The sequence below is a fragment of the Vibrio jasicida 090810c genome (genome assembly GCF_002887615.1).
Classification (GTDB): Bacteria; Pseudomonadota; Gammaproteobacteria; order Enterobacterales; family Vibrionaceae; genus Vibrio; species Vibrio jasicida.
In genome coordinates this window covers 2881198-3342570 of the sequence record NZ_CP025792.1, presented here as the reverse complement: position 1 = coordinate 3342570, position 461373 = coordinate 2881198, and the positions used below count along the sequence as shown (strand labels likewise).

Below are 461373 nucleotides of genomic sequence, written 5' to 3'. Positions count from 1 at the left end.
TCTCTAGAGATCGTTAACACTTCTAACGCTGCAACGCCTCTAACAGAAGAAGGTACCACTCCAATTCTAACTGTTGACCTTTGGGAACACGCGTACTATATCGATTACCGCAACGTACGTCCTGATTACATGAACGGCTTCTGGGCTCTTGTAAACTGGGACTTCGTAGCTGAGAACCTAGCGAAGTAATTTACTTCCCCCTAAGTTCAATTTAGTCATATTTAAAAGCTCGCATTATTGCGGGCTTTTTTATTGCTTCTCCGACCTATTTTTTCAATTAATCCCCTCTTTTTCCTAAAGTTCTTCCCTTCGTTGCCGTTAAAAGTGCATTAAGCGAGGAACATCATGCAAATCCATACTTTAGACAAGGCTGTAATCATCAACGAACTTCAGTTCGGCAATGGTATTAACCATGCTGTACATGAAGGTCGCCGCGCTGATTTCTCGCTGATTCTGTCTATGTTCTCTAATGATGTTCGCGATGTAGTCCCGGTTGAAGAAGTACAAGAAGTCATTACAAGTGATGACCTCCTTCGTAAACAGTTTGGTTTATCACAACCACAAGCGCTTCGCTCAGACAGCAGCAGTTACGAGCTAGCTGCAGAGCAAGCAAAGCAGTTTCATGATGCGGGTTTACCGTCTGCTAAGCTAAGCCACTACCTTAAACCTGATGCACTAACCTATTTGCCTCAAGACACGTTCAACCTACCGGAAAACGTCTATCACAACCTTTCCGGTCATGAGCGCCGTAGTTTAGGCGAACGTAACAAAACACTGATTCCTGACGCTGGGCTTTACAATCAATTAGTGACGGCACAGCGTCAGTATCAAATCCAAGCGCAAGCTTAACGCTCCGTATTCACCCCAACTGATTGCATTCTGCACACGTCAGAAATGTGACGCCTTACAAATTCCCAAACAATAGTTGCGGTTCAAAAGCGTTACTTTGAAGCTTTTCACACTGAGCTCATAAAAATTAATCCATGCTGTTAGCACAAACCACTGATGTATTGTTTAACACAAGAAATGACAGTGTAGGTGCTATGGATATTAAAGAATCAATCATTCTCGTCACTTCCGCAGGAACTATCCTCGGCAGAACATGCTCTAGTCACTTTGCCCACTTAGGGGCAACGATTGTTCTTTGCGACCAGAATCCAACAGCCTTGAGAGCCAGTTATGAGCAAATTAGCGCCTTTTCAGATAAGGTGTACGCCATTAATGTGTGCAGTGATAACACCACGTCCATCAATTTATTGTTTGACCAAATAGAATCTCAGCTTGGTGCGACACCAGATGTCATCGTCAATTGTTGGACCAGTTCACCAATGCCAAGTTTGATGGCTCCAGAACCAATGAGTACTTATATCGATCATCTTTCATCTGCGGCTCGCTTTCTTTATACCTATGGTCAAGTGAGCGCAGAGCGCTTCCGCTCCAGAGAAAAGAAAGGCGTAATCGTCAATGTCATTTCTCATGATAATCATGAAGACCTCACGGGTGTGGAAAGCATGGCGGCATTAGTCTCTGGTTTTACCCACAGCTGGGCAAAAGAACTGACCCCTTTCAACATCCGGGTTGGTGGTGTCATCCCTTCAGTAAATCATACGAGTGAAGATGTAGATGAACGACATTGGGCGCAAATTCAAGACGAGCTAGTGAGGAATACGGCTTATATTGTTGCTAACGAGTACTTTAGCGGTCGAGTCGTAACGACCGAAGTCTGAGTAAATCTCCTAACCAAAACACCTCTTCAAGCAGAACTTCTCATAATTTGAAAAGCATAAAAAAAGCCCCAGTCTCTCGACTGGGGCTTTGCTTTTTCCCGATGGTAGATTTCGTGCTAGCGAAAACCTATCCCATAACTAACGTCTTGCTTATGCGTTAGCTTTTTCTTTCTTAGCTTTTGGTGCTGCTTCTTTCGCTACTTGGTCTGCTTTCTTTTTGATAACAGTTGTACCTTCGAAAGTTTCGCCTTCAACGAACGCTTTACCGTAGTAAGAAGCCATTAGTACTTCTTTTAGCTCTGTGATTAGAGGGTAACGTGGGTTCGCACCAGTACATTGGTCATCGAACGCTTCAACCGCTAGCTCGTCTAGTTTCGCAACGAAATCAGACTCTGCAACGCCTGCTGCTTGAATCGACAGCGGGATGTCTAGGTCACCTTTCAGCTCTTCTAGCCATGCTAGTAGACGTTCAATTTTCTGAGCAGTACGGTCACCAGCTTGGCTTAGGCCTAGGTGGTCAGCAACTTCAGCGTAACGACGACGTGCTTGTGGACGGTCGTACTGAGAGAATGCAGTCTGCTTAGTTGGGTTATCGTTCGCGTTGTAACGTACAACGTTCGAGATTAGTAACGCGTTAGCAAGGCCGTGTGGTAGGTGGAACTCAGCACCAATCTTGTGCGCCATTGAGTGACAAACACCTAGGAATGCGTTCGCAAACGCGATACCAGCGATAGTTGCCGCGTTGTGTACTTTCTCACGAGCGATTGGGTCGTTTGCACCGTTTGCATAGCTTGATGGTAGGTATTCTTTAAGCATCTTAAGTGCTTGCAGAGCTTGACCATCAGAGTATTCGTTAGCAAGAACAGATACGTAAGCTTCTAGAGCGTGAGTTACAGCATCGTAACCACCGAATGCTGTTAGAGACTTAGGCATGTTCATTACTAGGTTAGCATCAACGATAGCCATGTTTGGCGTGATTTCGTAGTCAGCTAGTGGGTACTTAGCACCAGTCTTGTCGTCTGTAACAACCGCGAATGGAGTAACTTCAGAACCCGTACCTGAAGTTGTAGTGATACACACAAGCTCAGCTTTTTGACCCATTTTAGGGAACTTGTAGATACGTTTACGGATGTCCATAAAGCGCATTGCTAGTTCTTCGAAGTGAGTTTCTGGGTGCTCGTACATTACCCACATGATCTTAGCTGCATCCATCGGTGAACCGCCACCTAGAGCTAAGATTACGTCAGGTTGGAAGCTCTTCATTGCTTCTGCGCCTTTCTCAACAACAGATAGTGTTGGATCCGCTTCTACGTCGAAGAATGTTTGAACTTCGATGCCTTGCTCTTTAAGCAGTTTAACTACTTCGTCAGCGTAACCGTTGTTGAATAGGAAACGGTCAGTTACTAGGAATGCGCGTTTCTTACCTTCTAGGTCGCTCATTGCGATTGGAAGGCTACCACGACGGAAGTAGATAGACTTAGGTAGTTTGTGCCACAACATGTTTTCAGCTCGCTTAGCTACAGTTTTCTTGTTGATAAGGTGCTTAGGACCAACGTTTTCAGAGATAGAGTTACCACCCCATGAACCACAACCTAGAGTTAGAGAAGGTGCTACGTTGAAGTTGTAAAGGTCACCGATACCACCGTGAGTAGTTGGGATGTTTACAAGGATACGTGCAGTCTTCATCTTGTCACCGAAGTAACGGATGCGGTCTGCGTTAACGTCTTGGTTAGTGTAAAGGCCAGATGTGTGACCGATACCACCGATTTCAACCATTGTTACTGCTTGAGCAACTGCGTCTTCGAAGTCGTCAGCGCGGAATAGACCAAGAGTTGGAGATAGTTTCTCGTGAGCGAATTCATCATCGTAAGAAACTTTACCTAGGCCTTCACCTACAAGTACTTTTGTATCAGCAGGAACTTTAACACCAGCCATTTCAGCGATTGCTGGAGCAGGTTGACCTACGATTTTCGCGTTTAGTGCGCCGTCGATAAGAAGTACTTTACGTACTTTATCAGCGTCAGATTTAGATAGAACGTGAGCTTTGTGAGAAGCGAAACGCTCTTTCACTTCGTCGTATACTTCACCAACTACGATTGCAGCTTGCTCAGAAGCACATACTACGCCGTTATCGAAAGTCTTAGACATAAGGATAGAAGCAACAGCACGTTTGATGTCAGCTGTTTCATCGATAACTACAGGAACGTTACCTGCACCTACACCGATTGCTGGCTTACCAGAAGAGTATGCTGCTTTAACCATGCCTGGACCACCTGTTGCAAGGATAAGAGCGATGCCATCGTGCTTCATAAGAGCGTTAGAAAGCTCTACAGATGGTTGGTCGATCCAACCGATGATGTCTTTTGGAGCACCCGCTGCTACTGCTGCATCTAGAACTAGTTTCGCAGCATCGTTAGTTGAGTTCTTCGCACGTGGGTGTGGCGAGAAGATGATGCCGTTACGAGTTTTTAGAGAGATTAGAGATTTGAAGATTGCTGTAGAAGTTGGGTTCGTTGTTGGAACGATACCACAGATGATACCTACAGGCTCTGCGATAGTCATCGTGCCTAGGTTGTCATCTTCTTCCAAGATGCCACATGTTTTTTCATCTTTGTATTTGTTGTAGATAAACTCTGAAGCGAAGTGGTTTTTGATTACCTTATCTTCAACAATACCCATTCCAGATTCAGCAACTGCTTGTTGTGCTAGTGGGATACGAGCATGGTTAGCTGCAAGAGAAGCTGCGCGGAAGATTGCGTCTACTTTCTCTTGTGAGAACGTTGCGAATTCTTCTTGTGCTGCTTTAACGCGTGCTACTAGAGCATCTAGTTCAGCTAAGTTAGTTACAGGCATGGTGGATCTCCTAAAATAATAAATATTAAAAACTTTTTAGTAAGGCTATTGTCTTTCGTTTTGACTGTTTATCAGCGTTTTAACTAACAACCATCTTAGTAAATTGCTTTCAGGGCTGAGTATAATATTTCAGAGTGTGAAAAAAATTGACTTGGATCAGTTCTCACAACTGAAATACCCCCAAAGTAGTGGTTTACCACAACAAAACCAGCTAAATAATTGATAAACAAACAAATTAAGCTTAATTTTTAATTGCACAAAAAAGAAGCAAACGAACTTAAAAATAAAAGAAACAACAACAATCTGTAAAAAAGTTTCATTTTTAGCCAACAAAATTACATGTGGACCCTAATTTTTGTGCTACTGAGAGTATATCGAATGCGTCATATCTCTCTACAAACCACCCTTATTTTTGTGAAAAATGTGCGAATGTTAACGTTTGTGTAAATCAGTTCAGGTTCTCACCAGTCTTCTACGTAACAATTCGTTTCCAGAATGCATACATTTCTTTCAATAATTAGTTTTTCTCACAAATACTAGCCCAAATACGTTAGTTTTTTTCATTTCTTCCCAACGCACTTTTGCCTTACATTACGCCTAAAATTACCCCCTCTCTTTTTCACTATTGTGAACGTTTACGAGTAAGCAACATGCAGACTTTAGAGTTAGCTATTTTCCTACAGTTTTTCCTCGGTTTGGTCGCCGCAGTTAACCCGGTAGGCATCATGCCTGTTTTTGTGTCTTTGACTGGGCATATGACGCCAGAAGAGAAAAGCAAAACCGCCACGACAGCCAATATTGCTGTCGCGAGTATTCTGATTATTTCTTTGTTTGCTGGTCAGTTGCTGCTGGACATGTTCAGTATTTCGCTCGATTCGTTTCGCGTAGCTGGCGGTTTACTGCTTCTAAGCATCGCATTCTCGATGATGAGTGGTAAGTTGGGTGAAGATAAGCAAAACAAGCAAGAGAAGACGGAATACGTAAGCCGTGAGCAAATTGGTGTCGTACCACTTGCCATGCCGTTAATGGCAGGTCCAGGTGCAATTAGCTCAACCATCGTTTACGGCGCACGCTACCCTAGCGCGCTGGATACAGTTGGTATCAGCTTAACGATCGTTTTGTTTTGTTTCTGCTCTTGGTTACTGTTCCGCTCCGCGCCTTTAATTGTGCGTTTCCTTGGACAAACTGGCATCAACGTGATCACTCGTATTATGGGCCTAATCCTCGGCGCGCTTGGTATTGAGTTTATCGCGAACGGTTTAAGAAACCTGTTTCCTGGTTTAGCCTAAGTTTCTTAACTTCTGGTATGATGTTGCAATCCGTTTCATTTTAACGTCGATAGTGCAACATCATGCCTCGCAAGTCTCTAAAGCATCATTTATATGTGATTATTTTCGGTACTCATACTCGTGCCGGACGCATCTTTGATATCGCGCTGATCGTCGCGATCATCGCATCTCTCGTGGTTCTTATTCTGGAATCTCTGCCGACTGTAATGACAGAATGGTCGCAAGAGTTGCGCTACGTGGAATATACTTTCACCGCTTTATTCACCATTGAGTATCTGCTGCGACTGTATTGTTCGCCCAAACCTAAGTCCTACGCCACCAGCTTTTATGGTGTCGTCGATCTCTTAGCGATACTGCCAACCTACTTAGCTATCATCTTCCCTGGCGCTTCCTTTATGGGGGTCGTTAGACTGCTGCGTGTTATGCGCATCTTCCGTATTTTAAAGTTAGTTCGCTATTTGCAAGACTCGAATATTTTATTGCGCTCCCTTTTAATGGCGCGACGCAAGATTATTATCTTCTTTAGTACGGTGGGAATTCTCGTCACCATCTTTGGTGCGTTGATCTTTGTGATTGAAGGGCCACACAACGGTTTCACGAGTATCCCAAAAAGCATCTACTGGGCGATTGTGACGATTACTACGGTAGGCTATGGCGACATGGTGCCGCAAACGCATCTCGGTAAAGCAATCGCGTCATTAACTATGTTGCTTGGTTATTCGATATTGGCAGTTCCTACCGGGATTATTACCGCAGAACTGAGCAATGAGATGAATGCTCACAAAGAGCTTGTGAAATGCCCCAACTGTAATCGCTCCGGTCATGATTCTGATGCGATGCACTGCAAGCATTGTGGTAGTGAGCTGGCAGATCCTGATAATCGCGTCGTCAGAGCGGATGAGGAAGATTAGAATCGGGAATCGGGAATCGGGAATCGGGAATCGGGAATCGGGAATCGGGAATCGGGAATCGGGAATCGGCGATATTTTGTCTTTCCGGGGATAGATTCTATCAACGCCTTTTAGAGCGTAGTTTCTTTCACTAGCCTTCCAGCGGAGCGCTTCCAAGTATTGGAGCGTTGCACACCGAACCAAGAGATTCCCGACTGCACTCCTTCGTCGCTTTCGGTAGTGACGTTGTTTTAGTTTAGAGAACAATGCCCGTCATCCTCAAGAGCAAGGAACGAGCGAGTTGGGGATCTCGCTCTTCCTAAAACTCGGGATGACTTAGCTATATATTTTTATTGGCCTTCAAGTATCGTTACTTTAACAACCACTGGTTTCAGTAAACACTTTTGTTTCGGCACCCGAACTATCTGCAAATGCGTGAATCTCGTAACGAGCGTAACATTTGGTAGCTTCTATTTCCGCTGTTGTTGGGTACGGATAGTGCTTTTCGGCCGATACTAAATCAGAGAAGGTATAAACCATGTAAACTGGGACAGTGTAGCCCGGACTGTAGTTATCATATACAGCCCAAGTAAACTCAGTACCTTTCGTTAAATTATAATCAGCATCTAAATCAACAAACTTCGGCATACCTTTAGTTTTCACTGCTGGGAATCCATAGTGGTACTGTCTACCATCTTCATCCTCTGTGTCTGTATCCGCCCATTGTTTGTGTTCGAAGCCCTCTAGAATTCCTTTTCCATGACCAATTTCGGAAGCATTTTGCAAAGAAGCTGCTACACCTTCTATTACTGAAGCTCTCGCATCATGTTGAAGATTTAAAAACTTAGGTGCGGCAACGACGGCTAGAATGCCGAGTATGACGATGACAACCACTAACTCTATGAGAGTAAAACCTTTTGTATTTTGTTTCATTACCGCACTCCAATGGATTAATTTCGCGGCAACGGTATGCAACAAAAGTCAGCTTACTGTCATTGTAATATCAAAAAAGCGCCCAATTGGGCGCTTTCAAAATAACCATCTCAACATTGAGACAAATTAAGCTTTCTCAGCAAGGATGATTCGTAGAGTGCGGCGTAGTGGCTCAGCAGCCCCCCACAATAGTTGGTCACCTACTGTAAATGCATTTAGGAAGTCATCACCCATTGCCATCTTGCGTAGACGGCCTACTGGAATAGACAACGTACCTGTCACTTTCGCTGGTGTAAGTTCTTGAGCCGTAATGTCACGATCGTTAGGAACAACTTTCACCCAATCGTTGTGCGTTGCGATGATCTCTTCGATCTCATCCATTGGTACATTTTGCTTCAGCTTGATTGTCAGAGCTTGAGAGTGACAGCGCATCGCACCAATGCGGACACATGTACCATCGATTGGCACTGGCGCATTTTGGAAGCCCAAAATCTTGTTCGCTTCTACGCCCGCTTTCCACTCTTCTTTGCTTTGGCCGTTATCACGCTTAACATCAATCCAAGGGATAAGAGAGCCAGCTAGTGGCACACCAAACTTTTCTGAAGGGAAAGAAGAGCTGCGCATTGTGTCTGCAACTTTCTTGTCGATATCGAGAATAGAGCTTGCTGGATTAGCCAATTCAGAGCTTACAGAATCGTTGATCACACCCATCTGAGAAATCAGCTCACGCATGTTTTGTGCACCTGCGCCAGACGCCGCTTGGTACGTCATTGCGCTTGTCCACTCAACCAAACCCTTCTCGAATAGGCCACCAAGACCCATTAGCATTAGGCTTACTGTGCAGTTACCACCAACAAATGTATTAGTGCCACCATGAATACCTTGCTGAATTTGCGCAAGGTTTACTGGGTCTAGGGTAATAATAGAATCTTGTGCCATACGTAACGTAGAAGCAGCATCAATCCAGTAACCTTTCCAACCCGCTTGGCGTAATGCTGGGTAAACTTTTTCAGTGTAACTTCCACCTTGACACGTAACGACCGCATCAAGCTGTTTTAAACTTTCAATATCGAACGCATCTTGAAGTAGACCAGCATCTTTACCTAGGTTTGGTGCAGGAATACCTATTTGAGACGTGCTGTAGAAAACTGGCTCGATCAAATCGAAGTCTTTCTCTTCGACCATGCGCTGCATAAGGACTGAACCAACCATGCCACGCCAACCAACTAAACCTACTCTCATCGCATTAACTCTCCATGTATATTTCTGAAACTTTCTCCATAGTTCAATTTTCGACACAAAATCTCAAGCCCTAATTTGCAAATAAACGCAACTTTTTTAACGTTTGCGGCGAAATTTTATAATCAAGTCCATTTTCTTCCTTTTTCTTTACGCTCAACTGGATAGATGACGAAAGAAAAGTGTGAAATCAACACCGATGGTCCTACCACCTAATGAGAAAACAACATTTGAAGCACATAATTTTTACATCACAAAACATTTCAAACCGTTAATATTAATAATTAATGGTGATTAATTTCACAAGCAAACGTTTTTACCGACGAACATCAAGATAAAGCACCAAATGTTCGAAATATAATTTTTGTTAATGTATGTTAGGCGCCGATTAAAACAGGGAGCGGCCTTCCTCTATTGCTCCAAGAACGACAGAGGCACATATGAAGCAAGTTACAACACGCTTACCTAGTCTGATACAGGTATTTATCTCACTAGGTTTGTTTCTACTTTTGGCATTTTCATTTACTGCCAAATTAGACCTTCCTATTCAGCTAGCGCTGTACATTGGTTGGTTCATTATCATACTGTTGGGTTTAAGGCTCGGCCATCAATACAAAGACCTAGAAAAAGCCGCATTAAATGGCATTTCTAATGGCCTAGGTGCCGTGCTAATTCTTCTTGCTGTAGGAGCCTTAGTCGGTACTTGGATCTCAGGCGGTATTGTTCCGACCATCATCTATTACGGTTTGAAAGCAATCCACCCTTCTATCTTCTTGCTTGCTACCATGATCATCTGTTCTTTGACTGCGCTAGCAACGGGAACTTCTTGGGGTGCTGCGGGTACAGCCGGTATTGCCATGATGGGTATTGGTCAAGGTCTTGGAGTTCCAGCCCCAATCACCGCAGGCGCGGTGCTATCGGGTTGTTACTTTGGTGACAAGATGTCTCCACTTTCAGACTCTGTGATCCTTGCTTCTTCTATGTCGAATGTAGAAGTCGTTGAGCACATCAAGGGTATGCTACCTATCGCGCTGATCAGCTACATTATCACTGGTATCATGTTTACCGCATTTGGCTTTCACTTCGCTGGTAAAGTGGACATGAGCCAAGTGGATTCTGTTATTCAGGCAATGGAGCAACAATTTTTCATTACGCCTTATTCCTTTGTTCCAGTGGTCATCGTATTGGCTCTACTTGCGATGCGTATGCCTTCTTTCCCTGTGATTAGCTTTGGCTCTCTGCTAGGTATTATCTGGGCAGTGATGATTCAGGATGTGGACTTCCTGACAGCGTTTAACACGGCTTGGGCGCCATTTGCGATTTCTTCAGGAGTCGACTTCATTGATTCGATTCTCAACCGTGGCGGCATGTCTTCTATGTTGGGCTCTGTAGCGGTAATCGTGTTTGGTCTTGGTTTCGGTGGCCTGCTCGACAAAGTAGGTGTGCTTGAGACTATTGCAAAGCTGTTCGAACGACGTGTTCAGAGCGCGGGTTCACTTGCGACGAGCACGATTGGTACGGCCTTCATGGGTAACGTATTTGGCTCTGCGATGTACGTATCACTGATTCTTACGCCTAAGATCTGTGCGAAGAACTACGACCGCCTTGGCTACAAACGCAAAAACTTATCTCGTAACGCAGAGTTCGGTGGCACACTGACATCAGGTATGGTGCCGTGGAGTGACAACGGAATCTACATGGCAAGCATCTTGGGTGTGGCAACATTATCATACGCGCCGTTCATGTGGCTGAGCTTCGTATGCATTATCGTTACCATCTTTACTTCTTACATGGGCTGGTTTGTTGATAAATGCGAACCAACAGCACCAGCAACGGAAGAACAATCAGAAAGTGAACTCGAGCAGCAAACGGCTTAAATCAGCTTTCCATAGATAGAAACTTTCCGTAAATAAAAAAGGACCGATGATTCGGTCCTTTTTTGTGTTTGTCATTTAGTATTTACGTACAGGTAATCAAGCCGATTTAGACCCTGCTCTTACTGCTGAACGCTTACCTAATGCATAACCCAGAACCAACGGAGCAAAGAAGATAACCAAAATAAATAGAATGAAGTAAATAATTGTGCTCTTAACCAATTGAATCAATTTGTCCATCGCTAGATTCACAACTTCTTGTGAAACATGGTCTAGGTCTTGTGCAAACTTCTCACGCTCATTCGTAATAATTTGTGCGATTTCTTGGCGCTCTCTTGCCACCATCAATTCCAGAGCTTGACGCTCTTCACTCAACTGAGACAAACGCTCTTCCGTTTTCTGGTCAATGTCTTCAACCAAAGGCTGTAACTGTACCGCCATTTGCTCGGCTAAGTTACGCATGTACTCAGGGTTATTATCGATAAAGTCCTTTAACGACTCAGAAGTCACCTTCAAGCTATTTAGTGCTGCGTTTACTTGCTCAATACTTGCGGAACTATTTAACGCCAATAGTTGCGCTTTCCACGTCATGATCTTAGGCGTTTGCTCAGACACCAAACTTAAGCGGTCAGAAACATCACCGATGGCTTCTGGCATCGTGCCCAATGTTGTGACAGCTTCTTCTTCACTGATTTGGTTAGCCTCAAGCCAAGCACGGTAAGCGGGTGTACGAATCATGCTTAGATCCGCGAATGGGTATTTCTCTACAAAGTCAGCGACAAACACTTTGGTGTTTTCATAAACGTCTTTTTTCAAAAGAGACTGAGCGAGTTTATCGACTTCTTTGGCTAGATGTGCAGAGACTTGTTTAGCTTCACCCGTCGCAAACAAATCTTTGCCCGCTCCTTCGCTATAAAACTGGTTCATCTGGTAAGTAAACACCCACGTATCTATGAGCGCAGCCATTGGGGAAACTTGATAAGCCGCCGCTTGAAGACCTTCTTCAGCATTGATCTTCCACAGCAGAATATAAGATTGGTTTACTTTGTCGCTCGGCTCATAGTTTTTTTGGAGCACATCAGCAGCTTGTTCGACTTGAGCAAAAAACTGTTGTGCGTATTCACGCGTCATTATACGCATGTTGAGTTCTTGTTTAGTGAGCGGTACAGTTTGGCTGTCGATTTTCACCTCTAGCAGGGAACACCCTGAAAGACTCAAAACCAAGCAAGCTACCATCAAAGAGGACAGTCGACGGATGGACATGAAATTACCTATGGTCAAAATGTGTAGAACAGGAACAGAACGAACCAAGGCATCAGGTTCGTGAACGCACCTTTAATACCTCAGCACCCTATATTTTAAGTCAGAGGAATATCAATCCGTTAGCACTTCTCGAATGTTTTCACTAATGAGAACTCTTTCGGCAAAAAGTGTCGTTTTCTTTAACGTATCTTCTAACTGACTCAATTTATCGTCTGAGATTTGCTCGCCTTGTTTAATTAAAGATTCGATATCTCCAGAGATATAGTGTAGAGGCATTGCACCTATACTGCCCGATACCCCTTTCAAGCTGTGCGCAACTCGCTGAGCATGTTCTTTATCTTCCAGTAACAATCTTCTTAGCTTACTGCCGTCATCAGTATGATCTTGAATAAACACGTCTAACAGCATGCGCACGGACTCTTCATCGTCGGACAAAGAGTCAAGCATTCTTTCTATATCAATGTAAGGTTCGGGACTTTCATTTAACAACTGTTGGTGGGACTCGGAATCGCTTCTCTCAGGTCCGTTCGTCACCTCAGTTGAATTTGCTGGTTCAAGCTCCGTCTGCTCACTCCCCCGCTCAACCCTATCAAGTTGGTGAGAGAGTGGTTGCATTGGCGAATTTATGTTTTCTGAATCGGATTGATTTCCTTCGGTTAGAACTGACTCTTTATAAGACAAAGCCCAACAAACACATACAAGTAAGGAAGCACTTACCATTATCAACAGCAAGAGGTAAACCAACAGTTTTTGTTCTAGCGAAGCACTAATCGCAGCCAGCTGGTTCGGGAATTCAGGGTTGAGCAATTGGCTCGAAAGATGACTGCCTTTTGCGTGAGCAGCAAGCACGCTGGATGTTTGAGCAAGGCGACGTTGGAAAGAGGACTGTTCTTCAAGCGCTAAAGTTTTCGATTCTGTAAACAACAAATCTAATTCTTGATAAGTGTCTGCACTCGTCGCAGAGTCACTAAACATCGCTTCTAGCACTAATGCGCCGAGCCGAAAGTACATCGTCTGTAGTGATTGAGAGTTGCTTGCCGACTCTCGACTGTTGCGTAATTGGTCTGCGAGCGCGACGAGTTCACTATCACTACCAATAAAGCTCTTCGCACCCTCTAAAAAACGGTCTGTCGAATAAAGAAGTTGGGTTAAGTCTGGAACACCCAATCCTTGGCCCTGTTCACTTTCGAGTTGTAAGCGAACCGCATAAACCAATTGGAGCTTAAGAGAAACTTGATCGACATGTTGAGCACGATATGGAAGTTCGAAATGAAAAATATTTCTTACTTCATCTACTTTGCTACCAAGTTCGTCCACGGTAGACATCGTTCTCATGGTCTGTTGCGCCTGAAGCCATATACCTACGGCAAACGCACACCACACAACAAATAAAATCCAGACGACTCGTCTTATTCCCTCTTTTAATTGCTGCAACACTCATTCCTCGACTATTTCTATTAATAACAAGCATATACCATGATTCATGCTCAAACTGTGCACACTTCACATAAAAAAAGAGAGCACATGGCTCTCTCTTTCTTGAATTAGTTGCGACTCAACTGATCTTTCAGATTCGGAGGCGTCCCTTTAATGGTCAGCGTATCCGTCTCCGGATCGTAGAAAATACGCTCGCCAAGCAACAGGCTGTCAAAGCTAATGTTCAAACCGCCACCTGCTCCTACGTATTTCGTCAATTTGCGTACGGTTGAGCGATCACCTGGGAAAGACTCTTCCAACTCGTAACCTTGTTCTTTAGTAAAGTCCATGAAACTGGTGCCATCTTGGCTAGGCGGTAATTCACCAGATAGCTCAGAAATTTGAACTTCATCACCAGTTTTAATTTGCTCGTTACAGTAGTTGTAAACTTGCTTTTTGTACTCATTCGCTTCTTGCTTCTCAAGCTTAGAGTCTGCACAAAAGTCTTCAACTGCCTGCATCAACACTTGGTTTTGCTGTTTGGTATCTAAGCCAACATCGGCTTGTAAGAAATCTAAGAAGAAGTCTGCCACTTTACGGCCAACACGTCCTTTGATGTAAGAAAGGTAACGATTTGATTCACGGTCAGTATCGTAGCTTGATAGGTCAATGCGCGCAGCAATATCCATTTTAGTGATGTCTAGATAATCTGTTGCATCAATATCCAAGCCTTCAGTTACCTTTAGGCTCTGGTTCATAGGCAAAATGCCGATAAACAAGTAATCCGTTGCTAAACTTTGGTATTCCGCAAACACTAAAATGCCTTCGTCTGCAAATGGGTACTTAATCAACTCTTCTTTCAAGCGATTTGCACTAATTTGTGAGAAGTCGTAAAAATCTCGCTCTCCTTTGCGCATTTCTTGAAGCCAAAATTGAAATTCGCTGTCTGACTGGAAAGAGCCAAAACCTTTACCTGCTTTAGAATGGAATACGCGATGCAGTTCCGCGACAAGGTTTTCTGTAGCGGTATCGTTCTCTAACGATGCCGGGCGAAGTTTAACAACCAGTTCGTCCTGATCGTTTTTGCATAATTGATGCAGAATAACGTTTGAAAGATGAAGGCTCATAGTGATTTTATCTTGCTACAAGGTTTAAGTTGTTGGGCATTGTAGGTTATCATAAGCCGCTTTTACTATCATTATTAGAGTCTTTATGCCGATTACATCTAAATATACTGACGAACAAGTAGAGAAAATTCTTGCTGAAGTGGGCGCTGTACTAGAAAAACACGCCGCCTCTCCTGAGTTGACGCTAATGATTGCCGGAAATATCGCAACCAATGTCTTAAATCAACAAGTTGCTGCTTCACAACGCAAAGTTATTGCTGAAAAATTTGCTCAGGCGCTCGTATCTTCTCTTGAAGTGCCAAAATCACACTAATAACGGATAATAGAACAAGTACATGGTAGACAGCGGAAACTCATACGGCGAACGTGTATCTCGACTGGTTGGTTGGGGTCACTGGTTTGCATTCTTCAACATCGTTGCATCGATGTTGATAGGTACGCGCTATATCGTTCAGTCGCCTTGGCCAGAGACCCTTATGGGGCAATTCTATCTGGCGGTATCCTGGGTTGGCCATTTTGGCTTTCTTGTTTTCGCGCTCTACTTGTTGGTTCTATTCCCGCTGACGTTTGTCCTGCCATCTAGGAAGCTTTTCCGTTTGGTGGCAGTGATATTCGCAACCGTCGGTCAAACGGTCTTACTGATCGATACCCAAGCTTACCAATCCATCAACTTGCACTTAAACCCCGTGGTTTGGGAGTTGTTGTTTAGCGAAGATAAAAGTGCCATCAGCTCTGACTTGCAGCACCTTTTTGTGGTTATGCCACTTATCTTCCTGGTTCAGTTAGGCTTATCAGAATGGGTTTGGCGTAAACAACGCAAACTTTCCCATAAACACGTTGGCCGCCCTCTGGCCGCAGTGTTCTTCTTGAGCTTTATCACTAGCCATCTGGTTTATATTTGGGCTGATGCCTATTTCTATAACCCGATTACTAGCCAGCGCTCTAATTTCCCGTTGTCTTACCCAATGACCGCGAAGAGCTTTATGGAAAAACATGGCCTACTAGACCGTGAAGAATATCTAAAACGCTTAGCGGAAAACCAAGGTAATATTGACCTGGTGAGCTACCCGCTCGAAAAACTCGAATTTAATCGTCGTGGTAACAAATTGAACGTACTGATGATCAGTGTGAACAACTTACGTGCAGATGCACTAAACCAAGACGAAATGCCAAACATGTACCAGTTTGCACAAGACAACCAAAACTTTGTAAACCACTACAGTTCTAGCAATGACACGTACGGTGCATTCGGTCTGTTTTATGGCTTACCAAGTAGCTACGCAAGTAGCATCAAAGCACAAGGCTCTGCACCGGTTCTTTTGGATGTATTAAAAGATCAAGGCTATAGCTTTGGTTTGTTCAGCGGAAATGGTTTTGAAGATGACCTTTACTCAGAAGTAATCTTCCGTGGAGTTAATCTTGCTAACACGTTAGACGGTACGCAAGCACACACCGACAAACAATCCATTGCGGCATGGAATACATGGCTAAACGAACAAGCAAGCCAACCTTGGTTTAGCTATATCGAAGTCACCACTGTCGATAACTTTGAATCTGAACCAGAAGCGGCAAATGAAGAAATGCCAGCCAGCGAGCGATTCAAGAAAGCATATGAGAAAGCGGTAAAATCTGCCGATAAGACAGTCGCTGAAATCATTTCTGATCTCGATGAAAAACAACTACTTACCAATACAATAGTGGTCATCACCTCTAATCACGGTAGCGAGTTTAATGAGACCAATACCAACAGTTGGGGAGCGAACAGCAATTACAGCCGCTACCAGCTTCAGGTCCCTATGGTTATTCATTGGCCAGGAATGCTGCCAGGTGAATTTACGCACAGTACAAGCCATCTGGACTTGTCGGTAACGCTGTTACAAGACATGTTAGGCGTCTCATCGAACCCTTATGATTACAGCAGTGGTCGTAACCTATTTGACGAAAGCCGTCGCCGCTGGATTTTAGCGGGCGACACTCGTGAAATCGCGCTGATCACCAGCTCCCAAACGACAGTTATCGATAAATTTGGTAACTACAAGCTGTATGATGACAACTACAAACGCTTAAGAGAAACAACGCCTAAACTGCCTGTCCTGATGCAAGGACTAACAGAACTGCAGCGCTTCTATTCGAAAAGCAATTAATTGAAAAAAGCTCTCCACTCGGAGCAATGTAGTTCACTTAAGCGGAGCTGCTTTGCGATTAACTGGGTAGCGAGTCTTTGACATTTTTACCGCCCTAGGCCGATTAGGCTTAGGGCGTTTGTCTATAAAGAGGATTGATAAGTCTCCCCTGAGACTCTTTAAACGCTTAGGTGTATTGCCTAGCGATAACGCTTTACTCATCACTTTCAGTTGACTCGCTATAAACTGACAAGCGTATTTAAAGCTAATTTCATTCGGCATTCTTCCATGCTCAACTGCTGCCTGGCTCGCTTCACGTCTTACTAAGTTATAACCAAGCAACAGCCCCCAGAGTTCTTGATAAACAAGGTCTACTGTTCTGCTGCGTAATACTAAGGCATTGTGTTGCATTGAGCTTTTGATATCACGATAACCTAATTCGATTTCCCAACGTTCGTGATAAAGTTCAGCTACCGCTTTCGCGTCGTAGTTTGTCCTAGGAAGGGAGGTAAAAACAGTTTTCTGCTTACCTTGTACTTCATAGGTCACCGCTCTGACTTGCCATTTTTCAGGTAAACTAGGATTCTTTTTGCGGGCTTGCGGTGAGACGTTCATTTCGATGACCATGTCATTACTTTCTTCTTCATCTAAAAGAGTGTATTTCAACCCCTTCCTTGCTGGTATCAACCAATGTCTATTAATACCGCTCTTTTGAAGAGAGAGAAGTAAGTCCGCACCGTAAAACCCTTTATCTAGTAGCGTCACAGAGTTATCTGGCAAAGAGTCGATGAAGGGCATAGCAAGTGGGATTTCACCACGCCGATAGGGGCTTATGGCGGCATCAGCGATGACATGAGAGCGGACATTCATTATGGTCACAACTCTTAGCACTGGATGCGGTGTCTGTCTGTTGTTAGAGGTATTACCCGAGCCAAAGTGCTCTCTAAGTTCGGGTGTATCCGCGGTTCGAAAAAGAGCACCGTCTACAGCAAAAACTTGTAATCCTTGCCACGTATCATCACGGTATCGTTCAAGACCCCACGTCCGCCCACATTGTTTAAACAACCACTCTGGTGCAGCTCTACCTAAACGCTGTCTTGCCTGAGTTAAAGCACTTTTTGCTAATAACTCTTCATCAGCTAAGCCATCCGCACAGACATTCATTCTTCGTGCAACCTCGGCAATAGGTTCATTACGAAAGAAGGCCATGCCGACAATTAACCACAAGACCATGTCACTTGGTAATCGACGTCGGCGAATAGTTGCTTTATCAGAAAGACTGGCCGCCTTAACAATCCACTCATCTGGAATATGTTCAGAGAAAGTAGTGAGTTGAGCTACATCAACAGGATTTTCTTCGAGGAAATCGGCAAAACAGTTTTGGATAGACATAAAAATCGGAAGCCTAGAAACAGGCTTCCGATTATCTCTCAACAGAAGGATCGGTCAACCGATCCTTATCTGATCTACATTGCTCCACTCGGAGAGCTTTTTTGATTCTTTTATCCGCAAACAACACAAAATTGAACAGTAAACATCCAAACAGTTCATTTTGGGGTTTACAAGGTTTTCAAAGCCTTATATTATGCGCTTCAACAACGGAGAGATGGCTGAGTGGTTGAAAGCACCGGTCTTGAAAACCGGCATACGTTAATAGCGTATCTAGGGTTCAAATCCCTATCTCTCCGCCACATTCAGAAAGCTCGTTGAGAAATCAACGAGCTTTCGTCGTTTTAGCGCTTGGGAAATTACGGGATTTGTAAATCCCTAGTTGAACGCAACCCCGAACTAGGCGTCCCCGCACTCAGCCACATTTAGAAAAAGCCCGCTAAGCAATTAGTGGGCTTTTTCGTATCTGAAGGCTTAAAGAGGGATTTAGACAAATCCCTCCTTGAATGCAAGCCCAGCACTCACGCCACATTCAGAAAGCCCGTTGAGAAATCAACGGGCTTTCGTCGTTCTAGCGCTTGGGAAATTACGGGATTTGTAAATCCCTAGTTGAACGCACCCCCGAACTAGGCGTCCCCGCACTCAGCTACATCCTGAAAAAGACTGTCTAATCCTCGAAGCACTTTTCAATACGCAAGAAAAAAGCCCACTAATATTTAGTGAGCTTTCATCGTTAAGTATTCGAATGGAAAGGTTAGTTTCCTTTCGCTGCTTCAATCCTTGTCTTTAGGTCTGGATGGGAGCTTAGCCATTCAGGAAGTTCTTCATAACCTTGGTTACGGAACAACTCAAACATTTCAGCCATCGGATTTGTGTCGCCATAAATCTTGAGCATCGCCTCTCTTGCAAATGCATCGGCTTGTATTTCGGCTTCTCTGGAGTAACCGCTGGACAACACAAACACACTTGCACCGGCAAGATTGTCCACGATGCCAGAGCTTTCACCGGTTAAAAGAGCGACACCAACAGAAAGGACACTCGAATACACCAACCTCTTTAGCATGTGGCGATGATGAATATGGCCAAGCTCGTGAAGAATAATACTGTCCAGTTGTTGCTGGTTTTTAGACAGCGCGACTAATTCATCGAGCAGCACAATCTTTCCACCAGGCAAGGCAAACGCATTCGCTCCTAGCTCAGAGGATCGGAAAACAATCTCTACTTGGTAAGGCAACGCCTCGAACTGTGTTAAGTGCTGCTCTACCCTGCTCCGAATGGCTTCTTGTTCGGCTTTACTCAGCTCACTCGGTTCCCAACGGGAATCCAAGCTTTCGAGTACCTTTTCGCCAAGTACAACTGAGACACTGTCAGGAATCGCGTATGCGACTTTGTCGCTCACCCAAGGTAACGCGTAATAATATCCCCCGAGCACAACGGCAATGCATGCCATCGCAGACACGACCCAAGCAAGCCAGTTCGATTCAATTTTATCAACAAAGCTCGACCTTTTATTTGCCTCTAGCCACCGAGACACTTCTTCAGTCCGTTCGGTAACGAAAACCCAACCATTGGGCAGCTTAAATCTGACGGGTAAATTGCCGACTGGAGCAGTAATGTCCGCATGCTGCTGGTCACAGCTGAAAATATTGTCAGCAACAACCAAACTCAACGAGTTGGCCTGAGCGACATCCAATTTGGCTTGATGTCGCTCAGAGCTTTTGGGTGGAAACGCGGTTCCTTCAAACTGCATTAACCGATTCCAACACCGAGATCGAAGGCTTGTGCAACTTCATCAGAAATCGCTGATTTCACTTTTGAATCTTGGCCTGCAGCTTTCAGTTGGCTCATGTCTCCAACGACGACCGTCTTGTCAGCAACATAGCGAGAAGTACGAACCATTACCCATGGTCTCGCAATACTCAAGGTCACAACTTGTAATAGGAAATTTGAGATAATCAGCCACATGTAGCCATCAACTGTATAGGTAGACTTAAAGGTAAAGTTGTTTTCTTCTTGCCCTTCTTTTTCTAGCTTCATTTGGGAGAACAAGTAGTTACGAGTTCTTGTTGCTGTGTATGCCGTCAAGCCGATGGTTAAGCCAATCATACCAAGGTACATGACAACCATTGTAATGACAGGGCTAGATTTATTCAGTGAAGCCAAGTCGCCCGTTGCTGCTTCCATTAGCCCTGAGCTCCCAACCATCACAATGACCGCTACAATCGCAATCGCGACAGCTGTGCTAAGGCCGATTGCTACGGCTTTCAGGTAGGTTTTTACAAAGAAACTGGTTTCAAGTTCGCCACTAAACTGCCAATCACCATAGCGGTAGCCATTAACAAAGTAACGTTGAACACCAACCACAACCCAACCATAAAGTGCAGCCATAACGACAACTGAGCAAAGCCCTAAAATAACCGACGCAGCTTGCGAAACGCTCGCAACCGCCACACAGATACCAATGAAAACCATGACAGCCAGCGCTGCACCAAAGCCTCGGCCAAGTATGGTCATGTATGCATCTTTCAGTGACGAATTAAAAGAGAAGTGAACATTGCGGTAACTCGTCATTGCAGAATCAAATCGTGCGTTGCTCCATAACAACCATGGCAGAGCGACATAAAACAGAAGTAAGAGCACAAGCGCCAGTTGGGGAATGAACGAGTTTGCGATACCCCATACCAATACAATCGCCAGCGCGACTAAACGCCCCTTTAAAATTTGCATTGGCTCAGCATGATACTCAAAGTTATCACCGTCGATGTACGTGTTACCGTAGAAGTAGCGCTTTGTTCTTACTTTGGCCCAAGCAGAGTAAATTCCAAGCGTAACGATAGAAAGTAGAACATTGACAATCCAGATGCCAAAAAACTCTCCCCCTCGCCCTTTAAAAGAGATGGTATTGGAAATGCGTTGATGGTTCATATACAGTCCGAATAGTTTATTTAATTTTATGAATTTAAAGGCGTTATCCTATCTCATTCATAAATTGATAAACTTGACTGCCATAAGCAAACTAAACATCAATTATTTATAAAATGCATATTAATTATGAATTCAAATTCACCGAAAAAATAATTAAATGGTCAATTCCGCTCAAATAAAGCCACTCAAAGTGATAGAAACTACTCTCTCAGTGAATTTAATCGACAATGGTTCATTATCACTAAAAAAGCCCACATTCAGAGATGCGGGCTTGCCAATCAACAGGTTAGTTGCTGATTACATTTTTTATCAGACGAATTGTAAGGTGTTTATAACTATCTAAATGCCGCGAAGCCCCCTAATATTCGCCTCGGCATAAGGCAGGAGCATCTTCTTTCTGCATTAGCTAAATCCATCCATTTGTTGTTTTAGACAACGTCAAAGGCTAGGAAAATAAAATTGGGAAAGGATTCCCAGCCTTAAATGTTCATTCGAGAACTGAGTCCGCTACCTCAATTTCAACATTCTAGATTCAGTCTTTAAAAACGAATTCAGCGGCATTCAACAACTGCATATGAATAGGCACCAAATCCGCGTGTTCACTTCGATAACCACCACCGACGACAGCCGCAACAGGAATCCCTCTATCTTTCATTAACTGCATTAAAAAGCGGTCACGTTCGAATATGCCTTCCATCGACACGTTGAAATACCCCAATTCGTCGTCGACATGAATATCCACCCCAGCATCGTAAATCACCATATCAGGGCGATGCAGATTAATTGCCATTTCGACCACTTCTTTAAACGTCATCAAAAAAGCTTCATCACTGGTTCCACGACTTAATGGAACATCAAGGTCAGAGTCTGGCTTTCTCGCTGGGAAGTTTTTATCGCAGTGGAAAGACAAGGTGACAATGTCGGGTTCACTTTCACAAATCGTTGCCGTGCCATCGCCATGGTGGACATCACTATCGATGATCATCACTTTATCGACGTGTTCATGATCAAGCATGTGCTTAGCAGCAATCGCCAGATCGTTGAATAGACAAAAACCACTGCCAAAGTTTTTGTGCGCATGATGATAGCCACCGCTTAGGTGAATCGCGACACCATGCTCTAATGCCTTTTCTGCGGTCAGCACTGTTCCGGCGGTGGATGTCAGTGTCCGTGTTATCAGGACCTCGCTCCAAGGAAACCCAATTCGACGCATTTTGGCCGCAGGCATAGCTCCCGTCACCAACAAGTCGACATACTCCCCATCATGCACCTGTTTAATATCATCCGTACTTAGAGGGCTTGGTTGGAAGAATTCAATTTGCCCTCCCCAACCCTCACTCGCGAGTTTTTCCATCACAGCTTGATAAAGGTAGCGATATTTCATGATCGGATAACGGTGACCATCTGGTAGATCGAGTTGCGAGTAAATAGGGTGATAAATCAGTGGCAGCATGAGACATTCTTTTCATAAAACGTTGTGAAATAGTACCAACTCCTTGAGTTGATTAAAAAGAAATTTAATTGATAATGATTTTCAATATCAATTAAATTTCTACCTGTTATGAATAAAACCTTATATACGATACTCGGCGCTTTCTTTGGTTCTTTCTGCGCGATTTCTCTGTTCATGTCGATGATGTTAGGTGCATGGTGGTTAGTTGATTTTATCGCCCTTAGCTAACACAATGGCTCTGTTTCCACTTAACCTTATTGAATCAGACAGATAGGTGTACTCATGAGTCAGACAGTCTTTATTACTGGTGCGAATCGCGGTATCGGTTTGAGTTTAACCGAGCTCTATTTGCAACAAGGCGCTCAAGTTCACGCGACAAGCCGTAACCTAACAGACAGTAAAGAACTACACGCATTAGCGTCGCGTTATAATACCTTGGTGCTACATGAATTGGACGTGACGGATTACCAACGAGTCGCCCAACTCGCAAGCGAACTCCCGGCAATCGATCTGCTGATCAACAATGCAGGTTACTACGGGCCTAAAGGCTATGGATTTGGTAACACCGACATCGAAGAGTGGCGACAAGTCTTCGAGATAAATACCATCGCTCCATTGAAGTTAGTGGAAAGCTTTTATCCGCTGCTACAACAAGGCAAAGCGAAGAAAATTGCGTGTATCTCCTCTAAAGTCGGCAGCATGACGGAAAACACCTCTGGTGGTGGTTACATCTATCGCTCTTCCAAAGCGGCACTCAACTCTGTTGTTAAAAGTTTGAGTAATGACCTAACCGATGAGGGATTTACTGTTTTGGCACTTCATCCGGGCTGGGTACGTACTGAAATGGGTGGGCCTAATGCCCTTATCGACACCCAAACGTCTGCTGATGGTTTAGCAAAAGTGATTGAGCAAAGCACGCAAGAAAATTCGGGGCAGTTTATTAACTATGATGGCACCGAACTTCCTTGGTAATAGTCAACTATCAATAAGTTAACGTTAGGCGACGAAAGGTTCCTAGTTTCGTCGCCCATTCTCCACTTCTCTAATCTCATTACTTAACTTGAATTTCACCGTTTCCTATCCAGACTTAGTGAGGATTAACCCCACTAAGGAGAGTAAACATGGCAGCAGATAAAGATCTGGTGAATTTCAGTGAAGATCATGAGCTCAATTACTGCTTAAGAAGTGCAGGTAAACGTCAAACTCAAGCGAATCGCGATACGCTGATCGACTTAGGACGACAAGTAAAACAGGATTTAGGTAAACGAGTATTAACTCAAGATGACGTCAGAGGCGCAATCGACAAGAACGATAACTTGTTCGACTAGCCATGACCTTAATACAAGAAAGCAGCACTGGATGGTGCCGCTTTCTTGTAAATAAACATGCGTTATTTAGAGGATTTACGTTTGGTGGTCGTCGTTTTTGATGCACCAGATTTGTTGTAACTGCGCTTCTTACGCTTGAATGCTGGTCGCTCTACTTTAGGAAGATGACGCAGAGATTCCGGAATCGGACCTGATTTCACTTCGCCCATCAGCCCGTCTATGCGTTGTTCTAACGCTTGCATAAAAGGTTGATATGCTTGGTTTCTTTCTGCCATACCTTGTAATTGGTGTTCCCAATGCGCGGTCATATCTGGGTACGTCGAGTCCATTGGCAAAGCGTGGATCAAGCCACGCCCTGCTGGTGAGCTCAAAATCGATTTACCCTGACGAGTCAGCAATTGACGTTTGAATAAGGTATCTAAGATGCCTGCTCGAGTCGCTTCCGTACCAAGACCATCGGTATCTCGCAAAATCTTTTTCAATTCTTTATCGGCAACATAACGAGCAATACCTGTCATTGCTTGTAATAACGTCGCTTCGGTAAAATGCTTTGGCGGCTCTGTCTTGCGATCTCTAATTTCCCCTTCACGGCATGTCAGTACGGTGCCTTCTGTTAAAGGTGGCACAGCATCAATACCCTCATCTTCTTTGTCTGTTTTCCCCATTAACGCTTTCCAGCCCGGAGAAACAAGCTGGCGACCTTTAGCGATAAACGTACCACCAGCAATATCAAAGACGAGCTTCGCTTCCGCATAAACTGCAGCTGGATAGAATTGCATTAAATATTGACGGGCAATGAGCTGATACACCTTCATCTCATTACCTGATAATGCATTCACATTTGCTTGTTTTGGCGTTGGAATAATTGCATGGTGAGCATCAACTTTTTTGTCGTTCCACGCTTTAGACTTAATCGATAAATCCGCACCTTGCACCGCGCTTTGTAGCTCTTTGGCATTGTTAGCAATAGCGGAAGTGACAGAACCCGCTTGCGAATAATGCTCCGTCGGTAAGTAACGACAATCAGAACGTGGGTACGTGATCAGTTTGTGCTTCTCATACAACGCCTGACAAGTATCCAAAACCTGTTGGGCACTCATGCCATAGCGTTTGGCAGCATCAATCTGCAAGGCTGATAATGAATAAGGAAGTGGCGCAGACTGCTTAGTTTGCTTTTGCTCAGATTCCGTGACTTTCGCAGGCTGGTTAGCAATGCGGTTCGCCACGTTCTCGACGAGCTTTCGGTTAAGAACACGACCTTCCTCATCTTGCCAAGGCTTACATGCCTCACTTGGCTTCCAACGAGCGCGAATATCAAACGAACCATTTTGATCTTGATAAGGGATCAATGCATGCAGAGTGAAATAGTCTTTGGGTACAAAGTTTTCGATTTCTTCGTCGCGACGTACCACCAAACCAAGTACAGGCGTTTGAACTCGCCCGACCGATAATACGCCTTGGTAGCCTGCTTTTTGGCCCAGCAAAGTATAAGCGCGAGACATGTTCATTCCGTAAAGCCAATCAGCGCGAGAGCGCGCCAAAGCTGAAACAGAAAGAGGAATGAAATCGCGATTGCTACGCATCGAGCTCAATGCACGCTTAACCGCGGGTAAGTTCAAGTCTGAAATGAGAAGTCGTTGTGTCGCTTCTTTCTTGGTTTTGGAGAGCTTACAGTAGTCCAACACCTCATCCACCAGCAGTTGCCCCTCTCGATCCGGGTCGCCTGCATGGATAACTTCTGTCGCATCTTTAAGGAGTTTACGTATTACCGTGAGCTGTTTACTGGCACTTTTTCTCGGTCTTAACTGCCATTGCTGAGGAATAATCGGCAAGTCAGCTATATTCCATTTTTTATAGCGTTCATCGTAGGCATCGGGCTCAACTTGCTCTAACAAGTGACCAATACACCAAGTCACGACATCACCATTACCACAACGGATAAAGCCTTGATCTTTCTTTTGAGGGTTTGGTAGTGCAGCCGCAATCGCGCGACCTAGACTTGGTTTTTCAGCAATAAACAGACGAGACATAAGGTTTTGGAAATGATAATAATTAGGGCCACATTATCTAATGTAGCCCTAACAAATCAAGGAAAACTGTACAGATGAACAGTTATAGCGTCACTTTCTAGCTTACTGAAACTCAACAAACTGAGACAGGTCACGCTCTGGCACTTTCATTGGGGTGCAGCCGGGTGTGCCAAGATATAAGAATCCTACAATTTGATCTTCGCCTTCAAGGCCAAAAGCTTGATGCACTTCTGGGTGGAACATCCACTTACCTGAGCGCCAAAAACCTTGGAAACCTTGTGCTACCGCTGCCATCTGCATCGCTTGTGCCGCGCAGCCTGCTGAGAGGTATTGCTCGAATGCAGGGACTTTTTCATGTTCCGTCACCTTTGCAATCACCGTGATGACCATTGGCGCACGAAACGGGGCATTTTTTACTTTTTCAACGACCGCTTCTTCACTGTTTTCCGCTTCAGCGGCTTTAACAAGAATATCTGACAGTTTCTTTAAGCCATCGCCTTGAGCAATCACAAAACGCCAAGGGGTTAAACCCGCATGATCAGGCGCGCGCAAACCTGCACGAATAATATTCTCCAACGCTTTACCTTCTGGCGCAGGCTCAGACAACTTGGCAATAGAACGACGGTTGAGCAAAAGATCGAGAGCTTCCATGAGCAAGTCCTTATTTGATTGAATTATTATTTTTACGCAGCTCACTTTAGCATAATCCAAACTTTCGAATAACAACCTGTTTTCTGGGGGTTTAGATAGCCAATTTTAGATTTCTAGGCGTTAAATAGGCAAAAAAAGCGGCGCACTTGGCGCAGCAAAATAGTTAAGAAAGAATGATACTTACAGTTTGACAGCCAGTTTCACACCCTGGCGGATGGCGCGAACCGCATCCAATTCCCCAGCATGGTCTGCACCACCAATGATATGTAATTTCTCGCCTAGCTCATGCCATTTGTCTTCAAACGGACGAACCGACTCTTGCCCCGCACAAATAACCACTTTGTCAGCTTCTAACAATTGCGCCTTGCCGCTGACTTGAATATGTAGGCCGCCATCATCAATCTTGTCGTATGACACGCCACCGACTAAGTGAACACCGCGCTTTTCAAGCGTACGTTTATGAATCCAACCTGTGGTTTTACCCGGTCCTTTTCCAACGCGACCCTTACGACGTTGAAGTACCCACACTTCTTTATCAGCAACGGCGTCAGGATAAGGGTACAATCCCCCCGGTTGAGACATTTCTTTGTCGATTCCCCATTCATGCAGCCAATCATCAAGTGTTTGTCCCGCGGGCTCAGTAAGCATCGTTGCCACATCAACACCAATCCCGCCTGCGCCAACAATGGCTACCTTTTCACCTACTGGCGTTTTATCACGGATCAGCGTTTGATAATCGATCACTTTTTCTGGGTTTTCTATCCCATCAATTTTCACTTTACGCGGCTCAACGCCAGATGCCATGACCACTTCATCATATTCAGTCAGCAGATCGTAATTCGCCTCAGTTTCTAGATGTAAGTTAACGCCAGTTTCTTCAATGCGGTTCGCAAAGTAACGGATGGTCTCACGAAACTCTTCTTTACCTGGAATCTGCATGGCTAAACGGAACTGACCACCAATGCGATCGTTCTTCTCAAACAAATCTACTTTGTGGCCACGTTCTGCCAGCGTTGTCGCACAAGCGAGGCCAGCAGGTCCCGCGCCGACGACTGCAATATTTTTCTTCTTAAACGCATCCTCGACCACGATTTCAGTTTCGTAGCAAGCTAATGGGTTAACCAAACAACTTGCTCGCTTGCCTTTAAATACATTGTCTAAGCACGCTTGGTTACAACCAATACACGTATTGATGAGCTGTGACTTTTCTTGCTCGGCTTTAGCAACAAAGTAAGGATCAGCTAGGAAAGGACGTGCCATAGAAACCATGTCAGCATGTCCAGAAGAAAGAATTCGTTCGGCCTCATCTGGGGTATTTATTCGGTTACAGGTGATGATTGGAACAGAAACGTGCGGCTTCACCTTTTCAGTCACCCACGTAAATGCTCCGCGGGGTACTTGAGTGGCAATGGTCGGAATACGCGCTTCGTGCCAGCCGATACCCGTATTAATTATTGTCACACCGGCTTCTTCAAGTGCTTTTGCCAATTCAATAACATCTTCAAACGTGCTGCCTTGCTCGACCAAGTCCAACATCGAGAGACGGAAGATAATAATAAACTTTTCGCCCACGGCTTTACGCACTGCTTTAACGATTTCGATAGGGAAACGCATACGTTTTTTGTAGCTGCCGCCCCAGTCGTCGTAGCGCATGTTGGTACGCTTACATAAGAATTGGTTAATCAAATAACCTTCAGAGCCCATTAGCTCGACACCATCATAACCCGCTAGCTGAGCCAGCTCTGCACTATTAGCAAAAGCTTCGATGGTCTTTTTGATTTGTCGCTCGCTCATTTCGCTTGGTGCAAATTTGGCGATAGGCGCTTTCATACCCGATGCACTTTGCGCGAATGGATGCATCGCATAACGCCCTGCATGGAGAATTTGTAGGGCAATTTTACTGCCGTGCTTGTGAACCGCTTCCGTCACAACCTTATGTGCTTTGGCGTGCTTAGGCTTACTAAATTCAGCGCTTAACGGATGCAATCGGCCACGTAAATTTGGAGAAAAACCACCAGTTACGATTAAGCCAACACCGCCTTTGGCACGCTCTTCATAAAACGCAGCCAGCTTTTGAAGACCTTCTTTGTGCTCTTCTAAACCAGTATGCATTGATCCCATCAGGACGCGGTTTCGTAGCTGTGTAAAACCTAAGTCCAATGGCTTTAACAAATTTGGGTACATGGCAGACATCACTAAACATCCATTTTTATTGTTGTGGTCTGACCACAGTACGCCGCAAAAACCAAAAAATCAAACAAGCGTTTACAATTTTGCAACACGCGTCAATCTCACGTTAAACTATGCCAATTGTGAATGAGCGTGATAAGCTAAAAAAATTGTTATCTTTTGAGATCTTAGAGATAAGAACCCATACTTTGTAAGATTAGGGAAAGACTATCTCGTTATGGAGACAAGATGAAAAAACTCTTCAAATTTATTGGTCTGATATTCAAGGGGATATGGAAAGCCATCACCTTTGTCAGACTTGCGCTAGTGAACCTGATCTTTTTAGTGATGATTGCTGTCTTCTACTTTGCCTTTACCTACACTGGGGAAGGTCAACCTGTCATTGATAAAGAATCGGCGTTGGTTATGAACTTGTCGGGACCGATCGTTGAGCAGCGTCGTTACGTTAACCCAATGGATTCCATTGCTGGTTCGGTTTTAGGTAACGAAATTCCGAAAGAAAACGTGTTATTCGACATTGTCGATACCATCCGATACGCAAAAGACGACCCTAAAGTCTCGGGCCTTGTCCTTGCTCTGCGTGATATGCCAGAAACTAACCTAACTAAGCTTCGTTACATTGCAAAAGCACTGAACGAGTTTAAAGCATCAGGCAAACCAGTATATGCGGTGGGTGATTTCTATAATCAAAGCCAATACTACCTTGCAAGTTACGCTGATAAAGTTTTTCTAGCACCCGATGGTGGCGTATTGATTAAGGGTTATAGCTCTTACTCCATGTACTACAAAACCTTGTTAGAGAAACTCGATGTTTCAACGCACGTATTCCGAGTAGGTACTTACAAATCCGCGATTGAACCATTCATCCGCGATGACATGTCAGACGCAGCAAAAGAATCAGCGACTCGTTGGATCACACAACTATGGAGCGCGTTTGTTGATGACGTAGCAACGAACCGTAACATTGATGCAAAAGCATTAAATCCAACCATGGAAGAGTTGCTAGCAGAGATGAAGTCGGTTGATGGCGACATCGCTCAGCTTGCAGTAAAAATGGGATTGGTTGATGAACTGGCTACTCGCCAAGACGTACGTAAGCTGTTCGCTAAAGAGTTTGGCAGTGACGGCAAAGACAGCTACAACGCAATTGGATATTACGACTACCTTGCTACCATGCGTCCTAAACTAAACCTTGCTGAAAACGACATTGCTGTTGTTGTTGCAAGCGGTGCCATTATGGATGGTCAACAACCACGTGGTACGGTCGGTGGTGACACAGTCGCAAGCCTACTTCGTCAAGCTCGCAACGATGATAAAGTGAAAGCTGTTGTACTTCGTGTTGATAGCCCTGGCGGCAGTGCTTTTGCCTCTGAAGTGATTCGTAATGAAGTAGAAGCCTTAAAAGAAGTAGGTAAACCCGTTGTGGTTTCAATGTCTAGCCTTGCGGCTTCAGGTGGTTACTGGATTTCAATGAGCGCAGACAAAATCGTTGCTCAGCCGACGACACTGACAGGCTCAATCGGTATCTTCAGCGTAATTACGACCTTTGAAAAGGGCTTTAACAAACTTGGTATTAGCACTGATGGTGTGGGGACTTCTCCATTCTCTGGTGATGGCATCACGACGGGTCTTTCTGCCGGCGCTTCTGAGGCGTTCCAATTGGGTATTGAGCACGGTTACAAACGTTTTATTTCTTTGGTTGGCTCAAACCGAGATATGTCACTTGAAGAAGTGGACAAAGTAGCGCAAGGTCGCGTGTGGACGGGTCAAGACGCGTTGTCATTCGGTCTAGTCGATCAAATGGGTGATTTCGATGATGCCGTTAAACTGGCGGCGAAACTGGCTGAGGTAGAGAACTACGAAATCTACTGGGTTGAAGAACCACTTTCACCGACAGAGCAATTTGTTCAAGAGTTCATGAACCAAGTCAAAGTATCACTCGGTATTGACGCAACGAGCTTCTTACCTAAGAGCCTTCAACCAGTGGCTCAGCAATTTGAACAAGACGCTAGCATGCTACAAAGTTTTAATGATCCAAAAGGTCAATACGCGTTCTGCTTAAATTGCCAAGTGCAATAGCTAACCTAGCTTAGCCAAAAAGGGGCGTCTCTGTGCGAGATGCCCCTTTTTATTAGGTTTCATTTCGCTATAATCCCCGCCACTGTTCCCCTACATGAAAGTAAAGTAGAACGATGACTAGAAAACACATCTACATCGCTTACACCGGTGGCACCATCGGTATGCAAAAATCCGATCACGGCTACGTCCCTGTCGCTGGCTTTATGGAAAAACAACTCGCCAGCATGCCCGAGTTTCACCGTCCAGAAATGCCGGAATACACTATCCACGAATACGAGCCACTGATCGATTCTTCGGATATGACTCCTGCTGACTGGCAACAAATCGCTGACGATATCCGTGACAACTACGATAAATACGATGGATTTGTGATTTTGCATGGTACCGACACCATGGCGTACACCGCTTCTGCATTGTCTTTCATGTTGGAGAACCTAGGTAAACCTGTCATCGTGACCGGCTCACAAATTCCTCTGGCAGAACTGCGCTCAGACGGCCAAGCAAACCTACTGAATGCTCTGCATATTGCGGCAAACTACCCTATCAACGAAGTAACATTGTTCTTCAACAATCAGTTGATGCGCGGTAACCGCAGCACCAAGTCTCATGCTGATGGCTTTAACGCGTTTACATCGCCAAACTTGCCACCTCTGTTGGAGGCAGGTATCAATATCCAGATCAGCAACAATGTTGCAGTAGGCACAAAGCCAGAGGGTGACTTCAAAGTACACAACATCACGCCTCAACCTATCGGCGTGATCACCATGTACCCTGGCATTTCACACGAAGTAATCCGCAATACACTTCGTCAACCAGTCAATGCGATGATCTTGCTGACATTTGGTGTGGGCAATGCTCCGCAAAATCCTGAGTTACTAGGTCATCTAAAAGAAGCATCTGAGCGTGGCGTCATTGTCGTGAACTTAACGCAATGTTTGGCGGGTAAAGTCAACATGGGCGGCTACGCAACTGGTTGTGCACTTGCAGATTCTGGCGTAATCAGTGGTTTTGATATGACGCCAGAAGCAGCGCTAGCAAAACTGCACTACCTTCTAAGCCAGAACCTGTCTTATGAAGAGATCAAAACGAAGATGCAAGAAGTACTGCGTGGTGAAATGAGCCTGTAGTTCGGTAAACCTACTGTTCGTATCTTAAACAACAAAGCCCAATTCAAAATTGGGCTTTTCAATATTTACTGTTCTGCCTACTGCAAGGAGAGTAAGAATAGGACTATCAGCTGTGATTCGGGTTTACTCGAACAATATCTTGCTCTTCTTCGTTGAACTGTTTCTTCAATTCTTGCTTCGATTTAAAACTGATTTCTCCACCAGCAGCCACGGTCATGTGCTGCGCATCAGTGTTGTGTTTTGATTGATACAACATCACAGCTTGCATACATGAGTCTCGCTGCTCTTTAGAAAGTGTTGTACCCTCAGGCCATCTTCCTGTTTCTACTGCGTAAACCAATCGATCATAGACTTCTGGCGTTATCGCATTTAATAATTGTTCTGCGTCCATAATGTACCTTCTTATTACATTCTATTCACAGAACATAACGGGTTAGTAAACAGAGTCAAGAATCCAAAAATGAATTGGTGTAACGGATCACAAGCAAAACCATGAAACGAACATACTGGCTACTAGCAAGCCTTGCCTCTTTGACTTTAACAGGCTGCTTTGAAGGCAACGTAACAACGGAAGAATTGTGCCAAAACAATCCCAAACTGCGTTGCGAGCAACTCAACATGGACGATGGACAGTGCCGGATTCCTAGAACGAATTTAGTCTGGCATCGATTTGAGTTACTCAAAAGCCCAACAGAAGCGAACCAGATCACCGAATACGCTTTGGTTGCTGAGTACAGGAAATGCCTTGAGCTTGCCTCTCAAATTACCCCTATCGATCAAAGCGCGTTAAAAAGAAAACGTTTCGATGCATTAGTGCATAGCATTGACGAATTAGAACGTATCGTCGCGACACTAAAAGGTTCTGACGATCCTGCGACCCTATACTTTTTATGGTCTCAAACGGGAGACGATCAAGCGAGGCGTCAATTCTTGCAAATGGAAGGCTCCCCTCAACTTAACAATGCTGAGATGCAATATGCCTTAGCGACCTTCTATACCAATAGAGACCAGCAAAAAACGTTAACATTACTTCATAATTCGCTTTCAATGTCTGACGAGAACAACCTCAATCCAGCCATCCTCAAGTCGCTCGCGAGCATCAATCAAGGGTTAGGTAACAAAGAGCAGGCCTATTTATGGGCGATGGTAGCCAAACGCTTTGATGTTCCGCTCGCCAATGAGCAACAATTAAAGCGTATGTTCAATTTTTCAAAGACAGAGAAATATGAACAACTAGACGATTTGGCTAAATCTATTTCGAAGTCGATAGAGAAAGGGAATTATTCGCCAAGGATGATCCCAAGTAATTTATAAAATAAAAAACTCCCATTCATATTGGGAGTTTTTTATTTGTCTCTCGGCTTATCTTGAGTGGACAATTACTATTTTATTAATTGAAAGGATGAAACATTCTTTCAACCATTATCCGGCTTATTGGTCAGATTTGTTGAAAATTAACGACACCGAGTTTACACAATAGCGTTCGCCTGTTGTTTGCGGCCCATCTTCAAAAACATGACCTAAATGACTGTCACAAGCGCCACATCGAATCTCTGTACGAACCATTCCGTGACTCAGATCTTCTAAATAACGGACCGCGGTGTCATTAATTGGCGCATCAAAACTTGGCCAGCCACACCCTGAGTCGTACTTATTATCAGAGACAAATAGAGGGGCATCACAACAAGTACAGGCATAGACGCCTGTCTCTTTGTTGTGAAGCAGTTTACCGGAGAACGGAGCTTCTGTTCCTTGCTCGCGACAGACGCGAAACTCTTCCTCAGAGAGCTGCTCACGCCACTGTTCATCGGACTTCGTTACTTTTCTTCCGCTTTGTTCCACCAATTCCTGTTCCTTATTTCTTATTTTTGGCAATGACTTTTTTAGCAAAAAACTTGCTTCTCGTAACAGTTGTAGCACATACTTTCTCACCAGAACACCATGTGTAATTAATTTGATACGAGTACTTATCTCGGAAGTTATATTACGCCAACTGGGATGTAGAATAACCAGTTAAAAGTTTAAAAAACGAGCATTTGCGAAGAATTGTTAAAAAAAGCGTCGCTTTTTTTTGACTTTAAACAAGTTAAGTCCGATTATCTGTTGCAGATGTTTACTGGATTCTGTAATTTTACTACCAGTTATCTTTAATCAGAAATTAAGTTGTGGAGCAACTATAATGACTATCAAAGTAGGTATTAACGGTTTTGGCCGTATCGGTCGTTTCGTATTCCGTGCAGCGCAAGAGCGCAACGACATCGAAGTTGTAGGTATTAACGACCTTATCGACGTAGATTACATGGCATACATGCTTAAGTACGACTCAACTCACGGCCGTTTCAACGGTACTGTTGAAGTTGAAGGCGGTAACCTAATCGTTAACGGTAAAACTGTACGTGTAACTGCAGAGCGCAACCCTGAAGATCTAAAATGGGATGCTATCGACGTTGACGTAGTAGCTGAAGCAACTGGTCTTTTCCTAACTGACGAGACTGCACGTAAGCACATCACTGCTGGTGCGAAGAAAGTTGTTCTAACTGGTCCTTCTAAAGACGCAACTCCAATGTTCGTTATGGGCGTAAACGATTCAACTTACGCAGGTCAAGACATCGTTTCTAACGCTTCTTGTACTACTAACTGTCTAGCGCCTATCGCTAAAGTTCTTAACGACAAGTTCGGTATCGTATCTGGTCTTATGACTACAGTTCACGCTACTACAGCTACTCAAAAAACTGTAGACGGTCCTTCTGCTAAAGACTGGCGCGGTGGTCGTGGTGCTTCTCAGAACATCATCCCATCTTCAACTGGTGCTGCTAAAGCTGTAGGCGTTGTTCTTCCAGAACTAAACGGCAAACTAACTGGTATGGCTTTCCGCGTACCAACAGCTAACGTTTCTGTAGTTGACCTAACAGTTAACCTAGAGAAAGGCGCATCTTACGAAGCTATCTGTGCAGCAATGAAAGAAGCTTCTGAAGGCGAACTAAAAGGCGTTCTAGGCTACACTGAAGACCAAGTTGTTTCTCAAGACTTCATCGGTGAAGTTCAAACTTCAGTATTCGATGCTAAAGCTGGTATCGCTCTAACTGATAACTTCGTTAAAGTTGTATCTTGGTACGACAACGAAATCGGTTACTCAAACAAAGTTCTAGACCTAATCGCTCACATCTCTAAGTAATTATTACTTAGCTGAAAAGCAATTAGCGAAGCTTGTGTTTGAAACATAAGATTTGAATAAAAGGCGGCTCTAGAGTCGCCTTTTTTGTATCTGGAATTTGAGAGAATGAAGACTCGACGTTGCACTCAATGTGCGAAGTGCGTCTAAAAAGCTCTCCCTCCCAGCGATAGGAAGCAACACATGGATTTAAAAACTCTCCCAGCTCTAACCGTGCTATCTGATAACGTCACTATCGTTGAAGTTGATCAGGTTAAAGTCGTTCGCGTTATTCATGAGAAAGCAACGGCAGGTATCGCACTACACGGTGGTCATGTCGTGTCGTTCACACCAGCAGGCCAAGAAGACCTAATCTGGATGAGCGAAAAAGCAATCTTTGATGGCAAAGCGGCACTTCGCGGTGGTATTCCTGTTTGTTGGCCTTGGTTTGGCCGCATTGCAGCACCAGCTCATGGTTTTGCGCGCACAGCAGAATGGGAATTGGTTGAACACCGTGAGAACGACAACGGCGTGATCGTTGAACTTGCTCTCTTCCCAACCGAAGAAACTCACGACATCTGGCCACATATGTTTGATGCTCGTCTTGTTGTTGAAATCAGCGACGAGCTAAAGGTGACACTGAAAGTCACCAACATTGATGATGCAGAGTGGACATTCTCAGGTGCACTACACACATATCTAAACGTTGGTGATATCAAACAAGCACAAACAACAGGTATGGGACCTGAGTACATCGACAGCTTAAAAGAAGGTGAAATCTGCCAAGGTGGTGATGTCCTTCAACTAACTGATACCATCGACCGTGTTTACACTCAGCCAGAAGCGCAAATCTTGGTGAAAGACCCAGTGTTAGATCGCACGTTGAGCGTTGAAAACCAAGGCCATAACTCAGCAGTATTGTGGAATCCTTGGGCACAAGGCGCACAAGGCATGGGTGACATGGCAGACAACGGCTACGAAACCATGATATGTGTGGAATCGACAGTGCATGCGCCAAGTATCGAGCAAGGCAAGACGTTACAGCCAGGTGAGACACATGAACTTATCACTGTGATTTCAGCGCAGTAATACAGTTTAAAGGCCGGTTCTCCCGGCCTTTTTTTACATTTCCAAAGCACAACACAAGAATCACTCATGCCATACTAAGTCCAACCAAAACGAGTCGAGATAATGGTGCAACGATGAAATACCGCATTTATTCAATATCGCTTCTTACGGGCTTATTGTTTGGCTGTGCCAACACTGAGGTCTCGTTACAAGCCGAAAAGAACGTCGCCGAATACAAGCAATTGTCTCCAACACGATATCAAGTCTATTGCCCCACCGGAATCTGCCGCTTCCAAGTTTCCGCGAACCAGAAAACGGCAATAAGCATTGAGATGTTCTATGCCGAAAATAAACCGTTCAAGAAGATTGAGGGGCTGACCTACGACAATCAAAATCAATATCCGGCGTCGAATGTTTTTACTCTTCCCGTAAAATCAGACAACGAGAGAATATCTGTGCAAGTCATCGACTATTACAGATAACACCACTCCGTTATCGCTTTGAATAACGAATAATCGATTCTCGATAAAGTGAAAGCAGTGTATCGCTTTTCACACCGACCCCAACGTTTTGCGCGGAGAAAGCACTCCACTCATCGTGCATGTATTTGCGTTGATCCGTTTTCTGAATCGTCATCCCTTCGGCAGGCCCATCAGTCACCACTCGGACGGCACCACTGCGCAAAGTAAACAGCTCAGGATCAATGACATACGCAATCGCAGAAGGATCATGGACATGGCAACCATCCATTCCAACCTTCTCGGAGTAAAACTTCAAATAGTAGCGGCTCACATCCCAAATGAACTGCCCTACTTCTCCCGCATCCTCACGCAGCTGGTCTAGGTATTGCCCCGTAAAGAAGCTCTCTTCCGTAACATCCAAACCGATGATGACGACTGGCCACGAAGCCGTGAATACCTTATCTGCGGCATGAGGGTCGTCATGAATGTTTGCTTCCGCAAATGGCGTAACATTGCCTCGATGATCGTTCTCACCAAAAGCACCGCCCATTACAACCACTTCCTTAACCAAGTTAGCGATTTCTGGATCTGCTTCCAAAGCGAGCGCAAGGTTAGTTAAAGGGCCCACGGCCACCAAGGTGATTTCTCCCGGTTCTGCTCTAACGCGGTCGATGATGAACTGATAGGCAGGCGTATCAATGGCACTTACATCCAGTGCGCTCGGCGCTTTTACATCACCAAAACCTGCTTCACCGTGCACGACAACCGTTGCTCCAACCGGCGCTTTTACTAAAGGCTTATCCGCACCTTTCGCAACCAAGGCTTTCATACCAAACTTCTGTTTTAGGTAAAGGGCGTTTTGCGTCGCGTTGTCTATCGTTGCATTGCCATAAACGGTTGTAATGGCCATAAGGTCGATATCAGGATGGGCTTCAGCAAAAAGAATGGCCATCGCATCATCGATGCCAGGATCTGTGTCTAGGATGATTTTCTTTGTCATATCAGCTTCTATTAAACGCTTGGAAAGCCCCAACAATACCTATAAAAAACAAGGATAAACGTGACCAAAGCCGAAGGTATGAGCTTTCTTTTAGTCGCTGCTCCTTACTATTGCTTCAACCAAACAGATGAAATTTTCGCCCACTAGTATCAAATTCATTGGTGGCTCAACTTACTCAACCTTATTTGGTCATTCCATTTCTGCAATAAAATCACCCAGCCAGCGGTCATTTGTTATCTAAGCTATTGGTTGCTCTTATTTTTTGACAATTAACTTAATAAATATCAAAAAAACTCGTCATATAAATCGCTAGCATGCCGATACAACATTTATAACATCTATCAATAATCAGGAAAGACACTACATGCTAGACAAATATCGGAATCAAAGTGTCGGTTTTCAGCTCAAGCTGGTCATCACACTTTGTCTGCTTATTGCATTTTCAAGCATTGCTGCGCTTGTTTATCAAAACGCTTCAAACGTACTTTTAGAAAACACGCTGAAAGAACATCAATCTAAAGTGGAATCGATGGCAAAAACCATTGCAGGCCAGTTCAATGCTTATCTGCACACGGCAGAAGTTTTGGAATCAACCTTCCGTAATGGTTATTTGGCGGGCGTCTATGTCGAGAGTTACAACGTCGACTTTCAAGGTCACCAAGTATCAAACATAACCCAATACAGTGAAAGCTTGATTGGTGACACTAAGTTAGTTGATAGCTTCACTCGTGACACTGGCGCTGTTGCAACCCTGTTTGCTCCAATGGGCAACGACTTCATTCGCGTTGCTACTTCACTAAAAAATCCTGAAGGTAAAAGAGCACTTGGTACCACATTGGGACTTAACCACCCAGGTTACCAAAAGCTTAAAAACGGCCAACCTTACTATGCGCAAATCAAACTTTATGGTGAGCGCTACATCACCTACTACGCACCTTTAAAAGACGCGAATGGTAAGGTCAACGGTATCTCATTCATTGGTTTACCTGTTGAGCGCGCAACCCAAGATCTATTCAGCTCGCTACAAAGCGTAAAATGGGGTGACACTGGTTACACCATTATTCTGGATAACGAAAAAGACAACCAAGGTCACTACCTTCTTCACCCAAAACACGAAGAGAGCGATCCACCGATTCAAGAAGTGTCTGACTACAACGGCAACAAGCCTTTCTACCAACTTTTCGAACAAGAAAGTGGCTTAATTCGCTACCCATTTGAGTACCAAGGCACCGTGGGTGAAAAGTACTTAGTTTACACTCAAGTACCAGGTTGGAACTGGAAACTCTTGGGTGGCACTTTCATCAATGAAGTCACCAAAGGCAGCCAAGCTTTACTTCAACTGATTGCGACGATTTCTCTAATTGTGGCAGCGGCAACTTTTGTGGTGCTTACGCTTGTTCTTAACCGAACGCTAAATCCACTCACCGTTTTGAATGGCTACATGAACCGTTTAGCAAAAGGTGAAGTGAGTATTGATATTCCGGCTTCAGGTAAAGCATCGAAAAACGAAATCGTTAACTTGAACAACGGCGTTGCCAATATGGCGAGACAACTGAACGAGTTGGTTGGTCAAATTCGCTCGACTAGCGACCAAGTTGAAAGTAACTCGACCAGCGTTGTGGATGATGCAAACCGCAACCTCATGCAATCGGATCTTCAACAAGAACAGGTAGAGCAAGTGGTGACTGCAATTGAAGAGATGGCTTCGTCTGCTCAATCTGTCGCTCAGCAAGTTGAGCAAATTGCCGAAAATGTGCGCTCTGCAAACACTGATAGCCAATCAGGTCTCGAAGTCGTTGAAGGCGTTTGTATTGATGTGGCTCAGCTAAACGACCAAATCGACCAATCTGCGGCAGCTATCGAGCAAGTGAACCGTGACAGCGAAAGCATCCAAACCGTGACGAAAATGATTGATGAGATCGCAGAGCAAACCAACCTACTTGCGCTTAACGCAGCAATTGAGGCTGCACGTGCCGGTGAACAAGGCCGTGGCTTTGCCGTAGTGGCAGACGAAGTACGAACGCTTGCTCATCGAACTCAGACCTCAGTGAAAGATGTCGTAGAGATCATCGAGAAACTTAAAGGCTCCACCAGCAATGCCGTAAGCATGATGACGGAAAGCCAGCAAAACGCGAATAAAGTATTGGATAAAGCACAAGAAGCAGGCACTGCGCTGGAAGCTATTGCAGGACAAGTTCAGTCCATTGCTTCTCAAGCCGATGCTATTGCTGCAACCTCAGAAGAACAAGCTCAAGTTTCTCAAGAGATTGCCGCAAACGCGCACTCTATTAGCGAATTGAACCGCGAAAGCCGTGATACCAGCGCTAAAACATCGCAAAGCGCAACCGAGCTACAGCACCAAGCACAAAACTTAAAACAGCAAGTGGATTTCTTCCACTAACCCTCCAATAAAACCGATGAAAGAGCCGATAATTCGGCTCTTTTTTGTTTCGCTTGCAGCATCCCTTTTTGATAGAATTTGCCGCCCTACTTCCTGTCCAGAGATCGTCATGAACTATCAATGTCCTCTATGTCACCAACCTCTTGAGCTAACAGCAAAGACGTTTAAGTGTGAAAACAACCATCAGTTTGATTTAGCAAAAGAAGGCTACGTCAACTTGATGCCAGCGCACCACAAACGCTCAAAAGATCCAGGTGATAACAAAGAGATGATGCAAGCACGTCGTCGCTTTTTAGAAGGCAATCATTACGATCCGATGCGCCAAGAAGTGGCAAGCCTATGTGCCAAATACACCGAAGGCACAAGCCATCAATTGTTGGATATTGGTTGCGGCGAAGGCTACTACACAGACCAAGTTCAGCAGTCTCTGCATTCACAAAATGAAGAAGCGACGGTGTATGGTCTAGATATTTCTAAAGTCGCCATTCGTTTCGCCTCTAAGCGCTACCCAAATTGCGATTTCAGCGTGGCATCAAGCCATCGCTTGCCGTTTGCAGAGCAATCTCTAGACGCGATTTTACGTATCTACGCTCCGTGTAAAGCAGAAGAGCTACAACGTGTGATTAAAGATAACGGTGTTGTTATCACAGTCACGCCAGCAGGCCGTCATTTGTACCAGTTCCGTGAACGTATCTACCAAGAGATACGCTTGCACAACGAAGAGCCCGAGAACATTGAAGGGTTCGAACTTGAGCATCAACAAAAGCTCAACTACACCATGGACTTAAAAGACGGCGTCGCATTCGACCTACTGCAAATGACACCATTCGCATGGAAAGCCAGCGACGAGCTTCGCGAAGAGCTAAAGTCATCTACACTTTTCCAATGTGAGGCTGACTTTATGTTGCGCGTTTACCGTAAGAAATCGAATCAATCTGAGAATGAAGCATAAAATGTAACGCTAATTATTCTCATTACCATTGATTCATTTATCAGCCTCCATTAATATCATTCGGACATTTTTGGAGGCTTTTTAATGCGCTTTTCTACACTAAGTCTGATTTTTGCAGGCTTGCTTACTGGTTGTGCTTCAAATGCACCGACCGTTCCCAACGCCGCAACTGACGACGTAACCAGTTTCTACGACTACCAGCTTCATGCCCCTTCCGGTGAAGCCATCTCAGTCAATCAGCTAACCCCAGCCCTACAACAAGCCGATGTAATTTTGATTGGCGAATGGCACACACACGCAGGTATTCACCGTTTCCAGACTGACATGCTAAAGCAGTTGTCTTCTACTAATCGTCCTCTTGCGCTTTCAATGGAGCAGGTCACACGCGACAAGCAAGCAATCTTAGATTCATACTTAAACGGCGAAATTGGTGAGCAATACTTTATGAAGCAAAGTAATGCTTGGCCAAACTACGAAAGTGATTACCGCCCGCTGGTTGAGTTTGCCAAGCAAGCTGATATTCCCGTGATTGCCGCAAATGCGCCGAAAAATATTGTGCGTTGCATTGGCCGCCAAGGCATCGATTACTTAGAGAAGCTCGACAGTGATGAGCGCAGTTTTGTCGCGGACGAAGTCAACACCGCAAACAGCCCATACAAAGAGAAGTTCATGGCATCCATGCACCACGGCAAACCAGAGCAGACTGAAAAGCAATACGCAGCTCAGGTAACATGGGATGAGACCATGGCAGAATCTATCGTCAAATACCTAGAGCAACACCCAAGTACTCAAGTGGTTCACGTCGCGGGCAAATTCCATACTGAAGACGGTTTAGGGACAGCGGCTTCTATCTTGAATCGTAACCCAGATTTAAACGTTGTCGTCATTACCCCTACTGCAGACATTACTTCAGACGGTTCGGATTACCAATTAGAAGTCCTTGCGCCACCTGTGCGTTATGTACAAAACGCAAACCGCATGGCCGCGTACAAGCATCTAGCTAAGCGCAACAGCGATCTTCAATGTAAGTAATTGGAAAAATCCGACCACGACTTAAGATAAATAGGTCTGCTTTTTGCTAGCTATTCTAGATATACATAGAAAGCGGCAAAAACAGACCTATTTTTGTATTTGATTGATTCAAGAAATAGCCTTTGCCGTCGATATAGGGATAACTGCTTTTTATACCCAAGTAACCTCGAGATGCTAGGTTCAGCGAGAATGACTTGGTTTGTAGACGCGGCGGCGATTTAAAGGTTTGGTGGATCCAAATCAAGAATCGACAACAAAGTATACAAGCCAAGTCAACTAGCCCTTCGGGAGCGTGTCATTGACCCAATTTCTGCGTCAAACAACTTGGAAAGAGCCAGCTATTACGCTGCGTTGTTTTCCTTGACCTCGAATCAATGACAACGCTCTGAATCCTGCATCTTGAAGTCACTTGGGTATACCTGCACTCATAAAGGAGTGTCGTTGTTCGAAGGGGTAACAGATGAATCCAGTAGGAAGCAATTCAGTCAACCGTCAATCGGTTTATAGTAATGCAGCACAGCAAAATAACCGAGACCAAGCGAAAGTGGCTGAACAAAGTGCCAATGCCGCACCATTAAAGGTCGACCAAAATACGGTCACGCTGTCCTCTGAAGGGAAAGCCTTACTCGTCGCATTACAACAGATTGATCACGAGAGCAAAAAGCTGGAAGCCGAAAATAAGACCGTTGGTGACAAAGTCGAATCTTTCGCTCATGGCGCACTCGGGATGGATCACCCAGATACGATTGAAGAAGAGGATGATGGCTCATACTCTGCTGGTCAATATTTGTCTGCGGCATTGACCGTTGGTGGTATTATTCTCGCTCTTGTTTAAAATATCGCCTTAAATTATTGGTTAAAAAAGAGTTTTTTCCGTTACGACAACCATCCTCATTTGAACACTGTTTTTACCCAAGTCCATAATGGATAACTATTCATTAACGGACGATGAACTGTGAAAAATGCATTTTCTCTCATAGACAAACCAACCTTCTTTGGCGCTATCGCGCTGTTACTTTCTATTGTCTTTCCATTAATTATGTTCCCGACTGAGGGTGCAGAATGGATTGCGATCGCAAAAACCTTCATGACGGATAAATTGGGGTTCTTGTACCTTGCACTCGGCCTTGCTGCCTTTATTTTCATGATTTACGTTGTCTTCAGCGACATGGGACAAATCAAACTCGGTGACCCTGACGAGAAACCAGAATTTACTACTGCGTCATGGGCGGCGATGCTGTTCTGTGGCGGCATCGGTGCCAGCATTCTTTACTGGGGCTGCATCGAATGGGCGTATTACTACCAATCACCACCTTTTCAACTAGAACCAGGCAGTGAAGAAGCGGTGCGTTGGGCGGCGACCTATGGCCTCTTCCACTGGGGCCCAATCGCATGGTCTATCTACCTTATCCCTGCTCTGCCAATTGCGTACTTCTTCTACGTACGTAAACAACCCGTTTTGAAAGTATCCAGTGCATTGATGCCAGTGCTTGGCGAAGAACGTAGTAAAGGCGCCGCCGGTAAAATCGTTGATGTACTGTTTATCTTCGGCCTGCTTGGCGGTGCCGCAACGAGCTTAGGTTTAGCCGCTCCGTTGATCGGCGAAGGTCTGCATTATCTTTTCGGTATGCCTAAAAACACATATAGCCAAGTGTTAGTACTGCTGATCTGTACGGCCATTTTTGCTTACTCCTCTTACGCAGGTATGGAGAAAGGCATTAAAGTTTTAAGCAACATTAACTTCTGGGGTGCGATGGGCTTACTGGCGTTCATCTTAGCGGTTGGACCTACCATCTTCATGCTGGAAACGGGTTTAGACTCGATTGGCCGAATGCTGTCTAATTTCTTTGTAATGGCAACATGGGCGGAACCGTTCGGCGGTTACGGTACGTTTGATAACACCCACTTCCCACAAGATTGGACCATTTTCTATTGGGCATGGTGGCTAGTATTTGCACCTAGCATGGGCCTGTTTGTGGCGCGTATCTCTCGCGGTCGCACTATCAAACAAATGGTATCTGGCTCGATTTTCTTTGGTTCTCTAGGCTGTTTCTTATTCTTTATGATTCTAGGTAACTATGGCTTGTCGCTACAGTTATCAGGAGAACTAGACGTTGTTGCTATCCTAAATGCAGAAGGCGCAACCGCGGCGATCTTCTCGATGTTAGATGCACTGCCAATGAGTACGTTAGTCATCGCCGTATTTACTGTGCTTTGCATTATTTTCACTGCCACGACCTTTGACTCGATTTCCTACATTCTTGCGTCTGTTGTACAAAACAACGTCACGGAAGAACCAATGCGTTGGAACCGAATGTTCTGGGCATTCACCTTATCCTTTCTTCCAACGGTTCTGATGTTTATGGGTGGGTTAAGCACACTACAGACCGCGGCTATCGTGGGTGGTTTACCTTTGTTGGGTATCTCAATCATGCTGATGGTTTCTGCGGTACGTGCAACCACGCTGGATATTCGTCATCAAGAAGATTACATCGAACCAACCATCAACATTGAAGAGCTACCAGAATTTGATCCGTGGTCAACAGAAGGCATGGCAATGGCGAAGTTTGAACGTGCGCGTGATGCAGCTCAAGATGCGGCAGAAGAAGAGCGTGAAGCGTTAGCCGAGCTCATGAAACTACGTAAACGAATTCGCGCTTTTGCTCTGGAGCATAGCGACGACAATGATTTTGCTGATCATCACTTACCTCAGGAGATGCAGGATGAGCTGCAGACCCTATTGGATAATGTCATGAAAGCAAAAGAGAGAAAACTCGAGCTATCTGATGCGGCCCAGCAATCAAGAGTCGAGTTTAATCAAATCGTGGCCCAAAGCCCTGCTTACGCGGTGTAGCTTTAGCTCATGACTTTCCACTCCTAAACCTAATTCAAGCCCACTTCTGTGGGCTTTCTTATTTCTGCCCTAGTAAAAAGAAATGAAGTACACATGAACCTTTTGTGACGGTAGCAATTTTGTCATAAATCCTTGTTTTAATTTGCACGCTTTTATAAATAAGGAATATACAATGAAGCACTTAGTGACCCCAATTGTGACCGCAGTAGCGGCGTCCACGCTCTCTTTCAATGCTCTATCAGCAGAAATCAAAAACGTTATCCTAATGATTGGTGATGGCATGGGCCCTCAGCAAGTAGGCTTGTTAGAGACTTACGCGAATCACGCACCAAACTCGATTTACAAAGGCGAAACAACCGCCATTTACAAGCTCGCACAGGAAGGGGTAATTGGTTCATCCTTGACCAACCCTGAGGATGCGATTGTCGTCGATTCTGCTTGCTCGGCCACAATGCTCGCTACTGGCACCCCGACGGCATCAGAAGTGATCGGTATTGATAGCCAAGGTAATCACGTGGAAACCATTCTGGAAAAAGCCAAAGCGAAAGGCAAAGCAACGGGCTTGGTGTCGGATACACGAATGACACACGCTACACCAGCGGCTTTTGCTTCTCATCAACCGCATCGTTCTCTCGAAAATAGTATCGCAGTTGATATGCTAGAGACCGGCGTGGATGTGATGCTTTCTGGCGGCCTTCGTCATTGGATTCCTAAATCAACCAACGAGAAAGGCGACACATACAAACAACTTGAGAAGCTGACCCAGGGTGACGTTTACCTAAAATCGAAACGCAAAGACGAGCGTAACTTACTGACGGAAGCGCAGCAACAAGGTTACAGTTTGGCGTTTAACCGCAATATGCTTGAAACCTCCAACGGCGATAAGCTACTGGGGTTATTTGCCTATTCAGGCATGGATGATGGCATCGCTTACAGCAAAAACAAAAATGATCCGAAACGGACTCAACCGTCACTAGAAGAAATGACCGTAAAAGCGCTCGATATCCTATCTAAGGATAAAGATGGCTTCTTCTTAATGGTCGAAGGAGGTCAAATCGACTGGGCGGGTCACAGCAATGACGCCGGAACCATGTTGCACGAACTGATTAAGTTTGATGAAGCAGTGAACTCTGTATACGAATGGGCAAAAGGCCGTGAAGACACGTTGGTGATAGTCACTGCCGATCATGAAACCGGTTCATTTGGCTTCAGTTATTCTTCCGCTGATTTACCCAAACCACAAAAGCGCAATGGTGAGGCTTTTGCGAACCGCGATTACGCACCCAACTTCAACTTCGGCAAGTTCGATATTCTTGATGGACTTTATAATCAAAAACAAAGCTACTACGGCATGATCAGCGAGTTTCAAAAGCTTGATAAAACAAAACAAACACCAGCTAAATTGGCCGAAATCGTAAACGAAAATAGTGACTTTTCTATCACACCAGAACAGGCAGAGCGCGTCTTAGCAAGTAAACCAAACCCTTATCGCTTAGCAAGCCACAAATATTTAAGTGAAGAAAACGTCCCAGCAATTAACGATTTTGATGCGTTTTTTCCTTACAACGATAGAGGTAACCTACTCGCTCGCGAACAAGGGACGAAACAGAATACAGTCTGGGGAACTGGCACACATACGCACACCCCTGTAAACGTATTTGCTTGGGGGCCAGCTGGCACGATTTTACCTATCTCCAAGATCATGCATCACTCTGAGCTAGGTCAATACCTCATCAAGCAAATTAACTAACTCGTCAACGCTTAACCACACTCACGCCACTTTCGTGGTGATACTCAAACGCTCTCTTCTGGGAGCGTTTTTTTGTGATAGAAACGGTTGACGGCTTACTCCCTCCCTTCAATAATTGCGGCTCTTTTATAAAAACGAATAACCTTATGTGCGAAATATTTGCTAAACAACCACAAGAAAACTATCAGTTTGTTACCCGCTCCATCCGCATTGATGGCCATGCCACCAGCGTAAAGTTGGAATCGAGTTTTTGGTTGATTCTAGAAGAAATTGCCTCTGCCCAAGACATGACCGTACCTAAGTTCATCACGACCGTTTACCAAGAAGCGTTAGAACACAACGGGGAGGTCAATAACTTCGCCTCTCTGCTTCGCTGCGCCTGCCTTACCTACGCTCGACAACCACAAGCGACGCTAGATCAAGCACTAAGTGAGCAAAACTAACCACTCACGTTATTGTCGTACCTGAGTACTACCAAACTCGCGCTAAAACTGACTAGTCTAGGCGCAGTATTAAGGAGTACTCATGACAAAAATGATTCATACCATGATTCGCGTAAGCGATCTGGAGCGTTCTCTTAAGTTTTATCGCGACGCACTTGAGCTAGAAATCAAAGACCAATACGTATTCGACGGCTTTTCTCTTACCTACTTAGCAAACCCTGAAACGGGATTCGAGTTAGAACTCACTCACAATCACGACCAAAGTGAGCCATACACACATGGTACGGCTTACGGGCACCTTGCGGTAAGCGTAGAAGACATTGCGGCGACTTATCGACGCTTGAACTCGCTAGATATCGAAGCGAGCGACATCAAAGTCTTTGACCATCAGGAAAAACACTTAGCGACATTTTTCTTCATTACCGACCCAGACGGCTACAAAATTGAGTTCTTGCAGCGTCAAGGTCGCTATCTCTGATAGTAAGTTCTGTCCTAACAGAAACTGCCACTATCCCCTTTAATAAAAACAAAGAAGCAAACACAACTATGATTCATTTAACTGCTGCATTTCACGCAAAACCTGACTGCGTATATCAACTAAAACAAGCATTAGAAGCGATGCTAGAGCCGACTCGAAATGAGACGGGCTGCGTGCGTTATCACTTGTTCCAAGACAAAAATGACCCAAGCCAATTCTTATTCCAAGAGCAGTTTGCAGACCAAGCCGCGTTTGACGAACACTGCAAAACAACGCATTTCCAGACTCTATTGAGTGAGATTGATGGTTTACTTGCCAGTGAGCCAAAAATCACGTTCTTGGATGAGCTGTAATCTTTACTGCTAAACCGATAAAAAAGGCGCTCTAATTGAGCGCCTTTTTGTTGATTTTGGATTCAAGTAAAAGAAATTTATGCTTCTTTCTTTTCCACCATGTGCAAATGCACATCTTGTTGTGGGAATGGAATCGAAATGCCTTCACGGTCGAAGCGCAGTTTCACTTCTCGAGTTACATCCCAGTAAACATCCCAGTAGTCATCCGTTTTAACCCAAGGACGAACAATGAAGTCAACTGAAGAAGTGTTCAGTGTATGAAGCTTGATCATTGGCTCTGGAGAACGAAGTACTGAAGGGTGAGACGTCACGATATCTGCCAATACTTCTTCTGCTTTTAGTACGTCATCTGAGTAACCGATACCAAAAACCATATCGACACGGCGAATGCGCTCATGTGTCACGTTCTTAATCACGTCACCCCAAATCTTGCTGTTTGGCACGATGATGATTTGGTTATCGAAAGTACGGATTGTTGTGTTCACCAAGCTCATGTGGCTTACCTTACCGTCTACACCACCTGCGTAAACAAAGTCACCAACATCGAACGGACGGTAGATCAGTAGCATCATACCCGCAGCGAAGTTTGATAGCGTATCTTGTAATGCGAAACCGATGATCACACCAGCAATACCGAAACCAGTCAGGATTGGAGCAAGGTTAAGGCCGATTTGAGATAGACCAACCATGATACCGATGATCCACACGGCTTTGCCTGACATCGAGATAAAGAAGTCTTGCATCAAGTGTGACAGCTTCAAGTTCTTCGATGCCACCGTCTTGCTAACCACTTTACGCGTTAGCTTCGCCAGTGCGCGGGCAATCAGCAGGATCAGAGCAAACACAAACAACTGGAAGATGTGCTGTGGTGCGTTCTCAGCAAACCAATCCACCATTGAGTTCGACCAATGGCTCAAGATAGACAGAATTACTTTGGTGTTCAGCAAGTCGTGAGTAATGCTGCCTGTTACTTCAAAAATCTGACGTTTATATTCAGAGGTTTCTAAACCAAGGTTGTCACCAATCGTAATCAGAGTACGCAAACTCTCTGTCGCCACGTTCAATCGCTGCTTGAGAATCAATTGGTTCAACTGAAGTGATGCTTTTTCCGACTCTGGGCTAGAAGAGACTTGCGAACCAATGATCTCACTCTGCTGGTTCAAGTACTCAATCGAAGCAGACAATAAGCGCATGCGCTTATCGACACTATCTTTAAATTCTGAGTCAGCATCCTTGTCTTGAATATCAAGGCTCTTTAACCATTTTAGGTTTTGCCAACTCGACTCGTAGCTTACATCTAAATATTGTTGCAATTCGCGATATTGATTAACGAGCGATAGTTTGTCTTCATCTTTGGCTTTATTGAGTTCTTCATTTAGCGCTATGATTTTATCATCCAGATAAGCGACAGCGCCTTCGGAGTACATCTCTTGAGTTTTTACCAGCTCAATCAACGTCTCGTGAGGGATCGATTTATTGCTGATCGCTGTTGAAAGGCGGCTTCTCAGTTCTTCATTTTTCTGGAACAGTTGCAATTGCAAAGCATCGCGTTCATCACCACGGGCCTGCTTTAAGCTTTCCGACAAATCAATGATATCTTGATTGATATTATCGATGGCCTTTTCAGCGGCAGAAACCTCTGGCACTTCTACGACCTTTTCTGTGCTTTCTGTTGCATTAACAATGAAGGAACTCATCGTCAAAGCAAACGCCATAAACAACACCTTGAATGGTGTAAAACGCACTGTTAGGGGGGATAGTAACGTCATTTTTACCTCGTAAGGGACGAACTTGAACGGGATGGTCAAGCGCCGGGATATAAATCCTTGAAAGTAGATGCTGTAAGTTTACACCACGAAATAGAAAACGAGCACTAATAAAAAGTGCGTACTAAATTCACAATTCTCCTCTTATGACAACTCAATTCATGTGCCACATGGTGTACGTCTCTGATATTTGCCTAATCGAGCACAAAATAAAATAAAACAACGTGAAATAAGCAACAAAATGCTTATTTTTCCTGACATTATAGAAAACCCTGCTATGTTTATTTTTGCTGCCGTCATTGCTATTAACCCTACAAAAAATAGCAATAAGTGGAATTAATTCAATAAGATAAGGGATTCACCATGCCTCTTCATAAAAAATCAACCGTTCGTGGCTCAATCCTAGACGATGTGTATTCGTCTAAAGATCTTTCCATTGTTATGCCTAAGTACCGTATTCCAGAGCACGAGCATGCTCCCGATCATGCTTACCAAGTTGTCCATGATGAGCTCATGCTTGATGGCAATTCGCGTCAGAACCTTGCGACATTCTGTCAAACATGGGTCGAAGACGAAGTCCACAAATTGATGGACGAGTGCATCGACAAAAACATGATCGACAAAGATGAATACCCTCAAACGGCGGAAATCGAATCTCGATGTGTGCATATGCTTGCCGACCTTTGGCATGCACCGGATGCTGAAAACCCTATGGGATGTTCAACAACAGGCTCAAGTGAAGCGGCAATGCTAGGCGGCATGGCGCTAAAATGGGCTTGGCGCGAAAAAATGAAGAAGCAAGGCAAACCAACTGATCGCCCGAATCTTATCTGTGGCCCAGTTCAAGTTTGTTGGCATAAGTTTGCGCGCTACTGGGACATTGAACTTCGCGAAATCCCAATGCAAGGCGACCGTCTTATCATGACCCCAGAGGAAGTAATCAAACGTTGTGACGAAAATACGATTGGTGTTGTCCCAACGTTAGGCGTGACCTTTACTTGCCAATACGAGCCAGTACAAGCGGTGCACGAAGCGTTAGATAAGCTACAAGAAGATACCGGGCTAGATATTCCGATTCACGTTGATGGTGCGAGTGGTGCCTTTCTTGCCCCATTCTGCGATCCAAATTTAGTGTGGGACTTCCGTTTACCAAGAGTAAAGTCCATCAATGCCTCTGGACATAAGTTTGGCCTTTCCCCACTCGGCGTTGGTTGGGTTGTTTGGCGAGATGCCGATGCTCTACATGAAGACTTGATCTTTAACGTCAACTACCTCGGTGGCAACATGCCCACCTTTGCACTCAATTTCTCTCGCCCTGGTGGTCAAATCGTTGCTCAATATTATAACTTCTTGCGTCTTGGCAAAGAGGGCTATCGTAAGATCCACGATGCTTGTTATGACACAGCTCGTTACCTTGCCAAAGAAGTCGAAAAAATGGGTATGTTCCACATCATCTATGATGGACATGGTGGTATCCCTGCACTGAGTTGGTCAATAAAAGATGGCGCAAACCCAGGCTTCAATCTTTACGATCTTTCTGATCGCATTCGATCTCGTGGCTGGCAAATTGCGGCTTACGCTATGCCTGCCGAACGCGAAGATCTAGTGATCATGCGTATTTTGGTTCGACATGGATTTAGCCGAGACATGGCGGATCTTTTGATTTCCGATTTACAACACTGCGTGGACTTCTTCGACAAGCATCCTGTCGTCAACGGTAGCGACGCTGATGAGTCGAGTAACTTTAACCACGGCTAATTGTCCCCTTCCACTTAAAGCAAGGAACTCTCATGGTTCCTTGCTCTTATATCAACAAATTCACAGGTGACACTATGTCCTTTCTATTTAGTTACTTGTCAGAAAATCCGTTCGTTTTTCTCTTTCTATCTCTCGCTATTGGATACCCGCTTGGTCGACTTACATTCAAAGGAGTGAGCCTAGGAACAACAGCTGGCACTTTAGTTGTTGGTGTTGCTTTAGCTCTTACCTCCTTTTCGGTTTATGGGCTAAAAATTGAAGAGCCGGGGCTGGTCTCAGATATCTTCTTAATGATGTTCATGTACGCGATTGGGATGAAAGTGGGGCCACAATTTTTCTCCGGTCTTGCTAGAGGAGGGATCGACTTCGTCGTCATTGGTTTGATTGTCGTGTTCAGCAATTTTGCGATTGTTGTCATCGGCGCCAAGCTAATGGGTCTGGAGCCCGGCTACGCCGCTGGCATCATTTCTGGCAGTTACACAGTGACCGCCGTAATGGGCGTAGCGCAGTCAGCAATTAGTTCAGGCGCATTTACGCCACCTGAAGGGATGAGCATTGATCACGTCAGTGCCAATATTGCGGCGGGCTACGCGATAAGTTATGTCCTTTCGACCGTCCTCATCATCTTGTTCATTAAGTACCTCCCTTCTCTCTTTGGTATTGACCCCGTCAAAGCAGGTAAAGAGGCAGAAGCGGAATTCTCAACTGGCGATGACAACGAGAAACTCCCAAGCACCTTTGGGTTTTCAGACGTGGGCGTCCTACCGATTGATGTTCGTGCTTATAAAGTCACACACCAAGAGTTAGTTGGCCGTTCAGTGCAAGAGTTGTATCAGAAGTTCCCTGATGCGGCCGTGCTTAAAGTGGTTCGAGGTGAGCAAGTCATTGATGCTTCTGATAATCCAATGCTTGAGTTAAATGATGTTATTGGCATTCGCGGAGAATATCGCGTCTTGATTGCGGAAGGTGAAGCCGATATCGGAAATGAAGTCGATGAGCCACGCGCAAGAAATGTCGACATTGAAGTGGCTGATATTCACGTTGGTAAATCTGAGCATGCAGGGAAAACTGTCGCACAATTGCATGCCGAAGTCGGCTTTGGTGTTTATTTCAAAGCGATATTTCGACAAGGCCACCAGCAACCTTTATTGCCACAAACTAAGGTCGAAGTGGGCGATGTTGTGCGTATTGCAGGCTCCCAATGGTGCGTAGAACAAACCGCATCCAAACTCAATAGCGTTCCGATTGTAGAGAGTACGGTCACTGAAACCTTCTACCTCGCCCTCTCCCTTCTTATTGGCTATGTCTTTGGACATTTGAGTGTCACCGTTGCAGGTATCCCTTTTGCCCTTGGCACATCGGCGGGTTGCATGTTAACCGGGATCGTTTTCTCATTCCTACGAACTCGTAACCCTAGCTTTGGCGGCCCCATGAGTGAAGGGGCAAGAAGCTTTCTACAAGACATCGGCCTAAACCTATTTGTCGCGGTATTAGCGGCAACCGTGGGGCCGAAAATCTTAGCGTCATTCCAAGGCATCATTGTCATCAAGATAGCGTTACTGGGTGTGACTGCAGCACTCGTACCACCTCTGCTAGCTTGGTTATACGGATTGTACTTCCGCAAAATGAACCCTGCTATTTTAGCGGGAGCCTGTGCCGGAGGGAGAAACAGTACCCCTGCAATGAAAGGAGCCCAAGATGCAAGCCACAGTGACATGCCAGCGATTGGCTACCCCGTGCCATACGCATTAACTTCAGTTTTAGTCCTGATATTAGGTTACATCGCGATGGTCATCAGTTAGTTAAATCTACGCTTTTGGATGAATGGTCTATGATTGAAACGTAACCATGAATGCGTAACGACACGTACCTAACACAATAATGAGTAAGGAGAAATTATGGGCTTTCTATCTTGGATTATTCTAGGTTTGATTGCAGGTGCACTGGCTAAGTGGTTGATGCCAGGTAACGATGGAGGCGGCTGGATTGCCACGATGGTGCTCGGTATCGTAGGCGCTTTCGTTGGTGGTTTCTTAGGAAGCTTTGTGGGCCTTGGCGGTGCAGACGGAGTAAACATCGGCAGCATCGTCACCGCGACTTTAGGTGCTTTCGTTATATTGTTTGTCTATAACCGTTTCTTAAAAGGTTAGGTACTTTTGCCTCACCCCAAAATAAACAAGCCTTTCAATGAAAGGCTTGTTTTACATTCGGCTATGGACGATTAGGGTGATTTAAAATGTGATCTTCCCAGTCCACCACATCGATTTCATACACCACTTTGTTTCGTACACTTTCCCCTGCTGCGTGCATTGCAGACTTAGAGCCAGTGATTAATGGGTGCCATTCTGGCAGTGGCTGGCTTTCTGCCAACAAGCGGTATGCACAAGTGTGTGGCAGCCACGTAAAATCATCAATATCTTCACGCGTCAGCTTGGTGCACTCTTCGCCTGAAGTAAAACGGTTCGGGTAGTCTTTGCACGAACATGTTTTGCTGTTCAGCCAACTACACGCCACGTTGGTGTAGTAGATTTCGTCCGTATCTTCATCCATTAGCTTGTGCAGACAACATTTGCCACACCCATCACAGAGAGATTCCCATTCTTCTTCTGTCATGTTCTCTAACGATTTACTTTGCCAAAATGGAGTGCTCATACGCTTACTACTTATTTCTCGAATGGGAATGAATTGGGTGCGTTTTATACCCCTCTGACAACAAAAGTTCAAGTTTTGCCGAATTCCGCCCCGTAATACGAACTATTATCAACGCTTGTTCTATTTCACTAGCAAGGGCGATCAACATTGATATTTTTACTAATAGTGATTCCTATCCTATGGTTTTAGCTCATAGTGTGAATAAAGGAATCAATATTATGAAGCTCGCAATGATCACCATTATCTCTCTTGTTTCGTTCGGAGCTGCGGCAAGTACCGATGCAGAACTTTGTCAACAATACGGCAAGGATCTAGCGTCTAATGTTCAAGAAGGTCAAGCAACGTTCCTAACGGAAATGTCCTCTCGCACCAAGGCTGGAACCTGGGGTTTAAGCATGCAAGAGTGCAACCGTTATATCCAACAGGCTAAACGCGATCAGAATTTTGAAGTCGCTGCTTTACTTAATGATGAGTAAAAAGGACTTAATGACGAGTAGAAAGGGCTAACTTTGTTGGCGTGAATTCACGCACGCCTCTTCCAATCTGACGAGAAATGGCCATAATGCCCCCTTCATTTTTACGAGGGCTTTTAGATGGATTGTCGATTAGGTTGTGGGGCGTGTTGTATCTCACCAAGTATCTCTTCTCCGATTCCGGGCATGCCAAAAGGCAAACCTGCTGGAGAGCGCTGCATTCAATTAAATGACGACAACTTATGTAAGCTTTTCGGAATGCCTGAACGCCCAAAAGTTTGCCACGACTTCAAACCTTGCCCAGTTGTGTGCGGCAAAACGAATCAAGAAGCGATAAATAATATCACCGAACTTGAACAACTGACCTAGTCGTTACTACCCAACTCTCTCAAGTAAAGGTAAATAGTATCGCGTGAAATACCGAGATGATTTGCCACCATCAATACCGCATCTTTGTATTTAAAAATCCCCAAACCTTGTAAACGCGTGACCAGTTCACGGTTGCGTTTTGAAGGGGAAATCGCTTCGTTCGACCACACTTCTGCTTGTACGGTCTCAATGGTACTAATGATGGTTTCATCGATGTTACGAGCGAAGGTTTCTGGTGAACGTGCGCCCGCACAGCAGTCATTTTGTTGAGTTGGCATAATCGATCTCAAAAAATCTTGCATCGGTACATCCATGTCGACGTTGATACACAATAACCCAATAGGTTTGTTCTTTGGGTTACGGACAATGGTCGTGATGGAATGCAAGGTTTTACCGCTTACGGTTTTCGTCACATACGAATCTGAAACGTCGTTACCTTCAAGCAGCTTCATTCTTGCTAAGTTGGTAATCGGTGCACCTTCTCCACGCTCAGTAACGTGGCCATTGGCAATTTTGATGATTTCCGGAGCTTCTGCATCAAGACTGTGAAGAACGACCTCGGTATGCTTGCCATACATGCGCGCAATGCCATCGACGACGTTCTTCATCGAATTCAAAATATCTAAATCACTTTTGGTGAGTTTCTTAAGCTGCAATTTACTTCCCTTAGCAAAAACTTTGAGGCTAGGCCGACATGATGTCGATAATAGATTTGTCAGTATACGGCATACCAAGTCTAACCATAGAGCCTACGTTTCTTATAGTTTGTTCGACTTCGTCGCCTACTATACCTTGATTCTTCACACTGTGGTTACCCATCGCCATCAAATATGAGCGAACTGCCGTCGTTGATGAGGTGCAAACTTTCATTGCACAAGATGACTTCGCGCCATCACACACCATGCCTGAACTGTCACTAATGACGTTTTGAATTGCAGAGCAAGATTGCTCAAACGAGCCGCCTGCTAGATACACTAGTGCCATGGATGCGGCAGCACTAGTGACGGTGTTACCACAGAATGCAGATAAAGGTGGGTAGTATGACTTAATGTAGATCGCGCCTAAATGACTCATGATTAGTGCGCGAGCGAGTTGTTCTTCGTTACTTTGAAACGCTTCTGCGGCGATAACAACCGGAATCGTCGCGGCAATACCTTGGTTACCGCTGCCAAAGTTACTCATCGCTGGCAGCGTCGCACCGCCCATTCGGGCATCGGATGCTGCAGAGGTCATCATTTGGATTCTGCTCATCAGATCATTACCAAGCACCCCCTGTTCGATATTGCCTTTTAATGTTCGGCCAATTTCTAAGCCGTAACCTCGGTCGATACCCTCTTGCGCTAAGGAAGAGTTGAGTTCAGCCGCTTGCAGAATGAATTTGATGCCATCAAATGGCGCTTGAAGGGCAAAGTCGTAAATCTGCTTAATAGAGATATCCACCCCTTCACATACTGATCCTGTCGCGACTCGCTGCTGCAAAGGGGCATTGAACGTCACCGCTCCATTGCGAGTGATCTGGATAATATTAGTGTGTCCACCGCTGATAGTCACCGAGACGGTGTCTTCTCCAACGCTCATGGTTACACTGCAAAAGATAAATTCTTGTGTATCAATGCGAGCAACACTGACTCGCTCTTCATCAATAAGTTGCTGGGCTGCAGTCACATCGTCTTGATTAATTTTAGCGAGCACTTCCAGTTCTGCGTTTGGGTCTCCCGCTAATGCCCCAACTGACGCCGCGATCTTAAGGCCAATTTTCCCAGTGCCGGGAACGTAAACCCCCATGGAGTTTTTAAACAAGTTATCTGAGACACGTACTTCAATCATGTCCGGGGTTTGGCATCCAAGCTCACGCTTTGCAACTGCTGCCGCATATGCAGCAGCAATGGGTTCGGTACATCCGAGGGCAGGTTTCACAACTTGCTTAATGATTTGGATATATTGGTTCCATTGCTGATTCATGCTTCTTCTCCGTATTACTTTTTACTAGCAATCGCTTCAACTTCAATCAAAACACCTAGCGGAAGATCTTTCACCGCAAAGCAGCTTCGTGCTGGGCAATCTTTTTGGAAAAACTCTGCATACACTTTGTTGAATTCCGCAAAATCACTGATGTTTGCCAAGTAACACGTCGTTTTTAGAACCGTATCTAAACTGCCGTTACCCGCTTCAAGCACATGTTTTAAGTTCGTTAGAGATTGATGACTTTGAGCAGTAATCCCTCCCTCTACTACTTTACCTGTCGCGCTATCAACTGGGAGTTGGCCAGACGTAAAAATCAAATCCCCGTAAGTGGTTCCGTGTGAATATGGGCCAATTGCGGCAGGAGCGTGCTCTGAAGCGATCAATTCTTTCATGTTAATCCTCACATAGTTTTTAGTTTTAGTCGTAAAACTCAGCTTTTGCTTTCGTTTCAAAGCTATTCTTTCAACTATATGTGAGCAAAACAACCACTACAGATCACACAAATCGATCTAAATTCAGATTTTATTGAGTAATTTTGTCGAGATCTCAAATTTATCTGAATTTTCCACAAAAAAATTGTTGTTAATCTTTTTCTCAAATAGATTTGAGAAAAATTCATACTAACAAAGAGAAAACGACAATGAGCGTTACTGTACCTACACAAACTCTTCCAATAACTAAAGAACCACCTCACGTTAAAGCCGGAATGACAGCCACAGAATGGAAAGCGGCGACTAAATTTGATAGCACTGACTGGGGCTGGGTAATCATGAGCATCGGCATGGCAATCGGTGCTGGTATTGTTTTTCTTCCAGTAAAGGTGGGCGTACTTGGCATATGGGTATTTCTTGCCTCCGCGGTGATTGGTTATCCAGCGATGTACTTGTTCCAACGCCTATTTATTAACACGCTTTCCACCTCTCCGAAATGTCAAGACTATGCGGGCGTTATCTCAGGCTACCTTGGCAATAAATGGGGCGCCTTGTTAGGCGTGCTCTACTTCATCATGTTGGTGATCTGGGTATTCGTATACTCGACGGCAATCAATAATGACTCAGCCTCTTTCCTACACAGCTTTGGTATCACTGAGGGGCTGTTGTCGGAAAACCCGTTGTATGGTCTAGCATTGGTTTGCGCTTTGGTGGCAATCGCTTCGCGTGGTGAGAAGGTCCTATTTAAGGTCAGCACCGGATTAGTATTGGTAAAACTTTGTACCGTAGCACTGCTAGGCTTCATGATGATTGAAAAATGGGATCTGGCGAATGTAGGTAGCGTCCCAACAGCGGGTGCTGGCCTAAAAGATGCGATTGAACTGCTGCCGTTCACTCTCACTTCTATCTTGTTTATTCAAAGCTTGAGTCCGATGGTGATCTCTTACCGTTCAAAAGAGAAGTCTATTGAAGTTGCCCGTTTTAAAGCGATGCGTGCTATGAATATCGCTTTTGGCATTTTGTTTGTGACCGTGTTTTTCTACGCGATTTCTTTCACGTTGGCGATGTCTCATGAACAAGCAGTCCGTGCAGCAAACGAGAACATCTCTGCGCTTGCGATGGTAGCACAAGGCATGGACGGCACGACGCTTAAACTGCTTAGCCTGATGTTGAACATCTTTTCTGTAATGACAGCCTTCTTTGGTGTTTACCTTGGCTTCCGTGATTCTTGCCAAGGCCTTGCGATGTTGGCATTGAAAAAAGTGATGCCTGAAGAGCAAATCAACAAAGATCTCGTGACGAAAGGCATCATTCTATTCGCGATTTTGATGGCATGGGGCGCTATCGTACTCAACCTACCGGTTTTGAGCTTCACTTCGGTTTGTAGCCCTATCTTTGGTTTGATTGGCTGTTTGATTCCTGCTTACTTGGTGTATCAAGTGCCTTCTCTACATAAATACAAAGGTGCTTCACTATACCTAATCATCGCGACGGGCATCTTGTTGTGTATCTCACCATTTATTGCTTTTAGCTAACGCTTCCTCTCGCCTCGGCTATCAAACTCTATAACGATAGCCGAGGTTTTCCTTTCAACTCATCCACCCACCCTCTCCTTACTCATTTCGTTTCATGTATGAGACAGAAACGCTCGTATCTGGCATTTTGGTTAATTTCCGTGCTTCAACTCACACTTTTCTGACAATTCTCTACTATGTTCAGCGGGTAATCTAAATCCGCAATAGGAAACAATATGAATAAATACATGGCAGAGGTTTTTGGTACTTTTTGGTTAGTGCTTGGTGGCTGTGGTAGTGCAGTGTTAGCGGCTGGCTTCCCTGATGTCGGCATTGGCTTGTTGGGCGTTTCTTTGGCGTTCGGTCTTACCGTACTCACAATGGCGTTTGCTATTGGCCATATCTCAGGTTGTCACCTAAACCCAGCAGTAACTATCGGTCTATGGGCCGGTGGTCGTTTTGAGACTAAAGACGTAGTGCCTTACATCATCGCGCAAGTGATTGGTGGTGTTATTGCGGGTGGCGTACTTTACGTAATCGCAACCGGTCAAGCAGGTTTTGACGTGGTTGGTTCTGGCTTTGCCGCGAACGGTTACGGCGCGCATTCTCCTGGCCAATATTCAATGGTTGCAGCTTTAGTGACTGAAGTTGTGATGACAATGATGTTCCTAATCGTGATCATGGGTGCCACAGACAAACGCGCACCACAAGGTTTTGCACCTATCGCGATCGGTTTATGTTTGACTCTTATCCACCTAATCAGTATTCCAGTGACTAACACATCGGTTAACCCAGCACGTAGTACTGGTGTTGCCGTATTCGTTGGCGACTGGGCTGTTTCTCAGCTTTGGCTATTCTGGGTGGCACCAATCGTTGGTGGTATTCTAGGTGCACTTATCTACAAGAACCTTCTTGGTACAGAATCAAACGATTAATCGATTCTCGAACCTCAAGAACAAAAAAGCCGCTGAATTCAGCGGCTTTTTTATTAAATCTTGTGTCGACCTAGAAGAGAGTGAGACAAGGTTGTCCCGTCCACGAGCTCAAGCTCGCCCCCCACTGGTACACCGTGTGCGATACGGCTTGCATCCACTTGGTGTTCTTTACACAGCTCCGCGATGTAATGCGCTGTTGCTTCCCCTTCAACCGTTGGATTGGTTGCAAGAATCACTTCAGAAACATCACCGCGACGCAGACGGTAATCCAGTACATCAAGACCAATATCACTTGGACCAATTCCGTCCAGTGGTGATAAGTGCCCCATTAGTACAAAGTATCGACCCGAGTATTGACCTGTCGCTTCTACTGCCGCAATGTCTGCTGGACTTTCTACTACACAAATTTGGCCATTTTCTTGGCGCTTTGGGTTCGTACAAATATGGCAAACGTCTTCTTCAGTGAAGGTACGGCACTCGGTGCAATGACCAATTTCTGTCATTGACTGACTCAGCGCATCTGCCAGTTGCAGACCGCCTTTTCTATCACGCTGTAACAAATGAAAGGCCATACGCTGCGCCGACTTGGGGCCAACCCCAGGTAGACAACGTAAGGCCTCCATCAATTGTTCCAGCATATGGCTGGTACGCATTAAAAATCCGCTTAGTTAGAATTCAGCAGATTAGAATGGCATTTTCATACCTGGTGGTAATTGCATACCGCCAGTTACTGAAGCCATTTTCTCTTTTTGAGTTTCTTCAACACGACGTGCTGCATCGTTGAATGCCGCAGCGATAAGATCTTCTAGCATCTCTTTGTCGTCTTCCATTAGACTCTCGTCAATATCAACACGACGCACACTGTGACTACCAGTGATTGTAACTTTAACTAGACCAGCACCAGACTCGCCAGTTACTTCCATATTCGCGATTTCTTCTTGAAGCTTTTGCATGCGATCTTGCATTTGCTGGGCTTGCTTCATTAGGTTGCCCATACCGCCTTTACCAAACATGTTTATCTCTCTGGTTTAATTAGGTGTTGCATCTGTTAATGGGGTTTTCACTGAACGTTTTCAACCCCATTCCGTTCAAAATTTAGATAGGTCTTACACTATCTTTATCGAGCTCTGCAGCGAAACGACGTTCGATGAACTGAACATGTGGATCGTTTTCTAAACTGTTCAGAGCTTGTTGCAATTTTTCTTGATACAGCCTGTCTCTAAGCTCAAGGGGTGTCTCACCGTTTTCGCCCACATCAATACTAAGATGGCACTCTTGTTCTAACACGCCATTTAACGCGTTCAACAGCTCGCTTTGCGCTCTGTCAGTATTCAAGTGTGCCTGACTGTCTCTTAATTGTAGCGAAACTGTCGAGCCTTCTTTGCTGTAATGCGAGTTTAGTGCAAGTTGCTCCACCAGCTTGGGTGTATTCATTAAGCTGATCAGCTTTGCCCACTCACTGCTTTCCAATGATTCATCGACAAGCTTTTGCGCCATTTCTGGCGTCTTTTCGTGCTCAAGAGCTTTCTTGAGCTGCGTAGGTGTCAGTTGCGTATTCGTTTTTGTTTCAACCGGTTGCTTGGTTGGACGCCAACGATATGCTTCATCCTCAATGACAGGTTGTTCCGCTTGAGAAGAGGATGGTAGCGACACCTGTGCGGAATTGCCATGCAATTGCGCTAGACGGTCAATGACCGACTCTTTTTGAGCAGATGTCGCGTTAGGCTTTTTTGGGCCACCATTTTGCGTCGTCGCCTGTTGCTGACCCTGGCGTTGCGAGCGCAATTGATGACGAAGACCACTCAAATTACCTCGAGCAGGCGCTGGCGCATTCTCTGGCATAGGTTGAGCTTGTTGAGGAACCTGCTGTGTAGGCACAGGATTCTCACTCATTGGTGGTGCCATGTCATACTGTGGCGGAGCCATATCATAACCACCTTGATATTCAGGTTGGTATGATGGTGCTTCATTCGTCGGCTGCTGTGCTGCCTGAGACAGCGGTTGTGACGCCATATTCGGCGCTAACTGGCTTGGTCTAGGCTGACTTTGCGTTTGCTGTACAGGTGCTTGCTGAACTGGCGCTTGCGGTTTTGCCACCGATGCTGCTTGTGTTTGCACTGCACTTTGCGCAGGCAAGCCTTGTGTCTGCGATGAGGTTGAGATGACGGTGGCGCTGTTACTTGCAGATGGACGGAATGCCATCATGCGCAAAACGATCATTTCCATCCCAACGCGACCATTCGGTGACAACGTTAGGTCTTCACGGCCTTTTAAAGCAATTTGGTAGTAAAGCTGAACATCTTGTGGTGTTAACGCTTTACTCAATAATTCGATTTTTTCAGCATCAGGTTGAGTCTGATCTAAGGTCGACGGCAGAGCTTGGTACATCGCGACGCGGTGAAGCTGGGATGCCAATTGTTGTAGCAATCCATCCCACTCGACACCGTTTGATGCAAGTTGTTGGATTTTGTCCATCGCCTGTTGCGGCTGCTTACTGCTGACCGATTCCAGCAAATGAATCGCTTGGTCAGTATCAATCGTACCAAGCATGTGGCTAACGATATCGGTCTGAATCGTGCCGTTACCTAGGGCGATAGCTTGGTCAGTTAAGCTCAGTGCATCACGCATACTGCCATCTGCAGCATGCGAGATCATGCCAAGTGCTCTTGCTTCTGCAGAGATTTGTTCTTTTTCCAGAATATGGTCAAGTTGCTGATGAATGTCATCAACACTGATTGGCTTAAGGTGGAACTGTAAACAGCGCGACAGAATCGTTACCGGCAGTTTTTGTGGATCCGTCGTAGCCAACAAGAACTTCACATACTCTGGCGGCTCTTCCAACGTTTTTAACAGCGCATTGAAAGAGTGACGCGAAAGCATGTGTACCTCATCAATGAGGTACACTTTAAAACGTCCGCGAGCGGGCTTGTATTGAACGTTATCTAATAGTTCACGAGTGTCTTCAACTTTAGTACGAGAAGCCGCGTCGATCTCTAGTAGGTCAACAAAGCGACCTTCATCAATCTCACGACAAGTATCACACTCACCACAAGGGTTAGCAGTAATACCTGTTTCACAATTCAGGCCCTTAGCAAACAGTCGGCCAATCGATGTTTTACCAACGCCTCGCGTACCGCTGAAGAGATACGCATGGTGTAAGCGATTTTGCGCCAACGCGTTTTCCAGAGCCGTAAGGACATGGCTTTGCCCTACGACTTGGTCAAACTTATTCGGACGCCATTTTCGCGCTAAAGCTAAATAACTCATTGAATGTATTAGTGTCCTTCAAACTCGCAAATGCTGTATACGTTCAGACCTAGACCTTCTAGGCGCTTATCACCACCAATTTCTGGCAGGTTGATAACGAATGCAGCGTGCTCTACTTCACCGCCTAGTTGACGGATAAGCTTTGTTGTTGCTTCGATCGTACCGCCCGTAGCAAGTAGATCATCTACAACCAATACTTTATCGCCTTCTACGATCGCATCAGTATGGATTTCTAGCGTATCAACACCATATTCAAGCTCGTAGGATTGAGCCACAGTAGGACGAGGCAGTTTGCCTGGCTTACGCACAGGGACAAAACCAACACCCAGTTCTAGTGCTAGTGGTGCACCAAACAAGAAACCACGAGCTTCTGTACCCACAACTTTCGTGAAACCCATATCTTTGTAGCGCTCAACCAAAAGATTGATTGTCGCTTGATACGCTTTCGCGTCCTCAAGAAGGCTGGTTACGTCGCGGAAAAGAATGCCTGGTTTCGGGTAATCTTCGATGCTTTTGATGCTAGATTTGATCAGTGAGATTGTTTCTGTAGTCATAATACCGATTTACTTAGATTGGCTCATCACCCTCTGTTCTAATCGCAGTATATATGAGGGCAACAAACAATAGGTTTTCATCACTATGTGCTTACTTTCGTAAAAGTCACAAGCGCTGAAAATACAAACGCCCACTCGAAGAGCGGGCACACTATTCTCTACAATCTTAGTGATTTTCTTCTCGGTCAGCAACCAACTCAGTCACAGGGAGACGCATAAACCAACTCAGTAAAACGATTAGCATCACTAAAAGCGCAATTTTTACCCAAACCATTGGAGCGACAATGATGGAGAAAGTAAAACTGAGTACGATGAAAACCGCGCCACGTTGTTTCACTTTGCGTGTGACTGCTCGGTGTTTATGCCAGTTTTCGAGTAAAGGTCCAAACGTTTTATGTTCATGCAGCCAACGATGAAACGCAGGGCTGCCTCGCATGAAACAGGCACTCGCTAAAAGAATAAAGGGTGTGGTAGGAAGAAGAGGAAGAACGATGCCGGCAATGCCAAGCAGCATGCAGAGTCCACCAGCTATATTGAAAAGGTAACGCTTAATACGAATGGTGGACTCCAATAAACTAACGCTAAATTAAAAGCCCGCGTAACCATTCATTACACGAAGCCAGGTTAACGTTGCAGGTAAAGTTGGGATCAAAAGGACTGCAATGAAACCTAAAAAGTAAAAAATATTATAAGGCTCTTTAAAATCTTTGTCTGCCATGATGTTTCTTCTCACTAGAGTTGAGTTGACTTCGCTTCCCCCACCTTACATCGTTAAATTATCGTTGCATAAATGGGTCATTATTGTTTTAAGCGATGACTATACCTTAAACAATTAACGCTAAACACCAACAAAAAGTAGGGTTATAAAGCGAAGTATCATTAGTTCGAAGCCAAGCAGCTAGAAATAAAAAAGCAGCGTAATGGACGCTGCTTTTATTGATGTATCTATGTTTTTACCTGCTGCTCGTTATATCAATCGATTCAGACGAACCATATTGAGGCTAAAGCTGGATGTCCCAAGACAACCAATTGAAAGCTGCCCGTTAGTGCTGATTGGTAAATCTCGGGTGATGAAGTTTTTCATACTGCCGTCACCTAATTGATTACCAGCGGCTATGTGCTGATTTGAATGGCCGTCTGACCACTGACTATCCAAACCCGCTGGTAGTATAGAGACAGAAGACGAAGCAAGATCTGCGACACCGAAAACGGCATTTACGGCACCGGTACTATCAGAGCACTGAATACCTTTTTCAATAATGTCGACCATGTCTTTCAGGTCTGCACTAAAACTCTTTAAGTTACGTAAGTAGTCATCAAACAAAGCACGCACCAGCAGCGTTGTTGCCACACCATCGTGCGCTGATGACGCTGAATCAACGAGATAAAAGGCAAATTGCCCGTTCATCAGCCAACGGTAATCAAACACTAAAGGCATAACGTCGGTTGATTGCAATAAACGATAAGAGCATTTCCAATCGCCTTGTGATGCGTCTTTTTCTGGTAATAAAGCGTGTAGCAAGTCTCTTGCAGCATTTGGGTGTTGTTGTAGATATTCTAGGTGCCAGTGCAATTCTTGATCGTCTGGCATTTCCCCACCGTCATCAACCCTAAACCATTGGCTCGAAAAATCTCGATGGTCAGAGTAGTGACAGTCTGATTCCTCAAGCGTGTTGTCGATCGCTTGAGATAGATGTTGATAGTTTCCTATTGGTTTAGGTAAGAAATCTTTAATACCAAAACGAAGCGCTTTCGCGACGTCAGACATCTCATCCGTTCCAGACACAACAATCAGTGGCATAGACGGATACTCTAAGCTAACTTCCTCGACAAATTCTATCCCGTCCAACACGGGCATGGATAAATCACATAAGACCAAATCAGGTTGGCATTCCCTTAGTTGTTGAAGCGCCTCTAGGCCGTTTTCTGCTTCGACCACCTTAAAACCCTGACTTTCCAAATAGGCATTAGTCACGCTACGAAATATCGGATCATCGTCCACTAACATGATGAGTTTATGATTGACCACTTCCTGCGCCGAGACCATTGCCGTTTGACTGTGAGTCTTAAACATACCTTTGCACCTCACAAAGCTCAGTCAAAAAAACAAATTTATATGTCGTTATTTTTGTTGTATTCACATCTTACAAAACGTTATGCAGCAAGACATCAGGCCCTTTCACCTTGTTATAAACCGTAGCCTGAAATTGACGTTTATACAAATATTCCATGGTCTATCAGTATTTACTCAGGGAGCCTTGCTGTGTTCAAATGACGCAACATGTTGACTTAAAGCAAACTTTGATCACAAAGTTAATTATAAATTAGCCATAAACGGTAGTTTAATGTGTCTGGAAATATGAAATTAGATGATCTAAACCTGTTTCGATTGGTTGTCGAAAATGGGAGCTATACCGCAACTTCGCGAAAAACCATGATTCCGGTGGCAACCATCACCCGACGCATTCAAGCGCTAGAAGACTCTGTCAATCTTCGATTGCTGAACCGTCATGCGCGTAAGCTTTCTCTGACCGAGGCCGGAGAACGCTTTTACCATGAATGCTCACCTCTGCTACAACGCCTAACATCGACAGCTGAGGAGATTACGGATGACTGTCGTGGCGCATCGGGCAAGATTAAGATTTCTGCACCGTACAACCTGACTAAGCGCATGATGATGCCTATGTTTAATGGGTTCATGAAGCAGTATCCTGACATCAACATCGAGCTGACGACAGAAAACAACGCCGATCAACTTGATCCTACTGAGTGGGACGTGATTTTCCGCGTTGGACCACAGCGTGACTCAAGCTTGATCGCCCGTAAAATTGGTGAAGTGAAGGATATTCTCGTCGCAAGTCCTGACTATCTCGCCGCAAATCCGGCACCAAACCACGCTGAAGAGCTCTCTAACCATTCTTTGCTGAAAGGCTACCCACTGATCAAGTGGACACTAATCAACAGCAAGGGAGAGTCTGTGGTGAATGCAGAACGTGGTCGTTTTCAAGCCAATGCACTGAATGTCGTGCGTAGCTCTTGCTCTGAAGGGTTGGGGATTACATTAATGCCTGACGTGATGATCAAAGAGTATATTGAAAGTGGCGATCTACTGCGTGTATTACCAGATTGGAGCGCTAACCCGCGCGACATCTACATGCTGTACAATCACAAAGACCACCTTCCTGAGAAAGTGCGTCTTTTTATCGACTTCGTGATCGCTTACAACATTCACTAAACTCGATAGCAGATACAAAAAACCAGAGCGCGAGCTCTGGTTTTTTTATGTCTTGGATTTTCGGGCAGATTAAGCGCCTTCGTTATGCAGTTCTAGATTAGCAAGATCTTGCTGAATTTCTGCTTGTGTCTTTGCATCATCGTTACGTAAACCATCAAGGAAGTCGAGGTATTGTTGGTCGATGTCACCCGTCACATATTCACCGTTAAATACTGATGTATCGAACTGAGTGATGTCTTGATTGCCTAAACCAACTGCTTCAACCAAATCATCCAAGCGTTGGTAAATAAGCGCGTCAGCACCAATTTGCTTACAGATGGTTTCGTTATCGCGGCCATGAGCAATCAACTCTGTTGCACTTGGCATATCGATACCGTAAACATTCGGGAAACGTACTTCTGGTGCCGCCGAGACCATAAACACCTTGTTTGCGCCAGAGTCACGAGCCATCTCAATGATCTGCTCTGATGTTGTACCGCGAACAATAGAGTCATCCACAAGCAGGACATTCTTACCTTTAAATTCAGAACGAATCGCGTTTAGTTTGCGGCGCACCGATTTCTTACGCTGTTGTTGACCCGGCATAATGAAAGTACGACCTACGTAACGGTTTTTCACAAAGCCTTGACGGTAAGGTTTATCAATAGCTTGGGCAATTTGTAGAGCAATATCGCAGGACGTTTCAGGAATAGGAATAACCACGTCGATATCCAATTCTGCGTAATCTTCACGAATACGCTCGCCAAGCTTTTTACCCATCTCAACACGAGCACTGTAAACAGAAATCTTGTCGATGAAAGAGTCCGGACGTGCAAAGTAAACGAATTCAAAGATACACGGATTCAGTTTTGGATTGTCGCCACATTGTTTCGTAAATAGTTCACCATCAAACGTTGCGTAAATCGCTTCACCAGGAGCGACATCGCGAACAAAATCAAAACCAACAGCATCTAACGCCACTGACTCTGACGCCACCATGTATTCTGTTCTTCCGTTCACTTCACGCTTACCTAAGCACAAAGGGCGGATACCATGTGGGTCGCGAAACGCAATCATACCGTGGCCAATAATCATCGCAGCAACAGCATAAGCACCACGGATTGTACGGTGAACATTCGTAACCGCACGGAAGACATCGTCAGCTGTCACATTGCCTTTTACTGTATCGATTTCGTGAGCGAGTACATTCAGAAGCACTTCAGAATCTGAAGTCGTATTGATATGACGGCGGTCTTTTTCAAACAGTTTTTGACGAACTTCATGAGCGTTAGTCAAATTACCATTGTGGGCAAGTGTAATACCGAAAGGAGAGTTTACGTAGAAAGGTTGAGCTTCAGAGGCACTTGAACTGCCTGCGGTTGGGTAACGAACATGACCGATACCAACCTCACCTTGTAAGCGTTGCATGTGTCTTGCTTCGAACACATCCTTCACTAAACCGTTCGCCTTACGCAGACGAAAACGATTGCTTTCTATGGTACAAATACCAGCGGCATCTTGGCCACGATGCTGTAACACCGTTAACGCGTCATAAATAGACTGGTTTACAGGCGTTGTGCCCACGATTCCAACAATACCACACATGTCCTAATCCTCGATTTGCGACAGTAGCTGGCACTACTAGATAGTGCCAGACAGAAAACTTGATGTTGCTTTTAAGTGCTCGAAGAATGGGGCGATGATACGGCTGAACTCTGGGACCAACTGTGACTCTTTCCACCAATCCGAGCTTGGGAATGCAGTAAACGCATCCATAAAAAACAGCACCGCAGAAACAATCAGTACTCCGCGTAAACCACCAAACACCACACCGAGAATTCGGTCGGTTCCTGATAGCCCTGTTTTTTGTACCAGTTGACCAATGACGTAATTCACCACTGCACCAACCACTAAGGTAGCGACGAATAACGCCGCTATTGCGGCTCCGTTACGAAACATTTCATCTTCGATGTTGGTGAAATACACCGCCAATTTGGCGTAGTAATTACTGGAGATAAAAAATGCTCCAAACCAAATCACCAAAGACAAAGCTTCTTTAGCAAAACCGCGAACTAAACTGATCAGAGCTGAAAATCCGATCACACCTAAAATGACAAAATCTAACCAATTCATGTTTTCTTCATCTTAAGTTGGCGCGCATTTTAACAGAAAAAATGCTGACGCAAACGTTTTCTTATGGATTTAATGGCTTAAATTTAAGCAATTGACCTTTTGAGCCTGTAATTTTTTGTAATTCCTTGACCTGTCGTTCAAGTTTACTTTTTGACACATCAGGACCAACAATCACTCGAGTAAAGGCTGTCTCTTTTTTTACATGAGCTTGGTAGCCACGCTTCTGAAGATCCTCTACAAGTGCAACCGCATTTTCATGATTTTTTAGTGCCATCAACTGAATGATCCAGGCTGAATCTTCATATTGATTTTTTTCTTCAACCGGACGAACGGCAACTTCAACCTGTTCAGGTTGTTTGACTTCTTCTGGCTGAGAAACTGACTCTGGTTCTGGCTGAGAAACCGCGACTTGAGGCTCTTGAGATTCATTCACTGTTGCAGTTACTGGAGATTCCGGTAATGAAACGTCGTCTTCAACAGGCTCTAGTATTTCGAAGTTCTCCACATCGCTATCAAGTTCAGGTTTGATAGGAATACTGGCAAACTCTTCTTTATAGTGCAGTTTCTTACCATCCAGTACGTCTGGAAGCACGATGACCCCCACCGCCACTAGAATGATGGTGCCGACTAAACGACTTTGAAATTTACTTGCCATCAAATTACCTTTGATTACTCATTATTTGATTGCCAATACTCCAACACTTCACCCACTGTGTGGAATGAACCCACCACCAAAATGACATCATCATGAGCCGCATGAGTTTTCGCGCTCTCAAATGCCTCTACTGGAGTTTGGAACTGAATCTGCCCTTCGGGTAAATATTGACATAACTCGTCGGCAGTTGCCGCGCGAGGGCCAGTCAGTGATGCTGGGTACCATTGGGTTGCAATTGGCGCTAATACTTCAATTGTTGCCTTGATGTCTTTATCGTGCAGCATTGCCACCACGACATGGATGTTTTTATTCACGTATTGGTGCTTCACCTTCTCTACCAAGTATTCTGCAGAGTGAGGATTGTGCGCCACATCAAGCACAATGTCTGGTTCCGTTTGCAAAACCTGCATTCGGCCAGCTAGGCGAGCATTATTCAAGCCATTAACGATATTAATGTCAGTGATTTGCAATTCTGAAGCGCCAAGTGCCATCAGAGCAGTTGCTGCATTCGGTAAGGGCAGAGAAGGCAATGGAAGGTCGTCTAGGCCAAACGCTCCACTGGTCCACTTCCAACCTTTCTCAGTCAATTGGTAATCGAACTGGATGCCAACTTGGAAGAACTCAGCTTGAATGTCATCAGCGTGCGCAGCAACGGTTGCTGGCGGCGTCGGTTGGCCACAAATCGCAGGTTTACCAGTACGGTAGATACCCGCTTTCTCAAAGCCAATTACATTGATGTCATCGCCTAGCCAATCCACATGGTCGATAGCCAAGCTGGTAATAACAGAGACATCATGATCTACGACATTTGTTGCATCTAATCGACCACCAAGGCCAACTTCTAACAACACCACGTCCACTTTTTCAACTTGGAAAATACGAAGTGCAGCCAACGTACCGAATTCAAACAAGCTTAGGCTAATATCACCACGTTGTTGCTCGATATAATCGAATGCTTCGCAGTGTGTACGATCTTCTGCATCTACGCCGTTAATACGAACACGCTCGTTGTAGCGAATAAGGTGAGGTGAACTGTAAACTCCGACTGAGTAGCCGGCATCTAATAGAATCGCTTCCATCAACGCGCACGTCGAACCCTTGCCATTGGTGCCGGCAACAGTAATCACAGTAGGGGCTGGTTTGGTGAGGTTGGCTTTTTTCGCTACCGCTTGAACGCGGTCTAAGCCGAGGTCGATAGCTGATGTGTGGAGATTTGTTAAATAATCAAGCCACATCGTTAGAGTGGATGTGGCTTGAGGAATTGCGTTTTGTGTCATCTAACTTTAACCATTAATTTCTTTGGTTTTTATGTTAGTTGATACTTTACCCTTTTTCGTCCGCTTCTGGTACAGAATATGGCTCTTCATTTGGAGATTCGTTAACGGAAACCACCATCGGAGACTTGTGGTTAGTCATCTTAGCGATCAGACCACCCACACGTTGACGCATTTCACGACGGTCAACGATCATGTCAATCGCACCGTGCTCTAGCAGGAACTCACTACGCTGGAAGCCTTCAGGAAGATCTTCGCGTACTGTTTGCTCGATTACACGACGGCCAGCGAAACCGATCAATGCTTTAGGTTCACCAATGTTGATGTCACCTAGCATCGCTAAACTTGCCGATACACCACCCATTGTTGGGTCAGTCAGTACCGAAATGAATGGTAGGCCTTTTTCTGACAAACGCTCAAGCGCCGCACTGGTTTTCGCCATTTGCATTAGAGACATTAACGCCTCTTGCATACGCGCACCACCACTTGCAGAGAAACACACCAGTGCACAATTGTTTTCAATTGCGGCGTCAACTGCTTTCACGAAACGAGCACCAACAACGGACCCCATTGAACCACCCATGAAAGAGAATTCAAACGCACACGCTACCAATGGCATACCAAGCAGTTCACCCTGCATAACCACCAATGCGTCTTTCTCGCCACTGTTCTTTTGAGCAGCAGAGATACGCTCTTTGTAGCGCTTAGAATCTTTAAATTTCAGTTTGTCCTGTGGCTCAAGCTCTGTGCCTAGCTCTACACGCTCACCTTCATCTAAGAATGTTTCTAGACGACGACGCGCTTTCATGCGCATGTGGTGATTACACTTAGGACAAACTTCTAGGTTACGCTCAAGTTCAGCATGGTAAAGAACCTGCTCACAAGAGGTACATTTCGTCCACACGCCTTCAGGGATAGAAGCTTTGCGTGAACTTACTAGGTTGCTTTTTTCTAAAATCTTTTCAAGCCAACTCATGGAAGACCTTTTCTCTCAATTCTTCCGCTTCATTGCGAAAGATATAAATTCGGAATATTGCGGATGGATTAAAACATATCTTGCCGCGACTGTAGATAAAAAACTGGTTGTACCTATTTTTGATATCATTAATAACGCATAGTTTCTGCGCATTTCCAGTCTAAACTACCGATAATTTGAAACAAATTCGCAAATTTAGTTCAAATTATCCGGTAAAAATAGCGGACCGATCGGCACTTGTGGTAATCCAAACGCTTCTGGGTAGTCCACATCAACCAAATACAAACCTTCAGCCTTGGCCGTTGCACCCGCTAATTTGCGGTCTTTTGCTTCTAAAAGTGACTTGATCCATTCAGGCTTTTCTTCGCCACGACCCACTTTAATCAAACTGCCTGTAATGTTACGCACCATGTGGTGAACAAAAGCGTTCGCTTTAATATCGATAATGACGTAGTCACCATGTCGAGTCACGTTCAAGTGCATCATATTTCGACAAGGGCTCAACGATTGGCAGTGTGCTGCACGAAATGAACTGAAGTCATTCTCACCAAGCAAGTATTGTCCTGCTTCGTGCATTTTCTTTTCATCCAAGTCACCGTGATAATGGCTCACTCCAGAATTTAAGATGCCAGGACGCAATGCGTGATTAAAGATGATGTAGCGGTAACGACGCGCCGTCGCTGAGAATCGTGCATGGAAGTCATCAGGTACTTCTACCGCCCAGCGGACAGCGATATCACTTGGCATGTTCGCATTTGCGCCCATTGTCCAAGCAACCATTTTTCGATTTACGTTGGTGTCGAAGTGAACAACTTGTCCTGTGCCGTGTACACCTGCATCGGTACGACCAGCGCACTGAACTTCTACAGGGTGATTTGCTACTACAGAAAGTGCTTTTTCCAGCGCTTCTTGGACACTTTTTACTTCTCTTTGGCGTTGCCAACCAAAGTAATTTGTACCGTTATACTCGATACCTAATGCGATTCTCATTTTAACCTTCGAACTCTAAAATGGGGCGGGAAGTATATACGTAAGTCCTTCCAGATACAAAAATGGGCAGCATTTGCTACCCATTTTTCTTTATCGACCGTTAATGGCGTCGATAAGCCCTTTCGCTTCACGGCGAATATCATCTTCACCGTAGACGATGGCCTCTTCTAGCAATTTGATCGCCCCTTGAGGATCGTTCATTTCTAGATAGATTTTTGCTAAATCAAGCTTACCTGCGGCTTCTGCGTTGGTGTCTACATCCACATCACCGATGTCACCAATCACATCAGGGAACTCATTCAAACCAACATCGAGCTTTAATTCTTGCTCTTCGAAGTCACCGCCATTTTTATCCACTTGAGCCATCAACTCATCAATCGTCATGAATTGATTTTTCTTCGGGTCGAAGTCGGTAAGATCATCCTGCTCACCCCAGTTTTCCTGAGCGATTTCTGGTTGCGCAAGTGCTTCTGTCGAGCTCCAAACGTCTCTTTGATCTTCTGGGACTTCCGTTGTTGACGCCGCGCTGTCTGATGACAGTTTAAAACCATCCCAGTCATCGCCCACATCCAGCATGGTTTCGAAATCCATACCCGCACTTGCGATGGTGTCATTGTCCAATTTTCCATCAAACACTTCTGAGTCTGCGTTTTCTGACAACAGGTTCGCCATTGCAGATTCTTCAAAATCATTGAGTTCAGACTCTAAGTCTACTTGTGCTTCGGGAACGGGATCAGGCTCGACACTGAAAGCCTCTGGCTGCGCGAATACATCAAACAAAGCATCATGGTCATTGTCTGATTGAATAACAGTTTGAGACGCTTCAGGGTGCTTTACCGGCGTTTCTAGTTCTGCATCGCCCATTGAAGCCAATGCATCTTCTTCATTGAACTCTGGCAAGTCCAGATCATCAAAGTTGAACTCCTCATCGCTCGCCATGCCGGCGGCTGGCTGTGAAGTTTCTGCTTCTGACAATCTTGGCTCGTCAGCCATTGATGCAAGAGCATCTTCTTCGCTGAACTCCGGAAGATCCAGATCATCGAAGTCGAACTCTTCATCTTCAGCCACTGGCTCATTCGCCGCTGTTTCTGGGTCAGTAGTTTCAGATCCAGCTAACTCTGGCTCTTGCGCCATTGACGTTAGTGCATCTTCTTCGCTGAACTCAGGAAGCTCTAGATCATCAAAATTGAACTCTTCCTCTTTAGCCGTTGGTTCAATCGCCGCAGTTTCTGGTTCAGCGGTTTCAGATTCAGCTAACTCTAGCTCTTGCACCATTGACGTTAGTGCATCTTCTTCGTTGAACTCCGGAAGGTCTAGCTCATCGACGTTGAATTCTTCGTCTTCGGCCGTCGGCTCAATCGCCGCAGTTTCTGGTTCAGCAATTTCAGACTCAGCTAACTCTGGCTCTTGCGCCATTGACGCTAGAGCATCTTCTTCGTTGAACTCCGGAAGGTCTAGCTCATCGAAGTTGAATTCTTCGTCTTCGGCCGTCGGCTCAATCGCCGCAGTTTCTGGTTCAGCGGTTTCAGGTTCAGCTAACTCTGGCTCTTGCGCCATTGACGTTAGTGCATCTTCTTCACTGAACTCCGGAAGCTCTAAATCATCAAAGTTGAATTCTTCTTCAGCCGTTGACTCATTCGCCGCAGTTTCTGGATCAGCGGTTTCAGATTCAGCTAACTCTGGCTCTTGTGCCATTGATGTTAGTGCATCTTCTTCGTTGAACTCCGGAAGATCCAGTTCATCGAAGTTGAACTCTTCGTCTTCGGTAGCTGTCTCAGTTGAACTTGCCGCTACGGGTTCTTGTTCCGTCTTCGTCTCGGGCTCTATGTCATCAACAAGCCAGTCTTCTTCTTGCGGAATACCAAATTCATTTTCGACGGTGTTTGGCGTCGGAGTGAACGCGGGCTCTTCTTCTGTTTTGCTGAGTGATGTTTCAACGTCTGAGTCCGCTTTTTCTAAGATCGCATCTTGCGGTTCTGATTCGATAGAAGGTTCTTGAATCAACTCAGGTTCAAAATCTAACTCATCTTCTTCTGTCGCTTGCTCACTAATAAGCGCATCCAGTTCCGCAGCGAAATCGGCGCGCTCTTGCTCTGCTTGTTTTAGATCGTCTTCATTAGATTCAAACAACTCATCCAATTCCGACATCAAAGGATCGTGCTCTGGGATTGAATCTTCTAAATCACCAAAGAAATCCTCTTTGTCAAAATCTTCAACGGTTTGTTCTAGTGCTGATTCAGCCTCTGATTCGCGGCTCAACGCGTCTACTTTCGGCTCAACCTCTGGTTGGTTCTCGTTCAGTAATGCATCGATATCTAAGCCTGAATCCAGACCAAGCGCCTTTTCGTCTTCCAATTCAGAAGCAGATTTAACCTGTTGTTGAGTTTCAGCAGGTTGAGTCGCTTCTGGCTCAAGATCATCAAAACCTAACGAGGCCAATAAGTCATCGTCACTCTGCTGCGCACTCGCGATTTCTGGCTCATCATCTTCACGAATCAAATCATCGAATGGGTCAACGTCCGTAGGCTCTTGTTCGTCTATTGTTTCATCGCCGCTGTCATCAAGTAGCTCATCCAACAAATCGACGCTGTTTTCATCAAGATCTTCTAATGCGTCATCGCCCTCAAAACCAGACAGTTTCTCTAGTTCATCAAGTGGATCAAAATCATCGTCAGATGCATCCTCATCATCAAAACCAATCAACTCGTCAAGCAAATCTGTGCTGTCTTCATCAATCGAAGGTTCTTCACTCAAGCCTGCGATGTCTTCTAGATCGTCAAGAGGATCTCGCTCATTGATTGATTCACCTTCGTCGTCACCCATCAACTCATCGAGGAGTGCTGATGCATCATCCTGCTCTAAGTCTGAATCAGACAGACCAGACAATGATTCTAGTTCATCAAGTAGTGGGTCATCGGCATCCGCACTTACTGGCTGTTCATACTGAGCAAGCAGTTTATCTATGTCATCGTCGGTTGCTTCACCAGCAGAGAAAGCACTCTCTGACACTTGAGATGGCTTCTCGTCCTCAACATCAAGATTGAGGTCGTCACCATCAAGGTCAGCAAATAAGTCATCAAGCATGGCTTGATCAACCGCGTCACTTTGTAACTCTTCAGATGGGTCGTCAGCAGAGAGTAACTCGGCAAATGCATCATCCGACATCACATCAGCGTTATCTTCATCTGAAAGATCGAAACCGACTTCATCCTCATCATCCAAAACTTCAAGCTCTGGAGAGACTTCATCAAGTGCACGCTCCATCTCTTCAAGACCGAGCGCTTTTTCTTCGCCGTTTACTTTTATGCCATTGCTTGAAGAGTCAAATTCATCGAAGCCAACGTCAAGATCGCCATCATCCCCAATCCCCGCGAATGGGTCTTCGCCATCATCCCCTTCGAGGTTGAAATCGAGATCGTCGTCATCCAGATTAGCAAAGACATCCTCTTCTTCTGGCTGCGCTTCTTCTTGGCCGAATAGTTGTTCCGTGTCGTCATCGTCACCAAACAAATCGTCGTCTAGACTTAATTCTTCATCCAACTCATCTGCCGCTGCCAATCCGATTGGCGCAGCAAGTGGATCAACACTTTGCTGTTCTTGCGCAGCAGCTTCTTCCTCTTTCTCTTTAGAGCGACGACCAAGCAACATGACGATTAACATGGCAATCAATGCACCTGGAATAAGTGCTGCAAGGCCTACTAGCCAACCGTTAGACAGAACCTTGTCCATCGTACTTGGCTGCATTCGTTGCTGCTCTGCAAGACGCTGACGTTCTTCCGCTAGCAGTTTTTCAACTTCAGAGCGAATTCGTTCTTCATCGTTGAGCGAAGTTTTAAGCGTTGCGACCTCACTCTGCACTTCAGACAGCATCAAACGTAAACGATGGTTCTTCTCTTCGAGAGAGTCCAACTCACTTTGTGAGCCTTGCAGTTTATCTTTAAGTGCTGTTACTTGTTTCTCACCTTCCGGTGAAGTCACGACTTCAGGTACGGGGGTCGTAGACTCAACCGGCTTGATTGGTTCTGGCTTTGCCAATTCCGGTTTAGACGGCTCAATTTGAGCAACTTCTGGCTTAGGTTGAGGTTTCGTAACTTCAGCCGTAGGCTTTGGTGTTTCCGGTTTTGGCTTAACAGGCGATGTTTTTGCTGGTTTTTGTTGAGCTAATCGAACTTCATGAGCATTCATCACGGCAATCGCCTGAGGCGTGGTAGCACTCTGAACTTGCTCTAATGAAGGCACGCGAAGTCGGCTGCCCGGGATCAATTCATGAATATTCTGGTTATCAAACGCTTGAGGGTTGATTCGGTAAATGGCGAGAAGCGTCTGTTGAACAGAAACATTACGAGAAGGTCGCAATTGAGAAGCAATCGACCACAAAGTCTCGTTTTTATTCGTCGGACCATAAAAGCGCGACGGTTGGTTATTTTCAGGCGGAGCAGGTAACGCTCGCTCAATCTCCTCAGCGTAGCTAGGAGACGTTTGCACTTCACCAGAGGGTCCTACAAGTCGAATTCCTTCGGCTTGAACCACTGACGATGTCTGAGTCGCGCTCATCAACACAAGGGCTGCTAACAAACGCTTATAATTTTGACGCATAGAAGGCTCAGTTTGGTGCTAGAAACAATTTGAAATGGTGATCGGTTAAATATATCGGATAACACACGCAAAACTATAGCTTTGAGGGCAAAAAATGTGTGGCTCTCACCATATTCGTACTAATCTCACACAAATTTACGCCGTTCGAACAAAAAAGCCTCGCAGTGTGCGAGGCTTTGGATTCATTCGTCAGCGTGGCTTAGTAGTAATCGCGAATCAAAACTTCAGCAATTTGTACGGCGTTTGTCGCTGCACCTTTGCGTACGTTATCAGCAACTACCCATAGGTTTACACCACTGTGATGACTAATATCATTGCGAATACGACCAACCATTACGTGGTCTTTGCCGCCTGCATCACGCACTTGTGTTGGGAAATCTTCACCGTGGAACACTTCGATGCCATCCGTTTGCTCAAGCAGGTTAACCACTTCTTGTGCATCGATTGGTGAACGAGTTTCAACATGTAATGCTTCTGCATGACCGTAAAATACCGGAACGCGTACACACGTTGGGTTTACAGTGATTGATGGGTCGTTAAAGATCTTTTGCGTCTCCCACACCATTTTCATTTCTTCTTTGGTGTAGCCGTTTTCCATCATCTGGTCGATTTGTGGAATACAGTTAAACGCGATCTGTTGAGAAAATTCTTTCTTGTCAGCAGGTAGACCATTTAGCAGCTTCGCTGTTTGGCCTGCTAGCTCATCAATACCTGCTTTACCTGCTCCCGATACAGATTGGTAAGTTGAAACGTTAATACGTTCAATGCCCACTGCATCATGAATTGGTTTTAGTGCCACCAGCATTTGGATGGTCGAACAGTTCGGGTTTGCAATGATATTGCGGTTACGAAACTCTGCAATCGCTTCTGGGTTTACTTCTGGCACAACCAAGGGAATATCATATTCGTAACGGAAGTTCGACGTATTATCGATAACGATAACACCTTCATCAGCGGCAATTGGTGCCCATTTCGCTGACAGTTCGCCACCAGCAGAGAACAGTGCGATGTGCGCTTGAGACCAATCGAATTCTTCTACGTTTTGAACACGTACCGTTTTACCATTGAAGCGGTAAGTCTTGCCTTCACTACGCTCACTCGCAAGTAGGAAGATTTCACCTACCGGGAATTTGCGCTCTTGAAGCACTTCCAAAATTGTTTCACCGACCGCACCGGTCGCACCTAATACGGCAACATTGTATTGCTGGCTCATTGACTTACCTCAACCTGAAAACCTAGTTCTGCTAATGGTGCAAGATTGCATGTTTCGTTACCCATTAGCGTGACAGCGCTGTACTCGCGGCGATCCCAGTAGTTTTTACGCATCAGGTCAAAAGAGCCTGGCTTACTGATTTCGCGGCGGAAAAGAGCGTCATCTTTACGCACATCATAGATTAACTGCGTGATGTTGTGCAGCGTTGCTTCATCCCATGCTCTGTCCAATACCATAGTAGGAACAGGCGCGGTTGGCAGTAAATCGCTGGCATGCGCACGTAATTCGTTATTTAAGAACTCACAGTAGCTATTGAAAATCATTGTTGTACCGCGAGCTTTCCCTTCCAGACCATAGCCTGCAACGTGAGGGGTTGCGAATGCTAGCAGAGGCAGAAGCTCCATATCAACCTCTGGTTCAAACTCAAACACATCGAGTGCCGCTGTAAAGCCGTCGTTTTTCAGTAAACGTTGCTTTAGCGCTTGGTTGTCAACGACCGGACCGCGCGCGGCATTGATAAGAATTTGATCGCTACGAAGACCATTTAGCACTGCCTCATCAATCAGGTGATGCGTTGGATGTGGACCATCTTTAGTGATAGGCGTATGCAGCGTAATGATGTCAGAACGTTCGATCAGCTCGGCTAGCGGAGTGAAGCTGCGAGAATCACCCTCTTCTTGTTTAAATGGATCATTGATGAGCACGTTTATGCCCATGCCTTTCAAACATTTTTCAAGGTAGCTACCGACTTGACCCGCGCCAATAATACCAACGGTTTTATCGAAAACTGAGAAGCCTTGTTGTTGTGCTAGCACCATCATGACGCTGAACGCGTACTCGGCAACACCAACTTTGTTACAACCAGGTGCTGCGGTGAAGAAAATACCTTTCTCTTGCAATAGCGCTTGATCAACATGATCCATACCTGCGGTTGCTGTACCAACGAACTTCAGCTTGTTTGCTTTGCTGATCAGTTCTGCGTTTACTTTGGTAACTGAGCGAATCATTAGCGCGTCGACATCGACTAAATCATCGGCGGTTAGTGTACGACCAGGTTTTAGAATCACTTCACCGAGTTGGCTGAATAGCTCTTCAGCGTACGGCATATTTTCATCAACAATAATTTTCATAGCGCCAGCGTTTAACATCCATTTGTATGAGTTCGTTTATTCGCAAGATGCGAAGCTAAAGCGATTGTGCCCTTTTCTTGAAAAATCTCAACAACTATACCCAAGTGACTTTCCTAAACAGGTTTCAGAAAAGAAAAAGCCCGGCTAAATTAGCCGGGCAAAGTTCCAGAACAAAAGGATCCTATCCCGCTCTCCTTGGGATAGAGTCTGCGTCTGTTCGATCAGTTAACCTGATCAAGCTCTGGAAACTGGTTTGTTGGTCGGTTCACTCCACGAAGAGAATCACAGCCCAACAAATTCAGTTAGCTTTGGGTCGCTTATGCTTGGTACTTTTTGATTACCAATGTCGCGTTTGTACCACCAAAACCAAAGCTGTTTGACATAACTGTCGTCAGTTCAGCGTCACGAGCTTCCATCACGATGTCTAGACCTTGTGCTGCTTCATCCAAGTTAGAGATGTTCACACTTGGGGCAATGAAGTTGTTGTCTAGCATTAGCGTTGAGTAAATCGCTTCGTGAACGCCAGCTGCACCTAGTGCGTGACCTGTCATTGCTTTTGTCGCAGAGATTGCTGGGCTGTTATCACCGAATAGTTCTTGGATAGCGCCTAGCTCTTTCACGTCACCTACTGGAGTAGAAGTGCCGTGGGTATTGATGTAGTCGATAGCATCAACATCTTGCATTGCCATCTTCATACAACGAACGGCACCTTCACCTGATGGTGCTACCATGTCGTAGCCATCAGAAGTCGCACCGTAACCTACGATCTCACCGTAGATTTTCGCGCCACGAGCTAGAGCGTGCTCTAGTTCTTCGATAACTAGCATGCCGCCGCCACCAGAGATTACGAAACCGTCACGGTCTGCATCGTAAGTACGAGATGCTTTGTCTGGTGTTTCGTTGTATTTAGTTGATAGTGCGCCCATCGCATCAAACATCATAGTTTGAGACCAATCTAGCTCTTCACCACCACCTGCAAAAACGATGTCTTGTTTACCAAGTTGGATAAGCTCCATCGCGTGACCGATACAGTGTGCAGACGTTGCACAAGCTGAGCTCATTGAGTAGTTCACGCCACGAATCTTAAATGGTGTTGCAAGACACGCTGATACTGTTGAAGACATAGTACGTGGAACCATGTATGGACCTACGCGTTTTACGCCTTTTGCACGCATCGTGTCAGTTGCTACTGTTTGGTTTAATGCAGAAGCACCACCAGAACCAGCAACGATACCTGTACGATCGTTTGAAACTTGTTCTTCAGATAGACCAGCGTCTTCAATTGCCTGCTGCATTGATAGGTATGCATAAGCAGCCGCATCACCCATAAAGCGCATCTGCTTACGGTCAATAAATTCTGCTGGGTTGATTTTCAGATCACCCCATACCTGCGAACGCAGACCGTTTTCTTTAAACTGCTCAGACGCAGTGATGCCAGATTTGCCCGCTTTAAGAGACGCTAGAACTTCTTCGACGTTGTTACCGATACTTGAAACAATACCCATACCGGTGATTACGACTCGTTTCATTATGACATTCCTATAATTCAAAAATCCGCTAGATAATAACTAAGATAGTCAACAAAAGTGGTCAGCTTTCCCAGAAATTCGTACAATCGCCGAATTCTAACCGCGCCAAATCACATATTTGCACCATTATGACTTCGATTAAAAACGCAGAACTTGGTTGGAACGAAGCTGGTACACCGGTTTCTGACCAATTTGATGATGTTTATTTCTCCAACGTAAACGGTCTCGAAGAGACGCGTTACGTGTTCCTCAAACAAAATCATCTACCAGAAAGATGGCAGGAATTTGACCAAAGACGTTTTGTTATTGGTGAAACCGGATTTGGCACAGGGTTGAACTTCTTAGCCGTGTGGCAATGGTTTACCGAATTTCGTCGCGAATATCCAGAGGCAACCCTAAAAGAATTACATTTTGTTAGCTTTGAGAAGTACCCACTAAGCAAAGCTGATTTAGAAAAAGCGCATCAATCATGGCCAGAATTGGCCGAGTTTGCCGAAAAACTGCAACAGCACTATCCAGCCGCAGTGCCTGAGTGTCATCGCATTGTTTTAGAAGACGGCGCTATCACACTCGATCTTTGGTTTGGCGATATCAAAGACTGCATGCCGCTTGTTCCTTATGCAGAGCGAGGCTTGATTGATGCTTGGTTCTTAGATGGTTTTGCACCAAGCAAAAACCCAGAAATGTGGAACCAAAACCTATTCAACGGTATGGCAAAATTGGCGAAACAGGATTGTACGGTCGCAACCTTTACGGCAGCGGGCTTTGTGCGTCGCGGCTTAAACGAAGCGGGCTTTGCAATGAGAAAAGTCAAAGGCTTCGGCACCAAACGTGAAATGATCGCAGGTTCGATGGAGCAGCGTGAAGCACATTCAAACCACCTACCTTGGTTTAACCGCACTGCCTCGACCAATCATGATTCCATCGCGATTATTGGTGGCGGCATCGCTAGCGCGACTTTGGCTAAAACGCTGATTCGTCGCGGTCAAAATGTCACGCTTTACTGCAAAGACGCTCAACCTGCAGAAGGCGCATCAGGCAACCGCCAAGGCGCAGTGTACCCATTATTAAATGGTCCACACAAAGGCGTTTCTCGTGTATTCGCTCCGGGCTTTTTGTTTGCCCGTCAGTTTGTTGACCAAGCAGCGCAAGATATCCGATTTGACCACGATTGGTGCGGCATCACTCAGTTAATGTGGGATGACAAATCCGCAGACAAGCTGGAAAAAATGCTTGCTGGCAATTTCACGCCAGAGTTAATTCATAAACTATCTGCTGAAGAGACCGCAGAGAAGATTGGCTTGCCGATCGATATGGCATCAGTTCATTACCCTCTTGGCGGTTGGTTATGCCCTGCAGAACTGACCCGTGGTTTGATTGCTCAACTGGAGAAAACAGAACTTTTTGAAGTGAAGTTCGAGCATCAAGTCGAGTCACTAACTTGGGATGAAGCGCGCCAACTATGGACATTGAAAGCAAACGGTCAAAGCTTTGAACACTCCACTGTAGTGGTTGCTAACGGCAGTGAATTCCAAACACTAAGCCAAACCGCGGATCTACCAATGGGTCAGGTAAAAGGTCAAGTTAGCCACGCCCCTGCAACTGAAACGCTGTCTAAGCTGAAAACAGTACTGTGTTACGACGGTTACATGACACCTGTTAACCCGAATAATCAGCACTTGTGCATCGGTGCAAGTTACGACCGCAGTCACCTCGATTACGAGTTTGACGAAGAAGCACAGAAAGACAATGCAGAGAAATTGGTGAAGTGTTTGCCAAACCAAGCTTGGACGAAAGAAGTAGATACCTCTGGTAATTTATCACGCCAAGGCATTCGCTGTGTTAGCCGTGATCACCTTCCATTTGTCGGTAACGTAGGCGACTTTGAAACCATCAAAGCGCAATATGCGGATCTGCAAAATCAACAAGAACAAGACGTTGAAGCGATTCACCAGTTCCCTAACCTATTCTGTTTCCTTGGTTTAGGCTCTCGTGGTTTGAGTTCTGCGCCTCTAATGGCCGAAGTGTTGGCATCACAAATCTGTGGCGACCCATTACCATTGCCTGTTGATATACTGACTGAGCTGCACCCTAGCCGTATGTGGGTAAGAAAGCTACGTAAAGGTAAGGCGATTACTGAGTTATAACGCGTTTCGAATGCGTAAATAACCCCTCCTAGCCTCCCCTTAAAAAGGGGAGGAACAAGTTCTTAACCCCCACTTTAGTCCATCCATCTTTCCAAGAAGGAGTCAGGGGCTACTCCGAAAACAAACAGCCACTCCTTGCCTCATTTTAAAAAAGTGGAGGAGCAAGTTATGAACTCCGCATTCGTCCTCCCCCTTTCCAAGGGGGAGTTAGAGGGGGTTACAAGTTTTTTAATTCAATGCCGCCACGGCCGCTTTCACCTGATCTGCAATTTCAGCATTACGGAACTCACCCGCTTCCAAATCAAAGTTATCGTAGAAGCTTGGAATAGATTGCGATGCTTTCACTTCAGCACCAAAGTAAGGCGCAGACCCTGTCGCTGCGGCGAGTACCGTTTGTGCACCACCAGGGCCAGGTGAAGTCGCTAAGTACACCGCCGGTTTATTTTGGAATACGTTGCGATCAATGCGTGTCGCCCAATCGAATAGATTCTTATACGCCGCTGGGTAAGAGCCGTTGTGCTCAGCAAAAGAAATCACCAAAGCGTCCGCGGTTGCGATATCAGCAAGAAACGCTTTTGCGCCTTCCGCCTGGCCGATTTCCTTCTCTTTGTCTTCACTGAACAAAGGAACATCGTAACTATTGAGGTCTAACACTTGAACTTCTGCACCTTCGACAAGGTTAGCAGCGTAAGTCGCAAGGGTTTTATTGATAGAGGTAGAGCTAGTAGAAGCGCCGAATGCGATAATTTTCATGGTTGTAATCCTTTGTTCACGTTTTGTACTAACAAGAGTAAAAGGTGAACGAGTGTGCTACAACCACAAAAATTTTAAGGAGAGATTCGAAAATTTCGAAGGAGTTTATTTCAACTCTTTTTGCTTCAACCAGAAGCTTAGAGCAACCAGTCGAAGCATATATAACTGAATGAGACTTAAGCTTGCGCTTGAAGCTCTTGCCATAGATCACTCACGATCACGCGATCGGCTGGCGTTAGTTCTGAACGTGCTTCTTCAAGACTGCTTTCGATGCGAGATTTAAGCTCCGTCACATCGTTAATGCCTTCTTCTTCACACGCTGCAGCAGACAGAGAAATGTGACCACGTAAATAACCACCAGCAAACAGTTCATCATCCGATGCTGTTTCAATGCGAGCATCAATCAGTTCTAGTAGTTTTTCTTCAAATTCAATAATCATGGCGTTTCTCTGAGGTTATTTAACGATAAAGTCAGATGGTTCCAGCGGCTTGGTTTGGTAAAAGGCACGCAACGCATCCGATAGCATTTTCACGCGAGGCGGAAGGCCGTTTTCTAGAATACCCATTACTTCATTGTGCACTTTGTGCATAAAACCAAGACGATCTGGTTCAAAATCGCCGTGTAGATTGTCACAACTGACGTTAAAAGGGAAGTCAGCACTTTTCGCTAGAATCCACTCGTAAGCTTGAGGGCGAATTTCAACTTTTTCGAACTCAGCTTGAACCTCTGCTGTACGACCATCTGGTTCGTACCAGTAGCCAAAATCTTCCAGCAAACGACGTTCTGGTCCTGCTACGCACCAATGGGCAATCTCGTGCAGTGCTGACGCATAAAAGCCACGAGCAAAAATAATCCGATGATGCGGATGTTCTTCATCTGCTGGCAAGTAAATTGGCTCATCGCCGCCTAGCTCTAACTCAGTGTTAAAAGGCCCAAGAAATGTGTCATTGAAAATAGCGATAAGGTCTTGATATTCGTGGTTCATCATCGATTCTGTACGTCAAATTGATATGCGGTGCGCATTGTCGCTGTTTTTCTTACACAGGTAAAGCCACACAACATGTTTGGTTATTAGCTGAGTTAATCTGAAAGTCGCTTTCTCCATACAATTTCTCATTCGTCACAGATCACATTTCCCACTACACTCACGCCTTATTTTTACGCTTAACGATGGCGACTTCAACGCCACTTGAAGCGAGATTCTTTTTGGATTTAAGCCTCTCCCCAAGGTTTAAATCTTGTTGGTAAGTTTTGCTGCTGTTTTCCTTAATCTCAAGGACCATGACAGAGCCCTTTTATTTGAGTGTCCCCTTATGCTGCTAAGTGTGTTGTACATCATTGGTATCACGGCTGAAGCCATGACTGGTGCATTGAGTGCCGGCCGAAGAAAAATGGATTGGTTTGGTGTTATGTTGGTAGCCAGTGCAACGGCTATTGGCGGCGGTACGGTGCGCGACATTCTTCTTGGCCACTACCCATTAGGTTGGGTGAAGAATCCAGAATTTTTGGCAATCACTTGTGTAGCTGGCGTTCTAACGACTGGCTTAGCGAAATGGGTGATTAAATTCAAAGGGCTATTTATCCGTTTGGATGCACTAGGCTTGATCGTATTTAGCATCATCGGCACCAAAGTCGCGATTGTTATGGGCTTACACCCTGGCATTTGTATGGTGTCTGCGCTAGTAACCGGCGTATTTGGTGGTTTGCTACGTGATTTGATTTGTCGTCAAACACCGCTTGTGTTGCATGAAGAGCTTTACGCCTCTGTCGCACTTATCGCATCAGGTTTGTACCTAGCGCTACTTGAGTTCAACGTACCAGACGTAACCGCAACGATTGTGACTCTGATTACTGGTTACATGCTGCGAATGGCGGCAGTACGATTCAAATGGCGCTTGCCTTCATTCCACTTGGAAACCGAAGGGTCGATTCACTGATTCAAATCGAAAGCTATTGAAAATATATGAAAAAAGGCTGCTCACTGAGCAGCCTTTTGCATTTCTATCAAGTTGAGTTTCAAACTTAAATCTTTGGAGTCTCGGTTTGTACGCCATGGTTTTGACCACGATGACGTAGCAAGTGATCCATAACGACAATAGCCAGCATCGCTTCCGCGATAGGCACGGCGCGGATACCCACACATGGGTCATGACGACCTTTAGTGATCAACTGAGTTGGTTCACCTTCTTTAGTGATAGTCTCACCTGGAACCGTAATGCTTGAGGTTGGCTTAAGCGCGATGTTTGCCACAATCTCTTGGCCGGTAGAGATACCGCCAAGAATGCCACCCGCGTGGTTGCTGCCGAAGCCTTCTGGAGAAAGCGTATCACGGTGCTCGCTGCCTTTTTGGTTTACCACGTCAAAACCGTCACCGATTTCCACGCCTTTCACCGCATTGATACTCATTAGCGCGTGTGCGATGTCTGCATCCAAACGATCAAATACAGGCTCACCAAGACCAACAGGTACGTTCGTTGCCACAACCTGAATTTTTGCGCCAATAGAGTCGCCTTCTTTTTTCAGGTCACGGATAAGTTGGTCAAATGCTTCTACTTTGTCTGCATCTGGGCAGAAGAACGCATTATTTTCGATTTCATTCCAATCCACTTTATCGATTGAAACGTCACCCATTTGCGACAAGTAAGCACGGATTTCTACACCGAACTCGTCTTTCAGGTATTTCTTAGCGATTGCACCAGCCGCCACACGCATTGCCGTTTCACGAGCAGACGAACGGCCGCCACCTCGATAATCGCGCACACCGTATTTTTGGTGGTAAGTGTAATCAGCATGTCCTGGACGGAACTTGTCTTTAATGTCTGAGTAGTCTTTAGAACGCTGGTCAGTGTTCTCAATCATCAAACCAATTGAAGTACCTGTAGTTTGACCTTCAAATACGCCAGAAAGAATTTTTACTTCGTCCGGTTCACGACGCTGTGTGGTGTAACGTGATGTGCCAGGACGGCGACGGTCGAGATCCGTTTGCAGATCTGCCTCAGTGATTTCCAAACCTGGAGGGCATCCGTCTACGATACATCCTAGTGCGATACCGTGACTTTCCCCGAATGTCGTCACTCGGAAATGTTGTCCGATACTGTTTCCTGCCATTACTTCCTCAAATTATTGTCGCCACGCTCGAACTGTGGGAGCGCAACTGCTTATCAATTCTTCGTGAATTCATAGTGGCGGTATTACGTTTTGATGTAAAGCCCGTTTTGGCGGAAAAAACAAATCAGCCTGAATTTTCAAGCTCACTGCGAAGCGGATAAAAAAACACCGAACACTAGGCTCGGTGTTTTCATTGTTTGTTCGACTGGTTTGCTTAGACAGACTTAGTCTTTGTACAGTTTGAACTCTTCTGCACATTCAACTAACTGATCACGTGTTAGCATGAATACGCCGTGACCGCCGTTCTCGAACTCGACCCAAGTAAATGGGATCTGAGGGTACTGTTCCATCATGTGAACCATCGAGTTACCGACTTCACAAATAAGAATACCGTTTTCTGTTAGGTAGTCTGGAGCGTTAGCAAGAATACGACGAACCAGTTTTAGACCGTCAGTACCCGCAGCTAGACCTAGCTCAGGCTCGTGCGTGAACTCGTCTGGTAGGCTGTTCATGTCTTCTTCGTCCACGTAAGGTGGGTTAGACACGATCAGGTTGTACTTCTCTTTTGGCAGATCACGGAACAAATCTGAACGGATTGGGAACACTTGCTGCTCCATACCGTGATCTTGTACGTTTTGTTCAGCCACTTGTAGGGCGTCTGTAGAGATGTCGATCGCATCGACTTCTGCTTCAGGGAAAGCGTGCGCACAAGCAATCGCGATACAGCCAGAACCCGTACATAGGTCCATGATGCGAGTTGGCTCTTCCACCAACCAAGGTTGGAATTCCGCTTGAATCAATTCACCGATTGGAGAACGTGGCACAAGTACACGCTCATCAACAAAGAACTCAAGACCGCAGAACCATGCTTTGTTCGTTAGGTATGCAGTTGGTGTACGCTCGTTGATGCGTTTTACTACGCGCTCAACAATACGTAGACGCTCGCTTGTCGTTAGGCGAGAGTTCAATACATGCGGAGGCACATCAATCGGCAAGTATAATGTCGGCAGGATAAGCTGAACCGCTTCATCCCACGCATTATCAGTACCATGACCGTAAAACAAGTTAGCGGCGTTAAAGCGGCTGACCGTCCAACGAATCATATCTTGAAGGGTATGCAGTTCCGATACCGCCTCTTCTACAAAAATCTTATCCAAAATTGCCTCCGAAAAGCGCTACAATACTGCCATAAATTGTAAAAATGAAATTGTTTACCTAATGAGCAAAAAAGACACCGAACACGATGACGATTTCGCCTTGTTTAAGGATGCAGTACAGGGCGTAAAAAAGTTGCGACAGGATACCATAATCCAGCAACCAAAAAAAAATACTAAGCAAAAAGAAATCACGCGCTCAAACCGTGAAGCGAGTGATTCTGAGTTTTACTTTTCCGATGAGTTTGTCCCGCTCTTAAATGCGGATGGACCAACTCGTTACGCGCGTGATGATGTCTCAACTTATGAAGTGAAACGTCTGCGCCGTGGTGTCTACGTACCTGATGTCTTCCTAGACATGCATGGTATGACCCAACTGGAAGCTAAGCGAGAGCTCGGTGCGATGATCGCTTACTGTGTCAAAAACGAAATCCACTGTGCGTGTGTTCAACACGGCATTGGTAAGCACATCTTGAAGCAGAAAGCACCGCTGTGGCTTGCTCAACACCCAGACGTGATGGCATTCCACCAAGCGCCTTTAGAGTTTGGCGGAGACGGTGCGCTACTGGTATTACTGTCTATTCCAGAGAAATAAACCACCGACTTCGAAAATGTTTCGCTGACGAACAAGAACGACAAAGGCAGGTTAACCCTGCCTTTTTGTTTTTCTCGAGTCGTGATCCCGAGAGCGAGTGTTCTATGGCGTGATATGCCACAACACTTCACCACGTTGTGTTTGCGGATCGTATTCAATGCACACCAAGCCAGATGTTGGGAACATCGGTGGTGTCATGTCTTTCACAAACTCAGAAGTGAGATACCCCACCAGCGGTAAGTGCGACACAAACAGAAGTGATTCTAACTTCTCAACCTCAATCAATGCATTGGCAAAATCAAATACATGGTCCGATTGACCGTATGGCGTGATGTCTTCACAAGTCTCAATACTTTTCGCCGAGAAATGGACGCTGATCTCTTGCCATGTTTGTTGCGCTCGGATGTATGGACTGACTAGCACTTTGTCGAATTGAGCAAAACCTTGCTCTTTACATGCTCGGGCAACTGCTTCCGATTCAGTTCTGCCTCTTTGGGTCAGTTGTCTTTCTGCATCGGTATCCGCGAAATGTTCCGCTTCACCGTGACGCAAGATAAATATTTTCATGTTATTTCCTAGGGATAGCTAACGCTACCAAAAGGTTGACTGCTATCTTTATACGGATAGCGGGCTAACTTTAATAATGTCGAAACAAAAATACTGATATAATTATCGGTTCATTATACCAATTCGCTTGCTAAAGATAGCGACTTTCTTAACAATCTATTAAAAAGAATAGACTCAGTTCATCACATTCTACGATGAAGTTATGAACTCAGTGCATTCCTTCAAATAGCTCGAACCCCATAGCATTGGCTATTGGGCTTATGCAGTACTCTTACGAATAACAAAAATACGGCAAGCAGTATTTGTCGAAGCGCAAACTTTGCGCAGCCCCATTCGGGGGTCATCATTACTGTAATGCGAAATCTGGAGACGCATCGTGCACTTAAGTCCAAACGATTCAAATCAATACCGCTACATTACCTTGAGTAATGCACTGCGCGTGTTGCTGATCCACTCCGACACCGCTCAACAGTCGGCAGCAGCCTTGGCAGTAAATGTTGGACACTTTGATGACCCAAATGATCGTCAAGGTCTGGCACACTACCTAGAACACATGCTTTTTTTGGGAACGGAAAAATACCCTAAAGTTGGCGAGTTTCAAAGTTATATTAGTCAACACGGTGGCACAAATAACGCTTGGACGGGAACAGAGCATACTTGTTTCTTCTTTGACGTCACCCCCACAGCGTTTGAAACCGCGCTTGACCGTTTCAGCCAATTCTTCACCGCACCGTTGTTTAATGAAGAAGCGTTAGACAAAGAGCGCCAAGCTGTCGACTCCGAATACAAGCTCAAACTGAACGACGATTCTCGCCGTCTATATCAAGTAAACAAAGAGGTCATCAACCCTGATCATCCGTTTTCTAAGTTCTCTGTCGGCAACTTGGAAACCCTCGGCGATCGCGATGGCAAATCGATTCGCGACGAGATAGTCGAGTTTCACCACTCGCAATATTCCGCTGATTTGATGACATTGACCTTGTTTGGTCCTCAATCTCTTGATGAACAGCAAGCTTGGGTAGAAACCATGTTTGCTGACATTCCAAATCATCAATTACACGGAAAATCGATTGATGTACCTATAGGTAACGAAGACAGCACCGGCATTTTGGTTCAAGTCGAACCGATTAAAGAATTTCGTAAACTGATCTTAACCTTCCCGATGCCAGGGATGGATGTGCATTACGGCGCGAAACCCCTCTCCTACTTTGCGCATTTGTTGGGTTATGAAGGCGAAGGCAGTTTGATGCTAGAGCTGAAAAACAAAGGTTGGATTACTTCCTTATCTGCCGGTGGAGGTGCAAGCGGCAGCAATTACCGAGACTTCACAGTCAGCTGCACATTGACCCAAGATGGCTTGGGTTATGTCGATAACATCATTCAAGCCGTATTCCAGTACCTGTCTATGATCAAACAAGATGGGATGGATGAATGGCGTTACCTTGAAAAACAAGCAGTGCTGGAGTCTGCCTTCCGCTTTCAAGAGCCATCTCGTCCGATGGATTTGGTCAGCCACCTTGTGATCAACATGCAGCACTATCAGCCGGAAGACACGGTTTACGGTGACTACAAAATGACAGGGTATGATGAAGAGCTACAATGCTCTTTATTGCACTACCTCAACATCGAAAATGTTCGTGTGACTCTGATTGCCAAAGGATTAGAGTACAACCAAACCACAGAATGGTATTTCACGCCCTACTCAGTGCATCCATTCAACGATGAACAACGTCGTTTATATCAACAAATCGATCCTAGTTGGCAATTCGTTCTCCCAGAAAAGAACCCATACATTTGCTACGAGCTCGATCCAAAACCGTTTGAAAATGGTGGCTCATTGCCAGAATTAGTGGAAGATGTCGAAGGCTTCCGTTTATGGCATTTGCAAGATGACGAATTCCGAGTGCCAAAAGGCGTCGTGTATGTCGCTATCGACAGCTCGCACGCCGTCGCTTCACCGAAAAACATCGTGAAAACACGCCTATGTGTTGAGATGTTCCTTGATTCATTAGCGAAAGAGACCTATCAAGCTGAAATCGCAGGTATGGGTTACAACATGTACGCTCACCAAGGTGGTGTTACTCTGACGCTATCAGGTTTTAGCGAGAAATTGCCTCAGCTGTTAGAAATGATTCTGCATCGCTTCGCGGCACGTGAGTTCAGCCCTGCTCGATTCGAAACCATCAAACAACAACTATTACGTAATTGGCGAAATTCATCTCAGGACCGCCCTATTTCGCAGCTATTCAATGCACTGACTGGTCTTCTTCAACCCAACAATCCGCCTTTCGCAACACTCGTTGAAGCGCTGGAAGAAATAGAAGTGGATGAACTGTCGGTGTTTGTTGAATCAATTTTGGCCGAGTTGCATGTAGAAATGTTCGTTTACGGCGACTGGCAGCGTCAGCACGCAAAAGAGATGGCAACAACGTTGAAAGATGCCCTTAGAGTAAAAGAACAACGCTACGAAGAGGCACTCCGCCCGTTGGTCATGCTTGGCGAAAATGGTAGTTTCCAACGTGAAGTCCACTGTAATCAGCAAGATTCCGCGGTGGTGATTTACCACCAATGTGAAGATATCGAGCCACGCAATATCGCCTTGTATACACTGGCTAACCATCTGATGTCGGCGACCTTCTTCCATGAAATCCGCACCAAGCAGCAACTTGGCTATATGGTCGGTACGGGAAATATGCCTCTCAATCGCCATCCAGGTATTGTACTGTACGTTCAGTCTCCAAATGCCGCTCCCGCTGAATTGGTCACATCAATTGATGAGTTTTTGAACGCTTTCTACATGGTATTGCTAGAGCTAAATGAATACCAGTGGCACAGCAGCAAGCGAGGCTTATGGAATCAAATAGCAACGCCCGACACAACATTGCGTGGTAGAGCTCAGCGCTTGTGGGTCGCTATTGGCAACAAAGACACGGATTTCAATCAACGCGAAAAAGTACTAGAAGAGCTTAAAGGGCTTACTCGTACCGATATGATCCGCTTTGTTGTCAACGAGTTAAAACCGCGTACAGCAAACCGTTTGGTCATGCACTCGCAAGGTATAGCACACGCAGATGCTCCGCGAGTTAATCTTGGTTTAGAAATTGGATCGATTGAAGAGTTTCAATTACGACCAAAAGATTGTGGTTTGGGTTAATCAGATTTAACGAGCAAAATTAGAAAAGGCTTGCGCAGTGCAAGCCTTTTTATTACCTAACATAGACAGATTAGTCGTAGAAATTACGACCTTCACCCGCGCGAGTGAGTAAGCCATCACATGGCGCGTAACGATCGCCGTATTTCGATGCAAACTCGTTCATTTTCTCAACCAGTTCTTTCAAACCGAATTGATCCATGTAACGGAATGGACCACCTAGGAATGGTGGGAAACCAATACCAAAGATCGCACCGATATCACCATCGCGTGGAGAACGGATAATACCGTCATCCAAACAACGAACAGCTTCGTTCAACATTGGCAGCACACAGCGCAAAGCAATGTCGTTGTCGCTCAGTTTTGATTCAGGCGTTAAGTTCAGCAGTTTGTACACTGACTTATCAACTTCCTTCTTCTTACCTTTATAGGTATAGAAACCTTTACCACTCTTACGACCTTTACGACCGTCGTTCAGTAGTGTTTCGAATACGTCTGGACCTTTAAATCGCTCGCCCAATTCGTTAACCAAGATTGGCATGATCTTCGCGCCAATATCGACACCAACTTCATCAAGCAAAGTAATTGGGCCAACCGGGAAACCAAAATCGAGTAGTGCATTGTCCAGTTGTTCGATTGGCTCATTTGCCAACAATATATGTGCGGCTTCATTCATGTAAGGTGCAAGAATACGGTTTACGTAAAAGCCTGCTTTATCTTTCACAACGATTGGCGTTTTACCTTGTTTCTTCGCAAGCGCAACCACGGTAGAAATGGTTTCATCCGACGTCGTCTCGTGAGGAATCACTTCCACCAGCGGCATTTTCTCTACCGGGCTGAAATAGTGTAAACCGACGATGTTTTCTGGACGCTCTGCTTTTTCCGCAATTTTGTGAATCGGCAAAGAAGACGTATTGGTCGCAAAAATAGTGTCTAGTTTCGCATTCGCTTCAATATCCGCAACCATCGTCTGTTTAAGGTCAAGATCTTCAAACACGGCTTCAATTACTACATCAATATGGTTGAAGCTTGTAAAGTCAATGCCGCCAGACAGTTGCAGCATCTTCGCTTGCAGACCCGCTTTCGAGATAATGCGGCGCTTACGTTGCTTATCAAACAACTTGTAGTTGTAGTTCAATGCGTTAAGCACACCGTCGTTACTAACATCTTTAATACGCACTGGCACTTTTGCTTTGGCGACGGAAACGTGGCTAATACCCGCCCCCATCAAACCACCACCAAGTACACCAACTCGACCGACCGATGCGGGCTCAGCCTCTGTACCATTCTCTTTCTTCATCTCAGTGGTAGCAAAGAAAATAGAGCGTAATGCTTTTGATTCAGAGCTCATCACCAATTCGCTAAAGCGCTTTGCTTCAAGTTCTTGGCCTTGAGCAAAACCTTTCTCAAGACCGTGTTGAATAACTTCTAGGATAGCCACGGTTGCAGGGTAGTTACCACGCGTTTTTTCATTAGTTTTTTTCGCTGCTTGCTCAAACACAAACTTACGACCTAAGCCGCTGCCTGACATCAATTTCTCTTTGGTCGATTGCTTTTGTTTACCTTTCTTCTTGCCTTTTTCGACATGCATCTTCGCGACATCAAGCAAGACAGTCTCAGGCACACATGCGTCAACCACACCCAATTTTTTCGCTTTCTTCGCACGCAGTTGTTTACCTGTAAGGATTAAATCTAACGAGGGCAACAGACCAATTAAACGTGGAAGACGTTGAGTACCACCAGAACCAGGCAGCAAACCAAGTTGCACTTCAGGCAAACCAAGACGCGTTTTATCGGAATCAGTACACACTCGGTAGTCACACGCGAGAGCAAGCTCTAAACCGCCACCCAGACATGGACCATGAATCGCTGCGACAACCGGATAAGGCAGCTCAGACAGCTGCTGGAACAAGTCTTGGCCTTGCTTGGCTAAGGCTTCAGCTTCACTTGCCGTCGTGCACGCTTCGAGCATGCGTACATCGGCACCCGCAACAAAGTTATCTGGTTTTAAGGAATGGATGATCATCCCTTTTACGCCGTTGGTGTCTTTCAGTTGAGCGAAAATCTCTTTCATCTCGTCTGCAAACGCCGCTTGCAGCGTGTTCATTTTCTCGTTTGGCACATCGATGGCTAGCCAAGCAATGTTCTGCTCATCAATCTTTAGACTAAATGCTTTTTGCTCGCTCATTACTCCACCTCCAAAATCATTGCTGCACCAAGACCACCTGCGGCACACGCAGTATTCAACGCAAGACCACCACCACGACGTTTCAGCTCACGTAACGTTTGTGTCATCATACGAGCGCCAGTCGCAGCAAATGGGTGACCGTAAGCAATTGAACCGCCAAGGACATTGAATTTGTCCATGTCGATCTCGCCAATCGCTTTCGCGCGACCTAGGTTCTCTTGGGCAAATTTATCAGAAGCAAACATCTTCACATTTGCAAGTGCTTGAGCAGCAAACGCTTCATGCATATCAATAAGCGTGAGGTCTGAAAGTTCCAATCCGGTATTTTCTAATACTTTCGATGTCGCGTAAGTTGGCCCCATCAACATATCCATTTCGACGCCAATAGCCGAGAATGCATAACCGCGAATGTAGCCAAGAATTTCCATCCCAAGCTCTTTCGCTTTACCTTCACGCATTAGCATCACAGCGGCACCACCATCGGTTAATGGCGTACTGTTTGCGGCTGTTACACTACCGTATTGGCGGTCAAAAGCCGGACGCAATTTTGCATAACCTTCTAATGTCGAATCATGACGAATGTTGTTATCTTCAGAGATCCATTTTTTGTAAGGTTCTGGGAAAGCAGTCATCACTTCGTCTTGGATTTTGCCGTCTTTCCAAGCTTGCGAAGCTAGAGAGTGAGAACGGTGCGCCAACGCATCTTGCTCTGCACGAGTAATTCCGTGTGACTTCGCCATTTGCTCGGCAGTCTGACCCATTGAGAGACCCGTCGAGTATTCAGCCACTGCCGGCGGCACTGGCATCAAATCTTTGAAGCTGAGTTTTTTAAGAATGTTGAGCTTTTGACCCAGCGTTTTGGTTTTGCTGAGCGCCAGCAAATTAGCAGCCAGCGTTTTTGATACACCAATAGGCAACACAGAAGAAGAGTCCGCACCACCAGCAATCCCCACATCAATGCTGCCAGCCATAATACTTTCGGCAACATTGACAGCAGCTTGGAAGCTGGTCGCACATGCGCGAGTCACACTGTAAGCGTCGGTATGAATGTGCATACCCGTCCCCAATACGATTTCTCGTGCGATGTTTGGTGCTTCTGGCATTTGAACCACTTGTCCAAATACCACTTGTTCAATTAACTTAGGGTCGATATCTGTGCGAGCAAGCATTTCGCTCACTACCATTTTACCTAAATCGACCGCTGGCACCTGGCTGAACTCAGTGCTTTGACGAGCAAAGGGAGTTCGGAGCCCTGCGACAATAGCAACACGTTCACCATGGCGTGTTTTTACTTCCTGCTTGCCCATTGTTTCTCCTTAAATACAAGAGGTCTGACCTCATGCATTGTAATCAACTTGTTAAATTTATCAAACGTGCGTTTAAATAAACGTGAAGCGAGTAGATCTATTACTCTAGTTCATTGATTCTTATGCGATTAAGATTGCTTAACTATAGTGACTTAAAAAGAGAAGAAGTGTGCTGTGGGTAAAATTGAAGCAAAAAAAAACCACACAATATTGTGTGGTCGGAATATCTATAAAACAATTAACATACGCCAATTGTAAAATTAATCAGTTTCCTGATTAGGAGAAAGTAAAGTCAGCCTTCAAAAGGAAGTGTCATCTTGCTCAACATGTTAGTCGCAATGACTAACTAGATGACAAGATGTACTATAGCCCCTTCACTGTATGAGATTTTGAAATAGATCAATTTTTATGGTGATTTTATGGTTTCTTGCAGGAATAGGATTTGAAGACTGACCAAGTAGCCAACCAAATGAGGTAAAACGCCTCACTGACAACAATAAAAAATAAATTATCATCACTTCAAATAAGTGCTTGATCGTTGAAGACGTATATTGTGCTGCTGCTAAACTACAAAAAGTGTAGTCGGATCGATTATAAATATAAGCGGTATATATGACCTCACAGAGCAAGACGGAGGCTCCTGTGGCAATATTTAAAATGTTTGGAAAGAAAAATTCCGACAGTCCGGTCAACTCTGATATGGACAGACAAAGAAAATACGAAGCTCTTGTTCGGGGCTATCACAGAGACTTATATCGCTACGCATACTGGTTATGCAAGGAAAAGGCGGTTGCAGAAGATTTGGTTCAAGAAACCTGTCTGCGTGCGTGGAAGTCTCTCGATAGCCTTCAAGATGAAAAGGCTGCGAAATCTTGGCTTATTACCATTCTGAGACGAGAAAATGCGCGCCGCTTCGAACGCAAACAATTTGATTTGGTTGATATCGATGACTATGGCAATGATGCTAAAGTCAGCGATGACCCACATCATCAGCAGGAATGGCTACAAGCTCAAATAATGAAGCTTGATGTCGAATATCGTGAACCTTTGTTCCTCCAAGTTGTAGGCGGTTTCAGCGGAGAAGAAATCGGTAACATTTTGGAACTGAACAAAAATACGGTAATGACGCGCCTTTTCCGCGCCCGCAATCAACTAAAAGAGATGTTGGATTCTCAAGATACTCAGAGAGGACAAAAAAATGGATGATTTAGAATTTCGTCGTCGTATTTTGTCGGATCCAAAACAGAAGGATGAAGAGATTCTGCAAGCTTTAGCTGAGAACGACGCTAACAGTAAGTTTGTTGAAGACGTTTTGGACCTCGATCTAAAGATTAAGCAAGCCATGAATGTGGATGTGCCAGAAGATCTCGCCGACAAAATTTTGTTTAACCAAACATCAAATGCATTAGAAGATGAAAAGATAGTCAGACCTAATTTCGCACGTAAAGCGATGGCTTTGGCGGCATCCGTTGCATTTACTGCTGGTTTACTTGTAGGTCAGATTAACTGGGGTAACGTTATTGTTTCTCCAGCGCAGGCAAGTCTGGCTGACACCGCAATGAAACACGTAGTGGCAGAAGAACCGTTTGTCCGTAACATCGATGAAGATGTTTCGAATAAACAAGTCAACGCGAAAATGATGCCTTTCCATTACCAGATAAACGGTGATTTTCCATATCACGTTTACTACCTAAACCATTGTGGCTTTGGTGAGTCGAACAATGCGCTTCATGTCGTCTTCCAAGGTAAAGAAGGCAGAGTCACCATGTTTGTGACTGATGTGAAGAGTGACCAGAAAGTCGACTTTGATAAAGATGGTATGAGTGGTGTTGTGAAACCGGTGGGCAAAGCCAGTATGATTCTTGTTGGTAGCAATGGCGAAGATATCGATGCTATCGCAGCTAAGCTTGCTCCGATGATGGAACCTATGTAACAAGTTCCTTAATACCGCATCGATAAAACGTGAAAAGCCGCTAAATCTCGAAATTTAGCGGCTTTTTTCTTATAGATACCAATAAAAACATTCACCCCACCAATCAAGTTTAGAGTCAAAACTCTAAATTATGCACTTTAGATGCAATTTCCCGACATTTAGACATCATTTCTGCAATTTTTATTCAAATTTATCCAATGGTCGGATTTGTATGGTCCACTCTTAATACTACTATCTGCGCCACTGAGCAAATGCTCAACTTATCGTCCAAAGAGACGAAACCCATAAGGAATAAAAAATGACTCAGAATACGCGTCTGTTTAAAAAGACTCTCCTAGCAGTGACGGTTGCAATGGCATCTGGTCAAGCAATGGCAGCTGGTTTCCAGCTAAACGCACAATCAGCGACTGGTATCGGTCGTGCATTCGCAGGTGATGCAGTAATTGCGGACAACGCATCTGTAATGGCTCGTAACCCAGCAGCAATGGCTCTATTTGATAAAATGGAACTGTCGCTTGGTTTTGAAAGCATTACTTCAATGATTGAAGTTAAAGATGCGACGTACCGCGGCGTAACAGCTCCTCTAGGTACATCATCTAACTATGACGATGCAGGTGACACTTCTATCGCACCAAATATCCACCTAATCGTTCCTGTTAATGACAAATTCGCTTGGGGTGTAAACGCATACTCAAACTTCGGTACTAAAACTGAATTTGATGACAGCTTTGCTGCTCGCGAATACGGCGGCCTTACAGATGTGAAAAGCGCAAACTTTGGTCTAGCGGGTTCTTACCGTCTAAACGACCAATGGAGCTTCGGTGCTGGCATCGACCTAATCTACGGTCAAGGTACAATGAAACGTGAAGCAGAAGTTCTACCAATGCCTCTTCTAGATGTAGATGGTGCAGATGGTTGGGCTGTTGGTTTCAACGTAGGTACTGTATTTGAGCTAGATGAAAACAACCGTTTTGGTTTCTCTTACCGTTACAGCCCAGAAATGGAAGCTAAAGACGATAAGGGCCAAAAGATTACTCTTCCGCTACCTGATATGGCAGAGTTCTCTGGCTACCACAAAATTCAAGATACTAAATTTGCGGTTCACTACAGCATCCAATACATCGGTTGGGGTACGTTCGATCAAATCGAATTCCGCAATCTAAAAGACTCCGTTCTAACTGGTAGCTACGACAAGCCGTATGAGTGGCAAGATGGTTGGCACTACGCTATTGGTGGTACTTACTACCTAAATAATGATTGGACACTACGTGCGGGCTACATGTACGACACAAGTGCTCAAGCTGACCTAACTTCAGTTTCTGTACCTGATTCTGATCGTCAATGGTTCTCTGGTGGCTTCACTTATCATCTAGATTCAAGCTCAAACATCGATCTTGGCTTTACATATCTGGTAGGTAAAGATGTAGATGTTGTAGAGACAAGTGCTCCAACAGGCTCCTTTACAGGTACAACTCGCGCAGATGCGATTCTATTCGGCTTACAATACAGCCGCAGCTTCTAAGCATTACGCATGAAGCTAATATAAACACTCTCTATATAAAAGGCTGGAATTCCAGCCTTTTTTCTTATCTATCATTTACCCCTCACCTAATCTGAGCGCACACGTGTAACTAAATGCGGTTATTAGAACTCACAGTTGTTCGCTGAAACTTCTTCACAACGCCTTTACAGTTAGATAAATTAACTACATATTTAACCACCAATAGATAATTAACCTGAAAACACTGTTTTATTGGATTTTCATTTTTAAAGTAATAACTCTAGACGTAAACTTTCGCCCCACGTTATAAATAACTCAGCGAACATTACAATGAAAACCAACAAGACTCTCCTTTCAGCAGCAGTGGCATTCGGCCTATTAAGCACTTCAGGCGTTGCAAACGCAGCAGGTTTCCAACTTGCAGAATACTCTGCGACTGGCCTAGGTCGTGCATACGCTGGTGAAGCAGCGATGGCTGATAACGCAGGTGCACAGTGGCGTAACCCAGCAATGCTAACGTACCTAGAAGGCACACAAGTGTCTGTTGGCGCTATTTATGTAAACCCTAATATTGATGTTGATGGCACATCGACATTTGTAAATGGTTCTAATAAAGCAAGTTCACATGACTTTGCACACGATGCTGTTATCCCTAACTTCTACCTATCTCACCAGTACAACGACAAGTTTGCTATTGGTCTAGCATTTGGCACTAACTACGGTATGGAAACGGACCTAGGTAAAGATTTTGCTGCAGCAAACTTTGGTAACCAAGCTAGCGTAACGTCGATGGAAGCGAACCTGAACGCGGCTTACAAACTAAATGAAGCGGTAAGCATTGGTGGTGGCATCCGTTACATCATCGCAGATGGTAGCATTGGCGCGGTAATGCCACCTCAGATGGGTTTAGTGAAACCGACTTTACCGGGTCAAACACTTAAATACATGGAAGGTGATGACACCGCTTGGGGTTGGCAAGTGGGTACTGCATGGCAGATCAATGATAACAACCGCATCGGTTTCGCATATAAATCAGCGGTAGATCTGACCCTAGAAGGTCACGCGAATGGTCTTGCGTTCAACCCAGTGAACCCTAACGCGAAAAAAGCAGGTTCAATGGACCTTACCTTGCCAGCGACAGCTGAACTAGCGAGCTTCCACCAACTAAATGACCAGTTAGCAGTACACGCAAGCATTAACTGGACAGATTGGAGCAGCTTTAAAGAGCTAGTGGCAGATTTCCCTGATTCATCTGATCTAATCAAATCGGAAAACTGGGAAGATAACTACCGCTTTGCTGTAGGTACGACTTACAAGCTTGACCAAAAATGGACATTGCGCTCAGGCGTTGCTTACGACATGTCTGCAGTTGATGACAAGTACCGTACAACAACAATTCCAGAGACTGACCGTCTATGGCTAAGTGTTGGTGCAGGCTATGAATGGTCTAAAAACCTAACTCTAGACGCTGGCTTTACTTACATCTTTGCGAAAGATGCGCCAATCAGCGAACCTCGTGATGCATCTGATAACGAAGCAGCCGTTTTCGGTGGTGCATTTGAAGGTGAAGTAACGGGCAACGTTTGGCTAATCGGTGTTCAAGCGAACTACAAGTTCTAATCTAAACGCTATTTATCGATAAAAGAAAGTTACCGATAAAAAGAAAGGCTTGGTTTTCACCAAGCCTTTTTGTTTGTCTGTTGAAAACGTTTAGAAGTCTTCTTCTAAGTACTCGTCCAAGTACGCTTCTTCGTCCTCATTCACTTCATCCGTATTGTTGATTTCTGCTTTGAAATCTTGACGCTGAAGATAAATATCACGCGTTAATACGTATGGATCTGGAGAGGCTTCTAACTGCGCTTCTTGTGGAACAATCAGTGCACGCTTTTCCATACCTTCCAATGCCCACTTACCAAGACCAGCCCAGAAGTTAAGGTAAGAAAGCGGCAAATACATACCATCTACCGTATCTGTTACTTCGCGCAACGTATATGGGCCGTAGCCAGGTACCATGAAGTAAGGACCATTTCCTACTCCATAATGACCCACCACACTACTGAACTCTTTGTTATCGTATTTGGTGATACCCGCCGCTGTCGCGATATCGAACAAGCCAAGTACACCAAAAGTCGAGTTAATCCAGAATCGGTTAAAGTGATCGACCGCTTTAGTGCCGTTTCCCATTACCAAATTGTTAACCACGCTTGCTGGCTCATCTAAGTTCGCCAAAAAGTTTGCGATACCTGAGCGAACTGGGACTGGCGTGTAGTCCACATACGCAAGAGAGATAGGACGAACCAAATACGGATCAAGGTAATCGTAGTTGATTTCCCACATCGCGCGGTTGAAGCCTTCTAACGGATCATAAACACCAGAAGTCGTTTGATTCGTTTCGTTTTCTTCTGTTGCCGCCTCTTCAGGCGCAGTCGAACAGCCAACCATTCCAACTGCAAACAACAACAAAAAGGTGGATTTACCCTTGTTATACATTCTGCGTTCCATAACGACGATTAATATACCTAAGCAACCTTAAAGATTGATGTACGCGATACTGCTCTTAAAAAGTCACTTGGGTATATAAATAAAGAAAGGCCAGCAAGCGCTGGCCTTCATCATTCTACTCGATAGTTGGTAGTCATACCACAAAAGCGATAGGACAATCACAAAGTGTCCACTATCAGAGACAGGATAGATTTATTGATACTGCTTATCGATCATCACATCCACTGGTTGACCAAATTCAACCGCTTCACTTTCGCCGTGCCAATCATGGTCACGAGTCGCTACGTTACCGTCAGAGTCGATACGAACACGTACCATCAGTTTCTCTAACGACGACAGCTTCTGCCCTTCCATCATCGCATTACCGTCGTCTAGAACCACGGTACGAGGGAAAGTCCCTAGTGGATAGCGCGCTGCTGCAACTGGCATTGGGGAGCCGTCTGCGCGGTGAATAGATACAATCAATACTGCATTTGGGTCCAATTGAGCTTCTGGAGCAACGTTAATCGTCACTGCCACGCTTTTATCTGGAGACACCGCCTCACCCATTTGCTTACGCGCACTTTCGATACTGCGACCTAGCATTTCGTAACGGCTATCCTCTGGACCAATCATCTGCTGCATGATGCCCCAATATTTAATCGCTGCAGGGAAATCTTGGCGCTCAAACGCATCGAATGCCAACAGCGAGAATACACGTAGGTCGACATAGTCTTGCTGCATTAGCTTGCCAAGCAGAGAACGTGCTGTCGCTTGCTCCATCTCGTCTTGAGACAGCATTAGAGCTTGAGCGTAACCGAGTTGTACGTCAGGATCTTTCGGCTCCAGCTTGTACGCTTTCTCCATTGCATCAATCGAGGTTGTGACATCACGATTAGCCAGAGCGATACGACCAAGAAGCAGCCAACCTGTTGAATCATCTGGTTGGTAATGCAGACGCGTACGAAGTGCTAACGATAAGTCATCCATTTCATCTTCGCTTAAAGGCTCAGACGATGCTGACATCAATTTCTTCGAAAGTTCAGGTAGGTTTGACGTGACTTCCTGCCACTTAACAACGTCCTGAGAAGCACCAAACTTGTAGTAAAGACCGTAACTCAACACTACCGTTAAAATAACCGAAGGAATCAATACCGCCATTGGAGAAACTTTGGTTTCGCCTTGTGTTTTTTCACTTGGGATGTCATCCAATAGCGACTGTTTCAAATCAGAGATCAACTCGTCTTGGCTCTCGACCAAGCCTTCATCGGTTTCTTCTTCAAGTTCAGAAAGTCGGTCTTTATAGAACGCTTTGTTTAGCTCGTCACGTAATACTTCATCGTTGTTTGCTTTTTGCTTTAGCAGTGGCAAAGCGACCAACACGCAAGCAATCAGCGTTAAAACAACGGTAGAAATCCAAAATAGTGTCATTACTTCTTATCTCCGTTGTTCTCTTCATCAAGTAGCGCTTTAAGACGAGCTTCTTTGTTCTCATCCCAATTTTCATCGCTATCTTGAACAGCTTTTACTTTGGCTTTACGGCTGCGAAGCACGATCAAACCAAAGCCACCTAAAACAACAGCAAATGGACCAAGCCAAAGAATCGCGGTTGCCATGGTAAACGGAGGGTTATAAGTCACAAAATTACCGTAACGGGCAATCATGTAGTCAACGATTTCATCTTTAGACTTACCGTCTTTGGTCATTTCATAAACCTTGTGACGTAGGTCTTGAGCAAGCTCTGCGTTTGAGTCAGAAATCGTGTTGTTCTGACATTTAGGGCAACGAAGCGTATGACCGAGCTCTTTGAACTGTTGTTCTTGCTCTAAGTTATCAAACTCATACACTTCGATTGCAGCGTGTGCTGCAAGCGAAAATGTCATTGCAGCGAGCGCTGCTAGAATAAACTTCTTCATTGCTTCGCCTCCTCAACCAATTTGGTATAAAGCGGCTCTAGGGTCTCAGCCCAGTTACGAGGGTTCACATCGCCAACATGACGGTAGCGAATCACACCATTGGCATCGATGATGAACGTTTCAGGAGCGCCGTAAACACCAAGGTCTAGGCCCAACATGCCGCTTCCATCAAACAAGCTGATTAGGTATGGATTACCAAGGTCGTTTAACCAACCAATCGCTTTATTGCGATCATCTTTGTAGTTCATACCGATGATCTTCACGCCTTTGCCTGCAAGTTCGTTTAAGTATTTGTGCTCAGCGTAACAAGTTGGACACCAAGTCGCCCAAACGTTAAGCAACAGCGGCTCACCTTTAAAGATCGACTGGTCGTATTGCTTACCCGGTTCCGCTAAATCTTCTAGGTGGAACTCAGGTACTGGCTTACCTACCAGTACTGATTCCAATTTTGTTGGATCGTCGCCGTCTTGGTTACGAACCAACTGAGTCGCGAAGATACCCGCCAAAACCATAAAAGCGACCAACGGGATAAATAAGACTTTCTTATTCATATTATGCTTCCTTTTCCGCTAGCTTTGACTTTCCGTCTTTCTTAGCCGTCTTGCGGAAGCGGTAACGTCTATCAGAGATAGCAAGCGCACCACCTAAAGACATGATCAATGAACCAGCCCAGATCCAACGAACGAATGGTTTGTAGTAAATACGTACTGCCCACGAACGGTTGTCGTCTAGACGCTCGCCCATCGCGATGTACAAATCACGAGTAATTCCGCGATCAATAGCCGCTTCAGTCATCATCGACTTCGCCGTGCGGTAGAAACGTTTTTCAGCGTGTAGCGTGTTCACGTACTTACCATCATTGGTGATTTCGAAGTCCGCGATGTAACCATCGTAGTTTGGACCATCTTTGTCACGTAGACCTGAGAAGTAGAAATCGTAACCGTAAATCTTGAAGTGCTCACCAGGCGCCAAACGTACGTCACGCTCGATGCTGTAGTTTTGCACCATCGCAATACCAATCACAGTAACGGCTAAACCAATGTGACCAAGCATCATTGCCCAGTGGCTGCGTTGCAATTTACGAACACCTTCACCAAAGCTGTGACGGTGCGTCGCACGCTCGTACAATTCAAAGCAATGCATTGCAATGATCCAGATTGCCATTACCCAACCGATGTAAGCCATCACTGAGAAGAAGTCTGCGAACAGGAACACGCACACTGCCGCTAATGCGAAGGCAAGCACACCGGAAACAATCATCGGCTTAATAAGCTTAGATAGATTATCGCGCTTCCAGCGAATCATAGGACCAATACCTAACAGGAAGGCAAACGGCATCATCAACCATGCGAACAACATGTCGAAGAATGGCGCACCAATAGATACTGAACCAAGACCAATTTGTTTGTGAACTAATGGCAGCAATGTACCAACTAGTACGACGACCAGTGCAGCAATCAGAAGCACGTTGTTCCCAAGTAGCGCGTTCTCACGCGAAACCAAATCAAAGTTACCGCGAACCCGAACCGCCGCCCCTTTCACTGCAAATAACAGGAGTGAACCACCAATGACGAAAACGAGGAAACCTAGGATAAACATACCGCGAGATGGGTCAGACGCGAATGCGTGTACCGACACCAGAATACCGGAACGAACCAAGAAGGTACCAAGCAAACTTAATGAGAATGCAGAAATTGCCAGTAATACTGTCCATGCTTTAAACGTACCGCGTTTTTCCGTCACCGCTAGAGAGTGCATGAGAGCCGTACCCGCTAGCCAAGGCATGAATGATGCGTTTTCTACTGGATCCCAGAACCACCAGCCACCCCAGCCAAGTTCATAGTACGCCCACCAAGAGCCTAGTGCGATACCTAGTGTTAGGAAAACCCATGCAGCTGTAGTCCAAGGGCGAGACCAACGAGCCCAAGCCGTATCAAGACGGCCTGTCATTAGAGAAGCAATCGCAAACGAGAACGCAACCGAGAAGCCTACATAGCCCATGTAAAGCATTGGCGGGTGAACAATCAAACCCGGATCTTGAAGAAGTGGGTTCAGGTCACGACCATCAACAGGGAAGAATGGCAACGTACGTAGGAACGGGTTTGAAGTAAGAATGATGAACAGCAAGAAACCAACTGAAATCATGCCCATCACAGCAAGCACACGTGCAACCGATTCTTGTGGCATACCGCGGCTAAATGTCGCTACAGCCACAGTCCAACCAGCTTGGATAAGCACCCAAAGCAACAATGAACCTTCGTGCGCGCCCCAAACTGCCGTTAGACGGTAGTACCAAGGTAGTAGGCTGTTTGAGTTACTTGCCACGTATTGCAACGTGAAATCATTGGTATAGAAACCCCAACATAAGATCACGAATGAGAAAAATAGCATGATGAACATCGACCAAGATAGCGGTCGTGCTGTATTCATCAGCATCGTGTTATTGTTTGATGCGCCCCATAACGGCAGTACGCTTAGCAGTACTGCCATCGCAAGCGATAAAATGAGGGCAAAGTGACCGATTTCAGCAATCATTGGTCGCTTCCTTGTTTTTGTTCAGTGGTGTACTGCAAAGGCTCATGGGTTTTCTTCATCGCTTCTGCAATTTCAGGAGGCATGTACTCTTCGTCGTGCTTCGCTAGCACTTCAAACGCTTCAACCGTTGTTGCATCTTTAAGTACGCCTTGAGCTACGATACCCTGACCTTCACGGAACAAGTCTGGAAGGATACCTTCATACACGATCGTCACTTTTGGACCCACATCGTGTAGATCAAAACGCACTTTCAGAGAGTCTTGGTCGCGGCGAACTGAACCCACAACAACCATACCGCCGATACGCAAGCGTTGACCGACTTCCGGTTTCGTACCATCAGGCTTACCATTAACTAACTCTGTTGGAGTATAGAAAAGGTCCATATTTTGGTTAAGCGCATACAACATCAAACCAATGGTTGCACTGATGCCGATAAAGATAGCGAGGACAATGCCCAACCTCTTTTTACGTCTCGGGTTCATAACGTGTTCTCCATATTCTTCGCCGCGTCGATACGCGCTTGGCGGTCAATTTTTGCTTGAACTTCTTTCAATAACGCATCCCCACGACGGACGCTTGAAATCAAAAGAATCAGCATAGACAAGAAAGTAATACCAAACGCGCTCCATACGTATGATGCGTAGCCACCCATGGCAAATAATTCGCTCAGAGATTCAAAATGCATGATTAATTACCTCACTGAGTTTTTTCAGATGCGAGTTTGCGAACCCAAGGACGGTGACTTTCTTTACTGATGATTTCATTACGGAAACGCACCATAGTCACTGCACCAAAGAAGAACGCAAAGCCAAAGATGTTCAACAACAGCGGCCAAAGCATGTTGGATGAAATGGATGGCTTTTCAAATTTCGTAATGGTTGCGCCTTGGTGTAGCGTGTTCCACCACTCCACAGAAAAGTGGATGATAGGTAGGTTAACAACGCCAACAATCGCAAGAATACCAGCGGCTTTTGCGGCGGTTTTCTGATCGTCAAACGCGTGGTACAGCGCAATAACACCAAGATATAGGAATAGAAGAATGAGTTCTGAGGTTAGGCGTGCATCCCATACCCACCAAGTGCCCCACATTGGCTTTCCCCACACCGCGCCAGTAAGCAAAGCGATAAAAGTAAACACTGCACCAATTGGTGCCATGGCGAGTGCGGCCATTTCTGAAAGGCGAACCTGCCAAACCAAGCCAATAAATGCGGCAATGGCCATCGACATGTAAACACCCATCGACCAAATGGCTGAAGGCACGTGAATATAAATGATTCGGAAACTGTCGCCTTGCTGGTAGTCCGAAGGCGCGAACGCAAGCCCCCATACGGTACCAACCGACAGGCATACGAGGGCCAAAACAGAAAACCAAGGGAGAAACTTACCACTTAGGTGATAAGCTGCTTCAGGCTTGGCATAAGGATGTAGCCATTTCCACATGTTAAGTTCTCACTCTTACTTCAGGGACACTGTCTAGAGGGTCGAGACCGTAGCAGTGCTTTAATAATAATTCTTTGATCAAACGTCGCTTAATCCGCACTTTACTGAGTTAGTTAACACTAACTCTTAGCGCTGCGCTGATAGCAAACGGGGTGAGGGTGACAGCCCCCATCAACATGGCCCCTAAAATAGCCAGTTGTCCGTTATACGCGATACCTAATGCTGCAGCATCAATCGCGGATGTAGCGAAAATCAGAATTGGGATGTAGAGCGGCAGAATAAGCAAACTCAGAAGAACGCCGCCCTTTTGTAACCCAACTGTCAGCGCCACACCAATGGCACCGATAAAACTTAGCGTCGGAGTTCCGATCGCGAGTGTCAAAACCACAGACAACCAAGTATTGAAATCAAGAGAAAGCAGGATCGCCAATAATGGGCTAATCAGAATTAGCGGCAATCCAGTTAACAACCAATGTGCTATGACCTTAGAAATCACAACAAGTTGCAACGGAATTGGCATCAGCATCATTTGCTCTAGCGCACCGTCTTGAAAATCATCACGGAATAGACGCTCTAATGATAATAAGGCAGACAGCAACGCAGCAACCCAAACGATGCCAGCTGCAATACGTGCTAACAAATTAGGCTCTGGACCGATGCTAAGAGGGAAAAGTGTGATCACGATAATGAAGAACCACAGCGGGTTCAGGATGTCTGCCTGACGACGAAATGCAATCAACAACTCACGGCGGATAATGGTGGTCATGGACGAAATCATACTAATCACCCAATTTTATTTTTCTAAGTTTAGAGCTATCTGCAAACATATCTTGGTGTGTAGTCAGAATAACGATGCCACCATTATCAGCATGATTTGCAAACAATGATTCAAGCACCTTCACACCTTGTTTATCAATTGCCGTCAACGGCTCATCTAAAATCCATAGAATTTGTTTACTCAACCACAATCGAGCAAGCGCAACACGTCGTTGCTGACCGGCAGAAAGTTGTGCTACAGGCACATCTTCTCTACCTGCAAGACCAACTTGAGTCAATGCAGCAAAGATTTCGTCATCAGAAGAACGGTTATTGTGAATAGATTGATAAAAGCGTAGGTTTTCGAATGCCGTCAACTCGCGTTTTACGCCAGTTTGATGCCCAAGGAAGAGCAAGTCTTGATGAAAGACGTCACGAGATTTTTCCGTGATTTCGCCTTTCCATTTGATGATGCCCTCTTCTCTGTCCCCTAACCCGATAATGATTCGCAGCAATGTCGTTTTACCTGTGCCGTTTCGTCCTTCTATTTGGACAAGCTCACCAGGCTTAATTTCAAATTGCAGGTTTTCAAACAGGACCCTTTCGTCACGGATCGCAGTTAGGTTAGAGACTTCTAACATAGGGCTTCAACTAAAAAATGAATGAGCGGCTATATTAACACAGCTTAGTTGTGACAAAACAGGATAAGAAAGCGATGATGTATGTAAGTTCGTGAGTTTTTGTTAACTTATAGTCACATTTTAATAAAATTAACCATAAGTGATTATAAGTTTTTATTTTAAAAATAAAAAAAGAAGCCGAAGCTTCTTTTTTCATCTTTTATCGACGTCTTCCACGAGGTGGATAAGTCGGGTCATCAAAGGGTTGACTGCTTAGTGGTGGAATTTTCTCTTTCCCTGCAAGTTTCTTCTGCAAAGACAGCATTAATTCAGCTTCCGCTTTCGGCAATTCACACTCTTCAATCAACTCGTTGATATCAGCACCAAGTTGAACCATTTTTGAAGCGCGACTATACAGTCTTCCGTCTGTATCTGCGTGTTCTAGTTCGCGAATGCGTTCATTAAGATGTTGAATTACATCTTGTTGTTCAGTGACTTTTTGGCCTAAACCAACCACCACAGAACGCACTTCCAACAGTTGTTTGTTCAGCTTTTGTACTTCTTTCTCAGCATTTCGCGCATGAGCGCGCTGCTGATCCATTTGCTTTTGTAAGCCAGCACGCACGCGTAACTGCATTAAAAGCAGAATCAGAAATACAAAAGCCAAGCCGCCTGCAAATAGCGGCAAAGATAGGAAGGTTTCTTCAGCCATGATTCATCAGCCAATTATAGGTGAGCCATCTCATCCCATTCGTCATCGCTTAGTAGCTTGTTCAAATCAACAAGAATAAGCAGTTTACCATCACGGTTGCTTACGCCTTGAATGAACTTAGCGCTTTCGTCAGTACCTACAGATGGGGTTGTATCGATCTCAGAAGAACGTAGGTAAACCACTTCAGCAACGCTGTCGACTAGGATACCGATAACTTGGCGCTCAGACTCAATCACGATGATACGTGTATTGTCAGTCACTTCGCCTTCCATTAAGCCAAAACGAGAGCGAGTATCAATAACGGTAACCACGTTACCACGCAGGTTGATGATACCTAGTACGTAATCTGGCGCACCCGGAACTGGAGCGATTTCTGTGTAGCGAAGCACTTCACGAACTTGCATCACATTGATGCCATAAGTTTCTTCTTCAAGTTGGAACGTCACCCACTGAAGAACTTCGTCGTTCGATGTATCTTTCTTCACTTCAACTTCAAAAGCTTGAGACATAGTTAATCCTCGTTAATGTCGTTCCCGACCAAAATCTAATTCAGTGATTTTACATCTAAACCGGCGTTTAGCATGTCTATAAGTGCTTGGACATGAATTAAAGCACACATTTTTTCTTTCACCATACCCGCTAACCAAGGGCGTTTGCCGGCTTGTTCACGCCAACGGACTTTGTCGATATTGAGTGTTTCAGTTCCCATTAACTGGTTACTTGCCAACCCCCACATGCTTTCACCAAGCATGACGACATATTGGTAATTCTCTTTGTAGTCTTCATCACGAAGCTTATCTGCCATCACCCACTTTGCAGTGTCTACGACATCAAATTGCTGTTCGCGACTGGTTTGTAAACCCAAATACCAAGCAGGTCGACCGATTAAGTGATTGAGCTCTGTGATGCGATGAATGCCACCAAGCTCATCAAGCGGTACAGCGAACGTCACGTCGTTTACATCAAAGTACAACACTTGAAAGTCTTCACTACGTTGAGTGCTTTCCCAAGCATCAGGAAGCTTTGCTCCCGCTTCGGTCTCCAGCTCTGTTTCTGTCTCGATGCGTTGTTCAATTTCCACATCGGCATCAAACTTTGGTTCAACCACTTCAGCTTCTGGTTGAACCCTGATTGGTTCGGGTTGTTCAATCTCAATCGCAGGCACTGAATCTTCTTCAATGTCCCACTCTTGGATTTCTTCCACGGCTTCAACCGCCGCTTCGACTTCGATTACTGGTTCTTGTACGATTGACTTTGCTTCTGCAGCTATATCAATGGTGTTTTGTTCCAGAATGTCATCGATATCCAACTCTGCTACGACATTTGTAGATTCAAGCTGGCTTAATAATCGTTGTACATCCTCCAGATTGGGCGCTTCCAATGCTGGGGAATACATTTCGCTGTATTGGTAAGACTCGGGTTCAGCGTAATGCAGTTGCAATTTTGGCTCTGGCTCTGGCTCTGGCTCTGGCTCTGGCTCTGGCTCTGGCTCTGGCTCTGGCTCTGGCTCTGGCTCTGGCTCTGGCTCTGGCTCTGGCTCTGGCTCTGGCTCTGGCTCTGGCTCTGGCTCTGGCTCTGGCTCTGGCTCTGGCTCTGGCTCTGCAGATGATAGTTCTTGAGCGAGCAAGTCAAGTGCTTCTTCTTGCTCAATAACTTCGACCTCTTCGCCAAGCAAAGCACTGAAGTAATCATCAAGTGCTTGTTCACTGGAAAGTACGTCGTTATTGCTCATCGAACGCTAGCCTCTCCAAGTAAATTAGCAGTTGCTTGTATGCAAACACGCCACGGCTACCAGAAGCAAAATGCGATGCTGGCAGGTGCTTCAAGCTTGCATCACGGAATTTCGTGTCAATCGGTACCGCTGAGGTCCACACCTGATTCGGATAATCCTTTTTCAGCTGTGTTAACGTCTGCAACGAAGCTTTCGTACGCTTATCGTACATAGTCGGCACGATAGTCACTTTGAACCCGCCCGGACGAGACTTTTGCATGATGGTTAACGTGCGAATCATACGCTCTAAACCTTTCATGGCCAAAAATTCAGTCTGTACCGGAATTAAAATGCGATCACTCGCTGCTAGTGCGTTCACCATCATCACACCAAGAATTGGCGGACAGTCGATCAGCACATAATCATAATCTTGAGCAACGGCTTGTAGAGCTCGCTTTAAGATCAACCCCATTCCGCTGCGGTTGCCCATTACACGGTCGAGCGTGGCTAATGACATGTGCGCAGGGATAATGTCCATGCCGTCAAGATCCGTTTCTACGATCAACGGTTTTACCGTCTCACGAGTAAACGTCTTGAGCTGAAAAAGGTCGAACAAGCTCGACGTCACAGCATCAGGATCATAACCAAGGTACGTGGTCAGTGACGCATGTGGGTCCGTATCCACCATTAAGACACGATGGCCTTTTTGGCTTAATAGGCCTGCTAACGTCACTGTTGATGTCGTTTTGCCTACCCCACCTTTTTGGTTTGCTACACTCCAAACGATCATGATTTTTCCTACGCTAAGCCGACTTCGACCAGCATGCGCTCAGCAATACGGTCGAGAGGTAAATCTTCAGTGGATATACCCGCTTTCGCAACCGCTTGAGGCATGCCGTAGACGACGCAGCTTTCTTCGTCTTGAGCCCAAATAGTTGAGCCAGCCGATTTCAGCATACGCGCGCCTTCACGACCATCAGCACCCATGCCAGTCAGTACCATCGACAAGACTTTGTCGCCGTAGACTTTTGCCGCCGAGCCAAACGTTACGTCAACACAAGGTTTGTAGTTCATACGGTCGCCACCATCAATAATACGAAGACGAGCAGCACCAGCACGACCATCAACCATCATCTGTTTGCCGCCTGGGGCAAGATAAGCAACGCCAGCTTGCAACACATCACCATCTTGCGCTTCTTTCACTTGGATTTTGCATAGCGTGTTTAGACGACTCGCAAACGCCGCGGTAAAAGTCGCTGGCATATGTTGAATAAGCACGATTGGGTGCGGGTAGTTTACAGGTAAGCGAGTTAGAATTTTTTGCAGCGCAACAGGGCCACCGGTTGAAGTGCCAATAGCCGTTAACTGATACTTCTTACCAGACGCGCGGAATTTCGCAGCCATAGAGCGACTTGGTGCAGATGCCATTGGCGTAGCTGAACGAGATGCTAAAGGACGTGTTGTCGAATTAGCCGTTGTCGCCGCTGGTTTCGCAATAGGACGGCGCATAAACGCACGCTTGGAAGCAATTTGGATCACTCGTTGTTGGAGCAGCGATACCGCTTCATCGCGATTACGTGCGATGTCTTCGAATTTCTTCGGTAAGAAATCCAACGCACCAGCGTCTAGTGCATCAAGTGTCGCTCTCGCCCCATCATGCGTCAGGGACGAAAACATCAGGATTGGCGTGGGAGACGCAGCCATGATTTCACGAACGGCAGTAATACCGTCCATGACTGGCATTTCAATATCCATCGTGATGACGTCAGGTTTGAGAGATTTGGCTTTTTCTACCGCTTCTCTGCCGTTAACCGCAACGTCAATCACTTCTAGGCGCGATTCTGAGTTGATGATTTCGCTTACGCGACGACGGAAAAAACTCGAATCATCAACGACTAGTACTTTAATCGCCATTTTATTCCTTTTATAAACCCCAGCTTCGCTTAAATGCGTGAAGCCGCAGCATATTGCTTAAGTAGGTCTGGCACATCAAGAATCAATGCGATGTGGCCATCACTCGTGATAGTCGCACCTGCCATACCTGGCGTGCCTTGCAATAGATTGTCTAATGGCTTGATAACCACTTCTTCTTGGCCGATAAGCGTATCCACCACGAAACCAACACGTTGGCTGCCGATCTGTACGATAACAACATGACCGTGCCCCGTACGCTCTTGTACTCGTGGAGACTTAGAAGCCAACCAGTTCTGCAAGTAAAACAGTGGAATAGATTTATCACGTACGATGATAGTCAGCTGGCCATCTACCACATTCGTGCGGCTAAGATCTAAGTGGAAGATCTCGTTAACAGAAGCCAAAGGTAGTGCAAATGGGTGGCCGCCAACGCCAACCATTAGCGTCGGTAGAATTGCCAATGTAAGCGGTACTTTGATCGTAATCTTCGTACCCTTACCTAATTCAGAGTCAATATCGATAGAGCCATTTAGTGTATTGATCGCGGTTTTTACCACGTCCATACCAACACCACGACCTGAGATATCAGAAATCTTATCTTTGCTCGAGAAACCAGGAGCAAAGATCAAATTGAAACACTCTTTGTCAGACAGGCGCGCAGCCGCATCTTCGTCCATCATGCCGCGTTTCACGGCGATACCACGAAGTTTGTTCGGATCCATACCACCGCCATCATCAACAATAGCCAGTTCGATATGATCGCCTTCTTGTGACGCAGATAGGATAACTTTACCAGTACGAGATTTACCTGCTTTCGCGCGGTCGTCTGGCATTTCAATACCGTGGTCAACCGAGTTACGCACCAAGTGGATCAATGGATCCGCTAGCGCCTCTACTAGGTTTTTATCTAGGTCGGTTTCTTCACCGCGCATTTCAAGCACGATGTCTTTATTTAGGTTACGCGCCAAGTCGCGAACAACGCGTGGGAAACGACCAAATACTTTCTTGATTGGCTGCATGCGCGTTTTCATCACTGCACCTTGAAGGTCTGCAGTCACGACGTCTAGGTTTGCTACCGCTTTCGACATTTCTTCGTCGTTGCTGTTCAAACCCAGGCTTAGTAGACGGTTACGCACCAATACAAGCTCACCAACCATGTTCATGATGGTGTCTAGCGTCGAAGTATCAACACGTACAGTAGCTTCTGTTTGTGGTTTCTTAACCGCTGGCGCTTTCGCTTCTTCTTTTACCGCAACCGGTTTTGCTTCTGGCTTAGGAGCAGAAGCAGGTGCAGGAGAAGGCGCAGCCGCTACTGGAACTGGTTGAGGAGCTGGAGCGGGTTCCGCTTTTGGCGCTTCTGGGACAACGTTTGCTGATGCAGGCTTAGTCGCAAAATCGAGCTCTTCAAGAGAAGGACCTTTGCCTGAACCATGCAATTCGTCGAGGAGTTTTTCAAACTCTTCATCCGTCATCAAATCGCTGTCGTTCGAAAATGCAGAGCCTGCTGGCGCAGCAGGTTCTGCCGCTTTTGGCGGCTCAACTGGAGCAATTTCAGAAGCAGATGGGCTCTTACCAACACCATGTAGCTCGTCGAGCAACCTCTCGAACTCATCGTCAGTAATATCACCGCTATCGGTTGCCGGAGCATTCGATTGAGTAGGCGTTGCAGGAGCAGCCGGTACAGGCGTTAATGCACCTGGTGCTGAGCCTTTGCCGTGCAGTTCATCAAGCAGTTTCTCGAACTCGTCTTGAGTAATTTCATCCACGGACCCAACACTCACCGGAGCTGTGCTTGCTTCTACTGGCGCAGCAGGTTGCTCGATAGCAGGTTCAGGAATCTCTGGCGTTACAACTGGTGCTTCTGCGACCGTAACAACCTCGTCTTCTGACTCTGGTTTGCACAAACGGTGAAGCTCTTCCAACAATGCTGGATCTGCCGCATCTAGTGGCTCACGATCTTGCACCGCTTGGAATTGCGTATTGACTGTATCCAGCGCTTTTAACATGGTGTCCATCAAGCTTGGCGATACAGAACGCTGACCGTTTCTTAACACGTCAAACACGTTCTCAGCACCGTGACAAGTGTCAACCAGCTCTGCTAATGATAGGAAACCAGCACCACCTTTTACGGTGTGGAAGCCGCGGAAAATCGCGTTTAGGAGATCTTTGTCTTCTGGGTTATTTTCCAGTTCAACCAGCTGCTCAGACAGCAGCTCTAGGATTTCTCCAGCCTCAATGAGAAAGTCCTGAAGAATATCTTCGTCTAAATCGTAGCTCATACGTTACCTTTAAAATCCAAGACTGGACAACAAATCGTCGACTTCGTCCTGCGATGAAACCGCATCTTCCCTAAGTTCCGGATTCAGAATAGGGCCTTCAGCTTCGCTTGATTGTTTAATCTTTTTATCTGACGGTTCTGGCAAAACTTGAGTCTGTTCTTCTGGTTTATTTGCAGAAAAGACGGTCAAGATCTCAACCAAGCGATCTTCCACTTCATTAGAAAGCGTGATCACACGGCGAATAATTTGACCCGTTAAGTCTTGGAAGTCCTGTGCCATAAGAATTTCGGTCAGTTGACCGCGCAACTCAGTACTGTCACCTTCGACTTGAACTAATAGTTCATCGATACGGTGACAAAGTGTTTTGAAATCGCTTAATTCAATGCGTCCGTGCATGAGTTCGTTCCACTGAGGTCGAACTTGTTGAAGGCACTCATGCAGGTTATCAGCGATAGGTAAACAGCACTCAACCGCATCCATCGTTTTGTTTGCTGCCAGTTCAGTTTTATCAATCACATATTGCAGACGGTCTCTTGCATCCGGTATCTCGGCTTTTGCAATTTCTGTCATGCGCTGATCGAGGTTGAACTGCTTAAGTGAATCATGAAGGTCACGGGTTAATGTTCCGATTTCTTTAAGCATCGGATTCCCGTCGCCTTCATATATCGAGGCAACAAGCGTGTTAGCTTGGTCCTGTTCCCCGTTTTCTAGCATCTGAACGAGCGACTTCGCCTGCTCTAGTGAGATCATCCTGAATAGACCCTTTTTTACGTTTAGTGCTTTCTTTTGCTTTTTTGAGCGTCAACCGAGCCACCCTTTTGTATTAGGTATTAGGAGTGATGACTCGAGTAACAAAGAAAAAGAGAGAGTTATAAACGTTCGAAAATTTTATCTAATTTTTCTTTTAGTGTTGCAGCGGTAAATGGCTTAACGATATAGCCGTTAACGCCTGCTTGTGCTGCTTCAATGATCTGCTCACGTTTAGCTTCTGCTGTGATCATAAGAACAGGAAGGTGCTTTAATTCTGCATCTGCACGGATGTGTTTAAGCAAGTCGATGCCTTGCATACCTGGCATATTCCAGTCAGTTACAACAAAATCGAAGTCACCTTTTTTCAGCATTGGTAATGCAGTTAAACCGTCGTCCGCTTCTTGAGTGTTATTGAAACCCAAGTCACGAAGCAGGTTTTTAACAATACGGCGCATTGTTGAGAAATCGTCAACAATAAGGATCTTCATGTTTTTATTCAAAATTGCCTCCACTGAATCGTAAAATCAGTGTGTTTAGTCATTTTGTGTCCACGCACTGAGCTTGGTGCGTAAACGTTGCATCGCTTGACTCAGTATTTGGCTTACGCGAGATTCGCTTACGCCCAACACATCGCCAATCTCTTTCAAATTGAGTTCTTCGTCATAATAAAGCGAAAGTACCAAAGCTTCACGCTCCGGAAGCTGTTTTATTGATTCAACCAGTGCTTTTCGAAACGATTCATCAGCTACGCCCTTAAATGGGTTGCAGTCATCGGTTTCGTCCGCTGGTGAAATCACGTCATCAGAAACACCTAAATCTTCGATACCCACTAACCTTGAACAATTTATGTCGGTCAACGCACTGTGGTATTGATCTAGTGTCATACCAAGATGCGCTGCGACTTCAGAGTCAGACGGGTCGCGATTTAAGATGCCTTCCAGCTCCGCTACCGCTTGGTTAATTTCACGATTATTTTTATGAACAGAACGAGGTACCCAGTCGCCTTTGCGAATGTCATCTAACATTGCACCGCGAATACGGATACCTGCATAAGTTTCAAAGCTCGCACCTTTAGAACCATCATAATTCTGCTGAGCTTCGATAAGACCGATCATGCCGGCCTGAATTAAATCCTCTACCTGAACACTCGGCGGTAAACGGCCTAACAGGTGATGAGCAATACGCTTGACCAACACAGAATAACGTTCAATGAACGCCTGCTGGCTATTAAACTTGCCATGTTGGTCGTAGGTAATCGCTTTATTCACCAAAAGGGTCCTCTGTGAATTCAGTACGATTTAGCAACCTTTCAACAAAGAACTCTAGGTGTCCACTTGGTGTTTTCGGCAGTGGCCACGTTAGTGCTTTGCTCGCTAATGAGCTGATTGCTAAAGCCGCTGGAGAACGAGGGAATGCATCCACAACGATCTTTTGTCGTTTAACGGCTTGTCGAACTTTGTCATCCAATGGAATACATGCTACGAGTTCAAGGCTGACATTCAAGAAGCGCTCTGTGACTAGCGTCAACTTTGCGAATAATTCTCTGCCTTCACGGTAGCTTCTGACCATATTTGCAACAACTTTGAAGCGTTGGACCTGGTGTTCTTTACTCAACAACTTGATTAATGCGTAGGCATCTGTAATAGAAGTCGGCTCGTCGCAGACAACAACCACAACATCTTGAGCTGCTCGTGAAAAACTAATCACCATGTCAGAAATGCCCGCTGCTGTATCAATCAGCAGTACGTCCATTTCTTCTTCAAGACTACCAAATGCACGGATGAGTCCAGCATGTTGAGCAGGAGATAGCTCGGTCATGCTTTGTGTGCCAGAAGTTGCAGGGACTATCTTTATACCATAAGGGCCTTCAACAATCGCATCTTTTAGCTCACATTCACCCGCAAGGACATGCCCAAGGTTACGTTTTGAACGGATTCCGAGCATAACGTCAACATTGGCTAGACCTAGGTCAGCATCGAGAACCATCACCTTCTTGCCTTGGCGAGCCATACAGATCGCCAGACCCAGTGTTACGTTTGATTTACCCACACCACCTTTGCCGCCAGTAACAGCAATTACTTTAGTCAATGATGGTTGTGTTAAGCGACGGAGGCCGCTTGCTTGATCGTGTATCATATTCTCAGTCATAGTAGTCCGCCGCCCTAGAGTCCTTCGCTGTCACTGTTCCAAAAGTGAGGTTCGTTCTCTGTCGACTTCTCTAACAGTTCATTTGCTTTCGCAATCATGTATTTTGGTTGTGCTATCACAATGTCTTCTGGCACGCGCTGACCATTGGCGATGTATGCCACTGGCATCGCATTCTGAATCACGACGCTGATAAATTCACCCAAGCTCAATGATTCATCAAGCTTAGTCAAAATACAGCCCGACAGCGGAATGCGTCGGAAATGATCCAGTGTTTCTTGCAAAACCCGACGTTGAGCGGTAGCTGGCAAAACAAGGTAGCTGTGAATCACTTCACCGCTCTCTTGCATCAGGGTATCAAGCTGTTCAGAGAGCCTTACATCTCGCTGCCCCATCCCTGCCGTATCGACCAAAATCAGTCTTCTGTTTCGTAGCTGATATATAACATCGGCTAACTCGTTAGAATCTTTAGCAACTCTTACGGGACAACCCATAATTCTTCCGTAAATTGAGAGCTGCTCATGTGCACCTATGCGATATGTATCTGTTGTCACAAGGGCTACGTTATCGGCACCAAACTCCATCGCCGCACGTGCTGCCAGCTTCGCAACGGTCGTGGTTTTACCCACTCCTGTCGGGCCAAGCAGTGCAACCACGCCACCACGCTTCAAAATATCTTGTTTTGGAATCGTGATTTGATCTGCAACAAGAGAAAGTAGTGCTTTCCACGCTCGCGCTGGTTTAGTGTCTTCTGGGATATAGCATGCCATTTGATCCGCAAGCTCCGGGGACACACCCATTCGCTCTAAACGTTTGATCAGCATGGCTCTTAGAGGCTCACGGCGCTCAACTTCTTGCCACATCAAACCAGAGACTTGGTGCTCAAGCAGACGACGAATTGATGTCATCTCTTCTCGCATGTTCTCCAGCTCATCCGCTGCTTCTTCACGCTCATCCGAGGGACGACGGCGATCGTAGCGGGTTGGGTCCAACTTTGGCGTAGGACGCTCAAAACGGCTGTCTTGAGCAATCAACTTCGCCAAGGGTGAGTCTGGTTGGTAAGGCGCTGGCTTTTCTTGGTTATAGCTTTCACGATGCTTATTTTGGCGTTGCAACAATGCCGATAGCGAATCTTCATTTTCCGCTACGTGGTCATCTGACTCAGCGGCACCGCCACTGTATTGCTTGAGCATGTTCGCGAAACGTTTTGTCATCGAGCCTGATTTTTCATTGTTCGCGTTTAGGCTGATTCTGTCTTCATCTAAACGGCGATCTTGATAACGCTCAGACGCGGATGATGACATTTGACGAGGTTCGCTATAACGATTCGATTGAGCTGCGCTGCGATTAGGAAGCGACTGCGCTTGCGAAGACGGTGCCACATTGGACTCACCATCTATTGCCGCAACGATCTCGACACCGCCCGCCACTTTCTTATTCGACATGATCACCGCTTCGGCACCAAGTTCTTCTTTCACTTGGAGCAGCGCCGTTCGCATGTCTTTGGCAAAAAATCGTTTAATCTTCAAACTATGAATCCATTAATGATGCGCGGGATCAGTTACCCACGGCTTGCACAATTCTGATCTGTTTCTCGTCCGGTATTTCTTGGTAAGACAGTACGCGGAGGTTAGGTATTGTGTTCTTAACAAACTTCGCCAGTGTGGAACGCAATACGCCAGACGTCAGCAGAACCGCAGGCTCACCTTTCAGTTCTTGCTCTTGTGTCGCTTGGCTCAGAGAGGACTGAAGTCGCTCGGCTAACCCCGGTTCTATGCCCGCAGATTCGCCCCCAGATGCCTGCATGGTTTGATGCAATATTTGTTCCAGTTCAGGAATGAGTGTTATCACCGGCAACTCTGGTTCTATACCATTGATTTCTTGAACAATTAGTCGCTTCAGGCTAATGCGCACCGCTGCCGTTAAAATGTCAGGTTCTTGACTCTTACTCGAGTACTCGGCCAAGGTCTGCACTATGGTTCTGATATCGCGAATAGGGATGGCTTCGTTAAGTAGGTTTTGTAGCACTTTGACCACCACACCTAATTGCAGTTGATCAGGAACGAAGTTCTCCACCAACTTAGGTGCGCTACGACCAAGCATTTCCAATAGGTTCTGTACTTCTTCATGACCAATCAGCTGTGATGCGTTGTTGGTGAGTAGTTGACTTAGGTGCGTCGCCAATACAGTTGAAGAATCAACAACGGTATAACCAAGAGCTTGTGCATGTTCACGTTGCTCTTCACGAATCCAAACCGCTTCAAGACCGAACGCTGGGTCCATGGTTGGTTCGCCTTCAATCATGCCGTAAACCTGGCCAGGGTTAATAGCTAGTTCTTGGTCGGGACGAATCTCGGCCTCACCAACAGCAACGCCCATCAAGGTAATACGATAGCTGTTTGGGGTCAGTTCTAGGTTGTCGCGGATATGAACCGCAGGAATAAGGAAACCGAAGTCTTGAGAGAGCTTTTTACGCACGCCTTTCACACGTTCAAGCAGTTCGCCACCTTGGTCTCGGTCCACCAATGGGATCAAACGGTAGCCCACTTCCAGACCGATGATATCGACTGGTTGTACATCATCCCATGACAATTCGCGTTGAGAAATGGGTTCGCTGCCATCTTCCGCTTTGGCGGGTAAGGCCGGTTCTTTGGCTTTTTGTTTTTGCTTCTTATCAAGCCAGTAAGCAGCACCACCAGCAACAGCGGCTAATGACAAGAACGAGAAATGCGGCATACCAGGCACGATACCCATCACACCAAGAATGGCAGCGGTGATCATGAGGGCTTTCGGGTTGTCGAACATCTGGAAAATCAGCTGTTCACCCATGTCTTCATCAGTATTTTGACGCGTTACCATCATCGCTGCAGCGATAGACAGTAGCAACGATGGAATTTGTGCCACCAGGCCGTCACCAATGGTCAGGAGCGTGTAGATTTGCATCGCTTCAGAGAAGCCCAAACCATACTGTGCCATACCAATCGACAAACCGCCGATGATATTGATGAACAGGATTAAGATACCGGCAATCGCATCGCCTTTAACAAACTTAGACGCACCATCCATTGAACCGTAGAAGTCGGCTTCTTTGGTCACTTCAAAACGGCGTATGCGTGCTTGGTCTTGGTCAATCAAACCGGCGTTCAAGTCTGCATCGATCGCCATCTGCTTACCCGGTAAGGCATCCAGTGTGAAGCGAGCACTTACCTCAGAAATACGACCCGCACCTTTGGTGACCACCATAAAGTTAATGATCATCAAGATTAGGAACACGACCAAACCCACGGCGTAGTTACCGCCAATCACAACGTTACCAAATGCTTCGATTACGTTACCAGCGGCGTTGCCCCCTTCATGACCGTAAAGAAGTACCACACGCGTAGACGCCACGTTCAATGCAAGGCGCAATAAGGTTGCAATAAGCAGTACAGTTGGGAATGCAGCAAAGTCGAGTGGACGACGTGTGTAAACGGTCACTAACAACACCACCATGGCTAAGGCGATGTTAAAGGTGAAGAATAAATCCAGCAGGAACGCAGGAATAGGCAAAACCACCATCGCAAGGGTGGCCAGTACCATAACAGGCGCACCAATGGCAGGCATGGAACGCTGTGGGATCTTTGGCAATTTATCTGCAAATGGCAGGCTTAACTTCATACTGCGAGGTGTCTCAATCGGTCTGGAGCATCACGTAACTGAAAGCAGTAATTAAACGCTTATAATGAGTACTACGCGACGGCTTTAGCCTAAAAGTTTAGGTATTGTTGTTGATTAACGCGTTATAAGCAATGTGTGTACCATGATTAACGCCAAAATAATGACTAATCGCTCAAAGAAATCACAATCCTTTGATCTAATGCGAATTTTTGTCTACTTCACCCATGCAATTATTTTCATTAGTGGCGATGTTCCGGTGGGATTGGCAAATCGTAATCTTGGATCTTAGGTCGCTGACCGCCACGTTTGCGATATTGCTTAAGCTGGAACACAAATGCGAGAACTTGTGCAACGGCAGTAAACAGTCCGTCGGGTATTTCTTGTTCTAATTCGGTGGTGTGATAAAGCGCACGCGCCAGTGGTGGAGCGGGTACAATGGTAATGTCATGTTCGCGCGCCACTTCTCGGATTTTCATCGCCATGTGGTCAGTACCTTTGGCGATCACTACAGGCGCACGGTCCGTTTTCTGCTTATAGCGCAGTGCTACCGAAAAGTGCTCAGGGTTGGTAATGATAACGTCCGCTTGCGGGACATCCGCCATCATTCGACGCTGTGCGGCTTCCCTTTGCAACATGCGAATACGCCCTTTTACTTCTGGCTTGCCTTCGGTCTCTTTGTATTCGTCTTTAATCTCTTGCTTGGTCATCTTAAGTTGATCGGCATGCTGCCAGATCTGAAAGGGAATATCGATCGCGACCACAATTAACAACGAACAACTGATAAGCAAAATGAAGTTGAGTAGGATATCCAAAGCATGGAAAATGTTTTGCGGATACACATCCATACTGAGTTGAATCAAGTCCGCTTGTGAGGCTTGAATGAGGTATATTGCCATCCCCGTAACAAGTGCGACTTTCAGGATGGACTTGATAAGCTCCACCCAACTCTGCATACCAACCATACGTTTTAAACCGCTAAGCGGGTTCATTTTGGACAGTTTTGGCATTGCCGCTTCAGCAGAAAAACTGATGCCCCCGACCCCTGCGGCTCCAATCATGGCAGCAACAAACAAGGTGATGAGAATCAAAAACAGTGGAAACAGCAAATCTGTCATCGCGCCAAACGCAATATCAAACAACTTTGCAGTATCAAAGATCTCTTCTCGCTTGAGATCAAATAAACGGCTCATGATAGAAAACAGTGAGCGTGCTAAAGCATCACCAAACCACATTAAGGCGATCGCGCCCACAATCAGCACAGAGGCGGATGCGAGCTCTTTAGATCGAGCAACTTGCCCCTTCTCTCTGGCTTGTTGTAACCGTCGGGGGGTGGCTTCTTCGGTGCGTTCTTGACCGTCTGACTCTGCCAATCCAGCCTCCTAGCAATTCAAGCGAATGAGGTTACAAATCTGCTCCTCACCCACAGCCCAGAACAATTCATAATGGCTATATAAACCCGCCAGAATGTACCAACAAAGCAGCAAGCCCACCATCAAAGCGAATGCAAAACCGAGTGAGAAAATATTCAACTGCGGTGCAGCACGCGTCATTACACCAAATGATAAGTTGATGGTAAGCAATGCGATGATGCCAGATAAAGACATACTCAATGCCGTTTTAAACATGATGCCTAGCCAACTCGCCATCTCATAGAAGTCGACACTTCCTAATGAGCCAGAACCAATTGGTAAGGTTTTAAAACTGAACACCACCAGCTGCAGCATTTTTAAGTGCCCATCGGTGGCAAGGAAGAACATAGTTGCCAAAAACATAAAGAGCTGACCAAGCAGTGGCGTGTTCTGTCCATTCGCAGGGTCAACCATGGAGGCAAAACCCAAGCTCGATTGCATACCGAGGATCTGACCAAGCAGAACAAAGGTTTGGATCATAAATTGAGTCACCATGCCCATGGCAACGCCAATAATGATTTGCTCAGCGATGGTCATGAAACCACGGAAAGAGAGCAATTCAATGTCTTGTGGCACAGCGGGAATAGCAGGCGCAACCGCGAAGGTGATCGCTAAGCCAAGGTATAAGCGAATTCGAGGCGAGACGAAGCGTGCCCCGGTTACCGTCATCACCATCAACATGGCAGAGATACGGGTATAGGGCCAGAAGTAGTTTGCGATCCAGTCTAGGACGATATGAGTTGGATACTCCATACGCGCCTCTAGTAGAGCACCTGTGGTAAGCGTTCTATCAGGCCGTAGAAGTATTCCATCAGCATTTGCGTCATCCAGTGGCCGAACAACATCAGAGCCAACAAAGTGACAATCAAACGCGGCAAGAAACTCAGCGTCTGTTCGTTGATGGAGGTTGCCGCTTGGAAAATCGCCACGACTAGACCAATAAGCAAGCTGGGGATAATGATGGCACACACCATGATCAGCACCATCCAAAGTGCCTCACGAAAAAGCTCGACAAACATTTCTGGAGTCATGTCTTACCCTCTTCTCTCTGTGGCCAATCTAAAGGGCAAAACTGCCGGCAAGTGTCGACAATATCAAGTTCCACCCATCCACCAGCACAAACAGCATCAGCTTAAATGGCAGCGATACGATCATTGGCGATAGCATCATCATACCCATTGCCATCAAAACAGAAGCAACAACCAGGTCGATGATCAAAAATGGTAAGAACAGCATAAAGCCGATCTGGAATGCAGTCTTAAGTTCAGAGGTAATGAAAGCTGGGATCAAGACCGCCATCGAGACATCTTCTGGGTTGGTCACTTCTTCACCTGACATGGTCACGAAGGTTTCCAAATCTTTGATGCGAGTTTGTTTGAGCATAAAAGCTTTCATCGGCGCCTGTGCAGCGTCGAAGGCTTCACGAGCCGTCACTTGCTCATTCAAATAGGGTTGAACCGCTTGATCGTTAATCTCATTCAAAACAGGCGACATGATAAAGAAAGTCAGGAAGAGCGCGATACCGATGATGACTTGGTTAGAAGGCGTTTGTTGTAGACCCATGGCTTGTCGCAGAATCGACATCACCACCACAATACGGGTAAACGACGTCATCAAAATCACCATCGCAGGCAAGAAGCCAAGCATGGTCATTAAGGCAAGAATCTGTAACGTCACTGAATAGTCTTCACTGCCGTCGGCGTTGGTCGTCATGGTAAAGGCAGGAATACCGCCACCATTACCCACCGACATACTGCGGCTTGAGCCTGACTCACCCTCCATTGCCTTAACCGTCACACTGTCGCCCTGCGCTAGATTGGCAGGCAATGATGATTCCTCTGCTTGTGCAAAAGAAAGCGAAGAAAACAGCACGCCAATGAGCAACATAAAGGTGCTCAGCATCAGGCGGATTGAATTATCCTTTGTCATGTTTTTTTATCAGTTGGCTAAATTGACTAGCAAATGCGCTGGTCGCCAACGCTTCCTCTTTCAATGGCGTTTCAAGCTTGGCCAAGGTTTGGATAGATTGGCTTGTAATGCCAACCAAGAACTGTTCTTCACCAACCTGAACAACCGCAATGCGCTCTTTGGTGCCGACTGGTAACTGACTGACAATACGCAGCCCTTTCTGTTGCCCCATAGCTGGAACTTGCATGCGTTTTAGCAACCAAGCCAGTAATAAAATCACACCAATCACAAGCACTAAAGAACCTAACGTGGTTGCTAAATCTAGACTCGTTGGCGCGGCTGCAAATGCATAAGGAGCACTCAGCATTAAGCCGAGTGCTCCTGTAATTTGCTTCAATCGCGTTTTGATTGAACTGCTCATATTAGCGCAGCTTTTTAATGCGTTCAGTTTGGCTGATCACGTCGGTCAGACGAATACCAAACTTGTCATTGACGACAACGACTTCACCATGAGCAATCAAAGTACCGTTAACCAATACATCTAATGACTCACCAGCTAGACGGTCAAGTTCCACAACCGAACCTTGGTTCAATTGCAGCAGGTTACGGATACTGATTTGCGAGCGACCCACTTCCATCGAGATGGTCACTGGGATATCCATGATGGTGTCGAGTTTACGACGCTCATCTTCCGTAATTGGAGCAGAAGTATCTTTTAACTCTTCCAGTGGCGCTGCCAATATCTCATCAACATCGATTGAAGGTGCAGACGGGTCTTCGCCAAGAGCGGCTGCCCATTCGTCTGCTAGCTTTTGATCGTCACTTGGTTCCATTTTTCTGTCCTGTGTTAAGCCTTGCTTACACCTTTTTGAGTCTCGTCACCAATGACATTGAGAGAGACATCTTGGCGGCTTGTTTTAGCAAGGATTTTTAATCGTTTGTATCGTCGTCATTCTCAAGTTCAGACATGATGTCTTTACCCAAGAAGGCTAAATCGGTTTTGACTACGTGTGGACGCTCGATTTCTTCAGAAACTTGCACGGCAAGCTTGTCGTCAGAACGCCCCATTTTCACACGGTAAGTCGGCAAATCTTCGATGAACATAGTCGCGTGTTCTGGCATTTCAATCGGGATAACATCACCCGGCTGCAGTTCCATCAAATCGCGAAGAGAGATGTCTTTCTCTAACAAGTTCACACGGAAGTTAACCGGGCAATCCATAATTTCTTCGCGCAAAGCAGAGCTCCAACGAACGTCAGTTTCCATCTTGTCGGATTGCACACCTGCATCAAGCAGTTCGCGGATTGGTTCAACCATGGAGTAAGGCATCACTACGTGGAAGTCACCGCCACCGCCATCAACTTCGATGTGGAATGAACTCACGACAATCACTTCGGTCGGGCTCACGATGTTTGCCATGCTTGGGTTCACTTCAGAATCGAGGTATTCAAATTCCACCCCCATCACTGGCGACCACGCTTCTTTGTAATCTTCGAAAACAATTTTCAGCAGAAGCTGAATGATGCGACGTTCGGTTGGCGTGAATTCTCGGCCTTCGATTTTGGCGTGGAAACGACCATCACCACCGAAGAAGTTTTCAACCAAGATAAACACCAAACGTGCTTCCATGGTGATCAAGGCTGTGCCTTTGAGTGGACGAAAACGCACCATATTCAAACTGGTCGGAACGTACAGCGTATTTTGGTATTCACCAAATTTCATCATCTGTACGCCGTTAATCGACACCTCAGCGGTTTTACGCAACATGTTAAACAGGCTGATTCGCATGTGTCGTGCAAAGCGCTCATTGATAAGTTCGAGCGTCGGCATCCGACCACGGACAATCCTGTCTTGAGACGAGAAATCGAAACTAACGGCACTTTCGTCGCCGGCATCTATGGGTTCATCGACGTCATCAACATCGTCAACCCCATGCAGGAGCGCATCAATCTCGTCTTGGCTTAATAGATCGGTCACGTTTTACCTATTGAATTACAAAATCTGTAAACAGTACTTTCTCAATCACTGGCTTACCAACTGCCGCGTTCAATGCCGCTTTGATGTCGTCTGAAGCGCGATCTCGCAGTTCCACACGACCCGTAGGTGAACGAAGCTGCTCTACGGTTGCCGATGCGAAAGTCGACAACAAAGAGCTTTCAATTAGTGGGGAGTGGTAACGAGCTAATTGCTCATTTTCACTACCGCGCACCATCAGCTGTGCTTTGATTTGTACCAGTCTGTCGCGACGGTCACCCGTCACGTTAAAAATAAACGGTTGTGCAATGTTAACGTAAGCAATGGGCTCTGCAGCGGTCGTGGCTTGCGCTTGCTGAGTTTGAGCGGCTTGCGCAGGCTCGTCAGAACCCATTAAAAAGAAGGCTGCTGCACCACCACCGATAAGCAACACCACTACCGCAATGATGATGACCAGTAGTTTGCCTTTTCCTTTCGGTGCATCAACACCTTGTAGCTGTTCTTCTGCCATTACTGTCTCTTATTGTTCTGCTTTTTCTAGGCCGCTATTTTATGCGTAAAAACTAATTCCATCACGCTTTGAGGCCACATTCAAATCAAGATTCACGTCGGCATCAAAGTTTTCATCTGACTGGCCAGAAAATCCACGACCTTGTCCGCTTTGACCATTTTGATCCGCATTCGCATAGCCACCTTGCTGCTGACCACTGCTTTGTTGTTGCACTGAAGAATCCGCCAGTTGCATGCCTTGCTGCGCCAACATTTCTCTTAGACGAGGCAGTGTTTGTTCAATCAAGTCGCGTGCTTGTGGGTTTGCTACCGTAAAATGAACGTTGGCAAGATCGTTGTTCGTTGTCATGCGGATTTGCATACGACCAAGTTCTGGTGGGTCAAGACGGATATCGAGGTTCTTTAAGTTCTTCGACATCATCATTTGCACTTTCTCAGCGACTTGATCATTCGCCAGCTCTTTGGTTAGTTGCAACGGCAACTGAGCTTGCTGAGCGGCATCCACTCTTGTTTGTTGCTGGCCTGTCATACCTTGTTGACCTGCTGCCGCTTGAATTTGTCCCGCTAAACTAGGTTGTGGTTCCGGTTTATCTTGCTTATTCGCAGCACCTTTTAATGCGCCAGCAGCAAGGCCAGCATTCATGACCTTCTTACTCAATTCAGCACTCGATGCTGCTTGATTCACAGGATTCATCGTTGAAGCCGCTAGTGCCTCTGGCATCACAGACATTGCAGCTTTATCGACATTTGGCGTTGCTGCAGTTTGAGCGTTCACTTGTGCGGTCGTATGCTTTAGTTCCTGCGCGGCAAGTTGATGCGCTTGCTGAGCGGTCACCGTTGAAGCAACCGTTCTAGAATTGTGTTGAGCTGCTTGATGTTCTGCCATTGCGACTTTTACATCACTCGGAAAGGCAACAAACTGAGCCAACTCTTGCTCTGGAATATCCGCAATAAGTTCGCCCGTTTTTAGCCCTTCAATGATATCGTTCTCTTGCTTAGAAAGCGGCTTTCCTTGCGCTAACTTTGTATCGATGACGTGTAGTTCATCGATAGAGATGCGTTTTACGTCAATCGTTTCAGCGTCGGCGGACAAGGTTTGTTGAAACGCCTCAGATCCAATAACCGGCTGCGCACCTTGTGTGACAACTTGGCCGTTAACCGCAGCTTGCGTCGTCGCGTTTACGGTTGCTTCTGCATGCATGACTTGAGTGTTTGGTGAATTCCAATCAATTTGTGCTTCTGTCTTAGGGTGTGGGCCAATTGGTTTACCGTCGGCATCCAAAGTCACCGTTTCACCTTGTTTCGACACGGTAATCTCACCTTGCGGTAACGTATTTGACGGTGCTAGTTCGATCTTTTGCTCTGGTGATAACGGCTTACCATCCACTGTCATCATTGACTTTGCTGCAAATGCTGCCTCTGGTGGCAATGCTTTGCCGCTATCAACTAAAGACTCATTAGTTTTTAGCGCTTGGTTTGCTTGTTCAATTCGACCAAGCAACTGTTGACCTTCTCCCATCGCACTCTTTACGTTATCACTCTGTACTTGGGTATCGGATATGTTCTTTTGAGTCTCACTCACCACCACGGACGTATGCCCTGCGTGGCCAGAATCAAATTTTGTATTAACAGGGACTTCACTGCCGCTCTGTGAAACCGATGAATTTACCCCAACAGTGTCAACATCAGAGTCTGCAGGCGTCGCTTTACTATCTTGATCGCTTGTTGCCTTTGTCTCGCCTTGAATCAACAACGCATCGGCCGATTCGGCTGACGTGGTCTTCTCACCTTCTGTTGTGACTTTTTCTTGGCTCTCACCTTCGGAGCCTGTCGAGGCCACTTTCAGGCTTTCGCTTTCAATTTCTGTTGATGCTTCTGGCGTGTCAGACTTCGCGACTGCCTTTTCTGCTTTTTGTGAATCCGTAAATACCCCAGCTAAGGTTTCAAAAAAACCTTTGCTTTCAGGGTTTTCTGCATCAACTTTTGAAGACGCATCGGAAATCGATGACTTACTGGTTGCAGAAACATTCGACAAATTCACATTCATATAGACACTCTCGTTATCGTCAGCGTGAGTCATTCCGCTGCCGGATTGCCTTGCATGGCAAAATTAGGTGATTGGAGAACCCGTTTGGCAAATAGAATTGCAAAAATCACGCCAACGCATAACGTGAGTTTTCTGACGCTCATCAGGCCAGATTGAATGATGGAATCAAGATCAACCTTAGAAGAAACGGCTTAGTGCGATGAATTTGACTCAAACGCTTTCAAGGCGTAAACAGTAACCTTGCTCAACCGACGAGGACCGACTGTGAAAGTAACAGAATTACGCCAATACAAAATCAAAACAGGCAAAACAGAACAATGGTTAGCGTGGATGAAAAACGAGTTGCTGCCCTACCAACGCTCCAAAGGCATGCATGTCCTAAGCACCTATGTTCACACGGGTGAAGATGGGCACGATTATTTTGTGTGGTTACGAGAATTTGATAGCGAAGCCGATCGTCAGAGACTTTATGCGGACACTTACAATGATTGGTGGATTAGCAACATTCGTCCAAAAGTGTTTGAGTTGATCGAGCAAGACTCGGTTAAAGTCACTTTGCTTGAATCCGTCGACATGTAGCCAACAAAAACAATACTACATAGCGACAGGAGACGCTTAAAAACGTTGCGGCTTTCGGCTATACAGCAAGGTAGAAAACTCATCCATCTGCTTTTGCTCACGCTTAGCTTCCGCAATTTGCTTTTCTTTCTCGCGCTTATCAATCATCCACTCATAAGACATTCGCTCTTTACGCATGTTTAACCAATAGTCTTGGCAGTTGACGACTTGCTCTTTGAAGTGGTTTTCCGCTTGCTTTTGCTTGGAAAGCGTTTCATCAAGCTGGGTTAAGAATCGGTTTAAGTGACCATATTGACTGGCCGTCAGACCTGCCATACCGCGATCGACTAACTGTTGGCAGTAATCTAAACGGTACTTTTCAATCTGTTCGACTTGGTGGTAGTAGTCTTCAAGCTCTGAGCGTGCTTTGTTCAGTGCCAACACCGCTTGGTCTTCACGCTCTTTCGCTTGATCAAGTAGGAATTCCATCGCGTTATTCATGCGCTATTACCCACCTAAAATGCTTTTCAGCATATTGACACACATATCGTATGGTACGGATTCTTTCATACGTTGTTGTAGGTATTCGTCCAATCTTGGCTTGAGGGTAAACGCACCATCGATCGCTGGATCAGTACCCGGCTTGTACGCACCAATCGACACCAAGTCTTGGTTTTTACGGCAAATGGAGAGCACTTGGCGCACAGCTTTCGACATCAATACGTGTTCTTCGGTGGTGATTTGCGGCATAACGCGGCTCACCGATTTCTCAACGTCAATCGCCGGGTAGTGGCCCGCATCGGCCATTTCCCGGGATAACACGATGTGGCCATCGAGGATCGCACGTGACGCATCGGCAATCGGATCTTGTAGATCATCACCCTCGGTTAAAACAGTAAAGAAAGCGGTAATCGAACCTTGGTCATCACTGCCATTACCCGCACGTTCTACCAACGCCGGTAATTTCGCAAACACCGAAGGCGGATAACCTTTGGTTGCAGGAGGCTCACCGACTGACAGTGCAATTTCGCGCTGTGCTTGAGCAAAACGAGTCAGTGAATCCATCAATAGAAGAACGTCTAACCCTTGGTCACGGAAGTATTCGGCAATCGTCAGGGCAGTTTGACAGCCTTTCAAACGCATCAAAGGCGAGGCATCGGCAGGCGCGGCCACCACCACAGAGCGACGGCGTCCGTCTTCACCCAGAATCTCTTCAATGAATTCTTTTACTTCACGTCCACGCTCACCAATCAGACCAACGACAACAACTTGCGCCGTCGTGCCTCGTGTCATCATACCTAGAGTAACGGACTTACCCACACCAGAACCGGCAAACAGACCAATACGCTGGCCTTTACCTACCGTCAATAAACCGTTGATAGCTTTCAGGCCGACGTCGAGTGGTTCGGATATCGGTTTACGTGCCAATGGGTTAATAGGTTCGGCATTGAACGAAGCCCGTTGTTCGGTGTAAAGCGGACCAAGACCGTCCAGTGGGTTACCCACACCGTCGATCACGCGACCTAGTAGTTCCATACCAACAGGCAGACCGGCCTCGCTGGTCAAAGGTGTCACTTTCGCCCCTGGTAAGATGCCTGTGATTTGCTCACTCGGCATTAAGAAAAGATTGTCTCCAGAAAAGCCCACTACTTCCGCTTCCATATGACCAGACATGGTTTCGACCAAACACAAACTGCCAATTGGCGCACGGCAACCCGTCGCTTCCAAAGTTAAGCCAACAACACGCACAAGCTTGCCGGAAGCAACAGGGCGTGTGGTTAAACCTTCAACTTTGTAGTTTTTTAAGCGGTCGGCCAAGGCTTGCATGGATTACTCGCTCCCTTGATGGCGATTTGCACCACAAAAGCTGTTCAACACGCTTTTTACGCGTTCTTCCATGCGGTAGTTAATGCTCGATTCACCCGCTGCAATTTGTACATCGCCACGGTTTAGCGCCGGTTCAGAGACCAACGTCCAGTTACGGCAATCGAGCTCTTCTTCACCATATGCAGAACGGATGATCGCGACGTCATCGGGGTTCAAATGCAAGGTGATTGGATGACCAGAAATAGGCAACGCTTCGACAGACTGCTTCACCGTATCGAGAATAATTTGAGGATTGGTTTGCACTTCCACGTGTACGACTTCTTTGACTAGGCACAACACCATGTCTATCAGCTGCTTTTCAACCTGAGCGTTCATGAGCTCCAAAGGCTGAGCGAACTGATTTGCCAAGTTCATGAAGGTTTCGACTTGCTGCTGAATGTACTCTTGCCCTGCCGTCACGCCTTCAACTTTGCCGAGCTCCAGACCTTCTGCATGTCCTGCTTGAATGCCTTCTTCTTTGCCTTTGTCGTAGCCTTGTTTAAAGCCTGCTTCTTGACCTTGATACAGACCTTCTTGATAAGCGCCCTGCTTGATCAATTCAATCTGTTCTTCTGTCAGCTCAAGCGCTTGCTCTTCTTCTGGTTCGTCAAAGTTTGGCACCCAACCTGGATCGTAGTTGAACGCAGTTTGCTTGGCTTGCTTTGCTTTCGGCTCACCATAATCAGGCAACCCCCAGCGCTGCGGTTCGATCATCGCATCGTCTTCATCAGGACGGATAAATCCACGTTTTCTATCGCCAGCCATGCTTAACCTACAATCTGTCTATGTTGAAATTGATATTAAAAATAAAGTGCTTTGAAAAATGCGCGACTAAGGAAGTGCATTCCTCCCACTTAAGCAGGAGGAATAAGAAAGGATTATAAGAACTCGTCTGCGCCGCCAGACAGCATGATTTCGCCAGCGTCAGCCATACGACGAGCAATCGCCAAGATTTCTTTCTGCGCTGCTTCTACGTCTGCTACGCGAACCGGAGGCATTGCTTCGATATCGTCGCGCATCATCTCAGCTGCACGCTTAGACATGTTCTTGAAGACTTTCTCACGTAGAGAGTCGTCGGCACCTTTAAGTGCACGTTGCAGAACGTCCTGTGGAACGTCACGCAGCAATTTCTGAATACCTTGGTCGTCCACTTCCACCAAGTTCTCGAATACGAACATAAGGTCTTGGATTTGTGTCGCCATGTCTTCGTCTTGGTCGCGAATTTGTTCCATCAAGATACCTTCGACGTTGTTGTCTAGGTAGTTCATGATTTCTGCCGCTGCCTTCAGTCCGCCAATCTTCGCGGCTTGTGCACCCGCTTGGCCTGCGAACTGTTTCTCCATGATTTCGTTCAGCTCTGCCAGTGCAGACGGTTGAACTTCTTCTAGGTTGGCAATACGCATCATCAGGTCCAAGCGCACACGCTCTGGGAACTGAGATAAGATTTCTGCGGACTGGTCTGCTTCCAAGTAAGACAAAACTATCGTTTGGATCTGCGGGTGTTCGTTGACAATAATGCTTGCCACTTGGCGAGGGTCCATCCATTTTAATGAATCCAGACCTTTCGAGCCGGTACCCAATAGGATTTGATCAACCAAGTTATTCGCTTTGTCTTCACCCAGTGCAGCAACCAGAGCATTACGCATAAAGTCTTCGCTGCCCATACCAATGTTGGTGTATTTCTGGATGTCTTCCAAAAACGCTCGATGAACCGCTGAGACTTTGTCTTGGCTAAGGTCCTTTGCCTTTGCCATTGCACTGCCCACACGCTGAACCTGCTTGGGTTCTAGGTGGCGAATAATGCCAGCGGCGTCACTCTCATTCAGGCTGAGCAATAAGATGGCTGCTTTTTCTTCACCAGTAATGGTGGACGCATCAAATTCTACCGGCAATCCGCCATTTTCATCTTGAGGAACGATATCGTTAGCCATTGTCATTCATCCAATTTTTCACAACTTGAGCGGCAAGTTCAGGCTCGTTTGCAACCAGAGCGCGAACCGCTTTCAATACATCTTCATCTTTGTGAAGGTTAGGCAAATCAATGCTTGAACCAAACTCAAACAGTTCACCGCTTTCGATGTCGCTACCAATCAGGCTGGTTTCGCCATCCGCACCAATTGGCAAGCCATCTGGTCCGTACATTTCGTCTTCGTCGTCGCTCGCTGGGTTGAGCAGTTTCTTCAATGCTGGGCGAACCAACACCAAGACCACAACGATGATCACCAATGCACTTGCGAACCAACGAACCCAATCATTGAAGTTTGGATGTTCCCAAATCGGTGGATCGACCATCTGCTCAAGTTCTGGCTCGGCAAACTTCACACTCAAGACATTGAGTAAGTCACCACGATTTTGGTCAAAACCAACCGTACCGATCAGCACTTGACGAATCGCATTAATTTCAGATTCTGACATTGGGGTGTAAGTGACTTCACCCGTGTCTGGATTCACGCTGCGACGGTCTTTGATAGCTACAGAAACGGTTTGGCGTGCCAATGTACCAGTCTGTTTACGTTCGTGACTGATGGTGGTATCGAGTTCAAAGTTGCGCGTTGATTCTTTACGCACCGAGCCTTGGCCGGTAATTGAGCCATCTTTCATCTGCGCGACGTCTTGTGGGATAGACGCGTCCGCCGGCGGTTGATTGCTCAAAGCGCCAGGAATGCCTGCCACCATGTTACCGTTGTTATAATCTTCGAGTGCGTATTCGCTTCGTGTCGCTGGTGTATTTGGGTCGAAACGTTTGCGAGTCTGCTCTACCGCACTGAAATCCATTTGGATGTCTACTTGCGCGGTGTAGTTACCAAAACCTAGGATTGGTAGCAGGACAGAATCAATTTTTTCTCGTAGCGCTTGTTCTTGGCTGCGTTCAAGTTCTTGCTCTTTACGACGAGCCGCAGAGGCAGGATCTTGTGAGCCTGAGCTCAATAGACGACCGTGTTGATCGGTCACCGTAATACGTGACGTCTTCATGCCAGGAACAGCACTCGCCACCATGTCTACGATGGAGTCAACTTCTTGTTGCTTAAGGCTTGTGCCAGTAGAGAGTGTCAAAAATACCGAAGCAGACGCTTCTTGGTTGTGACGTACGAACACACTGTGTTTTGGCAAAGCAAGAAGCACACGTGCTTTACGCACTTGCTTCATCTCTTCAATCGCTTGCGCAAGTTGGCGCTCGCGGCTGAGCTTCAAACGTTCTTGCTCCAAACGTTGTGATACACCAAAGCCCATGTCTTGCAGCAGAATATCATCACCCGCCTCAGTCGCTTGGTTCACACCTGAACGCACCATGCCGAGTTTGATCGAGTTGTAATCACTCGACTCAACCGAGATGGTGTTGCCATCAAGCTTGTAGTTGATTTTTTGCTGATCAAGATAATCCAGCACTGGGATCAATTCTTCGGTTTCATACGCACCTAGAGGGCGCATTTCCGGCTCTTTCACCCAGAAGAACAGCATCACGATTAACGCAACACAGATAGAGATAGACAGCACAAGCACAACCTGTCGAAGTAAATCGAGGTCACCTACTGCCATATCGAATTTTGACGCACTACGCTCTTCAAGATCTGGGTTTTGGCTATCCACATCCAAATCTGAGCCAGCGATCAGTGCACCATCTGCGCCGCCATCGGTGACGGTTAAATCTGTAGACTTGTCTGCCACACTTATTACCTAAATTACACTGGCATGTTCATGAGATCCTTATAGGACTCAACGAGCTTATTGCGGATTTGTACAGTGGCATCAAATGCAACACTGGACTTGTTACGAGCAATCATAACGTCAGAAAGGGAAACATCAGCGTCACCACGATCGAAACGCGTTTGCAGGTCGCCGGATGTTTTTTGAAGTGAGTTAACGTTATTGATGGCTTTAGTGAGGAGATCGCCAAAATCCGCCCCTACTTTCGCACCAGTTGCAACGGGAGCGGTGTTGGTCGCTTCCACCATCATGGCGCGCATTTGTGCTTGAATACCATCAACTTTCATTGTCACCTCTAAGCCAAAAGTTTGACTATTAACTAAAACTGATTATTGACACAGCAATTACTGTGCCATAAGACAATAGTGCCGTAGTGTACCCACACTTTTGTCCTATGGCTATTGATGTGAGTACTAAGCAGGAATATCGATACCAGCGTCACGCATTTTGGCGAGTTTGTAACGCAGGGTACGTGGACTAATACCTAATTTCTCTGCCATCTCTTTGCGGCGGCCGTTACATTCGATCAAAGTTTCCAAAATGATCGCGTACTCTTGGTCACGCAGTTCACCACCAAGGCCTTCACCACCAGCGGCAACACGATTGATCGGATCCACTTGCGCGACAGGCTTAACATCAGGAACCAAAACCTCAGCATTTTGCACAACAGACTGTAGGCTGCTTGCATCTTGCCAATCTACACCTTCCAACAAAATGTGTTCTGCATCGATGTCACCGTTTTCGCTCAAAATGAGTGCTCGCTGAACCACGTTATCCAACTCACGAACGTTACCCGGCCATGGATATTGAAGCAGTTTATCTAATGCAACTGGTGAGAACTTAGGTACTGGCATGCCCATTTTGCTGCAATGACGTTCAGCAAGATGCGTTGCAAGTGGCGCAATATCCCCCTTACGTTCACAAAGTGCCGGCCATGAAATTGGGAATACGTTCAAGCGGTAGTACAAATCTTCACGGAAGTTGCCTTCTGACACGTACTGCTTGAGGTCACGGTTACTAGTGGCAAGAACGCGCACATCGAGCTTGATGCTCTTGCGGCTACCCAAACGCTCCACTTCTCGCTCTTGAAGAACGCGCAGCAGTTTCGCTTGTAGGCTCAAATCCATTTCACTGATTTCATCCAGCAAAATCGTACCGCCTTGTGCTTGCTCAAACTTACCCGGACACGCTTGAACCGCACCGGTAAACGCACCTTTCTCGTAGCCGAACAACGTCGCTTCAAGCATGTTGTCTGGGATTGCTGCACAGTTGATTGCGATAAAAGGGCCATCTTTGCGATTAGATGCATTGTGGATGTAACGGGACATCACTTCTTTACCAGAGCCACTTGGGCCCAAGATCATCACGTTTGCATCGGTGCGCGCGACTTTGTCAGCCAAAGCCAATAGGCGCAGACTTTTCTCGTCCGCCACGACCGCGTCACCGTTATCGTCACTCTTAATTGGTGCGTAACGGCTCACCATGTTCAGCAGTACTTCTGGTGCAAATGGCTTCGCCATGTAATCAATCGCACCTTCTTTCATTGCTGATACTGCGTCTTCAATGTTTGCGTAAGCCGTCATAAGAAGAACGGGTAAGTTCGGCCAATTCTGTTTGATATTGCGTAGCAGAGCCAAACCGCCCATGCCTGCCATTTGTACGTCAGAAACCACGATGTCGACCGCGTTTGACTTTAGTTTTACTAACGCATCTTCTGCACAATCGGCTTCTAACCATTCGTACCCTGCCAGAGCCAGAGTATCTACTAGGGCTTCACGAAGACCTTCATCGTCCTCTACGATCAGCACTTTGCTTTGCGCCATTATGATTCTCCAGTATCTGCTTGCACTCGCTCTAGCGGAATGCACATGGTAAAGCAGGCTCCATCGCCCTGCTCTGAAATGAGTTCCAATCGACCGTCATGGGCACGGCAAACCATTTGAACTACAGCGAGCCCCAACCCGGTTCCTTGAGAACGCGTGGTAAAAAACGGCTCCATAATCTTGGCTTGTAGTTCTTTTGGTACTCCCGGCCCGCTGTCTTGCACAGAAATGCGCAGTTCATCGTTAACCGGGCGGAAAAAGACATCTATTTGCGATTCCTTTCCAGACATCTGAATCGCGTTCATCACTAAGTTACTCAGTGCTGAAGCAATGGCGTTAGCGTTGCCTAACAGCTCAGTGTTCTCTTCTTCAACTTCTAGGAAGTAGTCGATGCTGTTGTTCTTCAGCGCGGTTTCCACCATTGGCTGATATTCGGCAACAAGCTGAGCAATGTTAAAAGGCTTAATGACTTTATTATCACCACCTTTGGCAAAAAGCAGCATATCATTAACCTGCTTCTCCAAATCGTGCAGTCGATCCATTAATTTGCTTTGAAATCGCTCTCTTGTCGCTGGAGGGAGATTTGGCGCACCTAAATTTGATGCATATAGCATGGCACTCGATAACGGCGTTCTTACTTGGTGAGCCAAAGACGCCACCATGCGACCTAAGGAGGACAGTCGTTGCAAATCACTCACGCGCGATTGCAGCAAGCGTGTTTCGGTCAAGTCGGTGATCAGAATCAGCTGTCCCGTCGCCGAAGCGGAGATCGCCAAGCGAACTTTACGTCCGTTACGCAGTGAGATTTCATGACCATCATCTTCACGCGGATCAAAGACCGCTTGGATGATGTTGAACCATTTCTCGTTGACCAGTGGAATCTCTAGAATTCGATGTGCTTCTGGGTTCGCTTCGCGCACAACACCGTGTGTATCGAGCAAGATCACACCAGCAGGCATCACGTCCAAAACTTGTTTGTAACGCTCTACTTGATTCTCTACTGAGTCTAAATGGGATTGGTTGGTGTTATTGTCCATTCACTGCCTGTCGAAATATCGCCATTTAAATACTAAAACAGCTTGGTAAGCAATTAGCATACCAAGCTGTTTTCTATATTTATCATAGCGTTATGTTATCGACAAGAAGTTGACACTAAGAAAAGTGCGGTTTTATTGTCAGAAAAGATAACAAAACGTTCGGAGTTTAAGCGTATGAACGTCAGACTTTACCTATCGTTGTAGGTTGTATTTACGCATTTTCTCAACCAAAGTCGTGCGTCGCATTCCAAGCATATCTGCTGCTCGTGCAACCACACCACCTTGCGCTTCTAACGCTTGGCTGATCATATTGACTTCCATATCGGCTAATAGCTCTTTCAAGTTCACGCCTTCTGGCGGCAGTGCTTGAGGCGCATTCATGTTGTGGTCTAGATCGCTTTGATCTTCAAAACTGAAGTTCTCAGAGAAGATATCTTGGAACACGTCACGCTCTTGTTCTTCAACCGAAGTAAATGGGTTACCTTCTGGTTGGAACTCAGGAATATCACTGTAACGGTACTTGGTTGGCAGATGGTTTACGTCGACCAAACTGTTCGGGTACAGAATAATCATGCGTTCAACAAGGTTCGCAAGCTCGCGAACGTTACCCGGCCAGTTGTGTTCCATTAAGGAGTTAATTGCACGAGGCGTAAAGCAAATTGGTTGCCCACCTTCGGCTTCCAAACGCGTCATCAGTTCTTGCAGTAGCAATGGAATATCTTGCTTACGTGCTTTCAGCGCCGGCATCTCGATTGGGAATACATTGAGGCGGTAGAACAGATCTTCACGGAATGTGCCATCATCGATCATGTTCTCTAGGTTGCGGTGCGTTGCTGCTACAACACGAACGTTTACTTTAATCGTGGTGTTACCACCTACACGTTCAAAACATCGCTCTTGTAGAACGCGCAGTAACTTCACTTGCATCGACATTGGCATATCGCCAATTTCATCAAGGAAGATCGTACCGCCTTCTGCCAATTCGAATCGGCCTTTACGCGAGGTCAATGCCCCCGTGAAAGCACCTTTCTCATGACCAAACAGTTCACTTTCCAACAGCTCTGGCGGAATTGCGCCACAGTTAATTGGCACAAACGGACCATTACGGTAAGCAGAATGGTAATGAATATTGCGTGCGACGACTTCTTTACCCGTGCCAGATTCACCCAAGATCAGGACGTTTGCTTCAGTATTAGAAACTTGTTCAATCAAATGACGAACTTCTTGAATGCCACGGCTTTGGCCTACAAGGCTACGGAAAAGAGTATTTTTGCGTGCGCTTGCAACAACGTTAACGCCTTTGCGACCAAGGAAATCTTTGCAGTGACGCAGTGCTTCGCTAAGTTGTGGGTAGTTCAGCGGTTGCTCTAACTCCCCAACGAAATTTGGCAAGTCATCAACAGGCAGCGGAAACGAGCCCAAGATGAGAAGTGGGATATGGTAGGCTTCATTAAGGTGAGCCATCACTGTTGTCGCAGCACTACCCGCCGAGATGTTACCGACAATACAACCTGACCACACGCTAGACCAGTCTACATCGCCTAGCTGGTCAGAACTGACCGCTTCGCAACTTTCTCCAACAAATTCCAATATATTGCTTATATTTAAACGACTTGGTGCATCGTCATCAATTACAAGCAGCTTTGCCAAACCTTGCATAAGTAAGAATGATTGCCTTTATTATGGGTGTGTTGCGGCCAGACCTTGATTTGCGCAATTGAGTGTAAAAAGGGGGGACCACTCTCAATTAACGATAGACAAAATAGGAAAATCAGCAACAAAAAAAAGCCATTAGGGGCCACTAATGACTTCTATTTTATTTGAATAAAAAAATAAGGCAACCAAGCAATAAAGAGGTGTGAGCTTGATTGTAACTTTACTGAATAACTTTCTGTGCAATCAGGCGCAATACCCTACTATTTAAGTAAGGTATTGTTTTGATTATTAAATGCCCACTTCTGCTGCTGTTAGGTTGTGGAATTCAGTCGGGATCTGGTCCCAAGCTGATTTGATCTCACGGATAATATCGATAACGTCGTCGATTGGCTGAGGATCATTCTGATGGTTCGCTGCCGAGATCTGAGTGATCATGAACTCGTAAAGTGAATCTAAGTTTGATGCAATATCACCACCGTCGTCCATCGACAGACAGCTGCGCAGTGCGATGATGATGTCCAATGCTTTACCCAGACGCTCACCTTTTGCAGGAATATTGCCTGCTTGCATTGCTGCTTTACCTTGGATCAGACGCTCAATTGCACCCGCCATTAGCATTTGAATGACTTTGTGCGGAGAAGCCGCGCTCAATTGGCTGTCGACTGATACCTTTTTGTATGCTTGCAAAGAACCGCGCATAGTATTCCTCTTTTATATAAATTTTTTGTACTGCTGAAGCGAACGCTGACCATAACGGAACTTATGAAGTTCTTTACCCACGTTAGAAGTCTCTGCCTGCATCAGCTCGACAATTCTTTTGGTACGAATAAGCAAGTTTTGCCATTCTGCTTCCTGCTTTAGCACCGGATTGCTCTCGACAATGGGTAGCAGGTTTTGCAATAACCGTTCCCTGATATCGACCAAACGTTGAATTTCTTCAGCATTAATGTCGACTTTTTCCAGTTCTTTCGTAATTAGTTGATCAATATCACTTATTTCAATGAGTTCATTTCGCATCTATTAGCCCAACGCGTTCATTAACGCTCCAAGTTGGCCTTGCATCTTGCCAGTAGCGTCTTGCATGGCAGCGAATTTTGCATGAGTGCGCTTCTCTAAGCTGTCCATGCGGCGATCGAGTGCCGCTTGATCATCACTCAGACGATAATTTTGTTCAGTCAGGCTTTTTTCACGAGTACGGATACTGCCAGTGAAACCCGTGACGCCTTGAATCGCATCTTCCACACGTTTGGCAAAACCGGTATTGCCACCAAAGAACTTCTCTAACTCGTTGAAGTTGTTGTTCAACTGACGATCAAGCATGTCGTAGTTGATTTCTAGCGTACCTTGACGAGTCGTAGTAATGCCAAATTCAGTCAGCGATTTTAGGTCTTCTGGTGCTTTTTCAATGTTGGTCGAAAAGACCGATTTCAACCGAGAATCAGCATTACGAACAGTACTGTCACCCGCTAAAGGCCCGCGTTGACCTGTCGTTGGGTCGACATTCGCTAATGCTTTGGATGTTTGATAGAACGCGTTGTAAGCCGAAACAAAGCTTTCGATATCTGAGCGCACGCTTTGACGGTCATATTCAACACCGATTTCAGCAGGCGGTTTACCCAGCTCTGATTTGCCTTTCAAAGTGAGGTTCACGCCCTCAATGGCATCTTCAATGACGTTGTTGTGACTCGACAACTGCGCAACACCATCCAGCATCACCATGGAGTCTTGTCCTGCTTGGACTTGAGCCATACCGGTGTAAGCCTCGAAGGATTTTTGAGCCTCAGCAATTTTAGCTTCTGCTACATCTATCTTTTCAAGACGTTCACGCTCTTCGGGTTCTAATTTAGCGCGATGGATGGTCTTTGCTTCTTCTTCTGTCAGTTCTCCACGTTCCACTTTTTGGTCAAGCGCTTGTTTTTCATCCGCAATCTTTTCTTCGATCTCGGCTTTTTCTTGCTCTAATTGCTGCTTGGCTTCTTTGGTTGTGACGTAAGAATCAGTCAACGTACCTGAGGCGGTATTGTTCCAGCCCGGTACGTCTGGCGCTTTGGCGATCGCATCTTCGTCCAACTCTAATTCCGGTGGACGGTAAGAATCGAGGAGTGTACCTGAAGCGGTTTCAGTCCAGCCAGGGATACTGTCTTGCGGACGCATACCCGCTCGTTGATTGGCTTTTTCTATCGCTTCTTGACCCGCTTTCGCAGCGGCAGCACCGGCCGCAGAGATCGGTTCATCCGTTGCGCCATCTGGCACATTCTCTGCCGCTTGTTGTTCTTCAGGAGGTATAGGATTGCCGTCTGCATCCAACGCTTCCGGTTGGTTTGCATCGGTTTCAGGCGCTTTTAGAGGCCCTAACACTGCTTCAGCCGCTTCACGTGCTTCTTCAAGCGCATTCACTCGGTCTTCCAGTGTTTTGTATTCGAAATGTTTCAGAGGGCTGCCGGCTTCGGCGTCCACACTGACTTTAAGTTGATGGTCCTTGCCCGACAGGTTCGAAGCAAGGATCAAACGCGGCCCTTCTACGTCGTTAATTAAGGAAGCACGTACGCCAGGGTTATCCTTAGCGCCGTTAATTCCACGAACGACATCAACTAGCTTAGAGCTAGAACGGACATTAACGTCGAAGGTGTCATCACCAAGAGAAATCTGCAGCTTACCAGGACCAAACTTAGCGTCTTCTGGCAGAACGTCAGAAGCCACTTTATGGCTCTGTGCAAGCTGCAACACATCGATAGCATACTTACCGGCTATAGCGTCAGTAGTTGCGGTCGCAGATACGACTGCGTCGTCCGTTGTCTCTACAGAACGAACGGCAAACGCCTTCTCCTGACGAAAGTTCGTCATGAGATTTTTCATCGTATCCAACGATTCTCTGAGTCGCCCGTAGGCACTGATGCTGGCGTCAATTGTCGTACGCTCGTTGTCGATGCGTTGCTGCTTTGGCACACGCTCGGCATCTACAATTTTGCTGACCATGGAATTGATATCCATGCCACCAGACATCCCCAAAGGGCCTAAACTCATCAAATCACCTCAAAAACGACTTACACCTTTTCAACTAACAAACCGCGGTTAGCTGTGTGCTCAGCTAGGCGACGCAATACCACTAGCATTTCTTCATCAGGAATCTGACGAATTACATCACCGGTTGTGGCTTCGTAAATCGTCACGACGTCTCGACCCGATTCTTCATCGACTCGAAACGCCACTCCTTTATTCATGGCGCTCACAAATTCATTCATTTGCTCAACCATTTTCTCGCGCTCTTCTTTGTTCAGCTCTTGGCGGGATTCCGCCATTTCAATCGCAGCTTGAACAGAGAGGTCACGTTCGGTTTCCTTCGCTTTTACAGGCGAAGTATTACCGTTTGAACTTGCTGTGCTAGGCGTGCCTATGCCATTTTCTTTAGCAACTTTTGTGCCACTCGGTGTGCCGTAAGGCTGGATGTTCGATGCGTAGGAGGATATTTCCATTACAATCTCCCTTCCACCTTATGAGCTAACGATTAGGTCTATCGCTTTGGTGATGGTATCACTAGGCTGAGTCGACCCAATTAGCCCAACAAGCTCAGCGCCGCAGATGGTGACTGCTTTGCTTGTGCCAAGATTGAAGTACTTGCTTGTTGAAGGATCTGCGACTTAGTCATCGCCGTTGTTTCCTTCGCGTAGTCAGTATCTTTAATACGGCTGTTAGACGCGTTAACGTTCTCGTTAATGTTGTCTAGGTTGCTGATTGCATGGTTGAAACGGTTTTGGAATGCACCAAGAGACGCACGTTGGCTGTCTACTGATTTTAGTGCGCCATCGATGATAGCTACCGCTTCTTGAGAACCTGCAACTGACGTTACGTCGATGTCTTTAACCGTTACGTCTTTAGCATCACCGAAGCCAATTTCACCTGCTAGGTTGCCAGAGAACTCAACATCACCTGTTACTTTTTGAGTAGCAGCGAATACTTGCAGCTTACCGTCCTCACCAACAGACGCTTTAACGTCGTCGCTTTGACCGTTGATGTAAGTTGCTAGCTGTTCAATATCATCGCCTTGCTTTGCAGTGATAGTCAGCTCTTTCTCTTCACCTTGCTTGTTGGTGTAGTTCAGCTTAAGTTCAGTGTTGTCACCAACCGCCCAAGATGCATCTTTACCGTCTTCTGCTGCATAGCTCTTACCGCCCATTGCAGAAGTATCAGAACGTAGGTTACCCATAGAAAGCATGACCGCTTCACCAGAGTCCGCACCGATTTGGAAAGATTGAGTACCGTAAGTACCGTTAAGAAGCTTGTTACCACCGAAAGAGGTTGTTTCAGCGATACGGTTTAGTTCGTCGTTAAGCGCTGTAACTTCTTCTTGGATCGCTACACGTTCTGATTTTGAGTTCGAACCGTTCGCAGATTGAAGCGATAGGTCACGCATACGTTGTAGGATGTTGGTAGATTCATTCATTGCACCTTCAGCAACCTGTGCAATAGAAATACCGTCGTTCGCGTTTTTCACAGCCATGTCTAGACCACGGCTCTGTGCGTTCAAACGGTTAGAAATCTGTAGACCGGCAGCATCGTCTTTCGCGCTATTGATTTTATAACCCGAAGACAAACGCTCCATTGATTTTTGTTGACCTTCAGCCGCCTGATTTAGGTAACGCTGTGCGGTCATCGCAGAAACGTTAGTATTAACGTTAATCGCCATAGTTGATCTCCTTAAGGCTTTAGTTGATGTACCGTCGTGTCTCTCACCTCACTTAGGTACATCTCATTTCTCTCAGTCCCTTTAACGGCGGCCTATAAATATCCTTTAGGAGAAAATTTCAATTTTTTGCGATTATTTTCTTCGACTTAATGAAGTGTGATGAATCTCTAATATTACGATTGGGGATAAATAACACTCGATTAAAATAAAAAATCAGACATAAAAAAACCCAGCCGAAGCTGGGTTTACTCGCTCATCTCTCACCACGAGCCAATATGGTTCTTGTCTTAGGTTAGGGATTAACCTAGAAGACTTAGCGCTGAGTTTGGCGCTTGTTTTGCTTGCGCAAGGATTGAGCTTGACGCTTGCGATAGAATTTGTGACTTGGTCATTTGAGTCGTTTCTTTCGCGAAGTCGGTATCTTTGATACGGCTCTTCGACGCGTTCACGTTCTCGTTGATGTTATCCAAGTTGCTGATTGCGTGGTTGAAACGGTTTTGGAAAGCACCTAGCTCTGCACGGTGGCTGTCTACGTATTTCAATGCCGCATCAATGATAGCTACAGACTCTTGTGCACCACCTACTGATGTTACGTCGATAGTATCAACCGTTACTTTCTTACCGTCGCTTAGACCTAACTCACCAGATAGGCCGCCAGAGAATTCAACGTCGCCTTCCACTTTGTTGTTGCCCGCAAACACTTGCAGCTTTCCGTCTTGGTCTACTGACGCTTTCACTAGGTCTGTTTGACCATTGATGTACGTCGCTAGCTCTTCGATATCGTCACCCGCTTTCGCGCTGATGTTGATTTCTTGTTCTTGACCAAAGCTGTCCGTTAGGCTGATTTTCATGTCTGATTTATCAGCAGCAACGTTCCAGTTTTTGTCTTTGCCGTTTTCAGCTTGGTAGCTCACGCCGCCCATCATTTGGTTGTCTGAGCGCATGTCTTTTAGGTTAAGCATTACTGCTTCACCGTTGTCCGCACCGATTTGGAAAGACTGAGTGCCGTAAGTACCGTTAAGTAGGCGGTTACCACCGAAAGATGTCGTTTCAGCGATACGGTTTAGTTCGTCGTTCAGTGCCGTTACTTCTTCTTGAATCGCAACACGCTCAGATTTTGAGTTAGAGCCGTTCGCAGATTGAAGAGATAGGTCACGCATACGTTGCAGGATGTTGGTAGTCTCGTTCATTGCACCTTCAGCAGTTTGTGCAATTGAGATACCGTCGTTCGCGTTACGAACAGCCACATCCAGACCACGGCTTTGTACGTTCAAGCGGTTCGAGATTTGAAGACCCGCGGCGTCGTCTTTTGCGCTGTTGATTTTGAAACCTGAAGACAAACGCTCCATAGAAGTTTGTTGTGCTGAGTTTGCGTTGTTTAGGTAACGCTGAGCGGTCATCGCTGATACGTTTGTGTTTACATTCACTGCCATGGTGATTTCTCCAATTGATTTTCCGATGTAGCGGTTTCCGACGTCTCGGAAAACCAAGTAGTTCTCTCAAAGTTACTTTTATTAACGGCGCATGCCCTGTTTTCTTTAGAAAAATTTTTAGATTTTTTTGAAAATAATTCGTTTGGAGGGGTAATCGTGACGAAGCGGATAAAAAAGCAAAAAAACTTTCATTTTTCGCTAAAGCTTCTTTTCGAATTGTCGATACAGGCTGATTTTGCGTTAAATTCGTGTGGTGCGAACCATTAACCAAGCAGCGTCAAAGCAAGGTTTGGCGCTTGTTTTGCTTGTGCCAGAATAGAAGTACTGACCTGTTGTAAGATCTGCTGCTTCACCATTTGCGTGGTTTCTTTGGCGTAGTCGGTATCTTGAATACGGCTGTTCGAAGCCGCTAGGTTTTCGTGGATGTTATCCAGATTATTGATCGCATGATTAAAGCGGTTTTGATAGGCACCTAGCTCGGCACGATGGCTATCAACGTACTTCATCGCTGTATCTAGGACGGCCACGGCTTGTTGCGCACCACCGACAGACGTAATGTCGATGTTATCAACCGCATCGTAACCTTTTAGCTGTAACCCCAGTTCACTGGCTAAATCACCTGAAAACGATAAAGCTCCTGAAGTTTCTTCTCCAGCCATAAATAGCTGTAACTGACCTTCTTCATTCACAGATGCCGTGACTTTGTCAGTTTGACCATTGATATAAGTCGCAAGCTCTTCGATATCGTCGCCAGCTTTGGCATTAATTTGAATGGTTTCCGTTTCACCAAAACGATTAGTAAACGACATGCTAAGATCATTCGCGCCATCTTTTACTTGCCAATCAGAGCTTGCGCGTCCGTTTGCAATGTAGCTAAAGCCGCCCATATCAATGCCATCACTGCGCATCGACTTTAACTCAACTTGCACTGCTTCACCTGACGCTGCGCCAATTTGAAATGCCGACTTACCAAAGCTGCCATTCAGCAGTTTACGACCACCAAAAGAAGTGGTTTCCGCAATGCGGTTTAACTCATCGTTGAGTGCAGAGACTTCTTCTTGCAACGCAGTGCGTTCCGCTTTGCTGTTTGAGCCATTGGCTGACTGGAGCGACAAATCACGCATACGCTGCATGATATTGGTCACCTCATTCATCGCGCCTTCCGCAGTTTGCATGATGGAAATGCCGTCATTCGCGTTACGCACAGCGACATCTAAACCACGCATTTGCGATTGCAGACGGTTGGAGATTTGCAGACCCGCAGCGTCATCCTTCGCGCTGTTAATACGCTTCCCTGAAGACAAACGCTCCATGGATTGGTTCAGCATGTCGGTTGCACTGGTCAAATGACGCTGTGCGACAAGTGCTGCCACATTGGTATTAACGGTGATCGCCACAAATATTGGTCCTGAAATTAAGGCTTTGGATACTTATCGACCAAATTAAAGAAACGTTTAGTGTTTTTTTAAGAAAAGTGATGCGGTTGTGCATTTCCCGACGAGACAGCGAATAGCAAAAAGCCTAGTGATGGTGCACTAGGCTTTGTGGTTATTCGCTGTGGTGACTCAGACTACTTTCGAACTTCAACACTTGAGTTGGCGGTAAGCGTGACAATTACATAACTCACCTTCTGTCCGTTCACGTATTTGTGCTTGGCAGAAACAGACTGTTCGTCAACGATAAGTGTCGGGTAATCGCCATAGAACCAAGCTTCCCACTCTAAGTTTTCCTCAGAGGTATTGGTAAGTGTCGATCGCTCTAAGCCATCATGACGCAAAGTTAGCTCGTGCTCTCCCATCGGAAGTTGCTCAACTTGAAGCCAGTCAATATCGGTTGTTAGATGTGACGCGGTTACAACTCGATGGTTTGCCGCATCAGGCTTGATGCCCATCAACCCCTCAATGGTATTCGAAATAAAGGTAAAAGAGATTTCAGGATAGTCACCGTTGGTACCTTGAGTTGGGCGCTCATGGGGCTCGTCTTTGATATCCATGATGTACTGCATCCACTTCCATGCTTCCGCATTACGATTGTAAGGGAAGTAGGTTTCAGGGATATAAGTGTAAGCCTCAATGTTGTATGGCGCTTCCGGCGTACTTCCAATTCCATCACCAAGATTTTCTGCAATAAAGTCTAAGTAGCTGTCGTGACGTTCTCCAGGTTCAGTGATCAGCTTCATTGGCATGAACCAGCTGTTTTCTTTACCGAAGTCATTCATACGGAAACCATCACGCTGAACGATGTTAACGTAGTTATCCAACGGTTTATTTGGATCCGCAATACTCCATTCTTCATTAAAGAAATCTTTAAGTTGCTGTGCTTTCTCTTGCCAAAGCGCTGCCTCGCTGTACTCTTCTCGAGCCCCAAGCATTGCAGCATACGCGACCGTCGCTTGGTATTGAGAGCCTATGCCATCACCGGCTTCGATTGGGAATTCGCCACGCTCGTTGTAAGTTGCGGAGCCTTCAAAAATACCACCATAACCCTCAGCAATACCGTTAGGATCTTGATCGTCGTGAAGCGTGATATAGTCCGTTAGCACCTTGGTGTAAAAACGCCATAAATCTGGGTCTTCGATGTAACGCTTGTCTCCTGTCCATTGATATTGCTTCCATGCTTTTTCTACAAACTCAAATTGAGCAGGTACTTCACGTACAAACCAGCTGTCATCTTTGTAGTCAATGGTATGTGGCGTGCCATCAAAGTTAACCGCCCACAAGGTATACCATTTTCTCGATTCCGTAGAATGCTTAGCGAAGGTCTCAAACATCGAAAAGTTTTCGGCATCTAGACCAGCAATTTTCGCCCCACTGACTTGATGTAAGAAGTCGCGAGAGTAAAAGGCAGTCCGATCAAAATAGCCGGCCCAATAAGATGGAATGTAGTCTGCGGTGCCATCACCATCATTATTGTTCTCATCACGGTTAACCAGATCATGTTGCCCCGTCATAACGAAGCGACGTGTTTTATCAATTGCCCATTCAAACGAATCTTGAAGTTTCTGATTCGAGGACGTGACGACAACCTGCTTCTCTTTTTCAATCGCCGTTACTGTCCATTTTTCTTCTTTACCATTTGCATCGGTTACTACCGCTTGCACTGGTTGAGTAAAGTCCACGACTTCACCGACATCCAAGCTTGATCGACTTTGTTCAGAAACCAAAAGTGTACTCACCGTTATGGCACTTAAATCGGTGCCATAAGGCACTTGGAACTCAACGGTTTGCTGAGTTTTATCAATGCCCGTCACACCGACCTGTTGCTCGGCTTTAAATTGGATGATTTGATTAAAACTAACAGGCTGGCTCTTGTTCACTCTTACCAAAGACACACTGTCGACGCTCACCCCTCCGACATCAGACCCTGTAAACCAGACTTTAATTTGCTCGCCTTTCTCTAGTGGAATAGCAGGCAGAGTATTTGGTTTATATAGTTCCCCTTCTGTATTTTCGTCTTTGGTTTTTTCAATCGTCTGGCTGACGAGAACCTCATCGGTCAGGTTACTTAAGCCAAGAATGGCGTCATCACTTGGGCTGCTGATGTGGGCGGATAAATCATAAAAACCCGTTTCAGGAATGGTGACTATTTGGCTCACATGATGGTTGGTTCCGGTGGCAATCCTCGCCATCGACTCACCAACATAAGCGTCTTCATACTTCACATTGGCAAACCAGTAGCTCCATCCTAAACCGTCATTTTCAAAGGTAGAATTTGAGACAAGGTTGTCGCCTTTCGAAGAATCATCATCAGACGAGCTATTACAACCGGACAAAGCAAGGGCGACAAGAATCGCTGAAGCAAGTATTTTCAGTTTCATTTTTTTCTCGTAGGGATAGAGTGATTATTGGATAACGTTTATTCGGGATGCTGCCGGCGACATGAAATGAAGACACCGGCATGTTAATTTTTAATAGCTGTAAGGTGCGTTAAACCGCTTGAATGGATTCTGGAGAGACTTTCGTTTTCTCATCAGAATCATTGGCCACAATATGGTCGTATTTCTCGGTCAGATGATCCTGAATTTTTTGGTGGTAAGCACCGTTGAGTTTGTAGAAGCGGAAGTACACAACCAAAGCGATAGCGAAGAAGAACGCAGGCAAACCAACCATGATGCATTGCATGCCAAACACGGTTTCAGGGCTTTGCTCCATGTTCGGTACATAATCCACTGCGGTAAGTGCGATACCAATAAAGAAAGCCGCAAAAGCAGACCCTGCTTTAACCACCAGCGTTTGTACTGAGTAAGCAATACTTTCGCAGCGAGATCCCAGTTTGTACTCACCATAGTCCACTGTATCCGCCACCATAATGACGTTGAGTACCCAAAATAGCGCCGTACCGATTTGCAATAACACGCCCGCAGTAGAAATCAGCAGAATGCTTTGTTTGTCGTACATGCCTACATAGATAAGTACCGCACAGCCTAGGATCGGGAAGCTCGATGCGCACGCCCATAAAACTCGACGTGAGAACATTTGCGCCAATTTAGGGAACAACACCAGTGTAATTAGGTTCGCAATACCAGCATAAGCCATGTAGTAAGGGAAAAGTTCCTCATTTCCGACCACATAGGTGAAGTAGTAAACCGCAAAGGCTGTGATGATGTTGGTAGCAAGGTTGTATGACAGTGCCATACAAAGAACGCTAGTCAGTTGGTCATTTTTGTAGATAAGCGAGAGGAGCTTCTTCAGCGAGACCTTTTCTTCAGGTTTCGTCACGTCAAGATTGCTGGTTGAGTAACGCTCTTTCACGTTACGTAGCGTGATATATGTTGAGACTAGGAAACAACCGACAAGCAAAATGGCAAACACTTGGAAACCAAATCCTTTGTCGTCGCCCCCGACATAATTGACGAACGGCATTGCGATAGCGGCGGTAACAATCCATGCAAGGCTGGCAAAAAATCGTGGATAAGGAACCAACTCTTCACGTTCACGTTTATCCAATGTTAATGTCGGAACCAGTGACCAAAAAGGAATGTCCATCAAGGTGTAAGTCATGCCCCATAAGATGTAAGTAACCGCAGCGTAAGCGATCAGCCATGGCCCTTCTATGTGATGCGCACTAAACAGCATGATTAACACAACTGAATTGGTGAGCGTGCCGACTAAGATCCAAGGTTTAAACTTACCCCAACGAGAGCGGGTGTTATTCACGATCCAGCCCATGATCGGATCGTTCACAGCATCCCAAATACGCGCGATTAAGAAGATGGTCCCCACCGCAGCAGCCGAGAGGCCAACAACGTCGGTGTAATAGAACATCAGATACATGTAAACGATGGTGATAGCGAAGTCTTTACCAAATGCGCCAAAGCCGTAGCTTAGCTTGGTATTCATAGAGATACTCATTTGTTACTCCTTACGCCCCCTCATCGAGAAGGCGCAGTATATTCACGTTATTGTCGTTTTTATTGATATTGGTTTTGTGAGTCTGGATTTACTGATGCACCCACGCTGGCAACCAACCTTCGTGTGCTTCTATCAAGTCATCAACAAGGGCATAAATCTCTTCGAGTCCAAGCACTGCTGCAGTATGAGGATCAAGCATAGCGGCATGGTAAATGCGGTCACGGTTTTCCGTGAGGATGGCTTCTGTCAGCAGCGTTTGAACATTAATGTTGGTCTGCATTAATGCCGCTAAGTGATTTGGTAAGCGTCCTGCTTTGATAGGTTGAATGCCGTTTGCGTCCACCAAACAAGCCACTTCCACACAACAACCTTGCGGTAAGTTGTCAATCAACGCTTCGTTCTTCACGTTGCCGTAGATAACACTTGGTGTGCCTGTCCAAATCGAGTTCATGATGGTACTCGCGTATTCATGTGACTCTTTGACGGTGATTTGATCCGCGTTTTTGAAGTCTTCGAGGTCTTTTTTCCAATCTGCAATTTGTTCTACACAACGTTTAGGATATTCATCAAGTGGCACTTTATAACGTTCAATCAAATCTGGGCGATTTGGCTTAATGAAATATGGCGTGTATTCAGAAAAATGTTCTGAAGATTCCGTTACGAAGTAGCCCAACTTCTTAAACATCTCGTAGCGGACTAGGTTGGTGCAGCGACCATTGTGGTGCAAACCCGGCTTCGGCGCTTTGCCCGATTCAAATGCCTTAAGCAGTTCAGGATAAATGTCGACATACTCCCCCTGCTCGTTTTTCTTTTCGAGCGTCAGGTAGTAAGCCATGTGGTTAATGCCTGCACAGGTGTAACGAAGGTCTGAGTATTGGATATCAAGGTCGCGAGCCAGCTCTTCCGCCGTCCCTTGCACGGAATGGCACAAACCCACTTGTTTGATATGAGGGTATTTCTCGTACATCGCCCAAGTGTTCATTGCCATTGGGTTAACGTAGTTAAGCATGGTAGCGTTTGGACAGATCGCCGTCATGTCCTCGCATACGCTCCAAAGGTGCGGAATGGTGCGAAGTGAGCGCATGATGCCGCCTGGGCCTAATGTATCCGCAATAGTTTGCTCTAAACCATGACGCTTACAGACTTCAAAATCCGTCACGGTACATGGTTCATAACCGCCAATTTGGAACGCAATAACCACGAAGTCTGCGCCTTGCAATGCCTCTTTCTGGTTTAAGTGGCAAGTGATCGTGCCCGTAGCACCGGATGACTCCATTAACTTGCTTACAACGAGATGTGACTCTTCTAAACGGAGTTCATCAATATCCATCAAGGCAATTTGCGCCCCTTTGAACGCTGGCTTGTGGAACACATCGCCAAGAATGTTTTTCACAAAAATCGTCGAACCCGCACCGATAAATGTGATTTTAGGGCTTTTCATAGTTGAATCCTTTTTGCTTTCATACTTTTGTTTCGATGCATTTAAGTTACACCTGTCGCAAGGCCGAATTCGTCTCAGATAAACCAATCACTCTCCCGTTTCCTAATATTTAAAATCAACCAATAAAAATTCTTAGGAAATAGGATATTTTTGTGTAAATCACGGATAAAAAAGGTGGGAAGATACACTGAGGCTTGCTAGCACGGCGATTTAAGTCACATAACCAAAATCTTATAAAACAGAGTAATCGGTGTTTTTGAAGCTGTTCTGAGTTTTGTTTCAACAGATTTAGTACAAAGAACTTATACAGTTTCCTAAGAGGTGGGCGATGGCGAAGGTAGAGTCCAAGGCAGAGTTAGATACATTGAAAGTCGTGATTCAAGATAAGTATTCTTCCGAAACGGTTTCTGTAAGCCCACTTTCGCTGTACTCATCCTATGAAAAAATCGATATCGAGCTTAGGCCGCCCCACTCTATGCCGGGTTATCACTGGCATGGACAAGTAGAGGTGAACATTCCTTTTGGCGATGATGTCGAGTACATCATTAACGGCAGCCCAGTGGTGGTGAAAGCAGGCTCGATAGGATTGTTTTGGGCGTCAGTTCCTCATCGGCTCACCAACCCGGGCAAGAGTCATAATATGGGGATCATCAATATTCCGATTCACCACTTTATGTCTTGGACGCTAAATCGAGATTTCGTCAATCAGATCACCCATGGTTGTGTGCTGCAATCAAACGCCAGTTCATTAGTCAGCGAGTTTGAGTTAGCACGCTGGGCAGAAGAAATAAGCCACCCTTCGGAAAGTCGCCAGCAATTAGCGATTGATGAAATTGGCTTGATGTTAAAAAGAATGAGCTTAGATGGTTGGCAACAACTGATCGTTAATCGACAAGAGAAATCGACGAAAAAAGGCGTGTCTAAACATTCGCAGTTTTACGTCAGTCAAATGCTGGAATACATTGCCACCCATCATAACCAGCCGATCACGATAAAAGATATTGCAGAACACATTGGACTGCACACCAATTATGCGATGAACGTGTTCCAACGAACCATGCAGATGACCATCAAGCAATACATCACGGCAATGCGGATTAACCACGCCAGAGCACTGTTGAGTGATACTGACCGGACAATTTTAGATATCGCTTTAACGGTAGGCTTTAATTCTAGCAGCCGATTTTATGAGACTTTTCAGAATTATATTGGTGTAACGCCAACGCAATATCGCAAGAAGTCACGCGAAGATCATCGCTGGAGCAGTCACAGTACCAGCCCACTTTACGAACTAGAGAAAGGCGCGATTGATGGCAAAAGACCACTGACAGTCAGTTAGTCTTATCAGGCAAGAATGAGGGGAAACAAAAAAGGCAGATCACTCTGCCTTTATAATCATTGGAGAGTTGGCGAAGAATTACTTAATCGCCAATTCCGCTAGCATTTCTTGTGAAGGAGCGAAGAAGTACGCACCTGTTACCGCTTTAGTGAAGCGAAGCAGTTGGTCAGTCTTACCATCAGTCACACCATACATGCTCTCTAGCATTACTTTGATGTTGTGGATGTTGTTGCAGTAAGAGATGAACAACAAGCCGTGTGCGCCAGTTACCGTGCCGTATGGCAAGCTGTGTCGAACAATCTTGAGGCCTTTGCCTTCTTCTTTAATGTCTACGCGACCAACGTGAGAAGCGGCAGGTACATCTTCTAATTCAATAGAATCCGGTTTAGTACGACCAATCACTTTCTCTTGCGCCGATACGTTCAGGCGGTTCCATGCAGGTAGGTTGTGCTCAAAACGTTGCACCATCACGTAACTACCACCAGCGAAAGCGCCGTCTTTGATCAACGCAACGTCCGCACGTGCATCGCCTTTCGGGTTTTCAGTGCCGTCGACGAAATCTGTCATGTCACGAGCATCTAGGTAACGGTAACCGTATGTCTCATCAACCACTGTCACGTCTTCTGCGGTGTCTACTAAGAACTTACGTAGAACGTAGAAGTGCAAATCATGACGCGTTGAGTGGCAGTGGATCAGAACATCTACGTCCGACGCAGGCGCTACGATGTCGCCTTCACCCAATTGAGGGAAATCAATCAACTCTTCTGGCATTTGCATGTTTAGGTGCTGCCAAAAAGATTTGGTGAATGCGATAGAAAGGGTTAGATCTGCACCTGGTTGGCTCGCATTGAGCTCTTTTACTAGCTCAGGAAGCGCTTTCAGTTTCGCCAACACGTTTTCACGGTTTTGGTTCACTTTCAACTGAGTGTAAAGTGCAAATGGACCTGCTTCAGGCACAATCGCCGTTTGAGCTTGTGACATTGAGATTTCCTCTATACATTGCCCCTTGCGGGAGCTTTGTTTTAATTTTTTGCTGGCTGTTCTTCTTTGTGCTCAACCTGTGGCACGTGGAAACAGTCTTTTACCCATCTTCCATTAAGAAGATAGATCATAAACCAAGTTAACAAGGTAATTGTAAGCGCGTTCGCCCAATTGAAAACACCATGTTCGAGATAGACATGATACATGGTCTGCGCCAGTTGAATACCGCACAAGATCAAAGTCATCGCACGACCATGCTGAGTAATTTGATTCACCCAACCTCTGTCAGGATGACGCAAGCCCATCAGCCACATCAATAGCAGGCTTGGAATACCCATCGATAGCCCGAGGTATAACGTATTAGAGTCAGGGTAAACAATCGATAGTATCTTGCTACCGCTGTCTCTACTCACTCCTGCCATGGCAAACACCACCCAAGAGCGCGCTAGGAACATCCATCCTAGCCATAACATAATTGGCGCTTTCAAAAATCCATGAGCGTCGTACTGATCGAATGAGTAACGCACAATATCGTCTTCTTAGTTTCATAAAAATGCCACTTTAACCGATCGCTTCAGAGTTGCAACACCGCAAACATGAGAACTAAAGTTCATTTCGTCATCTTACGCAGGTAAACTAAGGTTAGATTTACAGCGACGTCGAAAAAATATGAAAAAGAAAAACACAACAGCACCCGTTCCTTCCCAAGAAACCCAAACTGAAGCGATGAAAATTGCGAAAGCTACACAGAAGCCAGGCCAAACCAAAGAGCAAACCAGATTGGTCGCTCAAGGCATCGAAAAAGGCATTGCTCAGTACAAGAAGCAACAGAAAGAACGCAATCGACAAGCCGATAAAGCGAAGAAAAAACAGCAAAGAGAAAAGCAGCGCCAACATGAAGATACTGCTGAGCAAGAAATGGGAATGATTCAAGAGCCAGCAACCAAACCAACCATCTTGCCGTGGGCGTTACTTGTTCTTAGTTGGATTGGTTTTGCCGCCTATATCGTAATGGGGAGATAACATGTTTCGTTATGTGATGACAGGAAGCATCGCACTGGCTTTGATGGGATGCTCAACGCCTTCGACTTTGTCTTCTATACCAAGTGACAGTGTACAAATTCGCATTGATAGCCAATTTAACCCACAACATTGTGAATACCTAGGTGAAGTAACAGGCAGTGAGGGGCACTGGTATAGTTACTTGTTCTACACTAATGACGCAATGATGCAGGGCGCAATGCATGACCTGAAAAACAAGGCATCTGCCATAGGCGCGGACACGGTGTTTATGATCTCCCCTCAAGACTTTGTCACTTCATTTAGCGTGCTAGGTGTTGCCTACCGCTGCCAGTAGGTCTATTTCGAATGTAAAAAAAGCCAGCTATTGCTGGCTTATGCACGAAATCCAAGACTGCTAGCGATATCTCCTTCCCGCTCAAGAACCCATTGAACATCAAAAGGCCCCCAATCTGAAAGTTGGTAATAGCCGTCATTATGACGTCGGCCATCTTGAACGAAGATAAGCTCGATGCCGATCCCCGGTAATGCCTTGAGTACATCTTGAATAGTACGACGAGGCCACCCCGTTCTTTCGATCAATTTTGGTACATTTGGCCTTTCTAGGTTTTCCACCAACAAGGCCAAATATAGCCGCCTTGCAAAAACAGGACTCAATTCCATTGACACCTCCTAAAATTGTGCTGATTCATTATTTCTTTTTTGCCCAGAGAGATGTTGCGTTTGATCAATAACTCGACTTTTCCGTGCTATTTAGCCGAGTTTTTTATCAATCTGGATGCCATTTGGTGGTGGATTGAGCTACTAACTCAAACGAAACAGAGCAAAGTTACGCGAAATATTGTCTGCATCATTTTGTCAGTTTGGTTGCTTCTTGATAGGATGCTTAAACAGCCAAAAACAACGCTACATCGGTCATTCATATCGCAAACCGATGAGTAAAAAACAAAAAGAAAAGGAATTAATATGACGATCACCATGTTCGGCATCCCAAACTGCGACACAATTAAAAAAGCCAAAAAGTGGCTAGAAGCAGAAAACGTAGCATTTGATTTCCACGATTACCGTAAACAAGGTATCGACGCTGCAATGGTTACTGAATTTTGTAACGCCTTGGGATGGGAACAAGTCCTCAACAAACGCGGCACGACTTTCCGCCAACTGACTCAAGAACAGAAAGATTCACTAAACGCAGAGAACGCGATTGCTCTATTGGTGGAAAACCCAGCAATGATTAAGCGTCCAATCTTGAAAGTACAAGATCAACTTCATGTCGGTTTCAAAGCAGACCAATACGCGACCATTTTTAACTCTTAATGTAAGGAATACTCAAGGATGACAGACAGTCCAGTACTGGCACTCGCTAAAGACCTGATCAGCCGCCAGTCCGTAACGCCTGAAGATGCAGGCTGTCAGGATGTAATGATCGAACGCCTCAAAGCACTAGGTTTTGAAATCGAAGTGATGGTGTTTGAAGACACCACAAACTTCTGGGCTCGAAGTGGTACAGAAGCGCCACTGTTTGCTTTTGCCGGTCACACCGATGTGGTGCCTGCGGGCAAGCTAGAGCAATGGGACACCCACCCATTTGAACCAACCATTATCGATGGTTACTTACATGGTCGCGGCGCGGCAGATATGAAAGGCTCATTGGCTTGCATGGTGGTAGCGGTAGAACGTTTTATCGCAGAAAACCCAAACCATAAAGGCTCTATTGGCTTTTTGATCACTTCTGACGAAGAAGGCCCATTCATTAACGGCACCGTTCGCGTGGTTGAAACCCTAATGGCACGCGGTGAGAACATCGATATGTGTATCGTAGGCGAACCTTCAAGTACAGAAGTCGTTGGCGATGTGGTGAAAAATGGTCGTCGTGGATCGATCACTGGTGACCTAACGGTAAACGGGACACAAGGTCATGTCGCCTACCCTCACCTAGCAAACAATCCCGTTCACCAGTCTCTAATGGCGATTCACGAACTCGCGACAACCGAATGGGACCAAGGCAACGACTACTTCCCTCCAACCAGTTTCCAGATCCCGAACGTTTCAGCAGGTACTGGCGCGTCTAACGTCATTCCTGGCGAGTTTAATGTTCAGTTCAACCTGCGCTTTAGCACTGAGCTCAGCAATGAAGTGATCGTTCAACGCATCACTGAGACGCTGGATAAACACGAGCTAGACTACGATCTAAAATGGACGTTCAACGGCGACCCGTTCTTAACAGATACTGGTGCGCTACTGGATGCCGTAGTTGCAGCAGTGGATGAAGTTAACAACACAAAACCAGCCTTGCTAACAACTGGCGGCACATCGGATGGCCGCTTTATCGCCCGCATGGGTGGTCAAGTAGTAGAACTTGGCCCAGTAAACGCAACGATTCATAAAGTGAACGAGTGCGTGAAAGTTGACGACTTAGAGAAGCTGACTGACATGTACGAAAATACATTGAAGCACCTGTTAGCAAAATAAGCCGCATAAGAACACACAACAACGTATTTAACGAGAACACCATGACACCAGAGCAACTTACCGGAATCACCGATTCGCATCTGCAATCTACCTTAGTCGGGCAAAAGGCTTTTATGCTTCATCCTGAAGTGGCTGACGATTTGCTTAAGATGATTGAAGCGGCAACCGAAGCCGGCTTTAAGATGGAAATTGCCAGCGGCTTTCGTGATTTTCATCGCCAAAAAGCCATTTGGAACGGTAAGTTTTCTGGTGAATTGCCAATTCTTGACTCGAATTCCCAGCCTCTTAGCAAAGCAGAGTTAGGTGACGAAGAAAAGCTCATGGCGATTCTGCGTTGGTCAGCTCTGCCCGGTGGCAGTCGTCATCACTGGGGCTGTGACTTTGACGTTTATGCTCGCAACTTATTGCCACAAGACACCATGCTTCAATTAGAGCCTTGGGAATACCTTGATGGTCACCAGCGTGCATTCTATCAATGGTTAGCCGCTAACCTTGGCTCATTTGGCTTTTTCTTTCCTTATCAACAAGACTTAGGTGGTGTCGCTATCGAACCTTGGCACATTAGCCATAAAGCAGTAGGACAACAGTGCCTCGCGCACCTAACGCCTGCGCTGCTAAAAACTCAGCTGACGCAGCAAAATCAGCTCGATAGCATTGCAGGGATTGAAGTCATACTGAATAATTTGGATAACGTCGTAGAACGATTCATTCAAAATATCACGCCGCCGGAGGCTCTATGATAGAACTGCTAACCAACCCTTGGGTCATTATCATCATAGTGCTCAGCATCGTTGTCGGTAATATTGCTGCGCTTAAGTACACTGCTAAGATGAAGTTTGGTCAGATGGATAAAGGTCGTAAGAACGATTTAGACAAACTGAATGAGCTAGACAAAGAACGCTACGACGATAAAGGCCAAAAGAAGAAAGACGAACCTCGTTAATTTAAGAGTGCTCTTTCACTCAAAATCGTAGACTGAACATTAGACCAAGGCATCGTATTCAGAAGATCAAAAAAGGGACCACTGAGGTCCCTTTCGTTTATCTGTCTTGAAGACAATTGTAGCTAGTCTTTCACAACCGCGGCTAATACCGGCGCTAGTGATTTCAAGAATTCTTCTTCTACTGGCTTACCAGAAGAGTCCGTAATGTTGATTGAAGTACGGTTGCCTAAATCACCCAATAGGAAAGTGTACTTACCTGGGGCTAGGTCAACTGGCTTCACGCCGATGTCATTCCAGAATCCATCATCTGGAGATGCGTACTTGGCGGTCACCGTACCTTGAGATTGGCTGCGCTCTTCAATCTTGAAGCCCATCTTCGGTAGCGTATCTGGGAGACGATTCCAAACCACATTGTACTGAGCACGAGCGATGATCACTGGCAGGCCACTGCGATCTTTGCCCATTGTGATAGGGATGTGCTTCACAAGCTCTTGCGCCTTACGCTGTGCTTCTTCACGAACGTGTTGATCATAACGCGCCGTTACCAAGTTAGTCATGAACACGTTGTAACGCTCACGGTTAGTACGTGTCACTTCTTTCACTTGGTTGCCTTCGCGCCAGTCAATCAAGCTAACCTTAAAGCCATGACGACCATTCACCTCACCACGAGTGATTTCGTATCGGCTACCGATTTCCATCTCTTCGTCTGGTGAGTTCCAAGTGACCCAACCGGTTTCAATGCGGTTGTCAGTTTGGCTTTCTACAGGAATCTTGTTCTCAGAAACCATCTCTTGAACCGTTCGCCAAACTTTATCCAATTCATCCTTGCGAAGCAGCCATAGTGTCACTTCACCGTCGCTGCTACGGTCAAGACGAGCGCCAGGAATCAGTTCCAGTACTTGTTGAGGTGGGCGAATATCCACGTTTTTACCAATACCACCGCTGTAGTTTCCTTGAGGAATGCGGTAGTTAGGGTAAAACTGAGGAACAGCACCTGCGGGTACACTCCACTCTTCCAGAGATGGGGTGTTCAAATACTCGAAGTCGTCTTTTGCTTGACGACGTTGGTTGGCACCGCCTGAACAGGCAGTCAATACGAATACAGCTAGTGAGCTTAACACTAACTGGCTTGAAAGCTTCATTTATACTCCTAAAACACTGAGGGCGTACTTGCCCCCAGCATGAACTTCAATCCTAGTCACTCAATCTTAATAAATGCGGGCGTCTGTTAACGCTTGTTCCACAACTGGCTGAGATTTTTCAGAAAGCTCGACAAGAGGAAGACGTAAACCACCTTCTTCAATCAAACCAAGCTTGTGTGCTGCCCATTTTACTGGGATTGGGCTTGATTCAACGAACAGATTTTTGTGCAGTGTCATCAAACGTTGGTTGATAACTTCTGCTTCTTCGTACTTATCTTCACTTGCCAAATGGAACATGTCAGCCATGTCTTTAGCCGCAATATTATTCGTTACCGAGATAACGCCGTGACCGCCAAGTTTAACAAATTCTAGGCCAGTCGCATCATCACCACTTAGTAAGATAAAATCTTCGCCACAAAGTTCACGGTGAAGTGCAATTCGGCTTAAATCACCGGTTGCGTCTTTTAATGCCACGATATTATCAAGCTTTGACAAACGTGCCACTGTCTCAGGCAATAAATCTACTGCAGTACGACCTGGTACATTGTACAAAATTAGAGGTACATCACTCGCTTCAGCAATAGCTTTGTAATGTTGGAACAAACCTTCTTGTGTTGGTTTGTTGTAGTAAGGCGTCACACTCAGGTAACCAGAGATACCAGAATCCGCTAATAATTTGCTAAACGTAACTGCTTCGTGGGTTGCATTTGCGCCCGTACCAGCAATCACTGGGATACGACCGTCCGCAAACTCAACGATTTTATTAACGACCTTTACATGCTCTTCAATGGTCAGAGTCGCAGACTCACCTGTCGTGCCTACTGCCACAATACCGTCGGTACCTGCTTCTACATGGTACTCAACAAGCTTTTGCAGACCATCAAAGTCTACTTCACCATCTGGCTTAAATGGTGTAATCAGCGCTACGATACTTCCTGAAAACATGTTTATCTCCCTCAATTTACTCTTTCTGCATGGTACTGTAATGCGATTGACAAACACAAGAGCGTAAACTCGCTTACAAAGTACAAATGAATGAATAATTACCAGTTGTTAGAGGTCTCGCAACTAAATTGTGAATTTTGTTCTCAATTCCAGCCATTCTGATAATCGTATTGTCTTGTGGCAAGCCATTACCCAACTCAGCTTGCCATCTTAAATTAGCCGCGGAATATACTCTTTCACCTTTAAGCTCAAGTCAGCACTGAGTGAATTAATAGAGTGCTCAACAACCAAAGTGTTCACATAATCAACAAAGCGTTTCCATGAGTTTAAAAAAAGAACTGACTCGACATTTCTCTGTTGTATCTGTGCTAACATCTCTCTATTGAAAGAAAGGACAAGAAGCTCATTTATGAAGCAACATCTGGTACTTACAGCGGTTGGAACGGATCGTCCGGGCATATGTAACCAAGTGGTTAGGCTCGTCACTCTTGCTGGCTGTAACATTGTCGATAGCCGTATCGCTATCTTTGGTAATGAATTTACCCTCATTATGCTACTTACTGGGAATGCCAGTAATGTCACCCGTGTTGAAACACAATTGCCACTGCTTGGGCAAGAACATGACCTTATTACCATCATGAAGCGAACGTCGGCGCACGAGTTGCTCGACAACAGCTACACCATGGAAGTGTTTATTGAATCTGAGGACCGCATCGGTCTTACGGAAAAATTCACTCAGTTCTTCGCTGATAAACAGATTGGCCTACATTCTCTTAGTGCGCAAACCATCAGTAAATCAAAAATTCAGCTCGATGCGGATCAATTCCACATCGCAATCACTGCATCAGTGAGTGCAGACTGTAACCTGATGCAACTGCAAGAAGAATTCGATGAACTTTGTCATACGCTCAACGTACAAGGTTCTCTGAATTTCATTAAAAACACACTATAAGTAAAGGAAATAATAATGAATACGCTGACAGCAGGCTCGCCAGCGCCAGCCTTCTCTTTGCTCGACCAAGATGGCAACACCGTTTCTTTAGGTGATTTTAAAGGTAAAAAAGTTCTGTTTTACTTCTACCCTAAGGCGATGACACCGGGTTGTACGACCCAGGCAAAAGGTCTGCGTGATGTAAAAGCAGCGCTAGATGAACACAACGTTGTCGTTTTAGGCGTAAGTATCGACCCAGTAAAACGCCTTGGTAAATTCATCGAGCGTGATGAGCTAAACTTCACGCTACTTTCAGACGAAGATCATGCAGTTGCAGACCAATTCGGCGTTTGGGGCGAGAAGAAGTTCATGGGTAAAGTGTACGATGGCCTTCATCGCATCAGCTTCCTAATCAACGAAGAAGGCGTGATTGAGCACGTGTTCAACAAGTTCAAAACCAAAGATCACCACGAAGTGGTTGTGAACTACTTGAAAGAAAACGCGTAAGCTTAGCTTTCATCCAAATACCAAAAAGCCCAGCAATCGCTGGGCTTTTTATTGAAATCAGTTTCTATTCTTGTATCGGTTCGGCTTCTTCCGAGCTTGGCAGCGCGTTCCATACTGCTTTCACCAACGTCGCCAATGGAATAGCAAAGAATACGCCCCAGAAGCCCCACAATCCACCAAACACCAATACTGCGACAATGATAGCCACTGGGTGAAGGTTGACTGCCTCTGAAAACAATACTGGCACTAATACGTTGCCATCTAGTGCTTGAATAATACCGTAAGCAACAAGTAACCAGTAAAACTGAGGCGATAAGCCCCATTGGAACAAGCCAACAATCGCCACAGGTACTGTCACCGCTGCCGCACCGATATAAGGGATCAGAACGGATAAGCCCACGGCAACCGCAAGCAGCGCTGAGTAACGTAAATCAAGAATCGCGAAGGTTACGTAGCTCACACCACCAACGATAAGAATTTCAAGCACTTTACCGCGAATGTAATTCGAGATCTGTTCGTTCATCTCATGCCAAACTTTGTTCGCCAACTTACGGTTTTTAGGCAGAATACCGCTTGCCATGCGTAGCATTTCTTCTTTGTCTTTCAGTAGAAAGAACACCAACAGAGGAACAAGAATCAGATAAACCGCTAACGTAGCCAAACTGACGAGTGAAGCCAAAGAACCTTTCACCACACTTTCACCTAAGCCTATTGCTTGGTTTTTCGCATTGGTTACCAAGGTTTCCACGATTTGTAAGTTCGCCAGTTCTGGATAACGCTGTGGTAAAGTAGCAATGAACTTTTGCAGACCAGCATACATGTTCGGAATGTCGTTGATTAGGTTGCCGACCTGAGTCCAGATGGTTGGCACTAAACCAAACACCGCAATCAGCATCAAGCCAATGAAAATCAAAATCACCGTAATGACAGAAAAAGTACGTGGAATCCCCAAGCGACACATTTGCGTCACTGGCCACTCGAGTAAATATGCGAGAACGATGGCAACTAACAACGGTGCAATCAAATGCCCGAAGAAATAAATGGTGATAAAGCCGAACAGCAAGATCGCTACAAGGCTCACGGCGTGTGGGTCTGAAAAGCGTCGCTTATACCAACGACTTACCATCTCAAGCATCTTATGATGATTCCTTATTGAAGACTGTCAAAATGAAGTGTTCTGACGTGGATTCGCAATCCACTGTATAGCCTTGATTTTGCAAATACTTCACAATGTCTTGTTTAGAGCTCTTGTCTACAACTTGAATAACAAGCTGTTGAAACTGCGATGTTTCTCCTTGAAACACTTCAGCTGCGTGACGCTTAGCAAGTAACAGTGCCATAGGGCAGCGTTGATCACGCAAATCAAGTAACATGGATTCCATTGTATTGCTCTGCAACTATGATAGGGTTGTATTGTAACGGCTTTTTGAGCTGGTGCTAGTGATTTAAGCGTAGACGACAAAGACTTCTAAATTAACAATTTGAAGTTATGTGTATGACAATTGACGAAACCAATTCGTTTATTTTCGGTCTTATAGCTAGCATATTCATCCGACACGGATGACCATAAAGCCTGTGCTGACGTTGAAAGGAATTCATCTCTCAAGCACAGACTCGGTATTTTGGAGAATCTTTAAACCGTATGTTAAAACGCACTCGCTCGCTAGTTTGTTTATGCCTTGCTGCTGCATTGAGTACACCAACACCTATTTACGCCAATAGCCTTGATCTCCCTGATATTGGTACGGCAGCTGGAGGCACTCTGACGATAGATCAGGAGTTGATTTACGGTGACGCCTACATGCGTATGCTCAGAGCCAGCAGCCCTATTGTTAGCGATCCCGTCATCAATGAATACATTGACACACTTGGACACCGTTTGGTCGCCAATGCGAATGACGTAAAAACTCCGTTCCACTTCTTTATGATCCGTGACCGCAACATCAACGCATTCGCCTTCTTTGGTGGTTACGTTGCCCTGCACTCGGGTCTATTTTTGCACGCTCGTACTGAAAGTGAGCTTGCCTCTGTTGTGGCGCACGAAATTGCCCACGTTACACAGCGTCACCTTGCGCGAAGCATGGAAGAACAAGCTCGTCGCTCGCCAGCTACGATGGCGGCACTAGCTGGTGCGCTGTTGCTTGCTATTGCCTCTCCAGAAGCGGGGATGGCAGCAGTGACGGCGGCAACAGCTGGTAATATGCAGAGCCAAATCAACTACACTCGCTCAAACGAGAAAGAAGCCGACCGTTTTGGTATTGCGACCTTGGCAAAAGCTGGGTTTGAAGCTCAAGCAATGCCTCGCTTTTTTGGTCGTCTTGCGGACGAATACCGTTACGCAAGTAAGCCCCCCCCAATGCTTTTGACTCACCCATTACCAGAAGACCGTATTACCGACAGCCGAGCACGTGCTAGAGCGTATCCACCATTGCGAATTCAACCATCTATCGATTACCACCTGACACGCGCTCGCATTGTAGCCCGCTATGCAGGCATTGATGGACAAGCAGCGATGGGGTGGTTTGAACGAACACAGAAAAAAGCGTCACCAGAAATTGTCCCGTCTTTTGATTACGGTCGCGCGCTGGTGCATTTAGATAATAAGCGTCTCGATAAGGCTGAACCGTTGTTGAAAAAACTGCTTCAACAAGACCCAGCGAATCCATTTTATCTTGATGCCATGACAGATCTGTACATCGAGCAGAAACAGCCGCAAAAAGCCGTAGATATGCTAAGTCGTGCCTTAAAGCGCAATCCACAAAACAAAGTGCTGACCATCAACTATGCCAACGCTTTGTTGGAAGCAAATAAGAATGAAGAAGCCGTACGTATTCTTCAACGTTACACGCACGATAACCCAGAAGACACTAATGGTTGGCACCTTCTATCAAAAGGTAACCACGCACTGGGCCGCAATGACGAAGAACTTGCCGCTCGCGCGGAAATTTTAGCGCTGCGAGCAGGATGGAATAAAGCTATTCAATATTATTCTGAAGCAAGTAAAATTGCAGATCTGGGAAGCTTGAAACAAGCACGATACGACGCTCGTATCGACCAGTTAATGATCCAAAGAGATCGATTCATGGCATTACAATAACGAAATGGAGAAAACCATGTCAGTCGTGATTTATCACAATCCTCGTTGCTCAAAGAGCCGTCAAACACTGGAACTGCTAGAGCAAAATGGTGTGACACCCGAAGTGGTTAAGTACCTAGATACACCGCTTAACGTGGAGCAACTCAAAGCACTTTACACTCAACTTGGGTTCTCTTCAGTTCGCGAAATGATGCGTACAAAAGAAGACATCTACAAAGAGCTTGCTCTCGGTGAAGCGTCAGTGACAGACGAGCAACTGTTCGAAGCAATGGAAAAAAATCCAAAGCTTTTTGAGCGCCCTGTTGTTGTTGCAAACGGCAAAGCAAAAATTGGTCGCCCGCCAGAGCAAGTATTGGACATTCTATAAATGGATTGCCAGGTTCTTATTTTGTATTTCAGCCGTCATGGCTCTACAAAACAGCTGGCAAGACAGATAGCAAGAGGAGTCGAGTCGACTCCTCATTGTGAAGCGATTTTGCGTACAGTTGAAGAATTGTCACCTCACTCACAGCCTCCTTCTGATCCAATTGTTACTCTAGAAGAGTTGAAAAAGTGCGACGGTCTTGCGTTTGGCAGCCCAGTTTGGTTTGGCAACATGGCCGCACCACTCAAACACTTTTGGGATCAAACCACACCTTTGTGGGTAAACGGTGACCTTATCGATAAACCTGCTTGTGTGTTTACCTCATCATCTTCTATGCATGGTGGCCAAGAAACCACGTTACAGAGCATGATGACACCACTGCTGCATCACGGCATGATGGTGTTGGGAATCCCCTATTCAGAGCCAGAACTGCACACCACCCAATCAGGTGGCACACCATATGGCGCAAGCAGTGTAGGACAAGAACCAAGTCTTACGGCAGAAGAGATTCGTCTCGCACAGCAATTAGGAAAACGACTGGCAGCGACAGCACAAAAGCTGAAAGGCAGTCAGTAAGCTCAAGGATAAGTAAATCGATGACTGACTCTATCGACCAACCACCTCTCAGCAAGCAAACTCAAACCTATCGTTATATGGCGCTGTTTGGCAATTTAGCGCTACTGGCTTGGGTCGCCATTTGGCAACTGGCCTTATCGCCTCACCCACACCTGAGCAGTACCACATTAGCCATTGCTTGGTGTGTTCCGTTACTGCTCCCATTACCGGGAATTTTAGCGGGTAAGCCATACACCCACGCGTGGGCAAACTTTGTGCTGATGCTTTACTTCTTACACGGTTTGACCATTTTATACGTCGATGATGGTGAACGCTGGCTTGCCGTTGTCGAGTTACTACTCACCTCACTGGGCTTCTTGGGTAACATCTTGTTTGCACGAGCGAGAGGTAAAGAGCTAGGGTTGAAATTGAAACGCCTTTCTCAAGTTGAAAAGGAAGAGAAAGCCAAATTCAACAAGTAGTCTCGTGAAGTTTCAAAATCAAAAAAAGAGTCGCACTAGGCGACTCTTTTTATTTGTTTGAAACCCCAATCAAGACCGTCGATTAACCAACATCTTCTGGATTTTCTACCGTATCTTTTTCTAGCACAGGCGCAATTTCAGAATCCGCATCCAGCTCTGGCTCAACTTGTGCACGAACCGGAGCTTTCCACTTGTAAATAAGGTCATATTGCTCTGGAGCTGGCTGAGCAACAACAGGCTGTTTCGCTTCTACTGCGCTCTGCTCTGCCGTCAACTCTTGAACCACAGCACCACTCTCTGTAGCTTGGCCTTGCTCTGTATCAGCAGGAAGTTGCGCTGGTTGCGCAGGCGCTTCTGGAAGTTGTACCGCCGCCGGTTCTAAACCCGCCATTGGATCTTCGGTGACTTCCAATGGACGAATAGAGGAAGCTTCTTGTTCAAACGCTTGTTGAGAAGCAAGGAGGTGAATAGTCAATGTCACAGCATTGCCTTGTACACGCTTGATCTCGGTGCTCGCCACTGAGTTTAGCTTAGTTAGGGAATCCTCTAGGTTGAAGAAATCCATTGCTGATTCAACATCAACCACTTTTACATCGATCTCTTCTGAAGATTTGCTCGAGACAACAACCGCGCTTTTCTTCGCATAATAATCAGCGATACCACCAATCATCGCCGGAATCGCATTCGCACCAGAGGCAGAGCCACTACGTGGCGATTGCTTAGACTCAGACAATTGTGTTGGCGCTTGGTCATACAAAGTCCAACGGATCTTGTCACCTTGTACGCGTACAACCAAAACGGCATCCACAGGGTAACGTTGGCTTGCTTGGCTGATTGGGTCAACAAAGCCGCCCCACAGATCAGACACGTTCACACCGGTAACATCATCAAAGTCACCCACAGGCATCGTGATAGGTAAACCTCGTGACTGTGCCGCATCACGCAACGCTGCAACACTTGAAGAATCAGAATGCTCCCAAGTGATAGTACGGTCGTAACCTTGTTCTTCAACTAACCAAACAAGAATGTTGGCACGACTTGCTGACCACGTTGGCAACTGTGCTTGCGTCAACAATGAACGGATTTGGCCACTATTGAACAGCATCTTCAAACTGCTTTGACCATCAAGTTGGCCGTAACCAAGTTGAGAAATATAGCGAGAACTTGAACCCACTGCTTTCTTAATTACTGGGTTGCTAAGGGAAGATTCGCTGCCTGTTGCACGCACAATCACATCTTGCATACCTTGTTGACGGGCGAGTTCTTCGCCGTCTTTTTGCTCACTGTCGATCGCCACTTCGGCACGATAGATATCCACCTGAGTTAATGCATAAACTGGCAGAGACAACCAACCTATCAATAAGAGAGCTAAATAGCGCATAGTTTTCATAATCCTCTGTACAAGAACACGCATCATAAGCAACTATCAAACGGTGAGCAAGAAGAGTACTGAGTGAATTGTCTGTATTCTGACCAAGTTAAAACCCACCATGAAAACAAACTATTCGTCTCTGTTATAAATCCATACAAAAGTTTGATCTAGGCAACATTGCAATCGATTGCCAGATGATAATATTCGCCGGATTTGTCTGCGTATCTCTGAATAGGAAATAATTATGAAAAACGCGTTACAAGGCGCTCAGATGCTCTTTGTCGCTTTTGGTGCTCTCGTGCTGGTACCACTTCTTACTGGCCTAGACCCAAACGTTGCTCTGTTTGGTGCTGGTGTCGGTACTCTTCTTTTCCAACTGATTACTAAACGTTCTGTCCCTATCTTCCTTGCCTCTTCTTTTGCGTTTATTGCTCCTATTATGTTCGGTATCCAAACTTGGGGTATCGGTGCAACCATGGGTGGCTTGATGGCTGCTGGTTTAGTGTACGTTGGTCTTGGTGCGATGATCAAAGTACGCGGCGTTGGCTTTATTCATAAAATTCTGCCACCTGTGGTTGTCGGCCCAGTGATCATGGTGATAGGACTTGGCCTCGCTCCTACCGCGGTCAACATGGCAGTAGGTAAATCGGGAGACGGCGCGATTCAATTAGTGAATGGCGATGCGGCGGTGATCATCTCAGCGGTATCACTTTTAACGACTATTACACTAAGCGTGTTCGCGAAAGGCTTCCTAAAGTTGGTTCCTATCGTCGGCGGTATTTTGGCAGGCTACACAGTAGCCCTGTTCTACGGCGTGGTTGATTTCACACCGGTTGCTCAAGCGGCTTGGCTAGCCATGCCAAACTTCACCGCACCAGAGTTCAACATCAATGCGATCTTATTCATGATCCCAGTGGCTATCGCTCCAGCAGTAGAGCACGTGGGTGACATGCTAGCGATTTCAAACGTAACGGGTAAAAACTACCTGAAGAAACCGGGTCTGCACCGCACCATCGCCGGTGACGGGGTGGCAACAATTGCGGCTTCTATGGTTGGCGCACCACCAAACACCACTTACAGCGAGGTAACCGGTGCGGTAATGCTAACGAAAGCATTCAACCCAGTGATCATGACATGGGCAGCGGTTACTGCCATCGTACTTGCGCTGGTAGGTAAGCTAGGTGCGATTCTACAAACCATTCCAGTCCCGGTAATGGGCGGTATCATGATTCTACTGTTTGGTTCTATCGCAACCGTTGGTCTAAACACACTGATTAAAAACAACGTTGACCTGCACAAATCACGTAACCTAGTGATCGTAGCGGTAACCCTAGTATTTGGTATCGGCGGCATGGCTTTCGGTATTGGCGAGTTCAGCCTACAAGGTGTAAGCCTATGTGGTATCGTTGCAATCATTCTTAACCTAGTGCTACCACACGACCTTGGTGAAAACCACGTGGTAGATAATGCACAGATGGAAGAAGACAACGCGAAGTAAGTATGGTGGCGGCTTGATTGATTTAAGTCGCCCTTCCTGATCTCGTAGCTCGCTTCTAAATAGCAGAGACAAAAAAGGCTTGGTTTTCACCAAGCCTTTATTTTTGAATTCAGTAAAAACAATAATGCTTATTGAGTACCGAAGATCTTGTCCCCTGCATCACCAAGACCAGGAACAATGTAACCTTTGTCGTTTAGCTTCTCATCGATTGCCGCTGTGTATAGCTCAACATCTGGGTGCGCTTTTTCTAGTGCTTCGATACCTTCAGGAGCCGCTACAAGAACAAGAATCTTGATTGCCTGACAACCTTTCTCTTTTAGAAGATCGATTGTTGCGATCATAGAACCACCTGTTGCAAGCATTGGGTCAACAACTAGAGCAATACGCTCATCGATGTTAGAAGCAAGCTTGTTGAAGTATGGTACTGGCTCAAGTGTTTCTTCATCACGGTAGATACCTACAACACTGATACGTGCGCTTGGCATGTGCTCAAGAACGCCGTCCATCATACCTAGACCTGCACGCAGGATTGGCACTACTGTTACTTTCTTACCCTTGATTTGGTCAACTTCTACAGGACCATTCCAACCTTCAATGGTTACTTTCTCTGTTTCAAAGTCTGCAGTCGCTTCGTAAGTAAGTAGGCTACCGACTTCTGTCGCTAACTCACGAAAACGCTTCGTGCTGATGTCACCTTCTCGCATTAGACCGATTTTGTGTTTCACTAGAGGGTGTTTAACTTCAACAACTTTCATTTCCATCTCCGGCTTTTTTGGCAATATTTAAACAAACCTTCAGATTATACATGATTTTTGCAGGGATATCAGGATAGATCACTAAAGAAAAAAACCGACGCAAACGTTTGCTATCTATATTTAACCACTGGTAGAATAGCGCCGTTTTCATATCCAACTTAAAAACCGAGGACTTCCCTGTGAGTGGTAACAACTCTTCTCTTAGCTATAAAGACGCTGGTGTAGATATTGATGCAGGCAACGCGCTTGTAGATCGTATTAAAGGTGCGGTTAAGCGTACTCGTCGCCCTGAAGTGATGGGTGGTATCGGCGGTTTTGGCGCATTGTGTGAATTGCCGACAAAATACAAACAACCTGTACTGGTTTCTGGTACTGACGGTGTAGGAACAAAACTTCGCCTAGCGCTGGATATGAACAAGCACGACACTATCGGCGTTGACCTAGTGGCAATGTGTGTAAACGACCTAATCGTTCAAGGTGCTGAGCCCCTATTCTTCCTAGATTACTACGCAACAGGCAAGCTAGACGTAGATACCGCGGCAGACGTGGTTTCTGGTATTGCTGATGGCTGTGTTCAAGCAGGCTGTGCACTAATCGGTGGTGAAACTGCTGAGATGCCGGGCATGTACGAAGGCGAAGACTACGACGTTGCTGGATTCTGTGTTGGCGTAGTAGAAAAAGAAGACGTGATTGACGGCACGAAAGTGGCAGCTGGCGACGCACTAATCGCTGTTGGCTCAAGCGGTCCACACTCAAACGGTTACTCTCTTATCCGTAAGATCCTAGAAGTTTCTGGCGCAGATAAAAACGAAGAGCTAGCAGGTCGTACTATCGGTGAGCACCTACTAGAACCAACTAAGATTTACATCAAATCAGCACTTAAGATGATTGAGAAGCACGACATCCACGCGATTTCTCACATCACGGGTGGTGGTTTCTGGGAAAACATCCCACGCGTACTGCCTGAAGGCACAAAAGCCGTTATCAATGGTAATAGCTGGGAATGGCCAGTCATCTTCAAATGGTTACAAGAGAAAGGCAACGTTGAAACACACGAGATGTACCGTACGTTCAACTGTGGTGTTGGCCTAGTCGTTGCACTTCCAAAAGACCAAGCAGACGCTGCGGTTGCTCTTCTTAAAGAAGAAGGCGAAAACGCATGGGTGATTGGTGAAGTCGCTCAAGCAGAAGCAAACGAAGAGCAAGTTGAAATCCAATAACTTGTGAGTTGCGCTACATAACGATATGAATGAGGACGCGATGTCCTCATTCTGCTATCTGGAACATCGAAAACCATTCTAATAGTAGGTAATTTAGCGGATACGCACTTCAAACCTACAATAGCAAGGCAGTCTCAACATCATGAAAAACATAGTGGTCCTCATTTCGGGTAACGGCAGTAACCTTCAAGCCATCTTGGAAGCTTGCGAAGACAGTATGCCAAATGCACAAGTCGCAGCGGTGTTCTCCAATAAAGCTGACGCTTATGGTTTAGAGCGCGCAAAACAGTTTGATGTGAATGGGCATTTTGTCGATCCAAAAGCATTCGAATCCCGTGAAGACTTTGATGCTGAACTAATGAGACAAATCGATGAATACCAACCGGATGTGATTGTACTTGCAGGTTACATGCGTATTCTCAGTGGCGCGTTTGTTTCCCACTACCTGGGTAAAATGATCAACATCCACCCTTCCCTTTTGCCTAAGTATCCGGGGCTACACACCCACCAGCGCGCTATTGATGCTGGCGACAAAGAACACGGCACCAGCGTACACTTTGTCACAGAAGAGTTAGACGGCGGCCCTGTGGTACTACAAGCCAAAGTACCCGTGTTTGAAGACGACGATACCGATGCACTCGCCGCGCGCGTGCAGACTCAAGAACACAAGATCTACCCAATGGTCACTAAGTGGTTAGCGGATGAAAGGCTAACGATGAGAGATGGTAAAGCGTATCTCGATGGCTTCGAGCTAGGAGCTCACGGCTACGCCGCCGAGTAACTCTTAATTCCAAACACCAAACGTAAAAAGGCAGCCATCAGGCTGCCTTTTGTTTTATTCAAATGTTTTACTGCGAGAAAACCATCACTCCAACGGTTCGGTCGGTGCTTGGTTACCCGGCTTCGGCGCTGCAAAGGGGACATCCTCCAGAGCCTTGGCATTATTCAATACCAACTCTCCGACGTGGAATAAACCAAACTCACCCGGTTTCATTCGTTGCCATGCCTCATTGCCCGTTAATGGCTGAGTCGCAATCACAGAAACCACATCATTTGGCGTGGTCTCTTCTTGGAAGTTGATTTCGACATCTTCATCCAATAGGGCCGCTTTGCCAAATGGTGCGCGACGCGTAATCCAATACAGATGGTTGGTACAGTAAGTCATCACAAACTCACCGTCACTGAGCAGCATGTTAAACACGCCCTTGTCTCTCAACTTATCGCAACACTGAGCAACATAAGTAAAGACCGACTCCATATCCTGAGGTGGCTCAGGGTATTTATCTTCCATCTGTTTAAGCAGCCAACAGAAAGCCATTTCGCTGTCGGTTTCTCCCACCGGACGGTGACGACCCGTATACAAATCTTGGTAGTCAGTCAGTTGACCATTGTGTGCAAAAGTCCAGTAGCGTCCCCACAGCTCACGCGTAAATGGGTGCGTGTTCTCTAAATTCACTCCGCCTCGGTTTGCTTGGCGAATGTGGCTAACCACCGCACGACTTTTTATCGGGTAGTTCTGCACCAACTCAGCGATCTGAGAATCACAACTAGGGTTTGGATCTTTGAATGTTCGGAAACCCTTTCCTTCATAGAAAGTAATTCCCCAGCCATCACGATGCGGTCCAGTGCGACCACCGCGCTGCATCAATCCAGTAAAACTGAAACAAATATCGGTTGGAACATTTGCGCTCATGCCGAGCAATTCACACATGGTTAAACGAACTCCTTACCTTAAAACACCACTAAGCCCAAACGAGGCCAAGCTGAAAAGCTTATTCCATCTCTTTTTCAATCAACTGAATGATGATGTGAATAATCTTAATGTGTACTTCCTGAATGCGGTCTGCGTAACCAAAGTGTGGTACGCGAATCTCGATGTCCGCTAGGCCAGCCATTTTGCCGCCATCTTTACCGGTCAGCGCAATTGTCTTCATGCCTTTCGCTTGCGCGGCTTCAATCGCTTTTAGGATGTTGCCTGAGTTGCCTGACGTCGACAAACCAAACAGAACATCGCCTTTGCGGCCCACTGCTTCAACGTAACGAGAGAATACGAAATCGTAGCCAAAATCGTTACTAACGCAAGATAGGTGGCTTGGATCTGAAATAGCAATACCAGCGTAACCCGGACGGTTTTCACGGTAACGACCTGTTAGCTCTTCTGCAAAGTGCATAGAGTCACAGTGAGAACCACCGTTACCGCATGACAACACTTTACCATCTTGCTTGAATGAGTCAGCAATCATTTTTGCTGCCGCTTCGATTTGCGCGATGTTGTGGTCATCACTTAAAAACTTATTCAGAACTTCAGCAGCTTCGTTTAATTCACTTCTAATCAGATCTTGGTACATAAGACGTTCTCTTTATTATTTCGGCCACAGCAGTGAGGTTGAGGCTCTCGCTTGGCAAATTGTTCTGATGCGAATCTCGCACCGGACATTTCATTACTCTGAGTTTACCCACAAACGAGAATTAGTGTCGATAGTGAACCAACAGATTTGGATTCATCGCGGTAATAAACTTGTTAACTTGCTTACGAAATCATCACTCAACTCCCAACTTTAGAATTTTAACTCTACATAGATCACTTTTTACCCAATCTTGGGTTTTACATTTCATTAATATTTTGATTACACTTATGAGAACTGGTTAGACCTCTTACCAAAATACAGACGTACAACATTAATAAAGTCTGAAAAGGAAAAAACATATGGACATCTTGCTCTCAATCGTAGCGATGACAGTTGTGTTAGGCATAACGCTCTACCACAGAATGTCTCTCGTGAAATCCGTCAGTCTGCTAACTGCTGCCATGCTAGCACTGACGATCGCAGGCTCAGTTGGTGTTATTGGCTGGGCACTTTATGTACTTGCCGTTGCGGTATTCGCCGTGTCGGGCATTCGCCAATCACTGATCAGCCGCAAAGCGCTCGTGATGTTTAAGAAAGTCCTACCTGCTATGTCTCAGACCGAGAAAGAAGCATTGGACGCTGGTACGGTCTGGTGGGAAGCGGAGCTATTCAAAGGCAAACCTGAATGGGAAAAGCTTCACGCAATCAAAGCGCCTAAGCTGAGCAAAGAAGAGCGTGCATTCCTAGATGGCCCAGTTAACGAAGTGTGTGCCATGGTGAACGACTACCAAGTCACTCACGAGCTTGCAGATTTGCCACCAGAAGTATGGCAATACCTGAAAGACAACAAGTTCTTCGCCATGATCATCAAAAAGAAATACGGTGGTCTGGAATTCTCTGCATACGCGCAATCTTTGGTACTGCAAAAACTGACTGGCGTTTCTGGCGTGCTGTCTTCTACCGTTGGCGTACCGAACTCATTAGGTCCTGGTGAACTCCTGCAGCACTACGGTACAGAAGAGCAGAAAAATCATTACTTACCTCGCTTGGCTGAAGGTAAAGAGATCCCATGTTTTGCACTGACTAGTCCAGAAGCAGGTTCCGATGCGGGCTCTATCCCAGATTTTGGTGTGGTATGTAAAGGCGAGTGGCAAGGTGAAGAAGTCCTTGGTATGCGTCTAACTTGGAACAAGCGTTACATCACTCTAGCGCCAGTCGCAACGGTTCTTGGTCTTGCATTCAAACTGCGTGACCCAGAAGGCCTACTAGGTGACCAAGAAGATCTTGGCATCACTTGTGCTCTAATCCCAACTGACCTTAAAGGAGTTGAGATTGGTAACCGTCACTTCCCGCTTAACGTACCATTCCAAAATGGCCCAACTCGCGGTAAAGACATCTTCGTACCGATGGACTTCATCATCGGCGGTGAAAAAATGGCAGGTCAAGGCTGGCGTATGCTGGTTGAGTGTCTATCAGTTGGTCGTGGTATCACGCTACCTTCTAACTCAACGGGCGGCATCAAAACTGCAGCGATGGCGACAGGTGCTTACTCGCGCATTCGTCGTCAGTTCAAACAGCCTATCGGTCACATGGAAGGCGTAGAAGAGCCATTAGCACGTCTAGGTGGTAACGCTTACGTGATGGATGCAGCCAGCAACCTAACCGTGGCAGGTATCGACCTAGGTGAAAAACCTTCTGTTATCTCGGCTATCGTGAAGTACCACTGTACGCATCGTGGCCAACAAAGCATCATCGACGCGATGGATATCGTAGGTGGTAAAGGCATCTGTATGGGTCCTTCTAACTTCCTAGCACGTGGTTACCAAGGTGCACCGATCGCGGTAACGGTAGAAGGTGCGAACATCCTAACTCGTTCTATGATCATCTTCGGTCAGGGCGCGATTCGCTGTCACCCTTACGTTCTTGAAGAGATGAATGCCGCATACTCGGAGGCTGGTGACGCCGTTGAGAAGTTTGACAAAGCACTAGCGGGTCACGTGAGCTTTACCATGAGTAACCTAATTCGCAGCATCTGGTTTGGTCTAAGTGATGGTCTAGGTTCAACGTCACCAACCAAAGACGCAACCAAGCGTTACTACCAACAATTGAACCGTTACAGCGCAAACCTTGCTCTACTATCGGATATCTCGATGGCAGTACTAGGTGGTTCGTTGAAGCGTAAAGAACGTCTGTCTGCGCGTCTTGGTGACATTTTAAGTCAGCTATACTTGAGCTCTGCAACATTGAAACGCTTCGAGCAGGATGGCCGCCCTGTTGAAGACTTGCCATTGGTACATTGGGGCTTGCAAGACAGCTTAAAACAAAGCGAAGCTGCCATTGATGAGTTCCTAGCAAACTTCCCGAACAAAGTGATTGGTCGTACACTGCGTGTATTGATCATGCCATTTGGCCGAGTACGCAAAGCGCCAAGTGATAAGCTAGACAGTAAAGTGGCGCGTATTCTACAAACGCCAAGTGCAACGCGTTCACGTATTGGTCGTGGTCAGTACCTAGAACCAACGGAACACAACGCTGCAGGTAAGATTGAGTTGGCACTGTCTGTGATTCTTCAAGCTGAGCCTGTGTTCGACAAAATATGTAAAGCGCAAGGCAAACGCCGTCCATTCATGCGTTTGGATGTGATTGCTCAAGAAGGTCTAGAACAAGGCGTAATCACTCAGGAAGAAGCAGATCTGCTAAGAGAAGCGGAACAGCATCGCCTAGACACTATCAACGTAGACGATTTTGAGCCAGAGCTATTGGCCGCAAAGCCGCTTTACCCTCAGATGGAAAACGTCGCTTAAGCGAATGATGACTTAAACGATAAATAAGAAAGCAAAACGGGAGCCTCGGCTCCCGTTTTTTTGTTGAATCTCTGCTTCGCACAACACGGCAATCACAAAGAAGCGTTTATTGTTCGTTATCTTCTTCAACAATAAACGACTGTTCAATTCTGCGCAGTTCTTCCTGCTCTTTCAGCTTAAGTTCTTCTTGAAGCGTCGCTTTGCGTTCGTTCAAAGCTTTCTTCTCTGACTTAGTCAGGAACTTCACAGCCTTTTTGTTCGCCAATGCGTACGCAACGACATCTTCACCTTTTTCACGACGCTCACTCACGCGTTGGGAGAAACGTTCGTTGTCACGCGCTTTACGTTCAGCTGAAGTTAATTTGCTCATTTTTGTGCCTTTAATAAGAATACAGCAGCCCAATTGCTGCCCTCAGGTAAACAAATGAGAAGTCATTCATATAGCTGATGGCGTGAGTCTAGCATAGATATGCAAAGGAACAGCGAAGTGATTGTGTGTGCATACTAGAACCTACTGCCGAGTACTCTGTGGAGGGTGAAGAAACAAACGCCCCAGCGCGCTGACAATAGATTCTTAGTCTCGCTGGAGCTCGCTAGAATGACAGTTTACTTTTAGGTATCAGGTTACTACACGCACAGCATTTCTAGATTTTCATCACCCTGAACAGTAAGGAACGAACGTGATTCAGAATCTACTTACCACGTGTTCCTTAGATTATGACTCCACAAAGCCCTAGAGTGCTGATAGCAGATTCTTAGTCTCGCTGAAGCTCGCTAGAATGACGGTTTACTTTGAGTTATCAGGTTACTACACGCACAGTGTTTCTAGATTTCCGTCATTCTGAACAGTGAGGAACGAACATGATTCAGAATCTACTCATCAAGAGAACTTAACTAGGCAGATAAAAGATCCGGCTTGGAAAAACATCCGCCAAATACTCTAACTCCGTAATAGATGTACGTCGCTCTAAAATTCGACATGCCATGTTCAAGGCATATTTGACGTAGAAGCCTATCCGCTTGCTCTCGACTGCTTTGCGGCAATACTTCCTCCCTCATGAGCTGATACAACGCATCATGCACCAAAGACGCTTTAAGAATGTTCTTGGTATCAATCGCTGGACCACTCGCCCCATCCCATGAATAGCCTTTCTTAATCGTCAGCCAACCTTGCTCAGATAGACTCAGAAACGGACTATCGAAAGGCTGCGCAAGGGTGATACTGGTTTCAATCTGTTCTTCAGAATGAAGATTGTATTTGTACGTCCGACGTTTTTTGTACTTCATCAGAGACCTCCTAGTCACTTGGCTTCTTTGAGATGTAGAGCTTAGAGCTTTCACACTCAAATCAGCTTTAACCCACTTAGTGAATATCACGAATGATTTTGCAAATCGAACCGACATTCATAACCTTCGCCAAGAGTGTCACAAAATTAGATGCGCCATAAAAAGTAAAACGGAGCCAATCGGCTCCGTTTTCAATTTAAATTCTTGTGCTCTACTTCTTCGGCACTTCTAACTGCATCTCTGGCATGGCTTGGCGTTTGGCCTTGAGCTTGCTCCAGATGATCCAGAATAGAATCACCAATATCAGTGCAATCACGTTGCCGATAGCGATGATGATCATGCTGCGCTTACGTTCGGCTTCGCGCTCGGCGATGATGCGTTTTTCCATTTCAATGCGGCGTTGCTCGGCAAGCTCTGCTTCTTTAGCAAGACGTGCGGCTTCTAGATCCACTTCGTCGACCACACTGAACGTCTGCTCTTTAATTGGGAACACCAATGAGCGCTTGGTAGACAAGTCGGTAGCAAAGACTTCACCGTGCCATGAATATTTGCCAAGTTCAGGATCGTTATCCATCTTCAATGTGGTTTTAGAACCATCAGCCGACACCTGACCTTGGCTGTAACTGATAAAGCCGTCTGGTGCTTCTTGCTCAACGTTTACGGCAATGGTTCCGGGCGTGATCATGCCTTGCTCACCACTAACCACCAGCTGATGAGGTTGGTCTGCATGACGAGATTGAATGAAGGTACGTGAGATTGGAGATGGGTATACCAGTACCACTTGCTCTTGTGCTCGCAGGAACACGCCGTTGCCAGAAGTAATGCGCGCGCGGTATTTACCCGGTTCGACATCAATTGGTAGTTGAACAGTAAACACACCGTCGCCTGCTTTTTCATCTAGCCCACGGCCATCATCGGCAAATTCGCCAATCACCATTGGTACAGGGCGCGCTTCTTTGATCAGTTCGTCTTCGTTCTCAACAAACTTAGTAAAAGTCACACGCAGGTTTACCCGGTCTAGGAAATCACGCAGTACAAGCGGCTTATCGTCTGAGGTCAAACGTGCGGTAAATTTTAGAGCTTCGCTATTGTAAAGGCGGTTTGGAAACACATCGGTGCTGAGTTTGAGGTGCGAAATCAGACGGATGTTATTTTTCGGGGTAACTTTGCCGACGGCCTGCCAAGGACCCGGCATGGGTTTATCTATCGAGATGATGTCGAGGGAAGATTCTTGATACCAACGAACGTTGTCGTAGGTGCCCCAAGCGTAATATTTTTTACCATCGGGGCGGACAAGGACGACGGGCTGAGAGCTCTGTTCACGATAAACCAAAAAAGTAATCTGTTCGATGGTGGGATCGACACGAAAGCGGTTATCTAACAAAGACATGGCGGACTCGCTCGCAGCAAACGCGAAACAACTCCAGAACGCTAAAATAGCGACTGACAAAGCCCTCAACATAGTCTCTCCTAATAACTACCAAATACTGTCGTTCACCAGTTCTAGTCTTTTCTGGTGTGCTTCTACTTCATCGGCAGTTGCACGCAAAACCTTTAGCGCTTTTCTTCCTTCAACACGACGAATGCCTTCCGCTTCACCGTCTTTTTTGTTGGCGTTGAATTCTAGACTCGTTTGACCACCCGTCATTAGGAGGTAAACGTCAGCTAGAATCTCCGCATCGAGCAATGCCCCGTGGAGAGTACGGTGTGAGTTATCAATGCCGTAACGTTCACACAAGACGTCGAGGTTGTTTCGCTTGCCCGGGAAGATTTTCTTCGCCATGGCAAGGGTATCGGTCACCTTACAGTAGTCATCCGTCTTACCAATGCTTGGATTGAGCATTTCAAACTCATAGTCCATGAAGCCGGTATCGAAGGGCGCGTTGTGGGCAACCAGCTCGGCACCTTTGATAAAGTCGAGAAACTCTTGGTGTACGGCTGAGTAATCTGGCTTGTCGACCAAGAAGTCATCGGTAATACCGTGGACTTCAATCGCGTCTGGTTGGATTTCACGGTCAGGTTTTAGGTAAACGTGAAAGTGACGACCAGTCAGCTTACGGTTGATGATCTCCACGGCACCAATTTCGATGATGCGGTGACCCATGTAGTGAGGACCACCTTCTAGGTTCATACCCGTGGTTTCGGTATCGAGAACGACAATACGATTATGTTCAGAATTGCTGCTGGTATTCATAAGGTTATGTGTGTCAGACTATGCTTTATTAAATGTTTCGGCTAATAGTACCAAAAATATGACCAAACACGTTGAGATTTTCACAGACGGATCTTGTTTAGGAAATCCAGGCCCTGGCGGTTACGGCATTGTCTTGCGTTATAAGCAAACAGAAAAGACCCTCGCCAAAGGTTACACGCTCACCACAAACAACCGTATGGAAATGTTGGCCGCTGTTGTGGCGTTACAAACGCTAAAAGAGCCGTGCCAAGTGACGTTGACTACCGATAGTCAGTACGTGCGCCAAGGCATTACGCAATGGATCCACAACTGGAAGAAACGCGGTTGGAAAACGTCAGATAAAAAACCTGTGAAAAATGCCGATTTATGGCAGGCATTGGATAAAGAGACTGCTCGCCACCAAGTGGATTGGCGCTGGGTCAAAGGCCACGCGGGTCATCGTGAAAACGAAATGTGTGATGAATTAGCACGCACAGCCGCAGAAAACCCAACCGAAGAAGATACCGGTTACCAAGCGTCTTAGTTTTTACTGCTTGATACCTTTTCTACCGCACTGCCCTCTCTGTTCATCACGCCCAGTGGTGTTAACTTTCTCTTCAAGCGCCAATGTGGCTTGATAGGTTTGAGAGGGTAAGTTCGCTTACGAGCGACGATGTAATACAAACTCCCCGCCGGCGATGCCCAATCCCCCAAGCTGTTTTCCAACCATGTCCACATGGTTTTGTAACGTGTCATCGGAAACAGAGCATAACGTTCGCAATGAATCACCTGATAGTTCAATACCCCTAACCAGTCTTTAATCCGGTTCGCGGTGAACATTCGTCCACTCCAAGGCAAATTATTTCTGCGCCAAGGCAACAAACTCGCAAGTCCAGTGAAACTGATGGGGTTGAATCCCGTAATAATAAGATAACCGTCGTCCATCATGACGCGATCGACTTCTCGCAGCAATCGATGGGGATCACTTGCATAGTCAAGCTGATGGGCGAGGACCGCAACATCAAAGCTTTTCTCTAAAAAGGGTAATTCGTAACCATCTGCAATGACATTATGCAACGGGTTCTGGATATCTACGTTGACTTGGTGTTGAATGTTACAACTACAGCTGGTTAGCTCACAGCTCAACCCGCCCAATTTAAGCATGTGGTAACCGAACAATTTCGGACACCACTCGTCGAGTCGGGTTTGGATTGACTCAAGTACCCACGGGCCGTTATTCATTTCTGACCAGGTCGACGGGTGCTGTAAAGTTTTGTTGCTGAGTGCTGGTTTCATTAACCACCTGACTTAAAAGGGTGACGGAGAACGAACGTGTTAGAGATCAAAAGCATACCCGCATTTAATGATAATTACATCTGGCTGATTCAAAATAGCGATAAGCGATGCGCCGTGGTTGATCCGGGCGATGCTAAGCCAGTGTTGGAATATTTGCAGGCTAACGAGTTAACTTTAGAAGCGATCTTAATTACACACCACCACAACGATCACATTGGTGGCGTTCCAGATTTAGTTCATGCGTTTCCTCATGTTGCAGTGGTTGGTCCGAAAGCAGAGCCAATCCCAACCTTAACCAACGCAATGGAAGAAGGCGACAAGCTAGAACTGTTTGGCGAAATCTTCATGGTACTGGGGCTGCCTGGCCACACATTAGGTCACATTGGCTATGTTGGTGACGGTAAGTTGTTCTGTGGTGACGTGCTGTTCTCGGCGGGTTGTGGCCGAATCTTTGAAGGCACACCAGAGCAGATGTTTGAGTCACTAAGCAAAATAATGAAACTGCCGGAAGAGACAGAAGTGTTCTGCGCACATGAATACACGGCAAGTAATGTAGCATTTGCACTGGCGGTTGAGCCGGACAATGAACATTTGCGTCAATACCGTGATGATGTAAACCGTCTACGCGGATTAAATATTCCTACCCTTCCTACGACGTTACGCAAAGAGAAGTTAATTAACCCATTCCTGCGTGCAACGAACGCAGAGGTCATAAAATCTGTAACAAACCGTATCCAAAATAGCGACCCATGCTCGGTTTTTACAGCTTTACGTGAGTGGAAGAACGAATTTTAACCATTTTCTGCTTGTAACTTTGCTAGACGCAAGTATTATCGTGAGCTGATTTTCATAGAAGCGCCTCTGGCGCTTCTATTGCGTTTGGGGCTGATATAAATCTGTTTGTATTTCACCCAAACGCATAAAGTAGCGGCAAAACCGCCTCTACCCTTAGTTAGTGTTACAAGATGTCTATTATCTTGCGACTGCCACGTACTTTGTTGCGCGACAGGCAGGAGAAGATAAACAGGCCCTAAATAGGCTGAAACCATGCGTTTGAAGTACAGTTGGGCGTTGGCGTTACTATTATCTGGCTGTCAATTGACACAGTCAGATTCTGCAAGCACTCCAACACCAGAAACCAATAAGTCAGAACAAGCTGTTAAGCAAAAAACAGCTCAGGCTGACTCCGAGAAAAAGCAATCGATAGCAAAGAAACCTGCTAAAGAGACGCCAAAAGCCCTTTCCCCTCAGGAACAAGACGATGTGTGGCGACGTATCGGCATGCAACTTGAAATGGACATTCCTGACAACAAGAAAGTGGCTTACTACCGCACTTGGTATTTAAAGCATCCTAACCACCTGCGCACAGTATCTGAACGTGCACAGCCGTTTTTGTACATGATTACCACCCGTATCGAAGAACGTGGCCTTCCGATGGAATTGGCGCTGCTACCGATCGTAGAAAGCTCATTTGATGCTTTTGCCTACTCGCACGGCAGTGCAGCAGGTTTGTGGCAGTTCGTTCCAGGCACCGGCAAAATGATGGGTCTAGATCAGAACTACTGGTACGACGGTCGCCGTGATGTTTATGCTTCTACCGATGCAGCACTGGATTACCTAGAGCAGCAAAGCAAGCGTTTTGACGGCAACTGGGATCAAGCGATTGCGGCTTACAACAGTGGTGGTGGCCGTGTATCGAGCGCGATTCGTAAGAACAAAAAGCTAGGCAAACCAACGGACTTCTTCTCTTTGGATCTTCCAAAAGAGACCAGCAGTTACGTTCCTAAACTGCTTGCACTAGCGGACATCATTGCGAACCAAGATAAGTACGGCATCGACATTCCGCCGATCCCGAACAAGCCAGTTCTGACTCAGGTTGATCCAAAAGAACAACTAGACCTAGCAATTGCGGCAGACTACGCCGGAATTGGTGTTAAGGAGCTGCAAGGTTACAACCCAGCATATAACCAATGGTCTACTGCACCTGACGGCCCACACCAACTTCTTATTCCTATCGAGAAAAAGGATCAGTTCCTTGCTCAAGTGAAGAAGAACCGTGGTAAAGGCATGAAGGTCGCACGCTATAAAGTGAAGTCTGGTGACTCGCTCAGCGTATTGGCTCAGAAGTACGGTACGACAACGAAAGTTATCCAACGTGCTAACGGCCTATCGAACAACAATATCCGCGTTGGTCAGTACCTAATGATCCCAACGTCGACAAAAGACGATACAAAGTACGCCTTAACTGCTGAAAATCGCCTGAACAAAACGCAATCTCAATCTCGTGGTCAATTCAAACTGACTCACGTTGTGCAATCAGGCGAGAGCTTGTGGTCAATCGCAAAAGAGAACAAGGTTTCTCATAAGTCTTTGGCAAAATGGAACGGCATGGGACCAAAAGACACCTTGCGCGTTGGCCAAAAACTGGTGATTTGGAAGAACTCTGATAAAGGCGCAGTGATTCGTACCGTGTTCTACAACGTACGTTCTGGCGACACCATCAGTGGTATTGCAACCAAGTTTAAGGTGAAGGGTAACGACATCGTAAAATGGAATTCTCTTCAAAAGCAGAAGTACCTGAAACCAGGTCAGAAGCTTAAGTTGTATGTTGATGTAACTAAGGTAAGTGTATGAACCCGTCGAGTAACCCACTTATCATGTTGTTGGATATCTTCCGATCGCCAACATCTTGCTTCTTAGCGCTGTATCAGCGCGGAGGTTGGGGGTGGCAGCCGTTCATCATTTTGATGCTCAGCCCATTCCTATTCTGGGGCGCTTACTTCTCGAATGTGGATTTTACTTGGTTAAGTGATCAACTGACCGCTCAGTTCCAACAGATCGATCCAAAGCAAATCGAGTTGCTGGAGCCAAACACGCTGATGGCAAGTGCGATCATCAATGACGTATTCAATCGTTTTGCAACACTGCTGCTATTAGCGCTGTGGTTCTTTCTTGCAACCAAAGCAAGTAAACAGCAATACGGTTACTGGAAATGGTTCGCTGCTGCGAGTGCGATTTTATTCCCAGCCGTGTTGGGCGATATTGCAAGCTACGCGAGCTTATTGCTGAAGCATGGCCAGGTGATGACTTACGCTGCCGATTTGAATAGCCTAAACGGGTTGCTAAAGTTACCTTTGACCAGTGATTGGTCACACTTTGCAAGCTCATTACCATTGCTATTGCCATGGTACATCGTGCTTGGCTATGGTGTAGTTTTGACTTGGACAGAGTTCGAACGCGGACAGGCTCTTGTGATTGCGAGCCTGCCTTGGGTTGCGTTTTACGTAATTTGGGCGTTGTACATCGTTATCGCTTAATGGACCAAGGTAATCCGTTAGTCGCTTAACGTAAACGACACCAACAGTGGATTATGATCGGAAGCGTCGCTCTGCGGCGCTTTCGCATTTTTGAGGGTTAACCCGCGATAAAACACATGATCAAGCGGCAAGCCTGTAATGAACTGAGTTCGATTGTCTTGGCTGAACTTTGCTTCTTTTAGATTGGCTTTTTGGAGTGCTTTCTTCATTGCCATCACGCGCTCTTCACTCCAACTATTGAAATCCCCCGCAAACAGAATCGGGCCGCTGTGCTCTTTCAATACCCTTTCTAACGCAGACAATTGCGAAGTGTATTCCTCGGTACCAACGGTAAAGTTGATCGCGTGAATGTTCACCACCGCTAAGGTTTCACCGTTGCTGAGCCTGTATTTGCTATACAGTGCCGATTTCGGCAAGCGCAACCACGGTTCTTTCGATGTGTACGCACAAGCGAGAATGGGCTCTTTTTGCGCAATGCTGATCACACCAGCACCACTTCCTAATGCTTTAAACGCACTGACTTGATTACTGACCCAATGCCCTTCCACCAGCCAGCTTTTGAAGTCGTCCGTTAAGCTTGCTTCTTGTAACAAGAGCAACTGTTTATTGACGGAGAATGTATCCAACGCTTGCTTCCAGTTGTCTCGGTTTTGTTTGTAAATGTTCCACACTAAGACATTTAGCTCGCCATCCTTATCTAGCACTTGCGGCTTATCAAACTCCATGCAGCGGATATCTTGCTTAATGTTCGCCCCTGTTTGAGTAATAATTTGTGGTTGCTCTGGCACGGTAAAAATCACCTGAAAGCTCACCACCGCAGTAATAATAAGAAAAACTAACGCAAAAGCTAAACGCGGATACATAGGCTTACCTAAATACAAAAATGGCACGCATAAAATGCGCATAATAAAAAAGGAGCCCCAGTCGGCTCCCTCTTAGCTTACTCAAATTTTCACCATATGCTGTAGTGAAATCTTATATCTATCTGGATAACAGATTAGATCGCATCTTCGTCTTCTTCACCAGTACGGATACGCACTACGCGTTCGACGTCTGTTACGAAGATCTTACCGTCACCGATCTTACCGGTTTGCGCCGTTTCGATGATGGTTTCTACACACTTGTCTGCAACGTCTTCCGTCACTACGATTTCTAGCTTCACTTTAGGAAGGAAATCCACCATGTACTCTGCACCGCGGTACAATTCTGTGTGACCTTTCTGACGACCAAAGCCTTTCACTTCAGAGACGGTCATCCCTGTAATGCCTACTTCAGCCAATGCTTCTCGAACATCATCCAATTTGAATGGCTTGATAATCGCTTCAATCTTTTTCATGTTCATCCCTTAAGCTTCAATCGTTTGCGCATATTATCGGTTAGCGCCTCACAACATTCAATCCTTGTTGTGACCAAGCACCTGAAAATCCTGACATTGGTGGGATTTATTTGCGGGCGAATGTAACAAAGTCGCCATTCTCAATCATGCCACCAATGAAAAAGCCAGAGCATAAGTCTGGCTTGGTATGTGTTTTAGTGAGCGTTAATTTGAGGCTAACGCTTACTTCAAGCTCGCATAGTATGCCGCCAAGTTAGCAATGTCTTCATCAGACAGCAAACTTGCTTGTGCCTGCATCACCGCCGCTAAACCACCAGTGCGCTGGCCTGCTTTGTATGCCTTAATTGAGCTAGCAATGTACTGCTCATTTTGACCTTTTAAGTTTGGGTAGCCAGGAATCACAGCAATTCCATCTGGTCCATGACAAGCAGCACAAACGCCAGCTTTTGCTTGGCCAGCAGCCACATCGCCTGCCGCCATTGCCTGCCCACTTAACATGGCTAGCGTGATTCCTGCGCCCATGATTATTTTCTTCATTGCTTCACCTAATCGATTATTATTTAAAGATATTTTTGTTTTATAACCGATATTGTTGCATGAATTACAACATCTTGCGCCAGATCAGTTCACAGTCTTGACCACTAAAGGCTTGATCAACGAACAGGCCAGCGACGGCAACCACTTTATCTTCATACATTAGAATTGGAATTTGACGACGTTGCCAGCTCGGCACATTGTATTCCTGAAAGAGTTTTTTCAGCTTACGACTGTGGTGACGAGTCGTCGGGTGTGCAGACAAGCCTTCAGGGTTAAATGTAATTCTAAGTCGCTCTGGGTGCGCAGGTAGGGTAATACTTAGCTCACATGACTTGGTACTCAACTCAAGCTCCCCTAACGGCTCAGGAAGCTTTAGAGGCGTATTCAAAGGGCACTCGGCTTGCCACGAGGTCACATCTGAAGTTTCAGTGACCCAGTAGAGTCGATGTTGAAAGCGGCGCACTTCACCTTGCTTGAACTTCAATTTTGGGTTGGCGTCCTGTTGAGCCCGCGCCACTTCATCCCAAATCAGGTTCAACTGCACTTGAGACGGCATATTGGCATTGAGTTTTGCCAGCCACATCCGAATCAAACGTGCACGCGCCAACTCACTGTGTGCCGTTAAAACGTCAATACTCAAACTCAAATCCGGCTGCATCGCCTGATTGAATGCCGCTTCGAGCAACTCATCTAGCAAGGTCTCTTGCTGGGCACACAAAGTCGCACTGCGTTGCACCGCTTGGTGGATGCTCGGCCAACGTTCAGATAGCTCAGGCACAATGCGATGACGGAGGAAGTTACGATCGTAACGAATATCTTGGTTACTTTCGTCTTCTACCCAATCCAGTTTTTGCTCTCTGGCTGCCGCTTCGATTTGCTCTCGCTTAATGGTCAGTAATGGGCGTATTAATGTCCCACTAGCAAACGGCATACTTTCTGCCATCGACGACAACCCTTTCGGTCCACTGCCACGTTTTAGTGCCAATAAGAAGGTTTCGACCTGATCATCGGCATGTTGACCGGTCAGCAGTAAGTCACCGACTGCGATGTGCTTCGCCAGAGCTTGATAGCGCGCTTCACGAGCTAAAAGCTCAATGCTTTCACCACTGTTAATATCTAGGTTCACGCGTTCAACGGAACATGAGAACCCAGCTTGCTGTGCCCATTGCTTGCACTTTTGTGCCCAATCATCAGCATTCACACTTAAACCATGATGAACATACACAGCATGACAGTTTATTAGTTGGGAATCTGCAGAGCTACCGTCTGCTGAACGTGCTTGTTGGTAACGACTCAACAGCTCAAGCAACAGACGCGAATCCACCCCACCACTGAACGCCAAAACGATCTTAGTGTTTGGTTGATGATAGCGGTCGAGAACTTGAGCAAAATTTGAGTAAAGCGATTCCATAAGCAATCCAGTAGAAACAAAAAAAGGGCTGGACACATGCCCAACCCTTTCTATTTTATCTGTTATCTCAAGAGAGATCAGCTAGAGCTTAACGGTGACCGTAATTTAGCAGTAACCGTAGTTCATTAGACGCTGGTAACGGCGCTCAAGTAGCGTTTCGTGATCCAGCTGTTCTAGGTCTTCTAGCTGACGAAGCAGATTTGCTTTCATGTTCGCCGCCATTTGAACGTGGTCACGATGCGCGCCACCTAATGGCTCTTCGATGATTTCGTCGATAAGCTCAAGCTCTTTTAGACGAGGGGCGGTTAGACCCATTGCGTCTGCTGCTTGAGGTGCTTTGTCGGAATCACGCCATAGGATTGAAGCACAACCTTCTGGAGAAATTACTGAGTACGTTGAGTACTGAAGCATGTTCACGTAGTCACCTACACCAATAGCAAGTGCACCGCCTGAACCGCCTTCGCCCACCACGTTACAGATTACTGGCACTTTAAGACCAGACATCACTTTAAGGTTTTTTGCGATTGCTTCAGATTGACCGCGCTCTTCCGCGCCAACACCTGGGTATGCGCCAGCTGTGTCGATGAAAGTGATAATAGGCATGTTGAAACGCTCAGCCATTTCCATCAGACGCAGTGCTTTACGGTAACCTTCTGGTTTAGGCATACCAAAGTTACGCTTCACTTTCTCTTTAGTTTCACGACCTTTTTGGTGACCAATGATCATCACTGGACGGCCTTCAAGACGTGCGATACCACCAACAATAGCTTGGTCGTCTGCGAACGCACGGTCACCCGCCAATTCGTCAAACTCTTCAAACGCGTGCTGGATGTAATCCAATGTGTATGGACGTAAAGGGTGACGAGCCAGTTGAGCTGTTTCCCATGCGCCTAGGTTGCTGAAGGTTTTCTTCTTAAGTTCTAGGCTCTTTTTCTCAAGCTGTTCGATTTCTTTATCAAGGTCAACCGCAGAATCACCACCGTGACGAGATACGTCACGTAGCGCTTCAATTTTCGCTTCTAGTTCTGCAATCGGCTTTTCAAATTCAAGAAAGTTTAGGCTCATCTATGAATCCTTTTTGACTCAGCGTCTAACATATTGCGCTGAATTTTTAGTTAAATTCGAGTTCTACCTGGCCTTTGCCAAGTAACTGTTTTAAATCGTCTAGCAATGTATCACTTGGCGTTACTCGCCATTCGGTGCCCAATGTTAACCGCGCTCTGGCGTCGGCACGCTGGTAGTATACATTGACAGGTACGGTTCCGGCTTTGTACGGTTCTAAAATACGCGTAAATTGCTCAAAGAATTTATCGTTAATTTGGCTCGCATCGATGGATACTGACAAACCACGTGCATATTTTTCACGTGCACTACCAAGATCCATGACCTCACGCGCCGACATTTTAAGGCCACCATTGAAGTCATCAAAGCTGACCTGTCCAGAAACGACCAAAATTTTGTCTTTTTCGAGAAGTTCTGCATATCTATCGAGCGCATCCGAGAACAACATCACTTCCATTCGACCACTTCTGTCATCCAAAGTCATCAAACCGATGCGTGTTCCGCGCTTCGTTGTCATCACACGAGCTGCAATAACCAAACCCGCAACGGTCACAGATTGATCACGTCGAGTCGGTGTCGCATCTTTTAGTCGACAACTAACGTACTTATTTAGTTCCTTTATGTATGCGTTTACTGGGTGGCCTGTCAAATACAAACCTAGCGTCTCACGCTCACCCTCTAACCATACTTTCTCTGGCCACGCCGGAACTTGGGTGTATTTGTGTTCCACTTCTTCCGGAGCATCGGTCAATACGCCGAACATATCAGTCTGACCAAATGCTTCAGCTTGGTGATGTTGGCTGGCCGCTTTGACCGCGTCATTCAACGATGCCATCAACGCCGCACGATGTGGACCAAGTCGGTCAAGTGCGCCCGCGTAAATCAGTTTTTCGATAACGCGTTTGTTGACCTTTTTCAGATCGATGCGCGCACAGAAGTCAAACAGATCAATGAAGTGACCGCCTTTATTCCGCGCTTCTAAAATCGCATCAATTGGGCCTTCACCCACACCTTTAATTGCGCCAATACCGTAAACAATCGCGCCGTTTTCATCCACGTTAAAGCGGTATAAACCGGAGTTTATGTCTGGCGGTAAGACGGTCAGTTTCATGCGGAAACATTCGTCTACAAGGCCAACGACTTTTTCCGTGTTGTCCATATCTGCGGTCATTACCGCTGCCATGAACTCTGCTGGGAAGTGCGTCTTTAGCCATAGCGTTTGGTAAGAAACCAACGCATAAGCTGCCGAGTGCGATTTGTTAAAACCGTAACCTGCAAACTTTTCTACCAAGTCGAAGATTTTCATCGCCAACTCGCCATCGACGCCGTTAGCAATCGCGCCTTCTTCAAAGGTGGCACGCTGCTTCGCCATCTCTTCAGGCTTTTTCTTACCCATCGCACGACGAAGCATGTCCGCACCACCAAGGGTGTAGCCAGACAGTACCTGTGCAATCTGCATTACCTGTTCTTGATACAGGATGATGCCGTAAGTGGGATCCAGAATCTCTTTAAGTGATTCGTGTTGCCACTTTTCATCTGGATAAGAGATCGCTTCTCGGCCGTGTTTACGGTCGATAAAGTTATCTACCATGCCCGACTGTAGCGGACCGGGACGGAAAAGGGCTACAAGTGCGATGATGTCTTCGAAACAGTCCGGCTGAAGACGTTTGATCAGTTCTTTCATACCACGCGATTCCAGCTGGAATACCGCAGTAGTTTCTGAGTTTTGTAATAGTCGGAAAGACGCCGGATCCACCAGCGGGATCGATTCAATTTGAACGGATTCTTTACCCTCACGTTCTAAACGTGGGTTGATCAGGCCCAGTGCCCAGTCGATGATGGTTAAGGTACGCAGACCCAAGAAGTCAAACTTAACCAAGCCAGCGGTTTCAACGTCGTTCTTATCGAACTGAGTAACGGGAAAGTGGCCTTCCGCATCAGCATAAATCGGCGCAAAGTCGGTGATCGTGGTAGGTGAAATTACAACACCACCCGCGTGCTTACCGGCGTTTCGTGTACAACCCTCTAGGATACGACACTTATCGATCAGCTCTTTGACTTCTTCATCGGCGTCGTAAAGCTCTGGTAGCGCTGGCTCAGCTTTAAACGCTTTCTCTAGCGTCATACCTGGGTCAGGCGGAACCAGTTTCGAGATACGGTCAACGAAACCAAATGGGTGCCCCAATACACGGCCAACGTCGCGGATTACCGCTTTTGCCGCCATGGTACCAAACGTGATGATCTGCGATACCGCATCACGACCGTACATTTCTGCTACGTGGTCAATAACTTGGTCACGTTTGTCCATACAGAAGTCGACGTCGAAATCGGGCATGGAGACACGTTCTGGGTTCAAGAAACGTTCGAAAAGAAGGTCATATTCCAACGGGTCAAGGTCGGTGATCTTCAGTGCGTATGCCACCAAAGAACCAGCACCCGAACCACGACCTGGGCCTACTGGAATCGCATTGTCCTTCGACCACTGGATGAACTCCATTACGATCAAGAAGTAACCCGGGAATCCCATTTGGTTGATTACGTCGAGTTCGATTTGAAGGCGATCGTCGTATTCTGGTCGACGCTCTTTACGCTCGGCTTCGTCTGGGAATAGGAACTCAAGACGTTCTTCCAGGCCTTCACGAGATTTCATCACCAAGAATTCGGTTTCTTCCATCCCTTCGGTTGGGAAGGCTGGCAGGAAATATTCACCGAGACGAACCGTTACATTACAGCGTTTAGCGATTTCGACACTGTTTTCCAGCGCTTCAGGAATGTCGGCAAACAGCTCGCACATTTCCTCTTCCGTACGCAAATACTGCTCTGGACTGTAGTTCTTTGGACGTCGTGGATCCTCTAGGGTGTAACCATCGTGGATCGCAACGCGGATTTCATGAGCATCAAACAAGTCTTCGCTGATGAACACCACTTCGTTAGTTGCAACAACTGGCAGTTCTACCTCTTCTGCCAATTCAATCGCAAAGTGAAGGTAGGTTTCTTCATCTGGGCGACCGGTTCGAACCAATTCTAGATAGAAGCGGTCAGGGAAGTATTGGTTATAAAACTCGACGCAGCTGTCGACAACTTTACGGTTGCCTTTTAGCAATGCCTTACCGATTTCACCGTTTTTCGCACCAGAAAGAATGATAAGTCCTTCTGACAGTTCCGCTAACCATGCTTTATCGATAACAGGCTGATGTTGAACGTGACCACGTAAATACGCTTTGGAAATCAACAATGTTAGGTTTTTATAACCGGTGTTGTCCGCCGCTAATACGGTCAGTTGTGTCAGTTCCTCGCCAAACTCATCGGATTGCATTTTAAAGTCTGCACCAATGATTGGCTTAACACCACTACCGTGAGCTGTGCCGTAATATTTCACCAAACCACATAAGTTGGTGAAATCGGTCAGTGCCATTGCTGGCATGCCGAGTTCGGCGACTTTCTTAACGAGCGGTGGAACTTTGTTGATACCATCCACCATCGAGAAGTCACTATGGACACGAAGGTGAATGAACTTGGGATCTGACATTAACAGGTACCGTAAAACTAAATCTTGTTGGGAATTCTAACCTAAGGGCTGGCTTATAACACCAAGCAGCCGCTAATTATTCTTCAATACCAAGCGCTTTCTTCACTGGCTTGAAGCTCTTGCGATGTTCACTGATCACGCCGTGCTCTTCAATCGCTTCAAAGTGCGCTTTGGTTGGGTAACCTTTGTGCTTTGCAAAACCAAACTGTGGGTATTGCTTGTCCAATTCTTCCATTTCTTGGTCACGAACCACTTTTGCAATGATTGAAGCCGCGCTGATTTCCGCAACTCGCAAATCACCCTTCACCACCGCTTGGGAATCCATTGGCAACTGCGGACAGCGGTTGCCATCGATAAGTGCGAGGTCTGGCTGCACTTTCAAACCGGCAATTGCACGTTGCATGGCAACCATGGTGGCTTGCAATATGTTAAGCTCGTCAATTTCTTCAGGAGAACAGCGGCCGACCGCCCAAGCTAAGGCTTTCTCTTTAATTTCGGGCAGAAGTGCGAGACGTTTTTTCTCGCTCAGCTTTTTCGAGTCGTTCAAACCCTCAATTGGGTTATTTGGATCTAAGATAACCGCAGCGGTAACAACGTCGCCGACAAGAGGCCCACGCCCTACTTCATCTACACCCGCAACCAATTGGTAACCTTGTGGGTATTCAAACGGTGGGAGCTCTACTTTCGCTTTGGTCGTTTTTGGTTTTACAGCCATGGTAAATCTCTATTTTTCAATCAGTTTTAGAACCGCATTTGCAGCCTGTTGGTCCGCGTCTTTGCGTATCCAGTGATGCATTTCCGTAAACTTATCCAACATCTGTTGGTTATCGCTCTCTAGTAAGCGAGACACTTCAGTGAATAAGTTTTCTGGAGTGCACTCTTCTTGCAGGTATTCTTTTACTAACTCGCTATCCGACAAAATGTTTGGTAATGACACGTATTTGGTTTTCAGCAGGCGCTTGGCTAGGAAGGCGGTAACCGCGTTAACACGGTACCCTACAACCATTGGTCGTTTTAACAACATACACTCAAGCGCGACCGTACCAGACGCCAACATCACGGCATCAGACGCCGTAATCACATTACGAGCGGTATCGTCTACCAGTTTGAAATCCAACTCTGGCGCATACTCTTTCCACGCTTGCTCGAATTGCTCGCGACGTTTCTGATTTACTAACGCAACAACAAAGCCAAGATCAGGGAACTTCTGATGCAGTTTTTTACAGGTTTCAATAAACGGTTGAGAGAGCATTTTCAACTCACTGCCACGACTCCCCGGAAGCACCGCTAACCATTGTTTATCATGTTTTAAACCTAGTAACTCACGTGCAGGAGCCTTGTCTGAATGCAGAGGAATGGCATCTGCCAATGTGTGACCAATGAATTCACAAGGCACATTGAATTTGTCGTAAAACGCTTTTTCGAAAGGTAAGAAAGCCAATACTAGGTTGGTTGCCGCTTCAATCTTGAAGATACGTTTTTGACGCCAAGCCCAAACAGAAGGGCTCACGTAGTGTACCGTTTTGATTCCTGCGTTTTTTAAATCTAACTCAACACGTAGGTTAAAGTCTGGTGCATCGATCCCTACAAAGACATCCGGCGGATTTGCAGTGAAATACTTAATCAGCTCTGCTTTCACTTTTAATAATCTTGGTAAGCGACCCAGAACTTCAACCAAGCCCATCACAGCCAACTCTTCCATTTCAAACAGTGACTCACAGCCTTGCGCGATCATTTTAGGGCCGCCAATACCGACAAATTCTGCATCTGGGTATTGTTCTTTAACTGCTTTGATGAAGCCTTCGCCAAGAGTATCGCCTGACAGTTCTCCGGCAATGATGCCAATACGTAGTGGTCTTTCCATCTTTCTTTCGCTTTTTCCTATGCGCTATGGATAGAGAGTAACATCCGAGGATCTTGCTATTTTACCCTATCCATAAAACACAAAAAGACCGCAGCCCAATTGGGCGCGATCTTTTCTCATTAACCGCACATTCGTAAATTAACGAATGATGCCACGTTCCGTTGTTTCCAGAATGTCTGAGAAACGTTTTACTGCTGGCCACTCTTGTGCCATTTCAGCAAGGATCGGCTTCACTTCTTCTAGCGTTTTGCCTGAGCGGTAAAGCTCTTTGTACGCTTTTTGCAATGCACGGATTTCTGGTTTTTCAAAACCGTTACGCTTCAAACCAACCAAGTTCAAACCAAATGGTGTCGCATGGTTACCTTGTGCAAGTACGTAAGCTGGTACATCCTGAACAACTGCAGAACAGCCGCCAACGTAAGCGTAAGCACCTACCGTACAGAATGGGTGAATCGCAGAAAGTGCCATAACGCCGGCATGGTCATCAACCGTTACGTGACCGCCAAGAATCGCGTTGTTGCCAATGTGAGTATGGTTACCAACGATAACATCGTGAGCAATATGCGCGTTAACACACAGCAAGTTATCATCACCAATCACAGTGGTTGCTTTATCTTGGACAGTGCCACGATGAACCTGAACCGCTTCACGAATCACGTTGCGGTCACCGATAACCACTGTTGTATCTTCGCCACCGTACTTCTTATCTTGGTTCTCTTCACCAATGACAGCATGTGGGAAAATGCGGTTGTCTTTACCAATTGTGGTGTGACCTTTGATCACTACGTGAGACATCACTTCCGTACCTTCACCGATCTCTACCGTTGAGGTGATGTAAGTGAATGGACCAACAGTCACGTTAGCGCCAATTTTCGCGCCTTCTTCTACCACCGCAGCTGGGTGGATTTTAGCGGTTTCATGAATCATATTAAAACTCTCGACGAGCACACTTCAGCTCTGCTGAACATACTACTTCGCCGTCAACCTTCGCTACACCTTTGAATGCAGCAATGCCGCGACGCTCTTTCAAAAATTCTACTTCAATAATCATTTGGTCGCCTGGTACTACTGGTTTACGGAATTTTGCACCGTCAACACTTGCGAAGTAGTACAGCTCATTTTCAGTTGGCGCACCAAATGATTTAAATGCAAGTAAGCCTGTCGCCTGCGCCATCGCTTCCAGAATAAGAACACCTGGGAAGACTGGCAATTGTGGAAAGTGACCTGTGAACTGAGGTTCGTTAACCGACACGTTTTTAATCGCGTGAAGGTACTTCTCTTCTTGGAAGTCAATCACTCGGTCGATCAATAAGAATGGGTAGCGATGAGGTAGTAGCTCTTGAATTTCAGAGATGTTCATCGTTTTCTTTTCAGTAGTCAAAGTCGTCTTCCTATATCAATACTCAACAACCAAGATGGCAAGGCAGCGGCAAAAGCCACTTAATCAGGAAATGCCTGCAAAGTGTATACCAGCTTGGTGATAAATCTACTTATAGCGCGTCATTATAGAAGAAAAAGACCCGCATTTCGCGAGTCTTTGTTCAGAATTATGGAACTAAGATTCTTCTTTCGGTTCCAGCTGCTTCTCAACAGCTTTCAGGCGTTTGTTCATATCGTCAATGCGATGAACTCGAGTTGCCGTCTTACGCCACTCTCGGTTCGTTTGCAGTGGAATACCTGACGAATACAAGCCTTTCTCTTCGATACTGCGCATAACCATGCCCATACCGGTGATAGCTACGCCATCTGCAATCGTAATATGTCCGTTAAGAACCGACGCGCCGCCGATCTGGCAGTATTTACCAATTTTGGTACTGCCAGCGACAATAGTACCACCTGGCATCACGGTACCATATCCGATCTGCACGTTATGAGCGATTTGAAGCTGGTTATCAAGAATCACGTTGTCTTCAATGATGGTGTCTTCAAGTGCACCACGGTCAATCGTGGTACATGCACCAATCTCAACACGATTACCGATGCGCACTGAACCAAGCTGAGGAATTTTGATCCACTCGCCTTTATCGTTCGCGTAACCGAAACCGTCTGAGCCGATGACTGTGCCAGATTGAACCAGACAGTCATCGCCAAGTGACACTTCATGATAGATAGTAACATTAGCCCAAAGCTTGGTGTTGTTGCCTAACTTTGCGTTTTTACCGATAAAACAGCCCGCACCAACAATAACGTTGTCGCCAAGCTCTACACCCGTTTCAATCACTGCATTTGCACCGACTGCTACGTTTGCACCCATCATCACGTCTGCTGCAATCACGGCACTAGGTGCAATGTCTTCAGCAGGCTTCGGTGTGGTATCCATAGCTTGAACTACACGAGCAAAAGCTACATAAGGGTCAGCGACAACAAGCGCATTGCCTGTACACTGCTCTTTGTGCTCTTCCTTCACCATCACGACTGTTGCGAGACATTCAGCAAGGTGCTTTGCGTATTTTGGGTTAGACAAAAAGGTAACGTCACCTTCTTGTGCTTTATCCATTGGAGCTACACGGCTTACGACGAGTGACTCGTCACCAAACAGCTCTCCCCCGGTAATTGTCGCCAACTCGGCTAATGTTAATGTCTTCATAACTTCTTATTTTAGAGCTTTAATTACGTCTTCAGAGATGTTGTATTCTGGCTTACCGTACTGAAGAGAAGAAATATCGATTACCATATCGTAACCTTTCTTCGTTGCTACTTTCTTCACAGCATCTTGAATCGTTTTGAATAGCTTCGCTTTTTCTTCAGCTTCACGACGTGCGCTTGCTTTCTCTAGAGCTTGAGCTTTTACTTTGTACTCGCTGTCTAGTTTAGCGATGTCGATACGTAGCTTTTCAACTTCGTCTTGGCCTAGAAGTTGGCCATCACGCTGTAGCTTTTCAATCTTAGTCTTCGCTTTTGCTTGGATAGACTTCAGCTCGTCTGCCTTGCTCTTGAAGTCTTTCTGCATTTTTTGTAGAACCACTTCGCGCTGAGGAAGAGATTGGAAAACCTGAGCCGTGTTTACGTAAGCAATTTTCTGAGCAGCTTCAGCCGCGTTTGCAAACATTGAAGAGCTAAGTACAAGAAGGCCAATCCCAGCCGCTTTGATCATTTTATTCAAAATATTTTCCTCTTTAGAAGGTTCTACCGATAGTGAACGTGAAGAACTCTTCATCGTCGCCATCATATTTCTTAATTGGTTTCGCTAGTGAGAAGACTAGTGGCCCCATAGGAGACATCCATTGCAACGCCGCACCGTAAGATGAACGGTAGTTGGTTGGATCTGAGTAATCGTAGTAGTAACGGTCGCCGTATTCAGCACCTGAGCTACGGTAATCAAATTCGGTATCCCAAATACTCGCCATATCGAAGAAGATACTGGTACGAATCTGGTTACGAACTTCATCCGAAGCAAATGGTGTTGGTACGATCAACTCGATACTCGCCAGCGCTACCGCGTTACCACCAACAGAATCATCTGTTGCGGTGTCCGCACCGTTATTTGAGCCTGAGTAATCACGGTAAACCGCTTTTGGACCTACAGAGTTAGAGCCGAAACCACGTAGTGTTGTAAAACCACCTGCGTAGTAGTTTTCGTAGAATGGGAACAAGTTATCGTTACCATCCGTTTGACCATAACCGTTACCATAACCTAGACGACCACGGAACAAGAGCGTGAATTCATGCTTCTTAGTCAGTGGCACGTATTGACGAACATCATACTGCATCTTGAAGTATTGAACGTCAGAGCCAGGTACGGTCATCTTATAGAATGCACGTTGGTGGTTACCCGCTGTTGGGAAGTAGCCACGGTTTAGGTTGTTACGTGTCCATGAGATGTTGAAGTCAAAATCGTTTGTATTCAATGCGCCGCTAGAGTCGATATTGTCTGCTTGCGCTTGTAGGAACTGTTCTACCTGTAAGTAAGGCGACAAGTTACCGATCTTGTTGTGGGTATAACCAACACCAAACTCAAAACGGTTCAATTCGTCGAATGGGAAACCCCATGTCAAACTTGCACCGTAACTTTGGTTGGTATAGTCAACGATACCCGCTTCAGATGCTTCAAACTCGTCATAGAAGATCTTACCACCCAAACTTACACCATCTAGGTTCCAGTAAGGGTCGCGGTAGTCCAAACTCACGTTTTTCTGGTAGTCGTTCATCATCGCGTTAATACCAACGCGGTTACCACTACCGATAAAGTTGTCTTGTTGTAGACCAACTTGGAAGCTGACGCCTGATTCAGTACCGTAGCCGACACCAAAGTTAACGCTGCCTGAGTTTGCCTCTTTAACTGAGTAAACTAGGTCTACTTGGTCATCGCTGCCAGGTACACGTACAGTTTGTACTTCTACGTTTTCGAAGTAACCCAGACGGTTTAGACGCGTTTTACCCGTTTCAATCGATTTCGAGTTTAACCAGCTGCCTTCCATCTGCCGCATCTCACGACGCAGTACTTCGTCTTTCGTAGAGTTGTTACCCGTGAAACGAATATCGCGTACGTAGATGCGGTTGCCTGGTTCTACGTTCACAACAAGTGATACTTGTTTGTTTTCGTCGTCGAACTCAGGAATGGTGTTAACTTGCGGGTAAGCGTAACCAGATTCACCAAGCACACGTTTGATACCTTCTTCCATCGAAGTCACACGAGAACCGTTGTACGTCTCGTTGTCTTCAAATGGAACCAGCTTTTCGAACGTTGCTTCTTCACCGATCAAATCACCACGGAATTTCACGTCCTTCACGGTGTACACGTCGCCTTCTTCAAGACCAAGCGTAATGTATACGCCTTTTTTGTCAGGAGAAATCGCCACTTGTGTCGAATCAACGTTAAATTTCAGATAACCGCGGTCAAGGTAATAAGACTTCAGCGCTTCGATATCACCAGCAAGTACTTGCTTTTGGTATTTTTCGTCCGCTAGGAAGTTCCACCATGGCACGTCTACGTTTAGGTTGAAACGAGAAAGAAGGTCTTCATCAGAAAAAACTTCATTGCCGATAAAGTTGATTTGCTGAATTTTTGCCGATACACCTTCGGTGAAGACAAATTTCAGATCGGAACGGTTACGAGGCAATGGAGTAACAACCGCTTTTACGGTCGCGTTGTATTTACCAACGCTGTAGTAAAAGTCTTCCAAACCTTTTTCGATGTTGCTTAGCGTAGTACGGTCAAGCGCTTCACCTTCGCGAACACCAGAAGCGTTCAGGTTTTCTTGTAGCTGCTCATCCTTGATTGCTTTGTTGCCTGAGAATGAGATGCTAGCAATCGTTGGGCGCTCTTTCACTTGAACAACCAACACATCACCGTTGCGCAGTACTTTTACATCTTCAAAGTTACCCGATGCGTACAGTGCACGAATGATCTCAGCAACATCGCCTTGGTCAACAGTATCGCCGACACGTACAGGCATCTTCAGCAACGCAGCACCCAGTGCCACACGTTGCAATCCATCGATCTCAATATCTTGAACTACAAAGTTCTGTGCTCCGTTTGCAGATACACTGGTCGCCAGTAAACTTGCAAACAGAATTCGCTTAATCGCCATACTTGTTCTAATTATTCCTTGCTACTGCTTTTGTCTCTGAACTATCACAGACGAGTAAAATCATTAAATAGCGCTAACGCCATGAGCGAGAAGATAATCGCACCACCAATTCGATAACCCATTTCCTGTACCTTATCAGGTACTGGGCGTCGGATAACGGCTTCGATTGCAAAAAATAGCAAATGACCACCATCCAACATTGGTAAAGGAACGAGGTTGATAATACCTAGGTTAACACTAATTAGTGCGAGAAAACCTAAAAAGTAAACCAGACCGTAGTCTGCCGTCGCCCCTGCTCCTTTGGCGATTGAAATTGGCCCACTCAGATTGTTCAGACCAACATCACCTACAATCAGTTTCTTAAGCATGCTGATTGTAAGTCCAATAACTTGACCAGTTTTGTCAATCGCTTTGCCAATAGACTCGAATACACCAAACTGTAATTCGAAGCGATAACTTTCTGGCCATTCTGCGACTTCAGGTGCGATACCCGCAAAACCAACCACTTGTTTGTTAGCTAGCTCACGGCGACCTGGAGTCAACGTCAATGATTGCTCATCACCCTGACGTAACACCGTCAGGTCAATTGGCGTTTCTGGGTTAGAACGAATGGCTTCAACCACTTCATTCCAGTTAGAAATCTTTTTGCCGTTAATCGCAACAATCTTGTCACTAGCCAGTAAACCCGCCTTTTCACCCGCAGCGCCTTCACTTACTTGCGCTAACTCCGTGTATATCTCTGGAGTGAACGGCGTAAAGCCAAGTGAATGCATTGCTGATTGAGTTTCGGGATCAAATTTCCAATCACGGATATCAAGGGTTTTGGTCACTTCAGAGCCCACTTCATTCGATGAAGTTAAGGTCACTGTCATTGAATCATCGCCAATATGAGAGATTAAACCCATGTTGACTGATTCCCAATCCGGAGTTTTGATACCTGAGATAGATTTTAGTTCCATCCCTGTTTCAATTCCTGCCTGAGCAACGATTGAATTGGGGGTAACTTCACCAATTACAGGTTTAACCGCTGGCACACCAATCAGGAAAACTAACCAATACGCAACGATCGCGAACAGGAAGTTGAAAATAGGACCCGCCGCAACAATTGATGTGCGCTTCCACAACGGCTTTTGATCAAACGCCATGTGCTTTTCGTTTTCAGGTACTTCATCAACACGGCTATCCACCATTTTGACGTAGCCACCCAATGGGATCATTGAAATGCTGTACTCAGTGCCATCTTTGCCTACCTTGCTCCAGATAGACTTACCAAAACCGATTGAGAATTTCTCAACCTTGACACCACAACGGCGAGCAACCCAAAAGTGACCAAACTCGTGCACAGCCACCAAGATGCCCAATGCAACGATAAAAGAAACCAAATTCCACAAAATACCAGTCATTAGCTACGCTCGCGTAAAAATTCTAAGGCGATAGTTCGTGCCATTCTATCTAGCTCTATCAAGCTTTCCAAGCTATTCACATTCTCACTTTTATGGCTTGCAGTTATTTTGTTCAAAACTGACTCATTGATGCGAGCGATATCTGTGAAACCAAGTCGATTATTTAGGAAAGCATCAACGGCAATTTCGTTCGCTGCATTCAGAGCCGTTGTGGCATGTTGGCCTTCGTAGCACGCATCGATAGCCAGCTTCAAACACGGATAGCGTGCAAAATCTGGCTGAAGGAATGTCAATTCACCTACTTGAGTAAAATCTAACGGTTTCACTCCCGCATCCACACGGGATGGATATGACATGGTTAATGCAATCGGGGTTGCCATATCTGGCTCTCCCATTTGCGCCAGTACAGAACCATCGCGGTATTGAACCATGGAATGAATGACAGACTGAGGGTGAATGATCACTTTCAGTTGTTCACGAGCGGCGTTAAATAGCCATTTTGCTTCAATGTACTCAAGGCCTTTGTTCATCATGGTTGCAGAATCAACCGAGATTTTTGGCCCCATTGACCAGTTAGGATGAGCAATCGCTTGTGCTGGCGTCACTTTATCTAACTCTGCAATGTCGGTATAGCGGAATGGACCACCAGAACCAGTCAGCAGGATCGAGGAAATGCCATGCTCTTCTAAGTTGCAACGGCCTAGATTAGTTTGAACTTGTTGTGGTAGGCACTGGAAAATCGCATTGTGCTCACTGTCTACAGGAAGTAACTCTGCGCCATGTTCTTCAACTGCGTCAATGAACAGTTGACCAGACATCACAAGTGCTTCTTTGTTTGCCAGTAGCACACGCTTGCCCGCTTTTACCGCTGCCATTGTTGGCAACAGACCTGCAGCACCCACTATTGCCGCCATTACGCTATCGACTTCTTCCAGTGCAGAAACATGACAAAGTGCATCAACACCACCTAATACTTCAGTCTTTAGCGAGATTGAAGCTAGCTCAGCGCTTAATGCCACTGCCGCAGCCTTATCCGCCATAACAGCGTATTTTGGTTGCCATTTGCGGCAAAGTGCGACCATCTTTTCAACGTTAGTGCTGGCCGCTAATGCGACGATAGAAAACAGCTCAGGATTTTGTTCAACCACTTTTAGTGTGCTTGCACCGATTGAGCCTGTTGCACCAAGAATCGTTAACTTTTGCATGATGTAAGACCGTTAGAAAAACTCAGGAGCGACGATGCCGCTCCCGATTAAATTAGAATACGTAGTAAAGAAGAGCAAATACTGGGAATGCAGCGGTAAGGCTATCGACACGATCTAGGATACCGCCGTGACCTGGAATGATGTTGCTGCTGTCTTTGATGCCTGACACACGTTTGAACATGCTTTCAACCAAATCACCAAGCACAGAAATCACGACAGTAACCAATGTGATGACCACCATGTGAATTGGACTAGTAAATTGGATATCAAACCAACCGGCGAACAACCAGCCAACAATCAATGCTGCGATAATGCCACCAATCAAGCCTTCTATCGTCTTGTTTGGGCTCACATGAGGCGCCATTTTTCGCTTACCCATGCTTTTACCAGCAAAGTAAGCACCGCTATCAGCAGCCCATACCAAGAAGCAAACATACAGCACAAGTTTTGCGCCGTGGTATGGATCTACTGCAAAATCAGAAGCCCTAAGAATGATCACACTCCACAAGAAAGGGATCAACGTAAGGAAACCAAATACATGGCGCAACACTTTACTGCTTTGCCATAAATTAATGGTTTTAGGGTAAGTAATTGCCATTCCACTTGCGATAATCCACCAAGCAAAACCGAGTGTTAAAACGGTGTAATGCGGAGCTGCCAGTTGGTTAAGGCTTGCTGCATCAGGCGAAATGAATAGAAAACTAAGTCCGGTAACAACGGCAGCCGGAACAAGGGCAGCAATGCGAGATTTGCTTTCTGTAAACTGAGTCCACTCCCAAAAACCTAATAGGGTTATCGCGCTCAATGCGATGATAAAGCCCATTAGTGGTAACTTAAAAATACCTAAAATAACCAGGGGAGCTAAAATTAGTGCTGTTATTATTCTCTGTTTCAAACTAACTAGTCCTTATTGAGCAGCCATCAATGCCTTCACTTGTTCACCAGTACAACCAAAACGACGTTCTCGGTTGATAAACCAAGTCACAGCCTCTACTAAGCTGTCTTCATCGAATTCAGGCCAGTACTCAGGAGTAAAGTACATTTCAGCATAAGCCATTTGCCACAGCATGAAGTTACTGATGCGACACTCACCACTAGTACGAATCAATAGATCGACTTCTGGTAGATCAGCCATAGTCAGATGCTGGGTAATCAACTGCTCATTGATATCCTCTACACGGATCTCACCGTTACGCGCTTTTAACGCTAACGATTTGGCCGCCTCTGTGATGTCCCACTTGCCACCATAGTTGGCTGCAATGTTAATCACCATCCCCGTGTTGCCGGCAGTTAGAGCTTCCGCTTCAAGAATTTTACCTTGTAAGCGTTCACTAAAACGGCTGGTATCGCCAATGACACGTAGGCGTAAGTTGTTTTTGTGCAGCTTTTTCACTTCACTCGATAAGACAGAAATGAACAGCTCCATTAAAAGGCCGACTTCTTCTTCTGGACGACGCCAGTTTTCGCTACTGAAAGCGAACAAAGTCATGGCTTTGATGCCAAGCTTGGAAGCGGCTGCAACGGTCTTACGAACGGCGTTTACGCCCTTTTTATGACCGAATACACGAGGCTTTCCTTTGGACTTAGCCCAACGACCATTACCGTCCATAATGATGGCAATATGTTTAGGAAGGGAATCAGAGAAGGCTTGAGAGTTTTGCATAGGGAGTTAATTGAGTTCCATCAGTTGGATAGACTAACACAAAAAAACGCTGAGCTGTGAGCACAGCGTTTTCCAACAGTGATGTGGATGGGAGTATTAAACTTCCATCAACTCTTTTTCTTTTGCAGCAAGAACGTCGTCGATCTTCTTAACTGCTACGTCAGTCAATTTTTGAATTTCGTCTTGTGCTTTACGATCTTCGTCTTCAGAGATTTCTTTATCTTTTAGAAGACCTTTTAGGTCGCTGTTTGCGTCACGACGGATGTTACGAACAGCAACACGTGCGCCTTCAGCTTCACCACGAACGATCTTAACTAGGTCTTTACGACGCTCTTCTGTTAGCGGTGGAAGTGGAACGCGGATGATTGTGCCAGCAGACATTGGGTTTAGGCCAAGGTCAGACATCATGATCGCTTTTTCAACTTTTTGAGTTAGTTCTTTGTCGAAAACTGTGATTGCTAGAGTACGAGCGTCTTCAGCAACAACGTTAGCGATTTGGTTAAGAGGAGTAGCTGCGCCGTAGTATTCTACAGAGATGCCAGATAGTAGGCTTGGGTGTGCGCGGCCAGTACGAACTTTTGAAAGGTTGTTCTTTAGCGCTTCAACGCTTTTGTCCATGCGCTCTTGCGCGTCTTTATTGATTTCGTTAATCACGGTTTCACCTTAAAAATGTCATCTTTCATGAAGAAAGCTTAAAGGGCTTAAGCAAAGCAAAACGCCATCCAATGTCTCTTGTTGAATGGCGCTGAGATTTACGCGTCAGCGCAGATCAACGTGCCTTCAGCTTCGCCCATTACCACGCGACGTAGTGCGCCTGGCTTATTCATGTTAAATACGCGGATTGGCATTTTGTGGTCACGAGCAAGTGTGAACGCAGCCAAGTCCATCACTTTCAATTCTTTATCCAGAATTTCAGTGTAAGATAGCTTATCATACAGCTCTGCGTCTGGGTTTGCTACTGGGTCAGCAGTAAATACACCATCAACTTTTGTCGCTTTTAGAACTACGTCAGCTTCGATTTCGATACCACGTAGACAAGCCGCTGAATCTGTTGTGAAGAATGGGTTACCTGTACCTGCCGAGAAGATTACTACACGGCCTTGGCGAAGTTCGCGGATAGCGTCTGCCCAATTGTAATCGTCACACACACCCTTTAGAGGAATTGCAGACATTACGCGAGCATTTACGTATGCGCGGTGAAGTGCGTCACGCATTGCTAGACCGTTCATTACTGTTGCTAGCATACCCATGTGGTCACCCACAACGCGGTTCATGCCCGCTTCAGCCAGACCTGCACCACGGAATAGGTTACCACCACCGATTACCACACCAACTTGAACACCCAGTTCAACCAGCTCCTTAACTTCTTGAGCCATACGGTCAAGAACCGCAGGGTCAATACCGAAACCTTCTTCGCCTTGAAGAGCTTCACCACTCAGTTTTAATAGAATACGTTGATACGCTGGTTTAGGGTTCGTAGTCATGGAGTTTACCTTCCAAAAGAGAGTTGTTGATTAACAGTCATGAATAGACACAAGATGACTTATAGCTATTCATCACGGCTAAGTTTCGCCGCTCTTTTCGTAAAAAGACCGCAGCCAAGGCTACGGTCTAATGTTTGCTCTATACGCTAAGGATTAACCTTTTTGTACCGCAGCAACTTCTTCAGCAAAGCTCATTTCTGCAGCTTTTTCGATGCCTTCACCTACTTCTAGACGAACGAAAGTAGATACAGATGCACCTTTTTCTTTCAGCATTTCACCTACAGTTTTCTTAGGTTCCATGATGAATGCTTGACCAGTTAGAGAGATCTCGCCAGTGAATTTCTTCATGCGGCCAATAACCATCTTCTCAGCGATCTCTTGAGGCTTGCCTTCGTTCATAGCGATTTCAACTTGAACTTCTTTCTCTTTAGCAACTACGTCAGCTGGTACGTCTTCTGGGTTAACGAACTCAGGACGAGAAGCAGCAACGTGCATAGAAACGTGCTTAAGAGTTTCAGCATCGCCTTCACCAGCAACAACAACACCGATTTTCTCACCGTGACGGTAAGAAGCAATTGCATTACCTTGAACGTAAGCAACGCGACGGATGTTGATGTTTTCACCGATTTTTGCAACTAGTGCAACGCGAGTTTCTTCGAATTGAGCTTGAAGCTCTTCAACAGAAGCTTTAGAAGCTAGTGCTGCAACTGCAACGTCTTCAGCGAATGCAGTAAAGCTAGCGTCTTTTGCTACGAAGTCAGTTTGACAGTTAACTTCAAGAAGAACAGCTACGCCGTTTTCTTCTTTGATGATGATTGCGCCTTCAGCTGCAACGTTACCAGCTTTTTTAGCTGCTTTCGCTGCGCCAGATTTACGCATGTTTTCAATTGCTAGTTCGATGTCAGCGTTTGCTTCTACAAGCGCTTTCTTACATTCCATCATGCCAGCGCCAGTGCGCTCGCGAAGTTCTTTAACTAGAGCAGCAGTTACAGTTGCCATTCTCTATTCCTCGTTTGATTCGAAATAAGGTAAAAAACAGGGGCCTACATTGTCGGCCCCCATTGCTAACTATAACTCAGTCTATGCTACAACAAGGTTTCACATAGACTAAGTGTGACGCAGAGCCGCTATTATTCAGCTTCTACGAAACCGTCTTTTTCAGCAACTACTGCAACGTCTTTGTTGCGACCTTCAGTTACTGCAGATGCAACAGCGTTTAGGTATAGTTGAACTGCGCGGATCGCGTCGTCGTTACCTGGGATGATGTAGTCAACGCCGTCTGGGTTAGAGTTAGTATCTACCACAGCGTATACTGGAATACCTAGGTTGTTAGCTTCTTTAATTGCAATGTGCTCGTGATCAGCGTCGATTACGAATAGAGCGTCTGGTAGGCCGCCCATATCTTTGATACCACCAAGAGATTTCTCTAGCTTCTCCATTTCACGAGTACGCATTAGAGCTTCTTTCTTAGTTAGTTTTTCGAAAGTACCGTCTTGTGCTTGTGCTTCGAAATCTTTTAGACGCTTGATAGACTGACGAACTGTTTTGTAGTTCGTTAGCATGCCGCCCAACCAACGGTTGTTAACGTAGTATTGGTTGCTTGCGATTGCAGCTTCTTTAACAGCTTCAGATGCAGCGCGCTTAGTACCTACGAATAGAACTTTACCTTTCTTCTCGCCAACTTTAGCTAGTTCAGCTAGAGCTTCGTTGAACATTGGTACAGTTTTTTCTAGGTTGATGATGTGAACGCGGTTACGAGCACCAAAGATGAATGGCTTCATTTTTGGGTTCCAGTAACGAGTTTGGTGACCGAAGTGAACACCAGCTTTCAGCATATCGCGCATTGATACAGTTGCCATTTTAAAATCCTCTATGGGGTTAGGCCTCCACATCCCCCATAATTCCGACCAAGCTTCTGCTCAGCACCCCGGAACATGTGACGGAATGTGTGTGATTTAAAGATAAAAGTTAATTGGAAGAAGCTTGCTTCGCTACTCTTCTAATGAAAAGTAAAGAGAACAGTCCTCGATTCCGGCGCGCTTTATATCATATTTTAGCCTAAGATGGCTAGTAAAAATTGTTTCTTACACTTCTTACCCCATTGCATGACCACCCTACTCTTCACCAAATTCCATCACTACACTTTAAGTAAGAATGACTCATATTCTTAACTGGCTTGGGTTAAGCAAGGGTTGTCTGATAGAATGCGCGCATTCGCACGTTTACGTGCTTACGAATAAGTAGAGAAAGCCAATGTCAATCAAGATTAAAACTGCTGAAGAAATCGAACGCATGCGTATTGCGGGCAAGCTAGCCGCAGACACTCTAGAAATGATCGAACCGCACATCAAGGCGGGTGTGACGACAGAAGAATTAAACAAAATCTGTCACGATTACGCTCTAGAGCGAGGCGCTTACTCTGCACCGCTTGATTACCATGGATTCCCTAAATCAATCTGTACGTCAATCAACCACATCGTTTGTCACGGCATCCCTGCGACAGAAGATGAAAAAGGTGCAAATGGCCAAATGAAGCCAGCGGTACTTAAAGATGGTGACATCATTAACGTTGATATCACGGTTATCGTGCCTAACGATGAAAACGCAGATCTAAGCGTTCGTCCACAAGGCTACCACGGCGACACTTCTAAGATGTTCCTAGTTGGTGATGTATCTCCAGCAAACAAACGTTTGTGTATGGTTGCTCAAGAGTCTCTGTACATTGGTATGCGTCAAGTTAAGCCTGGTGCAACAGTTGGTGATATCGGTACAGCAATCGAGAAGTACATCAAAGAGAACAACAAGAACAACCCACGCAACAAGTTCTCTATCGTGAAAGACTTCTGCGGTCACGGCATCGGTGATGAGTTCCACGAAGAGCCACAAGTGGTTCACTACAAGAACAAAGACCGTCGCGTACTAAAAGAAGGCATGTGTTTTACTATCGAGCCAATGATCAATGCAGGTAAGTTTGGCTGTACAGTCGACGCACAAGACGATTGGACGGTATACACTGGCGATGGTAAAAACTCGGCACAGTGGGAACACACCATTGTGGTGACGAAAGACGGTTGTGAAGTGCTGACGCTTCGTAGTGACGACACGATTCCTCGTTTAATGAAAAACGCATAATCGCATATCACTTTCCTTATCCCCGCCCATGCGGGGATATTTTTTATCTGCTTCAAATTTGTTAGATTGCTTACAGTAGCAAGTTGCACGGATAGCAAATATGACTCTTCAGTCCCCTCTTTCGTTTACCGATGAACAGATCAACATCGCTGAACTTAAGCAAGAACTCGAAAAATTCAGTTCATTCCAAAAACAAGAATTTCTTAACCACCATCCGGTCACCAATTTGGTGTTGTCACGCGCTGAGTACATGGACTTACTCCTCAACCGTTTGTGGCAACACTTTGGCTTCAAAGACATCCATAATATATCGCTGGTTGCAGTAGGTGGTTATGGCCGTGGTGAGTTACACCCCCTTTCTGATATCGACATTTTGATTTTGTCGAACAACAAATTACCGAATGCCCTTGAAGCTAAAATCAGTGAATTCATTACCCTACTTTGGGATTTGCGCCTCGAAGTCGGTCATGCCGTTCGAACTGTTGCTGAATGTGCAGAGATTGGACGTTCAGACTTAACCGTTGCCACGAACCTACAAGAAGCGCGTTTGCTTTGCGGCAGTGAAGATACCTTCCAAGCCTTAAAGAAAGTGGTGTTGTCTGATTCTTTCTGGCCAAGCGAAACCTTCTACCGCGCCAAGATTCAAGAGCAGCGTGAACGCCACGCGCGCTACCATGACACCACCTACAACCTCGAACCCGACATCAAGTCCACGCCGGGCGGCTTGCGTGATATTCACACTTTAAGTTGGGTAGCGCGTCGTCACTTTGGTGCGACTTCATTGCTGGAAATGAGCCGCTATGGCTTTCTTACCGACGCAGAATACCGTGAGTTGGTTGAGTGTCAGGATTTCTTATGGCGAGTCCGTTTTGCTCTGCATATTGAACTACGCCGTTATGACAACCGTTTAACGTTCGGACATCAAGCACAAGTGGCTGAACATTTGGGCTATGTCGGCGAAGGTAACCGCGGCGTCGAAATGATGATGAAAGAGTTCTACCGTACGCTTAGACGTGTAGCAGAGCTTAATAAAATGCTTCTCAAGCTGTTTGATCAAGCGATCATCAACGGTGGCGCCTCTGCAGATGCCGAAATCATTGATGAGGATTTCCAACGCCGTGGTTCACTGATCGAGGCTCGCAAACCCGCGCTGTTCCAAGCTCGTCCTGAAACCATTTTGGATATGTTCCTGCACATCGCCAATGATTCGAGCATCGAAGGCGTGAGCCCTCCTACGTTGCGTCAGTTGCGTACTGCGCGTCGTCGCTTAAACAAGTTCTTGCACACTATTCCTGAAGCGCGTGAAAAGTTTATGGCGCTGTGTCGTCATCCAAATGCACTGCATAAGGCGTTCAGTCTGATGCACAAACTTGGTGTACTGGCGGCGTATCTTCCGCAATGGAGCCAAATTGTCGGTCAGATGCAATTTGATTTGTTCCATGTTTATACCGTGGATGAACACAGCATTCGCCTACTCAAACACATCAATACTTTTAGCTACGCAGAAAACCACAGCAAGCACCCGATTTGTTGTGAAGTTTACCCTCGTATTCAAAAGAAAGAATTGCTGATTCTGGCCGCGATTTTCCATGATATCGGTAAAGGGCGTGGTGGCGATCACTCCGTTATTGGTGAAGGTGAAGCGTATGATTTTTGTATTGAGCACGGCCTATCTAAACCTGAAGCGAAATTGGTAAGTTGGCTAGTGAGACATCACCTATTGATGTCCGTGACCGCTCAGCGACGCGATATATACGATCCAGACGTCATCACTGAGTTTGCGAAAAAAGTACGTGATGAAGAGTATCTTGAGTACCTCGTATGCCTGACTGTTGCCGATATCTGTGCGACTAACCCAGAGCTTTGGAATAGCTGGAAGCGTACCCTGCTCGCGGAATTGTTCTACTCAACTCAGCGCGCGTTGCGTCGCGGCTTGGAGAACCCTGTGGATGTTCGTGAACGTATACGCCACAACCAGCAAATGGCGTCAGCGCTACTGCGTAAAGAGGGTTTCTCGGCACGCGAGATCGAGGTGCTTTGGCAGCGCTTTAAAGCCGACTACTTTTTGCGTCATACCCATAAACAAATTGCTTGGCATTGTGAGAACTTGCTGCGTATGGAAGACGCAAGTAAACCACTGGTTCTGATCAGCAAAAAAGCCACGCGTGGTGGTACCGAAGTGTTCGTCTACTGCCCAGACCAACCAGCCCTATTCGCGACGGTGGTTGCAGAGCTCGATCGTCGTAATTTTAACGTTCATGACGCGCAGATCATGACCAGTAAAGACGGCTATGTACTCGATACCTTTATGGTGCTAGATCAACACGGTAAAGCAATTGAAGAAGGTCGTCATGGCGCTGTCACCAAGCACATTACTCACGTATTGGAAGATGGTCGTCCGACAAAAATCAAAACACGTCGTACACCAAATAAACTTCAGCACTTTAACGTCAAAACCAAGGTCGACTTCCTACCAACTAAGAGCAAGAAACGCACTTTAATGGAGTTCGTGGCACTTGATACGCCTGGGCTTCTCGCCAAAGTGGGGCGTACGTTTGCAGACTTAGGCATTAACTTACACGCCGCTAAGATCACCACAATTGGAGAACGTGCAGAAGATTTGTTTATCCTCACAAGTGATACTGGTGGTCGTCTGAGTGATGAACAACAAGACGAATTGCGCGAGAAGCTGATTGAAAAGTTGTCCGATTCTGTTTCTGCGTAAAAGCGATTAAGCAATAAAACCGTGGGCAAGAACCAGAGCGATCTTGCCCACAAGTTGAGCAATTTGACTAAATATCAGCTATCTAGCTCATAAATGGGCTGCTACAGTTATACGGAAAACTTATTCTAGTTATGAGACAGAGGTAGCCTATGTATCCCCACCTCACTGGTTTGGGTATCCACGAACCAAAACAAATTGAACGTTACTCCCTACGCCAAGAAGCACACAAAGACGTCCTCAAAATTTACTTCCACAAACAAAAAGGCGAATTCTTTGCCAAAAGCGTTAAATTCAAATATCCACGCCAAGTAAAGAACGTCTTGGTCGACAGCGGCAGCCATAAGTACAAAGAAATTACTGAAATCAATCGTAACTTAACTCTAGTCATCGACGAATTAAACAAGATAACTAAACCGGTAAAAACCGCAGAAGTGGACGTGAAGCAGAAGATTCTGTCCGATCTTCGTCACCTGGAAAAAGTGGTTTCGAGCAAAATCGCCGAGATCGAAGCGGATCTAGAAAAGCTGAAATAAAACGTTAAGAACTAAACAATTTAAAAGGGGTTGGTATAGATACCAACCCCTTTCTTTTTGATTGAATCAAAGCGGAGCTCATCAAACTAACGGCTTATTGCACCAATGATTCATCCCACTCGAATCGTGCAAACAATTTTTGCCACGTTTCATCAATACCCGCTTTCATTACGATTTCTTGCTCGGTAAATGGGTGGACAAAACGTAACTCCGACGCGTGCAGCAACAAACGGTGAGAATCAAACTCTGTACGATACAACTTGTTATGCTTACCATCACCATGGCTGGTGTCACCGACGATAGGATGACGTAGGTGGGCCATGTGGCGACGCAGCTGATGCTTACGCCCTGTCTTTGGCTGCATTTCCATCAAGCAATAGCGAGTGGTTGGGAACTTACCTGTTGAATACGGCACCTCAACTTTCGCTAACGGTTTGTAGGCTGTCACTGCATCCTGCGCTTCTTTCTCTTGCGAAGCGAACTTATCGGCAATTTTATCCAGCTCAACTTTTAGCGCGTAATCGAGTACGTCTTCTTCTTCGATCCAGCCGCGAACGATCGCGTGATAGGTTTTCTCCATCTTATGTTCAGCAAACATCGGCATCACTTGCGATGCAACTTCACTCGACAATGCAAACACAAGCACACCAGACGTCGGACGATCCAGACGGTGCAAAGGAAACACATGTTGGCCAATTTGGTCGCGCAGCGTTTGCATCACGAAAACTGTTTCGTGTTTATCTAACCAACTGCGGTGCACCAACATACCTGCAGGCTTATTTACTGCAACAAAGTACTCATCCTGATAAACGATCTCCAATTCCATTGGAGTAACAACTTGTGATGTTTCTTGTTCTGACATTGAGATTACTTACATAGTTCGTCGATGGTTCGGATGGTTACAAGTAGCTCAGCATAATGTGGTTCTTGCTTCCAAGCTTCCGCGAAATACGGTTCGATAGAAAAGCCACGCGGCAAAGGCTGGTTACTTTCCACTAACGCGCGCATACGTGCAATAAAAATCCATTGTAACCACTCGTGGGGATGCAGCGTATCAATCGCGAAAGGTTCTGTGCTCTGTAACGCTTCTGTCGTAGGCATGGTTTGTTGCCACAGCTCATAGTGCTGTAATTGCGCTTCAAGTTGTTGAAGTAAGTCGACCAATTGGATGTTTGTTGCCATTAATTCCGTCTCGAACCTTGAATTAGCCGAGAATGATACCATTTCTTGTGAAAAGAACATTAGGATGTCGTATTTAATGGAAAACATTCAAACCCTCACTCAGCTGTTAAATAACAGTCATTGTGAATATCAAATCTTCGACCTTGGTCGTCGTATCAAAACTATCGATGCACAAGTGTTTGCGGATGTGGAAAAAGGCCAGTGCCCTTACCCATTCCCAATGCAGCGTAAAGCGCACCTCGCGATCGCGTACTGGAACGAGCAAAAGCAGCCTTGGATTTGGTTTCTAAAATTTGAGCTGGATGAACGTGGTTTGCTAAAGCAATCCGATATCGGTAACTTCATTAAATACGTTGTAGAGGCGATGGGAACTCGTCTGAATGAGGAAATGTCGGAAGAGCAACAACAAAAGCTTTCTAACAACCCATATACTTTCAAACCCGCTGAAGAGAAGATGGCGGTATTTCATAGCCGAGTTCGCGCTAGTTTAGATTTACCCACCAGCCAGTATTACGAACATACTCAGCACTATTTCACTGGTGGTCTCGGTTGGGAAAACTGGCAAACCGTCGGTCTACAAGGTATTACGGATATGGCCGCACGCCTTGGCCAAGAGCAAAATGCGGTGACACTACGTAAGGCCTTAAACCATCTACCAAACGAACCACGCTACGCTCTGCTTGGTGCCCTAGAACATGTAGAACTGCAAGAGCGCCTAGCACAGCGTATTGCAGAACAAGCACAGCAAGAGATTGAAAGTGATGAGCCTGATCTGTTCCTATTATCTGCCTTAATCCGTGCTCTCGCAGGCGCATCGTCGGAAATTTCACTGCCAGTGTTAAACACAATTTTACAAAGCCCACGTTTAAGTCATCAAGAGGTCTTAATTGGTATCGCAGGCCGCACTTGGCACTTATTGGCTAATGCAAATGTCGCTGAGCAGTTTTTACTGCGCCTTGCTCAAACAGGCAACCAAGCACTCTTCAACCAATTATTTGCCGACTTAGTGATGCTGCCAGAACTAAGAATGGTTCTGCTACCTCTATTACACTCTAGCCCATCGGAAGAGCTAGCGACGGCATTAGTCAAATTGCAGCAAGCGACCAAGGGATAATAAAGGATTAGGGATGATTGGTGACTTACTAGCCATTTTAGGACTGTGCTTTTTCTGCTTTTTGTTTTGGCAACAAAGACGCCAATCAGAATTAGCGAAAGCGGCTATTACACGCAAATGCGAGCAACTTGATCTGCAATTGGTCAGCATCGCATTTGGTGCACATAAAATGAAAACGCCAGACGGAATCTGGCGTTGGCATACAGTGTATCAATTTGAGTTCTCATCTCTTGGTGACGATTGCTACCAAGGAGAATTGACGATGATCGGGTTTAGGCCGCTGAACTTTCACCTACCGCCACATCGCTTGTAAATTCCATTTCAAAGTAAGGGCCGTATAGGTCCTTGCTTTCTCTTGTCTTTGTAAATCCAAGTTTTTCCAGTACTGCCATGGATGCTTTGTGATGACTATTCACATTTGCTTTAACTTTGTGTAGTCCAAGCTCACGGCACGCCTTCGGGAAAAACGCCTTTAGCGCTTCTGTTGCTAATCCTTTACCCCAATAAGCTTTATCAAAGATAAATCCTAGCTCTGGTTCATGCTCCAGATTCGAAATGAACACGTGTCCCATATAGTCACGGCTGGTACTTTCAAGTACCGCCATACTGTAGACATTCTCATCATCCAGAATCTTCTCAAACAACTGTTTCGCAGAAGACACGGTATGTGGTCCATTCATCTCTGCGCGATTCTTAGCGCAGCAATTTAACATCACGAACTCTAGTTGCAACGACTCATTGTAGGGTAGAAGAAGCATTCTTCTGGTTACTATGGTCACATCTGTTCCTTGATTACAGCAAACTTAATTTATCCGCATAGCAGAAGCTCAAGAGCTATTCATTTGTTATGCGGTACATAACGCCTTTTAGAGAAGCCGAAAGTTAAACCAACTGATTGGAAAGGATATTGATCTGGATTGTTTTTTATTCAGTGTTATGAGGAATTTATAAATTATGTGATATTGACACTTTTAATTATCTGAAATTATGAAAGTGCAAAATAAGAAAGACCCCGACACTAGCGTATCGGGGTCATAGTCTTACTCGCAGCAGTCCGGCTACTAAATAGTGCTCCATGCATCATCCATAATAGTGGCTGATTCCGTCAGCTTAGTCCTTACGTCGCCGTCCTAGCGGTGTCCTTATCATCCTGATAGCTAACAATCCTCGTTAGCGCGCATCACTTGTTCCTTGAGCGGTGTCCATTGCATCTTCCTGATGCTGTCCTTACCTCAATCCTAAGAGGGGTCCATTGTCTATCCTTAGTCATCAACATCCTGTTGATGATTGTGTCCTTACAATGTCCTGCGCTCCGTGCTTGATCACTCATCCTGAATAATCAAATCGTCGTCCTGACGATGACCAAATCCTTGGTGCTTTCCTGTTCCATGTCTGCTTCCTGCCGACAAGGTTTAATTTACGCTTTTCCTTGTAAATCACAATCAGCCCAAGATATTCTTTTGTTTGAAAACTTAGTTAAAAAGATGTTAAATCGTTATTTTTCATAATCTTATGCCAACTAATTTCTTTTGTTCTGACGACGAAATCGTTTTCTCTCACAACCTCTGTGAGAGATCTCGCACAAGGGTCTGCCGAAATTGCCATTCGCTAATTTCAGCGCCTCAACGTATGATGACAGAAGTCATTTTAGTAGGGACAAAATATGTTAACTCAAGACGTCACTAAAGAGCTGGAAGCCGTGATGGAGCAGTTGCAACAGCAAGGTAAAGAGCCAACCGTTGCTCTGGTCAAAGCTCGAATGAAAACGCCTGTGCCTATGCCAGCATTAATCGCAACCATCAAAAGTTGGAAAAGCGCGAATCGCATTCCTAAAGTTGAAGTTGCGGTACAAACACCGAAAGAAGAAGATCGCATCACCATTCTGGAAAACACAGTAGCTAAACTGGTGGCTCGTGTTGAAGAGCTTGAAGCCAAACTAAATGAGAAAACAGCATGAAATTATGGGTAGATGCAGATGCTTGTCCGAAAGTCATTCGTGAGACTATCGTACGTGCGGCAGAACGAACCGGTGTTGAGTGTACCTTTGTTGCAAACCACGTAGTTCCTGTACCAAAGCGTGCCAATATTCACTCTCTGCAAGTGCCTGCCGGTTTTGATATTGCGGATAACGAAATTGTTCGTCGTGTCGAAGCCAATGATCTGGTGATCACATCAGATATTCCACTTGCAGATGAAGTCATTAGCAAAGGCGCATTGGCGCTAAGTTCACGAGGCGAGCTTTACACGAAAGATACTATCAAAGCGCGACTCAATATCCGTGACTTTATGGATACCATGCGATCAAGCGGTATTCAAACGGGAGGGCCAGCAGCGCTGTCTCAAACGGAACGTCGCGAGTTCGCCAATCACCTCGACAGAATCCTCGCAAAACGTTAGGCATTCATTTTACCCACGAAAATCGTCGCCAGTGAAATGAGAACCTCAAAACTCCGTTCTTTGTTGTTATAACAAGAATGGAGTTTTATTTATGAACGTACGGATCGTCGTCCCCTTTTCATTACTTTTCTTTTCTACGACGTTGCTTGCCAGCCAAGAGCCCTTTGGCATTGTTGGCGGTAGTATCACCTCTGGCGAAAGCGCTTTTTCCGTCAAAGACACACCTCAGTTGGGTGCGACACCTAACTTGTTCTATTCCGGCCCTATTGGCTTTGTCGATGGCAGCTTAGCCAACTGGCAAGCATTAACTTATTTGGGCCTATCGGTTAATTGGCGCTTTGCGGAAGTCTCCAACACCTTTGTCGATTTACCAAATGGCATCACCGATCGCGATGGCAATGGTGAACTTGGTATTACTTTGGGCACTGTTGGCGCAAGATTGACTTATCTGCATGATGTCACCTCAGATCACAATGGTTACGAAGTTCAACTGCATCTCGGCCGGACACTAGAGACTTGGTTACCACCGTTTACCCTCACCCCCTTTCTAGAAGTCGATTACCGAGATAAAAAACTCTCTAACCATCTGTACAGTGTCTCTGCGCGAGAAGCGGCAGCATCAGGGCTAAGAGAATTTAAAGCCAATTCTACTTTTGTTTACCAAGCAGGACTTATTGGTCTTTATGAAGTCACACCATCTTGGATTGCAATCACCAAAGCAGAATTTATTCATCATGACAGTGACAGCACATTGATACAGCGTGATATAGGTTGGTCGTTAGAAGTCGGTCTAACCTATCGTTTCGCAGGTCTTTGAACGAAAAAAGCCTGCGATAAACGCAGGCTTTGATTGAGCTGAGTGAGGTTGCCTATTAAGGCGTGTAGTATGTCGCTGCACCTGGACCTACTGGTAGACCGAATACGAATACCCACAGGTAGAACAGTACACTCCAACCAACAAGGAAGACAATCGAGTAAGGCAACATGGTCGCGATCAGCGTACCGATACCTAGATTCTTCATGTAGCGCGTTGCTACCGCAAGGATAAGACCGAAGTAGCTCATCATTGGTGTGATGATGTTCGTCGTTGAGTCACCGATACGGTAAGCCGCTTGAATGGTTTCAGGAGCGTAACCGACTAGCATTAACATTGGTACAAAGATTGGTGCTGTTACTGCCCACTGTGCTGATGCTGAACCAATCATCAAGTTGATGAAGCCACACATTAGGATGAAGGCGAAGAACAGCATTGGACCAGTTAGACCAATTTCTTGTAGGAAGCTTGCGCCTGCTACTGCAAACACTTGGCCAAAATTCGTCCACTTAAAGAAAGCAACAAATTGCGCCGCGAAGAATACCAGTACGATGTACATGCCCATTGAAGACATTGACTTCGACATGGCATCAATGACATCACGGTCATTCTTCATCGTGCCAACTACGCGACCGTACACAAAACCCGGTACCGCGAAGAAAACAAAGATAAACGCGACGATACTCTTCAAGAATGGAGAGCCCGCTACTGTGCCAGCGTCAGAACGTAGAACACCATCAGCAGGAACAATAGTCCATGCTAGTAGTGCAGACACTGCCAATACTGCGATACCCGCAAGCTTAAGGCCTTTTTTCTCTACGTCAGTTAGACCGCCCATCTTGTCTTGAGACAAGTCTTCAGCCGCTTCTTCGTCATTATATTTACCAAGTTTTGGTTCAACGATTTTCTCAGTAACAAATGCACCGGTAATCGCGATGAAGAAGGTAGAAACAAACATGAAGTACCAGTTTACTTCTGGACCAACAGAGTAAGTTGGGTCAATCATCTGTGCTGCTGTTTCAGTGATGCCTGATAGCAGTGGATCAACCGTACCGATAAGTAGGTTTGCAGAGTAGCCGCCCGACACACCAGCAAATGCAGCGGCAAGGCCAGCTAGTGGATGACGACCTAATGAGTGGAACAACATTGCTGCCAGTGGAATCAGTACCACGTAACCAAGCTCAGAAGCCGTGTTTGAAATGATACCAGCGAAAACAACGGTTACAGTAACCATGCGCTGAGAAGCGCCCATTACTAGGCCACGCATTGCAGCAGAAAGTAGACCAGAATGTTCTGCAATGGCAACACCAAGCATCGCAACCAAGACGGTACCTAACGGTGCGAAGCCAACAAAGTTTTTCACTAGATTTGTAACAATCAGCTGTAAGCCTTCAGCATTTAGCAAGCTTACGACTTGAATCATACCATCAGCAGCACGGCCAGGCGCACCCTCTGGGCGCGGATCGACAACGGAAACTTCAAAGTAACCAGCGATACCCGACATAACTAGGATTGCAAGACAGAAAATGGCGAAAAGTGTGATTGGGTGGGGTAAAAGGTTCCCCAAATATTCAACTGTATCTAGAAAACGCGTGAACAGCGGCTTCTTTGGTGAGTTTTGTTTCATTGAAGCAGATGAACTCATCTGTTCCCTCCTTGTATTTATTCCTGCGCATTTGTGACAAAAATGTCATAAAGCTTGCGCAGGGTACTCGACACAAGGGTTAAGTGAAAGTTCAAAACGTTACAGAATGTAACTCAAAGGCGGATTTATGACCTATTATCGATAAAAATATAGTTATATCACCCACATACAGATCATAAATCAGAATTATAAGTCACGACATCCCATAAATCGACACGATATTTATGGTTATTTCTGCACCGCCTTAAAGCGTGGGTTCGTTTTGCAAATAACGTATAAACGCCCTCTTCTTTTTACGATCTGACAATCTGGGTGACGGCTTTTTGCGCTCTTTAATGACTTAACAACCTTCATTTTTTACTCCTTATCTTTATTGAATTGACCAAAGCGGCGATTGAAGTTCGCAATACGACCTTCAGCTTGTACGACACGTTGCTTGCCTGTGTAAAACGGGTGAGAGGCAGATGACACATCCAGTGTGAAATATGGGTAAGTCTTGCCGTCTTTCCATTCAATGGTGCGATCAGTCTGTAGTGTCGAACCAACAACAAAGTATTCGTCTACGCTGGTGTCATGAAATACTACAGGACGGTATTCAGGGTGAATGCCTGGTTTCATATTAAAATTTCCCTCTTGAAGAACTGTTATAATATAACATATCAATTAGTAATCATTCTCAACAAAAAAGCAAGCGGAATTTTGTGGTACTTTAGTTTTCATCTTCCATGTATAAGACACCATATTCATGTATTCCATTGAGCCTATTGGCGTAATTGAAAGCCCATATAAAGAGAAGTTTGCGGTCCCTCGACAACCTCGCTTGGTGCCTGCGGCGCATTCACGTGTCAAACTTCAAGGCGCAGCAAATAGTCCAGAAGCCCTTCGTGGTTTAGAGCAGTTTTCTCATGTATGGCTACTGTTTTTGTTTGATCAGAACTTAGAAGCGGGATGGAAGCCCACCGTGCGCCCGCCTCGTTTAGGAGGCAATGAACGTGTTGGCGTCTTTGCGTCACGTTCTACTTTCCGTCCCAATGGCATTGGCATGTCGGCAGTGGAAGTCAAAGGTATTAGCAAGAAAGGCGATCAGATCTATTTGGATCTTGGTAACGTAGACTTGGTCGATGGCACGCCAATTGTTGATATCAAACCATACATCCCCTACTCAGATTCTATTGCAGAAGCACAAGGTGGTTACGCAGAAGAAGAACCCGAAACATCTCAGATCGGCTTTTCTTCAGCTGCACTGGCGGCACTCAAAAAGCGTAGCGATACTGAGTATGTCAAAACAGTGATCGAGCAAGTTCTGGCACAAGATCCTCGTCCGGCTTACAAGAAAAACAAGCCTGACAGTAAGGAATATGCGGTAAATTTGTTCGATCTGAACGTTAAGTTCACGGTTAGCGATAACTTAATAACAGTTACTGCGATTGAAAGCTTTTGACAAAGGCATTTGGCTGATATTATAAGCGGCTAACAATTTTCCCTTTGTGGGACCTCATGCTCCTGTCCATTCTGGCTTGAGTATCTAACTTTAATAAACGGATAAATTTAATGCGTACCAGTAATTATCTTCTTTCTACTCTGAAGGAGACTCCAAACGACGCAGAAGTAGTGAGCCACCAGCTCATGCTACGCGCGGGTATGATCCGTAAGCTGGCTTCAGGTCTATACACCTGGCTGCCTACTGGTCTACGTGTGCTGCGTAAAGTCGAAAACATCGTTCGTCAAGAAATCGACAATGCAGGTGCAGTCGAAACTTTGATGCCCGTTGTTCAGCCGTTTGAACTATGGGAAGAGACAGGTCGTTCTGAGAAGATGGGTCCTGAGCTACTTCGCTTTACTGACCGTCATACTCGTCCGTTTGTTCTTAGCCCTACAGCTGAAGAAGTGATCACTAGCCTTGTGCGTAACGAAGTGAGCTCTTACAAACAGCTTCCGCTAAACCTGTACCAAATCCAGACTAAATTCCGTGATGAACGTCGTCCACGTTTCGGCGTAATGCGTGCACGTGAATTCTGCATGATGGATGCATACAGCTTCGACATCGACAAAGAAGGTCTAGAGAAATCTTACCAAGCGATGCACGACGCTTACTGTAAAGCATTCGATCGCATGGGTCTTGAGTACCGTCCAGTACTTGCTGACTCTGGCGCTATCGGTGGTAGTGGTTCTCAAGAGTTCCACGTACTTGCTGAAAGCGGCGAAGACCTAATCGCATTCTCTACTGAGTCTGATTACGCAGCGAACATCGAAAAAGCAGAAGCGGCAGCACCTGCAGGTGAGCGCGCTGAGCCAACTCAAGAGATGACGTTGGTTGATACGCCAAACGCGAAAACAATCGCGGAGCTTGTAGAGCAACACGGTCTAGCAATCGAGAAGACAGTAAAAACTCTATTCGTTAAAGCCTCTGATGAAGTAGATGCTGACATCATTGCTCTTATCGTTCGTGGTGACCACGAGCTAAACGAAGTGAAAGCAGAAAACCTACCTCAAGTTGCTTCTCCATTAGAGATGGCATCAGAAGAGGAAATGCGTGCACTGATCGGTGCTGGCGCTGGCTCTCTAGGCCCTGTTGGTCTTGAACTGCCATTCATCGTTGACCGCTCTGTTGCTGTAATGAGCGACTTCGGCGCAGGTGCAAACATCGACGGCAAACACTACTTCGGTATCAACTGGGGCCGTGACGTTGAATTAGGCCAAGTTGAAGATCTACGTAACGTAGTAGAAGGCGATCCAAGCCCATGTGGTCAAGGCACGCTAATGCTTAAACGTGGTATCGAAGTTGGTCACATCTTCCAACTAGGTAACGTTTACTCAGAAGCGATGAACTGTGGTGTTCTTGGTCCTGACGGTAAGAACGTAATCCTAGAGATGGGTTGTTACGGTATAGGTGTTTCACGTGTTGTTGCTTCTGCAATCGAGCAAAACCACGACAAATACGGCATCATTTGGCCAGACGCACTAGCGCCTTTCCAAGTGGCTATCGTGCCTATGAACATGCACAAGTCTGAAGAAGTGAAAGAAGCGGCTGAGAAGCTGTACGCTGAACTGACGGCTATGGGTATCGAAGTACTATTCGATGACCGTAAAGAGCGCCCAGGCGTGATGTTCTCTGATATGGAACTTATCGGCATTCCTCACACTATCGTGATCGGTGATCGTTCAATGAAAGAAGGCAACTTCGAGTACAAGAACCGCCGCTCTGGTGAGAAAACAGCGATTGCTATGGCAGACATCGTTGAACACATTAAAGCTCAACTGCAATAAGCTGCAATAAGCTGCAATAAGCACATTGTGCTGAATACAGAGTGATAAAAAGGGTTGGCTTCGGTCAGCCCTTTTTTACGTCTGTTTTTTAAGCCTTTGGCCCTATCTAATATTGGCGCTGTTAATCTTTGGTTCAGACTCATCACCTTACACTGGATTCAATCTAGTAAGGAGGTCATTCATGGATCTAAAAAGTCTTCTTAACCAAGCGCTCAAATCAGACCTAATCAAGCAAGGTACCGATGCGATTGGTAAACAAGCCAGCAATATCAAATCCTCATCAAGCTCTAGCCAACTGAAAACACTTGGTGCCGGCGCGATTGGTGGCGGTCTTATCGGCATGTTAATGGGCTCTAAAAAGAGCAAAAAGATGGCCAAGAAAGTCGGTACAGGCGCACTCAAAGTCGGTGGCGCAGCGGCATTAGGTGCTCTGGCTTACAAAGTCTACAATGATTGGCAAGCGAAGCAGGACACACAGGGCGTCAACGAAAGCTTCGATCCTGATGACAACAAACATGCAAAACTGATCCTTAAAGCCATGATTGGTGCAGCCAAAGCCGATGGCCACGTCGATGAACAAGAAATGGCTCGCATCGAACAAGCACTGACAGAAATGGGTGCAGATGATCATGTAAGACAGTTGGTTCATCAAGAGCTAAACAAGCCGCTCGATCCAGCAGAAATTGCGCGCTTAGCAACGTCGCCACAACAGGCATCAGAAATTTATCTGGCGTCGTTGATTGTGGCCGATGAGCAAAACTTTATGGAGAAAACGTATTTGCAGGAGCTTGCGAAGCAGCTCAACCTTTCTCCAGAGGTCACTTATCAGTTAGAAGCACAATTACAGTGATGAATGTTTGCTCAAGTTACGTGTTAACTTGAGCCAAAACAATTCTCTGCTTTGAGTTTCAAAACGGCTATGTGTATATTTGAGAGCAGTTATCATTTCTTAAGGATTTAGCCATGCAAGTATACGGCTGTTGTGAATTAGTTCGTGAGCTTTACGCTCAAATCGGTAGTGGCGATCAAGGCTACATTCCTCAAGCGATCTCGTGTGCAGTAAAAGCGTTAAACGACATCGCTGCCGACGAATCCCTACCAAAAGAAGCTCGTGAAAAAGCCGCGTTTGCAGCAGCAAACCTGCTGATTTCAGATTTTGAGGATAAGTAATGAATCTGGCAAATTTTGAGTCCATGGATCCAATCATGTTAATGAGCATCGTCAATATGAAGCTGCGTGACGACTTTGCCGGTGATCTGGATAAGTTGGTCGTATTTTTTGATATCGACCGTGCTGCGCTTGAAGCAAAGCTAGCGACGGCAGGTTTCGATTTCTTACCTGATGCAGGTCAGTTCCGTTAATCGTGAGCCGAGACGGATAGCAAAAACACGAATAGAAAAAAGGGCTTGATGCATTCATCAAGCCCTTTTCTTTTATGCTTTGTGTAAGTCGATTAGCCGAACGAAGCCCAGATAACAGTCGCCACGAGAATCGGACAAACAAACTTCACGTATGCAGGCCACAACTTACCAAACCAACCTTGGGTGAACTCAGGACAACCTTGTTCAAGCTCTTTGATTTTCGAGTGACGATTCCATACCCAACCACCAAACAGACAGAACAACAGTGCTGCCATCGGTTGTAAATATTGCGTCGCGATAGTCGCAACCATGCCAAATAGTGCGCCGAAGTTAAATACGATAACCACACTGAACAGCGCAATCAGGCCACCCAATACCCAGCTTGTCGTGCTGCGTTTAGTGTTGAATCGCTCACCAACCAGAGCAACCGGACATTCAAGCATCGAGATAGATGACGTCAGTGCTGCAATCGTCAGCAGTAAGAAGAACACGATTGAGAACAATTGGCCAAGCAAACCTAAGCTATCAAACATCAGTGGCAGCACTGTAAATACCAATGTATCTGAACTTAATAGTGAACCATCTTCTGCATAGATTTGAACACCTTTTTGCATCGCAACGAACATTGCTGGCATCACCACTAGTCCAGCAATAAAGGCAACTGCGGTATCGACCATAGTCACGTTCATCGCCATCTTCGGCAGGTTCTCTTTCTTACTTAGGTAAGAGCCATAGATAAGCATCGAACAGCCACCGATGGTCAGTGAGAAGAAGCCTTGGCCCATTGCGGCAAGGATAAGTTTGCGATCCCATACTTTCTCGAAATCAGGCACTAGGTAGTGCTTCAAACCTTCCATCGCACCGTTTTGCGTCATGATGTAGATGAACAGCAAACCGAACAGAACAAACAGTGCTGGCATTAAACGTGTTGACCACTTCTCAATGCCCTGCTTCACGCCGCCTTGTACGATCAAAATGGTTAATACATAAAATGCAATCGTACCGAACAAGTTGCGTTCAACGCTGAAGCCTTTCAACCATTGTGTCGCCGCTTCCATGCCCATGATGTCGGTCACTGCACCCAACATAAAGCAGATCAACCAGCCGCCTACAATCGAGTAAAACGCCAAAACCGCACTTGGCACACTCAGGCCAATCCAACCAACTAAGCCGCCAAGCTTCTTGCCCACAGGGTTGTCTGTTAGAGAACGCATACTGTCTACTGGGTTTGCTTGACCATGACGACCGATCGCCATTTCAACCACCAGCATTGGGAATGCAACGATAAGAATCATCACCAAGTACACCAACAAGAAGGCACCACCGCCGTTACTTGCTGCTTGGGTAGGAAAGCCCCAAATGTTACCTAGACCCACTGCAGCACCTGCTGCCGCTAAGATGAATCCAAGGCGTGAGCCAAAATGCTCACGAGGCTGAGAAGAAGTTTGTTGTGTCATACCACTCACACAAAATATCAATGAACTAGCTAACTAGTACAGTATAGCAATATCTTCTACTCAACAAGAGTCATTAGGTTAATTACTCGACAATCAGATCAATTAGCAGACATTCAGTTTGTAAATTTCCACGTACATCTCATATTCGCCAAGTATCGTTTTTTGCCTTTTTGATGAATTTATAAATCAGCGTGAAGTGAGCCGAAAAATAATGAGCCGAGTTGTAAAGTACGAATAGTTCAACGTGATTTCGTGTTGAAAAGTGAAACATAACGCTTCGAATTTCTCTCCTGATGTCTATTTATCAACTAGTTATCTAATTAGTTCAACAGAACATCTTGTAACTCAAGGAGAGAAAAATGAAGGTCACGCTACTGCATGGTGCGGTCATCGCGGCACTCAGTGTCAGCTACCAAGCTCAAGCTTATAACTGCCAAAATTTATCAGCATGGGATGGTACCACCGTTTATAACTCTGGCGATCAAGTACGGACCCAAGGCGCAGCTTATGAAGCGGCCTATTGGACCCAAGGCAATAATCCGGTAAACAACTCGGGACCATGGGAGGCTTGGAAAGGCCTTGGGCAATGTGATGGTGGCGGTACAAACCTACCTCCAACAGTCTCATTCTCTTCTCCAACCGATAACGCACAGATACCAGAAGGCAGCGTAATAACGCTATTAGCCAATGCTGCTGATGAAGATGGGCAAGTGGCTCAAGTAGAGTTCCTTGCTGGGAATCAAACTGTTGCAATGGTAAGCCAAGCCCCTTTCCAAGCTAACTGGACAGCAGTAGAGGGTGTCTCTCAGTTAACGGCAATCGCCACCGACAACGAAGGTGCGGTAACCACAACCAATGTTTCTATCTTCGTTCAACCACAAACCGAATTGCCACCTCCAACCGTTTCTCTAACGAGCCCAACAGGTACAGAAACACCAAATGTAGGTGACACTATTTCGGTAACGGCCGATGCAGCAGACAGCGATGGTTTAGTCACCCAAGTTGAGTTCTTCGTAAACAACCAATCCGTGGCTGTCGATACTGCGGCTCCATATGAATATGTCTGGACGGCGGCAGTCGGTACTCATACCTTCAAAGCGCAAGCAACCGATGATTCGAACCTGTCAACCATGAGCCAAGAAGTCTCGCTCGTCGTCAGCGACTCTAGTTCTGGCGGTTGTGCAGACGCCTTGCCTTATGTGGCAGGTAACCGCTATGAAGCAGGTGCACTCGTCTCTAATCTCAACCAGAAATATCGTTGTGATGTTGCAGGCTGGTGTTCTTCTGATGCAGCCTGGGCTTATGAGCCAGGTGAAGGTTTGTACTGGCAGGATGCCTGGACTGGGCTAGGTGCCTGTTCGACACCGCCTCAAGTCGCTATCACCGCACCAAGCGAAGGCCAAGTATTACTCGCAGGCGACAATGTTGAAGTCTCGGCGGATGCCAGCGATGCAGACGGTAACGTGACTCAAGTGGAGTTCTTCGCCAATGGCACCAGTTTAGGTGTGGTTGCTCAAGCACCATACTCAGTCTTGTGGAGTGCAACGCTGATTGGTACCAATCAACTAAAAGCCGTTGCCACAGACAACGATAACAACACGTCCGAGTCTGTCGTTAACGTGACTGTGAGTGACCAAGATTTGGTGATTTCATTGACGTCACCGAGTGCTGGTCAAACCGTCGGTTTAGGTAAAAATCTCGTTCTAAGCGCGGATGCAACCTCACTAACCTCTGGCGTGAAACACGTCGACTTTACAGTGAACGGTGCCATTGTCGCAACCGACACGACGGCACCTTACTCGGCGAACTGGACACCTGCCGCGATTGGTAGCTTTACGGTAAGCGCTCAAGCCACCGATCTTGCAGGTACAATAGCGCTTTCTGATGCGGCATCGATTACGGTTGTTGAACAAACTGAGAAACGTCATAAGTTGATTGGCTACTGGCACAACTTCGTGAACGGTGCAGGCTGTCCTATCCGCCTCGCTGACATGTCTGATGCATGGGATGTGATTGATGTTGCCTTTGCAGAAAACGACCGTAACAGCGATGGTACCGTGCACTTCAACCTGTATTCTGGTGACATCCACAGTGATTGTCCTGCGCTAGACCCAACTCAATTCAAGCAAGACATGGCCGCACTGCAAGCTAAAGGTAAGAAGTTCGTTCTGTCTCTTGGTGGCGCAGAAGGCACAATCACACTCAACACTGACCAAGATGAAGCAAACTTCGTTTCAAGTCTGACCGGATTGATTGCTGAGTGGGGTTTTGATGGCTTGGATGTAGATTTAGAAAGTGGCTCTAACCTGCTGCATGGTTCGCAAATCCAAGCTCGTTTGGGTGGTGCGTTGTTGCAAATCGAGCAGAACATGGGCGGCGATATGTACCTAACTATGGCACCTGAGCACCCTTACGTACAAGGTGGCTACATTGCTTATAGCGGTATTTGGGGCGCGTACATTCCTGTGATTAACGAGACACGCAGTACACTCGACCTTCTACACGTTCAGCTATACAACAACGGTGGCCTGCCAAACCCTTACTTACCAGGATCGGCACCAGAAGGCTCAGTGGATATGATGGTGGCGCAATCTAAGATGTTGATTGAAGGCTTTGAATTAGCAGACGGCACCATGTTTGAGCCACTGCGTGATGACCAAGTCGCGATTGGCTTGCCGTCAGGTCCAAGTTCAGCTAACTCAGGTCAGGCGCCAACACAGAACATCCTAGACGCATTAGATTGCTTAACCAAAGGCACTTCATGTGGCACAGTGAAACCAGCATTCAACTACCCGAACTACGCTGGTGTGATGACATGGTCAATCAATTGGGATGAACACGATGGCTTTAACTTCTCGAAACCAGTTGGCGATAAGTTAACTCAGATGAATGCGGAATAACTCGTATAGATACTGAATAGTACCCATGTAAAAAGAGCGCCGATAACAGGCGCTCTTTGTTATTTGTGTTTCGCGAATTAAATCGTGAAGACTTGGTAATCTTTTAACGCTGGGATCTTCTTCAGCAGATCTTGCTCTTCACCTGCCATATCATCCAGTGATTCACACAAATCTTCCGCTTGTTTTTCGACGTCTTTCGAATGCTCAGCTAAGCGTTCTTGTACCTTGGCTTGCAGTTCCGTCATGCTTTCAGACAGCGCAGTCAAGTTCAAACCACCGTCTTCTTTCATCTTGGCAGACAAAGCGTCAAATGCGCTGGTTAGGAATTCTTTGTTAAAGATTTCTTGTGCCTTTTCGAAGTCTTGTGACCATGATTCTGTCATCGAGTCAAAACTGTCAGCAGGCAGAATAAAATCACCGTCTTTGTAGTAACGGGCTTCTACATCGGCAAAGAAATCCTTTACCGCAACCTTAACGTTATCAAACGAATCAGGCGCATCAAGGCTTACTGCGATATCATCGATGATGTCATTTGCTAGGGCTAAGCCATCACTCGCGAGCTGTTTCGCTTGCGGAATATAAGCATTCATCTTCTCGCGGTAACTTTCAATTGCCGCTTTTTGATCATCGTCTAGCTCGATCATTTCACCTTTGATGAACAGGTTATTGTCTTCATCGACGACCGCTTTTTCACCATTGGCATGTACGATTTCTAAGTTCTGACCATCCATACGAACTTCGTTGTTAATATCAACGCGACACTGAGCTGCGTAGCCACTGGCACTGATAGTCAACAAGGAGAGCGTGAGCAGTTTCTTCATTACTTTCTCTTTTTCATGATTATTCTGTTTAACTATAACAGCCACCTATGGGTGGGATGTCAGCAAATCGTCACGACTTCATAACAAGTTGTTTTATCGCCAATTTTCATCTCTATGTCCTCCCCTTCTTCTTTACCCATCAAAGCACGACCAAGGGGGGATTTCGGCGTAAGAACAAACACCTCTTTGCCTTGCCATTCGACAGTCAATCCGCCAGAGCAAGGCCCTATAAAGAAAGCTTTTTCGATATCATTTTCGTCCACTAATTCAATATAAGCACCAACCGCGATACGAGCATCGACAAAATCACGCAACACAAGAGTGCGGTACTGGCGAAGCTCTTCTTCACTTTCTTGCACGCGCATGGCCTGTCCATGCGCAAGATAAGATGCCTCAAGTGCTAGTGTATCGTATTTATGCTCAGGGACAGTTTCTTCATCTGTCGCGGCGTCAATTGCTCGTTGTGTAGAAGCGTGAGCAACTTGCAGCTTCTCTTCTAAGTGTTGAATGATAATTTGGACTAAGTCAGCTTTGTTCATACTTTTAGGGCGCGCATTAAGCATTTAGAATGTGGTAATTTAAAGAATCGTTTTCTGCGACAGTTTACCATCAAATAGAGGTTTCCCTATTATGCAAAGTGACCCACTTCAGCAAACACTTCAGTCTGTGTTTGGTTTTGATTCTTTACGATCAGGACAGCAACCCGTCATTGAAGCTGTGATGAGTGGTCATTCCGCTGCCGCAATATTTCCGACTGGCTCAGGTAAATCACTTTGTTACCAACTGCCCGCGACTTTGCTACCCAATCTAACGTTAGTGATCTCGCCGCTTTTGGCTTTAATGAAAGACCAATTAAGCTTTTTACAAAGTCGAGGGATTCCTGCAGCATCAGTGGACAGCAGCCAAAGTCGCGAAGAAACTCAACAAGTAATGGCGGGCGTAAAAAGTGGCAAGATTAAAATCTTGATGATCTCGGTTGAACGCTTGAAGAACGAGCGCTTTCGAGAGTTTATTCGTCAAATTCCTATCTCTTTAATGGTGGTCGATGAAGCGCACTGTATCTCTGAATGGGGCCACAACTTCCGCCCTGATTACCTCAAACTTCCGCAATATCAGCAAGACCTCAACATCAAACAATCTCTATTGTTAACCGCCACTGCAACCCCTGCGGTTATTGAAGATATGCAGAAGAAGTTCAATATCGCGAGTGAACACATTACAGTGACTGGCTTTTATCGCCCTAACCTTGATATCTCCGTTATTCCTTGTGAAGAAGCGAATAAGCCCACTCAACTTGGCGATCTTATTACGGCTGCACCAAAACTTCCGACCATCGTCTACGTGACACAGCAGCAAACCGCCGAGCAAGTGGCAAAGTCTTTGATCCATTTAGGCGTCAATGCACATGCTTACCACGCTGGCATGAAAAGCGAAATCCGCGAACAGATTCAACATCAATTTATGGCGTCACAAATTGACTGCATTGTCGCGACCATCGCGTTTGGTATGGGAGTCGATAAATCCGACATTCGCCGAGTAATTCACTTTGACTTACCTAAGTCAATCGAGAACTACGCGCAAGAAATTGGACGTGCAGGGCGTGATGGCGAGCGTTCAGAATGCATTTTACTTGGGAATACTTCGGGCTTAACCGTCCTAGAAAACTTTGTGTTTGGTGATACCCCAGAACCGAGCTCAATTCATTATGTGTTGGAGCAAATTCGCGAGCATGCTCCTCAATGGGAAGTAATGGCTTTGCGTTTATCTCGAGACAGTAACATTCGTCAATTGCCATTAAAGACACTGCTAGTTTATTTGGAACTCGCCCAAGTTATTACCGCAAAATACAGTTATTTTGCTGAATATCGCTTCAAGTTTTTGCAAGATCAGCAATTCATTCTCAACCAATTTCACGGTGAACGTCGCCAGTTTATTGAGGCTATTTTTACCTGTTCGACAAGGGCCAAAGTTTGGTGTCAGGTTGATTTGGAAGCGCTGTGGATGCATTACCAATCGGAGAGAAGTCGAGTGGTTGCGGCTTTGGATTACTTCCATCAAAACGGCTGGATTGAGCTGGAAAGCAAACAACTAACAGATGTGTATTCTGTCCTTCCAGAAACTCAAAGCCAAGACGGACTCGCTCAGCATTTGGTTGAATTATTTCAATCCAAAGAACGCAAGGATATTGAACGTATCCATACCATGCTGAATTTATTCCAATCTGACGATTGCTTGAGTCATCAACTGGCCCATTACTTCGCTGATCACAATGCACCGACGCAATGTGGTCACTGCTCAGTATGTCGCGGGCACGTCGCTACGTTTCCAAGCTCTCAAAATGAAATACCTGAACTCACCCACCTATCAGCATGGATTAACGAATTCATCCAACTATCACCTACCGCCGTCAGTAATGCAGCGGTTTCTCGCTTTTTATGTGGCATTAGTACGCCACTTATCACTCAGTTAAAAGCGAGCAAATTGCAAGGTTATGGAGCAATGGCGAATGTCTCTTTCGAGCAAGTATTGAAACAAGTGGAAATCGCTCGATCCTAGAAAAAGCTCAATTGACGAGCTTGTGCTTCGGGCTTGAGCATCACACTCAAGCCCAGCAAACGAATTTCTCGACCATTTTGGCGTTTAAGAATATCACGCAGCAGCACCTTGAAATCCTCTAGTTCCAACTGGGGATGAATGTGCTCAATCGTCGTAAGTTGAAAGTCAGCAAACTTGAGCTTGATGCCTTGCTTGATGATCGATTTATCTGGATTGGCTTTCTCTAGCCGTTTTTCTAATTCTGGGTAGAGTTTTTCTTCTATTACTTTCCAGCATTCATCGTAAGTCGAGATGTTCTCGCTAAACGTACGCTCAACACCAACTGATTTACGTTCACGCTCTACCACTACTTCACGATCGTCAATACCGTGACTGCGTTTCCATAGCGAAGCACCTTGACGCCCGAACTGACGCAGCAGTTCACGATAGTCACTGTTTTTAATATCTTCACATAAGTAGAACCCAGCTTGATGAAGTTTCTCCAAACTGACTTTGCCTACTCCAGGAATTTTTTCGAGTGGAAGTTTGTCCACCACCTCCTGAACTTTATCCGGCGGGATCACAAACTGACCGTTTGGCTTATTCATGTCAGAGGCTACTTTGGCAAGAAACTTAATCGGTGCGATGCCCGCTGATGCGGTCAATCCCAGTTCAACATGTATATCGTGGCGAATCGATTCGGCAATTAAAGTTGCAGAGCCTCGACATGCTGATGAGTCCGTGACATCGAGATAAGCTTCGTCTAAAGAGAGAGGCTCGATGATTTGCGTGTAACGCTCAAAGATGGCACGAATCTGCTGAGAAACTTGTTTATACACGTGCATGCGCCCCGGAACCACAAGCAGGTTCGGACATAGTTGTAATGCTCTTGCGGTTGGCATTGCACTGCGTACACCAAACTTACGTGCTTCGTAATTGCACGTGCTGATAACGCCCCTCTGCTTTTCATGCCCACCAACCGCAAGGGCGACTCCCCGATAATTTGGGTTATCGCGCATCTCAACGGCAGCATAGAAACAATCCATATCAACGTGAATTATTTTTCTTATTCTTTCAAGCACGATCTACACACAAAACAAATACTGTTTAAAAAAACAGTATAGCCATAAATAGCCGCTTTGAAAATAGTGTTATCTGGAGTCAATAATCTGAATTATTGATAGCACTGTATTCACATTTCGTTATTATTGATGCAAGTAACACTAAAAGTAGGGACACTTCTTTGAGTAAGAAAATACTGGTTGTCGAAGACAGTCGCGCCTTCAGAAATTATTTGCATCAAATCTTAAGCCAAGCTGGTTATGAAGTGCTTGCCGTAGAGAGTTTTGAAGAAGCTAAATCCTTTTTGATGAATGAACATGACTTATTATGTGCCGTTCTCGACTATTGTTTGCCGGACGCACAGGATGGAGAGATCATCGACCTCCTCCTTGCTTGTAAACATAAGGTCATTGTGCTGACAGCCATGTTTCAGGAAGATATTCGAGAGCAAATGTTGGCAAAAGGTGTATTGGACTACATCCTGAAAGACAGCATGGCATCTGTCTCTTATCTTCTGCCATTGCTTAAGCGCTTGACCAATAACCAGCACCACAAATGTTTAGTTGTTGATGATTCGATGACCGTTCGTCACCATGTTGTTCAGCTATTAGAACATCAATATATTCAAACGCTTCAAGCCGAAAATGGACAAAAAGCCATTGAGCTCATCGAGCAAAATCCCGACATCACCTTGGTTTTGACAGATCATGACATGCCGGTAAAAGACGGCATCACTATGATCCGAGAACTGCGCCAAAAGCTGGATAAAAACCAACTGGCTATCCTAGGCATCTCTGGCAGTGATGACCACACCATGACCGCACGCTTTCTGAAGGCTGGCGCTAACGACTTTTTATATAAACCCTTCAACCAAGAGGAATTTTTCTGTCGTGTCCATCAAATCTTAGACATGAAAGAAGCGACTACCGAATTGTTCCGGATGGCCAACCAAGATTCATTAACTGGCTTATGGAATCGTCGATTTTTATTTGGTCAAGCTTGTTGCGGATGTGAACAGCGCAACATCGCGATGCTAGATATCGATTTCTTCAAAAAGGTGAATGATAATTACGGGCATGACGGCGGGGATGCAGCCTTGGTGATGGTAGCGAATATCCTGAAGATCTATTTCCCAGAAGACGTGATTGCACGCTTTGGTGGTGAAGAGTTCTGTATACAATCTTGTGGCAGTTATGATGAATTCGTCAATCGACTGGAACAAATGCGTCAACGTGTAGAGAAAACACCCGTACCTTATCAGGACGAGAGTATTCAAGTAACGATTAGCGTTGGAGTATCAAACATCGACGGCAACCTTGACCAACAGATTAAGGTAGCGGACGACCGGCTGTATCAAGCAAAAGGGAATGGCCGAAATCAGACCATTTACCAGTAACGAACATTCACGGCTCAGAAAAAATAAAACCCAGCGCGAAGCTGGGTTTTTCTGTTTAGGATTCACATATTAAGCAATGCGATCTTTTTCCCATGCAGCAAGTTTTTCAGCACGTAGTGCTTCACGAGCTTCACGTTTTTTACGTGCATCACATGGTTCAGGACAGTTACATACCTTCTCGATGCCTACCGCACCAAGACCACCACAACTGCCTTTCACTACCTTCTTCTGGAAGATGTAGCCAACTGCCATCGCGGCAATCACCGCAACAAAGACAGCAAAAGTAATTAGAAATGTACTCATTGGGACATGCTCACTAAGTTGTTATTTCTTCATGAACGGCTTGTATGCTTCCGAAGCCAGTTCTTTAAAACCATCGTCCGTTTTCACAATCATGAAAACTGGGATGTTATTTTCATTCGCGATTTCCATGCCTTTGTCTTCACCTAGCACCATAATACCAGTAGCAAGACCATCAGCTGTCATCGACGATTTATCCAGTACCGTTACAGACACTACCTTATGATGAATAGGTTTGCCTGTTTGAGGATTGATGATATGAGAGTATCGCACACCATTGCTCTCAAAGTAATTACGATAGTCACCGCTTGTTGCAATTGCCATATCACCAGGCTCAATAATTTCTTGGATTGAGCGCTCATCAACAGTTGGCTTTTCAATCGCGATGCGCCATGGCACACCTTCGCGGTTAAGGCCTTTCAAGCGCATCTCACCACCAACTTCCACCATATAGTTGTGAATGCCTTGAGAGTGCAAGTAATCGGCTACTACATCCACCCCCCAACCTTTCGCAATAGTCGATAGGTCCACGTATAGGTTCGGGATGTCTTTTGACATCTTGTTACCTTCAACGGAAAGATGATGAATGCCAGTATTCGCTTTGCGTGCCGCCAGTTCTTCATCTGAAGGCACCACATCAGGGCGCGCTTCAGGGCCAAACCCCCAAAGATTAACCAATGGTCCTACAGTTACATCAAGTGCACCTAAAGTAAGACCGTTAAGACGAATCGCTTCTTTCACTACCGTAGCGGTTTGTGGCGAGACTTCAAACGGTTCACTGGTTTGATGCTGATTAAATCGACTCAGCTCTGAATCTTCACGGTATGTCGACATTTGATCGTTCACTTCTTCAAGTAAGCGATCAATCTCTGCCTGCAAGACATCTGGTTTTGGTAAACCATCTTGCTCGATGTATTTGATGTTATAAGTCGTACCCATTGTTGGGCCACTTAGATGAATTTGATCTGCTGGTTGGTCGCAGCCAGCTAAAACCAATAGAGAAGCGAATGCAACAAGCCATTTACTCACTTGTTTACTCCTATTGTTGTTAAATTGATATGGAAAATGGGTTCTCTTGAGATAAACCGATTTCCTATAGCAACTGTTGAATATCATTTTGTATTTTACAAAAAAGAATGGCTAGCTCTTACAGAGCTAGCCATAGATTCAATCACTTAGAGGGATTAACCACCGAAGTCATCTAGTAGGATGTTTTCATCCTCTACACCTAGATCTTTTAGCATGCCGATTACAGCAGCGTTCATCATAGGTGGACCACACATGTAGTATTCACAATCTTCTGGTGCTTCGTGATCACGTAAGTAGTTCTCGTAAAGAACATTGTGAATGAAGCCTGTGTAACCATCCCAGTTATCTTCTGGCATAGGGTCAGACAGAGCACAGTGCCATACGAAGTTATCGTTGTCAGCCGCTAGGCCATCAAAGTCTTCTACGTAGAACATTTCACGCTTAGAACGTGCACCATACCAGAATGACATCTTACGCTTAGAGTGCAGACGTTTTAGCTGGTCGAAGATATGAGAACGCATTGGGGCCATACCTGCACCACCACCAACGAATACCATTTCAGCGTCAGTGTCTTTCGCGAAGAACTCACCGAATGGACCAGAAATCGTACACTTGTCGCCTTCTTTTAGAGACCAGATGAACGATGACATGATACCAGGTGGTACGTCTGGGTTGTTCGGCGGCGGAGTCGCGATACGAACGTTAAGCATGATGATACCGTGTTCTTCTGGGTAGTTAGCCATAGAGTACGCACGGATCGTTTCTTCGTTTACCTTAGACTCGTAGCGGAACAGGTTAAATTTATCCCAATCACCACGGTACTCTTCAGGTACATCGAAGTCAGCGTATTTAACGTGGTGAGCTGGCGCTTCAATCTGGATGTAACCACCAGCACGGAAAGGTACTGATTCGCCATCTGGGATTTGTAGCTTAAGCTCTTTGATGAATGTTGCTTTGTTATCGTTAGAGATAACTGAACATTCCCACTTCTTAACGCCGAAGATTTCTTCAGGAAGCTCGATGTCCATGTCAGTTTTCATTGCAACTTGACACGCTAGACGCTCACCTTCACGTGCTTCACCTTTAGTAATATGGTCAAGCTCGGTAGGTAGGATGTCGCCACCACCTGATTTAACTTTTACGCGACACTGACCACATGAGCCACCGCCACCACAAGCAGAAGATACGAATACGCCAGCACCAGCTAACGCAGATAGTAGCTTACCACCTGGTTGTGTAACGATCGCCAGTGAAGGGTCATCGTTCACAGAAATTGTAATGTCACCTGTTGGTACAAGCTTAGACTTAGCGAAAAGAATCACTAGTACTAGCGCAAGTACGATCAGAGTAAACATCACTACACCAAGAATAATGTCCATTGACTATTCCTTAATTAATGCGGTTTACCCGACTTACAGTTGAACACCAGAGAAAGACATGAAGCCTAACGCCATCAGACCTACAGTGATGAACGTGATACCAAGACCACGTAGACCAGGAGGTACGTCTGAATACTTCATCTTCTCACGGATACCTGCAAGAGCAACGATTGCTAGCATCCAGCCCACACCAGAACCGAAGCCGTAAACAACAGATTCAGCAAAGTTGTAGTCACGTTGTACCATGAAAGATACACCACCGAAGATCGCACAGTTTACTGTGATCAGCGGTAGGAAGATGCCAAGCGCGTTGTACAAAGGTGGGAAGAAACGGTCAAGAACCATCTCTAGAATCTGTACAAGTGCCGCAATTACACCGATAAAGGTGATGAAGTTTAGGAAGCTAAGGTCTACGCCCTCAACTAACGCGTTCTCTTTTAGAACTAGGTTGTAAACTAGGTTGTTCACAGGAACCGCGATAGTAAGTACTACCACTACTGCAACACCCAGACCAAAAGAGGTCTTAACTTTCTTAGATACGGCAAGGAAAGTACACATACCTAGGAAGAAAGACAGTGCCATGTTTTCGATGAAAATCGATTTAACTAGCAGACTGATGTAATGTTCCATGACGTCCTTACTCCTTCGCTTCGATTTGTTCAGGTCTGATAATGCGGATAGCCCAGATCATGAAACCGATTAAGAAGAATGCTGATGGTGCAAGTAGCATCAGGCCGTTTGGCTGGTACCAACCACCGTTGCTCACTAGAGGTAGTACTTCTAGGCCAAATAGTTTGCCTGAGCCAAACAGCTCGCGGAAGAAACCAACAGTGATAAGAACGAAACCGTAACCAAGACCGTTACCGATACCATCAATTAGAGATGGGATTGGCGCAGACTTCATCGCGAATGCTTCAGCACGACCCATTACGATACAGTTCGTAATGATCAGACCTACGAATACAGATAGCTGTTTAGAGATATCGTATAGGTATGCTTTAAGCACTTGGTCTACCACGATTACTAAAGATGCGATGATCGCCATTTGAACGATGATACGCACACTGTTAGGAATGTGGTTACGGATTAAAGAAACAGAGAAGTTCGACAATGCGGTTACGAATGTTACCGCTAGTGTCATTACAAATGCTGTTTCTAGTTTAGTTGTTACTGCAAGAGCAGAACATACACCAAGAACCTGCAACGCGATCGGGTTGTTATCCAACACCGGCGCCATAATGCTCTTTTTAATGTTTTGTGCGCTAGACATTAGTTCAGACCTCCGTCACGAACTTTTGCTAGGAATGGACCAAAGCCCATGTCACCTAACCAGAAGTCGAATGTACCTTGAACACCGTTACCAGTTAGTGTCGCACCAGATAGGCCGTCAACGCCGTGTTCAGAACCTTCTGGAGCACCACCTTTAACAATCTTGATTGCTGGTTTGTGGTTCTCGTCGAATAGTTTCTTGCCAACGAATTGAGCACGCCATGCTGGGTTCTCTACTTCACCACCAAGTCCAGGAGTTTCACCTTGCTCGTAGTAAGTGATACCAGACACAGTGTCACCGTCAGTTTCAACCGCAACGAATGCGTACATCATTGACCAAAGACCTGTACCGTGAACAGGGATGATAACTTTAGATACTTCATCACCGCTTTTCACTAGGTAAACGATACCTGTATTAGCACGACGTAGGATCTTAGCTTTGTCTTCATCAGCTGTTAGCTTGATAGACTCTGCTGGATCTTTCGCTGCTTTACGTTGGTCATAGTTAGCTGCTGTAGAACCGTCTTCTGCAGTCTCGACAAAATCACCTGTTTTGAAGTCAACTAGACGAGGTTCAATGTACTCAGCAAATAGCTCAGGTACTTTTTTACCGTCAGCTTCAATGCCAGCAACTTCTACAATCTTTGATTGCTTATCTAGGACAGCGTTAGCTTTTTGCTTATCACGCAGGCCTACTGCCGCTGTTGATACGATGATTGAACAAACAAGGCTCAACCCGATAACAACACCCAGCGTCTTTTTAATGCTGTCGTTATTACTTGCCATAGCGTGCTAGTCTCCGCTTGATGTTCTTCTCGATAACTACATGGTCGAACAGAGGTGCGAATAGGTTCGCGAATAGAATCGCCAGCATCATACCTTCTGGGTACGCTGGGTTAACTACACGAATCATCACACACATTGCACCGATAAGGATGCCGTACCACCACTTACCACCGTTGGTAAATGAAGCTGATACTGGGTCCGTCGCCATGAAGAACATACCGAATGCAAAACCACCTAGAACTAGGTGCCAATGCCAAGGCATGTTGAACATTGGGTTGGTGTCAGAGCCAATCACGTTGAACAACGTAGACACTGCAATCATACCGATCATTACACCCGCAATGATGCGCCATGAAGCGATTCGCATGTATACGATCATCGCTGCACCGATCATTAGAGCTAGAGTCGATACTTCACCAATTGAACCTGGGATGTTACCGATGAAAGCATCCATCCAAGTGATAGGAGCGCCAGTGATGTTGTTGATCAACGCGCCGCTACCGCCGTGAGCCCATTGGCTAAGAGCAGTTGCACCAGAGAAGCCGTCAGCTGCTGTCCATACTACGTCACCCGAGATTTGAGCTGGGTAAGCGAAGAATAGGAACGCACGGCCTGCAAGTGCAGGGTTAAGGAAGTTACGACCAGTACCACCGAAGATCTCTTTAGCTACAACAACACCAAATGTGATACCTAGTGCCGCTTGCCATAGAGGTAGCGTTGGTGGAACGATAAGTGCGAATAGAATAGAAGTTACAAAGAAACCTTCGTTAACTTCGTGCTTACGCACCATACAGAAAAGCACTTCCCAGAAACCACCAACAATAAATACTGTTGCGTAGATTGGTAGGAAGTAAGTCGCACCTAGTAGCATTTTACTGCCAACACCTGCTTCAGCACCTATGGTGCCGCCAAGCATTTCTGTTAGCCAGTAGTGCCAGTTACCAGAGATAACTGTCGCTAGTTGATCACCAGCGTACATGTGGTTAAGTGCTGCGATAGCTTGGCCACCCGCGTTGTACATACCCCAGAACATTGCTGGGAATACCGCGAACCAAACCATGATCATGATACGTTTTAAGTCAACGCTATCACGGACGTGCGAGCTACGTTTTGTTACTAGACCTGGCGTGTAGAAAAGCGTTGCCGCTGCTTCGTACAGTGCAAACCATTTTTCGTGTTTGCCGCCTGGTTCAAAATGATGCTCGATATCCTCTATGAATTTCTTAAGCATGGATTACCCTTCCTTCACAATGGTATCTAGGCATTCACGAAGTAGCAGACCGTACTCGTATTTACCAGGACATACAAAGGTGCACAATGCTAGATCTTCTTCATCCAGTTCAAGCGCACCCAGTGTTTGAGCACTGTCAGTATCGCCTGCACATAGATCACGAAGCAGCAAAGTAGGTTCCATATCAAGTGGCATTACACGTTCGTAGTTGCCAATTGGAACCATTGCACGATCACTACCGTTAGTCGTTGTTGTCATGTTGAACAACTGACCTTTAAAGATGTGACCAAGGAAAGATTTCGTGATTGAGAATTTGTTTTTACCAGGAACAGCCCAGCCAAACAGTTCTTTCTCACGACCTTCACGCAGGACAGAAACCTGCTGATGGTAACGACCAAGGTAAGCATGTGGACCAGACGCGTGAGTACCTGAAAGTACAGAGCCTGAAATCACACGAACTTCACCTGGCATCAATTCGCTGTCAGTTAGGTCTTCAAGAGAAGCACCTACAACAGTACGAAGAAGACGTGGGTTATTCACTACAGGACCAGCAAGAGATACAACACGATCTGTGTATAGCTCACCAGTAAGGAATAACTTACCGAACGCAATAACGTCTTGGTAGTTGATGCTCCAAGCCACGTTTTGTGCATTTACTGGGTATAGGAAATGCATGTGGGTGCCAGCAAGACCTGCTGGGTGAGGGCCATCGAAGACGTGTTCTTCTACGTTAGACTGAGAAGAGCGTGGCAAACTAGTGCCAGATTTACATACGTAAACCTTGTCTTCTGTCAGGGCTGAAAGAATGTCTAGACCTGCAACGAATGCTTCTTGTTGTTCATTAATGATCAACTCAGGCTGAGCTGCTAGTGGATTAGTATCCATTGCAGTTACAAAGATAGCCTTAGAATTTGAATCGATTGCTGGAACCTTGCTAAACGGACGAGTACGTAAAGCGGTCCAAAGGCCAGAATCAACCAGTTGAGTCTTGATCGCTTCACGATCTAGATTTGCTAGTTGAGCTGCTTCGAACTTATCAAATGTTACCTGCTCTTCGCCTGCCACTTCAATCACTACAGATTGAAGAACACGCTTAGCGCCACGGTTAACTTCGATCACTTTACCGGCTGCTGGTGCTGTGAACTTAACGCCAGGGTTCTTTTTGTCTTCAAAAAGAACTTGCGCTTTTTTCACTTCATCACCAACGCGGACATGCATGGTAGGACGCATGCCAACGTACTCTTCGCCAAGCAAGGCGACTTTTTTGATGGTCTTACCATCATTAATCACCTGGGATGGAGTTCCTGCGATAGGAAGATCCAAGCCCTTCTTTATTGTAATCATACGCACTTGCACTACTTTTATCGGGAAAAAGATTCTTTTGATTGCGTAACTTTTAGACACGACATCAGTGTCCGGTTTCGATGCTGTTTAAAACATCAAAATCGCAACATCCTATTAATTATCTCGTCACAAATATTAGGCGAGATTTATCAGGTGCGGTAGTCTAGCATTTTTTAGGAACTTGATGCCATGACCAATCTTAGGAAAGGAGGGTTTATTTCGGTAGAATCGAGTGTAAAAGGTTAAAGAATAGTCATAACTTTGACCCATCGCACAAATGCCAAATCCCTTGCATCTGCTAAGGAAATAAAACATTCACGCTTTGAAACATGCGTTAATTTTCATTCATTTGTTGAAACACTGTTAACACATTTTTTAACCTTTATTTGTGCCACATTTTAATCCCGTAAAGATGTAAAACAAAAAAAGATGGTCGAAACCATCTTTCTAAATCAGTGTTTTAATCACACTCTAACGACCGCCACCCATACACATCGGACTATCTGGTGCACCGTCTTGCTCTTGTTTCCATTCTTCATTGGTGTAGGTGTGAATCGCCAATGCGTGAATGTGATTATCAAGTTCATCAGCCAGTACAGTGTGTACTTGACGGTGACGCCCAATGAGGCGCTGACCAGCGAATGCATCACTGACCACTATCACTTTAAAGTGACTTTCTGAACCCGGTGGAACGTTGTGCATGTAACTCTCATTGATCACTTTCAAATAATTAGGTTGCAACTCACTATGCAGTTTCTTTTCTATGATTTCTTGGATCATATTTCATCCTCATTGATGCCAATTCGCTAAGTATATACTCTCGATTGGCAAATTAAATAAGCGAACTCATATTCCCCTCTCTTTCAATGTGCCATGATTTAGCAAAAGCCTGTGAAAATCAGTAAATTTGACAGCTTTTTGTATCTTGAGCTCTCATCATTTGCGACAATAATCACTTATTTCCAAATTGACTTACGTTTAGCTATGAAAACCGAACTGAATCTTCACGAGAGAAGCCTATCGCTTCATCGTTTCCCTAAGCGCTCTAACGAGACTCTTCAAGCATGGGATGCGGGGGATGAGTACCTCATCAATCACGTGGAAGAGTTAGCAATACCAGATAACCAAAACATTGTTGTTATTAACGATAGCTTCGGCGCTTTGGCATGTTGGTTTTCGGACAATCACAATGTCACCCTCATGAGTGACTCCTTCATCTCACACAAGGGTGCACAGCAAAACCTCGAAGATAACCAATGTAAGCCAGTCGCCTTTCTCACTACGATGGACGATATCCCTGAGAATACAGACTTGGTCTTGATGCAATTGCCAAAAAGTAATCGCCACCTAGTTTGGTTATTAAGTCAACTACGTAAAACGCTACCTGACTCTTGCCCAATTATTGCCGTCAACAAAGCAAAAGAGATTCACACTTCAACACTTAAATTGTTTGAAAAACACTTAGGTGAGACAAAAACGTCTCTCGCGTGGAAAAAACATCGTTTGGTGTTTTCTAATGCTAATACACTGCCAGTCATAGAAGTCGATCCGATGACCGCTTGGGGAGTAGATGGAGAAAACATTCAACTGAAAAACCTACCAAATGTTTACTCAGGCGAAAGTCTGGACTTAGGTGCACGTTTTATGCTTCAACACCTACCTCAAGATCCAACGTTGAAATACATCATAGACCTCGGCTGTGGCAACGGTGTGCTATCAGTGAAAATGGGCCAATTAAACCCTCAAGCCCGCCTAACGAGTGTGGATGAAAGCTTTATGGCTATCGAGTCAGCTAAACAAAACTTAGTTGATAACCTAGGCGAACCTTACGACATTCAATGCATTGCAAATAACTGTTTGGATGGTTTTAACCCTGATAGTGCTGACATGGTGATGTGTAACCCACCATTCCACCAACAACAAGCAGTAACCGACCATATCGCTTGGCAGATGTTCTGCGACTCTAAACAAATTTTGAACAAAGGTGGCAGATTACTAGTCATAGGTAACCGTCACCTTGGTTACGATGCGAAGCTAAAACGTCTGTTTGGCGATAAAAATGTGAAACTAGTCGCTTCTAACAGTAAGTTCGTGATTTTACAGGCAACAAAAGATCCTGCTAAATTAGGCGCAAAGCAATAAAGCCCTGACTTTAGCAACATGTTTAAAAGGAATAATAAAATGAGAAAACTGGTACTCGCGGCTTCGGTTGCCTTGCTTGCTGCATGTTCAGCGCCACAACAACCACAACTGAACCTACAGGCTGAATCGACACTAAGCACTAACCCGATCGTGCAAGGCAAGACGTACAGCTTAACCAGTAAAGACGTTCGTGCAGCGCAATACGTTGCACTTGTCGATAACGGACGCTCTAACATTCTGCCAATCCATGCCAAGCAAAACCTACGTATTTCGCTAGAAGAGGCGCTAGAGAAACAGTTCTCTTCTCAAGGTTTTCACTCGGATTTAAACAGCGATAATTCTATTCAATTAGAAGTACAAGAAGCGCTAGTCAACGTTAAACATTCTGTGATGGAAAACGAGATGGACGCGAAAGTGATTCTTGAAATCACCGCAGAAACTCCGCAAGGCAAGTTAGTTAAGACCTATACTGGTACAGCTAAACGCTCAGGCACACTTAGCGCTTCAGACTCAGACATTGAACAAACATTGAATGATGTCGTGGCTTTAACTCTGAAGGAAATCGCAAACGATCCTGAGCTTCGTCAATACATGCAGGAGCGATTCTAATGTTACGCAAAGCGATTCTTTCTTTGGCACTATTAAGTTGCAGTGTTTTTGCAGGCCCTAAAGTGGCGTTTGAAACAACACTAGGTAACTTTACTGTTGAGCTTAATGAAGAGAAAGCACCTATTACTGTCGCTAACTTCCTTAAATACGTGGAAGATGGCAGTTACGAAGGTACCATTTTCCACCGTGTTATCCCTGGTTTTATGGCGCAAGGTGGCGGCTTCAACCAAGACATGCAGATGCAAAAAACTTACGCGCCAATCAAGAACGAGGGTAACAACGGTTTGAACAACGACCGAGCAACGATCGCTATGGCTCGTACAAACGCACCTGATTCTGCAACACGTCAGTTCTTTATTAACCTCGTCGACAATGACTTCTTAAACTATGGTGCTCGCCCACCTGGTTATGCGGTATTTGGAGAAGTGACGGAAGGTTTTGACGTCATTCAGAATATGGCGAAGCAGCCAACCAAGTCTATCGGTCGCATGCGCGATGTCCCAGAGACGCAAATCGTCATTACCAAAGCAACTCTACTCAAGTAGCCAAAACCATAAGCCCTTTGAATATTCGAAGGGCTTTCTCTTTTAGTGGCTCTATTTTAACGGATTGATTTATGTCTTCATTACCTTCCATCACTTGGTTGGAAACGGTAAAAAGTTACCTCGATAAACGCCTACTTTGGGTTTTCATGCTGGGTTGTTCCAGTGGTTTCCCTTGGGTCCTTATCGGATCTAATATGTCTGGCTGGCTAAAAGATGCGGGCCTGACGCTCTCTGCTATCGGTTACTTTGGTAGCGTGTTCGCGGTTTACGCGATCAATTTTATGTGGGCTCCTCTGGTAGACCGACTTAAACTGCCCATTTTGCATCGTTTGCTTGGGCAACGTCGAAGCTGGATATTCCTTTGCCAAAGTATCGTGTTAGTAGCGACGCTGTTTATTGCCGGTGTAAACCCTGCCGAGAATCTTGTGTTGGCATCATTACTAGCACTCTGCATTGCGACCGCTTCTGCGACACAAGATATTGCTATTGATGCTTTCCGTATCGATACCTTCCCAAAAACAGAAGAATCTAAACTGCCACAAGCTTCTGCTATGGCGGTGATTGGTTGGTGGACGGGTTACTCACTCCCTGGGTATCTAGCCTTTATCAATGCAGACAGTATCGGTTGGAATGGTGTCTACTACGGAATGGCGTTTATTGTCATTTTACTGATGATTTTTACGCTGTTGGTCGGTGAACCGAAAACCCAACGAGAGCAACTTCAATCTGAAGCTGAGCAACGCCATAAAGAAGTGGTGGGTTCTAAAGTAGTAGCTTGGTTTACCGTAACGGTTGTAGAGCCCTTCTTAGACTTCTTTAACCGAAATGGTGTTCGCGTCGCTATCACGCTATTGCTGTTTGTTTTCTTATTTAAGATTGGTGAAGCTTTCTTAGGTCGAATGTCGATTGCCTTCTACAAAGAAATTGGATTTAGCAATGAACAAATTGGCTATTACTCCAAATTGATTGGTTGGGGCGCAACCATGTTGTTCACCTTTGTCGGCAGTATGTTTAATGTGAAGTTTGGTATCGTACGCGGCTTAATGATAGGTGGTATCGCAATGGCAGCAAGTAACCTGATGTTTGCTTGGATTGCGAAAGTGGGTCCAAACGAGCATCTTTACTTGGCAACGATCATTGTCGACAACTTTACAACGGCATTCTCGACCGTTGCATTTGTGTCCTTCTTGACTATCTTAACCGGACAAGCCTTCTCGGCAACTCAATATGCCTTGCTTGCATCTCTTGGCAACTTTGGTCGCACTACCCTCGCCTCTTTCAGCGGGGAACTGGTGGATTATCTCAATGATTGGACGACTTTCTTCATACTAACCGCATTGATGGTTGTGCCTAGTTTGATCATGCTTTATTCACTCAGACACTACTTTACTGAGCTACTTGAGAAAGCAAGGCAAAGAGATTAAAGAAAAATGCTTGAAAAAAACCACCGAGATTCGGTGGTTTTTTGATTTTGTCTGCCGCAATGTTTAAGGGTACATGCCTTTACCAAACAAGTTAAAGATTCTTGCTACGCCTTGTGTAAATATCATCGGCTCGGTGAGTACGGTTAAACATAAACAGTCTTCACCTGCTTTAGTAAATGGGCTGTGTTTAACAGACGCATCTCTGACAAGTACATCACCCACTTCGTAGTGGCCATCTTCATCACTAAATCCACCGTGCAAAACCAGCGTCGACTCTTGCCCTTTGTGTGTATGCTGAGGAATTCTCACATCTTCACTTATGTACATAAGATTGACACGTGCATCTTCGCCCAAATCAATCTGTGCGCTGTAGACTTTACCACCGTAACTCTTCCATTCACCGACTAGATCAGAAAAACGACTCAGCGTTTTCGGCAACTTAAAATCTTTACCAGCCACGGCAACTCGCGCAACATCTTTTATGATAATGCTGTCTGATTTTGGCTCAGCCGTGATGATGTCATTGAACATACTGTCAAATTCGACGTCATATTCCATCACCGAGCTTTCTATTACTACGTCGGCCTGCGCCGCTTCTAACTGGTTTACATACGCCCGACATTTTGAACAGGTTTCTAGGTGAGTGGCAACCACCAAACCAGAAACTGCATCAATGCTTCCCGAAGCGTACGCCTCTAACAAGTTGTTATCTGGATGTTTGTTCATAATTGCTCCGTATGCATCGAATGCCTCAGTTTTTCAACCGCTAACCTCAATCGAGACTTCACAGTGCCCAAAGGTATATCGAACAATTCAGCGACCTGTTGGTGCGGCAGTTCTTGAAGGTACACCGCTTGGAGTACTTCTCTTTGGTTTTTCGGCAGTATGTCTAAAAATTTGACTACCTGATCTTTGAGCATATCTTGCTCTGGTGAGTAATGGTCAACCAAATCAGGCGGGTAATAATCTGAAGGCCAAATGTCGTCAGAATGAATATGTAAGTCTTTGCCTTTCTGCTTTCTCAGCAAATCAAAACAGAGATTACGAATTATGGTGTAAATCCATGTGGATAAAGCACTCTTTGTACCATCGTACAAATGAGCTTTCTGCCAAACGGTTGCCATGGTCTCTTGTACCATCTCCAAAGCAACTTGCTCGTTTCCAACATGCTTGTAGGCGAACTGTTTTAACTTAGGCGCATAAAAACGAAAGACAAATTCGAACGCATTTTTATCCCGCGCCTTCACCTTGTCCATGTATTCATTCCAATCGCTACGCCCAAGTTTCTGCGGGCTTTCACTCATCATAATCGGCCTTAATCATTGGGAGGAGTGCCCTCCTCCCCCTTCGTCCTTAGTCTGTGATGTCATCAACGATTAGGTTGAAGCCACCATTGTTGCCATCATCGATAGCGACTACTTGGTATACGACGCCATTCATTACCGTTACAGGTGCAGAATCTATGGCTACTGTAGATGGGTCGCCGGCAACCGTCACCGTCACAAAATAAGACCCTTCCGTCACGTATACGCCTTGTACACTTTCTTTATACGCAAAATTAGCTATTGCTGGATCACTTCCTTCGATTCCCGCGCTAGAAGTGAGATAAATATCGACCATTTCAGCCACAGGATTCGCAGCTGCATGCGTTACGTTCAAGGTTGCGCTGGTTGCAACTGCACGACGCATGTCTTCAACGACCAGTGGTTCGATTGCAATTGCAGGAGTGACAACACCAACTGCATAAACGCTATAATCCATACCGCCTTTCACTTCTAAACCGTCAACATCGATAATTGGGTCCGTCGTTGTGCCATCGACAAACACATCAATATCATAAGCTTTTGGCGCAAGGTCCAAGTACCCTCGAATCTGTTTAAACTCCAAATCCGCAAGCGGAGCAAACGCAGCGCCATCAACGTGGACGTCTACAACCGGAGCACCGTCAACTAAGTGCCCTACTCGCACTTCGGCTTGGCTTCCCATATCTTCAAGTATAGAAGAGCCAGAACCATCTAATACCACTAACTTCACCGGAGAGGTGCTATTTGAATCACCAGTCTTAATAGCAGCAATGGTCAAATTAGCATTGGCTGGGAGAGGAATGGTTCCCGAATCAAACGCTACTGTGTCACCCACGGCCAATCTCACTTGGTAATCGCCTGCAGGGATATTCAGCACATCCGTTGACGCTTTATAAGCGAGATTAGTAATCGGTGATGAATCTGCCAAGGCTGCACCGGGTGCAGTCACATAAAGGTCTACAGCTGGGACGCCAGAGGCGGCATGTACCACCTGAACATCTAAGCTGTTAGCATCCGCCATCGAAGTCGCGCTACGAGTAACAATTAAAGGTTCAACAGGATTTGGTGTTCCTGAAGCGTCACCCACGACAAATGCTGTATAGTTTAGGTCCGAGTCGAGATCTAATGAAGTTTTCGGTACGACAGTTACCGTTTCAGCGCCTGGAAGCTGTACATCAACTTGAACAGAGTTACTGCCCTCAGGTAACTTCACGTATCCCGACCCGACGCCGTAGTCTACGCCAGTTAATGCCGCTCCATCATTTATCCAAACGTTAGCCAACGGCGCGTCAGCGGAAGCATGTACTGCTTGAAGGTTTGAATATTCTATCGAGTCGCTATCTGAGCCGCAGGCAGCAATCCCTAGCACAGCAACCAGCGTTACTGCAGTTTTGGTTAGTCCTTTCATATCCTTGTCTCTCTTTGAGGTGGGGCTTCGATGGCATCATTAAGAAAATCGAGTGCCGGAAGACAGTCCTCTGCACTCACCAATCGTTCAAATAGAGCGCTGTCCAATGGCAGTAGCTCGAGCCATCTTTGCACTACCCACGATGGGTCATCATAAAAACGATGTTGGTAAAGTGTCCCTAGTTGAGGAAACTGTTCGTACACGTGAGCGAGTTGATGACTTAGGTAAATGAAGTCTGGTGACGACAAAGGCTGCTGCCAGTTGTCTAACCACTCAACCTCTGCATGACGCAAACCATCTGAGTCTGCTCTAATTCGCTTGACCGTAAACCGTTTTTCACCGACTACGGTGATACCAAGAAGCCCATCACTGAGTGTTTCAAAATCAACGATGGTGACCAAAGTTCCGATGGATGACACATTTCCCACCGCTTTAGGGTCCCCCTCACTACCGACAAGACAAACACCAAAACCCACGTTTTGGAGGCTGCATTCTTTTACCATTCTTGTGTAACGTGGCTCAAAAATACGCAGATTCATTTTGCCTTCCGGTAAAACTACTGAGGTTAATGGGAATAACATGACTTCTTTCATTCAAACGTCCTCTTTGGTTCCCACACTCATACGAACGGACTATTAGTCAGATCACTAACGATTTATGTTGGTTAATCGACTGGCTTAAAAAGTCATAAAAACGTTTACGCAAACGACACTCGTCACATATTTATTGCAAACTAATGCAACAACCAAAAAGTTCCGTGAAATAAATGAATTTCGTGACAAGCCTCACTAAAAACCTTCATTTTTGCATCCTTTATCACTTTCATTTGAGATTTTTATCGCTATTATTCCCGCCAATTGGAAAGCGCGGCACAGATTGCGTGTTCTGAATCATTACAAACATAGAGAGTCCCCTTATGCGTAAATCACTTTTAGCTCTTAGCCTTCTAGCGGCTACTTCAGCTCCAGTTATGGCTGCTGACTACTCAGACGGCGACATCCACAAGAACGATTACAAGTGGATGCAATTCAACCTTATGGCTGCTGTTGATGAACTACCTGGCGAATCAACGCACGACTACCTAGAAATGGAATTCGGCGGCCGCTCTGGCATCTTCGATCTTTACGGTTACGTTGATGTATTCAACCTAACTTCTGATCCAGGCAGCGACAAAGCTGACGCAGACTCAAAAATCTTCATGAAGTTTGCTCCACGTATGTCTCTAGATGGCCTAACTGGTAAAGACCTATCTTTCGGTCCAGTTCAAGAGCTATACGTAGCTACTCTTATGGAGTGGGATGGTTCAAACGGTGGCGTGAACACTCAAAAAGTGGGTCTTGGTTCTGACGTGATGGTTCCTTGGTTCGGTAAAATCGGTCTTAACCTTTACGGTACTTACGATTCAAACAAAAAAGACTGGAACGGCTTCCAAATCTCGACTAACTGGTTCAAACCATTCTACTTCTTCGAGAACGGTTCATTCATTTCTTACCAAGGTTACATCGATTACCAATTTGGTATGGATGACGATTTCGGTGCACTTAACACTACTAACGGTGGTGCTATGTTCAACGGTATCTACTGGCACTCAGATCGCTTCGCAGTTGGTTACGGTCTAAAAGGCTACAAAGACGTGTACGGTCTTAAAGATGACGGTCTAGCTGGTAAAACAACTGGCTTCGGTCACTACTTCGCTGTAACTTACAAGTTCTAATAGAACCGATAAGTTCCCCAAAAATGGCGCCTCTTGGCGCCATTTTTATTTGCTTTCCTTTTTTCCCTCATTATCCTTGCAGCAAACCTTTTTAATGAGAGCGTTTGGTGAATATTCTCATCCTAGGTCCAGGAGCCGTTGGCTCACTTTGGGCGACTAAATTCAAACTTGCTGGACACAATGTTTCCTTGTGGGGAAGAAGCTCAAACAGCGAGCAGTTGCTCCAACTTGATGACAACTCAGCAATCAGTTTTTCTAATCAGCACATCCCTTCTGTTCAAAGTGCAGATCTGATTGTTGTGACAGTAAAAGCATGGCAAGTGGAAACCGCGATTGAGCCTCTTCTTCCTTATATCAACACTGACACCATCATAATGTTGATGCACAACGGAATGGGAACCGCACAACTCATCGAAACCAAACTTGCTGATAACCCGTTAATCGTTGCCACAACAACACACGGTGCTTACAAGCCAAGTAAAGAACATGTGCTTCACACTGGTCAGGGAAATACTCAACTGGGTGGCTTTAATGCAAAAGGTGCTCAATGTGGCTTCTTAGCGGAGGTGATGAATCACGCGTTGCCAGAGGTGAATTGGAACCCAAATATCAACGCTGCATTGTGGACCAAGCTTGCGATCAATTGCGCTATCAACCCTCTGACGGCCATTCATCAATGTAAAAATGGTGAGCTTGCCGCTCCGGAATTTGCCACCGAGTTGGCGAACATCACCCGCGAGTTGGTGGAGGTCATGAATAAAGAACAGATAAAGGTCGATTTTGATTCTCTTCACACCACCATTATGCAAGTGGTGAACGCAACAGCAGCCAACTACTCTTCAATGAGACAAGATGTTTTCCACCAACGTCGCACCGAAATCGATTTCATTACCGGTTATTTGCTGAAAGCTGCTGAAAAGCATCACATTAGTACGCCAGAGAACGCCAAACTCTATCAACGCATCAAACAGATTGAACAAAGCTGGACAGAACAATGAATAAAAAGATCTTAGTACCTATCGCGCCGGGCACAGAAGAAATGGAAGCGGTAACCGTTATCGACTTAATGGTTCGAGCAGGCTATGACGTAACCGTCGCAAGCGCAGATTTCGATGGTGCACTGACTATGAAAGCGTCTCGAGGCGTGACACTAACCGCGGATTGCAAGCTAGTTGATATTGCCGATGACGAGTTTGATGCGATTGTTCTGTCTGGGGGCGTAGGTGGTGCAGAAACCTTCCGTGATAGCACCATCATGATTGAGATCCTGAAACAGCACATGTACGAAGGTAAGCTGGTTGCGGCAATTTGTGCAGCGCCAGCTTTGGTTTTGCAACACCACAACCTTTACCCTGAAGCCCTGATGACATGTCACCCAAGCTTCCAATCTCATATTCCTGAAGACAAATGGCGAGCTAAGCGTGTCACCATGGATGTGAATCACAACCTACTGACAAGTCAGGGGCCAGGAACCGCGCTTGAGTTCGCGATGGAAATCATTATCAAACTTTCTGGTAAAGAGCATGGATGGATGGTCGCAGAACCGTTAGTCACTATCCCAACACTGCATTATCACGAATTCGGTGACGAATAATGTTTGACGTAAACGCTGTACGCGAACAGTTCCCAGCCCTAAATCAAGACGTCAACCAGTCGCCTTTGGTTTACCTTGATAGCGCAGCTACAACGCAAAAACCGCAGTGCGTGATCGATGTGATTAGCCGTTACTACAGTGCACAAAATGCTAACGTGCACCGTGGCAGTCATAGCTTAACAGCCAACGCGACCAGCCAATTTGAAGCCTCTCGTGAAGCCGTTGCTAAGTTCATTGGGGCGAGCAGTTCAAAAGAAATCATTTGGACTCGAGGCGCAACCGAAGCACTAAACCTCATCGCGCAAACTTATGCTCGTAGTACACTCCAAGCGGGTGATGAAATCCTGATCAGTGAAATGGAACACCACGCGAACATCGTGCCTTGGCAGATTGTCGCGGAGCAAACGGGCGCAAAAATCATTAAGGTTCCGATGACCTCCGGTTGCCAATTCGGCATCAATGCGTTTGAAGCACTGTTGTCGGAGCGCTGTAAAATCGTAGCGTGCGCACAAATCACCAATGTGACGGGCTCTCGTCAACCTATCGAGAAAATCATCGCCATGGCACATGCGGTAGGCGCAGTTGTCGTTGTCGATGGTGCACAGGGCATTGTTCATGAACAGTTGAACTTGGCAGAGCTCGATGTCGACTTTTATGTCTTCTCTGGTCACAAGCTATACGCCCCCGCTGGGATTGGTGTCCTGTATGGCAAGCTTGAACTGTTAGAAGCGATGCCACCATGGCACGGCGGCGGTAAAATGGTAGAAAGAGTCTCGTTTGAGAAAACCACTTTCTCTGCCTTGCCGGGTAAGTTTGAAGCAGGTACACCGAACGTCGCAGGCGCGATTGCTCTAGCGAAAGCCATCGGTTGGTACCAAGGTTTCGATCACGCCGCAGTAGAGGCACATCTGCATTCTCTGCAGAACAAAGCTTACCAAGAACTAAGCCAATTGGATGACATTCAAATCCTCGGTTATCAGCCGAATGCTTCAGTGCTTACTTTTGTAATGGATGGCGTTCACCACCAAGACATTGCAACGCTGCTTGATCAACAAGGTATCGCTGTTCGTGCTGGGCATCACTGTGCTCATCCTCTGATGGATGCGCTTAACGTCAAAGGCACGGTGCGTGTTTCTTTTGGTATCTACAATACGTTAGAAGATGTTGAGAAGCTGATTGCAGCAGTCGAGAAAGCGGTCGATATGCTTTAACAATCAAGATGCCAATCTAGATATATAGAAAAAGGGTTGAAACCGTTTGGCTTCAACCCTTTTCTTTATTCTGTTCGTTGTGCGATTTTAATTAACGCAAGCTACTGAGCCTGTGTTTTGATCTGCTCAACAATCGCTTTCAAACCGTTGCCACGCGATGGGCTTAGATGAGCAATTAAACCCAGCTTTTCAAAGTAAGCATCAATATCAAACGCTTGAATTTGCTCTGCTGTTTTACCGTCGTAAGCCGCCATCACCAAGGCAATCAGACCACGAACAATACGCGCATCAGAATCAGCGCAGAAGTGCCATACGCCTTCTTGCTCTTTACTTACCAACCACACTAGGCTTTCACAACCAGATACAGTTACTTGCTCTGATTTAAGCTCTTCAGGCATTTGAGGCAGCTTTTTACCCCATTGGATCACCTGACGGTAGCGGTCTTCCCAACCTTTAAATTGCTGCATGGTTGCGGCGATGTCTTCACTGGTGATGTCAGTGCCAAACGGCGAGACAGGGAAATCAGTCATGATGTACTCTCTTCTCTGAATTACTTCTTATGTTTTTGGATCAGCTTTTCAACGATGCGTGATACTGCAACAAAACCAAACGTTGCGGTTACAACCGTCGCTGCGCCAAAACCACTCGCACAATCCATACGTTTTGGACCTTCTGCTGTCGATTTCACGCCACATACTGAACCATCGGCTTGTGGGTACTTCAATTGCTCGGTAGAGAACACACAATCGATACCAAACTTACGCGCTGGATTTTTCGGGAAGTTATGATGACGACGTAATGTATCTTTGATCTTCTTCGCCAGTGGATCTTGGATAGTCTTGGTCAGATCCGCCACCATGATTTGGGTTGGATCGATTTGACCACCAGCACCGCCTGTCGTGATCACTTTAATCTTGTTGCTACGACAGTAAGCCAATAGAGAGGCTTTTGCTTTTACGCTATCGATCGCATCCAACACGTAATCGAACTCTTTGCTCAAGTACTCGTGTTGGTTATCTGGTGTGATGAAATCGTCAATCAGATTCACCTTACACTCGGGATTAATCAGCTTAACGCGCTCTGCCATCACTTCAATTTTACTTTGACCAACCGTGCCAGTCATCGCATGAATTTGACGGTTAATGTTGGTCACACACACGTCATCCATATCGATAAGCGTCAACTCACCAATACCAGTACGTGCGAGCGCTTCTACCGCCCATGAACCTACACCACCAATACCAATCACACACACGTGTGCAGCACGAAGGATTTCTACTTCGCTGTTGCCGTAGAGACGACGAGTGCCACCAAAACGTTGGTTATAGCTGTCAGATGCCGGAGTATCGAGTTCACGCATATTGAAGTTCCAGATGATCGATAGAAAAACAAAGAGTGCGATTTATACGCACTCTTTGAGGAAATGTCTAGATGATGAGAGGCGATTCCTCTCGCTAGGCGCTTATTGTAACTTCTCTGGCGGCAAAGCCCAAGGCGCTTGCGTTGGCGTGTTTTCCAAGCCCAACTTCCATACTCGACCAAAGTGCTTGTAGTGACCCGCTTCTGTACCAGCACGTGGTCCCATACCGTGGTATAGGTCAAGATGGTTTTGTTTCACCGCGCCGCCAGTGTCTAACACAATTAGAAGACGAAGCTGGTGCGCCCCACTCCATGTACCGTCTTTATTAAGCAATGGCACTTCCGCCAAAATTGGCGTACCCATAGGTAGAATCGAACGATCGCCAGCTACCGATGCCATTGGTAATAGTGGAATACCTGCAGAGCCCGTTACTGGCGCATCCGCTTGTGGAGCAAAGAACACATAAGAAGGGTTCTGCTCTAGCAACTCACGAACCGTTGCTTCATCATTCTTCATCACCCAGTCTTTGATGGCTTTGAGTGACATCTCTTCACGTGGCACTTCACCACGCTCAATTAGAATTCGGCCAATACTCACGTACGCTTTATTGTTCTTACCTGCGTAAGCAAAGTATTCCAGCGTATCGTCATCTTCGAAATGAACAAAGCCACTGCCTTGCACTTCCATCATGAATGGATCAATACGGTTTGGTGCGTAACCCAATACCAGACCTTGCCCCTCAAGCGCACCGTTATAAATTTCCGCACGAGTTGGGCAATCAGAGCTACATTTTGGCTTGCCGTAAACCGGGTACTTATATGTTTCATTCGGTTGATGACGCAATTCCATCACAGGAGAGAAGTAGCCTGTGAACAACACGTTGCCCTTCTTATCACCACCACCAAGCTGCGCGGCTTGGATGCCGTAAGCACTGAGCGCAGTCGTGTCACCACTCTGCAATGCCCATTCACTCAACTTCTCGTAAAGTGGCTGGTACATTTTTGCCATTGAAGGCGACTTAATCACAACCTGTTCAGCTTGTTTGTTGAACTCAGTGAAATCTTGTGGCTTGTTGGATTCAACGACATCAGCTTTGTTCAAGATATGCGAAAACTCGTCATCGTAATCTTGCTTAGCAAGTAGGTTCTGTTCAGGCTCAGCGGCACAGCCAAATAGCAGGCTCAAAGAAACAATAGGAAGGAGTTTTTTTAACACGTGTCTTTTCCGTAATAGAAGATAGCAAAAGGATGGCAAACAAATGCAAACGACGCAATTGAAAAGCTGCGACAAAGTGTATCAGCGATAAGGCAAAGGCTTTAGTTGCTGCCAATTCATCCATAAAAATAGAGAAGCTGGATAATAACAGCAATGTAATCAAACGATTGTCCGGACAATGTCTGATAGAAGTGGCAGGAATTTTAAGATCCCCAAAAACGCTGACCCTCTAACACTGAGACTCAGCAAGCAGTTATAGAAAGAATTTTACGAATATGAAGCGCTAGCGAATAGCTAGGTTCGAATGACCTTCTAGGTGAAAAACGGGCAGATAGTGGGCATTTGAATCCAACTTCATTTCAGAATGATGCTGATCGAGAAAGTCAAATCGACGCACTGTAGAACCAACCTTATAAGAAAGTGTGTCACCATCAAATTCGAAATCCGTTGCGACGGTTGAACCTCTCACCATTACACCACGCTCACTAAGAATAAACTCTTCACGAGCATATGGCGCCACGTCTTGCTCTACCCACTTGCCATAAATCACTGACTTAGAAATTGGTGGGTTTATATATCGAGTAATCAAATCACCATACATCATAAATACAACTATCGTACCTACGATCGCCGTTAGCATAAGCGAACGCTCAATCCATTTACGAAGTGGCGATTTTGTAGAGATATTTTGCTCTGATTGAGCAGCGATCGCAGCATTCTTATTTACAACTGAAGACATGAGGCTCACGTGTTTGAACTAGACGGGAACATTGTACCCTCATCAACCAAACACAACCAAGCATCACGCTCACGATGTTTGTGCTTTATTCTAAAAAATTACCTTGCCAATAATTGAATAAAAAGACAATATTAAAGCATAAATAAACACAAGGAATGGCTGTAGTGAAAATTCGTAGTACTGCTCTGGTTAAAGGATTCCGTCAATCCACACCCTATGTTAACGCACACCGTGGAAAAACCATGGTTTTGATGCTTGGGGGCGAAGCCGTTGCCGATAAAAACTTTGGCAACATTATCAATGATATTGCTTTGATGCACAGCCTTGGCATTAAAGTCGTCGTTGTTTATGGTGCCAGACCACAGATCAACCAACTACTAGAGAAACAAGATCTTGCTACGCCATACCATAAAAACGTTCGAATCACAGATGAAGCCGCGCTTTCGGTAGTTATGCAAGCAGCAGGACAGCTTCAACTGGCGATTACCGCGCGCTTATCCATGAGTCTTAACAACACGCCAATGGCGGGTACCCAACTTAACGTTGTGAGCGGCAACTTTGTCATTGCTCAGCCACTCGGTGTTGATGACGGAGTCGACTATTGCCACAGCGGGCGCATTCGTCGAATCGATACCGATGCAATCCACCGCACACTCGATCAAGGCTCAATTGTGTTACTCGGCCCAATCGCCAGCTCAGTGACAGGGGAATGCTTCAACCTTCCCTCAGAAGAAGTCGCGACTCAGCTAGCGATCAAGCTTGGTGCGGATAAATTGATTGGGTTCTGCTCTGAGCAAGGGGTTATTGATGATAACGGTAACGCCGTCGCGGAATTGTTCCCTATTGAAGCAGAGCATGTCATCACGAAACTCATGGCTGACACCTCACCAGATTCCGACTATAACTCTGGAACATTACGTTTTCTCAAAGGTTCGATTTCTGCGTGCCGTGCAGGTGTGCCAAGAAGCCATCTTATTAGCTACAAAGTTGATGGCGCACTCATCCAAGAATTGTTCTCTTTCGATGGTATCGGTACACAGGTTGTCATGGCCAGTGCCGAACAGGTGCGTGAAGCGGACATCGATGACATTGGCGGTATTTTAGATCTTATTCGCCCACTAGAAGAACAAGGTGTGCTAGTAAGGCGCTCTCGCGAACAACTTGAGCAAGAAATTAATAAGTTCACCATCATCGAAAAAGACGGCTTGATCATCGGTTGTGCGGCTTTGTACCCATATATTGAAGAGCAAAAAGCGGAAATGGCTTGCGTGGCTATTCACCAAGATTATCGCGATGGTAACCGTGGATTATTGCTACTCAATTACATGAAGCACCGTTCAAAATCAGACAACATCAATCAAATCTTTGTGCTGACCACACACAGCCTTCATTGGTTTAGAGAACAAGGCTTTTATGAAGTGAGCGTTGATTATCTTCCGGGGGCAAAACAAGGACTGTATAACTTCCAGCGTAAGTCAAAAATTCTGGCATTAGACCTGTGAGAATTAAAGAAACGTAGTTCAACCGAAACCTAAATAGTTATGCAAACCTTTACATTGACATTGGTCGCAATTTAACCTTTTCAATATACATACTGTTGGTTATACTCTGCGCAACAAACGGTCGTATTTTAAACAATCGGCAAATGGATCTAGGTGAATAACGATCACCCTAAAGTGCGGAGCAAGCTTGGCTGCTCTGCATGACGCATCAAGGACAGTTGTTACTCTTACAATGAATAAGATGAGCACTGTTATGAAAACCATTATTTGTAACTCACTTCAAAGCTTCTGGGATATGGCGGATAACCATTTTCTCGAAGGGCTCGACGTCCACTGCGTATTTCCCGTCAATGACGCCATTAAAGATTTTATCTTGGCTTATCAGCAACAATACAAAATTCGCAGCGTGTCATTTACCAATGCGTTTACACAAAATTAAAGAAGACCGAGCATCGCGCTCGGTCTTTTTGTATGTATGTTCAATAAAAGGCCATAATTAATAACGTCGAGAATATAACGAATAGAATGATTAGCAGTATCAACCAATAAACCAAGCTAACCTTAATCAGCCATTGAGGACTTAGACTGCGTACATCGCTCAGTCCTCTTTTTCGACCAAGTCGAGGAAACGCGATGGCAGCAAGCAAGCCCGTGCCATAGATAAGAGAGCCCAAATGAAAACCGGAACTGATGGCTAGCTCAACTTCCATATAATGCTCCCGTGTATAAGCGTATTGCTTAACCTCTTCAGGAGTGACACATATAAGAATTATACCGACAATCAGATACCAAAAAATGAGCAGACCACCAGCTATAAAAAATACGACAAACGATAGCTCTACCAAAGACATGATAAGTCCAACTACCTTTGATAATTAAGAGATGGATAGCCATGTAATCATTGAGATAATGACTGTAAACATCAGAAGCAACATTACCGTTGTATAAAACACACACACATAAATAAACCCTCGTCCGCACACACTCCGAATATCTGCCAGCCCTCGCTTTCTTCCCAACAGGGGGAAACATACGCTAGCGATCAAACCAACTCCATAGATAAGAGAGCCAAAATGAAAACCGGAACTGATTGCTAGCTCAACTTCAGAAAAATGTCGCTCATTGAAAGCGTATTGCTTTATATTTTTGGGTGTAAAAAAGACGAGAAAAGCACCTAACACCACAAACCAGGCAAATAACGCCCCCCCCGAGACAAAAAAGGTAACAAACGCAATATCTAATAACTGCATACGTCACCAATTCCTGTATTTGCAGCAATATTAATATCCGAATAATGTTCCTTATAAGTTCTTGCGGCCATTTTACCTATAGTGTAACTCCCAAAAGAAGACACTGTACCCAGCACTAGTGCACTGACCCAGCCAACAGGCGTTGCAAGAACAACTAGAGCTATCGCTGCGCCTGCGAGAGTGCCAACGGCTGTACTCGCCGCGGTTTCTACGATAATCGAACTCCTCTCTACATCAGTTTTAGCACGTGCAATTTGGTCACAAGCCAACCCAAGATTCACAGCGGTTAGAACCGTCCCTCCTTTTGCTGCCGCTTTTGACAACCTAGCAAGTTTGTCTGTATTTTTCTTTATAGCAGATGTTGCTGGAACTCCACCCCTCCTTGAAATCCTCATTGATTCACGCGCTTTCTGACCGTTAAAGAAGAGCTTTTCTGTGGGACCTAGATTTTTTGCGACCGTCTCCAACAGCTTTCTTCTGCGATAGTCATACTGACCTTTTGTTAATCTACCGGCTTTATAGTCTTGATAAAGTCCATCGAGCTTTTTGAGTTCTGATATGTTCCCTTTGGATTCACTCCCTAACAAAAATCCCATTGAAGCAAAACTAGCACCTATTCCAGCACTTGCAGGTCCCCAGTTATCATCTAACCAAGACAGCGCCCAAAAAGCTTCTCGCTCAGGTATAGATAATGCTTTAACTGTAGAATCAAACTGTTTTTGGTCTGCTTCAGAGATAGTTTGGGCATTTGCACTAATTGGTCGACTTTCAACACTAGTTTGAGTATCTAACTTTCTAAGAATGAGCGATTGCCCAATCTTAATCTTATCGGGATCATTTATTTGTGGGTTATCTAAGATAATTTGCTGAAGTGCAGCTTTGTATCCACCGCTTCCAAATCTAACTTGGTAAAACTTGAGGATGATCTTTGATAAGGTATCGCCTGGTTTTACGCTATAGATCGAAGTATATCGATTAACGCTATTGAAGTGAGTTGTGTTCATTGAAAGTCTCAAAATGCACCAAAGTGCATAAAATGATATCGCCAAGAATTCCAACACTTCAATTTTGAAAAAGAATTGCAGACATAAAAATGGCGGGATTACGACCCGCCACATAAAAACATATTCAGTTTATGAAAACTTCTCACTTTTGAATGAGTAAACTCAATTTCTAAGTCGCTCAACCAACCCACTCGCTCGGGTAGTTTTTACTTTAATCCCGCGTTTGAGGACATTCATCTCAGCAAACATCGCGAGACGTTTCTTTGCACGAGTAATACCTGTGTAGATCAGCTCGCGAGTGAGGATTGGACTGAAATCTGGCGGCAGTATCATTACCGTGTATTCAAACTCACTGCCCTGTGATTTATGAATGGTCATCGCATATGCGGTTTCATGCTCAGGGACTCGGCTTGGCAGCACCGACTTCACGCTGCCATCTGGCAGTTCGAAGAACACTTTGAGACGCGGCTCTCCTTCGCTGTCGTCTCGCATACAAATGCCAATATCGCCGTTATACAACCCCAAGCCATGATCGTTACGCGTGACCATTACAGGTCTGCCGTGATACCAAAGCTCGTCTTGGGTTTGAATCAACTTACGTGCAGCGAGTGCTTTTTCAATGCGTTGGTTTAAACCTGTCACACCAAAATCACCTTCACGAATGGCACACAATAATCGGCATTGATTAAAGGTATCCAACACGGCTTTGGCTTTGTGGGTCAGTGTTTCTGGTTCCCCAGTCTTCTGGTCAATCTCTTGCTGTCCGATGCGTTTTAAATAACGACCATATTCGGCAACCAAAGTCTGCATCATCTGATTGTAATTTTGGCTGCTCAGTGCGAAATGCTCGATATCAGCAAAATCACGATTCCAAACGTCATCTACTTTAGCGGCGGAGCCAGCGTTGACCGCTTTTGCTAGCTGACCGATACCAGATCGAGCGTCGAATCGGTAACTCTTTTGTAGCATGCACAAGCTATCGGCAATCGAAGCATTACTGTTGGTACTGTACGCCAACGTGTCAAAGCCTGTTAACTTCGCGACCGCAGACGCCTGCTCTTTGCCAAAGCCAAATGCGTGGAACGAACAGATATCACCGAGCACCGCACCTGCTTCTACCGATGCCAACTGATCTTTATCTCCCAGTAGAATCAAACGCGCATGCTTGGGCAGCGCATCGACGACTTTGTACATCATCGGCAGATCGACCATGGAGGCTTCATCCACCACTAAAATATCGAGGTGTAGCGGATTTTGTTTGTTGTGACGAAACTCTGCACTGTTTGGGATCGCGCCCAACAGGCGATGCAAAGTGCTCGACTCGGTTGGAATTTTCGCTTTAAGCTCAGGCTCAACTGGCAACTCTTGAATCGCTTTACCAATAGATTCCGTCAAACGTGCGGCGGCTTTACCTGTTGGCGCCACCAGCTTGATGGTGAGGTTTTTCTCTTGCCCTGCTTGCTCAATCAGCGCGGCTAGCAGTTTGGTTACCGTGGTGGTTTTACCCGTCCCCGGACCACCGGAAATCACCGCAAAACGACGCGTCAGTGCTACCGCTGCCACGACCTTCTGCCAGTTAACACAAGCTGATAACGGTACAAGCTTGTCCAGCACTTGCAATTCATGAACCTGTTTTGCTTGGCAGACTGCCGCATCAATGGCTGCCCAATCGAGACTGTCTACAGTGACCACATCCAAATGATCACAGACTAATTGCTGACGTAGCACTTGGTTGCTGGTTCCTGCCTCTTCCGCTTTGGCTAATGCATTGAACAAAAAGTGATACTGACGAGCGAATAAATGATGCAGCAACTCAGACAAACGTGTGAACTCTTGAGGCTGTAAGTTTACAGCCGCACCGAGTTGATTGAGTTTGTCCGCCAACGTCACTTCATAGTGCCAGTAACGATGCAAGTAGAGACGCTCGCCATCAAACATCATTGGTAAGGCTTCACCTTGAGTACCAACCAAAGGCGATACTTGCAGAAGCTCCACCCAATTGACGCCCTGCAGTTGAGTATTAAGCGCTAACGCAGACTCTCCAAACAGACCGAGCTTACTGCCAAGATCTGCTGGTTGCCCTTGGCTATCAAACAGAGGCAAGCAGATGTGTCCTTTGCCTAACTCACTACTGACCACGCCTGCAATAAATGCCAGTTCTTGGCTTTTCGCTTGTTGCTCAACTTGCGAATAGATAAAGCGCGCGAACTGGAAATCCAATTGGCGAATCGCCCCTTTATTTGCTAGCGATTCTAACGTTACCAATAGATCTGGTGTTGCCACAGGGCTGGTTTGTGCAGAAAGAAGATCATTGGTTTTCATCAAATTAACTCCATCTGACCAGATTCACTGGATCGCGTATCTGGTGCTTGACCATCAATCAAATGATCCATCTCTTGTAAAAATTCGAAGGTTGGCTTGGCAGAAAAAATACCATGATCACTTTGCCCATCCATACCACGCAAGAACAGGTAATAAACGCCGCCAAAGTGCTGTTCATAATCATAATTTGGCAATCTGCTGCGTAAGAAACGATGCAGCGCCAAAGCGTAGATTTGGTATTGCAGATCGTATCGGTGATCCGCCATCGCCGACTTCAACGCATCGCCATGATAGTGGAACACATCATCGCCTAAGTGGTTCGATTTCCAGTCGAGGACGTAGTATTTACCTTGATGCTCAAACACCAAGTCAATAAAGCCTTTCAACATGCCTTGCACGGTTTGGAAACCCAAATCGCCCGCTTTGGCAGACAGCGGATCATGACGTTGAATCACACGGTTCAATGCTGGTGCAGATAGCACTTCAATCGGTAATAAAAATTCCATCTCAACCAAACGTTGCGCCGGACCTTTCTGATTGAGCAGTAGTGCTTTGCTATCCAAAGGCGTTGCCAGCACGGTATCAATCAACTGTTGCAGGATTGGCAGCCACTCTTCATCAAGCTGCTCACTTTCCATCAAACCGAGGATAATTTGGGTGTTCTCTTCCGTTGTCGCTGGTTGAGTAAACTCAATTTCCTCAAATAAGCTGTGCAGAAAAGTACCCGGACGTGCGCCACGCGGGAAGTTGAAGATAGAGCGTTCTGGCTCAACCAATTCCGCCTCATCTTGCTCTTCTGAAGAATCGATATCAAAGCCGGTAATTTCAATCGTCGCGTCATGCTCAGCATGATGAGAACCTTGTTTAACCAAGCCCGAGTAACTGGTGATTCGCCAGTTTCTATCAATTGGGTTTTGCAGCTCTTTAGCTGTCAACGCTTCCAACTCGGTTTGCTCCGCAACATACATCTCGTCGTGTTGCTTTGGAGGATCACAAATCACCACGTTATCGAGATTCTCTTGCTGCTTTTTCAGCCCAACAAACAGGTCGTTGATGCCACCCTCTTGACCATTTTGCACCAAGTAACCAATCGCACTGTGATGCACACCGGTTGGCTCTTTGGTTGAGCGACCATTACGCAGTGGTGAAGCACCAATAAAGCAGGCATACACGGCACGCGTTAGCGCTACGTAGATAAGGCGCAAGTCTTCAGCGAGGCGTTCTTTATCTGCCTGTTTTAACGACGCATCGTTACCCGTGATATCAAGAACGGTGCGATCGTTCTCAGCATCGTAGTATTTGGCTTCACTTGCTTCTCGGTAACCAAACACAAATGGCAGAAAGACCAAGTCATATTCCAGACCTTTGGATTTGTGAATGGTGACGATTTGCACCAAGTTACGCTCTGATTCCAAACGCTGAATTTGGTCATCGCTGCCACCTAGCCCATGTTCTGCATCGCTGATGGATTGCGCTAACCAACGCAGCAAACCGTGGTCGCTGTCTAATTCGTTACTCGCTTGCTGCAATAGTTCACCAATGTGCATCAGATCGGTAAGTACTCGCTCACCGTTTTCGCTTTGTGAGCTCGCCTCTTCTTCTAGCAGACGCTCAGCAATATGGCGTTTACTGATCACTGCTCGCAGCATAGGTAGCACACCACGTTGCACCCAAAGCTTACGGTATTCTTTGAACTCGTTAACCACATTTTCCCACACGGTTTCGTCGTTATTGAGGGCGTCTAAACTGGCTGCATCCAGAGCGAATAATTCTGATGCTAGGCTGGCGCGCAATGCTCTGTCGTTTTCTGGTGTTAATACCGCTTGCAGCAAACGCTGTAAGTCTTGCGCCACAGAGCTAGTAAACACGCTATCGCGGTTAGAAAGGTACACACTGGCAATGCCTTGGTCTGCTAACGCCTGTTTGACCATGCGACCTTCGCTACCCGTTCGCACCAATACTGCAATGTCGCCCGCTTTCACTGGCTTCTGTTTTTCGCCATTAACCAAGCACGCTTGGCCTTGTTGCGCTGCGGTCAAAATGGTTTGAATTTGGCTCGCTGTCGCCTCTGCCATGGCGGTGAGGTATTCACCTTTTGGCAATGGTTTATCTTCCGCTTCTTGCAGCCAATAAGTCAGTGCAGGTTGCTTTTGACCACCCATGGTCCAAACGCGTTTGTCAGCGCTTGGGCTGTAATCCACAGGGTGGAATGGAATGTCGGAGTCATAAATAAACGGGCTATCTGGCAGAGCAAAAATCTGGTTCACTGCCAATACCATATCGGCACTTGAGCGCCAGTTGGTGCCAAGCGTGTAGTGAGCACTAACTTGGTTACGCGCCTTGATGTAGGTAAAGATGTCCGCACCACGGAAACCGTAAATCGCCTGTTTCGGGTCACCGATCATAAACAAACCGCACTCAGGATTATTCAAATAAATGCGACTGAAAATACTGTATTGCAGTGGGTCGGTATCTTGGAATTCATCGATCATCGCAACCGGATAAAGCGTGCGAATACGCTCTGTCAGTAGTGCGGTTTCATCGGTATCAATCGAGGCAGAAAGCTGAGTCAACAAGTCATCAAATGACAACCATTGCTTCTGATTTTTTGCTTTTGCCAACATTACGCGACAATGCTCAATCGCATGAGCCAATAGCGGCGCTTTTAAACTGATTGGGTTGGCAAGGAAAGCTTCAATCGCCTCAAACACAGGGTGCTGTGGCGCAGTGCCTTTCGGGGTTTTCTCAAGTAACACATTCTGGGCGAACTTCTCCAGCTTATCTGGATAGTCATAGCCCGTGGTTTCTGTCGCAGCCCAAGCGTTGACCGCCTCTAACCACGTCGGTAAAGACTTTTTGGTGTAGCTGCGTTTGTTGACGTCAGAATCAGAAATCAACGCGAGGAAATCCTCTTGGCTATCACGCCACTGGGCTTTCAAAACATCAATTTGCTTTAGGTTTTGCTCATGCAAATCGGCAAGGCTACCTTGCATTGCAGGAACAGAGAGACTTAGCGGCGCGCCTGTGAGGTAGTTGCTGATGTCATACAACAGATCTGATGGCGAGCCCCAGAGTTGGCGTACTTCTCCTGCCAAAGCGAATGGCAGACAGTAGAAGTTACGACGCCAGTAATCGGCAACCACTTGCGCTTTGAGGTGGCTTTCGTCCGTTACAAACTCATTGTTGAAGCGACTACCGGATTCGAATGCGTTTTGCGTCAGCATGCGTTGGCAGAAACCGTGAATGGTGTACACCGCGGCTTCATCCATCTGGCGCTCTGCTTGCAATAGGATCTCAGCGGCTTGCTTATGATCCTCGATTTCTTCCAACAAAGGTTGAATCACAGGATCTGAGCTTTTACTGCGAGCGAATGCGATCCTCGCATCATGAATACGCGCACGAATACGATCACGCAGCTCCGCCGTTGCGGCTTCGGTAAAGGTCACCACCAGAATTTGATCCACGGTCAACGGCACGCGGTGTTTGGTATCTGTCGTGCCATGCCCTAGTAGGAGTCGCAGATACAAACCCGCGATGGTAAAGGTTTTACCCGTACCAGCCGATGCTTCAATTAACCTTGCACCATGCAGTGGAAAAGTCATGGTTTGCAGTGGAGTTGGAACTGACATTTGCGCCATAACGCTGAATCTCTCCGGATTATCGACTGACCGAACTGTGATCTGTCGTTAAAAATTCTATTTATATGTCTAACAAGTTGGAATATTTAGAGGTTAGTGGGATCTCACTCACGGTTATCCTGATCTTCAACCGCTAGTATGCGCCTCACGAGATAAGCCAAGCCTTTCAGGCAGCTACACTCAAACGAATCATGGTCCCTCTGACCTTGTGGCCGTACAGCGAACGCCCTACAAAAAATAATGATTTTCTGGCGGCCACCCTACTCCTTTTCATCCTTAATCATTCCAACTTATTTATTATCTTCAGCATCCATCGCCGTCAATCTTGCGCCTTGAAGAACCAATGCAGTCAGTGTGCGAACTTCTGCTGCAAGCTCATTATTCCAAGCCGACCAAATACGCGAAATATACGCATTGTTTCCTTCGCCTGGGCTCATGTAACCATCATTGAATGCGTCCGCCATTTTCTTTAGCGATTTCTCTTCGTCATCAGCCCAGTGGCCACGACTAAAGCCCGCCTCGACACACGCCAGTGCTGTTTTCGGGAAATATGGTAATGGCTTGGTCATGCCTTCAAAAAACAGACGTACTAATTCAGCAAGCAGTTGTTTCGCTTGCGCAGTGTCTGCCATTGCTGGGTAAACCAAATGCACCGCGCCTTCCTTGCGGTCATAACCGATAACGTGGGTCTTTCTAGCGTGACCAGAGGCAGACATAGCAAGATGATCAATCCATGCAGCAAGGTAATCCTGCGCACGAACTTTACCACTGCGGTAGCGAATCAACCCAGATTGATAGCATTGAGTTAACCAACCGGTTAGACGGATATTTTTTCCGTCACCAAGCACATCGAAGGTAAGGTCGATTTCTAAATCGTCTTGCGGCGCACCGGATAAGAACGCCAACTTATCCACCAGCACTTCCGCTTGCACGCGGTTGGTTTCAAACTCGATATCACCAAATGCGCCAACCGGTAATTTGCCCTGTGCGCGTTGCTCACTCATAAAGTGCTTGAGTACATCTGCTTTTGCGGACGGTTGAGTAATGGCGGTTTCGAGTAAGGTTTCTAGTAACTCATCGCGCATTTGATAGCTTTCTAAGCCGCCTAATACAAAGGGCTCGTCATCTTCCATCACAGGCAATGGCGGCTCGAACATCACTTTCAAACGGCGGTTAAAGAAATACTGAACTGGCAAACGCCAGAAGCGTTGTAATTCCACCAAGTCCAACTCGATTGGGAAGGTTGCGCCAAGCAAGTAATCATCCAATGCGCGGTTAAACTCGCCACGAGCATGACCTTGCGATTGATTGCTTTGGGTCAACGCAGCTGGAATCCACTCTTTGGCATAGCTTGAGTGAGAACCTTGGAATGCACTTGGGCTGAATGGCACCATGGCATGCACATTCACTAACTCATTGAGTAGTTTATCTCCCGAGTCATCGACAGGCTGGTCTTGATCGCTATCTAGGCAGTAGTTCTGATGGCAATATTCCATCAACTCCGACACCAGAACAGACGGCACGCGCTCGGTGTTATCTTGGATAGAACGCCCAACGTAACTGATGTACAAACTTTGCTGTGCAGACAGCACTGCTTCTAAGAATAGGTAACGGTCATCGTCTCGGCGTGAACGGTCGCCCGGTTTCGTGCGCCCTGTCATTAAGTCAAAACCTTCTGGTGGCATTGAGCGCGGGTAAACACCATCGTTCATACCAAGTAGACACACGGTTCTAAATGGGATCGAGCGCATCGGCATCAGAGTACAGAAGTTCACTTGTCCGGCAAGGAAGCGCTGGCTAACCCGTGTTCCTGACAGCTTGTTTTGTAGATACTGGCTGACAATAGAAGGCGACAAGGCATCATCAAATGCCGCATCGGTTAGCTGTTCTTTCAGTTGGCTTAAGGTATCTCGAATCGACTTGAGCGCCATTTCCCCTTCTAACTCCACAGAGAAGAAGTCATCCAACATCGCCACCAAGGTTTCACGCCATGCATCAATCGACTGAACATGGGAAAGTTTGCGGCGATATTGGCTAATTTGTTGAATAAAGTGAGCTAACTTACCAGCAAGTTCTGCGCCCATACCTTGCACTTCATTGTATGGCGAGAGGCTACCCTCTTGCGCTTCAAACAAACCGGCAGATTCTGGCATCGCGTAACCTAACAACATACGCTGGATACCAAATTGCCATGTATTTTGGCGTGTTTCTGGCAGTTCAAATTCGCTGCCCGTATGGCTATCTAGCCCCCAGCGAATGCCGGATTCTTCCACCCATTGTTTGGCTTGAAGGAAATCATCTTCGCTGAGATCGAATCGCTTCAAAATCGCCGGCGTTTCTAACAGCTCAAGTAATTCAGAAGCCAAGCAACGTGTATTCGGTAAATTAACAAGTTGCATGAAAGCCGCCAAAATTGGGCTTTCTTGATCGGCCGTTCGATCTGAAATCGAGTAAGGAATAAATCGCTCACCCGGCGCATTGCCAAACACCGCCTGAATCGCAGGGCTGTAGGCATTGATGTCTGCCACCATGACAATAATATCGCGCGGTTTCAGTGTCGGATCGGCATCGAACATCGCCAGAAGCTGATCGTGTAGCACTTCCACTTCTCGCATTGGGCTGTGGCAAGAGTGCAAGCTCACGGATTTATCACCCAAACTCACCACTTGTTTGTGCTGGCTGCTGTCGATTTGCTCGTCGTCTTGGTGTTCTTCTAAATTAAGAATGTCGGCTTGAAGGTGATGGAGCAGACTGTCTCGCTCGACATCAACAAAAGCTTCAATCTCATGAGATTCGAGCTGCGACAACAGATACATGTTATCGCGCCCAAGTTTACCCATCGACGCCAACAAGCTGTTACCTACCACATCGGTATGCAGCTCATCCACCACGTTTTCTTCTAGTGAACCTTTTAACTGCTCAGTCTCACCTTGCACTTCAGAATGGTCTTCTTGCCACACCACGTGCTGACGGTGTTTTGCTGCTAGGCGAGCTAGGAATTTACGGTCACGTACCTCACCCCAGTAATAGCGACAAGGGTTGGTAAACATCAGATGGACATCAATGTGTTCACCAATAGCTTTGAGCGCATCCATGTAACGTGGCGGCAGTGAAGAGATACCAAACACAAACAGACGCTTCGGCAGATGGTCAAAGTTACCGTTGAAGTTTTCTAGCGTATCAATGAAGTGTTCGTACAAATTGGCACGATGATAAGGCGATTGCCCAAGAGTAACCGTGTGATCGTACAACGCTTGCCACAAAACTGGCTGCCATGGGTGTTCGTCTTCAAGTTCAGGTACCGTTTGTCCGGCTTCCCAGCTTGCAATCCATTCTGGGCGATACACCAAATAGCCATCGAAGATATCAGCAATTTTCTCTGCCAATTGATACAGCTTGGAATTGTCAGTGTCGTCCTGAAGATAACGAGCCAAAGGTTCGAATGACGCTTCGTTAAGTAAACCCGGAAGCAAGTGCATCAGCTTCCACGTCATGGCTTCTTTGTTGAAGGCACTGCGCTTAGGCACATCAGCCAATACTTGGGTGAACATGTCCCAAATAAAAGTCGCTGGTAGCGGAAATTCTAAGTTTGCCGCAACACCAAACTCTTTCGCCAATTCCATTTTTAACCACTGAGACATACCCGGGCTTTGAACCAGAATTTGCTCTTTTTCGAATGGATTTTCTAATGGACTGATGCGAATCAGTTCAACAAGAAGTGATTTGAGAACATCGACCTGATTGGAGTGATAGACAGTAAACAAAGTAGGTGCACCGAATGCCAATGGAAACTGCTAGCAAGCTTAGCACAGCCACATTTATTCCTAGAGCGATCTCGATAGCTTAAATAACAAAAGGTTAGAGATTAGACAAAGTTTGAACAAGTAATCAACTGCCTGTAGACAATGACTTCCCTTCCTCACTGAGTACTCAAGGTAGATATATAAAATACAGCGGAGTTGGAAGGAAGGGATAGCTCACACCAGTGTATCCCCCCTAGCGAGCATATTGATGAAGTAAATGTTGCCTTAACACAGACACACTCGACAATATCACCCTCCTTTGGAACAAATGAGGGTGATAGTTCTTTGGACTGTAGCCGACAGGAAGCCCAGTTTTGTCATCAACTAACCAAGAGTCTGCTGGATGACACTTATCCAATTTGTAGATAAGTGGCCAAACGCTGACACCTAGGATTTCAGCGACCGCTTTGTTACTGGCTCTAAAATGGTTGTCGTTCAAGTAGTGTAAGATTTCTTCGAGAGAATACTGCATGCTGATACCGTGTCTGAGCGTGTTATTTGCGCAGCAATCGGAACACAAAAAGCAAAATGACAGCGCCGATGGTCGCAGTAATAATCCCCTCAACGCTCAACACACCTACAGCACCAAAACCAAACATTGAACCTACGTAGCCACCGACAAATGCACCAAGCACACCAAGAATGATTGTCGCAATCCAACTGTTTGAAGTACGTGTTGGTAATATCCATTGTACCAATAGACCAGCAACCAAACCTAAAACGATCCAAGCAATAATAGCCATGAAGTAATCCTTCCTATTGAGAAAGTTAACATTCTAGAAAGTTATATTTTTTATACATTAGCACTCGGTAATTTATACATTCGCGAGTGCCTAAGTCCGCCAAAGGTTATGACTTTGAGTAGGCATAGTGAAGAGAGGTAAGTTTCGAATTGCCATCATCTGCATGAGAACTCTCGCTACAATGGTTGCGGTTACTAAAGTTTGATGTATTAAAATTGTATCTAATTTTCCGCCACCCTTTTGGGGTGGCATTTTTTTATCTGCAGATTGGCTTTAGATCCCACCCTACCGATACAAAAAAAGCCTCTTGGCGAGAGAGACCAAGAGACTTTGCTTTACGAGTAAGACTTATGCGTGATGTGTTGTCATCAAGCGTGGTTGGATTAGTAAGTTATTGATGTATTGCAAACCTACGTAAGTCACCACAATCGTTGCCACAATCAATTCGATACCTGCTAGACCGCGAACTTGTTGTACATAGTGCGCTGCTAGACCATTTGCTTCCATCCAATTTGCTGTTTTGAACAGAGCCGTTGCACCAATCACCATTGGGAAGGTAAACGCTGCGTAACCTGGGCTAAATGGCAGTCTTAGCAATTTAAAGAAGGCTAAGTAGATGATGGCTGTCATCAATACCGCGATACCAAACAACAGAGCAATAATCACTGGTGAAGGTGTTGCCGTTACGGTTAGGTAACCAGCCAACGATAGGCTAGCTGGTGCCGCCATGATTGCCATGGTTGGTTTTGCTGCATCTGGGATTTCATGAGTGAACATGAAACGGTAGATCATCATTGGCAACATCACCGCGTAAGCCACCATACCGAAGACCAACGCACCGTGTGCAATAGGTGCAAGCACTGGGTTACCTGAGAAAGACACGTCTGCAACGATAATACCCACTGGTGGTACGAACCAGCTTGGCACCATGTGGTGTAGTTCGAAGTCTTTCGCGCGGTGGTACAAGAAGCTCACTAGGAACACGATATGTAGAGCTACCGCCACTAACCAAAGCACGTCACCTGCAACAGGGAAAAAGTGCCCTAGAGAATTTGAAACCACCATGGTTCCCATCGCGAAAGTTGGAACGACACTACCCACCACAGGGTGCGCAAGATCTTGTCTCAACAAATGATTGTGAAAAAGAAATTTAGTCGCCAAGATTGCTAGCAGCACGCTTGCAATACCAGCGCTAATCCACTGTCCATAGCCATGTAATTCGGCGAAGTTTTCCCAACTCCAACCTAAGCTCGCAATACCAAGAGCCAGACCCGCCATTGGGGTTGGTGCTCCCATTACTTTTGCTTTTGTTCTTTGAATCATTACGACCTCAAAATCTAGGCTAACTTTCTATGGGGTGTATATTACTCTTGCACTTCGTTCCAATATATCTAATTATTTAAAACTAACGTTCAGATAAACTTAACGGAATATCATGCCTAGTCATATCTCTCTTAAACAACTGAAAGTTTTTACTACGATCACTCAGCACAAGACGCTAACTGCGGCTTCGGAAAGCCTGTTTCTTTCTAAGGCGGCCGTGAGTATGGCGCTGTCTGAGTTAGAGAAACAAATTGGTCATCACCTATTTGACCGGGTGAACAACCGCTTAATTCTCAACCAAGAAGGACAAAAACTTTTGCCCCTCGCGGATGAACTCCTCAACCGAGCTCGGGATATTGAGAGTGTGTTCGATGGCGACCAAACCTTATCAGGGCTGCTTCGCATCGGTGCCAGTGACACCATCGGCAACCAAGTTGCACCTTACCTGTTAAGTGATTTTCGTGATGAAACGAATCACCAGTCGCAGAGTTTGTTCATCTCCAACTCTGCCCAGATTTGTGACATGTTGATCGCGTACGAACTCGACATCGCGCTCATCGAGGGCAAGACCATACACCCAGAGTTGGAATCAACGCAATTCAGTGAAGACGAAATGTGTGTAATTTGCCCGCCGGATTACCCTAACTTCGATGAAGGGCCAATCAGCCTAAACGAACTCGAAGACACAGAATGGATTCTGCGTGAGGCGGGTTCTGGTTCTCGTGAGTTCTTCATGCGAGCCATCGCTCCGCGTCTAGAACACTGGCATGAGGCTTTTCAGCTCAATACAACAGAAGCGCTGATCAATTCGGTATCTGCTGGGCTGGGTTTAGGTTGTTTATCACGCCTATCTGCAGAACCTGCAATTCGTGATGGTCGAGTGAAAATGCTCAATATGCCACTGGATATGAAGCGTCGCTTCTGGCTTTTGATCCACAAAGAGAAGTATCAAAACCCGCTCCTGCGTACATTCATTGAATTCTGCCAAGATTGGGAGCGACCAGAGAACCCTCATCTTAAAGATGGCTAGTTCGAGATAACTCGTTCACGGGAGATAGTTCAAGGCAGATAGTTCAAATGCTGGTCACTTAGTTGTACACGGCTCTCATTCTGAGGCTTGTCGCTAGACTTAATTGGTCAAAAACTGTATAAAAAGCCAGTATAAAATTTAACAAATTAACTTAGAGGACCAACCATGGCTGTAATCGTCAAGTACGTGGTAGAACGCAATGGAGAAGAGAAAATGACTTTTACCTCTAAAGCGGAAGCTGACGCATACGACAAAATGCTGGATATGGCGGACGAGTTATTCTCACTGCTGGGTAAGAGTGAACTTCTAGAAGACGAAGGTAAGCAAGAAGATCTTGCAATGTACCTTGCGCAAAACAAAGAAGAAGTGCTTTACGCTCTAGGTGCAAAACGTAAACCTGCACCAAAAAAAGCAAAGAAGCTTGAAGCTGTTGAAGAAGATGGCGAGCAAGAAGACGCTGCATAAGCCTCTCATTTGTTTAGAAAAAACGTCGCATAATGTGGCGTTTTTTTATGCGTTGCATTTATCGCTATATATCTCTGAGAATATAAAGAACCGATTTAATATCCCAAATTGCTCTAAATTTCATGTTGCAGATTAGTGTGACTTAGATCTAATCTAAATGGGCACGGTGATGGGGTGCCACCGGAATTGAAAGATTCGAACCGCTTTAAAGCTAATGACTCCTACAGAAACGAAAACAGGTCAGCCCTGTTGGAAATGCTTTCACCTATATTGTGAAAGCAAGAGTTCTGTAGTGAGCAATTCAACTCTTCTCCAACCCCGCTCCTGTTTTCTCAAAAATTAAAAAGATATCCAAAATAGTTGTTAACTCAACAAGGCGACAAACGCGTGAGCCTCCTGAACATAGTTTTTCTATCTGATGGAGCGAATAAGAGCAGTCAACGCCGTTGAGTCTGACCAATATGCCGGATATCGTACACTGGGAAAACATTATGCAATACTCACACGAAATCCAATCAATGTGCCCGATTCAACGCGGCGATCTTCATGCATCTGCACCGATCCCTGTTGAAGGCGCAATGATCAATCCAAAAGACGTTATCGCGATTTCTGGTCTTAGCCACGGCGTTGGTGCTTGTGCTCCTCAACAAGGTGCAGCAAAACTGACCCTTAACGTCAAAAACGGCATCATCGAAGAAGCTTTGATCGAAACGATCGGCTGTTCAGGCATGACTCAATCAGCCGCGATGGCCGCAGAAATCCTAACTGGCAAAACCATTCTTGAAGCACTGAATACCGACTTGGTATGTGATGCTATCAACGTCGCGATGCGCGAAATCTTCCTTCAATTTGTTTACGGGCGTACTCAATCTGCTTTCTCTGAAGGCGGCTTGGAAATTGGTGCGGCACTGGAAGACCTTGGTCAAACTCAACGTAGCCAAGTGGGTACTAGTTACTCAACTAAAGCAAAAGGCGTGCGTTACATGGAGTTGGCTGAAGGCTACGTAACAAAACTCGCACTAGACGAAAACAAAGAAGTGATTGGTTACCAATATCTCAACCTAGGCAAGATGATGAAAGCCATCAACGAAGGCGTATCTGCAGCAGAAGCCGCAGAGAAAGCAACGGGGACTTACGGTCGTTTTGACGAAGCCGTATCTACCATCAACCCACGCCAACAATAATTGCCACCAAGAGGAAAGAGATTATGAACACTCCAATTACTGAATCTGTACGTCGCACATTAGACGAAATGCAACTTTCTTCTCTGGAAGAGGCATACCAATACTGTATGGATCGTGGTATCGACCCTAAAGCATTGGTGATGGACACTCAACCTATAGCGTTTGAAAGCGCTGCCGATGCCTACACACTGGGCACTGCTTTGGCGATTTTCCGCGGTGCAAAAACAGCGGAAGAAGCTGCAAACATCATCGGTGAAGGCCTTCAAGCCTGCACAAAACCAGGCAGCGTGGCAGAGCAGCGCCGAGTGGGTATCGGTCACGGCGCATTGGCGGCTCGTCTACTGAATGAAGAAAGTGGCTGTTTCGCTTTCCTTGCGGGCCATGAGTCATTCGCAGCGGCAGAAGGCGCAATCAAAATCGCATTGAACGTGAACAAATCACGTAAAAATCCGTTGAAAGTTATCCTAAATGGCTTGGGGAAAGACGCCGCTTACCTAATCTCACGCATCAATGGTTTCACTTACGTACGCACTCAATACAACTACCAAACTGGTGAGTTAGTCGAAGTAGAACGTCGCCGTTTCTCCCAAGGTCCACGTGGTGAGATCCTTTGCTACGGTGCAGACGATGTGCGTGAAGGCGTGGCTATCATGCATAAAGAACAAGTGGATGTGAGCATCACAGGTAACTCAACCAACCCGACTCGCTTCCAACACCCTGTAGCAGGTATCTACAAAGCGGAACGTAACCGTGAAGGCATGCCTTACTTCTCAGTTGCATCAGGTGGTGGTACTGGTCGTACTCTACACCCTGATAATGTGGCGGCAGGTCCTGCATCCTACGGCATGACAGACACTATGGGTCGCATGCACGCCGATGCGCAATTCGCGGGTAGCTCTTCAGTACCAGCACACGTCGCGATGATGGGCTTCATCGGTATGGGCAACAATCCAATGGTAGGTGCAACGGTTGCACTTGCAGTAGAGGTCGGTGAGCTAAACCTCTAAGTCGATTTATCGCTTTACTATCCAAAGCCAGTAAATCCAACAAACCCAGTGTAGGGGGAGTGACTTCGGTCCTCCCCTTATTTTTTTGCGATGCCCTCTTCTCCAACGTCACTGTGTCTCTGCCCAAAATCGGTCTGATAAGGCTTTTGCGACACATTTCTCATCAGACAAACATATCTCTAAAAAGACAAAAGGTATCCATCTACAGACTTTCTCCATTTCCCCTCTTTAAACTCCCCAACACTCTCTTTATGATGGCTGACAACTTAATTATTTCTTGTCAGTGAACAGACGAGACACAAGACTCAACACATGGAGATCAACTATGGCTTTCTTCTCTCTAGCCTTTGGTACGGCAACTAAAAACCGCGACGGCAAAATCATCGAAGCGTTTTTCCCAAACCCAGTTCTTAACCCAAGCGAAGCGCTTGTTAACGCACTAGCAGCAGTAGCAGGTTACAAGCAAGGCAACCAAGCTATCGAGATCTCTGCAGCACAAAGCGCAGAACTGGCAGCAGCATTTGAAGCAAACGGCAATGCAGCAAACGCATCTTTCGCAGCAAAAGCAGCAGAATCGGCACAACCACTTGTACTGGTTATCCTTGCAACTGACGAGCAGCCACAAAGCGTTGCTGAAGGTTTCCTAAAACTTCAACTTATCTCTAACCGCCTAGTTCAACCGCACGGCACGGTACTAGACGGCATCTTCGGTCTACTACACAACATCGCATGGACTAACGAAGGTCCAATCGATCTACCTGAACTAGCAGAGCGTCAAATCGAAGCTCGCCTAGCAGGTCGTGCACTAAGCGTAGATTGCGTAGACAAGTTCCCTAAAATGGTGGACTACGTGGTACCAACTGGTGTTCGTATCGCTGACACTTCTCGCGTACGTCTTGGCGCACACGTTGGCGAAGGCACAACGGTAATGCACGAAGGCTTCATCAACTTCAACGCGGGTACAACTGGCGTGAGCATGGTTGAAGGTCGTATCTCTGCTGGCGTAGTGGTTGGTAACGGCTCTGACATCGGCGGCGGCGCATCTATCATGGGTACGCTATCTGGCGGCGGTAAAGTTGTGGTTTCTATCGGTGAAAACTCTCTATTAGGCGCGAACGCAGGTCTTGGTTTCCCAATGGGTGACCGTTGTACTATCGAATCAGGTCTGTACGTAACTGCTGGTTCTAAAGTACGCATGCTAGATTCTGCAGGCCAAGAAGTAGAAGTAGTGAAAGCACGCGACCTTGCTGGTGTTTCTGACCTACTGTTCCGTCGTAACTCTGTAACAGGTCAAATCGAGTGTCTTGCTAACAAGAGCGCGGTTGAACTGAACAGCGAACTGCATAAAAACAACTAATTCATTCGTGAATTAGCCCTACGAAAAATCCCCCAGCAGGAAACTGTTGGGGGATTTTTTATTGCCTGATAGATGGCACATTGTTACGACATGGCGTGTGACGTAATACTGAGCGTTTCAAACACCCAATTTTTAGAACTTTACTTGTTCAGAAAGTTCACTGCTTTATCAGGGAAGTCAGTAAACAAACCATCCACTTTCACCTGATTGTAGAAGACATCCATCATGCCATCGAAGCTGTCAGTATAAGCAGGAATACGCCCTGGATCCGCTCGGAAAGTATAAGGATGAACTTGCAAACCTGCGTCTTTTGCCGCTTTCATCAGAGGTTTGATGATGATGTTATCCTTGGTTGATTTGTCATCCACCAACATTGGCTTCCAAGGGCCAATTCCTTCCGCGTATTTTGCAACCTTCTTCATTCCATTGGCTTCAAACATCCAGTCATAACTGTATGGTGTTGCCTTGTCGCCTTTGTACTCCATGGTTTCGTTCCAGTCGGTGTAAGCCATGAGCTGAACGAGCTTTAAATCCATGTCCATTGCAGGCATGAGCTCACTGTTGATGCGTTGAAGCTCATTCGCATCAAAACACTGAAGGTATACTTTGTCGTCTTGCGAATCGTAACCGTACTGCTTTAAAACGTTAAGCACCGCTTTTGAGATGTCTTTACCTTCATGGCGATGGAACCAAGGCGCTTTAATTTCTGGGTAGATACCGATGTCATAACCCAGTGTTTTATTTAAACCTTGGATCAACTCAATCTCTTCCGCAAAAGTAGGAACGGTAAAATCTGATTTCCACATTGGGAATCGTGTCGGATAACCAGCAACCTTGTTACCTTTATCATCGATGTTAAAGCCTTCAGTGACTCGCAATGATTTGATTTCTTCCAAAGTGAAATCAATCGCGTAGTAGCGACCATCTTTACGAGCACGGTCTGGGAATCGCTCAGCCACATCGGTCACGCGATCGAGGTAATGATCATGCAATACGACGAGTTGATCGTCTTTGGTCATCACCACATCTTGCTCGATGTAGTCCGGCTTCATTGCATACGCAAGAGCTTTTGCTTCTAACGTATGTTCTGGCAGATAACCCGATGCTCCTCGGTGCGCGATAACAAGCGGTTGTGCTACCGCTCCAGCCGAAATGCCGAGAGCGAGAATCGTCATGCAAATTGACGTTGTTTTCATTGTTCTTTCCTTAACTTATTGAAGGAGCAATATTCCACCGCCCCTTTAATGTTTTATGACGCCAATGCTTCTTTCTCACGTGCTTTTTGTTCGTGATGAGCGCGTTCACCCAAGAAAGCGTAAATCAAGCAGATAATAGAGGTAATACAAGACCCGACAAGAATGATGAACCCACCATCCCAACCGAAGTGGTCAACGGTGTAACCAAGAATAGCGTTCGCAGCAACAGCGCCACCTAAGTATCCGAATAACCCGGTCAAGCCAGCGGCAGTACCCGCCGCTTTTTTAGGAGCAAGCTCTAGTGCATACAAACCAATCAACATCACTGGGCCGTAAATCAAGAAACCGATAGCCACCAGCGCCATCATATCGACGGCTGGATTACCTGCTGGGTTAAACCAGTAAACAAGCACCGCAACCGTGACAAGAACCATAAATAAGATGCCAGCAGGGGCGCGGCGACCTTTAAACACTTTGTCAGAAATCCAACCACACAATAACGTGCCAGGAATGCCAGCCCACTCGTATAGGAAGTAAGCCCAAGAAGATTTATCTACTGAGAAGTCTTTTGCTTCTTTTAAATACACTGGAGCCCAGTCCAACACACCGTAGCGGATCAGGTAAACAAACGCATTCGCGATCGCAATTGACCACAACAATTTATTAGAAAAGACATACTTGAAGAAAATCTCCTTCGCACTCATTTCTTTCTCATGAGACTTGTCGTAATCGTCTGGGTAGTCGTCTTTATACTCTTCAATTGGTGGAAGACCACAAGATTGAGGCGTGTCTCTCACCGTGAACCAAATGAAGATAGCAACGAGCGTGGCAAAAAATGCAGGTACATAGAAAGCGGTGCGCCAATCGTCGTTAAATGCCCAAAGACCAAGAATAAATAGTGGACCAATTAAACCACCACCTACGTTATGCGCCACGTTCCAAACCGATACGATCTCGCCACGTTCTTTACGTGACCACCAGTGAACCATGGTTCGACCACAGGCAGGCCATCCCATACCTTGGAACCAACCGTTTAGGAACAATAGAATAAACATCGCAGTAATGCTGCCCGTAGCCCAAGGCATAAAGCCGAAGCAGAACATCACAAGCGCAGACATTAATAGGCCGCCACTTAAGAAGTAACGAGGGTTAGAGCGGTCAGAAACACTGCCCATTAAGAATTTTGATAAACCATAGGCAATAGAAACTGCAGCTAAAGCAACACCTAAGTCACCACGGCTAAAACCTTGTTCAATAAGGTAAGGCATCGCCAAGCTAAAGTTTTTACGAACTAGGTAGTAGCCGGCATAGCCGACAAAGATGCCGATAAAGAGTTGCCAACGTAAGCGGGAATAAGTGCTGTCGATCTTATCGGACGATAAGCGATCGATGTGCGCCTTAGGTTTGAATATTCCAAACATAGGAACCTCATTAATATTGTGAGCGATGGTAGGGAGCATTAAATCGCGAACGAGCAAAAAGCAGTTTCGTTCGAAAGTAGTTGCATTCTATGAGATTCGATTTTTATTTCTGTGACAAATGTTGCATAAGGATTAAATTTCAGTAAATACATAAAATTAGAGACATTTAGTTAGACTATGCTTCCACTTTCCCCAGATTTCGTTACTGTTCGATTTTGTCTTAATAAGAAACAAATGCCTAATACCTGTATAGATTGAAGTTAAAACGCGCAGAGAACAAAACAAAAATAGGAATTTACCAAAACATATGCGATTTATAGCTGTGTTTTCCTTCTTAACGACCCGGTTCAATATAGGCTTGCCTTCCAAATAGTTAAGCAGCATTAAAACTAAAACCACTCCCAGAAACCAATAAGCAACAAAACGAACACAAAACACACCACGTTTAGTTTCTTTTTCACTCCAAAAGATGCGCCATTTAACAAAAACAGGCGTGTAAATTAACAATTTCATGTTCAAACGCTCAATTTTACAGCGCGTTTATTTTCGAATTCTCTCATGCATGCACAATTGCACGTGCTAGATAAACAAGTAACTAAAGGATTATTAACATGACAGCAAACAAATCCCCCTCTTTGCTCGGAGAATGTTTAGCCGAGTTCATCGGAACAGGACTGCTTATCTTCTTTGGTGTGGGCTGTGTTGCAGCACTCGTGCTAACAGGAGCAACATTCGGACAATGGGAAATTAGTATTGTCTGGGGCTTCGGCGTTGCCATCGCAATTTACTGTACTGCGGGCGTATCCGGTGCACACATCAATCCAGCCGTCACCATTGCACTTGCTATGTTTCATGGATTTGATAAGGCGAAAGTTGTGCCTTACATCATTGCTCAAATGCTCGGCGCGTTTTGCTCTGCGGCTTTGGTGTACAGCTTGTACAGTAATCTATTTACTGATTACGAAATCGCACACAACTTCGTTCGTAGCAGCCAGGACGCATTAGCGACGGCGGGCATTTTCTCGACTTACCCACATGCTTCTCTCTCTTTCTTTGGCGCTTTTGCTGTGGAATTCGTGATTACTGCAGTGCTAATGTTCGCTATCTTAGCCCTCGGTGATGAGAACAACGGCGCACCTCGCGGCGCAATGAACCCTCTACTGATCGGTATTCTCATTGCAGTTATTGGTGGATCTCTTGGTCCACTTACAGGGTTTGCAATGAACCCTGCACGTGACTTCGGGCCTAAACTGTTCGCCTACTTCGCAGGTTGGGATTACGCCTTGAGCGGTGCTCGCGATATTCCTTACTTTATCGTCCCTATGTTCGCTCCAATTGCAGGTGCATGTTTCGGAGCTTGGTTATACCCAAAAGCCATTGCTGTTCACCTACCATCTCAAGGCCATGGATGCACAATTCCTAACCAATGCGAAACCGAAGAAGAAGCCGAACAGGCTCGTGCTTAACTCCAGAAAAACAAACAACTCGTACAAATCTAATAACGAAATAAAAGGACTCTTACCATGACTGAGCAAAAATACATCGTTGCCCTCGACCAAGGTACGACAAGCTCTCGCGCTGTAATCCTCGACCATGATGCGAATATTGTGAGTGTCGCTCAACGAGAATTCACTCAGATTTACCCAGAGGCAGGATGGGTTGAGCATGACCCAATGGAAATCTGGGCAACACAAAGTTCAACTTTGGTTGAAGCACTAGCAAAGTCTGGTATCCGAAGCGACGAACTAGCAGCTATTGGTATTACTAACCAACGTGAAACTACGATTGTATGGAACAAAGAGACTGGCAAACCGGTTTACAACGCAATCGTGTGGCAATGTCGCCGTACTGCCGATATTTGTGAAGAATTAAAAGCGCGCGGACTAGAAGATTACGTTCGCGACAACACTGGCTTGGTTCTAGACCCTTATTTCTCTGGTACAAAAGTGAAGTGGATTCTAGATAACGTTGAAGGTGCGCGCGAAGAGGCTGAAGCAGGCAAACTGCTGTTCGGTACCGTTGATACTTGGCTGGTTTGGAAGATGACTCAAGGCCGTGTCCACGTAACGGATTACACTAACGCATCTCGTACCATGTTGTTCAACATCAATGACCTATGCTGGGATCAGAAAATGCTGGATGAGATGGGCATTCCAGCTTCGATGATGCCAGAAGTCAAACGCTCATCAGAAATTTACGGTCAAACTAACATTGGTGGTAAAGGCGGTACTCGTATCCCAATTGCAGGTATTGCTGGAGATCAACAAGCAGCACTTTACGGACAAATGTGTGTAGAAGCAGGTCAAGCGAAAAACACCTACGGCACGGGTTGTTTCTTGCTGATGAACACGGGTGAAGAGAAAGTCACTTCAAAGAACGGCCTACTGACTACTCTTGCGTGCGGCCCTAAAGGCGAACCGGCATATGCGCTAGAAGGTGCAGTATTTATGGGCGGCGCATCAATTCAATGGCTACGTGATGAGATGAAGATCTTGGCTGGCGCTGAAGATTCAGAGTATTTTGCAACTAAAGTTGATTCTTCAAATGGTGTCTATGTCGTGCCAGCATTTACGGGCCTGGGCGCACCATATTGGGATGCTTACGCTCGCGGTACAATTGTCGGTCTAACTCGTGGCGTGAATGCAAACCATATTATCCGCGCAACATTAGAAGGTATAGCTTACCAAACTCGTGACGTTCTAGATGCAATGCAAGCTGACTCTGGTATCAAGCTCGCGAACCTTCGTGTCGATGGCGGTGCGGTCGCAAATAACTTCCTAATGCAGTTCCAATCTGACGTGCTTGATACCGAAGTGCACCGTCCACAAGTGACTGAAGTAACGGCGTTGGGTGCTGCTTATCTAGCGGGCTTAGCCGTTGGTTTTTGGGAAAGCATTGACGAGTTGCAAGACAAAGCAGTGCTTGATCGCACTTTCGAACCACATCACGACGAAGAAAAGCGCAATCGCCGTTACAAAGGCTGGAAGCGTGCTGTTAAGTGTGCACAAACCTGGTCGGAGCTTCACGACGACGAAGACTAATTTTCTACTATCGTTTGACGTTTCTTGACAAACGACTCCCCCTAATAATAAAGAGCGCGAATTCAGCGCTCTTTTTTTTGCGCCTGATCGCGTAATCCTTACTCCCTTTACTTCTCACTTCGCGCTAATTCGAGCACAATAGAGTGAGTTTATATTTTCGATTTTGAAGCATTGGCTATTACCAGTGCACATGGGAGTGCTAAGTGAAGCAAATACCAAGGCACCAACAGATCGTCGAGTTGGTGAAGAAACAAGGCTATGTCAGCACGGATGAGCTGGTCGAGAAATTCAATGTAAGCCCTCAAACTATTCGTCGCGATCTCAACGACCTAGCAGATGAAAACAAAATACGCCGATATCATGGTGGCGCAACGATTCCGCTTAGTTCAGAGAATACGTCATATAACACGCGTAAAGCGCTTAACTTCAATGAGAAAGACGTGATTGCCGAAGAAGTGGTAAAACACATTCCTGATGGCGCGACCTTGTTCATTGATATTGGTACCACTCCTGAAGCTGTTGCCCGAGCATTAAACAAAAGCCATAAGCAATTACGCGTGGTGACCAACAACATCAATGTTGCAACTATTCTCTTACCTAATCCAGAAATCAAAGTGATTTTAGCTGGTGGTGAAGTCCGTAACCGTGACGGTGGTATTGTGGGCGAAGCAACTTTGGACTTTGTGAAACAATTTCGTCTCGACTTTGGCATTCTCGGTATCAGTGGTATCGATTTTGATGGCTCACTGTTAGATTTCGACTACCACGAAGTTCGCGTTAAGCAAGCTATCATCGACAATAGCCGAAGTGTGTTTCTCGCCGTCGACCATACTAAGTTTGGCCGAAATGCAATGGTGAAACTTGGTAATATTTCGCAATTAAATATGGTGTTTACCAACAAGCTGCCACCAGAAGAAATCCTGTCGATATTGAAAGAAGCCGCGATCCCGCTTGAAGTGGTTGATACGATGATCGAAAGAAACGAAACCGAATAGCAACACACTGTCAAATTTCTTCGTAACAAATGACCTCTATCTTAATTACATAGAGGTTTTTTTATGCCCAAATCACACAAAACGCTCACAAACGAAAATAATAGATGATCATAAACGAAACCTAAGCTACGATTATTTCATGTTCTAAATTGCTCGTTCGCTCATCGAGAGGTCAAATTTATGAGTATCCAACAAAATGCTTCCAAAACTAATCCACTCCCTACTCTAGACATGATCGTGATTGGTGGCGGCATTAACGGGGCTGGCATTGCAGCAGATGCTGCCGGCCGTGGTTTAAGCGTCGGTTTGTACGAAGCTAACGACTTCGCATCTGCTACTTCTTCTGCTAGTTCTAAACTTATCCATGGTGGATTACGTTACCTTGAACACTATGAGTTTCGTTTGGTTTCGGAAGCGCTCGCTGAACGTGAAGTGATCTTACGTAAAGCGCCTCATGTCGCTCTACCAATGCGCTTCCGTTTACCACACCGCCCATTTTTACGCCCGGCGTGGATGATCCGCTGCGGTCTGTTCCTTTACGATAACTTGGGTAAACGAACCACTCTTCCGGGCAGCAAAACCGTCAACCTAGCAAAATCAGGTCTACTAAAATCTGAAATAAAAACCGGTTTCGAATACTCCGATTGTTGGGTGGATGACGCGCGCTTAGTGTTGTTGAACGTTCTAGCGGCTAAAGAGAATAACGCAGAAGTTCGCAACTACTGCCGCGTAGAGAAAGCACACCGTGAAGGTGGCATTTGGCATGTCACTATTCATGACGTCACCACAGATCAACGTTTCGAACGCAAGGCAAAAGCTTTAGTTAATGCTGCTGGTCCATGGGTGAAACAGTTCTTTGACGAAGGATTAGAGCAAACCTCCCCTCGCAACATTCGTTTGATCAAAGGCTCGCACATCGTTGTTCCGCGTATCCACAACGAGCCGCAAGCCTACATCCTACAAAACAAAGATAACCGCATCGTATTTATGATCCCTTACCTAGATAAGTTCTCGATCATTGGTACAACAGATGTGGAATACAAAGGCGATCCGCGTGAAGTCGCGATTTCCGAAGATGAAGTCGATTACTTGATCGATATCGTTAACCAACACTTTGTCCACCAGCTAAGCCGTGAAGACGTGGTGTGGACATACAGTGGTGTACGTCCGTTGTGTGATGATGAGTCTGACTCACCGCAAGCGATCACACGTGACTACACACTAGAACTGGATGCTGAATACGACCACGCACCTTTACTTTCAGTGTTCGGCGGCAAGCTTACGACTTACCGTAAGCTTGGTGAAGCGGCGATGAAGAAACTTGCACCTTACTTACCTGAAATGGGTAAAGACTGGACGGCAAACCAAACCCTTCCTGGCGGTAACTTCAGTTGCAGCCGTGAGCAACTGGCGAAGATGATTCATGCGAAATACTCATGGGCATCAGAAGCGATGTTGCTGCGCTACGTGACTCAGTTTGGTACCCAAACTTGGGATCTGATGGAAGGTACTAACAGCATAGAGGATCTTGGTCACTGCTTCTCAGAGCAAGCAAATGGCGTATATCAACGTGAAATTGATTACTTGATGAATCACGAAATGGCGATAAATGAGGAAGACATTCTGTGGCGTCGTACTAAGCTTGGTCTTTACATGAACCAAGAAGAACAGCAAGCACTCACCGATTACTTAAAAGAAAAGTTGCAACAGAAAGTCGTGAACCTTTCGCAAGTTAGCTAACAACTTGTAACCATCACTAAAGGCATGAAAATCCCCCATCAGGAAACTGTTGGGGGATTTTAATTAGTGCAAGATTTCAAGAGTTTGGATAGTAACTATCACAGATAAAAATAGTCGGGGCGGGCGCCCCGACTAATGAGCTGACTTACCGACCAGAGGGCCAACTCAAAATCAGTCACGAATAGAATGATTCGCCATGTGCTCCAACGCTTTGATCATCGCAGAGTGATCCCAGTTTGAACCGTCTAACGATGCGCAAGTATTGAATAGCTCCTGCGCTGTTGCAGTGTTTGGTAGATTGATATTCAGTGCTCGTGCACCTTCCAACGCAAGGTTTAAATCCTTTTGGTGAAGTGATATACGGAAACCAGGATCGAACGTACCGTTAATCATGCGTTCGCCGTGCACTTCAAGAATTTTAGAGGATGCGAAACCACCCATTAAAGCCTGACGAATTTTCGCCGGATTTGCACCCGCTTTAGAAGCAAAAACAAGCGCTTCTGAAACCGCTTCAATGTTCAAAGCGACAATGATTTGGTTCGCGACTTTACAGGTTTGACCATCACCGTTTCCACCAACTAATGTGATGTTTTGCCCCATGATCTCGAACAAAGGTTTCGCGCGTTCAAAAATCTCATCACGGCCACCAACCATGATTGATAGCGTGCCGTTAATCGCACCGACTTCACCGCCAGATACTGGTGCATCGAGATAAAATGCGCCTAGTTCTTCTACTTTTTTAGCGAACTCTTTCGTCGCGATAGGTGAAATTGAACTCATGTCGATCACAACTTTGTCTTTCGCAAGGCCATGAGCAATACCAATTTCACTAAATAGTACGTCGTTAACTTGTGGTGTATCTGGCACCATCACGATAATGAACTCACACGCTTCAGCGACTGCAGCCGGGGTTGGCGCTGCAAAACCATTGTCACCCAATAAATCTGACGGAGCTGCTTCAAAGTGCTCAGAGAAGTACAAGGTATGACCTGCATTTTGCAGATTCTTCGCCATTGGTTTGCCCATGATACCTGTACCGATAAAACCGATATTCGCCATTTTTCTATCTCCGATTCTCAATTCTTTACGCTATTAAATTAGGTTGTATTCTTTTAGCCAGCCTAGGCCCGCTTCTGTTGTTGTTGCTGGCACATATTCGCAGCCAATCCAGCCTTGATAGCCAATATCGTCAATGTGCTTAAGTAGGAATGGATAATTGATTTCACCAGTCCCAGGTTCATGACGCCCTGGGTTATCCGCAAGCTGAATATGCGCAATAGTTGACTGGTTATCTTTCAGTGTACGAGCCAGATTGCCTTCCATAATTTGCATGTGGTAAATGTCGTATTGGTAACCTAAGTTGGCTTCACCCACTTCCGCCACAACGCGCAGTGCTTTTTCTGTGCTGTTTATAAAGAAGCCCGGCATGTCTTGTGTATTAATGGCTTCCATAATTAAACTAATGCCTTCCGCTTTGAGCTTTTCAGACGCAAACTTCAAATTCTCAACCACAGTCTGAAATGCTTCTTCTTCAGAAACATGCGAAGGTTTAATCCCCACAAGACAATTCACTTGTTGGCAATTCAATGCTTTGGCATAACGAATTGCTTTATCCACACCTTTACGGAATTCTTCTACACGGTCAGGGTGGCAAGCAATACCGCGCTCCCCTTTGGCCCAATCACCAGCAGGTAGATTGAATAACACTTGAGTTAAACCAAACTGGTATAACTCAGCCGCAATTTCTTGAGCGTCATAATCGTATGGGAAGAGGTATTCAACACCACGGAAACCCGCTTTGGATGCCGCTTCAAAACGGTCCATAAAATCGTATTCCGTGAACAACATAGAAAGGTTGGCAGCTAGTTTAGGCATAAGTCACTCCAAGAATATTTGTTGATGCCCTCCCCCACTCAAAGGCGTGGAGGAGAGTGAGTTAGCTATTAATCCAAATCGATGGTTTCTTCGAACTCGACCACTTTGTCGATGTCTGGACCCATTGCGATATTGGTCACGCGCTCCGTAATCACTTCCACAACAACTGGAACTTGGAACTCTTTGAGCCACGCTTGAGCTTTGCGCAGTGCCGGTTGAATATCTTCTGGGTTGAACACACGAATCGCTTTACAGCCAAGACCTTCTACTACTGACACATGGTCAACGCCGTAGCCATTTACTTCTGGAGCATTAATGTTTTCAAAATCCAGTTGCACACAGTGGTCAATCTCGAAAGCACGTTGAGATTGGCGGATTAAGCCTAGGTAAGCGTTGTTGATTAGTACGTGAATGTAAGGCAGTTTGAATTGTGCACCGACCGCCAACTCTTCCATCAAGAATTGGAAATCGTAGTCACCAGAAACACCAACAACCGGTGTTGTAGGATCGGCCTTCGCTACACCAAGTGCTGCAGGCATTGTCCAACCTAGAGGGCCTGCTTGGCATGAGTTAATCCAGTGACGAGGACGGTGGACATGTAAGAACTGGTTCGCTGCAATTTGCGCGTTACCGATGGTTGCGACATAACGCGTTTCTGGGCCGAATACCTCATTCATTTCTTGGTAGACACGTTGAGGCTTAATTGGGTTATTGTCGAAATCGGTACGACGCAACATAGTACGCTTACGTTCCTGGCACTCACCTAGCCATGCTGAGCGATCTTTTAGTTCGCCACGAGCTTGCATCTCTTGAGCAACTTCAACAAAGACTTTAAGCGCCTCACCTGCATCAGAGACAATACCAAGATCTGGGCCAAAGATACGACCAATTTGTGTTGGTTCGATATCTACGTGAATAAATTGACGACCTTTAGTGTAAGTTTCAATTGCACCTGTGTGGCGGTTCGCCCAACGGTTACCAATACCAAATACAAAGTCAGACTCTAGGTAAGAAGCGTTACCGTAACGATGGCCTGCTTGACACCCCATACGACCAATCATCAGTTCATGATCGTCAGAGATTGCCCCCCAACCACGCAGTGTTTGGATAACTGGAACACCTGTAATTTCAGCAAACTGCTGTAGTAGTGCCGACGCACCAGCGTTAATGATGCCACCACCAGCAACCAAAATAGGTTTGTCCGCTGCATTCAGCATTTGCAGTGCGCGCTCTGCTTGAGCTCGACTTGCTTTTGGTTTGTGTGGCTCTAATGGCTCATACAAATCGATATCGAACTCGATCTCCGCCATTTGAACGTCCATTGGTAAGTCAATATGGACAGGGCCAGGACGGCCCGAACGCATTTCGTAAAATGCTTTTTGGAAAGTACCAGGAACTTGGCCAACTTCGCGAATGGTCACCGACATTTTAGTCACAGGCTTCGCAATCGCTTCAATATCGACTCCTTGGAAGTCTTCTTTATGAAGCTTCGCTGTTGGTACCTGACCAGTAATGGTAAGAATCGGCGTTGAATCTGCTGACGCAGAATACAGACCGGTGATCATATCTGTACCAGCAGGGCCAGATGTACCGATACACACGCCGATGTTGCCATCTTTAGCACGAGTGTAACCTTCAGCCATATGCGACGCGCCTTCTACGTGACGAGCCAGAACATGCTCGATGCCACCCAGTTTTTTCAATGCCGCATATAGAGGGTTGATAGCTGCGCCAGGAACACCGAATGCGACCTTAACCCCTTCTTTTTTCATGATCAAAACAGCCGCTTCGATCGCTCTCATCTTAGCCATAGTACTTCTCCAAAAACATCGCACCTTATCGGTGACGAACAGAATCATGTGTTGTTGGGGGAGATTATTTGGCAAAAAAAACAGCCCAGCAAAGAATCAAAAATGCTTCAAAATGAAACCTATCAATCAAACAATTTCGTTCCGAAATGAAACGCAAATAATTAAAAATCTGCCTTTTTTTGAAAGAGACGTGATTTAAACCATCAAATGATAGCTGTGAAGATAAGAAGTCTATGTGGAGTCAAAAAGACACGTTCACAAGCGGTGAAAAAATCGCCAAGCACATATCAAAGAGATAACTTATTTATAGGGTCAAGATAAACACGGAAGAAGAGGGAAATCCCCTCTATTTATAGGCATCAATTTAGGCTGGGTAAGTTTGACCCATCGGAGATATTCACCAGGCAAATCATTGATGTGTTTTACAAAATCTAACCGTTAATAATTCTTACAATTTAGACAGTTTGTGTGAGATGTAAGTCGCTTTTCTCAAGCCCTTATCTAATAAGAAACTGACCTAAGTCATAGGAGTGTTTCATATTGAATCGGTGAAAAAATCGCCGTGAATGTCATCACACTCTAACGTTTATACGCAATATATCATTGTGCACCATATTACTGATAAGTCTCACAGGAAGAGCACCGCCGTTCCCCTTCCCAAAGTGACTTTCCTACATCCAATAACTGAAACTGACCTCTCCGTCTGGAGCAAATATGCTGTCGATAGAAGACAATAAGAAAAAATGGGAATTCTTCCAAAAGCACCATTGGGTTTCACCTGAGTTTTCACTTTCCCCTGTGCTTGAGTCATGGGAGCGCTGCACAAAACAATGCAGCCCATATAACTGGTCCAAACCTCATATTGCGTCGGGGTATACCCTGTCGTCTTTAATGAAGCGCAACGAACGCATAATCAGCTGCGCCACTACTGTTATCGAAGATACCTACGATTTACTTAGAGAAGAACAAATCATGTTGTTCATAACTGATGATAACGGATGTGTGCTCTACAGTGTTGGGCATGATGACATGCTGAGAGAAATGAATGAACTCGGCATCAAGATGGGTTGTTTTTTCTCAGAAGGTAAAATAGGCACCAACGCGGTAAGTCTGTGTATTGATACTCACATGCCTTGCGAAGTTTTTGCTGCTGAGCACTTCAATCGCCACCTACACAACTACGCTTCCTCTGCAGCACCTATCTTTGATACTTTTGGTCGACTACGCGGAACAGTGTGCTTGGTTAAAAGAGCGGAGGAATATAGTAAAGAAAACCTGGTGATCATAACCTCATGTGCCAAAGAGGTAGGATTACAGATTCATATTCAATGCGAGCAAGAAACCATGAACCGCTTAAGCTGTGCGCACAACGCAACGTTAGAGTGTATGGATGATGGAATCCTCGCATGGAACGATGAAAACCGCATTACCATGGTAAATGGTCAAGCTGAGCGCTTACTGAACGTCAATAGCCTCAAATTGATAGAGAAAGACGTGTTCTCAATTATGCGTTTTCCACCCAATATTTTGTCTAATATTGAAGCGCATAACATTATTCGTCGTAAGCAGACTACGATCGAAGTAAACGGTGAGTTTATTGAAGCAATTGTGACATTACGTCCGTTAAGTGATGGCTCCAACCTTTTGTTCATCCACCCTATTGATAAAATTCGCGAACTGGCTCAACAACAAATCGGCGGAAGTGCTCGCTACACGTTTGATACACTGCCAGCCGTATCGCGCAAGATGAAACACATCATTACTGTTGCGAAACGCGCAACAAAATCCAAAGCACCTATTCTAATCACAGGTGAAGAAGGCGTCGGCAAAACTGACCTTGCGATGGCGATTCACAATGAGAGTGAGTACAAAGAAGGCCCGTTTATCACCCTAAACTGCCGCTCAGTGAACAGCGAGCAAATGATTCGTGAAACTCTTGGTTACGATGAGGGACAAGGCATGCCTTCTAAGTTTGAGTTGGCACATAACGGCACCCTCTATCTAGAAAAAATTGAATATCTTTGTCCAGACTTACAAGCCGTAATCTTAAAGTTACTGAAGACAGGCTTAGTCAGTAGAAGTGATAGCCAACGTTTGATTCCAGTGAAATTTCAACTGATCACAAGTACCTCCTCAGACATCAGTGAGTATGTTGCACAACGCTCCTTTGGACGTCAGTTGTACTACGAAATTTCTTCGAATGAGTTACACATCCCACCTCTTCGCAAACGCAAAGAGGACATCGAATATATGATCCAGAAAATCATCAACAACTATGAGAAACGCCACAATGTCGCCATTTCAGTAGAAAAGGTGGTGATGGATGCTTTAATGAACTTCAACTGGCAAGGGAACAATTCGGAGCTACGAAACCGCATGGAACGCGTTCTTCTCAACCGAAGTTCAAACCTAATTAAACTCGACGACATCCCTGAGGAGATCAAACTCAACCTAAACGCTGGCAATGACCCAGAAAACCAACCAATCTTGTCACTGGAAGAGGTTGAGAAGAAAGCCATCATTCAGGCATGGAACATTTATGATGGAAAGATGAAGGAAATGGCTAAAGCCCTTAAAATAGGCCGCACCACCCTATGGCGTAAAATCAATAAGTTTGGTTTAGCCGACCAGATTGAACTGACATAAACACTCGAATTTCCCTTATTCAAAAACAGTCCTTTAGGGCTGTTTTTTATTTGCTCTTTTACCGAGACCATTGACTGATTGAATCGACCTCAAACAAGAAAAGCCCTTTGAGCATCGCTACTCAGAGGGCTTTGGATTGCCAACTGCCTTTTTGGGGGAAAGGGTGAATTAGGCTTTGATGGCGAGATCAATCTTGCGAACTTGCTCTTTCAAAGCAGGTAGCAAACTTGCACTGGCGCTGAACTTTCTCAAGCCGAGCTTGAGCAGCAGCTCTGTTGCTTTAGTATCGCCCGCCATTTCTCCGCACATACTCACAGAGATACCAGCTTTATTACCTGCTGAACAAGTTAACTCAATCGCTTTAATGACTGCAGGTTCGAAGTAGTTCACTAGCTCAGCAACGGCCGTGTTCCCACGATCGGCAGCCATCACGTATTGCGTTAGATCGTTAGTTCCTATTGAGAAGAAATCGACTTCTTTCGCCAATGCATCTGCATTGAAGACTGCGGCAGGTACCTCAATCATAATGCCGATAGGTAACGTGAGGTTGTCGATACCTAAGCTCTTCGCTTCACGCTCAACTAGCGCTTTGACACGACGAACTTCTTCCACCATCGCGATCATAGGGATCATTAACTGGATGTTGCTTTGCTCTTGATGAGCTCGTAAGACCGCTCGGATTTGAGTAGTAAATAACTCTTCGTGAGCTAGACACAGACGTACACCGCGTAGTCCCAAGAATGGGTTTTCTTCCTCGGGCATTGGGTAAGCCGCAAGTGGTTTATCACCACCGACATCCAAACTGCGAATCGTTAATGGTTTGTCGCCAAATGCTGCCGCAATATCACGGTAAACCTCATACTGCTCATCTTCCGTCGGCAATTCATCGCTGGTTTGGAATAAAAACTCTGTACGGAACAAACCAACGCCTTCCGCGCCATTTCGAAGTGCTGATTCGACATCTTCTGGGCCACCAATGTTCGCAATCACCTGTACAGCCGTACCATCAGCTGTAATGGCTTTTTCTTGAGCACTGTTTAATGCCGCTTGTTGAGCATCTAACCACTCGGTACGTCTTTGAGCTAATTCTGCTTGAACATCTTCTGATGGTTCTAACCACAGTAAGCCGCTAAATCCATCTACAGTGATAGTTTGACCGACTTTTACTTGGTCTAAACACCCCTGTGCTTTAACAATCGCAGGAATGCCCATCGCTCTTGCTAGGATTGCACTGTGAGACGTTTTACCACCTTCACTCAAGCAAATAGCCATCACTTTAGACTTATCCAAACCTGCGACATCCGAAGGCATTAAGTCGCGAGCGAGCAGAATGCTCGGCTCATTGATTTGCATCGCGGTTTGTTTCGCGCCAGTCACACTAATCATGACCTGACGAGCAATATCGTAAACATCCGCTTCGCGCTCACGCATATATTCACTGTCGGCATTACGGTAGTCTTCAGCCAAAGCGTTAATGGTGTTCATCCACGCCTCTTCAGCAATAAATCCGGATTCAATGTGCGTAACAGTGGCTTGCCACAACTCTGGATCGGATAACATCATCAAGTGAGCTTGGAAAATATCTCCATGAGGTTGTTTCGCTTGTATCGCTAAGTGTTGCTTCACAGCGTCGACGGCAGTTTGAAGACGACTGATTTCTGATGCGAACGACTCAAAAGGACGATCTGGTACGGCTGGCATCTCATGAGCAAATAAGATTGCAGGTGCCGTTACGATACCACCATTCACGCTTAAACCAACAATCGCTCCAGTAATCTCTTGGTCGATAATGATAGCTTCTTCTGGCTCTGCAGAAACAGCACCATTCACAATATCGGCTTCACCAAAGTGTTGATGCGCAAGTAGCGTAAAGGCATCAATAGCGGCTTGAGCATCGTTACCACAAGCGGAAAAAATGATGCAGTCTTCAAGGCGAACACCCAGCTTAGCAATGTTATTTAGGCTCTTAGCACTAACTCGTTGCTCACCTTTTTGCAGCCACATATCACAACTAAATGCAGCTAGTTGACCAACAATCGCCGCCGCAGGACGAGCATGAATACCGTGTGGGTTCTTTACTGTCCATTGGAATTGAAGCTCATCACCTGTCGCCTCTGCTAAGACCTCGACTTGATTGGTTTGCTCAAGCTCTTCACCTAAGTGTTCACGTTTTACATCTAATGCACTGCGCGCTTCTGCTACAACGGTTTCAATCGGCAAGCCCGCAGCCGCTGCAACGGATGCTGCCATCGTGCCTTCCACGATAGGAGCCGCAACCAGAGCCACTTTTTCACGCGTCTCGTCATCGAGTAATTCCAGTGCCATTTCAGTACTTAGTAATGCACTGCCTAAGTCCATCAGCACCACAACGCCCTGCTCGTCACAAACTTCTTCTATCGCCCCCATAACCGCGATAGCGTCTGTACCGATTGGGTTTTCTGGATCGTCCACACCTGCGGCGATCGCTAAGTTAACCTTGCCTTGCGTCATTTGGGTGGCCAATTCGGCCACCCCTTCTGCGAGACGTCGGCTGTGAGATACAACTACAATCCCGACCATGCTTAGTTTCCTGTAACCGCCTGACGCAATGCTTTAATCATCAGAAGAGAAGACGTCGCACCTGGATCTTGATGACCCACACTGCGCTCACCTAGGTAGCTTGCACGGCCTTTCTTCGCTTGCATCTCAATTGTCGAAACAGCGCTTTTTTCAGCAAGATCGACCATTTCATCCAATAGATGATCTGGGCTAATACCACTTTCAAGCTGTGACTTCGTTGTGTTCAGTACTGGCAACCAGACATCACACATAGTCTTATCGCCTTGTTCAGCTTTACCGCGGGAGATAACACCATCTACACCACTCTTTAGAGCATCGATCAATTCTTCGAACGACAGTTGTTCACGTGTTCCTACAGAAGCAGCCGTACGAATAAACAGGGTGCCGTAAAGCGGGCCACTTGCACCACCAACACTAGAAAGCAACGTCATACCCGTGTTTTTCAAGATAGTCGCAATGTTTTGCTTCTCTACGCTTGGTAATGTCTCTGCCACTTTTTTGAAGCCACGGTTCATGTTCAAGCCGTGGTCTGCATCACCGATATCGCGGTCAAGATCCGTCAGGAAATCTTGGTTTTCAGCATAAGACTGAGCACACAACTCAAGCCAATTGATGATTTGGTTCTTTTCGATTTGCATATGTTCGCCCTCGCCTTACCATTTAATTGCAGCTGTATCGACTGGCGCATCGAACAGTTCGATCATTTCTTTGTCTGCTTGTAGTAAGGTGATTGAAACACCTTCCATGTCCAAAGATGTACAGTAGTTGCCAACCATGTTGCGAACCACACGGAAGCCTTCTTGCTCACAGTTTTGTGCCAGACGACGGTAAACACCGTATAGTTCAGATTCTGGAGTCCCGCCTAACCCGTTAACGATAGCGATGTAATCTTGATCAGCGTTGAACACTTCAATGCTTGACTCTACTTCGTCCCATTGGCCTTCTTCACGGTTCCAAATACGCAGTGTACGGCTGTAAGTAACGTTCTCTTTTAGCTCAAGGAACATTTTGTCCACTAGCTCATCTGCCGTTGTGTACTTCACACGTTCGATGCCAGGTTCACCATGGATACCTACACCGAATTCCACTTCGTCATCTTCTAAAATGAAAGATGGTTTACCCGCAGCAGGTACTACACATGCATTCAACGCAACGCCAAACGAGCGGCAGTTGTTGTTTACACGGCGAGCCAATTCTTCACATTGCTCTAGCGTGTAGCCTCTGTCTGCTGCTGCACCAACGATTTTCTCAACAAGAACTGTACCTGCAACACCACGGCGGCCTGCTGTGTATAGGCTGTCTTTTACCGCAACGTCATCATCGATAAGAACTGAACCAACTTTAATGCCATCCGCGTGAAGAAGCTCAACTGCTGTTTCAAAGTTCAGTACGTCGCCAGTGTAGTTTTTGATAAAGAATAGAACGCCTTCACCCGTGTTGACTTGGTTACCACATTCGTACATTTGATCAGGTGTTGGAGAAGTGAACACTTCACCTGGGCAAGCACCAGTAAGCATCCCTTTACCGATAAAACCTGCGTGTAGAGGTTCGTGACCACAACCACCACCAGATACCAATGCCACTTGTCCTGGGGTTTCTTCATGCCACATGTAGCGAGGTTCGTAGTTCACCTTCAGCTCTGGACGAGAATATGCCAGACCTTCCATTTGCTGTTTAACAACGTCTTCAACACTATTGATTAGCTTTTTCATATTTCCGATCTCTTTTAATTCGAATTTCGTTTCGTAGGGTTGGGGCCATCTTAAGTGGAGAAAAAGTACGCTCAATCAAAAAAATATCCGTTCCAGGTTGGAACATTTCGTATAGCGCTTTTGTTTCATATCGGAACAAATTCCTCCCTCTCATACACTAGAGTGATCGGTGCCAAAAACTGTCTTGGGAAGGGAAATAACAAACGACGGCTTTGACACCATCATCATACATTTGCTTATCAAGTAGGCGATTTTCTTCTTCTTTTTGCTTTGTGTACCTACGATAGCTCCAACGTTGAAACAAAACATAACCACATTACAAAAGGTCTGAATATCATGGATAAAATCATCATTAGCCCAAGCAAATATGTTCAAGGTGAAAACGTTTTGGGCTCAATTGCGAGCTACGTGAAAACACTAGGTGAAAACCCACTCGCTATCGCTGATGAGTTTGTGACTGGCTTGGTTGGCGAGACAGTAAAAGAAAGCTTCTCAAAAGAAGACATGCCTATCGCAATGGACATCTTTAACGGCGAATGTTCTCGCGTAGAGATCGACCGCCTAACTGACATCTGTTCAACTCAAAAGAACGACGTCATCATCGGTATTGGTGGTGGTAAAACACTAGATACTGCTAAGTCTGTTGCTTACTACACTAAAATTCCTGTTGTTGTGGTACCTACAATCGCATCAACTGACGCTCCAACATCAGCATTAGCGGTTATCTATACTCCGGAAGGTGAGTTCGCAGAATACCTACTGTTCCCTCAAAACCCAGATATGGTAATCATGGACACAGCAGTGATTGCTAAAGCACCAGTGCGCTTGCTTGTTGCTGGTATGGGTGATGCACTATCAACTTACTTTGAAGCTCGTGCAAACATGACTTCAGGTAAAGCGACAATGGCTGGCGGCGCACCAACTCGCTCAGCTCAAGCTCTGGCTAAACTATGTTACGAAACACTGCTTGAAGACGGTCTGAAAGCAAAAGTAGCAGTAGAGAATGGTGTTAGCACAAAAGCGGTAGAAAACATCATCGAAGCAAACACTTACCTAAGTGGTATCGGTTTCGAAAGTAGCGGCCTTGCTGGCGCTCACGCTATCCACAATGGCCTAACTAAACTGGAAGAATGCCACCATCTTTACCACGGCGAAAAAGTGGCATTCGGTACACTTGTTCAGCTTGTGCTAGAAAACGCAGCGATGGAAGAAATCAATACTGTTATCAATTTCTGCCGCTCAGTTGGTCTACCGACTAACCTATTCGAAATGGGCGTGAAAGAACTGAACCACGAGAAACTATACGAAGTAGCGAAAGGTGCGACAGCGGAAGGCGAAACAATTCACAACATGCCATTCCCAGTAACCGCAGATAACGTATTCTCAGCGATTCTGACTGCTCACCAACTAGGTCAGAAATAAACTCCACACTTAGTTACTGAGTTACGAACAAGGCAAGCGAAAGCTTGCCTTTTTTCGTGGGAAGTTTCAGCGCTTTATCGGACGAATCCACATCGATAAATCAGGGCATTCGTACTGCAAGTGATCCATCAATTGTTTGGCTTCTGAATAATGGAAATAAACATCACTAAACAAATAGTACGAACCATGAATGTGGTGCTCGTATAAAGGCACAGTCGCACACTGAGCAAATACCTTGTTCGGTGGCTTAACACCAGAGTAGAGCTGAACAACATAAGCTTTAGAGTTTGATGTTGATGGTCGAGATGGCTTTGGCGGAGGCGCTGGTTTTGATTTCCTTTGACCCGCTTTTTTCTCCAACAATGAACAGCTGGCTGCATTGATATCAAAAGACATCACTTTCGATTTGTCTGCGGCATCCAGAATATTGACGCGCTGAGCCTTCGCATCACCAAAACACTCTTTAGCCAAAGCGTAAGTCGCCAGTTCACTCAATACACAAGATGACGAATCGTAATAGATTTGCTGCACACCATTATTCAACTGCGCTTGCGGAGAGCATTTCACCATCTGACGAAACTCTGCCCCATCTAATATCCATAAATCGACCGCTTCTTGAATCGTGAGCTCTGCCTGTGCACCAGAAGCAAACCCAAAACAACTCAAAAGTAAGCACCAAGAGAAGTAAGGCTTACTTGTATTCGACGAAAACACTTACTCGTCTCCACCACCATCTTGATCAGACGATGCTGGTGCTTTTCGAGCATAGTTTGAGAACGTCTCAGGGCCATCTTTCTCTGCAGTCAATTTCTCGATTTTCTTATCCGTTTCGTAATTAACCAATGCATAGACAGACCAAATGGCCGCAGGCAACCAACCGATTAAAGTAATCTGCAATAACAAACAGATCACGCCCGCCCAATAACGGCCAATAGTAAAAAATTGAAGCCAAGGAATTAGAATGGCAAGTACTAGTCTCATGTCATGTCCTATTAAGTCTTTTATTATTCATGATCGTATTGCGCACTGACGCTCGGCTTATCAACAAACGGATTGCCGTCGAGATCGTTTTGTTCAAAAGAAAAAGCCGCCTAAGAATTTGGAGCTACGAACCGACATGTGAAGCAAGACTTAAGCGGCAAGCTGAAAGGGTAAACTAAGCCACTGGAACACAATCTTCTCCACAATGGCATTAGCAAAGGGCACCAATTTACAATACCGCTATATAGTAACCGTGTCAGAGGGATGAATATTTAGCATCTATAAATCAAGAACAACGGGGATGCATACACAGCGAATCTTAGAAAGTGAGAAAAGTTTAATATTGATAGGAAACAAAAAGCTCCCCAATTTGGGGAGCTTGATGAGTTGTCCGAACGATTAAAACACTCGAACCCCTTGTGCCTCTAACTTATGCTGTACCTCTGAAATATCGACCTCGCGACAGTTAACAACTTGTTTTATCGCTAAAGCAGCTGCTACACCTGCACCTTGCCCTGTTACTGCGCAGCATGCCATGTTCCTTGTCGTTGCGTGCGCAAATGGATCAGAGTCAATAGCTCGCCCGCAAACTAAAAGATTTTCAACATTCATTGGTAAAAGTGCACCATAAGGAATCTGGAAGTATCTTGGTTCCAAAGGCAATTTCAGTTTTCCATTCCCATCAATAAACTCAGGAAAAATACCAATGCTGTCCTGGTGGCGCCCTTGATTAACTATATCGTTTTCCGTAAGGCGAGTACGCCCTACAATATGTCTAGATTCTCGAGTTCCGATGGTCATTCCAAAGTTTTTTAGCACCGCATTCTCGAAACCAGGTTGCATTTTTCGAAGAGCATCGATGGCATAAAGTGCTTGTTTTCTGCCTTCAATCTCTGCCTTAGTTAGATCAAAAACATTGGTACAGTCTATTCCCGCCATACTCTGTACGTTCATATAGTTGGCATCACCATGATCGGTAATCGTACTCCAACTTCCACCCAATGTAACACCGTCAGGGATTAACCCCTCTTTCTTGGCTTTTGCAAACACTCTACCTAAGTATGGGCTGAACATTTCTTGGCAACTTTCATGGATTTCGTAAGACCAGTTTTTATTGTCTTCATCTTTTCCCCAGTCACTATATGTTGGTTTCGTTTCTGCAATATTTTCTAAGAATCGCTTCTTGTCGATATTTGAACAGTTAAATACTGTCGTTACACTCATCACCTCTTCACGAGAAGGTTGAATAAAAGGAGCTCCAGCAAAAGCGGCAATGTCAGCATCGCCGGTACAATCAATCACAACTTTTGCAAGTATGGCTTTTCTCCCTGATTTACTCTCTGTAACAATACCAATTACTGTATTGTTATCCATCAGTACATTAACTGCCATTATATGAAGTAAACGCTCAACACCACTCTCCGCAAGAAACTCATCCGCGACAACTTTAAACATTTCTGCGTTGATCGCTTGGCTTACCGATTGCACCTCTGGTGTTGTTGCACCAAATGCTTGTGCTTTATCTTCAAACTCTTTTGCAACTCCCCCAGCATCTACTGTATGTTCGTGCCGCCACCATGCAATAGATTCAACACCTGCGGTGGTCATCATTCCACCAAAACAGCCAAACCTTTCAATAAGTAAAGTATTCGCCCCTTCACGAGCGGCTCCTATTGCCGCAGCCATACCAGCTGGTCCACCGCCGACAACCAAAACATCCACATCGGCAATAATATCAATTGGTTTTGTTGGCTCTGTAATTTGTTTCATCTATACCACCTATAAACAGTTTAATATCTTGAATTCACTATTAGATTTTGTTTCTCTTGATAGCTGGAATAAGCTGCGACATTGCTTCGGTCAACAGTGTGTCCGATACCGCACAGTTCATACGTATATGCCCTTCACCACCAGTCCCAAAGTTTGGCCCAGAATTGACACCTAACTTGGCCTCAAATACGAAGAATTCATGAATGTCTTTATCTGACCATCCAGTCGAAGACATATCGATCCAGATGAGGTAACCCGCATCTGGCAAAGGAATAGATATTTGTCGGGAAGCATTTTTGATACGAGCAATAGTTTGATGGTGAATTTTGCGAATGTGCAGTATCAACTCTTGCTTGTAAGCTCTGCCATACTTGAAGCCGTGGTACATTGCTTCATGTGTAAACACATTTGGTAACCAATGAAGCTCTTTAATGATGGTTTGTATCATTTGATACAAACTAGTGTCTTTAGTGATGGCGAACCCACCAAACAAACCACCTAAATTAAAGATCTTTCCTCCTGAGTAAAAGGCGATGATCCCGTCAGTATCTGCGGTTGCACTGAAGATACTAGTGAATGGAACTTTGGAGTCCAGATAAGTGAAGTCAGCATGAATTTCATCTGAAATCACGACGGTGCCATTTCTTCTCGCAATGCTGATCAGTTGTTCGAGTTCTTCTACAGTCCAACATTGCCCAGTTGGATTATGTGGGTTACAAAGCAAAACAACAGTATGCTCTCGACACTGCTGCTCAAAAAGTTCGAAGTTAATTTGATATCTACCGGACTCACCTTTTATTAACGAACATTCAATAGGTTGGCGATGATTATCACGAATTGTCCCTGCAAAAGAGTGATAAACGGGATTAAAAATAATCACACCATCTCCTTCTTTAGTAAGATGGCGAATCAATGCCCCAATTGTCATTAGCATGCCCGGTATTTCTTGAATATCTTCAGCTTCAATAGAACACTGGAATTCAGTCTCATACCATCGTGCAACAAGCTCACTGATATCGCTATGATAATGAGCGTAACCAAAATCGTGACGTTGCGCCGTTGCAATCATTGCCGCCCGAATTTCCTCACAAACCGGTAAGTCCATGTCTGCAACCGACATAGGCAACACGTTTCTTCCCAAAACCGATGCATGCGAGTTCCACTTAGCTGAGTACGGGCGAGGGTGGCTATGTTTAAATTTATACATTGGCATTTCCTAATAACCGCCAACACGCTGCACATCTCACAGCGTATTGGCAGTAATAGTTTATTTAACAGTGGCAGGCTCTAACTTCGGGTCTTGTCCTTTTACTTCTTCTTCACCAAGTTCATAACCTTGCTTCAAAGCGAATGCTCGAGCTTCCTCGTGCGTAATAGTTACGATTGAGATATTAGTGATTGCGTAGAAGGTTGCGAATATCATCGAGAAAAAGAACAGCAAACAGTACGGTAGGTAATCCATTGTCGGTACCCCCAGTGTTGTTGCCATAAATAAGCCTGCGGCAGTCCAAGGGATCGCAGGGCCTGTCATGGTACCGAAGTCTTCCAGTGTACGAGCTAGCACCTTAGGATGAATGCCAAGCTTCAAGAAATGCTTATTCATTAGCTCTGAAGTGATTACTTTATTCAAACCATCAGAACCAGTAAGAGCATTGATTACAACTGCGATTAAACCAGAACCTAAAATAGCTGATCTTGCAGTTGTGATCTTTTTGGTCAACTCACCCATAGCAACATCCATCATCTTAGTGCCAGTCAGAATTCCGGCAAACGCCATTGCACAGATTATGAAAGCGAGGAAACCACCTTGTGTATTTAAACCACCACGATGTAACAGCTTAATCACCCCCGTGGCTTGCTCTGAAGAATTGAAGCCAATCATCTCGACTTTGAAGCCAGTCATGGTTGAAGAGACCCCTTCCCAAAGGTCAAACCCTTGGTACAACCAACCAACTAATACAGCAACAACGGCTGAAAGTAGCATCGAGGGAACAGGTGGCTTTTTAGTAAAAGTACATAGTAAGATCACTAACATTGGCAGCAATGGTAAAACACCAAAGCTGTACATCTCATTTAGTTGAGAAATCAGCAGTACACTATCTGTCGACATTTCACCATCAACATGATGAGTCATGCCAAGATAAATAAAGAAGCCAAGCGCGATAATCGTGGAGGGAATTGTTGTCCAGAACATGTACTTTATATGTTCATAGAGCGGTGTTTTCGTTACGCCCGCAGCTAAATTAGTTGTATCTGACAATGGAGACATCTTGTCACCAAAGTAAGCACCAGAAACCAGCGCACCAGCAAGCATCGCAGGATCGACGCCTAAACCAATACCTACACCCATCAAAGCAACACCAATTGATGCAACAGAACCCCAAGATGAGCCACTTAAAATAGCTAGTAAAGCAGTCAAAATAAAAGATAGGAATAAGATCATTGCAGGGCTAATCAGCTGCATACCATATACAACTAGCATGGCTAGCGTGCCGCTGTAACACCAGGTAGCAACCATGAAAGCAACAAATATTACGATCAAACACGCAGGCATAACCGCAGCAAATTTATCGACAATAAACTTCTCTAGTTCTTCCCATGTAAAATTAAGCCTACAAATCGCTATCCCACCAGCACAAGCTGCAGACAACAGTAGACATACACCTGTAGGCCATTTCAACATGCCCATCCCTATCGTTAGGACAATGACCATGAAAATGATTGGTGTGACCGCTTCACCAAAAGTAGGCAAGCGTGTCTCTCTTTGCTCTTCATGAGTTTCCATATTTTTACTCCGACATCATTGGTATATGTCCATCATTGGCAAACGTTTAGCTCAATACCATAAATACCTCCTGATGCATTATTGAACTGTGAAAACGCTAAAAAGCATTCTATTAATTCACTCTCTGGCTTGCTGAAGGTGTGAACAAACTCAAAGCTAATTAAGAATTGAAGCAATTACGTTTCAAATTGAAACGCGATCTTTTTTGAAAATGAAACACGTCTTGAAATTCACTTTATTTTTAAGCCAATTGATAAGAGCGTAGGATCACACTGTTGTTATTGTTTTATTTATGAGACATATTTCCCCAATAAAGGAGCAGGTAATGAACAGTGCAAAGCAGAACATGAAATCAAGATCAAAAAAGCCCACCGAGGGTATGGTGGGCAAAAAAGAGAGATAAAAAGACTTTAACTCAAGGCATGATCTCAAGCTAAAAATATCTCTACTTGAGCATTATCTTTAATGTCAAATAACTGATTGGGTAAATCTAATAAGGAACCAAATACATTCACCGGAGAGGCTGCCACAGGCTTTTTGCTATGACTGTATGGCGTGCTACCAAAGAACACACAAAACGCTTGTCCTGGCGGCCAGTAAGCTAAATCTCCGACTTCTACTTCTGTTTTCGCTTCTATGCATTCGTCAATCAGCAAAGGAATTGGAAAGTAAATTTCATCTCCCCAACGCCTTACTCGTCCCTTTATCGGTAGTGACGACAAAATACGTTGAGCAGTATCTGTCTGATTTAACGTAGCGGAATACTCGATGTTGTTTATTCGAATTGTTATTTGAGTCATCTTGTTTACAAGCTCCGAATTAAGCCATTTCCGGTTTTTCTGACGTTGCTAGTTTATTCACATCAACGTTTTTCGTGTTGAAAGGCTTAACTGCACCATGCTCCATTGTTAAAGCAACAATGTCTTTTGCACTAACATCACGTGAGTAGACACCTCGTTTTACAGCCAACGCTGCGGCAGCACCCACGGCTTGTCCCATTGCCATACAAGTACATTGTGCTCGGATCCCAGCAAGAGACACGCGATCAGCTGACAAGATACGACCTGCAACGGTAATGCGGTTGGTATTTTTCGGGATCAAAGCTCGGAAAGGAACCGCTGGGATAAGGCTTGCTGAATCATGGAAAATCTCATCACATCCATTGTCTTCGTTATGCATGTCAATGTAGTTGAAAGCATTACAAATCGCATCTTGATACTTCTCTGCTCCCATAAACTCAGGCTCAGTCACAATATGCTCGCCTATCACTCGGTAGCCTTCGCGAGATAACGCTCGGTTATACATGGTTTTCAGCACAGCACGCTCAGCGCCTGGGATTTTATTGCGAACAAATTGGTACATACGCAACATGCGTTCGCGACCTTCAATGTTTGCTTTTGTTTGGCCATCAGCATCAGAGGTATCACACGAATAGATATGAGTGGAGTTGTGCCCACCCATTTGCAAGAACCACTGGAACGGATAGATACCAAAGTAAGCCCAGTCACCTTTTTGCAACTCGCCATCAGCCATCGCTTTCTCGTAAATTTTTTGCACCTCACCCTGCCACACTTGTTGCATGTCGATGCCTTCAATACGATATTCCAGCGTGCCTGGTTGGCGCTTAGGTGACTTTTCAACTTGCAGACCGAGTGCACGTGAAACATCCGCATCGCCTGAACAATCAATGATCTCTCGACAACGTGTTATACGCTTAATACCACGAGCATATGAGGTCACTATCCAGAAGTTACCATCATGCGCCATTTCACCAATAAATTCGTGATAGTGAATATCTACACCGGCTTCAATGGCTGCTTGCTCCGCAACAGTCGCATAGATAGGTACGTTGATATTGCTGTAGTAAGCCGGTGTATCGACACCATATCGCTCTGACGGCGGTTTGATGCGTAAGCCTTCAATTTCCTTCGAGCGAGAGAACAGCTCCCAACCAATGCCTTGCACTACAGTTTCTGTTGGTGAATGCCAATGGTTTGGCATAAATACTCCACCATCTGTCATTGTGCCACCCAACATCGAACTGGCTTCAATCAAAGACACCGACACACCTGCACGTGCGGCTTGAATGGCAGCTATATGACCAGCAGTACCACCACCAGCCACAACGACATCTACACTCTGTTTTATCGTTTTCATACACTTACCTTGTTTCACGTTATCTTTTATATCGAAGTCACCTCGTTCTGATGCGAGGAAACTTAGGTATAAATCAATGTGGAAGGTGACCCAAACGACCCTGCAAAAGCAGAGCCGCTGGGAGTTGTCACATCACGTTAAGGATTGGAAATTAGTGGATTCGAACACCTTGCTTAACCAAAGTGTTTTGTAGCAATGTCATATCGACATCACGCGCATTGACGCCTTGCTTCAAAGATTCTGCTGCTGCGGTACCCGCACCTTCACCCGTGACGGCACAACACATCATGTTACGCATAGAAGTATGAGCAACTACACCACCAGAAATTGAACGGCCTGCCACAAGTAAGTTTTCTACCTGTTGAGGAACTAGACAGCCGTAAGGAATTTGGAAATAACGACCTGTCGTTGGCAGGATCAAATAACCACTGCCATCAATGAACTCAGGGAAAATCCCGATAGAGTCATTGCAGCGTCCTTGGTTCAGTACATGCTCGTCGTCGATGTGTGTTTCACCAACAATTAAGCGTGACTCACGAGTACCTAACGTCATACCAAAGTTGCGCAATTTGGCTTTTTCGAAGCCAGGAACATAGTGCTTAAGCGCATCAATCGCCCAAAGCGCCTGCTGACGACCTTCAATTTCAGCCTTAGTCAAATCCCATGCGTTGGTACAGTCGTAGCCAAACGAGTACACCATGTTAAGTTGATGCGCTTCACCCGCTTCAGAGAATGTAGACCAAGTACCAGCAATCGCAGAAGCATCACCAGGAATCACACCTTCTTCTTGTGCTTTGGTGAAAATCTCTTCCATGTATGGGCTAAACATGTCGTCTTCTTTGCCCGTCGTTTGAATTGTCCAGTTCTTACCCCAGTCGGCGTAAGTTGGTTTAAGCTCTTCAGCGACAAACTTATTGAATCGCTCAACACCAATACCTGCACAGTGGAACATTACCGTCACACCCATTAATTTATCAGTCGAACGCTGATTAAATGGAGCACCAGCCAGTGCCGCAACGTCTGCATCCCCCGTACAATCGACAATACGTTTTGCTAAGATAGCGCCGCGACCAGATTTGCTTTCGACAATCACGCCATAAATGGTGTTGCCTTCTTTTAGAACCTCAACAACCCATGAGTGGTAAAGTGGCGTCACGTTTGCTTCTGCAATCATTCGATCCGCGATGACTTTGAAGCCTTCAGTATCAATCGCTAAGCTCTTCGATTGTGGCTCTTGACGAGCAAAGCCCACTTCTTGTGCACGAACTTCATATTCACGACCGATACCTTCGCAATCCACCGTCCCTTCATGACGATACCAAGCAAAGCTCTCAACACCCGCTTGAGTTAACATGCCGCCTAAACAGCCATAGCGTTCAACGAGCATAGTTTTTGCACCAAGACGACCAGAAGCAATAGCAGCAGTTAAGCCAGCCGGGCCGCCGCCTACAACAAGCACGTCCGTTTCTGCAATCACAGGAATTTCTTTTTGAGGTTCGATGATTTTCATTTTTATCTCCTTATAGCACCCCCTTTTCATTGAAGGAGGTGCTCTTATATTAGCGTGCGCTCTGGGTTAGCTTAGAGAAGCCGCTGGTTCTGCTGCGGGCTTTGCTACTTGCTCCTCTTCAGTGCGATCTACTGGTGTATCCAAGTAGATGCGACCTTTTGAGTCGGCTGCTGGGAAGCCTTCTGGGAAATCAATGTTGATTTGTTTGATGAAGCTTTTAGCCACAATAGCTATCACGAAGCATAGAGGGAAACCTGTCAAAATCGATACTGTTTGTAGAGGCTTCAAACTCTCTGGGTTGATAAAGTACAGTGCAAGAGAAACCACCCCTGCCAAAACTAACCAGAATGCGATGTTCCAGTGCGCTGGGTCTTCGTTTTCTGCAATTTCATCTTGAGTCGCAGCTGCCAGTGAGTAACCCACTGCACAGTGACCCGTGATGTAAGAGATCAATGTGATTAGACCGAATGCGAACACGAATAGCGTACCGAGTGGCATTTGCTCAAGCATTGCGTACACAACCGCACCACGACCTTGTTCGTTCATGATGGTCATGAGATCCACTTGACCTGTCATTTGCATATTGATGCCCATACCCGGAAGGATCATGTAGAACACCATGCAGCCAAGAGAACCCGCAATCAGACCGCCCATCACGATCTCACGAATGGTTCTGCCTTTAGAAATCTTCGCAATGAACAGACCAAATGGCAGTGCGTAAACCACCCACCAAGAGAAGTAGAAGATAGTCCAAGCTTGTGGGAATCCACCGTCACGGATAACGTCTGTCGCCAAGCTCATGTAAACAAAGTTTTGAAGCATCAAGCCAAGGCCATCAACCGATAGGTTTAGGATGTATGCTGTAGGACCACAAACGAGCAAAGCAATTAACATCACTACGTCAGCTTTTACGTTCCAGTTACTCAGTGCTGATACGCCCTTTTTAAGACCCATGATAAGTGCTACGAGAGGGATAAAGGTCCACAAGAAAATAACGAAGGTATCCAAGAAAGCATTACTTGAATCCCACCCCATTACGTACACGATCGCGTTAGAAATAAGTGGCGTACCTAGTGCTAGTGAAGTCATAACACCACCAACCATACCGAACATGTACAAGAAGTTAATTAGGTGGCCAGAGATGCCATCCACTTTCTTGCCCAATACAGGACGAGCAAATTCACTCATTTTCAATGTCGGTTTTTTGCGTACATAGAAGCAGTAAGCAATTGGAATAGCGCAAGCAATGTACCAAGCCCATGCAGATGGTCCCCAATGGAACATGCCGTAAGCAGAAGCCCAACGCGCCGCCTCGATGCTACCAGCTTCGACACCAAACGGTGGCGCTTGCATAATCCAGATCCATTCCACGGCACCGAGATAAAGTACGCTGCCACCAGTACCTGAAGTAAAGATCATACCTAGCCATGTCATCGTCGAGAATTCAGGACCATGCTCTCTATCTCCCATGACCACACCGCCGTAACGAGAGATTGCTAGGTAAATGCAGAAGATAACGACTGCAAATGTTGCTAATAAGAAGAACCAGCCGAGCTCTCCCGTGGTGAACGCATGCAGCTTACCCATGACAAGCGCACTTGATGTAGGGTTCATCAGGAAGAATACAGCCATCGCTAAGGTCAAGATCGTGGCAGGCCAGAAGACTGCCTTGTCGATCGCCCCTTTTTTATGTTGAGAGGATTGGTTACTCATAATTTGTTTCCACGTTTCACGTTGTTGTTTTGGACAGGAACATCTTATGAACACCAACCAATAAAGGTTAGAAATTGCGGTGTTTTTGAACGGCAACTTTGAAGATAGCCACAGGAGAAAAGGGTTATTTTTTCTGACGGAATGCGAAGTGTGAAGCTAGGAGAATTTTCCTACAAAAGCGAAATGAGCTTTTCAAAACGAAACATCTCGTTTCAGGAAGTATTCCATTTTGGAACAATTCAGAAACCATCTCGGATGGCTTAACCTTCACAGCAAAGTAAGAGATTCAAGCATGTTTTTTCGGCTCTAAATATCGTGTTGAGCCTTATGTGTAGGAGGATTTAAACGTAAAATCATCGTGTTGCATTTTGAAAAGCACCTGGTATTTCTCATCAAATTAAAGGCCATTAAAAGGCATTTTTACGCTTAATTTAAGTAAGCTTCACATACATAGGTTTGTTGATCCAATTAGCATTTTTGATAATTCGCTCGTTTAAGGGCTGCAATTATCGAACATAGCTCAGCTGAAATAGTTGTCGTTTTGTCGAGACCATTAAAATTTTTAATTTCAGCCATTTAGAACAGTTTCTTATCATTTTTCTACTTGTTTATCAGTGGCAATTCCGCTTGATGCCTCCCTATTTCCAAAACCTGTATTGGTATGTGATGAAGAAATCTCTGCTTTTGAGCCTGTTATTGCTTGGTGGTTGTTCTATTGCACCAGAAGAAACACCACCTTGTGCGTGCAATAACTACGTTCCTCCCTACGTAAAACCGCCAAGCGCATCGAACGAAGATAACATCAAACAGTTACTGGCTTACATTGCTCAAAAAGCCAAAGATCGTTGGGGTGAAGATGAGTTCGTTGAAGCTGGCAAACACCGTTACGTGAAGTACCTTGATGGTTACAACACCCGAGCACATATCGACTTCGAAACGGGTAAGATCTATGTTTCGACGATTTCCCAATATCAGCCAACAGAGAAGCTACAAAAAGCCATCGTTCAAACTCTGCTCATGCCTGCCGATCCAACTCATGCAGAATTGTTTAGTGACAAAGAAGCGGTTTTGCGTGGAAAACCCTTCTTGCTTGGCCAAGTGCTTGATCAAGATCGTAAACCAATAGAGTGGGAATGGCGTGCTAATCGTTATTCGGATTACCTGATCGAGAATAAGCTACAAAAGAAAGCCATCAAGCGCGGCAGTGCTTACTATATCGAAATCAATATGGTGAAAGATCACCTAGAGCAACGTGAGTATCAATATGCAGGCTTGATTCGCGATGCTGCTAAACGGTATGGGTTGCCAGAAGACCTGATCTTTGCCGTGATCAAAACCGAAAGTAGCTTTAACCCTTATGCAGTTTCCCATGCCGGTGCTTACGGCTTGATGCAAGTGATTCCCAAAACAGCGGGGGCAGATGTGTTTAATTTGGTGAAAAACAAACCGGGTATTCCAACCAAAGAGTACTTGTTCGATCCTGCCAATAACATTGATACAGGCGCGGCGTACTTTTACATCTTGAAGAACCGTTATCTTCGCGATGTGAAACACCCTACCTCTAAGCATTTTAGTATGATTTCAGCCTATAACGGCGGTACTGGCGGCGTGCTTTCAACATTCGATAGTGACCGAAAACGCGCGATGAATGAGCTTAACAGCCTTAACCCGACTCAGGTTTATGATGCGTTAACCACTCAACATCCAAAAGGGGAAGCAAGACGCTACTTGCAAAAGGTGCTGTATTTCCAGAAAGACTTTAGCGAAGGGAATATCTAATTTTATCTAGCCACAAAACGAAAAACGCCGCTTAGTTCCACGGAGGGATAGAACTAAGCGGCCATGTAATTACACGAGAGACACCTATGGGTCTTAAACGTCAATTGGCTAGTTGATCACTCGTGTGCATACGAGCAATAACACCTACAGAGTAGCGGAGTCCGCCTCTTCTAGCACGCTCAAATCCCACTGTAGAATTCAACGTTTTTCACATTCTTAACAATTGCCTTACTAATTGTGGGTCATTTGCGGAAGCAAGCTCAAATAAAAAGGGCTCACACCATTGGTTGAGCCCTTCTTTTAGCGAGTCTGTACTGAGACTATCCGGGATGGCCATCCACTCTTGATTTCATCAACATCATGCCAAATCGCCATACGAACATACCGAAAGCCAGGATCCACAAGCCACCACTAATATCGATCCAAAGTAACATGTTCGCTGGATCTAATATCACACCGAGACTTCTCACCAAGGCTGCTAAAAAGATCGCGACGAAGGCGACGCTCATATTCGGACCGTTGTAAATCATACGACCAGTGTGCCCCATGGTCACTCGAGAAATCATTGCTAAGATCAAGCCTCCTAATGCTCCGATAGCAAACAGGTGAATCAAGTTATGATTAGCAAACACATTATCCCAACTACCACGTAGAATCAGACTCAAAGGCAAGCACAAGTAAGCTGCATGTAAAGACCACACCAACGGCTCACTTAATGTTAGCCAAGGCTTCCAGCGCAGGAATCGAACCAACTGCGCCACACCGGCAAACAACATAAGTGGCTGACCAAGTTCCGCAAACGTCACAGGGAAGAAACTCAATACGAACAACATGACCAAAGGTAGGTTTGCTAACCAATCTAACCACATTAGCGGTTGAGCCTTTTCGAAGTTAAAGCGACGGGCTGTGAAAAATGGAATCACTCGTCCGCCCATGACAGAAAGCAGCAGAGTGAACCACCAAAGCATCGCTTGCCATACTGCAGACGAGGTAAATGGCGGCATGCCTTTCACCGTTGCGTAACTGGCAAAGTTAGCAAAGATGGCGAGCAAGAATAACGGCACAAAGAATAGATTACGCCAGCCTTTCGCGCGGTAAACACGAATGCCCACTTCGTACGCTACAAACAGCAAAAACAGCGCTTCAATGCTGCTGGTTAACCAAAGCGGTGCTGGTGTCCAAAGCAGTATTCTCGGTGCAAGCCACAGTGTAAATACCGCTAACAAGGTGTAGTGTTTCGTGCCGTTAATGCCCGTCCAGTTCTGCACTGCAGTCAGCACAAAGCCCACCACTATTGCCATTGAAAAACCAAATAACATTTCATGAACGTGCCACCACAACGCCGGAACACTCAACGCGCTTGGCTGTCCGGTTTGGAACATCCATACCCATACCGCAATTGCGACAACAGCATAAATAGAGCCAAACATGAAAAACGGTCTAAACCCTAATCGCAGCCATGCAGGGATTTTCTCTTCCACTTTTTTATCGGTGATATTCAGCATTGTGATGCCCTTAAGTACACATTTGATACCGTTCAAAAATTCTACGCGATCGATATTAACACAAACATGCATAAAAAATACATGTTATAAAATCAAACTATCCTTTCGAGGTAAAACCTGTGCTTCATGCGTTGCTTGGTTGGTAGTGTTTAGGTATAACGGATAACAGTGATTTCGTCGAAGTAAGGGAAGCAATCGAGATGTATATATTTGGCTACGGCAGTTTAATCAATACCGCCTCGCGCAAGTTAACGGGTCAAACGGGAGAAGCCATCCCAGTCATCGCTCATGGTCTGGTGCGCTATTGGGGCAAAGTTGACGACAGCTATATCTTGTCACCCTTGGTTGTGAATGAAGGCGAAGGGCAAGTCAATGGCGTACTGCTTGAAGTCGACGATCAAGCGCTAGCGGAGTTTGACCGACGCGAACGTGGCTACCATCGCATTCAAATCCGTCCTGCTCAGATTGAAACAGAGGCCACTTTTAACTCTGAGCACAGCATTTGGGTTTATGTGAAAAACGATCCGTTACCACCCTGCTCGCTCAGTCCCATCATGCAAAGCTATGTTGATACGGTGCTCGCTGGATGCTTGGAAGTCTCCCATGCCTTTGCTGAGCACTTCGTTCGCCATACCGTTGGTTGGCATCATGCTAAAGAAAACGACCGCCACCAGCCAAAATACGGCAACTTAGCGGGCGTACAAGATCATCATTATGAGTTGATTGATAACCTAATTGCTCAACACTCTTAAGAACAGAATAAAAAACAGCGCTCTATCAGCGCTGTTTTTTTATTTGAGCAAGCTTAAGGATACTAAACGATTCTCACACCAGCAGGCATCGCGCGTTCAGGCGTCAGCAAAACACTTTCTGATTCATCATCGGTTTCGGCACAAAGCAACATGCACTCAGAGGTTTCACCACGCATCTTAGCTTTCGCAAGATTACACAGCACCACCACTTGTTTCCCCATCAACTCTTCTTCTGTGTAGTAAGGCACCAAGCTGGTGACGGTTTGCAGTGTTTTCTCACCGATGTCGATCTGCACGACGTAAAGCTTGTCAGCGTTCTCGTGACGAGCTACTTCGATGATTTTTCCGGTGCGAATTTCTAGCTTTGCGAAGTCTGAGTAAGCGATCGTTTCCATTGATTAAAACCCCAAGTAAAATTTTACTAAAACAAACTCTACATTATCAGTTAGTACTTTAAATACAAGAGGTGAAGATCGCATTTTGATGAGCAAAGATCGTGCTGATTACAATCACCCTTTACCAAATCTCACTCAACTTCGGCCACCCCCACGCCGTGATCTCTACACCTTTGAATATGTCTTGAAAGCTAAGTGTTTGTCGGTGGTGAAGCATAGAGCTGACCACACCTTCATAGATCAGCACAGAGCCAAGTTGCTCTAACTTAGTGAGGTAATCTTCCGGAGCGCTAAACTGTCGAATTTGGTTGATCTCAGCCACCACCCAGTCGCTGACATCAGATCCGATCGTGGCGTGCAAAATGGGATCGCTGAGGAAAAACAGTAAAGCCGAGACTTGTCGGTTGTCATCCAAGTTAAAGCTGCTTAAGACAATCTCTTCACTAAAGCCCTCTCCAGACGCTTTTTCAATAAATGCTTCAAACGAATAAACGTTTACTTCAACCTTGATGCCATGTTCCATCAAGATTTGCTCAGCGGCTCTCGCACTGCGTTGAATACCAAGATGGGAATAACAGGCGATTCGGATTGAACTCGGTAGCGCTACTTCATCGCTTCTCAGGTATTTGACGTTGTGCCAGAAGGGGAAAAAGTTATGTGCGATCTCAGCCCCAAAGGTGGTTTCGTTGCGTTCCAACTGCTGCCAAATGTTCTCACCACTCAAGGCATCACTCAGCCAACGTCGCTGAGCGTGTGATAAGTTAGGATGATTGTGATTGAAAATCATAAACAAGCATCCTTCTTCCACGCGATCTTTCGATGCTGTGTGTTTGGCATCGATGATGCGCTCATCCACTTCTTCATCTGGAGAGTTGGTGATGACCTTTTTCGAGTACTGCTCTGTCTTAGGTAAATCGTGGAGGTAGTTGGAAGCCTTTGCACCTTCCTTCTTTTCACTGTTTAACGACCAGATGGTGACTTTATCAGTGAGGGAGCGAAATCCGTGGAAGCGCTCATTCGCCACCAAGGTAAGCTTATTGTTCGTGTGCGATTCCAGAGAGAAAATGCCACAGCCGATGCTGTCGGAGGATAGGTTATTGAGTTGCTCGACAGGCTGTAAAGAGTATTTCAGATCACTCAATAATGCAGCGAAGCCTCTGTCTGGACGAGCAAGTTGAACGGCAAATCGATAAGGCGACTCAACGGAAACCGCTTCAAGGTGATCGAGTTCATTTTGATAATATGGAAGCTGCTGCCAATGATTTAGTAGCTTCACCATCAACTCTGCATCCACTTTACCGCCATGATGAAAGCAAACGGACGGGCGAAGATAAAACGTCCAAGTTCGCCACTCTTCATCGGCTTGCCAATGATGCGCAATATTTCCGACTAACTCACCTTCAGGTGTCATGGAAACCAAGCAAGCGTGAATTTGACGAATTAAGAAACGTTCGCTGTTTCGTTGCGGTGTGATTGGATTGAGCGTAGCAAAAGAGCGGTTATAGGTGAGCTGTACACTTACTTTGCCTTCTGTCACTTGGGCACCGGAAGTCTGCTTAAGTAATTGCTCAAACACCACTTGGTCGAAGTCAAGAAACTCAAGTGCTCGGTCGTATTTGCTCTCTTTGATCCACTCCAGAGCAATAGAGCGCTTTACCTCTGTACGCTCGATGTTACGAATTAAGGTCGAACGTTGGTTACGCCCCACTCTGGGTATCCAAGCGATCCAGTTGAGCGCATTCATCTGCTTGAGAATGGCTCGGGCGTGCCTTGGGCTGGTGAACATCTTGTCTGCAATCTCGGCAAGCGTCACCGCGTATTCCTCTCGCAGCTCAAAGCTCTCTACACGTTCGTAGTAGCGAAAAAGATTAATACTCTCCAAAACAGGCACTCCAAAACTAAGTTTATGTTCCTTATATTAGCGTTTAATGCCTTCATTCAAGTAAAAAGGTCTAAAAACTTAGTTATCAGGAACAAGAAAAACAAAATTCACTCTGTTTTTTCATGCCTTATTTTCGCCCAAAATACTCTTAGATTCTGACGCAGTCCTAAGGTTGAGCGATCGAAAGAGTGCCCTTCAATTGGTTAAGGCCCTCTATTTTTTAGCTCAGCACACCACTTATAAAGCTTTAGCGATAGCAACCAGTTTTTATGTTTATGCTCCAACCCCCGCAAACCATAATCACGATGCTATCGCTAATCTCCCCGCTTCCCACAGTTTATTCATGACTGCGCCACTCAAGATTTTTATCTAACAAGTTGGAGTATTTTTATGTTTGCTAACTTTTTTGCCAACCTTTCTAAGGTCGGTAAGGCGCTCATGTTGCCTATAGCCTCAATGCCCGCGGCAGGTATCCTTTTGGGTATTGGCTCGGCGCAATTTGGGTTCATTCCACCCGTAGTTTCTGAGTTGATGGCAGAAGCGGGTGGCGCAGTATTTGGTAACCTGCCGCTTATCTTTGCGCTTGGCGTTGCTATCTCATTTACCAACAATGATGGTGTTGGTGCGGTTGCGGCAGGTATTGGTTATTACGTATTAGTCGCGACGCTAAAAGTCATGGCTGGCGTGCTGGGCGTGGACCATATCGACACAGGTGTGCTCGGCGGCATCATCTCAGGTGCAGTTGGTGCGTATATGTTTAACCGCTTCTACACCATCAAGATGCCAGCTTACTTGGCCTTCTTCGCGGGTAAACGATTTGTCCCGATCGTCACATCATTTTCTATGCTGTTTTTGGGTATTGCGATTGCCTTTATTTGGCAACCAATTGGCTCCGGTATTGATTGGTTTGGCACATGGGCAACCGAGCAAAACCCATTGGTGGCATTCTGGGCTTACGGCACCGCGGAACGTGCTCTGATCCCATTTGGTCTGCACCATGTGATTAACGTAATTATTCAGCTTCAAGCCGGCGAGTTTGTGAACGCTGCTGGTCAAGAATTCCACGGAGAGATCCCTCGCTTCTTCGCTGGCGACCCAAATGCGGGCAACCTAGCGGGTGGCTACTTATTCAAGATGTTTGGTCTTCCTGCGGCGGCAATTGCGATTGGCCGTGCAGCAAAACCAGAGAACCGCACCAAAGTTATGGGCATCATGATCTCAGCTGCGCTAACGTCGTTCCTAACTGGTATCACTGAACCTATCGAGTTTGCGTTCTTGTTCATCTCGCCTGTGCTTTACGTGATTCACGCGATCATTGCGGGTCTGGCTTACCCACTGTGTATCATGCTGGGCGTTAAACATGGCTACAGCTTTAGTGCAGGTCTTATCGACTACGTGACCTTCTTTGGTATTTCGACTAAAGGTTGGATGATCATCCCATTAGGTTTGGCATACGCAGCGCTGTACTACGTTGTGTTCACTTGGTTCATTAAGACGTTCGATCTGAAAACACCAGGGCGTGAAGATCAAGGCAGCAGCAAAGCCGTCAATGACACCAGTTCAGAGTTTGCCAGTGAGTTGGTTAGCGCGTTTGGCGGAAAACAAAACATCTTAAGCACCGATGCTTGTATCACTCGATTGCGCATCCAAGTCGCAGAGCAAGACAAAGTCGACGAAGCCAAACTGAAAGCACTTGGTGCAGCAGGTGTGGTGCGAGTTGGTACAGGCGTACAAGCTATCTTTGGCGGCAACAGCGATGTGTACAAAACCCAAATGGTTGATTGGATGAACAACAACTAGCTTTCTGAGCGCCATTTTCTGTGGCCTGTAAAGAGAAATAGAAACGACAAATCGCGGTCGCATCAATGACCGCGATTTTTTGTTTTCATACTACTAATCAACGCCCTAGCTAAGATAACGTTTACACATCACATATATTCAATAAATTCATAGAGTAAGACCAAATTCATCGCAATATAAAAATGGTGTTGATTGCACTTATTACACAATGGGTGTTTAATACTCCAATTAACGTTATTTAGCCCACGAAAGGTCCCTCATGGCAACAATCAAGGATGTCGCGAAAGAAGCCGGCGTATCGGTCGCGACCGTCTCTCGCGTGATCAATAAATCACCGAAAGCGAGCCAATCTTCTATCGACGCAGTGACGCAAGCAATGAGCAAACTGGGCTACCGTCCAAACGCAGCGGCGCGTGCACTCGTCAGCCAAAGTACCAACACCATGGGCGTGCTTGTGGGTGATGTCTCAGACCCGTTCTTCGGAACACTGGTGAAATCGGTAGATAACGTGGCGCGTGAAAACGGCAAACACATTCTGATTGGTAATGGCTACCACAACCCAGAAGACGAACGCCAAGCGCTAGAACTTCTGATCAACAGCCGTTGTGAAGCCATTGTGATTCACTCTAAGGGTTTATCAGATGAAGAACTGATCGGCTACGCCAAAGAAGTCAAAGGTATGGTGTTGATCAATCGCCATATCCCAGAATTGGCAGAGCGTTGCATCTCTCTTGATAACCGCAAGGGCGCGTACTTAGCGACGGAATATCTGATTCGTCATGGTCATACCAAGATCGCTTGTATCGCCTCATCCCATGACATCGAAGATACCGACGAACGTTTACAAGGTTACCAAGCGGCACTGAAAGATCACGATATCGAGCTATCAAAAAGCTATGTCGAATATGGTGAACCAAACAGTGACGGCGGCGAAACAGCCATGACCAATCTGCTGACCAAATCACTCGCAATCACTGGCGTGGTAGCGTACAACGACTACATGGCAGCAGGTGCGCTGGCAGCGTTAGACCAAAACGGCATCGACGTACCAGAAAAAGTGTCCATGGTTGGCTTCGACGATGGCTTAATTGCTCGCTTCGTCAATCCAAGTTTGACCACGATTCGTTACCCAATCGAAATGATGGCAGAGCGTGCCGCGCGTTTGGCATTAGCATTATCGCGTGATGAACAAGTGGAAGATGACACCATCATCTTTAGCCCGACTTTAGTGCGCCGTAACTCGGTGGATCGCCTTTAGCTCTAATCTCTAAAAGACATACACAAGAAAGCCCGCTCAATCCGATTAAGCGGGCTTTTTCATTTCAAAGGTTTATTAGCTTAATGCTTCACTTGTCTTAGTCTGAGTCACTTCAACCCCATCAGCAAATTCACCACGTTGCAGTTTCTCACGCAGGATTGCATGCTGGTCTTCTGTGAAGGTATAACGAGACATAATAAAAATACGAACCAAAGCTCCTAGAGCAGGCAGTAAAGCTATACAGAAAAACATGCCATTTAGCGCTGTTTCAGTCTGCTCCGCATTCGGTACATAGCCAATCATCGTTAGGATGATGCCTGTTAAACCACCAGCGACTGCTACGGAGAGTTTGCCTGTGAAAGTCTGCCCTGAAAACGTAATAGCGGCTGTACGCTTTCCACTGTGGTAGTAAGAATACTCTACCGTATCTGCAATCATTGCCGAGATCAGCGGGTTCGTCATCATGAATATCCCCGTAATAACAGCTAACCAAATCATAACGGCCATTGGGTTATCGTAACCGGTAAGATAAAAGCCAACACGAGCGATGATCTCAAGCACACATAAAACGATGAATATGTCGCGCTTTTTGAATCTCTTCGTTAGTACTGGCGTGGCTAAACAAGCGATCGCACTCACCAAGGTAATCGTACCAATCAAAGAAACCAAGCCTGCATCACCCATGTTGTAGGTAAAGAAGAAAATGTACAGGCCATTTACTAGGTTAAAAAACACATTCATAAAGAAAGCGGCAAGAATAAAGAATAACGGCTTGTTCTTACGTACCGCTTGGAAAGTCTGTTTAAGCGTGACCTTCTCACAGCTCGCAGTGGATATACGTTCTTTAGTGTTGAAAAAGCCGTTCAACATGAACAACAGACCCGCAATCATCAACACTGCCACTGCAGGTAGGTAACCCTGATCTGCACGGCCGTCGGCAAAATAAGCACTCAGTTTAGGGAAAATAACTAACGTCGCACCAATACCCGCATTTACACCAAGCATTGCGCAAGTTGCTGCTTTAGCACGCTCTTGCGGCTCGTCTGTCATAACAGAAGACATTGACCAGAAAGGCACATCTGAAATGGTGTAAAGCGTTCCCCAAAGAATGTAAGTGATACCGGCGTACATCACCTTTGTAGAGGTATCAGCATCAATGTTGTAGAAAGAAGCGATCGTCACCAAGACGATAAGAAATGGTGTAAACAACATGTACGGGCGGAACTTACCAAATCGAGATTCAAGCGTGTCCATATAGCCCGCGATCAAAGGATCGTTCACTGCATCCCAAACTCGGGCAATTAAGAATATCGTACTCGCCGCTATCGGTGATATGCCTAAGATATCGGTATAAAAGTAAAGAATAAAAGAGCCGACTAGACCAAAGCTAAAGCACTGGCCTACTCCGTAGCCGAAGTAAGACATCAGCTCCTTATTGGTTAATCTGTTTTGTAGAGTAGTCATAGTTCACGTCTCAATTGAGTTAATTATAGATTGGCTGCCGACCTAAATCTCAAGGTCGGCTCACAGGCAATTAATCCACTTCTGCGAGTGTTTTGATTAACTGCACTTCACTTGGGTCATATGGCTGTCCTTGCTCATCAAGCAGATCGTGGAACCATCGACTTGCGTAGTCGGTATCGTTACGTTTAATTTCTGGCCAAGGTAAATGAGTTTGAGTCTTGCCCTTCACTAACCCCCACTGGTAACAACCAATGGTTTTCTGTTTGAAAATAGGTAGTTGTTCATGCAGATGAGATTCAGCATGACGTGCTAACCATTCAGTGCACATCATTGGGCGGTTATAAGCTTCCACAATTTCGACAGCTTTATGGAAGAGATCGATGGGAAGATAAGCGTGGAACGTGATGATATCTGACAGCTCTAAAGCTTTGCGATCAGTAGGGTGTTCGAAGATCGGTAGGCTTCGATCTAGAATGCTAGGAGCGTGCCATGCTCCCACTGTTAGAGGCTGCGATGGGTTTTCATCTCGCGCCCATTCAAACGCCTGTACCATCAGTTCATGACTGAACACTTCCATTTCTTCGTCATATGCAAACTCACCTTCATTGGTGAAAATCATGCGGTTGGTCGGTTCGTTATACAGGTCCCAAATAACAATACGAGGGTCATTCTTGTAAGTTGAAATAATGTCTCGAATATAGGTTTCAACCTCTCCCCATAGTGTTTTATCCATTACGACATTACGGCCTGGGCTTGCGGCTGCTTGGCTATTGTGCAAATCCGGAACGGGTGCTTTTTGCTCACCAAGATAAGGATGATCGCCAGAAAAACCGCAATCATCCATCGGTGTCATCATCACCTTAATTTGGTTACGTTCACAAATATCTAGAAAGCGCTCAATACGCTCATGCAAACCTTGGCGATCCGCCTGCCAAACAATGAAAGGTAAGTTAGTACGTAATGTGTTGTAGCCAACTTCTCTCGCCCACGCTAACTCCTGCTCCATAACTTCAGGAGAGAACGATTCGGCTTGCCACATCTCATTCCAGTTAACCGCGGTTCTTGGCAAATAGTTAAAGCCACGCAGCCATCCATGTTCTTTTTGCCACTGCCATGCTTTCTCTTCTGACCATCTTGTCATCTTACTAACCTCAAAACTAAATTATTAACTAATAATATTAGCTAATATATTAATAAATAATTTAGCCGCCAGATGATCACAAAATAAACGTGGTGCTCATCACAGCTTTAGTGGCTCTATGACATGACTTTGTGATCAACATCTTTTGGGGATGATCTGGTCTTAATCTTTAGCTAATATCTTTAGCTAAGAAAATTATCCGTAAATCGAAGAATGGCTAAAAAAGTAACCATGAGTGATATTGCTGCGGAAGCAGGGGTATCCCAGTCAACCGTGTCTTTGGTGTTGAATGGCTCTACATCGGTAAAAATTGCAGATACCACCAAACAAAAGGTCCTTGAAACCGCAGAGTCGCTTGGCTACAAGAATAAGAAAGTGGCTCATGCGCTTGGTCGCCCCAAAAAAATCGCCTTGGTGATCAATGGGCTGACTAGCTACGATCCTTTTATTGATGCAATTAACGCCGCACGTGAAGAAGCGTGGGCGAACGACTTTATTCTAGTGACGTTCAATTACAGTCACGATGAAGTGTTGGCAAGTAAGATTGAAGCAGAAATAAATAGCGGTGATTATGCTGGCTTGGTTTATGCGTCGAGCATGACTCGTGAACTTGAACAACAACGCGTCAATACGGTACTACCAACCATACTTTTAAACTGCACAAACGAAAGTGCTCATGAAACACCAAGCGTTTTACCTGCAGATATGATAGGCGCTTACAAAGCAGTCTCTCACCTTACTCAACAAGGTTATCGTCGTATTGCAATGCTCACTGGTGAAAACTGGATGCTTGCAAGTCAGCAGCGCAGAGAGGGGTACCGTCAGGCATTGATTGACGCCGATATTATCCCGAATAATGCGTACGTTGCTGAAGCGAATTGGTCTCTAAAAGAAGCGCACCAACAGACGCTAGCGCTGTTCAACTTGGAGCAACCGCCTGAAGCGATATTCTGTGGAAGTGATTACATGGCAATGGGGTGTTACCAAGCATTGGCGGAGTTAGGTCTTAAGATCCCTCAGGATGTTGCGGTAGTTGGGTACGACAATCAACAGATTGCCTCTGAGAGCTTTCCAGCACTATCCTCTGTTGAACTGCCTTACTCAGATATGGGTAAGCTCGCCGTAGAATCCTTGATGGCTCTGATAGAAGAGCAACCGTTACTCTCCAGCAAACGAAAAGTAGAAGGTGAATTGATTATTCGAACTTCTTCGACAAAAACAAAAAAGGTGGGCATTTAGCCCACCAAAAAAGCTATCTAAAATTCAAAGCCATAGATGGTTTGATGCTGATAGCAGTCCACAGAGTTCAACACCCCACTGTTGACATCCCATTCAGGTTTATTCGGCCCATCAGGAAAGTACTGTGTTTCCAGTGCTAGTCCATCATAGAGCTCATAACTTTTGCTCTTACCTGGTGTTCCTGCTAGGAAATTACCAGAGTAAAACTGCACGGCTGGCTTTGTCGTTTTGACCGTCATCGTCACTTCTTGTTGAGGTGAAATCAGAACCGCGGCGACAGACACGCCATTGGTCACTTCAGGCTTGAACACAAAGGCGTGATCGTAGCCGCCAGCGGTTTTCTGATCGGGTTCACTCAGGAAATCTCTCCCTACTAATTTAACGGATGAGAAATCAAAACTGGTTCCTTCTACGGGCTTTAGGTCTCCTGTAGGAATTAGACCTTGATCAGTCGGTAAGTAGTGAGCGGCATTTAGCTGTAATTTATGATCTAAGCTTTTAGCGTCAGAACCTTCTCCCGCCAAGTTAAAGTAAGCATGATTCGTTAAATTTACCGGGCATGCTTTATCTGTGCTTGCTTCATAAGCAATCGACACTTCGTTATCGTCCGTTAAAACGTAAGTCACCTTAACGTCTAGATTACCCGGGTAACCTTGGTCACCATCTTCAGAATGAAGTTCAAATACAACTTGCTGAGAATCCTGCTCGACAATAGTCCAACGCCTTTTGTCAAACCCCTCTAAACCACCATGCAGTGAGTTTTCACCATTATTGATGCCAAGTTGGTAGCGCTGTCCCTCAAGCTCAAACTCCCCCTTGCCAATACGATTAGCAAAGCGACCAACTATCGAGCCAAAGTAAGCCCCCTGCTTCATATGTTCATCCATATTTGGCGAGCGCAGTAACACTTCGCGATACTCTCCATGGATAGGCAAAGTGCAACTTAACCACGTCGCACCGACATCCATAAAAGACGCGGTCATTCCGTTACTGTTGGTTAAGTGAATCAGCTTCGCTGGGAGACCATCAAACGATGGTGTATTGGCCATCGCTTGCTGTAAATTTTCAAAATACTCTCTCATTCCAGCCTCTTAAAGTACTTCGACTAAACCAGCGCCATTTTTCGCTTGGCACACGTAGATGGATTCTTTTAGGCCCGTTGCTGCTTGGTACTTCGCTTCTACCGTTGCTTTCACTTCGTCAACCAATGCTGGCGGTACAATAGCAACGATACAACCACCAAAGCCACCGCCCGTCATGCGCACACCACCTTGCTCGCCAATCACTTCTTTCACCATCTCAACTAACGTATCGATTTCTTTGACTGTGATTTCGAAATCATCACGCATAGAAGCATGAGACTCAGCCATCAACTCCCCCATGCGCTTCATGTTGTGCGTACGAAGTGCTTGCGCCGCTTCTACCGTGCGGTCGTTTTCTGTGATTACGTGACGAGCACGTTTTGCGACCATTTCATCCAGCTCGGACACTTTCTCGTTGAACTGTTCAATGGTCACATCACGCAGCGCTTTTACACCGAAGATGCGCGCGGCTTCTTCACACTGCTCACGACGCGTGTTGTATTCGCTGTCGACCAAGCCACGTTTTTTGTTTGAGTTGATGATCACCACGGCCATATCTTCAGGCATCGATACAGCTTCAGTTTCTAGACTACGGCAGTCCAATAGCATAGCGTGGTTTGCACGGCCTTCTGCCGAAATCATTTGGTCCATAATGCCGCAGTTACAACCGACGAATTCGTTCTCTGCTTGCTGCCCATTTAGTGCGATTTCCGCTTGGCTGATTTCTAGATTGAACAACACTTTGAACGTTTGACCGATCACGACTTCCAACGCTGCAGACGAGCTTAAACCCGCACCTTGAGGGACGTTACCGCTAACAGAAATATCCGCACCAGAGAATTGGTAACCACGAGCAAGTAGACACTTCACCACACCGCGAATGTAGTTCGCCCACATTTTGTCTTGTTGGAAGGTGATTTCTTGCGTGATGTCGAACTCATCCACGGCGTTGCCGTAATCCACAGAAACCACGCGCACTAAGTTGTCTTCACGCTTCGCTGCCGCCACAACGGTTTGGTAGTTGATCGCACATGGTAGTACAAAACCGTCGTTGTAATCAGTGTGCTCACCAATCAGGTTTACACGACCAGGCGCTTGAATAATGTGGCTTGGCACGTAACCCAGCACTTGTTCAAAAGAGGTTTTCACATTTTGGATTAGATCAGACATAGGGACGTTCTCTTAAATTTTAAATTTGGTATTGGTGTAACCGGTGTTAAGCCCTGATTTCCAGTTTCGTATTCGCTCGGTCTAATCCTCCCCCTTATCAAGGGGCAGTTAGAGGGGGTTAGCCCTCCCCTCCCGAATAAAAGGGAATTTGACCGAGTTTTAGGTAAAACCAGCGATAACTCCGGTTATTCATTAATTGGTTTTATTGCTCTTTGTAGTGCACATCGCTTAAATCACGCAGACGCTGCGCCGCTTGTTCTGCCGTTAGGTCGCGTTGGCTTTCTGCCAGCATTTCATAGCCAACCATGAACTTACGAACCGTTGCACTACGTAGCAGTGGCGGGTAGAACAACGCATGCAGTTGCCAATGGTCGATATCGGTGCCTTCTTCAAAGAACGGCGCGTAATGCCAGCCCATTGAGTAAGGGAAAGAGCATTGGAATAGGTTGTCATAACGGCTGGTTAGCTTTTTGATAGCAACCGCAAGGTCATCGCGTTGCTCATCGGTTAGCTCACTCATTCGACGAATATGCGTTTTAGGAAGTAGCATGGTTTCGAATGGCCACGCCGCCCAGTAAGGAACAACAGCAATCCAATGTTCAGTCTCAACCACTGTGCGTGAACCATCTTTAAGCTCAGCTTGCACGTAATCCACCAGCAAGTTACTGCCATGCTCTTGGTAGTACGCTTTTAAGTTGTGTTCTTTGCGCTCAATTTCATTCGGCAAGAAACTGTTTGCCCAGATTTGACCGTGCGGGTGAGGCTGAGAACAACCCATGGTCTCGCCCTTGTTCTCGAATGCTTGAACCCAAACATAGTCTTTACCCAGCTCTTCGATTTGATCATTCCACGTGTCAATCACGCCACGGATTTTGTCGACTGGTAGCTCAGGCAAGGCTTTGCTGTGATCAGGCGAGAAACAAATCACTCGGCTCAAACCGCGCACACCTTGTGTTTTGAACAGTGGGTTATCTGACTCAGGTGCATCTGGAGAGTCCACCATCAGTGCTGCAAAATCATTTTGGAACACATACGTGCCTTGGTAATCTGGGTTTACATCACCACAAATACGCTCGTTGGTCGGGCAAAGGAAACATTTCTCGTCGTAGCTTGGTAGCTCATCAATCGCAGGTTTCTCATCAGCGCCACTCCATGGGCGTTTTGCACGATGCGGTGACACCAAAATCCACTGACCCGTTAGTGGGTTGTAACGACGGTGTGGGTGATCCACTGGGTTAAATTCAACATTCGACATCTTACTTACTCAACTTTTAGAATTTCTTTCATCTGCATTCCCCAATGAAATTGGAGTTGCAGCTAGGCGGTCAATCAACAACGCTGCAGCATCAATTACGCAGGGGAATAGCCTTGCGGGTTATTTGACTGCCACTTCCACGTATCTGCCGTCATTTCCGCAACACTGCGCGTCGCTTTCCAACCAAGGTCTCGCTCCGCTTTATCTGTACTTGCCCAGCATTCTGCGATGTCACCCGGACGACGAGGACAAAGCTCGTAAGGCACTGGATGGCCGCAAGCCGTTGCGAATGCTTCTACCATTTCAAGCACACTAGAGCCTTTGCCCGTACCTAAGTTGTAAATGTGCAAACCTGCTTTTTCACCTACCGATTTCAGCGCTGCGATGTGGCCATCAGCCAAATCCATCACGTGGATGTAATCACGCACGCCTGTGCCATCCGGCGTTGGGTAGTCATTTCCAAATACCGACAGTTTTTCGCGGCGGCCTACTGCCACTTGCGCGATAAACGGCATCAAGTTGTTTGGGATGCCCTGAGGGTCTTCACCCATGGTGCCCGATGGATGCGCACCAACTGGGTTGAAGTAGCGCAGCAAAGTCACGCTCCAATCGTTTTCTGCATTGAACAAATCGCTCAAGCACTCTTCCACCATGTACTTGCTGCGACCGTATGGGTTAGTGGTCGCCCCCGTTGGAGAGTCTTCCGTAATCGGCACAATGTCAGGATCGCCGTAAACCGTTGCCGATGAGCTAAATACAATGCTTTTCACGCCCGCCTTACGCATGCTGCGCGCCAACACCAATGAGCCATTCACATTGTTGTCGTAGTATTCCAATGGTTTCGCGACAGATTCGCCCACCGCTTTCAGGCCAGCAAAGTGAATCACAGCTTGAATGTCATGCTTGGCAAATACTGAGTCCAAAAAGGCTTCATCGCGAATGTCGCCTTGGTAGAAAGCCGGTTGCTTACCGGTTAGCGCTTCAATGCGGCTTAACACTTCCACTTTGGCATTACACAAGTTGTCGACAATGATTGGCTCCATACCTGCTTCAATCATCTGGACACATGTGTGACTGCCGATGTACCCCATACCGCCTGTGACAAGAACTTTCACTTTTGCTTCTCCACTTTTGCTGCTCGATGCTTGGAAATTGGTTGAGCCTGCTCACCAAGCAAATTCGCTCATTTCTTAACTGGCTAAAAGTCTACCAATCAAAACCGATCCAGATCCGTGATCAAACTCAAAATAGTGTAAACGTTTCCACAAAATTACATCACGATTTTAAATCAATAAAAATGAAGGAAACTGAGTTAGAGCAGAAAAATGGAAAAGATTTATGATACTTACATGTATAAACGTTTACACAATGTAAGAAAAACACGGTAATTCACGCAAACCAGAAAGATGATTTTCCGCAATCGATACCTGACATTGCTCTTACAAAGCAAGAGATAAAGCCCGCTACAGTAGCCCCGCCCCAAATGTAACCTTTTGTAACAAGACTCAAATCTGCGTCTTTTTCCTTTTATCGGGGCATGCTGAGAACAAAAACAAATCTGAAGGGCCCTCATGCTACGCAAGCGAAACGAATTTCGAGATCATAATCAAGAAGTAAGGTTATTTAAAAACCGTGCCGTCGTTGCCTTTCTCGGCATGGTTATTTTGCTGGGAGGATTGGTCGCGAACCTCTACAACTTGCAAGTTAATCATTTCAAAGATTACCAAACTCGCTCTAATGACAATCGCATTAAGATTCTTCCTATCGCGCCCACTCGCGGTCTTATCTATGACCGCAATGGCGTTTTGATTGCTGAAAACCGCCCAGTTTACAACCTCGATATGATCCCTGAGCAAGCAGGCGACCCCGATGCTTTGCTTGAGAAACTCGCTCATTACATCGACATCACACCAGAACAAATTGAGTCATTCAAAAAACGCTACAAGCACACTCGCCGTTTTCGTTCTGTCACCATTTTGAACGAACTCAACGACAAACAAGTTGCGCGTTTTTCGGTGCATCAACATGAATTTGATGGTGTATTTGTAACTGCAGATCTTAAACGTTACTACCCTTACGGGAAGGAATTAACACACGTTCTAGGCTATGTTTCTCATATTAATGACCGCGATCTACGACGCTTAGACAAAGAAGGCAAAGCACAAAACTACCAAGCGACTCAGAACATCGGAAAACTGGGCGTGGAGCGTTACTACGAAGACATTTTGCATGGCACCAAAGGCTATGAAGAAGTAGAAGTAAACAGTCGCGGGCGCGTGATTCGTACCATTAAGTACGTGCCGCCAATTGCAGGGAAAGACATCGTTTTAAACCTCGATATCGAACTACAAGAGTATGTTTATCAGCAATTGGATAATCGTCAGGGCAGCGCTGTTGTACTCGATCCAAGAGATAATAGCGTCCTTGCGATGGCATCTAGCCCAAGTTATGACCCAAACCCATTTGTGAACGGCATTTCAAGCAAAGCCTACAGCGCATTGTTGAACGATCCAGCCCACCCGCTCGTAAACCGAACCACGCTAGGAGTCTATCCACCCGCTTCAACCGTCAAACCCTTTATGGCAGTCGCTGGGCTTGAAGAACATGTGATCACGCCAAGTACGATACGTAACGATCACGGTTCTTGGCGTATTCCAGGTTCAAAACCGAATTCAAAAGCTTGGCGAGATTGGAAACGTTGGGGTCACGGCAACGTTGATGTTACCAAGGCAATCGAGGAATCGGTTGACTCGTTCTTCTACCAAACCGCATTTGATTTGGGTATTGACCGCATCTCTAAATGGATGAACAAATTCGGCTTCGGATTGCCGACAGGCATTGATATCTATGAAGAGAGCAGTGCCAACATGCCGACACGAGAATGGAAAATTGCCCGTCACCGTACGCCTTGGTATCAAGGGGATACTGTGCCGATTGGTATTGGGCAAGGTTACTGGACAGCCACTCCGATGCAAATCGCCAAAGCCACTTCATTCCTTATCAATCATGGCGAGATGAAAGCACCACATCTGCTAAGAGCGGTGATTGAGCACGGTGAAGATTTTGAAAACCAAGTCGAAGTCGCACCGAAAGATCTACCACCAATTGAAGGTGTGCCAGATAAATACTGGGACATTCCAATCAATGCAATGCGCTTGGTAAACAATGGCGCACATGGCTCTGGTCGTCGCGCATTTAAAGGCGCGGAATACAGCAGTGGTGGCAAATCCGGTACCGCCCAGGTATTTGGCCTGCGCAAAGACGAGGTCTATAACTCGAAAAAGCTCGCGAACCACCTACTTGACCACGCGTTGTTCACTGCGTTTGCTCCGTATGACCATCCAAAATATGTGGCGACAGTGGTGATTGAGCACGGAAACGGTGGTTCAAAAGTCGGGGCACCGTTCATTCGCCATGTATTTGACCACTTGCTTGTCGAACCAGATAAAACCAAAGGTAAAAAGTCTTAGGTTTAACCTTATCGTCTTGCCACTCATGTTAAGTAGCAATAGTGAACAACAAAGCCCGACCGGAGAGTCCTAGCCGCTCGGGCTTTTGTTTGCTTAAAAAACCTCTTTTCCATGTAATCACTTTATTTCACCCACTCGCACAGTTTTACTAAAAATTTGTGCATCCATAAGTAGCTGTTTACAATGGTGGGATTATTGCTTATCTCACTGGGACAGTGAGCTTTGCCAACGGGAAGTGAACATGGCAACACTAAAAGATATCGCTACAGAAGCGGGCGTCTCACTTGCAACCGTCTCACGCGTGTTGAATGACGATCCGACTCTGAGCGTAAAAGAAGAAACCAAACACCGCATCTTAGAGATTGCTGAAAAGCTGGAATACCGCACCAGCAGTTCGAAAAAAGCCACCAAAGAGGCGAAACAAAAACACCACTTTTTAGCTTTGTATAACTACAAGCAAGAAGCAGAGGTGAATGATCCTTACTATTTATCCATTCGCCACGGGATTGAAACCCAATGTGATAGATTGGGCATTACGCTAACCAATTGCTACAACAGCGAAATTGACGTCGAAACACAAAAGATCACCGGCATCCTTTTGGTTGGTAAAACCGATAAAGCGATCATCAATAAACTACCTAAGCGCCTCGCAGACAGCATTTGTTATATCGACTTCTCAGACAGCGAAAGCATGTACGACAGCGTTGATATCGATCTTGCTCGCATCAGTAAGCAAGTCGTCGACTTCTTCGTCGAACAAGGTTACCAGCGCATTGGTTTCATTGGTGGACAAGACGAACCAAACACCGCGGACATTCGCGAAAAAGCGTTTGTGGAATACGGCAACCTAAAAGGTGTCGTGTCAGAGAATGACATTTACCGCGGCGATTTTTCTAGCCTCTCGGGTTACGACTTAGCCAAAGTGATGTTGGCCAAAGGCGACTTTCCGACAGCACTCTTTATCGCATCAGACTCGATTGCGATTGGGGTTTTACGTGCTATCCATGAGTTCGGTTTGAACATTCCACAAGACATTGCTCTGATCAGTGTGAATGACATTCCAACCGCGCGCTTTACCTTCCCACCGCTCTCTACCGTGCGAATTCACTCAGAGATGATGGGCATACAAGGGGTAAACTTATTGGTAGAAAAATACCGCGATGGTCGTGCGCTGCCATTGCAAGTCCACGTACCAAGCAAACTCAAGCTGCGCGGCACGACTAAGTAGTTATCCCTCTTTATTCTTATTTTATAAAGCACTGAATCCTCAGTGCTTTTTTATTTCTCTTATCTAAATTCCCGTCATTTTTTACTCATTTTACCCAGCAAATAAGCTTGGGATGCTATTCCTTTATGCTGATCACATCTTGCTCACCGATCGCTATTTAAAACGTGATCAAGTTAAAGTTAAACGTTTTCACTGATTTATTTTAGTAAAACTTTTACTAATATCTTTCCCAGATAACTCATAAGCCTTTTCACAATACATCGGCTGCATTTCTTTTGGGCAGATTCGACGCTGACGATACCGCGTCGAAATGACCAAGCTAAGCCGAGGGGAGAACAAACGTGAACAACTGGGAAAACTTCCTCCATCTACATGAGAACCGTATGGCACCACGTGCTTACTTCTTCTCATACGATTCAGTTAAAAACGCACAAACGTTCCAACGCGAGCTGAGCAGCCGCTTTAAGCTGCTGAGTGGTCAATGGACATTCAACTACTTCACTAACCCGCTTTTGGTTCCTGAAGCGTTTTACTCTCAAAAAATGGAAGATTGGGGACGCATTACCGTTCCAAACATGTGGCAAATGGAAGGCCACGGTGACCTTCAATACACTGACGAAGGTTTCCCATTCCCTATCGACGTACCGTTTGTCCCAACCGACAACCCAACTGGCGCATACCAACGTACTTTCACGCTTGGCCAGCAATGGGACAACAAACAAACCATCATCAAATTTGATGGTGTTGAAACTTACTTCGAAGTTTACGTAAACGGTCATTACGTTGGCTTTAGCAAAGGCAGTCGCTTAACCGCTGAGTTCGACATTTCTTCTTACGTTCAACAAGGCGAGAACTTATTGTCTGTGCGCGTCATGCAATGGGCAGATTCGACTTACATTGAAGACCAAGATATGTGGTGGACGGCGGGTATCTTCCGTGATGTTTACCTTGTCGGAAAAGAGCACGTTCACGTCCAAGATCTGACTGTTCGTACTGATTTCACCGACGATTACCAAAGTGCCACTTTAAGCTACCAAGTTGAGCTAGAAAACCTGTCTACTGCGGTTGCGTCCGGTTACACGCTGGAATACACGCTCCAAGACAAAGGAACTGTGATTGCTAGTGGCCAATGTGATGCACTGACTATCCAAGACAACAGCCAAACAAGCTTTGCCATTGATGTGATGAACCCAATCCATTGGACAGCGGAAAATCCATACCTATACCAACTGTTCATTACGCTAAAAGACGCACAAGGCAATGTGATTGAAGTGATCCCGCAGCGCGTTGGCTTCCGCGACATCAAAGTGCGTGATGGTCTGTTCTACATCAACAACCAATACGTGATGCTGCACGGTGTGAACCGTCATGATAACGACCACCTAAAAGGTCGTGCCGTCGGCATGGAGCGCATCGAAAAAGATCTGATCTTGATGAAGCAACACAACATCAACTCAGTTCGCACCGCCCACTACCCTAACGACCCACGCTTCTACGAACTGTGTGACATTTACGGCTTGTTCGTAATGGCAGAAACCGACGTAGAAACCCACGGCTTCGCGAACGTTGGCGATCTCAGCCGCATCACCAACGACGCTGCATGGGAAAGTGTGTTTGTAGACCGCGCAGAACGCCACGTTCACGCCCAAAAGAACCACCCTTCCATCATCATGTGGTCACTAGGTAACGAGTCCGGTTACGGCTGCAACATCCGCGCAATGTACGACGCAACCAAAGCGATTGATGACACCCGCTTGGTGCATTACGAAGAAGACCGTGATGCAGAAGTTGTCGACGTGATTTCAACCATGTACTCACGTGCGCAGCTCATGAATCACTTTGGTGAGCACCCACACGAGAAACCACGCATCATTTGTGAATACGCACACGCGATGGGTAATGGCCCTGGCGGTCTAACGGAATACCAAAACGTGTTCTATGCGCACGACCACATTCAAGGTCACTATGTATGGGAATGGTGTGATCACGGCGTATTAGCACGTGATGAAAACGGCCAAGAGTTTTACAAATACGGCGGCGACTACGGCGACTACCCGAATAACTACAACTTCTGTATGGATGGTTTGATTTACCCAGATCAAACACCTGGATCGGGCTTGAAAGAGTACAAACAAGTCATCGCTCCAGTGAAAATTCAAGCAGTAGAAGGCACGACAAACATCTTCACCGTAGAGAACAAATTGTGGTTTACCAACCTTGATGATTACACCATCACAGCGGATATCCGAGCGGAAGGTGAAACGCTGCGCAGCGTGCAGTTTAAGGTCGAAGAACTTGCAGCAAACAGCGCTCGTGAAATCACAATTAACCTGCCAGAACTGGACGAACGCGAGGCCTTTATTAACTTCACCGTGCGTAAAGACAGCCGCACTTTGTACAGCGAAGCGAACCACGACATCGCGGTCTACCAATTCCAACTGAAAGAGAACACAGCAAGCGAAGCCGTATTTGTTAGCCACAATGCACAAGCGTTAGTCACCACGGAAAGCCGCTTGGAACATGTGATTGAAGGCCACAACTTCACTCTGACCTTCTCTAAAGTCAACGGCAAGCTGACCTCTTGGCGCGTCAATGGTGAAGAGCTGATTCAGTCAGAACCTAGACTGAACTTCTTCAAACCAATGATTGATAACCACAAACAAGAGTACGAAGGTTTGTGGCACCCAGCGCACTTACAAATCATGCAGGAGCACTTCCGCACGCTACAAGTCGAAGCAACGGATGAATCGGTTTCGATTACGACCACCAGCATCATTGCGCCACCGGTGTTCGATTTTGGCATGCGCTGTACCTACCGCTACCAAATCAACGCACAAGGTCATTTGAATATGGAACTAAGCGGTGAGCGCTATGGCGATTACTCGCATGTTATCCCTGTGATTGGTTTGGATTTGGGCATTAACGGCAGCTTTGACCAAGTCAGTTACTACGGTCGCGGTCCTGAAGAAAACTACCAAGACAGCCGCCAAGCAAACTTGATTGATGTTTACCACAGCACGGTAGCCGACATGTTTGAGAACTACCCATTCCCACAAAACAACGGCAACCGCCAACACGTTCGTTGGGCATCACTAACGAATCGTCATGGCACGGGTTTGTTGGTGAAACCACAACAAGAAATCAACTTCAGCGCGTGGTTCTACACCAACCAAAACCTGCACGAAGCGCAACACACCATTGAGCTAGAGAAAAGCGGCTACATCACGCTCAACCTTGACCATCAAGTGATGGGACTGGGCTCAAACTCATGGGGCAGCGAAGTGCTTGATTCATACCGCGTGTACATGGACGAGTTCCGCTATGGCCTAACACTGATGCCACTTCAAGCCGGCGATTGCAGTGCACAAGCCATGGCACACCATGATTTCGACAATGCGTTCTTCACTCAATCCAATACTCAAACAGCAAACGAGGCGTAATCCATGATCGTGTTAGACAACTTAGAACAATTCAAAGTCGTGTACCGCGACGGTCGTAAATGGAACCGCTGCGTGGAAGCAATTGAGAACATCGCCAACATCAAAGACGGCGTGATGTATTCGATTGGTGACTCTCTGGTTTACATGATTGAAGACGGCACAAAACAAACCGAACTGTTTGAAGGGAACCGCCGCTACTTCGACGTGCATTACTACCTAGAAGGTCGCGAAACAGTGGAGTTCGCCGACAAATCCGATTTACGCCTAGAGCAAGCATATCGAGATGAAACTGACCGCGAATTTCTCTCCGGTCAAGGTGAGACTCGTGAGCTTTACGAAGGCCAAGTGGCAATTTTTGATAACGATAAAGCGTACCGCTTCCACGGTGACAACCGAGTAAGAAAAGTGGTGCTCAAAGTGACCATCGAAGATGGCTATTTCCTAAATAAATAACGGCTTACAGGCAAGGCCAGACAACGCGTCTGGCCTAACAACAAAATAATTAAATAAACCCAAAGTAATTCAGATCACAGATCAGTTGTAGACCTCAGCAATCCAACGCGATTACAAATAGCATTCGCCCAAGGATGATAAAACGGTCAATAGCACTATCACTGAGTTACGAAGGGAATTGACGTGATTCATCGGAGGACTCTATGTCTGAATCTATGCGCGGCACCATTGGCAAATTCGCCTTGCTGTCGATGACATTTGCGGCGGTATTTAACGTCCGTAACATCGTGAACAACAACATTGAGCTTGGCCTTAGCTCTGCCCCTATCTTCCTGTTAGCGACGATCGTCTACTTCATTCCATTTGTATTCATCATTGCTGAGTTCGTATCGGCGAATAAAAACTCTGAGTCAGGTATGTACGACTGGCTTAAACAACCGCTTGGCTCTAAAGCCGCTTACCTAGGTTCGTTCCTCTACTGGTTCGTGAACCTATTTTGGTTTGTGTCTCTGCTACCAAACGTGATTGCTTACGCGTCTTACGCGATGCTTGGTTACGAATACACCTTCTCACCAATGGTCACGTCGGTAATTTCGATCGTTCTGTTCGCAGCGGCGACCCACATTTCAACCAAAGGCGCATCTTGGTTAGGTAAAATTTCTGAGCTGGTTGCTTACGGTGTGTTTGCCCTATTCGGCATTTACGTTCTCGGCGCGCTAATGGCGCTGGGCGGCGACACTTACACGCCAGCAGAGCCAATCACACTAGAAGCAATGAGCCCAACCATTAACTGGGCAACGTTAGGCATTATGTGTTGGATCTTCCAAGCAGCAGGCGGTGCAGAAACCGCAGCGGCGTACCTAAAAGATGTAAAAGGCGGCCAAAAAGCCTTCATCAAAGTGATCATCATGGCAGGCGTCTTGATTGGTGCGATGTACGCTATTGGCTCACTTTTGGTGAACGTGTTCGTTCCGCGTGAAGACCTAACATACGCAGGCGGCATGGTAGAAATCTTTACCGGTATGGCTCAATACTTCGATATTTCAACAGTATTGGTTGGCCGCTTCGTTGGCATCATTTTGTTCATCGCGATGTTTGGCTCAATGATGATGTGGACTGCGGCACCAGTAAAAATTCACTTCTCTGAAATTCCAAAAGGTGTATACGGCGAGAAAACCACAGAGCTAAACGAGCATGGTGTACCAGTACGTGCAGCATGGTGGCAATTCGCGTTCGTTGTGGTGATGCTGATCGTCAACGGCTTTGGTTCAGAATCCGTGCAAGACATGATGAACCAAGCGATCAACCTAACCGCAGGTACGGCGATGCTACCGCCAATCTTCATCATGGTGGCGTACTTTGTGTTCCGTCTAAAACACGATGATACACCGCGCGACTTCCGTATGGGTTCACGCAAAGTGGGCATGAGTGTGGTGTCTGTACTAATTGCAATCTTTGTGGTGAGTATGACCGCGTCGGCATTCCCAACAGGTGTTGATTTGGTGCGTGCGTTCTTCATCAACGTGTTTATGACTGCCGTCTTCTCTGCTCTGGCTTGGTGGTGGATCTCTCGCTTTGAAAAGAAGCAAGCTATCAAACAACAAGCAACGCAAGAAAAGGCGCAAGAGCCAGTAACGCAAGTATAAACGACCTATAGCTCGGTTACTTAAAGGGCACCCTCGTGGTGCCCTTATAAGATCAATTACCTGTAATCAATTCTGCCACTAGCTGACGCAGCCAAATCCCTTTATCCTCGTTATTGCGGCTGGTATGCCACAACATCGCGATATCAAAATCCGCTACCGCAATCGGCGGCTGGACGCTCACCAAATCGTCCGAGAACCCTTCCGCTTGCGCCATTTTTTCCGGCACTATCGCAACCAACTCACGCTGTTTAAGCAAGTTTCGAATTGTCAGAAAGTTACGTGAAGCGACAGTGACTTTTCGGCTCAAGCCATGCTCCGCAAGCTTTTTGTCTACTTGTGTACTCAAGCTGCCATCAGGACTCACTAGGGCTTGCTCGATATTGGCAAAAGCATGAATCGACAGTTGTGTTTCACCTTTCAAAACTCGCTTATCACACAGACACACGTGCTTTTCTGTGTAGAGGTACTGGCTCTCAAAGTTATCGTCGAGCACAGGCATACTGCCGATGATGACATCTAATTTATCGTGTTCCGTTATCGCCACGTAATTGCTGCGGTTGACGTTGATAAAACTTATTTGGGCTTCTGGCGCACGCTTACGGATTTCATCATAAAGCAATGGCGCGAAGATGAATTCAGCGTAGTCGGTTAAACCAATACGACACACGCCAGCGTAGTTTTCTGGTTGAAAAGCGGACTTCGTCAGTAAGTCTTTGGCAATCGAATCCAATAAATGATGCACCGTCGGCGCGATATGATGCGCGTGCTCGGTTGGGTCCATCTTATGGCCTTTCCGCTCAAACAATGGCTCATCAAACAACACACGTAAACGCGACAAGCTGTGGCTCATAGCAGACTGACTGACAAAGCTTTTCTCTGCCGCCAAACTCACACTGCGATAGCGATACAGATAAGAAAAGGTCACCAACAGGTTTAAGTCGATATTGCGCCACTGGATGTCATCTTTCACAGAACAAACCTCATCCCATTTCATTCATAGATGAAATTAAAACTATTAATTTGAATCATCTTAGTACATTTCTTACAGTAGCTGCAGTTTTATTGGAGATTTAACAGGCTCAACATGTTTACCATTTTTAAAACCTTTTTTTGGCTTGGTTGGATCAGTTTCGGTGGCCCTGCGGCGCACATCGGTTACTTCCGCCAAACGTTCGTTGAAAAGCTCAAATGGATTGATGACAGCGAATACGCACAGATCGTGGCTTTAAGCCAATTCTTACCGGGCCCTGGCTCTAGCCAAGTTGGCTTTGCTCTGGGTTACAAACGCGGAGGCTTAGGCGGCGCATGCATGGCGTTTCTTGGCTTCACACTACCTTCCGTGATCATCATGTTGGCGCTTGCTATGGTAAGCAGCCAGATCACTGATACCGCGCTGTTCCAAAACATCGTTCACGGCTTGAAGTTACTTGCGGTCGTTGTGGTGGCGGATGCGACTTGGGGAATGTACAAAAACTTCTGTCAAAGCAAACTCACAGCCGGCTTATGTGTGGCAACCGCGATTGCTTTATTGGTTGCACCGAGCATCGCCACTCAAATGCTGGTACTTGTAATAGCGGGCTTGATTGGCACCCAATACCTTAAGAAAGAATCCGCAACACCTGCCGAACCATTTAAACCAACCATTGCACCATTGGCACTGTTCGCGGTACTTCTGATTGGTTTGCCGTTTGTGGCTCACACCCTGCCAATGCTCGGGCTATTTAGCGACTTCTTCCAAGCGGGTAGCTTAGTGTTCGGTGGCGGTCACGTGGTACTTCCCCTACTGCAAAACATCGTTGGCGATCAACTAAGTCAAGACGCGTTCCTAACGGGCTACGCCGCAGCGCAGGCGGTACCGGGGCCAATGTTTACCTTCGCGACTTACATTGGTTACGAACTATCTGATGCACCTATCCTAGGCGCGTTGGTCGCAACCTTAGGTGTGTTCTTACCGGGTTTCTTATTGCTGCTTGGCGTACTAAAGAACTGGCAAGCGCTGGCTGGTAAACCGGCAGTGTCAGGTGCAATCAACGGCGTAAACGCATCGGTCGTTGGTTTACTATTAGCAGCACTTTACCAACCGGTATTCAGCAGCGCTGTCGTTGCCCCGATTGACATCGCTCTTGTGATAGCTGGCTTCTACTTACATAAGAAACTTAACTTGTCGGTGCTTTGGATGATTGTATTCTTTGTCGCAGCAGGCATTGTGACTGGCATGATGTAAGCGCATCGCTGAGACAAAGACAAAGACAAAGACAAAGACAAAAATACAACGCCCGCTTCCAATTGAAGGCGGGCGTTTTTAATTCCATCGAGTCAGTAGTTAACACCTATTCCGTTGCTGGTGGTTTTTCCTGTTTATCCGCTGGAATGTAAACATCTGCTCTACGGTTTTTAGAACGACCCGAAGAGGTCTTGTTGGTTGCTATCGGTTCAGATTCACCAAAGGATTTAAGCGTGGTTTTCTGCTCACTCACCCCATAATAGTGCAGTTCACCAGCGGTGCTTTTGGCTCGGTTATGACCCAAGGTTTGGTTATACGCTTTGGTGCCAATCCAATCGGTGTGCCCTTCTACTGTTACTTGATAGTTCGTTTGAGCAAGTTGACGAGCCACATCGCTCAATACATTTCTGGCCAACGGGGTAAGGTTAAACTTGTCAAAGGCGAAGTGCACTCGCGCAATCAATTTACCTTTATCGCTGACCTCTCCGCTAAACTGAGCAATACCTAAATTGGAGATATAAGTCAGGCAATCATTAGGATTGGTAAGTAACGATGAGTTCTTCATCAGCGCCCACTTCAGTGCAGGGTCATTACTCACATCCGTTACTTGCAAATAACCATCACGATGCGATGCCACACCCGTCACGTCGCCAACCTGAATCGAGTGCGAGTATTCATAATATGACGTCCCGCAGTATTCGGTCACTTTTGAACTGACTTCACTGGCATTCGCACTAACGGTCGTGAAACCGGCCACCAGCATCCCTGTAATTAGCATTGTTTTGGTCATATCTCTCACCCATATAGTCTCGATACACCATTACCACGAGATCCTTTCTGAATTAGTTCTTCGATTTTCTTAATGAAGTCTTCCGTCTCTGTTACATCGATGATGTCTTCATCCGGATTCAACACACAATCTTGGAAACCGCTTTGCGAAGATGCACTGAAGTTCACGCCAATGACGCCAATATACAAATTGCCGTTCTCGGTTTGGAAGTGCTCACGCGCTTTATCGCACATACCTTTGTTTACTAAACCGGGCAAAATTTCTGTGTATGGATACTCCATACCATCACTGATTACTATCAGCATTTTAAGACGGTCATTGTATTGCTCTGTTTCTTCTTCGCTATTGCCGTTTGGACGTCCATCTTCCATGATTTGCAAGCCACGCAGCATGCCTTGATAGGCAGCGGTATTCCCACCCGAGCTCATGGTTTGTACCTTGTCGAGGTTTGTTTTGTTGGCAGTCAGTGGAATGGTATAAAAGCCCGAATGACCAGTCCGCGTCATACTGGAGTTATAAAGCTTGTTATTGTTCGACCTAAAGTGAAAGGTCAAATTGTTATTCGCGACTTTATCGTCAAACATGTGTCTAACCGATTTTGAGTAACCGACATAGTCAGGAATCTCCAAGCGATTATTATTGATATTCACCACATCTGCGACTCGCTTCGCTTGGTCTCGCTCCCAACTTTTTTTGTTTGGGCAGTCGGTGCGTTTGTTGGCACATTCCTCCACAGCTTCTTCAGAGTAAGGAGACCAATAGTCCCAATTTACCTGCTCATACTTCACTGAAGAGACGCTTTTGCGGTAGTTACCTTTGTACCTTAACTGACTGGTAGAGTAGAGGTTGTCATTGATCTTCTCTTGCACTCGCAGGTTAAATGGAATGATGGCAATACGATTCAGTACCTCACTCTCACCTTCTCGCGGAACTAAGATACGATTTGAAATTTGCTTAACCGCATCTTTGAGGAGATCAATTTTAATTTCGCCATCCCAGCTGTTGTTCATCGACCCTGAAAAGTCAGTCACCAAAACCAGATCAATGATTTTGTCTCCTAAATAAAAAGGATATTTCGCTGCAACGGCTTGTCCAGCGAGTTTCTCTTGAGCCTCAAAAGATGGAATTAAGTTACTGGCAAACCAAGAGTTGTGAGTGGTAACCGCTTGCACGGAATACTGAATTTTTTCCGTATTATCGTTGTCTTCTGTTGGCTCTTCGTACGTCCTCACCGTTTGGATATCAACATGGGAAATATCACGCACATAGTCATTGATGTACATCGTCGCCAATGCATCCGCTTGGTTCGATTTGTCGTCTATCGTAATAGCCAATGCAGCAGTTTGCGCTGCGTCTCTCAGTCGACTTGTCTCTTGGATATAACGCGTCCCCTCTACAGCGAAAAATGTCATACCAAAAACAGGCACTAAACTCAGTGCGAACCAAATTGCCGCAATCCCTTTTTGACTGCGACCTGAATGAATTGGAGCTCGTTGTTTAATAGTGAAATTCATCGTTACCTCCCCACCACAACAGAACTGGATGTGATTGTCATCGTGGATGCGCCTGAATTCCCCCAAAGCTGGGTAAACCAAGAGTTTTCTTGCTGACAAAGCGTTACTTGATACAAAGAGAAAATCACGCCATTCTCAACGGGTGCTAACTCTGACTTCGTATCTAAACCCGCAGCCTCACAGCCGAGATTTTTGTACTCGTTACTTTCAAAAGCATTTAACGTCGCCTTATTGTGCAATGCTTCAATTTTGATAGCGACGCTGCCTGGTGTCGTATCAAGTAGACGTGACGCAAGTGTCTGCATGTCCGTTTCATCACTTGCGTTTAAAGGTAATCTTTCGTCGTAATAACGACTTCGCTCTTTAAGGATATTAGCTAGCGCAAAACTCCCACGATCAAGTTGAGCACGAGCTAATAACTTGTCACTAATGTCCGTCATGAAATAAAAAATGCTGATGAGAGCAATCAAAACAAAAAACAGCTCAATCGCAAAAACACCTTTTTGTCGGGATCGTATTTTCATCATCACTCCTCCCAACCTTCATGTTCTAGGTTAATCAGTGTGCTTTTGGTAATCGGGATAACATCGTTGGAAAATACGTTCAAAATTGGCGTGTAGTTATAGGTCAACGTAATTTCAGCGATTGCATACCCTTGATCGTCTTCTCCCATCTCGGCATCAGAATAACTGGTACCTGAAATCAGATCGGCGTATGTCAAATAGTACCGACCAGACACTTCAAAGTTTTCAGCAGGAACGAGTGACGTCCATAATGCCCCTCCGTCCTTCATCGCCGAATCCAATGTTAGGTTGTAGTTATCGTAGGAGTTTCCGCCTTCAAACACCTTTGTATTTCTGACTGACTCCCTCAACGCATACTCAACCAAGTTGGTTACGTAAATTCTAAATCCCATTTCAAAAAGCATGACGAGAGCAAGAGCAAGAACCCCAGCCCCTAATGCAAATTCAACTACGGTTACGCCCTTTACCTTTCTTCGAGAATACTCCATACCGTCCACCCTTATTACCGGTGTAACTTCCTCGAGATTTGCGCTACTTGAGAATCGGTAAATGCTCCTTCAAGTAAATCTCTCGCTTGATAGACATCCCCTACTTTGAACAGTGCGATAGCCAAATTCGCTCGCACTTTCTGGTTACTTGGGTTCTCTTGATAAACAGGAACCAATAGCGATATCACGTCGTCATACTGTCGTTGTGCAAGATAAACTACGGCTAAATTGTTTTTCACCGCCACGTCGTTATAGCCTTTTAGACGAGCTTGATTGAACGCATTTTTTGCTTGAGAGAACTGGTCGGTATTGCAATAGGAGATGCCCGATAAAACATAGATTTCTCCGCTGTTGTTGCCCATTTCAATCGAGCTTTTATAGCGTTTCAGAGCCAAAGAATCTTCACCATCTTGGCTATGAATCTGACCTCTTAATTGCAGGAGCTCACTATTCTTCACCCCTTGATTGAGCAAATGGTCAGCATAAAACTTAGCCGACTCGATATCGCCCTTATCAAAATACACTTTTGCCAATTCCTGCATGATCTGGACGTCTTCAGGTCGCTTTTCTAGATGCCCTTTATAGTGATTAATCAGGCCTGTATGGTTATCAACACGCTCCATGTTTTGCACCACACTCTCTTCACTCTCTATTGTGGAAGAGCAACCAAACAGCAAAAGTAGTGGAATACTCAAAAAAGTCGCCTTATTCATTATTTACCCCCTCTAAAGCTCGTAAAGTCGATTTGTAAAAAGCCAGGAGCAAGAATAAAAATGACGATTGGAAACATGATCAGCAAGATCAAAGGCACACTCATTTTGGCTGACAATTTACCCATTTTCTCTTCAATTTCGAGTAATTGAATCCGACGCATATCTTCGGCTAAATCACTTAAAACATTCGCAACGGATGCGCCATAGTGAAGGTTTTGAATAATCGTTAAGACAAAGCTGTTGATTTCTGGTGCAGGCAAGCGAACGGAAAGATCATGCAATGCTTTTTCTATCCCATGTACTTTGCCGGCTTCTGATGTTTTATTGATTTGATAACATAAATCTTTATCGAAGATTTTTAGCTCTTGTGCTAAATACGCAAACGACGCTTCAATTGTCATACCGGTTTGCACGCAAACAGACATAATATCGAGGACATAAGGAAGGTTTTTCGAAACCTTTCGCACTAACATGCGCTTTCGCATCTCGAGCAACAGATCTGGAACAATGATGATACTAATAACAGCAATGATTGAAACTAATAACTTATTAATTAATGCCATGTCTAACAACCATATAAATACGGTTACTAAAAGAAAAACAACTGCTTTTAAAGGGAAGTAATATTTCGCTAAATCTTTATTGTAGTATCCGGCGTTAAGAAGTTTTTGCTCTAAATCTTTTTTGTTTCCTTCACCAAATTTAACAATGAAGGAATCAATTTTTTTCTTTGCCGGTTGTTTTTGGCCATATTTAAGATACTTGCTCAGTACCAACTCTTTTTTACGAGTGAAATAATAGTCATAAATCAAAAATGACAACGAAAAAATAATCAATAAAATACTCAGCGATAAAATCATCGTCTTACTCCTTTTACAAGAAGCCAAACAACGAATAAACCTAACACCTCACTACCTACAACATAGTAAAGTACCATCCGCCCTTGAGGGTCATTAAGAATAAAGTCGATGTGGCTCGGATCAATTTGATTGACCATGAATGCAAATGCGATCGGTATTGCAGCGACTACTTTAGCGGAGATGCGTGCCTCAGAGGTCATCGCCATTTTTTTCGACTCTAACGTTCTGGCATCAACCAAAATGCGAATTAGCCTTGCCAATACATTTTTTAGTTGTCCACCACGGTTAATATTGGCGCGTATCGTAATGGTAAAGAAGATGTATTCTGGATAAGGGAATGCTTTACAAGAGCGAAGTAACACCTTTTCTGCATTTTCCCCCAGCTTAAGTCGATCGCCCATCTCTTTAAATTCTCGCCCGACTTCTCCTTCCATGTTTTCGCCAACAAAAGAAAAAGCGTGCATTAAACTCTCACCAGCGGTTACGGCACTCATCAAAATGTTCAATGCGTCCGGAAATTTCTTCTCGAAATCTAAGCGACGTTTGTTTTGCAACCAGTAATAGGCCCAAACTACTGAAAACGTAAAAATACCAATAGAAAGTAGCATTGATTTAATATTGAGAACTTCATAAATGACGTAATAACTTAAATAAGCAGAAAGAACGATAAACAAAAAAATAATGAAATTTGCTCTTGGTCCTAAAACCTTTATTGCGGGAGATAAATTATTTTTGAATCTCTGCCAACGCTTTTGTTCCATCAATGCGTTCAAATTAATCGCCGCAATAATATCTTCGTCGACTTCAGTCTCTGGAAAATAATTCCCTATTTTGCTTCTTCGATGGCTCGTTAAAAGCAAAACGGCAATACCAAATAAGATAAAAGCAATCCATAACATCATGATCTTGCTCCTTGGAAAGCTTGCATCAGCTCTTCATACAAGCCGTAAAAATGTGCTTTTTTAACAAGCTCGGAGCGCTGCATAAGGCCCTCGGTCATAAAGCGTCCTCTTACTGCTTCACCATAACCCACTTCGTCGTATTGAAAACGGAAGATTTCCTCCATCACCACGCTATCGCCTTCGAGCCCTACGATTTCAGAGATGCTGGTTATTTTCCTTGAACCATCACGCAGTCGGTTCACTTGAACCACCAGCTCAATAGCACTCACAATCGCGCGTCGAATAGCATCGAGAGGCTGATTTAAGTTCGCCATCATTACCATGGATTCCACGCGTGATATTGCATCTCGTGGCGAGTTAGCATGTAGTGTCGACATGGAGCCTTCGTGACCCGTATTCATTGCTTGGAGCATCTCAAATGCTTCTGAGCCGCGACACTCACCGAGGATGATTCGATCAGGGCGCATACGAAGCGCATTAATAACCAAATCACGCTGAGTCACTAAGCCCGTGTGTTCCACACTCTCCGCTCTCGTTTCTAGGCGAACTAGGTTGGGTTGCTCTAAACGAAGCTCTGCCGCATCCTCAATTGTCACAATACGCTCGTCTTCACTGATGTATTGTGAAAGCGAATTCAATAAGGTGGTTTTACCTGAACCCGTACCACCCGAGATCAAAATGTTCATTCGGCAACGGGAAGCAATTGATAACAATCTCGCCATGTCCATCGACAGTGAACCAAAATCAACAAGCTCTTCTAGCCCGATATTTTGTTCGCGGAATTTACGTATCGAAATTGAGGTACCATCTAAGGCAATGGGTGGAATAACGATGTTGACACGACTACCATCCTCAAGACGCGCATCTACGGTAGGAGAAAGCTCATCCACACGACGTCCGATCCGCGCAGCAATTTGTTTTGCTATCGTCAGGACTTGCTCTTCATCGATGAAGGTAATGTCCGACTTTTCTAATTTGCCATGCTTCTCAAAAAAGACGTTATTGGGGCCATTTACCATGATGTCGGTTATCGCTCGGTCATCAACCAGCGATTGAATCGGCCCAAGACCAAAGAGTTCATCCAGCATGCTTTTGACCAAACTTGACTTCATCATGGTCGTGACTGGACGATCAAAGTTCGCCGCTAAAACATCGACAGCGTTTCGGATTTGCCCTTCAATTTCCAAACGAGAAAGGCTTTGTATTGCTTCAACATCTAAAGCCTCAAAAATCTGTGACCGAAAAGCCGTGTAGATCTCTTTATTTGAACTCATCTTACCCCCAATCTAGCGAGCCAACCGCTAGCATGTTGAGTGGATTGTCCATTGATCAAACGAGTAAGATCATCGATAGCATGATTGATATTTCGATCGTGTTTGTGCGCGCGCTTGCCCTCAATAAGAAGGTGAGCCAGTGAGCGACAATACCCCATATCAAGATTGACTTCAGAACCAAGATATTTCTGGAGATCATTTTGTTCGATAACAAACGTGTTCTCTGGTCGGTGGTGATTTGCAAGTGTAATAATCCGGATCCGCTTGCTCATTGAAAGCTGCTTATTCTCAAGCTGTTCAAGTAACGCTTTGGCATTGCGGACGGAAGAAACCGAAGGCTCAAAAACCACCACGACCACGTCGTAATTTTCAATCAACATATTGGGGTCAACACGAAAGTCGACGCTTCCCGAGAAGTCTTCGATCATAAAGTTGGTATTTCGACTCAATAATTCGCAAAGTGTCTGGCTATAACTGAAAATGTCTGACTGAGATCGGTCACTATTAAGTGAAAGTAAACGTAAGTTTTTACGCACTTTGGTCAGATGACTTAATGCCCCTTCCGTATCTAACTCATGGATAGGGACAGAGTATTCGTCGATGGAGCGAGATTTGAAGTCATCTAGCGCAAGGAGCACATCAATATTGCTGTCATTGTATTGATGGTCGACCAACACATTATCGATATTATTGGCGGCTAACTTCGAGCTAATTTCAGTGGCAATAAACGACGTCCCTATCCCACCTTTGCTTCCGACAACTGCAACACGCTTTGCTTTTCGCTGTTTACTTACCCCTGTGTAAGTCTGCAAATTACGATGTACATTCATGACGAAATCAGCAAACTCGTGCTTGTTGATTGGCCAATAAAGATAATAGAACCCTAACTCTTTGAGCTGACGTAAGACGCAGATGGAGTCTTCTGTACCGATGACAATAATACCTTTGTGGGTCGGCATTTGGTTGGTTAACGCTTGAGCATCCGTGACAATGTCAGAAGACTCCGTGAGTTCAAGAATGACAATATTCCCACTTTGCTCAGAGTAAAAGCCTTTAGGAACCGAACTCTGTTTTACACACGTTGGTGCACTCCACCCTTCAAACTCGAACATTTCTTGAACCAAAGACATACATTCTAAGCTCTGGTAAAGCAGTACACACCCTGTTGGCCCATGTGCACTTTCTATGATTTGCGGTTTGCTCTCTTTGAGAGATTTTCCTAAGTCAAACATCACAATCCCTCCACGATACGTTCCTTGTGTGAGACTTGCTTCATCCGAGCTACTTCAGAAAAGCAATTCCGACTGACATTCACCTCTTCTATCTCAGAAGGTGCGCACTGGTGCGTCACTAATGCGTGGTAAGTAATCGTCAGTTGGATGTCATTCGACAGCGAACTGTTTTGGCGCACAACAAACTCATCCGCTCTCAAACGCAACGCCGTCTTGTCTTTAAGTGATTTATAAACCACTTTTTTGCCCTTATTGCTCCGATATTCAACAAGGTAACTCGCCCCTGAATCTATCTCGTCAACCGTGTCAAAAATCATGTTCAACTTTTCTTCCGTTTGTTGAGTAGATTTCACCGTAAACTGATAGATATGGGTTTCAGGGTAAATAAGCGCTTCCGCTCCTGGTCCATTGAAATAACGCTCAGCACACCCAGAAAGTAATAACGCGCTTAACACTGCCACAAATAAAGTTTTCATTGAATAAACCCTCCCTGAGACAGCAATTGAATGGTTGGGTCATTGCCTTTGTTGCCTTCTTCACTATCCGAAATTTTCAACCAACGGCGAAGTGTCGACGTTTTGCTCATGTAGGGCATTTGGATATCTTTCTTCTTCATTGGTTTGACAAGATTAACGGTCGCAACAATGATCAGCTCTGTGCGTCGTCTATCTGTAGAGGCTTTGCGAAACGCAGCCCCGAGAACAGGAATATCGCCAAGCAGTGGAATTTTTTGCAGCTCTTCTAAATCGGCACTACTCATCAGCCCACCAAGTACAAAACTATCGCCATCACCAAGTTCAATCGTGGTCATAGCTCTTCGAGTTGCAAATTGGGGCACTTCTAGCCCAGCAGAGCGAATGTATCTTTCTACTTCGCTAACTTCAGGCATGAGGCGCATTCGAATTTTGCCCTCATGAAGGACTTTCGCGGTAAGGTCGAGTTTGATACCAAACTCTCGGAAGGTAATGTTGATATTATTATTGGTGGTAACAATCACGGGCACTTCGCCACCAACGAGAAAGCTCGCAGACTCTCCTGAGATAACGGTAAGGTTTGGCTCGGCGAGGACTTGGGCAACGTTTTCATTACCAAGTGCAGTGATCAAAGTGGTGAGATCGGCAGCATCAAATTGTTGGAATAAAAACTCACCGACATCCGCCCCAACAGAAGACCAATCCACACCTACAGTTTGAGCGAATGTTTCTGTCACTTGAGCGACCGATATTTTCACATTGACCTGTTGATCCGTCGCGACCTCAATAAGTTCTAATATGCCTTCCCACGTCATATTGCGAGCAAAGATCATGCTTTGAGGTTCTTCAACATCGTAAGCGTCACTTTCAAACTCAAGGACTTGGGTCTCTTCCCACTTCTCCGTTTTGTCTCTTCCTAGCAAAGTAGCGACCATTCGATAAATATCATCACGTTGCTGTTCCGATTCAACAACCCCACTCACTGCGACCTGATTACCCACCGATTCCACTTTGATGTTGAGTTCAGGGTAGTGAAGCTTGATTTGACGTCGGACCAACGACAGATCAATATCGACAATAATTCGGTCAGAGAGCAGCACTTTCTTCGATTTACCGTAAATGATGAATCTGGCTTGCCCGACATCCTTGGCAAAAACAACGACGGTATTTTCATTTACAACGTTGTAGTCGACGATTTCAGGGTCACTGACAAATACGGTCGAGATCGGTTCTTTCACCTCAATGTGTTGACCATCACTGACCGTGATATAACGATCACCAGAGAAAGCGGAAAAACTAAATAAAAACACCAAAAACCAAGCGTATGAGAATATCCTTTTTGTTTTCATCACAGCTCCTCTCCTTGGGCAGATTGACGAGAAGATCCTCTTAACTCGGTCACGCCACTATAATTGCCGATCACATCACGAACTTCCGCGAAAACAGGCTCTTTGTAGCGATGGCTTCGGTATACCTCTAGATGCATCGTTTTCTGCGCGATAGATAACTTGGCGATCTCACTGGGCTCGACTTCAACAACGATGACTATTTGATGATCATCTTCACTTGAGACATTTGATTTAACTCGGGAGTCCACTGGCTCTTTGGTATTACCGACACTGAGCACTTTGACGTTTCTCAAAATCAATTGTGCGTTCACGCCACTAAAATCAATTGCGTCGGTATCTTCATCGGATAAGTTTTCTTTTGGGGAGCCCACGGAAAGTACATCAACATTAGTACCTGGACGGATATAACCTTTGACCAAGTTACGAGTACTCACCAGTAAAGAATACGGCTCTTTCCCTTCGGTAATGAGAAGGTCGATATAACGAGGATCGTTTTCTTTAACTTGATATTCAGAGAAGACGATTTTTCCAGCTTCAATGTTTTTTGAAAGGAGAGTAGACGGTGAGAAATCCAGCTTTATATCGGAGTTAATCCCCTCTTCTAAAGCGATATTAAGCAACATCTGCTCTTTTTGAACATCATCGATTTCAATAGGTGTTCCGCGCTCTAGATTGCTCTTCGCACGCCAGACCTGAACATAATGAGCCTGTGGCTCATCTGAATTGCTTGGTTGGGATACGGTTGGATTTTGCTGTTGAGGCTGGGCAGTCATATGGTTGTAAAGTCCGATGCCTCCAACCAGTAATGCTAACAGTGCAAAAACCATCCCTATACGAGATCGCATACGCCCCTCCCGTTTTTTAAACGGATGTTTTCAAAAGAAGTGCCGTATAAAACCCACAACAAATTGCAACACCGTAGGGGAGCCCGATCTGAGATTTCTTACCCTCTCCAGTAACGTGAGATGGTCGCGGTAGTATCAGGTAGGTTACTGCCAATATCCCTCCGTATATCCCAACGAAAATCAATGCCTCTAAAAGGCTTTGAGTTGGGAGTGAGAAAGAAAAAGCAGCAATAAGTTTTACGTCCCCTCCTCCAAGTACCCTAATTACATGGAGGAAAAGCAAAGCAGACCAACAAATACCTAAAACCCAAAGACTTGATAGTGAAAAGTCTGCAATGCCAATCGCAATCGCTAAAACGGCAATCACCAATACGTGACTGTTTTTGATGGTTCGCTCTCTGATATCAGAAAGCGACACAACAAGACAGACTGTTGCTAACGTGATGTATAAAAACAACATTCAATATTTGGAAAACCTGTTTTAGTTTCAGAATGCATCCAAGTCAGCAGCAATGTCATCAAACGCTCCATCCAATGCCGTAATAAGAGATCCATCAGAAGCGAAGGTAAGAATCAAGAATGCCGCCATTGCAACACCGATTAATCCGTACTCAATAGCAGTTACACCCTGCTCATCATTTTTAAGTTCATTTAGGTAGTTTGTAATGTCTACATAAAGTTTAGTAATCATGGTTTGTCCCTCTTTCCTTGTTTCGTACTAATTGCTTAGCACTTTGATCGTAGACACCGGATCACTGTCTCAAAAATGAACAACATCGGTGTGACCGATTCTGCCAATACTCTGTATTCCAATTGTCCTTATTCTTTAGAGGTATCAGAAAAAACTTCTATCTACAGTTCAGTCAATTAGCTATCACTCTTCTTCTTTGACTGGCAAAAATAAGATTTTGTACCATAAACTCAAACTGTGACACATGTCACACTTAGCTAAATTGTTAGTTAAGCCTTCTTCATACCCATTAAGCTAAAACTTAAGGACTAGAGGAAAGAGGAAGCACCTCGATGAAACTGCCCTTCGACAATCTGATCTCTTTTCATGCCGTGATCACTTATGGTTCTTTCAGCAGTGGAGCGAGAAAGTTAGGTAAGTCTCAATCGACGGTAAGTGGTGCGGTGAAGAGCTTAGAAGAGGAGCTAGGCTATCTGCTAATAGACAGAAGCAACAAACAAGTTGAACCAACAGAACGGGGAAAGAAGATCTATCAGCTGGCAACGCCCATCATCAACAAGTACAACGAACTGAGCCAAATCGCCGAATCCCTGTTGAGAACTGATCTATACCATATGCGAGTCGGCATTGATTCTCTGGTGTTTAACAACGAAGTCAAAAGTGCACTCATTGAGTTCTCAGAAGCCTTTCCTGAAATTGAACTTACTGTCGTCACTAAACCAAGTCGAATTCTGGGTCAATACGTCAATAATAACCAAATCGATATTGCCATCTGCAACCCTTATCACCGCACCAAATTAGACTTTAATATTGATGAGCTTTTTACCGTCAACTGCAATTGGATTGTGCATCGAGAGTTAATTCAAGAGGGTAAGCCCACTGAGTCTCGACTACTCTTATTGGATGGGTGCGAAGATTTGATCGACCTTTCGAATGTAGCCAAAAACAACATGTGGATACTCGATGACATCAGTACCATCATGGAATTGTGTATTGCTAAAAAAGGCATGGCGTTCCTTCCGCAACATACGATTGATAACTCCATGCATCAGGGGGTGTTAGCAAAGGCCCCCAGCGAAAGTGCGTTATTTGGGAAGCAGCTGTACGCCTCGTTGATTTGGCCAATACACTCTGACTACGGCAAATACCATCAATGGTTGCACGATAAATTAAGAAAAGGGCACAAACACTTTTAACCGGAGTCGAGATGTCTTTCTACTCTCCATTATTCAAAAACCACCTTCTCATCGTCTTGAGCAGTGTTTTGCTTTATGCCTCTTACCCAATTCAAGCAAAAATGACTGCGGTAGACAAAAACTCCGTTGCTCAACAAAATCGGCAATCATTGAACAATAAGAAGCTCAGGCTAAAACCTGCTCCAACCGCCTCTACCAGTTCAAGAAATCACGTTATTGAACTTCGAGGAAAAAATACGCCTTCTTCCCAAACCGTTTATTCGTTCATCAAAAAGCCAACATCGCCTGCCGCGTTACAGTATTTACCCACCATCGTCGCAGCATCAAAACAATGGCAGATTGATCCTGCTCTTATTCTTGCTGTCATTCATACGGAAAGCGCATTTAACCCCAATGCGGTATCTCATGCCGATGCAATTGGCTTGATGCAGGTGATGGAAAACGGTGGAGCATTAGAAGTCTCTCAGCAGCTCTATTTTGGCCGAAGGATAGAAAGAGAAGCATTGTTTGAGCCTGAGTTTAATATCGATATAGGCACGGCATATTTACATATTCTCGAAACGGAGTATTTACACGCTATTCACTCAGAAAAGAGTCGAACCTTACTCGCAATTGCGGCCTACAACTGCGGTTTATCGAATTTAATGCGCTACTTGTCTTATACACAGTCCATTCCAAGTTTTACTAAAGAAATGAATAAATTAAATGATGAAGAAGTCTATTTTCGACTGACACAAGCACTGCCAATTGAGGAAACTCGGCTCTATGTCGCGAAAGTGATGAAGCTTTATCAGCACTATAAAAAGCACCTCACCAATACACCTTAATGATGGACTTAACCGTACTTTGGCCCAAAGAATCGATAAGCTGTGATCCTTGACAGCAAGTTACTGTTTTTTCTCTCCCCAAATAATCATACTCATGCTATCGTTAACATTACATTAACAACAACAAACCTGCGATTAACATGGAGTTAGAGAATGATTCAGCCTAACGAGTTAAGTGAGCAGACTTGCGCTCTCCCACCACCAAATGAAATGATTCTCAAATGGGCAGCGGAGCGCCCAGATGAAGTCTACTTAAAACAAATCATCAACCGACAGTTTGTTGAGTTCACCTACGCCGAAGTGGCCGACCAAGCACTAAAATTGGTTACCGCTTTGCGCAATTTGGGGATTCAGCCGGGCGATAAAGTCGCGCTGGTTTCAAAAAACTGTGCCGAATGGTTTATCTGTGACCTTGCCATGATGCTCGGCGATTACGTCAGCGTACCTATTTTCCCGACTGCGGGTGCAGATACCATTGAGTACTGCCTTACACACAGTGAAAGTAAAGCGATCATAGGCGGTAAGTTGGATGATCCGGCCGCGACCCAACAAGTCATTGACGCCATGCCTGATGTGATCAGCATTGCTTTACCTTACGATACCGCGCCGAAGTGCCAACATCAATTTAAAGCATTGATCGCTAATGCGCAGCCGAGTGAGGAGCGTCCTCAGCACTACGATGATAAGCTAATGTCTCTGGTTTATACATCTGGTACTTCTGGCCTGCCTAAAGGCGCAATGCTGACCTATGGCGCGTTCAGTTGGTCAGTACAACAACTGATCAACCATATTGGTATACAAGAAAACGATCGCTTGTTCTCTTACTTGCCGCTTGCGCACATTACTGAGCGGGTATACATCTTTGGTTCGTCAGTCATGGGTGGCGTAACGACTGCTTTCCCAGAGTCACTCGATACTTTTATCGAAGACGTGAAGATGCACCGCCCTACGCTGTTTATCTCCGTGCCACGCTTATGGACACTGTTCCAACAACGTATTCAAGACAAACTGCCACAGAAAAAACTCAATATTCTGTTGAAGATTCCTTTCGTCAACTCTCTTATTAAGAAGAAGCTGGCTGACGGCCTTGGCCTTGATCAAGCACGTGTATTGGGATGTGGCTCTGCGCCAGTATCTCCTGCCTTATTGGAGTGGTACCGCAGTGTCGGCCTCAACATTACCGAAGCTTGGGGCATGACCGAATCTTTCGCTTACAGCACACTAAACTATCCGTTCCGCGCAGATAAGATTGGCTCGGTCGGTAATGCAGGCCCTGGCATTGAACTTAAAATCGCTGACGATGATGAAATCATGGTTCGTGGTAACGGCTTATTCTCGGGTTATTACAAAAACGACATCGCAACTCAAGAGTCATTTGACAGCGATGGTTGGCTGCATACAGGCGATATCGGCTTTATTGATGCGGAAGGCTACCTCACCATTCAAGGTCGTAAAAAGGACACCTTTAAAACCGCCAAGGGTAAGTTTGTTGCTCCAGTACCAATTGAGAATAAGCTCTTTGAGTACAGCCGTGTAGAAATGATGTGCTTGATCGGCTTAGGTCTGCCTGCACCGATTCTGTTGGTCGTGCCACATGACTTCCCGAACTTTGATCGAGAGCGCTACGCTCGTACCACTCGTAAAGTGATTGAGAGAATGAACCAAGATTTAGAGTCTCATGAACAGATTAAAGGGGTATTGATGATCCAAGACCCGTGGAGTATAGAGAATGGCGTGCTCACACCAACACTCAAGATAAAACGTCATGTGCTTGAACAAAAGTATCATGAAATTGGTCACAACTGGCCGAAAGGCGATCTCGTTGTTTGGGAAGAAGATTTGTAATTATCCTTCCTAACTCACCCCAATATCACCCCTGATGCTGACAAAGTTGCGCATCAGGGGTGATTCTTTTCATACCTTTTCATACTCCGCCCGCTCTAGCTTCACCGCTTATTTTCCTAACTTATTGTCTTATCGATATTTGTATTCTAGTCATTTGGTACTAACCTTTTTTAATACAGGTGCACATGATTTGTTAGCGTAGTTTTGCTTACAACAATATGAAAATGCATGAATCATATGCCGCAGTCTATTCGTTAAATACTTTTATACATCAACGCGTTGAGAACTAGGTTAATAAAAAATCAAAGACTAGACCTACAGGAATATTTGCCATGGAATTCAGTACTCAGCATTTTGTTGTACACCTTTTAAGTCGAGATAATTCATACTCTAGGGTGATTCGCGACTTGATTAAGGTTTCCTTTCCATACGTCAACTTCGTCAATAGCGACCGCTTCACCCAGTTGGATGAAAACAGTCTCAACTCAATCATATTGTTCGACGTACAGACCATGCCATGCCCTAAGCGATATGGTATTGCGCCTAACGAACGAGATGAAAAATGGATCGCCGTTAATGTCAGCTCCCAAACCTCATTAGAGTGGCTAGAAAAAGGCTACTCAGGGCAGATTTGCCATGGACTGGAACTGCTTCCCAAAGCCGTCTCTGCGGTCGCAAATGGCGATGTTTGGTTCCCGCGCCACATCTTAAATAAAGCCATTCATCACTACCAACAGGGGACTGAAAACCCTGTCGTCGCGGCCGAAGAGCTTAGCTCTAAATTCTTGCTTACCAAAAGAGAGAGTGAAGTGTGCAAACTCATGCTTCAAGGTCTCTCTAATACGCAAATCGCAAGACACTCAAATGTGAGTGTGAATACGGTCAAAACTCATGCGTCCAACGTATTGCATAAATTAGATGTGCATTCTCGCTACGAGTTAATGGCGATGGCAAAAGATCAGTTCTAAGCTAACTATAAGAAATAAAAAAGGATTATTGATTAGTTCAACATTAGTCAGGGTGTAATCAAATAGAGTTGAACCAAGTTCACCCCTTTTTCACCCTAACTAATAACATCACCTCACCTTTGTCGGTGAGGTTGAGAGACTCCTCTCCTCATAAGCTAGTAGAGCGATGCAACGATATGCATTCATTACTAACGAGGGATTGAGTTATGAAAAAGTTACTTCTTGCTTCAGCTGTAGCTGCAGCTGCTGCTTCACTTTCTTTTGGCGCTTCTGCGGTTCAGTTTAACAACCCAGTAGACTTTACAACGCTGAGCAAAACTGACCAAAAAACGATTCGTATTGAAGGTCGTGTGCCAAAACGTTGTTTACTACGAATCGGTAAGAAAGATGTGAAAAACAATGTTCTGCGTAAAGCAAACAAAGTGCACTCAGATTCGTGGGATAACGGGTTCAACAACAAGAAAGTGTTAGTTGGTAACTTACGCGCTTGGTGTAACTACGGTACTGATTTGGACTTCTCAGTAACTGCTTACAAACTTCGCGGTGTTACTAAACACAATATGGGCATGAAAATTAACTATAAAGTAAAAATTGGCTCTGAAACCGTTGCGAACACTAAAAACCACCATGGCATGGAGCAAATGGCAACTCCGCTTCCATCAGTTGGTGAGCACTTGGTGAACAAGATCAACAAGCATCCAATTTACGTGAAACCTGAAGATTCAGGCTTTGCACGAGCTGGTAAATATAAAGGTCGTATCAAAGTAAGCCTTGCTGCATCAGGTCCAGTAATGCCTTAACCGAACGACATCTTTATAGATAATATCTTTTAAAGGTAAAGGCAAAAAAACTTGGCTCGGTTATCGAGCCAAGTTTGTTATAGGGAGATAAATCTATGGCTAGGATCACCACTCTTCTCTTTTCTTTATTGTTCAGTTCTGTCTTATTTGCTTATGAGGTAAGTCCGATTTACTTAGAGCTTGATGATGTGGGACGGGGTTCCCAAGGGCTTTATAAAGTAACAAATGTAGAAGAAGAGCCCATTCTGCTTGAAGTGAGTGTCTATCAAGCTGATTTCTCTAGTGGGGAGGAAATCTTAACGCCATCAGAAGAGGACTTCTTAGTTCTCCCACCTCAAGCCAAAATCGATGGACAAAAATCACAAACATTCCGCGTCCGTCACATGCCGAAAGGTAACATCAGCCAGACAGTCACCTACCGAATTATCTTTACTCAGATTGAACTTGAAAATCAGGTCGAAGACGAGACGGATGACAGTTCGATCTCAATGCTATTAGAGTTTGCGACCCTTGCCTTCGTTTCACCAGCATCCAGCAAATCCATTCCAAAAGCGTCGATTCAAAATAACCAAGTTGCGTTAACCAACGATGGCAAACGCGTACTGAATATGAACGGGATGGAATTCAATTTCTCCGGAGGCAAGTCAAACGAGACTATCGATTGGGAAGTGTTGAGCAATAAGAGTAGTGCTTATTTAATGCCGGGGAGCACGGTGAAATACGCCCTTCCTAGCAAGTTAGGACAACCAAAGAAAGTCACCGTAAAAACATTAGACTAATGAGGTTTTCATGAAGAATCTCATTATAGGCCTTATCTTCTTGCTGACCTTGCAAACTGCAACTGCTCAAAGTTGGTTGTTTCCATTTCCGTTGATATGGGGAGAAAGGACCCTTGGAGAAATCGATGCGTATTCGGATGGGATCACAGTTGGCTCCATCAATGTAGAACAATTGACACAAGCAACTGAGCAATTAGTCAATGCTGGTACGCTCGACGCCCTCCGAAACTTACCAGATGAGTATGTCACGGTCGAGCAATTGAAGCAGATGGGAATAGCAGCAGAATTCAATTCATCAGATCAAAGCATCAACCTCGTGATTGATGAATCCGCAGCGGCTGATTTCCTGCTTTCTTTCGGCAGTAAATACGAGCCTGCGCAATATTCAGAGAGTGCATTTTGGACCATGCAAAACACTTTCAATGCCAGTACTGATTACACCTTGTTTAGCGATTCAGACAGTGAAAATACGCAGACATGGTTAGGAGAATGGTTGGTGAAGGCCAACATAGGTGGGGTTCGTGGTGCCAATATCGACGTCTCGGGTTTTATTACTGGTGGCGACGATATTGACTCTGACGTTTATCGTGGAGAGGCAAGACTCTTCTTCGATGAACCGAGCACGCCTTGGCGTTTAACCTTCGGTGATGTGACTCAAACCAGTGCCGGTCATTTGCCTAGTACACCGTTAGGCGGCGTTGCATTTGAACGTTTGTATCAAGACCTTCAACCAACTCGCAATATTCAAAATGGTGGTACACAACCTTTAGTGCTTAACGAAAGTGCTGATGTGGAGATTTACATCAATGATATTTTCCTCACCGAAATCCGACTTCCACCAGGCCGATACACCCTTGATGACCTTCCGTTGGTCTCTGGCACTAATGATGTTCGGTTAGACATCAGTTATCAATCAGGCCGCACAGACACCATTGTTTATAGCCAATTTTTCAATTCTCGCCTACTGCGTGAAGGCATCTCTGATTTTGGATTTTACTCAGGACTGATTTCGACGATTGAGGACAACAACTTCAAATACGATGATGAGCAATGGGTAACGTCTGGGTATTACGATTATGGTATCAGCGATACCTTAACGCTTGGCGTAAACGGCTTGTATCACCCAGATGGGCAACAACTTGGTGTTATCGCTACCATTGGTTCAGATTGGGGGAATTTGGGGTTAAGGGCCTCCGCTCAAAACAACAAACCCAATGATGAAACTGGCAGCATTTACAGCCTGGATTACTCTCATCAACTTTGGGGAACGGACAGTTATGGCTCACCAAACTTTCGCTTAGGTGCTGAATATCAAGATCAGTATTTTTCACTGCCTTGGCAAATTGGCCCTTCAGCGACAGGGTTACGAGTGTTCTCTAACTATGTATTTACCATTACGGATGATCTCAATCTCATCTTAACTGGGGACTATCGTGATTTTGAAGAAGAGGAAATTGAATGGCTAGTTTCGTCAGAAATTGCGTGGCAATGGTATAGCCTCTCGCTCTCTGCTGGTGTAGAAAAAGAGGAGAACCCAAACGACAATATTGATGAAACGCGCTTCACCTTCTCCGCGGATTGGGATTGGAATTCGGTTTCTGGGGAATATAACGCCAATGTTTCCTATTCGAATGAGCCCGATACTTATCGAGCACAATTCCAACGTCCATCCGATGATTACACTGGCAGCTATGGCTATGCTATGACCGCGGAAGGCGATGCAGATTCACAAACCTATTCCGTTGAAGGCGATTATGTTGCCAACCGATTTATTGCCGATGCCAAGGTCTTCCACCTAGAATTTGATAACGCAGACAGTTACCAAACGGCTTCCGTTCGCGCTAGTACGGCATTGACATTAGCAGACGGTAACTTGGCGTGGTCGCGCCCAATAAATGGCCCAGTTGCGATTGTCGCAGTTCATGAGTCACTAAACGCAGACGTCGAGATCAATGCTGTCGCGGATGATCCCGCAGAAGCCATATCAACTTCTACAATAAATAATGCGGTTCAATTGTCTGGTGGGCACCAGTTATCAACGATATTTATCAATGTGCCTGATGCGCCCGTCGGGTATGACTTTGGCGACAGTGAGTACAACATTACTCCAGGGTCTCAAACCGGACACCTCATAAAAATAGGGTCTGCGGCATCGAAAACCATCATTGGTACGATTGAACTTAGCCAGAATAAACCATTAAAACTATTCCAAGGTCAGTTAGTTGGACAACAGAAAACGTATGAATTTTTCACTAACCGATCAGGTAGATTTGTTGTAGAAGGCGTTGCGCCGGGCGATTACACCATCATGATAGATGGCTTCTCCCCAACGAAACTGAACGTCCCTGATACAAATGAAAATCTGATTTATCTACCCACTTTACTTATTAAAGAGGGATAAACAATGAAACACCTAATCAAACTCTCAGTGCTTGGTTTTGCCCTACTTTCCCATTCAGTCTGGGCGGAATGCAGTGGCAAATGGACGCTCAATGTCGACAGAAGTAACGTCGAATTTAAACGCGATTTAGGCGCTTATATACCCGTCTACCTTGAACTCTCAAGAGACATCCAACGCTGCCGCTTTCCGATGGCCATGGTCTCGGTTAACAATAAGCAATCTAGCTACTTGAGCTCAATAAGTGGAAACTTGCCCCTGACGATCTTAGACAAAAACTTTCGTCAATTAAGCCACTTTCCTAATAAAGGGTTCCAACTTCCACTTGATAATAGCCAGAGAACCAAGTTTTGGATTAAAGTCCCAGAGGCCAAAACATCTGCCTCTGGGAATTATACCGGCCTGCTAGAAGCCTCCATTTCACTAGATAGAAAAGAAGAGACCAAGAATGCAAAAGTAAAACTAAAGGTACCCGCCTTTGTCGCATTTAACTCTGCACCGAATACTCCCAACCTTCAGCGCTCCGGCAATTCAGGTTATCGCTTCCAGTTAGGTGAACTTGAATCCAACCGAACCTACCGGTCTGATTTTGATCTTCTGTCTAATTCAAACGTTCGCTTGGTCATTAAACAAAAGTATGGTGAGTTAAAACAAAAGTCAGAACCAGACTTTACGATTCCCTATACCCTCAAGTTTAACCATACCCAGGTAAACCAGAAGTCGGTTTATACCTTCTCTAATAATGAAGATACTAAGCGGTGGGGTTTACCTCTCGAAGTAACGCTAGGCAACATTGATTTTGCCCGTGCGGGAAGATACCAGGACACGATTACGGTAGAAGTGAAAGCGATGCCTTAAAGTGAAACCACCAAGTACAAAGCCAGCGGTGAATTGCCCGTTGGCTTTTTCTTTAGCTAGCGTTCAATCTCGCCAAAACGGTTTCTGAATTTCCTTTTGTACTTCACTTTCGTTGTAACCAATATCATCCAAAAGATGCTCTGGAAGGTCTGATAGATGACGCCGTGTACGGTAATTCTTTCTCCATACGACTAACTTGGAAAAGATATACTGAACTAAACGCTGACGTGGTTTCGAGGCCCATCGCCCACAAGTTTGTGCTGTATTGTTCATATCTCCTCCTTTTGATTCACATTGACCACTTAATAATCAACGACTACCCTGTAATGCTCAAACGATAGAATCTGACATTGAATTAAGGAAAACTAATGTGAAAGAGCGGATGCCACCATTACAGGGACTGTATTACTTCTATATCGCAGCAAAGGAAGGCAGCTTTAAAGTTGCAGCAACACACTTGTTTGTGACTCCAGCAGCGATTAGCCAACAGATACGTCAATTGGAAGCTTTTCTTGGTACCGATTTATTTGTGCGCCAACACCGTAAGATACTTCTCACTCCAGAGGGCAATTTGCTTTTTGCTCAAGCTGAACGAGGGTTTAATCACCTTCAACAAGGTGTGCGTTTGATTAACCAAGATCCCAACCCGAATCACCTCTCTATTTCAACCTTGCCATCTTTCGCCCATCATTGGTTGGTTCCTCGTATTACCGCTTTTCGACAAAGGCACCCTGAGTTATCACTACTGATGGAGCCCACCAATGAACTGGTATCATTTCAAGATAGTCAGATTGACCTGTGTGTTCGTTACGGCCGTGGCGATTACCCAAACTTAGAGTCTCAGTGGTTGATGGATGAGGCTTTTTATCCGGCTTGTCATCCCATTTATCAAAAGGAACACGGAATCTATCGGGTTGAAGATTTACACAAAGCAGAACTGATTGAGGATTTGTGGCCAGATTTAGATTGGTGTTTGTGGCTAGAGACACTAGGCCATAAGTCAGCCAAGCCAACCCTTAAATACAGTGGATCTCATTTAGTACTGGAAGGTGCACTGTCTCTACAAGGTGTCGCTTTGGTTAAGCACAGCTTGGCGTATCGTTATATTCAAGAAGGTAAACTGGTTCGAATTGGCGATATAGGAATTCAACCCAAATATGCTTATTACCTTTGCGCTCCCGCTGGTTACCTGAAACGACCAAAAGCACTATCGTTTAGCCAGTGGATAAAAGAAGAGATTGCTGAGTTTGAAAAGACCACGGTTAGAGACTTTGAGACCATAACCTTGGCTCAATAAAACTAAGATTTAATGACGAGCCCAGCAACAAGTACTGTTGATAGAAAGTGAGAGAACAGATAGTAAAAAGCCCCGCACTAGGCGGGGCTTTGAGATTTTAAAGAGTTAACTTAAGAATTACTTCTTACCGTCACGCTCTTTAACTTCTGCGATTACTTGCTCAGCAACGTTTGCTGGACATGCTGAGTAGTGTGCGAACTCCATAGAGAACTGACCACGACCAGAAGTGATAGTACGTAGGTGACCGATGTAACCGAACATTTCTGATAGAGGAACGTCAGCTTTAATACGAACGCCTGTAGTACCAGCTTGTTGGTCTTTGATCATACCACGACGACGGTTAAGGTCACCGATTACGTCACCAACGTTGTCTTCTGGAGTGAACACGTCAACGTTCATGATTGGCTCAAGAAGTTGCGCGCCTGCTTTAGGCATAGACTGACGGAATGCACCTTTCGCTGCGATTTCGTAAGCGATTGCTGATGAGTCAACTGCGTGGAAACCACCGTCGAATAGTTCAACTTCAACGTCTAGAGTTGGGAAGCCAGCTAGAACACCAGTATCCATCATTGACGCAAAGCCTTTCTCAACTGCAGGCCAGAATTCTTTAGGTACGTTACCACCAACAACTGTTGATTTGAACGTGAAGCCAGAGTTTGGCTCACCTGGTTTGATACGGTAGTCGATCTTACCGAACTGACCAGAACCACCAGACTGTTTCTTGTGCGTGTAGCTATCTTCAACTGGTTTAGTGATAGTTTCACGGTAAGCTACCTGTGGAGCACCTACTTCTAGCTCAACGCCGTAAGTACGCTTAAGGATGTCTACCTTGATGTCTAGGTGAAGTTCACCCATACCTTTCAGGATAGTTTCACCTGAATCTTCATCAGTCTCAACTTGGAATGATGGATCTTCTGCAACCATTTTACCGATCGCGATACCCATTTTCTCAGTAGAACCTTTGTCTTTTGGAGAAACAGCAATAGAGATTACTGGTTCTGGGAAGATCATAGCTTCTAGAGTACATTCGTGCTTAGGATCACATAGAGTGTGACCAGTTTGAACGTTCTTCATACCTACTACAGCGATGATGTCACCAGCTTGAGCTTCAGTAAGTTCGTTACGTTCGTCAGCTTGCATCTCACACATACGACCGATACGCTCAGTCTTACCAGTTGCAGAGTTAAGGATTGTGTCACCCTTCTTCATGCGACCAGAGTAGATACGGATAAATGTTAGTGCACCAAAACGGTCGTCCATGATCTTGAACGCAAGTGCTTTTAGTGGCGCGTCAGCGTCTACTGTAGCTACTTCACCTGTTGCTTCACCAGTTTCTGGATCTGTTAGAGGCTGAGGATCAACTTCGTTTGGAGCTGGTAGGTAATCTACAACAGCGTCAAGGATAAGTTGCATGCCTTTGTTTTTGAATGCAGAACCACAGAACGTTGGGAAGAACGCTAGATCACGAGTACCTTTACGGATACAAGTTTTTAGTTGCTCGATAGTCGGCTCTTCGCCTTCCATGTAAGCTTCCATTAGGTCGTCGTCTTGCTCTACAGCAGTTTCAACTAGCTCTTCACGGTACTGTTCTAGGTCATCAAGCATGTCCGCAGGAACGTCTTGGATTTCGTAGTTTTCTGGTAGACCTGTGTCATCCCAAACGTAAGCTTTACGGTTTAGTACGTCTACAACACCAACGAAATCGTCTTCACGACCGATTGGTAGAGTCATAACTAGTGGGTTTGCACCTAGTACGTTCTTAACTTGGTCAACAACGTTGAAGAAGTCTGCACCCATACGGTCTAGTTTGTTTACGAAGATCAGACGAGCAACTTCTGAGTCGTTCGCGTAACGCCAGTTTGTTTCTGACTGAGGCTCAACACCACCAGAACCACAGAATACACCGATACCACCGTCAAGAACTTTAAGTGAACGGTATACTTCAACTGTAAAGTCTACGTGTCCAGGAGTGTCGATTACGTTCAGGCGGTGACCGTTCCACTCACAAGTTACTGCTGCAGACTGGATTGTAATACCACGCTCAGCTTCTTGTTCCATGAAGTCAGTTGTAGACTCGCCGTCGTGTACTTCACCAGTCTTATGGATTTTACCAGTAAGCTTCAGGATACGCTCAGTTGTGGTAGTTTTACCCGCATCAACGTGCGCGAAAATACCAATGTTTCTGTATTTTGATAAATCAGTCATTGTCTTACTCTGTTAATAAGGTATAAAGTGCGCGCAGAGTATATCACAATCTGTCAAGACGGATACCTTTGCGTGCCATTGGAACAAAAAAAATTTTAACGTCGATTTTCCACCCTCAAATAATAGTCAAACTTCGCAATTTGTGTGCTTAATTCAAGAATAATGAGGATGGGTTCAACATTATTGTTACCCCTTAAATTGGGGCACAAGATGGCATTTACAACTCATCAAATGCTTCGATGGCCTCCGAGAGTTTTTTCACACCATGGATTTGCATACCAGGAATTCCGCCCTTAGGCATATTCGCCGCTGGCACTATCGCTTTCTTAAAGCCGTGTTTAAATGCTTCATTTAAACGCTCTTGGCCACTTGGTACTGGGCGAATCTCACCCGCCAAGCCAACCTCACCAAACACGACAACATCTTTCGGTAACGGGCGATCGCGGAAACTCGATAAAAGCGCCATAACTAACGCAAGGTCAGCACTGGTTTCTGTCACTTTTACACCACCGACGACATTCACGAACACATCTTGGTCTGCCATTTGAAGACCACCATGCTTATGCAGTACCGCTAATAATAAAGACAGGCGGTTTTGTTCTAGGCCAACCGCAACACGACGCGGGTTTGCCAGTTGTGAGTAGTCCACTAGCGCTTGAATCTCTACTAATAGAGGACGCGTACCTTCCCACACCACCATAACGGAAGAACCCGATGTTTCCTCTTCACCACGGGATAGGAAAATCGCCGAAGGGTTATTGACCTCTTTCAGTCCCTGCCCCGTCATGGCAAATACGCCGAGCTCGTTCACAGCACCGAAACGGTTTTTATGGCTACGCAAAGTACGGAAGCGGCTGTCAGTGCCACCATCGAGCAGAACTGAACAGTCAATAATGTGCTCAAGTACTTTCGGGCCGGCAAGGGTACCATCTTTTGTTACGTGACCAACAATAAAGACGGCGACATTGTTTTGCTTTGCGTATCTCGTTAATGCCGTTGCTGATTCACGTACCTGCGCTACACTGCCCGGTGACGACTGAACGTCAGACACGTGCATAACTTGAATCGAGTCGATAACCATAATGCGAGGTTGCTCTTTCTCGGCGATTTGGCAAATTTTATCGACGTTCGTTTCCGACAACATCTTTAGATGATCTTTCGGCAGCCCAAGGCGAGAGGCTCGCATCGCGACTTGCTGCAAAGACTCTTCACCCGTCACATACAAGGTTGGCATTTGAGAAGAGAGTAAGCACATGGTTTGCAGTAATAAGGTCGACTTACCCGCACCAGGGCTACCACCAATCAAAATCGCAGCGCCAGGAACAACACCACCGCCTAGAACACGGTCTAGTTCTTTAAAACCACTGGTGAATCTTGGGACTTCTTGTAAATCGATTTCCGATAAGGTTTGAACTTTCGATTCTGTTGCTGAACCAGCATAACCACTCAAGCGTTCATTGCGCGCAACCGTCGGAGAGGCTGCAATACGAACTTCAGTAATCGTATTCCACGCGCCACATGCGTTACATTGCCCCTGCCAACGCGGGAAGTCTGCGCCACAATCATTACAAACATACGCTCGTTTTGCTTTCGCCATGATGCCTCGATTTTTTCAACACTCGGTTTTTTCAACAAATGTGACCAAGCACAGCCATGTCAGACCTTATATGAGCAGAACTATTGATATACTCAAGTTTTGCTTTGCTTAGCCGATATAATTCGAATAACGACATACTTTAACAGAAATAATGCAGCAATCTGAAATTCTCTCGCTCGCAGAACGCCTCATCCCTGTTTATGGCGCTGATGACTTTGATTTCGTCCTGGGTCAATTGACTGAAGGAGAGCCACCATCGGCCAAAATTCTAGTAAAGATGGAGCTCAACCGTGTCATGGCTCCTTGTAAAAAGAGCATTGATTTGCGAGGTCGAGTGAAAGGTGAATGTCGTGAATACTTATTAGATGGCATTCCACATTGGCTGGATGATGTCGCCTTTAACGCTTACCACAAGAACCTGAAAAAGTACGGTGGTTACACCGAGGGCATGTGGGAGGCTTTGGTCAACACACGCAATAACTTCCGTGTGATGAGCAAAAATAATGGTAAGAGTGAAGAACGATCGCTGACCGATCCGAAAAGCCCTTTTCTTGCAGAGCCTGTGCACCTTGGGTATGACCTAAAACGTCAAGAGAAGCGTTTAAAAGTACAGTCCCAAGTGGAAATCGTTCGTTCAAAAGAGCAAGTGATCCATGGGTTGAGCATCGACCTTTCTTGTTCGGGGGCGAAATTCAAAGTCCCTAGCGCTTTTAAATACAGTCTGGGAGAAGTCATTCAGGTGACTTTTACTGAGTTTGCGAGCAAGTCTCAGGTCGCTGGCATTGAAAAGCCAATGACCTATCGTGTTCTAGCCGTAGATGATTGTTATGAAAATGACTCGATTCGCTACCTAAGAACGATTCGCCTGACGGAAACCAACATCATCGCTCGTGTGATTGACGAAGCACTAAATAGTGCAGCAAAACGAGCTCGTCATGACAACCAAGATAAAATCATTCGCGCTCGAACTCGTGGTTACGAGCACATTGCTCTCAAGCACACGAGCAATCTACCTCTGTTCTTCGAAGGTAGCGAACTTAAGTTAGCCATGTTAACGCCAAATAACCAAAAGTTATGGCAGTACTGGCACGATGAACGTAATCAGCAAGTATTTGGTTCGTTGTTCCATGAGCAAAGAATGGCATCGCTTATTACGCCAGGAGTTAAAGGAACAACCAATGTGCTTTATTCCTTTACCCATGAGCATGAAAATAAAACCTACTTCTATTCAATGCTCCGTCCAGAAGCGACTAGAGAACAACGCCAACTGTTTTGGCACTTAGGTGCAAAACGTTCAAGTTGGCGTGCGTTCCGTATTTCAATTTTTGAACTCTCTGAACAAGAGAAAAATGACCTTGCAGCGTTCTCTTCTGAGCTTGCTGAAAGCTCACAAAGACTGACACATGTCGGTATTTTGCAAGAGATCGCTGATGATAAATCCGGTCAAGATTACCTACTGACGGAGAAACCTCGTGTTCCTGCGAACACATTAAATTCATTTCGTCAGCCGAGGAAGATCATTGGCAGTCCTAAAGGTATCTATTTCGATGCGCAATCACGTCGCAAGGAACCTCGCTACCGTTTCAAAACGCCGTTGGTATTGGATGCTGGCAACCTAAAAGCCGCTGGTTTCACCATGGATATTTCCAAACGTGGCTTGGGAATCAGGTTAGATGAACCTACTGCGCTGCGTTCAGGGCAAGAGGTTCACATCAATTTCCGTGAGTTGCAGCTCTACGATAAGAAACTGCCCCTATCCGAGGTACCTTATCGTATTATTCGAGTGAGTCCTGATGGCCGTAGTGTGCAAATGGTGATAGACGAAGACAGCAAAACCATGCGTGTGATTGCTTTCTTTAATAGCATTATTGAACACAACCAAGACAAACTCATTCAACAAAAAGAGGTGCTACCAAGTAACCCACTGCTAGAAAGGCTGCACAGCGTGTTACTTTCTCGTACCTTGAGTACTCCGATCTTTATTAGTAAAAGTGCCACCTCTTCGGTTAAAACACCAGTGATAGGGGTGAACTTCCCACTTCCAAAACACATCGAGTTGTACGCTCGCTTGGGCCACAATCAACTGTTCTCGCTAGAACCTCTGTTTAAGGGTCGCTCCAGCACATTGATTGCCGACCCCATCAAGCGTATCGATGGCGCACAAGCAAGACATCAAGACATTTATATCAGCCTGATGAAGGTAGGCAGCAAGATCACGGGCCTCGAGTCTAAACTGCACCAAGATTTCACCAGTGTGAAAGAGCGCATTCAATTTATTAAGAAAGCGCGCATGATGGGCGAGTTCTACGCCACACGTATTTCAACCGCGCCGATCTTTGATCCAATGACCTCTTTGCTGCGCCAAGATTTGAGCGACCTGACTCAATTTGGTGTCCATCAAGCCAGCAAGTTAGAAAAAGAACTGACTGCTCTCGTCGGTTACAGTGAGTTTGAAGACATCACGGAAGAGGTCGTCGTCAGGCTTGAACTCACCGAATAAAGAAACACCGCCAACTATAGGCGGTGTTTTCTATTGGTCGGTCTTAAACCTTGAGCTTATGGCTTTGCTTGCCAGCTGATTTTCTGTTGCTTAACCAAAGCGCCTGACAGAATGCATAACACTCCACCGAGCCCCGCAAATCGAACTGATGTCTGCGCTTGTTGCTCTACCTTTGGTTTCGCATGATAAGCAATACCTAGCCCTGCTGCAGACATCATCACCAAGTCATTGGCTCCATCGCCTACGGCCACTGTATTGTGTTGTTCAATGTCATACTCTTCTGCAAGTTCAACCAAGATATCCGCTTTTGTTTGTGCAGAGACAACATCGCCAAGTACCTGACCGGTCAACTTGCCATCGATAATTTCCAATTGGTTCGATTGAGCAAAGTCCAAGCCAACTTTGTCTTTGATGAAATCAGAAAAATAAGTAAAGCCACCGGAAGCAATCGCCGTCTTCCAACCTAATGCTTTAAAGGTCGCAATCAGCGCTTCAAAGTCAGGCATAAATGGCAGTTGGCTACGTACTTGTTCCAAAATCGCTTCATCGGAACCTTTCAGTTTACCCACGCGCTGACGCAAACTTTGTTCGAAATCCAAGTCCCCTTGCATGGCTCGTTCGGTGACTTCTGCCACTTCTTCACCAACGCCTGCCAGCTTAGCGATTTCATCAATACACTCGATTTGAATCGCCGTCGAATCCATATCGAAAACCACCAGCCCTGGCGTAGAGAGATCCGGCACTTCATTAAGCGACGCATAATCAAGGTTAAGGTTCTTCAAAATGATTTCGTGCTCTGGAGTGAGTTGCCCAGCCATCAATGCAACTTCATACTGCCCAACTTTCCAAGTGTCTAAGATTGGATTGTAGAAACCAGTAAAAAAATCGATGTCTTCGAAGTTACGGGGCTCAAGATGTTCACCAAACACAATCCAGTTAGCCTTGGCTTTATCAAGCTGGGTGGCAAAGCGAGTTTCGGGTAGTCGTTTTAAAAGAGTCGTATGCCTTCTGATAGGCAAGCTTTTTGACGCGTCCATGTATATAATCCCTTGTGACTTTGCTAAAACGTTACCTCAACAAGCTAAAAAGGCAAGTCTTTGTTTTGTTTTGAATGGACGAGTAAACAGCATGAGTGAATCCCTGTTCTCAGTGAGGAATGCCCTACGAATCCTAGCGCTGATCCTGCTATGCGTGATGCTATTTATCACCATAAAAAACAGTGTCGTGATCAGTAAGGGCAACGAGAAGATTCAAGCACAGCAGCTTGAAACACTGACAAAAGTTTTGATTTCGCAAGCGTCGTTATCCGCTAGTGAAATGATCATAAATAAAGATCAAGAAAGTCTACTTAAGTTAACCAACCAACTTGCGCAAGACCGTTTAGTATTTGATGCCACCATCTATGATGCGCAAGGTGTACGTTTGGCTTCCAGTGAAGAGGCGCTTTCGGTACGTGAAGTGCTAGGATTAGATACACCGCTGGCGACAGCCTCTATCGGGCGCCAACAATTGGTCGAGCCCGTATCGGCTGATGGCGCTGTGATTGGTTTTGTTCGCGTGACCTTTGAAACAGGTCGTGTAACAGCAATTTCTGATCACCATTACCGCAAGAGTGATCGCTACATGTACATGATGGTTCTGATGAGCTTTGTGTGCGGCATGCTGTTCATTATGATTTTACGCAGACAACCAATCCGCCGTAAAAAAGGTGAAAACCTGTTACTGACAAAGTAGCTCTCATTCGATCTCGGATAAAAAAACAGCCCGCACAATGCGGGCTGTTTTTGTAATGCTTTAAAGCGAAAAGAACGCTATCCCTTCGTCTTACTCTTCATCGCCTAGTAGTACTGAATCAAGCGCAATCAGCATCATATCGTTGAACGTATTTTGACGCTCTTCAGATGTGGTTTGCTCGCCAGTCTTGATGTGGTCAGAAACAGTACAGATAGTCAGAGCTTTCGCGCCATACTCTGCTGCAACGCCGTAGATACCTGCCGCTTCCATTTCCACACCTACGATACCGTACTTGTCCATTACGTCGAACATTTCTGGATCTGGCGTGTAGAACAGCTCTGCAGAGAATAGGTTACCTACTTTCACGTCTACGCCGCGAGCTTTTGCTGCTTCTTCTGCTGCACGAACCATTTTGTAGTCAGCGATAGCGGCAAAGTCATGACCTTTGAAGCGAATGCGGTTCACTTTAGAGTCTGTACATGCGCCCATACCGATCACAACATCACGTACTTTGATGTCTTCGTTCACAGCGCCACAGCTACCTACACGGATCACTTTCTTAACGCCGAAGTCTTTGATTAGCTCAGTCACGTAGATTGAACAAGATGGGATACCCATACCATGGCCCATTACTGAGATCTTACGACCTTTGTAAGTGCCTGTGTAACCAAACATATTACGAACGTCACACACTTGAACAACATCTTCAAGGAAAGTCTCTGCGATGTATTTTGCACGTAGTGGGTCACCCGGCATTAGAACGACGTCTGCGAAAGCACCCATTTCTGCGTTGATATGTGGAGTTGCCATGTTTCTTTTCCTTAACCAGTCTCTAGCGATCCGCGCTGCTGTTGGCGGTTTTGGCTAGAATATTCTCATTTCCGACAAGCAACATTTTCATGCTGCGAACATAAAACTAGGAGCATGATGCTCCTAGTTTTCAAAACCTAAATAATTATAGGAAGTTCTTACCGTAATCCATTGGGGAAATACCGAAGTACGTTGCCAATGTTTGACCGATATCAGCAAAGCTGTCACGAAGGCCTAGTGAACCTGCTGGTACTTTCTTACCGTAAACAATCACTGGGATGTGCTCACGAGTGTGGTCTGTACCTGGCCATGTTGGGTCACAGCCGTGATCTGCCGTGAGGATAAGCACATCGTCTTCTTCCATAATATCCAGCACTTCGTTGATACGACCATCGAAGTACTCAAGTGCCGCGGCGTAACCTGCTACATCACGACGGTGACCGTAAGCTGAATCGAAGTCCACGAAGTTAGTGAATACGATCGTATTGTCACCCGCTTCTTTGATTTGCTCTAGTGTTGCTTCGAACAAGGCAGGGATACCTGTCGCTTTCACTTTCTTCGTGATACCGCAGTTTGCGTAGATATCCGCAATCTTACCGATAGAAACCACGTTGCCTTGCTTCTCTTCAACAAGTTTCTGTAGAACCGTTGCTGATGGTGGCTCAACAGAAAGGTCACGACGGTTACCTGTACGCTCGAATTGACCTTTACCTGCACCAACGAATGGACGCGCGATAACACGACCGATGTTGTAATCTTCTAGCTCTTCACGTGCAATTTGGCAAAGCTCTAGTAGGCGGTCTAGACCGAATGTCTCTTCATGACATGCGATTTGGAATACAGAGTCAGCTGATGTATAGAAGATTGGCTTGCCAGTCTTCATGTGCTCTTCACCCAGATCGTCAAGAACTTGAGTTCCCGATGCGTGGCAGTTACCTAGGAAACCGTCCAGACCAGCACGCTCAAGAATGCGGTCAGTCAGCTCTTTCGGGAAGCTGTTCGCTTTGTCAGTGAAGTAACCCCAATCAAACAGAACAGGAACACCTGCGATTTCCCAGTGACCAGACGGCGTGTCTTTACCTGAAGAAAGCTCTGCTGCGTGACCGTACGCACCGATGATCTCTGCGTCTGCATCTAGACCAGGAGCAAAACGACCTGTTGACTCTTTATGTGCCATTGCCAAACCCAGTTTAGATAGGTTTGGAAGACGAAGCGCGCCTTCACGTTTATCGTTGTTTGCTAAGCCTTGTTCACACTGGTCAGCAATATGACCAAGCGTGTCCGAACCTACGTCACCAAATTGCTTCGCATCAGCGGTTTCGCCGATACCGAATGAGTCTAGTACTAAAATAAATGCTCTTTTCATTGCTCGTTCCTTAGGCCCACTCGGCTTCTAATTATGATTGAGTAGGCCTTGTGTAATTACTTGTTCGATTAAAGATCTTCTGCACGGATTTGGCGGTAGACCTCTGGCGTTGGTGTATATTCTCCGCCTACTTTAATTGCGCTGCGAAGCGCTTTTGCCGCTTCTTCCCACTGCTCTTCTGTGCGAGCATGGATCACCGCTAAAGGCTTGTCACTGTCCGCTACTTCGCCTAAACGAATGAAGTTATCAAAACCAACCGCGTAGTCGATTTCGTCTGTTGCTACACGACGACCACCGCCCATAGAAACCACAGCCATGCCGATTGCACGAGTATCCATCGCAGATACAACGCCCGTTTCAGTTGCGTATACTGGTTTGATGATTTCCGCTTTCTCTAGGTAATTATCGTAGTTTTCTACGAAATCTGCTGGGCCACCTAGACCGGCAATCATCTTACCGAAGCACTCAGCCGCTTTGCCGTTATCTAGTGCTTCCATCAATTTCGCACGTGCGTCTTCTGTGTTCTCAGCCAGTTTGCCAAGTACTAACATTTCAGCACATGAAGCCATGGTTACTTCAAGTAGACGAGGGTTACGGTATTCACCTGTTAGGAAACGAACCGCTTCGCGTACTTCCACTGCGTTACCCGCAGAAGACGCCAATACTTGGTTCATGTCCGTTAGGATAGCGGTTGTCTTAGTACCAGCACCGTTTGCTACTGCTACGATTGATTTTGCTAGCTCTTCAGACGCTTCGTAAGTTGGCATGAATGCGCCAGAACCTACTTTTACGTCCATCACTAGAGATTCAAGACCTGCAGCAAGCTTCTTCGATAAAATCGACGCCGTGATCAGTGAAATATTATCTACTGTCGCTGTGATATCGCGAGTCGCGTAAACGCGCTTATCCGCTGGTGCTAGGTCACCCGTTTGACCGATAATTGCCACACCTGCGTCTTTGGTTACTTGACCAAATACGTCGTTTGTCGGTGTGATGTTGTAGCCAGGAATAGACTCAAGCTTATCCAGCGTACCGCCCGTATGGCCAAGACCACGACCAGAGATCATAGGTACGAAACCACCGCATGCAGCCACCATTGGACCAAGCATTAGAGAAGTCACGTCCCCCACACCACCAGTAGAGTGCTTATCGACAATTGGACCACCAAAATTCATGTGGCTCCAATCGATAACCATACCTGAATCACGCATTGCACAGGTTAGTGCGATACGCTCTGGCATCGTCATTTCATTGAAGAAGATTGTCATAGCAAAAGCGGCGATCTGGCCTTCAGATACACTGTTGTTTGCTACGCCTTGAATAAAGAAGTTGATTTCGTCGGCTGTTAGAACTTCGCCGTCACGTTTTTTACGAATGATTTCTTGTGGTAAATACATTAGTGCCTCCCAAGCTCATAATGAGCTATGGTAAAAGTAGGATAGAAGAGGTTTGGTAGCACCAAAGCTGGTGCTACCGTTCAGACGCTTTTTTTGGAATTAGTACGCTGTTGGATCAGCGACTTGGTCCGATACTTCTAATGTATTTAGTAGGTTTGTTAGCAGGCTAGACGCACCGAAACGGTAGTGACGAGCATCAACCCAGTTGTCACCAAGGATTTCATCAGCCATTGCTAGGTATGCCGCTGCATCTTCAGCAGTACGCACACCACCTGCTGGTTTGAAACCAACAGATTCTGCAACACCCATATCACGAATAACTTCAAGCATCATACGAGCGTATTCTGGTGTTGCGTTTACTGGCACTTTACCAGTTGAAGTTTTAATGAAGTCAGCACCTGCTTCGATACAGATTTGAGATGCTTTCTTGATTAGCGCTTCTTCTTTTAGTTCACCTGTTTCGATGATCACTTTAAGAAGGATATCACCACAAGCTTCTTTACATTGCTTAACTAGTTCGAAGCCAACTTTCTCGTTACCCGCCATTAGAGCGCGGTATGGGAAAACTACGTCTACTTCGTCTGCACCGTAAGCAACCGCCGCTTTTGTTTCAGCAACAGCGATGTCGATATCGTCGTTACCGTGTGGGAAGTTCGTTACAGTCGCAATGCGAACTTCTGGCGTACCTTGCTCACGAAGTGTCTTCTTAGCAATAGGAATAAAGCGAGGGTAAATACAGATTGCAGCTGTGTTGCCTACTGCAGTTTTCGCGTCATGACATAGCGAGATCACTTTTGCATCAGTGTCATCATCATTTAGCGTAGTAAGGTCCATAAGTTTCAGTGCACGTAGCGCTGCTGCTTTTAAATCGCTCATTTCTATCTCCGATCAATATTCAAAAAATTCACTACTCAGCTTCACATCACTTCTCTAACTATAATCAACAAGTAGAGACAGCGTGAGATTTTAGCTAAGCAGTCTATTAATGAACGGACTTGGTTCCCTGAAGACTCGGCATATACTGCGAAAAATCATATACCAATTGCTATCCTTGTCACCGCACAGTACCAGTTTGGCCTATGGCACAACAATCTATGATTGCGGTGTCTTTAATATCACATCACACAATAAAACGCTTGTGGGAACTGATATTGGAGGGCAATTCATTTGCCCATCGAGTATGTAATATTCACTCTGTGATTAAGTAGTTGTCAGAACCACCATTTCATGATTACTACATTATAGAGTTTCACCGCAAAACTGTAGCACCAAATAGAGCGCAAACGGTTTGTATCTCAAAATTTCCCAGCCCCTATTCCATCGACTGCGTAAGCGAATTGCATCGACCTACATACGATAAAATTTTCAGGCCTGAAAAACGAAAAATGCCCCGCAGCAATCTCTTGCTACAGGGCATGATTTAAAACGGCGTCTATATATTAAGAACCGATTCTAATTATAGTGCTGCAAGGCTAAGGCAGAAGCCTGCAATAGTCGCTGCCATTAGGTTAGACAACGTACCAGCAAGAACTGCTTTAATACCCATGCGAGCGATATCTGAACGACGGTTTGGTGCAAGGCTACCTAGACCACCAAGTAGAATCGCGATAGAAGAAAGGTTCGCGAAGCCACATAGTGCGAATGAGATGATAGCTGTTGTCTTAGCAGACATTACTTCACCAGTTGCTGCAACAACTTGAGCGCCTTCACCTAGGTAAGGTGTGAAGTTCAAGTATGCAACAAATTCGTTGATTACTAGTTTCTGACCGATGAATGAACCAGCAACAACTGCTTCGTCCCATGGAACACCGATTAGGAATGCTAGTGGAGAGAACGCGTAACCTAGGATAAGTTCTAGTGTTAGTTCAGGCATACCGAACCAACCACCGATGCCACCTAGCATACCGTTAACTAGAGCAATCAAACCAACGAATGCGATTAGCATTGCACCTACGTTTAGCGCAAGTTGTAGACCAGAAGCCGCACCGCCCGCTGCTGCGTCGATTACGTTAGCTGGTTTGTCGTCGCCACCGTCCATTGCTTCTTCGATATCTTCATGAGGCTTATCAGTCTCTGGGTGAAGAATCTTAGCGAACAGTAGACCACCTGGTGCAGCCATGAATGATGCTGCTACTAGGTATTCTAGTGGAACACCCATAGATGCGTAACCTGCTAGTACACCACCAGCAACAGACGCTAGACCACCACACATTACCGCGAATAGCTCAGATTGAGTCATTTTTGGAACGAACGGACGAACAACTAGAGGCGCTTCTGTTTGACCTACGAAAATGTTAGCTGCTGCTGACATTGATTCCGCACGAGATGTGCCAAGCGCTTTCTGTAGTGCACCACCAAGAATCTTGATAACCCACTGCATAACGCCAATGTAGTAAAGAACTGAAATCAGTGCAGAGAAGAAGATCAGTGTAGGAAGAACGCGGAATGCGAAGATGAAACCGCCGCCGCCGAATACTTCGAACATCTTGTCAGAAACAAGACCACCGAATAGGAAAGATGAACCATCGTTACCGTAGTTGATAACGTTAGATACACCAGTAGAGAAACCGTTTAGTAGATCACGGCCCCAAGGTACGTAAAGAACAAATGCACCTAGGATAAATTGGATAGCAAATGCGCCACCCACAGTTCTAAAGTTGATAGCTTTTCGGTTATTAGAAAATGCAAATGCAATAGCAAGAAGCACTACCATACCGACTAGGCTCATAAACAGGCTCATAGTTTATGACTTCCTTATAAGTTATTTATTGGCGTGTTACAAAATGGAGCTATAAAGCGGGGGCAATTATACTCATCCCGAATCAATTAAAGTAATGCCACCCTCACACTTTCTTATAAGATTCATCATTGATTCACTCTCGTTTGTGAGTTATCTCACAATAAGAAGGAAAACGTTTTCGCTTTTAAACACCATCTTTAGATTTTATTCACATATAGAGAAGGCAGAATTGCTATTTTCCCATAGCTGAGACGCAATCGATTGCTTATTTTCTATATGCAACGCAGACAGCTCATTTAAGACATAAATGAGTTTTGAAGGGTGATTCGGTTCGCCCTGATAGCCAAGTATAGGCATATCTGGAGCATCGGTTTCGAGTACAAGATGTTGCAGTGGTAACCTTTGAATCGCGTCGCGTGTTTTGTTCGCTCTTGGGTAGGTAATTGTGCCCCCAACTCCGATAAGAAAACCTAATCGAACCCACTCCATCGCCTGTTGATAACTGCCAGAGAAAGCATGCAACACACCACCTTTCGGCAACTTAGCGACTTTGACCATTTGGATGAGACGATTGTGTGCTTTTCGGCTGTGTAAAATAACGGGTAGTTCGAATCGTTTTGCCAGTTTGAACTGTAATTTGAGCGCCTGCTCTTGAAGCTCGGCGGGAACCTTGATAGCAAAGTCTAAACCACACTCCCCTATCGCAACGCATTGTCGGTTGCGTGAGGAAAGCAGAGATTCGAGCTCAGGAACAAACTGCTCAAACTCTTGTTGTAGAAAATAGGGATGAAAACCCAGCGCGTAATAAAGGTGAGAGTATTGATTGGCCAGCTCTTGAATACGAGCCCAGTTACTCGGCCCGATAGACGGAATCAAGATACGCTCTACCCCTTGCTCACGAGCGAGGTCGACTTGGTGAGTAAAATCCTGTTGAAAGACGTCAAAGTCAAAATGGCAGTGGGTATCAAACAGTTTCATTATTTGCTTTCCCTTGCTCTGCTTTTTTAGCAGGCTCGTCTTCATGAACTGGGTCTTGTTTATACGGCACACAACTGCGCTTTTGAGCAGGCGTCAGCCCCATCTCTTTGCACCAATCGTCATAGCGTTTGAGCCCTTTCTTAAACCAGTTCATCACACTCCCTTTTTAGCTAATAGAATTCGCGTTGCGCCAAATAAAAAGCCGCCGTTAGCTAAGTGTATAGCTAACGGCGGCTTATGATCTAGTACGCAATATAAAGCGAGTTAGATTCGATTAGTGCTCACGAGTCGCACGGAAATCGATATCAGGGAAACGTTCACGCGCTAGGTTTAAGTTAACCATGGTTGGTGCGATATACGTTAGGTTGTCGCCACCATCCAACGCTAGGTTAGTTTGGTTCTTACGTTGGAACTCATCCAGTTTCTTCGCATCACCACACTCAACCCAACGCGCCGTTGCCACGTTAACGCCTTCGTAGATTGCTTCAACGTTGTATTCTGACTTCAAGCGAGCCACAACCACGTCAAACTGAAGTACACCAACCGCACCAACGATCAAATCGTTGTTTTGTAGTGGACGGAATACCTGTACCGCACCTTCTTCAGAAAGCTGAACCAGACCTTTTAGTAGCTGCTTCTGCTTCAATGGATCTTTTAAACGAATACGACGGAACAGTTCCGGTGCAAAGTTTGGGATACCTGAGAACTTCAACGCTTCACCTTGAGTGAACGTATCACCAATTTGAATCGTACCGTGGTTATGAAGACCAATGATGTCACCCGCGTAAGCGTGTTCTGCACGAGAGCGGTCACCCGCCATGAAGGTAACCGCATCCGAGATACTCACTTGCTTGCCTAGACGAACGTGGTTCATCTTCATGCCTTGTGTGTAAGTACCCGAAACGATACGCATAAATGCGATACGGTCGCGGTGTTTTGGATCCATGTTTGCTTGAATTTTGAATACAAAACCTGAGAACTTGTCTTCTGTCGCTTCAACGTCACGTTCAACCGCTTGACGAGTCTTCGGTGCTGGAGCCCACTCAGTCAGACCTTCTAGCATATGATCTACACCGAAGTTACCTAGTGCTGTACCGAAGTAAACTGGCGTTAACTCACCCGTTAGGAACGCTTCTTGGTCAAACTCAGGGCAAGCGCCCATTACAAGTTCAAGCTCTTCACGAACGCTTGCTGCCAAGCTTTCACCCACTTTCTCGTCAAGCTCAGGGTTATCTAGGCCTTTGATGATACGAACTTCTTGGATCTCATGACCGTGGCCAGATTCGTACAGAATCGTTTCGTCACGGTGAATGTGGTAAACGCCTTTAAACTCTTTACCACAGCCGATTGGCCAGGTAATTGGCGCACACATCATGCCAAGTTCGTTTTCAACCTCGTCCAATACTTCCATTGGGTCACGAACGTCACGGTCAAGTTTGTTCATAAAAGTTACGATTGGTGTGTCGCGCAAACGAGTAACTTCCATCAGCTTACGAGTACGATCCTCGACACCTTTCGCTGCGTCGATAACCATCAAACACGAGTCCACCGCCGTAAGTGTACGGTATGTATCTTCCGAGAAGTCTTCGTGTCCAGGAGTATCAAGTAGGTTAACCAGACAATCGTTGAAAGGAAACTGCATGACAGACGTGGTTACCGAGATACCACGTTCCTTTTCCATTTCCATCCAGTCTGATTTTGCGTGTTGTGCGTTACCACGACCTTTAACCGTACCTGCTTTTTGGATTGCGTTTCCGAATAACAGTACTTTTTCAGTAATGGTGGTTTTACCCGCATCCGGGTGAGAAATAATAGCGAACGTTCTACGCTTAGAAACTTCGCCTAAAAAAAGGGGATTTGACATTAGTTAATCTTCTAAATTACTTTTATGCTCACAAAATGGGCAAGCATATCTACTATTCGATATTGTGCGGTATTCTCGCTTATTATCGCTATGCTAGCAAACTGGAAAGACATGAACTCAATTTACTCGGCTCATCCCCCTTTCCCTAGGGCTCACATTCCCTAGCGCCAACAATGGAAAACTAGCTCCACACAAAGAGATGTAAAAAATTCAAAAAATTATTATTACATATTCAATAGCCTCGAAGTCAGATACGCATTTATAGCATAAGTGTTGATGAGGTAATTCGTAATGACTAAAAACTAAATCAAAAATAAGTAACTCATAATGATGGCATCTTCTTTGCCATTGCCCGTTTTAGCTGGGTAATAGTTGTAACGACGATCCACTTCATTAAAGCCCGCTTGTTCATAAATATGAATAGCTGGATGGTTACTTTCACGCACTTCCAACCAAGCGCTCTCTGCTTTTGCTTGTTCACAGTATTCAAGGAAAGCATCCAAAAGCTTCTGACCTAAGCCTTTTCCTTGTTGGTGCGGTGCTATCGCGATATTGAGTAAGGTCACTTCACCCACAATATTCTGCGCATAAAAGTAACCCAATACTTGATGATCTTCCGTCATCACATGATGACAAGCACCTCGACTCGATAAATCTCGAACCAGTGATTCAGCCCAAGGGTGAGAATGTGCTTGCTGCTCAATTTGCCAAACTTGATCTGAGTGTTTAGCTTCCATCGGCGTAATTTGAATCGTCACGCTTTTGCTCCGTTACGAATACGAACAGATCTGCTGCCACAAGGCGCGACGTTGTTCGTTGTTGCCATCAATATCTTTCAGTTGTGGGGAAGTCAGTTGTTTTGCATTAACGCTTGCATCTACTTCACACCCAGCAAACCATACCCACTCCAACTCGTGCTCGCCTAAAGAAGATACTCGGCTCGGTTCTAAATACAGCGCATCGTCGAGCGAGAGTTTAATGCTCTTCAATACACGCTCAAACATCAAAGCTGTCTCGTTTTCAGGACACATTGGCGATACCAATAGGAGTTTACAAGAACTTTGCAAATCCAATAATGGCGACTGATAGCCTTCCAATCTTTCTGGGTGAGTCAGCTCCCATGTGCTGATCCCCATTTCATGTAAATATTGTTTCTCGTTAATTGACATCTTTTGTCACCTATTTGAACGAGGCAATCCTACCAAAATTTCGCATTTAAAGTCAGAGGTGTTATGAAGCTTTTCCAATCATTCGCAATCACATTGCTCATCGCGACCACCAGCTTTACTACTTTTGCTAAGGATAGCAACGATGGTTGGGAGCTGATCGCTGAAAAAACCGTAAACTTCCAAACGGAAACTGATACGGTTGAGCCAAATGGTCTTTTCAAAAATCGTAAATTCAGCAAGATTAAAATCAAGTGTACTCAAGGCACCATGAGCATCAAGAACATGAAAGTGACCATGACTGATGGCAGTGAAAAAAAACTCAAGACCATGGTCGGCACTTTAACTAAGGGCATGTCGACGCGCGCATGGACTCTACCAGGCTCTGAAGATGCTAAATTTAAGCGTCTGGATATGGAATACAAAAGCTGGGGTAACATGACTCTGAATGCCGCAGGTATGAGCAAAAAAGCCAAAATCGAGGTTTGGGGCAAAAAACGTATCCAAGAGCAAGATTAATCCACGTTTTCTCTTTGCGCATCGACAACAAAGCCCGCTTTTTAATGCGGGCTTTGTTTCTCTAAGTCGAGTAGATAGACGGCAAACTACAACTCAGAAAACTCTGGTGAGTAATCAATACGACCTGAACGACCATCACACTGGCCTTCTACTAATTCAGCGACACGGAATGCACCTTGTGGAACTTCCCATGCACAGTCAAAACCCATCTCTTCACCAGCTTCAAAACCTTGACGAGCGTAGTATTCAGGCTCACCTAATACCACACAGACTGGGTAACCAAAATCACGTAAAGAATCGAAACCTTCTTTAATCATTTCAGCTGCAATACCTTGACGACGGTAGTCTTCATGTACCGCCAGTGGTGCAAGCCCTTGCCAAGACAAATCTTCACCGTTTAGCGTCACAGGACTAAACAATGCGTGACCAATGACTTCACCTTCATCTGTACATGCTACCAACGACAAAGTGAGCTTGCCGTTTTCACGTAGGCGCATCACTAGATTGGCTTCCGCCTCAGTGGGGAAAGCATGTTTCAATAGGCGGTCAATGGTCAGAATGTCCGCAGGGGCTTCAGTTCGAATAAGCATTCGCTACTCCGGTTTCTTGTGCTGGTGCTTGAACGCCTTTTTGAACAAAGTCAGCCAGTTGGTTCAGTGCAACCTGCATTGCTTTTGGTAACTGCTCTAAGTCGACACTGTCCATCAGGTTTTTCACTTCCAAGCCAAGCTCGGTGTCACCTTCAATAGAAAGGCGACGTTGGAAGAACAGCGTGTCAGGGTCTTCTTTACGACCAGCAATAAGTACTAGGTCGTTAAGGTTACCACTAAAACTCACATCTTCCTGAACCGGTTTCTCTGCTACCACTAACTTTTCATCTTGGTAGCTGATATACCATGCTAAGTTCAAGTCTTTAATCGCAACTTTTAGCCACTTGTCTTCAAGGAACTCAAAATCGCCATCTTCTAGGGCTTCTTTGAACACCATTTTTAGGCCTTCTAACAAGGCTTTTTTCTGAACAGTTTGTGGCAATAACTGGACTGGAGATCGCAAAATTGATGCTGCGTTCTTTACTAGTTGACTGCGAATCTTGTTTAACACGCTAATTATCCGTTACTTTGTCATAAGGTCGTTTATATTACGCAATAGAGTAATACCAGTACCTGTTATGTATCAATAAAACTGTTTGTTTTAGAAGTAGGCAGTTTTACCAACCTTAGCGTCGTTTTTTTGACCTTACGTGTATTATTGACGCTAAGTCGTGGATAAACGCTTTAATAACGGTATGTTCAAAGTTATAGTTATCAAAATAGCGTTTTTATTACACGGACGAATAATCAGGCTCATTGGAGATCGGTAACACCTTAATGCCTTCCCAGCAATTACAACATTGGTTTGCAACGCTAACCTCAAATAGCCCTTTCTTTTTTGCCATTCTTGATAAGAAACACAATTATCGAATGGTAAGTGATCGCTATTGTGACATTGCAGGCTTAGGTCATGATGAAATCATCGGCCTTAACGACAGTCAGGTATTGGGAGAGCAGTTCTACAAAAAGCTCGCGCCCTACTATCAGCGTGCCTTCAAAGGCGAGCATGTCGAAGCAGAAATCACACTCGACGAAACCGATCTCGAAACCAGTTTGCACTTCAGTCTTTCTCCGATTCACGAAGAAAACGAAATCCGTTTTGTGGTTTTTCATGCCGTCGATACATCAGAAAAACAAATTCTGGTTCGCTCTTTAGAAGAATCTGAAAGCAAGTTTGCCAAGCTCACCCAGCTCTTACCTGACGGTTTATTGCTTGTTGAAGATGACATTATCATCTCTGCAAACCCTGCTTCAGCTCGCTTACTGGGGTTAAACTCTCCCCACGAATTACTGGGTGAAGAGCTTACTCGCTTGTTCATTGATGAAAACAGCAAAAAGGTTTTCACCCATCGCATCAGCACGCTGTTATCAGAAAAGCCCTTTGTTTGTTTAACCAGCGCACGTTGTGGATTTGAACGTAAAGTCCAATTGCATGCGGATACTACGGCAATTCTTGGTAGCGAGTCCCAAATCATATTGATCCAAGACGCTGATGATGCGCCAAAACTACTCTCTTCTGCCACCAATGAAGACGCACACATTGATTCACTGACCAAGCTGTACAATCGCTTTGGCTTTACTAAACGATTAGAGCAACTTATTAAGAGCCAGACACCGTTACTGGTTTTCTACCTCGACATCGATAACTTTAAGAATATCAATGACTCACTTGGCCACCACATCGGTGACAAAGTAATTCAAGAAGTCTCCGCCCGCCTAAAACGCTCTTTACCTAATCAAGCTATCATTGGTCACTTAGGCGGTGACGAATTTGGCATCATCCTGCCTGAGCCAGAAAACACTCGCATGGCGGAGATTTTATCTGAGCGCATTATTTCTCTGATTAACCAACCTTTCGATCTGCATCATTTCAGTAAACGCCTAGCATGTTCAATTGGCAGTGTGCGTTACCCAGAAGACGGGCAAGACGCGCGCATTCTGCTACAAAATGCTGATACCGCGATGTACGAAGCGAAAGACCGAGGTCGTAACCGTCTGATTAAATTTAACGATCAGATGAACAAAGAAGCACGAATGCGTTTGTGGTTGGAGATCGAGCTACAAAAAGCATTGCAGCAAAACGGCTTAGAAGTATGGTACCAACCAAAAGTTAACGCCCGTGACTTCAGCATTAACGGTGCAGAAGCACTAGTACGTTGGAAACATCCAGTCGAAGGTTATATCAGCCCGGGCGCATTTATCCCCGTAGCTGAACGTGCAGGCTTGATTGAACACCTTGGTCGTGTGGTAATGCGCGATGTGTTTAACACCGTAAAGCGCTGGAAACTGCAAGGCATCTTACCGGGACGCGTGGCGATCAACCTCTCTCCAGAGCAATTTGGTAACCCACAACTGATCGACTACATGGAAAAGCTGCTGCGCACTACCGAACTTGACCCAAGTTGTATTACCTTCGAGCTCACCGAAAGTGCAGTAATGAGCGACAGCGAACACACACTGCAAATGCTTAACGCGATCAAAAAGCTTGGTTTTGCTCTGTCTATCGACGACTTCGGAACGGGTTACTCTTCCCTTTCCTACTTAGCTCGCTTCCCTATCGATGAGCTAAAAATCGACCGCGCATTTATCAACGACATCGATACACTACCGAAACAGGTGACGGTGATTGAGAACATCATCAACCTTGGTAAATCATTAGATTTGACGGTTGTTGCCGAAGGTGTGGAAACCCACCAGCAAGCGACACTGCTCTCGAACCTGCAATGTAACTCGATTCAGGGCTTCCATTTTTACCGTCCTCAACCTAAACACGAGGTGGAAGAGTTGTTTGCGCAAAACCGCCGTCATAAGAACTGATCTCAACTGCAACAAAATCTGAGTGTTACCCCTTACTCTCAAGGGGTAAATCTCAACTTTATTGAGCTAAACCTAACTTAGGTCAATTTCGCTATTCATAATTCTTCATAAAATGCGGGCACCTTTTTATTCTCTAAAATTGTGAGCATATGGAACTCTTGTGTCCTGCGGGTAACTTGCCTGCGCTAAAAACCGCGATTGATTGCGGTGCAGACGCCGTCTATATCGGCTTTAAAGACGACACCAACGCTCGTCACTTTGCTGGTCTTAACTTTAACGGCAAGAAGCTAGAAAAAGCGGTGCAATACGTTCATGACCGCAACAAAAAGATCCACGTTGCGCTCAACACCTTTGCCCATCCAAATGGCTTTGATCGCTGGACAAATGCCGTCGATAACGCAGCGGCTCTTGGTGTTGATGCTTTGATTGTCGCTGACATTGCGGTTCTGGAATACGCTGCTCGCAAATACCCTGAACTAGAATTGCACTTATCTGTGCAAGCCTCAGCGACCAACGTTGCGGCTGTTGATTTCTACAAACAAAACTTCAACGTGAAGCGCGTTGTACTGCCTCGCGTACTGTCTATCCATCAGGTAAAACAGCTTTCTCGCAACATCACCAGCGATGTCGAGCTGGAAGTCTTTGCTTTTGGTAGTTTGTGCATCATGTCAGAAGGTCGTTGTTACTTGTCGTCTTACATGACCGGCGAGTCACCAAACACCGTGGGTGCGTGTTCTCCAGCGAAATACGTTCGCTGGCAAGAAACAGAAAACGGTCTGGAATCTCGTCTTAACGACATCCTGATCGATCGCTACAGCGCCGGTGAAAACGCGGGCTACCCAACCTTGTGTAAAGGTCGTTTCGACGCTGAAATTGAAGGCGAGAAGAAACGCTACCACGCACTGGAAGAGCCAACCAGTTTAAACACCCTTTCTATGATACCTGAGCTGTTTGCGGCAAATGTGGCTTCAGTAAAAATTGAAGGCCGCCAACGTAGCCCTGCGTACGTAGAACAAGTAACGCGCACATGGCGTGCAGCGATTGATCGTTACCAAGCAAACCCAGAGGCTTACCAAGTAGAAGCGGCTTGGGATGCAGCGTTGGCAAACGTATCGGAAGGTACGCAAACCACACTTGGTGCTTACCACCGTAAATGGCAGTAGAGGTTAAGATGGATAACTCAATGAAATACGCACTTGGTCCGCTGTTGTACTTCTGGCCAAAGCAAGATATTGAAGCGTTTTATGAGCAAGCAAAATCAAGTTCTGCGGACATCATCTATCTAGGTGAAACCGTGTGTTCAAAACGTCGAGAGATGAAACCTGCGCACTGGTTTGATATTGCGAAAGAACTGTCTACATCTGGTAAACAAGTGGTGCTTTCAACGATGGCACTATTAGAAGCGCCAAGTGAAGTCAACATCATGAAAAAGTACATCGACAACGGTGACTTCGCGATTGAAGCTAACGATGTGTCTGCGGTTCAACTGGCTTCTGAACACAAAGTGCCTTTCGTAGTAGGCCCAGCGGTTAATACATACAACGCCCACACGCTTAACTTGTTCCTAAAACAAGGCATGACCCGTTGGTGTATGCCAGTAGAGCTATCGCGTGAGTGGCTCAGCAACACGCTGGTTCAATGTGACGAGCTGGGTATTCGCAATAAGTTTGAAGTGGAAGTTTTCAGCCATGGTTACCTGCCACTGGCTTACTCGGCACGCTGCTTTACCGCTCGTGCAGAAAACAAAGCCAAAGACGACTGCGAAACTTGCTGTATTAAGTACCCAACAGGTATCCAAGTCAGCAGCCAAGAAGGTCAAGAAGTCTTCAACCTAAATGGCATTCAGACTCAATCGGGTTACTGCTACAACTTGGTCAATGATCTCCCGAGCATGGAAGGTTTGGTTGATGTGGTTCGTCTAAGCCCACTCGGTATCAGTACCTTCTCTGAACTAGACCAATTCCGTTCAAACGAGAAAGGCACTAACCCAGGCAAGATCCAAGACCGCCAATGTAACGGTTATTGGCATCAGCTTGCTGGCTTAGAAGTGAAGAACATCTAAGCCCTTCTCAGGGTTTTCAAGCCAATAAAAAAGCGAGGTGTTAACCTCGCTTTTTCGTTTGCGTTTTTCGATTAAGAAACTTGAACACTCGGCTCTACAGTACTCTCATTCATTAACTTCTTAATATCACGCCACAACATACTCATCACCACTAAGCTCAAAGCAATGTTAGATAGTGGGAATGCAATCCAAATACCCGTCACACCAAATAGCTTGGGCATAATAAACAGGAACGGTAATTGGATAACCATGTTGCCAATGGTCACAAACATGGCTTTGCTGCCTTTGTTCACCGATTGGTAGTACGCCGCAGCAACCACTAAGAAACCATCCAAGAACAATGCAAACATATGGAGGCGAATGCCGACTACTGTCGCATCAATCAGGTTTTGATCGGCATTGTTGAACACCGAGACAAACTCATACGGGAAGATGTTCATCAAAATAACAAACGCGACACCACCGAGCACTGACGTGCCCATTGCGACCTTCAACAGCTTACGAATATTGTCTTGGTTGCGTGCGCCATGGTTATAGCTCACTAAAGGCTGCATACCATTAGCGATGCCTTCCGCGATCAAGTAGTAGACCGTAACGATATAACCCAAGATGGCGTAAGCACCAATTAACAGAGCGCTACCATACTGAGCAAACAGCGCGTTGTGCAGCGCGACCATCATTGAGCCGTATGCGTACATGAAGAAGCTTGATGTGCCGATCATGACAATCTTAGGGATAACATCAAACTGCATCTTCAAGTCACTGAAAGACAAACGCATGTTGGCTCTGGAAGTAAAGAAGTATCCCACACCAAGAATGGTGACCACCATCTGTGCTAACGCAGTCGCAATAGCTGCGCCCTCAAGCTCCCAACCAAGCCAAGCAATAAACAGGTAATCAAGCACGATATTGATCACGGCACCAATCACCATCAAGATGGTGGCTAAGTTCGGGCTATCATCGTTACGCAGCAAAAACGGCACTGCGATTGAACCTAACGAGAACACACACGCCACGCTTAAGATGTGCAGGTACTGCAAACCAAGTTCGTATACTCGCCCTTCAGCCCCTTGCCAACCAATAAAGTCATCAGCGAAGAAGAACAAAGTTGTTGCTACGACAGGCATCAAAGCAACTAAAAGCAAAAGACCAGTTGAAAGAATACGTTTAGCACCTTCACTGTCTTTTTCACCTTGTTTGATAGAGGCGAGTGCACCCGTACCTACGCCTACCATCATACCAATACCAAGTATCGAGCCAATGATCGGCCAGGCTACATTGATCCCGGCTAATCCATCAGCCCCTACATAACGACCGATAAAAATGCCATCTACGACTTGATATAAGCCGTTGACCAACATGGCTGCAACGGTCGGAATTGTGTATTTCCAAAACTGTTTATATATAGAGTTTTGCATGACTACCACCAATAGTTAGCAAGGCTAACTAAATAGATAAAAGAATAAAATGTATGTTTAGTTTCCGAGCGCTTTATCCAGTAGCGCTTTCAGTTGCTGTGCTTCTTGTTTATCAAGTTTACGCACGAGTTGTTCAGAAATATCCTTGTAAACCACTTGCTCTAACGACATTTCTTGAATGACTTCTTCCGTTAAAAGAACACGCTTTGAACGTGCATCTTCATTACAAGCAATGCGTTGTACTAATCCTTTTTTCTCCAAACGAACCACCATGTTAGAAGCGGAAGGTTTTGTCACCTGAAGATCCTCAGCAAGGTCCGTAATTCGAACGCCCTCTGGGTAAAGCTGGATCACTCGTAGATAATCAAACTCGTTAAAGCTCAAATGAGAAAGCGGATCTTCCTTGGCATAAACACGCCACGCTTTTGCACAAAAACGTTCCAAATCAATCAAGCTTTTTTCTAATGCCATTGAGTACAATCCATTTAGTTAGCAAGGCTAACTATTTTAGTGAAGAGGTTCAAAATCTTCAAGCACAAAAAAGCCGCTCTAAGTGAGCGGCCTTCTGTTATTTTGTTTCTTCTTTTTGTTGCTCGGCTTTGAGTTTAGCCAGCTGTTCTTGTTGTAGCCTATCGTATATTTGAGCCAACTCTAGGAAAGAGTAACGATGCTCAACATACTCATACACATTGAAAGAAATCGCCAATTTATACAAGGCAATTGCATCAGCCACATCCCCTTCCAGTTGATAGCGCTTACCTAAATAAAAGTAGGTTTCTGTCAGGCGCTCCGCAAGGCGGTAATTTTCACGCGTGCCATCCATAATAGCTTTAAGTGCGGCATCATCTGACACATCACGAAGCATAATGGCAACAAGCACCCATCCCCACTCTTCGCTGCGATCACGTTGGTAGCGTTTTTCTAAGTTCGCTTTCGCTTGCTCAGGGTTTTGCTCTGCTTCTATGATGTATAACCATAATGCACGGAATGGGTCACTAGGCATCTCTTCGTAGTGCTTAGTCATGTCCTCTAAAGCAAGATCAATTCGACCGCCGTAGTACAACGCAATGGCTCGATTACGTTCTGCGTAAGAGTTTTCTGGTGCTAATTCTAACGTTGAGTCAAAGGCTTCATAAGCCGCATCAAATTCACCTACCTGGGTAAAGTACACCCCAAGTAAGTTAAATATATCAGGTTGAGCAGGGTTTAATTGTAGAGACTGGTTGAAGTCCAAACGAGCAAGATCACGAAGGCCAACGCTGTCGTAGTAGTTACCACGTTCGTAATGCATTTTTGCGCGCACTTCATCACTTAGATCAGGGCGTTGTAAAAGCTGAGACAGACGCGCGATCTGAACCTCTTGTTGAACACTCGGCTGCAGAGGAACGGCCATCGGTGGATAAATCCATTTCTCCGATGACTGTTGAGATGTATTAGCACAACCGGTCAGCGCGATAGCAACACATAAACTTGCGGTTTGAAACCATTTCACTAATTAGTACTCCTGTTTGGACCGCTCTGGGTCTGTTTCTCTTTTATGCACTATAGGATAGTTAACCTCATTTGAGGGTAAATACTTCGAAACAAACCAAAAAAAAGGGAGCGAAAATGCTCCCCTTTTATAGCATGCTTTCAGGCTCTTAAGCTAATAAAAGACCAAAAGTCGAAACTAAGATTACTCACCTTTCGCTTCAGATGCGTCAGACGCCTCTTCTGCTGGCTTCTCTACTGCTTCTTTCATGCTTAGACGTACACGGCCTTGACGGTCGATTTCAAGAACTTTAACTTGAACTTCTTGACCTTCAGCTAGGTAGTCAGACACTTTCTCAACACGCTTCTCAGCGATTTGTGAGATATGTACTAGACCATCTTTACCTGGAAGGATAGTAACGAATGCACCAAAGTCTGCTAGACGAGCTACTTTACCAGTGTAGATACGGCCTACTTCAACTTCAGCAGTGATCTCTTCGATACGACGGATAGCTTCTTTCGCTGCAGCACCTTCAGTTGCTGCAATCTTGATAGTACCGTCGTCTTCGATTTCGATAGTTGTACCAGTTTCTTCCGTTAGAGCACGGATAACTGCACCACCTTTACCGATAACGTCTTTGATCTTCTCTGAGCTGATCTTCATTGTATGAATGCGAGGAGCAAATTCAGAGATGTCTTCACGAGCACCAGAGATTGCTTCATCCATTACAGATAGGATGTGCTTACGTGCACCTTGAGCTTGGTTAAGCGCAATTTGCATGATCTCTTTGGTGATACCTTCGATCTTGATGTCCATTTGAAGTGCAGTGATACCAGATTGAGTACCTGCTACTTTAAAGTCCATGTCGCCTAGGTGGTCTTCGTCACCAAGGATGTCAGAAAGAACAACGAAATCGTCACCTTCTTTAACAAGACCCATTGCGATACCCGCAACAGAAGACTTGATTGGCACACCTGCATCCATAAGAGCAAGAGAAGTACCACATACAGAAGCCATTGATGAAGAACCGTTAGATTCTGTGATTTCTGATACAACACGTACTGTGTATGGGAACTCATCTACAGATGGCATTACTGCAGCGATACCACGCTTAGCCAGTTTACCGTGGCCGATTTCACGACGCTTTGGAGAACCTACAAAACCTGTTTCACCTACACAGTATGGAGGGAAGTTGTAGTGTAGTAGGAAGTGATCTTTACGCTCACCAGTTAGCTCATCAATGATTTGAGCGTCACGTTGTGTACCTAGAGTCGCTGTAACGATCGCCTGAGTTTCACCACGAGTGAATAGCGCGCTACCGTGAGTACGTGGAAGAACGCCAGTACGTACGTCTAGCGCACGAACCATGTCTTTCTCACGACCATCGATACGTGGGTTACCAGCGATGATGCTACGACGTACAACTGTCTTCTCTAGATCGTGGAAGATAGTGTGGATTTCTTTAGTGTTCGCTTCTGGATCTTCAGCAAGTAGCACTTCGTTTACTTCTGCCGCGATTTCGTGAATGCGGTCGTAACGAGCCATCTTTTCTGTGATTTGGTAAGCTTCAACAAGTTTCGCTTCTGCTAGCTCAGCAATCTTGTTGTTAAGCGCAGTGTTCTCTTCAGGAGCAACCCAATCCCAAGCCGGAGTAGCAACTTCAGCTTTGAATTCGTTAATCGCGTTGATAACAACTTGTTGTTGGTCGTGACCGTAAACAACCGCAGCTAGCATTTCTTCTTCAGTTAGGTTGTCTGCTTCTGATTCAACCATTAGTACCGCAGATTCTGTACCTGCAACCACTAGGTCTAGCTTAGATGCATCTAGCTCTGTGTTGCTTGGGTTTAGAACAAGTTGGCCATCAACGTGACCAACACGCGCAGCACCGATAGGACCGTTGAACGGGATACCAGAGATAGCAAGCGCAGCAGAAGTACCGATCATTGTTACGATATCTGGCTGAACGTCTGGGTTTACAGACATTACTGTCGCGATAACCTGAACTTCGTTTTTGAATGCATCAGGGAATAGTGGACGAATTGGGCGGTCAATTAGACGAGCTGTTAGCGTTTCGCCTTCAGAAGGACGGCCTTCACGCTTGAAGAAACCACCAGGGATTTTACCTGCCGCGTAAGTACGCTCTTGGTAGTTTACTGTTAGTGGGAAGAAATCTTGGCCTGCAACCGCTTCTTTCTTACCTACAACTGAAACGAATACTGCTGTATCGTCCATTGTAACCATTACTGCAGCCGTAGCTTGACGTGCGATAACGCCAGTTTCTAGAGTAACTGTGTGGTTACCGTACTGGAACGTTTTAACAACTGGTTTTTCGAACATTGTTATTCCTTGTTTCCGAGCGTTCTTTACGAATAAAGGCGCCTCAGAGTGTGTTAATTGACACTCAAGGTATTACGAATCGCGACTAGTAAAAATGGACTGAGTCAGACTGAAGTACACTTTTAATAGTCGCGACCTTTTGGTCGACTTGGTTGACTGTAATACGATGAGCTTAGTGAAAATCTCAAAACGAGATTTAGCCGCGTGTAGTATAACGGCATAAGTTTGATTTGGCTAAGTTATAGCAGCCAAAATAAGTAACGGGCAACAAAAAAGGGGCATAAAGCCCCTTTTAGACAAACTGCTATGCAGTCGCTTATTAGCGACGTAGGCCTAGACGCTTGATTAGGTCTTGGTAGCGAGCTAGATTTTTACCTTTTAGGTAATCTAGAAGCTTACGACGACGAGAAACCATACGTAGAAGACCACGACGGCTGTGGTGATCGCCTTTGTGTGCTTTGAAGTGACCTTGTAGGTGGTTGATAGAAGCTGTAAGTAGAGCTACTTGAACTTCTGGTGAACCAGTGTCGCCTTCGCCTTGTGCGTATTCTGCAACGATTGCTGCTTTAGTTTCTGCATTCAGAGACATAATTCTCTCCTAATAAGAGTAAGTTTAAAGTTGTAGCAGCCAATCTCTGATTCAGCCGCTACGCGAAGCGCGAATTATAGGGAAGTTTCCTTATCCGCGCAATACAAAAATACCGGCGATTTCGCCGGTATTTTCAATTCATTGGTGAGCTTATGCTTCGTCACGGAAAACCACTAAACGCTTTGGTGCCACTTTTCCGTCATCGTTTAGTTCAGCGACTCCGATGAAAAGTTTCTCTTCACCTGAAGTCATTCGAAGTGGCGTACCAGCAGGTGCGCCGAACACCTGTACAGGCATACCATGCTGAACAAGATTGGTAAGCTCTGCATTGAGGTTTACTTCTGGTAAATCTTCAACCGCAGTATCCATTGGTAGCAATAACGGATCAAGCAGCTCTTTTGGCGCAACTTCATCGCGATGAGCTTGCTCCAGAAGTTCGTTTAACTGCTCTAACGTCACCATTTTCTCATATGGGTACTTAGCAACACCCGTACGACGCAGCATCGTCACGTGCGCACCACAACCAAGCATTTCACCAAGATCATCAACGATAGTACGGATGTACGTGCCTTTAGAACAATGTACTTCCATCTCAACTTCATCGCCTTCAAAACGGTGAAGCACAATTTCGTATACCATGATCTTACGAGACTCACGTGGTACTTCGATACCTTTACGCGCGTACTCATACAATGGTTTACCTTGGTACTTCAATGCAGAGAACATTGAAGGTACTTGGTCTGATTCACCACGGAACGTGTCGATGCACGCTTCTAACTTCTCAAGGTTCACGTCAACTGGACGCGTCTCTACCACTTCGCCATCAGAGTCAGACGTATCAGTACGCTCACCCAACTTTGCGATTACGCGGTAGCGCTTGTCTGAATCCAACAAGAACTGAGAGAACTTAGTTGCTTCGCCTAAGCAGATTGGCAACATGCCCGTCGCTAGTGGGTCCAATGCACCCGTATGACCTGCTTTTTCAGCAAAGAAAATACGTTTTACTTTTTGCAGTGCATCATTTGAAGAAATACCTGTTGGTTTGTCCAACAAGATAACGCCATTAATTGGACGACCTTTACGACGACGAGCCATTACTCTTCCCCTGCCTGATCTTCTTCGCGACCTGAATCTTGCTGTTTACGTTTATCTTCGCTCACAACTTCAGACACTAGGTTCGACATACGCATACCTTCTACTAGTGTGTTGTCGTAGTAGAAACGGATTTCAGGCGTTAGACGTAGGCGAATACGCTTACCAAGCATCATACGGATGTGCACTTCGTGCTCACGTAGTGCTGCTAGGCATGATTCTGGCGTTTGCTCACCCACACATAGGAAAGTAACGAATACTTTTGCGTAAGCAAGATCGCGTGATACTTCTACATCAGAAATCGTAACCATGCCTAGGCGAGAGTCACGAACTTCACGTTGAAGGATCATCGCAAGTTCTTTTTGCAGCTGCTGTGATACGCGCTGCGTGCGGCTAAATTCTTTTGACATATTCATTCTCTTAAATAGAAAGAATGGGGGGATGGTCAAGCCAGCCCCCCATGGTGTATTCAACAACCAATTACTATTTGTCTTTCAGACGTTTAGTAATTTTAGTCAATTAGTCTAGAGTACGTTTGATTTCAACGATTTCGAATACTTCGATCTGGTCGCCAACGCGAACGTCGTTGTAGTTCTTAACGCCGATACCACACTCGTAGCCATTCTTAACTTCTTGAACGTCATCTTTAAAGCGACGAAGTGATTCTAGCTCACCTTCGTAGATAACAACGTTGTCGCGTAGAACGCGGATTGGGTTGTTACGCTTAATCAGACCTTCAGTAACCATACAACCAGCGATTGCACCCAGTTTCGGTGACTTAAATACGTCACGTACTTCAGCAAGACCAATGATTTCTTGCTTGAATTCTGGAGCAAGCATACCGCCCATTGCTTGTTTAACTTCATCAATCAATTGGTAAATGATTGAGTAGTAACGTAGATCAACGCTTGCTGCTTCAATCGCACGACGAGCAGAAGCATCAGCACGAACGTTAAAGCCAAGGATGATTGCGTTAGAAGCTTCTGCAAGTACTGCATCAGTTTCAGTAATACCACCCACACCAGAACCAACGATGTTCACTTTCACTTCGTCAGTAGACAGTTTCAGTAGTGAGTCTGCAATCGCTTCTACAGAACCTTGTACGTCTGCTTTTAGTACTACGTTTAGTTCAGCAACTTCACCAGCAGTCATGTTAGAGAACATGTTCTCTAGTTTAGATTTCTGCTGACGAGCAAGTTTCACTTCACGGAACTTACCAGCACGGTAGTTTGCTACTTCACGTGCTTTACGCTCGTCACGTACTACTGTTGCTTCATCACCTGAAGATGGTACGCCTGAAAGACCTAGGATCTCTACAGGGATAGATGGACCAGCTTGAGTGATTTCTTGACCTAGTTCGTCACGCATTGCACGAACACGACCGTATTCTTGGCCACAAAGAACGATATCGCCTTTGTTTAGCGTACCTGATTGAACAAGTACGGTTGCAACTGGACCACGACCTTTATCTAGGCGAGATTCAACAACAACACCAGACGCCATGCCTTCAGCGACAGCCGTAAGTTCAAGAACTTCAGACTGAAGAAGGATAGCTTCTAGAAGACCATCGATATTTGTACCCTGTTTAGCAGAGATGTGAACAAACATGTTCTCACCGCCCCACTCCTCAGGGATTACGTCGTATTGAGCTAGCTCATTCTTAACGTTATCTGGGTTCGCGTCTTCTTTATCGATCTTGTTCACAGCAACAATCAGAGGAACACCAGCCGCTTTCGCGTGCTGAATCGCTTCAACTGTTTGTGGCATTACGCCATCGTCTGCTGCTACAACAAGAACAACGATATCTGTCGCTTGAGCACCACGAGCACGCATTGCAGTAAACGCTGCGTGTCCAGGAGTATCAAGGAACGTGATCATACCGTTGTCAGTTTCAACGTGGTAAGCACCGATGTGCTGTGTGATACCACCCGCTTCGCCTGAAGCAACGTGTGTACGACGGATGTAGTCAAGTGTTGACGTTTTACCGTGGTCAACGTGACCCATGATAGTTACAACTGGAGCGCGAGGTACTGCTTCTGCGTTAGTGTCGCGATCAGATAGTACTGCTTCTTCCAGTTCGTTCTCTTTACGAAGAACGACCTTGTGACCCATTTCTTCAGCAACAAGTTGTGCTGTTTCTTGGTCGATCACTTGGTTGATAGTCGCCATAGCGCCCATCTTCATCATCACTTTGATAACTTCTGTCGCTTTAACCGACATCTTGTTAGCAAGTTCAGAAAGAACGATTGTTTCGCCAATTACTACGTCTTGTTTTGCTACAGTAGCAGACTTATCGAAACCGTGTTGCATTGAAGTTGGCTTAGCAAGTTTGCCTTTGTTACGGCCCTTACCACCACGTTGGTTACGACCACCACGTGACTGCTCTTCTCTAGCTGGTTTCTTCTTCTTACGACGAGCACCGCCTTCTTCTTTACGGTCAGCTGCATCTTCAGCTTCACGAGCGTACGTAGAAGTGGTTACGTGGTAGTCAGAGTTTTCAAGTTCTTTCTTCTTAGACTCTTCTTCAGACCAACGAGCTTCGTTTTCTTCTGCAAGTTTACGAGCTTCTTCAACAAGCTTAGCTGCTTCTTGCTCAGCTTTACGTTGGGCTTCTTCTTCCTGACGACGCTTTAGCTCGTCAGCTTCTTTCTTCGCTTGCGTATTAACATCCGCATTTTTTGCATTCATGTCTTTCTTAGCCTTTTCAGCTTGTGCGCGTTTTGCCTTTTCTTCAGCGTCACGTTTTGCATCCGCTTCACGTTTCACTTTCTCTTCGGCTTCGCGCTGTGCTTTCTCTGCAGCTTCACGTTTGGCTTGTTCTTCTGCCTCACGCTTCGCAAGCTCTTCAGCTTCACGCTTTGCTGCTTCCTCAGCCTCACGTTTTGCATCGTCTTCGATAGTGCTGCGCTTCACATACGTGCGCTTCTTACGCACTTCTACTTGAACATCCTTACTTTTGCCGCCACCTGCTGCAACACTTAGTGTACTGCGAGTCTTACGCTGAAGCGTCAGTCTAGTAGGTTCAGATTCGCCCGACGTATCGCCGTGCTCTTTCTTCAGGTGAGAGAGAAGCTTTTGCTTCTCTTCATCCGATACATGGTCAGAACTCGCTTTGTTCATGCCAGCGTCAGCAAGTTGTTCCATTAAGCGGTCGACTGGAGTACCAATCTCTTCACTCAGAGCTTTAACTGTTAATTGTGTCATGCCGCTTCCTCCTTGCTGATATTATGCTTCTTCGCCGAACCAACAGATGTTACGTGCAGCCATGATAAGCTCACCTGCGCGTTCTTCTGTCAGGCCTTCAATACCTTCTAAATCGTCGATACCTTGGTCGGCTAGATCTTCTAGTGTTGCAACACCTTTCGCTGCTAGTTTGAACGCCATTTCACGCTCTAGACCTTCAAGACCTAGTAGGTCTTCAGCCGGCTCAAGACCTTCAAATGACTCTTCTTGTGCTAGTGCGATAGTGGTTAGTGCGTCTTTAGCACGGCTACGTAGTTCTTCAACAAGTTCTTCGTTAAGACCGTCTACGTCAAGCAGTTCGTTAACTGGTACGTATGCGATTTCTTCTAGCGTTGAGAAACCTTCTTCAACAAGCAGTTGAGCGAAGTCTTCTTCAATGTCTAGGTACTTCATGAAGTTCTCGATTGATGCTTGAGATTCTTCAGCGTGTTTTTTCTGAAGATCTGCAACAGTCATTACATTCAGTTCCCAACCAGTTAGTTGAGACGCTAGACGAACGTTCTGACCTGCACGACCGATAGCTTGAGCTAGGTTATCTGCTTCAACTGCGATGTCCATTGAGTGTGCATCTTCATCAACAATGATTGATGCTACGTCAGCTGGCGCCATTGCGTTGATAACAAACTGTGCTGGGTTATCATCCCAAAGAACGATATCGATACGCTCACCACCAAGTTCGCCAGATACTGCTTGTACACGTGCACCACGCATACCAACACAAGCGCCCACAGGGTCAATGCGTTTATCGTTTGTTTTAACCGCGATCTTAGCGCGAGAACCAGGATCACGTGCCGCACCTTTAAGCTCGATGATCTCTTCAGCGATCTCAGGCACTTCAACACGGAATAGTTCTGCCAGCATTTCAGGCTTAGAACGCGTGATGAACAGTTGGAAACCACGAGCTTCTGGAGCTACTTTGTACAGAAGACCACGAACACGGTCACCTGGACGGAAGTTTTCACGAGGAAGTTGGTCATCACGTAGGATTACCGCTTCAGCGTTGTTACCAAGGTCCATTACGACAGTTTCACGGTTTACTTTCTTAACAACGCCAGTGATAAGGTCACCTTCGTTGTCAATGAACTGTTCAACGATTTGTGCACGCTCAGCTTCACGTACTTTCTGTACGATAACTTGCTTAGCCGTTTGTGTCGTAATACGGTCAAAAGTAACTGAAGGGATATCATCTTCAACAAAGTCGCCTAGTTGAAGTTCTGGATCTTCATACTGTGCAGCTTCTAGTGAGATTTCTTTTGTTGGATTTTCAACATCTTCTACGATCAACCAACGACGAAATGTTTCGAATTCGCCCGTTTTACGGTCAATAGCAACACGTACGTCGATTTCGATCTCGTACTTTTTCTTAGTAGAAGTTGCTAGAGCAATCTCAAGAGCTTCAAAGATACGCTCACGAGGTACCGCTTTTTCATTCGATACCGCTTCTGCTACCGCTAAAATTTCTTTACTCATTGTATTTAGCCTCTAAGCTTAAACTTTTTTAGGGAACTAAAATTTAGGGATCAGGTTAGCTTTTGAAATGTTACTTAGAGCAAACTCTTCTTGTTGCCCTTCAACAGTAACCGCTATTGTCTCACCATCAACGCTGTGGATAGTACCTGCCCACTTGCGGCGGTTGGCAACAGCCATTTTCAATACGATGCTGACCTCGTGACCAATAAATTGCTCGTAATGTGCTGCTTTGAAAAGTGGTCTTTCTAAGCCTGGAGAAGAAACTTCTAGGCTGTAAGCAACAGAAATTGGATCTTCAACGTCTAATACTGCACTTACCTGATGGCTAACTTCTGCACAGGCATCTACATTGATGCCATTTTCATGGTCGATGTAAATACGTAACGTTGAGTGCGCACCCGCACGAATAAATTCTAATCCAACCAACTCGTAGCCTGATGCCTCTACTGGAGCTTCAAGCATTTCAGTAAGTTGTCTTTCTAAACCAGTCATTTTAACCACTCCAGAAACAAAAAAAGGGCTCAGAGCCCAATCAAAAAACCAAGCAGTATCTGAGAGATTATAAAAACTCAGATAACAAAAAACCCCGAAAGTCGGGGTTTTATGCTGCTGGACCCTGATACGTTAAGAATAGCCAAAAATGCTTTTCTTAACTCACAGTGTGGTTAGCACTGTGCAAACTTGCCAATCGCATCATTCTTTACAATGAAAGAAGAGATTGGTTGCGGGGGCCGGATTTGAACCGACGACCTTCGGGTTATGAGCCCGACGAGCTACCAAGCTGCTCCACCCCGCGTCCGACTTGCTGAGCATTATACCCTCAAACAAGTGATTTACAAGTTTGTAAATTCATGGTGCCGAGAGAGGGACTCGAACCCTCACACCAAAGGCACTAGCACCTCATGCTAGCGTGTCTACCAATTTCACCATCTCGGCGCATAAACTTTTACAGCTTATTGAGGAATCTCATCACCAGTAGGTGCTGGAACTTCACTCGCTGCATCTTTAACTTGTTCTACAACTGGTTGACCTAACGTTGGGTCTACCCATTGTGACTCAGTCTTGTGCGTAGACATACGACCAAGTAGCAAGCTAATGATAAAAAATACGGTTGCTAAAATAGCAGTTGTTCGGGTTAAGAAATTACCTGAGCCGCTTGCGCCAAACACTGTGTTTGAAGCACCTGCACCGAACGAGGCTCCCATATCTGCGCCTTTACCTTGTTGAATCAACACAAGGCCAATCACACCAAGCGCCGCCAACAGGTAAATCACAAGTAGAACTGAAAACATTTTTTCCACCTATGTTCCAAATTGTTGAGCCAGCGCCGTTCAAAAATAATACTTTCATTTTAGAACAAGGCTAGCGACCTCCTAACGGGAGGCGGAGCAATACTAGCGAAAGCCAGTAACGCTGACAAGGGAAAATTAGCAAAAAATCAGCACTAACGCATTAAGCGCTCAAAAAAAGGGCAAAAGTTGCCCTTTTCTCTCGCAAAAGGCATTAAAGCAATGATTAACAACTCGCTTTTACAGTTTCCGCAATCTTAAGCGCAGAGCTTTGAACAAGATCTGCATCCTCACCTTCCACCATAACACGGATCAATGGCTCGGTGCCTGACTTACGAAGCAACACACGGCCCTTATCGCCTAACTCCGCTTCAACCGCCGCTACAGAGTCTAGTACGGCTTGCTCTTCAAGTGGATTGTTATCACCAGCAAAACGAACATTCTCAAGCACTTGAGGGTAAAGTGTCATACCTTGCGACAAATCGTGCAACGACATATCACTGCCAACTACAGACGCAATCACTTGCAGTGCTGCCACGATAGCATCACCCGTAGTTACTTTGTCTAGCAAGATAACGTGACCTGAATTTTCCGCGCCAATTTTCCAGCCTTTAGCAAGTAGCTGTTCCATGACATAACGGTCACCCACTGCTGCACGCACAAATGGAATGCCTAATTGTTTCAAACCATTTTCCATGCCTAGGTTTGTCATTAGCGTACCAACGACACCACCTTTTAGCTCACCACGACGCAGAGCATCACGTGCGATGATGTAAGCGATTTGGTCACCGTCAATCTTGTTGCCTAAATGGTCAACCATGATAATACGGTCACCGTCACCATCGAACGCCAAGCCGAGATGAGCTTGCTCTTCTACAACGCGCTTTTGTAAAGCACGAACGTCAGTCGCGCCAACTTCAGCGTTGATGTTAGTGCCGTTTGGCTCTACACCCATTGCGATCACTTCTGCACCTAACTCTTTAAATACGTTAGGAGCGATGTGGTAAGTCGCACCGTGTGCACAGTCAACGACAATCTTAAGACTTGCTAGGCTAAGCTCCGATGGGAATGTGCTCTTACAAAATTCAATGTAACGACCAGCAGCATCATTTAGACGTGTCGCTTTACCTAGCTCAGCAGACTCGACACACTCGATGTCTTTATCTAACTCAGCTTCAATAGCAAGCTCGATATCATCTGGTAATTTAGTACCTTCAGACGAGAAGAACTTGATACCGTTGTCGTAATAAGGGTTGTGTGAAGCAGAAATAACAATCCCCGCTTCCGCGCGGAAGGTTTGCGTTAGGTATGCCACCGCCGGTGTTGGCATCGGACCAGTAAAGGTCGCTTTTAACCCCGCAGCAGCAAGGCCGGCTTCCAGTGCAGATTCAAGCATATAACCAGAAATACGCGTATCTTTACCGATGATCACTTTCTTAGTACCTTGTTTTGCTAGTACACGACCAGCAGCCCAGCCAAGCTTAAGTACGAAATCAGGGGTAATTGGGTATTGTCCTACTTTCCCGCGCACACCGTCGGTACCAAAGTAACGTCTTTTATCAGACATAAAACTTTCCTTAATTCTTTTAGATATTATTTTTCGTCATCTCGACAATTTTCATTGCTTCAATGGTTTCTTCAAAATCATGAACTCGAATGATCTGTGCACCTTTCATCGCTGCCAAAGTCGCACAGACAACGCTTGCGTTAGCACACTCGCTCGCTGGCTTATCCAATAATTTAAAAATCATGGACTTACGCGAAAGCCCTGCCAATATAGGTAAACCAAACTCATGAAACTTGTCGAGATGAGCAAGCATATGATAATTGTGTTCTATGGTTTTGCCAAAACCAAAACCAGGATCAAGAATAAGTTGTGACTTTTCGATCCCTACCGATTCGCACGTGGTAATACGTTCATGCAGAAATTCAGCCACATCACTCATCAAATCATCATAGTGAGGGTTGGCTTGCATGGTTCGAGGTTGCCCTTTCATGTGCATCAAACAGATTGGTAAGTTTGATGCAGCAGCCACCTCTAACGCTCCCGGCTCTTGAAGGGCGCGAACATCATTAATGAGATCTGCACCAGCCTCAATCGCTTGACGCATCACTTCAGCTTTACTGGTATCAACAGAAATCCAAACATCGTGCTTTTCACGGATAGCTTTGATCACAGGAATAACACGTTGCAACTCTTCTTCTAATGTAACGTCTGGCGCTCCGGGACGTGTTGATTCGCCACCGATGTCAATAATGCTCACTCCAGCCTTAATCATTTTCTCAGCTTGGATCAAAGCAGAATCAAGATTATTAAACTTGCCACCATCAGAGAATGAATCCGGCGTGACATTGAGAATCGCCATCACGTGAGGATGGGATAGGTTGAGGGATTTATTATTTGCTTTAATGATCATAGCTTTAATAATTACAACATAAACAAAAACCCCGAGCTTAACTCGGGGTTTATTATCAAAGACTACTCTTTATTCAGAGTCTTTCTTTTCTGGCACTTCGCTTGAAGTCGCTTCTTGAGTCGTTGATTGCTCTACTGGTTTAGTAGGCTCAACAGACTTCTCTTCCGCTTTTACTTCAGGCTTCGCTTGAGGCTTATCGTCGTCTTCTGGTTTATTAGTAGGTTTATCCCCCCAACCAGCAGGCTCACGAATATCTTCTTTACGTTCCATCAGGTCGTCAATTTGGCCAGCATCAATGGTTTCATACTTCATTAGCGCGTCTTTCATCGCATGCATGATGTCCATGTTATCTTCCAAAATTTGCTTCGCACGATCGTAGTTGCGGTCGATGATCTTACGGACTTCGTCATCGATAAGCTTCGCTGTATCATCAGACATGTGTTTAGTCTGCGTCACACTACGGCCAAGGAATACTTCACCTTCGTCTTCTGCATAAAGAAGCGGACCTAATTTTTCAGAGAAGCCCCACTGTGTCACCATCTTACGAGCAATATCTGTTGCACGTTCAATATCGTTGGATGCACCAGTTGATACTTTCTCTTTGCCGTAAATAAGCTCTTCAGCCAGTCGACCACCATACAAACTAGAAATCATCGACTCAAGATGTTGACGGTTCATGCTTACGCGGTCTTGCTCTGGTAAGTACATTGTCACACCAAGCGCACGTCCGCGTGGAATGATAGATACTTTATACACTGGATCATGTTCAGGCACGAGACGACCAACAATAGCGTGACCAGCTTCGTGGTAAGCCGTAGACTCTTTTGTCTCTTCAGACATCACCATTGAACGGCGCTCTGCACCCATCATGATTTTGTCTTTTGCTAGTTCAAACTCAACCATAGATACATTGCGTTTGTTGCCACGAGCAGCAAACAGTGCAGCTTCGTTGACCAAGTTAGCAAGATCAGCACCAGAGAAACCAGGCGTACCACGTGCAATGAGAGAAGGCTCTACATCGCCAGCAAGAGGTACTTTACGCATGTGTACTTTAAGGATCTGTTCACGACCACGTACATCAGGTAGACCAACCACAACTTGACGGTCAAAACGGCCTGGACGTAGCAACGCTGGGTCCAATACATCTGGACGGTTAGTCGCAGCGATAACGATGATACCTTCGTTACCTTCGAAACCATCCATTTCTACTAGCATTTGGTTAAGTGTTTGCTCACGTTCATCGTGACCACCACCAACACCAGCACCACGCTGACGACCTACCGCATCGATCTCATCAATAAAGATGATACAAGGTGCCGCTTTCTTCGCTTGTTCGAACATGTCACGCACACGAGATGCACCAACACCAACAAACATTTCTACGAAGTCAGAACCTGAGATAGTAAAGAATGGTACTTTTGCCTCACCTGCAATGGCTTTCGCTAGTAGCGTTTTACCAGTACCCGGAGGACCAACCATTAGAACACCCGTTGGAATCTTACCGCCCAGCTTCTGGAAACGGCTTGGGTCACGCAGATAGTCCACCAGTTCTTTAACATCTTCTTTTGCTTCATCACAGCCTGCGACGTCAGCAAAAGTTGTCTTGATTTGTTCTTCGCTCATCATACGAGCTTTACTCTTACCGAAGGACATTGCGCCTTTACCGCCGCCGCCTTGCATTTGACGCATGAAGAAAATCCACACACCAATCAGTAAGATCATTGGGAACCAAGAAATAAAGATAGTACCAAGTAAGCTCTGCTCTTCAGGAGGCGTACCTTGTACTTTCACATTTTGGTTGATTAGGTCATCTAGAAGCTTCTGATCATACACTGGCATGTAGGTGACCATTTTGGCACCACCGCCACGACGAACGAAACTAATCTCACCGTCTTTAAAAGTTGCTTCTTGAATCTGGCCTTGGCCAACTTCCTGTACAAACGTGGTGTAGTCCACGGTTCTGCCGTTGCTCTCTCCAGGGCCAAAGCTCTGGAATACCGACATCAACACGACAGCGATAACAAGCCACAGAATTAAATTTTTTGCCATGTCACTCAAGGTGTCAGCCTCTCGATAACTAATTGTAATTAAAGGTAGGGTACTACAGTTTATTAGCTGTAGCTATAGTGTTAACCATGCTCTAAACGAGCGAAATAGTTAACCTTTGTAACCAGTGGCTACAACGAAGACTTCTCGTGAGCGAGCTCGCGATGAGTCTGGTTTTCTGATTTTTACGGCTTTAAACATGTTTCGGACTTCTTTAACGTACTCGTCGAAGCCTTCACCCTGGAAAACCTTTACGACAAAGCTACCATTAGGTGCTAGAACTTGTCGACACATATCTAAAGCCAATTCAACTAAATACATAGCTCGCGGCTGATCTACTGAGTTGTTGCCTGCAATATTAGGCGCCATATCAGACATTACTACGTCTACCATCGAAGGTTGGATTCTTTCCAACAACGCTTCTAATACCACATCGTCACGAAAGTCACCTTGTAAGAAGCTTACACCAGCGATTGGATCCATTGGTAATAAGTCACACGCAATGATTTGTCCTTCGTCACCTAATATCTTAGCAGCATATTGAGACCAGCCCCCCGGAGCCGCGCCTAAATCGACGACAGTCATACCAGGTTTCAACAATTTATCTTTCGTTTGGATCTCATCAATTTTGAAGTAAGCACGAGAACGATAGCCTTTTTTACGAGCTTCGTTAGCGTATTTATCATCAAAGTGTTCTTTCAACCAACGACCAGAACTAGCCGAATGTTTTTGTTTACTCATTTTAATCCCAACAAGGCGTAAATAGGAGCTATTGTTCTAATAGGCTCAACCTATTGCTCAATAAATTATAGTCTTCAGCAATAGATGGCGTTAAAATAGCTTTTTTCAACCCTTATTTTAAAGAAAATTGGCCGCGTAATGAACCTAAGCACCAAACAAAAGCAGCACCTTAAAGGCCTGGCTCACAGTTTAAAACCTGTTGTGCTAATGGGCGCAAATGGACTTACAGAAGCCGTGCTAGCAGAAATTGAAATCGCTCTAAACCATCACGAACTGATCAAAGTGAAAGTTGCATCAGAAGACCGTGAGACAAAACAGCTAATCATCGACGCTATCGTACGTGAGACGGGCGCTGAAAAAGTTCAGACTATTGGTAAAGTACTTGTGCTATACCGCCAATCTGAAGAGCGTAAAATCGAAATTCCTCGTAAGTAATCTCAACTTACCCTATGGAAGAAGAAAAGGTCGCCAATGGCGACCTTTTTTGCATCTAACGATAAGACATATCGAGTGATTACACGTATTCTACGCTATCGATTTCGAAGTCTTTCGCACCACCTGGGGTTTGAATAACGACTTCGTCGCCTTCCATCTTACCAATCAAACCACGAGCAATTGGAGAACTAACAGAGATTCGACCCGATTTAATATCAGCTTCGTCATCACCAACAATTTGGTAAGTTTTTTCTTCTTCTGTATCGCAATCGATCAAAGTCACTGTTGAACCAAAAATCACTTTGCCTGTGTTGTCCATCTTGGTTACGTCGATAACCTGAGCCACAGACAGTTTGTATTCGATGTCACGGATTTGTGCCTCACAGATACCCTGCTCTTCTCGAGCCGCGTGGTATTCTGCATTTTCCTTCAAGTCACCAAGTTCGCGTGCTTCTGCGATTGCTTCTGAAATCTGTGGGCGAAGCTTTAGTAGACGATCGAGTTCTGTGCGTAGCAATTGTTCGCCACGCATTGTCATTGGAACTTTTTCCATTATATAACCTCAAGGCCAAAGGTGTCTTTGGACAAAAAAAGCCCACCCAACCAAATGGCTAGGTAGTGCGTTCGAAGATTTGTTTCAGTTAGTTTAAACAAACTCCGATATGAAATCACCCTAATTCGATTTCACAGCGTTACAGCGAAAGAAATACCTCGTCATGAATTGTTTTTAGATTTAACCATCATCGCAGTTTATTGGAAAACAACACTGTTCATTACACTAAAAACATCAAAAAAGATAAAAACAAATCAATGTCAGACCAATGTTAGCCTCAACCTAACCGTTTAAATACAACAACTTACACTAAAAACCCAAACAATTGAACACTGTTCATTAGTTGGATTTATATCATTTTACTAACTCATAAGGAAACTTTAGCAGTAAAACATGTCCGGCAAGCTGTTACGTCATAGCTTTTTCGAATGTGGGCGATTCTCACGAGTGAAACTATACGCACAACAACAGCTTGTGAGAGATAACCTCTCCCCCATAAAACAATGATTATGGACAGCTAACTAGGACAAATAAGATGAAAAAGACTCTAATTGCTCTTTCTGTATCTGCAGCAGCTATGGCAACTGGCGTTAACGCAGCTGAACTTTACAACCAAGACGGCACTTCTCTAGAAATGGGCGGCCGTGCTGAAGCACGTCTATCTATGAAAGATGGCGACGTAGCGGATAACTCTCGCATCCGTCTAAACTTCCTTGGTACTCAAGCAATCAACGACAACCTATACGGTGTTGGTTTCTGGGAAGGTGAGTTCACTACAGCTGAAGAAGGCGGCGTAGACGGCAACAGCAATCTAGACACTCGTTACGCATACGCTGGTCTAGGCGGTGCTTTCGGTGAAGTTACTTACGGTAAGAACGACGGTGCGCTAGGCGTTATCACTGACTTCACAGATATCATGGCTTACGCTGGTAACACAGCTGCTGACAAACTAGCTGCGGCTGACCGTTCAGACAACATGTTCTCTTACAAAGGCCAATTCGAAAACCTAGCAGTTAAAGCTAGCTACCGTTTTGCTGACCGTGTAGAAGAAAACGGCGCATACAAAGACAACGGCGAAGATGGCTACTCTCTATCTGCAATCTACACTCTAGGTGACACTGGTCTTGACCTAGGTGCTGGTTACGCAGATCAAGCTGACGCTAACGAATACATGCTTGCTGCTTCTTACACTATGAGCGATCTATACTTCGCTGGTGTATTCACTGACGGCGAAAAAGAAGCTGACTTCAAAAACACTGTAGACTACACAGGTTACGAACTAGCGGGTGCTTACACTCTAGGTCAAACTGTGTTCACTTCTACGTACAACAACGCAGAGACAAACGGCGATACTTCAGCGAACAACTTCGCTATCGACGCGTCTTACTACTTCAAGCCTAACTTCCGTGGTTACGTATCGTACAACTTCAACCTAATTGATGCTGGCGATAAAATGGGTTCAACTGAATTCGCTAACCACAAAGCGACTAAAGCTGACGCAGAAGACGAGCTAGCTCTAGGCCTACGTTACGACTTCTAATTCAGTCTTAAGACTTGAAGATAAAATGCTCGCACTATGCGGGCATTTTTTATATCCAGAATTCTGCAATTTTTCGGTATATACTCAATTGCATAACTAACCTCACGAACTTTCACTATGCGCTTACCTTGGTCTTTATTACTTTTTTCTAGTCTCGCCCCACTCACATCTATGGCTTATCCTCATCAAGAGGTTTTGCCAGAAGGCTCCCGTGTCAGCTTGATTGCTGAAAAACTCAACGACCAAAGTGAGCTAACCGGTATTAATCCAACCGACCAATATTTCCCGCCAGCTAGCACGCTAAAAGTCGTCACCGCTTTGGCTGCGAAACTTGAACTGGGAAACAACTTTGCTTTTCGCACTACCCTAGAAAGCTCTAGCTCGGACGCCGTCATTCATTTTTCTGGTGATCCAACGTTGTTGACTGGCGATCTCAAAAATCTACTGACTCGCGCAAAGAAAAACGGTTTAACGCAAATCAAAGGCGACCTATGGCTCGATAATAGTGCCTTTACTGGATACAACCGTGCGGTCGGTTGGCCGTGGGACATTCTAGGGGTTTGTTATAGTGCGCCAGCATCGGCGATCACTCTAAATGACAACTGTGTTCAAGCTTCCATCTACACCAAGAAAAACGGTTCAACGCGGGTTTATGTTCCTGAGCATCAACCAATTAATGTCAGCACTAGTGTAAAAACCGTGTCTAGAAGCGTTCAAAAGAGCCGTCATTGCGATTTAGACCTAATTGCCAAGCCCGACAACCATTATGAACTTAACGGCTGCCTCGTTGACCGAGGGGACAAACCGTTACCTCTTAAATTTGCCGTACAAGATCCAGAAAGTTACACCAGCAAAAAATTAGAGAAGTTGCTTAAACAAGTTGGAATCAGCTTGAAAGGCAATATCCGTATCGGCACACCTCCAGAAAAGCAGCGTAAATTGCTCGCGATACATAAATCGAAGCCTTTACCTCAATTGTTGGATCAAATGCTTAAACGCTCTGATAACCTTATTGCCGATACACTGACCAAAACATTGGGCGCGAAGTTTTTTGTCCAGGCGGGAAGCTTCGCCAATGGTACAGAAGCGATCAAGCAAATTATTTTTGCCAATACCGGGGTCGATATCCGTAATGCAAGACTAGAAGATGGCTCTGGCTTATCACGTAACAACCGAATCTCAGCGACCTCTATGGCGGCAATCCTGCGTTACATTTGGCAGCATGAGAAGGAACTCAACCTAATCGCCATTATGCCAAAGTCAGGTGAATCTGGGACTTTGCAGTACCGAAAAAGTATGCGTAAGGCACCGATCAAAGGGCAGTTGATAGCAAAGAGTGGCTCGTTATACGGGACTTACAATATGGCAGGGTATGGGTTAGATAAGAATGGTAAACCAAACACTGTGTTTGTTCAGTTTGTATCGGATTATTTCCCAGAAAAAAGGGACGATAACAAACCTGTCGTCGCCCCTATTACGCGTTTTGAAAAACTCTTCTATCAAGACATTATCAGCTTCAGTCAGGCAATACCTAAGAAGTAGTTAACAACGGTAAAGTAAATCCACATACCTGAGATATCAACAATTGATGCTAAAACTGGGCTCACCAAAACGGCAGGGTCCAGTTTAAATGCTCGAGCAATAATAGGCAGTAGCCCACCTAATGTCGTCGAAATAGTCACCTGAATAAACAGAGCGACTGCAATAGCAAATGCGATGGTTTCAAGCTCAAAACCGCCCGTTGATTGATTACCGCTAAACAGCATAATTCTGCCAATCATCACGATAGAAATCGTAAACGCGATACATAAAGCGACGCGGCTTTCTTTCCAAAGCACTGCAAGCCATTGACGCTTCTTAAGCTCCCCAGTTGCAAGAGCTCGGATAACTAACGTAGCCGCCTGCGTTCCTGTATTACCACCAGCAGCAGCAATCACAGGCATGTATACAGCCAGCAAAACCAATTGGCTTAGTGTGTCCTCGTATTGAGTGATGATAAGTCCAGAGACAATACCAAGTAATGCAAGGGCAATGATCCAGCCAATACGCTGCTTCACATGCTCGATAACACTCGTCGATAAATAACCGTCCGGTGTATCAACCTCTGACATATGCAGCCCTAGCTGGTGCGCATAATGTCTCGCTCGTTTGTCATACCCTGCTTGTTCTAGTTGAGCAATTAGGCTGTTCACATAACCAACCGAGCAGTGCTGTAAAATACCGACGGCTTCGTCGATAGGCATTACGGTCAATAAGTGTAGCTGTTGCTCCTGCTCATATTGCAGAAATGCATTACGAGCGGCACCAATTTCAACCTCTGAGAAGTTTGGTGTTGTTTCAATAAAAGTGTTGTTCATTACCGTCATGGCGAATCTCCCGATTGGCATTGGTAACGACCATCGACAACGCACGCAAAAGGTTGTTCGCGCACTTGCTTTCTATATAACAAAATCAAGATGCGTGAAGACATCAATGCAATTGCACTGTCTGTTCAGAATCAGTTGAAGGAAATAACAAGAAGGAAAAATAGAAAAGATGCCTTACCACTCAGGTAAGGCGGAGATCGCCAATACCGAAGCGGGTTATTTCGCTCCCTTAATCTTACTCACCCAGCAACTGGGAGGATGGTCGGTATTGTTCATGTAAATCTCCGATAAAGCTGCTCATTTTGCAGCGCGCGTATAGTAACAAAGTTCATCTGTTTTTACAGTCAATGTCACACGATTTCACTAAATTTTAATACAAAAAAAGCGCCGAGTAGGCGCTTTCATTTTGGGCAGTTATTGATTACTTAATAGTAATACGTGCAAATTTGCGTTTGCCAACTTGGAATACGTAAGTTCCAGATTCTGGCGCAAACTTCGCGTCAGCAACTTTCTCGCCTTCAATCTTAGCTGCGCCTTGTTTAACCATGCGCATTGCTTCAGAAGTTGAAGCACATAGACCTGCTTCTTTCAGTAGGTTTGCTACTGGTGTGCCCGCTTCAAAATCAAACTCAGGCATTTCATCTGGAATTTGGTTCTTAGCAAAACGGTTCACGAATTCTTGCTCTGCCGCATCAGCATCCGCTTCACTATGGAAACGAGCAATGATTTCTTTCGCTAGCAGTACTTTGATATCACGAGGGTTCTTACCTGCTTCCACGTCAGCTTTGAACTGTGCAATTTCTTCCAATGGACGGAAAGACAGTAGCTCGTAGTAGCTCCACATTAGATCGTCAGAGATAGACATGATCTTACCAAACATTTCGCTTGGCGCTTCGCTAATACCAATGTAGTTACCAGAAGATTTAGACATCTTCTTCTCACCGTCTAGACCAACAAGCAGTGGCATCATTAATACCACTTGTGGTTTTTGACCGTGAGATTTTTGCAGTTCACGACCCATTAGTAGGTTGAACTTCTGGTCAGTACCACCAAGCTCAACGTCTGTTTCCATTGCTACTGAGTCCCAACCTTGCAGTAGTGGGTACATAAACTCATGAATAGCGATTGGCTGACCACCTGCGTAACGCTTTTTAAAATCGTCACGTTCTAGCATACGTGCAACCGTTTGGTTTGCCGCTAGACGAATCATACCCTCGGCACCAAGCTCAGATAGCCACTCAGAGTTGAACTGAATCTTAGTCTTAGCCGGATCAAGAATCTTAAATACTTGCTCTTTGTATGTCTCTGCATTGCGCAATACGTCTTCACGGCTAAGTGGAGGACGCGTTGTGTTCTTACCTGTTGGGTCGCCAACCATTGCAGTGAAGTCACCGATTAGGAACGTCACTTCATGACCTAGCTCTTGGAACAAGCGAAGCTTATTGAAAATAACCGTATGGCCTAGGTGGATGTCAGGTGCTGTTGGATCGGCACCGAGTTTAATACGTAGAGGACGGCCTTCTTTTAGTTTCGCGATCAGCTCTTCTTCTGGAATCAGCTCTTCAACACCGCGCTTAATCTCGGCTAATGCAGCTTCAATGCTCGCCATTCTTGTTCACTCCCACAGATTTGGCAAAAATATAATAGCTGAACATCTTACTTGAATAGCGATGCATTTTGAAACACGTTAGACTAGGTAGTTGTCAATTTTTACGTTTAATTTAGCAATCAAGTACCTTATGCATTCGATTTTTTTCAGACTCCCACTCTTGCACAAAGTATTGATCGGCTTTTTTAGTGCCCTCATCATCTTTGCACTATTCTTTTTGCCTGATCCGCAAGACCTCGACCCGCAGCAAAGCCGACTCAAAGTTGGTGAGCACTATTCGGTACCAATTTCTGTAGAATCTCCCGAGCGCAGCGCCTCTTCTAATCTTCCTTCTGTTTTGCGTTGGGAAACCTACAAAGTCAAAAATGGCGAAAGCGCTGCCGTCCTGTTTAATCGTGTAGGGCTCTCCCCTCGTCTTCTTCACGAACTCATCACTTCAGATAAAGAGATCAAAGCGCAGCTTACTCGGCTTCGTCCCGGAGACCGATTGCAATTTGGCTTTGATGAAAATAACGATTTTATACAGCTAAAACGTACATTGAATGCTTTTGAAACTTTCCGTATCAAGTTGCAGGGAAGTAAATACGTCTCTGAAGTCGACAAAAAAGAAGTCGACTATCAATACAACTACGCCGAAGCGACGATTAAATCTAACTTCTGGAATGCTGGTATTTCATCGGGATTGAATGCAAATCAAATCATGGAGCTGGCGGGAATCTTTGGTTGGGATATCGACTTTGCGCTGGATATTCGTAAAAACGACACCTTCCGAGTACTTTATCAAGAAGAGGTCGTCGAGGGCGAAGTCATTGGACGTGGTAAGATCATCGCCGCAGTCTTTAAAAACCAAGGTGACACCTTCACCGCGATTTTAGATGAGAAGAGTGGTAAGTACTTCGACGAAAATGGTCGAGCAATGAAAAAGGCCTTCTTACGTGCGCCTCTGGATTTCCGCCGTGTAACCTCAAACTTCAACCCTCGTCGCCTTCACCCAGTAACCGGGAAAGTTCGCCCTCACCGTGGTACAGACTATGCAGCACCAGTTGGTACTCCAATTTGGGCTGCGGGCAACGGCGTAGTGCTTAAGTCGGCTTACAACAAATTCAATGGTAACTACGTCTTCATTAAACACAGCAATACCTATGTGACTAAGTACTTACACTTAACCAAACGTATGGTGAAGACAGGTCAACGTGTTAAACAAGGACAAACGATTGGTACTCTAGGTGGTACTGGACGAGTAACCGGACCTCACCTGCATTATGAGTTCTTAGTAAACGGCGTACACAAGAACGCAAGGACGGTAAAATTGCCGCAATCGAAATCTTTGACGGGGAAAGCAAAGCAAACCTTTATGGCTAACGCGAAAATCAGCATGGCGAAGCTTGACCGTTACAGTAAGTTACTCGCAATGAAATAATGTTGAGTGATGCGAGTAAAAATTGAATCACCAAGAGGCAGCCTAGGCTGCCTCTTTTGTTTCTGTTTGAGAATCATCAATATTATGCTCACGTCCAAGCATTAGCAGGCAAGGCGTTAAAACCAAAGTCAGCACGGTCGCAAATGCCAAGCCACCAGCAACTGCGGTTGCTAATTGTGACCACCACTGGGTACTTGGTGCGCCAAATTCAACTTTTTGATTCACCAAATCGATGTTCATTTCTAACACCATTGGCAACAAACCTAATATGGTCGTCACTGTGGTAAGCAAGACAGGGCGCAAGCGCTGAACCCCAGTCCGTAATATCGCGTCCGACTTTTCTAGACCACGTTTACGCATTTGGTTGTAGGTATCGATCAAGACGATGTTGTTGTTGACGACAATACCCGCTAACGCAATAACACCAATACCTGACATGATAATACCGAACGGTTTTTGGAAGATAAGCAAACCGGCAAATACTCCAACCGTAGAAAACAGGACGGCACTAAGGATCAAAAAGGCTTGGTAAAAGCTGTTGAACTGGGTAATCAAAATCAACGCCATAACGCCAAGTGCAACCATAAAGGCACTTCGTAAAAACGCAGAAGAGTTTTCTTGCTCCTCGTTTTGACCGCGAATTTTAAACTCAATACCAGCAGGCAAGCGCAGCTGCTCTACTTCTGCAGCTATCTTTGGTAATTCAAGAGCAAGGTTATAACCTTCAACCATGTCTGCTTTGATGTTCACTACGCGTCGACCATCAACACGTCGAATCGTATCTTGCTTATGGTCCGGCTTAATCTGCGCAAAGTTCGTGATCGGCACTAAGCCAGCCGCCGTTTTTACGCGTAATTGATCAAAGCGCCCGATATCCCGCTTATCTTGCGGATAACGCACTAAGATATCGACTTCTTCATCGGCATCATCGGGCAGATAATCACCAATCTTCAAACCGTTAGTCACAAACTGGACAGTATTACCAACCAAAGTCGCATCAGCAGCAAAACGAGAAGCATCGTCTCTGCGGATATCAATCTGCCAATCAATCCCCTCTTTATTAGTGGTGTCACTCAAGTTAGTTAAAGCGGGATTGCGATCAGCCCAGTAACGAACCATTTTGGCCGCACTGTCTAACTGATCAATGCTTGAGTTTTGTGCCGACATTTCAATGACGAGATCATGCTCTACTGGCGGACCAGCATCGGGGAATTTGTACTCCAACTCTACGCCTGAGAATTGATTAGTAGTCTGTTTGAGCTCTTCAATGATGTCTTTCACTTTGCGACGATATTGCCAATCGACAGGCGTAATCTGAATCTGACCAATCTCATCACCATCATTTGAATCCGTTCCGGTACGCGTATAGACACTCTCAAACTCATCGTGTCCTAGCATGACTTTTTCGATCTCTTTCATCACGACGTCTTTTTCGTTGATCGATAAATCACCGTAAGAACGCACCTTGACGGTAAAGAAAGCAGGATCTACCTCTGGAAAAAAACTCCGCACCTAAGCCAGCTTTGCTGTAAGTAAAACCGACTCCACCCGCAAGCAATATCGCACTGAGTAACACTTTAAGTGGGTGCTTAATCGCAATCGACAACGTACGATAGTAAAGCTTTGTAATGCCCGTCGCTTTCTCAAACTCTCCGTTGTGCAAGTCAACCATCTCTTGCTGGCTTTTCTGGTTAACAGCTTGAGGCTTACCGATGATTCCGCCTATAACTGGCACAAATAACAACGCCATTACAAGAGAAGCAGTCAAGGTTGCAATTAAGGTTAATGGTAAATACTTCATGAACTCGCCAGTAATATCTGGCCAAAAGAGTAATGGAGCAAATGCGGCGAGAGTGGTGGCCGTAGAGGCTGTAATCGGCCATGCCATACGTTTTGCAGCATCACGATAGGCTTCTTTACGTGGTATACCCTCTTGCATCCGCCTATCGGCAAACTCTGTCACGACAATAGCCCCATCAACGAGCATGCCGACTGCCATGATGAGAGCAAACAACACAACAATGTTGACCGTTAAGCCAAATACCGACAGAACTAATAACCCCGTCAGGAAAGAACCCGGAATAGAGATCCCAACAAGCAACGCCGTTCGAACCCCAAGAATTGCAATGATAACAATCACCACAAGAATGATTGCCGAGAGAATGTTGTTTTGCAGATCGTTGAGCATCAGTTTGACGTCATCAGACTGATCCCACGTGTATTTGACTTGTAGGTTATTCGGCCACTCTGAACGCTTTTGTGCCTCGAGCATTACTTGTTTAACTAACTCAACTGTCTCAATGATGTTTTCACCCGCGCGCTTTTTGACGTTGAGAACAACAGCAGGATTACCATCTAAGCGAGCAAAACTCTCAGGATCACGAAACGCCCTACGCACCGTCGCCACATCTCCAAAGGTAATCACCTCTTTGCCATTAACTTTAATTGGCAACTCTAAGACGTCTTTTAAAGAATCAAAAACAGAAGGGACTTTAACTGAGAAACGACCATATCCCGTATCGACAAAACCTGCTGCTACGACACGGTTGTTTAACGCGATCAAGTTGTAGATATCCGCTTGATCCAAACCGTAGCTTTCCATCAGCAATGGATCGACGACGATCTCTACAATGTCCTCCCGATCTCCCGCAATATCGACTTCTAGCACCTGACGATAGCTTTCTAATTTATCGCGAAGTACACGGGCAATTTGTACGGTTGTACGTTCTGGTACAGTCCCGTAAAGCACAACCGTAAGTACTGGTTCTTCAGAGGCAAATGTGACTTCATTTACGGTCGGTTCATCGCTGTCTTCTGGCAACTTCGGCTTAGCTAGATCGACAGCATCACGCACATCGGCCATTGCTTCAGCAAGATCGACGCCTACACTGAACTCTAACGTCACAGAGGCATGACCTTCTGAAGCCACAGCGGTCATTTCTTTTACGCCTTCAATCGAACGCAACTCTTGCTCTATTGGGCGTACCAATAAGCGTTCTGCATCTGTTGGTGAAATCCCCTGATGCCCAACAGAAACATAAATGATTGGGATAGTGATGTCGGGACTCGACTCTTTGGGGATCGTGATGTAGGTGATCACACCTGCAATCAAAATCATCACCAACAAGGTGAGCATGGTACGTGCACGCGATAACGCAGCATCAATCAAAGCAAACATATTGCCTCCTTACTGCTGATTCGCGGCTTCGATGGCGTCATCCACCTTGGTCGCCATCACTAAATCACCATCACGCGCAAAACCTTGTCCGAGCACAATGATATCAACTTGGTCGCCCAATCCAGACAGCCAAACGCCATCTTTTTCGGCTTTCACAAGTTGAATAGGAACAAAGTGGACATGCTGATCACTCAGTGTCTTGATGCCAAGGTTGCCTTCTTCATCGAGCGCGAGCATCGCTGCGGTCACTTTTACGGCCAACACTTCACTCAAAGACAACACGACTTCGGCACTGATCCCCGCCGGCATTACACTCTCACGGTTATCAATTTCGATCTCAATTGGGAACGTATTGGTTGAAGTCGAAGACACACGTCCGATATAACGAATCGTGCCTTGATGGTGAACGTTATTGATCGTGCGAACGTCAGCGACTTGGCCTTCTTTTAAATACTGAATGTGACGCTCGCTCACATCCGCCTCGATGACTAACTTTTCAAGGTCAATAACGGTGGCGATCGGATCGCCAACACCAACAAAATCACCAACTTCAACGAATCTATGGTCAAGAATGCCATCGAAAGGCGCTCTTACTTTGGTGTTTTTGAGTGCAGTTTCAACGTTACTTAGGCTTGCTCGAGCATCAACCAAGGCAGCTTGTGCTGTGGCAAACGCAACTTCACCCTGTAAGCCTCGATTTTTCAGAGACTCTGCGGCTTTAAACTCTTTTTCTTTAACACGCAGCATCGCTTTAGCGCGTTTGAGCTGAATATCGAGGTCACGTTCATCAATATTGGCAATCACCTGCTCTTGTTTCACGCTTTGCCCTTTTTGCACATTCAAACTGATGATCTTACCTGCGACTTCAGCCCCTAGGCGAGCTTGTCGATTTGGTGCAGTGCGACCGTACAGTTCAATGGTTTTGCTGGTTGGTTGGGCGGTAAAAGAGTTGAACATCACCTTAGCAACAGGTGTGTCTTCAGATTGAGAGTTTGAAAGAGAAGCCGTTTCGTCTTGTGCTTTAAGTTGACCCATTGCGAGCCAAGCAGCTAAAGCGATCACAAGCGTTAGAGAGACTAGCCATGGACGCTCTACAATACGACGTCCAAAAGAAGATCCAGACATACAAAGTCCTTTTTATTTTTAGCTCGCAGCTCTCTTTGGAACTGGGAGTGCGTTTACGTGACTTCCTGCTACGTAAAACTCAGGCAGCCAATTGGCTGCCTGTTGTCGTGTTAATTAAACACTGAATGATGCACCACAACCACAAGTTGTCGTCGCATTTGGGTTATTGACGAAGAAGCGAGCTCCTTCTAAACCTTCTGTGTAATCAACCACGCCACCGATTAGGTATTGCAGGCTCATTGGGTCTACAACCAGTGTTACACCGCTGTTTACGATTGTTGTGTCGCCTTCATTTACGTTCTCATCAAATGTGAAACCGTATTGGAAACCACTACAGCCGCCACCAGTAATGTATACGCGTAATTTCAGCGCTGGGTTTTCTTCTTCCGCAATCAACGTTTGAACGCGAGATGCCGCGGCATCAGAAAAAGACAATGGTACGTTTACTTCGCTCACGAAGACCTCTCTCACTCGTGTAATGCGTCAAGCCTGAAGCAAGACGTCAAATTTGTGCTAATTAGAGCGATTATCCAATACCTGACCAACTCGTTCAAGTATTCACCGTCGATTCTTTATATCCGATGCTGATATGTAAGATTACAACGCCAGACTACACATAAATTACCCAAAACGTTTCTAACTTGAAATTAGCTAGGTACAATGCGCTCCACTTGGTCCGAGCAATCAAAAGAGGATAACCCCATGACCAAATCATCAGAGCTATATCAAAAGGCTCAGCAAACCATTCCTGGCGGTGTGAACTCACCAGTTCGTGCATTCAACGGCGTTGGCGGTTCTCCGCTATTTATCGAACGAGCAGACGGTGCCCTGATTTTTGATGCCGATGGTAAAGCGTACATTGATTACGTTGGCTCTTGGGGTCCTATGATTCTAGGTCATAACCACGCAGTTATCCGTCAAGCAGTTATCGATGCAGCACAACGCGGTCTAAGTTTTGGTGCGCCAACTGAGATGGAAATCGCGATGGCTGAGCTTGTATCTGAGCTCGTGCCATCAATGGAACAAATCCGCATGGTGAGCTCTGGCACAGAAGCAACCATGAGTGCTATCCGTCTTGCTCGTGGCTTCACTGGCCGTGACAAGATCATGAAATTTGAAGGTTGTTACCACGGCCACGCTGACAGCTTGCTAGTAAAAGCGGGCTCTGGCGCACTAACTCTAGGCCAACCAAGCTCTCCTGGCGTTCCTGCAGATTTTGCTAAGCATACGTTAACGGCAACATTCAACGATCTAGATTCAGTACGTGAACTATTCGCTGCAAACAAAGGCGAAATCGCTTGTATCATCGTTGAGCCAGTTGCGGGCAACATGAACTGTATTCCACCAGTAGAAGGCTTCCATGAAGGTCTACGCGAAATCTGTGACCAAGAAGGTGCACTACTGATATTTGATGAAGTAATGACAGGTTTCCGTGTTGCTCTTGGTGGCGCGCAAGCACACTACAACATCAAACCAGACCTAACGACACTAGGTAAGGTTATCGGTGGTGGTATGCCAGTGGGCGCTTTTGGTGGTCGTAAAGAAGTCATGCAATACGTAGCGCCAACAGGCCCTGTTTACCAAGCGGGCACGCTTTCTGGTAACCCAGTTGCAATGGCAGCAGGCTTTGCATGTTTGAACCTTCTAAAAGAAGAAGGGAACGAAAAGCGCCTAGCAGCAAAAACTAAGCAACTTGCACAAGGCTTCAAAGAACTTGCCGACAAACACGGCGTGCCATTGGTAGTAAACCAAGTGGGCGGTATGTTTGGCTTCTTCTTCACTGACCAAGAAACCGTAACGTGCTACGAAGACGTGACTAAGTGCGATGTTGAGCGCTTCAAACGTTTCTTCCACCTAATGCTAAAACACGGCGTATACCTAGCGCCATCGGCATTCGAAGCAAGCTTCACTTCTCTTGCACACGGCTCAAAAGAGATCGATGCAACATTAGAAGCGGCAGATCGCTGTTTTGCAATTCTGGCAGAAGAAGCGAAGTAAGCTTTTCTCCCCAGAACATCAATACTAAAAAGGACCTTCACGGTCCTTTTTTATTGCCTGCATTACGCTTGCCAGTTAAAAATCACTAAGATAGCTAACACGCCAAGAACGATACCAAACCACGGAATACGCTTAGTTTTCTTTTCACTCTGACACTTCTTGTCACCGTTACAACAACCCATTTTTCTATCTCTTGATTGATAACTGCCTGATTTGTGGTCATTATAACAAGGTCCGTTGCACCTTCCCAATTCGGCTATGTCATAAGCTTGAAAGAATCGTCGGTGCAAAGTAATAAAGGTTTGACGCTGTGGTATAAAGCGCTAGCCGTAACATCATCCGTAAGTTGGATTAATCCCATGCCGAACAATGTAAAAATCACGTCGAGTCACCGAGTGTTAGTTGTTGCACTACTCGCCGCTGCTTTTGCCTGCTATTTATTGGTTGAGCCCTATGTAAACTCAATCGTAATGGCCTTTATCATCTCGCTACTTATGTTCCCAATACATGAGTGGTTTGAGAGCAAAATGCCTAACCATAAAAACTTGGTCTCGCTACTCTCTTGCGTGGTTCTAACCTTTATTATTGTGATTCCATTGTTGTTTGTCTTTGCTGCTATCGTTCAGCAAGGTTCCGTCTTTTCTCAAAACACCTATAAGTGGGTGACCAATGGTGGAATCCAAGATATCTTCCAACACCCTTGGGTAGTCAAAGGTTTAGCACTGGTTAATGAGTACTTACCTTTCGATAAAATAGAGCCTCAAGCTATCGCAGAGAAGATTGGTCAATTCGCCACATCATTTGGTTCAAACCTTGTAGCTATTAGCGCAAAAATCCTCGGTGATGCAACGAACTTCCTAATGGATTTCTTCCTAATGTTGTTCGTTTTGTTCTTCCTACTGCGTGACCACGACAAGATCATCTCGGCGATGCGCCATATTCTGCCGCTCTCTCGTAGCCAAGAAGACAAAATACTGACCGAAATTGAGCAAGTATCAAAATCTGCAGTTATGGGCTCGTTCTTAACTGCAATAGCGCAAGGTTTCGCTGGCGGTATCGGTATGTGGCTTGCTGGTTTTCCGGGCTTATTCTGGGGCACCATGATGGGCTTCGCCTCTTTCATTCCAGTGGTCGGTACCGCACTGATCTGGATTCCAGCAGCAGCCTACTTGTTCCTGACTGGTGACACCACTTGGGCAATCTTCTTGACGGTGTGGAGTATCGTTGTCGTTGGTTCGATCGATAACCTATTACGTCCATTGCTAATGCAAGGCAGCGCAGGCATGAACACGCTAATGATCTTCTTCTCGCTGCTGGGTGGTCTGCATCTATTTGGTTTAATTGGCCTTATTTACGGTCCACTGATCTTTGCCGTGACCATGGTTCTATTCAATATCTACGAAGAAGAGTTTAAAGACTTCCTCAACCAACAAGACAATAGCTAACAACCGCTTATTCACTTCAAGCTTGGGCCAGATTATGCGAAAATCTGGCCCTAATTATTTCTGATGAACCAAATTTATGTCTGCTTATATCGCTCCAAGCCAAATAGCTCAGCGTCAACTCGAGTATTTTAACGGAAAACACGTTTTAGTTGCTGGTGAAGTAGAAGACTTATTTCCACTGGAACTGGTGGATCACTGTGAGTCTGTTGAAGTATTCACTTCAAACTACAGCTATTACCGTCAAATCAGTACTTCTGAAAAAATCAAAAGCCATTTTGGTTCAGAGTTTGATGCCGATACGCAGGCAGACATGGTGTTACTGTACTGGCCAAAGGCAAAGCCAGAGGCGGAGTACCTACTCGCTATGTTAATGGCGAAGCTAGGCATCAACACTGAGATCGTAGTCGTCGGCGAAAATCGCTCCGGCGTGAAAAGCATTGAGAAAATGTTTAAAGGCTATGGTCCTGTGAAGAAGTACGACACGGCTCGTCGTTGTTCATTTTACTGGGGAACATGCTTGAGCGAGCCAAAGCCGTTTGATCAAGCAGAATGGTTTAAATCTTATACCATTACTCTTGGAGAACAATCCGTTGAAGTAAAAAGCCTTCCAGGTGTATTCAGCCATGGTGAATTTGACTTGGGTAGCCAATTACTTTTAGAAACGTTGCCAAACCTGTCAGGTAAAGTGCTCGACTTCGGTTGTGGTGCAGGTGTTTTAGGCGCATTTATGGCGAAAGCCAATCCAGAAATTGCGATTGAAATGTGTGACATCAACGCGTATGCCATCACTTCAAGCCAAGCAACACTCGAAGCGAACGGGTTATCAGGTCGTGTTTTTGCCTCAGATATCTACTCAGACACGGCTAAAGACTACCGTTTTATCATTAGTAACCCACCATTCCATAGTGGTTTAGACACCAACTATAACGCTGCCGAAACCTTACTTGGACAAGCACCACGCTACATGACACGAGATGGTGAAATGATCATCGTTGCAAACAGCTTCTTGAAATACCCTCCAATTATTGAGCAAACATTCAATAATTGCGAGACGCTAAATAAGACTAATAAGTTCTCGATTTACTACGCGAAAAAACCTTAGCCTCTCTATTGCGCAGGTGAAATCCTGCGCACTTCTTACTTAAATTTCATTCAACTCTTCGAAAAACTGCGTCACTCCCCACGCTTTGCAATCAACTTTCTTGTCAAAGAAAAAAAACTCGTTAATTTTGTTAATTCTATCGAATCTAACTTCTTATCCGTTTTTAACGAGAACCTTGGCAAGCCCTAGTAATTTGGTCGCTGCCCTTTTATGAGTTGTAATCTTATTCATGTTTAAATTCTACAAAAAGCAGAAATTTAAGCGCCTGCAAAGCACGCTAATGACCGCGTTTTTGGTTCTTAGTATCACGCCTTTAACGATCACTGCGATTTTCTTCCTGCAGTCACACAGTAAAGATCTTCAAGAACAAAGTACCTCACACCTACTTTCTGTGCGTGACACGAAGCAACAACAGATCATCGACTACTTTGCGGCTCAAGAAACTGAGGTCATGGGCTTTGTTCGCTCAGAATTGGCGTATGCCAGTGGTGGTCGATTCTATGGTTTAGTCAATGCATTCAGTCGCCTAGGGCATGATATTGACGAAGCGAGAGAGAACGCACAGCAACGTTATATCCAAGGCAGTGGCGACCAGATAAAAACTTCAATTTTGCCAGAGTCCTCTAACTATGTTGGTAGTGAGCGTTATCGCCTATTACATAAACGCTACCACTGGGCGTATCTAGAACTGTTAAAGCGCTCTGACTTCAACGACATCTTGTTGGTCGATATTGACGGCAACGTGACTTATTCAATCAATAAAGATGACAATTACGGCACAAACTTACTGACTGGCAGCTATAAAGACAGCGCCTTGGGCCGAACATTCAAACGTCTGTCGGAGGACGTTAATGCGCGTCGTAAAGTCAATGAAGATTATACACCTGTTGTGTTTTCTGACTTTGAGATCGAAAACGGTAAGCAAGTCGCCTGGCTAGGTGCGCCGATTGTTCAGCAAGGTTACCTGCACAGCTATGCCATGTTCCGACTACCAAACAATGGCATTACAAAGCTAATTGCAGAAATTAACCGTGATTCTTCTATTGAGACTTTGTTGGTTGGCAGTGATCACAAACCTCGTACAATTAACACCAAGCAAGACAACATCCAAAACAGCCTAGAAATTATCGACAAAGCACTCGCGGGCGAAACCGAAGTAGGCACTTACAGCAACCGCTTAGGTGAAGAGATGATCGCGGCGTTTGCACCCATTGAAACTCGTGGTTTAACTTGGGCGCTAGTCGTACAGCTTCCTGAAAAAGAAGCGTTTGCCCGTGTCCATCAGCTTGAGAAACTGTTTGTGATTGCGATGTTGATTGCAATTGTATTAGTCGTTATCGCTTCACATTACTTATCTAATTTCATCACTTCGCCGCTACTCAAGCTTACTTGGGCAGCAGAGAAAGTGTCTGCTGGTGACTTAGATGAGACAACCTTTAATACTCAGCGAAAAGATGAGATCGGGCGTCTTGCGATCAGCTTTGAACGTATGCAGCGCTCAATTCGAGAAAAGATTCAAACGATTAAACAACAAAACGAAGAGCTTGAGAGCAACATTAAGTTGATTCAAAAGCAAAACGAGGAGTTGCAATTAGCAGACAAACTCAAAGATGAATTCCTAGCAACTACGTCTCACGAATTGCGGACACCGCTACACGGCATGGTGGGGATTGCAGAGACATTGGTATCTGGCGCAAACGGTGCGATTCCTTCGAGCCAAAAATACCAGCTAGACATCATTATTAAGAGTGGTCAGCGCTTGGCAAATCTCGTTGATGATTTATTGGATTATCATAAGATGCGCTATGGCAGCATGGATATCCAAAAATCAGCGGTAAGCTTAGCAAGTGCAACACGTTTGGTACTGGAACTCTCTGGCCACCTGTTAGGTAACAAAACAATCCGCATCATTAACCAAGTCCCTGCGGATTTAAAAGCGGTCTCTGCCGATCCACAACGTATAGAGCAAGTGCTTTACAATTTGATTGGTAACGCAATTAAGTACACCTCAGAAGGTAAAATTGTCATCTCCGCAAATGTGGTGGACGATCAGGTGCGCGTCCAAGTCGTTGATACTGGCCAAGGTATCCCAGCGGAACATTTGGAGCACATCTTTGAACCGCTCATTCAGGCGGGCCAAGATGCAAGTCGTTACCGTCAGGGTGCAGGACTCGGCCTATCCATTAGCCGTCAGCTTATCGAGTTGATGGGCGGCTCACTGTATGTCAGCAGTCAACCAATGGTAGGAACAACCTTTAGCTTCACTTTACCTCTTGCAACAGAAGAGGAAATAAAAGCAACACAAACTCTGGCGGCTCGTGGTCACTTCCAAATCCCTGAAGCAAATTTGGAAAACACCGACGACTTATCTCTGCCAGAAAACCCGGATGGTCCACTACTCTACGTCGCAGATGATGAACCAGTAAACTTACGCGTTTTAGAGAGCTTCTTACGATTGGAAGGCTATCGAGTGCGTACGATTTCAGATGGCCCTGATACGCTAGCGTTAATTGAACAAGAGAAACCAGAGCTGTTGCTATTGGATATCATGATGCCAGGCATGAGTGGCTACCAGGTATGTAGCGAGTTACGTAACACTTACGACCACGCAGAACTGCCGATCATCATGTTAACGGCATTAAGCCAGACAGAAGATCGTGTAAGAGGCTTCGAGGCTGGTGCAAATGATTACTTGTCCAAACCATTTAATAAACAAGAACTAGCCGCTCGAATCCAAGCGCATTTGACAGCAAGCAAAGCCGAAATGCGTCACATGGAAAACAAGTTGCTTGAATCTGAGCTGCGTCAACGCGCAGAAGTCGAAGCCAGTTTACTTGAAACACAAGGACGTTTGTTAGAGCAACTTGAATCTGCTCCAGAGGCCATCATCTGTTTGCGAGAAGACCAACGAATTCGCTTTGCCAACGAGGCGGCTTGTAAACTCTTCAAACGCAGCCTAGAACAGTTAAAACGCTCATCAGCTGATGAACTCATTGCGCCAAAATTCTTAACCGTCAAGCAACCACACTACTGTGGCAAGATTGATATCTACATCGAAGATATTCGTCAAAACATTGAAGCAGACATTCTCAAACTGCCAGAAGGCTCTGGTTTAGACGTTATGTACATCTTTAACGTTGGTGGTGGAGCAAACGCAGCACGTATTCATAATCTGGAAACGGCAGTAGAAGTTCTTTCATGCTATGCGTTCGATGGAGACAAAGATCAACTACAAAAACTGAAAGAGCTGGGCGGAGAGTTTACTCGTCTTGCCGACAAAGCATTAGGCAATAAGAAAGATAAACAAGAGTTGATGCGTGAAGTGCTGGTTGATGCGATGACACATGCTTTAGAATACTGGGAGTCCGTTACAGGAGAAACCAAGTTTGCTTTCGCTGAGCAAAGCGGCTTTTGGCGTGTTTACCTAGACCGCAGTACATTACAGACTCGAACACTTGATAAATACATGCGCATCGAAACTTTGCCAAAAACACCTCGCTGGAGAACCGTTTTAAACTCGATAGAGTTTATTCTTGAGCACTGTAAAGAACAAAGCCCAGAACGTGCTTACATCGAAGCACAGCGGGACAAACTGCAAAGGCTCCTCACGAGCTAAGCATGCCTATTTTAATTCAAGCCCTGCCTCGCGCAGGGCTTTTTTTGATAGTAAAAGCAGCCATCCTAGCTTCCACAGCAATGCTCAAATGTATTCACCTCATTCACCACTCAATAATGAACCACTTTCCCACCTCAGTCCTTCCTATAAGACTTGGAAGCAACATATCAGAATCATTTTTAAACCAAGTTTTTTTCTGGGCTGAGCGACGGCAAATAGCATCGTGTCATTTCGAACAAATACGCAGAAAAAACACTTCCTTTCCCCTATAAAAAAAGCATAATCAGCCGCCAAATTTCATCGCCGAAATGGGCTGTTTTTTACTTTTAAAGGGAAAATTGACCAACAATTAACGGAGATTGCGAAGTCAATCACAACAGAACGGCAGATTAAATTTCACCTAGTTAATTAACAAAATTTTCGTGTGTGAGCCAGATCGCCAAAGCAAAGAGAACACAAAATAAGCATATAATAAAAGACCCATGACGTAAGCAACCACTAACACGTAGTATTTGCGAGGATATAAACTGCGACACATATCAACGTTTATTTTTTAGCCTACAGAGACTTAAAAACGAACAAAATGACGTTTGTAACGTAGTTGGCTTAGTTTTTAACGTTTTTAACGGGAATCGAGTTTGATTATTTTGTGGATAAGGTGTTTTCTTAGTCCTGCCTAAGGCCTACAGGCCACTCTTAGAGCGACACAATTTGAAGTGTAGTGAAGAGGTGGGCCTTGGAGAGTGTTTATCAATTGATGACATTCAATTCCATTAGTGAAATGAAAGCAAATAGTAAGGAACAGCTATGCTTGCCAATATTAAAAAAACAGCACTAGCAACAGCAATTATTGCAACGGCTACTACAGGTTTCGCATCAGTAGCTACAGCCGCTGAGCGCAGTGAACTGACTATCCACCCTAAAGAGTTTACAACTTTTGTTCGTAACTTTAACCCTTTCTTGGGTGCAACTAACCTGCACACAACTACTGACTTTATTTACGAGCCTCTAGTTGTTTTCAACGAAATGCACGGTAACACACCGGTATTCCGTCTAGCAGAAAACTTCCAAATGTCTGACGACCTAATGAGCGTAACTTTCGATATCCGTAAAGGCGTAAAATGGTCTGACGGCGAAGCGTTTACCGCTGATGACGTTGTTTACTCTTTCAACCTAGTTAAAGAGAAGCCAGAGCTAGACCAATCTGGTATCAACTCTTGGGTAACTGGCGTAGAAAAAGTTAACGATTACAAAGTTAAGTTCCGTCTAAGCGAAGCAAACTCAAACGTTCCTTACGAAATTGCTAAAGTACCAGTTGTACCTAAGCACGTATGGAGCAAAGTGAAAGATCCATCAACATTCACTAACGAAAATCCAGTAGGTTCTGGCCCATTCACAGTGATCGACACTTTCACTCCTCAACTGTACATCCAGTGTGAAAACCCGAACTACTGGGATGCAGCGAACCTAGACGTTGACTGTCTACGTGTTCCACAAATCGCAAACAACGACCAATTCCTAGGTAAAGTTGTAAACGGTGAGATGGACTGGACTTCTTCATTCGTTCCAGATATCGACCGTACTTACGCAGCAGCGAGCCCTAAACACCACTACTGGTACCCGCCAGCAGGTACACAGGCATTCGTTGTAAACTTCAAGAACCCAGATGCAGCGAAAAACGAAGCACTAACTAACGTTGACTTCCGTCGTGCATTCTCTATGGCTCTTGACCGTCAAACTATCATTGATATCGCTTTCTACGGCGGCGGTACTGTGAACGACTTCGCATCTGGCCTTGGCTACGCATTCGAAGCTTGGTCTGACGAAAAGACTCATGACAAGTTCAAAGCTTACAACTCATACAACGCTGAAGGCGCTAAGAAGCTTCTAGCTAAAGCTGGCTTCAAAGACGTAAACAAAGATGGTTTTGTTGACACTCCATCAGGTAAGTCTTTCGAGCTTCTAATCCAATCTCCAAACGGTTGGACTGACTTCAACAACACTGTACAGCTTGCTGTTGAGCAACTTGCAGAAGTCGGTATCAAAGCACGTGCTCGTACACCAGATTTCTCTGTGTACAACCAAGCTATGCTTGAAGGTACTTACGATGTTGCGTACACCAACTACTTCCACGGTGCAGACCCATACACTTACTGGAACAGTGCTTACAACTCAGCACTTCAGTCTGGCGACGGTATGCCTCGTTTCGCGATGCACTTCTACAAGAACGATAAGCTAGATGGCCTACTTAACAGCTTCTACAAAACAGCTGATAAGCAAGAACAGCTAGAAATCGCTCACGGTATCCAGCAAATCATCGCTCAAGACCAAGTGACTATTCCTGTATTGTCTGGTGCTTACATGTACCAATACAACACAACTCGCTTCACAGGTTGGTGGAACGAAGAAAATCCTAAGGGCCGTCCAAACATTTGGGCTGGTATCCCAGAGCGTCTACTTCACGTATTGGATCTAAAACCAGTTAAATAAGTAGAAGTTCATTTCTAGCGGCACACATCCCGTGTGCCGCCTATAAAAATCCCCTTGTGACCAAACCAACATATGGCGCTCGTCGTCAGGGGATTTTTCGCTCTAAATTTCGCTAGGAGCGACCTGAAACCAGAAACAGGGAAAAAATCTGGGTGAGTAAGGTGTGAGTTATGGGTTATTTTTTAAGACGTTTGTCGTTCTATCTTGTCGCGCTCTTGGTTGCAGCGACGTTAAACTTCATTATTCCGCGAGCAATGCCTGGTGACCCAGTTACCATGATGTTTGCTAACGCATCAGTACAGGTAACACCAGAGCGAATCGCAGCAATGAAAGAGCTGTTAGGTTTCGTAGATGGTCCAATTTATGTTCAATACCTGTCGTACATTAAAAACATTCTAAGCTGGGAGCTAGGTACTTCTATCCAGTTCTACCCGCTTTCAGTTAACTCTCTACTAGGCAGTGCATTTGGTTGGTCACTATTCCTAGCTGGTACGGCAGTTGTGCTTTCATTCTCTATTGCATCTGTACTGGGTATCTTTGCAGCATGGAAACGTGGTAGCAAATACGATGCATTTGTAACGCCTGGAACGCTGATTATCCAAGCAATCCCGCAAATGGTTATCGCGATGCTAGCGCTGTTTATTTTTGCAATCGGTCTTAAATGGTTCCCATCTGGTTACGCTTACACACCGGGTACCATTCCTGACTGGACAAGTTGGGAATTCATAAAGGACGTTGGTTATCACGCGGTTCTTCCATTGTTCTGTGCAACGATTGTTCAGATTGGTGGCTTCCTAGTAAATATGCGTAACAACATGATCAACCTTCTTGCTGAAGACTACATCACGATGGCAAAAGGTAAGGGTCTAAGCCAAAACCGTGTTGTATTTAACTATGCTGCACGTAACGCGCTACTACCAAGTGTTACTGCACTTTCAATGTCTCTAGGTATGGCAATCGGTGGTCAGCTTATCATCGAGATGATCTTCAACTACCCAGGCCTAGGCACGGTGCTTCTAAACGCAATTCACGCACGTGACTACCAAGTACTTCAAGGTCAGCTAATTATCATGACAATGTTCATGCTGTGCTTCAACTTAATGGCTGACATGCTGTACATGATTCTAGACCCTCGCCTACGTAAGGGAGGCAAATAATCATGAAAGAACTATTTAAACTGATTTTAGGTAACGCGTTCGCACGTGTTGGTTTAGCCATTATCGCTTTGTTTATCTTTGTTGCAGTGGCTGCTCCTTTAATTACTCAACACGCACCAGACAAACGCACGGGTAACCCACATGAATACCCTGGCTTTATTGTAAAACAAGCGCAAAACAACCCTGATGGCTGGGTGGCTAAAAATCTAGCCGACGACCGTCGTACGCTTATCATGTCGAAAAAAGCGGACCACGTTCTAGGTACGTCTCGCATGGGTCGTGACATTTGGTCTCAAGTGGCATACGGCGCGCGAGTATCTCTAGGTGTTGGTTTCGGTGCGGGTATTATCGTTTGTTTCCTAGCAACAGTTATCGGTATCTCAGCAGGTTACTTTGGTGGCCGTGTTGATGACGTATTAAGTGCTGCCATGAACATCATGCTAGTTATCCCACAACTGCCATTACTGTTCGTACTTGCCGCCTTTATCGGGGAGGCAGGGCCACTCACCATTGCATTAATCATTGCCGGTACCTCCTGGGCTTGGGGTGCACGTGTGGTTCGAGCTCAAACCATGGCCTTGCGTGAAAAAGAATTTGTTAAAGCGGCTGAGGTTCTTGGTGAGTCATCTCTTCGTATCATCTTCGTTGAGATTCTACCAAACCTTATCCCAATCGTAGGTGCAAGCTTCATCGGTTCAGTAATGCTAGCAATCAACACAGAAGCCGTAATCTCGTTCCTAGGTCTGGGCGATGCGAACACCATCAGTTGGGGCATCATGCTGTACAACGTACAAACCTCATCGGCGATGCTAATCGGCGCATGGTGGGAAGTTCTAGCACCTTGTATTGCACTAACGTTACTGGTTACAGGTCTTGCTCTACTTAACTTCGCCGTTGATGAAATTGCGAACCCGCAGCTTCGCTCTCACAAAGGCATGAAGCGCTGGAAGAAACTAGCAGCAAAAGACAAGAAAGAGCGTGAGCCTGAACTGGCACCACAAAATGCACTATGGAGCGGAGATAAATAATCATGACTGCACCACTAATTTCTATCCGTAACCTATGCGTAGACTACATTACAGATGCGGGCGATGTCCGCGCCTGTAACAACGTCAGCTTTGACATCGCACCCGGCGAAGTATTCGGCCTAGCTGGTGAATCAGGCTGTGGTAAATCGACTGTTGCCTTCTCGCTAATGCGCCTTCATAAGCCGCCTGCGTTTATCACTGGTGGTGAGGTTATTTTCAATGGCGAAGATATCCTCCAGTACAGTGATGACCGTATGCAAGCGTTCCGTTGGAGCGAAATGTCGATGGTATTCCAGAGTGCGATGAACGCTTTGAACCCTGTTCTTACTATGGAAGAACAGTTCTGCGACGTCATCATGCGTCATACCAATATGACGCGAGCTCAAGCAAAAACACGAGCTGAAGGTCTTCTGGAAATCGTTGATATCCACCCAAGCCGCTTAAGCGACTACCCACACCAGTTCTCTGGTGGTATGCGTCAGCGTCTAGTAATCGCAATCGCTTTGGCTCTGAACCCAAAAATGATCATCATGGATGAACCAACTACCGCACTAGATGTAGTAGTTCAACGTGAAATTCTACAAAAGATTTACGCGCTTAAAGAAGAGTTTGGTTTCTCAATCCTGTTCATCACGCATGATTTGTCTTTGATGGTCGAGTTCTCTGACCGTATCGGCATCATGTACTCAGGTGAATTAATTGAAGTTGCACCTTCTAAGCAGATTCTGGAGAGTCCTTACCACCCTTACACCAAAGGTTTGGGTAGCTCTTTCCCTCCACTAACTGGTCCAAAGACCAAATTGACTGGTATTCCGGGTAACCCGCTGAACTTGCTAGAAGTACCACAAGGTTGCCGCTTCCAAGCTCGTTGCGACCGCGTACATGAAGCATGTACACGAGTACCAACGCAACTGCGTCAAATTGAACCAGGTCGTCTATCAAATTGTCATTTGTACGGCGACACCATTGCTCAAGCTAAGGTTTAACAACAAAAAATAACGCTAGCTAAGAACAAAAATTACACTGGAGAGAATTATGAGCAAACAATTCGGCGAACTGCTGATTGAAGGTAAAAATGTCGTTAAGGACTTCCCTTTAAACAGTAACTCAATCAAACAATCTAAGATGCGTGCAATCAACGACGTATCTTTCAAAATGTACAAGAGCCGTGGCTTGTCAGTGGTAGGTGAATCTGGTTCAGGTAAGTCTACTACTGCAAAAATGATTGCTAAAATGTACGCACCAACCGATGGCATCATCGAGTACAAAGGTCGTGATATTCAAGACATCACCTCTCGTCACGATTTGATGACTTACCGTGAAGGTGTGCAAATGGTATGGCAAGACCCGTTTGGCTCGCTAAACCCTACACACAACATCTTCCACCATATTGCTCGCCCACTTCTGATCCACAAGAAGGTTTCTCCGGGCAACAAAAAAGAGTTGGAAGAGCGCGTGTACGACCTACTCGAACAAGTTGGTCTTATTCCACCAAAGGAAACTGCCCAAAAATTCCCACATCAACTTTCTGGCGGTCAACGCCAGCGTGTGAACTTGGCTCGTAACATTGCGGTTGGTGCAGAAGTGGTACTGGCTGACGAACCAACATCAATGCTTGATGTATCGATCCGTGCCGGTGTTCTTAACCTGATGGAAGAGATGAAATTTGAGAAACAAATGTCTCTTCTTTACATCACGCACGACATCGCGACAGCGCGTTACATCGCTGAAGATCTAGCGGTTATGTACGTCGGCCACATGGTTGAGTGGGGTGACACAGAGGAAATCATTCACGATCCTCAACACCCATACACACAACTGCTGGTTTCTGCCGTTCCTGATCCATCAAAGTCAATCCACGAGAAGTTGAAAGGCAACAAAGGCGAGATACCACTTTGGACGCCAGAATCAGTTGGTTGTCCATTCGCAGGACGCTGTGTTCATGCCACAGACAAATGTCGTGAGCGACTGCCTGCTGTAACTCAGCTATCTGACAACCACTTTGTTCGTTGTTACTTATTTGAAGATTAATCATAACGAGGGTCAGGTATAAATCTGGCCCCTTTTTCCCTTTATATTTTATTGTTTCCCGGAGAAACTTGAATGCTGCTACTGACTAACCACATTGGTTACGAGCGTCTGGGCCCTAAAAAAGCGATCATCCAGACAAGCCAACCACGTCTGTCTTCTTATACTGCTTTATTGGTTTGTGCGGACAGCCACCAAACTGTCGCTACGCTAACAGTGGAAAAGCAAGGCAAAGTAGCGAGCTGGCATCAAGGTCATTTCTATCTTGTAGACTTTTCTTCATTTAATACTCCTGGTAACTACTACCTTCGTTTCGATCATTTGCGTTCATCTCACTTTGAAATTGGTGAACATATTCTTCTCGATCAAACACTATCTGACGTGATCCACTACTTTAAGTCTCAACGTTGTGGTGGCATTTTTGATCAACAAGATCGTCAGGTTCCACTGCTAAATTCCGACGAAACCGCAGATGTTCACGGCGGTTGGTATGACGCTTCAGGCGATGTCAGTAAATATCTGAGTCACTTGTCATACGCAAACTACCTAAACCCACAGCAGACACCAATGGTGGTGTGGAACATGTTGAAAGGTTCGTCTCTGCTTGAAGGCAACGACAAACTGGCTAAATTCACTTCTACTCGCCTTATTGAAGAAGCCCTGTTCGGTGCAGACTTCCTTGTTCGTATGCAAAACGAAAAAGGCTTCTTCTACATGACCGTGTTCGACAAGTGGAGTAAAGACACAGCTCAACGTCAAATCTGCGCCTACGAAACCCAACTTGGTCATAAGTTTGATGACTACCAAGCCGGTTACCGACAAGGTGCTGGCGTTAGCATTGCGGCATTAGCTTCAGCAGCACGTCTGGAGTTTCACGGTGAGTTCGACCAACAAAAATACCGTAATGCAGCAGAAAACGGCTACTGGCACTTAAAAGAGCACAACACCCAATATCTAAACGATGGTGAAGAGAACATCATCGATGAATACTGCGCATTGCTTGCAGCCGTTGAGCTATTCAAGACCACCAAAGAAACACGCTACCTAGAAGACAGCCGCGTATGGGCAAATCGTCTTTCTGCTCGTCAAATGAGTGATGAGCACATTCAACATTTTTGGGCTGCCAATCATGATGGCAGCCGCCCTTACTTCCATGCGGCAGAAGCAGGGCTTCCTGTTATCGCGCTATGTGAATACTTGGCGATTGAAGACGACTCTGAGCGCGCTTCAGTAGCAAAACAAATCATCACCCAAGCTTGTGAGTTTGAAGTCTCTATCACCAATAGAGTGAAGAACCCATTTGGTTACCCGCGCCAATATGTAAAAGGCGTGGACGAAGCAAAACGTGATGCGTTCTTTGTGGCACACAACAATGAATCGGGTTACTGGTGGCAAGGTGAGAATGCTCGCTTAGGTTCACTGGCAACCATGGCGTATTTGGCGCAACCATTTATTGAGTCAGAAACTCTAAAGCAGCAGCTTTCTAAACTCGCACAAGATTCTATCAACTGGATTGTGGGCCTGAACCCGTACGACATGTGCATGTTGGACGGTCATGGCCGTAACAATCCGGACTACCTTCCTCAATATGGCTTCTTCAACGCAAAAGGTGGCGTTTGCAACGGTATCACCGGCGGTTTCGAAGATGAGGAAGACATTGCATTTAATCCACCAGCACAGAAAGACGACATGCTTCAGAACTGGCGTTGGGGAGAACAATGGATCCCGCATGGCGCTTGGTACCTACTCGCAGTAATGAGTCAGGCTCAGCACATTTCGACTTTAGCGAACTCTCAAGAAATTAAGGAGCAATAACCATGGGGATGTATTTTGTAGGTATTGACGGCGGCGGCACTTCATGCCGAGCCCGTATCAAAGACGCGCAAGGTAACTTCATTGGTGAAGCGAAAAGCGGCAGTGCAAACATCATGCTGGGAGCGGAAGTCGCAATGGCATCCATTCTTGAATCAATAGCTTCAGCAGCGCAGCAAGGCGGCCTAACTCAGCAAGACTTTGCCTCTATGCACGTTGGCTTAGCTCTTGCGGGAGCTGAACACAAAACCTCTTGGCAAGCATTCATGGCTTTGGAACACCCATTTGCCAGTATGACACTCAACACTGATGCTTACGGTGCTTGTATTGGCGCGCACAGCGGTAAAGATGGCGCAATTATGATTGCTGGAACCGGTTCTTGCGGTATTTTCCTGAAAGGCCTTGAGCAGCACGTTGTTGGTGGACGTGAGTTCCCGATCTCCGACCAAGGCGGTGGCGCAGTAATGGGATTACGCCTGATTCAACAAGTCTTGCTAGCAGAAGATGGCATCCGTGAAAAAACACCTCTAGCAGCGCATGTCATGGCTCATTTTGAAAATGACATCGACAACATAGTGGCATGGTCTAAACAAGCTCTACCTCGCGATTACGGTCAATTTTCTCCAGCAATTTTCCAACATGCAGAACAAGGTGATGCACTAGCGATTGAAATGCTTAAGCAGACCGCTGCCGATATTGAGATGTTTCTGGTTGCGTTAAACAAACGCGGGGCGACTCGTATTTGCTTAATGGGCAGTATTGCTGAACGCATCCTGCATTGGCTGTCACCGCCCGTTCAACAATGGGTGGTAGAGCCTCAATTTGATGCGATTGAAGGAGCTATTATGTTTGCTGGTAAACCAGAGCATAACCTTTACGCCGTGAGTGTTGAGTAGGAGTGAGCATGGAATATCGTGTTGATCTAGTGGTCCTTTCTGAGCAAAAACAAAACTGCCGTTTTGGGCTCACCTTTCACAATTTGAGCGACCAAGACCTAAACAATTGGAGCCTGACTTTCGCTTTCGACCGCTATATTCTTCCAGACAGCGTTTCAAATGGTCAACTGACTCAAATTGGTAGCTTTTGCACACTTAAACCGGAAGGTATGGTACTGGCTGCCAACCATCACTATTACTGTGAATTCAGTATTGGTTCAAACCCATTCCGTTATTACTCGGATGGATTTAATGAAGCCATGATTGACTTTGTCGTTGACGGAAATCCACAACGCGCACAAGTTGATGTTACTCCTATCGTTTTGGCCTCACCTTATCGCGAACGCAGTGATATTCCAGCAAGCTTAACGCATGCACAGCCTTTATTACCAAAGCCCAACCATATTGAAGTGAGTGACCTGTCGTTTAGCTTCGATGAGCAAGTTGGTGTCGCGATATACACAGATTTAGCGAATTCAGCAAAAGCATGGTTGCTGGAAGAGCTTGAACGCATTCACCAATTCAAATTGTCTTCTTCTAACAGTGGGAAAATCTTATTCAAAAGTAACCCAACACTGGACGAAGGTACTTACAGACTTAAAGTATCTGAAGAGTCGATCAAGATTGAGGCAGGGTCTTCGTCTGGCTTTACCCATGCTTGTGCGACCTTATTGCAACTACTAAAACGAGACGAGAGTGCCAACACTATGGAAGTGGTGTGCTGCTCTATCAAAGACAGTCCTCGCTTTCGCTACCGTGGCATGATGTTGGACTGCGCTCGTCATTTCCACTCGGTAGAGCAAGTAAAACGCCTCATCAATTTGTTGGCACATTACAAATTCAATACCTTCCATTGGCACCTAACGGACGATGAAGGTTGGCGTATCGAGATTAAGTCCTTACCTCAACTAACAGACATTGGCGCTTGGCGTGGTATCGATGAAACCATCGAACCGCAATACACCCATTTAACTCAGCGTTACGGCGGTTTCTACACTCAAGAGCAAATTAAAGACGTGGTGGCTTTTGCAGCACAGCGTGGCATCACTATCATCCCTGAGATTGACGTTCCTGGGCATTGCCGCGCAGCAATCAAATCTCTGCCACACCTACTTGTTGAAGCGGAAGACAAAACCGAATATCGCAGCATTCAGCACTATAACGATAATGTCATCAACCCTGCTCTGCCGGGTAGTTACGAGTTTATCGACAAAGTACTTGAAGAAGTAGCAGCTCTATTCCCAGCGCCTTATGTCCATATTGGGGCAGACGAAGTACCTAATGGCGTGTGGTCTAAGAGCCCTTCTTGCCAAGCTCTTATGGAGCAATTGAGTTATACCGATTACAAAGAGCTACAAGGGCACTTCTTACGTCATGCAGAAGACAAGCTACGAAAATTAGGCAAACGAATGGTAGGTTGGGAAGAAGCCCAACACGGCAACAAAGTGAGTAAAGATACAGTGATCTACTCATGGCTAAGCGAAGAAGCTGCATTGAACTGCGCTCGCCAAGGTTTTGATGTAGTGCTGCAACCAGCACAAACCACCTACCTCGACATGACCCAAGACTATGCACCAGAAGAGCCAGGTGTTGACTGGGCAAACCCATTGCCATTAGAGAAAGCATACAACTATGAGCCATTAGCAGAAGTCCCTGCTGATGACCCAATCAGAAAGCGCATTTGGGGCATTCAAACTGCCTTGTGGTGCGAAATCATCAACAACCCATCGCGTATGGACTACATGATTTTCCCTCGCTTAACAGCCATGGCAGAAGCATGTTGGACTGAAAAACAACACCGCGATTGGACCGACTATTTATCACGTTTGAAAGGGCACCTTCCTCTGCTTGATTTGCAGGGAGTGAATTACCGTAAACCGTGGAAGTAATACCAAGCTAGATGACAATACATCTTGCTTAAAGAATTATTAAATTTGACTGCAAACGCAGTATTGTAAAAAGGAAATACACAAATGAAATACGGCTATTTCGATAACGAGAATCGCGAATACGTCATCACTCGCCCTGACGTACCAGCGCCATGGACTAACTACCTAGGTACTGAGAAGTTCTGTACCGTTATCTCGCACAACGCAGGCGGCTACTCGTTCTATAACTCTCCAGAATACAACCGTGTTACTAAATTCCGTCCAAACACGACATTCGATCGTCCTGGGCACTACGTTTACTTACGTGATGATAAGACAGGTGATTACTGGTCAATCTCTTGGCAACCAGTTGCAAAAAGCCTAGATGAAGCAAACTACGAAGTTCGCCATGGCTTGTCTTACTCTAAGTTCAAATGTGAATACAACGGTATTACAGCAACGAAAACCCTATTCGTACCAAAAGGCGAAGACGCTGAAGTTTGGGATGTGGTTATCAAGAACACTTCAGACAAGCCGCGCACAATCAGTGCATTCTCGTTTGTAGAATTTTCGTTCAGCCATATTCAATCAGACAACCAAAACCACCAGATGTCTCTGTACTCTGCAGGCACGTCTTACAATGAAGGTGTGATTGAATACGACTTGTACTATAACACCAACGATTTCGAAGGTTTCTACTACCTAGCTTCAACGTTTGACCCAGATTCATACGACGGCCAACGTGACAGCTTCCTAGGTCTATACCGCGACGAAGCAAACCCACTAGCAGTAGAACAAGGTAAATGTTTTAACACCGCACAAACGTGTTACAACCACTGTGGCTCTCTACACAAGCAATTTACTATCCAACCAGGTGAAGAAGTTCGTTTCGCATACATCCTAGGTATCGGTAAAGGCAACGGCGACCGCCTTCGCGCTAAATACCAAGATCTCGCTGAAGTAGACAATGCATTTGCGGGCATCAAAGCACACTGGGATGAGCGTTGTAATAAATTCCAAGTGAAATCACCAAACGAAGGTTTAGATACCATGATCAATGCTTGGACCCTATACCAAGCAGAAACTTGTGTGGTGTGGTCTCGCTTTGCTTCGTTCATCGAAGTGGGTGGTCGTACTGGTCTTGGCTACCGCGATACAGCGCAAGATGCGATTTCTGTTCCTCACGCCAACCCGGCAATGACCCGCAAGCGTCTTGTTGACCTACTTCGTGGCCAAGTGAAAGCAGGTTACGGTCTGCACCTGTTCGATCCAGACTGGTTCGATCCTGAGAAAGCTGATGTTAAGCCATCTAAATCTCCAACCGTCGTTCCAACGCCTTCTGATGAAGACAAGATCCACGGCATCGAAGACACGTGTTCAGATGATCACCTATGGCTAGTTCCAACCATCTGTAAGTACGTGATGGAAACGGGTGAGCACAGTTTCTTTGACGAAGTGATCCCTTACGCAGACGGCGGTGATGCAACCGTTTATGACCACATGAAAGCAGCGCTAGACTTCTCGGCTGAATACGTCGGTCAAACCGGTATCTGTAAAGGTCTACGCGCAGACTGGAACGACTGTCTGAACCTAGGTGGTGGTGAATCTTCAATGGTGTCGTTCCTACATTTCTGGGCACTGCAAGAGTTCATTGACCTAGCGAAATACCTAGGTAAAGAATCGGATGTTGAGAAATACACAGTTATGGCAGCAAACGTTCGTGAAGCGTGTGAAACACACCTTTGGGACGACGAAGGCGGTTGGTACATCCGTGGTCTGACGAAGAATGGTGACAAGATCGGTACAGCGCAACAAGCGGAAGGCCGAGTGCACCTTGAGTCAAACACGCTAGCAGTACTTTCTGGTGCGGTTTCTCAAGAGCGCGGTGAAAAAGCGATGGACGCAGTCGATGAGAACCTGTTCTCTGAGTACGGCCTGCATCTAAACTCACCATCATTTGCAACGCCGAACGATGACATCGGTTTCGTGACTCGTGTTTACCAAGGCGTAAAAGAGAACGGTGCAATCTTCTCGCATCCAAACCCATGGGCTTGGGTAGCTGAAGCGAAACTGGGTCGTGGTGATCGTGCAATGAAATTCTACGATGCACTTAACCCATACAACCAGAACGACATCATCGAAAAACGTATTGCAGAACCTTACTCATACGTGCAGTTCATCATGGGTCGTGACCACCAAGACCACGGTCGTGCAAACCACCCATGGTTAACAGGTACATCTGGCTGGGCATACTTCGCAGTTACCAACTTTATCCTTGGTGTGCGAACAGGCTTTGATGGTCTGACTATCGATCCATGTATCCCAACGAACTGGCCAGGCTTCGAAGTGACTCGCCAATGGCTAGGTGCAACGTACAACATCAAAGTCGTTAACCCAGACTCAGTAAGCAAAGGCGTTAAGTCGATTACTGTGAACGGTGAAGCAGTAAATGGTGCCTCTGTACCAGTTCAAGCGGAAGGTTCAGTAAACGAAGTTATCGTTACTCTAGGTTAATCATCTCTTAGGGGAGAGCTTCTCCCCTTTTGATTTATCCGATGCACTTGAATTCGATAAGTGCATCGGTTCGCTAGCAAAGATTTAAGAAGCGGTGGGACGCCGCTCTTATCGAGGATCGAATCATGATCAAATTTGGTACAGGCGGCTGGCGTGCATTTATCGGTGAGGAGTTCACTAAAGATAATGTACGTTTGGTTGCTCAAGCAGTCGCAAACATTACCAACGCTGAGTCCGTTGCTGATCGCGGCTTTATTATCGGTTATGACCGCCGTTTTCTTTCTGATAAAGCTGGTCGCTGGTTTGCTGAAGTTTTGGCAGCAAATGGCATCGTAGTTAGCTTTATCGATAAGTTCGTGCCGACGCCTATCGTGATGTTTAAAGCAAAAGAGATGGGCTGTGCATACTCTGCGTGTATTACAGCCTCACACAACCCTGCGGATTATAACGGCATCAAAGTCTTCATCGAAGGTGGGCGTGATGCCGATGAAATCATCACAGAAAAAATTGAGTCTCAAATCGCAACGCTTACAGCACAAGATGTGAAAAGCGTCGATTTTGATCAGGCAGTACAAGACAAACTGATTGATATTATTAACCCGATGAACGAGTTCGTCGATTCGATCATCGACTTTATCGACATTGAAGCCATCAAAAAAGCGAACCTTCGCGTTTTGGTCGACCCGATGTTTGGTGTTGCTAAAAATGCGCTGCAAACCGTATTGATTAATGGCCGCTGTGAAGTAGACGTAATCAACGACGGTAAGAACCCTGACTTTGGCGGCTTAATGCCATCACCAAATGCAGCAACCCTTTACCGCTTGATGCACCTTGTCGAGCAAGAAGGCTATGACATCGGTATTGGTACCGATGGTGATGCGGACCGTCTTGGTATTATCGACGAGAAAGGCAACTTTATTCACCCGAATGAAGTGCTACTACTGCTTTACTACTACTTGCTCGAATACAAAGGTTGGACCGGTTCAGTAGTGCGTAATATCGCAACAACACACTTGTTAGACAAAGTTGCGGAAGACCACGGTGAGAAGTGCTTTGAAGTACCTGTAGGCTTTAAGCACATCAGCTCTCAAATGGAAGCTGACGACTCACTAATTGGCGGTGAAAGCTCTGGCGGCTTAACTATTCGTGGCCATATTAAAGGCAAAGATGGTGTATTTGCATCAAGCCTATTAGTAGAAATGATTTCAGTCACTGGTAAGAAACTGTCTGAGTTACTGGATGAAATCTACGGCAAATACGGATATGCCTACATGGCAGAAGGCGATTGCAAGTTCAAACCTGCGCAAAAAGAAGTGCTATTCAACAAGATTTATGTTGAGAAGCAGTTGCCTGAGTTTGAATTTGAGATCGAGAAAGTCAGCTACGAAGACGGTGCGAAAGTGTACTTCAAGAACGGCGGTTGGATTATTGCTCGCTTCTCAGGTACTGAGCCACTACTACGAATTTTTGCAGAAATGCAAGATAAGGACACTGCAGAACGTGTTCTTCAACAGTTTAAGGACTTCTTGTCTTTATAGCTGAACCTTGTGCTCGCTTTGAGCACAATCCTATAGGTGAAGAACACTTGCCCGGCATCAGCGCCGGGCCTTTTTATTTTATAGATGTAAACATTACGCGAAAGCTAATACACCTTGGGTTTCAACTTTTACTATCACACTATCCCCGACATTCAACGCCTGAGCTGAAGTAGCCAACAGTCGGTCACCATTGACATCTATCACGTAGCGACAGTGATCCCCCATAAAGTGCTGTTCAAGTACTTTGATTGCACTCTCTTCATCCGCAGTAATTTGAACATGTTGAGGACGAAGCAGTAATGCACACTCATCATCTACTTGGATTTCCTGCTGAGCATTGGCTTCCACCACACCTAGGTGGGTTTGATATTCATTGTCGGAAATTCTCTTCGCAACAAGGTAGCTACCACCACCTAAGAAGTCCGCAACAAATTTGCTCAAAGGCTGGTAGTAAAGTTCAGATGCCGTGCCGTACTGCTCAATCACACCATGGTTCATCACTGCCATCTTATCGGCAAAAGCAAACGCTTCTTCACGGCTATGGGTGACAAAAATCGCGGTAACCCCCTGTTCTTTGAAGATTTTACGGATCTCACGGATCAGTTCATGACGAACTTGGGTATCAATATTGGAAAACGGTTCATCCAACAACAGAAGGTCTGGTTTGTAAGCCAATGAACGAGCAATCGCCACACGTTGCTGCTGGCCGCCAGAAAGTTGGTGAGGATAACGGTCACCGTAACCTTTAAGGTGAACCAAGCCGAGCATTTCTTCGACTTTAATCAGCTTTTGCTGCGCCGATTCGTTCTTCAAACCAAAAGCAATGTTCTCAGCGACTGTCAGGTGCGGGAACAAAGCGTAATCTTGGAAGATCATACCGATATTACGCTGCTCTGGTGGTAGCCAGTTTTTACCGTCATCAATCGTAAGACAGTTCAAACTCATTTGACCTGAACTCAGAGGAAGCAGGCCAGCAATCGCTTTTAAAAGCGTTGTCTTACCGCAGCCACTCGCGCCAAGTAGGCAGACAATCTGACCTTGCTCAACTTCGAGAGAAAGTGATTCAAGGACAGTCTGGTCGTCATACTGACAAGTTAGGTTTTTAATGGATAATGCGCAGCTCATCAATGACTTTGCTCCAGTGAACGGTTAACAACTACAAGCGGGATTAACCCAACAAGGACCAGTAATACTGCTGGCAGAGCAGCAAGTTCTAAATGCTCATCCGAAGCGAAGTTGTATACATACGTCGCTAAGGTTTCAAAGTTAAATGGTCGCAATAGTAATGCAGCATTCAGCTCTTTCATTGACTCAATAAACACCAACAAACCAGCAATTAGTGCACCACGTTTAACCAACGGGAAATGCACTCGCCAAAGCATGGTATTTGGCGTACAGCCCATAGTACGGGAAGCCATATCCAACGATGGAGAGATCTTATTTAAGTTACTTTCCACACTGCCAATTGCAACAGCCGAGAAACGTACCACCATCGCGAAAATCAGCGCAAACATAGAACCAGAGAAAATAAGCCCAGGTCTACCCCATTCCATCGCTTTCGCAATATCGTTAACACGGTGATCCATAAACAACACAGCAACCATCACACCGATAGCCAGTACCGTACCGGGGACGGCATAGCCCAACGAAGACAAACGCATAAACGCCAAGCTAGAGCGGCCGCCATTTACGCGTTGACTGAAGTTCACAGTCAACGCAATCGCAACACCAATGATTGCAGCCACGACTGACACCACCAAACTGTTCCATGCGTATTCACGAAACTCCGGCGTCCAACTTTGTGCAAAGTAAGTGATGGCGTAATCAATTAACTGTAGCAATGGGAAGATAAACGCGATTGCCACCAAGCCCCAACACCAAATTAATGCGCCCCACTTTCGCCAACCTCGTAGCTCATAACGGAAGTCTTCATGACTATTAAACTGACTTTGGAACAGCTTCTGCTTACGACGGCTGTAGCGCTCTGCACTCAATAACAACACTACAATCATCAACATCATTGCTGAGATTTTCGCGGCTGCATTGAGGTTCGAATACCCAAGCCAAGTATCGTAAACCGCCGTAGTAAGCGTGTTCACAGCAAAATAGCTGACGGTTCCGAAGTCACCGATGGTTTCCATCGCTACCAGAGACAAACCAACAGCGATAGAGGGTCTTACAAGCGGTAAAGAGATACGCCAAAAGCTTTCCCAAGGGGAACATTTTAACAAGCGAGCACTCTGCAGTAGAGAAACGTTCTGCTCCATAAATGCAGCACGACAAAGCAAGTAAACGTATGGGTAAAGAACAAGAGAAAGAACGAAGGTCGCACCACCTAAGGTCCGAATATCAGGGAACCAATACTCACCTGGGCCCCATCCCGTTATATCACGTAAGAAGATTTGAATTGGCCCAGCAAAATCAAACCAATCCGTAAAAATGTAACCAATGATATAACCCGGCATCGCAAGTGGTAGAACTAAGGCCCACTGCAACCACTTCTCAGTTGGCAATTTACACATCGCCATAAACCAAGCACTTGGAATACCCAGAATCAAAGAAAGAAGCATCACACCTGCAGTCAGAACTACGGTGTTATAGATATAGGTAGGCATGACCGTCGACATCAAGTGTGTGAACAAGTCATCTGTCTCGCCAATGGCGGTATAGAAGATCGCTAAGATCGGCAAAACCAGTAACAGGGTGATAGCCCCACTACTGGTTTTCCATAGAGAATGTTTATTCTTCATTGCCTAAATACTGCAAGGCTTTATGAAATACAAATGCGGCTGCAAATACATCTCATATCCTTTAATAAAATGGGGGTACAGTTATACCCCCACATGGAATTAAAGGTCAAATTTCACTTCATCTAGTAGCTTGATTGCTGCTTCATGGTGAGAAGCAATATCATCTAGAGAAATCGTATCTGCTTTGTAGTCACCCCAAGATTCCACAAGCTCAGAACGCTTAACACCTTCCTTCACTGGGTACTCGTAGTTTACTTCTGCGTACATTTGCTGCGCTTTGTCACCCGTTAGGAATTCCATAAGCTTCACAGCGTTGTCTTTGTTTGGAGAGAACTTCGCCATCGCCATACCAGAGATGTTCACGTGCGTACCTGTTGTCTCTTGGTTAGGGAAGTTGATGTATACCGCGTCTGCCCAAGCTTTTTGCTCTTTGTCGTTAACCATCTTACCTAGGTAGTAGCTGTTACCTAGAGAAACGTCACATAGACCTTCTTTGATTGCTTTAACTTGAGCACGGTCGTTACCTTGAGGCTTACGAGCTAGGTTCGCTTTTACGCCTTCTAGCCACTCTTTAGTCTCAGCTTCACCGTGGTGAGCGATCATAGAAGATACTAGAGATACGTTGTAAGGGTGCTTACCGCTACGAGTACAGATTTTGCCTTTGAACTCAGGCTTTGCTAGGTCAGCGTAGTTGAAGTCGTCACCTAGTTTGCCAACACGGTCACGTGAAGAGTAAACGTTACGAGTACGTAGAGTCAGAGCAAACCACTCGTTTTCTTTGTCTTGGTACTGTGCTGGTACGTTTTCTTCGATGATTTTGCTGTCTACCTTTTGAACCAGACCTTTGTTTGTCAGTTCAGCTAGACGGCTGATATCTGTGGTAAGGATTACGTCAGCTGGGCTGTATTCGCCTTCTTGAGCCAACTTCTCTGCTAGACCTTTTTTCGCAAACTTCACGTTTACTTTAATGCCAGTTTCTTTAGTGAACTCGTTGAACATAGGTTCAACTAGGAAAGGTTGACGGTAAGAGTACACGTTCACTTCTTCAGCAGCCATTGCCGTTGGAGCCAGAGTAGCGTAAGTAATCGCTGAAAGAGTTAGCAGTTTTTTCATTGTTTAATCCTTTACCATGCTAATGATAACGTTTATCAGTTGCGTTATTATATGCATGTTCAATAAGAAAACAATTAATCAATAAAAAAACCTGCTCATTGGAGCAGGTTTTTTAATGTTAAGTTTGTAACTATTTATTACATTGTGAGTGTTATTTCACAGTCACGAATTCTGGGTAAGCACCAACACCACAGTCGTGCATATCCATACCTTCTAACTCTTCGTCTTCCGATACGCGGATACCGACTGTCGCTTTCAGGATTGCCCATACCACTAGGCTTGCACCAAATACCCAAGCAAAGATAACTGCCGCACCTAGAAGCTGTGCACCAAACGTTGCATCACCGTTGCTCAGTGGCACAACCATTAGGCCGAAGAAACCACACACACCGTGAACTGAGATAGCACCTACTGGATCATCAATCTTAATCTTATCCAAACCGATGATGCTGAATACTACTAGCGCGCCTGATACCGCACCAATCGCCACAGCATAAAGCGGTGATGGTGATAGAGGGTCAGCCGTGATAGCAACAAGACCAGCTAACGCACCGTTCAAAATCATCGTTAGGTCTGCTTTACCCCAAGTTGTTTTACATACAAATAGTGCGGCAATTGCACCTGCTGCAGCTGCAGCGTTGGTGTTTAGGAAAATTTGACCAACTGCAGTCGCGTTCTCAAAATCCGAAACCATAAGTTGAGAACCGCCGTTGAAACCGAACCAACCGAACCAAAGGATAAACGTACCCAATGTAGCAAGAGGCATGTTTGAACCTGGGATTGGGTAGATTTCGCCATTTTTACCGTATTTACCTTTACGTGCACCCAGTAATAGTACGCCAGCTAATGCTGCTGAAGCACCCGCCATGTGTACGATACCTGAGCCCGCAAAGTCACTAAAGCCTGCTTCTGATAGGAAGCCACCACCCCAAGTCCAGTAACCTTCCATTGGGTAAATAAATGCAGTCAGTACCGCTGAGAAAATTAGGAAAGACCAAAGCTTCATACGCTCTGCAACCGCGCCAGAAACCACTGACATTGCTGTTGCTACAAATACGACTTGGAAGAAGAAGTCCGACTCTAGAGAGTGGTCAGCACCTTCACCTTGTGTGCCAATTAGTGCACCAAATGATGGTAACCAACCGCCTTCACCGTTATCGACATACATAATGTTGTAGCCAACCAATAGGAACATGGTACAAGCGATCGCGTAAAGACAGATGTTTTTAGTTAGAATTTCTGTTGTGTTTTTAGAGCGAACTAAGCCCGCTTCTAGCATGGCAAAACCTGCTGCCATCCACATGACCAACGCACCGGAAATGAGGAAGAAAAAGGTGTCGAGTGCGTAACGTAATTCAGTTACCGTTGTTGTTAATTCCATGATAGTTCTCCAATCCCTTGAATTCTTAAAGTGCTTCTGCGTCCATTTCGCCAGTACGTATACGCACCGCTTGGTTTAAGTCGTAGACAAAAATCTTACCGTCACCAATCTTGCCGGTTTGCGCCGCTTTAGTGATGGCTTCTACCACGCGCTCCACATTGTCTGCATGGGTAGCGATTTCTAGTTTTACTTTTGGTAGAAAGTCGACTTGATACTCGGCGCCACGGTATAGCTCCGTGTGGCCTTTCTGACGACCAAAACCTTTAACCTCTGATACTGTCATCCCTTCAATACCGACATCAGCCAATGCTTCGCGTACATCGTCTAACTTAAAAGGTTTTATAATGGCATTAATGATTTTCATTGAATCTTCTCCGCAGCTTTCATCCTGAAACATTCATATTAATCCAAGCGGCGTGCCAACTTTTTATCCCATTGATTTTTATAGAATTAGTGAAATTAACAAACTTATAAACAAAAAGGGCGCACCATATCGGTGCACCCTTTTCACAAATATAAGGCAATCCTAATTAGACTACCCAAAACTGTGCATTAAATGTTCAAAAAGTCTTTCCATTGCTCTATCAAGGCACAAAAATCTTCTATACCACAGCTGGCTGTACTCTCTGCATCGTAGAAATCAAACTCGCTTTCCATTTCCACTTCATACTCATGGCCCAGCGCGTTTTCTTGCACTAGCACCTCATCACCGTGGATCATCAAACTGATCTCTGCACCGGTTAATCTATGCTCTTGAGATGGCGAAGAAAATGCCTGATTAATTAAAGCTTCTACCTGAGCAATTTTTGCTGGGTCTTTGCCTATTTCTTCTTGCAACCAACGACCCACAATCTCATGCCCCATGCTGCATTTGACATAGTATTCGCCCATCAATGTGTTGCGGATGAATTCAAATTCCATCGTGATCGCCTTTTCGTATCAATTTGGTGCGGAGTATACAGGGAGATATTGGATGGGAGAAGCGAGAGACGAGAGACGAGAGACGAGAGACGAGAGACGAGAGACGAGAGACGAGAGACGAGAGACGAGAGACGAGAGACGAGAGACGAGAGACGAGAGACGAGAGACGAGAGACGAGAGACGAGAGACGGTTTCATTTTATCTTTTGAGGGACAAAGACTATCAACGTGTTTTGAGCTCACACGTTTATCTTTAATATTCCAGCGCTTACTTCCCGATTCCTAGAGCGAAGCATTCTCTCTTTTCGAAGCGCAGCGTTCCACAAAAAAAGCGCCCACCAATCGGTGAGCGCTTATTCAAGTATTAACAAAACTTGCTAAGATTATGCAGGCTCTTGGAAGATCACATCATCTGCTTTCTTGGTGTACTGTTCCATCTTGTGGAAATTCAAGTAGCGGTATGTGTCTGCTGCTGTCGCATCAATCTGGTCCATGTAAGACAGGTATTCTTCCTTAGTTGGAATCTTACCTAGAATCGCACCAACCGCAGCAAGTTCAGCCGAGGATAGATAAACGTTCGCACCAGTACCTAGACGATTCGGGAAGTTACGAGTAGACGTCGACATTACCGTTGCTTTATCCGCAACACGAGCCTGGTTACCCATACATAGCGAGCACCCTGGCGTTTCAATACGAACGCCGGCACGGCCATAAATACCGTAGTAACCTTCTTCAGTTAGTTGGTCACGGTCCATCTTGGTTGGTGGTGCTACCCATAAACGAGTATCAAGCTGGCCGTTAAACTTGTCGAGCAATTTACCTGCTGCACGGAAGTGACCAATGTTCGTCATACAAGAACCGATAAATACTTCATCAATCTGAGTACCCTGAACGTCAGACAGAAGACGCGCATCATCTGGATCGTTAGGTGCACAAAGAATTGGTTCGTTGATTTCCGCTAGATCGATTTCAATCACATGTGCGTATTCAGCGTCTGAATCTGCTTCCATCAACTCTGGGTTTGCTAACCACTCTTCCATCGCAGTAATACGACGTTCGATTGTACGACGGTCACCGTAACCTTCCGAAATCATCCATTTAAGCATAGTGATGTTCGAGTTTAGGTATTCATCAATCGACTCTTGAGAAAGCTTCACAGTACAACCCGCTGCTGAGCGCTCTGCCGATGCATCTGAAAGTTCAAATGCTTGTTCCACAGACAGGTGTTCAACACCTTCAATTTCTAGGACACGGCCTGAGAATTCGTTGATCTTACCCGCTTTCTCTACTGTTAACAGGCCTTGCTTGATACCGTATAGAGGAATGGCGTGTACAAGATCACGTAGCGTGATACCTGGCTGCATCTCACCTTTAAAACGAACCAAGATTGATTCAGGCATATCAAGAGGCATAACGCCTGTTGCTGCTGCAAATGCCACTAGACCAGAACCTGCTGGGAATGAAATACCCAGAGGGAAACGAGTATGCGAATCACCACCAGTACCAACAGTATCTGGCAGAAGCATACGGTTCAGCCATGAGTGGATAACACCATCGCCTGGACGAAGCGATACACCGCCACGGTTCATAATGAAATCAGGTAGTGTGTGGTGCGTGTTCACGTCGACTGGTTTCGGATATGCTGACGTATGACAGAATGACTGCATCACGAGATCCGCTGAGAAACCAAGACACGCAAGATCTTTTAGCTCATCACGCGTCATAGGGCCTGTCGTATCCTGAGAACCTACCGTTGTCATCTTAGGCTCACAATATTGACCAGCACGCACACCTTCTACGCCACATGCTTTACCTACCATCTTCTGAGCTAATGTATAACCTTTGTCAGAAGCAGTTGGATCAACGGGTTTAGCAAACAAATCTGTCTCTTCAAGACCAAGAGCTACTCGAGCACGGCTCGTTAGACCACGACCGATGATCAATGGAATACGACCACCAGCACGTACCTCATCAAGCAGCACTTTACTCAGTTCAAAGCTTGAGATCTCAGAACCTTCTTTACGAACCACACCTTCGTACGGGTAAATGTCGATCACATCGCCCATATTCATGTCTTGTACGTTTAGTTCAATTGGTAACGCTCCTGAATCTTCCATCGTATTGTAGAAGATAGGCGCAATCTTACCGCCTAGACAGATACCACCAGTACGCTTGTTTGGTACAAATGGGATATCTTCGCCCATAAACCATAATACTGAGTTGGTCGCTGATTTACGCGAAGAACCCGTACCAACAACATCACCTACGTATGCTAGTGGAATGCCGTCTTTTTGCAGTTCTTCAATTTGGTTGATTGGACCAACGCTGCCAGGTTGATCCGGGTTTATGCCATCACGTTCCATCTTAAGCATCGCTTTCGCGTGTACTGGAATATCTGGACGAGACCAAGCATCTGGAGCTGGAGACAGGTCATCGGTGTTAGTTTCACCGGTTACCTTAAAGACTTTAACCGTGATTTTTTCCGCTACTTTCTCTTTCGTTGTAAACCACTCGGCTTCCGCCCAAGATTGAAGGACTTGTTGAGCGAACGTGTTGCCCGCTTTCGCTTTTTCTTCAACATCATAGAAAGCATCAAACATTAACAGGGTATGAGACAGTGCTTTTGCTGCGATAGCCGCAAGAACATCATCATCTAAAAACTCGACGAGCGGAGCGATGTTATAACCACCTTGCATCGTACCTAGTAATTCTGCTGCCTTTTCACGACTAACAAGTGGAGACGATACTTCGCCTTTAGCAACCGCAGTCAAAAAGCCAGCTTTAACATAAGCCGCTTCGTCTACGCCCGGTGGGATACGGTTCTCTAGCAGGTCAAGAATAAAGGCTTCTTCACCTTGCGGGGGATTTTTCAGAAGTTCAACAAGTCCAGCAACTTGTTCTGCGTCTAGCGGTTTAGGAACAACTCCTTCGGCAGCACGCTCTTCGACGTGTTTACGGTAGGCTTCAAGCACGACTTTTTCCTCTCATTGCGGTTCCTCCTTCTTATTACTGTTTTTAAAAGTAAAGGAGTGAACATCCTTGGAAACTTGGCTCTCCATTGCCCTTGTTTTCATTCAATTCTTGATTGAGAAACAGCGCCGCAGAGGCCAAACTGTGGGCGAAAGGATAGCAAATTTAACCTTAAATTAAAATCTCATCATTTTGACCAACATAGCAACTTACGACTAAAGTCCTGTTTATTTTGGCTAAATATGCGGAGATATTGCTGTCCTTTTCCCGGTTATTTAAATGATGTTCCAACGATCAGGTACACAGCATCTAAATCTTGCTCTGTACGACCGTATGCCAACATGATTGGTCCTACTGGTGAATCAACACCAAAGAAAATCGATGCGGCATTATACAGTGGCGCTTCATTAAGCTTCAGATCGTTATCTGACCAAACACCACCGTGTTCAAGGGATGCACCTAGATACACAGGTGCTTCAAACAGCCCGAAGTCGTTATCCATCCACTTATAACGATACACCAGGCTGGTATAGAATAAGTTCTGCCCGATCAGGCTGTTACGTGGAATGCCTGAGAGATTCAAGAAACCACCAAGCTCACGCGGGTCTAAAGGCACAGACGAGTTTTTGCTCTCAACAAAGCTGTATTCCGCTTGTCCGACTAAAGTATGACGACTATGAGTCACTGCTCCCTTGAAACGCGCGGTAATCTCGTAAACGGTATCTTCAATATTGCCGTCTGGGTTTAACTGACGAAAATCCTCTGGAGTTTTATCGTGAGAAACCAGGTAATCCAAATCGATCAGCATACCGTGCGTTGGGAAGGCGAAATCGTCCAAAGTATCTAGGCGGTAATTGGCAAATACACCCAAGCGTTCATAATCAAGCTCACCGAAAGACTGAAAAGTGGATGCTTCAATCGCCCCTTTGGTATAGCGCCCGCCAACTCGGAACTCTTGCCAAAGCGTAGGTTGCACACCTGCAGCAAGCTCTGTAATAAACTCGGTGTAAGACACTGGCAGGTAATCGTAGACGGACCCAATATCGGGGTTTTCAAAGTTATCAGAGAGGTTTCTGTTCTCTGTGTTGTAATTCACTTTGCTAGAAACAAACAACTGCTGACTCGAAAGCACCGGAGAATAAAGCTCCGCCTCAATCAATTTATCCGTACCCATATCCACATTAAAGGTCAGCTCGGCGCCGTGAGAGTTCAAGTTGGTGAAATTGGCCGACATGCCGATGCCATATTGACTATCGGTATTGAAATCATCTTCTAAGAAGAATCGGAAGTTCAGGTAGTTTGGTCCCCAAGACTTCTCATTCACTTCAAAGACAAGTAGGTTAACACCTTCAATCTCTTCGAAATGGTAAGTAATCAGTTCAAAGCGATCTAAGGCATAAAGATTTTCGACTGCTTTTTCGATTTCAGCCGTTTTGAGAGGACGACCAGTATCAAGCTCGAGTCGGTTGGTCAGTAAGACATCACTGTAGTGGGTGTTATTGACAATAACAATTTGATCAACAACCCGCTCATCACCATATTCTAATCCTTTACGAACGTCTTGTTTGTGCTCGATATATTTTTGGTATTCCGCGTTAGAGACACTCAAGGATTCAAGCTTGGATTTGAGTTTTTTAGTGATGTCGTAGCCAGCTTGAAATGCGCTCGGCATCTTTTCAAATTCTACGGTTTCCATTTGCCCAACATCTGGACGAATGTAAACATCATCATCTTTCAGAGTTTCCGCTTGCTCTTGAGTGCTACGACGCACCAAATAATTCGACAACTGATCCGCAACCGCAAACAAGCCGGTGAAGTCTTCTTTGCTTTTATAATCTGTACTTATGTCGACCGCAATGACTATATCCGCTCCCATCGCGCGCGCTACGTCAACAGGCATGTTATTGACAACGCCACCATCCACCAGCATATGACCGTTGAGCTCGTATGGAGGAAGCGCGCCCGGTACCGACATGCTCGCCATCATCGCATCAACTAAGTAACCGTTATCAAGCACGACTTCATCAAGCTCGACGATGTCAGTCGCGACAGAACGATAAGGGATAGCAAGTTGGTCAAAAGAGTCAAAGCGTCCTAGATTGCCCGTCGTTTCGCGCAGAATGCGCAACATGTTCTGCCCTTGCACAACACCTGTTGGGGAACGCACCTCACCAAACCTCAGACCAAGATCTGTCGTTATTTGGTAGCGGTCTTCGTATTCTTTGTCGCGAACGCGACGTTGGCTGCGATCAACGCGATCTCGGTAACCGCTGTTCCAATCCACGCTGTAGATAAAACTCTCAATGTCATCAGCACTCATACCCGTCGCGTACAAACCACCGACATAAGCGCCCATGCTTGTGCCGGTAATGATATCAACGGGAATGTTCATCTCTTCAAGGGCTTTAAGCACACCAATATGCGCAGCGCCTTTCGCACCACCACCAGCGAGAACCACCGCAATTTTAGGACGAGAGCCGTCCTCTTCGAGATGTTTAGCAAAGGAAGGTGTGGCAATCAAAAAGGAGCAGACCCAAAGCGCAAAACCATGCACTAACGGGCTATTGGACATCTTTTTGAACATTCACATCTTCCTTTACTGAATATTGATCAACTACTTTTACTAAGAATCGACCAATGAAACAAGTCAGTGATAGCGTTTTTGGTAGCCTTACCAATCAAATAAATTATTCAACCAGTTCGATTTTTTCTCGCACTGCTGTTTTATTTGGCCTGTTTTATCCCACACTGGCAACTTATATTCGCTACGACAGTTCAGTTCCAACGCACCATTCGCCGCTTTTTGGAAACCCAATGTCGTCACTTCTTTTGGCCATGGCAATTCCAGTCGCTCAGGAATACGTTGCTGCAAATATTCAGCGTAAACACGCAGAGCACCGCTTGAACCCGTCAACTTGGTAGATTTATTATCATCGCGCCCCAGCCAAACGGTTGTCACTTCCCGACCATCAACACCGACAAACCAACTATCACGGCTGTCATTACTGGTGCCCGTTTTACCTGCTAACGCCGCCCATGAGAATTGGCTTTGTAAGAAACGGCCAGTTCCTTGTGCAACACCTTGCTTCATTGCGTATGTAGTTAGCCATGCCGCTTGCTGATCAACAGCCTGAGCCGAACGAGGCAGTGATTGATAAATCACATTACCATCCATATCGATAACCGAACGCAATGCTGACAGTTTCGCGCGTTTACCCGAGTTTGTTACAGTCTGGTACATCTGTGCGACTTCAAATGGCGTCAGAGAGAAAGAACCTAAGAACATAGATGGCACTGGGCGGATCTCATTTTTATCAACGCCGAGACGTTCTAGCGTATCAGAAACCTCAGGAATACCGAGTTCCATCCCCAAACGAACGGTTGGCACATTAAGAGATTTCGCTAGTGCTAGGTATAGAGGCACATCACCACGGAATTTACGGTCGAAATTACGTGGCGACCAAACGCTACCCTTACTGCCTTTCAAACTTAACGGCGTATCGTGAAGCGTGGTAGCGAGGTTGTATTTCTCTGGTTGCTCTAATGCCGTCAAGTAAATTGCAGGCTTCACTAACGAACCAATTGGACGACTCGCATTCAATGCTCGGTTAAAGCCCTCGTAGCCGACACGCTTACCACCAACCATGGCACGAATCTCGCCACTATGACGGTCAACCGCAACCGCTGCAGCTTCAAGTTCTTTACCTGCTCGCTTAGCCAACTCAGGTACCTTTTTCGCAATCGCTTGTTCTAGCTTACTTTGCGAAACAGGATCGAGAGACGTAAACAAACGTAACCCCGTTTCAGCTTTGAAGTTATCACCCACTTTTTCTTTCAGCTCAATATTCAGTTGCTGGAAATAAGCGGGCTGACGGCTTGCTATACGAGGTTTACTTTGCGTATCTAACGGACGATTGACTGCTTGTTCATACTGTTCAGAAGTCAGCATGTCTTGCTGCATCAACAGACGCAATACCAAGTCACGACGCGTTTTGGTGCGCTCAGGGTAACGAATTGGGTTGTAGTAAGACGGTCCTTTCACCATACCCACCAACATAGCGAGTTGGTCGATACGAAGCTCTTGAATCGGTTGACCGAAGTAGTAACGCGATGCCAAAGCAAAGCCATGGATTGCATCCCCACCGCTCTGACCTAAGTAGACTTCATTCAGGTAAGCTTCAAGAATACGGTCTTTGCTGTAGCGGTAGTCCAGAATCAGAGCAATGTACGCCTCACGGACTTTTCGCCACAAGGTTTTATCGCGTGTCAGGAATAAGTTTTTTGCTAACTGCTGGGTCAGCGTACTGCCACCTTGTACGGTACGGCCTGCCTTGATGTTGGCAACAAGTGCACGACCAATCGCCAAAGGAGAGACTCCATCATGCTGATAGAAATCACGATCTTCGGTCGCAAGAAGTGCATCGACAAGAATTTCAGGGAACTGATCACGACGTAGGAACAATCGTTGTTCGTTTTGATCTTTCTCCAGCATACCCAACATCTTAGGTTCAATACGCAAGTAACCTAAATCTCCTTTTGATTCGAGAGATTGAATGCGCGTTAAGCCGCTGCTTGAGAAATGCAACATCACGTGACGATCAGGCTCAGGGCCATCAGCAAATTCAAAAGGACGACGAATAAGCTCAATACGAGTGGAAGAGGAAGAGTATTCGCCAGGATAACGCGGTTGACTAACCTTACGGTAATTCAAAACATCTAGCTCGTTACGCATTTCTTTGATGGTTATGTTTTCACCAGGATTCAAATTGAGAATGCGAGCGTACACGACCGTTGGCAAATCAAACAACTGCCCATCGAAACGATCTTTCACCACACTATCTAAATAAATCCCGACGAAAAGCAATACTGCGGCCAACGCAATACACGCCTTCCAACTGAATGACCAAATGATTTTCAACCAAGAACGTTTACCATTGCTTGGCTTTTTCGATGGCGATCGTCTAGGACGCTTAGGCGAACTTTTCTTCGTCGTTGTCGCCTTACTTGACGTTGTTTTCTTGGCTGGAGCTCTTTTTGCACCGGGCTTTTTTGTATCAGTCATTATTCAATTGTCTTTTTGTTTTTGTTGTCGCTACATGAGTGGCAGGATCATCAGGCCAAACGTGTTTTGGATATCGGCCTTTCATCTCTTTTTGCACTTCTTTGTAGCTTCCTGCCCAAAAGGCAGCTAAATCCGTTGTCACCTGAAGAGGCCGTTGTGCTGGAGAAAGTAACTCTAACACCAATCGCTTGCGACCTTGTGCCACCGTTGGAGAAGTGCTCTCTCCAAACACTTCTTGCATACGCACTGACAGCACAGGCTCATGACCAAATTGGTAACGAATGCGCTTTTTCGAACCTGTTGGTAAGCGATAATCTTCTGGCAACCACTCATCAATCTGTTGATTCAACGGCCAACCTAATCGAGCGTTCAACGCTTCCACTAGGTTCACTTTCGCCAAATCTTTCGCCGATGAAACCGTGCTCATGTACGGCTCTAGCCACTCTCCTAGGCCATTAAGCAAACTGGTCTCATCAAAACTTGGCCAAGCTTGCTCAGGTAACCATTCCACTGCGCAGCGAATACGTTCTAACAAATTTTCCGCTGCCGACGTCCAGTTTAGACTCTGTAAGCCCTGACGGCGGACATAAGTGAGTAAAGCTTGTGTCATTTTTTCTTTACCCGGACTCGGCAAGGCTTCACGCTTAATCACCAGTTGATCAAGTTTGATTTGGCGTTCGGCAATCAAACGGCCTTTTTTCTCATCCCAATCAACCAGCTCAGCCGTCGTGAAAAGGTGCTCGAACGTTTCTTGTAATGCGTTGATATCTAAGTCACAAGCTAGGTTAATTTGGCTTGAGTTAGAATGCGAGCGCATCAAATCAATCGCAACTAAGTAATCACAACCACCGAGTGTCTCTTCTGGTCGACACTCAGCACCATGCCCGTTCGACAAAGTAAAACGACCATATTGGTTAACACGCTGCTGCGCAATGCGATCGGGGAAAGCTAAGCTCAATACTAACGCTAGCACTCGCTCATCAACATCAGGTAGGCTGAATACCGTATCCAGTTTGTGCGCCAGCGCTTGAGATCGCTTGTGCAATATAGCTTTCTTTGCATGTGTACCACTTACCCAGCGATGTAGGCTATGCGCGATGTTAGTCACATTGCGCTCGGGCTCTTCAATTAGGGCGACCGCAGCCAAAGCGGTATTTAGCATTTTTTCACTGCACTGCTGTGCTTGAATCAGCATTGCTGCTGAGCGCGGCTCTACACCAAGAGCGTGGGCCGTTTTACCTGCAGAAGTGAGTTGGCCTTGCTCGGTAAGTAACCCTAAAGGAATCAACAGCTGTTTAGCCTGAGCAAGCGATGCTGAAGAAGGAATATTCAACCATTTAAGCTCTGCGATATCCCCTGCTCCCCAGAATGATAGTTCCATGACCAAGCTTGCTAAATCTGAGTGCAGGATTTCTGGTTGGGGAACTTGCGGTTGCTGCTTGAATTGGCTTTCCGAATACAATCGGACGCAAATGCCCTCTTCAATACGCCCTGCTCGACCAGCACGTTGAATCGCAGACGATTGTGCCACTCGCACTTGCTCCAAGCGCGTAAGTCCATTCTTCAAATCAAAACGCGCCACACGTTCTAATCCAGAATCGACGACCAATCGAATGCCTTCAATGGTCAAAGAAGTTTCAGCAATATTAGTCGCGAGCACGACTTTGCGTTTACCTCCAGAAGCGGGAGCAATGGCTTTTTGTTGCTCGGCAAAGCTCAATTGACCATATAAAGGGCAAACTTCCACAGAATTAGGAAGATGTGACAAACGTTCCGCGACCTGCTTAATGGCCCCAACGCCAGGCAGAAAGGCGAGCAACGACCCTGTTTCTTTCTGAATTAGGCTTTCAATCGTCCTTGCCATTGATGTGGGCAAATGATCATTTGTACCCAGAGGTAAATAACGCGTTTCCACCTCAAAACTACGACCTTCCGACTCAATGTAAACCGCCTCCGGTAATAAGGATTGCAAGGCATCTTGGTCAAGTGTTGCCGACATCACCACCAGCTTTAAATCGTCTCGCAGTGCTTCTTGAACTTCTAAACTAAAGGCCAATGCCGTATCAGCATGAATACTTCGCTCATGAAACTCATCAAAGATTAGCAGGTCGATGCCATCTAACTCTGGGTCATTTTGGATCATCCGAGTCATGATCCCTTCCGTTACAATTTCAAGTTGCGTATTTTTACTTACCTTCGTCTCACCACGTACACGATAACCAACTCGATCTCCAACTTGTTCCCCCAACTGCTGTGCTAGATAACGCGCAATATTACGAGCCGCTAAACGTCTTGGTTCTAGCATGATGATTTTGCCCGTGACGGTTTGGCTTTGAAGAAGCTTTAGAGGAAAGAATGTCGACTTACCGGCACCCGGCGCAGCTTTTAAGATCACTTGATGTTGATGATTAACCGCAGCAAGTAATTGCGGCATCACGGCTTCAATCGGCAATTGTGACAAAGGAAATACCTTGTGTTGTAATGTTGGCAACATTGTACATAAAAACAGTCCCCCCTAAAGAAGCAAAATGCATTTCGAACCTACTCTAGAGTCAGCGACTCTGCTCAAACGCTACAAACGCTTTCTTGCCGATATCGAATTGGATAACGGCGAAGTTCGCACTATCCACTGTGCCAATACTGGTGCAATGACAGGCTGCGCCACACCAGGCAACAAAGTTTGGTACTCCACTTCTGATAACCCTAAGCGCAAATATCCCAATAGTTGGGAGCTCAGTGAAACACAACAGGGCCATAAAATCTGTATTAACACCGCTCGAGCTAACCAACTTGCCGTAGAAGCAATTGAAAATAATGTCATTTCAGAACTGTGTGGGTATGACAAACTTCAAACTGAAGTGAAATATGGCAATGAAAATAGTCGAATTGATATCTTGCTCAGCGCAAGTGACAAATCAAAGTGTTATATAGAAGTGAAAAGCGTCACGCTGTTGGATGAAGAAAGCGCATCCGGCCAAGGCTATTTCCCTGATGCCGTGACTACTCGAGGACAAAAGCACCTGCGAGAGCTCACAGAAATGGCACAAACTGGAAGTAGAGCCATACTTTTATTCACTGTTTTACATTCAGGTATTGAAAAAGTATCTGCGGCGCACCATATAGACGCGAAATATTCAACTTTACTAAAACAAGCACAAGACGCTGGAGTGGAAGTTCTCTGCTACAAAGCTGAACTGAGCAATACTGAAGTCAAGCTAATCTCTGCTATTGAATTTATCAATTAAGAGAAAAAATGATGTCATCTTCACAATGACGATAAGTTTGCAATTCAGTAATTGCCTGCACCGCCTCTTTTTGCTATAGATACCCGCCTTAAATTGACTGCAAAGCAGTTGACTAGGTGTAAGTAGGAGATGCTGTATGCCAGAATCAAAGAAGAAAACGATAGGCATCCTAGCCATTGCCGGTGTGGAGCCATATCAGGAAAAGCCTGGTGAAGAGTACATGTCACCAGAACAGGTTGAACACTTTACGAAAATCTTAACAGCTTGGCGTAATCAGCTCAGGGAAGAAGTCGATCGCACTGTACACCATATGCAGGACGAAGCAGCAAACTTCCCAGATCCAGTTGACCGTGCTTCTCAAGAGGAAGAGTTCAGCTTAGAACTGCGTAACCGTGACCGTGAGCGTCGCCTGATCAAGAAGATCGAAAAAACACTAGATAAAATCACTGAAGAAGATTTCGGCTTCTGTGAATCATGTGGTGTTGAAATTGGTGTTCGTCGCCTTGAAGCGCGTCCAACCGCAGACCTTTGTATCGACTGTAAAACACTTGCAGAGATCAAAGAGAAACAAATGCAAGGTTAATCAACCAAGCATGATGATTATTGAAAGGGAGCTCAGGCTCCCTTTTTGTTTTGGCTTAGCTTTATTAGAATAATTTCGAGATACACGCATGACACGCTATGTAGGTCGATTCGCACCATCCCCTTCTGGGCCATTACATTTTGGATCGTTAGTAGCTGCGCTCGGCAGCTACTTTCAAGCGAAAGCCAATCACGGAGATTGGTTGGTACGTATCGAAGACCTTGATCCACCCAGAGAAATGCTGGGAGCTTCTGACGAGATTCTAAGTGCACTACGCGCTTACCATTTGCACTGGGACGGCAACGTCGTATACCAAAGCGAACGTCATCACTTATACCAAACACAAATCGATGCTTGGTTAAAGAATGGCGACGCTTATTATTGCCAATGTACTCGCAAGCAAATTAAAGAACACGGCGGCTATTATCCGGGAACATGTCGAGATAAAGGCTTGAAAGAAGGCGCGATTCGCCTAAAAATGACCAAACCTATCGCTGATTTTCTCGATAAGAAACAAGGCACCATGACGATTCCAGAAGCTCTAGTAAATGAAGATTTCATTATTAAGCGTCGAGATGGATTATTTGCCTATAATCTTGCGGTAGTATTAGATGACATCGACCAAGGGGTTACCGAAGTCGTTCGTGGTGCGGATTTAATTGAGCCCACAGGTCGTCAAATCAGCTTGTACCAAATACTTGGGCAACCAGAAGTAAGCTATTTACACTTACCGTTAGCGATGGATTCAAACGGTAATAAGCTGTCAAAACAAAACCATGCGACGGCTATTGATGTCGACAATCCGAAGCCAGCTCTGCTGCATGCCATGACATTTTTAGGCTTTGATATACCTGACGATGTAAAAGGCGCAAACCTTGAAGAAATACTGCGTTGGGGTTGCGAAAATTGGCACTTAGAACAGCTTCCAGCAGAGATCGAGATCACACCGTGATTCTCAAATGGCACTGCGTAGGCTATCATTAGCCGCAAAATTGGCCCTCGAGGCGTAGAAACTAACCAAAGCAAGATTGGATTAAACCCAGTTATTGCCAGATGCACATGAATACAAACGACTATACACCAAGCGAATCTGCCATGATCCCAGAACTCGCTCTTAATGTAATTACTCGTGAAGAGCACAACATCTCGCGTAAGCATATCAGTGACAATGCACTGAAAGTGCTATACCGACTGAACGGTGCCGGTTTCGATGCTTATCTTGTAGGTGGCGGGGTTCGAGACTTACTGCTTGGACAAAAACCAAAAGACTTTGATATTGCAACGAACGCGACACCAGAGCAGATCAAACAGTTATTTAGAAACTGCCGTTTGATCGGTCGTCGCTTCCGTCTCGCACACATTATGTTTGGTCGAGACATCATCGAAGTTGCAACGTTCCGTGGTCACCACCAAGAGCAACAGAACAAAAGTATCTCCCAGCAATCGAAAGAAGGGATGCTACTTCGCGACAACGTATACGGCACCGTAGATGAAGATGCCGAACGTCGCGACTTCACGATTAACTCGATGTACTACAACATCGCAGACTACTCAATTCACGATTATGCGCGTGGTATTGAAGATCTAGAAGATCGCCTTATTCGCCTGATCGGTGACCCAGAAACCCGTTACCGCGAAGACCCAGTACGTATGCTGCGTGCAGTTCGCTTTGCGGTGAAATTGGACTTCGATATCGAAGAAGATACCGCGGCACCAATCGAAGAGATGGCACCACTACTACGTGATATTCCATCGGCACGTCTGTTCGAGGAATCACTGAAACTGCTTCAGTCTGGGTATGGGCTAGAAACCTACCATTTATTGCGTGAATACAACTTATTCCAACAGTTGTTCCCTGCAATTTCAGAGCACTTCACTGAAGATTATGAATCTCATACTGAGCAAATGCTTGATTTAGTGTTGGATTCAACCGATATGCGCATCGAAGAAGGTAAGCGTATTAACCCTGCCTTTATGTTTGCTGCAATGCTGTGGTACCCACTGTGTGCAATGGCAGACAAACTCATGGAACAGCGTAATCTGTGCCATTACGATGCCATCATGGAAGCAAGCAACATCATTCTTGATGACCAAGTACGTTCAATCGCCATTCCGCGCCGTCATACCGCGACCATACGCGAGATTTGGCAGCTGCAATTACGTCTTCCACGTCGCAATGGTAAACGTGCTTTCCGCCTGATGGAGCTCAATAAATTTAGAGCTGGCTTTGATTTTCTTGAAATGCGCGGTGAAATTGAAGGCGGCGACACTCAGAAGCTTGCTAAGTGGTGGGAAACTTTCCAAAATGCTGGCCGAGAAATGCGCCAAGCCATGGCGGCAGACCTAGATGGCCAAGCACCAAAAACAGGCCAACGACGTCGTAAAACCTATCGCAAGAAAAAGAGTAAACCAAACTCATGATCACAGCGTACATTGCGGTAGGCAGTAACTTGGCTGATCCCGTCAGCCAAGCTAAATTAGCGATTGAAGCGCTGAAGACCCTGCCTAAAACAGAGTTTATTCAAGCTTCTTCGCTATACAGCAGCACACCAATGGGTCCGCAAAACCAGCCGGATTACATCA

The 461373-nt window shown here is 45.6% G+C and carries 405 protein-coding genes, 3 tRNA genes, 1 pseudogene and 1 riboswitch (2 of these 410 cut by a window edge); of the genes and pseudogenes, 150 read left to right on the top strand and 259 right to left on the bottom strand.

Annotated features, from left to right (window positions below; genetic code table 11):
* The 3 genes from sodB to C1S73_RS15930 all read left to right on the top strand — a co-directional run.
* Positions 1–189, top strand: partial view of a superoxide dismutase [Fe] gene (gene sodB / locus C1S73_RS15940; RefSeq protein ID WP_038869221.1) — the final stretch only. It extends 396 nt beyond the left edge of the window; only the last 189 of its 585 coding nucleotides appear in the window; the start codon falls outside the window, past its left edge; it ends in the stop codon at positions 187–189.
* 156 nt (positions 190–345) lie between these two features.
* Positions 346–849 (top strand): VC2046/SO_2500 family protein, encoded by a 504-nt coding sequence (locus C1S73_RS15935; protein WP_038869219.1) that lies wholly within the window; start codon positions 346–348, stop codon positions 847–849.
* Between the two features lie 134 nt (positions 850–983).
* Positions 984–1727: an SDR family oxidoreductase gene (locus tag C1S73_RS15930; RefSeq protein ID WP_042601271.1), complete on the top strand. Its 744-nt coding sequence runs from the start codon at positions 984–986 to the stop codon at positions 1725–1727.
* Positions 1728–1877: 150 nt separating this feature from the next.
* On the opposite strand, the gene adhE is transcribed toward C1S73_RS15930, so the two are convergent.
* Positions 1878–4580, bottom strand: coding sequence for a bifunctional acetaldehyde-CoA/alcohol dehydrogenase (gene adhE / locus C1S73_RS15925; RefSeq protein ID WP_038869217.1), 2703 nt, complete (start codon positions 4578–4580; stop codon positions 1878–1880).
* 650 nt (positions 4581–5230) lie between these two features.
* On the opposite strand from adhE, the gene C1S73_RS15920 reads away from it, so the two are divergent.
* Positions 5231–5869: a YchE family NAAT transporter gene (locus C1S73_RS15920; protein ID WP_038869216.1), complete on the top strand. Its 639-nt coding sequence runs from the start codon at positions 5231–5233 to the stop codon at positions 5867–5869.
* A gap of 62 nt (positions 5870–5931) precedes the next feature.
* Positions 5932–6780 carry an ion transporter gene (locus C1S73_RS15915; RefSeq protein WP_038869214.1) on the top strand — a complete coding sequence of 283 codons (849 nt, stop codon included), beginning with the start codon at positions 5932–5934 and terminating at the stop codon, positions 6778–6780.
* A gap of 354 nt (positions 6781–7134) precedes the next feature.
* Here the strand turns inward: C1S73_RS15915 and C1S73_RS28210 are convergent, their stop codons facing one another.
* The gene (locus tag C1S73_RS28210; protein WP_038869212.1) at positions 7135–7692 is read right to left on the bottom strand and encodes a type II secretion system protein; all 558 of its coding nucleotides are present in this window, start codon (positions 7690–7692) and stop codon (positions 7135–7137) included.
* Between the two features lie 126 nt (positions 7693–7818).
* Entirely contained in the window at positions 7819–8934 is a 1116-nt protein-coding gene (gene asd, locus C1S73_RS15905; protein ID WP_038869210.1) for an aspartate-semialdehyde dehydrogenase, read from the bottom strand.
* A gap of 437 nt (positions 8935–9371) precedes the next feature.
* Between asd and nhaC (C1S73_RS15900) the strand changes: the two genes are divergently transcribed.
* Positions 9372–10808, top strand: coding sequence for a Na+/H+ antiporter NhaC (nhaC, locus tag C1S73_RS15900; RefSeq protein ID WP_038869209.1), 1437 nt, complete (start codon positions 9372–9374; stop codon positions 10806–10808).
* Positions 10809–10904: 96 nt separating this feature from the next.
* Here nhaC (C1S73_RS15900) and C1S73_RS15895 read toward each other — a convergent pair whose 3' ends face one another.
* The 3 genes from C1S73_RS15895 to yejK all read right to left on the bottom strand — a co-directional run bounded on the left by C1S73_RS15895 (position 10905) and on the right by yejK (position 14611).
* A complete protein-coding gene (locus tag C1S73_RS15895) occupies positions 10905–12068 on the bottom strand; it encodes a hypothetical protein (protein ID WP_038869208.1) in 1164 nt (387 codons plus the stop codon).
* A gap of 111 nt (positions 12069–12179) precedes the next feature.
* Complete coding sequence (locus tag C1S73_RS15890; RefSeq protein ID WP_038869206.1) at positions 12180–13502, bottom strand: Hpt domain-containing protein; 1323 nt, start codon at positions 13500–13502, stop codon at positions 12180–12182.
* A 110-nt stretch (positions 13503–13612) separates the two neighbouring features.
* The gene (gene yejK / locus C1S73_RS15885; protein WP_038869205.1) at positions 13613–14611 is read right to left on the bottom strand and encodes a nucleoid-associated protein YejK; all 999 of its coding nucleotides are present in this window, start codon (positions 14609–14611) and stop codon (positions 13613–13615) included.
* An 85-nt stretch (positions 14612–14696) separates the two neighbouring features.
* Between yejK and C1S73_RS15880 the strand changes: the two genes are divergently transcribed.
* Together C1S73_RS15880 and C1S73_RS15875 are read left to right on the top strand one after the other, a co-directional pair.
* On the top strand, positions 14697–14924 hold the full coding sequence (locus C1S73_RS15880) for a YejL family protein (protein WP_038869203.1): 228 nt from the start codon (positions 14697–14699) through the stop codon (positions 14922–14924).
* 22 nt (positions 14925–14946) lie between these two features.
* Positions 14947–16755 (top strand): DUF3413 domain-containing protein, encoded by a 1809-nt coding sequence (locus C1S73_RS15875; protein WP_038869202.1) that lies wholly within the window; start codon positions 14947–14949, stop codon positions 16753–16755.
* 33 nt (positions 16756–16788) lie between these two features.
* On the opposite strand, the gene C1S73_RS15870 is transcribed toward C1S73_RS15875, so the two are convergent.
* Entirely contained in the window at positions 16789–18126 is a 1338-nt protein-coding gene (locus tag C1S73_RS15870; protein WP_038873382.1) for an IS4 family transposase, read from the bottom strand.
* Between the two features lie 208 nt (positions 18127–18334).
* Between C1S73_RS15870 and C1S73_RS15865 the strand changes: the two genes are divergently transcribed.
* Positions 18335–18425, top strand: a tRNA-Ser gene (locus C1S73_RS15865).
* A 452-nt stretch (positions 18426–18877) separates the two neighbouring features.
* Here the strand turns inward: C1S73_RS15865 and C1S73_RS15860 are convergent.
* The 3 genes from C1S73_RS15860 to C1S73_RS15850 all read right to left on the bottom strand — a co-directional run bounded on the left by C1S73_RS15860 (position 18878) and on the right by C1S73_RS15850 (position 22501).
* Positions 18878–19873: a M48 family metallopeptidase gene (locus tag C1S73_RS15860; RefSeq protein ID WP_038871230.1), complete on the bottom strand. Its 996-nt coding sequence runs from the start codon at positions 19871–19873 to the stop codon at positions 18878–18880.
* The gene (locus C1S73_RS15855; protein ID WP_038871232.1) at positions 19873–21048 is read right to left on the bottom strand and encodes a YjgN family protein; all 1176 of its coding nucleotides are present in this window, start codon (positions 21046–21048) and stop codon (positions 19873–19875) included. The genes C1S73_RS15860 and C1S73_RS15855 overlap by 1 nt, the downstream gene beginning before the upstream one ends.
* Before the next feature lie 532 nt (positions 21049–21580).
* Positions 21581–22501: a histone deacetylase family protein gene (locus tag C1S73_RS15850; protein ID WP_038871235.1), complete on the bottom strand. Its 921-nt coding sequence runs from the start codon at positions 22499–22501 to the stop codon at positions 21581–21583.
* 282 nt (positions 22502–22783) lie between these two features.
* Here C1S73_RS15850 and C1S73_RS15845 point away from each other — a divergent pair, with 282 nt between their 5' ends.
* Together C1S73_RS15845 and C1S73_RS15840 are read left to right on the top strand one after the other, a co-directional pair.
* Complete coding sequence (locus C1S73_RS15845) at positions 22784–23473, top strand: SDR family oxidoreductase (protein WP_038871238.1); 690 nt, start codon at positions 22784–22786, stop codon at positions 23471–23473.
* A 149-nt stretch (positions 23474–23622) separates the two neighbouring features.
* The gene (locus C1S73_RS15840) at positions 23623–23829 is read left to right on the top strand and encodes a hypothetical protein (protein ID WP_009707305.1); all 207 of its coding nucleotides are present in this window, start codon (positions 23623–23625) and stop codon (positions 23827–23829) included.
* A gap of 62 nt (positions 23830–23891) precedes the next feature.
* Here C1S73_RS15840 and C1S73_RS15835 read toward each other — a convergent pair whose 3' ends face one another.
* The 3 genes from C1S73_RS15835 to C1S73_RS15825 form a co-directional block, all read right to left on the bottom strand.
* Positions 23892–25859 carry a DNA topoisomerase III gene (locus C1S73_RS15835; RefSeq protein WP_038871241.1) on the bottom strand — a complete coding sequence of 656 codons (1968 nt, stop codon included), beginning with the start codon at positions 25857–25859 and terminating at the stop codon, positions 23892–23894.
* Between the two features lie 102 nt (positions 25860–25961).
* Positions 25962–26510, bottom strand: a complete 549-nt coding sequence (locus tag C1S73_RS15830; RefSeq protein ID WP_009707307.1) for an NAD(P)H nitroreductase — start codon at positions 26508–26510, stop codon at positions 25962–25964.
* Between the two features lie 180 nt (positions 26511–26690).
* Positions 26691–28703: an NADPH-dependent 2,4-dienoyl-CoA reductase gene (locus C1S73_RS15825; protein ID WP_038871244.1), complete on the bottom strand. Its 2013-nt coding sequence runs from the start codon at positions 28701–28703 to the stop codon at positions 26691–26693.
* 225 nt (positions 28704–28928) lie between these two features.
* Here C1S73_RS15825 and sppA point away from each other — a divergent pair, with 225 nt between their 5' ends.
* Both sppA and ansA read left to right on the top strand, forming a co-directional pair.
* Positions 28929–30779 (top strand): signal peptide peptidase SppA, encoded by a 1851-nt coding sequence (gene sppA / locus C1S73_RS15820; protein ID WP_038871246.1) that lies wholly within the window; start codon positions 28929–28931, stop codon positions 30777–30779.
* 113 nt (positions 30780–30892) lie between these two features.
* The gene (gene ansA / locus C1S73_RS15815) at positions 30893–31906 is read left to right on the top strand and encodes an asparaginase (RefSeq protein WP_038871249.1); all 1014 of its coding nucleotides are present in this window, start codon (positions 30893–30895) and stop codon (positions 31904–31906) included.
* A 106-nt stretch (positions 31907–32012) separates the two neighbouring features.
* On the opposite strand, the gene C1S73_RS15810 is transcribed toward ansA, so the two are convergent.
* On the bottom strand, positions 32013–32297 hold the full coding sequence (locus C1S73_RS15810) for a YeaC family protein (RefSeq protein ID WP_038871251.1): 285 nt from the start codon (positions 32295–32297) through the stop codon (positions 32013–32015).
* Positions 32298–32398: 101 nt separating this feature from the next.
* Between C1S73_RS15810 and C1S73_RS15805 the strand changes: the two genes are divergently transcribed.
* Complete coding sequence (locus tag C1S73_RS15805; protein WP_038871253.1) at positions 32399–33220, top strand: DUF2989 domain-containing protein; 822 nt, start codon at positions 32399–32401, stop codon at positions 33218–33220.
* A 117-nt stretch (positions 33221–33337) separates the two neighbouring features.
* Here the strand turns inward: C1S73_RS15805 and msrB are convergent, their stop codons facing one another.
* Positions 33338–33751, bottom strand: coding sequence for a peptide-methionine (R)-S-oxide reductase MsrB (gene msrB / locus C1S73_RS15800; protein WP_080774313.1), 414 nt, complete (start codon positions 33749–33751; stop codon positions 33338–33340).
* 334 nt (positions 33752–34085) lie between these two features.
* Here msrB and gap point away from each other — a divergent pair, with 334 nt between their 5' ends.
* The 3 genes from gap (at position 34086) to C1S73_RS15785 (ending at position 36607) form a co-directional block, all read left to right on the top strand.
* Entirely contained in the window at positions 34086–35081 is a 996-nt protein-coding gene (gap, locus tag C1S73_RS15795; protein ID WP_038871258.1) for a type I glyceraldehyde-3-phosphate dehydrogenase, read from the top strand.
* A 180-nt stretch (positions 35082–35261) separates the two neighbouring features.
* On the top strand, positions 35262–36146 hold the full coding sequence (locus C1S73_RS15790) for a D-hexose-6-phosphate mutarotase (RefSeq protein WP_038871260.1): 885 nt from the start codon (positions 35262–35264) through the stop codon (positions 36144–36146).
* A 113-nt stretch (positions 36147–36259) separates the two neighbouring features.
* Positions 36260–36607, top strand: coding sequence for a hypothetical protein (locus C1S73_RS15785; protein ID WP_038871262.1), 348 nt, complete (start codon positions 36260–36262; stop codon positions 36605–36607).
* Between the two features lie 10 nt (positions 36608–36617).
* Here C1S73_RS15785 and C1S73_RS15780 read toward each other — a convergent pair whose 3' ends face one another.
* Positions 36618–37586 (bottom strand): nucleoside hydrolase, encoded by a 969-nt coding sequence (locus tag C1S73_RS15780; protein WP_038871264.1) that lies wholly within the window; start codon positions 37584–37586, stop codon positions 36618–36620.
* Positions 37587–37950: 364 nt separating this feature from the next.
* Between C1S73_RS15780 and C1S73_RS15775 the strand changes: the two genes are divergently transcribed.
* The 9 genes from C1S73_RS15775 to C1S73_RS15735 all read left to right on the top strand — a co-directional run bounded on the left by C1S73_RS15775 (position 37951) and on the right by C1S73_RS15735 (position 47849).
* Positions 37951–39987, top strand: coding sequence for a methyl-accepting chemotaxis protein (locus C1S73_RS15775; protein WP_038871267.1), 2037 nt, complete (start codon positions 37951–37953; stop codon positions 39985–39987).
* A 109-nt stretch (positions 39988–40096) separates the two neighbouring features.
* Positions 40097–40939: a 23S rRNA (guanine(745)-N(1))-methyltransferase gene (rlmA, locus tag C1S73_RS15770; RefSeq protein ID WP_038871268.1), complete on the top strand. Its 843-nt coding sequence runs from the start codon at positions 40097–40099 to the stop codon at positions 40937–40939.
* Between the two features lie 84 nt (positions 40940–41023).
* The gene (locus C1S73_RS15765) at positions 41024–41971 is read left to right on the top strand and encodes a ChaN family lipoprotein (protein WP_038871270.1); all 948 of its coding nucleotides are present in this window, start codon (positions 41024–41026) and stop codon (positions 41969–41971) included.
* A 460-nt stretch (positions 41972–42431) separates the two neighbouring features.
* The gene (locus C1S73_RS15760; RefSeq protein ID WP_038871272.1) at positions 42432–42806 is read left to right on the top strand and encodes a hypothetical protein; all 375 of its coding nucleotides are present in this window, start codon (positions 42432–42434) and stop codon (positions 42804–42806) included.
* A 120-nt stretch (positions 42807–42926) separates the two neighbouring features.
* Entirely contained in the window at positions 42927–44825 is a 1899-nt protein-coding gene (locus C1S73_RS15755; RefSeq protein ID WP_038871275.1) for a BCCT family transporter, read from the top strand.
* Positions 44826–44997: 172 nt separating this feature from the next.
* Positions 44998–46575 (top strand): alkaline phosphatase, encoded by a 1578-nt coding sequence (locus C1S73_RS15750; RefSeq protein WP_038871278.1) that lies wholly within the window; start codon positions 44998–45000, stop codon positions 46573–46575.
* A 146-nt stretch (positions 46576–46721) separates the two neighbouring features.
* Positions 46722–47018: a ribbon-helix-helix domain-containing protein gene (locus C1S73_RS15745; RefSeq protein WP_038871280.1), complete on the top strand. Its 297-nt coding sequence runs from the start codon at positions 46722–46724 to the stop codon at positions 47016–47018.
* 82 nt (positions 47019–47100) lie between these two features.
* Complete coding sequence (locus C1S73_RS15740) at positions 47101–47496, top strand: VOC family protein (RefSeq protein WP_038871282.1); 396 nt, start codon at positions 47101–47103, stop codon at positions 47494–47496.
* 68 nt (positions 47497–47564) lie between these two features.
* Complete coding sequence (locus C1S73_RS15735) at positions 47565–47849, top strand: putative quinol monooxygenase (protein ID WP_038871285.1); 285 nt, start codon at positions 47565–47567, stop codon at positions 47847–47849.
* Positions 47850–47926: 77 nt separating this feature from the next.
* Here the strand turns inward: C1S73_RS15735 and C1S73_RS15730 are convergent, their stop codons facing one another.
* Positions 47927–49618 (bottom strand): mechanosensitive ion channel domain-containing protein, encoded by a 1692-nt coding sequence (locus C1S73_RS15730; RefSeq protein WP_038871288.1) that lies wholly within the window; start codon positions 49616–49618, stop codon positions 47927–47929.
* Positions 49619–49978: 360 nt separating this feature from the next.
* On the opposite strand from C1S73_RS15730, the gene gad reads away from it, so the two are divergent.
* From gad to C1S73_RS15715, 3 genes are all read left to right on the top strand, one after another.
* Positions 49979–51373 carry a glutamate decarboxylase gene (gad, locus tag C1S73_RS15725; protein WP_038871291.1) on the top strand — a complete coding sequence of 465 codons (1395 nt, stop codon included), beginning with the start codon at positions 49979–49981 and terminating at the stop codon, positions 51371–51373.
* A gap of 74 nt (positions 51374–51447) precedes the next feature.
* Complete coding sequence (locus C1S73_RS15720) at positions 51448–53175, top strand: aspartate:alanine exchanger family transporter (RefSeq protein WP_038871386.1); 1728 nt, start codon at positions 51448–51450, stop codon at positions 53173–53175.
* 96 nt (positions 53176–53271) lie between these two features.
* Positions 53272–53523: a GlsB/YeaQ/YmgE family stress response membrane protein gene (locus tag C1S73_RS15715; RefSeq protein ID WP_005439775.1), complete on the top strand. Its 252-nt coding sequence runs from the start codon at positions 53272–53274 to the stop codon at positions 53521–53523.
* A gap of 61 nt (positions 53524–53584) precedes the next feature.
* Here C1S73_RS15715 and C1S73_RS15710 read toward each other — a convergent pair whose 3' ends face one another.
* The gene (locus tag C1S73_RS15710; protein ID WP_038871294.1) at positions 53585–54025 is read right to left on the bottom strand and encodes a YcgN family cysteine cluster protein; all 441 of its coding nucleotides are present in this window, start codon (positions 54023–54025) and stop codon (positions 53585–53587) included.
* A gap of 218 nt (positions 54026–54243) precedes the next feature.
* On the opposite strand from C1S73_RS15710, the gene C1S73_RS15705 reads away from it, so the two are divergent.
* Entirely contained in the window at positions 54244–54501 is a 258-nt protein-coding gene (locus C1S73_RS15705; protein ID WP_038871297.1) for a hypothetical protein, read from the top strand.
* Positions 54502–54618: 117 nt separating this feature from the next.
* Positions 54619–54867 carry a YkgJ family cysteine cluster protein gene (locus tag C1S73_RS15700; RefSeq protein WP_038871300.1) on the top strand — a complete coding sequence of 83 codons (249 nt, stop codon included), beginning with the start codon at positions 54619–54621 and terminating at the stop codon, positions 54865–54867.
* On the opposite strand, the gene C1S73_RS15695 is transcribed toward C1S73_RS15700, so the two are convergent.
* From C1S73_RS15695 to C1S73_RS15685, 3 genes are read right to left on the bottom strand one after another with little or no spacing between them, the layout of a single operon-like run.
* Positions 54864–55523 (bottom strand): helix-turn-helix transcriptional regulator, encoded by a 660-nt coding sequence (locus C1S73_RS15695; RefSeq protein ID WP_038871302.1) that lies wholly within the window; start codon positions 55521–55523, stop codon positions 54864–54866. The genes C1S73_RS15700 and C1S73_RS15695 overlap by 4 nt on opposite strands.
* Positions 55524–55551: 28 nt before the next feature.
* Positions 55552–56829: an L-cysteine desulfidase family protein gene (locus C1S73_RS15690; protein WP_038871304.1), complete on the bottom strand. Its 1278-nt coding sequence runs from the start codon at positions 56827–56829 to the stop codon at positions 55552–55554.
* A gap of 14 nt (positions 56830–56843) precedes the next feature.
* Positions 56844–57224, bottom strand: a complete 381-nt coding sequence (locus C1S73_RS15685) for a RidA family protein (protein WP_005432926.1) — start codon at positions 57222–57224, stop codon at positions 56844–56846.
* A 314-nt stretch (positions 57225–57538) separates the two neighbouring features.
* Between C1S73_RS15685 and C1S73_RS15680 the strand changes: the two genes are divergently transcribed.
* Both C1S73_RS15680 and aqpZ read left to right on the top strand, forming a co-directional pair.
* Positions 57539–58798 (top strand): amino acid permease, encoded by a 1260-nt coding sequence (locus tag C1S73_RS15680; protein WP_038871389.1) that lies wholly within the window; start codon positions 57539–57541, stop codon positions 58796–58798.
* 215 nt (positions 58799–59013) lie between these two features.
* A complete protein-coding gene (gene aqpZ, locus C1S73_RS15675) occupies positions 59014–59712 on the top strand; it encodes an aquaporin Z (RefSeq protein WP_009707332.1) in 699 nt (232 codons plus the stop codon).
* 53 nt (positions 59713–59765) lie between these two features.
* Here the strand turns inward: aqpZ and recR are convergent, their stop codons facing one another.
* The 7 genes from recR to C1S73_RS15640 all read right to left on the bottom strand — a co-directional run bounded on the left by recR (position 59766) and on the right by C1S73_RS15640 (position 65607).
* The gene (recR, locus tag C1S73_RS15670; RefSeq protein WP_038871307.1) at positions 59766–60365 is read right to left on the bottom strand and encodes a recombination mediator RecR; all 600 of its coding nucleotides are present in this window, start codon (positions 60363–60365) and stop codon (positions 59766–59768) included.
* Between the two features lie 30 nt (positions 60366–60395).
* Positions 60396–60725, bottom strand: a complete 330-nt coding sequence (locus C1S73_RS15665; RefSeq protein ID WP_005380618.1) for a YbaB/EbfC family nucleoid-associated protein — start codon at positions 60723–60725, stop codon at positions 60396–60398.
* 82 nt (positions 60726–60807) lie between these two features.
* Positions 60808–62979, bottom strand: coding sequence for a DNA polymerase III subunit gamma/tau (gene dnaX, locus C1S73_RS15660; RefSeq protein ID WP_038871309.1), 2172 nt, complete (start codon positions 62977–62979; stop codon positions 60808–60810).
* 8 nt (positions 62980–62987) lie between these two features.
* The gene (apt, locus tag C1S73_RS15655; RefSeq protein ID WP_038871311.1) at positions 62988–63533 is read right to left on the bottom strand and encodes an adenine phosphoribosyltransferase; all 546 of its coding nucleotides are present in this window, start codon (positions 63531–63533) and stop codon (positions 62988–62990) included.
* A gap of 166 nt (positions 63534–63699) precedes the next feature.
* Positions 63700–64047, bottom strand: coding sequence for a YbaN family protein (locus C1S73_RS15650; RefSeq protein WP_042606344.1), 348 nt, complete (start codon positions 64045–64047; stop codon positions 63700–63702).
* A gap of 72 nt (positions 64048–64119) precedes the next feature.
* Positions 64120–64251, bottom strand: coding sequence for a hypothetical protein (locus C1S73_RS28205; protein WP_005380608.1), 132 nt, complete (start codon positions 64249–64251; stop codon positions 64120–64122).
* A gap of 249 nt (positions 64252–64500) precedes the next feature.
* A complete protein-coding gene (locus tag C1S73_RS15640; RefSeq protein WP_038871316.1) occupies positions 64501–65607 on the bottom strand; it encodes a response regulator in 1107 nt (368 codons plus the stop codon).
* A 285-nt stretch (positions 65608–65892) separates the two neighbouring features.
* Here C1S73_RS15640 and C1S73_RS15635 point away from each other — a divergent pair, with 285 nt between their 5' ends.
* Positions 65893–66768, top strand: coding sequence for a LysR family transcriptional regulator (locus C1S73_RS15635; RefSeq protein WP_038871318.1), 876 nt, complete (start codon positions 65893–65895; stop codon positions 66766–66768).
* A 69-nt stretch (positions 66769–66837) separates the two neighbouring features.
* Here C1S73_RS15635 and purF read toward each other — a convergent pair whose 3' ends face one another.
* From purF to fabB, 10 genes are all read right to left on the bottom strand, one after another.
* Complete coding sequence (gene purF / locus C1S73_RS15630; protein WP_038871321.1) at positions 66838–68352, bottom strand: amidophosphoribosyltransferase; 1515 nt, start codon at positions 68350–68352, stop codon at positions 66838–66840.
* A gap of 36 nt (positions 68353–68388) precedes the next feature.
* Positions 68389–68880, bottom strand: a complete 492-nt coding sequence (locus C1S73_RS15625; RefSeq protein WP_005432921.1) for a CvpA family protein — start codon at positions 68878–68880, stop codon at positions 68389–68391.
* Positions 68881–68941: 61 nt separating this feature from the next.
* Complete coding sequence (locus C1S73_RS15620; protein WP_038871324.1) at positions 68942–69535, bottom strand: SPOR domain-containing protein; 594 nt, start codon at positions 69533–69535, stop codon at positions 68942–68944.
* Positions 69536–69549: 14 nt separating this feature from the next.
* A complete protein-coding gene (folC, locus tag C1S73_RS15615; RefSeq protein WP_038871327.1) occupies positions 69550–70812 on the bottom strand; it encodes a bifunctional tetrahydrofolate synthase/dihydrofolate synthase in 1263 nt (420 codons plus the stop codon).
* 46 nt (positions 70813–70858) lie between these two features.
* Complete coding sequence (gene accD / locus C1S73_RS15610) at positions 70859–71785, bottom strand: acetyl-CoA carboxylase, carboxyltransferase subunit beta (protein WP_038871328.1); 927 nt, start codon at positions 71783–71785, stop codon at positions 70859–70861.
* Between the two features lie 195 nt (positions 71786–71980).
* Entirely contained in the window at positions 71981–72775 is a 795-nt protein-coding gene (gene truA, locus C1S73_RS15605; RefSeq protein WP_038871331.1) for a tRNA pseudouridine(38-40) synthase TruA, read from the bottom strand.
* A gap of 90 nt (positions 72776–72865) precedes the next feature.
* The gene (locus C1S73_RS15600; protein ID WP_038871334.1) at positions 72866–77371 is read right to left on the bottom strand and encodes a FimV/HubP family polar landmark protein; all 4506 of its coding nucleotides are present in this window, start codon (positions 77369–77371) and stop codon (positions 72866–72868) included.
* Between the two features lie 199 nt (positions 77372–77570).
* Positions 77571–78584, bottom strand: a complete 1014-nt coding sequence (locus C1S73_RS15595) for an aspartate-semialdehyde dehydrogenase (protein WP_038871337.1) — start codon at positions 78582–78584, stop codon at positions 77571–77573.
* Entirely contained in the window at positions 78581–79714 is a 1134-nt protein-coding gene (locus C1S73_RS15590; RefSeq protein WP_005448026.1) for a 4-phosphoerythronate dehydrogenase, read from the bottom strand. Before C1S73_RS15590 ends, C1S73_RS15595 begins: the two co-directional genes overlap by 4 nt.
* A 317-nt stretch (positions 79715–80031) precedes the next feature.
* Positions 80032–81243: a beta-ketoacyl-ACP synthase I gene (gene fabB / locus C1S73_RS15585; protein WP_038871339.1), complete on the bottom strand. Its 1212-nt coding sequence runs from the start codon at positions 81241–81243 to the stop codon at positions 80032–80034.
* 128 nt (positions 81244–81371) lie between these two features.
* Here fabB and mnmC point away from each other — a divergent pair, with 128 nt between their 5' ends.
* The gene (gene mnmC, locus C1S73_RS15580; RefSeq protein WP_038871341.1) at positions 81372–83390 is read left to right on the top strand and encodes a bifunctional tRNA (5-methylaminomethyl-2-thiouridine)(34)-methyltransferase MnmC2/FAD-dependent 5-carboxymethylaminomethyl-2-thiouridine(34) oxidoreductase MnmC1; all 2019 of its coding nucleotides are present in this window, start codon (positions 81372–81374) and stop codon (positions 83388–83390) included.
* A 228-nt stretch (positions 83391–83618) separates the two neighbouring features.
* Here the strand turns inward: mnmC and C1S73_RS15575 are convergent, their stop codons facing one another.
* The 3 genes from C1S73_RS15575 to C1S73_RS15560 all read right to left on the bottom strand — a co-directional run bounded on the left by C1S73_RS15575 (position 83619) and on the right by C1S73_RS15560 (position 85129).
* A complete protein-coding gene (locus C1S73_RS15575; protein WP_038871344.1) occupies positions 83619–84143 on the bottom strand; it encodes an NADPH-dependent FMN reductase in 525 nt (174 codons plus the stop codon).
* 176 nt (positions 84144–84319) lie between these two features.
* Entirely contained in the window at positions 84320–84583 is a 264-nt protein-coding gene (locus tag C1S73_RS15565) for a YfcL family protein (RefSeq protein WP_038871347.1), read from the bottom strand.
* A 15-nt stretch (positions 84584–84598) separates the two neighbouring features.
* Positions 84599–85129, bottom strand: a complete 531-nt coding sequence (locus tag C1S73_RS15560) for an elongation factor P hydroxylase (protein WP_009707346.1) — start codon at positions 85127–85129, stop codon at positions 84599–84601.
* Positions 85130–85457: 328 nt separating this feature from the next.
* On the opposite strand from C1S73_RS15560, the gene C1S73_RS15555 reads away from it, so the two are divergent.
* Positions 85458–86081: a trimeric intracellular cation channel family protein gene (locus C1S73_RS15555; RefSeq protein WP_038871349.1), complete on the top strand. Its 624-nt coding sequence runs from the start codon at positions 85458–85460 to the stop codon at positions 86079–86081.
* Between the two features lie 85 nt (positions 86082–86166).
* Here the strand turns inward: C1S73_RS15555 and aroC are convergent, their stop codons facing one another.
* Positions 86167–87252: a chorismate synthase gene (gene aroC / locus C1S73_RS15550; protein WP_005433120.1), complete on the bottom strand. Its 1086-nt coding sequence runs from the start codon at positions 87250–87252 to the stop codon at positions 86167–86169.
* A 224-nt stretch (positions 87253–87476) separates the two neighbouring features.
* Positions 87477–88409 carry a 50S ribosomal protein L3 N(5)-glutamine methyltransferase gene (prmB, locus tag C1S73_RS15545; RefSeq protein ID WP_038871350.1) on the bottom strand — a complete coding sequence of 311 codons (933 nt, stop codon included), beginning with the start codon at positions 88407–88409 and terminating at the stop codon, positions 87477–87479.
* Between the two features lie 61 nt (positions 88410–88470).
* On the opposite strand from prmB, the gene smrB reads away from it, so the two are divergent.
* Positions 88471–89001, top strand: coding sequence for an endonuclease SmrB (gene smrB, locus C1S73_RS15540; protein ID WP_038871353.1), 531 nt, complete (start codon positions 88471–88473; stop codon positions 88999–89001).
* A gap of 102 nt (positions 89002–89103) precedes the next feature.
* Here the strand turns inward: smrB and sixA are convergent, their stop codons facing one another.
* Complete coding sequence (gene sixA / locus C1S73_RS15535) at positions 89104–89568, bottom strand: phosphohistidine phosphatase SixA (RefSeq protein WP_038871355.1); 465 nt, start codon at positions 89566–89568, stop codon at positions 89104–89106.
* A gap of 376 nt (positions 89569–89944) precedes the next feature.
* Between sixA and C1S73_RS15530 the strand changes: the two genes are divergently transcribed.
* A complete protein-coding gene (locus tag C1S73_RS15530; RefSeq protein ID WP_038871359.1) occupies positions 89945–92722 on the top strand; it encodes an insulinase family protein in 2778 nt (925 codons plus the stop codon).
* Between the two features lie 70 nt (positions 92723–92792).
* Here the strand turns inward: C1S73_RS15530 and fadJ are convergent, their stop codons facing one another.
* Both fadJ and fadI read right to left on the bottom strand, forming a co-directional pair.
* Positions 92793–94907, bottom strand: coding sequence for a fatty acid oxidation complex subunit alpha FadJ (gene fadJ / locus C1S73_RS15525; protein ID WP_038871362.1), 2115 nt, complete (start codon positions 94905–94907; stop codon positions 92793–92795).
* Positions 94907–96214 carry an acetyl-CoA C-acyltransferase FadI gene (gene fadI, locus C1S73_RS15520; RefSeq protein ID WP_038871365.1) on the bottom strand — a complete coding sequence of 436 codons (1308 nt, stop codon included), beginning with the start codon at positions 96212–96214 and terminating at the stop codon, positions 94907–94909. The genes fadJ and fadI overlap by 1 nt, the downstream gene beginning before the upstream one ends.
* Positions 96215–96871: 657 nt before the next feature.
* Between fadI and C1S73_RS15515 the strand changes: the two genes are divergently transcribed.
* From C1S73_RS15515 to C1S73_RS15500, 4 genes are all read left to right on the top strand, one after another.
* Positions 96872–97420 (top strand): sigma-70 family RNA polymerase sigma factor, encoded by a 549-nt coding sequence (locus C1S73_RS15515; protein ID WP_038871392.1) that lies wholly within the window; start codon positions 96872–96874, stop codon positions 97418–97420.
* A complete protein-coding gene (locus tag C1S73_RS15510; protein WP_038871368.1) occupies positions 97413–98147 on the top strand; it encodes a DUF3379 domain-containing protein in 735 nt (244 codons plus the stop codon). The genes C1S73_RS15515 and C1S73_RS15510 overlap by 8 nt, the downstream gene beginning before the upstream one ends.
* Before the next feature lie 298 nt (positions 98148–98445).
* Complete coding sequence (locus C1S73_RS15505) at positions 98446–99669, top strand: outer membrane protein transport protein (protein WP_038871371.1); 1224 nt, start codon at positions 98446–98448, stop codon at positions 99667–99669.
* A 309-nt stretch (positions 99670–99978) separates the two neighbouring features.
* Positions 99979–101268, top strand: coding sequence for an outer membrane protein transport protein (locus tag C1S73_RS15500; protein WP_038871374.1), 1290 nt, complete (start codon positions 99979–99981; stop codon positions 101266–101268).
* A 90-nt stretch (positions 101269–101358) separates the two neighbouring features.
* On the opposite strand, the gene C1S73_RS15495 is transcribed toward C1S73_RS15500, so the two are convergent.
* From C1S73_RS15495 to C1S73_RS15345, 31 genes are all read right to left on the bottom strand, one after another.
* On the bottom strand, positions 101359–102138 hold the full coding sequence (locus C1S73_RS15495) for an MlaA family lipoprotein (RefSeq protein WP_038871377.1): 780 nt from the start codon (positions 102136–102138) through the stop codon (positions 101359–101361).
* A 204-nt stretch (positions 102139–102342) separates the two neighbouring features.
* Positions 102343–103560 (bottom strand): c-type cytochrome biogenesis protein CcmI, encoded by a 1218-nt coding sequence (gene ccmI / locus C1S73_RS15490; protein ID WP_038871380.1) that lies wholly within the window; start codon positions 103558–103560, stop codon positions 102343–102345.
* Entirely contained in the window at positions 103560–104045 is a 486-nt protein-coding gene (locus C1S73_RS15485; protein WP_038871382.1) for a cytochrome c-type biogenesis protein, read from the bottom strand. The genes ccmI and C1S73_RS15485 overlap by 1 nt, the downstream gene beginning before the upstream one ends.
* A complete protein-coding gene (locus tag C1S73_RS15480) occupies positions 104042–104596 on the bottom strand; it encodes a DsbE family thiol:disulfide interchange protein (RefSeq protein ID WP_010449576.1) in 555 nt (184 codons plus the stop codon). Before C1S73_RS15480 ends, C1S73_RS15485 begins: the two co-directional genes overlap by 4 nt.
* 1 nt (position 104597) lies before the next feature.
* On the bottom strand, positions 104598–106580 hold the full coding sequence (locus C1S73_RS15475; protein ID WP_038882174.1) for a heme lyase CcmF/NrfE family subunit: 1983 nt from the start codon (positions 106578–106580) through the stop codon (positions 104598–104600).
* Complete coding sequence (gene ccmE / locus C1S73_RS15470) at positions 106577–107062, bottom strand: cytochrome c maturation protein CcmE (RefSeq protein WP_038864807.1); 486 nt, start codon at positions 107060–107062, stop codon at positions 106577–106579. Before ccmE ends, C1S73_RS15475 begins: the two co-directional genes overlap by 4 nt.
* On the bottom strand, positions 107059–107265 hold the full coding sequence (gene ccmD / locus C1S73_RS15465; protein ID WP_038864808.1) for a heme exporter protein CcmD: 207 nt from the start codon (positions 107263–107265) through the stop codon (positions 107059–107061). Before ccmD ends, ccmE begins: the two co-directional genes overlap by 4 nt.
* 11 nt (positions 107266–107276) lie before the next feature.
* Positions 107277–108020, bottom strand: a complete 744-nt coding sequence (locus C1S73_RS15460; RefSeq protein WP_038864810.1) for a heme ABC transporter permease — start codon at positions 108018–108020, stop codon at positions 107277–107279.
* A gap of 109 nt (positions 108021–108129) precedes the next feature.
* On the bottom strand, positions 108130–108798 hold the full coding sequence (gene ccmB / locus C1S73_RS15455) for a heme exporter protein CcmB (protein WP_038864811.1): 669 nt from the start codon (positions 108796–108798) through the stop codon (positions 108130–108132).
* A gap of 1 nt (position 108799) precedes the next feature.
* Positions 108800–109417, bottom strand: a complete 618-nt coding sequence (ccmA, locus tag C1S73_RS15450) for a cytochrome c biogenesis heme-transporting ATPase CcmA (protein WP_038864813.1) — start codon at positions 109415–109417, stop codon at positions 108800–108802.
* A 199-nt stretch (positions 109418–109616) separates the two neighbouring features.
* Positions 109617–110108, bottom strand: a complete 492-nt coding sequence (locus C1S73_RS15445; RefSeq protein WP_038864814.1) for a DUF2802 domain-containing protein — start codon at positions 110106–110108, stop codon at positions 109617–109619.
* A 14-nt stretch (positions 110109–110122) separates the two neighbouring features.
* Positions 110123–110617 carry a chemotaxis protein CheW gene (locus C1S73_RS15440; RefSeq protein ID WP_038864816.1) on the bottom strand — a complete coding sequence of 165 codons (495 nt, stop codon included), beginning with the start codon at positions 110615–110617 and terminating at the stop codon, positions 110123–110125.
* Positions 110618–110652: 35 nt separating this feature from the next.
* Entirely contained in the window at positions 110653–111840 is a 1188-nt protein-coding gene (locus tag C1S73_RS15435; RefSeq protein ID WP_102778956.1) for a chemotaxis protein CheW, read from the bottom strand.
* Entirely contained in the window at positions 111830–112609 is a 780-nt protein-coding gene (locus tag C1S73_RS15430) for a ParA family protein (protein WP_038872059.1), read from the bottom strand. Before C1S73_RS15430 ends, C1S73_RS15435 begins: the two co-directional genes overlap by 11 nt.
* An 8-nt stretch (positions 112610–112617) precedes the next feature.
* Positions 112618–113733 carry a protein-glutamate methylesterase/protein-glutamine glutaminase gene (locus tag C1S73_RS15425; protein ID WP_038872061.1) on the bottom strand — a complete coding sequence of 372 codons (1116 nt, stop codon included), beginning with the start codon at positions 113731–113733 and terminating at the stop codon, positions 112618–112620.
* 29 nt (positions 113734–113762) lie between these two features.
* A complete protein-coding gene (locus tag C1S73_RS15420; RefSeq protein WP_038872063.1) occupies positions 113763–116012 on the bottom strand; it encodes a chemotaxis protein CheA in 2250 nt (749 codons plus the stop codon).
* Between the two features lie 9 nt (positions 116013–116021).
* Positions 116022–116762 (bottom strand): protein phosphatase CheZ, encoded by a 741-nt coding sequence (locus tag C1S73_RS15415; RefSeq protein WP_038872065.1) that lies wholly within the window; start codon positions 116760–116762, stop codon positions 116022–116024.
* A 119-nt stretch (positions 116763–116881) separates the two neighbouring features.
* Positions 116882–117250, bottom strand: a complete 369-nt coding sequence (gene cheY / locus C1S73_RS15410) for a chemotaxis response regulator CheY (RefSeq protein ID WP_017635949.1) — start codon at positions 117248–117250, stop codon at positions 116882–116884.
* Between the two features lie 45 nt (positions 117251–117295).
* Complete coding sequence (locus C1S73_RS15405) at positions 117296–118030, bottom strand: RNA polymerase sigma factor FliA (protein WP_038872067.1); 735 nt, start codon at positions 118028–118030, stop codon at positions 117296–117298.
* Positions 118023–118910, bottom strand: a complete 888-nt coding sequence (locus tag C1S73_RS15400) for a MinD/ParA family protein (RefSeq protein WP_038872069.1) — start codon at positions 118908–118910, stop codon at positions 118023–118025. Before C1S73_RS15400 ends, C1S73_RS15405 begins: the two co-directional genes overlap by 8 nt.
* 14 nt (positions 118911–118924) lie before the next feature.
* Positions 118925–120436 carry a flagellar biosynthesis GTPase FlhF gene (gene flhF, locus C1S73_RS15395; RefSeq protein WP_038872070.1) on the bottom strand — a complete coding sequence of 504 codons (1512 nt, stop codon included), beginning with the start codon at positions 120434–120436 and terminating at the stop codon, positions 118925–118927.
* A 28-nt stretch (positions 120437–120464) separates the two neighbouring features.
* Complete coding sequence (flhA, locus tag C1S73_RS15390; protein WP_038872072.1) at positions 120465–122564, bottom strand: flagellar biosynthesis protein FlhA; 2100 nt, start codon at positions 122562–122564, stop codon at positions 120465–120467.
* Positions 122565–122803: 239 nt separating this feature from the next.
* Positions 122804–123934 carry a flagellar biosynthesis protein FlhB gene (gene flhB / locus C1S73_RS15385; protein WP_038872074.1) on the bottom strand — a complete coding sequence of 377 codons (1131 nt, stop codon included), beginning with the start codon at positions 123932–123934 and terminating at the stop codon, positions 122804–122806.
* Positions 123935–123943: 9 nt separating this feature from the next.
* The gene (gene fliR / locus C1S73_RS15380) at positions 123944–124726 is read right to left on the bottom strand and encodes a flagellar biosynthetic protein FliR (RefSeq protein WP_038872076.1); all 783 of its coding nucleotides are present in this window, start codon (positions 124724–124726) and stop codon (positions 123944–123946) included.
* 8 nt (positions 124727–124734) lie between these two features.
* Positions 124735–125004 carry a flagellar biosynthesis protein FliQ gene (gene fliQ / locus C1S73_RS15375; RefSeq protein ID WP_005380488.1) on the bottom strand — a complete coding sequence of 90 codons (270 nt, stop codon included), beginning with the start codon at positions 125002–125004 and terminating at the stop codon, positions 124735–124737.
* A gap of 28 nt (positions 125005–125032) precedes the next feature.
* Complete coding sequence (gene fliP, locus C1S73_RS15370; protein ID WP_038872079.1) at positions 125033–125902, bottom strand: flagellar type III secretion system pore protein FliP; 870 nt, start codon at positions 125900–125902, stop codon at positions 125033–125035.
* Entirely contained in the window at positions 125889–126302 is a 414-nt protein-coding gene (fliO, locus tag C1S73_RS15365; protein ID WP_038872081.1) for a flagellar biosynthetic protein FliO, read from the bottom strand. The genes fliP and fliO overlap by 14 nt, the downstream gene beginning before the upstream one ends.
* Before the next feature lies 1 nt (position 126303).
* Positions 126304–126714, bottom strand: a complete 411-nt coding sequence (fliN, locus tag C1S73_RS15360) for a flagellar motor switch protein FliN (RefSeq protein ID WP_005438697.1) — start codon at positions 126712–126714, stop codon at positions 126304–126306.
* Positions 126715–126811: 97 nt separating this feature from the next.
* A complete protein-coding gene (gene fliM, locus C1S73_RS15355) occupies positions 126812–127858 on the bottom strand; it encodes a flagellar motor switch protein FliM (protein ID WP_038872083.1) in 1047 nt (348 codons plus the stop codon).
* A gap of 7 nt (positions 127859–127865) precedes the next feature.
* A complete protein-coding gene (gene fliL, locus C1S73_RS15350; protein ID WP_038872085.1) occupies positions 127866–128366 on the bottom strand; it encodes a flagellar basal body-associated protein FliL in 501 nt (166 codons plus the stop codon).
* A gap of 39 nt (positions 128367–128405) precedes the next feature.
* On the bottom strand, positions 128406–130412 hold the full coding sequence (locus tag C1S73_RS15345) for a flagellar hook-length control protein FliK (protein WP_038872119.1): 2007 nt from the start codon (positions 130410–130412) through the stop codon (positions 128406–128408).
* Positions 130413–130676: 264 nt separating this feature from the next.
* Between C1S73_RS15345 and C1S73_RS15340 the strand changes: the two genes are divergently transcribed.
* Entirely contained in the window at positions 130677–130991 is a 315-nt protein-coding gene (locus tag C1S73_RS15340) for an NIPSNAP family protein (RefSeq protein WP_038872087.1), read from the top strand.
* 36 nt (positions 130992–131027) lie between these two features.
* On the opposite strand, the gene fliJ is transcribed toward C1S73_RS15340, so the two are convergent.
* The 19 genes from fliJ to melA all read right to left on the bottom strand — a co-directional run bounded on the left by fliJ (position 131028) and on the right by melA (position 153966).
* Positions 131028–131471, bottom strand: a complete 444-nt coding sequence (gene fliJ, locus C1S73_RS15335) for a flagellar export protein FliJ (RefSeq protein WP_038872088.1) — start codon at positions 131469–131471, stop codon at positions 131028–131030.
* A 6-nt stretch (positions 131472–131477) separates the two neighbouring features.
* On the bottom strand, positions 131478–132797 hold the full coding sequence (fliI, locus tag C1S73_RS15330; RefSeq protein ID WP_038872090.1) for a flagellar protein export ATPase FliI: 1320 nt from the start codon (positions 132795–132797) through the stop codon (positions 131478–131480).
* A gap of 3 nt (positions 132798–132800) precedes the next feature.
* Positions 132801–133601 (bottom strand): flagellar assembly protein FliH, encoded by an 801-nt coding sequence (gene fliH / locus C1S73_RS15325; RefSeq protein WP_038872093.1) that lies wholly within the window; start codon positions 133599–133601, stop codon positions 132801–132803.
* 113 nt (positions 133602–133714) lie between these two features.
* On the bottom strand, positions 133715–134767 hold the full coding sequence (gene fliG / locus C1S73_RS15320; RefSeq protein ID WP_038872096.1) for a flagellar motor switch protein FliG: 1053 nt from the start codon (positions 134765–134767) through the stop codon (positions 133715–133717).
* The gene (gene fliF, locus C1S73_RS15315) at positions 134760–136502 is read right to left on the bottom strand and encodes a flagellar basal-body MS-ring/collar protein FliF (RefSeq protein ID WP_095760607.1); all 1743 of its coding nucleotides are present in this window, start codon (positions 136500–136502) and stop codon (positions 134760–134762) included. Before fliF ends, fliG begins: the two co-directional genes overlap by 8 nt.
* A 14-nt stretch (positions 136503–136516) precedes the next feature.
* On the bottom strand, positions 136517–136828 hold the full coding sequence (fliE, locus tag C1S73_RS15310; RefSeq protein WP_038872101.1) for a flagellar hook-basal body complex protein FliE: 312 nt from the start codon (positions 136826–136828) through the stop codon (positions 136517–136519).
* A 126-nt stretch (positions 136829–136954) separates the two neighbouring features.
* Positions 136955–138364, bottom strand: a complete 1410-nt coding sequence (locus C1S73_RS15305) for a sigma-54-dependent transcriptional regulator (protein ID WP_038872104.1) — start codon at positions 138362–138364, stop codon at positions 136955–136957.
* Positions 138364–139401 (bottom strand): sensor histidine kinase, encoded by a 1038-nt coding sequence (locus C1S73_RS15300; RefSeq protein WP_038872106.1) that lies wholly within the window; start codon positions 139399–139401, stop codon positions 138364–138366. Before C1S73_RS15300 ends, C1S73_RS15305 begins: the two co-directional genes overlap by 1 nt.
* Positions 139402–139593: 192 nt before the next feature.
* On the bottom strand, positions 139594–141060 hold the full coding sequence (locus tag C1S73_RS15295) for a sigma-54 dependent transcriptional regulator (RefSeq protein WP_038872109.1): 1467 nt from the start codon (positions 141058–141060) through the stop codon (positions 139594–139596).
* A 285-nt stretch (positions 141061–141345) separates the two neighbouring features.
* Positions 141346–141756 carry a flagellar export chaperone FliS gene (fliS, locus tag C1S73_RS15290; protein WP_005438665.1) on the bottom strand — a complete coding sequence of 137 codons (411 nt, stop codon included), beginning with the start codon at positions 141754–141756 and terminating at the stop codon, positions 141346–141348.
* Between the two features lie 12 nt (positions 141757–141768).
* Complete coding sequence (locus C1S73_RS15285; RefSeq protein WP_038872112.1) at positions 141769–142074, bottom strand: flagellar protein FliT; 306 nt, start codon at positions 142072–142074, stop codon at positions 141769–141771.
* A 3-nt stretch (positions 142075–142077) separates the two neighbouring features.
* The gene (gene fliD, locus C1S73_RS15280) at positions 142078–144081 is read right to left on the bottom strand and encodes a flagellar filament capping protein FliD (RefSeq protein WP_038872113.1); all 2004 of its coding nucleotides are present in this window, start codon (positions 144079–144081) and stop codon (positions 142078–142080) included.
* A 20-nt stretch (positions 144082–144101) separates the two neighbouring features.
* The gene (gene flaG / locus C1S73_RS15275) at positions 144102–144530 is read right to left on the bottom strand and encodes a flagellar protein FlaG (protein ID WP_038872115.1); all 429 of its coding nucleotides are present in this window, start codon (positions 144528–144530) and stop codon (positions 144102–144104) included.
* A gap of 80 nt (positions 144531–144610) precedes the next feature.
* Positions 144611–145741 (bottom strand): flagellin, encoded by a 1131-nt coding sequence (locus C1S73_RS15270; RefSeq protein WP_038872117.1) that lies wholly within the window; start codon positions 145739–145741, stop codon positions 144611–144613.
* A gap of 299 nt (positions 145742–146040) precedes the next feature.
* Complete coding sequence (locus C1S73_RS15265) at positions 146041–147174, bottom strand: flagellin (protein WP_045464157.1); 1134 nt, start codon at positions 147172–147174, stop codon at positions 146041–146043.
* A gap of 263 nt (positions 147175–147437) precedes the next feature.
* Positions 147438–148571: a flagellin gene (locus C1S73_RS15255; RefSeq protein ID WP_038864795.1), complete on the bottom strand. Its 1134-nt coding sequence runs from the start codon at positions 148569–148571 to the stop codon at positions 147438–147440.
* A gap of 173 nt (positions 148572–148744) precedes the next feature.
* The gene (locus C1S73_RS15250; protein WP_038864794.1) at positions 148745–150991 is read right to left on the bottom strand and encodes a carbohydrate-binding protein; all 2247 of its coding nucleotides are present in this window, start codon (positions 150989–150991) and stop codon (positions 148745–148747) included.
* Positions 150992–151100: 109 nt separating this feature from the next.
* Positions 151101–152525: a melibiose:sodium transporter MelB gene (melB, locus tag C1S73_RS15245; protein WP_038864793.1), complete on the bottom strand. Its 1425-nt coding sequence runs from the start codon at positions 152523–152525 to the stop codon at positions 151101–151103.
* A gap of 88 nt (positions 152526–152613) precedes the next feature.
* Positions 152614–153966 (bottom strand): alpha-glucosidase/alpha-galactosidase, encoded by a 1353-nt coding sequence (melA, locus tag C1S73_RS15240; RefSeq protein ID WP_038864791.1) that lies wholly within the window; start codon positions 153964–153966, stop codon positions 152614–152616.
* A gap of 328 nt (positions 153967–154294) precedes the next feature.
* Here melA and melR point away from each other — a divergent pair, with 328 nt between their 5' ends.
* The gene (gene melR, locus C1S73_RS15235; RefSeq protein WP_038864789.1) at positions 154295–155305 is read left to right on the top strand and encodes a transcriptional regulator MelR; all 1011 of its coding nucleotides are present in this window, start codon (positions 154295–154297) and stop codon (positions 155303–155305) included.
* Between the two features lie 78 nt (positions 155306–155383).
* Here the strand turns inward: melR and C1S73_RS15230 are convergent, their stop codons facing one another.
* Together C1S73_RS15230 and C1S73_RS15225 are read right to left on the bottom strand one after the other, a co-directional pair.
* The gene (locus C1S73_RS15230) at positions 155384–156286 is read right to left on the bottom strand and encodes a Dyp-type peroxidase (protein WP_038864787.1); all 903 of its coding nucleotides are present in this window, start codon (positions 156284–156286) and stop codon (positions 155384–155386) included.
* A gap of 41 nt (positions 156287–156327) precedes the next feature.
* Positions 156328–156813: a DUF2919 domain-containing protein gene (locus C1S73_RS15225; protein WP_038864785.1), complete on the bottom strand. Its 486-nt coding sequence runs from the start codon at positions 156811–156813 to the stop codon at positions 156328–156330.
* A gap of 142 nt (positions 156814–156955) precedes the next feature.
* Between C1S73_RS15225 and C1S73_RS15220 the strand changes: the two genes are divergently transcribed.
* Positions 156956–157309 (top strand): DUF2956 domain-containing protein, encoded by a 354-nt coding sequence (locus C1S73_RS15220; RefSeq protein ID WP_038864783.1) that lies wholly within the window; start codon positions 156956–156958, stop codon positions 157307–157309.
* 1 nt (position 157310) lies between these two features.
* The gene (locus C1S73_RS15215) at positions 157311–157643 is read left to right on the top strand and encodes a DUF4156 domain-containing protein (RefSeq protein WP_038864781.1); all 333 of its coding nucleotides are present in this window, start codon (positions 157311–157313) and stop codon (positions 157641–157643) included.
* Between the two features lie 38 nt (positions 157644–157681).
* On the opposite strand, the gene C1S73_RS15210 is transcribed toward C1S73_RS15215, so the two are convergent.
* Complete coding sequence (locus C1S73_RS15210; protein ID WP_038864778.1) at positions 157682–157969, bottom strand: winged helix-turn-helix domain-containing protein; 288 nt, start codon at positions 157967–157969, stop codon at positions 157682–157684.
* A gap of 303 nt (positions 157970–158272) precedes the next feature.
* Between C1S73_RS15210 and C1S73_RS15205 the strand changes: the two genes are divergently transcribed.
* The 4 genes from C1S73_RS15205 to C1S73_RS15190 are packed head-to-tail and all read left to right on the top strand — an operon-like array spanning position 158273 to position 160721.
* Positions 158273–158623, top strand: a complete 351-nt coding sequence (locus tag C1S73_RS15205) for an ArsC family reductase (RefSeq protein ID WP_038864777.1) — start codon at positions 158273–158275, stop codon at positions 158621–158623.
* Positions 158624–158641: 18 nt separating this feature from the next.
* Positions 158642–159778: a succinyl-diaminopimelate desuccinylase gene (gene dapE / locus C1S73_RS15200; RefSeq protein WP_038864775.1), complete on the top strand. Its 1137-nt coding sequence runs from the start codon at positions 158642–158644 to the stop codon at positions 159776–159778.
* A 41-nt stretch (positions 159779–159819) separates the two neighbouring features.
* Entirely contained in the window at positions 159820–160518 is a 699-nt protein-coding gene (locus tag C1S73_RS15195; protein ID WP_038864773.1) for a M15 family metallopeptidase, read from the top strand.
* Positions 160515–160721, top strand: a complete 207-nt coding sequence (locus tag C1S73_RS15190; RefSeq protein ID WP_038864771.1) for a DUF2897 family protein — start codon at positions 160515–160517, stop codon at positions 160719–160721. The genes C1S73_RS15195 and C1S73_RS15190 overlap by 4 nt, the downstream gene beginning before the upstream one ends.
* Positions 160722–160843: 122 nt before the next feature.
* Here C1S73_RS15190 and bamC read toward each other — a convergent pair whose 3' ends face one another.
* On the bottom strand, positions 160844–161863 hold the full coding sequence (gene bamC / locus C1S73_RS15185) for an outer membrane protein assembly factor BamC (RefSeq protein WP_038864769.1): 1020 nt from the start codon (positions 161861–161863) through the stop codon (positions 160844–160846).
* A 66-nt stretch (positions 161864–161929) separates the two neighbouring features.
* Positions 161930–162808: a 4-hydroxy-tetrahydrodipicolinate synthase gene (gene dapA / locus C1S73_RS15180; protein WP_038864767.1), complete on the bottom strand. Its 879-nt coding sequence runs from the start codon at positions 162806–162808 to the stop codon at positions 161930–161932.
* Between the two features lie 409 nt (positions 162809–163217).
* On the opposite strand from dapA, the gene C1S73_RS15175 reads away from it, so the two are divergent.
* Positions 163218–163760 carry a glycine cleavage system transcriptional repressor gene (locus C1S73_RS15175; RefSeq protein ID WP_038864765.1) on the top strand — a complete coding sequence of 181 codons (543 nt, stop codon included), beginning with the start codon at positions 163218–163220 and terminating at the stop codon, positions 163758–163760.
* Positions 163761–163775: 15 nt separating this feature from the next.
* Positions 163776–164246, top strand: a complete 471-nt coding sequence (gene bcp / locus C1S73_RS15170; RefSeq protein WP_038864763.1) for a thioredoxin-dependent thiol peroxidase — start codon at positions 163776–163778, stop codon at positions 164244–164246.
* Between the two features lie 64 nt (positions 164247–164310).
* Here the strand turns inward: bcp and C1S73_RS15165 are convergent, their stop codons facing one another.
* Both C1S73_RS15165 and C1S73_RS15160 read right to left on the bottom strand, forming a co-directional pair.
* A complete protein-coding gene (locus C1S73_RS15165) occupies positions 164311–165381 on the bottom strand; it encodes an AI-2E family transporter (RefSeq protein WP_038864761.1) in 1071 nt (356 codons plus the stop codon).
* A gap of 1 nt (position 165382) precedes the next feature.
* Entirely contained in the window at positions 165383–165619 is a 237-nt protein-coding gene (locus C1S73_RS15160; protein ID WP_038864760.1) for a sulfurtransferase TusA family protein, read from the bottom strand.
* Between the two features lie 269 nt (positions 165620–165888).
* Between C1S73_RS15160 and bepA the strand changes: the two genes are divergently transcribed.
* Genes bepA through C1S73_RS15140 form a run of 4 tightly spaced genes read left to right on the top strand, consistent with a single transcriptional unit; the run spans position 165889 to position 168744 of the window.
* On the top strand, positions 165889–167343 hold the full coding sequence (bepA, locus tag C1S73_RS15155) for a beta-barrel assembly-enhancing protease (RefSeq protein ID WP_038864759.1): 1455 nt from the start codon (positions 165889–165891) through the stop codon (positions 167341–167343).
* 16 nt (positions 167344–167359) lie between these two features.
* Complete coding sequence (gene arsC / locus C1S73_RS15150) at positions 167360–167710, top strand: arsenate reductase (glutaredoxin) (RefSeq protein ID WP_038864758.1); 351 nt, start codon at positions 167360–167362, stop codon at positions 167708–167710.
* Positions 167711–168283: an NAD(P)H:quinone oxidoreductase gene (gene wrbA / locus C1S73_RS15145; protein ID WP_038864757.1), complete on the top strand. Its 573-nt coding sequence runs from the start codon at positions 167711–167713 to the stop codon at positions 168281–168283.
* A 20-nt stretch (positions 168284–168303) separates the two neighbouring features.
* Positions 168304–168744: a DUF2069 domain-containing protein gene (locus C1S73_RS15140; RefSeq protein WP_038864756.1), complete on the top strand. Its 441-nt coding sequence runs from the start codon at positions 168304–168306 to the stop codon at positions 168742–168744.
* Between the two features lie 82 nt (positions 168745–168826).
* Here C1S73_RS15140 and C1S73_RS15135 read toward each other — a convergent pair whose 3' ends face one another.
* Positions 168827–170125 (bottom strand): DUF2066 domain-containing protein, encoded by a 1299-nt coding sequence (locus C1S73_RS15135; RefSeq protein WP_038864754.1) that lies wholly within the window; start codon positions 170123–170125, stop codon positions 168827–168829.
* Positions 170126–170360: 235 nt separating this feature from the next.
* On the opposite strand from C1S73_RS15135, the gene C1S73_RS15130 reads away from it, so the two are divergent.
* Positions 170361–171614 (top strand): uracil-xanthine permease family protein, encoded by a 1254-nt coding sequence (locus C1S73_RS15130; RefSeq protein ID WP_038864752.1) that lies wholly within the window; start codon positions 170361–170363, stop codon positions 171612–171614.
* A 128-nt stretch (positions 171615–171742) separates the two neighbouring features.
* On the opposite strand, the gene upp is transcribed toward C1S73_RS15130, so the two are convergent.
* The gene (upp, locus tag C1S73_RS15125) at positions 171743–172369 is read right to left on the bottom strand and encodes a uracil phosphoribosyltransferase (RefSeq protein WP_005533963.1); all 627 of its coding nucleotides are present in this window, start codon (positions 172367–172369) and stop codon (positions 171743–171745) included.
* Between the two features lie 179 nt (positions 172370–172548).
* Here upp and purM point away from each other — a divergent pair, with 179 nt between their 5' ends.
* A complete protein-coding gene (gene purM / locus C1S73_RS15120) occupies positions 172549–173589 on the top strand; it encodes a phosphoribosylformylglycinamidine cyclo-ligase (protein ID WP_038864750.1) in 1041 nt (346 codons plus the stop codon).
* Between the two features lie 142 nt (positions 173590–173731).
* The gene (gene purN / locus C1S73_RS15115; protein ID WP_038864748.1) at positions 173732–174370 is read left to right on the top strand and encodes a phosphoribosylglycinamide formyltransferase; all 639 of its coding nucleotides are present in this window, start codon (positions 173732–173734) and stop codon (positions 174368–174370) included.
* An 84-nt stretch (positions 174371–174454) separates the two neighbouring features.
* Here purN and C1S73_RS15110 read toward each other — a convergent pair whose 3' ends face one another.
* Together C1S73_RS15110 and lpcA are read right to left on the bottom strand one after the other, a co-directional pair.
* Complete coding sequence (locus C1S73_RS15110) at positions 174455–175300, bottom strand: class II glutamine amidotransferase (RefSeq protein ID WP_038864746.1); 846 nt, start codon at positions 175298–175300, stop codon at positions 174455–174457.
* 61 nt (positions 175301–175361) lie between these two features.
* Positions 175362–175937 (bottom strand): D-sedoheptulose 7-phosphate isomerase, encoded by a 576-nt coding sequence (lpcA, locus tag C1S73_RS15105; protein WP_005436835.1) that lies wholly within the window; start codon positions 175935–175937, stop codon positions 175362–175364.
* A gap of 359 nt (positions 175938–176296) precedes the next feature.
* Here lpcA and fadE point away from each other — a divergent pair, with 359 nt between their 5' ends.
* Positions 176297–178741 (top strand): acyl-CoA dehydrogenase FadE, encoded by a 2445-nt coding sequence (fadE, locus tag C1S73_RS15100; protein ID WP_038864744.1) that lies wholly within the window; start codon positions 176297–176299, stop codon positions 178739–178741.
* A 106-nt stretch (positions 178742–178847) separates the two neighbouring features.
* On the opposite strand, the gene C1S73_RS15095 is transcribed toward fadE, so the two are convergent.
* From C1S73_RS15095 to dnaQ, 4 genes are all read right to left on the bottom strand, one after another.
* Positions 178848–179111, bottom strand: coding sequence for a hypothetical protein (locus C1S73_RS15095; RefSeq protein WP_005436833.1), 264 nt, complete (start codon positions 179109–179111; stop codon positions 178848–178850).
* Positions 179112–179635: 524 nt separating this feature from the next.
* Positions 179636–180028 (bottom strand): DUF1353 domain-containing protein, encoded by a 393-nt coding sequence (locus C1S73_RS15090; protein ID WP_038864742.1) that lies wholly within the window; start codon positions 180026–180028, stop codon positions 179636–179638.
* A 211-nt stretch (positions 180029–180239) separates the two neighbouring features.
* On the bottom strand, positions 180240–181490 hold the full coding sequence (locus C1S73_RS15085) for a TIGR03503 family protein (protein ID WP_038864740.1): 1251 nt from the start codon (positions 181488–181490) through the stop codon (positions 180240–180242).
* 15 nt (positions 181491–181505) lie between these two features.
* Positions 181506–182222: a DNA polymerase III subunit epsilon gene (dnaQ, locus tag C1S73_RS15080; RefSeq protein ID WP_038864738.1), complete on the bottom strand. Its 717-nt coding sequence runs from the start codon at positions 182220–182222 to the stop codon at positions 181506–181508.
* Between the two features lie 58 nt (positions 182223–182280).
* Between dnaQ and rnhA the strand changes: the two genes are divergently transcribed.
* Positions 182281–182745: a ribonuclease HI gene (gene rnhA, locus C1S73_RS15075; protein WP_038864736.1), complete on the top strand. Its 465-nt coding sequence runs from the start codon at positions 182281–182283 to the stop codon at positions 182743–182745.
* On the opposite strand, the gene C1S73_RS15070 is transcribed toward rnhA, so the two are convergent.
* Positions 182742–183497: a class I SAM-dependent methyltransferase gene (locus tag C1S73_RS15070; protein ID WP_038864734.1), complete on the bottom strand. Its 756-nt coding sequence runs from the start codon at positions 183495–183497 to the stop codon at positions 182742–182744. The two genes, rnhA and C1S73_RS15070, sit on opposite strands and share 4 nt — an antisense overlap.
* A 36-nt stretch (positions 183498–183533) precedes the next feature.
* Here C1S73_RS15070 and gloB point away from each other — a divergent pair, with 36 nt between their 5' ends.
* From gloB to C1S73_RS15055, 3 genes are all read left to right on the top strand, one after another.
* On the top strand, positions 183534–184292 hold the full coding sequence (gloB, locus tag C1S73_RS15065) for a hydroxyacylglutathione hydrolase (RefSeq protein ID WP_038864732.1): 759 nt from the start codon (positions 183534–183536) through the stop codon (positions 184290–184292).
* 252 nt (positions 184293–184544) lie between these two features.
* Positions 184545–186131 (top strand): lytic transglycosylase, encoded by a 1587-nt coding sequence (locus C1S73_RS15060; protein WP_038864730.1) that lies wholly within the window; start codon positions 184545–184547, stop codon positions 186129–186131.
* Positions 186128–186814 carry a YIP1 family protein gene (locus tag C1S73_RS15055; protein WP_038864728.1) on the top strand — a complete coding sequence of 229 codons (687 nt, stop codon included), beginning with the start codon at positions 186128–186130 and terminating at the stop codon, positions 186812–186814. The genes C1S73_RS15060 and C1S73_RS15055 overlap by 4 nt, the downstream gene beginning before the upstream one ends.
* A gap of 17 nt (positions 186815–186831) precedes the next feature.
* On the opposite strand, the gene C1S73_RS15050 is transcribed toward C1S73_RS15055, so the two are convergent.
* The 21 genes from C1S73_RS15050 to rpsB form a co-directional block, all read right to left on the bottom strand.
* Positions 186832–187677: an endonuclease/exonuclease/phosphatase family protein gene (locus tag C1S73_RS15050; RefSeq protein WP_038864726.1), complete on the bottom strand. Its 846-nt coding sequence runs from the start codon at positions 187675–187677 to the stop codon at positions 186832–186834.
* Positions 187678–187811: 134 nt separating this feature from the next.
* On the bottom strand, positions 187812–188150 hold the full coding sequence (glnB, locus tag C1S73_RS15045; protein WP_005436810.1) for a nitrogen regulatory protein P-II: 339 nt from the start codon (positions 188148–188150) through the stop codon (positions 187812–187814).
* A 222-nt stretch (positions 188151–188372) separates the two neighbouring features.
* Complete coding sequence (locus C1S73_RS15040) at positions 188373–188687, bottom strand: c-type cytochrome (protein ID WP_038864725.1); 315 nt, start codon at positions 188685–188687, stop codon at positions 188373–188375.
* Between the two features lie 64 nt (positions 188688–188751).
* The gene (gene tilS, locus C1S73_RS15035) at positions 188752–190098 is read right to left on the bottom strand and encodes a tRNA lysidine(34) synthetase TilS (protein WP_038864723.1); all 1347 of its coding nucleotides are present in this window, start codon (positions 190096–190098) and stop codon (positions 188752–188754) included.
* A gap of 105 nt (positions 190099–190203) precedes the next feature.
* Entirely contained in the window at positions 190204–191163 is a 960-nt protein-coding gene (gene accA / locus C1S73_RS15030) for an acetyl-CoA carboxylase carboxyl transferase subunit alpha (protein WP_038864720.1), read from the bottom strand.
* 46 nt (positions 191164–191209) lie between these two features.
* Complete coding sequence (dnaE, locus tag C1S73_RS15025) at positions 191210–194689, bottom strand: DNA polymerase III subunit alpha (RefSeq protein ID WP_038864719.1); 3480 nt, start codon at positions 194687–194689, stop codon at positions 191210–191212.
* Between the two features lie 76 nt (positions 194690–194765).
* Positions 194766–195404: a ribonuclease HII gene (gene rnhB / locus C1S73_RS15020; RefSeq protein ID WP_038864717.1), complete on the bottom strand. Its 639-nt coding sequence runs from the start codon at positions 195402–195404 to the stop codon at positions 194766–194768.
* 9 nt (positions 195405–195413) lie between these two features.
* Positions 195414–196553: a lipid-A-disaccharide synthase gene (gene lpxB, locus C1S73_RS15015; protein ID WP_038864715.1), complete on the bottom strand. Its 1140-nt coding sequence runs from the start codon at positions 196551–196553 to the stop codon at positions 195414–195416.
* Positions 196554–196691: 138 nt separating this feature from the next.
* Entirely contained in the window at positions 196692–197480 is a 789-nt protein-coding gene (gene lpxA / locus C1S73_RS15010; RefSeq protein WP_038864713.1) for an acyl-ACP--UDP-N-acetylglucosamine O-acyltransferase, read from the bottom strand.
* Position 197481: 1 nt separating this feature from the next.
* Complete coding sequence (gene fabZ / locus C1S73_RS15005; protein WP_009707417.1) at positions 197482–197934, bottom strand: 3-hydroxyacyl-ACP dehydratase FabZ; 453 nt, start codon at positions 197932–197934, stop codon at positions 197482–197484.
* 174 nt (positions 197935–198108) lie between these two features.
* A complete protein-coding gene (gene lpxD / locus C1S73_RS15000) occupies positions 198109–199140 on the bottom strand; it encodes a UDP-3-O-(3-hydroxymyristoyl)glucosamine N-acyltransferase (RefSeq protein WP_038864711.1) in 1032 nt (343 codons plus the stop codon).
* A 6-nt stretch (positions 199141–199146) separates the two neighbouring features.
* A complete protein-coding gene (locus tag C1S73_RS14995; RefSeq protein WP_038864801.1) occupies positions 199147–199656 on the bottom strand; it encodes an OmpH family outer membrane protein in 510 nt (169 codons plus the stop codon).
* 13 nt (positions 199657–199669) lie between these two features.
* The gene (gene bamA, locus C1S73_RS14990) at positions 199670–202084 is read right to left on the bottom strand and encodes an outer membrane protein assembly factor BamA (protein WP_038864709.1); all 2415 of its coding nucleotides are present in this window, start codon (positions 202082–202084) and stop codon (positions 199670–199672) included.
* Between the two features lie 44 nt (positions 202085–202128).
* Complete coding sequence (gene rseP, locus C1S73_RS14985) at positions 202129–203487, bottom strand: sigma E protease regulator RseP (protein WP_038864707.1); 1359 nt, start codon at positions 203485–203487, stop codon at positions 202129–202131.
* Positions 203487–204692: a 1-deoxy-D-xylulose-5-phosphate reductoisomerase gene (gene ispC, locus C1S73_RS14980; RefSeq protein ID WP_038864705.1), complete on the bottom strand. Its 1206-nt coding sequence runs from the start codon at positions 204690–204692 to the stop codon at positions 203487–203489. Before ispC ends, rseP begins: the two co-directional genes overlap by 1 nt.
* A gap of 52 nt (positions 204693–204744) precedes the next feature.
* Positions 204745–205587 (bottom strand): phosphatidate cytidylyltransferase, encoded by an 843-nt coding sequence (locus tag C1S73_RS14975; RefSeq protein ID WP_038864697.1) that lies wholly within the window; start codon positions 205585–205587, stop codon positions 204745–204747.
* 12 nt (positions 205588–205599) lie between these two features.
* Complete coding sequence (locus C1S73_RS14970; RefSeq protein ID WP_038864695.1) at positions 205600–206355, bottom strand: isoprenyl transferase; 756 nt, start codon at positions 206353–206355, stop codon at positions 205600–205602.
* Positions 206356–206451: 96 nt separating this feature from the next.
* The gene (gene frr, locus C1S73_RS14965) at positions 206452–207009 is read right to left on the bottom strand and encodes a ribosome recycling factor (protein ID WP_038864693.1); all 558 of its coding nucleotides are present in this window, start codon (positions 207007–207009) and stop codon (positions 206452–206454) included.
* A gap of 98 nt (positions 207010–207107) precedes the next feature.
* On the bottom strand, positions 207108–207839 hold the full coding sequence (gene pyrH / locus C1S73_RS14960) for a UMP kinase (RefSeq protein WP_005436777.1): 732 nt from the start codon (positions 207837–207839) through the stop codon (positions 207108–207110).
* Positions 207840–207992: 153 nt separating this feature from the next.
* Positions 207993–208838, bottom strand: coding sequence for a translation elongation factor Ts (gene tsf, locus C1S73_RS14955; RefSeq protein WP_038864691.1), 846 nt, complete (start codon positions 208836–208838; stop codon positions 207993–207995).
* Between the two features lie 131 nt (positions 208839–208969).
* A complete protein-coding gene (gene rpsB / locus C1S73_RS14950) occupies positions 208970–209698 on the bottom strand; it encodes a 30S ribosomal protein S2 (RefSeq protein WP_038864690.1) in 729 nt (242 codons plus the stop codon).
* Positions 209699–210092: 394 nt separating this feature from the next.
* Between rpsB and map the strand changes: the two genes are divergently transcribed.
* From map to C1S73_RS14935, 3 genes are all read left to right on the top strand, one after another.
* On the top strand, positions 210093–210971 hold the full coding sequence (gene map, locus C1S73_RS14945) for a type I methionyl aminopeptidase (protein WP_038864689.1): 879 nt from the start codon (positions 210093–210095) through the stop codon (positions 210969–210971).
* Between the two features lie 100 nt (positions 210972–211071).
* Positions 211072–213696: a bifunctional uridylyltransferase/uridylyl-removing protein GlnD gene (glnD, locus tag C1S73_RS14940; protein WP_038864688.1), complete on the top strand. Its 2625-nt coding sequence runs from the start codon at positions 211072–211074 to the stop codon at positions 213694–213696.
* A gap of 149 nt (positions 213697–213845) precedes the next feature.
* A complete protein-coding gene (locus tag C1S73_RS14935; RefSeq protein ID WP_038864687.1) occupies positions 213846–214229 on the top strand; it encodes a DUF3461 family protein in 384 nt (127 codons plus the stop codon).
* Positions 214230–214323: 94 nt separating this feature from the next.
* On the opposite strand, the gene truC is transcribed toward C1S73_RS14935, so the two are convergent.
* Positions 214324–215091, bottom strand: a complete 768-nt coding sequence (truC, locus tag C1S73_RS14930) for a tRNA pseudouridine(65) synthase TruC (RefSeq protein ID WP_038864686.1) — start codon at positions 215089–215091, stop codon at positions 214324–214326.
* A 5-nt stretch (positions 215092–215096) separates the two neighbouring features.
* Positions 215097–215411 (bottom strand): YqcC family protein, encoded by a 315-nt coding sequence (locus tag C1S73_RS14925; RefSeq protein WP_038864800.1) that lies wholly within the window; start codon positions 215409–215411, stop codon positions 215097–215099.
* Between the two features lie 76 nt (positions 215412–215487).
* Between C1S73_RS14925 and C1S73_RS14920 the strand changes: the two genes are divergently transcribed.
* Both C1S73_RS14920 and C1S73_RS14915 read left to right on the top strand, forming a co-directional pair.
* The gene (locus C1S73_RS14920; RefSeq protein WP_038864684.1) at positions 215488–216525 is read left to right on the top strand and encodes a DUF3549 family protein; all 1038 of its coding nucleotides are present in this window, start codon (positions 215488–215490) and stop codon (positions 216523–216525) included.
* A gap of 13 nt (positions 216526–216538) precedes the next feature.
* The gene (locus C1S73_RS14915; protein WP_039976952.1) at positions 216539–216838 is read left to right on the top strand and encodes a DUF3301 domain-containing protein; all 300 of its coding nucleotides are present in this window, start codon (positions 216539–216541) and stop codon (positions 216836–216838) included.
* Here C1S73_RS14915 and C1S73_RS14910 read toward each other — a convergent pair.
* On the bottom strand, positions 216798–217283 hold the full coding sequence (locus C1S73_RS14910; protein WP_038864682.1) for a GNAT family N-acetyltransferase: 486 nt from the start codon (positions 217281–217283) through the stop codon (positions 216798–216800). The two genes, C1S73_RS14915 and C1S73_RS14910, sit on opposite strands and share 41 nt — an antisense overlap.
* A 905-nt stretch (positions 217284–218188) precedes the next feature.
* Here C1S73_RS14910 and C1S73_RS14900 point away from each other — a divergent pair.
* The 3 genes from C1S73_RS14900 to C1S73_RS14890 all read left to right on the top strand — a co-directional run bounded on the left by C1S73_RS14900 (position 218189) and on the right by C1S73_RS14890 (position 219739).
* Positions 218189–218482: a hypothetical protein gene (locus C1S73_RS14900; protein ID WP_038864680.1), complete on the top strand. Its 294-nt coding sequence runs from the start codon at positions 218189–218191 to the stop codon at positions 218480–218482.
* Positions 218479–218922, top strand: a complete 444-nt coding sequence (locus C1S73_RS14895; RefSeq protein WP_038864678.1) for a YaiI/YqxD family protein — start codon at positions 218479–218481, stop codon at positions 218920–218922. The genes C1S73_RS14900 and C1S73_RS14895 overlap by 4 nt, the downstream gene beginning before the upstream one ends.
* A 91-nt stretch (positions 218923–219013) precedes the next feature.
* Complete coding sequence (locus C1S73_RS14890; protein WP_038864676.1) at positions 219014–219739, top strand: MipA/OmpV family protein; 726 nt, start codon at positions 219014–219016, stop codon at positions 219737–219739.
* A 55-nt stretch (positions 219740–219794) separates the two neighbouring features.
* On the opposite strand, the gene C1S73_RS14885 is transcribed toward C1S73_RS14890, so the two are convergent.
* The 3 genes from C1S73_RS14885 to C1S73_RS14875 all read right to left on the bottom strand — a co-directional run bounded on the left by C1S73_RS14885 (position 219795) and on the right by C1S73_RS14875 (position 221999).
* Positions 219795–221381 (bottom strand): AbgT family transporter, encoded by a 1587-nt coding sequence (locus C1S73_RS14885; RefSeq protein WP_038864674.1) that lies wholly within the window; start codon positions 221379–221381, stop codon positions 219795–219797.
* A gap of 228 nt (positions 221382–221609) precedes the next feature.
* On the bottom strand, positions 221610–221735 hold the full coding sequence (gene ykgO, locus C1S73_RS14880) for a type B 50S ribosomal protein L36 (protein WP_005380299.1): 126 nt from the start codon (positions 221733–221735) through the stop codon (positions 221610–221612).
* Between the two features lie 3 nt (positions 221736–221738).
* Positions 221739–221999 carry a type B 50S ribosomal protein L31 gene (locus tag C1S73_RS14875; protein WP_038864672.1) on the bottom strand — a complete coding sequence of 87 codons (261 nt, stop codon included), beginning with the start codon at positions 221997–221999 and terminating at the stop codon, positions 221739–221741.
* Positions 222000–222126: 127 nt separating this feature from the next.
* Here C1S73_RS14875 and tsaA point away from each other — a divergent pair, with 127 nt between their 5' ends.
* The 5 genes from tsaA to C1S73_RS14850 all read left to right on the top strand — a co-directional run bounded on the left by tsaA (position 222127) and on the right by C1S73_RS14850 (position 226009).
* Positions 222127–222822: a tRNA (N6-threonylcarbamoyladenosine(37)-N6)-methyltransferase TrmO gene (gene tsaA, locus C1S73_RS14870; protein WP_038864671.1), complete on the top strand. Its 696-nt coding sequence runs from the start codon at positions 222127–222129 to the stop codon at positions 222820–222822.
* A gap of 110 nt (positions 222823–222932) precedes the next feature.
* Entirely contained in the window at positions 222933–224648 is a 1716-nt protein-coding gene (locus C1S73_RS14865; protein ID WP_038864669.1) for a proline--tRNA ligase, read from the top strand.
* Positions 224649–224829: 181 nt separating this feature from the next.
* A complete protein-coding gene (locus C1S73_RS14860; RefSeq protein ID WP_038864667.1) occupies positions 224830–225498 on the top strand; it encodes a tellurite resistance TerB family protein in 669 nt (222 codons plus the stop codon).
* Positions 225499–225611: 113 nt separating this feature from the next.
* Positions 225612–225818 (top strand): YaeP family protein, encoded by a 207-nt coding sequence (locus C1S73_RS14855; RefSeq protein WP_038864665.1) that lies wholly within the window; start codon positions 225612–225614, stop codon positions 225816–225818.
* Positions 225818–226009, top strand: a complete 192-nt coding sequence (locus tag C1S73_RS14850; RefSeq protein ID WP_038864663.1) for a DUF4250 domain-containing protein — start codon at positions 225818–225820, stop codon at positions 226007–226009. Before C1S73_RS14855 ends, C1S73_RS14850 begins: the two co-directional genes overlap by 1 nt.
* 92 nt (positions 226010–226101) lie before the next feature.
* Here the strand turns inward: C1S73_RS14850 and C1S73_RS14845 are convergent, their stop codons facing one another.
* Entirely contained in the window at positions 226102–227466 is a 1365-nt protein-coding gene (locus tag C1S73_RS14845) for a sodium-dependent transporter (RefSeq protein WP_038864662.1), read from the bottom strand.
* 359 nt (positions 227467–227825) lie between these two features.
* On the opposite strand from C1S73_RS14845, the gene C1S73_RS14840 reads away from it, so the two are divergent.
* The gene (locus tag C1S73_RS14840) at positions 227826–230366 is read left to right on the top strand and encodes an Ig-like domain-containing protein (protein WP_038864660.1); all 2541 of its coding nucleotides are present in this window, start codon (positions 227826–227828) and stop codon (positions 230364–230366) included.
* A 77-nt stretch (positions 230367–230443) separates the two neighbouring features.
* Here C1S73_RS14840 and C1S73_RS14835 read toward each other — a convergent pair whose 3' ends face one another.
* Positions 230444–231187: a YggN family protein gene (locus C1S73_RS14835; protein ID WP_038864657.1), complete on the bottom strand. Its 744-nt coding sequence runs from the start codon at positions 231185–231187 to the stop codon at positions 230444–230446.
* A 59-nt stretch (positions 231188–231246) separates the two neighbouring features.
* Positions 231247–231726 carry a GreA/GreB family elongation factor gene (locus C1S73_RS14830; RefSeq protein WP_038864799.1) on the bottom strand — a complete coding sequence of 160 codons (480 nt, stop codon included), beginning with the start codon at positions 231724–231726 and terminating at the stop codon, positions 231247–231249.
* Positions 231727–231817: 91 nt separating this feature from the next.
* On the opposite strand from C1S73_RS14830, the gene C1S73_RS14825 reads away from it, so the two are divergent.
* Entirely contained in the window at positions 231818–233743 is a 1926-nt protein-coding gene (locus tag C1S73_RS14825; RefSeq protein WP_038864655.1) for a RecQ family ATP-dependent DNA helicase, read from the top strand.
* Here C1S73_RS14825 and dinB read toward each other — a convergent pair.
* Positions 233740–234768 carry a DNA polymerase IV gene (gene dinB, locus C1S73_RS14820; RefSeq protein WP_042603798.1) on the bottom strand — a complete coding sequence of 343 codons (1029 nt, stop codon included), beginning with the start codon at positions 234766–234768 and terminating at the stop codon, positions 233740–233742. The genes C1S73_RS14825 and dinB overlap by 4 nt on opposite strands.
* Before the next feature lie 197 nt (positions 234769–234965).
* On the opposite strand from dinB, the gene C1S73_RS14815 reads away from it, so the two are divergent.
* The gene (locus C1S73_RS14815) at positions 234966–236180 is read left to right on the top strand and encodes a diguanylate cyclase (RefSeq protein ID WP_038864651.1); all 1215 of its coding nucleotides are present in this window, start codon (positions 234966–234968) and stop codon (positions 236178–236180) included.
* 69 nt (positions 236181–236249) lie between these two features.
* Here C1S73_RS14815 and nqrM read toward each other — a convergent pair whose 3' ends face one another.
* The 9 genes from nqrM to bolA form a co-directional block, all read right to left on the bottom strand.
* Positions 236250–236483 (bottom strand): (Na+)-NQR maturation NqrM, encoded by a 234-nt coding sequence (gene nqrM, locus C1S73_RS14810; protein WP_005427386.1) that lies wholly within the window; start codon positions 236481–236483, stop codon positions 236250–236252.
* Positions 236484–236504: 21 nt separating this feature from the next.
* Positions 236505–237509, bottom strand: a complete 1005-nt coding sequence (locus tag C1S73_RS14805; RefSeq protein WP_038864649.1) for an FAD:protein FMN transferase — start codon at positions 237507–237509, stop codon at positions 236505–236507.
* A gap of 155 nt (positions 237510–237664) precedes the next feature.
* On the bottom strand, positions 237665–238888 hold the full coding sequence (nqrF, locus tag C1S73_RS14800) for an NADH:ubiquinone reductase (Na(+)-transporting) subunit F (protein ID WP_038864647.1): 1224 nt from the start codon (positions 238886–238888) through the stop codon (positions 237665–237667).
* Positions 238889–238921: 33 nt separating this feature from the next.
* Positions 238922–239518, bottom strand: coding sequence for an NADH:ubiquinone reductase (Na(+)-transporting) subunit E (gene nqrE, locus C1S73_RS14795; RefSeq protein WP_005436652.1), 597 nt, complete (start codon positions 239516–239518; stop codon positions 238922–238924).
* 7 nt (positions 239519–239525) lie between these two features.
* On the bottom strand, positions 239526–240158 hold the full coding sequence (locus C1S73_RS14790) for an NADH:ubiquinone reductase (Na(+)-transporting) subunit D (RefSeq protein ID WP_005436651.1): 633 nt from the start codon (positions 240156–240158) through the stop codon (positions 239526–239528).
* Complete coding sequence (locus C1S73_RS14785; RefSeq protein WP_038864645.1) at positions 240158–240943, bottom strand: Na(+)-translocating NADH-quinone reductase subunit C; 786 nt, start codon at positions 240941–240943, stop codon at positions 240158–240160. The genes C1S73_RS14790 and C1S73_RS14785 overlap by 1 nt, the downstream gene beginning before the upstream one ends.
* The gene (locus C1S73_RS14780) at positions 240933–242174 is read right to left on the bottom strand and encodes an NADH:ubiquinone reductase (Na(+)-transporting) subunit B (protein ID WP_005436648.1); all 1242 of its coding nucleotides are present in this window, start codon (positions 242172–242174) and stop codon (positions 240933–240935) included. The genes C1S73_RS14785 and C1S73_RS14780 overlap by 11 nt, the downstream gene beginning before the upstream one ends.
* A 3-nt stretch (positions 242175–242177) precedes the next feature.
* Entirely contained in the window at positions 242178–243518 is a 1341-nt protein-coding gene (locus tag C1S73_RS14775; protein ID WP_038864644.1) for a Na(+)-translocating NADH-quinone reductase subunit A, read from the bottom strand.
* 471 nt (positions 243519–243989) lie between these two features.
* Positions 243990–244298 carry a transcriptional regulator BolA gene (gene bolA / locus C1S73_RS14770; RefSeq protein WP_005427328.1) on the bottom strand — a complete coding sequence of 103 codons (309 nt, stop codon included), beginning with the start codon at positions 244296–244298 and terminating at the stop codon, positions 243990–243992.
* Positions 244299–244502: 204 nt separating this feature from the next.
* Between bolA and C1S73_RS14765 the strand changes: the two genes are divergently transcribed.
* The 4 genes from C1S73_RS14765 (at position 244503) to C1S73_RS14750 (ending at position 248238) form a co-directional block, all read left to right on the top strand.
* Complete coding sequence (locus C1S73_RS14765; RefSeq protein WP_038864797.1) at positions 244503–245660, top strand: methyltransferase; 1158 nt, start codon at positions 244503–244505, stop codon at positions 245658–245660.
* Positions 245661–245699: 39 nt separating this feature from the next.
* The gene (locus tag C1S73_RS14760) at positions 245700–246269 is read left to right on the top strand and encodes a YajG family lipoprotein (protein WP_038864641.1); all 570 of its coding nucleotides are present in this window, start codon (positions 245700–245702) and stop codon (positions 246267–246269) included.
* A complete protein-coding gene (locus C1S73_RS14755; RefSeq protein WP_038864639.1) occupies positions 246269–246814 on the top strand; it encodes a peptidylprolyl isomerase in 546 nt (181 codons plus the stop codon). Before C1S73_RS14760 ends, C1S73_RS14755 begins: the two co-directional genes overlap by 1 nt.
* A 71-nt stretch (positions 246815–246885) precedes the next feature.
* On the top strand, positions 246886–248238 hold the full coding sequence (locus tag C1S73_RS14750; protein WP_038864637.1) for an AmpG family muropeptide MFS transporter: 1353 nt from the start codon (positions 246886–246888) through the stop codon (positions 248236–248238).
* 63 nt (positions 248239–248301) lie between these two features.
* On the opposite strand, the gene C1S73_RS14745 is transcribed toward C1S73_RS14750, so the two are convergent.
* From C1S73_RS14745 to C1S73_RS14730, 4 genes are read right to left on the bottom strand one after another with little or no spacing between them, the layout of a single operon-like run.
* Complete coding sequence (locus C1S73_RS14745; protein ID WP_038864634.1) at positions 248302–248964, bottom strand: ChrR family anti-sigma-E factor; 663 nt, start codon at positions 248962–248964, stop codon at positions 248302–248304.
* Positions 248961–249545: an RNA polymerase sigma factor gene (locus C1S73_RS14740; RefSeq protein ID WP_038864633.1), complete on the bottom strand. Its 585-nt coding sequence runs from the start codon at positions 249543–249545 to the stop codon at positions 248961–248963. Before C1S73_RS14740 ends, C1S73_RS14745 begins: the two co-directional genes overlap by 4 nt.
* 46 nt (positions 249546–249591) lie before the next feature.
* Complete coding sequence (locus C1S73_RS14735; RefSeq protein ID WP_038864632.1) at positions 249592–250950, bottom strand: DUF4397 domain-containing protein; 1359 nt, start codon at positions 250948–250950, stop codon at positions 249592–249594.
* Positions 250947–251543, bottom strand: coding sequence for an LON peptidase substrate-binding domain-containing protein (locus C1S73_RS14730; RefSeq protein ID WP_038864631.1), 597 nt, complete (start codon positions 251541–251543; stop codon positions 250947–250949). Before C1S73_RS14730 ends, C1S73_RS14735 begins: the two co-directional genes overlap by 4 nt.
* Positions 251544–251866: 323 nt before the next feature.
* On the opposite strand from C1S73_RS14730, the gene C1S73_RS14720 reads away from it, so the two are divergent.
* The 4 genes from C1S73_RS14720 (at position 251867) to csdA (ending at position 255469) form a co-directional block, all read left to right on the top strand.
* Complete coding sequence (locus C1S73_RS14720; protein ID WP_038864630.1) at positions 251867–252664, top strand: nucleoside-specific channel-forming Tsx family protein; 798 nt, start codon at positions 251867–251869, stop codon at positions 252662–252664.
* Positions 252665–252771: 107 nt separating this feature from the next.
* Positions 252772–253662 carry a 2-dehydropantoate 2-reductase gene (gene panE, locus C1S73_RS14715; protein ID WP_038864629.1) on the top strand — a complete coding sequence of 297 codons (891 nt, stop codon included), beginning with the start codon at positions 252772–252774 and terminating at the stop codon, positions 253660–253662.
* Positions 253659–254258, top strand: coding sequence for a DJ-1 family glyoxalase III (locus C1S73_RS14710; RefSeq protein ID WP_005436618.1), 600 nt, complete (start codon positions 253659–253661; stop codon positions 254256–254258). The genes panE and C1S73_RS14710 overlap by 4 nt, the downstream gene beginning before the upstream one ends.
* Positions 254258–255469 (top strand): cysteine desulfurase CsdA, encoded by a 1212-nt coding sequence (gene csdA / locus C1S73_RS14705; RefSeq protein ID WP_038864627.1) that lies wholly within the window; start codon positions 254258–254260, stop codon positions 255467–255469. Before C1S73_RS14710 ends, csdA begins: the two co-directional genes overlap by 1 nt.
* A 101-nt stretch (positions 255470–255570) precedes the next feature.
* On the opposite strand, the gene csdE is transcribed toward csdA, so the two are convergent.
* The 4 genes from csdE to C1S73_RS14680 form a co-directional block, all read right to left on the bottom strand.
* Complete coding sequence (gene csdE, locus C1S73_RS14700; protein WP_038864626.1) at positions 255571–255999, bottom strand: cysteine desulfurase sulfur acceptor subunit CsdE; 429 nt, start codon at positions 255997–255999, stop codon at positions 255571–255573.
* Between the two features lie 20 nt (positions 256000–256019).
* A complete protein-coding gene (gene tcdA / locus C1S73_RS14695) occupies positions 256020–256829 on the bottom strand; it encodes a tRNA cyclic N6-threonylcarbamoyladenosine(37) synthase TcdA (protein WP_005427322.1) in 810 nt (269 codons plus the stop codon).
* A gap of 102 nt (positions 256830–256931) precedes the next feature.
* Positions 256932–258044, bottom strand: coding sequence for a murein transglycosylase A (gene mltA / locus C1S73_RS14690; RefSeq protein ID WP_038864623.1), 1113 nt, complete (start codon positions 258042–258044; stop codon positions 256932–256934).
* Between the two features lie 283 nt (positions 258045–258327).
* Entirely contained in the window at positions 258328–258783 is a 456-nt protein-coding gene (locus C1S73_RS14680; RefSeq protein WP_038864621.1) for a DUF2850 domain-containing protein, read from the bottom strand.
* 164 nt (positions 258784–258947) lie between these two features.
* Between C1S73_RS14680 and argA the strand changes: the two genes are divergently transcribed.
* Both argA and C1S73_RS14670 read left to right on the top strand, forming a co-directional pair.
* A complete protein-coding gene (gene argA / locus C1S73_RS14675) occupies positions 258948–260285 on the top strand; it encodes an amino-acid N-acetyltransferase (RefSeq protein ID WP_038864618.1) in 1338 nt (445 codons plus the stop codon).
* Between the two features lie 253 nt (positions 260286–260538).
* The gene (locus C1S73_RS14670) at positions 260539–260724 is read left to right on the top strand and encodes a hypothetical protein (RefSeq protein WP_005427310.1); all 186 of its coding nucleotides are present in this window, start codon (positions 260539–260541) and stop codon (positions 260722–260724) included.
* Between the two features lie 40 nt (positions 260725–260764).
* Here the strand turns inward: C1S73_RS14670 and C1S73_RS14665 are convergent, their stop codons facing one another.
* The 9 genes from C1S73_RS14665 to C1S73_RS14630 form a co-directional block, all read right to left on the bottom strand.
* Complete coding sequence (locus C1S73_RS14665; RefSeq protein ID WP_038864616.1) at positions 260765–261136, bottom strand: hypothetical protein; 372 nt, start codon at positions 261134–261136, stop codon at positions 260765–260767.
* Positions 261137–261160: 24 nt separating this feature from the next.
* Positions 261161–261535, bottom strand: coding sequence for a hypothetical protein (locus C1S73_RS14660; protein ID WP_038864613.1), 375 nt, complete (start codon positions 261533–261535; stop codon positions 261161–261163).
* Positions 261523–262539, bottom strand: coding sequence for a LysM peptidoglycan-binding domain-containing protein (locus tag C1S73_RS14655; protein WP_038864796.1), 1017 nt, complete (start codon positions 262537–262539; stop codon positions 261523–261525). Before C1S73_RS14655 ends, C1S73_RS14660 begins: the two co-directional genes overlap by 13 nt.
* 162 nt (positions 262540–262701) lie before the next feature.
* Positions 262702–264861 (bottom strand): exodeoxyribonuclease V subunit alpha, encoded by a 2160-nt coding sequence (recD, locus tag C1S73_RS14650; protein ID WP_038866051.1) that lies wholly within the window; start codon positions 264859–264861, stop codon positions 262702–262704.
* The gene (gene recB / locus C1S73_RS14645) at positions 264861–268499 is read right to left on the bottom strand and encodes an exodeoxyribonuclease V subunit beta (protein WP_038866049.1); all 3639 of its coding nucleotides are present in this window, start codon (positions 268497–268499) and stop codon (positions 264861–264863) included. The genes recD and recB overlap by 1 nt, the downstream gene beginning before the upstream one ends.
* Positions 268500–268789: 290 nt before the next feature.
* Entirely contained in the window at positions 268790–272263 is a 3474-nt protein-coding gene (gene recC / locus C1S73_RS14640; protein ID WP_038866064.1) for an exodeoxyribonuclease V subunit gamma, read from the bottom strand.
* 232 nt (positions 272264–272495) lie between these two features.
* A complete protein-coding gene (locus C1S73_RS27785) occupies positions 272496–272774 on the bottom strand; it encodes a hypothetical protein (RefSeq protein ID WP_125459483.1) in 279 nt (92 codons plus the stop codon).
* A gap of 22 nt (positions 272775–272796) precedes the next feature.
* A complete protein-coding gene (locus C1S73_RS14635) occupies positions 272797–273045 on the bottom strand; it encodes a GlsB/YeaQ/YmgE family stress response membrane protein (RefSeq protein ID WP_038866048.1) in 249 nt (82 codons plus the stop codon).
* Between the two features lie 348 nt (positions 273046–273393).
* Positions 273394–274368: a TDT family transporter gene (locus C1S73_RS14630; protein ID WP_038866047.1), complete on the bottom strand. Its 975-nt coding sequence runs from the start codon at positions 274366–274368 to the stop codon at positions 273394–273396.
* 112 nt (positions 274369–274480) lie between these two features.
* Between C1S73_RS14630 and C1S73_RS14625 the strand changes: the two genes are divergently transcribed.
* From C1S73_RS14625 to dapD, 5 genes are all read left to right on the top strand, one after another.
* The gene (locus C1S73_RS14625; RefSeq protein WP_005427361.1) at positions 274481–275398 is read left to right on the top strand and encodes a LysR family transcriptional regulator; all 918 of its coding nucleotides are present in this window, start codon (positions 274481–274483) and stop codon (positions 275396–275398) included.
* Positions 275399–275563: 165 nt separating this feature from the next.
* Positions 275564–275863: a YebG family protein gene (locus C1S73_RS14620; protein WP_038866044.1), complete on the top strand. Its 300-nt coding sequence runs from the start codon at positions 275564–275566 to the stop codon at positions 275861–275863.
* Between the two features lie 156 nt (positions 275864–276019).
* A riboswitch (Fluoride riboswitch) is annotated at positions 276020–276094 on the top strand.
* Between the two features lie 260 nt (positions 276095–276354).
* A complete protein-coding gene (locus C1S73_RS14615; protein WP_038866042.1) occupies positions 276355–277047 on the top strand; it encodes an iron-sulfur cluster assembly scaffold protein in 693 nt (230 codons plus the stop codon).
* Between the two features lie 23 nt (positions 277048–277070).
* The gene (locus tag C1S73_RS14610) at positions 277071–278054 is read left to right on the top strand and encodes a GGGtGRT protein (RefSeq protein ID WP_038866039.1); all 984 of its coding nucleotides are present in this window, start codon (positions 277071–277073) and stop codon (positions 278052–278054) included.
* Positions 278055–278379: 325 nt separating this feature from the next.
* A complete protein-coding gene (gene dapD / locus C1S73_RS14605; protein ID WP_038866037.1) occupies positions 278380–279411 on the top strand; it encodes a 2,3,4,5-tetrahydropyridine-2,6-dicarboxylate N-succinyltransferase in 1032 nt (343 codons plus the stop codon).
* Between the two features lie 140 nt (positions 279412–279551).
* Here dapD and glpQ read toward each other — a convergent pair whose 3' ends face one another.
* Positions 279552–280607 carry a glycerophosphodiester phosphodiesterase gene (gene glpQ, locus C1S73_RS14600; protein WP_038866034.1) on the bottom strand — a complete coding sequence of 352 codons (1056 nt, stop codon included), beginning with the start codon at positions 280605–280607 and terminating at the stop codon, positions 279552–279554.
* Positions 280608–280660: 53 nt separating this feature from the next.
* Positions 280661–282028, bottom strand: a complete 1368-nt coding sequence (gene glpT, locus C1S73_RS14595) for a glycerol-3-phosphate transporter (RefSeq protein WP_038866032.1) — start codon at positions 282026–282028, stop codon at positions 280661–280663.
* 611 nt (positions 282029–282639) lie between these two features.
* Between glpT and C1S73_RS14585 the strand changes: the two genes are divergently transcribed.
* From C1S73_RS14585 to glpD, 4 genes are all read left to right on the top strand, one after another.
* Entirely contained in the window at positions 282640–283494 is an 855-nt protein-coding gene (locus C1S73_RS14585) for an MIP/aquaporin family protein (RefSeq protein WP_038866027.1), read from the top strand.
* A gap of 57 nt (positions 283495–283551) precedes the next feature.
* Positions 283552–285069, top strand: a complete 1518-nt coding sequence (glpK, locus tag C1S73_RS14580) for a glycerol kinase GlpK (protein ID WP_038866025.1) — start codon at positions 283552–283554, stop codon at positions 285067–285069.
* Between the two features lie 203 nt (positions 285070–285272).
* On the top strand, positions 285273–286064 hold the full coding sequence (locus tag C1S73_RS14575) for a DeoR/GlpR family transcriptional regulator (protein WP_038866023.1): 792 nt from the start codon (positions 285273–285275) through the stop codon (positions 286062–286064).
* Between the two features lie 180 nt (positions 286065–286244).
* Positions 286245–287804 carry a glycerol-3-phosphate dehydrogenase gene (gene glpD, locus C1S73_RS14570; protein WP_038866021.1) on the top strand — a complete coding sequence of 520 codons (1560 nt, stop codon included), beginning with the start codon at positions 286245–286247 and terminating at the stop codon, positions 287802–287804.
* Positions 287805–287975: 171 nt separating this feature from the next.
* Here glpD and glxR read toward each other — a convergent pair whose 3' ends face one another.
* The 3 genes from glxR to gcl form a co-directional block, all read right to left on the bottom strand.
* Entirely contained in the window at positions 287976–288863 is an 888-nt protein-coding gene (gene glxR, locus C1S73_RS14565) for a 2-hydroxy-3-oxopropionate reductase (RefSeq protein WP_038866018.1), read from the bottom strand.
* 33 nt (positions 288864–288896) lie between these two features.
* Positions 288897–289679: a hydroxypyruvate isomerase gene (gene hyi, locus C1S73_RS14560; protein WP_038866016.1), complete on the bottom strand. Its 783-nt coding sequence runs from the start codon at positions 289677–289679 to the stop codon at positions 288897–288899.
* A gap of 68 nt (positions 289680–289747) precedes the next feature.
* A complete protein-coding gene (gcl, locus tag C1S73_RS14555; RefSeq protein ID WP_038866014.1) occupies positions 289748–291490 on the bottom strand; it encodes a glyoxylate carboligase in 1743 nt (580 codons plus the stop codon).
* Positions 291491–292204: 714 nt separating this feature from the next.
* Here gcl and dhaR point away from each other — a divergent pair.
* Positions 292205–294136 carry a dihydroxyacetone kinase operon transcriptional regulator DhaR gene (dhaR, locus tag C1S73_RS14550; RefSeq protein ID WP_038866011.1) on the top strand — a complete coding sequence of 644 codons (1932 nt, stop codon included), beginning with the start codon at positions 292205–292207 and terminating at the stop codon, positions 294134–294136.
* 168 nt (positions 294137–294304) lie between these two features.
* On the opposite strand, the gene ptsP is transcribed toward dhaR, so the two are convergent.
* The 3 genes from ptsP to dhaK are packed head-to-tail and all read right to left on the bottom strand — an operon-like array spanning position 294305 to position 298407.
* A complete protein-coding gene (ptsP, locus tag C1S73_RS14545; protein ID WP_038866009.1) occupies positions 294305–296695 on the bottom strand; it encodes a phosphoenolpyruvate--protein phosphotransferase in 2391 nt (796 codons plus the stop codon).
* 2 nt (positions 296696–296697) lie between these two features.
* Positions 296698–297333, bottom strand: a complete 636-nt coding sequence (gene dhaL / locus C1S73_RS14540; RefSeq protein WP_038866007.1) for a dihydroxyacetone kinase subunit DhaL — start codon at positions 297331–297333, stop codon at positions 296698–296700.
* Positions 297334–297348: 15 nt separating this feature from the next.
* Complete coding sequence (dhaK, locus tag C1S73_RS14535; RefSeq protein WP_038866005.1) at positions 297349–298407, bottom strand: dihydroxyacetone kinase subunit DhaK; 1059 nt, start codon at positions 298405–298407, stop codon at positions 297349–297351.
* Positions 298408–298743: 336 nt separating this feature from the next.
* On the opposite strand from dhaK, the gene C1S73_RS14530 reads away from it, so the two are divergent.
* Entirely contained in the window at positions 298744–299829 is a 1086-nt protein-coding gene (locus tag C1S73_RS14530) for a glycerol dehydrogenase (protein ID WP_038866003.1), read from the top strand.
* Positions 299830–299895: 66 nt separating this feature from the next.
* Here C1S73_RS14530 and C1S73_RS14525 read toward each other — a convergent pair whose 3' ends face one another.
* From C1S73_RS14525 to C1S73_RS14485, 9 genes are all read right to left on the bottom strand, one after another.
* Positions 299896–300543, bottom strand: a complete 648-nt coding sequence (locus C1S73_RS14525; protein WP_038866001.1) for a hypothetical protein — start codon at positions 300541–300543, stop codon at positions 299896–299898.
* The gene (locus tag C1S73_RS28305) at positions 300544–300810 is read right to left on the bottom strand and encodes a YqaE/Pmp3 family membrane protein (RefSeq protein WP_038865999.1); all 267 of its coding nucleotides are present in this window, start codon (positions 300808–300810) and stop codon (positions 300544–300546) included.
* A 399-nt stretch (positions 300811–301209) separates the two neighbouring features.
* Positions 301210–302580, bottom strand: coding sequence for an FAD-dependent oxidoreductase (locus C1S73_RS14515; protein WP_038865997.1), 1371 nt, complete (start codon positions 302578–302580; stop codon positions 301210–301212).
* Positions 302581–302620: 40 nt separating this feature from the next.
* Positions 302621–303787 carry a MalY/PatB family protein gene (locus tag C1S73_RS14510; protein WP_038865995.1) on the bottom strand — a complete coding sequence of 389 codons (1167 nt, stop codon included), beginning with the start codon at positions 303785–303787 and terminating at the stop codon, positions 302621–302623.
* 60 nt (positions 303788–303847) lie between these two features.
* Complete coding sequence (nhaC, locus tag C1S73_RS14505; protein WP_081634742.1) at positions 303848–305365, bottom strand: Na+/H+ antiporter NhaC; 1518 nt, start codon at positions 305363–305365, stop codon at positions 303848–303850.
* Positions 305366–305793: 428 nt separating this feature from the next.
* Complete coding sequence (locus C1S73_RS14500) at positions 305794–306165, bottom strand: cyclophilin-like fold protein (protein ID WP_038865994.1); 372 nt, start codon at positions 306163–306165, stop codon at positions 305794–305796.
* Between the two features lie 19 nt (positions 306166–306184).
* Positions 306185–307522 carry an FAD-dependent oxidoreductase gene (locus C1S73_RS14495; RefSeq protein ID WP_038865993.1) on the bottom strand — a complete coding sequence of 446 codons (1338 nt, stop codon included), beginning with the start codon at positions 307520–307522 and terminating at the stop codon, positions 306185–306187.
* 151 nt (positions 307523–307673) lie between these two features.
* On the bottom strand, positions 307674–309032 hold the full coding sequence (locus tag C1S73_RS14490) for an FAD-dependent oxidoreductase (RefSeq protein ID WP_038865991.1): 1359 nt from the start codon (positions 309030–309032) through the stop codon (positions 307674–307676).
* A 66-nt stretch (positions 309033–309098) separates the two neighbouring features.
* A complete protein-coding gene (locus tag C1S73_RS14485; protein ID WP_080774372.1) occupies positions 309099–310745 on the bottom strand; it encodes a BCCT family transporter in 1647 nt (548 codons plus the stop codon).
* 666 nt (positions 310746–311411) lie between these two features.
* Here C1S73_RS14485 and mltC point away from each other — a divergent pair.
* Positions 311412–312524 carry a membrane-bound lytic murein transglycosylase MltC gene (gene mltC / locus C1S73_RS14480; protein WP_038865989.1) on the top strand — a complete coding sequence of 371 codons (1113 nt, stop codon included), beginning with the start codon at positions 311412–311414 and terminating at the stop codon, positions 312522–312524.
* A gap of 320 nt (positions 312525–312844) precedes the next feature.
* Here mltC and C1S73_RS14475 read toward each other — a convergent pair whose 3' ends face one another.
* A complete protein-coding gene (locus tag C1S73_RS14475; protein ID WP_038866060.1) occupies positions 312845–314029 on the bottom strand; it encodes an NnrS family protein in 1185 nt (394 codons plus the stop codon).
* Positions 314030–314229: 200 nt separating this feature from the next.
* Between C1S73_RS14475 and C1S73_RS14470 the strand changes: the two genes are divergently transcribed.
* Positions 314230–314781 (top strand): gamma-glutamylcyclotransferase family protein, encoded by a 552-nt coding sequence (locus C1S73_RS14470; RefSeq protein WP_038865988.1) that lies wholly within the window; start codon positions 314230–314232, stop codon positions 314779–314781.
* A 62-nt stretch (positions 314782–314843) separates the two neighbouring features.
* Here C1S73_RS14470 and C1S73_RS14465 read toward each other — a convergent pair whose 3' ends face one another.
* Positions 314844–315176, bottom strand: a complete 333-nt coding sequence (locus tag C1S73_RS14465; RefSeq protein ID WP_038865986.1) for a tRNA-binding protein — start codon at positions 315174–315176, stop codon at positions 314844–314846.
* A gap of 121 nt (positions 315177–315297) precedes the next feature.
* Positions 315298–317067: an SgrR family transcriptional regulator gene (locus C1S73_RS14460; protein WP_038865983.1), complete on the bottom strand. Its 1770-nt coding sequence runs from the start codon at positions 317065–317067 to the stop codon at positions 315298–315300.
* 381 nt (positions 317068–317448) lie between these two features.
* Between C1S73_RS14460 and ptsG the strand changes: the two genes are divergently transcribed.
* Together ptsG and C1S73_RS14450 are read left to right on the top strand one after the other, a co-directional pair.
* The gene (gene ptsG / locus C1S73_RS14455) at positions 317449–318858 is read left to right on the top strand and encodes a PTS glucose transporter subunit IIBC (protein WP_038865982.1); all 1410 of its coding nucleotides are present in this window, start codon (positions 317449–317451) and stop codon (positions 318856–318858) included.
* A gap of 259 nt (positions 318859–319117) precedes the next feature.
* Positions 319118–320116, top strand: a complete 999-nt coding sequence (locus C1S73_RS14450) for a substrate-binding domain-containing protein (RefSeq protein ID WP_005427398.1) — start codon at positions 319118–319120, stop codon at positions 320114–320116.
* A gap of 75 nt (positions 320117–320191) precedes the next feature.
* Here the strand turns inward: C1S73_RS14450 and C1S73_RS14445 are convergent, their stop codons facing one another.
* Positions 320192–321580 (bottom strand): MFS transporter, encoded by a 1389-nt coding sequence (locus tag C1S73_RS14445; RefSeq protein WP_102778955.1) that lies wholly within the window; start codon positions 321578–321580, stop codon positions 320192–320194.
* 70 nt (positions 321581–321650) lie between these two features.
* Positions 321651–322721: a cellulase family glycosylhydrolase gene (locus tag C1S73_RS14440; RefSeq protein WP_038865978.1), complete on the bottom strand. Its 1071-nt coding sequence runs from the start codon at positions 322719–322721 to the stop codon at positions 321651–321653.
* 213 nt (positions 322722–322934) lie between these two features.
* Between C1S73_RS14440 and C1S73_RS14435 the strand changes: the two genes are divergently transcribed.
* Positions 322935–323960, top strand: a complete 1026-nt coding sequence (locus C1S73_RS14435) for a LacI family DNA-binding transcriptional regulator (protein WP_038865976.1) — start codon at positions 322935–322937, stop codon at positions 323958–323960.
* 17 nt (positions 323961–323977) lie between these two features.
* On the opposite strand, the gene galM is transcribed toward C1S73_RS14435, so the two are convergent.
* The 4 genes from galM to galE all read right to left on the bottom strand — a co-directional run bounded on the left by galM (position 323978) and on the right by galE (position 328582).
* On the bottom strand, positions 323978–325042 hold the full coding sequence (gene galM, locus C1S73_RS14430) for a galactose-1-epimerase (RefSeq protein WP_038865975.1): 1065 nt from the start codon (positions 325040–325042) through the stop codon (positions 323978–323980).
* Positions 325043–325051: 9 nt separating this feature from the next.
* Positions 325052–326212, bottom strand: a complete 1161-nt coding sequence (galK, locus tag C1S73_RS14425) for a galactokinase (protein WP_038865974.1) — start codon at positions 326210–326212, stop codon at positions 325052–325054.
* A 202-nt stretch (positions 326213–326414) separates the two neighbouring features.
* The gene (locus C1S73_RS14420; protein ID WP_038865972.1) at positions 326415–327467 is read right to left on the bottom strand and encodes a UDP-glucose--hexose-1-phosphate uridylyltransferase; all 1053 of its coding nucleotides are present in this window, start codon (positions 327465–327467) and stop codon (positions 326415–326417) included.
* A gap of 95 nt (positions 327468–327562) precedes the next feature.
* Complete coding sequence (gene galE, locus C1S73_RS14415; protein ID WP_038865969.1) at positions 327563–328582, bottom strand: UDP-glucose 4-epimerase GalE; 1020 nt, start codon at positions 328580–328582, stop codon at positions 327563–327565.
* Between the two features lie 456 nt (positions 328583–329038).
* Here galE and mrdA point away from each other — a divergent pair, with 456 nt between their 5' ends.
* The 5 genes from mrdA (at position 329039) to C1S73_RS14385 (ending at position 337704) form a co-directional block, all read left to right on the top strand.
* The gene (gene mrdA / locus C1S73_RS14405; protein WP_038865966.1) at positions 329039–330937 is read left to right on the top strand and encodes a penicillin-binding protein 2; all 1899 of its coding nucleotides are present in this window, start codon (positions 329039–329041) and stop codon (positions 330935–330937) included.
* A gap of 241 nt (positions 330938–331178) precedes the next feature.
* Positions 331179–332165: a transcriptional regulator EbgR gene (gene ebgR, locus C1S73_RS14400; RefSeq protein ID WP_038865965.1), complete on the top strand. Its 987-nt coding sequence runs from the start codon at positions 331179–331181 to the stop codon at positions 332163–332165.
* A 341-nt stretch (positions 332166–332506) separates the two neighbouring features.
* The gene (gene ebgA, locus C1S73_RS14395; RefSeq protein WP_038865964.1) at positions 332507–335605 is read left to right on the top strand and encodes a beta-galactosidase subunit alpha; all 3099 of its coding nucleotides are present in this window, start codon (positions 332507–332509) and stop codon (positions 335603–335605) included.
* A gap of 3 nt (positions 335606–335608) precedes the next feature.
* Complete coding sequence (locus C1S73_RS14390) at positions 335609–336058, top strand: beta-galactosidase subunit beta (protein WP_038865962.1); 450 nt, start codon at positions 335609–335611, stop codon at positions 336056–336058.
* 203 nt (positions 336059–336261) lie between these two features.
* Positions 336262–337704 carry an amino acid permease gene (locus C1S73_RS14385; protein WP_038865960.1) on the top strand — a complete coding sequence of 481 codons (1443 nt, stop codon included), beginning with the start codon at positions 336262–336264 and terminating at the stop codon, positions 337702–337704.
* A 52-nt stretch (positions 337705–337756) separates the two neighbouring features.
* Here C1S73_RS14385 and C1S73_RS14380 read toward each other — a convergent pair whose 3' ends face one another.
* Complete coding sequence (locus tag C1S73_RS14380) at positions 337757–338674, bottom strand: LysR family transcriptional regulator (RefSeq protein ID WP_038866059.1); 918 nt, start codon at positions 338672–338674, stop codon at positions 337757–337759.
* A gap of 114 nt (positions 338675–338788) precedes the next feature.
* On the opposite strand from C1S73_RS14380, the gene chrA reads away from it, so the two are divergent.
* Positions 338789–339928, top strand: coding sequence for a chromate efflux transporter (gene chrA / locus C1S73_RS14375; RefSeq protein WP_038865958.1), 1140 nt, complete (start codon positions 338789–338791; stop codon positions 339926–339928).
* Between the two features lie 106 nt (positions 339929–340034).
* Here the strand turns inward: chrA and C1S73_RS14370 are convergent, their stop codons facing one another.
* Genes C1S73_RS14370 through C1S73_RS14305 form a run of 14 tightly spaced genes read right to left on the bottom strand, consistent with a single transcriptional unit; the run spans position 340035 to position 351583 of the window.
* Positions 340035–340718 (bottom strand): OmpA family protein, encoded by a 684-nt coding sequence (locus tag C1S73_RS14370; protein ID WP_038865955.1) that lies wholly within the window; start codon positions 340716–340718, stop codon positions 340035–340037.
* 5 nt (positions 340719–340723) lie between these two features.
* Positions 340724–342232 (bottom strand): pilus assembly protein, encoded by a 1509-nt coding sequence (locus C1S73_RS14365; RefSeq protein ID WP_045405539.1) that lies wholly within the window; start codon positions 342230–342232, stop codon positions 340724–340726.
* A gap of 2 nt (positions 342233–342234) precedes the next feature.
* The gene (gene tadF / locus C1S73_RS14360) at positions 342235–342759 is read right to left on the bottom strand and encodes a tight adherence pilus pseudopilin TadF (protein ID WP_038865953.1); all 525 of its coding nucleotides are present in this window, start codon (positions 342757–342759) and stop codon (positions 342235–342237) included.
* Positions 342759–343244, bottom strand: a complete 486-nt coding sequence (locus tag C1S73_RS14355; protein ID WP_038865950.1) for a TadE family protein — start codon at positions 343242–343244, stop codon at positions 342759–342761. Before C1S73_RS14355 ends, tadF begins: the two co-directional genes overlap by 1 nt.
* A 14-nt stretch (positions 343245–343258) precedes the next feature.
* Positions 343259–343957 carry a tetratricopeptide repeat protein gene (locus C1S73_RS14350; RefSeq protein WP_038865949.1) on the bottom strand — a complete coding sequence of 233 codons (699 nt, stop codon included), beginning with the start codon at positions 343955–343957 and terminating at the stop codon, positions 343259–343261.
* On the bottom strand, positions 343957–344817 hold the full coding sequence (locus tag C1S73_RS14345; protein WP_038865948.1) for a type II secretion system F family protein: 861 nt from the start codon (positions 344815–344817) through the stop codon (positions 343957–343959). Before C1S73_RS14345 ends, C1S73_RS14350 begins: the two co-directional genes overlap by 1 nt.
* A complete protein-coding gene (locus C1S73_RS14340; protein ID WP_038866057.1) occupies positions 344814–345716 on the bottom strand; it encodes a type II secretion system F family protein in 903 nt (300 codons plus the stop codon). The genes C1S73_RS14345 and C1S73_RS14340 overlap by 4 nt, the downstream gene beginning before the upstream one ends.
* Positions 345716–346993, bottom strand: coding sequence for a TadA family conjugal transfer-associated ATPase (locus C1S73_RS14335; protein WP_038865947.1), 1278 nt, complete (start codon positions 346991–346993; stop codon positions 345716–345718). Before C1S73_RS14335 ends, C1S73_RS14340 begins: the two co-directional genes overlap by 1 nt.
* Positions 346990–348225: a CpaE/TadZ family protein gene (locus C1S73_RS14330; protein ID WP_038865945.1), complete on the bottom strand. Its 1236-nt coding sequence runs from the start codon at positions 348223–348225 to the stop codon at positions 346990–346992. The genes C1S73_RS14335 and C1S73_RS14330 overlap by 4 nt, the downstream gene beginning before the upstream one ends.
* Positions 348225–348701, bottom strand: coding sequence for a hypothetical protein (locus C1S73_RS14325; protein WP_038865944.1), 477 nt, complete (start codon positions 348699–348701; stop codon positions 348225–348227). Before C1S73_RS14325 ends, C1S73_RS14330 begins: the two co-directional genes overlap by 1 nt.
* A complete protein-coding gene (locus tag C1S73_RS14320) occupies positions 348698–350047 on the bottom strand; it encodes a type II and III secretion system protein family protein (RefSeq protein WP_050566679.1) in 1350 nt (449 codons plus the stop codon). Before C1S73_RS14320 ends, C1S73_RS14325 begins: the two co-directional genes overlap by 4 nt.
* Positions 350047–350892: a Flp pilus assembly protein CpaB gene (gene cpaB / locus C1S73_RS14315; protein ID WP_038865943.1), complete on the bottom strand. Its 846-nt coding sequence runs from the start codon at positions 350890–350892 to the stop codon at positions 350047–350049. The genes C1S73_RS14320 and cpaB overlap by 1 nt, the downstream gene beginning before the upstream one ends.
* Before the next feature lie 16 nt (positions 350893–350908).
* The gene (locus C1S73_RS14310) at positions 350909–351352 is read right to left on the bottom strand and encodes an A24 family peptidase (protein WP_038865941.1); all 444 of its coding nucleotides are present in this window, start codon (positions 351350–351352) and stop codon (positions 350909–350911) included.
* Positions 351353–351379: 27 nt separating this feature from the next.
* On the bottom strand, positions 351380–351583 hold the full coding sequence (locus C1S73_RS14305; RefSeq protein WP_038865939.1) for a Flp family type IVb pilin: 204 nt from the start codon (positions 351581–351583) through the stop codon (positions 351380–351382).
* A 332-nt stretch (positions 351584–351915) separates the two neighbouring features.
* On the opposite strand from C1S73_RS14305, the gene C1S73_RS14300 reads away from it, so the two are divergent.
* The 8 genes from C1S73_RS14300 (at position 351916) to C1S73_RS14265 (ending at position 361254) form a co-directional block, all read left to right on the top strand.
* Positions 351916–352779, top strand: a complete 864-nt coding sequence (locus C1S73_RS14300; RefSeq protein ID WP_038865937.1) for a LysR family transcriptional regulator — start codon at positions 351916–351918, stop codon at positions 352777–352779.
* 101 nt (positions 352780–352880) lie between these two features.
* On the top strand, positions 352881–353606 hold the full coding sequence (locus C1S73_RS14295) for a transglycosylase SLT domain-containing protein (RefSeq protein WP_227740518.1): 726 nt from the start codon (positions 352881–352883) through the stop codon (positions 353604–353606).
* 153 nt (positions 353607–353759) lie between these two features.
* Positions 353760–355451: an AMP-binding protein gene (locus C1S73_RS14290; RefSeq protein WP_038865934.1), complete on the top strand. Its 1692-nt coding sequence runs from the start codon at positions 353760–353762 to the stop codon at positions 355449–355451.
* A gap of 332 nt (positions 355452–355783) precedes the next feature.
* Positions 355784–356419: a response regulator transcription factor gene (locus C1S73_RS14285; protein WP_038865932.1), complete on the top strand. Its 636-nt coding sequence runs from the start codon at positions 355784–355786 to the stop codon at positions 356417–356419.
* Positions 356420–356625: 206 nt separating this feature from the next.
* Positions 356626–357219 carry a hypothetical protein gene (locus tag C1S73_RS14280; RefSeq protein ID WP_038865931.1) on the top strand — a complete coding sequence of 198 codons (594 nt, stop codon included), beginning with the start codon at positions 356626–356628 and terminating at the stop codon, positions 357217–357219.
* Positions 357220–357314: 95 nt separating this feature from the next.
* On the top strand, positions 357315–357998 hold the full coding sequence (locus C1S73_RS14275; protein WP_038865930.1) for a fimbrial biogenesis chaperone: 684 nt from the start codon (positions 357315–357317) through the stop codon (positions 357996–357998).
* A 10-nt stretch (positions 357999–358008) separates the two neighbouring features.
* Complete coding sequence (locus tag C1S73_RS14270) at positions 358009–360399, top strand: fimbria/pilus outer membrane usher protein (protein WP_038865929.1); 2391 nt, start codon at positions 358009–358011, stop codon at positions 360397–360399.
* A gap of 3 nt (positions 360400–360402) precedes the next feature.
* Positions 360403–361254, top strand: a complete 852-nt coding sequence (locus C1S73_RS14265) for a hypothetical protein (protein ID WP_038865928.1) — start codon at positions 360403–360405, stop codon at positions 361252–361254.
* Between the two features lie 63 nt (positions 361255–361317).
* Here the strand turns inward: C1S73_RS14265 and C1S73_RS14260 are convergent, their stop codons facing one another.
* Entirely contained in the window at positions 361318–361527 is a 210-nt protein-coding gene (locus C1S73_RS14260) for a DUF1127 domain-containing protein (protein ID WP_038865927.1), read from the bottom strand.
* Positions 361528–361624: 97 nt separating this feature from the next.
* Between C1S73_RS14260 and C1S73_RS14255 the strand changes: the two genes are divergently transcribed.
* Complete coding sequence (locus tag C1S73_RS14255) at positions 361625–362551, top strand: LysR substrate-binding domain-containing protein (RefSeq protein WP_038865924.1); 927 nt, start codon at positions 361625–361627, stop codon at positions 362549–362551.
* A 117-nt stretch (positions 362552–362668) separates the two neighbouring features.
* Here the strand turns inward: C1S73_RS14255 and fusA are convergent, their stop codons facing one another.
* The gene (gene fusA / locus C1S73_RS14250) at positions 362669–364756 is read right to left on the bottom strand and encodes an elongation factor G (RefSeq protein ID WP_038865922.1); all 2088 of its coding nucleotides are present in this window, start codon (positions 364754–364756) and stop codon (positions 362669–362671) included.
* Positions 364757–364973: 217 nt separating this feature from the next.
* Entirely contained in the window at positions 364974–366353 is a 1380-nt protein-coding gene (radA, locus tag C1S73_RS14245) for a DNA repair protein RadA (protein WP_038865921.1), read from the bottom strand.
* A gap of 151 nt (positions 366354–366504) precedes the next feature.
* On the opposite strand from radA, the gene C1S73_RS14240 reads away from it, so the two are divergent.
* A complete protein-coding gene (locus C1S73_RS14240; RefSeq protein ID WP_038865919.1) occupies positions 366505–368853 on the top strand; it encodes a PilZ domain-containing protein in 2349 nt (782 codons plus the stop codon).
* 56 nt (positions 368854–368909) lie between these two features.
* Here the strand turns inward: C1S73_RS14240 and serB are convergent, their stop codons facing one another.
* Positions 368910–369890, bottom strand: coding sequence for a phosphoserine phosphatase (serB, locus tag C1S73_RS14235; RefSeq protein ID WP_038865916.1), 981 nt, complete (start codon positions 369888–369890; stop codon positions 368910–368912).
* A gap of 91 nt (positions 369891–369981) precedes the next feature.
* Here serB and C1S73_RS14230 point away from each other — a divergent pair, with 91 nt between their 5' ends.
* Positions 369982–370587 (top strand): YtjB family periplasmic protein, encoded by a 606-nt coding sequence (locus tag C1S73_RS14230; protein WP_038866054.1) that lies wholly within the window; start codon positions 369982–369984, stop codon positions 370585–370587.
* 90 nt (positions 370588–370677) lie between these two features.
* Here C1S73_RS14230 and deoD read toward each other — a convergent pair whose 3' ends face one another.
* The 10 genes from deoD to C1S73_RS14185 form a co-directional block, all read right to left on the bottom strand.
* The gene (deoD, locus tag C1S73_RS14225; RefSeq protein WP_038865914.1) at positions 370678–371397 is read right to left on the bottom strand and encodes a purine-nucleoside phosphorylase; all 720 of its coding nucleotides are present in this window, start codon (positions 371395–371397) and stop codon (positions 370678–370680) included.
* Positions 371398–371542: 145 nt separating this feature from the next.
* Entirely contained in the window at positions 371543–372763 is a 1221-nt protein-coding gene (locus tag C1S73_RS14220) for a phosphopentomutase (protein WP_038865912.1), read from the bottom strand.
* A 68-nt stretch (positions 372764–372831) separates the two neighbouring features.
* Positions 372832–374160, bottom strand: a complete 1329-nt coding sequence (gene deoA / locus C1S73_RS14215) for a thymidine phosphorylase (protein WP_038865909.1) — start codon at positions 374158–374160, stop codon at positions 372832–372834.
* A gap of 99 nt (positions 374161–374259) precedes the next feature.
* Entirely contained in the window at positions 374260–375036 is a 777-nt protein-coding gene (gene deoC / locus C1S73_RS14210; protein ID WP_038865907.1) for a deoxyribose-phosphate aldolase, read from the bottom strand.
* Between the two features lie 580 nt (positions 375037–375616).
* Positions 375617–376900, bottom strand: coding sequence for a NupC/NupG family nucleoside CNT transporter (locus tag C1S73_RS14205; RefSeq protein ID WP_038865906.1), 1284 nt, complete (start codon positions 376898–376900; stop codon positions 375617–375619).
* Between the two features lie 204 nt (positions 376901–377104).
* Positions 377105–377878 carry a TatD family hydrolase gene (locus C1S73_RS14200; RefSeq protein ID WP_038865905.1) on the bottom strand — a complete coding sequence of 258 codons (774 nt, stop codon included), beginning with the start codon at positions 377876–377878 and terminating at the stop codon, positions 377105–377107.
* Entirely contained in the window at positions 377865–378032 is a 168-nt protein-coding gene (locus C1S73_RS27780; protein ID WP_158654985.1) for a DUF5363 family protein, read from the bottom strand. The genes C1S73_RS14200 and C1S73_RS27780 overlap by 14 nt, the downstream gene beginning before the upstream one ends.
* Positions 378033–378152: 120 nt before the next feature.
* Positions 378153–379742, bottom strand: coding sequence for a peptide chain release factor 3 (prfC, locus tag C1S73_RS14195; RefSeq protein ID WP_038865904.1), 1590 nt, complete (start codon positions 379740–379742; stop codon positions 378153–378155).
* Positions 379743–380044: 302 nt separating this feature from the next.
* Positions 380045–380500 carry a ribosomal protein S18-alanine N-acetyltransferase gene (rimI, locus tag C1S73_RS14190; RefSeq protein ID WP_038865902.1) on the bottom strand — a complete coding sequence of 152 codons (456 nt, stop codon included), beginning with the start codon at positions 380498–380500 and terminating at the stop codon, positions 380045–380047.
* Positions 380501–380512: 12 nt separating this feature from the next.
* Positions 380513–380911, bottom strand: a complete 399-nt coding sequence (locus C1S73_RS14185) for a DNA polymerase III subunit psi (RefSeq protein ID WP_038865901.1) — start codon at positions 380909–380911, stop codon at positions 380513–380515.
* A gap of 63 nt (positions 380912–380974) precedes the next feature.
* Between C1S73_RS14185 and C1S73_RS14180 the strand changes: the two genes are divergently transcribed.
* The gene (locus C1S73_RS14180; protein WP_038865900.1) at positions 380975–381427 is read left to right on the top strand and encodes a hypothetical protein; all 453 of its coding nucleotides are present in this window, start codon (positions 380975–380977) and stop codon (positions 381425–381427) included.
* A gap of 86 nt (positions 381428–381513) precedes the next feature.
* Here the strand turns inward: C1S73_RS14180 and C1S73_RS14175 are convergent, their stop codons facing one another.
* Both C1S73_RS14175 and ubiT read right to left on the bottom strand, forming a co-directional pair.
* On the bottom strand, positions 381514–382017 hold the full coding sequence (locus tag C1S73_RS14175; protein WP_038865898.1) for a GNAT family N-acetyltransferase: 504 nt from the start codon (positions 382015–382017) through the stop codon (positions 381514–381516).
* Positions 382001–382528 carry a ubiquinone anaerobic biosynthesis accessory factor UbiT gene (ubiT, locus tag C1S73_RS14170; RefSeq protein WP_005431915.1) on the bottom strand — a complete coding sequence of 176 codons (528 nt, stop codon included), beginning with the start codon at positions 382526–382528 and terminating at the stop codon, positions 382001–382003. Before ubiT ends, C1S73_RS14175 begins: the two co-directional genes overlap by 17 nt.
* A 266-nt stretch (positions 382529–382794) precedes the next feature.
* Here ubiT and C1S73_RS14165 point away from each other — a divergent pair, with 266 nt between their 5' ends.
* The 3 genes from C1S73_RS14165 to C1S73_RS14155 all read left to right on the top strand — a co-directional run bounded on the left by C1S73_RS14165 (position 382795) and on the right by C1S73_RS14155 (position 386896).
* Positions 382795–384834, top strand: a complete 2040-nt coding sequence (locus C1S73_RS14165) for a sensor domain-containing protein (RefSeq protein ID WP_038865896.1) — start codon at positions 382795–382797, stop codon at positions 384832–384834.
* 149 nt (positions 384835–384983) lie between these two features.
* Complete coding sequence (ubiU, locus tag C1S73_RS14160) at positions 384984–385997, top strand: ubiquinone anaerobic biosynthesis protein UbiU (protein ID WP_038865894.1); 1014 nt, start codon at positions 384984–384986, stop codon at positions 385995–385997.
* 20 nt (positions 385998–386017) lie between these two features.
* A complete protein-coding gene (locus C1S73_RS14155) occupies positions 386018–386896 on the top strand; it encodes a U32 family peptidase (RefSeq protein WP_038866052.1) in 879 nt (292 codons plus the stop codon).
* A gap of 71 nt (positions 386897–386967) precedes the next feature.
* On the opposite strand, the gene vmrA is transcribed toward C1S73_RS14155, so the two are convergent.
* The 17 genes from vmrA to rlmE all read right to left on the bottom strand — a co-directional run bounded on the left by vmrA (position 386968) and on the right by rlmE (position 405009).
* Positions 386968–388314, bottom strand: coding sequence for a sodium-coupled multidrug efflux MATE transporter VmrA (gene vmrA / locus C1S73_RS14150; RefSeq protein WP_038865891.1), 1347 nt, complete (start codon positions 388312–388314; stop codon positions 386968–386970).
* Between the two features lie 57 nt (positions 388315–388371).
* Positions 388372–388785, bottom strand: a complete 414-nt coding sequence (locus tag C1S73_RS14145) for a MarR family winged helix-turn-helix transcriptional regulator (protein ID WP_038865889.1) — start codon at positions 388783–388785, stop codon at positions 388372–388374.
* A gap of 97 nt (positions 388786–388882) precedes the next feature.
* Positions 388883–389806 (bottom strand): lipoprotein NlpI, encoded by a 924-nt coding sequence (nlpI, locus tag C1S73_RS14140; protein WP_038865887.1) that lies wholly within the window; start codon positions 389804–389806, stop codon positions 388883–388885.
* A gap of 183 nt (positions 389807–389989) precedes the next feature.
* The gene (pnp, locus tag C1S73_RS14135) at positions 389990–392122 is read right to left on the bottom strand and encodes a polyribonucleotide nucleotidyltransferase (RefSeq protein ID WP_038865885.1); all 2133 of its coding nucleotides are present in this window, start codon (positions 392120–392122) and stop codon (positions 389990–389992) included.
* Between the two features lie 319 nt (positions 392123–392441).
* Complete coding sequence (rpsO, locus tag C1S73_RS14130) at positions 392442–392711, bottom strand: 30S ribosomal protein S15 (protein WP_005380094.1); 270 nt, start codon at positions 392709–392711, stop codon at positions 392442–392444.
* 150 nt (positions 392712–392861) lie between these two features.
* Positions 392862–393806, bottom strand: coding sequence for a tRNA pseudouridine(55) synthase TruB (truB, locus tag C1S73_RS14125; RefSeq protein WP_038865882.1), 945 nt, complete (start codon positions 393804–393806; stop codon positions 392862–392864).
* On the bottom strand, positions 393806–394213 hold the full coding sequence (rbfA, locus tag C1S73_RS14120) for a 30S ribosome-binding factor RbfA (protein WP_005449148.1): 408 nt from the start codon (positions 394211–394213) through the stop codon (positions 393806–393808). Before rbfA ends, truB begins: the two co-directional genes overlap by 1 nt.
* 109 nt (positions 394214–394322) lie before the next feature.
* A complete protein-coding gene (infB, locus tag C1S73_RS14115; protein WP_038865880.1) occupies positions 394323–397007 on the bottom strand; it encodes a translation initiation factor IF-2 in 2685 nt (894 codons plus the stop codon).
* 21 nt (positions 397008–397028) lie between these two features.
* Positions 397029–398516, bottom strand: coding sequence for a transcription termination factor NusA (gene nusA / locus C1S73_RS14110; RefSeq protein ID WP_038865878.1), 1488 nt, complete (start codon positions 398514–398516; stop codon positions 397029–397031).
* Positions 398517–398552: 36 nt separating this feature from the next.
* Positions 398553–399008, bottom strand: coding sequence for a ribosome maturation factor RimP (gene rimP / locus C1S73_RS14105; RefSeq protein ID WP_038865875.1), 456 nt, complete (start codon positions 399006–399008; stop codon positions 398553–398555).
* Positions 399009–399235: 227 nt separating this feature from the next.
* Positions 399236–399312 (bottom strand) — tRNA-Met (locus tag C1S73_RS14100).
* A gap of 56 nt (positions 399313–399368) precedes the next feature.
* Positions 399369–399452: transfer RNA gene (locus C1S73_RS14095), tRNA-Leu, on the bottom strand.
* 17 nt (positions 399453–399469) lie between these two features.
* Positions 399470–399808, bottom strand: coding sequence for a preprotein translocase subunit SecG (gene secG / locus C1S73_RS14090; protein WP_010649836.1), 339 nt, complete (start codon positions 399806–399808; stop codon positions 399470–399472).
* Positions 399809–400031: 223 nt separating this feature from the next.
* Positions 400032–401372: a phosphoglucosamine mutase gene (gene glmM / locus C1S73_RS14085; RefSeq protein WP_038865873.1), complete on the bottom strand. Its 1341-nt coding sequence runs from the start codon at positions 401370–401372 to the stop codon at positions 400032–400034.
* A 19-nt stretch (positions 401373–401391) separates the two neighbouring features.
* Positions 401392–402222 (bottom strand): dihydropteroate synthase, encoded by an 831-nt coding sequence (gene folP / locus C1S73_RS14080; RefSeq protein ID WP_038865870.1) that lies wholly within the window; start codon positions 402220–402222, stop codon positions 401392–401394.
* Between the two features lie 69 nt (positions 402223–402291).
* Positions 402292–404271 carry an ATP-dependent zinc metalloprotease FtsH gene (gene ftsH / locus C1S73_RS14075; RefSeq protein ID WP_038865868.1) on the bottom strand — a complete coding sequence of 660 codons (1980 nt, stop codon included), beginning with the start codon at positions 404269–404271 and terminating at the stop codon, positions 402292–402294.
* 108 nt (positions 404272–404379) lie between these two features.
* Complete coding sequence (rlmE, locus tag C1S73_RS14070; RefSeq protein ID WP_038865866.1) at positions 404380–405009, bottom strand: 23S rRNA (uridine(2552)-2'-O)-methyltransferase RlmE; 630 nt, start codon at positions 405007–405009, stop codon at positions 404380–404382.
* Positions 405010–405147: 138 nt separating this feature from the next.
* Here rlmE and yhbY point away from each other — a divergent pair, with 138 nt between their 5' ends.
* On the top strand, positions 405148–405444 hold the full coding sequence (gene yhbY, locus C1S73_RS14065) for a ribosome assembly RNA-binding protein YhbY (protein ID WP_005380066.1): 297 nt from the start codon (positions 405148–405150) through the stop codon (positions 405442–405444).
* 79 nt (positions 405445–405523) lie between these two features.
* On the opposite strand, the gene greA is transcribed toward yhbY, so the two are convergent.
* Entirely contained in the window at positions 405524–405997 is a 474-nt protein-coding gene (gene greA / locus C1S73_RS14060; protein ID WP_038865864.1) for a transcription elongation factor GreA, read from the bottom strand.
* Positions 405998–406532: 535 nt separating this feature from the next.
* On the opposite strand from greA, the gene C1S73_RS14055 reads away from it, so the two are divergent.
* Positions 406533–407537, top strand: coding sequence for a porin (locus C1S73_RS14055; protein WP_038865862.1), 1005 nt, complete (start codon positions 406533–406535; stop codon positions 407535–407537).
* A 117-nt stretch (positions 407538–407654) separates the two neighbouring features.
* Positions 407655–409079 carry a serine-type D-Ala-D-Ala carboxypeptidase gene (dacB, locus tag C1S73_RS14050; RefSeq protein WP_038865861.1) on the top strand — a complete coding sequence of 475 codons (1425 nt, stop codon included), beginning with the start codon at positions 407655–407657 and terminating at the stop codon, positions 409077–409079.
* On the opposite strand, the gene C1S73_RS14045 is transcribed toward dacB, so the two are convergent.
* Together C1S73_RS14045 and tyrS are read right to left on the bottom strand one after the other, a co-directional pair.
* A complete protein-coding gene (locus C1S73_RS14045; protein WP_038865858.1) occupies positions 409058–409903 on the bottom strand; it encodes a magnesium transporter in 846 nt (281 codons plus the stop codon). The genes dacB and C1S73_RS14045 overlap by 22 nt on opposite strands.
* A 421-nt stretch (positions 409904–410324) precedes the next feature.
* Complete coding sequence (tyrS, locus tag C1S73_RS14040; protein ID WP_038865855.1) at positions 410325–411512, bottom strand: tyrosine--tRNA ligase; 1188 nt, start codon at positions 411510–411512, stop codon at positions 410325–410327.
* A 130-nt stretch (positions 411513–411642) separates the two neighbouring features.
* Between tyrS and shyC the strand changes: the two genes are divergently transcribed.
* The gene (gene shyC / locus C1S73_RS14035; RefSeq protein WP_038865854.1) at positions 411643–412932 is read left to right on the top strand and encodes a peptidoglycan DD-endopeptidase ShyC; all 1290 of its coding nucleotides are present in this window, start codon (positions 411643–411645) and stop codon (positions 412930–412932) included.
* Between the two features lie 42 nt (positions 412933–412974).
* Here the strand turns inward: shyC and C1S73_RS14030 are convergent.
* The 3 genes and pseudogenes from C1S73_RS14030 to erpA all read right to left on the bottom strand — a co-directional run bounded on the left by C1S73_RS14030 (position 412975) and on the right by erpA (position 417691).
* Positions 412975–416110: pseudogene (locus tag C1S73_RS14030) on the bottom strand (efflux RND transporter permease subunit).
* A 9-nt stretch (positions 416111–416119) separates the two neighbouring features.
* Entirely contained in the window at positions 416120–417235 is a 1116-nt protein-coding gene (locus C1S73_RS14025; RefSeq protein WP_038865850.1) for an efflux RND transporter periplasmic adaptor subunit, read from the bottom strand.
* Between the two features lie 114 nt (positions 417236–417349).
* The gene (gene erpA, locus C1S73_RS14020; RefSeq protein ID WP_005439421.1) at positions 417350–417691 is read right to left on the bottom strand and encodes an iron-sulfur cluster insertion protein ErpA; all 342 of its coding nucleotides are present in this window, start codon (positions 417689–417691) and stop codon (positions 417350–417352) included.
* A 246-nt stretch (positions 417692–417937) separates the two neighbouring features.
* On the opposite strand from erpA, the gene hemL reads away from it, so the two are divergent.
* From hemL to C1S73_RS13940, 14 genes are all read left to right on the top strand, one after another.
* Positions 417938–419233 carry a glutamate-1-semialdehyde 2,1-aminomutase gene (gene hemL, locus C1S73_RS14015; RefSeq protein WP_038865849.1) on the top strand — a complete coding sequence of 432 codons (1296 nt, stop codon included), beginning with the start codon at positions 417938–417940 and terminating at the stop codon, positions 419231–419233.
* 359 nt (positions 419234–419592) lie between these two features.
* On the top strand, positions 419593–420678 hold the full coding sequence (locus C1S73_RS14005) for an AI-2E family transporter (protein WP_038865847.1): 1086 nt from the start codon (positions 419593–419595) through the stop codon (positions 420676–420678).
* Between the two features lie 76 nt (positions 420679–420754).
* Entirely contained in the window at positions 420755–421780 is a 1026-nt protein-coding gene (gene rsmC / locus C1S73_RS14000) for a 16S rRNA (guanine(1207)-N(2))-methyltransferase RsmC (RefSeq protein ID WP_038865846.1), read from the top strand.
* A 229-nt stretch (positions 421781–422009) separates the two neighbouring features.
* A complete protein-coding gene (locus C1S73_RS13990; protein ID WP_038865845.1) occupies positions 422010–425396 on the top strand; it encodes a response regulator in 3387 nt (1128 codons plus the stop codon).
* An 807-nt stretch (positions 425397–426203) separates the two neighbouring features.
* Positions 426204–427886, top strand: a complete 1683-nt coding sequence (locus C1S73_RS13985; RefSeq protein ID WP_038865843.1) for an ABC transporter substrate-binding protein — start codon at positions 426204–426206, stop codon at positions 427884–427886.
* Between the two features lie 170 nt (positions 427887–428056).
* Entirely contained in the window at positions 428057–429043 is a 987-nt protein-coding gene (locus C1S73_RS13980) for an ABC transporter permease (protein ID WP_038865841.1), read from the top strand.
* Between the two features lie 2 nt (positions 429044–429045).
* Positions 429046–430071, top strand: coding sequence for an ABC transporter permease (locus tag C1S73_RS13975; protein ID WP_038865839.1), 1026 nt, complete (start codon positions 429046–429048; stop codon positions 430069–430071).
* 2 nt (positions 430072–430073) lie between these two features.
* Positions 430074–431057 (top strand): ABC transporter ATP-binding protein, encoded by a 984-nt coding sequence (locus C1S73_RS13970; RefSeq protein WP_005386550.1) that lies wholly within the window; start codon positions 430074–430076, stop codon positions 431055–431057.
* Positions 431058–431106: 49 nt separating this feature from the next.
* A complete protein-coding gene (locus C1S73_RS13965; RefSeq protein WP_038865834.1) occupies positions 431107–432102 on the top strand; it encodes an ABC transporter ATP-binding protein in 996 nt (331 codons plus the stop codon).
* Positions 432103–432174: 72 nt separating this feature from the next.
* The gene (locus C1S73_RS13960) at positions 432175–433914 is read left to right on the top strand and encodes a glycoside hydrolase family 9 protein (protein ID WP_038865832.1); all 1740 of its coding nucleotides are present in this window, start codon (positions 432175–432177) and stop codon (positions 433912–433914) included.
* Positions 433915–433916: 2 nt separating this feature from the next.
* Complete coding sequence (locus C1S73_RS13955; RefSeq protein WP_038865831.1) at positions 433917–434807, top strand: glucosamine kinase nucleotide-binding domain-containing protein; 891 nt, start codon at positions 433917–433919, stop codon at positions 434805–434807.
* Positions 434808–434815: 8 nt separating this feature from the next.
* A complete protein-coding gene (locus tag C1S73_RS13950; protein WP_038865829.1) occupies positions 434816–436735 on the top strand; it encodes a beta-N-acetylhexosaminidase in 1920 nt (639 codons plus the stop codon).
* Between the two features lie 84 nt (positions 436736–436819).
* Complete coding sequence (locus C1S73_RS13945; protein ID WP_038865827.1) at positions 436820–439228, top strand: glycoside hydrolase family 94 protein; 2409 nt, start codon at positions 436820–436822, stop codon at positions 439226–439228.
* 125 nt (positions 439229–439353) lie between these two features.
* Complete coding sequence (locus C1S73_RS13940; RefSeq protein ID WP_038865824.1) at positions 439354–440766, top strand: phosphoglucomutase/phosphomannomutase family protein; 1413 nt, start codon at positions 439354–439356, stop codon at positions 440764–440766.
* A 93-nt stretch (positions 440767–440859) separates the two neighbouring features.
* On the opposite strand, the gene C1S73_RS13935 is transcribed toward C1S73_RS13940, so the two are convergent.
* The 10 genes from C1S73_RS13935 to hrpB form a co-directional block, all read right to left on the bottom strand.
* Entirely contained in the window at positions 440860–441891 is a 1032-nt protein-coding gene (locus tag C1S73_RS13935) for an ABC transporter ATP-binding protein (RefSeq protein WP_038865822.1), read from the bottom strand.
* Entirely contained in the window at positions 441891–443516 is a 1626-nt protein-coding gene (locus C1S73_RS13930; protein WP_038865820.1) for an ABC transporter permease, read from the bottom strand. Before C1S73_RS13930 ends, C1S73_RS13935 begins: the two co-directional genes overlap by 1 nt.
* Positions 443517–443615: 99 nt before the next feature.
* Positions 443616–444629 (bottom strand): Fe(3+) ABC transporter substrate-binding protein, encoded by a 1014-nt coding sequence (locus C1S73_RS13925; RefSeq protein ID WP_038865817.1) that lies wholly within the window; start codon positions 444627–444629, stop codon positions 443616–443618.
* 151 nt (positions 444630–444780) lie between these two features.
* Complete coding sequence (locus C1S73_RS13920; RefSeq protein ID WP_038865815.1) at positions 444781–446010, bottom strand: ammonium transporter; 1230 nt, start codon at positions 446008–446010, stop codon at positions 444781–444783.
* Between the two features lie 25 nt (positions 446011–446035).
* Positions 446036–446374, bottom strand: coding sequence for a P-II family nitrogen regulator (locus C1S73_RS13915; RefSeq protein ID WP_005439398.1), 339 nt, complete (start codon positions 446372–446374; stop codon positions 446036–446038).
* 188 nt (positions 446375–446562) lie between these two features.
* Positions 446563–446931, bottom strand: coding sequence for a YacL family protein (locus C1S73_RS13910; RefSeq protein ID WP_038865812.1), 369 nt, complete (start codon positions 446929–446931; stop codon positions 446563–446565).
* A gap of 382 nt (positions 446932–447313) precedes the next feature.
* Positions 447314–449902, bottom strand: coding sequence for a bifunctional aconitate hydratase 2/2-methylisocitrate dehydratase (gene acnB / locus C1S73_RS13900; RefSeq protein ID WP_038870528.1), 2589 nt, complete (start codon positions 449900–449902; stop codon positions 447314–447316).
* Between the two features lie 269 nt (positions 449903–450171).
* Positions 450172–452484, bottom strand: coding sequence for a patatin-like phospholipase family protein (locus C1S73_RS13895; RefSeq protein WP_038870526.1), 2313 nt, complete (start codon positions 452482–452484; stop codon positions 450172–450174).
* Between the two features lie 87 nt (positions 452485–452571).
* Entirely contained in the window at positions 452572–454962 is a 2391-nt protein-coding gene (gene mrcB, locus C1S73_RS13890; protein ID WP_038870524.1) for a penicillin-binding protein 1B, read from the bottom strand.
* Positions 454955–457423: an ATP-dependent helicase HrpB gene (gene hrpB / locus C1S73_RS13885; protein WP_038870522.1), complete on the bottom strand. Its 2469-nt coding sequence runs from the start codon at positions 457421–457423 to the stop codon at positions 454955–454957. Before hrpB ends, mrcB begins: the two co-directional genes overlap by 8 nt.
* A 67-nt stretch (positions 457424–457490) precedes the next feature.
* Between hrpB and sfsA the strand changes: the two genes are divergently transcribed.
* From sfsA to folK, 5 genes are all read left to right on the top strand, one after another.
* On the top strand, positions 457491–458207 hold the full coding sequence (sfsA, locus tag C1S73_RS13880) for a DNA/RNA nuclease SfsA (RefSeq protein WP_038870521.1): 717 nt from the start codon (positions 457491–457493) through the stop codon (positions 458205–458207).
* Positions 458208–458343: 136 nt separating this feature from the next.
* Positions 458344–458790, top strand: coding sequence for an RNA polymerase-binding protein DksA (dksA, locus tag C1S73_RS13875; RefSeq protein ID WP_010450149.1), 447 nt, complete (start codon positions 458344–458346; stop codon positions 458788–458790).
* 88 nt (positions 458791–458878) lie between these two features.
* The gene (gene gluQRS, locus C1S73_RS13870; protein ID WP_038870518.1) at positions 458879–459742 is read left to right on the top strand and encodes a tRNA glutamyl-Q(34) synthetase GluQRS; all 864 of its coding nucleotides are present in this window, start codon (positions 458879–458881) and stop codon (positions 459740–459742) included.
* A 101-nt stretch (positions 459743–459843) separates the two neighbouring features.
* Positions 459844–461211, top strand: coding sequence for a polynucleotide adenylyltransferase PcnB (gene pcnB, locus C1S73_RS13865; RefSeq protein WP_038870516.1), 1368 nt, complete (start codon positions 459844–459846; stop codon positions 461209–461211).
* A protein-coding gene (folK, locus tag C1S73_RS13860; RefSeq protein WP_038870514.1) for a 2-amino-4-hydroxy-6-hydroxymethyldihydropteridine diphosphokinase crosses the window boundary here: on the top strand, positions 461208–461373 show its 5' portion. 320 nt of this gene lie beyond the right edge of the window; 166 of the gene's 486 nt are visible here — the first part of the coding sequence; its start codon is at positions 461208–461210; its stop codon lies off the right edge, out of view. The genes pcnB and folK overlap by 4 nt, the downstream gene beginning before the upstream one ends.

Coding starts and splice junctions, on each gene's coding strand:
- C1S73_RS14275 (WP_038865930.1), top strand. CDS start 357,315: ATGGCTAGGATCACCACTCTTCTCTTTTCTTTATTGTTCAGTTCTGTC.
- C1S73_RS14305 (WP_038865939.1), bottom strand. CDS start 351,583: ATGATTACTAAACTTTATGTAGACATTACAAACTACCTAAATGAACTT.
- C1S73_RS15560 (WP_009707346.1), bottom strand. CDS start 85,129: ATGAACCACGAATATCAAGACCTTATCGCTATTTTCAATGACACATTT.
- C1S73_RS15485 (WP_038871382.1), bottom strand. CDS start 104,045: ATGAAGAAGTTTATTCTAGCAGCGCTCGCTGCAATGACATTTTCGCTT.
- C1S73_RS13965 (WP_038865834.1), top strand. CDS start 431,107: ATGAGCAAACAATTCGGCGAACTGCTGATTGAAGGTAAAAATGTCGTT.
- C1S73_RS15915 (WP_038869214.1), top strand. CDS start 5,932: ATGCCTCGCAAGTCTCTAAAGCATCATTTATATGTGATTATTTTCGGT.
- prfC (WP_038865904.1), bottom strand. CDS start 379,742: ATGTCAAATCCCCTTTTTTTAGGCGAAGTTTCTAAGCGTAGAACGTTC.
- C1S73_RS15735 (WP_038871285.1), top strand. CDS start 47,565: ATGATTCATTTAACTGCTGCATTTCACGCAAAACCTGACTGCGTATAT.
- C1S73_RS14710 (WP_005436618.1), top strand. CDS start 253,659: ATGAATAAAAAGATCTTAGTACCTATCGCGCCGGGCACAGAAGAAATG.
- C1S73_RS15480 (WP_010449576.1), bottom strand. CDS start 104,596: ATGAATAAGAAAGTCTTATTTATCCCGTTGGTCGCTTTTATGGTTTTG.
- C1S73_RS13945 (WP_038865827.1), top strand. CDS start 436,820: ATGAAATACGGCTATTTCGATAACGAGAATCGCGAATACGTCATCACT.
- C1S73_RS15680 (WP_038871389.1), top strand. CDS start 57,539: ATGACAGCCACAGAATGGAAAGCGGCGACTAAATTTGATAGCACTGAC.
- purN (WP_038864748.1), top strand. CDS start 173,732: ATGAAAAACATAGTGGTCCTCATTTCGGGTAACGGCAGTAACCTTCAA.
- C1S73_RS14745 (WP_038864634.1), bottom strand. CDS start 248,964: ATGAACAAACATCCAGATAACAACTTGTTAGAGGCGTACGCTTCGGGA.
- C1S73_RS15205 (WP_038864777.1), top strand. CDS start 158,273: ATGACGATCACCATGTTCGGCATCCCAAACTGCGACACAATTAAAAAA.
- C1S73_RS15635 (WP_038871318.1), top strand. CDS start 65,893: ATGAAATTAGATGATCTAAACCTGTTTCGATTGGTTGTCGAAAATGGG.
- deoD (WP_038865914.1), bottom strand. CDS start 371,397: ATGGCAACTCCACATATCAACGCAGAAATGGGTGCTTTCGCAGACGTC.
- truB (WP_038865882.1), bottom strand. CDS start 393,806: ATGGCTCGTCGTCGTAAAGGTCGTCCAATTAATGGCGTTATCTTGTTG.
- folC (WP_038871327.1), bottom strand. CDS start 70,812: ATGACACAAAACGCAATTCCTCAAGCCACATCCACTCTAACGATGTGG.
- C1S73_RS14860 (WP_038864667.1), top strand. CDS start 224,830: ATGGATCTAAAAAGTCTTCTTAACCAAGCGCTCAAATCAGACCTAATC.
- C1S73_RS14145 (WP_038865889.1), bottom strand. CDS start 388,785: ATGGCATTAGAAAAAAGCTTGATTGATTTGGAACGTTTTTGTGCAAAA.
- C1S73_RS14055 (WP_038865862.1), top strand. CDS start 406,533: ATGAAAAAGACTCTAATTGCTCTTTCTGTATCTGCAGCAGCTATGGCA.
- nhaC (WP_081634742.1), bottom strand. CDS start 305,365: ATGGAAACTCATGAAGAGCAAAGAGAGACACGCTTGCCTACTTTTGGT.
- dacB (WP_038865861.1), top strand. CDS start 407,655: ATGCGCTTACCTTGGTCTTTATTACTTTTTTCTAGTCTCGCCCCACTC.
- C1S73_RS15845 (WP_038871238.1), top strand. CDS start 22,784: ATGAGTCAGACAGTCTTTATTACTGGTGCGAATCGCGGTATCGGTTTG.
- C1S73_RS15400 (WP_038872069.1), bottom strand. CDS start 118,910: ATGACTGAGAATATGATACACGATCAAGCAAGCGGCCTCCGTCGCTTA.
- C1S73_RS14045 (WP_038865858.1), bottom strand. CDS start 409,903: ATGACGGTAATGAACAACACTTTTATTGAAACAACACCAAACTTCTCA.
- C1S73_RS15095 (WP_005436833.1), bottom strand. CDS start 179,111: ATGAGCAAATTAACTTCAGCTGAACGTAAAGCGCGTGACAACGAACGT.
- fliS (WP_005438665.1), bottom strand. CDS start 141,756: ATGCGCGGTTCTTTGCAAGCATACAAAAAGGTATCAGTCGACAGCCAA.
- nhaC (WP_038869209.1), top strand. CDS start 9,372: ATGAAGCAAGTTACAACACGCTTACCTAGTCTGATACAGGTATTTATC.
- C1S73_RS14270 (WP_038865929.1), top strand. CDS start 358,009: ATGAAGAATCTCATTATAGGCCTTATCTTCTTGCTGACCTTGCAAACT.
- C1S73_RS13985 (WP_038865843.1), top strand. CDS start 426,204: ATGCTTGCCAATATTAAAAAAACAGCACTAGCAACAGCAATTATTGCA.
- C1S73_RS15720 (WP_038871386.1), top strand. CDS start 51,448: ATGTCCTTTCTATTTAGTTACTTGTCAGAAAATCCGTTCGTTTTTCTC.
- chrA (WP_038865958.1), top strand. CDS start 338,789: ATGTTTACCATTTTTAAAACCTTTTTTTGGCTTGGTTGGATCAGTTTC.
- C1S73_RS28305 (WP_038865999.1), bottom strand. CDS start 300,810: ATGAGACTAGTACTTGCCATTCTAATTCCTTGGCTTCAATTTTTTACT.
- C1S73_RS15730 (WP_038871288.1), bottom strand. CDS start 49,618: ATGACGTTACTATCCCCCCTAACAGTGCGTTTTACACCATTCAAGGTG.
- C1S73_RS15760 (WP_038871272.1), top strand. CDS start 42,432: ATGAATCCAGTAGGAAGCAATTCAGTCAACCGTCAATCGGTTTATAGT.
- dhaK (WP_038866005.1), bottom strand. CDS start 298,407: ATGAAAAAGCTAATCAATAGTGTTGAAGACGTTGTTAAACAGCAAATG.
- C1S73_RS13950 (WP_038865829.1), top strand. CDS start 434,816: ATGGAATATCGTGTTGATCTAGTGGTCCTTTCTGAGCAAAAACAAAAC.
- C1S73_RS15495 (WP_038871377.1), bottom strand. CDS start 102,138: ATGTATAACAAGGGTAAATCCACCTTTTTGTTGTTGTTTGCAGTTGGA.
- dapE (WP_038864775.1), top strand. CDS start 158,642: ATGACAGACAGTCCAGTACTGGCACTCGCTAAAGACCTGATCAGCCGC.
- C1S73_RS14610 (WP_038866039.1), top strand. CDS start 277,071: ATGAACACTCCAATTACTGAATCTGTACGTCGCACATTAGACGAAATG.
- secG (WP_010649836.1), bottom strand. CDS start 399,808: ATGTTTTCAGTTCTACTTGTGATTTACCTGTTGGCGGCGCTTGGTGTG.
- C1S73_RS14670 (WP_005427310.1), top strand. CDS start 260,539: ATGAAAACCATTATTTGTAACTCACTTCAAAGCTTCTGGGATATGGCG.
- C1S73_RS15175 (WP_038864765.1), top strand. CDS start 163,218: ATGAAGCAACATCTGGTACTTACAGCGGTTGGAACGGATCGTCCGGGC.
- C1S73_RS14450 (WP_005427398.1), top strand. CDS start 319,118: ATGGCAACAATCAAGGATGTCGCGAAAGAAGCCGGCGTATCGGTCGCG.
- infB (WP_038865880.1), bottom strand. CDS start 397,007: ATGACACAATTAACAGTTAAAGCTCTGAGTGAAGAGATTGGTACTCCA.
- C1S73_RS14765 (WP_038864797.1), top strand. CDS start 244,503: ATGAAAACCGAACTGAATCTTCACGAGAGAAGCCTATCGCTTCATCGT.
- C1S73_RS14790 (WP_005436651.1), bottom strand. CDS start 240,158: ATGTCTAGCGCACAAAACATTAAAAAGAGCATTATGGCGCCGGTGTTG.
- aqpZ (WP_009707332.1), top strand. CDS start 59,014: ATGAATAAATACATGGCAGAGGTTTTTGGTACTTTTTGGTTAGTGCTT.
- mnmC (WP_038871341.1), top strand. CDS start 81,372: ATGACTTCGATTAAAAACGCAGAACTTGGTTGGAACGAAGCTGGTACA.
- glpQ (WP_038866034.1), bottom strand. CDS start 280,607: ATGAAAACAACGTCAATTTGCATGACGATTCTCGCTCTCGGCATTTCG.
- C1S73_RS15565 (WP_038871347.1), bottom strand. CDS start 84,583: ATGATTATTGAATTTGAAGAAAAACTACTAGAACTGATTGATGCTCGC.
- C1S73_RS14345 (WP_038865948.1), bottom strand. CDS start 344,817: ATGATTTTATCGCTGAGTATTTTATTGATTATTTTTTCGTTGTCATTT.
- glnB (WP_005436810.1), bottom strand. CDS start 188,150: ATGAAAAAGATTGAAGCGATTATCAAGCCATTCAAATTGGATGATGTT.
- ebgR (WP_038865965.1), top strand. CDS start 331,179: ATGGCAACACTAAAAGATATCGCTACAGAAGCGGGCGTCTCACTTGCA.
- C1S73_RS28205 (WP_005380608.1), bottom strand. CDS start 64,251: ATGGCAGACAAAGATTTTAAAGAGCCTTATAATATTTTTTACTTTTTA.
- C1S73_RS15775 (WP_038871267.1), top strand. CDS start 37,951: ATGCTAGACAAATATCGGAATCAAAGTGTCGGTTTTCAGCTCAAGCTG.
- C1S73_RS15600 (WP_038871334.1), bottom strand. CDS start 77,371: ATGCGTCAAAATTATAAGCGTTTGTTAGCAGCCCTTGTGTTGATGAGC.
- C1S73_RS14300 (WP_038865937.1), top strand. CDS start 351,916: ATGAAACTGCCCTTCGACAATCTGATCTCTTTTCATGCCGTGATCACT.
- C1S73_RS14895 (WP_038864678.1), top strand. CDS start 218,479: ATGAAATTATGGGTAGATGCAGATGCTTGTCCGAAAGTCATTCGTGAG.
- C1S73_RS15515 (WP_038871392.1), top strand. CDS start 96,872: ATGTTTGGAAAGAAAAATTCCGACAGTCCGGTCAACTCTGATATGGAC.
- ykgO (WP_005380299.1), bottom strand. CDS start 221,735: ATGAAGGTTGTTAAGTCATTAAAGAGCGCAAAAAGCCGTCACCCAGAT.
- ptsG (WP_038865982.1), top strand. CDS start 317,449: ATGTTTGCTAACTTTTTTGCCAACCTTTCTAAGGTCGGTAAGGCGCTC.
- lpxA (WP_038864713.1), bottom strand. CDS start 197,480: ATGATTCATGAAACCGCTAAAATCCACCCAGCTGCGGTGGTAGAAGAA.
- fadJ (WP_038871362.1), bottom strand. CDS start 94,907: ATGAGCGAGCAAAAAGCATTTAGTCTAAAGATTGATGAGCAGAACATT.
- hemL (WP_038865849.1), top strand. CDS start 417,938: ATGACCAAATCATCAGAGCTATATCAAAAGGCTCAGCAAACCATTCCT.
- C1S73_RS14295 (WP_227740518.1), top strand. CDS start 352,881: ATGACTGCGGTAGACAAAAACTCCGTTGCTCAACAAAATCGGCAATCA.
- C1S73_RS15790 (WP_038871260.1), top strand. CDS start 35,262: ATGGATTTAAAAACTCTCCCAGCTCTAACCGTGCTATCTGATAACGTC.
- ccmE (WP_038864807.1), bottom strand. CDS start 107,062: ATGAACCCGAGACGTAAAAAGAGGTTGGGCATTGTCCTCGCTATCTTT.
- C1S73_RS15425 (WP_038872061.1), bottom strand. CDS start 113,733: ATGGCGATTAAAGTACTAGTCGTTGATGATTCGAGTTTTTTCCGTCGT.
- C1S73_RS14440 (WP_038865978.1), bottom strand. CDS start 322,721: ATGACAAGATGGTCAGAAGAGAAAGCATGGCAGTGGCAAAAAGAACAT.
- C1S73_RS15055 (WP_038864728.1), top strand. CDS start 186,128: ATGAACCCGTCGAGTAACCCACTTATCATGTTGTTGGATATCTTCCGA.
- C1S73_RS14515 (WP_038865997.1), bottom strand. CDS start 302,580: ATGAAACAAATTACAGAGCCAACAAAACCAATTGATATTATTGCCGAT.
- C1S73_RS14865 (WP_038864669.1), top strand. CDS start 222,933: ATGCGTACCAGTAATTATCTTCTTTCTACTCTGAAGGAGACTCCAAAC.
- C1S73_RS14435 (WP_038865976.1), top strand. CDS start 322,935: ATGGCTAAAAAAGTAACCATGAGTGATATTGCTGCGGAAGCAGGGGTA.
- C1S73_RS14420 (WP_038865972.1), bottom strand. CDS start 327,467: ATGTCGAATGTTGAATTTAACCCAGTGGATCACCCACACCGTCGTTAC.
- map (WP_038864689.1), top strand. CDS start 210,093: ATGTCAATCAAGATTAAAACTGCTGAAGAAATCGAACGCATGCGTATT.
- C1S73_RS14005 (WP_038865847.1), top strand. CDS start 419,593: ATGCCGAACAATGTAAAAATCACGTCGAGTCACCGAGTGTTAGTTGTT.
- C1S73_RS14780 (WP_005436648.1), bottom strand. CDS start 242,174: ATGCTTAAGAAATTCATAGAGGATATCGAGCATCATTTTGAACCAGGC.
- ubiU (WP_038865894.1), top strand. CDS start 384,984: ATGGAACTCTTGTGTCCTGCGGGTAACTTGCCTGCGCTAAAAACCGCG.
- C1S73_RS15625 (WP_005432921.1), bottom strand. CDS start 68,880: ATGAATTGGTTAGATTTTGTCATTTTAGGTGTGATCGGATTTTCAGCT.
- adhE (WP_038869217.1), bottom strand. CDS start 4,580: ATGCCTGTAACTAACTTAGCTGAACTAGATGCTCTAGTAGCACGCGTT.
- C1S73_RS14740 (WP_038864633.1), bottom strand. CDS start 249,545: ATGATGAGTGAAAGCCCGCAGAAACTTGGGCGTAGCGATTGGAATGAA.
- folP (WP_038865870.1), bottom strand. CDS start 402,222: ATGATCATTAAAGCAAATAATAAATCCCTCAACCTATCCCATCCTCAC.
- fusA (WP_038865922.1), bottom strand. CDS start 364,756: ATGACTGATTTATCAAAATACAGAAACATTGGTATTTTCGCGCACGTT.
- rlmE (WP_038865866.1), bottom strand. CDS start 405,009: ATGAGTAAACAAAAACATTCGGCTAGTTCTGGTCGTTGGTTGAAAGAA.
- ftsH (WP_038865868.1), bottom strand. CDS start 404,271: ATGGCAAAAAATTTAATTCTGTGGCTTGTTATCGCTGTCGTGTTGATG.
- rseP (WP_038864707.1), bottom strand. CDS start 203,487: ATGACTGGTATTTTGTGGAATTTGGTTTCTTTTATCGTTGCATTGGGC.
- fliR (WP_038872076.1), bottom strand. CDS start 124,726: ATGGAGTATCCAACTCATATCGTCCTAGACTGGATCGCAAACTACTTC.
- mrcB (WP_038870524.1), bottom strand. CDS start 454,962: ATGACTGATACAAAAAAGCCCGGTGCAAAAAGAGCTCCAGCCAAGAAA.
- C1S73_RS14385 (WP_038865960.1), top strand. CDS start 336,262: ATGTCTGAATCTATGCGCGGCACCATTGGCAAATTCGCCTTGCTGTCG.
- C1S73_RS15270 (WP_038872117.1), bottom strand. CDS start 145,741: ATGGCGATTAACGTTAATACTAACGTTTCTGCGATGACCGCACAGCGT.
- truA (WP_038871331.1), bottom strand. CDS start 72,775: ATGAGAATCGCATTAGGTATCGAGTATAACGGTACAAATTACTTTGGT.
- C1S73_RS13910 (WP_038865812.1), bottom strand. CDS start 446,931: ATGGAATTTGAATTCATCCGCAACACATTGATGGGCGAATACTATGTC.
- C1S73_RS14850 (WP_038864663.1), top strand. CDS start 225,818: ATGAATCTGGCAAATTTTGAGTCCATGGATCCAATCATGTTAATGAGC.
- C1S73_RS14655 (WP_038864796.1), bottom strand. CDS start 262,539: ATGAACACAACTCACTTCAATAGCGTTAATCGATATACTTCGATCTAT.
- C1S73_RS15215 (WP_038864781.1), top strand. CDS start 157,311: ATGTTTCGTTATGTGATGACAGGAAGCATCGCACTGGCTTTGATGGGA.
- gap (WP_038871258.1), top strand. CDS start 34,086: ATGACTATCAAAGTAGGTATTAACGGTTTTGGCCGTATCGGTCGTTTC.
- dnaX (WP_038871309.1), bottom strand. CDS start 62,979: ATGAGTTATTTAGCTTTAGCGCGAAAATGGCGTCCGAATAAGTTTGAC.
- C1S73_RS14730 (WP_038864631.1), bottom strand. CDS start 251,543: ATGAAAGAAGTCATGTTATTCCCATTAACCTCAGTAGTTTTACCGGAA.
- C1S73_RS14475 (WP_038866060.1), bottom strand. CDS start 314,029: ATGCTGAATATCACCGATAAAAAAGTGGAAGAGAAAATCCCTGCATGG.
- gad (WP_038871291.1), top strand. CDS start 49,979: ATGCCTCTTCATAAAAAATCAACCGTTCGTGGCTCAATCCTAGACGAT.
- dnaQ (WP_038864738.1), bottom strand. CDS start 182,222: ATGAATACCAGCAGCAATTCTGAACATAATCGTATTGTCGTTCTCGAT.
- fliN (WP_005438697.1), bottom strand. CDS start 126,714: ATGGAACCAAGTGACGATCAAAAGCTAGCAGACGAATGGGCAGCCGCT.
- C1S73_RS15590 (WP_005448026.1), bottom strand. CDS start 79,714: ATGAAAATTATTGTTGATGAAAATATGCCGTACGCTGAAGAGCTATTC.
- greA (WP_038865864.1), bottom strand. CDS start 405,997: ATGGAAAAAGTTCCAATGACAATGCGTGGCGAACAATTGCTACGCACA.
- tcdA (WP_005427322.1), bottom strand. CDS start 256,829: ATGCGTGAACTCGATACTCCGGCATCTGACAGCTATAACCAACGTTTT.
- C1S73_RS14910 (WP_038864682.1), bottom strand. CDS start 217,283: ATGCTTCTTCTACCCTACAATGAGTCGTTGCAACTAGAGTTCGTGATG.
- C1S73_RS15830 (WP_009707307.1), bottom strand. CDS start 26,510: ATGGAAGCTCTCGATCTTTTGCTCAACCGTCGTTCTATTGCCAAGTTG.
- C1S73_RS15705 (WP_038871297.1), top strand. CDS start 54,244: ATGAAGCTCGCAATGATCACCATTATCTCTCTTGTTTCGTTCGGAGCT.
- gluQRS (WP_038870518.1), top strand. CDS start 458,879: ATGACACGCTATGTAGGTCGATTCGCACCATCCCCTTCTGGGCCATTA.
- C1S73_RS15160 (WP_038864760.1), bottom strand. CDS start 165,619: ATGTTACTTGATTTGCGTGATCAACGCTGCCCTATGGCACTGTTACTT.
- rlmA (WP_038871268.1), top strand. CDS start 40,097: ATGAACTATCAATGTCCTCTATGTCACCAACCTCTTGAGCTAACAGCA.
- C1S73_RS15440 (WP_038864816.1), bottom strand. CDS start 110,617: ATGTCTCAAGCTTTTGAAGTTGAAGTGAAGAAAGATACATCGAACGAC.
- C1S73_RS15430 (WP_038872059.1), bottom strand. CDS start 112,609: ATGATCGTTTGGAGTGTAGCAAACCAAAAAGGTGGGGTAGGCAAAACG.
- C1S73_RS15165 (WP_038864761.1), bottom strand. CDS start 165,381: ATGCTTGAGATGGTAAGTCGTTGGTATAAGCGACGCTTTTCAGACCCA.
- tilS (WP_038864723.1), bottom strand. CDS start 190,098: ATGGAATCGCTTTACTCAAATTTTGCTCAAGTTCTCGACCGCTATCAT.
- sppA (WP_038871246.1), top strand. CDS start 28,929: ATGAAAAAACTCTTCAAATTTATTGGTCTGATATTCAAGGGGATATGG.
- C1S73_RS14485 (WP_080774372.1), bottom strand. CDS start 310,745: ATGAGTAACCAATCCTCTCAACATAAAAAAGGGGCGATCGACAAGGCA.
- nusA (WP_038865878.1), bottom strand. CDS start 398,516: ATGAGTAAAGAAATTTTAGCGGTAGCAGAAGCGGTATCGAATGAAAAA.
- C1S73_RS15195 (WP_038864773.1), top strand. CDS start 159,820: ATGACACCAGAGCAACTTACCGGAATCACCGATTCGCATCTGCAATCT.
- ccmB (WP_038864811.1), bottom strand. CDS start 108,798: ATGATTTCGTCCATGACCACCATTATCCGCCGTGAGTTGTTGATTGCA.
- recD (WP_038866051.1), bottom strand. CDS start 264,861: ATGAAAACCAATGATCTTCTTTCTGCACAAACCAGCCCTGTGGCAACA.
- aroC (WP_005433120.1), bottom strand. CDS start 87,252: ATGGCAGGAAACAGTATCGGACAACATTTCCGAGTGACGACATTCGGG.
- C1S73_RS14585 (WP_038866027.1), top strand. CDS start 282,640: ATGACAGCAAACAAATCCCCCTCTTTGCTCGGAGAATGTTTAGCCGAG.
- dinB (WP_042603798.1), bottom strand. CDS start 234,768: ATGGATTGTTTCTATGCTGCCGTTGAGATGCGCGATAACCCAAATTAT.
- C1S73_RS15230 (WP_038864787.1), bottom strand. CDS start 156,286: ATGTCACAAGCTCAAACGGCGATTGTGCCTGAAGCAGGTCCATTTGCA.
- melR (WP_038864789.1), top strand. CDS start 154,295: ATGGCGAAGGTAGAGTCCAAGGCAGAGTTAGATACATTGAAAGTCGTG.
- fliD (WP_038872113.1), bottom strand. CDS start 144,081: ATGAGTTTAGGCCCTTTGGGGATGTCTGGTGGCATGGATATCAATTCC.
- bamA (WP_038864709.1), bottom strand. CDS start 202,084: ATGGCGATTAAGCGAATTCTGTTTGCAAGTTTACTGGCGACCAGTGTA.
- fliP (WP_038872079.1), bottom strand. CDS start 125,902: ATGACAAAGGATAATTCAATCCGCCTGATGCTGAGCACCTTTATGTTG.
- fliH (WP_038872093.1), bottom strand. CDS start 133,601: ATGGCTGGCGATAGAAAACGTGGATTTATCCGTCCTGATGAAGACGAT.
- C1S73_RS14530 (WP_038866003.1), top strand. CDS start 298,744: ATGGATAAAATCATCATTAGCCCAAGCAAATATGTTCAAGGTGAAAAC.
- C1S73_RS13935 (WP_038865822.1), bottom strand. CDS start 441,891: ATGAGCTGCGCATTATCCATTAAAAACCTAACTTGTCAGTATGACGAC.
- C1S73_RS15640 (WP_038871316.1), bottom strand. CDS start 65,607: ATGTTTAAGACTCACAGTCAAACGGCAATGGTCTCGGCGCAGGAAGTG.
- galK (WP_038865974.1), bottom strand. CDS start 326,212: ATGTCTGATCTAATCCAAAATGTGAAAACCTCTTTTGAACAAGTGCTG.
- C1S73_RS15085 (WP_038864740.1), bottom strand. CDS start 181,490: ATGTTGAGGGCTTTGTCAGTCGCTATTTTAGCGTTCTGGAGTTGTTTC.
- nqrE (WP_005436652.1), bottom strand. CDS start 239,518: ATGGAACATTACATCAGTCTGCTAGTTAAATCGATTTTCATCGAAAAC.
- C1S73_RS14900 (WP_038864680.1), top strand. CDS start 218,189: ATGTTAACTCAAGACGTCACTAAAGAGCTGGAAGCCGTGATGGAGCAG.
- C1S73_RS14720 (WP_038864630.1), top strand. CDS start 251,867: ATGCGTAAATCACTTTTAGCTCTTAGCCTTCTAGCGGCTACTTCAGCT.
- C1S73_RS14280 (WP_038865931.1), top strand. CDS start 356,626: ATGAAAAAGTTACTTCTTGCTTCAGCTGTAGCTGCAGCTGCTGCTTCA.
- C1S73_RS14855 (WP_038864665.1), top strand. CDS start 225,612: ATGCAAGTATACGGCTGTTGTGAATTAGTTCGTGAGCTTTACGCTCAA.
- tadF (WP_038865953.1), bottom strand. CDS start 342,759: ATGATGAAAATACGATCCCGACAAAAAGGTGTTTTTGCGATTGAGCTG.
- C1S73_RS13970 (WP_005386550.1), top strand. CDS start 430,074: ATGACTGCACCACTAATTTCTATCCGTAACCTATGCGTAGACTACATT.
- mltC (WP_038865989.1), top strand. CDS start 311,412: ATGAAGAAATCTCTGCTTTTGAGCCTGTTATTGCTTGGTGGTTGTTCT.
- C1S73_RS14835 (WP_038864657.1), bottom strand. CDS start 231,187: ATGAAGAAACTGCTCACGCTCTCCTTGTTGACTATCAGTGCCAGTGGC.
- C1S73_RS14755 (WP_038864639.1), top strand. CDS start 246,269: ATGTTACGCAAAGCGATTCTTTCTTTGGCACTATTAAGTTGCAGTGTT.
- C1S73_RS13915 (WP_005439398.1), bottom strand. CDS start 446,374: ATGAAAATCATTAATGCCATTATAAAACCTTTTAAGTTAGACGATGTA.
- C1S73_RS15345 (WP_038872119.1), bottom strand. CDS start 130,412: ATGAATGTGAATTTGTCGAATGTTTCTGCAACCAGTAAGTCATCGATT.
- C1S73_RS14325 (WP_038865944.1), bottom strand. CDS start 348,701: ATGAAAACTTTATTTGTGGCAGTGTTAAGCGCGTTATTACTTTCTGGG.
- ispC (WP_038864705.1), bottom strand. CDS start 204,692: ATGCAAAAGTTAACGATTCTTGGTGCAACAGGCTCAATCGGTGCAAGC.
- tyrS (WP_038865855.1), bottom strand. CDS start 411,512: ATGGCGAGCATTGAAGCTGCATTAGCCGAGATTAAGCGCGGTGTTGAA.
- lpxD (WP_038864711.1), bottom strand. CDS start 199,140: ATGAAGACATTAACATTAGCCGAGTTGGCGACAATTACCGGGGGAGAG.
- C1S73_RS15110 (WP_038864746.1), bottom strand. CDS start 175,300: ATGTGTGAATTGCTCGGCATGAGCGCAAATGTTCCAACCGATATTTGT.
- C1S73_RS14285 (WP_038865932.1), top strand. CDS start 355,784: ATGGAATTCAGTACTCAGCATTTTGTTGTACACCTTTTAAGTCGAGAT.
- C1S73_RS14775 (WP_038864644.1), bottom strand. CDS start 243,518: ATGATTACAATAAAGAAGGGCTTGGATCTTCCTATCGCAGGAACTCCA.
- pcnB (WP_038870516.1), top strand. CDS start 459,844: ATGCACATGAATACAAACGACTATACACCAAGCGAATCTGCCATGATC.
- hyi (WP_038866016.1), bottom strand. CDS start 289,679: ATGCCTAAACTAGCTGCCAACCTTTCTATGTTGTTCACGGAATACGAT.
- rimP (WP_038865875.1), bottom strand. CDS start 399,008: ATGACTGGTTTAGAAAGACAACTTACTGAAATGCTTGAAGCTCCAGTA.
- rsmC (WP_038865846.1), top strand. CDS start 420,755: ATGTCTGCTTATATCGCTCCAAGCCAAATAGCTCAGCGTCAACTCGAG.
- C1S73_RS13980 (WP_038865841.1), top strand. CDS start 428,057: ATGGGTTATTTTTTAAGACGTTTGTCGTTCTATCTTGTCGCGCTCTTG.
- C1S73_RS15850 (WP_038871235.1), bottom strand. CDS start 22,501: ATGCTGCCACTGATTTATCACCCTATTTACTCGCAACTCGATCTACCA.
- C1S73_RS15825 (WP_038871244.1), bottom strand. CDS start 28,703: ATGTCTGCCATGTACCCAAATTTGTTAAAGCCATTGGACTTAGGTTTT.
- wrbA (WP_038864757.1), top strand. CDS start 167,711: ATGGATTGCCAGGTTCTTATTTTGTATTTCAGCCGTCATGGCTCTACA.
- C1S73_RS14750 (WP_038864637.1), top strand. CDS start 246,886: ATGTCTTCATTACCTTCCATCACTTGGTTGGAAACGGTAAAAAGTTAC.
- fliI (WP_038872090.1), bottom strand. CDS start 132,797: ATGCAAGCCTTGGCCGACCGCTTAAAAAACTACAAAGTTGAAGGTTTA.
- C1S73_RS14155 (WP_038866052.1), top strand. CDS start 386,018: ATGAAATACGCACTTGGTCCGCTGTTGTACTTCTGGCCAAAGCAAGAT.
- C1S73_RS15460 (WP_038864810.1), bottom strand. CDS start 108,020: ATGTGGAAATGGCTACATCCTTATGCCAAGCCTGAAGCAGCTTATCAC.
- C1S73_RS14840 (WP_038864660.1), top strand. CDS start 227,826: ATGAAGGTCACGCTACTGCATGGTGCGGTCATCGCGGCACTCAGTGTC.
- lpxB (WP_038864715.1), bottom strand. CDS start 196,553: ATGGAAAGACCACTACGTATTGGCATCATTGCCGGAGAACTGTCAGGC.
- C1S73_RS15810 (WP_038871251.1), bottom strand. CDS start 32,297: ATGGACGCAGAACAATTATTAAATGCGATAACGCCAGAAGTCTATGAT.
- C1S73_RS15700 (WP_038871300.1), top strand. CDS start 54,619: ATGGATTGTCGATTAGGTTGTGGGGCGTGTTGTATCTCACCAAGTATC.
- nqrF (WP_038864647.1), bottom strand. CDS start 238,888: ATGGACATTATTCTTGGTGTAGTGATGTTTACTCTGATCGTACTTGCG.
- vmrA (WP_038865891.1), bottom strand. CDS start 388,314: ATGCAAAACTCTATATATAAACAGTTTTGGAAATACACAATTCCGACC.
- C1S73_RS15805 (WP_038871253.1), top strand. CDS start 32,399: ATGAAACGAACATACTGGCTACTAGCAAGCCTTGCCTCTTTGACTTTA.
- C1S73_RS15715 (WP_005439775.1), top strand. CDS start 53,272: ATGGGCTTTCTATCTTGGATTATTCTAGGTTTGATTGCAGGTGCACTG.
- ansA (WP_038871249.1), top strand. CDS start 30,893: ATGACTAGAAAACACATCTACATCGCTTACACCGGTGGCACCATCGGT.
- C1S73_RS14350 (WP_038865949.1), bottom strand. CDS start 343,957: ATGAATAAGGCGACTTTTTTGAGTATTCCACTACTTTTGCTGTTTGGT.
- C1S73_RS15265 (WP_045464157.1), bottom strand. CDS start 147,174: ATGGCAGTGAATGTAAACACAAACGTATCAGCGATGACCGCTCAGCGT.
- C1S73_RS15445 (WP_038864814.1), bottom strand. CDS start 110,108: ATGGCTGAAGAAACCTTCCTATCTTTGCCGCTATTTGCAGGCGGCTTG.
- C1S73_RS14915 (WP_039976952.1), top strand. CDS start 216,539: ATGATTGGTGACTTACTAGCCATTTTAGGACTGTGCTTTTTCTGCTTT.
- C1S73_RS15685 (WP_005432926.1), bottom strand. CDS start 57,224: ATGAAAGAATTGATCGCTTCAGAGCACGCTCCTGCCGCAATTGGCCCA.
- C1S73_RS15295 (WP_038872109.1), bottom strand. CDS start 141,060: ATGCAAGGTTTGGCAAAGCTGCTTGTAATTGATGACGATGCACCAAGT.
- C1S73_RS13940 (WP_038865824.1), top strand. CDS start 439,354: ATGATCAAATTTGGTACAGGCGGCTGGCGTGCATTTATCGGTGAGGAG.
- C1S73_RS14500 (WP_038865994.1), bottom strand. CDS start 306,165: ATGACTCAAATAACAATTCGAATAAACAACATCGAGTATTCCGCTACG.
- ccmI (WP_038871380.1), bottom strand. CDS start 103,560: ATGACACTATTTTGGATTTCTACCGTTGTTTTAACGCTGATTGCTTGC.
- C1S73_RS14845 (WP_038864662.1), bottom strand. CDS start 227,466: ATGACACAACAAACTTCTTCTCAGCCTCGTGAGCATTTTGGCTCACGC.
- C1S73_RS14320 (WP_050566679.1), bottom strand. CDS start 350,047: ATGAAAACAAAAAGGATATTCTCATACGCTTGGTTTTTGGTGTTTTTA.
- C1S73_RS14340 (WP_038866057.1), bottom strand. CDS start 345,716: ATGTTATGGATTGCTTTTATCTTATTTGGTATTGCCGTTTTGCTTTTA.
- dnaE (WP_038864719.1), bottom strand. CDS start 194,689: ATGTCAGATCCCAAGTTCATTCACCTTCGTGTCCATAGTGACTTCTCG.
- C1S73_RS14390 (WP_038865962.1), top strand. CDS start 335,609: ATGATCGTGTTAGACAACTTAGAACAATTCAAAGTCGTGTACCGCGAC.
- dksA (WP_010450149.1), top strand. CDS start 458,344: ATGCCAGAATCAAAGAAGAAAACGATAGGCATCCTAGCCATTGCCGGT.
- C1S73_RS15880 (WP_038869203.1), top strand. CDS start 14,697: ATGCCGATTACATCTAAATATACTGACGAACAAGTAGAGAAAATTCTT.
- flaG (WP_038872115.1), bottom strand. CDS start 144,530: ATGGAAATATCCTCCTACGCATCGAACATCCAGCCTTACGGCACACCG.
- C1S73_RS15860 (WP_038871230.1), bottom strand. CDS start 19,873: ATGCAGTTTGAAGGAACCGCGTTTCCACCCAAAAGCTCTGAGCGACAT.
- rnhA (WP_038864736.1), top strand. CDS start 182,281: ATGACCAAACACGTTGAGATTTTCACAGACGGATCTTGTTTAGGAAAT.
- C1S73_RS15920 (WP_038869216.1), top strand. CDS start 5,231: ATGCAGACTTTAGAGTTAGCTATTTTCCTACAGTTTTTCCTCGGTTTG.
- ccmD (WP_038864808.1), bottom strand. CDS start 107,265: ATGCATTTTGAATCTCTGAGCGAATTATTTGCCATGGGTGGCTACGCA.
- C1S73_RS15190 (WP_038864771.1), top strand. CDS start 160,515: ATGATAGAACTGCTAACCAACCCTTGGGTCATTATCATCATAGTGCTC.
- dhaL (WP_038866007.1), bottom strand. CDS start 297,333: ATGCAAATCGAAAAGAACCAAATCATCAATTGGCTTGAGTTGTGTGCT.
- C1S73_RS15840 (WP_009707305.1), top strand. CDS start 23,623: ATGGCAGCAGATAAAGATCTGGTGAATTTCAGTGAAGATCATGAGCTC.
- C1S73_RS14290 (WP_038865934.1), top strand. CDS start 353,760: ATGATTCAGCCTAACGAGTTAAGTGAGCAGACTTGCGCTCTCCCACCA.
- C1S73_RS15210 (WP_038864778.1), bottom strand. CDS start 157,969: ATGGAATTGAGTCCTGTTTTTGCAAGGCGGCTATATTTGGCCTTGTTG.
- pnp (WP_038865885.1), bottom strand. CDS start 392,122: ATGTTCGAAAAACCAGTTGTTAAAACGTTCCAGTACGGTAACCACACA.
- C1S73_RS14265 (WP_038865928.1), top strand. CDS start 360,403: ATGAAACACCTAATCAAACTCTCAGTGCTTGGTTTTGCCCTACTTTCC.
- C1S73_RS14735 (WP_038864632.1), bottom strand. CDS start 250,950: ATGAAAGGACTAACCAAAACTGCAGTAACGCTGGTTGCTGTGCTAGGG.
- C1S73_RS13930 (WP_038865820.1), bottom strand. CDS start 443,516: ATGAAGAATAAACATTCTCTATGGAAAACCAGTAGTGGGGCTATCACC.
- C1S73_RS14470 (WP_038865988.1), top strand. CDS start 314,230: ATGTATATATTTGGCTACGGCAGTTTAATCAATACCGCCTCGCGCAAG.
- sixA (WP_038871355.1), bottom strand. CDS start 89,568: ATGAAAATATTTATCTTGCGTCACGGTGAAGCGGAACATTTCGCGGAT.
- deoC (WP_038865907.1), bottom strand. CDS start 375,036: ATGAGCGATTTAAAAGCAGCAGCGCTACGTGCACTGAAACTTATGGAC.
- C1S73_RS14465 (WP_038865986.1), bottom strand. CDS start 315,176: ATGGAAACGATCGCTTACTCAGACTTCGCAAAGCTAGAAATTCGCACC.
- truC (WP_038864686.1), bottom strand. CDS start 215,091: ATGTCAGAACAAGAAACATCACAAGTTGTTACTCCAATGGAATTGGAG.
- C1S73_RS15555 (WP_038871349.1), top strand. CDS start 85,458: ATGCTGCTAAGTGTGTTGTACATCATTGGTATCACGGCTGAAGCCATG.
- recR (WP_038871307.1), bottom strand. CDS start 60,365: ATGCGTACCAGCCATATGCTGGAACAATTGATGGAGGCCTTACGTTGT.
- accA (WP_038864720.1), bottom strand. CDS start 191,163: ATGAGCCTAAACTTTCTTGAATTTGAAAAGCCGATTGCAGAACTAGAA.
- mrdA (WP_038865966.1), top strand. CDS start 329,039: ATGCTACGCAAGCGAAACGAATTTCGAGATCATAATCAAGAAGTAAGG.
- fliO (WP_038872081.1), bottom strand. CDS start 126,302: ATGAGCAGTTCAATCAAAACGCGATTGAAGCAAATTACAGGAGCACTC.
- C1S73_RS15040 (WP_038864725.1), bottom strand. CDS start 188,687: ATGAAGAAAATAATCATGGGCGCAGGAATCACGCTAGCCATGTTAAGT.
- C1S73_RS15765 (WP_038871270.1), top strand. CDS start 41,024: ATGCGCTTTTCTACACTAAGTCTGATTTTTGCAGGCTTGCTTACTGGT.
- C1S73_RS15510 (WP_038871368.1), top strand. CDS start 97,413: ATGGATGATTTAGAATTTCGTCGTCGTATTTTGTCGGATCCAAAACAG.
- C1S73_RS15780 (WP_038871264.1), bottom strand. CDS start 37,586: ATGACAAAGAAAATCATCCTAGACACAGATCCTGGCATCGATGATGCG.
- C1S73_RS14970 (WP_038864695.1), bottom strand. CDS start 206,355: ATGCAAAACTCTCAAGCCTTCTCTGATTCCCTTCCTAAACATATTGCC.
- C1S73_RS14510 (WP_038865995.1), bottom strand. CDS start 303,787: ATGTATAAATTTAAACATAGCCACCCTCGCCCGTACTCAGCTAAGTGG.
- C1S73_RS14365 (WP_045405539.1), bottom strand. CDS start 342,232: ATGAATTTCACTATTAAACAACGAGCTCCAATTCATTCAGGTCGCAGT.
- C1S73_RS14205 (WP_038865906.1), bottom strand. CDS start 376,900: ATGAGCCTGTTTATGAGCCTAGTCGGTATGGTAGTGCTTCTTGCTATT.
- C1S73_RS27785 (WP_125459483.1), bottom strand. CDS start 272,774: ATGCAGTATTCTCTCGAAGAAATCTTACACTACTTGAACGACAACCAT.
- asd (WP_038869210.1), bottom strand. CDS start 8,934: ATGAGAGTAGGTTTAGTTGGTTGGCGTGGCATGGTTGGTTCAGTCCTT.
- C1S73_RS15650 (WP_042606344.1), bottom strand. CDS start 64,047: ATGCTGCTTGGCATTGCCGGCATCGTTCTTCCTCTTCTTCCTACCACA.
- C1S73_RS15060 (WP_038864730.1), top strand. CDS start 184,545: ATGCGTTTGAAGTACAGTTGGGCGTTGGCGTTACTATTATCTGGCTGT.
- C1S73_RS15130 (WP_038864752.1), top strand. CDS start 170,361: ATGAAAAACGCGTTACAAGGCGCTCAGATGCTCTTTGTCGCTTTTGGT.
- C1S73_RS15785 (WP_038871262.1), top strand. CDS start 36,260: ATGAAATACCGCATTTATTCAATATCGCTTCTTACGGGCTTATTGTTT.
- C1S73_RS14925 (WP_038864800.1), bottom strand. CDS start 215,411: ATGGCAACAAACATCCAATTGGTCGACTTACTTCAACAACTTGAAGCG.
- C1S73_RS15435 (WP_102778956.1), bottom strand. CDS start 111,840: ATGAGCAATAACGACGTACTTTCCAGTGAACAAGCACTTGATGATTAC.
- bolA (WP_005427328.1), bottom strand. CDS start 244,298: ATGATCCAAGAAATCATAGAAAAGAAACTGCATAGTGAGTTGCAACCT.
- C1S73_RS15090 (WP_038864742.1), bottom strand. CDS start 180,028: ATGAAGTACAAAAAACGTCGGACGTACAAATACAATCTTCATTCTGAA.
- C1S73_RS14200 (WP_038865905.1), bottom strand. CDS start 377,878: ATGAAACTGTTTGATACCCACTGCCATTTTGACTTTGACGTCTTTCAA.
- yhbY (WP_005380066.1), top strand. CDS start 405,148: ATGAACCTAAGCACCAAACAAAAGCAGCACCTTAAAGGCCTGGCTCAC.
- glxR (WP_038866018.1), bottom strand. CDS start 288,863: ATGGCGAATATCGGTTTTATCGGTACAGGTATCATGGGCAAACCAATG.
- dapA (WP_038864767.1), bottom strand. CDS start 162,808: ATGTTTTCAGGAAGTATCGTAGCGCTGATTACACCATTTAAGCCAGAT.
- C1S73_RS14760 (WP_038864641.1), top strand. CDS start 245,700: ATGAGAAAACTGGTACTCGCGGCTTCGGTTGCCTTGCTTGCTGCATGT.
- C1S73_RS15750 (WP_038871278.1), top strand. CDS start 44,998: ATGAAGCACTTAGTGACCCCAATTGTGACCGCAGTAGCGGCGTCCACG.
- upp (WP_005533963.1), bottom strand. CDS start 172,369: ATGAAAGTTGTTGAAGTTAAACACCCTCTAGTGAAACACAAAATCGGT.
- C1S73_RS13960 (WP_038865832.1), top strand. CDS start 432,175: ATGCTGCTACTGACTAACCACATTGGTTACGAGCGTCTGGGCCCTAAA.
- C1S73_RS15870 (WP_038873382.1), bottom strand. CDS start 18,126: ATGTCTATCCAAAACTGTTTTGCCGATTTCCTCGAAGAAAATCCTGTT.
- C1S73_RS14335 (WP_038865947.1), bottom strand. CDS start 346,993: ATGAGTTCAAATAAAGAGATCTACACGGCTTTTCGGTCACAGATTTTT.
- C1S73_RS27780 (WP_158654985.1), bottom strand. CDS start 378,032: ATGAACTGGTTTAAGAAAGGGCTCAAACGCTATGACGATTGGTGCAAA.
- apt (WP_038871311.1), bottom strand. CDS start 63,533: ATGACTACAGAAACAATCTCACTGATCAAATCTAGCATCAAAAGCATC.
- C1S73_RS13975 (WP_038865839.1), top strand. CDS start 429,046: ATGAAAGAACTATTTAAACTGATTTTAGGTAACGCGTTCGCACGTGTT.
- C1S73_RS14260 (WP_038865927.1), bottom strand. CDS start 361,527: ATGAACAATACAGCACAAACTTGTGGGCGATGGGCCTCGAAACCACGT.
- glpD (WP_038866021.1), top strand. CDS start 286,245: ATGAGTATCCAACAAAATGCTTCCAAAACTAATCCACTCCCTACTCTA.
- dhaR (WP_038866011.1), top strand. CDS start 292,205: ATGCTGTCGATAGAAGACAATAAGAAAAAATGGGAATTCTTCCAAAAG.
- C1S73_RS15855 (WP_038871232.1), bottom strand. CDS start 21,048: ATGAACCATCAACGCATTTCCAATACCATCTCTTTTAAAGGGCGAGGG.
- flhA (WP_038872072.1), bottom strand. CDS start 122,564: ATGAAGTTAAGCCTGCCATTTGCAGATAAATTGCCAAAGATCCCACAG.
- C1S73_RS14355 (WP_038865950.1), bottom strand. CDS start 343,244: ATGGAGTATTCTCGAAGAAAGGTAAAGGGCGTAACCGTAGTTGAATTT.
- pyrH (WP_005436777.1), bottom strand. CDS start 207,839: ATGACTACGAACCCTAAACCAGCGTATCAACGTATTCTATTAAAACTG.
- C1S73_RS15300 (WP_038872106.1), bottom strand. CDS start 139,401: ATGGACAATAACACCAACCAATCCCATTTAGACTCAGTAGAGAATCAA.
- C1S73_RS15875 (WP_038869202.1), top strand. CDS start 14,947: ATGGTAGACAGCGGAAACTCATACGGCGAACGTGTATCTCGACTGGTT.
- bcp (WP_038864763.1), top strand. CDS start 163,776: ATGAATACGCTGACAGCAGGCTCGCCAGCGCCAGCCTTCTCTTTGCTC.
- C1S73_RS14785 (WP_038864645.1), bottom strand. CDS start 240,943: ATGGCAAGTAATAACGACAGCATTAAAAAGACGCTGGGTGTTGTTATC.
- shyC (WP_038865854.1), top strand. CDS start 411,643: ATGCATTCGATTTTTTTCAGACTCCCACTCTTGCACAAAGTATTGATC.
- C1S73_RS14330 (WP_038865945.1), bottom strand. CDS start 348,225: ATGTTTGACTTAGGAAAATCTCTCAAAGAGAGCAAACCGCAAATCATA.
- C1S73_RS14830 (WP_038864799.1), bottom strand. CDS start 231,726: ATGAACAAAGCTGACTTAGTCCAAATTATCATTCAACACTTAGAAGAG.
- sfsA (WP_038870521.1), top strand. CDS start 457,491: ATGCATTTCGAACCTACTCTAGAGTCAGCGACTCTGCTCAAACGCTAC.
- C1S73_RS14635 (WP_038866048.1), bottom strand. CDS start 273,045: ATGGCTATTATTGCTTGGATCGTTTTAGGTTTGGTTGCTGGTCTATTG.
- C1S73_RS14630 (WP_038866047.1), bottom strand. CDS start 274,368: ATGATTCAAAGAACAAAAGCAAAAGTAATGGGAGCACCAACCCCAATG.
- C1S73_RS15620 (WP_038871324.1), bottom strand. CDS start 69,535: ATGGCAAGTAAATTTCAAAGTCGTTTAGTCGGCACCATCATTCTAGTG.
- C1S73_RS13925 (WP_038865817.1), bottom strand. CDS start 444,629: ATGAAAAAACTGCTAACTCTTTCAGCGATTACTTACGCTACTCTGGCT.
- galM (WP_038865975.1), bottom strand. CDS start 325,042: ATGAGAGAGTATTTTGAAAATTTACAGCAAGCGATGGCCAATACACCA.
- C1S73_RS15835 (WP_038871241.1), bottom strand. CDS start 25,859: ATGTCTCGTCTGTTTATTGCTGAAAAACCAAGTCTAGGTCGCGCGATT.
- C1S73_RS15595 (WP_038871337.1), bottom strand. CDS start 78,584: ATGAGCCAGCAATACAATGTTGCCGTATTAGGTGCGACCGGTGCGGTC.
- melA (WP_038864791.1), bottom strand. CDS start 153,966: ATGAAAAGCCCTAAAATCACATTTATCGGTGCGGGTTCGACGATTTTT.
- smrB (WP_038871353.1), top strand. CDS start 88,471: ATGAGCAAAAAAGACACCGAACACGATGACGATTTCGCCTTGTTTAAG.
- C1S73_RS14660 (WP_038864613.1), bottom strand. CDS start 261,535: ATGCAGTTATTAGATATTGCGTTTGTTACCTTTTTTGTCTCGGGGGGG.
- C1S73_RS14230 (WP_038866054.1), top strand. CDS start 369,982: ATGAGTGAATCCCTGTTCTCAGTGAGGAATGCCCTACGAATCCTAGCG.
- C1S73_RS15710 (WP_038871294.1), bottom strand. CDS start 54,025: ATGAGCACTCCATTTTGGCAAAGTAAATCGTTAGAGAACATGACAGAA.
- C1S73_RS14890 (WP_038864676.1), top strand. CDS start 219,014: ATGAACGTACGGATCGTCGTCCCCTTTTCATTACTTTTCTTTTCTACG.
- C1S73_RS14310 (WP_038865941.1), bottom strand. CDS start 351,352: ATGTTGTTTTTATACATCACGTTAGCAACAGTCTGTCTTGTTGTGTCG.
- C1S73_RS14025 (WP_038865850.1), bottom strand. CDS start 417,235: ATGTCTGGATCTTCTTTTGGACGTCGTATTGTAGAGCGTCCATGGCTA.
- nqrM (WP_005427386.1), bottom strand. CDS start 236,483: ATGAGTACATTTCTAATTACTTTTGCTGTCTTTGTTGCGGTGATTGCC.
- C1S73_RS15305 (WP_038872104.1), bottom strand. CDS start 138,364: ATGGCGCAAAGCAAAGTGCTGATCGTAGAGGACGATGAAGGTCTTCGT.
- C1S73_RS14370 (WP_038865955.1), bottom strand. CDS start 340,718: ATGACCAAAACAATGCTAATTACAGGGATGCTGGTGGCCGGTTTCACG.
- csdA (WP_038864627.1), top strand. CDS start 254,258: ATGTTTGACGTAAACGCTGTACGCGAACAGTTCCCAGCCCTAAATCAA.
- cpaB (WP_038865943.1), bottom strand. CDS start 350,892: ATGCGATCTCGTATAGGGATGGTTTTTGCACTGTTAGCATTACTGGTT.
- purF (WP_038871321.1), bottom strand. CDS start 68,352: ATGTGTGGTATTGTTGGAATCGTGGGCACAACGCCTGTAAACCAGTCT.
- C1S73_RS14620 (WP_038866044.1), top strand. CDS start 275,564: ATGGCTGTAATCGTCAAGTACGTGGTAGAACGCAATGGAGAAGAGAAA.
- C1S73_RS15285 (WP_038872112.1), bottom strand. CDS start 142,074: ATGCGAAATGAACTCATTGAAATAAGTGATATTGATCAACTAATTACG.
- C1S73_RS14825 (WP_038864655.1), top strand. CDS start 231,818: ATGCAAAGTGACCCACTTCAGCAAACACTTCAGTCTGTGTTTGGTTTT.
- C1S73_RS14165 (WP_038865896.1), top strand. CDS start 382,795: ATGCCTTCCCAGCAATTACAACATTGGTTTGCAACGCTAACCTCAAAT.
- glpK (WP_038866025.1), top strand. CDS start 283,552: ATGACTGAGCAAAAATACATCGTTGCCCTCGACCAAGGTACGACAAGC.
- tsf (WP_038864691.1), bottom strand. CDS start 208,838: ATGGCAACTGTAACTGCTGCTCTAGTTAAAGAACTTCGCGAGCGCACT.
- C1S73_RS14445 (WP_102778955.1), bottom strand. CDS start 321,580: ATGACTACTCTACAAAACAGATTAACCAATAAGGAGCTGATGTCTTAC.
- ccmA (WP_038864813.1), bottom strand. CDS start 109,417: ATGTTAGAAGTCTCTAACCTAACTGCGATCCGTGACGAAAGGGTCCTG.
- C1S73_RS15220 (WP_038864783.1), top strand. CDS start 156,956: ATGAAAAAGAAAAACACAACAGCACCCGTTCCTTCCCAAGAAACCCAA.
- glpT (WP_038866032.1), bottom strand. CDS start 282,028: ATGTTTGGAATATTCAAACCTAAGGCGCACATCGATCGCTTATCGTCC.
- C1S73_RS13990 (WP_038865845.1), top strand. CDS start 422,010: ATGTTTAAATTCTACAAAAAGCAGAAATTTAAGCGCCTGCAAAGCACG.
- C1S73_RS15415 (WP_038872065.1), bottom strand. CDS start 116,762: ATGATCTCACTAGAGCAGGCGAAGTCGCTCGTTCAGATGCTAGAAAAC.
- C1S73_RS15745 (WP_038871280.1), top strand. CDS start 46,722: ATGTGCGAAATATTTGCTAAACAACCACAAGAAAACTATCAGTTTGTT.
- C1S73_RS14615 (WP_038866042.1), top strand. CDS start 276,355: ATGCAATACTCACACGAAATCCAATCAATGTGCCCGATTCAACGCGGC.
- C1S73_RS14665 (WP_038864616.1), bottom strand. CDS start 261,136: ATGTCTTTGGTAGAGCTATCGTTTGTCGTATTTTTTATAGCTGGTGGT.
- bamC (WP_038864769.1), bottom strand. CDS start 161,863: ATGAAGCTTTCAAGCCAGTTAGTGTTAAGCTCACTAGCTGTATTCGTA.
- C1S73_RS14625 (WP_005427361.1), top strand. CDS start 274,481: ATGCCTAGTCATATCTCTCTTAAACAACTGAAAGTTTTTACTACGATC.
- C1S73_RS15475 (WP_038882174.1), bottom strand. CDS start 106,580: ATGATTGCTGAAATCGGTCACTTTGCCCTCATTTTATCGCTTGCGATG.
- fliE (WP_038872101.1), bottom strand. CDS start 136,828: ATGAAAGTTGATGGTATTCAAGCACAAATGCGCGCCATGATGGTGGAA.
- C1S73_RS15895 (WP_038869208.1), bottom strand. CDS start 12,068: ATGTCCATCCGTCGACTGTCCTCTTTGATGGTAGCTTGCTTGGTTTTG.
- C1S73_RS13895 (WP_038870526.1), bottom strand. CDS start 452,484: ATGTTCAAAAAGATGTCCAATAGCCCGTTAGTGCATGGTTTTGCGCTT.
- C1S73_RS15250 (WP_038864794.1), bottom strand. CDS start 150,991: ATGAAACTGAAAATACTTGCTTCAGCGATTCTTGTCGCCCTTGCTTTG.
- C1S73_RS14185 (WP_038865901.1), bottom strand. CDS start 380,911: ATGTCAATTAACGAGAAACAATATTTACATGAAATGGGGATCAGCACA.
- C1S73_RS14240 (WP_038865919.1), top strand. CDS start 366,505: ATGCAGCAATCTGAAATTCTCTCGCTCGCAGAACGCCTCATCCCTGTT.
- rbfA (WP_005449148.1), bottom strand. CDS start 394,213: ATGTCAAAAGAATTTAGCCGCACGCAGCGCGTATCACAGCAGCTGCAA.
- fabB (WP_038871339.1), bottom strand. CDS start 81,243: ATGAAACGAGTCGTAATCACCGGTATGGGTATTGTTTCAAGTATCGGT.
- C1S73_RS15140 (WP_038864756.1), top strand. CDS start 168,304: ATGACTGACTCTATCGACCAACCACCTCTCAGCAAGCAAACTCAAACC.
- tsaA (WP_038864671.1), top strand. CDS start 222,127: ATGTATTCCATTGAGCCTATTGGCGTAATTGAAAGCCCATATAAAGAG.
- C1S73_RS13920 (WP_038865815.1), bottom strand. CDS start 446,010: ATGGAATTAACAACAACGGTAACTGAATTACGTTACGCACTCGACACC.
- melB (WP_038864793.1), bottom strand. CDS start 152,525: ATGAGTATCTCTATGAATACCAAGCTAAGCTACGGCTTTGGCGCATTT.
- C1S73_RS14935 (WP_038864687.1), top strand. CDS start 213,846: ATGTATCCCCACCTCACTGGTTTGGGTATCCACGAACCAAAACAAATT.
- C1S73_RS15420 (WP_038872063.1), bottom strand. CDS start 116,012: ATGAGCTACGATTTAGACGAAGATATTCTTCAGGACTTTCTCATTGAG.
- gcl (WP_038866014.1), bottom strand. CDS start 291,490: ATGGCTAAGATGAGAGCGATCGAAGCGGCTGTTTTGATCATGAAAAAA.
- C1S73_RS15050 (WP_038864726.1), bottom strand. CDS start 187,677: ATGTATCCGCGTTTAGCTTTTGCGTTAGTTTTTCTTATTATTACTGCG.
- fadI (WP_038871365.1), bottom strand. CDS start 96,214: ATGGGCAAGCAGGAAGTAAAAACACGCCATGGTGAACGTGTTGCTATT.
- lpcA (WP_005436835.1), bottom strand. CDS start 175,937: ATGTACCAAGATCTGATTAGAAGTGAATTAAACGAAGCTGCTGAAGTT.
- C1S73_RS15930 (WP_042601271.1), top strand. CDS start 984: ATGCTGTTAGCACAAACCACTGATGTATTGTTTAACACAAGAAATGAC.
- glmM (WP_038865873.1), bottom strand. CDS start 401,372: ATGTCTGATAAAAGACGTTACTTTGGTACCGACGGTGTGCGCGGGAAA.
- accD (WP_038871328.1), bottom strand. CDS start 71,785: ATGAGTTGGCTTGAAAAGATTTTAGAAAAAAGCAACCTAGTAAGTTCA.
- deoA (WP_038865909.1), bottom strand. CDS start 374,160: ATGTATTTACCACAAGAAATCATTCGTAAAAAACGTGACGGCGAAGTT.
- yejK (WP_038869205.1), bottom strand. CDS start 14,611: ATGAGCCTTCATCTTTCAAACGTTATTCTGCATCAATTATGCAAAAAC.
- C1S73_RS14180 (WP_038865900.1), top strand. CDS start 380,975: ATGAAGCTTTTCCAATCATTCGCAATCACATTGCTCATCGCGACCACC.
- csdE (WP_038864626.1), bottom strand. CDS start 255,999: ATGACTGATTTCCCTGTCTCGCCGTTTGGCACTGACATCACCAGTGAA.
- ptsP (WP_038866009.1), bottom strand. CDS start 296,695: ATGGTCGGGATTGTAGTTGTATCTCACAGCCGACGTCTCGCAGAAGGG.
- C1S73_RS14885 (WP_038864674.1), bottom strand. CDS start 221,381: ATGAGTTCATCTGCTTCAATGAAACAAAACTCACCAAAGAAGCCGCTG.
- C1S73_RS15135 (WP_038864754.1), bottom strand. CDS start 170,125: ATGCGCTATTTAGCTCTCTTATTGATAGGTTGGTTGTCTCTGCCAGTT.
- C1S73_RS14175 (WP_038865898.1), bottom strand. CDS start 382,017: ATGCTTATTCGAACTGAAGCCCCTGCGGACATTCTGACCATTGACCGC.
- glnD (WP_038864688.1), top strand. CDS start 211,072: ATGACTCTTCAGTCCCCTCTTTCGTTTACCGATGAACAGATCAACATC.
- C1S73_RS15500 (WP_038871374.1), top strand. CDS start 99,979: ATGAAAACCAACAAGACTCTCCTTTCAGCAGCAGTGGCATTCGGCCTA.
- fliQ (WP_005380488.1), bottom strand. CDS start 125,004: ATGACTCCAGAAATGTTTGTCGAGCTTTTTCGTGAGGCACTTTGGATG.
- C1S73_RS15575 (WP_038871344.1), bottom strand. CDS start 84,143: ATGAAAATTATCGCATTCGGCGCTTCTACTAGCTCTACCTCTATCAAT.
- fadE (WP_038864744.1), top strand. CDS start 176,297: ATGGACATCTTGCTCTCAATCGTAGCGATGACAGTTGTGTTAGGCATA.
- recB (WP_038866049.1), bottom strand. CDS start 268,499: ATGGCGCAAATGTCAGTTCCAACTCCACTGCAAACCATGACTTTTCCA.
- C1S73_RS14495 (WP_038865993.1), bottom strand. CDS start 307,522: ATGAAAACGATAAAACAGAGTGTAGATGTCGTTGTGGCTGGTGGTGGT.
- C1S73_RS15690 (WP_038871304.1), bottom strand. CDS start 56,829: ATGAATCAGCAATGGAACCAATATATCCAAATCATTAAGCAAGTTGTG.
- bepA (WP_038864759.1), top strand. CDS start 165,889: ATGTTAAAACGCACTCGCTCGCTAGTTTGTTTATGCCTTGCTGCTGCA.
- C1S73_RS15505 (WP_038871371.1), top strand. CDS start 98,446: ATGACTCAGAATACGCGTCTGTTTAAAAAGACTCTCCTAGCAGTGACG.
- fliL (WP_038872085.1), bottom strand. CDS start 128,366: ATGGCAGAAGAACAGCTACAAGGTGTTGATGCACCGAAAGGAAAAGGC.
- C1S73_RS14220 (WP_038865912.1), bottom strand. CDS start 372,763: ATGAAAAGAGCATTTATTTTAGTACTAGACTCATTCGGTATCGGCGAA.
- radA (WP_038865921.1), bottom strand. CDS start 366,353: ATGGCGAAAGCAAAACGAGCGTATGTTTGTAATGATTGTGGCGCAGAC.
- fliG (WP_038872096.1), bottom strand. CDS start 134,767: ATGGCTAACGATATCGTTCCTCAAGATGAAAATGGCGGATTGCCGGTA.
- dapD (WP_038866037.1), top strand. CDS start 278,380: ATGGCTTTCTTCTCTCTAGCCTTTGGTACGGCAACTAAAAACCGCGAC.
- C1S73_RS15740 (WP_038871282.1), top strand. CDS start 47,101: ATGACAAAAATGATTCATACCATGATTCGCGTAAGCGATCTGGAGCGT.
- C1S73_RS28210 (WP_038869212.1), bottom strand. CDS start 7,692: ATGAAACAAAATACAAAAGGTTTTACTCTCATAGAGTTAGTGGTTGTC.
- rpsO (WP_005380094.1), bottom strand. CDS start 392,711: ATGTCTCTGAATGCAGAAACTAAAGCAGCAATCGTTGCAGAATACGCA.
- rpsB (WP_038864690.1), bottom strand. CDS start 209,698: ATGGCAACTGTATCAATGCGCGATATGCTGAAAGCTGGTGTTCACTTC.
- C1S73_RS13955 (WP_038865831.1), top strand. CDS start 433,917: ATGGGGATGTATTTTGTAGGTATTGACGGCGGCGGCACTTCATGCCGA.
- serB (WP_038865916.1), bottom strand. CDS start 369,890: ATGGACGCGTCAAAAAGCTTGCCTATCAGAAGGCATACGACTCTTTTA.
- rnhB (WP_038864717.1), bottom strand. CDS start 195,404: ATGGCTGTAAAACCAAAAACGACCAAAGCGAAAGTAGAGCTCCCACCG.
- cheY (WP_017635949.1), bottom strand. CDS start 117,250: ATGAAGATCCTTATTGTTGACGATTTCTCAACAATGCGCCGTATTGTT.
- C1S73_RS15665 (WP_005380618.1), bottom strand. CDS start 60,725: ATGTTTGGTAAAGGCGGTATGGGCAACCTAATGAAGCAAGCCCAGCAA.
- C1S73_RS15935 (WP_038869219.1), top strand. CDS start 346: ATGCAAATCCATACTTTAGACAAGGCTGTAATCATCAACGAACTTCAG.
- C1S73_RS15070 (WP_038864734.1), bottom strand. CDS start 183,497: ATGAAACCAGCACTCAGCAACAAAACTTTACAGCACCCGTCGACCTGG.
- C1S73_RS14875 (WP_038864672.1), bottom strand. CDS start 221,999: ATGAAACCAGGCATTCACCCTGAATACCGTCCTGTAGTATTTCATGAC.
- C1S73_RS14680 (WP_038864621.1), bottom strand. CDS start 258,783: ATGTCTTCAGTTGTAAATAAGAATGCTGCGATCGCTGCTCAATCAGAG.
- C1S73_RS14920 (WP_038864684.1), top strand. CDS start 215,488: ATGGAAAACATTCAAACCCTCACTCAGCTGTTAAATAACAGTCATTGT.
- arsC (WP_038864758.1), top strand. CDS start 167,360: ATGTCAGTCGTGATTTATCACAATCCTCGTTGCTCAAAGAGCCGTCAA.
- C1S73_RS14490 (WP_038865991.1), bottom strand. CDS start 309,032: ATGAAAATCATCGAACCTCAAAAAGAAATTCCTGTGATTGCAGAAACG.
- fliJ (WP_038872088.1), bottom strand. CDS start 131,471: ATGAATAACGCGATGGAATTCCTACTTGATCAAGCGAAAGAGCGTGAA.